The following is a 461,373-nucleotide window of genomic DNA, read 5'->3' as shown; positions in this document are numbered from 1 at the left end:
GGATGATCTTAAGGATTATTCTTCTAAAACCAGGCAACTAATCGGTACTGAATTTACTAAACTTTTGCAAGGTGATTTTAAAAATTTTAAGCATAAAATGGGCTCATTACTACAGGATATGCGTTATCAAACTATGAATAATTTACTTAAAAATATGGTTATTGGTGGGTATGATAAAAACTCTGAGGGTAAATTAGGTGGCATTTTAGGCTATTTATCTCAGGGGTTACGCAAAAGCTTTGATCCAATGGGTATGGGGCAAAATTTTGGTGGCATGCTAAAAAATTTTTTAACCCCTCGAGCCTTAGGAGGCAATGTGGCTAACAACAAACCATACTTAGTAGGCGAATATGGGCCTGAACTTTTTATACCTAATGCTGCCGGTAAAATTGATAACAGGATTCCCAAAAATAAACCTATTAACCTTACAGTAAATATCTCTACTCCGAATATTGATTCATTTAGAAAAAGTGAGCAGCAAATTATTGCAGAAATCACCCAGAATTTGCAGCATTTGAGGTAGAATGAAAAACTATCCCTGGCAAGATATCTTTACTATAGCATTCAATAACTTAAACCTCAAACCACAAGAATTATGGCAGTTAACGCCACAAGAATTATTTTTGATACTTAATAGCAAGCAAATATCATTCCAAGCCCCAACCAAACAAGAACTAAGTGAACTGATCAAAAAATTCTCTTAATAATTATTATATATATTTTACATTTATGGAAAACCAACCGATTTTACTTGAACAAAGCAATTTGCCCCTTGTCTCTTTAAAGCAAATTAAACAATATTTGAAAATTGAAGAAAAGCTTGATGAAATATTAGATGAGTTATTATTAAATTTATATAAAGCCTCTATAAATTATATCGAATTATATTTAAACTGCGATATTGAACTAAAAACTTATTGTTTAAGCTTCACGAATTACTACAGCCATACGATTAAAATTCCTAATCCTAACATCCATAAACTCTTAGAAATTAAAGCTAAAAATTATAATGAATTGGTTGCATTAAGCTCTAATGAATATCAGTTATATAAGCAAGATCATTTATCTTTATTGCGTCCTCAATTTTATGCTGAGTTACAAATTTTTTATCAATGTGGCTTTAATGAAACTACCCTCCCTCCAGCTTTAAAGCAGGCTATATTAGAATATATCTTAGTTAGTTTTAATCAAGAGACTGAAGTACCTAAAAAACTTAAGCAACTGCTTAGGCTATTTAAAAAAATAAGGATTTAACAATGAAAAAAGTTTCGACTAGAAATTTAAATACCCAAGCTTTAGTGCAGATGCTTGAGCAAATAGAGGATGAATATGGAGGGATTGAAACCTATATTAAACACACTGCTAAAATCTGGGTCAAGATGGAACCTGTGATAGAAATCAGAAGTTTGTTTAGCGATGGTTTAAATGGCATTGTAAGTTTTGATAAAGCTTTTTACAAGATTACTATGATTGATAACCCACAAATTAAATTAGGAGATATGATTGTTATTCAGGAATCTACCTTTAAAATTTTAAAAAAGATCAGGCTTTTTACCAATAATATGATTATCTTTATTACCCAGGAACAATAGATGCTCGCAACTTTTCAAAAGGAATTAATTTTACAGCTTAATCAAAATATTAGCTGCCAGGTGTATAATTATGTGCCACTTAATGCTAGCTTTCCGTATGGCCATTTAGGCAAAATCGTAACTACTGATTGGTCTACTAAAACGTGGCAGGGAGTTATAGTTACAATACATCTCAAATTATATGATAAACATAGCAGTAACATTCGTATTTTACAACTTAGTGACCAACTAAAAATGGCAATCAACACACTCAAACTTAATAAATTACACGTTATCCGAAAGGAAACTACTGCTATAGAAAGCAGCACTAATAAAGCCCAACAGGCTATTCAAATGACTCATATAGTAAAATTTTGGATAAAAGAAGAGGAATCATGTCAGCTTACTCAGGCAAATTAATGTTAATTAAAATAAAATCCCACAATAATTATGAAACTATTGGAGGATTGAAAACTACACGGCTGGTACTTAATAACGATTTAATTGACATCAGCAATAAAAACTCAGGTGACTGGCGTTTGTTAATGCAGAAATGTAGTATAAAATCTCTGGCGATTAGCGGTGGAGGAATCTTTACTGATTCTTTGAGCGAACAGAAAATAAAAAACCTAGCTTTAAATACTGAGATAGGTGAATTTCAGCTTACCTTTGGTAATGGAGAAATAATTTCAGGCCCTTTTCTTATCTCACATTATGAAAGGGTGGGCAATTTTAATGAAGAAGAAACTTATAATCTCACGTTAGAAAGTGCGGGTATATTAACCTGGAAACACCCTAATGCTTGCTCGCAAGCTGTGGCAGAAAGTCCACTCTAATTTGTAATTTGTCATGTAAATTAATAATTTTATTGTTTTTTAATTAAAAAGTAAAATTATTTAGTTATAACAAACCCTATTGGAAATTAGCTATTTAAACTAGATTTTAAAAAAACTGTAGTTTGTTAATCTTTTTTTAACTTATAAGTTTTATATTACAATTATGAATTTATTTTTTATTGGGTAAAATTTTATGTATGATAGCTCTAAGACTAAGTTGTTAAAGCAAGTTTTTGATCACAAATCTAGTATTGATATATTTGTGGATTTAGCCTCAGAACTACAAGCCCAAAATAATTTAGAAAAAATTTACTCAGCTCAATTGGAAAAAGTATACCTACAATTTAAAAAAGTTTTCAGAGACAAATATTTCAAGAAATTTTGTGATGAATATAGTTTACTTGATAATAAAAAAGGTATTGATTTTGAAGATCAAGATTTAGTTAATGCTTTAAAAGTTAATATCATTAGCGGTATTAAAGCTTTTGCTTATAAATTTAATAGCAATAGGTTACTTGAAATAAGCAAACAGAAATCTTTAAAATTTATTGCATACGAGATTTCAGAGCAAACTATTAATCAAATTAAAAATGATGTATTAGTAGTAAATCATATCAAAGATCATTCTAGCCAAGCTAAAGAACAGAGTGATGATAGTATGAAAGTTGATTTAGTAATTGATAAGGTTTCTTAGATTTTTACTAGATTTTTTGATATATTATATTAAACAATGTATTAGATAAGTTAATTTCTTAACATTTCATTTTTTTGTGTTATACTTTAATATTAACAGAATAAATTAATATTAGGTATAACATGTCTCATAGTCTGTTTAACCCTGGAGGCTCAGTAGTTCGCATTAAAGCTAACTCGGCAGAGGCTATAATAACGCCTTTGGCTAGCGATATTAACATGGCAAAGAATAAAAGTAGCGTTAAAGCTAATAATAAAAATGAGCATGTCCCTGCAAAGCGCGCTAGCAAATCAAATGAACCTGAAATTACTGAAGTTGCAATAGATTTATCTAAATTATTTGCTAAAAGGCTCGAAGAGGAAGAGGAGAAGCTAAAGGTTAGCGGGGCTAGCTTAGCGATCATCCAAAGTCATAGCCTATCAAACGGGATAATCACCGCAATAGAGCAAAGGAATGATAAAAATAAGTCTGTATGGATCCAGGGACAAAAAACTGCTATACCGGGTGTATTTGCCTTTCCTCCAGCTGGCGACCCTAAAGAGATCGGAGATAAAAATGGTTTTGTAAGATATGAAACTAACAATTTTATAGGTGTAATTAAAACTCCTCGTATTGATGCGAATGGTAAGGAAATACCTGGTGCGTTTGATGTACAGCATTGGAAAAATGGCAAGCTTGAAATAGCTGTATTAAGCGACAAAGGAACTTCAATACTAGATATGAAATGGCTTGAAAGTAAAGCCAGAATTATTGATAGAGAACAAGGCCAGGATCAACAACAAGATCAGGGTTTGCGCAGGAAGCCTTTACCTGAGATTCCTAAAAAGCAGGCTAAATCCAATACACAGCAACATCTCTCTCTTGAAGAGCAATTAAGAGCAGCAAGGGAAGATCTTAAGAAAACCGGGAACATCAATGAAAAAGGTGATTTTACTAAAAATCATCAAAATCTTTCTGCTGAAGAACAATTGAGAATAGCAAGGGAAAATCTTAAGAAAACTGGAAACATTAATGAAAAAGGTGATTTTATTAAAAATCGTCAAAACCTTTCTGCTGAAGAACAATTGAGAATAGCAAGGGAGAATCTTAAGAAAACCGGAAACATCAATGAAAAGGGTGATTTTGTTAATAATCTTCAAACCTCTACAACTTCGAATAACCAAAGAGGTAATAGGCAACCTGATGATATAGCATCTAAAACACAGCAAAGTAGAGCTGAAGAGGTTAAAACCGAAGCTCAATTAAAGGCAGAAGGGATTTCTTCCCGTTGGCAAGAGGCAATTGGTAATCATGCAGATGTAGATAAGGCAAGAACTAATCTTGCGGGCACCCCTAAAGGCAAAGAAGAAGGAGTCTTACAGAATGGTGGCAAGGATGCTCTTTCTCAAATAAAAACTGAAAATACTCCTAAAAACTCTTTAATGCACATAGACCAAACAAGAACTAAATCCCTTCAACAAGAAATACTCGCTCAATCAGAAAAATTGCGAGCTTCAGAACAAGAAGGTAAAAAAGGGTTAGAAGATATTAAGGACTCTTTCGAGCCAATGACTAAAGAAGCTGCTGGCAAAACGACAGTTATTCAGAGCGGCTCAGTTAATACTATGGCAAAAGCTTTTGATAAAGTAGGTGAGCTCAAAGAACTTAGTGAAAATTTGAGCAAAGTAAAAGCCGCTGGTAAAGGTGCACAATTGCAAACTGCAATTGGCGATTTCCGTCCTACTAACAATATTAGGCAGGCGCCAAACAAAGGAGGCGGTCATACCTTATAATAATACTGGGATTGCAGGTTAACTCTTAAAGCGGCAATATTATGGCTAAAGATGATAAAACGAATAAAAATTCAGGCGTGGAAGATGATATTATATCCGTAAATTCAACACGTTCTACGGAAATTGAAGATGATTCAATTTCATATGTAAGTGCGCGTTCATCAGATTCTATTAGCTCTAGGCCTGCTTCTATTTCTAAAGCTTCCTCTGCCAGTTATAAATCTGCTATGTCTTCTGTTAAAAGTAATGATGAGGAAAATCTTTTAGAAGATGAGCCTTTTCCTTTTATAGCAGAACAAGAAGAGGAGTATCAAGCTTCCCTGCCGGCATCTGATATAGAGGCACAAGATTTAGGCGAGATAGAAGCTGAGTATCCGTTACTTTTATTTGCTTTTGGTGATTGCTTTCTATCAAAATCATACGCCTTTAAAGTATCAAGCAAAGGTGCTATTAATGATGATGATTTATTAAACAGCTATATCAAAGATAATATTAACTCACAAAAAATTAAACCAACAATACCTACTAAAGAAACTATTTTTAAAGATTCCTCACATCCTGGAATAGAATGTAAAATCCGGTATTTTAAGTTTGAAGGGGATGATAATTATATTAACGAAGTTAGAAACCAAGATGGTAGCTTGAAAGAATTAGAAATAGGCCCCAACTTTAAAGGAATAATTTGTCTGCCTATTGTGGATAATCAAACTAAGCAGGTGCTGAGCTATGAAGTTTTAGAATATGAACCAGGTCCTATATTAAAACATTATTTAGGTCCAAGCAGTATGAATATCAAAGCGCATTCTCAATTACCAAAAAATATTCAAAAAGATATTAAAAATTGTAGCAATTTGGGAGCTTCCAAGGTTGTAAAGGCTTCTCCTTATCAAGGCTCTTAAAAATAATTTGATATCTTTCACCTCAGTGTTATAATACAATTAATATTATATTAATAAATTACCAAGGAACAGCTTATGACAACTTCTGAATCCTCCAAAAATAATACAGATTCATCGTCAACTGCCTCAGACGGCGGATCAGCAGCAGGCCAAGCCTCACTTAAGCATGGATTTAATATGATGAAACTTTTTGCGCGCTGGCTTGGTAATGGTCAAGAGGAAATGCCAGCTGATGAGAGCCCTACATATATTTATCAATATCCATTGACTCAAGATGCTGTTACAGTAGACCTTCAGCCCAATACTAGGAGTGATAGCGATGAAGAAGAGCCGGAAGAGCAAGATAAAGTTGCTGCTCCTGCAGCCACAACAGCTCAATCCACGCAGCAATCACCTGCTGCCGCCGCTACCGCTACTCCTGTTGCAACAGCTCAATCTCCACAACAATCACCTGCTGCCGCTGCTACCGCTACTCCTGTAGCTACAACAGCTCAATCTCCACAACAATTTACTGATGCTATAGGCTTGACTGTAACCCCGCAATCAGCCGTGCAACAAACGAGCAGTGATACTGCTATCGGTCCAAGAGAAGGCGCACTGAGCAGCTCAGTAATATACAAAGAGCTTCAAAGAAAGTATGGTAGCTCTATAATTTATGATAATAAAGCATCAGAAGACATAGCAAAGTCTTTGCGTGAACAAAATTGTATAGTGCAGGCTCAAATTGAAGAAGTGCCTGATAAAAATAATCCTCAAATAAAAAATACTGTAATTACTAGCACACCTGATCAAAATTCTCCTAATGATTATGTACAACAAGTAAGAGGGCAAGATGGTAAGCTTAAAGAGTTATTGGTTAATGGTGAGTTTACCGGCACTATTATTATGCCTATTTATAATTTTACACCAGGCAATGATAAAGGGGTGAAAGGTTATGAAGTGCTGGAATATAAAAAGGGAGAGCTTAAAAATTATTTAGGTCCCCAAGATCCTATACTTAAATCTATGTCTCAATTACCAGAATACATTAAAAATAATATAAAGATGCTCCAACAATTGGAACGGCAGAGCTTACAAAATGCCCAAGGTTTAGTAGTAAATGCTAATAATGGCTCAGGTATACCAAGATAAAAAGCTAAGGTTTAATTTGCATGTCAAAGAATGTAAACAATAAAAACGAATTTTGGGAACCAGTGTTAATTGCTGCCAAAAATTTTGCAGACAAAGCTTCTGACAATGATTATAGCTGGTTTAAAAAATTTGCTAATCTGCTTGCCTCACTTGGCATGCAAATAAAACCTGAGATTATTAAAAACCCAACTACTGATCACTCAAAAGTTTCTCCTACTGATAGTGAAGAAAAATAAGCTTTAGGTTACTTATTATAATTTAAAGCTTATTTCTTCCTAGTATTTTTTAGAAGGGAATAGAACCGGTTTCATAAAATACTTAAAGATATTTATGAGGAATGCTATCTAAAAAGTATCTCCTAGAATGACTTATGCAAGCGGCAAATTCAAGCAAGCCTAATAGATCATCATCAGGAAATTTTGAAGGTGCTTTTTTAAGCTTAACGTCACTTTTCTAGGTGTTAGCTTAAGCTTCTTATAATAAAATTTATGTAGAAAAGTATTTAATTAGACTAAATGCATCTTAATATTGTTTTCTCCTTACAGCTCCTCTAATGCTTGTATTATCTGCCAACTTGCAAGCTCTATAGCAATTGGCAATGCTCATATATTACCAATCCACCAAGTGAAGTGCGCTTAATCTCCCCATAAAATAATAAAGACAGACGATTCTTATCAAGATACTAAAACCATCTTCATTTTTTCTTTAACATTTATCATTATTTCTCATGCATCAATTTATGAATATTTTATTTCCGCTTGAGCTTGCTTATGGCTCCTCAGGTGGACCAGAGTTTCATACGGAAATTCTTACAAGCTATAATCACAATGAACAGCGCAATATTTTATTACCTACTGCCCGGATGAAATATCAGCTGTACACCACCCATTTTAATGGAGAACAGGCCCGGTTGCTAGTAAGCTTTTTTGAAACAGTACAAGGTAGAGCGCATGGTTTTAGGTTTCGTGATCCGCTCCGCCATCAACTAACTGGCCAGGTACAAGCCAAGGCAAACGGGATATCCTCAAAATTCCAGCTAAAGATGCTGCTAGGCAACCATTATTACAAAATAACCAAACCGGTTAAAGGCAGCCTTAAAATATATTTAAATTATCAAGAGATAGATAATTTTGAATGTGATTATCTAAGCGGTATAGTTACTTTAAAAGACCCACCTCTTAAAGATACCTTGATTACAGCAGATTTGATTTACGATATCCCGGTAAGATTTGATAATGATTATCTGCCTATTACTTATGAAAATTATGGCCTTTACCTTGCTCCTACCCTTTCTCTAATTGAAATATTGTAACCTATTATGAATCAAAAGTTTTTTACAAAAAATGTAACCACTATTGCTACTTGTATATGGATCAAACTAAAAAATCATAAAATTCTAGGCTTTACTAATCACTCCTACAATTTAACTATTAATGATATTGCTTATTATAGCATTCCAAATAGTAATATTTCTGCTATTGCCAAAACCCAAGGCCTTGAAGCCGATAATTTAAATATTTCTACCATTGTTGACCATCACTTTATTAAGCCTCAAGAAATCAATAGCGGACTATACGATCAAGCCGAAATAGAAATATTTACTGTTGACTATCTTAACCCTAATGAACATAAAATTTCTCTACAAAAAGGCTATATTGGTGAAATTAAGCTGATAGGTGATCAATTTTTTGCAGAGATTAACTCTCTTGAAGCAAGTACTGATCAAACTATTATAGGGGTATACTCTCCTACTTGTCGGGTAAAATTTTGTGGTAAATCGTGCGGTATCGAAGAATCTAAATATACTTTTAGTTCAGAAATCACCTCGGTTATTACTCAATCTAAATTAACAATCAAACCTTTGGATTTACCACGTAATTATTTTAATTATGGCCAAATTTATTTTGAAGATGGTGATTATTCACAGCAAAAATTTAATATTAAAAGTCATAATTATAAAATTATTACTCTTAATTACTCTCTCCCATTTAAGCCTCAATTAGGCCAAGAAATTAAACTTATTGCTGGCTGTGATAAAACCTTTAACAGCTGCTGTGATAAATTTTATAACGCTATTAATTTTCGAGGTGAACCTCACTTACCAGGACTTGATCAATTATTTAAACCTGGAGGAATTTAATGCACGATAAAAACACTATTATCTTACAGGCACGCACCTGGCTTGGCACCAAATTTCAACATCAAGGACGTATCAAGAAATCTGCAAACGACCCCGGCGGCGTAGATTGTATCGGGCTTATTATAGGAGTTGCCCATGAGCTTGGAATTAATATCGCTGACCATACAGGCTACCGCAGGCTTCCCAATCAGGATAAATTATTAGAAATCAGCAAAAACTGCTTAGTTGAAAAAGATATATCAACTTTAGAGGTAAGTGACATTGTGTTACTCAAAATTGATCAAGAACCTCAACATTTTGCTCTGATTGCTCAAGGGGTATATTCTAAAACAATGATTCATAGCTACGCACCTCTAAGGCGGGTAGTAGAACATGGTCTCGATCCTTATTGGAGCAGTAAAATAATCGCTACTTTTAAATTTCCAACTAATTACTATAAGTAAAAATCATGGCATCAATAGCATTAGGAACTGCGCTTAGTACCACCTTGGGTGCAAGCTTTGGTCCCCTTGGCATGGCTGCAGGATATGCAGTTGGCTCCTATATCGGCGGCTTAGCAGATAGTCGTATTTTTGGTCAAAATAAAATCAAACAAAAATTTTTTGGATCAAGCAAGCTTAACGATTTAATGGTACAAACCTCTGCTTATGGGCAAACAATTCCTATAATTTATGGGACTAACCGCTTTGCAGGAAACGTCATTTGGGCTACTCCAATTCAAGAACATCAAGATCAATTAAATCATAGTACTCGTGTGGGCAAAGGAGGTGGGAAAAAAATTAGTCAAACAGAACTACGATATACCTATACTGTTAACTTAGCTATATCATTAGGGTTGGGACCAATAGATGATATTACACGCATCTGGGCTGATACTATGTTGCTCGACTTAAAGCAAACTGACTATCGAATCTATAAAGGTGATAATTTGCAGCTTCCAGACCCGTTAATTGAGGCTGTATGTGGCATTGGACGTACACCGGCTTATAGAGGGATGGCTTATATAGTTTTAGAAAACTTTGATTTAACGCGATTTGGCAATCGTGTACCTAATTTTACTTTTGAAATTAAAAAGTTTAGTGACCTTAAAAACCATGGTGAAGCTCAGCTTGAAGAATTACTAACCGGCATGACTATCATTCCAGGTTGTGGAGAATTTGTATATGATACTGAAATTCAATATACTAGCTCTAAAATTTCAGTGAACAATAAGGATTTTGCTAAAGGTAAGGCTCAATCTATCAATTCTAATAATTTAGAAAGAATTGCCGATAGTGTCTTGTCAACTAACCAATTATTAAATAATTGCCCGAATTTACAATGGGTTTCGGTAGTAAGTTCATGGTTTGTAAATTGTTTAGATATTAACGGTTGCTTTATTGCCCCTCGTATTGAGCATAAAGATAATCTAAGTTTGCCAAATACATGGCAAGTTGGCAACTTCACGCGTAAAAATACTACTATAATCTCTAGAGATAAAGAGGGTTACCCTTTATTTGGCGGTACTCCTAGCGATCAAAGTATTTTAAATTATTTTGATTTTTTAAAATCAAACAATTTAAATATTATGTTTTATCCATTTTTAATGGTGGATAAAATTGGTAAACCATGGCGTGGTCATCTTAGTGGTAATGCTGAGGATGTAGCACATTTTTTTAATAAACCTGATGGATATAATCAATTTATTTTACATTATGCCCGCCTAGTTAAAGATAAGGTTGATGCTTTCATAATTGGTTCAGAGCTAATTGGTCTCACTAAACTTAGAACTACCGATAATAAGTTCCCTGCTGTTACAGAACTGATAAAACTGGCTGATCAAGTTAGAGCAATTATAGGTGATAAAGTTAAAATTACTTATGCTGCTGATTGGTCAGAATATCATCACACCGAACAAGGTTGGTATAATCTCGATGATTTATGGGCACATCATAATATTGATATGATCGGTATCGATGCCTATTTTCCACTGACCGAAAACCCACTAGATGCGCATGATCAAAATAAGATTTTTAAGGGTTGGAATAGCGGAGAAGGTAGTGATTTCTATTATAATGGAGACAACAAAGAAGCGCTTGAGCAGCGATTTGCCTGGAAGAATATGGAACATTTTTGGCGAAATGAACATATTAATCCTGATGGCTTAAAAACCAGCTGGAGCCCTAAAATGAAGCCTATCTGGATTACCGAATTTGGCTTCCCCTCAATTGATGCTGCCTCTAATAAACCTAATGTATTTTATGATCCTGATTCAATCGATGGGAATATTCCAACCGGCTCAAACGGCAATATTGATTTTCAGGCTCAACGTGCTGGGCTTACCGCCAGCCTAAAGTTTTTTAAAACTCAAAGTATGATTGAGCAGTGTTTTGCTTGGTGCTGGGATGCCCGGCCCTATCCATATTTTCCTGATTTGAAAGCTAAATGGCGTGATGCACATTTATGGGCTAAGGGGCACTGGTTAAATGGTAAAATTGGCAAAGCAAGCTTGGCTGGTGTTATTATTGATTTATGTAAAAGAGTTAAAATTTCTCCGGAACAAATTGATGTGTCTAAGCTTACCCAAACTGTCGAAGGGTTGGTAATTAGTGAGTTATCAACCGTAAGGCAAATTCTTGATGGGTTATGTATTTGTTTTAATCTTGAATCATATAATCTAAATGGCAAAATCTGCTTTTTACCTAAAACCTCTTATATTAATAACAGAATAAAAGTAGGAGAAATGATTGCTAAAGAGCAATATCCATTGGTAATTCTTAGAAAAGAAAGTAGTAACCTACCTAATATAGTTAATGTCCATTTTGTAGATAAAGAACTTGATTATCAATTTAATATAGCACGCGCCAGTAATAATAATGGCAGTCATCATCAACATACTATTCATTTACCGATTGTAACTAGTCAAAATCATGCTCAAAATATTGCAGAACAAATCCTTGCTAGTTTTTATATCTCCCAAACTAAATTTAATTTCAGCTTACCCAGAAACTACTTAGACCTAGCTTTAGGAGATTTAATTATTATCGAGGATGGCAATCAAGAATATATAGCACGTATTAATAAACTATGTTTTGGAACCAATGGTGAAATAGAGGTAACCGCATTACAAGATGACCCTGATTTGCTGAATCATAGTAATGATTATCTATCATCACGCAATCTTGAGCTGGAAGCTGCCACCTTAAATCCTATTGGTGAAATTAGTATGGTTATTAATGAAAATTATCAACCTAATTTATTGATAGCAGTTAGAAGCCAAACTGAGAATTTCAAACCAGTACAAGTTTATAACCATAATTTTGAATTATTAACTGAAAATCATTATGAGGCAACCATGGGCTTTATAGCCTCTTCCCTTCCGGAGTGGAGCCCATATGTAATTGATAATACTACTTACCTTAAAGTCATTTTAAATAGTGGCGAACTTGCACAAACTGATAATTGGCAAACCGCTTTCATTAATGGTGAGCTAATTGCCTTTAAAGAGGTAGAATTAGTTGCAGAGCATGAATATATAATTAGCAAGCTAAAACGTAACTTAAATTTAGCTACTAAGCTTGCTCATGAGGTAGGTAATAACTTTGTGTTGTTAGATAGCAAAGTGAATCTACTACAGCTTAAAAATTTAGAGTTAAGCGACAATGATTTAAAGCTCGCCCATACAGGACAAAATTTAGCTATTGCTACTAATTACACGGTTGATTTTAATATTAATAACCCTCTACAAGTGATTAATATTACAGCCATAGAGCAACAAAATAAGTTAAGATTAACATGGCAAGCTATTAAGCACTATTCTAATGAGATTCAGGATTACAAATCTGCTGATTTAGAAGAGTTAAAATTTTTAATTACTATTACTAATATGGATGACTATCAAATTTTTCAGCAACTGATTAATACTAATAATTTAGAATTACCATTAGTCACCCCCATCAGCTCAATTTCTAAAATTATTATCAGCGCATTTCATGAAAACTTAGGCTATAGCAAGCCTACAACCCTCAACATTACATAAAAGGATTTTATGCAACAATATACTACGCCCAATTTAGGCTTAAGGGTATTACATCCCAATCAAGCCAATAAGGAATATGACCTTAATTATAATTTAATACTGATAGATTTTGCTTTTAATCCTCAAATCTCCGGTTTTTTTCCAGATATTCCGGATAATTTAAATTTAGGTGAAGCAATAATCATTAATAATCCAGATCACCTGAATTATAACCAAGTTATAATATTCATTGAAAACTATCACACTTTAAAATCTTACCAAGGAATGAAGGTTTTTATAGGGAACCAACAATTCACCTACCAACATAATGCATGGTTAGAGGAGAAAACTTTATGGTAACTATACTTGCGGCATTTACTGGGTTTTTTAGTTCATTGCTACCACATCTGATCGGGCATTTTAAAGATTTATCAGATAAGAAACAAGAACTGGAAATTTTTGATCGCCAGATTAAATTACAAAAACTTGGTTTAAGCCAAAGAATTGAAGAAATAAAACTTATAGATCAAACGCTAGAGCTTAAAGAAATTTATAAAACTTATTATACTAAAATAAAATGGATTGATGCTCTTAACGGGCTGGTGCGTCCGGTGCTTGCCTATGCTTTTTTTGGGCTTTATTGCTTTATCAAATATTGGCAGACATTAAAGCTTGGTATTAATTCAGTAGATCCAGAAATTATTGAAATTCTTTGGAATGTTGAGGACCAAGCGATTTTTACCGGGATAATCAGTTTCTACTTTGGCCAAAGGGCCATGAGCAAGCTCAATAAGAAATAAGTTTATGTACTCAATCACTGAACATCAAATTAATTTTATTAAGCAATTTGAAGGATTCTCAAGCAATCCTTATAAATGTCCTGCTGGTTTAGATACCATAGGCTATGGACATGTAATTAAACCGCATGAAGGATTTTCTGAAATCAATGAAAATCAGGCTTGTGAACTGCTGGAGCAAGATTTGCTTTTTGCTCGCCAAGCAATTATACGTCATATTCACTCTCCCTTAAATAACCATCAATTTACAGCTATATTATCATTTACCTTTAATTTAGGTACGGCTGCTTTACAGCGATCAACTTTACGACAAAAAATTAATAATTATGAGCATCATTTAGTTAAAGGTGAACTTAATAAATGGATCTGGTGTAAAGGCAGGATTCTACAAGGCCTGATTAAACGTAGGTTTGTCGAGGGTCTTGAATATAATTTTAATGCTTAACTTAGATAAATCTTTAAAAAGCTTTTTATATGATCTAAACTTGACTTTACCAGTTTTTAAGTATAAAAGATTTAGCTTGATAAACAAGTATTTTTCTAAAAAAGGTGATTTTCATGGCCAGACGTTGTGATTTAACTGGTAAAGATGTGTTAACTGGTAACTTAGTTTCACATTCTAATCGTAAAACTAGAACCAGGTTTTTGCCAAACATCAAAGCTTTCCGCTTAATTAGTGATGTTTTAAAGCAAGAATTTAGATTTGATCTTTGTGTTAGCACTATAAGAACTATCGATGCTAAAGGTGGATTTGATAATTTTTTACTGCATACTGCAAACAGCAAATTAACCGCTGCTGCACAGAAAATTAAAAAAGCTATTTTAAAAGCACAAGCTACCGAAGCTACAGCTTAAGCTAAATTAGGAGAGGTGGCCGAGTGGTTTAAGGCGCCCGCCTGGAAAGCGTGTTCATGCGAAAGTGTGTCAAGGGTTCGAATCCCTTTCTCTCCGCCACCTAAAATTTAAGGTTAAGAATGACTAAGGGATTGATTTTAAACCCTAAATTTATTCCAAATATAGTTTATGGTTTTACAACCAAATATTTACTACCCTCTTCAGATACCTATCGTTACGTTCCTAAATTAAATGATCCTGAACATAACGATCATTTTAAAAATCGTTTGTTTTTAGCCAATATTCTTAATTCTGACTTAGAGCATATAAACTTTTTACAACAAGTTCATTCTAATATAGCAGTTGAATTAACCAGGCCACAGCAGCTTATTCAGGCCGATGCACATGTAACAGGCAAAGAAGAGTTTTATCTGGCAATCCAAACTGCCGATTGTATGCCGATTCTATTATACTCCTCCAAATTAAAAAAAATTGCTGCCATTCATGCCGGCTGGAAAGGAGCTAAAACTAATATCATTACTAACACTTTACAATATTTTACTGAAGATAAAGAAGGCACCATTGCCATTATTGGGCCACACATTTATCAACAAAGCTACGAAGTTGGCGAGGAGTTTATGAAAAACTTTTTAGAGGACGATAAAACTTATGTTAAATATTTTGCTAAGCTTTCCGCGCAATATCATTTTGATCTAACTTCTTTTGTAAAAGATAGCTTGCTAAAAAATAACATCACTAACATTATAGATTTAAGTGAAGATACTTTTAGTAATCTACATTGGTTTAGCCATAGAAGATTTACTAAAGGAATTGATTCATACTATGGTAGTATCATCTCATTTATAAAACTATGTTCATAAAAAATTTTAAGCCTAGCTTATTTTGTAATTATAATAAAATTATTCTACCGATCTGCGGTTTATTATCTTTAACCTTATTTATATTTGGCCTTTATTATGCACTAATTACCTCTCCAGCTGATTATCAGCAAGGTGATCTAGTAAGAATAATGTATATTCATGTACCTGCGGCATGGGTAGCTTTAAATCTCTATTTTGTTATTGGCGTATTGGGTATTAATTATTTAATTTGGCAAAACAATTTAAATATTTTAATAGCAGAGAGCTTAGTGCCCATAGGAACCATTTTTTCTTTTATTACTTTGTTAACAGGAAGTATATGGGGAAAACCTACCTGGGGGACATTTTGGGTATGGGATGCCCGCCTTACCTCTATGTTAATTTTATTTATTCTATATTTATGTTTAATGATAGTGCTCAGTAATAACCATAAATCTATAAAACATCATAAAATTTTTGCGGTAATTAGCATAATAGGCGCGATTAATGTACCTATTATTAAATTTTCTGTAGAAGTGTGGAATAGCTTGCATCAACCCGCAAGTATTTTAAGAAAAGGGGGTGTGGCTATTGATTCTTCAATGCTACCTCCATTATTATTAATCTTTGCAGCTTGCATAAGTTTAGTTGTGTTGTTAACTTTTGCTTCAATGGAATATAAAATTTTATCCAAAAAACTTAAACGAACTCACTTATATAACATAGCAAAGGAGCATTAAATGGCTTATGTAGTTACCGATAACTGCATTAAATGTAAATATACAGATTGTGTTGAAGTTTGCCCTGTTGATTGCTTTTATGAAGGAGAAAATATGTTGGTTATCAATCCTGATGAATGTATTGATTGTGGGGTATGTGAACCGGAATGTCCAGTCGAAGCGATCAGCCCTGAATCTGAAGATTTACTTGATTGGCTTGAACTCAATAAGGAATATTCTGAAAAATGGCCAAATATAAATCGTAAAAAAGATCAGCTGCCTGAAGCCGTATTATTTAAAGATAAACCAAATAAACTCGAAGAATATTTTAGTCCAAAGCCAGGAAAATAACTTAGATGAAACTTAACTTGAAAAATATAGTTATTTTCTCTCATGATTTTTTTATAACAATTTTATCTTTTTCCTTAGCAGTTTTTATAAGGCTTGGCGACGATATTTTATTTGCCGGAGAAGAGATAATAGCTTCAATAATGCTAGGAAGTATCTTAAGCATAATTTTTCAATATATATTTACTATCCATAGAGTAATTTTACGTTACTTCTCACTGCCTGATGCAATTAAAGTATTAAAATATACAAATTATTATTGTTTGATTTTATGGATAGGGCTCTTTATCTTTTTAAGGCTTGAAAATATCCCCCGCTCAGTACTGCTAATTCACTATATATTGCTGAACACTTTGCTGATTAGCCCTAGGGTAGCCTGGCGTATTATACGAGAATATCAGGTACAACTTGGTATTATCGGAGATTATCGTAAAAAAATTCAAGTATTAGTGATGGGTGTCACTCCTCAAAGTGAAAATTTTATTCGTAGTACTAATCGTAATAAAAAAAGTGAATATATAGTAATTGGCATTATTGATGATAAAGATTCAAGGAAAGGTAGATTTATCCATAATGTACCTATTATTGGAAAAATCGAAGAGCTTCCAGTATTATTACCAAAACTTAAATTAAATGGTGAACTCCCTCAAAAAATAGTCATTAGCCAAAATTTTCCTATTAATGAATTAAATTATTATTTAGAATACGCAGGTAAGCTCGGTCTGACTATTGCTAAGATTCCTAGTGTCAACGAAATTGACAATACCAATGATGGAGAGCAAAAAGTAAATCCTATTGTTCTCGAAGATTTATTAGGACGACCGCAGGTAATAGCAGCAACCCAAGAAATTCAAGAGACTTTATCAAATAAAGTAATTATGATTACAGGCGGGGGCGGTACAATTGGCGGTGAAATTTTAAGGCAAATTATTAGCTATAACCCGGCAAAAATTATTATTATTGATTCATCTGAATATAATCTTTATGCAACTAACGAAGAGTTTAAAAGCTATGGTAACCTAATTGTATATAAAATAGGCGATGTCCGATCATTAGGCTTAATAGATGCTCATATATCAAAGTACAAACCAAACATTATATTTCATGCAGCTGCTCTTAAACATGTACCGATAGCTGAACTTAATACTATAGAAGCATTAACTACTAACTTTTTAGGCACTAAAAACATTTGCGATCTGAGTTTAAAACATAACTTAGAAGCTATAATTTTAATCTCAACTGATAAAGCGGTCAATCCAAGCAACGTGATGGGCGCTACTAAAAGAATGGCTGAATATTACATGAATTATTGTAATAACTTAGGAACTGCAACAAAATTTATTACTGTTAGGTTTGGCAATGTGCTTGGATCATCTGGATCTGTTATTCCTCTGTTTGCTAAACAAATTCAAGAAGGTGGTCCTATTACTATTACTCATCCTGAGATAACCCGTTTCTTTATGACTATTAAAGAAGCGGTTACTTTAGTATTAAATGCTGTAAGCCTTGGTATTGCTGAAAAAGAATATAGCAACGGTATTTTTATATTAAATATGGGAAATGCAGTTAAAATTTATGATTTAGCTAGCCGTATGATTAGATTAACCGGTTTAAAACCCGAAAAAGATATCAAAATAACTTATACAGGGCTTAGACCAGGAGAGAAGCTATTCGAAGAGCTAGTATATTCTCACGAAGAGCAAATTGATACAAAGCATCAGGATTTAATGTTTAGCAAATTTAATTGCCATAATATTATTAATGAAGAGTTTTTAAAACAACTAGTGCAAGTTATTAGCGAATGTAACGAACTACAAGTTCCTATAATATTAAAAAAATACCTGACTGAGTTTAAAGCTTAGATTGCAATTCTAGTTCTAGTGCAACAGAGGCAAGACGTGCAATTATTTTATATATTTTATTAGAAGTTTCATTGAAATTATTTTTAGCAAAATACATTCCTTTAGAATTTAAATTGCTATAAGCATCACGAGCAATATTCACTCGGGTAAATTCGCCGACCACCTGATGATCTATTAAGTATCTCATCGGCTCGCAAGGATTTTGATCGAGTTGGTCAATAGTTGGTATGCCTTCTTGTAAAATAAGATCGGTATTAGAAACGCCTTCTTTAATAGTTTGCATTTTTTTGCGCATATCTTTATTAATCATTTCCATATCTTGTTTTTGCTTTACGGTCATTATACCCATTCCATAGGTACCACGGTCAGCCTTCACAAATAAATATGGTTCATGGTCAATTCCCAATTCAATATACTGAGTTCTAAGTTTAGCGAGCAAGCTTCCTATCTTATTTGCTATACATTGAAAGTTTTGTTGGTTTTTGAAATCTATTTCACTACAAGTTTCATGCAAAGTAGTTAGATATGCAGGATTAAGGCTAAACTGGTTACAAAACTGGGTGGCTACTTTGTTATAACAATCAAAATAATCAGATTTCTTACGATTATACCAACCCAAAAGATAATGCGGAATAATAGGATTGGATATTTTAGTAAAAATATCTCTAATCCCCTTGCTTAAATCATTATTTAATATGATTAAATCAAAAGGATGATTTTTATTATCTACCAAATAATTATCTACTATTTTTAAAGGAACATAGGATAATAAATTACCATTATTACTTTTAAATTCTTGAGGGGCTTGAATATCAAAATTGGATAAAGTAACTTCAAATTCTGCTAAAATTTGGCATAAAGCATATATATTATCGAAATAAAATAAATTACGGCTATGATCTTCAGTAATAAGTAAGATTCGTGTGGTTTGAGGATAATACTCCTTAATAAATTTAGTTGCTGCAGACTTTGCAACTGTCATTTCGCGCTCATCTAAATTATTAAATCCAGCAGGAAACACATTTACATCAATAGGTGCAATTTTACTTCCAGAATTGCGGATATCAACTGATGCATAAAATATTTTACCACTCTTATTGATAAGTTGGCTACTAAACCAACTATCAATTTCTTGTTCGTATTTTAATATGTTATTGATTTGCTGGTGTGTCATCTAAATTTATAAAATTTATCCATGATATTAAACTAAAAGCTGCTGTTTCAGCTCTTAATATAAACTTACCTAAACTTACGCTTTGTACATTAGGCAGTCTTGTTAAAATTTCTTTTTCTTGGCCACTAAAGCCTCCTTCAGGACCAATCAACATATTATAACACCTAAAGCTAGCTTTGGGGAAAATATTTTGTACATTTTCTTCATTCTCATTAGCCCATAAAATTTGCTCTTCTTGATAAATCTCTATAAAATCTTCAAAAGAAAGTTGAGGTTTAAATATAGGCACTGTAAATCTTTCAGATTGCTCAGTAGCTTCAATAGCCACTTTATTATATTTACTTACATTAAATTCTCTTACTATACTATGCTGCATAATAATGGGTTGGAATTCGGTTATCCCAAGCTCGGTACCTTTTTCGATTAAATCATGCATTCTATGCGGCTTAATAGGACTAAAGCATAGCCTAATGCTAGGAGTAGAGCGCATTACTTTAGCAATTTTATTGCTTACACGAATTATAATTTTTTTATTTTCTTTAGCAACGACTACCGCTTCAAATTCACCATCATCAGCATTAAATATTTTAAGACTAGTACCCACTTTAGCTTTTAATACGCTCGCAAGATAATGAAACAATTCATCTACTAATATCATTTCTTGGGTTGGCAAAATTGGATTTGGGTAATATATTCTAGGTACGAATTTGGTCATTTAAACTATATTGTCCCATGAGGTTTCAGATGGTTTACTTGTTACTGTAATCTCACTATTTTTGTCAAATGAATATAATAGGAAAATAAATGAGTAATAAAAATCCTTTCAAAGAACAGGACACGCAACAGCAACAAGTTAATCAAAAAGACTCTAAAGAAGAGATTGGCGGTCCGTCTGGTCCGGAGCCAACTCGTTATGGAGATTGGGAACGCAAAGGCAGAGTTTCAGATTTTTAAATTTTAAAAGGTTATTATGGGTATTTCATGTGGAATTGTTGGGTTACCCAACGTTGGTAAATCAACTTTATTTAATGCTTTAACAGCAACTCAAGCAGCAGAGGCTGCCAATTTTCCATTTTGTACTATTGAGCCCAATGTTGGCATTGTGGCTGTACCGGATGAGAGATTAGAAAAATTAACACATATAGCAGGTTCTAAAAAAATTATTCCTACCCAGCTAGAATTTGTGGATATTGCGGGATTAGTGAAAGGTGCTAGCAAAGGTGAAGGGTTAGGCAATCAATTTTTAGGTAATATTCGTGAGGTTGATGCTATTATTCATGTATTAAGATGCTTTGAAGACGAAGATATCACTCATGTAAGCGGTAATGTAGACCCTATAAGAGATGCAGAAGTAATTGAACTTGAGTTAATCCTCGCTGATCTTGATAGTTTACAAAAAAGAATCCCTAACTTTGAAAAAAAAATTAGAGGTCAAGATAAAGAAGCTGCCATGCAGCTAGAACTTGCTAAAAAAATTATACCAATCTTAGAAGAGGGTAAGCCTGTTCGATCTATCTCCTTTGATCCAGAGGAGCTAAAGCAAGTAAAATTAATGCAGCTTTTAACTGCTAAACCGATATTATTTGTAGCTAACGTGCTAGAGGAAGAAGCAGCGAGTGGTAATGATTACACTGCAAGAGTATTAGCGCTTGCGCAAGCGCATAATACTGAAATGGTAATCATTTCTAGTAAAATCGAAGCGGAAATTTCTACTTTAGAAAGCCTTGAGGAAAAACAAGAATTCTTAGAGAGCTTAGGTCTTAAAGAAACCGGCCTTAATAAGATTATACGAGCAGCTTATAAAATGTTAGGGTTAATCAGCTTTTTCACGGTGGGTCCTAAAGAAGCTCATGCTTGGACAGTAAAGAATGGTGCTACTGCTCCCCAAGCAGCAGGTGAAATTCATACTGATTTTGAAAAAGGTTTTATTCGCGCAGAAACCATAAGTTACGCTGATTTTATTCAATATAATGGTGAAGCGGGTTGTAAAGAAGTAGGAAAAATGAAACTTGAAGGTAAAGAATACTTAGTAAAAGACGGAGATATCTTCCACTTTAGGTTTAATGTATAATCAATATTAATTGATCTTTATCACTACTAATTGTATAGCTTTAAAGTTAATTTAAACTTTAAAGCTATTTTTATGTTTACCTGCGCCAAAACTGTAACTTTTAAAGGTCTAAAAACCATTTTAGTCAATGTTGAGGTACATATTGCTCAAGGATTACCCTCTTTTGTCATTGTAGGTCTACCAGATAAAGCTGTTAATGAATCTAAAGAACGAGTAAGAGCCTCCCTTCAATCTATGGGGCTTGCGTTACCTGCCAAAAAAATTACGGTTAATTTAACACCGGCGGATCAATTTAAAGAAGGCAGCCATTTTGATTTACCAATAGCATTAGCTTTGCTTGCTGGCATGGGAATTATTCCTGTTGATTGTTTAGATGAATATATTATTGCTGGTGAACTTTCTCTTGATGGCAGAATAAACCATGTGGCAGGAATTTTGCCAATTGCCATGTATGCTAACGAAAATTTATTAGGAGTAGTTTGTGGTTATATAAGTGGTAAGGAAGCGATCTGGGCAGGTTCTGAAAAAATAATTGGTGCCAAAAATCTTTTAGATATCATTAAGCATTTTAAAGGCGAAGAATTAATACCATTACCAGAAAAGGCTACTGAAAATATTACTGAAGCCATTACTAAAATTTATGACATGGCAGAAATTAAAGGTCAACACATAGCCAAGCGAGCTTTAGAAATTGCAGCTTCCGGCAGGCATAATTTGCTTATGTCAGGTCCACCTGGCGCAGGTAAATCAATGCTGGCTAAAAGGCTGCCAAGTATAATGCCTGAGATGCATTCCCAAGAAATTCTGGAAAGTAGTGTGATCGCAAGTATTGCTGGTAATTTAGAGGAAGGAAAACTTTCAAATAAACGTCCCTTTAGAGCTCCTCACCATTCATGCTCTATGGCAGCAATGGTAGGTGGTGGCATCGGACCAAGAGTTAAGCCGGGCGAAATTTCACTTGCACATAACGGCATTTTATTTCTAGATGAACTACCTGAATTTTCTAGAAATGTTTTAGATTCTTTAAGACAGCCTATCGAAACTGGGGAAGTTCTTATTTCCCGTGCCCAATCGCATGTAAGCTATCCAGCTAAATTTCAACTTATTGCAGCAATGAATCCCTGTCCTTGTGGTTATTTGGATGATCCAGATCGTGCGTGCAGTAAATCACCAAGATGCGCTGAAACGTATCTTTCTAAAATTTCTGGACCATTACTCGACCGGATTGATCTACATGTGAACTTGCAGCCATTAAGTTTAAATGAATTACGCAAAGAAACTAAAGAAGAATCTAGCAAAGATGTTGCTAAAAGAGTTGCAAATGCTTTAGCTATTCAACATGTACGTTATAAAAATACAGCAATAAATAGTAATAGTGAGCTTGAAGGGCATGTGCTTGAGAATATGGTACAGCTTTCTGCTCCAGCAAAAATTTTGCTCGAACAAGCAATAGAAAAAATGAAACTATCAATGCGTAGCTATACTAGAATATTACGGGTGGCACGTACCATAGCTGATCTTGCTGGCATTGAGGATTTAGAAATTGATAAAGCTCAAATAGCTGAGGCAATTAACTTTAGGAAGATTTATTATAAATATTAACTAGATTTGCTGGCAGTACAAATAATTAATCTAACCTATAGTTAAATTATAAAAAACCATACTGAATTTGACAAGAAGAGCTTTATAAACATTTGTTCACTGATAGCATAAATCTTTGCAATCAATAAAAACATTTTTCATTCACTTAATGCGTTAAAAAAATAAAGTTTTCCCCTCCTGGTAATTTTAGATTGCATATCAACCTTGAGTTAACTTAACTGGATTATATTAATATTAATATAAATTTAATATATATAAGCGTGATAAAATAAAGCCTACAAAGGAGAATATCAATAATACCCAACCCAAATCCATTAAATGGATCATATCAGAAACTACTCGCTCAATTAGGTATATTGGAGCTAGAGGTTGCACAGCTAGCAATAGAGAAAGGAGGATTCACAGTGCAACTTCAAGCAAAGCAGGTATTGCTTGCAACATTAAATACAAATAAACAAAATATAGAAAACAACGCACTTTTTAGAAACACCATTAATAAAGAACAAGAATATAATAACTTCTCACAAGTAAGAGATAACTATCTCAGTAATATACATGCCTATGAGAAACAATTAGAAGCAGCGGCGAGTAAGAAAGGCGCAATAGTTGGTGGAGTAGCAGGATTAGTAATATCAACTCAAACTACTGTACCAGCACAAATAGCTGGTTCTGCTATTGCTACTAAACTAGCTGCCACTACAGGCTTAGTCGCAACTCCAGTAGCAGCAGGTGCAATAGTTGTAGTAGCTGGGGTAGCTTTAGGCGCAGCAGCAGGTTATGGCATAGTTAAAGTAATTGAAGGTGATATTGCTGCTAAAAAATATAGCGAATTAAAAACCGTTATGGATCAAGCAAAAGAAAGATATGATGCTGCAGAGCAAGCATTAAACAGTTTAGGCAGAACCCAAGCTGAATATAATCAATTGAAATTTAATCTTAGTATATTAATTCCACGAATCAAGATAGTCCAGCAAGCTGCTAATCAATCACAGCTAAATCTTAATCAGGCAGAGGAAAGGCTAGGCACAAAAAATAGAGAACTGCAAGTTCTTAGAGCTAAAACAGCAGAAGCTCTTTGCCAACTAAACTTAAATCGCGATATTTCTAGCACATCTGATAATAGTTTTTGGACAAAAATGGTTGATAAGAAAACCAAAAAAATTCTAAATAAAAACAATAATGAGGAAAGAATCAATAAACTTGCTAAATTAGATGATGAGCAGCAATTTAGAACTGAAATTATTGATAAAATAATAAACCAGCTATCTGAACAAGATCGTATACCATTTCAACAGGCTGTGACTGAACGAAACTGGTGGCAGGCAAAAATTAGAGCTGAAGCAGGACCTTCGCAACAAGCTCTAGCATCGTCTCAACAAAGATAATTTATCAACAGAGAATCTATGCCCCAAGGCAAGATACATACGATGCTACCACTAAATCTTATTATTATTTTTACAAAGATCAAAGAATTTTTAAATAAAGGGCTTATTATGCTAAAACAATATATTAGTACACTTTATAAGTTAGGCCTAGATAGTGGCATAGCTTTAGTAAGCAAACTTTATAATTCTTTAACTCTTTAGCAGAAAATAATATTTAAGGTGGTTTTAAGTAGCGCCACCGCAGGCGTGATAGGAGGAAGCGGCGTATATTTAGCAGGAGCTGCATTAAATAATAATGCCTTAAGGCTACATAAATTACTTTATTATAGCGGAATAGGAATATTATTATGCATTCTAAGCGGCCTGGGTTTATATGGTATGCTAGAGGCTTCCATTTATCTGGATAGAAAATTTGGCTCTAATATAGGGGCAGGTGTAGAGCAAGCAGGAAGAGATTTAATCCAAGCTCAACAAAGATATTATGCAGCTAGTTTGGCATCATTAAGAACAGCATATTATGAACATGTAAGTGATTCATCATTGTATACTCCTACTTAAGTTCAGATTTAGGTAAAGAAATTGACGCTTTGCTAAAACAGCTTGAAGAACATAATATTGAGAAAAAGCTATGCCCTAAGTATGATTGTTTAATTAATAAAGATATAATGCGTGAACCAATCAAGGATCCTGCAGGCCATTATTATGAACGTGAAGCATTACAATGGTGGTATAATCAAGGAAATGCAAAATGCATATTAACCCATCATTTAGAATTACCTGAACCTTATGCTATGAGTATTGATGAACAAATGCAAAAAGAAATAATAATCGCTCTCAAAACAAAATTACAAGAACATGGAATAGGTATTGATACAGCAGCCTCTTTTGTACAGCACAGGAGCGTTCAACAACAGGCGAGCATTTAGGAGCAACTTGGCTTTTTTACAATAGCTGATGAAAAATATATTTATTATATACGTATAGCAATAGCTAAAAAGCCTTTAAATAAAGGAGATGAGTATATTTTGTTATGTTATTATCTATTATATCGATAATTTTTAAACATTATCGACCCTTAATTTTTTTCTCAAAACATATTAAGTATTAAGCGACGATATAAGAAATTCATATATATGATCTACATAGATTTAAATGTAAAAGAAGATGCTTTAACCAAAAAAGGAAGCCTTTATTAGTAAACAGCAGCAGATTTATTATTTACAGTAAAGTGCTAATATATAGTTTGTCTTTTAAAACTTTTTAATAATTAATATTAATTATTAACGATAAATTTTAATGTACAATTCCCTTTTAGCTTTATCAAGTAGTTGCTGGGCTTTAAGAGCAGCTTTTGATTCTCTCAACTGATTGGCAACTTGCTTTTTCTGCGCTTCGTTTAACTTAATACTTTTATCACATAATGCCAGTAGCTGCCTATCCGAACCTAAAGTTACTTCTGCCACCTCTCTAGCATTTAATTCTGCTAGCTTATGAGCAAACTCTCCCCTTAAGTCCGTAAGCGGCATATCTTTATATTCATCAAAACTGGCCTTATATTGCTTGGCAAGACTTATAAAATCTGCACAGGTTTTATTATCATTTTTTAATGCTGCAATTTGTTTATCGTTAAGGTTGCTGGCATCCAAATTTACAAAAGTAACCTGCATAAACACCGGGTTATTAAGGGCTTTTTCAATTTCTGAATTGCTCACTTTAACGTCAGGAGAGATTTCATATAAAATAACTTTTTGCCATAAGGTTTGCGATAATAAATGATCTTCTAAATGCTTTGAAGATAAGTGATATTTATTCGCAAGCTCGGTTAAATTTTTGCTATTAAATTTTTGGCCAATTACTTTAATGGCATTTTCCTTTTCAATAGGGGATAAAGTAATTTTGTATTTAACAGCAATTTGGTTATAAGCTTGCTCGCTAATTAATTGTTCTAATGCCTCATTTTTTAGTTCTAAGCTTTTATATTTACTTTCTTTAACTAGATTGGTTAAAAGTTTAACCCGTTCATTGACATCGTTATTAGTAATAACGATTGAACCAACATTTGCAGCAATGTTACTTTCTAATGCAAAGGCAAAAGAATTTAGCAATAAAGCAATTAGCAATAGCGCATATTTAATCATAACTTTTAATCATTTATAGTTTTAAATTGTAGCTTAAACATTAATAAGGTTTCAGGCTTCTTATCACGGTCTCTAGTAAAGTCTCTTGCTATATTAAAACTTGAGATGATACAATCACCGTTGAAATTAAACCCTCCTCCTGCTCTTACCAGCCCACGATTTTGGCTAATAGTTCTTTTAGTTAAAATCTTATGAGCTTCTCCGGTAATTGCCAAGGATTTTGTTAGATCATACGCACCTTCTAGAGAAACCGATTTTTGTTTTCTCAGTGCTATCTCTTCTTTTTGATCAAGCGCATTATATCTTACTGTCATATGTACAGGATTTAAGTCTGATATTAACTCTAGTTCATTACGATGCCATTGAAAATTATGCTGATCCAACCTAAAACGATAGAACATATCAATATTATCATGCGGCTTAAAATAAATTCTGCCTACATAATCTGAACTATTGCGACTTAATCCGGATACTGCAGATAACCTTCTGTCCCGTTTGCGATAAAGCTGCCCTATCATTACACCGGTATAATAATTATTTATTCTAAAATCAGTATTAATTCCATAAATAGCTCTAAAACCACCTTCTACTCTATCAAATCCTGGGTAATGATTATGTTTTAAAAGATTACTATCATTAAGCTCAATATTGCTACTATCCTCATTAGCAATACGTAAATCATTATTGCCATAAGGGCTATAAACTAAATTTAAAAGTGGGGTAATTACCATTTTATCATTAGATAATGGATAGGAAAGATCAACAGCAGTTTGCGGTACTACTCTTCCTAAGGTGGCATTGATTTTTTCGTTGGTAGTTGAATAAGGCTTATTCATTCGGTTAACATGATAAAAATCTACCCTAAATGAATTAGTAAACTTTACTAGCAAACCGGAATCTAGCTTATAAGGAGAATGAAGTTGTACATCGTTAACAAATCTTACTACGTCTACTCCGTCTTTTCTCATTAAATTTAAAGCATTAAAATTATTAGTTAAATAATGTCTGTCATTTATTTCATGACGTTGCTGTAAATCAACAAAAGGTAATACAGCCGGATAATCTCTACGAAATTCTGCTAAATCCTGATATTTAAAACTATGCACTTGATATCGATTAAATCTATCAAGCTTATCTAAAGAAAACTGTGTAGTTAAATAAGAAGCACTATTATCAATATAATATTTTTTCAAATAAGTTTTATCATGAGCTTTGTAAAATGCAAAAAAAGCGTTCCAATCATTTTCAAATTTTAAATCGCCTATTAAATTAACATGCCCTTTAAAGCGCTTTTTAGGGAATTCCGGGTCTTTTTTAGGATTCGTGATTGACTGTCTTAATTCAATTTTACCTAGAGGGGTGAGCCATCTGCCGTGATTAAATAAAACTGGCTCTTCCATTGAAAAATACTGAATACTAGTAATTAAATCTTTATTAGGAGCTATATTAAAATAATAAGGAACTTTAACGGACCATCCCAATTGAGTACCATGCGCATATTTTGGTACTAAAAACCCACTTCTACGTTGAGCCTTAGGTCCATGATGGCTAATATAAGGTATATAGAATATTGGGGCATGATATATTTCAAACCATGCATTATAGTGCTTTAATGTTTCACCTTTATTAAGCACTAATGATTTTTTAGAATTAATCTGCCACATTGGCCCAAAGCCATTACACTTACAGGCAGTGTATTTGCCGTCATAAAATATAGTATCCTCAGCATTAGTTTTAATCGCAGATTTAGCTCTTAAATAACCATTATTAGCCAACCTGATTTCAATGGCTTTAACTAATCCTTTGGTTAATTTATCTGTTAAAATTACTTTATTAGCAAAAGCTATATTACCCTTTTCATCTAACAAAGTTACATTGCCAATAGCATAGGCTGAATCGCTATTTTTATAGTAAATCACCTTATCGGCAATTAAGATACGTCCTTCATATGCTATTTCCACTCTGCCTGTAGCAGTAGTTATATCTGATTGGCTATCATGCTCAATCTTATCTGCATTAATGGTAATCTTGTCATCTGGCAGAGCCATAATTGACTTATTAAAAACCGTACATAATAGCAAAGTTTTAAGCAAATATTTTACAAATCTATTCATGCATCTTCCTGATATACTATAAGTAAAGCAGCCACACTAAAAGCTATTACCACTGGAAATACTACCGATAAAAATAAAGGTATAGTTCCTGAAAGCCCTAATGCTCCTATAATTTGATTAATAAAGTAAATTACAAAACTAATTAAAATGCCCCAAAAAATTTCCATATTATTTTGTAATCTTTTGCTAATTTTAGTAGCAAATCCTACGGCAAGTACTGACATGGCAGCAAGCAGTAACGGCAGCAAACAAAGTGATAAAAAATATTGATAATGCCTAATTGCTGGTAGTCCAGCTTGCTTCATATTACTAATAAATTTTGGTAGTTGCCAGAATGATAGGTTGCTAGGTTTATTAAAACTTTCTTGTAATTTTTCAATAGTTAAGCTAGATCTCATTCTAATATTATATTGCTGAGCATTAATTTTATTAACAGTAGTCACTTTCGCTGAGGGTAATCTCCAGTAACCATTTTCTATAATAGCACTTTCTGCATCTATTCTTTTAATGAACTGAAAATCTTTACTACAAATAATGATACTGATATCTTTTAATTCATCTGAATTAGGGTTAATGCTTTTAGCATTTATAACACTAATTTTGTTATCCAGCTCATCTTTAAGCCAAATTCCTGACATCAATGCAGAAACTTGAGGTAATTGCCCACGAATAATTCTATCTTCAATTAACTCTGATTGATAAAACATTTTAGAAGTGAGAGGCGTAAGTAGCAATACATAAATTGTTCCCAATATAATGCTAGTAACAAGCGTAGGCATCATAAATTGCCATCCTGATAAGCCTACCGATCTCATAATAATCAATTCATTATTTCTCGATAATCTAGCATAGCAAACAGTTGCAGCTATCAAGCAAATAAATGGCAGGATTTCTTGTAAAGTATAGGGTAACCGGAGAGACACAATGTATAAAATTTTCTCTAGATGTAAAATTTTTCCATAAGAACGTCTAACCAATTCTAAACTATCAACAAGCGAGATGACCGAAGCAACAATGCTAGTCACAAGCATTAAGCTCGCCAGATATTGGCGAGCTATATAAGTAAAAAGCGTAGTTTTAAGTTTCATTGAATTTTATTTTGTTTTTCTTCTTAAAAATGCTGGTATTTCTATATCTTCGGGCGTTTCTTCAAACTCAGCTGATTGGATTTTAATTTTTTCTCTTTTAATCTCCTGGGTAGCTCCAAAGCCTAAAGAGTTAGCAAATCTGCTAAATAATCCGCCACTTTTCTGGTTTCTTTCCTCAATACGAGCAGTAGTTTTAGGTTCTATTTTAAGACCATTTGCAGTTAAATTACTATTGGCGGTTGATATTTCCTGCCTATTACTCATCTTTGCAGGATGCGGAATATCATCTAAATTATGTTGGCTGATTAGCTGTGCCTCTAGTTTTGCCAATTCATCATCTTCTTGGTTAAATTCTTCAATTTCTACTTGCTCTTCAATAATCTGAATATGCTCTTGCTTTAGCTCTTTTTGCTCATATTCTTGTTCAGGCTCTTGTACACTGGTGTTATCATCATTAGCTACTGCAGCAGTATTTAATGCAACTTTATTTGCCGATTGATCAATACCTGTAGCTACCACGGTAATTCGTATTACTCCTTCAAGAGCTGGATTAAAAGCAGAACCAAAAATGATATTAGCATCGCCTTCTACTTCTTCTCGTATTCTATTAGCAGCCTCATCCACTTCAAATAAGGTCATATCATAGCCGCCACTGATGTTAATTAATACACCTGCTGCGCCTTTCATTGAGCTATGATCAAGCAATGGATTTGCGATGGCTGCTTCAGCTGCGACAATGGCTCTATTGTCGCCTTTTGCCTCTCCAGTGCCCATCATTGCTTTACCCATTTTGCTCATAATGGTGACGATATCTGCAAAATCTAAATTAATTAATCCTGGCATAGTAATTAAATCTGTAACACCTCTAACTCCTGCATGTAACACATCATCAGCTATTTTAAAGGCATCAGCAAAGGTAGTGCGCTCATTTGCCACCCTAAACAAATTTTGGTTTGGAATGACAATTAAAGTATCAACATGCTTTTCTAATTCTTTTAAACCCATTTCGGCTAAACGCATCCGATGAGCACCTTCAAAATGGAAAGGTTTGGTAACCACGCCTACGGTTAAAATCCCTTTGGCTTTAGCTATTTTGGCTACTACTGGTGCGGCTCCAGTACCGGTACCTCCGCCCATTCCTGCGGTAATAAATACCATATTCGATCCTTCCAGCAGGCTTTCAATCTGAATGGCAGATTCTTCCGCAGCTGCGGCACCTATTTCAGGGGAAGCCCCAGCACCTAAACCTCTAGTAATGTGCTCACCTAATTGTAATTTTGTAGCAACTTTGGCATGTTCAAGCGCCTGTGCATCAGTATTTGCTACAATAAAATTTGCACCATCTAATTTAGATTCAATCATATTGTTAACCGCATTGCAGCCAGCACCTCCTACACCAAACACAGTGATAGTGGGCTTCAAAATTATATTTTCAGGAATATTTAAGTTTAGGGCCATTATTTTCCTCGTAGCATGATATAAAACTAACTACAACTCTAGTGCTTTAGCTTAAAATGTAAATAGTTTTAAGCAAATCAAAGCTTAATTTTCGCCTTTTTATTTATTAATTTAGCTTCGGTTAATGAGGTTGGTAGAAAAATCGGATTATACTGTTCTAAGTGTGCAATACCATATACGGCTTGTGGAGGTTTTATAGCCCGTTCAATGCCATTAATAATCGCAAAAATAATTGCTGCTAATACCTGCTCAAGCTTGGCATTTGGGGATGCAACCCGATGCTCAATTCTAAATAATTTTGGCTCTCTTTGGCTTACTGGTATTCTGATGGCAACACTCCGATTATTCCTTCCCCATGATAGGGTCGAAGGATTTTCCATTTCTTTGCGGGTAAATCTTAAATAATTTTCTTCGAAGGGTGCAAAATATATTAAAGTGGCAAGTAAATTATGATAAAGGCCGCCAATAATATTTTCTAAATTTTGAGTAAAAAATTCAAAATCAGTAATACTTAAATTCACATGCAACCCTGAGCTTGGTTGATGTTCAAAAGGCACCGCTAACTCAAGATAGGTTGCTTGTATTTTCTGTGCAGCAACTTTTAGGCTCTCTTTAAACTGATTAAATTTGATGATTAGCGCGTTAGGATTTAAAAAAGGAATACTAATTAATTCAAATTGATACTTACCTTTTTCAGGTTTAATTATAAATTCCGGAAAGCTTTTTTCAAAAGCTTTAAAGAAACTTGCCAAATCAAACTCAGCAGAGCAGGGGATGAAATAAAATTCATACTCTATGCCGAATTTAATCTGGCAACCAAATTTTTCTTGAAATATTGAATAATATTTAAGCAATGTTATGAGATTTAAGCCAATCTAAAATTGAACTTTTTGGCAGTGCACCAACTTTAGTATCAATAAGTTTGCCATCTTTAAATACCATCATAGTTGGTATCCCTCTTACCCCATAGTTTTGAGGTGAATTAGGATTTTCATCAATATTAACTTTAACTACTTTTAGGTTGCTCACTTCATTGCTAATTTCATCAATTATAGGAATTAATTGACGGCATGGGCCACACCATTCAGCCCAAAAATCTACTAACACAGGAGTAGAGGAACTTAATACTTCTTGTTCAAAATCTTGATCATTTATATTTTTTGCCATAATAAACCTTAACCTCGGGTAAATATTAAATTATTGTTATCTGACTGTTGTTCATTAAACTTATACCCCTTTTCATGAAAACTTTCTAGGTCTTTTTGCTTAGTGATTCGATTACGGATTAGCCAATTAGCAAATGCCCCTCTGGCACGTTTTGCATGAATCCCGATAATTTTATAAGCACCATCTTTGTTTTCTTTAAAATTAATATTAATTAATTTTACTTTTAATTCTTTAGAGTTAATCACTTCAAAATATTCTTGTGAAGCCAGATTAATCAATAGATCTCCAGCATTGTTATTCACATAATCAGTTATAGGTTGTTGCCAATATTGATATAAACTTTGGCCGATTAATTCTTTAGTATTCGTACCCATTTCTAAGCGATAAGGATAAAGTAAATCAAGCGGTTTTAGAATTCCAAACAACCCTGAGAGAATGGCTATATGGCGGTTTGCAAATTCAAAATCTTGTAGAGAATAATTATCCACTTCAAGATCTAAATATACATCCCCTTTAAAGCAAAGTAATGCTGGTCTCAATAATTGATTACTATGGTAATCTTCACTAAACTGTTGATATCTTTGGTAATTTAGCTCGGCAAGCTTATGGCTAATCCCCATCAACTCTATTAAATTTTCTAACTTTTGGGTTTTAAGCTTGCGAATTAATAGTAAGGTGCGTTCTAAGAATTGTGGTAAAGTGGGTTGTAAATTTAAATTACACCCACTTTCATAATCAAGAGTTTTAGCAGGAGAAAGTAATGCAAGCATTTACTCACCTGTCATGATACGATCAACTAACTGTTTTACAGTAGGAACAAATCCATTGCTATAAAATGGATCAGTTGCAAATCTATAAGCGTTATGCCCTGAAAACATCAGTTGATTTTCAATATCTTCACCATGAATTGCCTTTTGCAAGGTTTTTTGTATACAAAAACTTCTTGGGTCAGCTTTTTTGCCGGTAGTATAATTTAGGTCTTCTTTATCACACCAATTACTAAATCTACATGCGCTTAAACATCCCATGCAATCAATTTGATCATGCAGAAGTTGCTGTGCTTTGTCTTTGGTAACAAAGATCAAAGTATCATCTGGTGTGCGCATCGCTTCATCAAATCCTTGGTTAACCCATTCATTAACGTTTGCTGCATTTTCAGGTTTGATAAATACAGATCTACCACGTGCACCAATTTTCAGTTCATAACTAAATTCTTCATTAGCTTTACTAACATATGCTACTTGGCGTTTAGCTCTTGCATCTAGTTCGTCGATAAAATCATTTCTGACAGCAGAAGAATAAAAGCCTGTAGGGCTAAATTGATTTAAGAATATATCACCTTGTTTTAAGGTTAATAACTTTTTCTTCCAGGCAGTTGAAACCGGGCTTTCTTGTGTTAAAATTGGGCGCGTACCAAATTGGAAGGCAATATTGCCAATTTCTGGATTATCTAACCAATCACTCCATTCATTAAGATGCCATACTCCACCTGCCATAATAATAGGAGTATCTGTAAGTCCCACCTCATTCATAAATTTTCTAATTTCTATTACTCGTGGCATAGGGTTTTCTGGTACATGAGGATTCTCACTATTGGAAAGACCATTATGTCCTCCTGCAAGCCACGGATCTTCATATACTACCCCACCAAGCAGCCTGGACGATTTATGATAAGATCTTTTCCACAATGCCCTGAAAGCGCGCATGGAAGAAACAATTGGGTAATAGTATACATTATATTTCTCAGCAATTTCAGCTACTCGATATGGCATCCCTGCACCGCAAGTAACACCATTAACTAAGCCTTTTGTCCCTTCTAAAATTCCTTCTAAAATACTTTCAGCCCCACCCATTTCCCATAATACGTTTACATGGATTCTGCCATTACCATTTGAAGCTTCGTAAGCAATTTTAGCTTGCGTTATACCACCTTCAATACCCATTTGTATGAGCTCTTCATGCTTTTCTTTACGGGTTGTACCCTTATATGTAGTTGGCTTGAGGTTACCTTGGTCATCATAACGGTCTGCATTTACTCCTGAAAATGTTCCTGTTGCGCCACTTGCAGCAAAAGCCCCTGAGGTTGCACCATTACTTACACCAATACCTTTCCCACCTTCAATAATAGGCAGAACTTCTTTACCAGAAATAAGCACTGGCTTAATTCGATTTAAAATAGACATACATACCAAATTAGATATTTAGGCGCAGTATAGAAAATACACAACATATTGGCAAGACGAATAAATTAGAATATTGAATTAACAAATTTTAAATATTAAAATTATTTTTTATATTTATATTTAAACCTTTAAAGCTGCTGGAAAAACAAGGTGGAGCCAACAGAAGAAGAGTTTATGCATTTGCTCCTTCTAGATGAAAAGTTGTAATTGGTACCTTAAAGGTATAATTGCAACTATTGATACTAGTACCGTTTATGCCTGGCATCCCTAAGAGCTTTTTTAATTAAGCAAGGCAATTCTTATGGTAAATCATAGAAGAATGTAGAAGCTACTTATGATCCTAAACTGCAATAATCATCCGGGTGCTATATGCAGTTAAAAGCTAAAAAAGCCACTTTGTATTTTGTTTCAATAACTTCGCTAAACTGTAAAGATCTCTAGCATCTACATTGTAAATATTGCCTAATAACTGAGCTATATACGCACCAACCTTTTCATGCGTTAAGTTAAAAAAGAAATTTTTTCTCCTATACTCAAATTTTAGTTGTATTGTAACTTTTAGTTAAATAACTGAACTGTATTAACTCATAATTAAGGTTATCAGTTTAATTATAAATCACATCATTATTTTTGAGGGAGGATACCATGATGATACCAAATCCACAATTGGATAACTTAAAATCTGAGCATGCACAACTAGATACACAGCGCCAAGAGTTAGAGACACAACGCAATGTACTAGAGGTACGGCACCAAAACGCCGCTATAGATATTAGAGTATTACAAAGAAGTTTACATAATACTACAACAGACCTAGCAGCCGAGCAAAGACACTTAACAACGCTACAGCAACAGAGAGAGCGACAACAACAGGATCCAAAATTTATTTTAGGAAACGAACATGAAGGAAAAGCAGATATTTTAACCAATCAGCGAGCGGATTTAGCAAAGAAAAAAATTAATTTTAATAAAAATTTTGAACCAGGATGCAGCATAGCAGGAGCTGCAGCAGGAGCTGCAGGTGCAGGCGCAGCTATTGCCCAAACTACGGCCGTCGCTCAAATAGCCTCGTATTCGATAGTGGCTAAGGTGGCAGCAGCTGGCGGTATAGCCGCCACCACCGTGGCTACCGGCGGGATCGCTCTATTAGGAGTTGGTGCGGCTGGCCTAGCGGGCTATGGCGCTGCAAAATTATCAGAAGATAAAATGTCAGATTGGTGGTATCAAAATGAGGTTGCGGCCTATCAGACAACCAGAGACCAATTTGACGATATTGTAATAAGAATGCGGAATATGAATACAGATGTAGCAGAGCATCAGAGACTTAGAAATAGCCTCAACTTAACAGAAGCACGAATTATTTCTTCTAACGCTCAACTTAACGAATACCAAGCTACAATTAGAGAGATCAATTTACAGCTAATTAGCAAGGAAAATACGCTTGCCAGTCAAGCAACTATGATTGCCAATTTAGACTCTCAGCTAAATGATAAAAAAATAAAAATTAATGAGCTTGAGAATAAAATAAATCAGATTTTACCTCAATCCCCGGAAGCTTCCCCCTCGTTTGCCGAGCAAGGTTCTGCTTCAGCGGCTATTACTCCCAGCTGGGTAGAAAAAATGAGTACTAGAGCAACCAAGCTTTTAACTAAAACCAATGAAGAGAGAATGTCAAAATTAGCAGATTATAACTCGCAGGTTAGAAAAGCTGTTTTGGAAAAATTAATACCTAAGTTACCTGAGCAAGATCGTGTTTCTTTTGTAAATGAAGCAAAAAAACGCAATTGGATTTCAAGCTTAGTTAACACTGAAGCATCATCTTCTCAACAAAGATAGTTTATTAAAGGAGCAACTTATGCCACAATTTCAACCTACTCACCACTCTGAATTTGTAGGTAATGCTGAACATAGCGACAACCCAACTAACATTGATAGAGGATATTTTATTGAACTGCTGCATAAAATCCAGCAATTTACCCGTAATACAACCGAGCAAAGCACTAATAGCGCCACAAGAGTTATACAAGCTTGCAAGCGGTTTTATAATTCCTTAACTGATACCCAGCAAATGTATCTAAATTTAACTCTCTATTGCAGCGCATGGGGAATAGGTATAGGAGCTGTATACCATCCGTTAATAGAATATCATCTTTATAGCGGACCTCATTATAATCTTTATAGAAATATAGGATTAACTGCTTTGGGAGGAGGAATAGGAGCAGCTAGTGGCGTGCCTTTTAGCGCTTTTATGCAATATGTTTTTGGCCCTCTTTTTATCAAATGGTATAACTATACTTACCCTGAAAGAATTGCCGAAGTGCGGCGACTACATGCTGAACAGCAAGAAGCCGCACAGGCTCTTCCTATAATTTTTAATTATAATACAGCATTAGGCAAAAAGATTAATTATATGCTTAGCTATTTTGAACTTGAGAAAATTGAATTAAATCTAGACCGAAAATACGATTGTTTAATTAATAAGACACCTATGCGCGAACCAATCAAAGCACCCGACGGCCAGTATTATGAGCGCGCAGCATTACAACAATGGTTTAATGATGGCCATAAGAAATGCTTACTTAATCACTTAAAAGAATTGCCTAATCCTAGCACTCTTCCAATTGATGAACAAATGCAAAAAGAATTATATGAAATCATAGAAGCACAATTTAAAGTTAGTACAAAGGCAGAATATTTAAAATATATTTCTTCTCAACTACCTTCTATATCTTCTCCTACCGATCCTGATTGGATGCATAAAATAACCAAAAAAACCGCTGGGCTCCTAAGGAAAACTAATGATGAAAGAATTTGTAAGCTTGAAGATTATCATCCTCAACTTAGAAATAGCCTTATAGAAAAGCTAGCTACCCAATTACCTGAGCAAGAGCGTACTATTTTTGAAAGGAAAGTGACTGAGCGAAACTGGTGGCAGAAAAAAGTTAGCACCGCCGAAGCATCATCTTCTCAACAAAAATAAATTACTAAAGGAGCAAGCATACGCCATAATTTCAACCTACTCACCACAGGTAGTAATGTTAAAAATAAAAATACCAGGCTAAACAAGCCTGGTATTAGAATACATTAACCATATCACAATTTAGATTATCTAGTCTTTCTAATGGATACGTTAGGAGCTTGAACTGGAGCTTGGATATCTTGAACTCCGCTCATATCAGGTACTACTCTTGATCTACCTTCATGGCTTACAAGCACCAATACTTTGTTGCCTATAGTTAGTGGGTTATCAATCCCTTGTACTACAGTCATAATTTGGCCATTAGTTAGTTTTACTACATATTCCATAGCATTTTGGGTCTTAAGCTTTTTCTCTGCAAAAGCACCACCCACCCCACCAATTACTGCTCCAGCAACAGTTGTTGCTAGGTTGCCTTTACCTTTGCCAAGTACAGACCCAGCAAGGCCGCCACCTAAAGCGCCAGCACCAATGCCAAAACCATTATCTTCAAGACGTTCTGCTGCTTGAACTTGGACTTGACGGGCATTGATAATAGTACCTTGATAACTAAATGTTGCCTCACCGACATGGCTTTCAGCATATACACCTGATGAAATTTCACGAGCACAACCATTTAATATGGAAAGGGCCGCAATAATGGAGATAATCTTAATACAATATAAACACATTTTTTACCTGATTTTAAAATTAGTAATAAATAATCACCAATATTAGCATGGATTCAATATAACTAAAATAAAAATTTTTATTAATTTTTGTTTAATTGAAGGATGGAAGTTAGGTCATAGTGAAGGGATGTGTAAAATTATTTCAGCGCCTAAAGAAGCTGTACCCTTCATGACAATAGGATGATCATGACCCTTCCAGTAAGTAATCAGCTTACCACCTAGCATTGATACGGTAAAGCTAGATTCATCACATAATTGCAGATAAAAACGCGCACTAATACTGCATGCAAGTGCTGCGCTGCCACAAGCCTGAGTAATGCCCGCACCGCGCTCATAAGTAATGATACTAATATGATCAGGTGCTGTTATCTGCATTAAGCTTAAATTGATCTTTTCAGGAAAAAGCTTGAGGTTAGTAATTTGTTCTCCATAAGTTTTAAGAAAAGTGAGATCTAACCGATCAACTTTAAAAACGATATGAGGATTGCCTACATTAACAGCAAAACCACTAAATAAATTAAATTCAGGTAAATGAATATCAGAGGAGTTAGCAATATCCGTAATAGGAATGTGCTCTTTACTAAATTTAGGAGTAGGAAAGGTAACCTGTATACTCCCATGCTCGAGCAGTGCTACATTAAATTTATTATTTAGATGGTTGGTTATAGTGAATTCAGAAACTTTAAACCGTTCTTTAGCCCAAGCTCCTAGTGCTCTAAAAGCGTTACCGCAGGCTTCTGCTAAGCTGCCATCACGATTAATAATCTTAATATTTAGCTCATTATCTATAAAACTTTGTATTAAAATAAGCTGATCAAAAGGTGAGTGTTGATCAATATATGCAAGTAATTGGGGGGTTGTAGATAAACCCGGTACATTTGTCTCTTCAATAAAAACAAACTTATTGCCCAAACCTTCTGCAGTGCGAAACTTAATTAGCATTCTCGTTAGAATTTTTCTTAAGAATTGATTTTGAAACAGGAGTTGATTCTGATCTTAATTGCCCACAAGCTGCCAAAATATCTCTGCCTCTAGGGGTGCGAATAGGAGAAGCATAGCCTGCATTTTCAATAACTTCCGCAAAAGTTTTAATTTGATTCCAGGCAGAACATTCATAAATAGTTCCCGGCCAAGGATTAAAAGGAATTAAGTTCACTTTAGCAGGAATGCCTTTAATCAGTCTCACCAGTTCTTTAGCGTCGGCTATAGAGTCATTAATACCTTTAAGCATTACATATTCAAAAGTAATTCTACGGGTATTGCTGGCTGCTGGATATTTTCTGCAAGCTTCAAGCAGTTCTTCAATCGGATATTTACGGTTAAGTGGTACAATCTCATCACGTAGTTCGTTAGTAACCGCATGAAGGGAGATAGCTAAATTTACGGCAAGCTCTTGGCCTAGCTGTTCAATTTTAGGTACTACACCGGAGGTGGAGAGGGTAATTCTTCTTCTGGATAAGGCAATTCCTTCCCCATCCATAATAATTTTTAATGCCTGAATAATATTATCATAATTATATAACGGTTCACCCATACCCATCATTACAATATTAGATACTAGCCTAGTCTCTTGAGTAGAAGGCCATTCATTTAAGGCATCACGTGCTATCATCATTTGAGTGACAATGTCGTAACTAGTTAGGTTCCTAGCTAGCTTTTGGGTGCCGGTATGGCAAAAGGTGCAATTTAAAGTACAGCCAACTTGAGATGATACGCATAAGGTTCCCCGGTCAACTTCAGGGATGTAAACTGTTTCTGCCTCTTGGTTAGTAGCGTAGTCAATTAGCCACTTTCTGGTGCCATCAAAAGATTGTAAATCTTTTACAATTTTAGGTCTAGCAATCGTATAATCTGCTTCTAGCTGTGCCACCAATTTTTTGCCAAGGTTGTGCATCTTATTAAAATCGGTTTCGCCAAAGTTATAAATCCAAGACCATAATTGTTTAGCTCTAAAGTTTGGTTCTCCCAGGGAAGTTATCTCCTGATTGAGTTCTTCTCTAGATAGGCCTATCAGTTGTTTTTTTGGTACATCAGTCATTATATATGCGCTCTAAGCCTTACTTGCCTGTTTACCTTGCGATATAAGCTTAAAAGTATCAACAACGCTCCCAGCATCATTAATGGGATCATGGTAATACCAATCTTATATTGATCAACTACCCCTAAGCCTATTTCGCTGGTAAATTTAATTGATAGTCCAATAATAGTATGGAATAAATATCCAAAAAGCATCATTATCATGTTGGCCACTGCAGAAGCAAGCGCAGAAAGCCTTGAATCAATCAGCTTCATAATCAAAGTTACAATCGTGATTTGATAAGAACTAGCTACCCCGATCATGGTCATAATTACAGCAATACTAGCTTTAGAAATTCCTTGTGACAATAACCAACCAAAAGCTAAAATCATAATAAAATTACAAATTAGAATTGAAAAGATATCATTCTTGAGTTTTTCAGACATTAAGCTTACTAGCGGGGCACCAAAGCACATTCCAATAAATACTAGTGAAGTAAGCCATGCAGCTTCTTGATTATCAAAGTTATAGACTGTTTTAAAAAACTGCTTACCCCACGTATCAGCAAAACCTTCTAGCGGGCCAATCATAAGCCCACCAGTAATACAAATAAGAATAATAGTAGGGTGACTAAAAATAATTTTTAAATCTTGAAGGGGAGTACCTTTAGAGGGCTTAATATGATCCATACGTGGAATAAATAAATAGAATGCTACACTTAAACCAACACCTAAATAAATGAGTCCCCAGATTATTTCTCTCCAACCTATTTTAACCATTAGCATATCTAGAGGAGCACCTGCATAAATAGCGCCACCCAAACCAATAGTGACGGCAATACTTAGCATTCTTGAGAATTTTTCCGGCGGAAAAAGTAAATTAATAATTTTAAATAATCCTAATATTGCTGCTGTAGAACCGCAACCCAATAAAAATCGACCCAGCAACGGATAAACCCATACATCGCTAATCACTAAAGGAATCATTCCTGCAGTAGCAATTAAAGACATAATAGGCAGTACATATTTAAGCTTAAACCTATCAAGCATAATACCAACCGGTATATGCATGAGAGCATAACCAATATAATAAATACCAGAAATTTGGCCAATTTGCTGCTCATTCATCCCAAAATGATTGGTAAGTTCAGGCAAAATTAAATTTGGAACAACGCGTAAAACATATTGATAGGCATAAAATAATGCACCTATCAGCCATACTAATAAGCTTTTAGATTGATTCATATAATTACTTTTTGGGTAAGCTTTTTATTAAAAATTCGGTTAAAAAATATGGTAGTTTATTTAAAATGTAAATCATAATTTTTAGTGTCATAGGAAAGGCAATTATCCTAGGATTGTTAGGCAATTGATTTAAAATAATTTTTGCCGCTTTTTCTTTAGAAATAATTAATGGCATTTTAAAATTATTTTGGTCAGTCAAATTAGTTTTAACAAATCCTGGGCATATTGCCGTTACATTAATCTTAGGGCTTAAAAGTCCCCTAAGAGCTAAAGCATAATGTTTTACACAAGCTTTCGAAGCAGAATAGCTTGGAGAGCCAGGCAGAGGTAAAAAACCAGCCATAGAGGAAATTATGGCAATAGAACCCTTTCCTTGAGCTTGCATCTTTGCGATTGCCGGTTCAACCGTATTGCTTACCCCGAGTATATTGGTTTTAAAGATTGCAGCGGCCTGCATTGCGCCTTCAAGTCCTTTAGCAGTGCCGCCTGAGATGCCGGCATTAGCAATCACTAAATCGAGCTGAGGGATGGCATCAATAATTGCTTGCATCTGTTCAGTATCGGTCACATCGCAAGCAAAAAAGTGAGCAGTAGCACCGCGTGCTTCACACTCACTTTTCACTTGTTGTAATAACTCATTATTACGGGAGATAAGATATAAAGTTACATCTTGCCCAGCAAGTTGGAGGGCTAAAGCTTCTCCTATACCTTTACTGGCACCAGTAATTAAAACCGAACTAAATCTAGTCTTTTTTGCTGGCTGCATCATGAGCTTTTTTGGCTATAACGGCCATACCATCAAGCTCACCTTGCTTGCATAAGCCTAGTAATACTGGATCTCTAGGTTTTAAGTTAGCTGAATTCCAATGTGTTTTTTCTTTTACTGCTTTAATTGTAGTTTTGGTAGTACCAATTAATTTTACAATTTGCGGATCACTAAGTTCAGGGTAGTTCTTAATTAGCCATAAAATAGCATCAGGCTTGTCTTGCCTTTTAGCAACAGGTACATATTTAGCAGCTTTTTTGCCTCTTCTAGCTTCTAAATGACGTTTGGCATGATCAGCAAGTTCTAGTTTGGCTTTAGCATTGCCTTCACATCTTTTAATTTCTTCCCAGGTCAGCTGGCCACGATTAACTGGATTATCTCCAATGATTCCTTTACAAACTTCATCATCTGCAATTCCTTGCACCTCAAGCACATGTAATCCACAAAAATTTGCAATTTGCTCAAAAGTAAGATTGGTATTATCAATAAGCCAAATAGCAGTTGCTTTAGGCATCAAAGGTAAAGTCATACTATTCTCTGAAAATAAAATTATAAAATACGTGTCTAAACTAACCTACTTCACATCAAATTGTCAATTTGTTATAAGTAGTATTAACAAAAAAGGAATAAATTATGCTCGAAAAATTAACTAACCGTACAGTCATAGGAATTTATGGAGAAGATAGAGAAACTTTGTTACAAGGTATTATCTCTAATAATATCCTAAAAAATGAACCATGTATCTATACATTAATCCTTACCCCACAAGGTAAGTTTTTATTTGATTTATTTATTTATAAACGGCATGACCATATGTTGGTTGATTGCTTGGCATCCACAAAAGACGACCTATTAAAACGCCTTAAAATGTATAAACTGCGTTCTAAAGTGGAAATTCAAGATCTAAGCGAAATTTATAAGGTTTATTTTGCTGATCAACCGGTTCTAGCCCAACAATCTTACCTTGATCCAAGGACAAATAGCGGCTATCGCATCATTACTGAAGCATCATTAGAGGTTAATGATAATTTTTACCAAGAGTTTAGAATTAATCAGGTATTACCCGAAAGTGAAACTGAATTAATTTGTGATAAAACTTTTCCGTTAGAATATGGTTTAGATTATTTAAATGCAATTGATTTTACTAAAGGGTGCTATGTCGGGCAAGAGCTGACTGCGCGTACAAAACATAGGGGAGTAATTCGCAAGCAGCCATTTTTAATTAAAGCACAAGGAGTATTAGAACCGGCACAAGAAATTATGGATGAGCATGGTAATAAGCTGGGATACATAACTTCAAGCTTTAATAATAAAGCGATTGGCTTTATCAGACTTGAAGAATTAGCTCAAGCCCAGCAGGTGTTGGTTAATGGGATGCAAATAGAAGTTATAAGGCCCGAGTGGCTTAAATAGATAGTAATAATCTTAGTGTTATCAAAACGTACGGCTAAAATAACCTTAGTATTTACCATGCGCTTTGATAACATTATAAGTTTTGTATCACCACTTATCTATAATAAGCTGGCAGTATTACGTGCAAGATCTACAGTAAATTCTTTACCTTGGTTTGCAGCGTTATGCATACCAGTGATTTGAGGTAAGCTGTTGCCCACCTTATCGGCAGTGTTTTTGATAAAAGTAGAATTACTTTTTCCAAATAAATAATATATGGTTAAACCTCCTACAACTACGGTTGCAAGAGTTAAAGCAATTTTAATTACTTTCTGTGGGGTAGAATGGTTATATATATTTTTGATTCTGTGTCAGATAGTATTATTTTCATGTAATGGAGACGAAGGATTGTTAGATGTACTGCCAGCGGTATGATCAAAAGGTTGCCTATCAGCAGGAACTTCTATAGTCGGTACTGTATTGCTATGTAATATGGTAAAAGCAGTTACTAAATCAGGATGTATGCCTCTATTGTTATCAATAGCTTTAAACGGATTATTATTATAAGCTAGGGAAGCAAAATCGTTTTTTCTTTGGCTCGAATAAATTCTCTCAGTTCTACTAGCATACAACCAAGCTTGTTATGACCATTTTGTTCACGACCGTTACGCCATAATGGGTCGTTAATACGTAATGGAATCTGATTTGCGATTATAATCTTATCTTGGATGCCAAGCAATTGTTGTGATAGTGCACGATTGCCCATAAATTTGCTATAAAGAGCTTGGCGTGTAGCTAGGTTGCTTTTTCCATCCACCCATTCTATTTATAATGAGTATTAAAATTTACAAAGGTTCTGCTGCGTTAGCGTTATGCTCTATAGCTGATTCTAGTGCAGACATTGCCATTTTTTGGCGTATTTTAAGTATTTGCTTATTGTCATCTGTTAAGTTCTCATAATTTGTGGGTATTAGCTTTAAAACTTGAAAGATATTTTCAGCAGATTTAAAAGTTAATTGGTCTCCATTAGGTAAAGCTATCTTAATAAGCTTACGCTGTTTGGTATCATCCTCATTCTGTTCATCAAAGAGAATAGGATTTTGATTATTTATCACTTGGGGAATATTCACACCAATTTTGGCCAGCATTTGGCGTCCAATATTATTTTCGTCCGGATTCCAAGTAAAATTTGACATTTTTTCTCGTTTATTAAACATTTATTAAATACTGTTGTTGGATTAATAAATGTTTACCATCCAAGCAAGCTTTTTGCTAAGCATTAGGTGTTTTAAAGCTTATTATGGTAATAATCCTTATAAATCAATTCTATTACTTCTTTCAGTTGTGCTGCCACGCCATCTAATGAAAATCTTTTTTGAATCAACTCATAAGCATTATTTACAATAGAACTACGCAAATCTTCATTGTTCGTTAGCAGTTTAATATTTTCAACCAGCTCAGCAACACTTGCTTTTTTAAATAATAAGCCATCTTGCCTGTGCTTAATTACTTCATAGGGTCCTTCTGAGGTTGAGCTAATTAATGGGGTAGATCTGACCATCGACTCAATCATTACAATACCAAAAGGTTCATGATGAGAAGGTAATACAAAAATATCAATATCTTTGAAAAATTGCTCCTTGTCGTTGATCCAGCCTGGAAAGGAAATTAATTCAGCTATATTTAAATCTTTAGCTAGTTGTTTTAACTTCGCTTCCTCTTCTCCAGCGCCGCCGATTATAGCCTTAACCGTAATCCCATCTTTTTGTAAATTATGCACTGCTTGAATAATTAGATCAAAGCCTTTCTTAGCTACAAACCTGCCCATACTGCCTAATACTAACGGAGAGTGGAATTTTTTATTCGGGTTGAATTCCTGCATTTTCACCATATTGGGAATATGAAATACTTTATCCTGGTTAAACCCTTGCTTGATAATATGGTCTCTTAATTGGTTAGTAACTGTAATCACATAATCACAAGTTTTTAAATATTTCATATTGTAATTATGGGCAAGACCAATCAGCGGTAATTTATTTTTAGTTACACGTCTTAATAAAGCAATAGGGCGATTGCCATGCGCAATACAAACATCTATTTGTTTTTGGGCAATAATGTTTTTTAATCTTAAGCTAGCTAGAATGTCCCAGTTGGCAATACTATTTAGGGTCAGAAAATTATTATTCAAACTTAATGCCGATTTTAAATGGCATACTGAATTTACGGCAAAATTTTGCGATAAAGCTTCATTATAATCCATAAAAGCTTGTTCAATTCCGCCTAAGCCTTTACTGAGCATACAGTTAAGTATTTTTACCACTTAAAACTTCCTTAATTAAATTAGCTAATATCTCAGCTTTATCAATTTGTGCTTCAATATCAACAACATTTATAATTTTTTGTAAGTTATTTGTTAGCTTAACATAATCTTTGCGAGTGGTAATAAGCTTACAATGAAGATTTTTGCTCAGGTCAACCAGATATTGCTCTGATTCTTGGTTATAATTAAAATGGTCCGGAAAGCTAATAGTTTGCTTTAAGTTACATCCTAAGCTTTGTAAGAATAGAAAAAACTTTTCTGGCCTACCAATGCCGGCAAATGCGATATATTGTTCCTGTGCTGGAATAAACTCGGTTTTAATTCTAGCTATAAATTGAGGCGTATTATAATTCACTTTCAACGGTTGATCATAGCTAATAATTGCATCTATGTCTTGTAAGGCGCAAAGAGGCTCACGTAAAGGGCCGGCAGGCAGCGGCAAGCAATTACCGAATTTATAGTTGCCATCTACCACTACAATCTTAAAATTTGGATTTATATAAGGATTTTGTAATCCGTCATCCATAATAATTAGATCAAATTGTTTTAATGTTTCAATATATTGTATGCCTGCTTTGCGATCACGGCTAATAACGGTGGGGCCAATTTTACTTAAAATTAAGGCTTCATCGCCAACTTCATTTGAGCTTTGGCTGGTGACAAGTAAAGCTTCAGCAATACTGCCTTGATAGCCTTTAGCGAGTATACAAGGTTTAAACCCAAGCTGCTTGCATAATTTATACAACCAAATGGTAATAGGAGTTTTACCACTGCCTCCTACCACTAAGTTACCAACCACAATGATAGGAATAGTATGGTTAATAGGTTTAATAATAATCTTACGTAGGTAAAATCCTAATAAATATAATAAAGATATGGGGGTAAGTAATAAGTTTATTAGACCAAATTGCTGCCAAAACTTAGGTTGCTTGAGACTTAATAAACTGCCACGCTTGTTCACTTAAATTACTATTGTTAGAAATTAATTTTAAAGCATTGTTACCGAGGTCATTACATTTTGAGGGGTTAAGTAATAATTCGGCAAGAGTATCTATTAATTCTTGTTGGTTTGCTATTTTTAAAGCGGCCTTGTGCTCAAAAAGATCATTATAAATATTGGTAAAATTAGTAAATTTAGGGCCGGTAACAATGGCGCAACCAAAATGAGCCGGCTCAATAGGATTATGACCGTTAATATGATTAAATGATCCACCCACGAAAACAATTTTGGAAGTTTTAAAAATATTACCAAGTTCTCCAACTGTATCAATAATATATACTTGAGTGTGCTCACTAATCTGACCTTGAGTCTTAGTATGTAATTCATAAGTTAAGCTAAATCTGGTACATAGGGCGATTACATCACTTAACCTGCTAGGATGGCGCGGCGCTAAAATTAGCAATAAACCTGGCTGGCTGGTAAGCAAACTCAAATGCGCTTTTAATACAATAATTTCTTCATCTTGGTAGGAATGAGTAGAGACTGCTGCCCAATTAGGCCTGCCATGTAAGGACTTCTCAAGTTTTGCTACCATTTGAGAATTAGTTGTTAAAGCGCTATCGACCTTAAGATTACCTAAGTAATGTAGCTTATCTGAGAAGTTAGCAAATTTATCATAATCCACCTTACTTTGAGGTAGAATAAATTTATATTTACTCATAACTAGCTTGGCAATAGCTTTGACTTTCAGCCATTTGGCAAAGCTTTTATCAGAAAGTCTGGCATTTAAAAGAAATATAGGAATGGTTTTAGCTACTTTAAAAACCAAATTGGGCCAAATTTCTGATTCAAAGATAATGACAATATTTGGCTGCCAATGAGTTAAAAATTTATTGAGTGCTTGAGGTAAATCAAGTGGTGCAAATTGATGGATAGCAGGAGCTGGCAGCTTATCCTTAAGAATATCAGCAGAACCTTTGGTACAGCTAGTAAATAATACTTGATATTCTTGTTCTTTAAGGAGGATCTCTACCAGTTTTAATGCGGATAAAGATTCGCCAACACTGGCCGCATGAATCCAAACTAGCTTTCCTTGAGGACGCTGGATATTAGTAACCCCCAGCTTTTCTAAATATCTAGAAGGAATTTCTTTCCCTTTTTTAACCCGATTCATTAAATGAAAGCGAGCAAAAGGCTCAACCAACCAAGTAATTAATTTATATAATTTAATTAATAAAATCATAAATATTCAAGTTTAATATTGGCTAATGTATCTGCTTGTTGGGTTAGTTCTAAAAATTTTTGGTTAAGTTTTATAATTATTTGCTGGGTATCTTCTTTAGCTAGACCCTTTGGCAAGGTAATAGGCTCAGAAACCACTAAGTGACCTTTGCTAAATAATTTAGGCATAATCATTTGATCCCATGAACGGGCTATTTTAGCATTTTGGGTAGCAAAGCAGGCAAAAACTATAGGCCTCTGACTCATCATCGCAATGTCAATTAAATGGCCGCCAAGATGAAAGCACGGACCTCTAGGGCCATCAGGAGTAATAGCAACAGATTCGTTTTTAAGCGTTCTTAAAATTTGCTTGATAGCTTGGAATCCACCTTTACTTGAAGAGCCACGGATAGTATTATAGCCAAGAAAGTGGATTACTTTGGCGATAAGTTCACCGTCGCGATGATGCGAAATTAACACATGCATCAGTTGCGGAGTGGGCCATAATTTAGGCATCATCAGCATTCTGCCATGCCAAAAAACTAAAATAATGGATTGATTTGCAAATTTTTTAAGCTGCTTTTTAGCATCGCCTTGCCATCTGATAGTTAAAAAACACAGTTTAATATAGCAAGCAATTAAGAACGCGAACAAGGTAAGCGTTGCTTGAGATTTTAGGGTTGCTTTAAATCTTTTTTTTAAGTCAAACTTCATTCTTTATTAATAGAATAATATTTATCAGTATCAAGACAGTTTTGCCGTTTATCAATGATAGTGGTAATTACCGCATCACCCAATACATTAATCATAGTAGTAAACATATCTAAAATTCTATCAATTCCAGCAATTAAAGCAACATATTCGGTAGGAAGGCCAATAGCCTTAAGTGCCATACCTAAAAATAGCAATATTCCGCTTGGAATACCAGCTGCTCCAATTGAACCAATGGTACAAGTAACGCCTAATACAAAATAATCAATGAATTGTAACTCTTTACCTAGGCTTTGGGCAAAAAATATGCTGGCCACAGTTAAGTAGATAGCGCCGCCATTCATATTTATAGAGGTTCCAATCGGTAATACGAAATTAATTGAGTTCTTTGAAACACCTAATTTATCATGCATTACGCGCATGATAGTAGTAAGAGTAGCTTTGCTGCTGCTAGTTGAGAAAGCTAAAACTTGCGGTTCAAACATCTTTTTATAAAAAGGTCCAGGATTGAGTCCTGCAAAAACTTTTAAATATACGCCGTATAAAATATATTGAATAAGGCAGCCAACAATAATAGCACCAATTAATTTTACCAAACTGAGCAGTACATCCATTCCTTGAGTGCCCACTGACCAAGCCAGATAGCCAAAAACCCCTATAGGAGCTAATTTTACAATTCCTTCAATCAGCTTAAAAATAACTGCTGACATTTCATGGCTAAGTTTAATTACATTGGCACATTTTTCACGCATGCTTGACATTGCCAGCCCAATTAACACGGTAAAAATAATTACCTGGATAATATTCCCCTCGCACATCGATTGAATGGCGTTTTCTGAAACAAAGCTTTCAATAACACTTAAAATATTATGAGAAGTATGGGGGTCATGAGCCACTTCGGTAGTAATACGGGGGATGGTGGTATTAAGCCCGGGTTTAAGTATTACTGCGGTCACAATGCCAATTACTACGGAAATAAATGCACTAATAAAAAAAGCAACAATAGAATGAACTGCAATAGAGGAGGCTCTACTATTAGAGCCTACTGCGTTAATGCCTGAGATTAATGAGAAGATAATAAGAGGTACAATTACCATTTTAATCAAATTAATGAAAATAGTACCTAGTGGTTTTAAATATTCTGCTTGTTCGTCTAAGATAATGCCAATTACAATACCAAAGAATCCTGCAGCAATGACCTGCATCCACAGGGGCTTTTTAAGTAAATTGTATATCATCAGCTAATAAATTACCTATAGTTTCTTAATACATCATTAAATGATAGGGTTCAATATAAGCAAATTTTTAAGCAATTTGCAACCTTTAATGCTCCTTGCTAGAAAGGTATCTCATCATCCATATCTGCAAAGTTAGATGCAGAGCCTTGATTTTCATGTGAGTTTTCGGAAGTGTTCTGCCCACCGGAGTTTTTGCTATCTAAGATGGTTAAAGTGCAATTATAACCTTGTAATACAATCTCAGTAGTATATTTTTCTACGCCGCTATTATCATTCCATTTTCTAGTATGCAGGCTGCCTTCAATATATAATTTAGAACCTTTGTGTACATAATTTTTAATGATATTGACTAAACCTTCATTGAATATCACAATTCTGTGCCACTCAGTACGGTCTCTTCTTTCGCCGGTAGCTTTATCACGCCAAGATTCAGAGGTGGCAATAGGAAAATTAGCAATCTCTTTATTATCCTGAGTAGTCCTAATTTCTGGGTCTTTACCTACATTGCCAACTAAAATAACTTTATTAATACTACCAACCATAAATTTCCTCTTAGTAAATATATTTATTTTTAATCACTTGTTAATTAATTGAGAAGTGATTATACTTCGCAAGAATTGATACTAGCAAATATAAAATCAGTGGTAAATAATAATATGGAAGAATATATTTCAGTCCGTGGTGCAAAACAGCATAACTTGAAAAATATAAGTATTGATATTCCAAGGAATAAATTAATAGTTATCACCGGCGTTTCGGGTTCCGGTAAATCTTCCTTGGCCTTTGATACTATATATGCTGAAGGCCAAAGAAGATACGTAGAAAGCTTATCGGCTTATGCGCGTCAATTTTTACAATTACAAGATAAACCGGATGTAGAATCAATTAGTGGGCTTTCTCCCGCTATTGCAATTGATCAAAAAACTATTTCCAAAAATCCTCGTTCCACTGTGGGAACTATCACTGAAATTTATGATTATATGCGTTTGCTATATGCGCGCGTAGGTGTGCCTTATTCTCCGGCAACAGGTTTGCCGATTGAGAGTCAGACTGTAACCCAAATGGTCGATATTATTAAAGCTTTACCACATGAAACCAAAATTTATTTAATGGCGCCCATTGCCCGTGGTCAAAAAGGTGAGTTTCGTAAAGAATTTTTGCAATTTAAAAAGCAAGGATTTCAGCGGATTAAAATCGATGGTGAAATTACCGAGCTGGATGAAATTCCAACTTTAGACAAAAAGAAAAAACATAATATTGAAGTTATTGTTGATCGTTTAGTAATGAATGAAGAGCTTGGTAACAGGCTGGCTGATAGTATTGAAACCGCTCTTAAGCTTAGTAACGGCCTAATTGAAGTGGAAATTGTTGAACTGCCAGAAGGTTATGAAGGTGATAAAAAGATAGGTGATATTATTACCTTATCTGAAAGGTTTTCTTGCCCGGTTTCAGGTTTTCAAATAGCTGAAATTGAACCACGTCTTTTTTCGTTCAATAGCCCCTATGGAGCTTGCACTTCCTGTGATGGTATTGGTAAAGAGAATTTCTTTGATCCGGAATTAATTGTACCCAAGCCTTCTTTATCTCTTAAAGAAGGTGCTATTGCACCATGGGCAGAAAATATGTCGCGTTTTCAATTGCAAACATTAGAAAATTTAAGCAGACATTATGACTTTGATATCGAGAGGCCATTCAAGCATTTACCTGATAAAATTAAAAATATCATTTTCTTTGGTAGTGGTACCGAAGAAATAGAAATGACTTATACCGATGGAATCAGAAAGCAGGTGGTGACCAAGCCATTTGAAGGGCTAGTTGGTAATATAGATAAAAGATATAAAGAAGCCGATGATAATAGTTTAAAAGAAGAGCTGGAAAAATATCAATCTACCCGTGCATGTCAGACTTGTAATGGTTATAGACTGAAACAAGAGGCCTTATGTATTAAAATAAATGATCTTAGTATTGGCCAAGTATGCCGTTTTACTATTGGGGATATGACTAAATGGTTTGAAACCTTGCCGGAATATTTAAATGGCCAGCAAAATCAGATTGCCGAAAAAATTATTAAAGAAATTGGTGAGCGCTTACAATTTTTACAAAATGTAGGATTAGATTATCTAACTTTGTCACGCGAGTCAGGAACCTTATCTGGTGGAGAAAGTCAGCGTATTAGGCTTGCTTCGCAAATCGGTTCAGGGCTTACAGGGGTGCTTTATGTGCTTGACGAACCTTCAATTGGATTACATCAGTCAGATAATACTAGGCTAATTAGCACGCTGAAGAATCTAAGGGATTTACAAAATACTGTAATCGTAGTTGAGCATGATGAAGAAACCATGATGGCAGCAGATTACTTGGTTGATGTGGGTCCAGGTGCTGGAGTGTATGGTGGTCAGATTATTTCTCAAGGTACGCCGCAAGAAGTAGCCAATGATCCTAATAGTGTTACCGGCCAATATTTAAAAGGCTTAAAGTATATTGAGATTCCTACAACCAGACGCCAAGGCCATCCTGGCAAATTTTTAATTTTAGAAGGTGCAAGATCAAATAACCTTCATAATTGTGATATTAAAATTCCTTTAGGTACCTTTTGTGCGGTAACCGGGGTATCAGGCGGTGGTAAATCCACTTTAATTATCCACACTCTTTACAAGGCGGCAATTAAAAATTTAGAAGGTGCTAAAGCTATTCCGGGTGAGTATGATAGATTAAGCGGCTTAGAATCAATTGATAAAATTATTGATATTAATCAGTCACCTATTGGTCGTACACCGCGTTCTAATCCGGCTACTTATACAGGGGCCTTCGGACCGATTAGAGATTGGTACGTAGCATTGCCTGAATCTAAAGCCAGAGGTTATAAGCCAGGTAGATTCTCATTTAACGTTAAGGGCGGCAGATGTGAAACCTGTCAAGGTGATGGGGTAATTAAAATTGAAATGCATTTCTTGCCAGATGTTTATGTTAAGTGTGATGCATGCCAAGGTGAACGCTATAACCGTGAAACTTTAGAAATCAAGTATAAAGGCAAATCAATAGCTGATGTGCTTAGTATGACAGTAGATGTTGCTCTAGAGTTTTTTGATAAGGTGCCGTTAATTAAAGAAAAAATGGTAGCTTTGAAAGAGGTAGGCCTGGGGTATATTAAAATAGGGCAGTCTGCTACTACTCTTTCCGGTGGTGAAGCCCAGAGAGTAAAGCTTGCTAAAGAGTTATCACGTAGGTCAACCGGTAAAACGCTGTATATTTTAGACGAACCAACTACCGGATTGCATTCTGATGATATTAAGAAGTTGCTGCATGTACTTCATCAATTAGTTGAATTAGGCAATACTGTATTGGTTATTGAGCATAATTTAGATGTAGTTAAAACAGCTGACCATGTAATTGATGTGGGACCAGGTGGTGGTGATAAAGGTGGTTACATTGTAGCTAGCTGTACTCCTGAAGAATTGATAGAAGTAAAAGAGAGTATCACCGGTCAATATTTAAGAAATTATCTGGTTCAAAAAGGGAAATAATCACAAATTTAACCTATAAATTTATTTTAGGTTAGGCATTATATATTTAACACTACTTGCATATTCTAAATAGTTATTTGAAGGGAAGGTGGGCTGCTGGCTCTAATGTGCTATTAATCATAATGTTAGGTTGATTTTTTAGCAACCAACTTATGAATTTTAAAGCATTGTTCTCTTAACAAGCTTAGAAATGCATAAGTTTTCAGAGAGGTATTTATGGCTAACTTAATTTCATTTAGAGATAAAACATCAGATTTACTCACTTCATTAAGAAGGGAAGTAGATCGCACCATGCAAGATTGGTTTGGACATACCGATTTTGAGCCGAATAGCATTAGATTTATGCCTCATATGGATGTTACAGAAGATGACAAACATATTTTGGTTAAGGCAGAACTGCCGGGGATAAGTCAAAAGGATATAGATCTGAGTATTAATCATAACTTTCTTACTATCAAGGGCAGCAAAAAAGAAGAGCATGAGGAAAAAGAAGCAAGCTATCATATAAAAGAATGCCGTTATGGTAATTTTATGCGTTCTATAGCTTTGCCTATGGAGGTTGACATGGATCATATCTCAGCAGATTTTCAAGATGGTATTTTGCAAGTGGTGATACCTAAAACTGCCAGCAAAGAAAGCTCTAAGAAAATTGAGATCCAAAATAAAGAGTCCAAAAAGCATTAGGTTTTATTTAACTGCAAACAATAGAATATAGATATTTTTAGAAGCAATAAAGCCTAAATTCAAAGTTGGCATAGAGAGTATAATAAGATACGGCTTTTAACGTTAACATTATTTATGTTCTGGTTATTGTATTTATAAAGAAGTCTATTAAATATTAATTCCTAAGTTAAGTAGCATAACGGCTCGGTGTAGCTAACGCCGAGCTTATATTCAAAAATTTAATAATATTTAATTACGCTTACTATAATACGCCTTAATGATTATGCAGGGCTTTATCATTAAATTGTTATAAAATATTTCCGGACATTATTGCTTAAATTTTGCACTGAAAATGTATAAATATTTATCAGATATAGATAGCTATTATATAAGCTATTTTAAGTTTTGTAGGCAATAATACTAAAAAATAGCTTTATGATCGCAATCATTCACATAATCTATTAAATTGAGATTAGTACTATATGAATTCTTTCTTATATTCTGCTGTCAAAGGAAGCCAGGATATTCAGGGAATGTACGAGCTTTTCTGGCTAATTCCCATAATTTAAGTCTGGAGCATCACAGCTGTGAAGAAGAACTTGATGGACTGGATCGAAATTTAAATGAAGTGATGGAAACATTTATGTATGAAATAATTAATATTCAAATTTAGTTGCCTAAAATTTTTTTTAGGTGATTATAGAAATAGGAAATATACTTTTTTAAGTACATAAAAGCTTTAATAGTTTGAGGTAAATGATGAAATTTGGGGCACAAAACGGCCACTTAGATAATAAGCCGGCAATTGTACTAGTCATTGGTAATGAAAAAGGTGGGGCAGGTAAAACTACTACTGCTATGCATTTAATTTCTAGTTTAATTTGCTTAGGCTTTAAGGTGGCAAGTATTGATGTTGATATCAGGCAAAGAAGCTTAACCAGATATATTGAAAACCGCCAACAAACTATGAAAGTAGAAAATAGTAATCTGCAATTTCCAGAGCATTTTGTTATTCCCCTAAGCAAAATAGAAGATATTAAAGTACGTGAAGAAGAGGAAATGAGATTGTTTAATGAAGCATTTGATCAATGCCAACATAATGATTTTATTGTGATCGACACACCGGGTAATAATACTGCGCTTTCCAGTCTTGCTCATTCTCATGCCGATCTTATTATTACGCCCCTTAATGATAGTTTTATTGATTTAGATGTTATAGCTAAAGTAAAACCGGATTTATCAATTGAGCGTCCTTCGCATTATGCGCAAATGGTCTGGGAATATAAAATGAAAAAGGCTGCCCGCAATCAAGAAACTATAGAATGGGTAATAATTAGGAACCGTTTAAGCAATATTGATGCTAAAAATAAGCGTAATGTGAATGAGGTTTTAAGTAAGCTCTCACAGCGTTTAGGTTTTAGTTATATCGCTGGATTTTCAGAAAGGGTAATTTTCAGGGAATTGTTTTTACAAGGTCTTACACTGCTTGATTTAGAGCAGCAAAATATTCAGCTGAGTATGTCGCACATTGCAGCACGCCAAGAACTGAGGATGTTTTTAAAAAGCTTAAAATTAAAAAAAATTGAGGAAGCGTTAAGCGGTTCAGATTTGATGTTTAAAGCCGATGATAATACTGAGGCAGCATAATGATATTTGCGTTACTTGCTATTAAATTTTTGATTGCCAAATATTTTTATAAATTAAATTATATAAATTATAATCAATATTTGGCTGCTAAGTGGTTTATTGGGTTACTATTTTTGTTGCTTATTTTTGGGGCCAAAGCCTTATTATTAGTAATAATATTGCTGATCATTTTTAATATAATAGGTAAGCAGCAAATATTTGGACCCAGACCTCAACCATCAAACTTTCAGACTCATTACTCAAATAATGGTATGAATAAAGATGAAGCGCTAAAAATTTTAGGTATTACAACTAGCAATCCTAGCAGGCAAGAAATTAATAATGCTTATAAGCAAATGATGAATAAATTTCATCCTGATAAGGGTGGTAGTGACTATTTTGCAATTAAAATTAATCAGGCCAAGCAAATTTTACTAAAAGACTTATAGCTAACTTATAAAATATTTGTTATAATTCCCACTAATTTAAGGTAGTTGAGTCACTGCAGGTATTGGTAATACAATGCTTGAGGAAAGTCCGGACTCCAAAAGGCAAGATGCCGGATAACGTCCGGCGAGGGTGACCTTAGGGAAAGTGCCACAGAAAATATACCGCATAAAGGTGCTTAGGTGTTTTTTATGTAAGGGTGAAAAGGCGAGGTAAGAGCTCACCGCTAAATTGGTAACAATTTAGGCAGGGTAAACCCCATCTGGAGCAAGACCAAATATAAACAGTTTTTAAGGCGTGAGCCTTAAAATCCTTTGTCTTTAGGATATACTGTTTGGGTAGGTTGCATGAGCTTGTGAGTAATTACAAGCCAAGATGAATAGTGACTGCTGATTTTTTCAGTACAGAATCCGGCTTATAGACTACCTTAAATTATCTATTTATTCAAAATTACCGTGTATTATTCATTAAAGCTGTAATGTTGCTAATCTGATGTAGCTAAGGCCTGCTACAAGCTTAATATATGTGTAACTGCCGAGCCTTAGGTTGGTGCTATAGTCAATTTTTATTCGCATTGAATAGCTAATAATTATCTTTGTCTAAATCCTCTAGATTGTTCTGTAGCATAGTTCATTGCATGGTATGGTAGCTGCTCACTAGCTTGCATTTGAACTAAAATAGCTCCTTTAGCTATTAATGCGTCTGCGGTGGTTTTATAAGGTTTGCCGTTTACAGGATTGTAAACCATATTAGTATCCTTTAATTGAGCCACTATGCATCCTGACAGTCCACGATCCACATTGGTAGCATAATCTTGATTATGATCACCAACCATAATTTTAAGGCCATTTCCCTGGTTAAAATAGGAATCAAGAAGAACTGACCTGGAAGCCCGTGATGCTAAATGTACATTGCAAATATTAAAAGGTTGATTGCCATGATTACTTTGAAATTGAGTAGTGATGAATCTGCCTTGTTGTTGAGGATCAGCCTGAGGTTGTTGATTATAATGTTGAAGATGAAATTTGTGAATATTATAGAAAGTCATAAGCCCTGAACTAGTGCCATTTGTTTGCTGGGCATCTGCTAGAGCTAAACCTAATTTATTATGGGCAAGACTTGGATAAGCTCGGTTATTGGCTGTAGGGGCTTCTTGTAAGCATATAAAGTCTATATTAAAGCTTTGCCTCATTTCAGCAATTATATCACTTAATTTGGATATTCGTTGTTGATATTGTGAGTCATTTTCTATGATACCAAAACCATTATTAAAGCCGCCATTTTGAAACTTACTACATTTATTCATAATATTAAAAGATAGTACTCTTTTGCCGTCTACTTCATAGATTTGTGGCAGATGGTCAGATAGCTTACCTTGTAAAATATTGGCTTGAAATTTTTGTAGTTTTGTTAAATTTCCCCCTGTAAATACTGGCCCGGTATCTTGCTCCTGATGTTGGCTAGGAGAATGGTTAGATTGCCTGGTTTTAGTTTTGTTTTTGTTTGGAGCGCGCTCTTGAGTGCGAGTACGCTTATTGGATATAAAAAAGTTATATATGCTTGCTATAAGTTTAATAGCTGCATAAGTTATGGACACAGCTATAACAAGGGCAATTAGAATACCTAAAAACATAAAAATAACCTGTAAGCTTAAAAATATTAATTCACCATTAACATTACCATAAAATTAAACGTTTGTTAATAGAAAATTGTAATGTATAAAAATATCAAGCTTCGTTGTAATAAATTCCTTAGAAAATCAATCAAATGCATAAAAACAGATTATAAAATAATTTCTGTGTTTAGGTGGCATATAAGGTTATTTGGTTTTGGGTAGCAGGTTATAAGGTAGACTGTTTAAAAAAACAGTCTACCTCGAGAGTGCTCTACATTACTGTAACTCTAATGAGTATCAAACCCTGAGAGTTAACTAGCAGGCAGTTAAGGTTTGATTGTTGCTTAACGGAATTTCTTTGCGTTTAGCGTGGTTGCCGGGTCTAAATGGTTCACCAGTTTTAATATAAGTGCAAAGGAGCACATATCTAAATCCATTAGATTGGTTCATATTCGAAGCATGTACTAAATTACCGTGAATAAAAAATGCAGCGCCCTTAGGCACTATAGCATTAATTGGTTTATAAATTTCTGGAATGACCACTTCTTCATTATTAGCATTAGGATCTTGCCCGGCAGAATTTTCTACCCTTATTTTACGTGTAGGTAGAATATCTTCTTTATGAGTGCCGGGATAAGCTATAAGTCCGCCATTTTCATAAGAAGTATCAGTTAAGGCAACCCAAGCTGAGGCAAACACCTCTTTACCAGCTTCAACAAAAAAATTATCCTGATGAGATGCAAAACCTCTGGTACCTGGTTTACAAAAGAACATTTCTGTCTGTAAGCCTGATACATCTCCGCCTACGAGAATAGACATAATTTCAACTAATTTAGGATGTGCCATAGCTTCAAGAAATAATTTATCATGACGATGTGGCATCATTAAAGGTGCAAAGACTTCGTTACCTAAATCTTCTTTAAGTTTAAGGCCATTTTGAATAATTTGATCGCAAAGGTCGGAGTTAAAAATATTTTTTTCAATAAAATAACCATTTTCTTGATAAAATTTTAATGCAAGCTCTCTGTCTTTAAAAAATGATAAATCTTGATTCATAAATTTTTCATGCCTTATAATGGAATTTGTTAAGTAATATACAATTAATAGTTTTTAACGGTTACTTGTCAAGCTAAATTGGAGGAGAACTACTTAGGAAAATCCTATTAAAACACTCAAGAAATAAGCCCTATAACTACCCTTCGATAAATCGAAACGCCAGCTGAGAGAAAGGTAATGATTAATATCAAAAAGAGCTGGTTAGCTGCATTAGATTTGATAAATATTTCTTATAGAAAGGCATTGTTGCCTTCCAGTTTTAAAATATTTTTTGAAATATACCAACTTTTTGCCAGGGTATTTGTTCGTTCTCGGCTAACAATATTATTAAAGCTCCCTTACTTAAAAACCTTCAAAAAACCTAGTTAAAAATAATTGAAGTTGCGTTCAGCTCCAACTCCAGGGTCTAAGCCTAATAAAAACTTGGCTTTTACCTCTCTGAAATTTACTGCGTATCCACCATCTTGTGCAACATACGCAGTAATCTTTGTTGGTACTATTAGTTATCTACCACCACTAATAGTCAATGTAGTGCCTGAGATGTATCTGGCTGAATCTTGGCAAAGCCAATATGCGGTATTAGCTACATCTATAGGATAGCCTGCCCTGCCTAAGGGCAATGTTTTCAGTAACTCTTCAGGTAAAACTTCTTGTTCATCTTTAATAATTGCAGGGCTAATATTATTTACCCGGATATGATATTTACCAACTTCGCGCGCAAAACCTAGAATAAAACTATTTAAGGCTCCTTTAGAAGCTGAGTATAAGGTCATTTGGTTACCGCCAAACTTTGCTGCTTCAGAAGAAATATTGATAATCGAGCCACCATTTTGGCGCATTAATGATAATAAACCATGGCAAAGCTTAAAGGTGGCATTAGTATTAGTGAAAAGAATTTGATCTATTTCTTCCCAACTATATTCTTCAACAGGCCTCCTGGCGGGTAACATAGCTCCATTATTTATTAAAACATCAATTGAGTTAAAATTACTGCTAAGATACTCTACAAACCTTAATAGCTGAAGATTATCAGCTAAATCAAGTTGATATTTAGTAATGTTATGGTTACCTAAGTCGCTAGCCAGCGTTTCTGCTTTAGTATAGCTAGTGTGATAGGTAAAAACGATATTAAATCCCTGGCTATGGAAGAGTCTTACTATGCTTTCGCCAATAAGGCTGGTTCCACCTGTAATCACTAAAGTTTTGCTCATGCGAGTTCTTTTGCTGGTGGTAAATGAACCTCTTCAGTAAAAGCGTTATAACGCTTGCCGGCTTCATCTTTAAAATTTATATACCAGTCAATAGTACGCTTAATCCCTTCTTCAAGTGATGTCTTGCATTCAAAGCCATATTTGTTGGCACGTTCCATATCCATAATGCGCTTAGCGTCGCCCTTTGGTTTAGTTGGATCAAATTTTAATTCAACCGGACCATGAGGTGCATATTTACATACAATTTCTGCAACTTCCTTAATAGTAGCCCCACTACCGCTGCCTAGGTTAATAGGTTCATTAATACCCTTTTCAACCGCTAACATCATACCGCGAGCTACGTCATCTGCAAAAATAAAATCTCTAATCGGAGAACCATCACCCCATACGGTTAGAGGTGCTTCCCCACTCATTACTCGATGAATTAATGAAGGAATTACCATTGCATTATTAGGATCAAAATTATCATAAGGGCCATAAACATTTGCTGGACGAACTATAGATATTTTGTCCCAATCATATTCAATTTTATAACTTTCTGCCTGTAATTCTCCCATTCTTTTTGCCCAACCGGCAAATCTATCATTAGGTGAGGGGAAAGTTGACCAAACAGAGTTTTCATAAAAAACTTCCGCAGGTGCATATACGCCGACCGAGCTAGTAAAAAGATATCTTTCAGCGCCCTGCCTGCGTGCTGCTTCCATCATGTTAATATTAAAACTCATGGTAGGTACAAAAAAGCTTGCCGGGCGCTGAGCAGTCATTGCAGGTGAACCTTTTACTCCTGCCAAATGAAATACAATCTCTTTATCCGTACAGGCAGCCATACAGTTAGAAAACTCACGCAGATCCGTATAAACAAATTTAGCACCTAGAGGAATGCGTGAAGCATCATCAAGTGAAGCTACGGTTACATGAGCTCCGGCGTCAATCAACATTTTAACTAGTGGTCTACCTATTAAGCCAGTTCCGCCAGTCACTAGAACGGATTTTCCTTTATAAAAGTTCATTGATGTTTTCCTTAGGTTTGAGAGTTTGAGGATTAATATTTTCTTTCCACCAGCTTAGAGTGTGGGCAATACCATCATCTAAATTAATTTGAGGCTGCCAGCCGAGCTCGCCTTGGGCAAGTGAACAATCTAGCGCCAAGCTGGTTTTAATAGTAGGTTGAGATAAATCATGCTCAATTTTAAGGGTTTTACTAGAATGTTTAATAATTTTATGAACCAGATCTTTAATAGAGGTTGCAACCCCTAAGCCGCAATTATACAATCTAAATTTCTCTGGTTGCTTCAATAAAGCAAGTTCAATAAATCTGTTTAAATCGCTTGCATGTAGCAAATCACGTTCTTCTTCGCCGGTTCCCCATACGCTAATTTTATCTTCGGCCAGCATAACTTTAGATACTGTAGCGCCAAATACATGGCTGCGTTCAAAATCAAACTTATCATAAGGACCATAAATATTGGAATGCCTAATTACAGTATATTTAGTTTCACCAATACCTGCAAAAAATTCGGCCATTTTTTCAATATAAACTTTAGTATTGCCTACGCCGAAATAACGGGGATGCATAGGTTTATTTGCATCAAAGTCCTCTTCTTTAAGTAAAGTTTCGCTAGAATGATACATTACCGTACAGCTAAAAAATACTACATGTTTAATTTTTTTTTCAAATGCAGTTCTAAATAAATAAGAATTCATTACCGCATTATCAGTTACATGAATATATGGTTTGGTTACAATATCTTTAGCACCAGAGGTGGTAGCTGCTGCTTGAATAATGATATCTACGCCATTTACTACTCTTTCAATATCAGCAGGGTTTCGTAGGTCGGCATGATGCCAAGTTACATTCGGAACGTCATAGGTAGGGCGGTTAAAATGTACTGCATGCACTTCATATTCAGGTTTGTTGCAGAAATAATTTACAGCATTTCTACCAATAAAGCCGGTAGCGCCGCATATTAGTATTTTTTGTTTAGACATTTGCAGCGCTCATTTCTAAATTTGAAGTGTGGTTAGCATGTTCTTTAACAAACTGCTTGATGTGATTCGTAATATACAGGCAGGCCTCTTCATTCATGGCATGATGGCAGCCTACAGCAATACCGTTATCCATAATATTGTTACTATTTTCTAAAGTACTGCCGATTTTATGTTCATACATTTGAAGTGCTGGATGTTTTGACATATTGCCAGCAATAATGGGTCTGTTTTCAATATTTTGGGCATGTAAATATTTGCCCAGCTCATTTTTGGTGAATTTAGCCTTTTCTTTTAAAATTAATGAGAAACCAAACCAGGTACTTTCTGATTCTGCAGTAATATTTTGGAAGGAGAAAAGATCGGATAATTCTTCCAACTCACGGCGTAAAATTTTAGCATTGTTTTTTCTAACAGCAATTAAATCATCAAACTTTTTAAATTGCTCAATCCCCATAGCAGCTTGTATCTCAGTGAGCCTTAAATTGTAACCTAAATTGATAAAAATAAAGCGTGGATCAATGTCAGCATGCATTTGCTCATATTTTTCTCTTTCATCAATTTGCCTGGTCCAACCATGGGCGCGTAACACTCTCATAAGCTCAGCTAGTTCAAAGTTATTAGTTACGCTAATGCCTCCTTCAAGAGTAGTAATATGATGGGAATAATAAAAGCTAAAAGTACCGATATCGCCAAAAGTGCCAACATACTTACCCTTATAAGTAGCTCCCATTGATTCACATGAGTCTTCAATAATAAATAAATTATGCTTGCGGGCTAGCGCCATAATTTCATCCATATGGCATGGATTGCCATAGACGTGTACTAACTTAATAGCTCTGGTTTTAGGAGTAATAGCTTGCTCAAGTTTATTAAGATCAAGATTAAAAGTATTAATATCACAATCTACAAAAACTGGAATTAGCCCACATTGGATAATCGGCCAAACAGTAGTAGACCATGAAAGAGCAGGCACAATTACCTCATCGCCTGGGCGTAAATGGTCTTTAAAAGCGGGATTAGTCAGGGCAGCTACGGCAAGAAGGTTAGCAGAGGAACCAGAGTTGTTGGATACTCCATATTTATGGCCAAATTTGGTACAATAATTTTCTTCAAATTGTTTAACTCTTGGGCCCATAGTCACGTTAGTGCTCATAAGCTGTGCAATTAACGCATTAATTTCTTCTGCGCCAAAAGTTGGTTCATGTAAGCGCACAACTGGATTATTAGGATTAAACTGAAAGTTGTAATTCTTTTTACAATATTCGATAACGTTTTCAAAAATATTTTGGATATGTTGGTCCATTTTGCTGCCTTTTTACTTAAAAAACTTATTTTAAAATCTATAAAATAGTGATAGTTCTATCAAAACCAAAAGTAGAAAACAATCAAAAAAGTTGTCATATGCAAAAAGATTCTCAAATATTAGTTACAGGTTTTAGTGGGTTAATTGGGAGTAGCTTAACTCATCAATTACAGCAAGAGGGTTATAAAAATCTAATTTTAGTGGCATCAGGTGATGCTGATTTAACTAATCAGCTAGAGGTAGAGCGACTATTTGAGCAAAAGCGACCTGAATATGTATTTCATCTGGCTGCAAAGGTAGGTGGTATTGTAGCTAATAATACGCTTACGGCCGAATTTATTTATAATAATACTCAAATGCAGAGTAATGTGATTAATGCAGCTTATAAGTATGGTGTCAAAAAATTATTGTTTCCAGGTTCGGCTTGTACCTACCCGCGTGAAATTGCTCAGCCGATGAAGGAAGAAGCTCTGTTTACAGGGAAAGTAGAACCAACCAATATTGCATATGCTACTGCTAAGCAAAATGGTATTATTATGTGCCAGGCATATCATAAGCAATATGGGTTTAATGCGATCGTACCTATGCCTACTAATGCTTATGGTCTTAATGATCATTATGATCCTAATAATTCTCATGTAATCCCTGCACTTTTACAAAAATTACACCAAGCTAAAATTAATAATGATTCCCAAGTGGTGATATGGGGAAGTGGGAAACCATTACGCGAATTTATTTTTGCCGATGATGTAGCAAACGCTTTTATTTTTCTGATGCATAATTATAACTCACCTGAAATAATTAATGTGGGGACGCAGCAGGAAATTTCAATTTTAGAGCTTGCCAGATTGATAGCTGGTATTGTTGGCTTTGAAGGAAAAATTATAAATGATGTTTCTAAGCCGGACGGTATTCCACGCAAATGTTTAGATTCTACTAATTTATTTGCCATGGGCTGGCAACCGAAAACTTCTTTAAAAGTAGGAATCGAAAAAGTTTATACCAAATTTAAACAGAATGCGGCTGAGTTGGTTTAAGTAGATTTAGTGTTAATAAATTTCCCCAAGAATTAATACAAGGGGAAATTTATTATTTAAGGTGGTTATTTTTAATGAATATTAAATGTTAATAAATCCCTTTATTACCAGTAAATTTTCCTTTTAAGTCAAAAGCACGTTTTGTTGTAATAGGTGGCTTGGTAGTTAAGCTTGTATGGCTAGTTGGAGTAATAGGTTGGGGTTGCCTACTTTGTGTTACTTGCGCCACATGTGAAGAGCTTCCCTCTAATCCGCCATTACCTAACAATTTTCCTCTAAAATCAAAAAATGGCGTTGTAGTAGTTGCAGCTGTTAAATTAGAAGCTTCTGGATTTTTACGATTATGTAACTCAACTGGCTTTTCTGCTGGCACGGTAAATGAAGCCTGCTGTGGCGATGGAAAGGCATTATCATTAGCAACTACCTGGGTTAAATATTGATAAATTTCATGATTGTAAATACTTTCGCTGCCTGCCATATTTTTAGCTGATTTAATGATATCTATGGCACCTTTAGCAATATAATGGGGTACTAACAATTTCACTAGTTTTGCATTTTCATTATTTATAGCTGCTGTGAGAGGATTAGTGCCAAGGGCGCTATGTAAAGTTACATCAACTCCACTCAATAATAATATTTCCACTGCCTCAAAATGGTTAAGTGTTACCGCATATTCTAATGGAGTAGCATTTAATTGTTGCTTGGTCTCTTGGTTTATAATTGGCCCGCCTTGAACATCCTGGTCTGCTCCCATCTTAAGTAATTCTTGAATAACAATCTGATGACCATTTTGGGCTGCTAAATGTAAAGGAGTAAGGTGTTTACTATTTCTAGCGTTTATCAAAATATTTTTTTGAGCTGAATCGAGTCCTAATATTATAATTAATGAGTGAAAATCTCCTAACGAAGCAGCAAGATGCGCAGCAGAGTCACCAAATTGATCCATCTCATATAAGCAGTTACGATTTTCCATTAATAATTTTTTTACAGCAGGCCCTCCTTGCTTTACCGCTTGATGTAATATAGGTAAAGTTTGTGGAGAAGAGCTTGCTTGTTGTTTAAAATTAGTTTGAGTATTATTATATTGGGGCATCTTTCTCTCCTTAAGTTCTTGTTTGATAGAATAATATAACTAAATTTTTCTAAATTAATTTTTTACTAAAAATCCTTTTCAAAATCTAGATTAAATATTAAAAATAGAATTTAAAACCTATTAAAAGCTTATAAAATTTTTATGCTTGTAAGGATGCTATGAACAACAATTTTGGTAATAAAGCTAGCTTTATGCACCAACAGCAAAATTTTAATTTAAAATTTAGCAATGAGAATAATTCTAAAATTAGCTTAATCATGCTAATTATAGCTCTATTATACACTGTGGTTTTAGTAATATCTAATATTACCTCTAACAAGCTGGTTCTAATTTATGGCTATGTATTTGACGCAGGATTTTTATTTTTCCCCTTTACTTATGTGATGAATGATATCTTAACTGAAGTGTATGGATTTACTGCCACCCGTAAAATTATCTGGAGTGGGTTGTTAATTAATATTCTTGCTTCGCTAATGATATATATAGTTACTATTATGCCTCCTTTAGATGAACATGCTGCTAATTTTGATAAAATCTTTGCCAGTTCTTATCGCATTTTTGCAGCTTCAATAGTTTCTTATATTATAGGTGAGTTTATCAATTCTATGGTAATGTCTAAAAGCAAAGTGAAATTTAAGGGTAGTTTTTTTAAACTGCGTTCAATTGCCAGTACCTCAATAGGGGTAATTTGCGAAAGTATTATTTTCTTTATAATTGCTTTTTTAGGATTGATTGACCATAAAATTTTATGGCAAATGTTGTATACTCAAGTAGTTATAAAAATAATGATTGCATCATGCTGTTCTCCAATCAGTTTTAAAATTGTAAGTCTAGTTAAGCAATTAGATAAAATAGATATTTATGATTACAAATTAAAATATAAGTGGTTTTAATTTGATTTTTGAGCTGCGTCTAAATCATCTGTTTTTTAATAAGATTTGTTGCTTTCTTATAAAAAATCCTGTGTTATCCAGTAAATGAAAGAAATGAGCAAATTTGTGTATGGATGATAGCAGCGCTATTTCAAAAATGTATTGCTTTTTAAAGTCGTAACGTAAATATTACCAAATAGCTTTATGCAAGACCCTTTACTGAAACAAGCCACTAACAATATTTTTAAAGGACGTAATGATTCATAATCAGATTATAGAAATTTTACAAGAAGCGGGTAATATTCTATTAAAACACTATCAAGGTGAAGTACAAGTGGCCAGTAAGAGTGATAATTCCCCGGTAACGCTTGCGGATATTGAAACTAGTGATTTTATCTGTAAAAAGCTTGCCACTATTACTGAAGTGCCAATTGTTAGCGAAGAGAACTATCAAGAGTTTAATCAAAATACTTTAAATAGTTTTTGGATTTTAGATCCATTGGATGGCACCAAAGAATTTATTAAAAAAAGCGATGAATTTTGTATTTGTTTGAGTTTAATTGAGAACAACCAGGCAACTAGAGGTTTTATTTATAATCCGGTTACAGCTCAAATTTTTAGTAGTGAAAATATTGAGCAGTTTAATAAACCGCATCAGAATCCTAAATGGCAAGTAAGCATTAGCAAAAGTCATAATAGCAGAGAAAAAGAACTGCTTGATCAAACAATGGGTAACAACACTTATGAAGTAACTTATATGGGCTCAGCATTAAAATTTATAGAGCTTGCTAAAGGTAATATAGATTTGTACCTAAGATTTGCTCCGTGTAAAGAATGGGATATAGCTGCAGGACATGCTATACTTAATTCTCTTGGCTATGAGATTATCGATCTAGTAACCCGCGAGCCAGTAAAATATAATAAGCCAGGCTTTCTTAATAATCCGTTTATTGCTTATAATCTTAAAGTGAAAGCCTTAGCCCAGCACATAATAGAAAATTATGAAGCTATGGTTATGCCTAGTAAATAATAAATGTTTAATTAAAAATTTTAATCGTAGTTGCAAATTAAAAATATTTTCTTAGTATCAGTCTATATATGCATGCAGGTCTATCCTGTAAATGTAATATAATTTTTTAAAAAGATTTTAGTAACAGTGTTGTTTAAAAATTTATTAGTAACAATGGTTATAATATTGATTATTGTGTCGTGTACGCAAATTGATGTTAAGTCTGTATTAGAAAAATATTTATGGCAAAAAAATTTAGTATTAATTTTTGCTCCGGTCGAAAATGATGAGCAATTTGTAAAACAGCAAAAAATTATTAATCATATTTTACCTGAGATTCGTAATGCTGAATTGGTTCAATGGAAATTAGTACATAATGATAGAATAGTTATCAATAAGGAAACAAAGCCACATTTATTTACAAAGCCATTCTACAAATACTTTAAAGTTAACCCTGATGAGTTTGCAATAATTATAATTGGTAAAGATGGGGTAGAAAAGCTTAAAAGTAATAAGCTAATTTCCTATGAAAGCTTGGTGGGTCACCTGGATATAAGCTTGGAATTTCATCATACTTTAGATGAAATAAAAAAGCTTAATTTATAAGGTCCATATTGCTTTTTTTAATCCATCATTATGAGATAATCTCAAGATAACAATCTAGTTTTCTACTGTAGTATTTTTTATGGCGCTTTGCCTGCCAACGTGAAAGATTTTCTAAATTAAACTATTTTAAAAATTTTCATATTATACATTCAAATAATATAGAGGCAGGCTTTATGGATAATCATGCTCAATGGAAAAAGATATTACCTAAGGCAGTATACGAAGTATGCTGGCTTAAAGGTACAGAGCCACCTTTTTCTGGAAAATACAACAAGCATTTTGCCAAAGGTATCTATCATTGCATTTGCTGTAATCAGATTCTATTTAAGTCAGAACAAAAATATGATTCGGGAAGCGGATGGCCAAGCTTTTGGCAAGCTATAAATGATAATGCAATTAAAAAGCAAAAAGATTTACGCCATGGTTTAAATCGATTGGAGCTGTTGTGTTCACGATGTAATGCTCATTTGGGGCATCTTTTTACTGATGGACCTGAGCCTACTAACTTAAGATATTGTATAAACTCAATTGCATTAAGCTTTAAGGAAGAGCAATGAAGCATTTTTTAACATGTAGGGTGAGCATGTTATTATTAATTATAAATCTGAGTCATGCTATGGAAGATAAGCAAAAAAATTATGAGCAGGTAATCTTTGCTGGTGGATGTTTTTGGTGTACTCAAGCAGTCTTTGATAGCATTGAAGGGGTGGTAGAGACCCAAGTGGGTTATACTGGAGGGGAGGATGTCAGCCCGAATTATGAGCAAGTTTGCCATGGTAATACAGGTCATGTGGAAGCAGTATTGGTTATGTATGATCCTAAACAGATAGGCTTCCAAGAATTGTTATCAGTATATTGGCGTAGTATTGACCCGGTGGATAGTGCAGGTCAATTTGCTGATGTGGGCAATCAATATAAAACATATATATTTTATTATAACCAAACTCAAAAAGACCTGGCTGAAAAATCCAAAAGAGAAATAGCTACTAAACTTAACCACGAGGTGGTTACAGAAATCAAACAGGCTAGTATTTTTTATCTTGCTGAGAATTATCACCAGAATTATTACAAAACTAACCCAACTCGTTATGAGTTATATAAGCATGGAAGCGGTAGAACAATGAGGCTGAAGGAATTATGGGGAAATTATGAGAGTTCAAGTAAATAATGCAACATTTTTTATAGTTATTACCATTGTTATTCTTTTAATTTCACTAGGAAGCTTTGCGCTAATGATATCTCATGTTGAGCAACCTAAATATATAGTAGTTAAATCTTTGAATGATATAGAAATTCGTAAATACCAGCCGCTTATTATAGCCGAAGTAAATATTACGAGTGAACGAAAGGACGCATTAATTCAAGGTTATGATCTACTAAGTGATTATATATTAGGTAATAATCAAGAAAAAGTAGCCATAGAGATGACACTGCCAGTAGCCCAGCAAATTGGTGATAGATATCTTAATGCTGTAGACATTTTTACTGAAAATCCTAATAAAGTATGGGCGATCCGTTTTATGATACCACAAAAGTATCAGTTTGAACTGTTACCCAAGCCCCTTGATGAACGTATTAAATTATTTGAGCTGTCCGAACGAGATATGGTAGCAATAAAATTTAACGGAATTAATAACGACGAAAATTTTTTAGCTCAATTACAAAAACTAGAAAATTTTGTACAACAGCAGAACATTCAAACTCAAGGTGCTCCTATTTTTATATTTTATGATCCATTATGGACCACTAACAAAATTAAAAGGAACGAAATTTTAATAGAGCTGGCTCACTCTAGCGAACAATAGTAAGGCTTAGCAAACTTTTATCTGGGCTTATGTGCTAGTTGTAAAAAATTATTCATTATCATAGGACCAAAAGGGGTTGCTATACTTTCTGGATGAAATTGTATTCCAAAGATCGGAAGGTTATGATGTTCAATGCCCATAATCAAATTATCCTGTATAGTTAGGGAGTTGATTCTTAAGGTTTTAGGTAATGATTTTGCTTCAATGATTAAAGAATGATACCGGCAAACCTGAATAGTGTTATGCAGATTCTGCCATAATATACTTGGGGTTAAATTAATATGAGACTCTTTCCCATGCATAGGAAAAGGCGCTTTAATAACATTGCCACCAAAATAATAACCGATAGCTTGGTGGCCCAGGCATACGCCCAGTAATGGTATAGTATGTTGTGCTGCATAATCAATTGCATCAAGTGCTAGCTTAGCATTTTGAGGAATTGAAGGCCCTGGAGATACTATAATGGCTTGAGCAGTATATATATGTTGTTTAAAGCTTTTAAGATCGTCATTCCTAATAACTGTAGCTTGGTAGTTTTGTTGCTCACATAGAGCTACTAAGTTAAACGTAAAAGAATCATAATTATCTATAATTAACAATTTATTCATGAAAGCTAGCTATCTGCTACAATTCTTTTAAAAGAATTATCGTAAATGCTGATAATTAATTTTTACCTTATATTCCTTTTTAGCATAATTAGTATAAAGCTCAAATATTTCATTTTTCAGTTCGACTTCAAGTTGCTGCTTTAAAGCTTCTAATTCCTCTTTGCTAGGAGTGCGGTTATTTAGATTAACCTTGTTTAATTTGGCAAAATAAAAGTTTTTTCCATCACTGGTAGTTAAGTTAGTTATTTCGTGCTTTTTGACTTTAAATATATTTAAAACTAAATCTTGAGGAATGCTGGTCTTTAAATTTAAACCATCTGCCTGTAGAGTTACATTTTTCTCAACTCCGTGTATCCCTAATTCTTTTTGATTAATTTCTTTATTTTGGGTGAGTAGTTCACGAGTTTTATGATAAATTTGTTGGGCTGTTGCTTCCATCAACCTTTTTTCAGCTAGTTCTTTTATTTCAGATTTTACTAATTCAAAAGCTTTTGGGGTAGGTTCAACAATTTGAGTGAGTTCGATGATCACATATTTGTTATTCTTGTCATCATAAAAAAGTTCAATAGGATTATCGGTACTTAAAGCAAAAGCTTTGTTGTTTATAAGATCTTTATGATTTCTTTTGTGATCATCTAAACTAGTAATTAGTAGCTCGTGTTCTTTAGCAATTTCTTCTATATGGGCTCCGCTGGCAATTGCATCTTCAATATTATTTTTTAATTCCTCGAGTTTTTCTTCTAATTTTTGGGAGGTAAGTTGTTTTTGTAGCTGTGATTGAAGATCTTTAAAGCTTTTTTTACGGTCATCATATCCACGATTTTTATATAGAGCTTTTAACTCTACATCGCTAATTTTAATTGTCTCAGTAATTTGTTTATGATCAATGGTGGCGAATTTATAATCACGTAATTCTTCGCTAAGGAAAAGAAATTTATTTTGATCATAAAATTGCTTTAACTGTTCATCAGTAAGGTTGTTTTTAATTATTTCGCTACCTTTAATATGGTGTAAATCTACAGTTCTACTATGTTTTTCAAACATTGCTAAGTATTTAGGATAATCAGGAATATTAATTTCCACGCTGGTTAGTAAATCTACGAGTAATTTTGTAATAATTTGATCATTAATAATTTTGCTTAGTTCGCGTTCTGTTAAGTGATTTAGATGTACAAATTGCTTAAATTTAGCACTATCAAATTTTCCTTCAGTAAAAAAATTTGGATCTTGGGAAATAATTTCAGCAATTTTGGCTTGAGGTAGTTTTAAACCTAAATCTTCTGCAGTTTTTTTAATCAGAATTTTTTGAATCATTTTATTTAATACGTAATCGTAAAAACCTAGGCTTTTCATTTGCTCTTCGGTAAAAGAGGTGCCAAAGTTAGTTTGCAAATTTGCATGCTCGCGTTTAATTTGCTCTTTAAATTCTTGGGTAGTGATAATTTGCTTGCCTATTTTTGCTACATAATCTTGATTCCAAGATTTGACAATGTCGCCAATTCCCCAAATTACAAAGCTTAAAATTATAATACTTAGAAATATTTTAATAATGATATTTTTAATAGTTGCGAACATAATGATATAGTTTAAATTCTGAGGTTAAATTTCAAACAACAATAAATACATTACTCAACTAAGGCAATATTTTTTATGACTAAAATTGTAATTGCTAACTGGAAAATGAATGGTGATCAAATATTGGTTCAAAATTATAAGCAGCTCTCCTGCTATTATAACTTAATTGTGTGCCCGCCTATGACATTAATAGGCTCGTTTGAAAATTGTTCTACGCTAGGAGCTCAAGATGTATCTATTATTCCTTATGCTCATGGAGCCTTTACAGGAGAAGTCAGTGCTTTATTTTTAAAAACCCAAGGGGTTAAATATGTTTTAATCGGTCATTCGGAGCGTAGAAAATATTGTGATGAAAATAATGAAATTTTGAAGATCAAATTATTAAATGTTTTGCGGGCAGGGATTACACCGATTTTATGTATTGGAGAAAATTTACAAGAGTATCAAAGTAATAAAACTGAAGAGGTGCTAAAATGCCAGCTAGAGCCTATAATGGCAGCTGTAGATGAAATGGATCGAGACCAGCAGATTTTTATTGCCTATGAGCCGATCTGGTCTATAGGTACCGGGATTATTCCCACTGTCAGTAAAATAGAAAACGTTTTTGGTTTAATAAAACAGTATGTGAGTAGCTTTAAAACTAAATCAACCATTTTATTTGAAAAAAAATTTAAATTGCTATATGGTGGCTCAGTAAATGAGCAAAATATTTTAGAATTAAAAAACTGGCCGGTTGATGGGTTTTTAGTAGGCGGAGCCGCGCTGGATATTAATAAAATAACTTGTATAACAAAATCATTAGTTTAAATTCGAGGAAATAACATGGTAACCTTGTTAATTACAGTACAGATAGTGGTAGCAGTGTTGCTAGTTGCTATTGTAATATTACAAAAATCAGCAAGCGAGGGTTTGGGTTTTGGCAGTAATAGCAATAATGCTATATTAAGCGCTCAATCGGCAACTAATTTGCTTAGCAAGACAACAGCTATACTTGCTGCTGTTTTTATGATTAACAGTCTGGCCTTATCAATTGTGATGGATAAAAAGCACCATGCTAATTCCATAACTTCGCATATTGAACAAAATCAAAATAATAAAGAACAAAACGAAAAAGCGCCTGCAAGCGTTAAATAAACAGATAAAAAATTTTAAATATTTAGATTTAGATGGCCAAGAAATATATTTTTGTTACAGGTGGGGTAGTATCTTCTTTAGGTAAAGGGCTCACCGCCTCCAGCCTGGCTGCATTGTTACAAGCTCAGGGTTATTCAGTAAGGCTCCGTAAAATGGATCCTTATTTAAATCTTGATCCTGGTACAATGAGCCCCTTTGAGCATGGTGAAGTTTTTGTTACTGAGGATGGAATCGAAACCGATTTAGATTTAGGGCATTACGAACGATTTACCGGAGTAGATGCTAAGAAGGGTGATTATACCACTACCGGCCAAATTTATGCAAAGCTCATAGAAAAGGAACGTAGGGGCGATTATTTAGGTAAAACCGTTCAAGTGATTCCGCATGTTACCGATCTTGTTAAACAATTTATTTTAGACGATCCGGATAATGTGGATTTCATGCTATGTGAAATTGGTGGAACTGTTGGTGATATTGAGGCAATGCCGTATCTGGAAGCGATAAGACAACTGAGATACGAAATCGGACGCGAAAATATACTATATATGCATTTAACTTTAGTGCCATATCTTGAGGCCAGTAAGGAGCTTAAGTCTAAGCCCACCCAACATTCTGTTAAAGAGTTGCGAGCAATAGGTATACAACCTAATATACTAGTATGTAGGGCAGATAGAGAAATTAGTGAATCCGCTTTAGACAAAATAGCGTTGTTTTGTAATTTAGATCGTGAAAATGTTATTCCGGCATTGGATGTTCCTACCATCTACCAAGCGCCAATTACGTTACACGGATACAACTTAGATCGTCAGGTGCTAAAATATTTTAACATGTCATATAGCCCGCCTAAGCTTGATATATGGCAAGATATTGTTAATAAAATTAATGCACCAGAATGCAAAGTTACCATAGGTATAGTTGGTAAATATAATAAATTAAAAGATGCTTATAAGTCATTAATTGAGGCATTGTCCCATGCAGGTATTACCAATAATGCCAAAGTGAATTTAAAATGGATTAATGCTAGAACTTTAAATGAAGAAAACATTACGGATCGCCTTAGTGATACAGATGGCATATTAGTTCCTGGCGGTTTCGGAGATGAAGGTACTCGTGGTAAGATATTGGCAATAAAATATGCAAGATTAAACAACATTCCTTGTTTTGGCATATGTTTAGGAATGCAGTTGATGGTAATTGAGGCTGCTCGAAATTTATGTGGCCTTGAAAATGCTAACTCGACCGAGTTTGATAAACAGTCGGTTGAGCCAGTGGTTGCTATGATGAGTGAGTGGCAAACTGAGCTGGGTGCTGTACATAAGGCCAATACTAATCAATTTGGGGGCACTATGCGTTTAGGTAGATATGAATGTCATATAACGCCTGGTACGCTTGCTCATAAGATTTATGGTAAAGAAGCAATTTTTGAGAGACATCGCCATCGCTATGAAGTGAATATTAATTATGTTGAGCAACTCACTAATAAGGGTATGTTGTTCTCTGGTGTATCTCCTAATGGTAAGTTGCCCGAGATGGTAGAATATCCTGCTAACAAATGGTTTTTAGGTGTGCAATTTCATCCGGAACTCAAATCTCGTCCGTTTGATCCTCATCCTTTATTCGCATCTTTTGTTTCAGCTTGTGTAGAGCACGCTAAAGAAGGTTGGTAATTATGGTTAAAGAAATTAATTTAGGTACATTTAAAGTCTCAAATAACTTGCCGTTTACGCTTATCGCGGGTCCTTGTCAGATGGAATCTCGGGATCATTCTATGTTTATGGCAGAAAGAATAAAGCAAATTACCGATAGATTAAACATCAATTTAATCTATAAGACTTCTTTTGATAAAGCTAATCGTAGTTCAATTCAAGGTGAACGTGGTATTGGGTTAGAAAAATCATTAAAAATATTTGAGGAAATTAAAAATACTTTTGAATGTCCTGTTATTACCGATGTGCATAATGAAACTCAGTGTGAGATCATGGCTACTGTGGTGGACATATTGCAAATTCCTGCGTTTCTGTGCCGTCAAACTGATCTGCTAATAGCTGCTGCTAAAACTGGTAAGGTTATTAATGTAAAAAAAGGTCAATTCATGGCACCTTGGGATAGTAAAAATATTGTTGATAAAATTGAACAAAGCGGCAACCCTAATTACCTTATTACTGAGCGAGGAGTAAGTTTTGGTTATAATACTTTGGTTTCAGATATGCGTGCGCTAAAAATTATCGCAGATATGGATATTCCGGTCGTGTTTGATGCTACTCATTCGGTACAGCAACCTGGTGGTCTTGGTAACCAAAGTGGGGGGCAAAGAGAATTTGTAGAAGTGTTAGCTAGGGCAGCAGTGGCGGTTGGAGTTGCTGCGGTATTTATTGAAACCCACCAAGACCCTGATAATGCACCTAGTGATGGTAAATGTATGCTTCATTTAAGCGACTTAGAGAAGACATTATCCACCCTTAAAGCATTAGACCAAATAGTAAAAAATTAATTTTTTAAATATACAAGTTTTAACTTGAATTATTATAATTTATAGTTTAATAAGAAAGGCAAACGTTTGCTTGATGAAATATAGGTTGATTAGAGAGATAATTTCTATATCAGGTAAGCTACATTGTTTCTTAACAATTAATCTCTTGCCAAAAATTAAATTTTAATTATATTGCTTTCTAGCAAAAAATTTGGATAAATTCTTGGAGAATTTGATGTCATTATACGAAACTACATTTATTGCTCGTCAAGACATAAGCAGCAATGAAGTTGAAAAGATTGCTGAAAAATATATTAGCATTATCGAAGAAATGGGCGGAAAGCTTGTTAAAAAAGAATATTGGGGTTTAAAAAACCTAGCATACTTAATAAAAAAAGGCCGTAAGGGTCATTATATGTTCCTAGGACTTGAAGCTCCTTCAAATGCTATGGATGAAATCCGTAGATTAATGTCAATTAATGAAGACATTTTGAGAGAAGTTACTATAAAAGTTGAAAGCATTTCAGATGAACCTTCAGAAGTTATGGCTATGAAGAAAACTGGTTCAACACCAGAATCAGAATCAAAAGATTCAGAGGAATAATTTTATGTCAAACGCAACTACAGAAAAAGCAAATGTACCATATTTGGCTACTTATAAGCGTCCTTTCTTTAAAAGAAAAAGAGGGTGTCCTTTAAAAGGTCAGAATGTTGATTATAAAAATATATCACTGCTTACCCGCTTTATTTCCGAACGTGGTCGTATTTTACCAAAAAGAATAACCGGCGTGTCAAGTGCATTGCAACGTAAATTAAAATTAGCAATTAAAAGAGCTAGAGTGTTAGCTTTATTGCCATTTAAAAGCGTATAAGGTATCAAAGCGATGGAAATTATTTTAATTGAAAAAGTAAAAAACCTAGGTGACATCGGGTTAACTGTTAATGTAAAAAATGGTTTTGCACGTAACTATTTAATTCCTCAAGGTAAAGCAATTCGCGCCACTGAAGAAAATAAAAAGTTTTACATAGAGCGCCAAGCAGCAATTCTTAATGAAAATAATAATAAGCGTGAGCAAGCTGAGCAAGAAGCTCAAAAGCTGCCGACTGATATAGTAGTTATCAGACAAGCTGCAGAAGATGACAGACTTTTCGGTTCTGTAAATTCAAGAGATATTGCTAATGGTATTAATGAAAAAGCTTCATTAAATATTGCAAGAAGCTGTATAGATCTGAACCAGGTTATTAAGTATATTGGAATCTATGAAGTTGATGTAGCACTTCATCCTGAAGTAATTACTAAAGTTATAGTAAATATTTCAAGGTCAGAAGGCGAAGCACGTAATGCTTTAGAAAGCTATAAAAGCTCAGAAAAGCAACAAACTAACGAAAATTAATCTTAAAAAGAGTAAAAAAGGTAGTTGATCTTATAGCTACCTTTTTTTCATTGCACATGAAACTTAAACTTTATAATACTCTTTCTCAATCTCTTGAAGAATTTAAACCGCAAAATCCAAATAATATAGGGTTTTATGCTTGCGGTCCTACCGTTTACGACCATCCTCATATTGGCAATGCTAGATCAGCTATTATTTATGATCTCTTATTTAGAGTATTAAGATTCTTATATGACGGAGAGAAAGTCATATATGTAAGAAATATTACAGATATTGATGATAAAATTATAGCTCGTGCTGCTGAGTTAAATATTTCCACTAATGAATTAACTGAAAAAGTTACCCAAATTTTTAATGAGAATATGAGCTATTTAGGGTGCTTACCGCCTACTTATGCTCCTAAGGCTACTGAACATTTAGCGGAAATGTTTGATATTATTCAAAAGCTACTAAACTCAGAACATGCTTATTATTCAGCAGAACATGTATATTTTAATGTAGCAAGCTTTAAAGATTATACAAAACTTTCTAATCGCAATCTCAATGATTTAATCGCGGGCAGTAGAGTAGAAATTAGTGAGGCGAAAAAGCATCCGGGAGACTTTGTGTTATGGAAACCTACTTTAAAAGAAGAAGTGGGATTTGATAGCCCTTTTGGCTTCGGCCGTCCTGGTTGGCATATTGAATGTTCGGCTATGAGTTATAAATATCTGGGTACAGATTTTGATATTCACGGGGGAGGAGCAGATCTTATTTTTCCTCATCATACTAATGAAATAGCTCAAAGTTGTTGCGCTTTTCCTGGAAGTCGCTTTGCCAAAGTGTGGGTACATAATGGATTTCTTACCGTTAATGGTGAAAAAATGAGTAAATCTCTAGGAAATTTTATTACTGTTAGTGATATGTATGAAAAAGGCATTGAAGGTGCGTCCTTGAGGCTTGCTTTACTTAGCACTCATTATCGTAAACCTTTAGATTTTACTGAACATACCTTAGAAAGTGCCCAGAAAAATATTTTAAGCTTTAGAAAAGTAATAGAAACTTATAACCCTCAAGAAGCATTAGAAGACCAAGAGCTAATAACAGCCTTATCTGATGATTTAAATACCCCAGAAGCATTTGCGATAATGCATAAAAGAGTAAAAGAAAATTCCGATATTTCTTCCCAGAAGCTTTTATTTGCTATGAATATACTCGGCTTGAATTATGCCAATAAAAAAGATATCATTAATATTAGTGATGCTGAAATAGCAAAATTTATTATTCAGCGAGCTGATGCTAAAAAAAATAAAAATTTTATAGCAGCAGATCAGATTAGAGATGAATTAAAATTAAAAGGTGTTATTTTAGAAGATACCAAAGACGGCACCAAGTTTTATAGAGTATAAAATGTTTACAAACATTTATGATATACTACCGCAATTTAAAATTATTTTTTGTGATTTGTGGGGGGTGATCCATGATGGTTATTATCTTTACCCTGGGGCTTTAGATTTTCTAAAATTTTGTAAAAACAATAATATTAAAATTGTTTTTGTCTCAAATGCACCGCGTAGGGCATTTAAAGCCGTAAAAACTCTACAAAAGTTAGAAGTTGGCGATGAACTTTTTGAAGGAATGGTAACTTCAGGGGAAGTATTTTATCAGCATATACTCAATAAAGATTTAACACTGCCGGGTAATAAATATTTTTATTTGGGTCCTGTTAAAGATACAGAAGAGTTAAGTGGCTTAAACCTTAATATAGTTGATGATTTATATGATGCAAATTTTGTCATGTGTTATGGTTATTATGATAATAAGCTTAAAAATGAAGGCTTAAATAAAATCCTAGAAAAGATTATTACCCTAAATCTATCTTTTTATTGTGTAAATCCTGATTTGGTAGTTATCACGCAAGATGCTAGCCAATTTTTATGCGCAGGACATCTGGCGCAAAAATTTGAAACTTTAGGTGGAAGAGTAATATATTTCGGAAAACCGTATGACCGAGTATATCAATATGCTTATAATCTGTACGCTGATAAGGTACCTAAAGAGCAGATTTTAATGTTGGGTGATAGCTTTTATACTGATATTAAAGGTGCTAATAATTTTGGTATCAAATCTTGCCTTGTCACGCAAGGAATTTTTAATGCTCACATTGGTTCTCATTTGCCTCCAGCACAGGTTATTACTAATTTAGCTAGCTTAAACGCCAAGTATAACGCTGTGCCTGATTATTTAGTGCATGACCTAAGGCCTCTTAGGCAATAAGCTGCTATATTCCACAAGAAAGATTCTTTGTTATTGAGGTTTGAGGTAACAGTAAAGAATTAGCTGATGTGGCAATCTGGCTGATATTCATGCCATTTTCAATTGATGGATCTGTTGAAGATAAGGATTCTTGAAGAAAAATTTCAATCTGCTTACTAGAGTATCCTTTGTTTTGTACAGTAGATTGCACAGTATCGGAGGAGGTTTGTTTTTCTTCTTTAGCCGCTTGGTTAACTAAATCTTGCACTCCTGCTGCTAAATCAAATTTAGCCTTAACTTTTTGAGACTTAGTTTTTTTATAAGCTGAATTTTTGTGTAATGCATTAAAACTATAAAATGTACCAACCACTGAGGCAGCAAAAGGTGACATTAATGCGGTGCTAATTGCTAATTTGCTACAACTAATAATTACGGCTGGTAATGCCAAAGTTCCACCACTACAAATAGTAGCCATCCCAGCCATAAAAGCTGTAACAATCAATGAAATAGCTGCTTTGCTAGCTAAGGGAAGAAATACAGAAGCGATAACTATAGCCGCAATACAGCAAGCAAAAGCTTTATATTTATGTTTAGACAAATGGCTAAAATCTTTTGAAGCTTTTAAATCGGTTAAAATCTTTTTAGTAAGGCTGGATTGTGGATTATCAGAGGTTATAGTTTTTATAAAATTATCTCGAAGATTTGCTGTTACCGGTATAAATTTATGTAAATTATCAGCAGCAGTGAGTAATTTGTTCTTTTGCGGCGCTTTTAAATAATCTTCTAGGCTATCTATAAATTTATTATACTCATTGAGCATTGTATATAGGTGCGGTAGGTTCATTGTTTTGGCAGGTTTGACACCGCTACAAATTAAGTATGAAGCAGCTTTAATTGCTTCTTGTTTCTGTTCGCTGGTGCCATGGCTAATCATTTTCTCCAGTTGAGGCATAGTATGAAGAGCAATTTCTTGCTGTAAAACTTTAATAGTAGCAAGCTCTAAATTTCCTTGAGAATCAAGTTGTGTTTGAAAGGGTGCTAATATGTCGATAACTTTATTGATAAATGTACTTGCTTCAAATTTATCTAAGGTTGCCCTTGCTGTAGTCTGGCTGCTTGGTAGCTTTTCAGATGGGATAGAAGTGTAGTTTTTTAGCTCTATTAGTTGCCTACGAGCTGTATTGCCTAAAGATATTTTATTTGCCCAGGAAATAGCATTATTAGCAAAAGCAATAGCTTTACTTAATATAGAAACCATACATCCCCCAAGGTAACAATTAACTATATATTAATTGTTACATAAAAAATATATAAAGTAAATTTATTGTATAAATAATTTGAGAATCTAGCAGAATTTAATAGAGTCTATATTTTAGTAAAGATTTTAAATAATTTAGATAGCCAATGGGTAGTATGTGTTTGCTTTTCTACATGAAGTTCATAATTTAGAATTTGTTTTTTAGTAAAATAATTAATAAGTCCAATTAAGTTAGCAAACTCAGGACCATAGAGCAAATCAAGCTCATTATTATCCATAGCGGGAAGATAGTTAGTATACCCAACACTTACACGCTTATCCAGTTTGTATTTTAAATATTTATCTAACCCATTTAATTTAGCACCACCTCCGGTAATGACTACCTGGTTGATTGTATTATAATAATAATTATTATGTTCTTCTAGCAGCCCTTTCAATATATATTCGGTAATTTCATCTATACGGGCAATAATTACCTCGTATAACGATTGATATTCAATTACCTGCTCATTATCTAATGAATCAATCTCACTGAGCGAAATAATTTTTTCATAATTAAATTGATCAGTATCCAAATTACCGTAAATAATTTTTATCTTCTCAGCTATTTGGGGATGTATACCAAAAGCTGCAGCAATATCTTTGGTAACATGCTCGCTACCTATTGGAATAATTTTAATTGCTTTAATCATGCCCTGGCTATAAACAGAAACTGAAGTTGCACTTGCTCCAAAATCAATTAAAATTACCCCTTGTTCTTTTTCTTCTTGGGTTAATACTCCAAGGCCTGCGGCATATGTGCTTACTACTAAATCACTAATATTTAACTGGCATTTTGATAAGCAGTTTTCTAAATTGTTAATGATGCTAGTAGGAACTAATATTACATTTAAATATGCTGAAAGTTTTTTACATACCATGCCAATAGGGTGAGTTACACCACTTATATTATCAACTTTGAATTCAGCCGGGATGTAATGTAAAATATCATATTCTTCTTGGTTAATCCTATCTAAAGTGTTTTTAATAAGGCGTTTTAAATCTTTTTCTTTAATTTGTTGATTGTTAATATTTAAAGAGCCCATTACAACTTCTGAAACGATCTTACCCCCTGAGACAGAGACAATTATATTTTCAATGTTATAGCGGCTTGCCTCTTCAGCAGTGCTTAATACTTCAATAATTACGTTGGCTGCTTCATCTACATTAACTATTCTACCATGCTTAACACCTTTAGACATTTGATGAGCAAAGGATACAATATCAGTTTTATTTTTAGCATAATTATAATTACCTATTGCACAGGCAATTTTGCTACTACCAATATCTAAAACAGCAACTATACTATTTTTTTTCATATTAATTATTTCTTCTGAACATATATTTTTCCAAGAATGCGCATATCTATAGTTTTATAGGCTAGAAATAAATTGTGAGAATGTTGATATTTTGCAAGATAATATAAAGCTTCTTTAATATTAAATTCTGGAAGTTTAATCTCACTTCCATTAACAAGTCTAATATCCCATCTGCGATTTCCAACTCTAATTAAGGCGCTAATTTGGTCATAAATATTGGGATATAATTTTAATTGTGTAATAATATCTCCTGCAGTGAGTCTAGAGCCATCTCCAACTACTACAGGAAGTTGTTTGAAGTTATTAATTTTACTTACATTAATAATATGACCTGAATCATCAATTAAATATTGTTTTTTATTGATCTGCCAAATCGCTACAGGAGCGCGCTCAACAACCCTGATATGTATAGTATCAGGAAGCTCACGTACTACAGAGGCCGCAAGCACCCAATCAAGTTGTTCTATACGATATTTTAAATCCCAGGTATTCACTTTAAAAATTGATTGCCCAATATTCTCATTAATGATCTGAGTAATATATTTACTATCTAAATTTAACTGTCCTTCCAGATATACATTTTCTAACCTCATGCCTATTTGCGTAGTTACATTATAAAACTCGCTTTTCAGATGATAAGAAAGTTTATCTACTATACCAAAATGGGTAATTAGACCAAAACTTGAAAATAGCAATACTAAGCCTAGGAATCTTATAGAAAAGATAAAGCGTTGTAACCTAAGCTTAATCCTTTTCCAAGGGCTTATTTTATAGGATGCATATTCATTATAGCTTAACAGCATCAGCCTTTTCTACTAAAAATTCTACTAAATCATTATAACTTGTACCATTTGCTGCACAAATTTCTGGTACAATTGAAGTTGGTGTAAATCCAGGGTGGGTATTAACCTCAAGGAAATAAAACTTTTTCTGTTCTTGATGATAACGATACTCTACCCGAGATACATCTTTACATCCTAATAAATTAAAGACTTTTTCTGAAATAGAAAGCACTTCTTGATATTTTTCTATAGGAAGTTCTGCAGGATAAATATGTACTGAACCGCCAGGGGTATATTTGGCCTCATAATCATAAAATTTACGATGAGTTTTTATCTCTAGAGCTCCAACAGCCTTGCCGTCAATTACTGCCACCTGGATTTCTTGTCCAGGAATATATTCTTCAATAATAAGTTCATCCCCATGGTCCCATTGATACTCATTAAAAGAAAAGTTATCTTGTTCTAATACCACTTCGATGCCTATGCTTGATCCTTCGCATGTTGGCTTAATGACATAAGGTCTCGGCATTGGTTCTTCGTTCAGGTTGATGTTTCCTTTGTTCACGACCTTGCATTTTGCCATGTTCACCCCATGAGCTTCCACCATGTAACGTGTAAGCAGCTTATTAAAGCATATAGCAGAGCAAGTTAAACCTGAATGAGTATAAGGAATTCTTAAAATATTTAGAATGCCTTGTATATTGCCGTCTTCCCCAAAGGTACCGTGTAAAGCATTAAAAACCACATCTGGTTTTATTTGTTCAATTATATTAGCGATGTCATAACCAACATCTACGCTAGTCGTTTGATAGTTTTTTTCTTTTAAAGCCTTAGATATTCCTCGGCCACTGATAAGGGATACTTCGCGTTCAGCTGATTCGCCGCCCATAAGTAGTAGAACATGCTTTTTAGAATTGTCAGGTTTATATTGTTCAAGTATTTTGCTTGGATGCTTTTGTTGAATTAAAGTTGTGGTCATTTTGTTCCTACCCTTTCTATTTCCCAAGTTAATTCTATACCAAATTGTTCAAAAACGCGCTTTTTTGCAATTTCTCCTAATTCTTCTATTGCAGTTGCTGAGGCATTATTAAAATTTATTAAAAAATTACAATGTACATCTGAGAATTTAGCACCGTGATGCTCAAACCCCCGCATACCAACTTTATCAAGTAATTCCCAGGCTTTTAAAGAGCAAATGCTAGGATCGGGGTTTTTAAACGTACTACCACCAGTTTTGCTTCTAAGCGGCTGAGTTTGCTCACGTTGCTTTGTAATATGGTCCATTTTTAGTTTAATTGCTTCTTGTTCACCTTTGATAGCTTTAAACCAGCCCCTGGTAAAATATGGTTTAAAGTTAAGACCATGTTTTCTATAGGTATAGCGTAAATCTTCATTATAAAGCATTTGAACTTGGCCGCTGTGATTAACTATTTCTGCTTTAACTAAGATATCTTTAATTTCAGCACCATAGCAACCGGCATTCATAGCTAGGGCTCCTCCGATAGTGCCAGGGATTCCGCTCAAAAATTCAAAACCCTTAAAACTTTGATTCAGCGTCCATGCGGCCACATTTTGATCTAGTACGCTGGCGCCAATCTCAATTAAATCCTCTGAGGCTTGAATGTAATTAAATTCTTTTCCAAGTTTTATTACCAAACCGTCAAATCCACCATCACGTATTAAAATGTTTGAGCCTACGCCTAAAGGTAGAATATTAATTTGATTAATATAGGCTATATTAATAATCTCAGCTAAATCCTGCGTGTTAAGTGGCTTGTAGAAATATTTAGTTGTTCCGCCTACATTAAACCAATTGGTTTTGTTAAGCGGATAGTTCAACCTTAATACCCCAGGTAGTTTGGAAAATAAGAGAGAAGTTATGCTATCCACTGTTTAACTGTTTTTTAAAGTAATTAACTGGGCTGGCAAGCTTTGGGCCCACTGGGTTATACTTCCGGCACCCATATGTAACACTATGTCTCCAGGACTTGCAATATTCAGTATCTGTTTTGCTAGTTCATTAATGTCAGGTATAAACTCTGCTTGTAATTTAGTATTATGATTGTTTATTTCTTTTATTAATTTAAGATGATTAATATCTTCAATAGGTTTTTCGCCTGCTGTATAGATTTCAGTTACAAATAATTTATCGGCAGTATTAAAAGCTGTTACAAAATCATTAAATAAGTTATTAAGCCTGGTATAGCGATGTGGTTGAAAAACAGCGATTATCTTTCCTTTGGTGATATTGGCCACGTCTTTGGCAGCTAGTAACGTTGCTTTAATTTCTTCAGGATGATGAGCGTAGTCATCTACTATTTTGATGTTATTAACTTCACCGGTTAAAGTAAATCTTCTTTTGACTCCCTTAAAGTTAGCAAAGGCCTTTTGAATTAATTCAATATCAAATCCAAGTTGGAGTCCAATGGTTAAGGCTGCAAGACAATTTTGAATATTGTGTTTTCCCATTACCGGTAAATAACAGCCCTTGATTTCTCTAAGTTCACATGGAATATTATTACTAATTTGCAAATCAAAATGGGCGCCAGTTGCATCAATTTTAATATTAGTAGCCACTATATCAGCTTCATTATCTAGTGCATAAGTGAGTACTTTTCGATCAGTGATTTCTTCTGCAAGCTTTTTTACTTCAGGATGATCATTACATAGTACTGCAAAACCATAAAAAGGAATATTTTCGATAAAATTACGGAAAGCCTTCTTAACATTGGCGTAATCTCCATAAAAATCCAAATGATCTGCATTGATATTAGTAATTACAGCAATGGTGGCGGGTAGTTTTGTAAAAGTGCCGTCTGATTCATCAGCCTCGGCAATTAAGTAATCTCCCGCACCTAAATATGCGTTAGTTTGTTTGGAATTAATAATCCCTCCGTTGACAACAGTAGGTTCCAAACCGGCAGTTTCAAATAATGCAGCGATTAAAGAGGTGGTGGTGGTTTTGCCATGTGTGCCGGCTACTGCCACTGATATTTTAAAGCGCATAAGCTCAGCGAGCATTTCAGCACGTTGTATAATTGGTAATTTTTTATTTTTAGCTTCTATGATTTCAGGATTATCCATTTTGACAGCAGAGGAGCGGATAACTACAGATGCATTTTTAATGTTGCTAGCTTCATGGCCAATCATTATTGGGATGCCTAAATCTTGTAAATGTTTTACTTGAGCATTCATGTTGAGATCAGAACCTTGTACCTTGCATCCTAAATTATGTAATATTTCAGCAATACCGCTCATACCTATTCCGCCTATGCCGATAAAATGAATAATTCCAAATTGATTTGCGATGGTATTTAGAGACGCTGAATACATATTTAAGCCTTTATAATAAAATTTGCTTTTGAATAGTTAAAATTTTATACTATACTTTATGGTATTGTTCTATAAAACAAACTTTTAACCAAGTAAAAAATATAATATTCTTATGAAAAATATTATGCCAAAATTTAATTTGCAACTAGGATCAATCAAATCAATGCAAAAATATATATTTATTCTTTTATCTTTTATTCTTTCATCTTGTCAAGTTGCCGATCCGCTTTTTAATAAAGCGGGATTTAGAGTAAAAAACTATTTTTATAATGATAGTAATGAGGCAAATAAAAAATTTAATAAAAATTATAGCAAGGATGTCAGAAGAACTCCAAAAGAAAATCAAAAATTTTTAGCTATAGTGGATAATAAAGAAACATCTTTGCATAATAATACTGATTCTACAGTAGTGTATAATAAAAAAACTAAGCACAATAAAGCCAGCCAATTTTGGAATACAGTGTATGGAGATAATGCCAAGCTCAATAATAAAGAACCTAAAATTGATTTAGACATTACTAAAGCGCCAACGCATAAATCGGCGGAAATTAAAGCTGTGACAATAGTAACCGAAACAGCTTTAGATTTGCAAGACAAAATTAAACAGAAAGAGGTGATTAAAGAGCAAGCTGGAATTAAAACCATACCTGCGCTTAATGTAAAAAATAAAACCCCAATTATTACTGAAGTAAAAACTATTGAAAAACCAACAATCAAGGAAGTAGAGTTAAAAAATTCTCTTAATAATAAAGCAGTAGTGGAGTTAAAAGATGTTGGTTATAAAGAACAAACTCTAGTAAAAAAATTAGATCCATCTAAGTTAACAACTAGTAATAAGAGTAAAAACAACCCTGCTAACATTACAATAGTCAGGCATGAAGTAAAGGTTACTCAACCACCAGCGGTAACTAAGCCTGCCCTAAAAGCAGCATCGGCTGGAAGTGACGATATGGATAATTTAGACAATATTTCTTTAGATCAGATAGAAGTCTTAAAGGAAGTGGAATTTTTACCTACCAATGATAAAAATGTTGCCAAGGGACAAAATTACCGTTATCACTCTAAGACTATTAAGAAGTAATAATTTTCTGAAGATTTTTACGTAAATAAGTTTTAGGTAATGGCTGATTCTCTCTCCTCCTTACTACCATCAATAGTTCAAGTTACGGCCGATGCTGCAATTGCTTGCTTAGACCATGTTGGTCGCATGGATGAAAAGCAGGCTGATCAGGCAGCGGTCAATTCAATGCGTCATTCTCTAAATCAACTCCCCATATCAGGTAAGATAGTAATTGGTGAAGGAGAGCGCGATCAAGCTCCAATGCTTTATATCGGCGAAGAAGTGGGAACGGGTGGAATTGCGCTGGATATAGCGCTTGATCCATTAGAAGGAACTACTCTGTGTGCGCATGCAGCAAGTAACGCTTTATCAGTGATAGCCTTGGGTCCTAAAGGTACCCTTCTTCATGCGCCAGATATATATATGGATAAAATAGCAGTTGGTTGTAAGGTTGAAGGGTTAGACTTGGGACAGGGTTATATTCCTAACCTTGAAATCATTGCTCAGGCGCTAGGAAAGCTCCCACATGAGTTATCGGTGATGATTCTTAATCGTCCGCGTCACCAAGATCTAATTCAGCAGGTAAAAAAATTTGGATCTAAAATATGCCTAATTACTGATGGAGATATACAAGCAGCAATTAATACTGCCTTACCCGAAACACGAGTTGATGTATATATAGGTAGCGGTGGTGCTCCTGAAGGAGTCTTGGCAGCGGCGGCTCTTAAATGTATAGGTGGTACTTTTATAGGAAAACTAAAATTCGAGGATGAATTGCAGATCAAACGAGCAATAGAAATGGGTTTAGTTCATTATCATAAACAGCTTGAGATTTTAGATATGGTTAAAGGGGATGTAATTTTCTCTGCTACGGGTGTCACGGATGGTAGTCTGGTTAAAGGAGCTCAACAATACAGTAATAAAGTGATAACAGAAACGCTGGTGTTTGATAGTAAAGTTCATTCTATGAGTAGAATAGTTAATCATAAATTTATTTTATGAAAGCAGCAAGAAGCAGAAATAATTTTATTTATAGTTGGTGGTGGTCAATTGATCGTATAGCGTTAGTTTCTGTATTGATAATGATTGCTTTTAGTGCTTTTATGGTAGCAACTGCTAGCCCTGCTGTGGCTGAAAGAATAGGGCTTGAGCCTTTTTATTTTATACGTAAGCAAATCATATATCTAATGCTTGCGGTCTTAATTATTTTTTCTACCTCGCTGTTATCAATTGATAATATCAAGCGGTTGTCAATATTAGGATTTAGTATTTGTATATTATTGCTTTTAGTTACTTTGATAGTAGGCGTGGAAGTTAAGGGCTCCAAGCGTTGGATTAACCTTATGGGATTTTCAATGCAACCTTCAGAATTTATTAAACCGTTTTTTTCTATAATGACCGCTTTGCTAATTTCACAAAAATATCGTAATTATAAATTTCCAGCTTTTAGTGTAAGTATAGGGTTGTTTGTGCTGACTGCTATGCTAATCATTATACAGCCTGATTTTGGTATGAGCCTGACCTTAGGGGTCATTTGGGGAGGACAGCTATTTATAGGAGGAATTTCCTTTTTTTGGATAATTTTAAGTTTGATAGGGGGAGGTTTAGCAGCGCTTTTAGGGTACTTATTTTTACCTCATGTGGCGCGGCGTATAGATAATTTTCTTTATCCTGAGGCTACTGAAAATTATCAAGTTAGTCGCTCGATGGAGGCGTTTATCAGTGGCGGCTTTAGTGGCAAGGGCCCTGGTGAAGGTGTGGTTAAGCAGGTTATTCCCGATTCTCATACTGATTTTATTTTTGCAGTAGTAGGTGAAGAGCTGGGTTTGATTACATGTGTGTTAGTAATTTTTCTTTATGCTTCGTTTATTATCAGAGGATTTTATCGTATTTTAGATGAAACTGATATGTTTGTTATTTGTGCGATTTCAGGTGTATTAATCCAGTTTGGTTTTCAAACTATAGTTAATATGGGAGTCACTATTAATATGCTCCCTACTAAAGGTATGACTTTACCTTTTATAAGTTACGGTGGATCTTCAATGATGGCTATGAGTATTGCAATAGGAATATTGCTTGCACTTACTAAACGAAGATTTTATTCTCATAGTTATAAATTAAGATTGAAAAAAATGTCCTACCAAGTACGAGAATTAAATTAATCATATGAATGAAGAATATTTAATAGTTGCAGGCGGTACAGGAGGGCATGTTTCTCCGGCCATTGCGGTTTATGAAGAGTTAGTAGCTCAGCACAAAAAGCTTAAGTTCATAACTGATGAACGCTGTGTTAAATATTTTAAACACACAGATATACAACCAGTTATTATAAATATTCGCCCCTTTACTAAAAGTTTGATAGGAGTCTATAAATTTGCAGCTTCGCTTTATTTAGCTTTATTTAAATTAATATGGTTACTTATTAATAATAAAAACCTGCGCACTATAATTGTTTTTGGGGGTTATCCATGTCTTCCTGCTATCTTGGCTGGTAGTATTTTAGGGCGTAAAATTGTGGTTCATGAGCAAAATGCTGTCATGGGTCGAATGAATCGTTTTGCTGCGATATTTGCTAAGGAAATTTGGTTAGGATTCCAAGATACTAAGCTTGTTCCTAAAAATGCTATCCATAAAACTAAATATATTGGTGTGCCGGTAAGAAAGCAAATTTTAAATGTAGAGATTTCTAATAATTCTAACAATAAGCAATTTACAATATTAATTGTTGGTGGAAGTCAAGGGGCAAGTGCCTTTGCAGAGATTATCCCTACTACTATAAAGAGTTTAGAGAACACTACAAAAAAAATAATTATATATCAGCAATGTAGGGATGAAGAAGAAAAAGAAAAGCTGGAGGAATTCTACCGTACATATAAAATTACAGCCCAAATAGAGATATATTTTTATAATATTGAACAAAAAATGGCAGCAGCGGATATTGTCATTGCAAGAAGTGGTGCCTCAACTATTTCTGAGCTTATCGCGCTTGAAAAGCCTAGTATATTAATACCGCTTCCTTCGTCGATGGATGATCATCAATATTACAATGCTTTAACCCTTGCTGAGCAAAAAGCTGCAATTTTGTTAAATCAAAATGAAGCTAAAGCTAGTTTAGCAAATTGCTTAAATAGATTGGTTGGAAACCCAGAAGAACTTCTTGAAATTAAGCAGAGTTTACAAAAGATTAAACTGGCTAACTTAGTGGGAATTAGGGAAGTACTTAAGAGTATATAAAATAAATGACCTTGTACTAAATACTATAAAGGCAACGTTCCTTATAAGCATTAATAAATTCTTGCCTAAATTGTACCTTTTCAGCTTCATTTGGAATTGTCTTGCATATAATATCGGTAAATTGATTAAATAAAGGTGAAGTAATCTGGCTTTTATTACTATTAAAAATTACCCATGCACTCGCTGGTATGAGAGAGAATGAAAGACTTAGAGTGGTGCCCAGTTCGGACACCGACCCTACTGAGGTTTGAGTAATGATTTTGGCAACCGGAGGGGCATTATAATAATACATAGTAAGCACAAGGCTAGTAAAGGAAGTTTTTTTTAGAAAAAGAGAATTTTGAAGCTTATTGGCATAGGTTTTCCCACGTATGCTTTCCTAACTTATTACAAGTTTCTTCCTATTTGTTATAAAGGTTGGTTAAACCTAAATTTGATGCAATTGTCTCGCCTGCACAAAAAACAACGCTGCACTGCAAGCTACTAAAAATATCCAAGCTGCTATTTTTTGTTTAATCGAATAAGATCTTTCAACGTGTTCTCACCTGTCATATAGGAGATTAATATTTTTTTTGATTGCTCTGAGATCAAAATCCTGAGGTTTAGATTTAATAGTATGACGATGAATACTCATAAATGAAAATCTATTAGTGGGCAAATGGTTGTGCAGAGAAGTATTACCTTTGGTCGGTAATGCATTAATTTTTTCTGCAATTTTAATTAGTAGGATGCGAGTATTTTCGATATTACCTTTATTTATAGGTAAGTGTAGCTGTTGCATAAGTTGTGGTAAAGAACTCTCTCTCTCTCTCTCTCTCTCTCTCTCTCACTCTCAAATTTTCTTCAAAATGCTGATCAGCTAAGTGGCCTATATTGCTATATAATTGCTCTTTTTTAGTATTAGACATAAATCATCGGTATATAAATTTTAAAGTTAAAAACTATATTTTAATAATTTGTTTCAAGTATATGGTTTATTATAAAAAATAATAAATACTATCCCCCTTGAAATAATCTTTTCTCTAGCTGTGTTATTTGATCTCTAATTTTTGCTGCTGTTTCAAACTCTAGGCTGCTTGCAGCGCTAAGCATCTTTTTGCGTAAGTCGTTAATTTGTTTTGTTAATTCTTTGAAATCAAATGGTTTTTCTTGAGTACTATGCTTTTCTTCTATTTCTGCAATTTGTTTGGCTATAGTTTCAGGCCTAATACCATGCTTTTTATTATATTCTAATTGAATATGACGTCTTCTTTCAGTTTCCTTTAAGGCTTTATCTATTGATTTAGTCATTTTATCTGCATATAATATTACCCTACCATTAATATTTCTAGCGGCTCTACCTATGGTTTGAATTAAAGAAGTTTCACTTCTTAAAAAGCCTTCTTTATCTGCATCTAAGATAGCAACTAGGGCGCATTCTGGTATATCAAGTCCTTCACGAAGCAGATTAATACCTACTAATACTTCGATGTCCCCTCGTCTTAATTTATTGATAATTTCCAGTCGTTCTAAAGTTAAAATATCTGAGTGTAAATATGTTACATTAATACCTACCTCACTTAAGTATTTGGTTAAATCTTCGGCCATTTTTTTAGTAAGTGTGGTAACTAATACTCTTTCATTATTTCCTGTAGCAATTTTACACTCGTTAATTAAGTCATCTACTTGCGTAGTTGCAGGTCGCATAATGCACTCAGGATCAATAAGTCCTGTTGGCCTAATAACCTGCTGTACAAACTCCCCTTTAGTTAGCTGTAATTCTAGCTCCCCAGGAGTAGCTGAAACATAGACGGTTTGTGGCCTGAAATTATCCCATTCCTCAAATTTCAGCGGCCGATTATCAAGGGCTGAGGGTAATCTAAATCCATATTCTACTAAAGTGGTTTTTCTAGCTCTATCTCCATTATACATTCCTCGAATTTGAGGAAGAGTTGCATGAGATTCATCAATAAACAAAAGAGCATCTTTTGGTAAATATTCAAATAGTGTAGGTGGGGGCTCTCCAGGATTTTTACCTGATAAAAAGCGTGAATAATTTTCAATCCCTTTGCATGCACCGGTTTCCAGCATCATTTCAATATCAAATAAAGTGCGTTGTTCAAGGCGTTGTGCTTCAAGTAATTTGTTGTGATCTCGAAAAAAATTTAGCCTATCAATTAATTCTTCTTTAATTTGTTTGATAGCATGCTGCAATTGATCTTTCGGTGTAACATAGTGTGAGCTAGCATAAATAACTGCACCTTTAAGCTTGTTAAGTTTTTTGCCGGTAACAATATCAAATTCATTAATTGCATCGATTTCATCACCGAAAAAACTTATAGACCAGCCTTTATCTTCAAAATGAACAGGGATAATATCAATATTTTCGCCTCTTACCCTAAAAGTTCCACGCTTGCTTTCAAGATCGTTACGACTATATTGTAGCTCAATTAAGCGCTTAATAAAAAGATCTCTTTTGTATTTTTCTCCGAGTTTTAAAGGAATAACCATCTCAGAGTAAAGCTGAGGTGATCCTAAGCCATAAATGCAGGATACAGAAGATACTATTATAACATCCCTGCGCTCTAAAATTGCCCTGGTAGCTGAGTGGCGCATCAAATCAATTTGCTCATTGATTTGAGAATCTTTTTCAATATAAACATCTGTCCGGGGTATATAAGCTTCTGGCTGATAATAATCGTAATAAGATACAAAATACTCGACAGCATTATCAGGAAAAAAAGTTTGCATTTCCTGGTATAGTTGTCCTGCTAGAGTTTTATTATGAGCCATAATCAAAGCAGGTCTGCCCGTTTCTTTAATAATATTAGCCATAGTAAAGGTTTTACCTGAGCCGGTTACTCCTAATAAAACCTGGTCACGTTTTCCTGTGTATAATCCATCAACCAATTTTTTGATAGCTTGCGGTTGATCTCCCTTGGGAGTGTAGTGGCCTGAAATATTAAATAAATTGCTACTCATATTGTTTAATTATATTAATTAAATCTATAATGTCTTGTTCAATATCAATTTTAAATTCCATTTTTTGATTAGTGTTAGGGTGGAGTAGTCCCAATTTATAAGAATGAAGCGCCTGTCTAGGAAATTCTTTTAAAGTTTCTCTGAGTTCTTTGTAAGGATTATTCCAAAATTTGCGATTATTGTTGTATAATTTGTCCCCAATTAAAGGATATCCTAAATGGTTAAAATGTGTTCTTATTTGGTGAGTACGGCCAGTATCTAATTTACATTCTATTATTGAAATTTGAGAGTTACTCATATGTTCTATAACGCTATAGTGAGTAATGGCTTCTTTGCCACCTGAAGCTACTGCACGCATCTTAGTCCTATCGCGTGAATCGCGGACGATGTGAGTTTTAATTGTACCCTTTTTAGGTGATACTAATCCATAGGTTAAGCAAATATAAGTGCGGGAGAGGCTTCTGTCTTTTAATTGCTCACTTAAATTTAAATGAGCTTGATCGTTTTTAGCAACCACCATAAGTCCTGAAGTATCTTTATCAAGTCTGTGGACAATGCCCGGTCTATCGCTGCCGCCAATGCCTGATAGGTTGCTTTGTAGGTATCCAACTAATTCGTTAGCAAGAGTATCATCAAAATTACCATTTCCAGGATGGGTAGTAACCCCTGCCGGTTTGTTCACTATTAAAATATCATCATCTTCAAATATTACCTGGAAAGTTTGAGTATTTTTAGGTACTAGAGTGGAAGGCTTGGCTTTAGGTAGGTGAATTATTAAATTAGAGATATGTTGAAACTTTTCGCTGGCATTGCTAATAATTCCATCGTTTATATGAATTCCACCATCTTTGATAATTTGCTGTATTTTTTGCCTTGAAAATTGTTGATTATCTTTGTTTAATACTTGAAAAATAATTTTATCAAGTCGGGTTTTGTTTTCAAAATGCAGATTACAAAATTTTAATATATTATGTTCAAATTTAGACATTTAAATCTTATTAAATTTAATAGCTTCAAAAATATAATATCTATGATAGCGTTAGTATTATTTATAGCGAGTATAACGACAATGATTTACGCTGTTAAGAATTTTATTGAAATAAATAATCAAAAAGAATTAAATGCAGAAAAATCAGTAGGCGGAAAATAACTTAAGTATGAAAATTGATCAGATTAATTTAATTCATAAAATTGCTGATAATATTAAAGCGCCAGTTGCTAATAATTCTTTTTCTAATGAATTTGCTAAAATATTAAAATCACAAAATGTTGTTAATAATGCTCAAGCATTGCAAGTGAATAATCTTAGTTCTTTATTTGCACTACAGCAAGTTGCCGAATCTTTCTCTAAACAAAAACAAATAGATTTTATTAAAACCCGTATTGATAAGTTAAAACTTATTAAGTTTAAATTGCTACTTAATAATTTTGATAAGCAAATGCTACAGGATTTAGAAGAAGAGATAGAAAATACAGCCGATCTTATAGAAGATTTGGAAATAAAAGAATTGTTAGAGGAGATAAATATTTTATCAGCTGCAACAATTGCAAAACTTAAAAAACAAATATAAATTTTTAAACTTAGATTGTTTAATTGTTGGATTTAATAATAATCTGTTCTCATTAAGTTTCTTCCTCCATCTAAGTGAATAATTTCACCTGTAATGCACCGAGTGGTGATTAAAAACTCTATAGTATTAATAACATCCTCTACCTTGGTTGCCACTTTTAAAGGATTATGGATTAATGACTGAATGAACTTCTCTTCGTTTTGCTTAGAATCTTTAATAAAAGGACCAGGAGCAATGCCATTGACTCGTAATTGGGGGGCTAAGGATAAGGCCATTAATTTTGTAGCATTAGACATGGCCATTTTACTTAAAGCATAAGATATAAACTCATTTTTAGGATGGGCAGAGATACAGTAATCTAACATATTAATTATATTAAATTCCTTAAGGCTTTTCTGCGTTCTAAGGATATTGACAATAGAATTGGTTAGCAATATTGGTGCTTTAAAGTTTATATTAAGATGCCTTTCAAGGTTATCGAGGCTTAAATTGCTAAAATTATCATTTTGAAAATAAGCGGCATTATTGATAACTAAATTGGGAACTCCGAAATCTTGGCAGATATTTTCAAAATCATTTGATAAAGATATAAGATTATTAAAATTAGATTTCAGGACAGTAATACAACTTTCTTTATCTTTAAAATTTTTTATCAATTCTTCTGTTTCATACCAATTTTGATTGAAATGTAAAATTACTTTCCAATCCTGATTTAAGAAATGACGGCATAAAATTTTACCTAATTTACTAGCAGCTCCGGTAATCAAGGCTATATTTGGGGTCTTAATTGCTGGCATGTTTAAATTTAAAATTTTCTCATTGTTATTAAGCATAATTTTTTTCTAGTATTTGTATTAGATTTATTTTATATTAATCAAACTTATCTAACTAATTATCAAGTTTTAAATATACATCAAGCCACATGCCACATGCCACATATTAGTTTTTTACCAAATATTGTATACTTACTTGCAGCAGCAGTAATAATTGTAGCTATCTTTAGACATCTTAAACTGAATCCTGTGCTGGGATATTTTGTTGCTGGGTCGATTTTAGGTCCGTCTATGCTAAACTTGGTAAATCCTGATGATCTAAGTATTTTTGCTGAATTTGGAGTGGTTTTCCTATTGTTTGCTATAGGGCTTGAGCTTACTTTTGATCGTTTGAAAGCGCTAAGATTATATGTATTTGGAATGGGGACGGCTCAAGTAATGATTACCGCTGCAGTGATAGTAGGGGCGGTAGTATTAATGGGGCTTCAGATTTCTAAAGCAATAATTATCGGGATGGCGTTAGCCCTTTCTTCTACTGCTATAGTTTTACAAGTGGTTGCTGAAACTAGAACTCAATCTACGCAAGTCGGGCGTCTTTCGCTTGCAGTATTGTTATTGCAAGATTTTGCGGTGGTACCGCTTTTGGTGTTATTACCTTTAATGGCTTCTGAGGCTAAAGATACTAATATTGCGGCAATAATTGGCATATCATTCATGAAAGCTATTATGGCCATCTTGCTGATTTTTATTGCCGGTAGGACTTTTTTAAAACCATTTTTTTCCTTAATACGTGCTGATAACGCAGCAAAAAATAATGAAATATTTGTAACCACTACTCTGTTAATAGCCCTTGCTGCTGCTTTTGTTACAGATCAGCTTGGTCTCTCTTTAGCGCTTGGTGCGTTTTTGGCTGGATTACTTGTGGCGGAAACTGATTTCCAACACCAGGCAGAAGAAAGTATAGCTCCGTTCAAGGGCATATTCCTTGGTTTATTTTTCATGACTGTAGGAATGCATATTGATTTTAATTTTATTGCAGATAACTATGTAAGAATTTTAGAGTTTTCTGTGCTGCTTATAGTTGTTAAGGCTACTATTATTACTTTATTATGCTTATTATTTAAGTTTAATATAGGAACTGCTCTGCATACCGGCTTGCTATTGAGCCAAGGTGGTGAGTTTGCTTTTATCTTATTTGATCTTGCTCAAGAGCAAAATTTAATAGATCGGCAAACTGCTCAAATGCTATTGATGTTAGTAACAGTAACAATGGCAGTTACTCCGTTATTATCTTATATAGGAACAGTATTATCCCGCAAACTTGATACTAAGCCGGTACAGCAAGGGCTGCATTATATGCTTAAGCAAACTGCAGACTTGGATAATCATGTACTATTGATTGGATTTGGTCGTGTTGGAAAAATGGTGGCTCGCCTGCTTGAAGCTGAATCAATTCATTATGTCTGTGTAGATAACAATGAAGAGGTGGTAAATGATGCTAAAAAAGAGCAATTCCCGGTATATCTAGGCGATGCTAGTCATATTAAGGTGCTTGAAGTGCTAGGTATTGAAAGAGCGCAATCGATTATTATTAGCGTTAATGATGATAGACTTCTTTACTCAGCGTTAATTAATATTAGAAATAAATATAAAAATATTCCTATTATTGTACGATATAGAGATATGTCACAGCAGAACGAATTAAAAGCAAAAGGTGCTACTGCGGTAGTGCCTGAAACCTATGAAACTGGGTTGCAGCTTGGAGGCGCGGTATTAAAAGCGGTGGGTATTAGTGAATATGAAGTAAGCCGTATTAAAAATAAGTTCAGAGCTGGCAATTATCTTTATGCTAAAGAAAGTGATGAGCTGTCTAAGGAAAGTGAAAACTGAATGCATTTGCAATGAAATTAATTGCAAATAGGAAAAAATAAAATATAGTTGCTTCAAAACAATTCTAAGGGAAAACTAGATTTATGGCTCGTATCACAGTTGAAGACTGCGCAGAAGTTGTTGAAAATAGATTTGAATTAGTAGTACTTGCTTCTCATAGAGCAAAAGTAATTACTTCCGGTTCGCCAATAATGGTTGAGCGAGACAATGATAAAAATGCTGTTATTTCTCTTAGAGAAATTGCAGAAAGAAAGGTGGATACTAATCATCTACGCGAATTAGTAATTCAGACCATGCAAAAAACAATTCAGCGTGATATTGATGAAGAAGATAACCTTTTGGCTGCTGAAATTGAAGAAGAGATGAATGCGCTAGATATGGTGGATGATGCTGACTTTGTAGGCAACATAGAAGGTGACGAGGCTTTTGATGGAGACTTCGGCGGGGATAATATTGAAGTAGAAGACTAATCAAATTACGCTTTACTTTAAAAAAAAGCCCTTTTTTGAGGGCTTTTTTTTAGGATAATTATGTTTTATACTCAGCAAATTCACAATTTTAACTCTGAAGTTTTTTCTGCATATTGCAATTCTTCAGCAGAATTTATAAAAATTTTTCAAGAAAAATATCTTAATATCTTTGATTTTAATAATAATTTAAAATCGAGTGATATGCAATTTGCATTGCAAATAAAAAATAATTTTAAAAATTTTATAATTGTAGGTATGGGGGGTGCTATATTAAACCCTAGGATGATAGCCTCCAATTATTACCCTCAAAGTTTAGAGAATGTATCGAACCTGATTTTCATAGATTATTTAGATGAAGCGGAAATAAATAAACAATTAGCAAAAATTGAACTAAATAATACCTTTGTTTTGGTAATTAGCAAAACTGGTAATACAATTGAAACTTGTGTTATCACAGACTATCTAGTGAACAAATTTGAAAATCAAGCTCAGAGGATATTAGACCATTTTGCGTTTATAACTACCCATGATTCTAAAATAGGTAATATAGCGAAAGAATATAAAAGTAATATCTTAGTCCATCCGGAAGTTGGAGGTAGGTTTTCTTCACTCACTAAAGTTGGATTGATTCCTGGCATCCTTAAAGGTTTTGAGGCGGATAAGGTTATTAAATCGGCAAAAAGCAGCTTAGAAAGGTTTTTATCTAACCCTCAAGATCATAATTCATTTAGATCGGCTATATTTTTATACCATACCCATGCTAACCAAATACTAATGAGTTATAGTCTAAGTTGTTTAGATTTTGCTGGCTGGTATGCGCAAATTCTAGCTGAATCTTTAGGAAAGAAAAGGCAAGGAATTACCCCCATTTTAAGTTTATGTCCTACTGATTATCATAGTCAAATGCAATTATATCTAGATGGACCGCAAGATAAAACTTTTAATTTAATTGCTAATGAGTCTGTATTTGAAAGTGGCTTAGGTAAAATTGCTAAAGGCCAGTTTAATGCTTTAACACGGTTTTTAAATCAACATGATACAGCTTATAGAATAATTAGTTTGCCTATAATAAACGAAGATGTATTAGGTGAGATAATTACTGATAGAATAATTGAAGTGTTATTCTTAAGTTTTTTAAAGAAAATTAATCCTTTAGGTCAGCCAATTGTAGATGAGCTTAAAAGCTTAATCGGTTATTAGGTCAATAATTATGATAATTCAGCAGCAGACTGAGGTTGTGATGTTTGTTGTAGAACAGCCAAAACCTTGAGGATAAAAGAATTTGAAGCTTTGTTGCCAATTTTCAGCCCTTGTAAGAAAACGGTGGCTTGTTGTTCCAATTTAACTACATTACAGTGTTGCCTTGCTAACAAGACTACTATCAATTGAAGATTATGTATGGGCAGCAAATCATCTTATAGCTATGGCTTAAGAAGGTTGAGCTACATTTGCAAGGTAAATTATGGCTATTAATATTATAATGGCTGTTAAATGTCATCTAAAATTTAACTGAATTTGCTATAAGGTTAGATGGTAAAAATACTTGGTAATAGATGCTATATTTCTAACAAAAATTTTAAACAGCTATTTGCCAAAGGTTTAAGCTGATTTACTAATTCTTGTAAAGATCTGCAAATCATTTAATCTCATAAAAAGAGTGCTATTTTATCCTAATCTTGCATGATAATCTCAAATAGATTTTGTATTTACTCCAGCCGCTTTATTATCTATCATTGTTACAAAAGTGCCAGCTTGAACTTGTAAATTATTGGCAGTTTTAGTTAGATTCATGCAGTTTATAACTTTGTTGGTACTGTTCCCAATAATATCAGCAGTATAACTGAGTGCTTTTAAGTTCCTTAAACCTGGTACATAACGTCCTGCTACAAATAATACAGCCGAAACTATAGCTAAGCGTGCCAAGTAAGTTATACCGGTGCTGATTATGCTAACAACATGGGGTCTTTTTTGGATAGTAAGATAATTACTAATAGGAGAGTTAAGTATTATCCATGCATTTGCAACTTGGAAAGGATAAGCTAGCTTCTTTGCTGCAAAATCAAAAGGTTGAAGAAACATTGCTGCTATGCCTTTTATTTTGCTAGTAAAGGGCTTAGCATCCCATAAATCTTTCTTAGCTTGCTTAAGTGCATTTTGAATATTGCCTAGCTCTTGCTCTGCTTGGATTTTTGTAGATAAGGAAAGATTCAACTTTAATAATTCTATGCGGTTAATATCTAAAGCTTTCGAAGCATTATCATGCTTTGGATTTAATTGCATCTCTCGTGCTTCTGCTTTCTCTATCTTTGCTAATAAAGCTATAGCTTTAGTTAATTTATCCTGTAAAGCTTGTAATGCTTCCACTCTTCTTGTTAAATCGTCAATACGAGTATCCTTTGATGGTATATCTACCCGCTGATGTAAGTTGTTTAAAGCTACTAAAGCATGCTCGTTCGTAGTTTTTGTCGCTATATCTTCTGTAACTCCAGATGTATTTTGCTCTTCGCCTAAGGAAGTTAAACTAATGCCTATATCTGGTAAGTTATGTGCATCTATATTGGCTGCCGAATCTTCCTGATCAGATGCATTTTGGCTATTTAAGCCATATAGACTCGTGGAGTAAAATAATTGACGGTTGGTAGGTAGGTCGCCATCTTCATCTTCATCATCAGGGTTATTATAATTAAAATATATATCTTCCAAATTATAGTTCTTCGCAAGCATATCTTCTTGCATCTCAGGTGTATAGTTTGCTTCCGCTATAAATTGGCAGGGTGAATCTATGTTAGTGAAAGGATATTCTTTTTCTTGACTTACATCTTTAGCAATTTTTATTGGTATATCGGTTGACATTTTTATTCACCTAAATATTTATTTGCTGTTAATTTTATTTAATTTTATATGGATTTAGTAATTTATATTAATGTGTGCTACTGCAAAATAAAGGAAAAAACGGTTAGTCACTAACAATGATTTAATGCTAGAGTGGTTATTAATGCAATCAGTTGATTAATAATAAAGCAACATACTTTTATCTATCAAATATAAGATGTCTATATAATTAAGTATGATTTCTAAATTAGTTATTCTTAAGGAAATTATCTATTTCAGTAGCTAACCAAACTGGCACTTCTTGCATTGGATAATGGGCAGAATTTTTAGCTATTTTTAACTCAGCATTTTCAAACCATTTTTTGATAGTATTCTTCATACCTTGTTCGTTATAAGCTTCTATATCATATTCCCCGGTAATTACTAATAATGGCTTATTACATCCTTGTACTGATTCCGTAAAATCAGTTTGAGTAAACATTTTTAAATATCCTAAGCGTGCTTCAGTTGTGGCAGCTTTGTGCCATTGTTGAGCTTTATATTTTATAAAAATATTTGAATGCCTATTGCCTGACATCATATTCGCGGCTTGTGCGGCTTTGTTCAAATCATTATCAGCAGCCTCTTTCATAAAATCAAAAGTATCCTTATCGGCGGGTGATCCGCAAGCGGGAACGGGAGCAATAGCAATAGCTTTGGCTATTCTGTGCGGAAAATGCGCGAGTAAATATTGAACCGTCATCCCACTCATAGAATGACCAATAATAGAAAATAAGTTAAATCCTAACTCATCAGCTAAGGTTAGTATATCACTCACAGTTTCTAAAACGCTATATTCGCCTTTAAAGTGTTTGGATTTACCATATCCCCTAAGATCGGCAAAGATAAAAGTAAAGTGCTGTTGATCTAAGTAAGGGATCAGAGCGGAATAACTGCTGACATCTGAAAACCAATCGTGAAGAATGATGACCTTATGTTCGCCCGTACCATATTGGTGATAACCAATAGTCATATTATACCTACTGAATAATAATGTAAAAATCTTGAATAATTAAGCAGTATATCTCTAAAAAATCAAGCTTATAAATAAAATTTGCAGTTAAAACATTTATTTACTAGATTTTTTCTATCTAAATATTATCATTTGTACAAAATATTATTATGTAATGTGTATGTACTATAAGCTAATCAAATTTTTAGTTATAATAACTATAAGTATAAGCAATGTTTGCTTTGCTGCAAGCTATGACGCAAATTTAAATTCACGCCTCCTAAAATTAGAAAGAGATTTAGATATTGTGCGCAAACAATCCTACAAAGGAACTACTGCTAACATTACCAAAAACCTAAATACCGATGCGGCAGAAGTTGAATCGCGACTATTATCAGTGGAAGAACAATTAAGATATCTCAATGGCAAATTAGAAGAAAATGAATTCTTAATTCGTCAAAATCAAGAAAAACTAGACTTGCTTAACAATGATTTTGAACAAAGATTTAAGCAACTAGAAGAAAATACTGCCAGCAGCAATAAAACACATGCTTCTTTAGACAGCGACACAGCAAGCGATATGGAAGAAATAGCTTCTGATACAAGCAAGCCAAAAGCTGTGAAAAAACCAGCGGATAACACAGTAAAAAAGCCTACTAGACAAGACGTTGCAGATCTGGCAAAAGGTAAACCACTAAATCAGCAACTCAAAGAAATTGAACAAAAGAAACAAAACTCTTCTCAAGCCCCAGAGGATACACAGCAAGCAGAAGCTGAAGCAGCTAAATCAAGCGAAGAAGAAAAACAGGCAATGTACAACCAAGCTTTGCAGCTTATTAAAAAGAATCAATTAATAGAAGCGGGACAAACTTTAGACAGCTTTATAAAAAAATATGGTAATGATCCCTTAGTAGGCTACGCGTATTATTGGTATGGTGAAACATTTTTTTCCCAAAAATTATTTGAAAAAGCGGCTATACAATATTTAAAAGGATTTAAGTATTTTCCAAAAGGTAAAAAAGCTCCTGAAACTCTGTATAAAGCTTCTATTGCGCTAGGAAGAATCAAAAAGAATAAGGAAGGTTGTAACTATATTAGGAAAATGTATACTCTGTTTCCTGATTTAAATGCTAATCTAAAAGCTAAGGCTGATAGAGAATATACCAGAATGGGCTGTGATAACCTCTAGTATCATTAACAAATTCCAGAAAATCTGGAATCAATTAGATTTTTTTAATGAAAAGATCCTGGTCGCAGTGTCGGGTGGAGCAGATTCAATAGCATTACTACGACTATTACTTGAATGCAAAGAACATTCTAAGCTGATAGTCGTAGTAATAGATCACAAAATGCGCTTAGAAAGCAGCGAAGAAGCCCACTTTGTAGAAAATTTATGTAATTCTTATCAAATAAATTGCATTAAAATTATCTGGGATGAGGACAACCTTAATAAAAATCAAGAGACTGCGCGTCGCTTTAGATACGCACAACTCTTTCGTATAGCTAAGGATTACTTCGTTTCTGCTATTGTTACAGCGCACCACAAAGATGATATAATTGAAAATTTTTTTATTAGAGCTAATCGTGGAAGCGGTGTAGATGGCTTAGGCCTTGTACAGCCTGTTACGTACCAGCAAAATGTTAAACTTGTTAAGCCATTAATATTTTTTTATAAAGAAGAATTAGTAAAATATTTAAAATCAATCAACCAACAATATTGCATAGATCAATCTAATTTTAAACCAACCTATCTTCGTAATCGCTTCCGTCAAATGCTTAATAGTTCAGACGATTTTAATAAGCATAATCTTTTTACTACCTGTTTGAATCTTACACGTAATTATTTAAATAAAATTGAAACCATTGCTGGGCAAGTGCATTATGTAAGCTCTTTCTATCCTTTTGGCTTAGTAGAAATTAACTCAGAAAAATTCATAAACTTGACTTATGAAAATGCCTTGAGTTTGCTTAATAAGATACTAATTTATTTAGGCAATAATATTCAAGCGCTTAGGCTCAATCAACTCATTAATGTATTAGATAAAATCAATAACCAGCAAAATTTTAAAATTTGCTTAAACAAGGTTATTATCCAACAAAAAAATAAAATCATTTCATTTTATCAAGAAAATACTAACTATCCAAAGAGCATAAAAGCTCATGCAATTTATAGCGACTCATTTTATACAATTAAAAATTACTCCTTATATAATTTAATTTTACGAGCACCTAGCAAAAATGAACAGAGCCAATTTACCTTAAATAGTAAGAGTAAGACTCGATATGCACATAAATTGTATCAATTAAGAAATACTTTGCCGATTTATTACATCTCTGGCTTGAAAAATAAGTACCTAGCGCCTACATTAACTAATAATGAAATTATAATTAATTGGATGCCGGAGCAGCCTTTAATTTCACAACTTCTAACTTTAAAAGATTTGAAGTTTTTTGAAGAACTTGTGATAACAAAAAAAATGCTTTAGAATCTAAATACTTTTATAAAATTACTATTTAGGATAAATTAGGAAAATGCATAATTTTGGTAAGAATTTTTTAATTTGGACGTTAACTTTCGCCATATTATTCGGTGTATATAATTTTTTTCAAGGTAATTCATTATCTGGCGGTTATAATAATTACGCGTTCTCAGACTTTATTAACAAAGTTGAAGATGGCCAGGTAGCAACCGTAATTATTCAAGGTAAAAATCTTGAAGGCCGTTTAAATGATGGAACAAGATTTTCAACTTTTACCCCGGACTACCCAGATTTGGTAAATAAGCTTAAAGCTAACAATGTTAGAATTGAAGCTTTGCCGATGGATACTAAAATGAATTCAGTACTAGGGATTCTACTTTCTTGGTTCCCTGTTTTATTGTTAGTAGGGGTGTGGATTTTCTTTATGAAGCAAATGCAAGGCGGTGGTAATAAAGCCTTAGGTTTTGGTAAATCCAAAGCAAGGCTGTTGTCAGAAAAATCAAAAATTACTTTTGATGATGTAGCAGGTATTGATGAAGCAAAAGAAGAATTAAAAGAAATTGTTGAATTTCTAAAGGAGCCACTTAAATTTCAGGCTTTAGGTGGAAAAATTCCAAAAGGTTGTTTGCTTATTGGTCAACCAGGTATGGGTAAAACTTTACTTGCTAAAGCTATTGCAGGAGAGGCAGGCGTACCTTTTTTCATCATCTCTGGTTCAGACTTTGTAGAAATGTTTGTGGGTGTGGGTGCCAGCAGGGTTCGTGATTTGTTTGAAAAAGCTAAACAAAAATCACCTTGTATAATTTTTATTGATGAAATTGATGCAGTAGGCCGCCATCGTGGAATAGGATTTGGCGGTGGAAATGATGAAAGAGAGCAAACGTTGAACCAAATTCTGGTTGAAATGGATGGATTTGAACCCAATGAAGGGGTAATTGTAGTGGCAGCAACAAATCGTCCAGATGTGTTAGATCCTGCGCTGCTTCGTCCAGGTAGATTTGATAGACAAATTATTGTTTCAGCACCGGACGTTAATGGTCGTGAACAAATTTTAAAAGTACATTTAAATAAAATTCCTTTAGGACCAGATGTGGATCCGCGGGTTATTGCAAGAGGTACTCCTGGATTTAGTGGGGCTGATCTGGCTAACCTAGCGAATGAAGCAGCACTGCTTGCTGCAAGACGTAATAAAAAAGTTGTTACTATGGAGGAGCTTGAGGCTGCAAAAGACAAGGTGATGATGGGAGCTGAACGTAAATCACTTGTAATGAGCGAGGAAGAGAAAAAGCTTACAGCTTATCATGAAGGTGGGCATGCGTTAGTAACAGTATTTAGCCCGGCATCTGATCCTATTCACAAAGCTACTATTATTCCAAGAGGAAGAGCTTTAGGATTAGTGATGAGATTACCAGAAAGTGATAGGTTATCCATAACTTTTGAAAAATTAAAAGCCGATATAGCAGTCGCTATGGGAGGCAGAGTGGCAGAAGAGGTCATTTTTGGCCATGAAAAAGTTACTAGTGGAGCTTCTTCTGATATTCAGCAAGCAACCAAAATGGCTCGTGCTATGGTTGGTGAATGGGGAATGAGTGATAAGATAGGTCCTGTCTATCATGGAGGTGAACAACGAGATCAATATTTAGGTGGCAGCCAGTCTAGAAATGAATGTTCAACTGAAACCGCTGAAATTATTGATAGTGAAGTAAAACGCCTGGTTGAACAGGGTTATACTCATGCAAAAGAGGTGATTATTAAACATTTAGATAAATTACACTTAATTGCCAGTGCTTTACTAGAATTTGAAACCTTAACTGGTGAAGAAATTCAAGACTTGATTAATGGCAAAGCCATCAAACGAGGAAGTGATTCATCAACAGATACGGACGCCCAAAAGCCAAATATCAAAAATATTTTTACTACTCCACTTGAGGATGCGGGCAGCAGTACTACAGCATGAAAAAGAATCTTTTTGGCACAGATGGGATTAGGGGGGTAGCAAACTCAGGCTCTCTTACTCCTGATATTATAATGAAATTAGCAGTAGCAACCGCAAAAGTGTTAAATAAGCCGCATCAAAACAAAGTCTTGATAGGTAAAGATACTAGGTTATCTGGCTACTTACTTGAGAACGCCTTAACAGCAGGCTTTATAGCGGCAGGTGTTGATGTATTGTTAGTAGGCCCTTTGCCTACGCCAGCCATCTCAATGCTAACTAGAGCAATGCGTGCTGATTTTGGTATAATGATTTCTGCTTCACATAATCTATATCAAGATAATGGTATTAAGATTTTTAATTCAGATGGTTATAAAATTTCTGAAAAACAACAGCTTGCTATTAGTAAAATAATTAATCAGGATGATTGGCTCAATTATTTAGCTCCGTCGCAAAAATTAGGAAAAGCTAAAAGAATAGAAGATGCTCAAGGAAGATACATAGAATTCGTTAAAAGCTCTTTCCCCAAAAATGTTACCTTAGAAGGATTAAGGGTGGTAATTGACTGTGCTCATGGGGCTGCGTATCATATTGGACCTACTATTTTATGGGAACTCGGAGCAGAAGTAATAGCGATTGGCAATACGCCTGATGGGTATAATATTAATGCAGATTGCGGCTCCACTAAGCCTCAATTGTTAGCAGAAAAAGTTATAGAAACCCGAGCAGATATTGGTATCGCTCTTGATGGTGATGCTGATAGAATTGTAGTAGTAGATGAAAAAGGCCAAATTTTAAATGGTGATGTAATTTTAGCTTTAATTGCTAAACATTGGCAGAAAAATTATATGCTGAATATTCAAAAAATTGTTGCCACCCACATGACCAACCTAGCTTGCGAGGACTATCTAAAAAAGGAACTTGGTATTGAAATGATTCGTACTGATGTAGGCGATAGCAATGTAATGAAGGCTATGCTTGAAGGCGGTATCAACTTAGGCGGTGAACAATCAGGGCATATTATTATGACGGATTTTGCCTATACCGGAGATGCCTTAATAGCAGCATTGCAAATATTAGCTATTATTGCGCAGAAAAAAGAAAAGATTAGTAAAGTTGCTGCATTTTTTGAAAGCTATCCACAATTGATTCGTAGTTTTCCTTACAATGGTTCTAATCCGCTAGATGATTTACATATTTGTGAGCAATTAGAAACATTACACAATAAACACCAAGATACAAGAATTGTAATTAGAAAATCAGGTACCGAAAAAGTTATACGGGCTATGGTTGAAAGTAAAGAGGCTGAAAAAGTTGAACACTGCCTAGAAGAAATATCTAAAATTCTTAAATTATCATAGAATCAAGTTAATTACATGACTTTAGAATATTATATTAATACCCCATATCAATTAACTAAAGATAATTTATTTAACCTCTCATTTCCTTATCAGCTACCTATTTTAAATGCTGATCAATATCAAAGCCACGTCCCTAATATCAATGAAAATTACCTATTTAATGATAATACTACTGAAGCTATTTTGCTTGGATTATTGTTTAAAAAAAGGGTGCTCTTACACGGACTTCATGGTTCGGGTAAATCTTCTCATATTGAGCAAGTAGCCGCGCGTCTTAATTGGCCTGTTTTAAGAATAAATTTTGATGGCTTTTTAAGCCGTTTTGAGCTTATTGGGCGTGATCAAATAGTGATTAAAGATGAAAGCCAGATAACTGAGTTTAAATATGGCTTACTCCCGTGGGTTATTACTAAACCTTTCATTTTGATTCTTGATGAATATGATGCAGCGCGTCCTGAGTTGTTATTTGTTTTTCAGCGATTGCTTGAAAATGATGGTAAGCTAGCTCTTTTTGAAACTAATGAGGTTATTACTCCCCATCCTGATTTTAGAATAATGGCTACCTGTAATACTATTGGTAATGGAGATGAGCATGGTATTTATAACGGTACCAATATCTTAAACCAAGCGCAGCTAGATAGATGGAATATTATCCTGCAATTAGACTATCTAAAAAGTGAGCAGGAAATTATAACCGCTTACAAATTATATCCTCAACTCACAATGCAGCTTACGGAGCAACAATTAAATTCAATTATTTTATTTATAGATCTGCTGCGCAAGTCATTTTATACTAAAGAAATTACCACTTTTTTCAGCACTAGAAATATGCTAAATTTTATGTATAACATATGCTTATTTAATGATATTAAAAAAGCTTTAACAGTTTCCTTTATTAATAGATTAGATTCAACTGAAAAATACCTCATTGAAGAATTATATCAAAGATGTTTTGATTAAATTTCAACAATGCTTCTTCAGTAAAATTAGGCATTTCTGTAGAATTTTCTCCAGGTTTGATAAATCTTGTTACTATTTTTCTTGATTTCCTCAACTGTGTAGCTGCTCTTATTTGGCTTTGTTAGAAATCTTCACATAACCTAAATTAATTAAATAAATTTGTGATATCTATTTTCATGGTCATTTTCTATAGGTTCTATAGATTATTGTGAGCCAATTTGGAATTTAGTAGGTCTTTTACTTAATTTGTTCTCTGGTTAGAATATCATTTATTTCAGTTGCTAAAAAAGTAATATCAATCATGCTGTAATGAATAATGATTAGCTAACCAAGAATTTGAAGCCTAAAAGAAATATATATAATACATAACCAATAGTTATATAGAATCTTGAAATGAGATAAATTTTATATATAGATAATAGTCATATTAAGGTTCCAATCTTTTATATAAGCTACAAGTGGTGATAATTGATGTTATAGATAAAGCACTTAAGAGGAAATAATACCCTTTGATATAATGAGTATTTACAAAAATTAGTGGGTGATTATATATTTATAGCCTTTATGGATTTATAAATTCTTGTTAAGGTTGTGATAATGCTAGTCTTCATAAATCTTTTAAAGCTAAACGAATTGAGTGGAAGGTTGGATGTAGCTTGTTATTTTTACCGCCATATTCCTTAGATTTAACCTCCTATCCACACTTTCCCGGCTAACTTTAATGTGATAATTAAATCTTTTTTCCCACTTTTTCTTACCTCATTTTGCTGCTGGCGATGTTTTTTATTCGTAATCTTTTTAAATTAATTGGCTATACCATATTATGCAATCTTGGGCATAGTTATGCTTGTATTATAAATGTTTGTCCAATTGACAAATTTAAAAAAGAAACTTAATAAACAGCTTTTAACCTATAAAAAGGAATTAAAAAAATACCGCAGGAAGATGAGTAAAAAACTAGAAATTTTAAAAGATTTAGTGAAAAGCAATAATGCTTTATCTGTAGTTAAGATTATAATTTTTAAGAAAGTTCTTGCTTTCAAAGTTCACTAAAAATAAATGGATATACAAAGGGGTAAGATTTTATAACCGTAAGAGAAGTTATTACAGGTAACTTTCAATTATTGTAAATTGCTATTACATAAGCAAACTAATAGAAGCATGAAGCTATTATTAACTAAAGTAAGGTAATAAAAAATCCGATCATTAATTATAATGATCGGATTTTAAGTAAAGTTTTATAACTAAAATTAGTTATTTATAACTGTAACAGCACGACGGTTTTTAGTGTGCTCTTCTTCGCTAGTAGCTCCAGCAATAACAGGACGCTCTTTACCATAAGAAACAGTAGTAATGCGATCAGCTGAAACACCTAAAGAAACAAGATATTTTTTAGCGGAATTAGCACGACGCTCACCTAAACCAATGTTGTATTCGCGGGTACCGCGCTCATCAGCATGGCCTTCAATAGTTACAGTTGCATTGTTGTATTGTTGTAACCAAGAAGCTTGACGCTTTAAAGTTTCTTGTGCTTCAGCAGAAAGATCTGATCTATCAAAAGCGAAGAAAACTCTATCACCAATGTTAGCTTCTAAGTCTGATTGAGTACCTGGAACAACTTGACCTGCACCAGTAGCATCGCCAAAACCAACAAATCTACCATTAGAACAAGCTGATACCAATACTAATGAAAGTAAAACAGCAGCAATTTTATTAAACATTTTTGTCTCCAAAATTAAAGATTCGTCTTTAATAATTTATTAGTTAAATAAGTTACAACTAATTATTTAAATAATAATTACTTCATAATTAATTGCAAAGTTTTTTTAACATCTAATTATTTTTGGTACACCTTTATTAAGTATACGTCAATAGGTTATAAAGTATTTTAAATACTAAGCTAGTATAATTCTAGCAAGTTTGACCAAGCAGGGTCAGAAGCATCACCAGGTGTGGCAATTTCGCGCTCATTGTACCCTGTAATATCTATAGAGTATACTTTGGCTGGAGCTGGGTTACCCTTAGAGCCTCGTTCTTGTTTGGTAAACATTAGTACTCTGCCGTTCGGAGACCAAGTAGGCCCTTCTACTAGGTAGCCTCTTGCTAAAATCCGTTCCCCGCTTCCATCTAGGCGCATTACTCCTATTGAAAATAAGCCGCTTCCATCAGCCCATTTAGTAAACGCTACCAGGTCGCCCCTAGGAGAAATTACAGGTGTTGCGTATCTTCCTCCTCCTGAGCTAATTCTTTTGGCATCGCCTCCGCTGCTTGGCATAATATAAATTTGTGGTTTACCCCCACGATCGGAGTTAAAGAGTATATGCTGGCCATCAGGGGTATAGCAAGGAGAAGTATTAATTGAATTACCAGCGGTAAGTTTAGTTTTGTGTAAGGTGTATAAATCTAGATTGTATATATGACTGGAGCCGTTATATGCTACAGACATAATAGCTGCTTTACCATCTGGTGAGAAACGAGGTGCAAATGATATACCGGGAAAATCTCCTACCATTTTTTCACGCCCAGTTTCAATATCCCTTAAATATACTCTAGGAACTCTTTTTGCATAAGACATATATAACACTTGATTAGCAGCAGGTGAAAACCTTGGGGTAATAACTAAATGCTGTCCGCTGGTTAAAAATTTATGATTTTCACCATCATAATCCATGATAGCTAGTCTCTTAATTTTATGGGTTGCAGGTCCACTTTCTGCAACATACACAATCCTTGAGTCGAAATATCCTTCTTCACCGGTTAAACTCTTATAAATATCATCGGCAATAATATGAGCAATACGACGCCAATTGCTTTCTGCAGTAGTAAGAGTTTTACCTGCAATTTGGGTGCCAGCAAAGATATCCCATAAGCGATAAGTAATTGTAACTTCTCTGCCTTTAAAATCAATACTACCTATGCTTAGAGCGGTAGCGTTGATTTGACGCCACGAGGCAAAATTTGGGATTAAATCTTTACCATCTGATATTTTTTCTATAAAAGCGCTATGATTGATAGGTTTGAAGAGTCCTGAGCTTTCAAGGTCATTGCTTATGACCGTTGAAATTTGCTCGCCTATTTTTTTTTCATTTAAATTTTGACCGGTAAAATTAGGAACAGCAATTGGCATGGGTTCCATCATGCCTCTAGTAATATTAATCTGAGTTATGGCAAGTGAATACTCATTACAGATTAATAATCCAAGTAACGATAATAAAATTGATTTTAATTTCATAATATACCTCAATATTTTTTAATATAGCACTTGGCTTGGATCAAAGGTTAATACTACTTCTTTCCAAGAATCATATTTGTTAACAGGTAAGTTTTGTATAGGGCTGGCTCTATATACTGCTCGCACTGCACTTTCAGCAGCAGCTTTATAAAAAGTACTAGTACCATTAAAGTTGGTATCAAGAATTTTCACACTAGTAACTTCCCCATCTGGATTAATGGTTATATTTAATTTAATAATTAAATCTTTAGCATCCTTAGCTCCCGCCGGAACATTCCAATTTTTTTCAATCTGAGATCTAATAGCATCCATCTCACTTAAAGATAAAGGGTCGCTTTCGTTATAATTACTGCTGTCAGACTTATCATTTAGCTCACTGACTAAATCATCAAGTTCTTTAGATTGTTTAGGTTTATTTTTTTGCGGAATATCTTTGGTGGTAGTTGATTCCTCTAATGTTTTCAGCAAAGCATCAAAATCTTCGCTTTCATCATTCTTTTTTACTTCTTCTTTTTTCTTTTGAGCTGCTTTATCCTCTTTGCTTTCCTTAGGCTTTATTTTTTCTTCTTGCTTTTTCTTTTCCTCTTTCTTTTTATCTTTGTCTTTTTTTTCAGGAATTTTAACATCTGTTTTATCAGGCTTAGGTGGGATTACTGGTTTAGCAGTATCTTCTTTTTTCTTGGCTGGATCTGTTTTGATTTCTTCTTTGGGTTTAGCTGATTTAGGTACAATTTTTTCCTTTTCAGCCTTTTTAGCAAAGCTTTCGGTCTTTTTTGGTTTCACGTTAGATTTATTGCTAACGGGAAGCATTTCTAAGGAAATAGCAATTTCTTCTGGAGCAGGTTTCCAAAGAATAGGGGTTCCAATAATAAGTATTAGAAAGATAAAAACATGCAATGCTAACGAGTAAATTAAAGGTTTTTTCATATCGTTAGTACAATGAGCTGTTACTTGTTGGTAATTTGAGTAATGAGTGCTACTTTAGTAAATCCTGCAATGTTAATTGAACTTACTGTTTGCATTATTGTACCATAATCTACTGATTTGTCACCTCTAACAAAAATCCTGGTATCTTTCTTTTCTTTAGTAATAGCTAATAGCTTTGGAATTAGCTCACCATCTTCAATTTGAGTATCTTGAATAAAAATATTGCTATTTTTATCAATAGTTACAGCGAGTGGTTCATCATCTCCTACTATTGGAGTATCTGTAGCTTCAGGGAGATCGACGTTAACACCTGAAACCAGCATCGGCGAAGTAACCATAAAGATTATTAGTAAAACTAACATTACATCTACAAATGGAGTCACATTAATGGAGCTCGCTAATGCAAAGTTATTCCTTTTGTTTTTTTGTTGTGAAGTGTCAACGCCCATAATTTATTCTCAATTTAAATAGATTCATCCAGTTCTCTAGATAGCAAAATTGTTAGTTCTGCTGAAAAATCATCCAATTTTGCAGTAATCTTTCCAAGCTTAGTAGTAAGCATATTGTAAAATATAACTGCTGGAATTGCTGCAAATAAACCGATTGCGGTTGCTAGTAATGCTTCGGCAATACCGGGAGCTACCACTGCAAGACTGGAGTTTTTAGAAGCTGCAATTGATTGAAAAGAATGCATAATGCCCCACACGGTACCAAATAAACCAAGGAAAGGTGCATAAGAGCCAACAGAGGCTAAAACCGGAAGCCCTGTGGACAGATGATCGGTCTCGCGGCTAATGCTAACGTTCATTGCTTGTTTTAAACGATCTACTATACCTGACTTTAAATTTGGATTATGTTTTACTAAATGTATTTTATTTTTACTCCATTCATCCATCGCTACACAAAATACGCTGGCCATTGGGTGGCCTGGTTTGTTTTTCAGTTTATCATATAGTTGGTCTAAAACCTGACCAGACCAAAATTTTTTTTCAAAATTATCAGTTTTGATACTAATAGCTTTATATTTAAGCCATTTTTCAAATAATATAGCCCAGCACCAAACCGAACAAATAATTAGAGCCAGCATTACCAATTGAACCACAATATCTGCTCTTGCGACTAGTGATAAAATTGACATATCAATAGGTGCTACATTACCGGCTACTTCGGCAACAGTTACTGCTGGCGAGTTTAATCCAGATTCAATCATAAATTTTCCTTCATATAATAAAAATATTAATTAATATAAAAATAACATTAACTAACTGAAACGCAAGAAGATTAAACAGTAAATTCATCAGTAATTAATTTGCTGGCAGTTTCGTGTGCCATTTTAATATCATGTTTGCTAAGGCTATGATAAAGATTTAGTAATGAGAATAGTTTTTGTTGATGAGAATTAGCAGCTTTCAAGGAACTTATCTCAATTGAGGAAGAAAAATGATTATGACTAATTAAATAAAAATAAAGATAAATCTTCCAATAGAATTGATCATCCCTCTTCGCAAAAAGCTTGCTGGATTCCTTGATAAAGGCTTCATAGTCTAAATGATCATAAATTTTTTGTAACATTAAAAATAATTCATACGAACAAGACGCGTCCCAATATTTTTCAATTAAACTTAAAGCCTTATTTTTTTTATCTAAATTAATATAGCAATTAATAAGTATTATCAGCTCTTTAGAGCTAAATTCTTGATCTAAATTAGTTTCCAAAATTTTGATAGCTAATTTATAATCATGATTAATAATATAGTTCATTGCTTTTAAGTGATTTAGTTGATTTATAAATTGAGTGCGAATAACAGGAAATCGATCAAAAATGGGATTAAGTAATAATTTTTCAGCAGGGTCTATTTGAGCGGTATTGATTGATTCCTGAATATCTTGGTACAAATTTAAAACTTTTCCTGAAAAATGTTTGGATAAAATTTTAGTATTATCCTTGTTTATTATTGTTATAAGTAACTCTTTTAATTCTTCATCATCAATTCTGCTTGCTTGGTTTTGTGCCTCAGCTGTATTATTAAGGCGTAAATAAATAAGACAATTAACTAGATAAGTATAATTTTGTTGAAATTTAAAAGAGTGAATCTTTTTGACAAACAAGCTTGGTATCATAAGAAAATTGCTTATAATATCATAGGCTTTCAGTGCTAAAGAAATAAGAACGATCAAGGTAAAAGCTATTACAAGTAAGTTAATAGTGATGCTGGTTTCATTAAAAAGGATAGTGATTTCTTGATTAAGAGGAAAGTAATTGAGGTACAGCAATAAAGTTATACAGAAAATTGTTATTAATTTTAATAAAGTCCACATAAGCTATTTCTCTTTTTCTATTCTGGCTAGTGTCAAGATGATAAAGTTATTCCATAAATTATTTAAAAATAATTTGATTTGCATAACATCATTAATTTGAGAGCGTATTTCACGCAATTCTAGCTCATCTAGTTCTGAATTATTAATTAGATATTGATCAATGAGCTTGATAGCAGTGTTATAATCATTGCTATCAAGAGCAGTTATAACTTGAGGATATATGTTATTAGAGTTTGGAACAGAGGATATGGTGGTTTCAATTTTAATTAACTTATTTATCATAGAGCTTATAAGTTTGTTTTCTTTTTCTGCTAAAGAGGTTGATTGTATTTGTAACAGTTTTTCTAAAGTAGATTTAACATGTTTCATGTTAGGAATGCCTGTGTTTTTATAATTCTGGAGCAATTCATACTCATCAAATTTAATATCGGGAATAATTTTTGCCAACATGAGTAATTCTTGTTCAAATGGTGCATGTTGTATGATTTTTTGTTCTAAGTTTCTAAGAGCTAATAATGCTGAAAGTTGATGATAGCTGTTTAATTCAGAGAGTTGGTTAATTTGAGCGGTTGTATCTGGAGCCATTGTTGGGCACGATGGACAGGCTGTTTCATGTAGCTTGGTATTTTCGCTAATAAGTTCCTGAATATTTATAGTTTGTTTTGTTGATGTATGCCAAAAATAAAAATTTCCACCTAAAGAGGCAATCAAGAGCGATATAAAAAAAATAATAAAAATACTTTTTATTTTAGACATAGTTGCCTAGCCTCTTGCTTAATTTGTAAAATCATTTTAAAAATTTCTTTTATTTCAGGAATCGGGATAGTTTTAATATTTTTAAAATAACTATGTAAATAATCGGCAATTTTATTACTAAAAGCAATAATTATGAGCTCTTTATTAAAAGATATAAAATTAGTGGTACAAATTTCTTTAGCGGCTTCTAGCGAAAATACTGGTAATAGCACTAGATTATCTGTATTTGTTTCAGAAGTAATCACGGTGGTTAAATTCGAAGTGGGATGCATATGATAGCAAATAAATTCATCTATTGATATTTTATGGATAAAAAGTTCTTTTAAATTTGCTGATATTTTGGCGCCCCTAAGATACAAAATAGTTGCTAATAATGCAGAATGGTTATTCAAATATTCGATCAGGCCATTAATGTTATTACCGCATTTGATAATTTTATTTTCTAGTCGCTCTACACATTGTTGGTATAGTTTGTTTCCAACGGTTAATACTAATAAGCTTCTTGGTAATGAAATTTGATGAGAATTTAGATATTCAAGAGCCTGGTTGCTAGTAATAATAACAGCATTATAAGCTGGCAACCTATCAAGCGAGATGATAGTTGGGGTTAATACAGTGTGAAAAAGAGGGCAGTTAATAACCTTAATGCGCTGTTCCTTGCAAAATTCATTTAAGCTTTGTTGGTTATTAATGGGACGAGTGTTAATTAAAGTCATTTCTGCCATTAAAGGAAATTTTTAAATTTTTTAGCAATTCTTATTGCTTCCAAGTAGGCTTCTTCTAATGGGACTTCAATCTCCTCTTTTAATATCTCTTGTGCAGTTGCTGCCATGAATATTCCTTTGATTATACCATCTTGCAGCTCGCATAAACCTCCGATAGGAGTTTTGCATGAGCCATCAATCTCATATAAAAAAGCTCTTTCAATTTCTACAGCCTGGTAGGTTTCTTGGTGGTTAATTGCTTTGCAAATTTGTACGGCTAGTGAGTTATGAATGTTGCACTCAATAGCTAAGGCCCCTTGGCCAATTGCTGGAACAAAAATATTTTTATCAAGCAGGGTATATTCAATAGCTTTTTGTAAACGATGTAATCCTGCCGCTGCTAAAATAGTAGCTCGGGCCACTCCTTGTTGAAGTTTACTGAGCCTGCTTTCGATGTTGCCTCTAAAGGGGATAATTTCAAGATCTGATCTTATTGAGTTTACTATTCTTGCTCTTCTAATAGATGATGTACCAAAAATGGAATGTTCGGGTAATTCTTCAAAAGTTTTAGCGCCAATTAAAACATCTCGCGGATCTTCGCGTTCTAAAGTGGCAAGTATAGCTAAATTTCCTGATGTGGTTGCCGGCATGTCCTTCATCGAGTGGACAGCCAGGTCAAGAGTTCCTGCAACTAAGCCTAATTCTATCTCTTCAGTAAATAGGCCTTTCCCTCCGATTTCTGAAAGATTGCGATCAAGAATTTTATCTCCTTTAGTCATCATGGGAACAATTTCAATCAAATTTGCAGGGTAGCCGAGTTTATTGATTATTTCCTGCTTAACTATAGCCGATTGTTTAAGAGCTAGATTACTTTGACGCGAACCAATCTTAAGATGTTTAAACTCAAACATTGCTTTCCATTTTTTTATATTTTAAAGCCGTATCCTGGGCCAGATCATTGGCCTGTTCGTTCTCTGGGTGGCCGCTATGTCCTTTAACCCAATGCCAGCTAATTTGATGGATTTTGGCAAGAGTAATAAGTTCTTGCCATAAATCAATATTTTTTACTTTACCATTATTCCAGTTGTTGCTTTGCCATTTAAATATATATTCAGTAATGCCAGTAATAACATATTTGCTATCCGTATATAAATCAACCTTGCAAGGCTGTTTTAGTTGCTTTAGCGCATTTATTACAGCTAGCATTTCCATACGATTATTAGTGGTAAGGCTTTCGCCGCCTGTAATTTCTTTGATTGATCCCTTGTATCTTAAAATAGCTGCCCATCCTCCCGGTCCTGGATTGCCTAAACATGAACCATCCGTAAAGATTTCTAGTTGTTTCATGTAACTATTTTATTTGGACATTATTCGGTAATAACACAACTATATTGCCTAAAGCTTTCATACCGCCGGCTATTTCACGCGCGCGTTTGCCGGAACCAAAAAAGATATCTGCCCTAATTCCGCCTTTGATTGCACCGCCAGTATCTTGAAGGGTAACCAACCTACGATATTTATTAGGTTTGCTGTAAATAGTGCTTGGTAAATGTGTGTTAATCCAAGCAGGAATGCCTAGAGGGTAAAATCTTTTATCCACGGCAATAGATCTTTCGGAAGTCAGTTCAACTCCTAAAGCGCCTATAGGCCCATCATTAGCTTCTATATGGCGAAAAAATATATAAGATTCATTTTGATTCATTACATAATCAGCATGTTCGGGATTATGTCTAAGCCATCTTTTAATGGCTTGAGCTGAAAGTTGTGATTTGTTAATACTATTATTTTTAATTAAAACCCGACCAATAGGGGTAAACGGATAGCCATTTTGGCTAGCATAACCAATTCTTATTATTGAGCCATCAGGTAGATGTACTTTTCCTGATCCTTGGATATGCATAAAAAATAGCTCTATCTTATCATCTGTCCACAATAATTCTAGATTCCGATCTTCTAAGACGCCATTTTCAATTTCTGTACGCGAATAATAAGGTCTGCGCTCCTGGATATCAGGAGGTGAATAATAAATAGGGTGCTTAAATTTTGAGGTTTTAACTAGGCTACCCCGAATATCACTCTCATAATACCCGGTAAATAGTCCCTTGTTACCCTTGCTGCTTTTTACTAGGTAAGGAGTAAAGTTGTTTTCTAAAAATTCTTTTTGAAGATGTTTATGTTCTATAAATTCTGCTCTTTCACATAAGGGGTGCCAATCCGCCATAGAGCCGGCTGAATAAAAGCTACCAAACCTAAGTTTGTAATCGCTTGGTAGGGTCAAGAATTTTTCACATGATTTTTGCAAACTAGGCCAAAATTCATCAAATTGTTCGTTTTCCCAGCCTGTAAGGTTTTTAAAATTGGTTGGTTTTAAGGTGATAGTTTCCTTGGGACGGAATACCGCACAGCTATTGAGTAGCAATAATACAAAGAAAATAAAAGTAAAAGATCTCATTTTAAATTATCAAAGTTATAGTTTTTATAGGTTCTCGATTTTCACCAAAGTCCATTTTTGGTCGGGTGATTTAAGTTTTTTCTCAAAAACCCAAATATCTTCTATTTTCTCAGGTTTTTTGACATTACCTTGTATAATATTATTTTGATCATCGTATAATAAGATTATTTGTTCGCTTGCAAATTTCACGGTTAATCTTGCTGAATTGTTTTGCAATTCTCCCTTCACAATTTCAGCATCAAGTTTGATCATTGTAACTTTTAGCTGCTGTTTTTTGTGTTTTTGATGCTCAATAATTTTGTTGAAATGATTTAAAATCTCTTCATTTACCCAATGTTTTAGACCATTGATATTTTGGGTAGTATATTCCTTAATAATAATTTCAAAAACATTCTTAGCCCCATTTAAGAAAAATTTTTCGGTAAAATTAGGGTGGGTTTCATTAATTTTAGTAATTATTTCTACAATAGTTGGATCGGTAGAGATGATTATAGGCTCTCTACTAACAATATTTTCTTCATTTTCATAAGAAGAATTTAAATCTAGAAAGCGTAACTCTTCATGTAAACGTTTTTTAATTTCTTCCTTTTTAATTTCTAAGTCATCGTCACCGTCGCGTTTTCCAAGCATAGAATAATATTTATAAGCTATAAAGAGCGCAATGATTGCAAAAAATAATAAATCCATGTAAATAACTTTAATGAAGAATTTGGTGAATTGTTAATTTCTTATCATTCAATATACCATAAAATACAGGAACATGCAAATGAATGTTATCGCAAAAGCAAAAGAAGAGATTGAGGTTTTATTTGATTTAATTGATGCATATGATGAGTATGAAGTGGACCTAACTCAAGGGATTCTTTATATTGAGACTGACTTTGGTAGTTATGTAATAAATGTACATGAGGTGATGCAAGAATTATGGGTTTCCTCTCCTAAAACCGGTGCTCATCATTTTAAATTTGATATTATCCAACAACAATGGATAACAGCAAAAAATAAAGAACTAAGAGAACTGTTCACAACTGAATTAAATATAAAATTTTAAATGAAAAATAGCATTTTTTATACACTCTGGTTGTATCTGAAACCTTATAAATCAAAGTTGGTGGGTGTTTTAATTGCTTTAGCTTTCACCTCGTTTTCAGTTTTAGGGATTGGTAGGGGGGTTGGATATTTAATCGATCAGGGGCTGAATAAAAATGATATTGCTTTATTTGATGAAGCTTTGCTTATCTTGTTGTGTTTTGCTTTTGCCTTAGCTATTGCTACCTTTTTTAGATCTATGTTGATGAATGTAACTTGTGAAAAAGTAGCAGCAGATATTAGAAAAGATGTTTTTGATAAAATCATTTATTATCCTTTAGAGTACTTTGAAAAACAGAGTGTTGCAGATATTACCTCACGTTTAACTAATGATATTACCTTAGTAAATTCAATGATAGTGAATCTGCTTTCAACTGCTATTAGGAATAGTATTCTATGTGTGGGTGGTGTAATTCTAATGGTGACCACCAGCTATAAATTAAGCTTGTGTGTTATTTTAACTATTCCGTTTATAGTAATACCTATAATTTTTTTTGCTAAAAACGTTAAAAGCGTATCCCAAGATTATTTGGCTAAAACGGCCAGTATTGGAGTGGACTTACAAGAAAAGTTGGGAGCAATTCATTTAATAAAAGTTTTTGCTTATGAAACAGAGCAAATAGCTAATTTCCATAATGTAATTCATAATGTTTTTTTAAGTGCCAAAATAAGAGTATATGAACGCTCTAAGTTTGCTGCAATTGTTATTGCGCTTGTATTATCTGCTGTGAGTTTTATTTCATGGGTAGGAGGCAAGGGGGTATTAAATGGTAGTATTATGCCTGGCCAGCTCTCCTCCTTTATTTTTTACGCCATTATAGTAGCAGCAAGTGTTGGAGCACTTGCAGAAATGTGGTCGGAATTTAGTAAAGCGAAAGCTGCACTTGTTAGAGTGTTTGAGTTGTTAAATTTTGATAAAGAAGCCCGTATTACCGCACCCGTATTTATGCATGATTTTAGTATTAACTTTGATAAAGTGAGCTTTTCTTATCCAAGTAATCTTGATAAAAAAGTCCTCAATAACTTCAGCTTAAATATAAATGAGGGGGAGAAGATTGCTATTGTAGGTTATTCTGGCAGTGGGAAAACTACAATTTTCTCATTACTTTTAAATTTATATAATAATTATGATGGTAAAATTAATATTGGTGGCATTGATGCTAAGTTGGTTCCTCTTAAAGATTTACGGTCAGTTTTTTCAATTGTACCTCAAGAAACTCAAATTTTTTCTACATCTATCATTAATAATATCAAATTTGCTAACCCTCAAGCTTCCGAAGAGGAGGTTGTAAAAGCTGCGGAAATGGCAGAAATACATCATTTTATTATGTCTTTACCCGATGATTATTCAACTTTTGTAGGAGAAAGAGGTATGCGTTTATCAGGGGGGCAAAAACAAAGAATAGCGATAGCAAGAGCATTTCTTAGAAATGCTCCGATATTATTACTTGATGAAGCAACTTCTAGTTTGGATGTAGAGCACGAATTTCATATTCAAAAAGCTATAAATAAATTAATGCAAGATAAAACGACAATCATTATATCTCATCGATTATCTACAATTATAAAAGCTGATAAAATTATTGTATTAGATCAAGGGGAAATGGTAAGCCAGGGTACCCATCAGGAATTGCTGAGTAAATGTGATATATATCAAAAACTATATAATTTAACTTTTGAAAAATAGTGAGTTTTAATATCAATTTTACCAGTGAACAATTAGAAGCCTTAAACGCCATACGCGCCGGTAAAAATTTATTTATTACTGGTGAAGCGGGTACAGGTAAATCTTATTTTCTTCAAATCATTAAAGATCTTTTTTATAGTAAGGGCCTAACTCTTACGGCTAGTACTGGCATAGCTGCACTTAATGTTGGTGGCATGACGCTTCATTCTTTTGCAAGCTTAGGAACAGGAGAAAGACCGGCTGAACAAATTATTAAATTTATATTATCAGGTAAGGGTACACAAACTAGAAGAAGAATCAAGGCGACCAAGATATTAGCTATTGATGAAATTTCTATGATCTCAGCAGATATTCTTGATAAATTAAATATTATATTTAAAGGAGTTAAAGGTAATAATCTGCCATTTGGCGGTATTCAGCTGCTGTTAATCGGAGATTTTTTACAATTACCGCCCGTTAGTAAAAATGATTATGATGCTAATTACTGTTTTGAATCTTATGCATGGGAAGAAGCAGCAATTGAAATCTATAATTTTACTAAAATTTTTAGGCAAGAAGATATTGAATTTATCAATATTCTAAATAATGCACGAAAAGGGATGATAACCAGGAATAATCTAGAGGCGTTGCAAACAAGAGTGCTTAAACCTCATCGTAATGTAACCTATCTTTCTACTCATAACATTCATGTAAATAAGATTAATTTTGATTATTTGGCAAGTATTGCTACTAAAGGTCATTTATTTAGAGCTAAAACAAGTGGTAATGAGCCTTATTTATCAAATTTAATTAAAGGCTTAGTGGTAGATCAAGAGCTTGAATTAAAAATAGATGCTAAGGTCATGATTGTAACCAATCTCTATTATAAGGAAGGTATAATTAATGGCTCCATAGGTAGAGTTACCGCTTTTGTAGAAGAAGGTAATAAACTCTTGCCTCAAATTACTTTTAATAATGGTTATCAAAAGATTATAGATTATAATGAATGGTCTATTGAAGATTATAATAAAGATGGGCATTTGGAAATACAAGCCAAAGTCATGCAGTTACCTTTGACGCTTGCATGGGCTATCACTATTCATAAATCTCAAGGCCTAACTATTGATGAGCTATTTTGTAATTTAAAGCAAAGCTTTGTAGCCGGCCAAGCTTACGTAGCGTTATCTAGGGCAAGAAGCTTGGAAGGGCTTTATCTATCTTCTATTGAAAGTAAGTACTTTTTTGCTAACCAAAGGGTTTTAGAGTTCTTAGAATATTAGTATAATGGATAGTAAATATCTTAATCAACAAATCTCTTTGGGAGCTCAGCATAATGGCATTTTCCATTATTAAATGATCTAAATAATTTTTATAGGCTCGTCTTTAATATTCCTGCTCTAATTTAAAAGTGGTTTTGTGATAAAAGTAATTTTAGTGTCAAACCTTGCCTACAATGCTAATTGATGTTTAATAAGCTCATTTTTCTTAAAAGTTCTTTTTACTTCTGGTTGTAAATGAGCTCTAGCGGCCTACATAACCTACTGAGAGTTAATTTATATACCTTTACCCTTATTCTGGGTTTGTGGATTCCTCGTTATAGATGTGATATTAGGTGTGTAGTCGGCCGCTTCCTTTGCTTCCCTGAGATTTTTTAGGTTTGCAGAATGTCTTTTAATATTACTAGGTAGCTTTTGCCTTTCTTGTTGCTTGCTGTTAGCTGTCTTATGGTTTTGATGGATTAAACTTACAGTTTCTAGACCTTCAAGTTTAATACCGATCTGGCTTAATCTTTTAGTATCTATGCTAAGTCGATTAACAGCCGTTTCTTCATTTCTAGCATTTTTTGATGGTTCGATTGCTGTTTCTTTATTTGATAATGGTTTACTAGCTCGCTCTAGTGCTGGCTCAGTTTTGTTTACAATAATGTGTTTTGCAGATTTATCTTGTAGTGTAGACGCTTGCCTACTTATAACATCTAAGTCATTGCTTTGAGATTTGCTAAGGACAGTATCAAATTTAGCTTTAATTGTACTAATTGCTGTTTGTAAGAAGTTCCCTATGCTTAAAAGTTGTATAGAATTTAATTTTTTGATATTAACTGTTATCGTGCGGCCAAAATCATGTAATGCACTTATGAACTTATTAAGTTTTTCAAAGGAAATATTTATGCTATTAAGCCGATAAATGAGTTTACTTTTATCTTCTAGTTCATCTATCTTCCTATTAATACTCAATGAAACATCATTAAGCTGCTCGCTCATTTGTTTAAAAGATTTTTTAAAATTATCTTTGATATGTGATGCAGGATTAAGAGATTTGGAATCTTTAAGTTTTGCTGTATAATCAGCTGGAACAGAATGTCTTTGATCTTGGTTTATTATTGTTTTAGTAGAAGATTGCAGTGGGGTTGAGTGCCTGTTGTTAGGCTTGGTTAAAGGAATTTCTTGTAAAGTTGATGTGCGTAAACTGCGATAATATTTTGAGTTTTGAAAATTATTGATATATTCTTGGTTATCTATTTTTGTTAGTAATTTATCAACTAGCTCTAACTCTTGCCTATTATCTAATTTGCTTACTTCTAAGTCAGAAAATGGTATATTATTGCCTGATGCATAATTTACAATAAAACTCAAAAGAGCTTGTGGCTTAGCTGCCTCGCGTAGAGATAATAAAGCACGATGGTCATTTTTTATTAGCTGTTTATCACTTGTGCCATCTAATGAGAATAATAATTCTTGAAATTCTTTTTCTGTATATTTATTATCCATTTTGCATACCTTTTGTAGAAGATTGTCTTTGTTGTGTTGCCGGATCTTTACCACTGCCAGGAGCTTGTGCTTCACCTTCCTTGCTTTTGCCTTTATAGCTGATTTTTTTTAAGTTTTCTGCTAACCCTTCGATTTGTTTGATACCATTAGCGGCTTGGATAAGAGCTCCTAACCCGCCTAAAACAGCTTTTTCAGCAAATTCTACACTTTTAATGCTGGCTTCCATGCCACCAACTATTGTATTGCTGGGAAGGTCTTTAATTGTTTTTTTGGCTGTTTGTGCAAATTGTTTTACATCGGTTTTAATATTTTGAGTAATTTCTTGAGTTCTATTCTTAATATCATTGGTTGTTTCTTGGGCTGTAGCAATAGTATCTATTCCGAAAGTGGTAGCATATTTACTCGCATCTTTAGCTGTGCGGGCTGCTGCTCCGCTAAGAGCAATGGTAGCATCATAAATTCCTGCTATAGATTCACGCACTGCATCCTTCATTTTAGGAGCAACTTCTTCTTGCGCTAATTCTATTTTATCTCCTATATTATTTTTTGCTTTCTTGGCATATAGCTTTAAGTCTTCTGTAAGGTTAGTAAAGTTAGATTTAATATCTTTTTTAATGCCTGTAATTTTATCTGAAAATTGTTCTTTTTGATATGGAATTTCATATTGAATATCAATTTTTAGATTTGTAGCTTGCTTTCCAATAAGTTCTTTAGCCTCATGAAGTTTTGTAAGCGCTGGTTGAACTATATGATCATTTAGATTTTGTCTAAAATTTGATAATGTGGTTTTAATAATATTAGCTCCTTTTGGAGCATCAAAAGCGACCTGAGAGGCAAGAGTTTGAACATTATTTGGGGCTTGCTTAATAGCATTAGAAATGTTCCCCAGAGCTACATTTATTTTATCTTTTAGCCCATGCTTAGCAGGGCTGGCATCTTGTTTAATATCTGAAGAGGCAACGTCTATTTTATTCTTAATTGTAGGAATGGTAGCTGTATTTTTTTCAGTGCCATCTTTAATCTCTTTTTGTCCAACATTATTTAGTTCAGCAGTCGTGTTTTTAACTTTATTGCCTATATCCTGTGCTGTATGTTTATGCTCTGATGGTGTAATTTCTATACGTTCTGAAAGATCATTGCCATATGCAAAGATCAGTAAAGATGTTGCAATATTAAATCGCTGCCCCTTGTTTAAAGATGCAAGATTGATTTTGCTGTATTGAGTTTGTTTTACGGGAAGATTCTGATTTAAATGGTTATAAATAAACTTAACTGCCTCAACCTTAAGCTTAGCGTCAAAGCGATCATCATTTTCATTAAGATTATTTCCGATATTTTGCATTACTTGATTAAGTATCTGAGCAGATTGCGGAGTTAAAGAAATTTTTTTCTTAGATACAAACGCAGCATGGACTAACTTGGGTTGAGGAGTTGGTTTTGTGCTCACCATATATCTAATAAATAATAGTTAATTTATTAATATTACCATAGATGATGGAAAAAATAAACTATTAATAATTTAACTTATATGCGAGTGAGAATTAAAATAGCAGGGAAAGCTAAAGTAATATCAAACTAACTTTACGATCTTCCATCGCTAGAATATTATAAGTTCGAATTGCAGCTGGAGTGGTCATTATTTCGGGGATAGTAGGAAAAGATTTAAAATGGGTTCTGACAGAAAAATCGGGTTTAGTACCCGTGCCAATTAAAATTATCTGCGCCTTATCTGGTTTGAATGAGGGAAGTTGTAATAACTCTTGTATAGTAAGATGCTTTGTTGCAAAGGTAATTACTTGATTCTCGATAATTATTAATGGAGGAGTATAGGTAACATCATTAATAGTAATTAACTCATCTTTATATTTGGTGATAAGTTTGAGTTCTTTATTCGTAAGCGGAGTAATATCCATGTATTAAATCATTAGCTTTCTAGGAAGTAGCCTACCATATAAATCTACTAGCAACTTAGTTAGGCTTATGCTTGCAAACATAGATGAGATTATTCCTACGGCTAGAGTGATAGCAAAGCCTTTAACCGGGCCGCTGCCAAATAGATAGAGCATAATGGCAACCAACAAAGTAGTAATGTTCGAATCTAAAATAGCTCTAAAGGCATTTTCAAACCCAACATGAATTGCTTTTAATCTGCTAGTGCCTGCACGTAGCTCTTCGATAATTCGTTCGTAAATAAGTACGTTTGCATCTACTGCCATACCTATGGTGAGCACTATGCCTGCTATACCTGGCATAGTAAGGCTTGCACCAATAATTGATAGAATGGCTATCATAGACATTAAGTTAGCTAGAAGTGCTATTATTGCCATAAATCCAAGCATTTTATATCGGCCGATCATAAAGAGGGTCACAAGAGAAAAGGCAACAGTGCCAGCAAGCTTACCAGCAGCAATTGAATCTGCTCCTAATGAGGGACCTATGCTTCGTTCTTCAATTACTTTTAATTCTACCGGTAAAGCTCCTGCTCTAAGTAGTAAAGCTAATTCGCTAGCTGATTCCATAGTAAAGTGGCCAGAAATCATGCCGGAACCACCAATAATTGGTTCTTGAATATTTGGAGCGCTAATTATCTTACCATCTAACATTATCGCGAATCTGGTGCCTACATGTTCTTTAGTTACTTGAGCAAATTTTTTAGCGCCTATATTGGTTAATTGGAAAGTAACTACAGGGTTGTTCTGATCTAAGTTAACTCTGGCATCTGCAAGATCGCTACCAGTCATTAAAACCTCTTTTTTAAGCGGAAGTTTATTGGATGAACTTTCAAAAGGAGCCAGATAAGAATCAAAAGGCATAGCATTATTGCTAAACTGCTCATGTGTTATTCCTTCGTTAACTAAACGAAACTCAAGCTTAGCAGTTTTGCCTAATATTGATTTTAATTGCTCAGGAGATTCTATTCCTGGTACCTGTACATCTATTTTATTCTCACCTACTGGCTGGATTATAGGCTCAATCGTACCGTGCTCGTTTATACGTTTGTTGATAATTTCAACAGTTTGTTCTTTAAGTTTGTTTTTGGTATCTTTGATAAATTCAGGAGTGTAAATTACCGTTAAAGTTAAGTCTTTACGATCAATTATTATACCATTAAAGCTTTTCATTAAAACTTTTGTTGTGGCTTGAAGTTGCTCTTCGGTTTGGAAATTAATGCCAATACTTGTAGGATTTAAATATATTTTTTGATAGCCAACTTTACTGCTACGTAAGTCTTTACGAATTTGAGAGAGTAGAATCTTATATTGCTCTTTTAAATATTCTTCGAAATCATATTTAAGGGTTACCTGGGAGCCTCCCTTAAGATCAAGACCTAAATTTAATTTAGAACTAGGCAACCAATCAATATGATGAGTCGTAAAATTAGGGATGAAGAATAATAGGCTTAATAGATAAGCTAATGATATTACTATTATTCTCCATTTATCTATTTTCATAAAAGCTACTATTTAGAGTCTTTTTTAGATTCTTTAATTGGTGTAACTGCTTTATCTTCATTTAGTAATTGAGAAATTGCAGATTTTAATACTCTTACTTTAACATTTTCAGCTATTTCTACTTGTGCAAACTCGTTATTTTCCTCGGTTTTTATTAAAGTGCCGATCATTCCGCTAGATAGTACAACTTTATCACCTTTTTTAACCGCTTCCACCATTTTTTGATGTTCTTTCTGCTTTTTAACTTGCGGACGGATAATGAAGAAATAGAAAATAGCAAAAATAACAATAAGCGGTAAAAAACTCATTAGAGATTGCTCTAGAGATGGTTGCTTTGCGGCTATCTCTCCAGCTGGTGGAGTAACAGTGGTGCTGGTGACGGTAGATGGGTCTAAAGCTGCTCCAAGTTCTTCAGCTTGACTGTCATTGATAAAAAAACTCATATGTTTCTCCTTAATAATATATTTTAAATTTTATTTATGCGCCGGTTGAACCAAATCCTTTATCGCCTCTAATAGTAGTGCTTGAAAGCTCCTCAACGAGCTTCCATTCAGCAGTTTCATGCTGGGCTATAATCATTTGGGCTATTCTTAAGCCTTTAGTAATGATAAACTCTTGTTTGCTAAAATTAATTAACATAACCTTAATTTCACCCCGATAATCTGCATCGATAGTACCTGGCGAATTTAGTACTGTCACGTTATTTTTTAAGGCTAATCCGGAGCGTGGTCTGATTTGAGCTTCAAATCCTACCGGTAGTGCAATAGCAATACCTGTGGGAATTAATTTCACTTCTCCTGGAGCTATGATGATTTCTTCATCGGTTGCGGCCATTAAGTCCATGCCAGCACTAGCTTTGGTTGCATAAAAAGGCAATTCTAAATCCTGCCCATTAGCTAATTTGATAATCTCTATTTGCATAAACTTACTTATTTGATCCATATAAAGCTTTATACTTAAAAAGATTTTATCTTTCTTGCAACCATAAACTTTATAATTAGCACTGATTATTTTAAAATTATTTGCCTATACAAAAACTTCCAAAGATTACATCTAGTAATTCTTCCACATCAATTCTACCGGTAATCCTGCCAATTTCAAAGCTGGCCAGTCGTAAATCTTCGGCGGCAAGCTCAATCGGCTTATCTAAATTAAATTGTTCTAAAAAGTTAAGAGCAAATGTACAATGTTCCCGGTATCTGCTACGGGTAATTACAGCATCTTCTTCATCGACTTCAAATTCACTGGCAAAGTTTTTAAGATGATTTATTAGCTGATCAAGGTTTTTATTATCTTTGACTGAAATGGATAAAGCATTAGCTGGAATATTTAAGCTGTGATTTAAATCAATTTTATTAATTACCACTAATTCATTATTAGAGAGTGTTGAGCCGGGTTGAAAATCTAGAGCGCTATGAAGGCGGATAACAAAATCTGCTTCAGCAAGCTTTTGTTTAGCCTTTTCTATGCCAATTTTTTCAATCTGGTCAGAGCTTTCTCTTAATCCTGCGGTATCGTAAATTATAAAAGGAAACCCAGCAATGTCTAAATATACTTCAATTACATCTCTGGTGGTCCCAGGAATATCTGAAACTATTGCGACTTCTCGTTCGACTAGTAAGTTAATTAAGCTGGATTTGCCAACATTAGGCTCGCCAACAATTGCTACTTTAATGCCTTCACGCAGCTTTTCACCTTTACGGTTGTCATTAAGATGTTTTTTAAGTTGTAATTTAAGATTGGCTACATTTTCATTAACATGATTAATTAATTCTTCAGGGATATCTTCTTCGGGAAAATCAATTAATGCCTCAATTAATGCTAGGGTGTTAATAAGATCTTTCCGCCAGGTATCATAAAGTTTTACTAAGCTACCTGACATTTGCTTAATAGCTTGCTTTTGTTGAGCTTTAGTTTCAGCATCAATTAAATCAGCTAAGCCTTCGGCTTGGGTTAAATCCATTTTGCCGTTTAAAAAAGCCCGTTTAGAGAACTCTCCAGGTAAGGCTAATCTAATCTCGGGAATCTGAGCTAAAGCATCTAGCACGGAATTAATCACTGCTCTTCCCCCGTGGGTTTGTAGCTCAACAATGTCTTCACCAGTAAAACTGTAAGGGGCTTTAAAATAAAGGATTAGGCAATTATCTAAAACCTCATTAGTTTTGGGATGGCATATAGGTGAAAAGTAAGCATATCTAGGTCTTAAATTTGGCTCTAGGCCTAACTGTATTAAAGCTTGCAAGCTTTGTTCGCCAGAAATTCTAATGACAGCAACTCCTGATTTACCATAAACTGTTGATAGTGCGTAGATTGTTTTATTATCCATTTTGTTTTTTATTATAAATTACTATTTACTTATCTTTATTAAATTATATAACATTAGCCAGGTAACAAATTCTGGTTTTTGCCAATTGTCAAAACAATGGGCTTACCCAAGGGTTAAGAATGGAAATTAGCTGCTATCATAACAATTCCTTTGTAGTTGATAATATAATCAAAGAATCTACCATTAAAGTAGATGCCTTACAGAGTAAATTTATCCATACTTTCTTTGCTTATGTCTCTGCTGATAATCTTAAAGAATTATCTGCGGAAGAATATGTCACACTAGCACTTCAAGCTTTTAAGAATTTTAAGCATAATAAATCTGGCGTAAATATCAATGTTTTCAATCATCCTCATGCTCATAATAAGATAGTGATTGAAACGCATCTAACCGATATGCCTTTTTTAGTTGATTCGTTTGAAAATGCTTTAATTAATTTAGGCCTGCAAATAATTCAAATAATTCATCCAGTAATTAACGCTAAGCGTAATCACGCAGGTGAAGTGGTAGATTTATATTTAAAAGATGAACATAACAGCAAAGCAGAGTTTCATGCAGAATCTTTAATCCATTTTTATGTAACGGATCATAGCGGAAAGATTACATTTGAGCAGATTAAAGCACATTTAAATATTATTGCTCAAAACGTAACTAATGCAGTGGCGGATTGGCAGTTAATGACGAATAAAGCTTATCAAATATCAACCGAAAAATTTCTTGATCAAGAACAGGTGGAATTTATTCACTGGCTAATTGACCATAATTTTACTTTTTTAGGTGCAGTTGAATTTGATAAGGGCGAAATAGTCAAAAATTCTTCCATGGGCATTGGTAAGTTAAATGATCAGCAACTGATTATGGCTTTAAAAGATGATTATAATGCCATTAGCAATCATGCAGATAATATTATAATTACAAAGATTAATTATATTTCTCCTGTACATAGGAATACTAATCTTGAGGTAATGACCGTTAGATTATCTGAGCATGCTCAAATAAAGTTTTTTGGGTTATTTACTACCCTAGTCTATTATCAGAGTGCTAGAGTAATTCCCATCATTAGAAAAAAAATCGAAACGGTTATTAATCGTTCGGGGTTCCACTCTGCAAGCTATAATCGTAAAGAGCTCGCATCGCTGCTGGAATCTTATCCGCGCGATGAACTTTTTCAAATTGGCGAACAAAATTTATTTGAATGTTCTTTATCTTTGCTTTCCCTAAAAGAGTTGCCTAAAATTAAGCTTTTTCTACAGTCAAGCAATGCTAACAATTTTATGAGTTGTATTGTCGTTGTTCCTAAGCAACAGTTTAGCGATCAACTATGTGCCCAAATAAGAAGCTTACTATGCAATAAATTAAAGGGTAATTTTGATAGAGATTATGTAAACGTGCATGATATAAAATTAGTAAAATATCATGTAAATTTGAGTCATGTACCGAATAAAACATCAACCGACCTTATAGAAGATATTGAAGGGGAGATACATAAATTGGCAAGTTCTTGGACCGAAGGCTTAATTGCAGGAATTGAAAAACATAAACTTTATCCTAATCCAGAGTTTATGGTAAGCAAATACAAATCGCTCTTTAACAATAGTTATAAAGAGTTATTTAATTGTGAGGAGGCTATTGAAGATATAACCTACTTAGAAGAGGTTTTTGCTTCCAAAATTACTAAATTTAGATTTAAGCCACAAGAGAATGACTTATATTCTTTAAAAGTTTATAATTTAAATGAGCAAGTTACTATCTCAAAAATTCTACCGATTATTCAAAATTTTGGTTTTGAAGTGGTAGACAATTATACTTTTAAAGGTGAGATAGCAGATAATGATCATCCTATTTGGTATCATCATTATATTTTAAAGCCAGAAATACATATTGGTGAGCTTGAGCTAATTCAAGCTAATTTTGAAGAGGCTTTGCACCAAATTTGGATTAAACATCTTAGAAGCGACTTATTGAGTAGCCTAGTGATTACTAAAGGTATCAACCCGCGTCATATTATGATGCTTAAGGCAATTTGTAAGTATTTAATGCAAATAGGAACTAAGCAAACAGTTATTTATATTACTAAGGTTTTAAGATCCAATAGTGAGATTACTAGTAAGCTGGTTAAATTATTTGAATATAAGTTTTGCCCAATCACTAATAGCGTAGAGAAATACCATGAGTATCGCCAGGAAATCTTAAAAGATTTAGAGCAAGTCAGTAATGTTTCTGAAGATAAGGTGTTTAGACAATATTTAAATATTATCGATGCAATTTGGCGAACAAACTTTTATCAAACTAAGCTTGATGGTACTTATAAAAATTATGTGTCGTTTAAGATAAATTCACATGCAGTAGAAGATTTACCGCTGCCTAAAGTTTATGCAGAAAATTTTGTATATGCAACCTTTATGGAAGCAATCCACTTGCGCGGTGGCAAAGTAGCCAGAGGTGGTTTAAGATGGTCTGATAGGCTGGATGACTTTAGAACTGAAGTGCTAGGCTTAGTTAAAGCACAAATGACTAAGAACAGTATTATCGTCCCGGTAGGATCTAAAGGTGGATTTGTAGTTAAAGGACAAAAAGTTGGGGCATCGCGTGAAACCCAATTAGAGCAGGGTATTGAGTGTTATTCAACCTTCTTACGGGGTGTGCTTGATATTACTGATAATATCGTGGATTCAAAAATTATACCTCCTCTTAATGTGATAAGACACGATGGAGATGACCCTTACTTAGTAGTGGCAGCAGATAAGGGCACTGCTACTTTCTCTGATATTGCCAATTCAATTTCTAAGGAATATAATTTTTGGTTAGCTGATGCATTTGCTTCAGGCGGTTCACAAGGTTATGACCATAAGAAGATGGGTATTACTGCGCGTGGTGGGTGGGTTGCCGTTGAGAGGCATTTTGAAGAAATGGGAATTGATATTAAAACCCAGAGCTTCACCGTGGCCGGTATTGGAGGTATGTCTGGTGATGTATTTGGCAATGGTATGCTTCTGTCGGATAATATTAAGTTGGTTGCAGCGTTTAATCATAGTCAGATTTTCTGTGATCCACATCCTGATCCTAAAAAATCTTACGAAGAGCGTAAAAGATTATTTGGTATTCCTTACTCTTCATGGGAAGATTACGATAAGAATCTCATTTCTAAAGGTGGTAGAGTATTCAATCGTGATGCAAAAAGTTTAAATTTAACACCTGAAATTAAGGAGCTGCTTGGGATAAACCAAGATAGCGTTACACCTGATGAACTAATTCGGGCGATTCTTAAAGCACCCGTAGATCTTATTTGGAATGGTGGTATCGGTACTTATGTTAAATCAAAAGAAGAGCTAAACGAGCAGGTTGGCGATAAAGCTAATGACAACCTAAGAGTTAATGGTGAAGAGTTCAGATGTAAGATAATTGGTGAGGGGGGTAACCTTGGTTGCACTCAGCGCGGTAGAATCGAATATGCTTTAAATGGAGGCAGGATTAATACTGATGCCATTGATAACTCTGCAGGAGTAGATTGTTCAGACCATGAAGTTAATATTAAAATAGCTTTTAATATTATTCAAAAAGCAGGAAGCATCACTATTGCAGAACGTAACAAACTGCTAGAGCAAATGACCAAGGAGGTTGCTGCGTTAGTGCTTGAAGATAATAAAGTGCAAACTTTAGCCTTATCATTAGAGCAGTTCTTGGGTGGGCAACTGCTTAATCAACATAGTGTACTAATTGATCTGCTTGAGCAGGAAGGTATTTTAAATCGTTTGATAGAGTTCTTGCCAAGCGGGCACGAAATTGAAGGGCGTAAAAGCGCAGAATTTGGGCTAACTAGACCCGAGATTGCTATAATACTAGCATATAGCAAATTATCTTTATACAATAAGATGCTTGCTTCAGTAGTACCTGATAATGAAAGGTTTAATAATTATTTGTTAAATTATTTCCCACAAATGATGGTTAAAAAGTTTGAATCTTTCTTGCTTCATCATCCGCTGAAAAGAGAGATCATTGCCACTGTGGTAATTAATAAAATGATTAATAGGCTTGGTACTTATTTCTGTCATTTAACTCTTGATGAGCTTGGAGTTGATGTCAAAGATTTAACCTATGGTTATGAATTAATGAGATTGCTTACCAACTTTGAAGGGGTTTGGGAAAAACTAGACCAATTGCCGATTAAAGAGCATATGCATGAAGCTAAGATGCAAAGCATGAATATGGTACGTACTAGTATTCAAAAAATTTGCTTATGGTTAACACGGAATATCAAAACTCTAGATAATTTTGATGAAGTTGCAAAAGAGTTTGAAACCTATTATGGTCAGCTTACAGCTCTCATTTCTAATAGTAAATTAGGTTTGCACGAGGAATATAAGCAAACTTTAGAATCAATGCATAATTTAGGGCTTGATGAAAAGTTAGCTAAGCAGGTTGCAGCACTTTATGTAACTAGTGAAAACTTAGATATAATTAAATTTGCAAGTAGTAACAATATTTCAATTCATAAGGCTGCTAAAATATTTGAATCGATTGATAAGCGTCTACAGCTTGGCTGGTTTAAATCGCTTGCTAAAAATATCAAGAATTTAAGTAGCTATTGGCAGCGTGTTGCTCAAAAGAATTTAATTAATGAACTGGATGAATTGAAAAATCGTCTTGCTCAGGAAATCATTAAGATTGAACAACATTCACCTAAGGAAGATTCAGGCTTTGATGCATGGTTGTTTAATAACATGAGAGCAATTGAAATTTATGATCAATTCTTAAATCAGATTCATCGTGATCACTCAATTGAGCTGGCAACTATTACAGTAGTAATTAATAGGGTTAAATTTATTTTTGATATTTAAGTTTAATCGATATTATTTAATATACTTCTAAAAAAGCCCAAGAATTATAGTAATTTAACTATAACTTGGGCTTTTTTCAATATTCCTACTATTCATCATAGTATACAAGGATGTAACAATGAGAAGATCCTTTAAACATAGCAAGCAGCCATTGACTAAAAGGGAATATTTTTTTCTGCGATAACAATTCCGTATTAAGTTTAAAACGCTTAATAACGCCAGTTACATTTTTATAAGGCTCTTGCGCTTGTTAAATTGTGGTTGTTGTTTTTACCTTCTTTAGTAGGAGGCTTCTTTTGGGTTTCTTGAGGCAAGACTACCTTTTAAAGTACTTAGTGTTATGTATTCAGCTCTAATGTTAGGATGAATCCGAGCTTGAGATATCTTAAGTAACTTAGAAAGATGGTTAATCATTAAAAAAGTTGTATAAACAAACCATTTCTTAGTTTGTGAAGGTAGACCTTTCTTCTTACTCGAGTGGAAAGTTTTGTTTGATATAGAGTGTGCTACATCGCTCTGTTGCTATATATCTTGCCAGTTGTTACCAATGCTTACATCTACAGTTAAAGGGACTGATAATTCTACTACGCTCGACATCAGCTTGGCCATTGTCTCACCAATTTCTGTAGCTTGAGTCTGGTTGGCTTCAACTATCAATTCATCGTGTACTTGTAATAATAATTTGGCATCATATTTGGTAAGTAATCCAGCAATTTTGATCATTGCTAGCTTAATAATATCTGCGGCAGATCCTTGTAGTGGTGCATTAATTGCTAGCCTTTCTGAAAAATTTCTAGCTATAAAATTACCTGAATTAATATCTTTAATGTAACATCTGCGGTTTAAGATGGTTTTAATATAGCCATGGTCTTTGGCATATTGCTGCATTCTTTCCATATATTGTTTAATGCCGGGATAAGTCTCAAAATATTTATCAATAATATGTTTTGCTTCAGATTTCTCAATCATTAATTGTTTAGCTAAGCCAAACGGACTAATGCCATAAATGATACCGAAGTTAATTGCTTTAGCTTTGCGTCTAAGTTCGCTGCTCACATTCTCGATATCCACTCCGAATACTTCACTTGCCGTAGTGCTATGAATATCTTTATTATGGTGGAAGGCGTCCTTTAATGAATCAATTCCAGCAATATGCGCCAATAGCCTTAATTCAATTTGCGAATAATCTGCTGAAACCAGGCTATAACCTTCTTTGGCAATAAAAGCTTTTCTAATTTTACGGCCTTCCTCGGTTCTAATCGGAATATTCTGCAAGTTAGGAGAGCTTGAGCTAAATCTGCCGGTAATAGTTGATGTAAGTGAATAAGTGGTATGAATTCTTGAAATGTCATCCGCTTGAACAATCAGGCTATCAGTATAGGTGGTGATTAGCTTGTTAATCTCGCGCCAATGTAAAATTTTATCGGCAATGGCGTGCCCCTGTAGGGATAATTCTTCCATAACGGCTGCATCGGTTGACCAGCCGGTTTTAGTTTTTTTAGGAGCTGGAATTTGCATTTTATTAAATAAAACTTCTCCTAATTGTTTAGGTGAGCCGATATTAAAAGTGACATTGGTAATTTTAAAAATCTCCATTTCAATCTGGCTTAGTTGTTCAGCTAAATCTTGAGAAAGGTTTTTTAAATAGTTGCAATCAATCTTAATACCTTCTTGCTCCATTTGGTGGGTAATTTTAATTAGCGGTTGCTCAACTTCCGTTAGTAAAGATATTAGCTGCCTTTGCTGTAGCTGGCTAAGCAGGCTAGGTAATAGTTTGATAAGAGCATTTATTTTTTCTTGAGGTTCGGTAATATTATCATTTACTTGTAAATAATGCTGCAAAAAGTCATTTACTGTTTGGATGTTTAATGAAGAATCTAATAAATAACTTACAGTTTGTAGATCGGTAAAATGACTGGGCATTAAATTAGTATGCTTCACTAAGGCTTTAATATTAAAGCCGATTTTCATCAATCCAGGATTTGCAATTAAGCTGATTAAGTCGGTAAACTTATCGGGTGAAGTAATAATAAAATTTACCTGGTCAAAACCCACTATATAATCCTCCTGATGAGGGATAATATATAAATTACGTTGATTGCTATACATACCTATCAGGTCGCTTGGGTGTTTAAGCTGAAGTGCGCTAGCGGGCTGATTAAAATGATTAGTGCTGATAGTTAATTTATGGTTTTTACCATTCAGTAAATGATCAATTTTATTTTTAATTGATTTGAACTGATTGCGTTCTAAAAAATTTAATAACTCTTCATATTCTGGTTTTTTGACTACTAGATCATCAAAAGATATATGTAAGGGGACATCTTTTTCTAAACCTACTAGCTCATAAGACAAAAATGCATTGGCTTGCTGCTCAATTAAATAATCCTTACGTTTAGAAGCTTTAAGGCTGTTAATATTTTCATATACGCCTTTTAAGTCTTTAAATTGGCTAATTAGTTCCTGGGCTGATTTAGGGCCAATGCCTTTAACCCCAGGAATATTATCTGAAGCATCGCCAATTAATGCGAGTACTTCACGTACTTTGCTTGGTTCCACCCCAAATTTATCAATGACTTCTGTAGCAGTGATCGGTTTGGCTTTAATGGGATCATACATAATCACCCGATCATTCACTAATTGCATTAAATCTTTATCTGAGGAGACAATAGTAATTTTAAAATTTTCATCATAACCTTTGGTGGCTAGAGTGGCGATGATATCATCAGCTTCAAAGCCATTTTGTTCTAAAGAGACTACATTTAAAGCTTTTACGGCTTGCCTTACAATAGGAAATTGTTCAATTAAACTTTCTGGCACTGGAGGACGATGGGCCTTATATTCGGGGTATAATTCATGCCTAAAATTTTTTCCGCCACTGTCAAATACTACTACAAAATGGGTTGCATCAGTTTCTGTAAGTAATCTAATAATCATGTTAGTGAAGCCATATACCGTGCCAACTTCTACTCCATCTCTGCGAGTTAGCGGTGGCATTGAATGAAAAGCTCTAAATACAAAACCATAACCATCAATAATTACTAAATGCTTCATCATAGTCCCTAAAAATTCCTATTTTCTGCCGATTTTAAATAAGCTTATGAAATGGTATGCCATTCATTCTTTCAAGAATCAACTAAAATAACCGATTAATTGCAGTAAATAATTAAAATATTAATATTTAATTAACCTAAGTGGTGTATAAATATAGTAAAAGCAACTATTAACAAGCCGTATGGATCAGGAAGAAAATAACATCAATGGCACTGAGAATACTCAACCCAATAATACCTATGCATCTACAGTAGAGCAGGCGCCACTTCAAGCAACATCAACATCAGTTGAGCAACCAAACAATCTAGAAAATACTATAAAGGTCCATGATATAGGTGAAAGTACTAATGATATTGGTAATAAGCTGGTTTCAAAAGGGTTAATCTCAGCAGACCAGCTTGATATTGCCTTTAGAGAGCAACGCACTGAAAAATCTAGGAATAAGCCTATTGATAAAATTTTGGTCGATTTAGGGTTCATTACCGAAGTAGCTTTATCTAAAATTATTGCTGAAGCCAAAGGCATAAAAAATATAGATTTAAAGGGAATGGTACTCGACTCTAAAGTAGTTAATATGATTCCGCAAGATGCAGCTCTGAAAACTAAAGCCATTGTAATTGGAGCAAATGATGATTCGCTAACGTTAGCGGTTGCAGATATTTATAATATTTTAGCGATTGACCAATTAAAGAAATATTTACCAAAAAATATAAAAATTCGTACGATTTACGCCCCGGAAACACAAATTATTGAAGCGATTGAACAATATTATAAATATGAGATGTCTATATCAGGCATTTTAAAAGAAATTGAAACAGGTAATGCTGATAACCATAATTTAACCTCAGAGGGTTATATAAATCCTACCGTAAGGCTGGTGGATGCTTTGTTAGTAGATGGAATTAAAGCAGGAGCTTCAGATTTGCATTTTGAGCCAGAAGAAAGTTTTGTAAGAATTAGATATAGAATCGATGGTAAGCTAAAGCAAATTAGGTCTTTTCATAAGGAGTATTGGCCGGCTATTGCTGTGAGAATTAAAATTATTTCTAAAATGAATATTGCTGAAAATCGTAACCCTCAAGACGGTAGGATCACTTATAATGTATTAGGAAGACCGATAGATTTTAGGGTGGCAACTCATCCCACTATTTATGGTGAAAATATTGTAATGAGGATATTGGATAGCCGCAAATCGATTGTGCAGATTGAAGATCTAGGTTTTAGTAAACATAATGCCTCGTTACTACAAAAGCTGTTGCTCAGGCCGGAGGGCATTATTATTGTAACCGGTCCTACAGGTAGTGGTAAAACCACTACACTTTATTCAATTTTAAATTATATCAACACTATTGAAAAAAATATTATGACTCTGGAAGATCCAGTGGAATATCAGCTCACTTTGATTAGGCAATCTAATATTCGTGAAGGGGCTGGGATGAACTTTACTGACGGAATTAAATCTTTAATGCGTCAGGATCCAGATGTAATCTTCCTCGGAGAGATTCGTGATATGGAAACTGCTACTATGGCGGTAAGAGCCTCAATGACCGGTCACCAAGTTTTTTCTACGTTACATACTAATGATGCAATCGGCGCGATAACTAGGCTTAAAGATATCGGAGTAAGTGGCGGTATTTTAGCAGGTAATATTGTGTGCATTATTGCTCAACGTTTGGCACGTAAGCTATGTAAAGCATGTAAAGCACCATACCAAGCAAGTGGATATGAATGCAAAATATTAGGAGTCGATTCCACACAGCCACTTCAAATTTATAAGAAGAATGGCTGTGAACAGTGCGAATATATTGGCTATAAAGGACGGGTTGCAATTAATGAAATTTTAAAGGTTGATAAAGGCTTGGATGAGTTAATAGCTACTGAAGCCACCAGAAAAACTATGCTGGAATATGCTGCAAGTAATGGTTTTGTAAGAATGTCAGATGATGGTTCTGATAAAGTATTAAAAGGTGTAATGGATATTGAGTCTTTAATTGGTACCATTGATATGACCGAAAGGATCGTGTAACTATGTCCCAAAATTATAAATATTTAGCTGTAAATAATCGTGGTAGAGAAGTTTCGGGGGTTATTGCAGCAGCTAATCAAATTGACTTGGAATATAAGCTTTCTACCATAGGTCTCACCTTAATTGATTGTAAAGTTCAACAAGCTTCCTTCTTTTCAATATCTGCTAAAATCACCCCGCAAGATATCATCATTTTATGTATACAACTAGAGCAGTTAGATAACGCTGGAGTGCCTCTACTAGATGCAATTGCAGATTTAAGAGACGCGGCTGAAAATCAGCGTTTAAAAGATATTCTAACCACCATTTATGATTCAATTCACCAGGGTAAAATGCTTTCGGAGGCTTTAAGAGATTTTCCAGCAGTCTTTGATGAAATATTTATTGGATTGATTTCGGCTGGTGAAAAAACTGGTAATTTAGGGATGATATTTGCCCATTTATCTACTCATCTTAAATGGACTAATGAACTAAAAGAAAAAATTAAAAAGGCCAGTTATTATCCAACATTTTTACTTATAATTATGGGTGGTATTGTGGCCTTAATGATGAATTTTGTGATTCCACAGCTATCTAAATTTTTAATTGCTCAAGGGTTTGAGTTGCCTATACATACACGAGCCCTAATCGCTACTTCGGAATTCTTTCAGGCCAGTTGGCATATTTTAATATTAATTCCTATTATTAGTATTGGCAGTTTAATTGTTGGTAGAAAAATTTCAGAAAATTTTCGATATAATACCGATAACTTTTCGATGCAAATCCCAGTAATAGGAATTACTATTCGGAAAATTGAAATAGCTAGGTTTTGCAGATTTTTTGCACTTACTTATCGTAGCGGAATTCCAATTTTAGAATGTTTAGATATATCTAGCAACACCATTAGCAATTTAATGTTAAAAGAAAGTATTTATAATGTCCAAAAAGGGGTAGCTGATGGCCAAACTTTAACCCAATCTTTATACCTTACTAACCAATTTCCGAGCATGGTAGTTAGAATGATTAAAGTTGGTGAAGATAGTGGTAATTTAGAAGCTGCTTTTGATGCTATTAATTTCTTTTATGATCGAGAAGTAAATGAGGCCGTAAACTCCATGATAGCTGCTATTCAGCCTACTTTAACTATCGTGCTGGGTGGCATTATGGCCTGGGTAGCAACTGCTGTATTCGGTCCTTTATATGCTAGTCTATCTAAAATAAGTTTTTAAATATTATGAAAAAATATATTAATCCACACCAATCAGCATTTTCATTATTAGAAATTGCTATTGCTTTGTTGATTATGAGTCTAGTAACAGGAGTGATTTTAACAATAGGAGAGGTCAGAGAAACGGCTAAATATAGTGAAATAATAGATGATATAAAAAAAATTAAAGAAGCGGTTGAAGAATTTGAGGGCCGCTTTGGTGCTTTGCCAGGAGATATAGCTAACCCTAACACCATAGCGAGTTATAATGGGGGAGCGTTTATGGTTGGAAATGGTAATGGAATTATTGATAATGTTAATTTTCCTGAACAAATTTATTTTTGGCGGCATTTAATGAATGCAGGATTATATCCTGGTAGCTATAGCGGTAATTTAGCAGATCAGTTTAAAATTTCTGATGGTAGCATTATTGGTGCTGTGCCTAAGGGCCCTTATCCATACAGTGGTTATAGAGTGATTGAAAATAGTACCAATGGGGTGGAAATAGAATTATCTAGATATAGCGCTGTTAGTAATAGTTTAGCTCTTCTAACCCCGCAGCAAGCATTTCAAATTGACCGAAGTTTTGATAATGGTGATCCTACTTCTGGACTGATTAGAGCCTTAGAAGGTGAAAATGTACCAATTGGCTCCTGCGTTAGCGGAGGGGCATATAATGTGGTTAATACTAACCCTGCCTGCGTAATGAGATTTATTATTAAATCATCAAATAAAAATTATGATACTAGCACCGCTCCTACTTGTAATGGGTTACCGATAGGTACTACTCGTCAAAGTGCTACGGATAATTGCCCGATAGGATATGAAGGCAGGATTATTGAAGAATGCATTCAGACTGCACCTGGTGTAGCAACATTTATTAATTCTAAAAATTTATGTCAATTAGTAAAGTGTAATTTTGGCTTAAGTAATGGCCAAACCATAGATCTCCCATGCCCTACAGGATGGAATGGTAGAGTATTGGGAACATGCAGTCAGCATGGAGTAATTAGCTATACTAATAGCTGTATGTTAAATGGTGAGAGCTGCAGCAAAGTAGATAATGATTTAAAAAATGCAGTTAGGACGCTGGGTTGCCCGATGGGTCAAACAGGGTATGTACTGCAGACTTGCGATGGTACCACCTGGAATAGTATTAATAATTGTCAAAATTTAACTTGTGGAGTAACAGGAATTGGGTCATCAAGCGGCGCCAATTTAGGATGTGTTAATAGTAATTATACCCAAGGAGGAGGTGTTATTAATATAGTCAATTCGGTATGTACCATAAAAGAAAGCTTTTCAATAACTGCTGCGGTTAATGATAATATTTTTACTGTTGCTAGAAATGGTGTATGTAGACCTACTTACACAGGGTTGCCGTGTGCCCCTGGAGTGACTAGAGAAATAGGTTGCCCTTTTGGCCATAGTGGGGGGCATAGCCAGGTATGCGTGGTTTCAGGGTACTATGATACTATAAGTAATACTTGTGCCCCTGCTGCTTGCCCTGATGGAAGCCCTATAGGGAGCATAAGAATATCTAAAGCTTTTAAATGTAACCATCATCAGATTGGTAATGCTTATGAGATTTGTACTTTATATAGTTACTTATCCGGTGGAGTAACTATATATGAAGGTATATGGAAGGCCAGCTATCGTAATTGCTCCTCACGAAGATGTCCTTCAGCCTTTGATGATGGGACGGGTAATAGTGGTCTCGCTACCTATAATGTTCTACCGGCAGATGGGTACAATGCTAATGCTATACATAATGCCGCAGGTTGTAGTGATGCTGATTTTGCAGTAGTTACGGGAGCAAGCAGAAGATGTGGTTTTGATGGTAATTGGTACTCACGTAATAAAGCTTGTAGGGCTAACCGTACTTGCCAGACTTTAGATATGTTCTCTACCGGAAATGCTAACATGAATTGGACAGAGGTAAATCCTCCGGAACATGGTGAATATAGAATCGCCACTTTGACTTTTGATGGTAGTGATAATACCCAACCAAATTATTGTGCGCAACTTGGTATGAATCCGCCTATTCAAAGAAGAGAGATTTATAATGATGTAAAATTAATCTGCAATAGTAGAGGATATTGGGTAGATTTTTGCCATACAATGGCAATGGATGCAAATATAAATAATAGGATCGCTGGGGTTACTGCTAAATCAACTTTAGCGATTTTCCCAATAGAGGATGAGAGTAGCGTTAGATTGAATTACCACATGGATGATGATGAAGATAATTTTTGCAGTGTACTCAATGAAGATAGATGTAAAATATGTTATGATGGAATTTGCCCATAGAGAGTGAATATGACCCATACCAATAAATATTATGAAGAGATTATCAAAAAATTTCCTAATGCTGATAAAGCGCTCCTTGATAAGATCATTCGTCGTTTTAATACTAATGGTACGGATCAAATATATGATCTTATTTTAGAAATTTTAGAAAGCATATTTGCGGAGTTGGAAGCCGGAGGTTTTGGTTCGAGTTTAAGTTCTTTAGAAGAAAGTGAGCGTATAATTGTAGAGCAGGAAATTGAAAAATTATTAAACACGGTAGGGGAAGAGTATGGTGATCTATCAAAAGATGAAATCATTCAATTATTATTAAAAACTATTCATCGTAAGTTTACTCAGAAACATGCTCTTGGCAAGCAACCTAAGGAAAAAGGTAATATACCTAAACATGTCAAAGAGTTTATTAAACAGGATTTACTAAGAGCGTTTGTTTACGAATTTTATAAATTTGTAAATCCTAATCAAATTGCCGGTGAAACTAAGATGGATAATTTCATTAATAATGTAGTGTATGGGGGGGTTAAATATGCTGTAAAACATGCAGGAAAGGAATATATACAAGATAAAGAGGCCATGAGCCAAGTTAATCAAATGGTAAAAAATATTAACAAAAGTAATGTTGGAATAGGTAGATAGGAGAATAAATGGATAAGCCAATTTGGTTGTGGGTAAGCTTCTTTATAGTAGTAATTAGTGCATTGGTAATGGATCTAGGGGTTTTGCATAAAACAGATCGTAAAATCGAGGTTAAAGAAAGCTTAGTCATGAGCCTGTTTTATATTGTGGTTGCGATACTGTACGGGTTGTGGGTTGGTTACTCGTTAGATGCAAATGCTGCTAAAGAATATTATACTGGTTTTTTAGTTGAAAAAAGTCTTTCAATTGACAATGTATTTGTTATTTCAATGATATTTAGCTATTTTAAGATTCCTGCGCAATTCCAACATCGGGTATTATTTTGGGGTATATTAGGAGTAATAGTACTTAGAGCTTTAATGATTGGAGCCGGATCCAGCCTGTTGTTACGTTTTGAATGGTTATTATATGTCTTTGGAGCGTTCTTAGTTTATACCGGCATAAAAATGTTGATGGTTATGGGCCATAATTTTGATATAAAAAACAACCCAGTGTTAAAATTTGTGCAGCGAAAATTACCAGTGACAAACGAATTGTACGGCGAAAAATTTATTGTTGAAATAAAAAATAAGCAAGGTGGGAGGCAAAAATATGCCACCCCCCTATTTCTAACTTTGGTAATGATTGAGTTTGCTGATTTAATTTTTGCAGTAGATAGTGTTCCTGCTATCTTTGCCATTACTACAGATTCTTTTATTGTATATACTAGTAACATCTTTGCGATTTTAGGTTTAAGAGCTTTATATTTTGCCTTGGCGGCAATTATTCACCGCTTTAAATATCTAAAATACTCTTTGGCCATAATTTTGATTTTTATTGGGGGGAAAATCTTTTTGGTTAGTATAATAGGTAAAATACCCTCATTATTATCGTTACTATTAACCTTAATTATACTTGGAACAGGAGTAGTTTATTCTTTATATAAAACTAAAATTAATAAATTAAAAAATTAACTTTTGTTTAATTGCAAAACGTATTATAATTAAATATAAATAACGTTGTAAAATGCTGTACAATATATGGAGAGTTAACCATGGCAGTAGATAAGGATATACCTATATTAATTGTCGATGATTATAAAACTATGCTTAGAATTGTTAAAAATTTTTTAAATCAGCTTGGGTTTTTTAACGTAGAAGAAGCGACCACGGGTGAGGCGGCATTAAATAAACTTAAAGAAAAAAAATTCGGTCTAATTATTTCCGATTGGAATATGGAACCTATGAGCGGCTTGGATTTGCTTAAAAAAATTAGAATAGAAGAGGCGCTAAAAGATTTACCCTTTGTTATGATGACTGAAGAAAGAGGGATGGTAGGTGAGGCGCAACAATATGTTGGTAAAAATAGTTATATTGTTAAGCCTTTTAATGCTGAGGCTTTAAAAACTCAGCTTGTTAATATCTTGGGTGGGTTTTAGTGATTTAAGACATGGTGGATATTAATTCAAGATCTTAATTTGTCCTATTTATAGGAATATAGTAATGACTTTAACAATATTCCTCCAACGAATGCTATGAAAATAAATTACTTTTACTAAATGTTTATCAGGGTCTTACCTAAGTTTGTATCAACATTAGGCCTGGTGCTTAATCTATTCTGAGTATTGATATTTTGTTGAGTATGCTTATGCTCATCAAATAGCTTAAGCGTCCTGGGGTGGGATGTTTATCATTATTTTTTCTAAAAACTTATTATTATTTCTAAATTAGATAACAATAAATCTAGAGTATAAAAGTATTTTAATTTATCAAAAAATATGTTAATATATTAATATATCCCCATAGCAAATGATAAATTATGAGAACTAAGCAACATATATATGCTGAAAACCAAATAGAAAGGTTTGTAAGCTATGTTAAAAAGATCATGACAGTAGATAGGTTGGAGCGCTTTAAAGAGTTAAGCATTGCTGAGAAGCTAGTATTTTATATTGTTTATTCTACTTCAAAATTTGAAACAGAAAGCATGTTCGATAATTTAATCAGTTATTTAAAAAAATATGGTAATGCTGAGTATGATCGTGAAATTTATGCTTTAATAGATTATATGATCGATCAACGAAAGCATAATAAAAGATTCGAAGAAATGAACATGGCTACCTTGCAGGCTGCCAATAGAGTTTATACTAGCCGCGCAGCCTAGCCAAGCTATTCTTCTTCTAACTCTCTAATTAATTAAAGTAGATTGTTCTGTTTAAAACTAAAAAAGCTTTCAGAGGTAATAATTACATGATCATGAAGAGTAATGTTAAGAGAGGAAGTAATTTTTTTTAATATGTTGGTTAAAGTAATATCTGCTTTAGAAGGTTGGATATTATTACTTGGGTGATTATGTGCAATAATTAAAGCAGTGGCATTTAAAGCAAGCGCATTTTTCATTATCTCTCTAGGATAAATATTAGTTTGATCTATAGTACCATATTCAATAATTTCAGTATATATGAGCATATTTTTTTTATCTAAGTAAAGAATGGCAAAATTTTCGGTAGCATTATGCCCTATTGCGCCTCTTAGATATTCAATTAGCACCTCATGTGTATTAATAATAGGTTTCGATTCCAAAGCAGATTTATTAATGCGGGTGGCAATTTCTTTAAATAACTTAAAATAAACCGTAGAATGTGGTGTTATGCCCGGAAGTTTACTTAGATCTTGAGAAGATAGAGCGAAAATCCGAGCAATATTGCCATATTGCTCAATCGCTTTTTTGGCATCAGGCTTAACATCTCTTCTAGGGTTGAGTAAAAATAAGAACAACTCCATCAGTTCATAATCAGGGAAGCTTTCAGAAGGAGAGTTTAGAAACTTATCCTTCAAACGTTGCCTGTGACCATGATAATGAGGTTGAGTCATGATTTTATATATTAAAGTTAGGATGTTTTAATCCTTTAGGTGATATAGTAAAAATTTCTACACCATCCTTGGTTACTCCCACTGTATGCTCAAATTGAGCAGACAGCGATTTATCTCTAGTTCTAGCGGTCCAGCCATTAAATTGATCGATAATCGTTTCATATTTACCAATATTAATCATTGGTTCTACCGTAAAAAGCATCCCCTCTTCCAGTACAGTACCTTTGCCGGGTCTGCCGTAATGCAATACATTAGGTTCGTCATGGAATATTTGGCCAATTCCGTGCCCACAAAAATCTCTTACAATTGAATAGTGATGTTTTTCAGCGTGAGTTTGTATAGCATAGCCTATATCACCTAAGGTATTACCGGGTTTGATTTGCTCAATCCCCAGCATCATAGCATCATAAGTAACTTGAGTAAGCCTTTTGGCTGCAACTTTAGGCTCTCCTGCCCAGTACATCCTTGAGGTATCTCCATACCAACCATCAACAATGACTGTTACATCGATGTTAATGATATCGCCATTTTTGAGTTGGGTATCATCAGGGATGCCATGACATACTACATGATTAACGGAGGTGCAAATTGATTTAGGGTACCCTTTGTAATTTAGCGGCGCAGGAATCGCATTATGCGCAATAATAAACTCATGACAAATTTCATTAAGTTGATTGGTGGTAATACCGGGCTGAACATGCTCCGTGATCATATCTAAAGTTTGGGCTGCTAGCTTTCCGGCAACGCGCATTTTTTCAAAATCTGCTGGTTTGTGAATTTTAATGGTCATTAAATTTTATTATTCCTAAATGAATTTTTAATTGCTATAAAAGGTGAGTATAATAATAAACCTATAATTTTTCAATAGAACAGATAAATGAGCGTGTATTAACTTTATTATGAATGACAAAATATACTATGCCGCAATAGTGGTAATTGGGAATGAAATCTTGTCTGGTAAAACTCAAGACCTCAACGTAAATTTTTTAGCCAAAGAGCTTAATTCAATAGGGATTAGGTTAAGAGAGGTGAGCATAGTGCCGGATGTTGAAGAAATGATCATCGAAACAGTACGTAATTTTAGTAAAAAATATGATTATGTATTTACTACTGGTGGAATTGGACCTACCCATGATGATATTACAGCTAGCTGTATTGCTAAGGTTTTTGGCAGAGAGTTGGTACGAGATGCACGAGCGCTTGAATGTTTAAAGAGACAGTATGCTCCTGACCAATTAAATGAAGCACGTTTAAAAATGGGCGATTTGCCAGCAGGGGCAACGTTGATTGATAACCCGGTTTCTCTTGCTCCTGGCTTTAAGGTTGAGAATGTTTTTGTGCTAGCCGGAGTGCCAAAAATCGCCCAAAGCATGTTTTGGACTTTAAAGAATCAGTTAAAAGGTGGGGTGCCACTCGAGAATATTTATATTCATACTTATTTAACTGAAGGAAACTTTGCTGAAGAGCTGGCGCAAATTCAAAATCAATTTATAGAAGTTGAAATAGGAAGCTATCCTTTTGTATATCACGGTAAGTTAGGAACCACTTTGGCTTTAAGATCGGTGGATAAAAACCTGCTCATAAAATGTGAGCAAGAGATCAAGCAGATGTTACAATTAAAGGGTGGCGAAATTGTTAATATTGATATGAGAGAAGCATTGTGAGTGAACAGGTTACAAGGATATTATCAGGTATAACGACTACCGGTAGATTGCACTTAGGAAATTATTTGGGTGCCATCAAAAATTGGACTAAGCTTCAAATGCATGCCGAAACTTTTCTTTTTGTAGCAGATCTTCATGCCATTACCACTGATCAAGATCCTGATGAGCTTAAACGTAACATATTAAATGCGGTCATTACTTATTTAGCTTGCGGGATTGATCCGGAGCAGGCTTGTATTTTTGTGCAATCTCAAAATCCACATCATGCAGAGCTTGCCTGGATTTTATCTTGTGTAGCACGTATTGGTTGGTTAAACCGCATGACTCAATTTAAAGATAAGTCAGGTAAAAATAAAGATAATGCTTATGTAGGGCTTTATACTTATCCAGTGTTGATGGCAGCAGATATCTTGCTTTATCATCCTACTCATGTGCCGGTAGGAGATGATCAAAAGCAGCATTTAGAGCTGGCAAGAGACATAGCGCAAAGCTTAAATAGAAAATTTGAACGAAGTATTTTAACCGTGCCAGAACCTTATATAGTAGGAGAGGCTACCAGAATCATGAGTTTACGAGATGCAACCAAAAAGATGAGTAAATCTGATGAATCTGATTACTCACGGATTAACTTAGATGATGATGAAGATGCTATTATCAAAAAAATTAAAAAAGCCAAATCTGATAGTGAAGCAATTTCTTTAGCAACTCTAGGCGCACGCCCTGAGTTGAATAACCTGGCAACCATTTATGCAGCTTGCACGGACTCAACCAAAACCCGTGTGATTGAGCAATTTGAAGGCAAAGGTTTTGCTGAGTTTAAATCCGCTTTATATGAAGTGGTGGTTAATAAAATTGTACCAATTGCTAATGAAATTAAATATCTACGTAATCATTTGGATCATGTGCAAGCTATTGTAACTCAAGGCAATAGCAAGGCTGCAGAATTAAGCGTTAAAACATTAGCAGAAGTTAAACAAGCATTTGGTTTAAAAGTATTTTAATACCTATTTTTAATAGTAAGGGGTCTAGGATTGTTCCAAGAATATTTGCCTTTTCAGATCATAGATAATTATATACTGCTTTTGGTAAAAGCCTCCCCAAATGCGGCTAAAAATAATTTTGGAAAAATGCTTGAAATAGCTTCAGGGAAGTGGGCCGTAAAAATTATGGTTACTGCCAAGCCTAAAGATAATGAAGCAAATGAAGCTATTATTAAATTTTTGTCAGAATTTTTAAAAATTGCCAAAAGCAAAATTGCGATAATAACAGGAAATACGAGTAAGATTAAAACAGTTAAGATTAATGAAAACTCTCCTGAAGTAGTTATTAGGCTCAAATCTTTACTATAATCTTTAAATTACTTTAGTTTTATTAAATTTATATTGTATTATAACGCAGTTGATAATAAATATTGATCAAAAATATATAAGAGAATTACGCTAATATGCTTGTTTCAAAATTATTCATGCCGGTTTTAAAAGAAAATCCTCAAGAGGCACAAATTGTCTCGCATAAATTAATGCTTAGAGCTGGCATGATTAGACAGCTGACTAGCGGTATTTATAACTGGCTACCGCTTGGGCTTAAAGTGCTGCAAAATATTAGCAAAATTATTCGTGAAGAGTTAAATAAGGCTGGAGCTCAAGAGATTTTAATGCCTATTATTCAACCTACAAGTTTATGGCATGAATCAGGGCGTTCGGACGGGTATGGTAAAGAAACACTGAGAATGATTGATCGTCATGACAATCCTTTGCTATTTAGCCCTACTGGCGAGGAAGTAGTAACTGACATTTTTCGTAAGAATATAAATTCTTATAAACAATTGCCTATGAACTTATATCAAATTCAGTGGAAATTTAGAGATGAAATAAGACCGCGTTTTGGAGTGATGCGTGGGCGTGAATTTTTAATGAAAGATGCGTATACCTTTGACTTAACTAAAGAAGATGCTGAGAAATCTTATTATAAAATGTTTGAGACCTACCTCAGTATCTTTAAAAGGTTGGGACTTAAAGCTTTACCAATCCAGGCTGATCCTGGGGTCATCGGAGGAAGTTTGAGTCATGAATTTCATATTTTAGCTGAAACCGGTGAAAGTGATATTTATTATGATCAGCAACTAATGGATGATGAAGGACTAAAGGCTCAAGATTATGCCAATTATTATGCTATGGCAGATGAAATGCATATCGAAGAAAAATGCCCAGTACCTCAAGCTCGGTTAAAACATAGCAAAGGAATAGAAATAGGGCATATTTTTTATTTGGGAACTAAATATTCAGAGAGCCTAAAAGCCCAAGTAACAGATGGTAATGGTAAATTACAGCCGGTGGAAATGGGTTGTTTTGGAATTGGTGTATCCAGACTAGTTGGAGGAATAATTGAGGCCTCTAATGATGAAAGAGGGATCGTTTGGCCTAAAGCAGTAGCGCCGTTCATTTGTTCAATTATTCCTCTTAAAAAAGATGAACAAGTAATGGAAGTGGCCTATGAATTATATAGTGAATTATTAAGCCAAAATTTTGAAATTTTATTTGATGATACAGATCAAAGTGCAGGAAGTAAATTTGCTACGCATGAACTGATCGGGGTGCCTTTACAAATTATTATTGGTCCTAAAAAATTAGCTGGCAATAAAGTTGAATGTAAAATTAGAGCTACTGGCGAGCTTACCGAAGTGGATGTTAGTCAGGTAATTGAATGGGTTAAAGAACATGCTTAATTTTACAGAATTTTTTATTGCTTATAGATATTTGCATTCTAAGCATAAAAGCAATTTTATTTCGGTTACTACTGGTTTTTCATTGCTAGGTATTATTCTGGGAGTGGCGGCTTTAATAGTAGTGATGGCTGTCATGAATGGTTATAGAGAGGAACTTACTAAAATAACCTTAGGCATGAGCGGCCATATTACTATTAAAGGCGGAAGGGATGGTATTATTGGCTACCCAGATTATTTAAAAGCTTTAAATAAAATTGAAGGAGTTAAGCAAGTCACTCCTCAAGTTGATCGCAAGGTAATGTTAAGCAATAAAAGTGCGATTGCCGGAGGAGTACTAAAAGGAATAGAAGCAGATTTGCTTAAACGCAAACCTATGATTAGTAGTAACTTAATTGAGGGCAATCTTGTAAGGTTTAAGGAAGAAGAAGATTCGGTAATTTTAGGGGTAAGCTTAGCGAATAGCTTGGGGGTAAGTGTTGGTGATGAAATAAAAGTGGTAACTGCTACTACTAATGCCACGGTGATGGGTATGGTGCCTAGGTTTAAAACTTTTATTGTGTCTGGTATTTTTGAATCTGGGCTGTATTTGTATGATAATGCCTATTTATATATTCCTTTAAAAACTGCTCAAAAATTATTTAGATTGCCAGAAAATGCTATTACTGAAATTGAGTTTGAAGTACAAAACCCGTATAAAACCCAAAATATTAAAAATGGCATTAACAAAGTATTGCACGGTAGATATTTAATAGAAGATTGGCAGCAGCAAAATGCTCAAATTCTTTCTGCGTTAGAAATTGAGCGCGCTGTTATGTTTTTAATTCTTACTTTAATTATTATTGTGGCAGCTTTTAATATCATATCTAGTCTTTATATGCTAGTTAACGATAAAAAAAGCGATATTGCTATTTTGCGTACTTATGGTGCTACTAGAATAATGATTATAAGAATTTTTATGTATATAGGAGCGTTTATCGGTATTTTTGGCACCTTAATGGGAGTATTTTTAGGAGTAAGTTTTGCTGAAAATATTGAAACGATTAGAAGGTTTTTAGAAAGCATGACCGGTACTACCCTATTTGACCCAGTTGTGTATTATTTGAGCCAATTGCCTGCTAAGCTTGATTTTGAAGATGTTTATAAGATTTCTGGGCTTACTACTGTACTTTCTATTATTGCTACCCTTTTTCCTGCGATTAAGGCTGCGTCTATCAATCCGGTGCAAGGTTTAAAAAATGACTGAAACCATTCTTGAACTAAATAATATTACTAAATCTTTTACTCAAGGTGGCCATCATCTTGATATCTTAAAAGATATTAGTTTAACCATTGAAGCAAATCAAGTGATAGGTTTGTTGGGGCCTTCGGGATGTGGTAAAACTTCTTTGTTAAATATTTGCGGACTGGTGGATGAAGCAAGTCATGGTGAGGTAAGAATTAATCATCTTTTGGTTAAAAAGATGAAAGATGCGGAAAGAGCCAAAATTAGAGGAAAAAATGTAGGTTTTGTTTATCAATTCCATCATCTGTTGCCTGATTTTACTGCGCTTGAAAATGTGATGATGCCAGCGTTAGTTAATAAGCTACTTACTAAGGAAGAGGCCATTAAGGTTGCCACTTCGTTATTAGAAAGTTTAGGACTTGCTGAGCGTATACAGCATTTTCCAGCACAATTATCTGGGGGGGAGCAACAAAGAGTAGCCATTGCTAGAGCTATGATTAATAAACCAAAATTAATTTTAGCCGATGAACCAACCGGTAATTTAGATCCGCAAACTGCTGCTAAAGTCTTTGCGCTAATGATTGAAACTATCAAAAGTAATAATTTGGCGGCCTTAATTGTTACTCATAATCACCAATTAATCAAAAATTTTGATAAAGTACTAACCTTAGAAAAAGGTAGGCTAGTTAGGTATGTTGAGGCAAACGCATAAAGTGGTTGCAACTTTTTGTAATCAATTGATAATACTTTTAAAAAAATATTAATATTATTAATATGCCAAAACCAATTAAAAAAGTTGTGTTTCCTGTGGGAGGCTTGGGTACAAGATTTTTGCCGGCTACTAAATCTTTACCTAAAGAAATGCTGCCGGTTGCTTCCAAGCCTATTATCCAATATGCCTATGAAGAGGCAAGGGATGCTGAGATGGAGCAGTTTATTTTTATAACTGGGCGCAATAAGAATGCGATTACTAATCATTTTGACCATGCGTATGAATTAGAGTCAGTATTATCCGATACTCAGAAAGAAGAGCAATTAAAAAAAGTTAAAGCTTGGTTGCCAGAGGCCGGCAATATTGCCTTTATAAGACAGCAAGAACCACTAGGCCTGGGGCACGCCGTATGGTGTGCGCGCAGTTTTGTGCAAGATGAACCTTTTGCGGTCATTTTAGCAGATGAAATGCTAAAAATTGAAGGCGGCTTTTTAAAAAAAATGATCGAAGCTTATAATATTCTTGATGCCAATATCATTGCTACCTTCAGAGTTGCTAAGGAAGATGTGGATAGATATGGGATTGTAAATGTAGTCCCGGAAAACGGCTTTTTAAGAATTACTGAAATGATTGAAAAGCCTGCTATTCATGAAGCTAGGTCAAATTTAGCTATTGTGGGTAGATATATTTTAAAACCTGAAATTTTTGAAGAAATAGCTCGTTTTGAAAAAGGCAAAAATGGCGAAATACAGCTAACTGATGCAATGCAGAATTTACTTAAAACTCAAAAATTTTATGCACTTGAGTTTCAGGCGGAAAGGTTTGATTGCGGGAATCAGTTGGGATATCTTGAAGCTAATATTGCCTATATGCTTGAAAACCCAGAGTTTACTCAAAATGTAAAAGAAATTATTAAAAAATATATTTAAGATGAAAGTTGCAATAATTGGAGTAGGATATGTTGGGTTGGTAACAGGAGTAGGACTTGCTGAGCTTGGTCATCATGTTACTTGTATTGATATTGATCCTCACAAAATAACTGATCTTAACCAAAATATTATTCCTATTTACGAGCCTGGCCTTGAGGAATTGGTAGTTAAAAATAAGGAGAGACTTAATTTTACTACTGATTATAGTTTGATCAAAGATGCAGAAATTATTATGATTGCTGTTGGTACTCCAACCGATCCTGTAACTGATGAAGCGGATTTAAAATATGTTAAAGCAGCTTTCCAACAAATCTGTAATGAATTAAAAGATTCATTAGAAAAAAAGTTAATTGTTATTAAATCTACCGTGCCGGTAGGTACTAATAAGATGCTTGTAAAAGACTTAAAATTAAATGCTTGTTATGAACTTGCTTCTAACCCAGAATTTTTACGAGAAGGTTCAGCGTTAGAGGACTTTTTTAACCCTGATCGGATAGTGGTGGGCGTTTATTCTATCTTTGGGGCAGAAATTTTAAAAAATTTATATGCAAAATTTATAGAGCAAAAAGTTCCGTTATTGGTAATGGATCCACTTTCCAGTGAAATGTGTAAATATGCAGCTAATAGTTTTTTAGCCATGAAGATAGGTTTTGCCAATGAAGTGGCCCGCCTTGCAGATAAGATAGGTGCTAATGCAGAGAATGTACTGGCAGGGCTTAAGGATGACCATCGTATTGGTAAATATTTTTTAAACCCAGGACCTGGATTTGGGGGCTCATGCTTTCCTAAAGATTGCTTAGAAATGCAGCAATTAGTAGTAAAATCAAAGGTGGATGCGCCGCTTATCAGTAATATTCTTAAAACTAATGAACAGCAAAAGCAGTATGTTGTAGAAGTAATTGAAAAGCTTATCCCTAATAATCATAAAATATTAGTGTTAGGTATGAGCTTTAAAGCAAATACTGATGATATTAGAGATTCTACAACTCTTTATATGGTTCCTAAGTTGATTAGCCAAGGCTATAATATAGATATTTATGATCCGCTTTTTCAAAATAAGTTCAAGCAACAACAACTTGATTGGAAAGTGGCGTGGTTAGAGAATTTAGATGGCTTGCTGGAATATCAGGCAATAATAATACTGACTGAATGGCAAGAGTTTAAAATAATAAAAAATTACCCCTTATCTCCGCAAGTAAAACTTATAGATTTTAGGAACATATTTGATCCTAATGAAATGCGTGAAACTAAAATTGATTATTATCCAGTAGGAAGGATGAATTTGTATGAATATTAAAAGATGGTTTGTAAAGAAGATTCTTAAAGTAAATAAAAGAGTGGTAGTTCACCTTACTTTTAAAGGAGTGATAGGTAACATTGGTCCTAGAAAAGGAGGCATTTGCTTTGAAAATTATCAGGAATTAATTAAAAAAGCTTTTGAAACTAAGCATGTTAAAGCTGTATGTATAGCTATTAATTCACCTGGTGGTTCGCCAGTGCAATCGGAATTAATTTATAAATATATACTTAAGCTTAAGCGGGAAAAGAATGTACCTGTATGGATGTTTATTGAGGATATTGCAGCCTCTGGTGGTTATTATTTAGCTTGTGCTGGTGATAGAATTTATACAGCCAATAATGCGATTATTGGTAGTATTGGAGTGATTTCATCAGGATTTGGTTTTACTGAGCTGATTAAAAAAATAGGTATTGAAAGAAGAGTATATACTCAAGGAGAAAATAAAAGCATCCTTGATCCATTTTTGCCTGAGAAGCAAGAAGATATTAATATGCTCAAAGAAATGCAGCAAGATGTACATAAAAATTTTATGGCAATTGTTAAAACCTCTAGAGATAAAAAATTAAAAGATAATAAAGATCTATTTAGCGGTAAGATCTGGTCGGGTATGCAGGCTATAGAAAATGGGTTGGCGGATGAGATAGGGTTTTTTGAAGAGGTGGCTGAGCAGCAATTTGGTAAGAAAGTTAAAATTATTAAACTTGAACCTAAAAAATCTAAATTGTTAAGTAAGTTAGGTCTAGATATTGTGCTGGATAATTTGGCGATTAAAATTAGAGAGCATATAATCTGGTCAAAATATGAGCTATAAGATGAATAAGGCTAATTCATTTCAAGATTTAATTGCTACTTTAGATGAATATTGGAAAAATTTAGGTTGTGTTATTCTGCAGCCTTATGATATGGAAATGGGAGCAGGGACCTTCCATCCTGCTACTACTTTAATGACGCTTGGCAAAAAGCCGCTTAAAGCTGCATATGTTCAGCCATCCCGTAGGCCTGCAGACGGAAGATATGGCTTAAATCCCAATAGATTATACCGTTTTCACCAGTACCAAGTGATTTTAAAACCATCGCCTGAAAATATTGTTGAATTATATTTAGAAAGTTTAAAAACAATCGGTATTGATCCTTTAAAGCATGATATTAGATTGGTTGAAGACGATTGGGAATCACCAACCTTGGGTGCCTGGGGTTTGGGTTGGGAAATATGGTGTGATGGTATGGAAATCTCCCAATTTACTTATATGCAGCAAGTTGGTGGAGTAGAGTGTGATCCTATTACAGGTGAGTTAACTTATGGGCTCGAGCGAATTGCCATGTTTTTGCAAGATAAAGAAAATATTTTTGATCTAAGATATAACTCCGCACCTGAGCTAAGCGATCAATATAGTTATGGTGATTTATTTAAACAATATGAGCATGATCTTTCCAGTTATTGCTTAGATTTAGCAGATGTAGAAATCATGCGGAAAAATTTTGAAGAATCGGAAATTGAGTCGCATAAGTTAATAGAGCTTAATTTGGTATTTGCAGCTTATGAGCAATGTATTAAGGCAAGTAATTACTTTAATATTCTTGATGCAAGAGGGGTGATTAGCGTTAATGAACGGGCAAATTATATAGCGCGCGTTCGAGCTATGGCAAAAAATTGCGCTGAAAAATATACTCTTAATCTTAAGTGTAGTGATTAAAAATATTGCAGTTAAGCGCAGTTGTATATTAATGCTTATAATTTATTTTTAAATGTAACTACGTAACTCTTGAAATATGCTAAATATATAAAGAGTAATAAAACGATGTTAATTACAAAATTTGTTGGATAATTAAAAAATGTCAGAATTACTATTTGAAATTTTAAGTGAAGAAATTCCTTCAAGAATGCAAGCAAATGCAGCTGAGCAGCTTCGAAACCTATTTAAAATAGGGCTTGAAAAATTGTCACTTAAAGCTGAGGTGGTAAATACTTTTGTCTCTCCAAGAAGACTTACTTTGCAGGCTAAAGCTATTATTATGAAGCAAAACCAGGAGCAAGAAATCAGAGGGCCGCGGGCTGATGCGGAACAAAAAATTATCGATAGTTTTGCAGCTAAATATGGCAAACAAAGGAGCGAGCTAGAATTAAAAGATACCCCAAAAGGCTCTTTTTATTTTGTAGTTAATAATCCGCAGGCTAAGAATATCGATATAGAGATTACTAATTTGCTAAATAAAATTATGTTAGATTTTGTATGGCCTAAATCAATGCGCTGGGGAAGTGGTACGCATACGTGGGTTAGACCTATCAGAAATATATTATGCTTATTTGATGGCAAAGTGTTGCCAGTTGAATATGCAGGAATTAAAGCTAATCGGAAAACTAAGGGGCATAGATTTATTGCTCCGGAAAGTTTTGAAGTAAGATATTTTGAAGATTATGAGGAAAACTTATCTAAACGCTATGTTATTTTAGATTCTGCTAAACGTGAAAATATCATTAAAAAAGAAATCGAAAAAGTTTGTGCTAAATATGATTTAACATTTGCACATGATCAGCGTTTAATGAATGAAGTAGTAGGGCTAGTTGAATGGCCGGTAGTGATGGTTGGAGAGTTTGAAGCAGAATTTTTAAACATGCCTAGTAGTATTATTGAACTGACCATTAAGACTCATCAGCGTTATTTTCCACTTTATGATTATAAAGGAAATTTATCTTATCGTTTTATCATAGTATCAAATGGGCTGGCTAATTCAGATGATATCATAGTGAAAGGAAATCAAAAAGTCGTTAGAGCGCGTTTGAGTGATGCTAAATATTTTTATGAACATGATTTAAAACTCGGTCTTGAGGAATTTACAAGCCAGCTTGGGCGCCTTACTTTTCATAAACAATTGGGCTCAATGGCAGAAAAGGTAAATAGGCTAGTTAACCTTTCTTTGCTGGTAGCGTGCTGGGTTAAAGGAGCTAATTTAGAATTGGTTGAGCGTGCTGCAATTTTAGCTAAAGCAGATTTGGTTAGTGCAGTAGTATCAGAATTTCCTGAATTGCAAGGACAAATTGGGGCATGTTATGCTCAATATGCTAAAGAAGATCTACAGGTGGTTGATGCCATAGAAAATCATTATTATCCTACCGGCCCAGAGAGCTTGTGTCCAAAAATGCCAATAACCGTCACTATTGCCCTTGCCGACAGGATTGACAATTTAGTAGGGTTCTTTGCAATTAATGAAAAGCCCACCAGTTCAAAAGATCCTTATGCATTAAGGCGTGCTGCTATTAATTTAATTAGGTTGCTCGTAGAAAATGATATTTCTTTATCGCTCAAATTAATTTTACAAGCGGCATATAGTTTTTATGATCGCAAGAAAGTACAAGCTGCAGAAAACAATTCTAACACCCAGCTACAAGATAATGCTTTAGAAGTGTTAAGTTTTATTTTTGATCGTTTTAAACAATACCACAAAACTCTCGGTACCAGATATGATATTTTTGAGGCAGTGATAAATGGTAAAGTTACAGATGATTTGTTGGAAATAAATAGAAAAATTGATTTTATAGAAAGCATCAAGCAAACTAAAGAATTTATTAAATTATGTGAAGCCGCAATACGAATTAACAATATTGTTTTAAGCTCAGAGCGTAGTAAATTACCAAGTGTTAGCAAAAAACATTTATATGAAGAGTCGGAGCTTAACTTGTTTAAGAAATATCAAGCTGCAGTAGCGAGCATTAAGGACGCAATACAGCTTAATAATTATCAAGCTGTATTTATAAGTTTAAATGGGCTTAATGATAATATTAATGAATTTTTTGATAATGTGATGGTAAATGTTGAGGATGAAAAAGTTCGTTTAAATAGATTAAGTTTACTTAACAATATCCAGGAATTAATTCTAGAGCTTGCAGATTTAACCAAAATTGTTTTAAATGGGAACGAATAAAAATTGTATTTATCAAAAAATATATTAATTTGGCTTTTTAGCTTCGATTTTATTTGAATAATTACTTACAATAAAGGCAGGTATTATAGCTTGCTAAGATTATATGCAAAAATGAAGTCTCAAAAAAAAAATCTTTATAATTATTTTTTGCTCTTAAGTAGCAAAAGACTTTGGCAGATAATCCAATTATCTATAAGCCGATCAATATATCTCTTGTTTAAGCAATTCTGGATGGTAATTTTGTTATTGAGATTTGTTTGTGCTCCTCAAATATGTTTTAGTATTCTGTGGGGCCTATCTTTGTTTCTCCTAAAAACTCCTTCCCAATTTTTGCATTGTGCAAGAGGCTTAATTAATCAGGAACTTAATTATGAATAATTATATTTATACTTTTGGTAATCAAAAGGCCGATGGTAATGGCCACCTAGAACATATTCTTGGTGGTAAAGGTGCTAATCTTGCTGAGATGTCTTTGCTGGGGTTGCCTGTACCACCTGGATTTACTATCACTACTGAAATATGCCAATATTATTATAAAAATCATTATAGTTTCCCTGTAAATTTTGATACTCAGGTTTATGAAGGCATACATTTTATCGAAGGAATTATTGGAGCAAAATTTGATGATACTGCAAAACCATTATTGATTTCTATCAGGTCAGGCGCGGCGGTGTCAATGCCGGGTATGATGGATAGTATTCTTAACTTGGGCTTAAATGACCAAACGATAGAAGCGTTTGCCAAAAATACTGAGTCCCCTAGATTTGCCTATGATTGTTATAGAAGATTTATTCAAATGTATAGCGATGTGGTGCTAAATATTCATCTTAACCAGTTTGAAGAGTTATTTGAGATCCATAAAGAAGCAAATAAAGTTAAATACGATCATGAACTATCAGTTGAAAGCTTGAAAGAATTAATTGTTGATTATAAAAAATTAGTTAGAGAAAGTACCGGCCAAGAATTTCCACAAAATGCGCATGAGCAATTATTTCAAGCAATACAAGCAGTGTTGAAATCATGGATGAGTGAACGTGCAATTGCTTATAGAGAAATTAATAATATACCAAATGACTTAGGCACTGCTGTTAATATTCAAGCTATGGTATTTGGTAATATGGGTAAAACTTCGGCAACTGGAGTATGCTTTACTCGTGATCCCTCAAATGGTGAAAAATATTTATTTGGCGAATATCTACTTAATGCTCAAGGTGAGGATGTAGTAGCAGGGATTAGAACGCCTAAATCTATCACTCTTTATGGCCAAAATCATAATACACTTATTCCACAGTTAACCATGGAAGAAGAAATGCCAGAGGCGTATCATGACCTTTGCGAGATGGGTAATAGGCTGGAACAACATTTTGGAGAAATGCAAGATATTGAATTTACTGTTCAGCAAGGTAAGTTATGGCTATTACAAACGCGTAATGGAAAGCGGAGTGCTAAAGCTGCAATTAATATGGCAATCAGCATGGCGCAGGAAGGGTATATTACTAAAGAGGAAGCATTGCTACGAATTGAACCTAAGTCTTTAGATCAGTTGCTTCATCCTTCTTTAGATCCTGATGCTAAAACAATTGTGATTGACTATGGGTTACCTGCTTCGCCGGGTGCAGTATCAGGCAGGGTAACATTTTCTGTGCTTGAAGCAGAAAAAGAAGCAAAAAGGGGCCATAAAGTTATTTTAGTAAGAAATGAAACCAGCCCTGAAGATATCAATGGGATGATTGCAGCGCACGCAATACTTACGGCCAGAGGAGGCATGACTTCTCATGCGGCAGTGGTAGCAAGAGGTATGGGAAAACCATGCGTTTGTGGAGCAAGTAATCTTAAAGTTGATTATCTTAATAAAATTTTCTTCAAGGGAGAAGTGGTAGTAAAAGAAGGTGATATCATTACTATTAATGGTAGCACAGGAGAGATTTATTTGGGAGAGGTTCCAACTATTGAACCTAATTTATCCCCTGAATTTCAAACTTTGCTTGATTGGGCTAAGGAAATAAAAACTCTTAAAGTTTATACGAATGCAGAAACTGCCCAAGATCTTAATATGGCGCTTAAATTTGGTGCGGAAGGAATTGGTTTGTGCCGAACCGAACATATGTTCTTTGATCCGGATAGATTACCCCTTATTCGTGAAATGATCATGGCCAGTAATGCTGCTCAGAGAAAAGAAGCTTTAGCGAGCCTATTACCTATGCAATTACAAGACTTTAAAGAAATATTTAAATTAATGGGTAATAAAACTACTGTGATAAGATTGCTTGATCCTCCACTTCATGAGTTTTTGCCTAATAATGAAAAAGATTTTCAACAAATTGCAGAACATACTTCTCTTTCCCTTAATGCATTAAAGGCAAAGGTTGAAGAGCTTCATGAATCAAATCCTATGCTTGGACATAGGGGTTGTAGGCTGGCCATTTCCTATCCTGAAATTTATGAAATGCAAGTGACAGCAATAATTTCTGCAGCAATTGAAATCAAGATGGAATATAATATCGATATTATGCCTGAAATTTTGGTGCCTTTAGTGATGAACGGCAAAGAGATGGCAATAATGAAAACTTTGATAGACCGCTGTGCTGAAGGAGCTTTTAAGCGGTATAACCAAAAAACTAAATATCAGGTGGGCGCAATGATTGAGCTGCCTGGTGCAGCTCTCAGAGCTAATGACATTATGAAACATGCAGAGTTTTTTAGTTTTGGATCGAACGATTTAACCCAAACTACTTTAGGGCTATCTAGAGATGATTCATGCAAGTTTTTAAATGATTATTTAGAAGCTAAAATTTTTGAGGTCGATCCTTTTATTAAGCTAGATGAAGAGAGTGTAGGGGAGCTTATTAAGATTGCAGTCGAGCGCGGTAGGGCTAATAATCATGAGATTAAAATTGGGATTTGCGGAGAGCATGGCGGGCATGCTGATACTATACAATTTAGCCAATCAATTGGATTAAATTATGTTTCATGTTCTCCTTTCAGAGTGCCTGGCGCAATTTTGGCAGCAGCGCATGCTGCAATAAAATCAACCAAGGCTTTGTAGGTTCTGTGCTGTAAAGGTTGTTGTAGTGTATAAATTGGTGAGTTTATTATAATTGTTATAATATTGGGTATAAATAAAGTTTTTGCTAATTTTACGTCTCTGGTACAGTAGTAAGCACAAACTCAGTTTGAAAGATTGGGGAGAAATCATTAATATTAACTGCTTGATATTTGCCTCGTATCCTAAAGCTGCATAAAGCTGTTTTTGATAATTTTACTTATAAATATTGAAATATTTAAAAATACTTCTTATACAAGATAGCAGAAAAATGGTTTTAATAGTAAAACTTACTTGTGAAGTTTAGTATATTTAATAAAATTTATGCTTAGCCTGCTTTCTCAAAATGTTTATATTCTTCTAGGTTTACAAAGAACTTAGTTAGGCTGGTTATGATAATAAAATATTTATTTTTGAATTGAAAAATCTTATTATAGGCTTTGGTTTAAAAATCTGTCTAGGGCGCAGGTATATTTGCTTTCTTCTTGGTTTGTAAACCACTTGTCAAAATTTAAAAGATATGTTTAAATATTTGCATGAAAAATCAATAGGTTTTATTAAAAACTCGAGTTGTTAAGAAGATGTCTGATCAAAAGAACCATAATGATAATAAAACAACCAGGCGTGATTTTATTGTACTAACTGCTTCAGCAATGGCTGGCTTAGGTGCTGTAGGGATTGCATGGCCATTAATTTCATCGCTAAATCCTTCGGCGGATGTACTTGCCCTTTCTTCAGTAGAAGTCAATTTAGAGCATGTTCAGCCAGGCCAAAGTATTACCGTAATGTGGCGAGGTAAACCAATAGTGATTCGCCATCGTACCCCGGAGGAAATTAAAGCGGCTGAAGAGGTTAATGTGAGCTCTTTAAGAGACCCACAGATGGACTCTGAAAGGGTAAAGCTTGGTAAAGAGCAGTGGTTAGTTATGGTAAAAATTTGTACCCATCTCGGTTGCGTGCCGCTTGATGAGCAAGGTGATTATAATGGATGGTTTTGTCCATGCCATGGTTCTCATTATGATACTTCAGGGAGAATTAGAAAAGGTCCTGCGCCACAAAATTTATTAGTTCCTGAATATGCATTTGTTAATGATAATATTATTAAAATAGGTTGATTAAGATGGAGCTTGAGCAGGGAAAAAAGCAAAGCGTTAAAGAATGGATTGAATATCGCTTGCCTGTATTTAGTTTTATAGAGCATTTGGCTCAATACCGTACTCCTAAAAACTTAAGTTTTGCTTGGAACTTTGGTTCTTTGGCTGGAATTGCTTTAGTAATTCAAATTATTACGGGGATAGTGCTAGCCATGCATTACACTCCGCATGTTTTACATGCGTTTGATAGTGTAGAAAATATTATGCGTAATGTTAATTATGGGTGGTTAATTAGATATTCGCATGCTATTGGCGCTTCAATGTTTTTTATAGTAATATATGCCCATATAGCTCGGGGGCTATATTATGGTTCTTATAAATCTCCAAGAGAAATAGTATGGTTTTTAGGGATTATGATTTTCCTAGCGATGATGGCCACTGCTTTTATGGGGTATGTGCTACCTTGGGGGCAGATGAGCTTTTGGGGAGCTACTGTTATCACCAATCTTTTTTCGGCATTTCCAATAGTTGGGGAATCAATAGTAACATGGCTATGGGGTGGCTTTTCAGTAGATAATCCAACTTTAAATAGATTTTTTGCATTACATTATTTATTTCCATTTATTATCACTGCCATAGTCATCCTTCATATTGTAGCCTTACATAGACACGGCTCAAGTAATCCAACCGGAGTTGAAGTAAAATCAGCAAGTGATACCATACCGTTTCATCCTTATTATACTGTTAAAGATTTTTTTGGTTTTGGAGTGTTTTTTATATTGTTTGCTTATTTTTTATTCTTTAACCCTAACTATTTAGGGCATCCGGATAATTATATTCCAGCAAATCCTTTAGTGACACCGCCACATATTGTGCCGGAATGGTACTTTTTACCCTTTTATGCAATTCTTAGAGCGATTCCTAACAAGCTTGGTGGGGTGATTGCTATGTTTGCTTCAGTGCTTATTTTAGCTTTGCTACCGTGGCTTGACCGTTCACCGATAAGAAGTGGTTCTTATCGTCCGGCATTTAAAATATTTTATTGGATTTTTATTATTGATGTCGTGATATTGGGCTATATTGGAGCCAATCCACCGGAACAACCTTTTATTGCTATTGGGCAAGTTGCGAGTCTAGTTTATTTTGCTTACTTTTTGGTTGTATTGCCAATGTTAAGTAAGTTTGAGCAAGCTCGTTCATTACCTGAATCTATAAGTACTGCATATAGTAAAAAATAATATTAATTGATATGATTATGGTTAAAGTGAAATTTTGTAGTTCGATATTAGTTGCCTTGGTGTGCTTATTTGCTTCAGCATTTGCTTTATCAAGTGAGAATGCTAAGCATCCTTTGCAGCATGAATGGTCTTTTGAAGGTTTTTTTGGTAAGTTTGATCGTCAGGCGGTGCAAAGAGGGTTCCAGATATATAAGGAGGTATGTTCTGCTTGTCATGGGCTTGATCGCGTTGCTTTTAGAAATTTAAAAGAAATTGGTTTTGCAGATGGTGAAATTAAAACTATTGCAGCAGGATATAATGTAATTGATGGACCAAATGATAATGGTGAAATGTTTGAGCGTCCTGGTGTTCCTTCCGATTATTTTGTAGCACCTTATCCAAATGAAAAAGCCTCAAGAGCTGCAAATAATGGAGCTTTTCCTCCTGATTTATCCTTGATAATTAAGGCGCGACATGATGGAGCTAATTATGTTTATTCTTTGTTAAACGGTTATCACAATACTCCAGAAGGAATGGTAATTCCTGAAGGTAAATATTATAATCCTTACATGGATGGTGGAGTAATTGCTATGGCGCCGCCTTTATCTGATGGCCAAGCTACCTATCAAGATGGTACTGAAGCAACAGTTGAACAAATGAGTAAAGATGTAGTACATTTTCTACAATGGGCTGCCGAGCCGGAAATGGAAGCACGTAAAACTATAGGTATTAGAACATTGCTATATTTAGCTGCACTTACTATTTTCTTCTATGTAGCTTATCGCCGTATTTGGGCTGATGTAAAGTAAGGTGTTAATTTGAATATCAAGAAAAAGGCAGGTATAACCTGCCTTTTTTATATAAAGGATAGCATAAGTTATTTTTAGAGATTCAGCTTAAAAGGATTTTAATACTAAAATCTACCCTTATGCTTTATTCGATGGTTGTTAATATAAATTCACGGGAAGAGTTTCATTTTTGTGACACAAACCTTACTATTATTCTACACTTCAAGAAGTTAAGGTTAAATTTTGGTAATTATAGTTGAATTATTTTCTTGTAATAAACGGCCAGTTTGACTAAGGGGAGCTCTTGCGTTGTGATCACAGTTAGGAAGATTATGACCTTGTATTATATTATTTTCGATTTCAGTTAGCATTGATTGGTGTTCTACTGTTAAACATTCTGCTGCAGATAAGCTCTTCAGAAAAGAATTAATTGATACAGGGCCAGCTTGAAGTCGTGGTTTTGAAGGTGAGGCTTGATCTGTTGATGCTAAATTTTCTTCAGGTAAGCTTGATATGAGAGGACCTTCTAATAAAGGATCAATATTTGTATGCTTTGATAAAAGCAATACGAGCTTTAAAGTATCATCAAGATTGCTTTTTGTATGTTCTAATTTATCCTTTGAATACTCAGCGGGATGATCTTGAATTTTGTGGCAAAATTTTGTGTATTTGACTAATTCAATTTTGCAATTGACCAAAGCCAAATGTAGAGGAGTATAATTATTGCAAGCTAAAATATTGCTATTTGCATCCATGGTTAGTAATAATTCAGTTAGCTGCAAATTATTATTAAAGGCCGCATGATGGAGTAAAGTGTATTTGTTATCATCTTGCCTATCCTTTCCAATTAAATCTATGCAATGATATATAAAATCTTGAACTTGATAGTGTGGTTGATCTATTTTCTTTAATTCTAAAATTATATCTTCTTGGGTAGTTAAAGAAAATGTAGGGTGCTTTTTAATTTTAATAAGATAGTAATATTCTAACGCTGCATATGCTTTGCTTAATGGTATTTCATTTAGGCAGGAGATTTTTTGTTCAGTGCTAGCTCTTTGTAGGGTTTTAGCTTCAATAGCAGCGGGCATTATTGGTTGGAGTAACGCTGGTTTTATATTTTTGGTAGAGGAGGAATAAAACTTATTGATAGCAACTTCAATACTGTCGCTTACAGCTTGGCCAATGTTTGTGAAAATATTGTGTAGAACTGGCATCGTTACCCCTCAATTCATTTGATAGTAATAATTTTATTATATAATAAAATGAAATTATTAAGCAATTTTAATATAAAATAAGCAATAAGGTCTAAATTAAATTATTTTTAACCTTTTTGTTTGGTAAGCTTATTTTAAACTAGAATATTATAGTAAACTGAGTTTATATTTGCTCTAAGTTATGTTACAGCGGTTTATAATAAAAGATTGTTAGTTATAACAATCAGAGATGAGTTATTGTGAAGGCTTGAATTTTATTATACAAAATGCCAAATATCTATATGGCAGTTATAGTCTTAATAATGATAATATTCACTCTTTGTTATAATTGTGCCATGCTAATGAAAAACAACATATTGCTATAAAAAACCTTTCAGAAATTAAGCAATATATAGGGGGTTTTGCAGAAGATGATCTAGTAGTATTTGATATTGACGGGGTAATAATCAACCTCAAAGACATTATATTGAACAGTAACAATAGAGAAATTCGGCATAAATATTTTGAAGAACTTAAGCAAAAATAAATCTCTTTAAAACCTAGGATAAAATATAATTTTAATGTCAAAACTTACCTGGGGTGCTTATTTATATTTAATAAATTCTGCTCCTCATCTACATTTTTTCTAAAGATTCCTCTTTTCTTTTGATTGCCAAAGAGTTTAAATATAAGCTTATTTAACATGAAATAATGGTTTTGTTTTTAGCAATTAAAACATAAGCTATGGTGCACCTGGGGCGATTCGAACGCCCGACCTTTGCCTTCGGAGGGCAATACTCTATCCATCTGAGCTACAGGTGCTTATAAGAAAAATTATTGATAGATAATAATCATGCCAATAAAAATAGCTAATAACCCTGAAAAGTAAATGCTAATCATAACATAAAATTATTAAGCTGGTTGATATCGGTGTTCAATATAATTTAAAATGATTTGTGTAAACTCTGCAGCGATATTTTCGCCTTGTAAGATATGCGCGCGTTCACCATTAATAAATACCGGAGCTATAGGATGTTCTCCAGTGCCGGGTAAACTAATGCCAATATCAGCATGTTTACTTTCTCCAGGACCGTTAACAATACAGCCCATTACGGCTACTTTTAAACTTTCAACACCCTTATATTTATTTTTCCAGTTAGGCATATTGCTTTCAAGAAATAATTGAACTTGCTGGGCTAGATGCTGAAAGACTGTGCTGGTAGTTCTCCCACACCCCGGACATGAGGTCACTACCGGTGCAAATTCTCTAAGTCCTAAAGATTGTAAAATTTCTTTACATATTTTTACTTCTACAGTGCGGGAATCGCCAGGAATAGGAGTTATAGAAGTTCTAATGGTATCTCCTATACCTTCTTGCAGCAAAGTAGATAGGGCGGCAGTAGTAGCTACTGCTCCTTTTATCCCCATGCCGGCTTCAGTTAAGCCTAAATGTAAAGCATAATTTGAGCGTCTAGCTAATTCTCGATAAACTGCAATTAAGTCTTGAGGACGACTAATTTTACAGGAAATAACTATTTGCTCAGCAAGTAAGCCTATATCTTCAGCTTTTTTAGCACTTTGTAAAGCGGACTCAATTAAGGTTTCGCGTAATATTTCTTCGGTAGGTTTGGGGTTTTTTAGCTTAGAATTTTTATCCATAATTCTTGCTGCTAACTCTTGATCAAGGCTTCCCCAATTAACTCCAATTCTTATAGGTTTTTGATATTTAATAGCTTGTTCAACCATCATCTCAAAATGCTTATCGTGCTTTTCGCCTAATCCAACATTGCCAGGATTAATCCGGTATTTAGCTAAGCTTGCAGCAAGTGCTGGATATGAAGTGAGTAACCTATGTCCATTAAAATGAAAGCAGCCTACTAGGGGTATATCGTAATCTTTGTTAACTAGTGTCTCGTAAATATAAGGTACAGCCTTAGCTGCTGCATCATTATTTACAGTAAGCCGGACTATTTCTGAACCTGCTTCATAAAGTTCTATAATTTGGTTAACTGTGGCATTGACATCAGAAGTGTTAGTATTAGTCATACTTTGTACTAATACTGGAGCATTGCCCCCTATAAACCTGTTACCGATTTTAACTTGATGAGTCGAGTGGCGCTTGATTTCCTGCAGTTTTACCATGCTTAATTAACCAAATTTTAGTATGAAGTTGGTTTAAGATTTAGCATGTATATACCCCATTATCAAGGCTTATATTAGAACTTATACATGACAATTGTAAGCAATAATTTTATAGTGGAAACTTATCTGCGCTTCTCAAATGTATGTAGATATCAGTTATTCGGTGTTCATCTTGAGTTTTGCCTAAAGCGTCCTTGCCCATTTCTGAGTTATATAAAATCTATCGCTAAATTAACTTCAGGTTGAGTGAGAGAAATTTTAGTAAGATAAGAGATGCTTATTAAGAAGTATAACTTCTGACTAAACTTCCTGCTATCATGTACCAGCCATCAGTGATCACGAAATATATTAATTTAAATGGTAATGAAATCATCACAGGTGGTAACATCATCATCCCCATGGCCATAAGTACTGATGAAACAAGCATATCAATAATAATAAAAGGTAAAAATACTAAAAAGCCGATTTCAAACGCTCTTCTGAGTTCACTAATCATAAAGCTAGGAATTAAAACATGGTAAGGTGTATCTTCGATTTTGGTTTGTTCAGGAATGTTAGCTAAATGTAAAAAAAGTTCTAAATCTTTCTGCCTAGTATGAGTACGCATAAATTTATGAAAGGGCGCTGCGGCTATTTGTATAGCTTCTGATTCTTCAATTTTTTCTTCCATAAGGGGGATGATGCCTTTGGTATAAGATTCGGTAAAGGTAGGAGTCATGATAAAAAACGTTAAAAAAAGCGCCAGGCTAATTAGCACGGGATTTGGAGGGGTTTGTTGAATTCCTAAAGCATTGCGTACAAATGATAATACTACAATAATCCGGGTAAAAGAGGTGACCATTATGAGAATTGAAGGGGCTAGGCTTAGCACTGCAGTTATTAAAATTAGCTGAATTACTCTACCGCTAAAAACTCCACCTTCGAGGTTAAAAGTATTATCTCCAGCTGCCAACGACATGCTGGGTAGTAATAAAAAAATTATCAAAAATAAAAGTTTAAACCTATTTATGTTCATTTGGTTTCTGATCTATTAGCTTAGTTTCTCCATTGGTTTGTACGATTAAAAGATAATCCTTATTAAACTGTTTGGATGAAATGTGGAGTAATTGTGAACGATTAGGCAAAGAGATGAAATGATGAACTTTTAAATCGGTATTAGGCCCCATTCTATTGAGCAGGTGAGTAAAGTTTTTTTTCATTAAAGCCCAAATTAATACTATTAAAGCAATAATAAAAACCAACCCAAAAATTGCTTTTAATAGCAAAATATTCTCCTCCATCATGCGTTTTGTTGTTCGTATGCTTTAGTAGCTTTAATGCTTTGATTTAAATTATAAATTTCAGTACTTAGCTCATTTTTTTGTCTAGTCATTTCTGCGATTGAAGATTCTATTTGGGGAGTAATCTCCAATAGTTTTTGGTTATATTGCTGTAATTGTTCTAACGGTAATAATTGAATTTGATTTAAAAATCCCATTATTAAATTATTAACTTCATCTAGTTTTAAAAAGCTTGTTTCTGGATCGGTCAGTTGAGTTAAGTAATTTACCTCAGTTTTGATTTTTTCAATTTGCTGATCTAGATGATCATCCATGATTATTTCCATTGGTTATTTTAATTTTTTATGAGCTTAATTGCGAATAATAATAAAATCAATAATATAATAAAATAAAAATTTTTATTTTATTATAACATTTGGATGTTATATAAGTTAATAAGAGATCAAGATTTATGTTGCTGCTATGCCACGTATATAATTAGTCACTGAGGTATAAAATTTTTTAGGACCTTTGGCTACATGGGTAATGTTAAATGAGTTAATATTAATAAATTCATAAGCAGAATGATACTCATCTAAGTTACACAAATGATACCCGGTAGCAATCTTAGACGATAAATCGAGCGGAGCAGTAATTTGTAATGAATGAAATAAATTTCCTTTGGCAGTATCAGGCAAGAGAAAGTAAATTAAAATTTGATGGCAACCTTTTTCAAAAAGATATTGTGTATTAATACTAAGCTGTAGATTGTTCAGCTGCCATATACCTGTTTCATTGTATAACAGTGTTAAATCAAGATTTGAGTTAGGGGCAAAATAAGCTTTGCCGGATACATTGCTTATTATATTAGTAATGTGATCAATAATATTTCGTTTAAACTGCCATTGCCCTTGTAAATTATGCCAAATTTTATTTAAAGTCATATGGACTACCTATAGATACGTCATTTATATGAAAAAAAGCGTGTGATCCTGGTATGTAAATACATATTAAAGCAAAAATTCTCCAAAATAAATAAGTATATATAAATTATAGCAAATAATTGATGATATACGTTGAATATGGATAATTTATAAGATAACCTATATAAAATAAACTTCATGGCTTAGTTAAATGAATCTTGCTAAAGTAATTTTATCTTATTCTTCGAAATTTAGTTGTAGTTTAGAGTTGGTTAATCCAATTTTAAATGAAGGAGAACATCAGCTTGTTTATGGTTCTGAGGATAGAAAGTATTTAGGCGAAATTAAATTTGAAATTTTAGCTGGAGACAATATAGAACAAGTTACAGGTATGAATATTAATCATACAATCCTTAAAAAAGCTGCTAAGCAAATTGTAGAAGAATTTAATGGCCAAAATTTAAACGAAGCAATGGAAGAATTTAAAACTATCCCACCGACCTTAGAAAATATTGCTAAAACTATTTGGGATAAGTTAAATCAACACTCTGATTTGAAAGATAAACTGAAAGCTATAAAACTTATAGATCAAAATAACTTTGCAGTTATTTATAGCCAACAAGAAAGTGGGTATGATGATGTTGCCGGTTTCATGGCCTGAATTTTTAGTTATTATTGTGGTTTCTATTTGCTTGCTTGGTAAGAAAGAAATTCCTGAAGTAGTAAATTTTATTAAATCTGTAGTGGGTAAATTTAATACTACTAAGAGTAAAGCTTATAATCTGTATGCACAACTTACTAGAGAATTAGAGATTGATAAAATTAACCAAGAACTAACCACTTATATCATTGGTGATGATGGTAAAGAATATCAATGTTATAATTTAGAGGTATTAAAACCGGATATTATAGCATCCAAGGACATTAATAATATTCCTAAATCTAATAATTCCCAAGAATAATTATCAAAGTGCATACTAGCCAACATAATAATGAAAAACGCTTAACTTTGACTGAGCATTTAATTGAGCTGAGAAATAGATTGATTTTTGCAGGTGTTAGCTTTTTGCTGGTTTTTGGAGTAAGTTATTATTTTGCTGAAAATATTTATGCTTTTCTAGTTGAGCCGTTAATTGTCATTACTCAAAATTCTAAAATGATTTATACAGGGCTTGGTGAAGCTTTCTTTACTTACTTAAAATTGGCAAGTTTTGCTTCAATTTTAGTGACTATGCCTATTTTTCTTTGGCAAATATATGGCTTTATTGCTCCTGGGTTACATACGAATGAAAAAAAAGCAGTATTGCCTTTTATGATTTTTACGCCCATCCTTTTTTGGATAGGGGTATTGTTTGCGTATTATGTGGTATTTCCAGTTGCTTGGGAATTTTTTGTAAGTTTTGAGCAGCATGATAAATTACAAGTGGTGCTTGAGGCTCGAGTAGCAGAATATTTAAGTATAGTAATGCATTTAATGATAGCTTTTGGAGTGGCTTTTGAGCTGCCGGTATTACTAATGTTATTACTGAAATTTGACCTAATTAGCTACCAGAGTTTAAGAGAAAAGCGTAAATACGCCATTATATTATTTTTCATTATTGCCGCAATTATTACTCCACCTGATGTTTTTAGTCAGGTTGCACTTGCACTTCCTATGGTGATATTATATGAAAGCGTGATATTGTACGGAAAATTTATTTATAAAACTCAAGGAAAATAGCTAAATGTTGGATATTAATTTTATTAGAAATAATTCTGAAAAATTTGACGAAGCATTAAAATCAAGAAATTTAGAACCGCTTGCACACAAGTTAATTGAGCTGGATAATAAGCGTAGGAGTAAAATCACTAGCCTCCAAGAACTCCAGCAAAAAAGAAATGAATCAGCTAAGGTTATTGGTAGTTTCCAAGATAAAAAATCTGCAGAATTTCAAAGCTTATTACAAGATGCAGCCAAAATTAAGGAAGAACTTGCAAAACTTGAGCAAGAGCAAGATTTTGAAGAAGAGCTGTATCAACATCTGATTACTTTACCTAACATACCAGAAGAGGTGGTGCCCATTGGCCCAGACGAAACAGCTAATCAAGAAGTAAGAAAGTTTGGCAAAATTCCTAGCTTTAATTTTGTGCCTAAACAGCATTTTGAACTGGGTGAAGAACTACACTTAATGGATTTTGAAACCGCTAGTAAAATGTCAGGTTCAAGATTTGTAGTGCTTAAAAGAGACTTAGCAAATTTAGAAAGAGCGCTAGCTAATTTTATGTTAGATTTGCACACTCAACAATTCGGTTATACTGAAGTAAGTACGCCATTTTTAGTTAAAGATCCTGCAATGTTTGGAGTGGCACAGCTGCCTAAATTTGCAGAGGATTCTTTCGTTACTACCGATGGATATAGGCTTATACCTACTGGAGAAGTATCTCTTACTAATATGGTTGCCGATAAAATTTTAAGTGAAGAAGAATTACCTTTAAGGCTGACTACTTATACTCCTTGCTTTAGATCTGAAGCTGGCAGTGCCGGGAGAGATACTAGAGGGATGATTAGACTGCACCAATTTAGTAAGGTGGAACTAGTAAGTATTACCAAACCGCAAGATTCAGATAATGAACATGAACGTATGACCAATTGCGCTGAGGAAGTCTTAAAGAAATTAGATTTGCCTTATAGAATCATGTTGCTTTCAACAGGTGATATGGGATTTTCCTCACAAAAAACTTATGATTTAGAAGTATGGTTGCCAGGACAAAATTGTTACCGTGAAATTTCAAGCAGCTCCAACTGTGGTGACTTTCAAGCTAGAAGAATGAAAGCTCGTTTTAAATCTTCTGATAAAAAAGAAAATATATTAGTACATACTTTGAATGGATCAGCACTTGCAGTTGGAAGAACCGTGGTAGCAATTTTAGAAAACTATCAGCAGGAAGATGGCTCAATTGCAATACCTAAAGTGTTACAAAGCTATATGGGTGGTAAAACTAAAATCGAGCAGGTTAAAAAATAATGCGTATTTTAATTTCCAATGATGATGGCATCAATGCCTTAGGGATAAAGCTGCTGTATGATATTGCACGACAGTTTACAAGTGATGTGTGGGTGATAGCTCCTCTGACTGAACAAAGTGGTGCCAGCCATACTCTTTCACTACGCAAACCATTAAAAGTGACGCAAGTAGATAATAATCATTACGCGGTTGATGGCACCCCTACGGATGCAGTATTGATTGGTATTCGTGAAATTTTAAAGGATAAAAAGCCAGATCTGGTACTATCAGGTATTAATGCAGGATGTAATCTCGGTGAGGATGTAACCTATTCAGGTACAGTGGCTGCTGCTATGGAAGCGGTTTTGCTTAATATTCCGGCGATTGCGCTGAGCCAAAAAATGAATAGACTAAAGAAACAAGTGAGCTTCGACGTTGCTAAGCATTATACTCAAATTATAATTGAAAAAATTTTAAGTTATAAATTACCGGAGTATAGTCTTATAAATGTAAATTTTCCCTTATGTGAAGTAGATGAAGTGCAAGGTGTTAAAGTTACTTCTCAAGGTAAGCGGATTAAGCATGATAGTGTAGATAAAATGATACTGAAAGATCAAGATCCTTATTACTGGATTGGCAGTAAAAGAGAATATAAAGATGATATGCCTGAAAGTGATCTTCAAGCAATCATTGATAATTATATTTCAGTAACGCCGCTGGATCTTGATTTGACTAACTATAAAGTTATTGTTGATATGAAAACTAAATTTTCTTGGTAGGAGTGTTATGAAGTTTATAGAGCGAATTTTAATTAGTAAAAGCCAAAAAGATGATTCTAGGCTGGGTAAATTTCCTAGTGAATTTGAAGGTTATAAAATTTCTTACCCTAAGTTGCCGATAAGATTGTTAATGCTGCTAGTTGATCTGCTGGTTGTTACCTTCTTGGTTGTGCCGTTAGTTTCTACGATAGAAAGATTGGCACCTGATGATGAACGGATCAATACTTTGAAATTTAAATATCAAGAATATTACAAAGAATATGAAGGTAATAGAGAAAAAATTATTGAGGCTTTGGAAAAAGATCCGGCAGTAGGTGATGTAAATGCTCTAACCCAAAAAGTTATCATTAAACAAGTTGGTTTGAATTTGATATTATTTGCTGGATTTATTGGGTATATACTACTTTGCCAAAAATATTTTAAGAGAACCTTAGGTCAACGTATTTTTAATGTACGGATTTTACACCGGGTAACATACCAACCGGCTAGTTTTAAACAGATTGTGCTAAGAAGCTTTTTAAGCTTGTTAACCCTAGCTACCGCGTTGATAGGATTTTTTATAGCGGTATTTAATCCACGTCACATTACCCTACATGATTATCTATCTAATACAGTAGTAATTAGATTATCAGGCAGGATTTAACAATAGGTATTTTTCTTAATCTATTCTGGCGCAGTAATTGGTTGCCAAATCTAAGGGAGCTTGGGCAATTCTTGGCTGGTAGGGTTGAGTGAAGGTTGTTTGCATAAAACTATTTGTAGTATTGATGTCTATAGATATCAAAATATTGTTGTTATAAGTTTTTATTATGGTTTACAAAATAGTAACTTATTTTGAGCTGAAAATTTTATAAATCCTCAGCTGTTCCGTAGGTGCTGTATAACCTAAAATCACGCTTAAAAAGTTTTTATTTACTGTCGATTTATACAAGAAGTTTAATAGTTGCTTTTTTCGTGCTTATACCAAGTACTCTCTTTAAGTAAATAAGCAAGAGAGTTTTGCTTATAATTATTTTCAACGTAATTGATAATATAGCCCCACATACGAGGTAAAAACTTTAAATAATTAGCATTATTATCGCGATATTTTTTACGATTGAAAACACCAATAATCTTTAGGTTACGCTGTAATCCATAAAAATTATAATTTTCTAGAAAATCCTGGTGGTTAAAATTCATTTTGGTAACAAAATGGTCGATTAATTCTGCTTCAGGAATTAATAAATCACGCCTAGCATCCTGCAATAAAGAAACTAAATCATAACTGGGGCATCCATGTAAAGCATCTTGAAAATCAAGTATGCCGATTCGGTTGAAGTCACTATTGTGTGGCATCCATTGAAGATTATCTGCATGATAATCTCTATGTACTATAGTGCTGGGTTGCATAGGTAAATTTAAGAATTGTTGATTAAAGCTTGTTGCTAGTAGGCTGGACTGCTCTAAATATTCGCTCTCGGTTAAATTGAATTTTAGGTAATAATCGAAGAATACTTGTAGCTCAATTAGTAGCTTGTTCCAAGTATACCTATCTAAATCAACATTGGTAAAATCATTAGTATTAATATGAATAAGAATATTTACTGCAGTGGAATAAAGTTCTAATTCTTGTTCTGGATAAAGTAATAAAAACTTAGTAAAACTATAATCCCCAAAATCTTCTAATAAAATAAAACCATTTTCATGATCATATTCATATATGGTAGGGGCATTAATGCCGTTGGCTTTCAATATCTGTGCTATATGAATAAAAGATTTAATGGGTTCTTTATCGGGAGGTGCATCCATTAAAATATAATTTTTACCATTAGATGTAACCCGAAAATATTTTCTAAAAGATGCATCCTGAGGAAAAGGAAAAATGTGCTGATAGGTATGAAGAGTAGAGACTAAAAATTGAATAAGTAACAACTCTCTTTGATCAATAAGGGGTAAATTCATTTTGCATTAAAATTTAATAAGTTATTTTGGAAAGTACCTTTGAAATCTAGGTTAACCTGTCGTTTACTTTCATCTTGATGTGTTAAATATATATCAAGCCGGTCTTCTGGTAACTGCTCTTCAATAATTTCAGGCCATTCTATTATATTTAAGGAGGTATCTAAATTTTCTTCAAGGCCAATTTCAATAATTTCCAGAGGATTTTTTAATCGATAAAGATCATAATGATGAATATTATATTTATCAGAGCGGTAATTTTGTACTATTAAAAAAGTAGGGCTGGTAACTTCGGTAACTTCAGGGATAAGCGTAGTAATTAGATGTTTAGTAAAAAAAGTTTTTCCACAACCTAAGTCCCCTCTTAAAGTTATGGTGTCAAAAGGGCTAATGATATCGGCAATCCTTTTGGCAAGTTGAATCATATCATTTTTGGAGTTAATTAATATGTTGATCATGCTGATTCGACTGCTTGGCTGCTGAGAGGTAAGACTAATTTTAAATCAACAAAGTTTTTATTGGTTTGTTCCAACATAATCGAGCCGTGATGCAAATCTATAAATTTTTTGCAAATGCCCAACCCTAAATTATCTGATAAAGGTAAATGTTTATCAATTTCATTTAGGTTAGCTGAGCTGTTAATCACTAAGGAAAGATTATCGAAGCTGCTAAATTTAAAATAATTACTAAATTTTATAGATAAATAATCTTCTTCCGTATCAATGTAAATTAACATATTTTTACTAAAATTACGATTGTTGTTGGTTAATAAATTAAAAATAATCTGTTTAATTCTAATCTCATCAGCTTCTAATGCAATATGGTTACTAGCGGGTTTGATAGTAACCATGGTTTGATTAAAATTTTGCAAATGATCATTAACATTATCGGCAATTGATTGTACTGCTTCTATAATATTAAAGTTGTTATATTTTAATTGAGCAAAGCCAGCATTAATGGCTCCTATATCAATTATTTGATCTACAAGCCGTATAAGATAATTGGTAGAATAAAGAATGTTATTTAAATATTCTTTTTGGGCTTTATTAGGAGTATAGTATTCTGCTAATATCTCGGTGTAACCCATAATGTTGGTAAGAGGTGAACGAAGTTCATAAGAAATATTTGCCAAGAAATTATTTTTAATACGGTGAGCTTGGTTAAGCGCATTGTTAGCTTCACGTAATGTCTGTTCCATCATGGTAGAATCGGTTATATCTAAATCGGTTACCAATACTGATCCGTCAGGCAAGGGAACTACAGTACGATCAATATAAGTATCATCAAAAATTCTAAAACGGTGATTAGTATATTTTCTAAGTTCCAGTGTTGTAGAAATATTTCTATTTAATGTTTCGATTAATTGTTCTGATTTGACCGCGGGTAATGCCGATTGATTTATTACCTTAAAGTGAGGATTGCTGGAAAGCAATGTTTTATCAAGCTTCCATATTTTTGCAAAAGTTGCGTTGTAAATTGTAAGCTTTCCGTTCTGTTCGAATACCGCTATAGCTTCATGGATATTATCAAAGGTTGTATTCAAAACATCAATAATAGTATTATAAGATCTTTCAAGCGCTAAGCGGTCAGAAATGTCTTCATATGCAAAAAGCAGCCCTCCATAAGTATGAGGTATGGCTACCACTCGGATAATTTGGTTATTTGGTAAATAGAAGAACTCATTATGAGTTTCGGTAATATTTGAAAATAGCTCGATTTGTTGCTGTTTAAATTCTTTAAAGTTAAGCTGCTCTGGAAGCTTACGTTTTTGACGTAATTTTTCTAATATCTCGCTATAGCTTGGTTTTTGATTAAGAAATTGTTCTTCTAAGCCCCATAACCTGCTAAAGGCTTGATTCCAGTTAGATAATTTCATGTTGTCTGAGTATACGGCAATAGCGCTAGATGAGCTGCGTAGAAATTCTGTATAAGCTTGATTATGGCTTTTTATCTCATTTCTCAGGTGCTCAATCTCTGTAATATCTAGTGCATATCCGTAGTTTGTTTTGTTATTTATATTGGCAATCTCAAATACTCTTCTTGCTCCATCAATGTTAGTGCTAACTCGTTTATTAGGAGAGCGGATGAAATCCTCAACATTATAGGTTTCAAATAGTTCCTGGAAAGCTTTATTGGTTCTATAACCATTATTCTGCTGATACCACATGGGGATTTTTAAATGATTAAAAATCTGGCTATGTTCTGTTAAAAGTTCTTTGGTAGCTTCAAGCTCATTAGCTTTTATTAATAACTCATTATGGATATCAGTAATATTAATCAGCCAAATAATTAAGTCAGGTTTGTATTGTTGATTTACTAGCTGTGGTGAAAATTGATAATATTCATTTTCTATTTGTAACTTATCAGTTGTAGGCTGATATTGAAATTGTTCTTGTTCTAATTTAGCTATTTCTTTTTTGCAAAAATTGAATATCTGCCCTATGATCTCATCGGCATTAAGCTCACTTAATTGTGCTAAACTTTCCGGTGCTTCTTGAAGATTAAATAGTTTAATAAAAGTGGGTGAGCAAGAAAGTTTTTTTAAGGTACTTTGGTAATATATAAAAGCACATTTGGGATTGTTTGGTATATCTTCGTAGATTTGTTGGAATTTAAAAAAATCGGTCTTTAGCCGTTTAAGTTGGAATAATTTATTGATATACAGAAAAAGTAAAAAAGAGAATACAATCCCTAATTCAATTAAATAGTGATAGGTTAATATTGTATCCATAACAATTATATATAATTTTTAGCAGCTTTCTTAGTTTTTGGTTGCTTCTTCTGAGGATTAAAAGAATTTTTATGATTTTTAATTATCTTAGTACCTTTTATAGGCTTAGTATTGGTTGAAGCTAGTTCTACTAAAGGGCGGTCTAAAAACTTATTAAGTAATACTGCCATTTTATGATCCCTTTTAGGGGCTGATTCTTCTCCTAAAACTACGGCTATTATTTTTCTACCATCTTGTTTGGCTGTGGTAACTAAATTAAATCCTGAAGCAAAAGTGTACCCAGTTTTACCTGGTTGATTAAACTTACGATGTACGCCATTATGAGTAACGTAAGTTTTACCTTTGAAATCAAATTTTTTAATACTATAAAATTTGTGATATAAAGTTGGGAAATCACGTTGAATGGCAATAGCTAGTTTGGCAATATCATAGGCTGAGGACAGTTGATGGGCATTAGGTAACCCTGAAGCATTCTGATAAACAGTTTTATCCATGCCAATTAGCTTGGCTGTTTGGTTCATTTGTTTGACAAACGCTGCTTCGCTTCCTGCTATAGCTTCTGCTAGCACTACAGTTGCATCATTTGCAGATTTGACTATTGAAGCAGTTAAAGCATCTTTAATTTTAATTTTAGTTCCAGGCTTAAGACCAAGCTTGGTAGGTTTCATGCTGCTTGCATGTTGAGATACTGTAACATCTTGATTGAGATTAATACGATTTTCTTTTAAAGCTTGAAATGCTAAGTAGCTGCTCATCATTTTAGTAATGGAAGCAGGGTATCTATATTGATCTGCATTTTTTTCAAACAAAATCCTACCGGTTTGTTGCTCTACTACTAATAGGGAAGATTTGTTGGCGATATTTTTATCAAAGCTATAAGCTTTGTGAATAACCAATAAAGAAAAAATTATTACCAGAAATTTCATAATTACCAAACAAAGCAACTAGTGGAGGATTGTGTTTATATATTAACAAGTTTTATAGCTAGTTGTAAAGTGATTTAGTAGGCATTAACGGATGATTACTATATTACTTATTACTTTGCAATTTGTTTCAAGTGCAAGTTAATCAATCTGTCAGTGAAATTAATGCTACACTCTAAATTTACTTTCAGTAAATTATGTGTAATAGACATAAATTCAGTATAAGTTGTCGCTTGCATAAATTCTTCAACAGAGTTGCTATATTGATGATAAAATTGGTCAAGTAATTGAGTTGAGCTTCTTAGTAAGCTGTTATAGTAATGAGTAATATTAGCTGTTTGGTTAGTTAATTGATCAAGCTGAATATGATCAATGGAATCAACACTCTTTTCTGCAGTAGCAATCGTTGTACCGCAATCATTTGCTGGATTTTCTATAGCTTCATGGTGATAGGCTACTGTGTTGTGAGTTGTTTCATTTGCTGGTAAAATTTCATCGGAAGTAAGTGATGACTGAATAATTTTTTGATGATTATGTTTTTTGTGTTGCTTCATGCTTAAACCTCAGGTTGTGTATAAACTAAAGGTACTCAAAATTATTATTAAATCAACTATAAATTAAGATTTAAGATGATTCTATTAGTTGATTTTCAGGTATGTATAAATTTCCTTTAATACCGCAACTAGAAAGAGCTATTATTAAAGTAAAAGTGGCTAAAAATTTTTTCATTTCATTTAATTTTCATAATTTTAATTAATTTACCAAAAATTTATCTATATGCAAGGACTAGCTATATTAATAATTTTATGATAAAATAAAGTAAAATATCGGTTAAATAACACTTTTGTTTATAACCTAAATATATAATAAAGATGCCACCAATGATCGATAGTCAGGATAGAGAAAGAAAAGAATATAAGCTTGCAAAGAAGCTGGCTACCCTTTCTAGTGATGAAAGAGGTAAAGCTAATATTACCCGTGAAGTGCTAAACTTGTTATTAAAACTTTATAATTCTGGTGAGTTACAGGAAGTGGCGCCTAGCTTAATTGATATAGAAACTAATAAAATAGATCTGTCTTTTTTTAATATAGTTGGTCAAGATCTAACAGGATTTGATTTTTCACAATTTTTATTAAGATATTGCAATTTCAGTCGTAGTAATTTTGATGAAATTTCAGCTAAAACTATTGTTCACAGAGCTTTAGATGAAATGTTTAAGCTTATTCAAGTTAATATGTCTAATGCTAATTTAGCTTTAAGGACCGTTAATAACCCTGCAATTGGTATGACTTTAAAGCTGCCTTATAATTTTAGTAAACTAAATTTATCAAATGCTAACTTTACTAGGGCTGATTTAACAGGAGCTAATTTTAAGGAGGCTAATTTAACTCAAGTTAACTTTAGTTATTCAATTTTAAATGAAGCAATGTTTAATCAGGCCAATGTTGCGCAAACAAATTTTGATAGCGCAATTTTTTATCCTGAGCAGCTGGTAGAAGCAATGAATGTGGACCAAGCTTATTTTGATAATGAAAATATTCAGGAAATTATTAAAAATCTAAAACTGAAAAAAGGTTATTCTAAATTTAATTTATCATATCTATATTATCAATTTATACAAAAATTGCGTAATGGATTTAAAAATAATGCATTATTATCGTTTTTATTTGCTAGCAAGATTAAAACTTATCAACCTGGATTGATGGGGAGCGTAAATAAAAAAATGCAAGATTTAGCAACCATTAATAAGTCAGTCGAGCCTCAAATGTCTCAATCTCCACAAAGTTTTGTTGATAAAATTCAAGGTGCTGCTAAGCTGAAAAACAGCACGGAACAACATAAGATAGAAAAATAATTTATCACATTATTGACGGAGTAATACAGTGAATCAATTTGGTGCAGGAGTGATGTGGCATGATGGAATTTTCGTGCCTTGGGATGAAGCAAATATTCATATTATGACTCACGGTCTTCATTATGCAAGCTGCGTATTTGAAGGAATAAGGGTTTATAAAGGGAAACCTTTTAAACTAAAAGAGCATATGGCAAGACTGCTTAAGTCTGCCGATATTTTAAATTTGACTCTTAAATTTCAATTGGATGAACTAATTGAAATTGTAAACGACTTGGTGGATAGGCAGCAAATTAATTTTGGTTACATTAGACCTGTAGTTTGGCGTGGTAAAGGAAAGTTGCTAATTTCAGCTCCTCATAATCAAATTTCTATTGCTATTGCAGCGTGGGAAACGCCAGCAAAATATTCTCAATATCAAGAGGGGAAGGATCTAAATGACGGCTTAAAATTATGTTATGCTAAATGGAAGAGAGCTCCAAGTGACTGTATACCTCATTTAAGCAAGTGTAGTGCAAATTATGTGGTGGGTACAGTCGATAAAGATAATGCAGTAGCCCAGGGTTTTGATGATGCCTTAATGCTGGATTACAGAGGATATATTGCTGAAACTACTAGCGCTAATATTTTTTTAGTACAAGACGATAAGTTGCATACCCCTATCCCCGATTGCTTTTTGGATGGCATAACTAGGCAAAGTGTGATTGATATTGCTAAGCAAAATAATATTGAGGTAATTGAAAGATATATTTTGCCTGAAGAGTTTCAACATACTCAAGACGTTTTTTTAACTTCTAGTGCAAGTGAGATTTCGCCGGTAAATAGTATTGAACGCTATAATTTTAGTAGGCACCCAATCACTAAGCAGCTTTATGATCAGTTGATGCATCATATAATGAATTTATAATAATTTATTTTAATGCCTATATATAAACTTACAATTGAATATAACGGTACCAACTATTGCGGCTGGCAAAGGCAAAATTCTATCAAGCCTTCAATCCAGCAAAGTATTGAAGAAGCGATCAGTAAAATTAATTTAGCAACTCCTGTTATTTTTGGGGCGGGTAGAACCGATGCTGGAGTGCATGCGGTTGGCCAAGTTGCACATGTAAGGTTAGATAAACATTGGAATCCTGCTAAGCTAACTTTAGCAATTAATGCTCATTTAAAAATAGCGCGCCATACAATAAGAATTTTGCAAGTAGAGGAAGTAGGGGAAGATTTTCATGCTCGTTTTTCAGCCATTAAAAGATATTACAAATATAAAATATTAAATCGTTTTGCAGAACCATCTTTAGAGAAAAACTTGGTGTGGCATGTATCAAGCAGCTTAAATGTTGATCTGATGGAAGAAGCTGCGTATGTTTTTGCCGGTAAGCATGATTTTACTAGTTTTAGAGCAACACATTGCCAAGCTAAAAATCCTGTTATTACCCTGGATAAAATCAAAGTTTATAAGCAAGAAAATCATATTTATTTTGAGCTAAGTGCAAGATCATTTTTACATCATATGGTAAGAAATATTGTTGGTGCTTTAAAAAAGGTTGGGGATGGTAGTTTAGCTAAGGAAGATATAAAAAATATTCTTGAGTTGAAGGATAGGAATAAAGCTCCTGCTACTGCTCCAGCATGTGGCTTGTATTTTTGTAGGGTGGATTATTAAAAGGTTTATATATTTCCTATAATGTTTGTTATTAACCCCTGAGCTTGTAATGCCACTTATTGTTAATATAAAAGCTACTTAGGCGTTTAAAAACTAATTGATTTTTTAAAATAGGTTAATTATTCCTAAAAATAAACCATTTTTTCAGATGAAAATCATAACAACCTTAAGTTTAAAGCTGATTTTTATTAAGTATTGCAGATTGAATCAGGTTAAAGTATTGTTACAATCTGGTGTTTTCTGTAGATAGTTCAAATAATAAAATTATATTGCGTTTTTAAGAAGAGCTTTGCTTTTTGTTTGTTAATAAACATTATTGCAAATTTATCCTGATTTAGGATGTAAATATTTACTGAAGTGTTAATTATGATTGGGTAAAGAATGAACTTTTTCTTCAATTTTTAGAAAGAAGCGTTCTGCGCTAGGATGCATTTCCTCAGGAGGCTTTCTAAATGTTCCCTCAACCTTGTGAATAAGGGACTTGTTAGTATTAGAATATAAAATATCATAAGTAACTTGAAGTAAATTATAAACTAATGGATCGGACTCTTTAGAGTTCGCTACAATCATGTTATGAGTGCCGATAGTAAGAGTAGGATATATAATACCTTTATATACACTATCAGGAATAACGAATTTAAAATATCCTAACTCTTGTAAGTCGGAAAGGTTGTTAATTAAGTTATTAGGTATTTCAACAAATTTTATAGGACATTCATTGTTAATTTCATTAACTAAAATATTTGGATGGCTTACCATTAAGGACAAAGCATCAATTTTTTTATTACATAATTTATTTATCAGGTGATTATCAACAATGTGATCAGCAAAGTTTATTTTAAAATCATGGCCTAAATTTCTGGCAAGGTAATTAATAACTGTACGAGAGCCGCCATTGGGGCCATTGGTAGAAACAGTTTTGCCTTTAAGATCATAAAAATTATTGATTGAACTATCAGCTGTAGTAATAATTGTTAGAGTTTCGTTATATAATCTAACAATAGGAGTAATTTTTTGGTTTGCCTTGGCGTATTTATTATAATCAATTAAGTGGTCATATTGTAAAAAGGCAAAGTCAATTTTATTGTTGCTCAACATATCTAGGTTGTGATGGCTGCCTTTTGAGATAACCACATTACAACGTTGCTGTTTATTGCTATTAAAATAGGCGCATATTTCTTCAGCTATTAAGTGATAGTTGCCGATCTTACGTCCTGCTCCAATGTTAAAATTGATGTCCGAGTCAGCATTTAGAAAAGATGAGTAGGTTAGGAATAAAATAAACCAGACCACTTTTAAGAACATAATTATAACTAATTCGTGCTATTATAAATTTCAGTGTTAAGCATATTTTCCGATTTATCAACAAGCAAGGTAATAGTAGCATCGCCGGTAATGTTAATTGTAGTTCTTAGCATATCTAAAATCCTATCAATACCGGCTATTAATGCTACACCTTCTATTGGCATACCAATAGAAGAAAGTACCATTGGTAACATTACCATGGAACCGCCTGGAATTCCTGCAACACCTATACATCCTAAAGTAGAAGTGATAATTACAATGAAATAATCATGTAACGTGAGGTTATAACCAGTAGCTTGTGCAAAAAATACAGCGCATATGCCTAAATAGATTGCCATGCCATCCATGTTTATAGAGGCACCGAGTGGTAATACGAAAGAAGTACTGGTTTTCGAGATCCCCAATTTATCGCGACATATTTTCATAGTGGTCGATAAGGTGGCTTTACTGCTGCTGGTTGAAAATGCAAGGGCTTGATACTCAAAGCTTTTGCGATAAAAAGGCATTGGAGATAGGCCGGCGAAAATATAAATTAAAAGACCAAAAATAATATATTGAAGGAGCATGGCAACAATTACAGTAAAGACTAACTTAATTAAGCTATTCAGTACATCAACCCCTTGCGTTCCCACTACCCATGAGGTCAGTGCAAAAGCGCCATAAGGAGAAAGTTGCATGATCATTTCTATCATCTTAAAGACCATTTGTGCAAGTACTTGGCAACCGCTTATAATTTTTTTGCCATGCTCGCCCATTTTATTAAGAGTGATTCCAGTAAATATTGCAAAAAATACAATTTGTAAAACGTCACCATTTGCTAAGGTTTCAAAAATATTAGAAGGAACAATGCTCACAATCATTTTAACAAAATCAAATTTTTTGCTAAGTTCAAGATCGACATCTTGGTCAAAGTTCAAGGTTATGCCCACTCCAGGTTGAATTATGCTGCTTACAGTTAAGCCAATTAAAATTGCAAAAGCTGTGGTAGTCATAAATGCAAAAGTTGATTTAAGGCCAATCCGACCTAAAGTGCGTGAATCGCTAATGCTAGTTACGCCAGAAACTATTGATAGATATATTAAAGGCATCACAATCATTTTGATCATGTTGATGAAAATATCACCAATTGGTTTTATATATTCTAGATACTGCTTAGAATTAAGCTCTTTTGCAAAAAATCCGCATAAGATGCCAAGCAATAATCCAATGGTAACTTTTTGCCATAGTTTCATAATGAAAAAACTCCAAATGACTTGCTCAGTAATGTCTCAGTTATAATTGCAATTAAATAATTAACAAGGAATAATTGAGTATAGAAAAGTTTAATCTTTAGCGCAAGTTTTAATTAAAGATAATAAGATATGCTGTTTTGCTAGGCTTATGGTAATAAAAGAAAATTATAAAAATATAAATTTCAAGTTGAAATAAATTCGTATTGGTAGTAATTTTGCACCTAATTTAAATAGGAACTTTTCCTAAAGCATTCAAAAGAGTAATAAAATGTTAGATACTATTAAAAAATTTATACCGCCAATTCATCCAGAGGGATATCAATTTATTATTATATTTGCCTTAGTGACTGTGGTCCTTGCATTATTTAGTAATACTTTAGGTTTAGTAGGTTTGGTTTTAACTATTTGGTGTGTGTTTTTCTTTCGTGATCCTGTAAGAGTGATAACTAATGGTGATTCTATATTAGTTAGTCCTGCAGATGGATTGGTGCAAAAGGTTTCTAATGTGATACCTCCTGAAGAATCAGGATTGCCACAAGTTGAAATGCAAAGAATCAGCATTTTCCTTAACGTATTTAATGTACATGTTAATTGTATACCATGTAAGGGGGTAGTTGAAATGCTACATTATCGTCCTGGTAAGTTTCTTAATGCTGCATTAGATAAAGCAAGCGTCGATAATGAGAGACAAGTTATTAGAATGAAAACCGAATATGGGCAGAAAGATATATTAGTTGTGCAGATAGCTGGGCTCATTGCTAGAAGGATAGTATGTAATCTTGAAAATAAACAGGAAGTCAATAAAGGTGAGAAGTTTGGTATTATCCGCTTTGGAAGTAGAACGGATGTATATTTACCTATGGATATTCAAGTTAAAATCCAAGAAGGACAAACTGTAATTGGCGGTGAAACAGTAATTGCAGATATTCTTCCGACAGCTAAAGCATAAATTATTTATATAAAATATTACATTCATGAATGATTCTAAAATTAATGATGAGTTAGTTAAGGCTCAACCATCGTTTGCAAGGTTAATTCCTAACATTCTAACTATTGCTAGCTTGGGATTTGGGTTGACTGCAATTAAACTGGCTTTAAGCGGAAAATGGGAGCAGGCAATATTATGTATATTGGTTGCAATGTGTTTAGATGGGCTTGATGGTAGAATTGCAAGATTTATGGGTGTTACTAGTAATTTTGGAGCTCAACTTGACTCGCTATGTGATATGGTGAATTTTGGGGTGTGCCCGCCAGTAGTATTTTATTTATGGGCTGCTGCACATCAGCAGCTCAAGCCGTTTTCTTGGGCATTAATATTACTTTATGTAATGTGTATGGCAATTAGGCTTGCGAGGTTTAATGTTACTGCTCTAGAAGAACATGATGATTCAAAGCTTAATGAGCATTTTATTGGAGTGCCAGCTCCTGCGGGAGCCTTTCTAATATTATTGCCAATAATGATAAGTTTTGAATTGGAATTTCATAATTTATTTGATTACAATGCATTAATAGGTTATGTGGCAATTATTGGTTTGTTGCTAGCTAGTAGAATCCCGACTCTTTCTTTAAAAAAAGTAAAAATTAATCCATCTACAGTGTGGATTGTAATGTTAGCTTGCGGGATGCTGCTTAGTTTTATTATTATTGAGCCATGGGTAGTATTGCCATTGGTTGGAATCTTGTATTTAATAACTATTCCTGTATTTGCATTAAAATTTAAAAAAGCTCACAGGTAATAGTTAATATAATATAAAGATTGCTAGCTGTTGTTGATAGTTAGTTTCTTAACATAATGATGCTAATTCTAATATTTTCTGGAGCATTGGGGTTATCTATTATTAATAAATCACGATTAGCTTTACCTGCTACGCGATTAAATTGTTCATCGTCAACGCCGGATGTTTCCATAAATAAACGAGCCACAATAGCTCTTTGTGATGATATGGTCCAATGATCAAAAGTGGGGCTGGTAGTGCCGTTGGTATGGCCGTATACTGCAAGGTAATTAGGCATGTATTTAATAATATTACTTAGCTTGCTAAATATAATTTTACTATAAGGTTCAAGTTGAGTTGTGCCTGGTTTAAAGATTGGCCTACCTTTTTTATCCACTACCTGAATTCTTAAACCTTCTTTGGTTTCATCAATAATTATATGATCACTAAATTGAGCAAGTTCACTGTCTTTTTTAATACCGTCTTTAATGCTTTGAGCTAAAGAGAAGAAGTCTAGATTGTTATTAGGTTGAGAGCTTTCAGGGGCGGTTATTATATTTCCTTGGCTAGGAGCTCCAAAGACAATAGACTGATTGCTTTTAGGATTGCCTGCATTGCTTCCATCGTATTGAGGGCTTTTGCCGCCGTCAAATCCAATACCTTTGCCGTCTCTAATGCCTACGGTGGGTGTAAAGTAATCAGCAATGCCTATTAATTTTTCGGTGGGAACTGAACTGAGTAACCATAATAATAAGAAAAAAGCCATCATAGCAGTAACAAAGTCTGCGTAAGCAACTTTCCAGGCTCCGCCATGATGGCCGCCGCTAACTTTTTTTACTTTTTTAATTATTATTGAGGGTTTTGATTCATCCGCCATTTTGTTTCAATGCTATGAGTTATTTTTAATGTTGTTATTATTAGTTTGTTCTCATTTAGTTATGAAAAATATTCAAAAAAATTTTCTAAGAATATTAGTTTATCATTAAATAAGAAAATATTAAATTATAAATTTTTTAATACAATCATAATATTTGCAAAAAAGACTAAATTATGTTATTTTTTAAATAAAAATTAAGGGGTATTAGGTTAATAATGCAATTTAGTGATGATGAATTTAAAGAATGTTTAGGACATTTTTCTACTGGTATAGCAGTAGCAACCACTAAAATTGCTGGTGATGAATATGTAGGTATTACTATTAATTCGTTTACCTCAGTATCATTGAATCCACGCTTGGTTTTGTTCTGTGTTGATAAAAAATCTACAACATTAGAAGGTTTTATAAAGCAAGACTCATTTGCGGTAAGTATTCTAGATTCCAGTCAATATTTAATAGCTAAGCATTTTGCTTCTCCTAAAGCTAATAAATTTGAAAATATTAGATATATATTGGGTGTAACAGGTGCTCCAATTATAGTACCTCATTTGACTTTTATGGAATGTCAAAAATATGCAACCTATGAAGCTGGCGACCATTTTATCATAGTCGGTGAAGTGATAAATTTAAAAACTGCCAAAAATGAAAGCTCAGACCCCTTAATTTACTTTAAGGGGCAATTTTTTAGAGATCCTCAGCCTGTTTAGTATTGTCTTGCGTGCCATATCTAATTTGCTCAATCTACCTTTTGCTAAAATTTTCTGAATTTATAAATAGCATCCCCATTGATTAGAGTGAAATATTGTTTAGGTTGAATTTTAGTTTGAATTAGTTTTAATAAAACAAAGAATTTTTAAAATATTAAGAAGGTCAAAATGAAAATTATTGTGTTTGGTGCTGGTGGTAAAGTGGGTACTTTGATTTGTGAATATTTACTTAATCAAGAGGAGCATGAATTAGTTGGCGCTATTGTTAGCCAACGTAGTGTTTTAAAAGGAGAGCAGGTATATAATTCATCCATCATTTATGATGATAAAGTAGATGACTATTTAGCTGATGCAGATGTAATAATCGATTTTAGTTGTATGTATGCTACTTTGGAATTGATAACCAAATTAAAGGACAAGCCACTACCCATAGTAATTGGTACTACGGGTTTTAATGTTGAAGCATTAACAGAAATAAGAAAATATACCCAACATGCTCCGATAATGCTAGCTGCCAACTTCTCCTTAGGCATTATTTTATTAAAAAAAGCAGCACAGGAAATGAAAAGCTATTTTGGATTAGAGTTTGATGTGGAAATAATAGAAACTCATCATAATCTTAAAAAGGATGCCCCTTCAGGGACTTCATTAAATATTGCTCAAGCATTAGGATTTAAGGATAGTGATATTGTTACTTCACAGCGTTATTTAGGCTACGAACCGAGAACGCAAGGTACGGTGGGTATAAGTTCAATACGTGGTGGCAATAATTTTGGTGAACAAGAAATTAGATTTATAGGCAATAATGAAGAAATTCGTATAAGCCACCACGCATTTACTCGTAAAATTTATGTTGAGGGTGCCATTAAAGCTGCTGAATGGTTGATTGATAAATCACATAAAATGTATACAATTGAAGATATGTTTAATTAATTAAGAAAAATTTTAATGTATTTGGTTACTGGTTGTGCAGGTTTTATTGGTTTTCACTTGGTCGAAACTCTTCTTGCAAATAATCAATCAGTTATAGGAATTGATTATATTTCTGAGCAGTTGCCGTATTCTCTTAAACAAGCACGATTAAATAGATTGCTAACGCATCCTAAATTTGTTTTTTACAAAGTGGATTTGTGTAACAAGAAGCAGCTTTATGAGATTTTAGATAACTATAAAATTGAATATATCATTCACTTGGCTGCCCAAACAGGGGTTAGGTATTCTGCTATTAACCCTAGTATATATATAAAATGTAATATCGATGCGCATTTAATAATGCTTGAATACGCTTGCAAAATTAAAGGCACACTTAAACATTTTATTTATGCGAGTTCTAGCTCGGTATATGGTAATAATTATAAAATTCCTTTTCAAGAGAAAGATATAACCATGGAGCCTACTTCAGTATATGCTGCAACAAAGCTGGCAGGGGAGCATTTATCTTATTCATTCTCATCAATGTATAACTTACCTATTACCGGACTAAGATTTTTCACAGTTTATGGGGAGTGGGGAAGGCCAGATATGGCATTTTTTAGTTTCACCGATAAAATTTATAACGGTAGGCCTATAGAAGTATTTGGCAATGGAAGCCAAAAAAGAGATTTCACTTACATTCAAGATGTAATCTATGCTATAATACAAGTAATTAATTTGACACCTAGTGAGCAAGTGAGGTATCAATTATTAAATATTGGTAATAATTACCCTGTCTCTGTTAACTATTTAGTTGAATTGATTGAACAAAATTTAAAGACAAAAGCTATTATAGAATATCAGACGCAAGCATTAGGCGATGTAAATATCACGTGCGCTGATATAACTAAGGCAAAAGCTTTAATTGGATATGCTCCTAAAACTTCAATTGAAGAAGGAATGCAAAAGTTTATAGATTGGTACTTAAATTATAAATTAGAAAGATGTTTAGCATAATTTTTAACAAAATCAAATCTAATAAGAATCCTGATAACTTACTAGATAATCTAGTGCGTAAGCTGAAGGTTTCTTTTGTTTATTGTGTACTGTATGGATTTGTTTACAATTTGTTGATGCTCGCCATGTCTATTTATTCGTTGCAAGTGTTAGATAGAGTAATTTCAAGTGGTAGTACTGATACCTTATTAATGCTTACTCTAGTAGTGGTAGGCAGTATTATGCTGATGGTGATGATCAACTTTGCCAGAAGCTTAATTATGCAGGGCATGGCTTCGTGGCTTGATGAACAGCTAAATAAGCAAATATTTACAAGATCAGTATATTTAACGGTAAATAATAAAAGCAATCTTCCCTCCCAGCTGTTTAGGGAGTTGGAAAATGTTAAAAGCTTTATTACTGGTTTAAGTTTGCCTAATTTAATTGATGCTCCTTGGGCGATTATTTTTATAGTAATTCTCTTTGTTATTCATCCTATAAATGGTTGGCTTGCAGTTTTGGGCGCGGGCATATTAATCGGGCTGGCTATTTACTCTGAACGTTCTACTAAAAAATATTTTGAGCAAGCTAACGAAAGATTTATTAAAAACATGCAGCAAATGGATATTGTGGCCCGAAATTCTGAAGTGGTGGTAGCCATGGGTATGATGGAAGATTTGTATAATTTTTGGCATAAAGGCAACCATAAAGGCAATGAACTGAAAAGCTATGCACAACATAAATCTCAATATTTTAGCAATATTACCAAATTTATGCGCTTTATTATTCAAATCTCTGTTACCGGTGTTGGTGGGTTGCTTGTAGTAAAAGGTGAGTTGACTAGTGGTGGTATGATAGCAAGTTCAATTTTGGTGGGTAGAGCTCTTGCTCCTTTTGAATCTATTGTGGCTTCATGGAATAATGTAATAATCTCCAGAAAAGCTTATCAAAAGCTACAAAATTTTGTGGAATTTAATCCATATTCATCATTAAAAACTAAATTTCCTGAACCTAAGGGTAAAATAGAAGTTAATAACCTTTTTTATGTTCATCCTAATACTACTAGGCAAGTGCTTAAAAATATTAATTTTACTGTAAACCCAGGTGAAGTGGTAGGAATTATTGGTGATAGTGCCGCAGGTAAATCTACTTTAGCACGAATTTTAGTAGGAGTATGGAAGGCGGCTCATGGAGAAATAAACATTGATGGCATTGATTTGCATAAATGGCAACATGCAGATAGTGGTTATGGGCTAGGAGCTTATATTGGGTATCTTCCTCAAGATATTGAGTTGTTTAATGGTACTATTAAAGAAAATATTGCTCGTATGAGTAAAAAGATTGATGACGAATTGGTAATTAAAGCAGCACAAATAGCAGAAGTGCACGATATGATTATCAAATTACCGGATGGCTATGATACCATAATTGGGATAGAGGGAACGTCTTTATCTGGTGGGCAAAAGCAACGTGTGGCATTAGCACGCGCATTTTATGGCACCCCTAAATTAATTGTATTAGATGAACCTAATGCCAATTTAGATAAATCTGGCGAAGAAGCTTTATTTAGAGCTATCTCTAAAATCAAAGAAGAAAAAATAACTACTATGATTATTTCACATAGGCCCTCAATTTTAGATGTGGTTGATAAAATTATGATAGTGAGAGACGGCCAAATATTAGCTTTTGATGAACGAAATAAAATTATTAAACAATTATCACAACAGAGTTAGTTAATGGCGTTAATACAGGAAGAAGATCCCCAAGTTAAAAGACTAAAGCAAAAAATTCAACCTGGTGTAAGATTTGGTAGTACATTGCTTTGGTGTTTTGTATTATTTTACTTAGTTTGGGGTGGTTTTGCACCTATTGATAGCGCAGTAATAGCACATGGTACTATAGTTCCTAGTGAGAATCGCCAATTGGTACAGCACTTGCACGGTGGAACAATAAGTAAAATTTTGGTTCATGAAGGTGATATAGTAGAAAAAGGGCAGGTGTTATATGAGTTATCTAAAACACAGGCTAAAGCTAAATTACAGATGGTGTATAATCAATATATAGGCAAAAAAATTACGGAAGAGCGTATTATAGCCGAGAGAGAGGAAAAAACCGACTTTGCTATTCCTCAAGAATTGTTAAATTCTGCTAATGATGAAGAAATACAGCGTATTTACCAAGCAGAAAAAAAATTGTTTGATTTTAATCTCCAAACATTCAAGGGACAATTAGACTTACTTGATAAACAAATTTCTTTAGCTCATGAGCATATTGAAGGTTTGTTATCCCAATCAAAGGCCTCTAAAGAACAACTAAAGTTAGTTAAAGAAGAGTTGGTTAGTGTGAAAGAACTTTTTGCTAAAAAGCTAGTACAAAAACCTAGATTGCTTGCATTGATGAAGAATGAGGCTGAGCTTAATGGAAGAATTGCGGAAATTGAAGCGAATATCAATAAAGCTAAAGAATCAATTAATGAGACAAAACTAAAAATAGAACAGCTTAGTCATAACCGTAAGCGTGAATTGTCAACGGAATTAAAAGAAACTCAAAATCATATTGCTTCCTTAAAAGAAGAGCTGGATGCAGCTCAAGATATTGAGACTAGAACAAAAATTATAGCACCCGTAACTGGAATCGTAACCAATGCCAAATTTCATACTATTGATGGAGTAGTACCATCTGGAGCAACTCTTGCTGAAATAGTGCCCACTGATAATGAACTTATTGTAGAAGCGCGCTTAAACCCACAAGATATAGATGTGGTAGCAGTAGGGCAGCCTGCCAAGATAATGGTAACCGCTTTTAAAGCAAGATTTACACCTAGAATAAGTGGCAAGGTGGTATATGTATCGGCAGATAAGCAAATGGATGAACGTACAGGACAAGGATATTACCTTGTTAGAGCTATAATTGATTATAACGAAGTAAAAAAGATAGGTAAAACTATTCTTCCTGGCATGATGGCTGAAGTATTTATAGTAACTGGTGAGCATACATTTTTAGAATACTTTTTAAGCCCTATTACTAATTCGTTAAGACATGCTTTTCGAGAAAAATAACTTAAAAAAATAAATAGCCTTAAAAATATTTAAAGTTTATAATTTTAGTAATAAAAATTTTTTAATTACAATCAAGGCGCTGTAAAATTTTATGATTAGTGAACAGCATTTAAACGAAATTGATCGGCTGGTAAATGAAGTTAAACTAACTGTTAAAGATATTAAAGAAGATGAATTAAGAAAAGCCTGTGAGTTTACTATTATTCATCACGGAGTCCAACTTAGAGATTCAGGTGAACCTTATTATTCTCATCCTTTTGCGGTTGCAAAAATTATTGCCGAAATGCGACTTGATCATGCTTCAGTTTTAACTGCTCTTTTGCATGATACTATCGAAGATACCCAAGTAACTTTAGAAAGTTTAAAAAGAGAATTTGGTGATAATATTGCCAAGCTGGTAGATGGTGTAACCAAGTTAACTAAAATTGAATATCAATCAGAAAATGTTAGACAAGCAGAGAATCTAAGAAAGTTACTAGTTGCTATGTCAGAAGACATAAGAGTGCTCTTAGTAAAACTTGCGGATAGAGTGCACAACATGCGTACTCTACATCATATAAAATCACTTGAAAAAAGAAAGCGGATTGCTAAAGAAACTTTAGAAATATTTGCGCCACTTGCAGAAAGGATAGGGGCACATAAAGTTAAGACTGAGTTGCAAGATATAGCATTTACTGAGTTGCATCCCGATGTAAGAGAATCAATAATGGGTAGGCTTAGTTTTCTAAAAGAAAATGATAGACCTTTATCTGAGAAAATTGTTCAAGAATTACAAGAATTAACTAAAAAAAATCATATTAAGGCGGAGATAGCGGGAAGAGAAAAAACACCTTGTTCTATTTGGCTTAAAATGCAAAAGAAAAATGTTAATTTTGAGCAATTATCAGACATTATGGCTTTTAGAATAATTGTTGAAGATATTGCTGCTTGCTATCAGGCATTAGGTATTATCCATGCTTGTTACCAAATGATTCCTGGAGAATTTAAAGATTATATTAGCACGCCGAAAGAAAATGGCTATCGATCTATTCATACCATCGTTATTGGTCCTACTATGCATAAGATTGAGATTCAAATAAGAAGTAAAGAAATGCATGAGATAGCAGAGTTAGGAGTGGCAGCGCATTGGCTTTATAAACAGGAAGGACATACTCTTAAAACTGAAGGAAAGCAATTTAGATGGATAAGAGAATTGCTGAACATACTTCAAAATTCTACTGAATCGGATGAAGTATTAGAATCTACTAAAATGCAGATGTATTATGATCAGGTTTTTTGCTTTACTCCTATGGGCCAGCTTATTGCATTGCCTAAAGGTTCGTGCACTATTGATTTTGCCTATGCGGTTCATTCAAATATAGGTAACAGCTGTGCGGGTGCTAAAATTAATGGTAAAATAGCGCCACTTTCAACTATTTTAAATAATGGTGATCAAGTAGAAATTATTGCTAATAAAAATCATCTCCCATCTCCTTCTTGGGAGAAATTTGTGGTTACTGCGAAAGCTAGATCTGAAATTAGGAGATTTGTTAAAAACAAGCAAAGAGATGAATATTTGAGCTTAGGGAGAGCCATTGCGTCTAAGGTATTAAAAATTGATAATAACCAATTAACTCATAAAAACTTAGCTTCCGCTTTAGAAGTATTTAAACGAAAAACTGTAGAAGATTTGTTTATTGGGGTAGGCGAAGGGAGCATTACTAAAAAAGAACTGATTAAAGCAATTGCTCCACATACCAGTACTCTTAAAAAAGTTAAAGAAAAGCTATCTTTTTGGAAGAACCTCAAACGATCAGCTAAAACACAATTAGATAACAATATAGTTATTAGAGGCTTAATTCCTGGTATGGCATTACATTATGCAGGTTGCTGTCATCCCATTCCAGGAGATAAAATTGTAGGTATTGTGAATACAGGAAAAGGAGTGACCCTACATGTAGTAGATTGCGAAATGCTAGAAAGCTATGCACATACTCCGGAAAGATGGCTTGATGTTTCATGGGAAAAAGAAGCAGGCCTTAATGAAGGATATGTGGCAAGAGTAAAAGCAATATTACTTAATGAACCGGGAGCATTGGCAATACTTACCAATACAATTGCTAAAGATATGGCAAATATTACTAATTTAAGAATTACCAATCGTTCAACAGATTTTTTTGAATTAATGTTAGACTTATCGGTTAAAGGTACCACGCATCTTAATAATATTATTACCTCTCTGAGGGCTAAGCATGTTATACATTCAATAGAAAGAATGAAAAGCTAGAGGCTTAAAAATCTAGATTGTGCGTATCTATTTCAGCTAAATAATGACAGAGGTAAACGCCAAAAAGGTAGCAAAGAAAGAAGCCTTGATCTACCCTTAAAAAAATTTGGTTAAAGAGCTTGATTGTAGTGAAAAAGTACTCAACAAGATAGCGTTCTTTGAAATATGGTCGATTGTAAGGTCGAAAGATTTTACTGTTTTATTTGGGTGAACCGAGATAAGTTGTTGCAATCCAATCAATTTGCTCAATCAAAGCATTATGATTATAAGCTTGATTGGCAGTAACATAATAAGCTAATAACTAATTAAAATTGGCTTATGGTTAATTATTGATAGCCAATATATTTACTCATGGCATATACTTTATGATAGCTTACTTTTGTTATTATCAAGGTTATCGGCAGTCTTAATCGTATGATCTTTAAGAGTGAGTAATATACTTGATCAACAAGGCTTACAAAGCATCATTCTTAAAAGAATTCCTTAATATCATGAACAAAAAGGCGCAAAATATATGGGGAGTATTAATCTTCGTAAAATTCTTGTCCGATTTGAATTTCTTCTCTATCATTTTTTTTGCGCCAGTCATTGGTATCTCGTAAAGAATAAATACATCCACAATATTCTTGTTTATAAAAACTTTCTCTTTTTGCTATTTGATACATACGTTCACTGCCGCCATTTTTGCGCCAATTGTAAGTCCAGTAGGTTATTTCAGGATAATGGGAAGCGGCTCTAACCCCACAATCATTAATCTGTTCCATGTTTTTCCATCTGGAAAGACCTAAGCTGCTAGTAATAACTTTAAATCCATGTTCATGGGCATAAAGAGCAGTTCTCTCAAAGCGCATATCAAAGCACATGGTGCATCTTATGCCGCGTTCAGGCTCGAATTCCATACCTTTAGCGCGTGAAAACCAATTTTGTACATCATAATCTGCATCTATAAATTCAATTCCCATTTTTTCGGCAAAGCGTATATTCTCGTTTTTACGAATTTCATATTCTTTTTTAGGATGAATATTGGGATTATAAAAAAAGATAGAGAATTGTATACCAGACTCTACCATTGCTTCCATCAGCTCTCCTGAGCATGGGGCGCAACAGCTATGAAGTAAAACTTTATTGGTGTCCTCTGGGGCTTCTAATTTTACTCGGTCTTGAGATGATGTATTGTTCTTCATACTAATATCAATTTAAATTTTAAATCGATATTAGTTTTTTTCATAAATTATGCAAGAGCTAGCTTACTACGTTCACTCATTTGCCCAATCCACGCAAACGAAATCATAGCAAAGAAAATTATATAAAAAGCAATAGCGTAATTATTACCGGTATGATTGATTAAAAAGGTTGCAACCATTGGTGCCGTACCGCCAAATCCTGCTGCTGAAATATTATAGGATAAAGCTACTCCTGAATATCTTACGCTGGTTGGGAAAAGCTCCACTAAAATTGCAGGTACAGGAGACATATATAATGAAACCAATATTCCAAAAATTGTTTGACCAATTAAAGGTAGTAAAAAACCAGGTTGGTTAAGCATGATAAATAAAGGATAGGTAAGAAGAATAAAAAGCCCAGCCCCTAGACGAGTGATAACTTTTCTACCAAAAATATCGGAAAGATAGCCGAATACCGGAATGAAAGAAGTAGCAATAATCATGCTAATAGTATTGATTAAGCTGGCTTCAGCAGGAGATTTGCCAACAATTTTGGACATGTAAGTGTTCATGAACATCACAAAGGTAAAAAATGGGATAGTGACAGTTAGATAAACCACAATGCCTGAAAAAAGTTCATGACGATAGCCTTTGAAAAGTTCTCTGGTTGGAGTTTTAGAAATATGTCCAAGTTTTTTTGCTTGTTCATATTTAGGGCTTTCATGTAAACCTGAGCGAACATAAAGGCCTACAAGCCCAATTGCCAGACCGATTATAAAAGGTATCCGCCATCCCCAACTATATAAAGCTTCGGTAGTAAAGGTATTGTTACATATTGCAGCTGCAAGAGAGCCAAGGAGAATTCCAACATTCATACTGAACATTGCTGCACTTCCAGCAAGACCTCGTCGATTATTAGGAGCATGTTCTACTATAAAAGCAATAGAACCACTAAATTCACCGCCAAGTGATAATCCTTGTAATAATCTAATTATGATAAGACAAATAGGAGCAGCTATGCCGATTTCATGATAAGTTGGCAGTAATCCAATACACGCCGTAGGTATAGCCATAGTTAAAATTGCAGCAGCTAAAGCTGTACGCCTACCAAATTGGTCACCGATATGCCCAAAAACAACGGCACCCAGAGGGCGCATGATGAAGCCTGCGGCAAATCCACCAAAAGTCATGACTAATGAAACTAAATGATTGTCACTAGGAAAGAAAAGTTGGCTAATAATAAAGACAAAATGACCATATAATGCGAAATCATACCACTCAAGAGCATTGCCAACCATTCCTGCAGCTAGAACTTTTTTCATATGTAAAATACCATTAAAATATCCAGAGCAAGCTACCTATGAACCTGCACATTTGTTGTAAATATTCGAGTCTAAATGTGTGATTGTCAAGTGAATTATAAATTTTTGAAAAGAAATGATTATGATAATAACCTTTGTTAAATCTTTAGGATGTATAAAATTCCAATTGAAAAGATTGTTAATAATATTGTTAAATTCGAACTTGTATTGAGTCTGAAAACATTAGCTGTATTAAAGGTAAATTGAGTTTTAATTATAGATATATAGTTAAGTTGCTTAAAAAGTATTTTAAGAGGTGCTAGGTAAATAGAATCTATTTCGTAATCAAAGTTCTTCTTAAATAACGAAAAGAAATTTAATATTTTGTAAATTACAAAAGACAATAATAATAAGCTGAAATACTTAGCAAGGTAATTGAATTCAACCAAATTTAGGGCTATTTTTTTGAATGTAAATATACTTAATAACGCATTACTCAATATTACAATAGTAGTAATAAACCCTAATAATTTCAATGAAAATGGGGGAGTAAAAGTTGAGGGGTTATTATTTTTTGGTTGGTTAATGATAATGAATTTATAAAAAATACCAATAATACAAGCAAGGTTAGTAATAATTATAATCACTTTAAAATAATCAGGAGCCGATTCAAAAATTCTTTGTTTTAATAATCCATCAGCAAATATAGGTACTGAGGTATTAAGAGCGCAAGCAATAAATAGGTTTGTTTTGTAAGGTTTAAATCCACGTAAGTTTACTTGCTGTTTAAGATCAGAAAAATTATTAATATTTTGCTGATTTAATAGTCGAATATGCTCTAAAAGTAGGTATATGAAAGGCAATTTGGCTGCTATAAGAATGGTAAAAATAATTGGAGTAACCAAACTGAGACTAAAGCTGGCAATAGTAAAACCAATATCCACCAAAATAAACCCAATCGCAGTTTTGTATAAATTCTTTGAAAAAAGTAGTATTACTAACGCATAGATTAAAGTGGCAATGCCTAAAAATAGTAAAATCCCAGAAGGATTAAACTGCGTTACAATAATTAACAATAACAGCTTAGAAATAAAGAGAGGCAGTAGGGTTCTGGCATCAAAGTTGGTATAGTTATAAGAGGTTATAGTTAAGGTTATAGGTAGGATTCCTAAATGAATTAAAATACCAAATAAGGTCAGCAAATTATGATTAAAGATATGTGTATTAAATTCTATCAGCCACAAATTATCATAGCTTATACCTGTAAGAATTAAGGAGCTGGAAAAGATACAAATTGCTAAATATTTAATAAAATATTCTAAGCTATAAAGGCCTCTAGTTGTAAAGAATTGTAAACAGGTAGTGATAGTTAAAATTTCAATAGCTAATAACATTATTAGCCAGTTATTAGCATAGCATCCGAGTAAAGTGCCAAGCAATAGTAAATGCCTAAAAATTAGCTGAAATTTGTTCAGAGAATAAAAATTAAAAATAGTTGAAAGAGCTAAGATCAGAATGCAGCTTTTAATAATAAACAGGTGAGAAGTAAATAAATACAAATTAATAAAGCTAGCATCAAAATTGCTAGGCTTACTTAACTCGGGTGCTAAAAAATTTATTAGTAAAGCAATTAAAAATGTAATTTTGCTGGCTTTGCTATTAAAGGCGGTAATAATAAGGCTTAAAATTACCGGTAGAATAAGAGTATTTAAAATATTATTGCTTAATAAAATAGGCATTATACAAAACTATATGGGTCAATATCAACTTTAAGTCTAATATTTGCAGGTTTAGTTAGATTTTGCAACCAGGCTTTAAGATAGTTTTGAATATTAGTTTTAACAGAAGCTTGAACTAGAAATCTTATTCTAAATCTGTTTTTAATTTTATATAATATTGCAGGAGCAGGGCCAAATACTGTGATATCTTTAACATAAGGCGCTTTGTTGCTCATTTCTTGAGCAAATTTTTTTAAAGCTTCCTCATTTAAACTTGAGATGACAATAGCGGCCATCCTAGCAAAAGGTGGCATTGAATTAGTATGACGTGAGTTAATTTCGCTCTCAATAAACTTATCGGATTGATTAGTAAGAATTGCTTGAATTACCGAATTAGTAATGTTGTAAGTCTGGATCAGAGCTTTGCCAGGTAAATGGCGCCCAGCTCGGCCAAGTACTTGGTTAATAATTTGGAATGTCCGTTCGCTAGCTCTTAGGTCTCCGCCTACCCCTAAATCGGCATCTATTACGCCTACTAAAGTTAGCTTAGGAAAATCTAGGCCTTTACCAATCATTTGGGTGCCAATGATAATATCATACTCATTATTCATGATAGCATGAAATAATTGTTCAACTTGCTTAGGCGTAGTTACGCTGTCAGTGTTAATATTACAGATATTGGCTTCGGGAAATTTTTGCTTTACCTCTTGCTCAATTCTTTCTACTCCAGGACCGCATGCTACTAAGCTATTCTGGTCGCCACAATTTTGACAATTATTAATAAGAGCTTTATTGAAACCGCAGTGATGGCACACTAACTTATTAAGCTTATGATGGGTAACTAGCCAACTGGTACAGTCTGGGCAGGCCACTCTAAATCCACAAGAATTGCAAATTAATAAAGGAGCATATCCTCTGCGATTAAGAAATAGGAGTGTTTGATTTTTTTGATTATAATTTTCTCTAATGGCCTGGGCGAGGATGGAGCTGATAAACTCACCTGACTTTAATTTGTTTTTAGTTAAATCAATAGCTGATATTTCAGTTGGTGATTGGGTACCAAAATTAGCAGTGATTTTATGATATAAATATTTGCCGGAGTTGCTATTAACAATAGACTCAATGGAAGGGGTTGCTGAGCCTAACACAACTTTGATTTGTTCAATATGTCCTCGCAAAACTGCCATATTTCTACCATGGTAACAAACAATATCATCTTGCTTATATGATTGGTCATGTTCTTCATCAACAATAATCAACCCTAAATTTTTAAAAGGTAAAAATAAGCTGCTTCTTGCTCCTATAATAACTTTAGTTTTACCACTGATAATTTGGCTTAAAGCTATTTGCTTTTGCTTAGGAGTCATGCTTGAATGCCAGGTGGTAGGATAAGTTCCAAAACGCTCTGCAAATCTTTTGACGATCTGAGTAGTTAAGGCTATTTCCGGCATTAGCAGTAAAACTTGTTGATGTTGTTTTAAATGATAGTTAATAAGCCAAAAATATACTTCAGTTTTACCTGCTCCGGTAACGCCATGTAGTAAATGTGCTGAATGCTTGGAATTAATAATAGCTTCATATACTTGTTGCTGTTCATAACGTAGTGGTGGTAGGTTTGGATTATATTCAACTATAGGTAGTTCATTACATAGGTTAATAGCTTTGTTGTTAATCTGCCCTATTGCCATTCTATAAGCTTCCCCGATTGGCGCTAGATTGTAATTACTTACTTGGTCTAGAAACTTTATAAGAGTCGGGCTTAGTAATAATCCTAACTTTTGAATTACAGGTTTAAGCTTGCTAGCTGGAAGGTTAGATTGGCCATTGTGTTTTACTACGCCAATAACTTCATTGCCTTTGAAGTTAACTTGAACTAAATCCCCTAATTGTAGAGCAAAATCATTCTCTAGATAATCAAAACCATGGTCAAAATTAAGTGGTAAAATAATTTCTTTAGTAAGCACTATCAATCAATTTAATTAATTCTTGATGAGATTTGATACTAGCTTGAGGATTAAAAGGTGCCAGCACGCTTGGATCATTAATAACACCGTAATATATTGGAGTTAAGTTAGCGCGATGGGCGCATTCCATATCTACAATAGTATCTCCAATAAACCATACATGTTCCCCGGCAGTAATATCGCTCAGTTCTAATGCTTTATATACTGGATGAGGATAGGGTTTATCAAATTCAGCATCCATTGAACCGATAATGTTATGGAAATATTGATTTAAGTTTAATGCTGCGACTTCTTTGCGTAAAATAGGACCATTTTTATTACTGACTACAGCTAATAAAATGTTTTTGTTTTTAGCAAATTCTAGCATTTCGCGAGCATGCGCAAATAATTGGTATAAATTTTTTGAATGTTCTAAATAGCTTTGATAATAAATTTCTCGAGCCTTTATTACATTTTCTCCAAATAATTTAGGGAAGGCATCTCTCATTGAGAGGGCCACTCTTTCTTTAGTTTCTTCTAATGACCATTCCGGAAGATTAAAAGTATTAAAAGTATTATTAAGCGCTTGATGAATAATAATCCAGGTATCTGCTAGAGTATTATCCCAGTCAAAAATGATAGCGTGAGGTTTCGTAAGCTTATTATGCATAATGAATTTCTGATAAAAATGGTTCAATTATTTTTGTATATTGATTTAAAGCTGTTTGATAATCAAGATTATTATCTGCTTCTACGGTTAGAGCCTGGCTAATTTGTGATTCAAGCTCAATTGCTGCTTCATCAATCTGCTTCATTTCCTCTAAGTTGCCACTACAATGCAGTACTATATCTACTCCTGCATCAATCACTTGTTTTGTAATGGTCTTAAAATCGCCTTGCAAAGCCTTCATGCCAATATCATCGCTAACAATTATTCCATTGAAAAGATTGTTTTTAATATATTCAATTGATTGTTTAGAAGTGGTAGCAGGATGCTCCGGATCTAAAGCATCATAAATAATGTGAGCAGTCATAGCAAAATTTGCTTTCAGTTCTTTAAAAACTTTGAAATCAGTTGCTTCAAGTTCAGCTATGCTTGCGGTTACTCTGGGTAATTCAAGATGACTATCTACTGTAGCGCGTCCATGACCAGGGAGATGTTTAATACAAGCCATAACTCCAGCTTTAATTAAGCCATCATGAGCTGCTTGTGCGAGTTTTGTAGCTTGCTCAACTGCATTACCAAAACTTCTATCCCCTATAACTTGATGGGTATAATCATAATAAAGGTCGGCAACAGGAGCAAAACAGCCGTTAATTAAAAAGGTTTTTAATTCTAGCCCGATTAGATAATGATTAAGAAAAGAGGCATTGATGGCTGCTATAGAATCTTTTGCATAAAGATCAGCAAAAAATTTAGCTGCAGGTAATTTTCTAAACATAGGGGCCTTAAGTCTTGCAACCCTACCACCTTCTTGATCAATAAATATGTTAATATCACGGCTTAAAGTATCTTTAAGTTCGGTAATTAATTGTTGAACTTGCTCTTTGCTTTCAATATTTCTAGTAAAAAGAATAATACCAAAAGGATCAGCTTTTTTAATGAATTCTGCTTCTTCATGAAGTAACTGTGTGCTGGCAAGTCCGTAAATTACATTTTTCATTTTGTTACCTTTTAGCGGTTATACATGGTTGGTTGAGCTTTATTAATTTACTACATAGCAAGCGAGCATCAGTTGAAGAGCTTATAGGTCCTGCTTGCAAGCGATAGAAAAGACCTTTGGTAGGAATTTCTTTGGTTACTATATAGTGATCCATGTTACCTAAAATAGATTTGTATTTGTTGCTAATGTTCAACCATGTTTTTTCAGCATCTTCTTTGGTTTTTAATGAGGCAATTTGAATATAGTAGCCTTTAGGTTGTTTGTTAGCATTGGCAATCCTATCTTTAATTTCTTTGCGTTTAGCTGTGGCGGTTTTGATATCAACTGGTTGCTCAACGATCCGAAGTTTTGCTTCTTTTTTCTTAGGTTTATTTTCGATTTGTGAATAAATATCAATGGTTTCACTTTTAAGAGGTTCTTTAGCTGCTATTTGCTCTGCATGAAAGTCATCGCTATTGGCTTGAGATTCGGTTTCTATCTCAAGCTTTATTGGTTCTTCAAATGTTGCTCTTTTATGTTCAATAGGTTCTTCTGTCGAGGGTGAAATTTTTTCTATTTTTGGTAAATTTTCGCTAGTATTGGTTAAATTGTCATATACTGACTTATCCATATCGTTAATAACCATCCCTCCTGGATCATCAGGTAAGGTTTTGGTGGCCTTGTTCTCGTACTTTATAATATTAAGTTCTTCAGCTGAATTGATGCTAGAATTAATTTTATAACCATACCACCCTAATACTGCAAAGCCGGTTAAAGCAAAAATTACTAATAAGAGAGTAGTAAGATTTTTATATCCGGAAGATTTTTCTACAAAATAATCTTCATCAAAGTCTTCGGAACCTTGATTGATTTTAGGTTCTTTTCTATTCTCCATACTCATATAATTTGCTACATTTCTTCCATAGGTTGGACGTTGCATAATAACATAGAAGAAGCAAGAATATTTGCAATGGCTTCAGTAAAGAAGAGTCTGCTTTGTGTTAGTTGGGGATTGTTTTTTACAATAAATCTCATTGTAGGATCTTCACGTCCCATATTCCATAAAGCATGAAATTGTGAAGCAAGTTCTTGAGCATAAAATATTATTCGATGCGGTTCATGATGAATGGCTGCACTTTCTACAATTTTAGGCCATGAAGCCATGAGTTTGATTAAATTTATTTCATGTGGCAGGCTTAAAAGTGATAAATCAATCTTTCCATCTTCAAATTCTTCAAAAAGATCAGGATGCTCAAGTTTAACCATTCTGCCCACTGACCTAATTCTTGCGTAAGCATATTGAATATAAAAGACTGGATTGTCTTTGGATTGTTCTTTAACGGTTGCTACATCAAAATTAAGAGATATATCATTTTTACGAGTAAGCATCATAAGACGTATTACATCTTTACCCACCATATTATAGATATCTTCTACAGTCACATAGTTACCGGCTCGCTTGGACATCTTTAATTCTTGACCATTTTGTAAAAAATTGACCAATTGACAAATCTTTACCTCACACTCAATTTTACCATCACTTAAGGCCTGAACAATACTTTTTAAGCGCTTAACATATCCTGCATGATCGGCTCCTAAAACATAAAGAAACTTATCAAAACCTCGCTTTATTTTGTGCAAGGCGTATCCTATATCACCTGCGAAATAAGTGTAAGTGCCATCAGGTTTAATTACCACGCGATCTTGATCATCACCAAATTGTGTTGATTTAAATATAATTTGCTCTTGCTCTTCCCAGTCTTCAACTTCATGACCTTTTGGTTTTTCTAAGGTGCCTTGATAAATAAGGCCTTTGTGTTTAAGAAGTTCAATTCCTTCTTCGATAAGCCCTTCTTCTCGTACCTCGTTTAATTCAGAAATAAATTCATCATGATAAATACCCAAATTGGCAAGGTCATGCTTAATCAAATCCATCATTTGATTTGTTACTAAAGGTCGTATGATCTTAATAGCCTCTTCTTTATCTAGGGTGCTAAGTTTATCATCAAATTCTTGGGCTAAATTGTTACCAGTTTGGATTAAATAATCTCCGGGATAAAGGCCACTCGGTATGTTGATCTGTTGCCCTAATGCTTCAAGATAACGTAAATAGGCGGATTCTGCTAACACATCAATTTGTTTGCCTGCATCGTTGATGTAATATTCCTTAGTGACATCATATCCTGCTTTTTTTAGTACTAAGGATAACGAATCTCCATAGGCTGCGCATCTTGCATGGCCTATATGCATAGGCCCTGTCGGATTGACAGAAACATATTCTAAATTGATACTTAACCCTTCGCCAATGGTGCAATCTCCATAATAGGTGCCTCGCTCGTTAATGGCAGCTAGTATTTCATACCATAAAGATGCTTTCAGGAAAAAATTAATGAAACCTGGTCCGGCAATCTCGGCTTTTTCAATAAAATCCAGCTTCTCTAATTCAGTTATAAATGCTTCAGCGAGTGCTCGTGGTGACATTTTGGCAGATTTTGCATAAACAATAGCCACGTTCGTTGAAATATCCCCTTGAAGTTTTTCTTTAGGAGTTTCAATGCTAAAGTGGGTGCTTGAATCAAAAGTCAGCTTTTGTTCTGCTTGTAGCAAAATCTTTATTTTTTCAATTTCGATTTTAAGTATATTGTAAATATTCATAGGGATAGTAATTTATCATTTGGGTTGAAAATTGAATTATATTCTTTAATAGCAAAATTATCAGTCATTCCAGCAATAAAGTCTGCTACTATTTCTGCTCTTTTGTTTAAGTCTTCAATATGGCCTCTTGGTCCCCACTCATTTGGCATGCATTCAGGGCAATTCATAAAATATTCAAACAGTTCTTTGACAATCATCTTAGATTTGCTCGACATTCTGTTTACTCTAAAATGCCTGTACACAGTGTTCATTAAAAAGGTCTTAATAGATTTAATCAGCTGCTCAGCTTCTTGAGAAAACTGTGCGGTCATGGTTGCTGCTTTTCTTACATCTATAGGGGAAGAGAATTGGTTTTTGATTGCGAAGCCGTAAGTATTTTGTATTAAATCATATACTAGCTTTTTCAGTAATTCGCGTGTTAAGATTGTCAGCATCATTTCTTCAGCTAAAGCGGGATATTTATGGTTAATATTGTTATAAATTTCTTGTAAGGCTGGAATAAATTCACAAATTTGCTCAGTGGTGAATAGCTTGGCTTTAATACCGTCTTCAATATCATGACAGCAATAAGCTATATCATCTGCAAGTGATGCTATTTGCGCCTCAAGTGCAGGAAACTCATCTAAATTTAAACAATATTTTTTATCATATTCTAAAATATATTCCGGAACTTTTTTATCCTTATTTGCAAGCTTTCCGATTAACGGGCCATTATGTTTTGCAATGCCTTCTAAGGTTTCCCAACTTAAGTTTAATCCTTCAAAATCAGGATATTTTTTTTCTAATTTGGTTAAAATTTTGATTGTCTGAGCATTGTGATCAAATCCGCCATAATTTGTCATAACTAAATTTAACGCATCTTCCCCAGAATGTCCAAAAGGAGGATGTCCTAAATCATGCGCTAATGCAATAGCTTCTGCTAAATCAATATCTAAACCTAAGGCGTTACAAATTGAGCGAGCAATTTGAGAAACTTCAATAGAGTGGGTAAGCCTGGTGCGATAAAAATCACCTTCATTGCTTACAAAAACTTGAGTTTTATGTTTTAGCCGTCTAAAAGATGCAGTGTGGATGATTCTATCCCGGTCACGCTGAAAAGAAGTGCGGAAATCTTCACTGGGCGCGCTATCAAATAATCTTCCCTGTGAATTATTATAATTTGTTTTTAAATGGCTTAATTTATAATCTGGCATTTCAACACTTTAATGATTGATTGTTGCTTATTTTACAAGAAGTGTTAAAATTACCCTAAATTATTTGTTTTCGCAATAATAAATAGCTATATATGAGTGATTATACCATTAATGTTACTGCAAATGCGGCAGTTAGAATTGTAAAGTTAGCACAGCTTGAAGTGCAGCCAGAAAAAGTAATGTTAAGAATTGCAGTTGATGGTGGGGGATGTTCAGGGTTTCAATATAAATTTGAGCTTACAACCGAACATACGCTAGAAGATAAAATATTTGAGTTTAATGGTGCAAAGTTAGTGGTAGATAATATATCTGGAGAGCTAATGAATGAGGCGACTTTAGATTATGTGGAAACTTTAACTTATGCAAATTTTGAAATTAAAAATCCACAATCTAAGGTTAGATGTGGATGTGGTAACTCTTTTTCAATATAATTTAAAATTAATTTTATGGCTATAGAAATAGGCAATATTAAACTATCTGATCCGGTAATTTTAGCGCCGATGTCCGGTGTAACCGATAAGCCTTTTAGAGAATTGGTTAAAAAATTTGGAGCAGGCCTTGTGGTTTCAGAAATGATTGCAAGCCGTGCTATGATTATTCAGACTAGGCAATCTTTGCAAAAATGTAGCGGGGCAGAGAATGATTATAAAACTTCAGTACAGCTTGCGGGATGTGACCCAGAAGTGATGGCAGAAGCTGCTAAGCTTAATGAGGATTTGGGAGCAAAGATAATTGATATAAATTTTGGCTGTCCTGTAAAAAAAGTGGTAGGAGGTAATGCCGGTTCTGCGTTAATGCGTGATGAGATGTTAGCCGCAAGAATTATGGAAGCCACTGCTAAAGCAGTAAAAGTGCCCGTCACTGTTAAAATGAGAATGGGTTGGGATAATACAAGCTTGAATGCGCCTAGACTTGCCAAGATTGCTGAAGATGTAGGTATGCAAATGGTTACTATTCATGGTAGAACTAGATGTCAAATGTATAATGGTGTTGCAGATTGGAACTTTATCTCGCAAGTTAAAGAGGCCGTAAAAATCCCGGTTATTGCTAATGGAGACATTAAGTCGATAGATGATGCAGTAACAGCGCTAAAGAATTCTAAGGCGGACGGGGTAATGATTGGTAGAGGAGCGTATGGAAAACCTTGGCTTGTCAATCAAATTGCCCATTATTTAAAAACTGGGGAAATTATCCCTGAGCCTGATTTTGCGGATAGATTAGATTTAATTCTTGGGCATTTTGACGCTATGATGGAATTATATGGAATAGAGGCCGGAATTAAAATAGCTAGAAAGCACTTGGGTTGGTATAGTGCTGGTATTTATGGTTCATCAGAATTTAGAGCAAAAATTAACTTACTGAATGATCATAATCAAGCTAAAGATCTAGTGATTGAGTTTTTTCATAATCAAATTGAAAATCTAAAACAAGAGCAAGTTCAAGTTGCATAAAATATTTAAATTTACAGAAAATAACTTCACTAAAGTTGGTTTGTTTGATGGCAACCAACATTATGAGCTACCAAGTGTTGACTTGCAGTTTAAAGAACTGCTTGAAGATGCTAATCATTTATTCCGTATAGCAGTGTCTGATCTAAAAAAAATAGATAATCCACAATTTCTACTGCCTTTTGAAGATGCTGCACGAATATTTGCCGTAGGATTAAATTATCAAGATCATGCTGCAGAAGTTGCTTTTGATCTTCCTAAATATCCGAACGTATTTACTAGATTCCAAACCTCTTTTGTTGCTGCTAATAATGATATAAAATTGTCTAATAACTCTACTAAATTTGATTACGAAGGAGAGTTGGCGGTAGTAATCAAAGGTCATGCTAAAAATATTAAAGCGGAAGAGGCCCATAATTATATTGCAAGTTTTACGATTGCAAATGATGTAACAGTGCGAGACTATCAGGGTAAATCTACTCAATGGCTTTTGGGTAAAAATTTTGATAATTCTGGTTCAATTGGGCCTTATGTCTTGATTGGTAGCCAATATAGTTTGCAGGATTTTATTATCACCACTAGGCTGAATGAAGAAATTGTTCAAGAGGCATCTGCTGATCAAATGGTTATTAATATTTCCCAGATAATAGCAGTCATATCGGAAAGTTTAGCTTTAAAAACCGGTGATATTATTCTTACAGGTACTCCAAGTGGAGTAGGTTATAAGCAAAATCCTTCTAGGTTTTTAAAATCAGGAGATAAAGTAGAGGTTGAAATTTCAAATATTGGCAAGCTTATAAATTATGTTGGTTAATATACTCAAACGCATTAAGTTTGACCATCGAATTGTGATTACCATTTTTGCTTTGTTATCAATTGTTTCAGTGGGTATAACCTATGGGGCAATTGCTAGAGTATATAATAAGCATGAAGGTGATTTGAACTTGATTGTTCATTACTTGATTAGCAATATAGTCTTTTTTGCTATTACCTCAGCTTTAGTCGTTAGAGCTCTTAGTAATATTATAAAAAAGAATAAGGTTAAGCTTGGTACCACTAAGTTGCAACGTAAAATAGTTACACTTTTTACGTTAATAGCCTTGGTTCCTACAGTATTAGTTTCAATTTTTTCAATTATTATAATCAATACTACCGTTAAAGCCTGGTTTCATGATCGAATCAAAAACGCAATTGATCAATCGGTGGCTGTTGCAGAATTATACTTATCAGAGCATAAGGAAAATATTAGATCAGATATTTTATTTATTGCTAATGATATTGATCGGCAGTTTTATCTTTTGGCTAATAATCGAGAAGTTTTAAGAGAATATCTTGAATTGCAATCTAAAATTAGGGGTCTTTCCGAGATTGTGATATTCCAGAACGGTAAGGTTGTAGGAAATACATCGCTTGCTAGTATTAAAAGTTTAGCAGAAATACCTAAAAAATACCTAACTTCTACTGCTAACGGAGATCTGGTAGTAATTAGTAGTCAAGAAAGCCATTTGGTTAGATCAATAATTAAATTGCAAAATTTTTTTGATAGTTATGTAGTAGTAGGCAGATTTGTTGATGAAAAAGCTTTAAGTTATATTAATCAAGTTAAAGGTGGAGCTAAAGAATATAAACAATTAATGAAGAAGCTTACCTCCTTAAGAATAGCCTTTACTGTAATTTTTTGTATTTTGTTAATTATAATATTACTTACCGTAATACTTTATGGAATAATATTTGGAATTAATTTAACTACACCCATTGTTAATTTAATTGAAACTGCAGAAAAAGTGGCTTCGGGTAATTATAACATTAGAGCTAAAGAGGAAAAAGAAACTAATGAGATAGCAACCCTTTCTCAAACTTTTAACTTAATGATTGAACGGATAGCAAAGCAGCAATCTGAGTTGATTGTAGCCAATGATCGATTAGATGAGAAGATAAGATTTAATGAAAAGGTCTTAACAGGGGTATCAGCAGGAATAATTGCACTAAATGAAGATTTAAAAGTGCAGCTTGTTAATCCTGCAGCAGCATTAATTCTGGGTATTAATAATTGTTTTGTTGAGATGACTATGGATGAATTAAGCCCTGAAATAAGTGAATTCATTAGAAGCCGTAGTGTTACTCAGCCTATATCTCAAGAATTAGAGATCCAAAGAAAATTAAAAAGACTTATGCTATCACTAACAATTATACCGGAAATACTAGAAAATAAATTAAGAGGATATGTTATTACTTTTGATGACATTACTGAATTGGTTGCAGCTCAACGAGCTGCTGCATGGTCAGATGTAGCCAGAAGAATCGCTCATGAAATGAAAAATCCTTTAACGCCAATTAAGCTTGCGGCAGATAGGCTTCGTAAAAAATACTCAGATCAGGTATCAGATAAAGATAATTTTCAAAAATATATCTCTACAATTAGTACTAATGTAGAAAATATTAATAAAATGGTTAGTGAATTTGTTAATTTTGCTCGTATTCCTGAAGCTAAGTTAAAAGCGGTAAATATTATAGATGTGCTAAGCAATGTAATTTTTACAGAGCAATCAGCAAATGATAAAGTATTTATTGAAGGTTGCTTTGATAAGAAAGAAATCATTATCAATGCTGATTCGGGTCAGCTGTATCAAACGTTTTTAAATATTATTCGTAATTCTATAGAAGCTTTAATGAGCGAAAGCATTGAAAATCCAAAAATAAACATTAAAATAACTGAAAATGATACTAATATAATAATATCTATTATAGATAATGGATCAGGATTTGATTCTAAAATAATAAATAGACTTACCGAACCTTATATGACTACAAAAGTTAATGGAAGCGGCTTGGGGCTTGCAATTGTTAAAAAAATTGTTGAAGATCACGCTGGAACTATTAAATTTAGTAATAATGTTACCGGGGGTGCTAACGTTGAGGTGGTGTTACCAAAATAAAGGAAGCGTATATTTATGACTGCAATACTCATTGTTGATGACGAAAAAGATATCAGAGAATTATTAAAAGATATTGTACAAGATGCAGGCTATAAAGCTGTAGATGTTTCTGATGGATCAAGCGCTATAGAAGCTGTAAAAAAACAGGAGTTTGATGCTGTTATTCTTGATGTATGGCTTCAAGATAGTTATGTAGACGGTCTTAGTGTATTAGAGTTCATGGTGAAATATAACCCTGATCTGCCAGTAATTATGATAAGCGGACATGGGACAATTGAAACTGCAGTGCAATCTATCAAGGATGGAGCGTACGATTATTTAGAAAAGCCTTTTGATGAAGATAAATTGCTTACAGCCTTAAAAAGAGCCGTTGAGCTATTTAAGCTCAAACGCGAAAATGGAGAATTAAAAAGAAAACTTGGTTCTCCTAAAATTATTGGAAATTCAGCTCCAATTAATTTATTGAAAAGCACTATTGAGAAAGTTGCACAAACTGCTAGCCGTGTACTCATTTCTGGATCCTCAGGTTGTGGTAAAAAGCTAGTGGCTGAGATGATTCATTTTAAATCTAAAAGAAGTAAAGAACCTTTTGTGGTATTTCACCCAGTTAATTTTAATTTAGAAAAATTTCAACAAGAATTAATTGGTAATAATGCTAGTGGAAGAATAGGGGTTTTTAATCTGGCTCATAAAGGTACCTTATATATTGATGAAGTGGCCGATATGAGTATGGATATGCAAAATATCTTTCTTAGGTTAATCCAACAAGCAGGAATGGATGTAAGGGTTATTGCTTCAACTAGTAAAAATATTGAACAACTGGTGAAAGATGGTCACTTTAGAGAGGATCTGTATTATAGGTTAAATGTAATGCCTATTAAGGTTCCTTCACTAACAGAAAGAAAAGAAGATATCCCAGAGTTATGCAAATATTTTATTGAGCAGCTTGCAGTTAGTTCTGGTCTGATCATAAGAGAACTCGCAGAAGACGCTATTGCAGCGTTGCAACTATACAAATGGCCTGGCAATATCAGACAATTAAAAAACATTTTAGAATGGTTGTTGATAATGTCGCCAGGCGAAATGAAAGATTCCATAAGAGCATCTATGTTACCTTCTTCTGTTTTATCTAAACAGGCAACAATCTCTAGACCTGATCATAACGCTAATCTTCTATCTTTACCGCTTAGAGAGGCTCGAGAGGAATTTGAAAAACAATATATTGCAGCTCAAATAGAGAGATGTAACGGCAATATCTCCCGTGCAGCTAAGAAAATTCAAATGGATCGCTCTGCTTTAACTCGAAAAATTAAATCTCTTAAAATTTGGAATGATCGTGTATTGTTAGCTGGCAATACTGAAGAATTTATTGAAGAAAATAATTCTGAGTTTGATCAGGTTAGCTAATGCAAATTATTATTGTTGGGGCTGGATCGATAGGATACGGCCTAGTAGAATCTCTTGCAAGGCAAAACTATCAGCTTATTGTTATTGATAAGGATAAAAGCTTAATAGACTCATTGAAGCAATACAATAATGTTCAAGCTATAGCGGCGGATGCGGTAAACCCAAGTTTATTAAGTAAATATTTGCCTGATTCGCAAATTTTAATTGCAGTTACCCAAAGTGACGAAATAAATATTTTAATATGCCAGGTGGCTAAGTATCTTAATCCAGCCGTTAAAACTATTTGTAGAGTTCGGAACCAATCAATTTTAGGTGATTTTAAGAACAAGCTATTTGGGGCTTATAAAATTAATATTGATAAAATTATTTCTCCCGAATTAGAGGTGGGGAATTATATTTTTGATTTGTTAGAAATTCCTGGGCTGTTATCTCAAATTAATTTCGAAGATGATGAACTTAAAATAGCTATTATTAAAATTAGCCATTATTCACCCTTGCTTAATAAAAATCCTCAAGCAATAAATGAAAGTTATAAATTTAAAATCATAGGCCTAATTAGAGCAGGAAAATATTTATTTTATGATCAAGTGGAACATATTGTGTTGCATGATCAACTGTATGTAATTTATAGTGATAAAGAAACCAAAGCGGTTATCCAGATCTCAGGCTTGGCAGATAAAAACCGTAATGTTATTATAGCTGGCGGAACAGGGATAGGGTATCATATACTAGAAGCTTTTGAAAAGCATCCCATCCCTCATTATGTAAAAGTTATTGAACAAAATGTAGATGTGTGTGAAGAACTTGCCAGTACGTTTCCTCATACCATAATCATGCATGGTGCTCTTGACGATATTCAAATTCTTGATGAGGCGGAAATTAAAAAAGCCGATGCTTTTATTGCCACTACTAAAAATGATAATTTAAATATTTTATTAGCTGCAATTGCCAAGAATCGAGGTTGCAAAAAAACCGCTATTGTAATTAATGATCAACTAAATTTTTTAAAAATTGCCAAAACATTAGGTACTGATCATATAATTAATCCAAGTGAGCTTATAGTAAATACATTGATAAATATCCTTTTAGGAAGCAGCATGTATTTGCGGACTGACGAAATGATAGAAGAAATTGAAGTAATTGAAGTAAAAGCTACGCTCAAATCTAAAATTATAAATCAAACTATTGAAGAGATTGATAATAATCAGGAAGTGGTCTTTGCAGCAATTATTAGAAACAAGCAAATAATCATTGCAAAAAATGACCATCAAATTATGCCTAATGATATTGTAATAATTTTAGCTAGTAAAAAATATCAGCAACTAATTGAATATTGGTTTTTATAAATACTAAATAGCTTTATTGGAAAAAATTATGAATATTAATAACATTGATCCGTTGCTAATCGATCTGGGTTCACATGTATTTGCTTTTTTTACAACCTTTATTATTACGTGGTTTGTAGTTCTATGGGTGGTATTACCTATTGCGATTAAAGATACGGAGAATGGTAATCATCAAGGATATGCGGAAAGTGCACCTAAAGATCCTAAAATAAAACAAAAAATGCTAATAACAACGTTGATTTCTTTTGTGATATCTATTGTTATTCATATAGTAGTTAGCTTGGATCTAATAAATTTACGGAATTTATTTGATCTCTAAGGAATATAATATATTATTACTTTAAGAAAAATTTTATATAAGTTTTGTATGGTCAATTGTAATTACATATTAGCTATTAGTTATTTTATTCTTAGCCTAATTATTGGGGTCGCAAACGATGTGATTATGAAATATGTTGGCCAAGATATCAATGTATATCAAATTGTTTTTTTACGTTTCTTTTTTGCTATCCTCTCATTAATTCCAGTCATTATCATAACTGGTGTAGGAACTTTAAAGACTAATGCTAAGTTTATTCATGTTGTTAGAGGTTCTCTTCTTTTTGCTGGTATTGCGATATGGTGTTATGCTCTAAACTATGTCCATATTTCCTTAGCTACTGTAATTAATTTTACTATCCCAATTTTTGTGCTGATCTTAGCTAAGTTTATTCTAAAAGAGAAAATAGGAGTAAGCCGGTGGGCAGCAACTATGATTGGCTTCATTGGGGTGCTGATTGTTGTAAAAGGGCCTAGTGAGTTCGATTCAACTGCGGCTATGCTATTGCTTGCTTCACTTATGTTTGCTTTGCTTGATGTTATTAATAAAAAATATGTAGTACAAGAATCTATTATGAGTATGATGATATATTCTAATATTGTAGTAAGTTTGTTAAGTGCGCCGCTGGCTTTTAGCAATTGGATATCACTTAGTGTGATACAGTTAATCTTGCTCGGATTGTTAGGAGTAGGGGCTAATTTAGTGCTATATTTTTTAATTCAAGCTTTTAAACATGCTGATGCTTCAGCTTTAGTGCCATATCGCTATTTTGAATTGTTAATTTCAGGAGCTATGGGATATATGTTCTTTTCGGAAGTTCCGAATCTTAATACTATATTTGGTGCTTTGTTAATAATACCAAGTACCTTATTCATGAGTTATATGGCCGCTAGGTCTAAATCATAAAATTTATGCTTAAAAGTTATGGCTTTTAGCTTTTACTTGACTAAATGAGATTAATTAATATATTTAAACAAAAAATTTGGAATAATTATGGCAAATCATAAATCAGCTAAAAAATCAATTCGTCAAATTCAAAAGCGTGCAGACGTTAATAAGGCGCGCAAAAGCAGAGTTAAAACTTATATTAAAAAAGTTTTAGAGGCTATTGCAAGTGGAAAGAATGATGATGCACGTAAAGTGCTTTCAGAAGTTCAATCAGAAATAGATCGTGGAGTGACTAAAGGTATTTTTAAGAAAAATACTGCTTCACGTAGAATTAGTAGGCTTGCTGCTCGAGTTAAAGCAATGGCAGCTTAAGGCTCTAAATAAATTATACTCTAAATGATGAAAAAGCCTGTTAGTAATAGCAGGTTTTTTTGTTTATAATATAAGTTTTGCTTTAGCATGTTATAGTTTTTACTTGAATGAGAATAAAATACTTATAATAACCCATGTGAGTTATAAAAATTTAAAAGTATTTCTATTTTTGGATAAGTCTGTTAGATGAGCTCTTGGCTTAGTATGGCGCGGTGTGGTTAATAATATTAATAACCACATTGGCAATAACTGATAGGCTAAAAACTTATGGTTTCTTCTATTAATACTTAGATGTTTCTGATTTATTGTTTTTCTAGTTAGTCTGTTTCTTGCCGGAATGAAATTTAGTAAAGAGTAAATACCTAAATTATCTGGCTCGGTGTATCCATAGATAAAGTGGATATGTTAGATCTTAGGCTTTAATGTTGTATGTAACAGCTATAATACATCTAGTAATGAATGGATTTTGATAACTAATTAATTAATATACTCCAATTCACTTTCGGTAAGCCATAAAATAGCTTTTTTAATTGCGTAATTAGCAAATTTTGCACTGATGGCTATTTGATATAAATCTAATTGTTTAAGGTAAGAGTCTAAGAGAAGATCATTTTTAGTTAATTTAAAATCTAGAATAATAATATGATCCGGTGCAAAAATTAATCTATCAATTCTTATAGAAATGTCAGAGCCATTATTATTAAAAATAAGAGGGTATTCCTTAAATGATGGTAAGGAAAATAATGCCTTTAATTCTGCTAATTTATCAATTTTAGCAAGAATATTAATAACAATTTGTTTTAAATTATTGTCTGCCAGGGGCTCAAAATATTCAATTAAAGCAATAATTTTTTGATTATTATCTAAAGAATCTGCATATTCTAAAATTTTATGAAGCAATGTACCTAATTTAGTATGTTCTGATGGTTTTTCTTCTTTTGTAGGCTTGATAAATTCTTTAACAGAAGTAATTAAACGATTATTAGGCGTGGCGTGTTCAGTGTTGAACGGACGATAATCAAATTGATTTTGTCCATAGGATAGAATGTTGGTAGATAAGTTAAATCTAGTTAAGGTTTCTGAGTTTATTTGTTGGTTGCCTGTTGTGTTTAAGGATTTAAAAGCTGGCTCTAAGATTTTATACCATGAGTTATCATTGGTAGTTTGCTGATTAATAGAAGAAGCTATGTATAATTCATCACGGGCTCTAGTGATAGCAACATATAATAACCTTAAATATTCGTCATATAGCTGATGATTAATATTATCGTTTAATTCATTTATTTGTTCCAGTCTAAATTTAGATGCTTCCTTCCAGAAAACAAACGGAGAGCTATCATTTTTCCACACAAACTTATTCTGATGATTGTTAGGTAGTTGGCAAGTATCAGCAAGTATGACGATATTGGATTCTAAACCTTTAGATCCATGTATAGTAAGTATACGTACTGCATGATCGTTATTTTTAAAGCTTACTTCAATTTCGTTATTATCTAGAAAATAAACAAATTGCTGAAGGCCAAATTGATAATCATGAATTTCTGCTAGGTTTATAATCTGCTGGATAATTTGCCATGATTGTTTTGCCATTCTTTGAAAGAAGCTTTGGTAGGTTAAATTGGTAACAAAAATGTTGCTTAAAAGCTTATAAGGACTGTACTTATGCTCATGATTACAAAAATAATTAAGCTGATAATATAATTGCTGCCATTTGCTGTTTTGGGTATCCTTTAGATAATCCCATAATGAATTACTACCGCGCTCTATACAAAGTTCTATTAATTGGTCTTCGTTTAAATTAAAGAAAGGAGACTTCAATAAACAAGCGAGATTCAAATCATCAATGGGAAGTAAAATAAATTTAAGTAATGCTAAAATATCTTTGGTTACAATATGCTCTTTAAGTTTAAACTTATCTACCCCGCTGTTAGGAATAGATAGCTTATTTAGTTCATTAATAATCTCATAAAATAATTCATTCCTTTTTCTTACTAAGATCATTATATCTTGGGCAGCTACCGGTCTGTTATGATTAGGCAGAATTCTCCCGCTATCAAGCCATTCTTTAATTTGCTCTGCAATAAACTTAGCTAAAATTTGATGAGAGGAGTAATGAGGAGTAAATTTTAACGGATCAGGCCATTGTAATTCTGCCTCCTCCTCTAAAGGTCGATAGTTAATTAAGGGCCAAAGGGTCACTAGCCCACCTTCCGGCCTAAAAGCTAAATGTTTAATAGCGGTCTCTTGATAGGTAAGAGATTGATGGTAGCAAGGATTGTTAGTAAATTGATCTACTAAGTGGAGCACTTCTTTAGTGCTCCTAAAGCAGTATTGTAGCGTAAGATCATGGAGATGTAGGCCTGCTTGAGAAAAATGTTGCTTTAGCCGCTGTTTAACATGGAAGTAAATAGCTGCATCTGCTCCTTGGAAGCTGTAAATAGATTGTTTTTCATCTCCAACTATAAACAGAGTTTTTGGTAATGCTTGGTCAAAATTACCGCTAAAATTTTCTTCAAATAATTTAAGGATTACTTGCCATTGCAGAGGAGCGGTATCTTGAGCTTCATCAACTAAAATATGATCAATTTGATTATATATTATAAAATTTATCCAGGCATATGCCGGGTCATTTAGTAGCTTAGTCGTGTGCTTAATCAGATCATTGAAATCTAATAAGTTATTTTTAGATTTTAGGTGATTTAGCTGCTGGGTAATATGGTAAACCAAAGTAAGTAAGGTTTTGGTATGATGGAATGAGCGTAGTTTTTTCCATTCTAGCAAAAATTCCTCACAGTGTGCTTGCTGGAAATCAATGAATTGTTCTAGGCCACCAATTTCACTGATTACTTTCTTGCTAAAAACTTGTTTTTGAGGAGTGATGGTTTGTGTAAAAAATAAATAGATATAATCAAAAAAGTGGGGGTCTGAGCTGTTAACAAAGCTGATTAACTTTTGAGCTTTTTCTATATCTTTATTGCTTGATTTATCGTAAGTTAAAATTTGGGTGGCAAGCTTTATAATGACGTCTTTTTGAGTAGTAATCAATTCTTTAATAAACTGCTCGGTAAAGACACGAAGATCTTTATCGGTATTTAGTTGCAGGTATTCTTTTAAGTAAGCTGTACAATTATCTAAACTTCCATAATGATCAAATATATAATTAAAATTATCTATTGAGGTAATAATATGTGAAATCACTTCATCTAATTCGCTAAAGCTAATAACTTGCCCTAAATAAGATAAGGCTTGCTTGAGCTCCGTGTCATCAGAAGTTTTTAAGATAATTGAAGTGCTTACTTCTTTCAGAAGCGTTTGATATGAGATGTTATCAATAAGCTTAAAATCAGGATTAAGCCCAGCTTCTAAGCAAAATTGCTTGATGAGATTGTGGCAGAAACTATGTATAGTTTGTATTTTTAAAATACTCGGATCTTCTAAAATAAGCTGATTAGTGGAAGTAATAATTTGTTTATAAGCAGTAAAGTTAGATTCAGCATCTTCGATATATAATTCTTTCAGGGTGGTTTTGAGTAAATTATCATCAAGTTTATTTAAAGATTGTATTTTGTGAATAATTCGCTCTTTCATCTCGCTTGCGGCGGCATTAGTAAAAGTAATGGCTAAAATTTTATTAGGTTTATTATTACTTAAAATTAACCTAAGTATACGATCCACTAACAATTTAGTTTTACCGCTTCCTGCAGAAGCATTAACCCAACATGATTGTAATGGGTCGGTAGCTATTGATCTTTCGAGTTGATCCATAAGATTTTTAATTTAACCGATTAAAGTGTTTTTTAATTTCACTAAACTTTAGCTTATTATTGTAATATTTTAGCTTGCTATTGTAATAATATTTATTTAATATTTTGCCCGAATTTAATAAGTTATTGAGTATGACATATTAATTTAACAAGTAAGTTTCAATATAATTATTAGTATCATTATAGTGGATAGTTTGTTCTATCTGCATCATTGTCCTATTCAATTATTTTTTGAAAATTAGTCAACTAAATAACTTAACTGGATAAAATAATGCATAACAATAATCAAAGAATATTACCATATTTTATGTGGTTTTTAACTATAATGTTTTTTGGGTTTCAATTTATAATGAGACTTGCGCCTGGTCTTGTGATCAATGAATTAATTGATACTTATAAAGTAACATCTTCCAGTATTGGGGTGATGTCTGCAATGTACTATTTAGGTTATGCCGGGATGCAAATTCCTATAGCCGTAATCCTGGATAGGTTTCGCCCTAATTATGTAATTTTTGCTTGTATTATTATTGCCTCAATGGGTATGTTTTTATCTGGTAATGCTAGTGAATGGTGGATGGTGATACTCGGAAGATTTTTTGTAGGGTTTGGTTCTGCTGCAGGTTTTTTAGGTGTTTCAAAGATTGTTCAAATATATTTTCCTAAAGAAGCTTATGCTAAGATGATAGGTTTTAGCTTTACCTTTGGCTTACTTGGAGCAATATATGGAGGCAGACCTGTTAATGATTTAATTGCTAAATATGGATATCAAAATGTATTTAGTGCTATTGCTATAGTAGGAGCTGTCATCGCTATATTAATTTTAGTGCTATTTAAGCTACCTAAGAATTACAAGGCTGTACAAGACCCAGTGCTTAAAAATCTTAAACAAGTAGTTTCTAATCCGCAAATCTTAATGCTCGCTATTGCTAATTTGTTATTGGTGGGTACTTTAGAAGGGTTGGCGGATGTATGGGGGGTGAATTTTTTTCAATATCATTTTGGAGTAGAAAAAGCAGAAGCTGCCACTATGACCTCTTTAATTTATATGGGAATGATTTTAGGCGGTCCATTGCTTGCCTACTTTGCCAAAATGATTAACTCAGAAATTAACACTATTGCTCTAAGTGGAATTGTGATGGCGTTAATCTATGCAATTATCTTTAAAATCTCTTATCATAATATTACTTTAACCGGTTTGATGATTACTTTTGGTATAATGTCTTGCTATCAAGTATTAGTATTGTCAGTAGGCAGTAAGCTCGTAAGCTTTGAACTTAGAAGTATTACCGTGGCATTTTTAAATTGCATTAATATGATGGGTGGTACATTTTTCCATACTGTTATAGGTAATGTTATAGCCTTTGATTATTATAATACCCCAGCACAAAATTATAAATTAGCTATTACAGTTATACCGATAGCTGCTTGTATAGGAAGTTTAATTGTAATTTTGCTAAGACTTTTTAAGAAAAAAACGGTGGCCGTTTAAATTTATTAGTCTACTAAGCATTAAGCCCTAATTATAGTGAATCTATAATTAGGGCTTAATTTTTTCCGTGAGCTCTTATTATCTATTGTAAGTCATAATTGTTTCTACGGATTTTTTAGTTGCTGCTAGGTCGGTTGCTTTGCTATTAAATGCAGATGTCAAAGCTTCTAAAGCTTTTTTAGGAATAGATGTTACAGTACCTAATACTTTGCTGGTACCTTCAGGAGCAAACCTGCGTCCAACAGCGGTAATCACCATTAAGCCTGCTACTGCTAGTGCTGCATATCCTAAGTATTTGAGAGCATGAAGAGCATTTTCTTTGGTAGCTAAGGCAACAAGCTTGTTTTTTGCTGTTTGTAGAAAACCGAGATCTTTTACAGGGTTATGAGCATGAACCGGATCAGTGCCATTATTAGTTAATAATGGTGGGATGACGTGATTGGTAGTGGCAGTTGGACTGCTTATAAGGGATGTACCAGGTATTATTTCTTGAGCAATTTCATCGGTGATAGGTATGGTAACAGAATTGGTAGTTGAGCTGCTTATAGGTTGCTGGCTAAGAGATATACCCGGTATTGTTTCTGGTTGCATTTCTTGAGCACTTTCATCGGTGATAGATATGGTAACAGGAGTTACTAGCGGCTGTTGAGCAGAAGATGCACCTGTATCCTCTCTTATTTTTAGCTGGTCTCCTTGAGCTATTCTTTTTATTTCTTGTATAAGCTGCTCTGCTTGATTTAAAGCTTTTAAGGCTTCTAAATGCTGTTGGCCTTCAAGCCGCTCATTTGGGTGTACTTTTATATCATTAACCCATGTTAAAAGCTTTTGTTTAGCTTCTGAGGTGAGAATAAGCTTTGGGTGAGATAATAGCATTTTAATTAATTGAGTGAGATGTAATAACTGCTTTGGCTCAAGTAAGTAAGGTTCAACTCTATTTGTATAACTCAAGGCTCGTTCTAAAGCTGTTTCGCCCTGCGGGTTTGTAGCATTAACATCAGCTCCTTTGCCTATAAGTAACGCGGCAATATCAAAGCGTTTGTGGAACATAGCAAAAATGAAAGAAGTATTACAAAAGGCGATGTTTTTAAAATTAATATTAGCATTTTTCTCTTCAATTAAAAATCGAGCTATATCCGTCTTTCCATAACTAAGGACAGTTAGTAATAGATTGTTAACATCAATATATGCTCCATGGGAGAAAAGCTTTTTAAATGTGTTAACATCTCCAAATTTTGCTGCTATAGGAAGAGCAATAATATCATTATTATATATACTTCTGGCGTTAACATTTGCTCCGTGTGCTAAGAGGTTATCTAATATTTCGCCCTTAGAGGTATATATAGCCATGCTTAATGCGTTTTCATAATTAGTTATTAAATTAAGGTTTGCACCCTGTGCTAGCAATTTGTTAAATTGATTAATAAAGTTTTCCTGGTTAGTATTATGGTGTATTGATCTTATTAACTTGCTTAAAGCTACGTTAGCATTAATCAACCTTTCATGGTATGGATTCTGCCGATCAGTTAAATCAGTTAGTTCTAAGCCATATAGGGTACATAAATCATATAAATGCTGTAATGGTTTTCTTTGTGGTGAGGGGATTTGAATAATCCCATTTTGCACAATAGGAGATGAATTATTACAGAAGTTAGCTACTAACTGTCTTATAAAATCAGTAAGACTTTTTAGCTGTTCGGCTATTTCGTTATCTTCCAGATCTTCTACATCCTGGTCATCTTCTGCTTCAAGATTATGTTGTTGATTATATTTGGTTTGATCAATTTGTTGTAGAAGCTGAGCAAAAAATTCATTTTCTAATAGAGCGCTAAGCATCTCTATTCTATCTTCATCATGGAAATGGAGTAGGGTCTCTTGCTCTTCTAATAAATACTCAAGTAAACTACAAGGAGAGTTATGCTCATCATGATTCCAGATGACATTGGTTAGTAATTCTTCTTTGCTTAAATTTTTAATGATCTGAAGTGTCGGTAATTTATTTTGGTTATTATCAAGGTTTTGAATAAAAGCTTTAATGAGCTGAATATTTGCTGAGTTATCTAAAACACTAGCAGAAGATGAGCTGGACATGAATTGCTACCTATATAATTTAATGTTATATTAACAAGAGTTAACAAGATGTAAATAAATGTTTGTATGGTTAGTGGATTAGTAATATCAAGTGATCTTTTTAACTATGGATAAAAGGCGTCAGATTGAAAATAAAGCTATAATTAAGCTGAAGATGAATCTATTTTGAATGCAACATCATATTCATAAGCCTGCTTAAATAATCCTGGCTTTTAAAGCATCCGGTATAGTGAGAAGTTTGCATGCTTACACCATCCTTATTAGTGCCGCGTTGGCTCATGCATTGATGAGTGGCAGTAATCATAACAGCCACGCCTTTAGGTTTTAGTATTTTTTCAATTGTTTCTGCAATTTGTACAGTCATCCGTTCTTGAATTTGTAATCTCATGGCAAAGCAATCAACAATCCGTGCAAGCTTGCTAATTCCCACTACTTTTTGGTTGGGTAAATAAGCAATATTGGCAGTACCTATTATAGGTAACATATGATGTTCACAGAATGATTTAAAGCTAATATCTTTTAGCAAAATAATATCATTATAGTTTTCAGTTTCCTCAAAAGTACGTGATAAAATTTGCTCAGGATCTTTGTGATAACCTGCGAATAACTCTTTATAGCTATTGATTACTCTTTTAGGAGTATCAATTAATCCTTCGCGTTCTGGATCTTCACCAATCCATTTGAGTAAAGTTCTTATAGCCTGTAAAGCATCTTCTTCTTTGATTATACTCATTTAAAGCTGATCAAATTCCATAATTAATTGACCTGTGGTAAGTGCATCTCCGCCTTTAACATGAATAGCGCTAACCTTTGCGGGGTATTCAGCACAAATCACATTTTCCATTTTCATAGCTTCAATAATCACTAGTTCTTGTCCAGGTTTAACCTCTTCGCCTACTTCTACTTTTAAGGTTACAATACTGCCAGCAATAGGAGAGTTAAGTTCAGTTAAGAAAGAAATCTCATCGTTAATAGGTAGATATTGTTCAAGCTCAGCAATTCTTGGCGAACGTACAGAGGCTTTAACAGTTCTTCCTCCATAAGTTAGATAATATCCGCCTGGGTTTTGTACCACTATAACTGATACAGCTTTGCCATCAACAAATCCTCTAAATAGCTTAGTACCTAAAATCCACTCACTTTCTACGTCAATTCTGGTCTTAGAAGAACGTATATGGTAGCCGTCTTCAATTGGTTTAGTAATTACAGGAAATTGTTGATCATCAATATTAACAATCCATCTGTTACCAATTTGCCTTTCGAAACCTGGAAGCTGTCCAGTGGTAGAGGCTGCACGACGTGCATCAGTCAAATAAACGTGAATCGCGACAGAGAGTAAAATTCTGCTGGTTTCAGAAGTGATGATAGCGCCGGTAAAACCTTTGGAATATTCTTCTTCAATAAAGTTAGTTGAGATATCACCAGCCATAAATCTTGGATGAGCCATAATAGCTTGTAAGAAGCCAATATTATGAGAGATGCCCTCTATTAAAGATTCACCAAGTGCATACTGCATTATTTCAACTGCTTGCTGGCGGGTTTCTCCATAAGTACATAGTTTGGCAATCATAGGGTCGTAGAACATGCTAACTTCGCCACCCTCATAAACGCCACTATCAACTCTAATACCATTGCCTTGTTCTGGCATTTGATATTTAGATATTCTACCACTTGAAGGTAAAAATCCTCTGCTTGGATCTTCGGCGTAAATTCTGGATTCAATTGCCCAGCCATTAAGTTGTACATCTTCTTGAGTGATAGTTAATTTTTCACCTGCGGCCACGCGAATCATTTGTTCAACTAAATCAATTCCGGTAACAAGCTCTGTTACGCAATGCTCTACCTGTAACCTAGTATTCATTTCTAAAAAGTAGAAGTTTCGATCTTTATCCACAATGAATTCAACGGTTCCGGCTGAATAATAGCCAACCTTCTCAGCAAGAGATCTGACCTGACGGTACATTTCTTGCCTGGTTTCTTCATCAATAAATGGGCTGGGAGCTTCTTCAATAACTTTTTGGTGATGTCTTTGAATGGAACATTCGCGTTCGCCTAAACAGAGTGTATTACCAAATTTATCGGCTAATACTTGAATTTCTATATGTCTTGGGTTTTCAATAAATTTTTCAATAAATACGCGATCATCACTAAAGCTATTTTTAGCTTCATTGGTAGCCGATCTAAAAGCTTCAACTACCCCTTCGGCTTCATAAATCACCCTCATGCCGCGTCCGCCACCGCCTGCGGCAGCTTTAATAATAATAGGGAAGCCAATCTTTTTAGCGATTTCTACTGCTTCTTGAGCATCCTTGATAATTCCCATATAGCCGGGGACGGTGCTTACACCAGCTGCTTCAGCAATTTTTTTAGCTTCGATTTTATCACCCATAAGTTCAATTGCTTTTGGGCTTGGACCGATTAAATGTACGCGTTCTCTTTTTAAGGCTTTAGCAAATTGAGGATTTTCTGATAAAAAACCATAACCTGGATGTACCGCTTGTGCACCTGATGTGCGGATAGCATGCATTATTTTCTTAATAGAAAGATAGCTAAGTGGTGCAGGTGAGGGTCCAATATCATATGCTTCATCTGCAAGTTTAGTATGCAAAGAATTCATGTCAGCATCAGAGTAAACTGCAACCGATTTGATGCCCATTTTACGTAATGTTTTGATAATTCTTACCGCAATTTCACCGCGATTGGCTATTAAAACCTTATCAAATAATGGTGTACTAGGAGTGTTTGACATATTAAATGTGCCTCAACAGATTATAATGGTAGGTTGTCGTGTTTGCGCCAAGGTCTATCTTCATTTTTTGAACTAAGCAATGTAAGTGACCTGAAAATTATAAAGCGAGTATTTTGGGGTTCAATAACATCGTCAATAAATCCTCTACTTGCAGCCGCAAAAGGACTAGTAAATTGTTCTTGATATTCTTGGACTTTTTGTTGTCTTTCCTCAGGAGGTAAATTGCGATATAAAACTTCTACTGCCCCTTGAGCTCCCATTACTGCAATTTCAGCATTAGCCCATGCATAATTAAAATCACCGCGTAAATGTTTTGAATTCATTACGATGTAAGCACCACCGTAAGCCTTTCTGGTAATAATAGTAATTTTAGGGACTGTAGCCTCAGCGTAAGCATATAGCAGCTTGGCGCCATGTTTGATAATACCGTTATGCTCTTGATTAATGCCTGGTAGAAACCCTGGTACGTCTACAAAAGTTACAATAGGAATGTTAAATGCATCGCAAAATCTAATAAATCTAGCTGCTTTTCTTGAGGCGTTAATGTCTAAGCATCCTGCTAAATACATTGGCTGGTTTGCTACAAAACCTACAGTTTTGCCAGCTATCCTACCGAACCCAATGATAACGTTTTTAGCGTAATCTGGTTGGATTTCAAAGAAATCACCTTCGTCAATGACAGCTAAAATTAATTCTTTTATGTCATAAGGTTTATTAGGATTGTTAGGAACAAGAGTTCTTAAAGACATTTCCATTCTATCCGCAGAGTCTTGTGTTGGACGGCTTGGAATCTCACTGCGATTAGATAAAGGCAAGAAGTTAACTAACCTTCTAACTTGTAGTAACGCTTCGATATCATTATCATAAGCATTATCTGCTACACCAGTTTTTTGGGTGTGGATATCAGCACCACCCAATTTCTCTTGTGATACTATTTCATTAGTTACCGTTTTAATAACATCCGGACCAGTTACAAACATATAAGAAGAGTTTCTAACCATAAAAGTAAAATCTGTTAGAGCCGGTGAATATACCGCTCCACCAGCACAAGGTCCCATAATTACTGAGATTTGTGGTACTACTCCTGAAGCTATAACATTGCGTTGAAAAATTTCACCAAACCCGCCTAGAGAATCGACCCCTTCTTGAATTCGAGCGCCTCCAGAGTCATTAAGTCCTATAATTGGAGCACCAAGTTTGGTTGCCATATCCATGATTTGGCAAACTTTTTTTGCGTTGGTTTCGCTGAGAGAACCGCCAAGTACTGTGAAGTCTTGGCTATATACGAATACCAGACGTCCATTAATGGTACCATGTCCAGTAACGCAACCATCTCCTGGAATTTTATTCTCATGCATCCCAAAATTGGTACAACGGTGCTCCACAAACATCCCGCTTTCAACAAAAGAACCAGGGTCAAGCAAGACTTCTATTCTTTCTCGAGCTGAAAGTTTTCCTTTTTTATGTTGAGCTTCAATTCTCTGTGTACCGCCACCTATAATCGCAGATTGACGTCTTTGTTCAATTTGTAAATAAATACCTTCTTTCATGAACACCTTGCATAAACGCACTAATTTTAATTTCTGTAACAATATATAGATCTTCTTTAATGTCAAATTTTTGCTGATAAATACTTAAGTAAATTAGGTTGTGTAAACTAATTGCTTAGCTGATGGGAATAAATTAACTGTCGCGTTAAACAAATCTATTTTTACTCAAATGCTTGCATTTTCTTAAAAATTCATTGAATTACCTAATAAGAGTAACTAATTTTAAATTATACTTTTTAATGAGTATAGCATGAGTACTAAAATAAAATGGGAGGTTTAAATGGTGAATGTTTTTAATCAATTTGCACAATTTGAGACTGACGCAATTAATTTAAGCGTAAGTAAATATACCAATATAGAAAATGTTAAAGCGAATTCACAATTAGTTACCGATTACTTATTAGATTTATATTACAATAAGCTTGATGGTGCCAAGGGTGGTTATCCAGACATTCGTGATATTAATGTAGTAAAAGAGTTCTTTGGTGGCGCCAGATCAACAGATGCTCAGAAGATGTCTATTGAAGTTGCTACTGCAGATTATCTATCAAAATATTTAAAAGTAATGGACAATTATGCTGATACAGGGGAGGTTGCGTATGTAGTCAGTAAGCATAATGATGAAACTGGTGTTGGGCATCGTAAATTGGTTATAGAATTTTTACCAAAAGATGTGGTGCTTGAAAAAGCTACTATTGATGCTGCTGCTTTGCCTCATATTATGAGAGGACAAGATTGTTTATTAGTGCCTAATATAGCAACACCTGTATCGTTTGCTCAAATTAATCGCTTTAATGGTGGTCTGGTTAAATACTTCATAGATGATATGGGTTATCAAGATGAGAATATAGCTTTAATTGGTACTTCATTTGGGGCTGGCGAAGCAGTTGGTGCTTTGGATTATTTAAATAAGAATTCTAGCTGGGATAAGGTAGGTTATTTAGAATTAATTCAGGGCTATAGTAAAGTTTCTGATGTGCTATATTCTAAAACTTTTCCGGGCTTTGCAATTAAAACGGAAACAGGAAATCTCGCTGCTGATAGAATGCATTACGGAAAGGCTGAAGAGATGTTAGATGTGCTTAATAATGCATTTAAATTACTTAATGTGAATAATGCTACTGGGCTTTTGAATTTACAGGGTCTTACTGCCCTTAAAGCTTCAGCGCATACTGCTACTTCACCTGTTGATAGTAGCATAGGAGCAATTTTAAATTTTGCCACATTTAAATCCATGCTGCCAACTGCGCGAAACTTTGATGAAGTAATGGATTTATTTAAGCTGCATGATTCCGGCGTGGATATTACTCCGCGAGCTAATATTCTTGTGCTGCAACAATATATGAATGCTCATATAGCAGCACCTAAGGCATTTTTTGATCAATTGGCTCCTTTAATGGTTAAAGCAGCGCAAATTGCTGAGGGTGCTAATTTACAAGTTATTCTGCAAGATTTGCCACGAGTAATTATTGCTGATAAGCTTGAATCATTAGGTTTTGAGTTTGATGTTGATGCTAAGTTGGAATCGGGCATGCCTGCTGATGCAATTCAAATTATTAATGTATTGAATGATCCTATACTGAATGGCGCAAGTTTGTTAAAGCATATTGATACTGAAAAAATCGAAAATATATATTCAAAACCTTTCATTGGTGATGCCCAATTAGCAAGTGTGGCTCCTAATGAACATGCGTATATGTATTCTCAATCTGCCAATACGGCAGGCTACATTGATTGGTTAAAAACTGCTGATCGTACATTGTTGCAAAAGATTTTTGGAGTGGATAATGTATTAAATGATGAAGCATTTAATATCACTGAAGGTCGGCATTTTGAAGATGGAACTAAGAAATATGCCGCTGCTGCTATAGTAAAAGATAGCGATAGTACATTACCATCACTTGTGCATGAGACAGGGAAGATTGATATTGATCAACCAATTGTATTAGATAATCACAATCCAGCAGTTGATTATGTTAATCCTTAATTGTAAGTATTTTGGTAAAGCGGGTTAGTATTTGCCTAATAAAAAAGCCGGCTTTACAGCCGGCTTTTTTATGCACTATTTATGGTGTATTATTAGCTTATTGATTTCTTCTATCGCCTAAGAGTTGAAGAAGAGATACAAATAAGTTAATAAAACTGATATATAAGGATAAAGCGCTTAGTAATGAAATTTTACCCATGGTTTCATTTTCACTTGATAACATGTAGTACATATTTTTAAGCTTTTGAGTTTCAAAAGCAATTAAGCCAGTAAAAACTAAAACCCCAATAATTGAAGTGACAAACATAAGTCCATTACTTTTTAAGAAGATGTTAACTAGTGAAGCAATTACTAGTCCTAGTAAGCCCATAATTAAAAATGATGCAAATTGAGTTAGATCACGTTTTGTCGTATATCCAAATATACTAACTGCTCCAAAGGTTGCTGCAGTTATAAAAAATACGCGAGCAATGCTTTCGCCGGTATAAACCATAAAGAGAGTGCTTAAAGAAAGCCCCATTACTGCCGAGTAAGCTATATATACCATTTGTGCAGTAGCCAGAGACATTCTATTAATACCAAATTGCAATGCTAAAACAAAGCCAAGTGGTGCAAATGAAATTAGCATTCCGAAGCCAGTCATACCTTGAGGAGATATAATTGAGCGAATAAAGCTTTCTGATCCTGCAGCAAACATCGCCACAAGTCCTGTAATTAGTAGTGCTAGACCCATATAATTATATGTTTGTAGCATAAAACTTCTCAAACCTTGATCGTAAGTCGATTTTGTTTGGTAAGCATATTGTTGGTTGTTGTTCAAATTCATTTTCCAAACCTCTTTTGTTATTAATATCAATTATAGTAATTAAATTAATAAATTCAAGCTACAGCTGATATAAAGCATTGTCTTTTTATTATAATTGAAATGCTTAGATGATAAGAGGCAATTGTGATAGTTAGAAAAGGTTTGTAGGTTGTTGCCAAAAATGATATTTAAAATTTAAAAATATTACTAAATTTAAGTAAATGAAAAACCCCACAATAAATCAGATATTAGATCAGTATATAATTATAAATGAGTCCGTGTTATCTAAGCTGCCATTTTTCCAAGAGATGGTGATAATTAATGCAAAACTTACGGTTATATTAAAAAAGCATGACATGCTTGATGAAAGGTTGGTCGATAGCATTAACAGTATATTGGTTGATTTAATAGCGATTAATAAATTGCCCGGGATCATAGAAGCTAAGGTTTTGGTAGTGGAAGAAAAAACAGAAGCAAGAGAACGATCGCAGACATCCCAAGCTGCTAATAAGCCTAAGCTTCCAGTAGCTAACGTAAAAAAAATAATTGCAGTGGCTTCGGGCAAAGGGGGGGTGGGAAAATCTACTATAGCTGCGCACCTTGCTTTGGCTGCCAGCAATAAAGGATTAAACGTTGCCTTGGTAGATGCGGATATTTATGGTCCTTCTATACCTCATATTTTTAATATTCATAACTTTCCAGAAATAGAAAATAACTTATTGGTGCCGCATCAGTTTAAAAATCTTAAACTGATGTCGATTGGATTTTTGGTAGATCAAGAAAAGGCAGCCATTTGGAGAGGGCCTATGGTAACTAAGACTCTTTATCAGCTAATTAGAGGGGTTGATTGGGGTAGGGATGGGAAGGAGATAGATTTGATGATAATTGATCTGCCTCCTGGTACAGGTGATATACATTTAAGCCTGTTAGAGAGCTACCCAGTAGAGGGGTTTGTGTATGTTACTACTCCACAAAAATTAAGTATAGCTGATATCTCTAAAGCAATTGCTATGGGAGAAAAAATGAATGTGCCTAATTTAGGGTTGATAGTTAATATGGTTAACTTGTTTGATAAAGAGTATTTGTTGAATATCGCTGTGCAAAAAAAATGGCAAATAATTTATGAAATGGATTTTGATAAAGATATAGCAGAGCAGCTAATTAATAAAAATCTTATAGAAAATTTACAAGCTGTAATAGTCCCTCTGTTGATAAAAATTGATTAATATTTAAAAGTTATTTTGCATCTTGTTAAAGATTGTGGTAACCAAAGTATAAATAAATCAAGAGCCTATAAAAGCTTACAGTAGGCTTTTATGTGAATAACTATAAAAAGGTAAGTTGATATGGTAAACATTTTAACTCGTGTTCCTGATGAATTGCTTAGTGGATTTGAGGAGACTTTAACTGCTGAAGAGCGAAAAAAATTTGAAGATAAGGGATATATTTGCCCGATGGTTTTTGAGATTATAAAAGAGCCCGTTAGGTTGATTTACCAGGGGGGTATTCACTATAAAGCAAATACTTTAAGTAAGAACGTATTTGATAAGGGTCCCATTACCGAGTGGCTGAAACAGAAAATGACTGATCCACTTAATCGTGAATCTGTTAAAGGAGAAAGGGTATATAATTACTCTACTTCAAAATATGAAAATAATTGTTCGCAGTCTATTCAGGCTGATCCTGATGCGGTGCAAGATATCATCCGATTAATTATCGAGGTTAAATGTGCCAGAAGAGGGCTAAACCTTTTTGAAATGATAAGTAGCCTAGAAGTAGAAATAAAAGGCTTACAAAAAGAAGTGAAAGATTTAAAGAAGGCTAGAATCTTACCTTCTTATCAGGAATTTAAGCAATTTTGTGCAGGAATACCAAAGAGTATGGCGAACCTTTTTTCTAAGTTAGGGAAGGGTTGTAAGAGTATTTATACAAATAAAAAACTACGCACTGTCATTAAGGTTGGTTGTATTATAGCTTTAGCTGCGGCTGGGTTGGCAGCAGTAACTATTGTCGGTTACAAAGCTACCATTATCGGTTATAAGGCCAGCACAAAAGTGGTTGATAAAATAGCAGTTATACCCAAAAAAGCTTTAGAAGCTTGTAAAGCGTTACTGAATAGCAAGCAAAGTAGCGTGGGAATAGCAACATCGGTTGCTAAAACATCCTTACTCGCTAAATAATATATTACTTATATTACTTATATTACTTATATAAGTAATATAGGGTAATTAACTATTGCTCTCTTTCTTTAGAATTCTGTTATCTAGCTAAAATAAAAAGCTGTTTTAAGTAATGCTGAACTAACTACAACTCGCAGATTTCTGAATAAAATATTAAAGCTTATTTGTAACCATAAGAATCAACTTAAGGTAGAGCCTTGGAAGTAACCCATTTCAAATTTTTTTAACAATCTACTATATGATTGTAAAATGTAAGTTGCTTATATTAAGAATATCTTTGTGAAAAGTTTAATGGCAAAGCGTGAAGATTTTGAATTATCAACTGATTTTAAGGCGGAAATTAGAAAGATGTGTCAATCATCGCAAGAATGTTATTTTTTAATGGTTATAATAAAATTAAGAATAATCTGTCTTTATTAGCTAGAGTTAAAGTGAAAATTCAAATCTTACGCAGTGCTAATTCAATATAACTATAACTCAGTTGATTAAAAATGGATTGGTAATGTGGTAATATAGATTAGTGATGGAAAATAAACTTGCTCTCACTATTAAAGATTATCTATATTGTCTATGTCTAAAAGCTTCAAATATAACAAACTGTTTTAAAGATACGAATTTATTGTCCAAGCAGTAGAAGTAACATTATCTATATATAAGTAATATATATCTTATAGAACAACTGAAATTACTTAAACAACTAGCGTATATTAGTAATAAGTGACCAACATAGGCAGTAAGACAGGAGAGTGCAGTGTAAAAAGCCAAGCTAAACACATAATTTACGACAAAAATTTGATATAAATGCAAAAAAAATCAAAAAAAATGAAAAATTGTTATTGACTATTTTTGAAGATCCGAATATATACTTCTTCACAACGAAACGAAAAAACAAAACGCTGTTTAAAAAGTGAATATAGATAAATAACTAACTGCAAAATTGCTGAGTCAAGCAGATTTATTCTGCGTGCAATAATAATCTCAAGCGTTAATAAGCATAAAAAGAGCAATTGATGGATGCCTTGGCGTTAGAAGGCGATGAAGGACGTAATACGCTGCGATAAGCTTCGGGGAGGTGCGAATACCCTTTGATCCGAAGATTTCCGAATGGGGAAACCCACCTGTTTTACAGGTATCTTGTAATGAATACATAGTTACAAGAAGCGAACCCGGTGAATTGAAATATCTAAGTAGCCGGAGGAAAGGACATCAACCGAGACTCCGCTAGTAGTGACGAGCGAACGCGGACCAGGCCAGTGGCTTAATTATAACAATCAAAATAATCTGGAAAGGTTAACCAAAGTGGGTGATAGTCCCGTATGAGTAAAAAGTAGTTAAGTCCTTGAGTAGGGCGGGACACGTGAAATCCTGTCTGAACATGGGGGGACCACCCTCCAAGCCTAAGTACTCTCTAACGACCGATAGTGAACTAGTACCGTGAGGGAAAGGTGAAAAGTACCCCGAGTAGGGGAGTGAAATAGTTTCTGAAATCAATTGCTTACAAGCAGTCGGAGCCATAGCATCTTCGGATGTGAGGTGACGGCGTACCTCTTGTATAATGGGTCAGCGAGTTAGTGTACCGTGCGAGCTTAAGGCGATAGCTGTAGGCGTAGCGAAAGCGAGTCTGAATAGGGCGACAAGTACGATGCATTAGACCCGAAACCGGGTGATCTAGCCATGGTCAGGTTGAAGGTGTAGTAACATACACTGGAGGACCGAACCCACTAATGTTGAAAAATTAGGGGATGAACTGTGGCTAGGGGTGAAAGGCCAATCAAACCCGGAAATAGCTGGTTCTCCGCGAAATCTATTTAGGTAGAGCGTCAGATGATTGTCATTGAGGGTAGAGCACTGGATGAGCTAGGGGGGCCCAAAGCCTTACCAAACTCAACTAAACTCCGAATAACAATGAACACAGTCTGGCAGACAGTCCATGGGTGCTAAGGTCCGTGGACGAGAGGGAAACAGCCCTGACCACCATCTAAGGTCCCCAAATAGTGGCTAAGTGTGAAAGGATGTTGGAAAACCAAAACAACTAGGAGGTTGGCTTAGAAGCAGCCATCCTTTAAAGAAAGCGTAACAGCTCACTAGTCTAATTAAGTTTTCCTGCGCCTAAAATGTAACGGGGCTAAAGCCACTTACCGAAGATGTGGATGCTTACTTTAAGTAAGCGTGGTAGCGGAGCGTTCTGTAGGTCTGTGAAGGCAAATCGTGAGGTTTGCTGGAGATATCAGAAGTGAGAATGCTGACATGAGTAGCGATAAAAAGTGTGAAAATCACTTTCGCCGAAAGTCCAAGGGTTCCTGCGTAAAGTTAATCTGCGCAGGGTTAGTCGGCCCCTAAGGCGAGGCTGAAAAGCGTAGTCGATGGGAATCAGGTTAATATTCCTGAACCTGTGGGTAGTGACGAATGATGTAAGTTGTATTCTCTTATTGGATTGAGAATGCGGCGAAGTTGTTCCAGGAAATAGCTCCCACTTATAGACCGTACCCCAAACCGACACAGGTGGACAGGTAGAGTATACCAAGGCGCTTGAGAGAACGATACTGAAGGAACTAGGCAAATTACACCTGTAACTTCGGGAGAAGGGTGGCCTTTGTTTGGGCAACCAGATGAAGGTGGCACAGAGCAGGGGGTGGCGACTGTTTATTAAAAACACAGGGCTATGCAAACTCAAAAGAGGACGTATATGGCCTGACGCCTGCCCAGTGCTGGAAGGTTAAGAGGAGGTGTGCAAGCATCGAATTGAAGCCCCAGTGAACGGCGGCCGTAACTATGACGGTCCTAAGGTAGCGAAATTCCTTGTCGGGTAAGTTCCGACCCGCATGAATGGCGTAACGACTTCCCCGCTGTCTCCAGTATCGACTCAGCGAAATTGAATTCTCCGTGAAGATGCGGAGTACCCGCGGTTAGACGGAAAGACCCCGTGCACCTTTACTACAGCTTTGCATTGGTATTAGGAGTTGGATGTGTAGGATAGGTGGGAGGCTATGAAGCGAAGGCGCCAGCTTTCGTGGAGCCAACCTTGAAATACCACCCTTTCACCTCTTGATATCTAACCTAGCTCCTTGAATCAGGAGCAGGGACCATGCATGGTGGGTAGTTTGACTGGGGCGGTCGCCTCCCAAAAGGTAACGGAGGCGTGCGAAGGTAGGCTCAGGCTGGTCGGAAATCAGCTATTAGAGTGCAATGGCATAAGCCTGCCTAACTGCGAGACTGACAAGTCAAGCAGATACGAAAGTAGGTCATAGTGATCCGGTGGTTCTGCGTGGAAGGGCCATCGCTCAACGGATAAAAGGTACGCCGGGGATAACAGGCTGATGAATCCCAAGAGTCCATATCGACGGATTCGTTTGGCACCTCGATGTCGGCTCATCACATCCTGGGGCTGAAGAAGGTCCCAAGGGTTCGGCTGTTCGCCGATTAAAGTGGTACGTGAGCTGGGTTTAGAACGTCGCGAGACAGTTCGGTTCCTATCTTCCGTGGGTGTAAGAAATTTGAGAGGATCTGTCCTTAGTACGAGAGGACCGGGATGGACGTACCTCTAGTGGGCCAGTTGTCGCGCCAGCGGCATAGCTGGGTAGCCACGTACGGACGGGATAAACGCTGAAAGCATCTAAGCGTGAAACCCACCTCAAAACAAGATTTCTCCATTAAAGTCGTGGAAGACCACCACGTTGATAGGCCAGGTGTGTAAGCATGGTAACATGTTTAGCTTACTGGTACTAATAACTTGATTGGCTTATTACACTTAAAGAGTTATTGCGCGCAGTGTTATTTTGCTTGACAAAAGCAAGCTAGTTATTTATCTATAATTTGCTAATTAAAAAGCTGTAAAGCTCTATTAATTGGCTTGGTGATTTTAGCGTATGGGAACCACCCGATACCATCCCGAACTCGGCCGTGAAAACGTACAGCGCCGATGATACTACGTCTTAAGGCGTGGGAAAGTAGGACATTGCCAAGCCTATTAATAGAGCTTTTTCTGTTTTTATCTATTTCAATGATATTTTTCTTCAAATCATAATAACAATCATCTCATATCAATATAATTTATCTATATTTTATATAATTTAGCTAATATATCAGCTTAATTATCTTTAATATACTCAGATACCTCTTGTATTTCAAGTTGACAATGGTTAATATATTAACTGTATGTTTAATACGAGGTTTGATAATGCTCTTTTTTAATTATAAAAGTAGCTTGGCTGCTATCTATAAACTATATGTATTAAACTGCTTGCTAATGATAATAACCTGTGGAATATATTATCCATGGGCAGTTAATAGAGTGAGAAAATATTTTCTAGAATGCTTAAGTATCCAAAATCTTAATTTGCAATATAGCGGGAAAGGTAGTGATATTTTTAAAGGTGCATTGGTAGTGTGCCTGGTATACGTGCTGCCTATTGCTGCTATAGCCTATTACAGTTTTATAAGTAGGAGTTTAGAAGGCTTGCAAGGCAGCTTAAGAAGTGTTAGAGATTATGTAGATCTTTTTATGTGGTTTTTTCTTTCAGGTTTTATTTATTATACTTCAAATCAATATAGATTTTCTAGAATCCAAATAAGCAATACGCATCTATATTTAAAAGGCTCAGCATGGAAATATAATTTATTAGCATTTAAAAGGTTGCTGATAAATATTATAAGCTTTGGCTGGATGGTACCTAAATCAGATTTAATGAAAGCCAGTTATTTTTATGAGAATCTTCAAGCAGCAGAAAACCAAGTAAGCTTTAAGGTTGAAAATCATAGCTTGTTTAAAATACATATAATCACTATGTTACTAGCTATTCCTACCATCGGATTAAGTAGAATTTGGTATTATGCTAAATTAAAGCAACTAATTTTCAATTCGCTTTATATTAATAATAATAAAATAACAGCAAGTTTTACCCCTACAGGTTTTGCAGCTATAGTAATAATTGGAGCAGCGTTATCATTAATAACGGTAGGAATTCTTTATCCACTTTTTAAAGATACTTTATATAGATACCTAGCCGGGAACATATTCATTGATGATAACTTTAACTTTAACACATCAAATAATGACTTAGCCCATGTTGGCATTGAGCTGCTTGATAATTTATTATATCCAGAAATAACTTTTTATTAAAACATATGGTAATTTAGTATTTAAGATTTAAATTAAATTTGCTATAAAGTTTTAAAAACTTAGAACAATAATATATGAGTATTGAATATAAAAACTTAATTAATAGCCTTGAGCAAAAAATTGAGTTACTCGCAACTTTTCTTGATATTGAAAAATTAGAAATAAACCTAAAGGAATTGCAAGAAAGAATTGATGATCCTAATCTTTGGAATGACCAAAAAAAAGCACAATCTCTTCTTAGAGAAGAAAAACTAATTCAAAATAAATTAAGCCACTATGCTAATATACAAAATGACTTTGTAAGCAATAAAGAGCTTGCTGAACTTGCAGAAAGTGAACAGGATCAAACTGTATTTCAAGATGCAATATACAATTTAGAATCTGTGCTTTTGACTTGTGATAACCTAGAAATAGAATGTTTGTTTGAAGGAGAGGCAGATTTTAACAATGCATTTCTAGAAATAAATGCAGGAGCTGGCGGAACGGAAAGCCATGATTGGGCATTGATGCTCCTTAGGATGTATTTAAGATGGGCTGAACATAATAAGTTTAAAACAGAAATTCTATATGAATTAGATGGGGAAGAAGCTGGCATTAAAAATGCAACTATTAAAATTAGTGGTAATTATGCATATGGTTGGCTTAAAAATGAAAGTGGTGTTCATAGATTGGTAAGAAACTCACCGTTTAACGCACAAGGCAAGAGACAAACTAGCTTTGCTAGTGTTTGGGTATACCCTGAAGTTGATGATAGTATAGAAATTGAGATTATAGAGAAAGATTTAAGGATAGATACCTTTAGAGCAAGTGGAGCCGGTGGGCAGCACGTAAATAAAACAGAAAGCGCAGTAAGAATAACTCATCTACCTACAGGAATAGCAGTCAGTAGCCAGAGTGATAGATCGCAGCATAAAAATAAAGCAGAATGTTATAAAATGCTTAAAGCTAGACTGTATGAGTTAGAACTTAAAAAGAAAGAAGAAGAATTAAATAAAGCTAATCAAAGCAAGACAGAAATTGGTTGGGGGCATCAAATTAGATCATATGTCTTACAGCCATACCAGCTAGTAAAAGATTTAAGAACTGATTATGAAACTGGTGATGCAGGAGCGGTACTAGATGGAAAAATTAATGAATTTTTATCAGCAAGCTTAAAACAAGCAGTGCTAAGTAAAAACCAACAAAATAACTAACCATTTAATTTGAAAAAGTAGGTTCTTAAGTAATAGATTTCTTGCACAACCGAAAAAAGAGGAATTTTAAAAAAATCAACCGAGGAACAGAAAATACTAAAGTATATTTGAGTACTATAGATAAATTCTAGCGTTAAAATCCTCTTTAATGCTAAGTTTAGAAAAAAGCCAAATATCTCGGTTGGTTAGTAGTATCATAGTATACCGGTGTTAAATAATCTTTCGTTGTACAATTGCTTTGGGTATAGCCATGTAAGGTATAAATTGCTACTCAAACCGCAAAAACTTTGTAGCTTAATAGTAATTATAATTATTTCATTATCATAAATAGTACATAAATTACATAAAAAGTTAATAGTCACCTCATCTGCACTGTATTTCCTTCCAATAAAGCTTGATTTAAAAATTAATAATACAGTAAGATAGTAAGGGACCAATATATAATATCATACTATGGATGGAAAAGAGAACAAGCTAGAACCAGATGCGGAATTACAAAATATAATAGAGCTTAAAGAAACCGAAGAGGATCAAAGCTCAATTGCTTTGGCTGCTGCGCAAGCGACATCTTCTTCGAGTAATATTAAAATTAGCTTTATATTCAATAATACCGCAAACTTAGTGGAGGATAGGTTTAAAATTATACCGACCCAACCTATTGCAGAGTTATCAAATGAATTTGGCAAGGCATATCAAGTTGAGGATCAAAAAGGTGAGGGGAAATTTTATGCATTTATTTATCAGAATAAAGCTGCTCACCGCTATCGTGCTATAAAGCTACTAACTGAGTTTAAAGAGGGATTTACAATTATAGCACCTAAAGCTGCTGAAATATTACCAGTGGGAGAAAAATTAAGATATCAACTTTGTACTATAATTCCTTATCCTGATGAACAATGGCAAACTATACAGCAATTTATAGAAAGAAATGGCGTAATAAGTGAAGCAATAGTGGTGGATAAGGTTTTTATATCTTTATTAAGATCAATTATAACTTATGAAAATTTACAACTTTCACACGGATTTCTAAATCATAAAAATATTTATATTAATGAATTTTACGAAATAAAATTTGGAGAATGCATAAAACAGCCAAATGGGTTTTTTCAATCCTCATTATTTGAGCCTATCGAAAGAATGCTGCTCTCTCCTTTTGCTAAAGCTGAAAACGACCTGTCAGCTGATTTCTTTGCATTAGGGGTAATAATTATATATATGCTCACCGGTCAACTACCACTTGCTGGGTTAGGAAATCATGAGTTGTTTCTTAACAGATTGAATGATGGAACTTATTATAGTTATATTAAAGAATTTAGCTTATCTTCTAATATTAAAACTTTACTTAAAGGTTTATTATGTGATCGGATGCAAGATAGATGGGATTCAAGAAAATTAATTGAGTGGCATAAAGGTAGAAAGTATAATGTACCGGTTTTACCGTTTTATAAAAACTCAATGCGCGGATATAGCGTCAATAGGGGTGCTCAACATTTTAATCAAGCTTCCTTAAGTTACGAACTATGGCAAGATTGGGGCCAGGCAAAACAATCGCTTAAAGAAGCAAGGTTGCTAAAATGGATTGAGAGTAGCCTGGGATTAGAGGAGCTATCTAATAGGCTAGATTATATTGTTAAAATGAATACTATTAATTTTAGTAGTTTTGCTATAGATGATGACGAATTTATAATAAGAAGTTTATTAATACTAGATCCTGAAACGGGAATTAAATTTCCTTCTTACAGTATTGCATATGAGGCAATGCCCAGCTTAATTTCCTATTCTTTTTATCAGAATACCCAAGAATTATATAGGATTTTGATTAGATTATTTTCAGGTACCTTACTTAATTTATTTATTGAAATTAAAGGAAATAAGCTAAAGCAAGAAGCAATGATTATTTCTCCTATATTAGAAAAATGTAAAAGTATTTTTAACCAAAGTCATTTTGGCTTTGGATTAGAAAGGATGCTTTATGAGCTAAATCCTTCCATGCCATGTCAAAGCGTACTTGTGGTAGATTATTATTGTAATTCCTTACAACGCTTATTATTAAGTTTAGAAAAAATGGTTCTTAAAAATGATATTTCTACGCTTGATCGGCATATTGTAGGTTTTATTTGTGCTAAAATTGATGCAAGAAAAGATTTGGGAGTTTATTCATCAGGCCGGATGTCAGAAATTGAAAATAATTATGTGATTAAAAATTTAATTATTTTAGTTAATGCGCAAAATGCTACAGCCGTAAAAAGCTTGCCAAATATTGCTAAAAAATATGTAGAATATATTACTGTGGTTATTGATAAGCTATATCGGAGTAGAAGTTTAAAGCACAATATAACCAAAATGCTTAATCATAATTATAGCGAAGGGAATTTAAAAACCTTATTAGAGATAGCAACGGATATAAATAATATTACTAAAGATCGCTTGGGTAACCAAATGGCACTTAGACGTTTTAAAATGCTTGAGGATATGATCCATAAAAATAATCATATTAAAAATATATTTGCTAGTGGGCATAGTTATGGTTTAAAGCTGGGAATGCTATTTGCCTATGTGGTATGCATAATTATTATTTTTTATTCTATAAGTACTACTTTAGTTTAATTTTTTATAAATTTCTCTTGCTTAAAAAGCTAAGAAGCTCAACAATAATATAAATTTAAATTTTTATTATTTTGTAATGAAACTTCAGCAGCTTGGACATCAATCTCAGCAGATAGCCCTGACTCACACTATGCAACAATCATTGCATGTTTTAAGTCTCAATAATCTAGAGCTAGCAGAATATTTAAAGCAAGTGGTAAATGATAATCCTTTGCTAATTGAAGATGATGTGGAAGATGAATCTAAGGATGAAGTATTTTATAATGTGTCCTCGCGCGGCTCTTCTAATAATAACTATGAATATAATTTTGAAAATTTTGTTGCTAAAGCTAAAACTTTAAACGAACATATAAGTGAACAAATTTACCTAGCATTTGCTGATAAAGCAGAGCGAGAAATTGCTTTTAACTTTTTAGATCAATTAGATGATAATGGTTGGTTAAAAGTTAGTGCAGTCGAAGAAGTAATTAAAATTACTAAATATACAAAGAATCAAATTGCACTGGTTTTAAATCAACTGAAACAATTTGACCCTAGTGGAATTTTTGCTGAAAATTTGGCTGAATGTTTAAAAATTCAACTTAAGGAAAAAAATAAATTTAATTCTATTTATGCCGGGCTTTTAGATAACCTGGCATTAATAGCTAAAAGTGACTTGGCAAAAATCCAAAAAATTATTCAACTTCCCATTGATGATATTAAAAATCATATAGAAGAGATTAAAAAGTTAAATCCGCGTCCTGCTAATTTATATTCTAATGATAATAATAGTATTATTGGTCCGGATATTATTATGAAAAAGAATATGAAGGGAGAGTGGATATTAGAACTGAATAACCAGTTTTTACCGAAATTATTAGTCGATCGAAAATATTATAGTATTATAAAACAAAATTCCTTAAATCCCAACGATTATGAATTGATGACTAATTATTTTCATAACGCCAACTCATTAATCCAAGCACTTGATCAGCGAGCTAATACTATTTTAAAGGTGGCTACCGTAGTTGTTTCACACCAACTTGATTTTTTTGGGTTAGGTGTAGGATATTTAAAACCGCTCTCTTTGAGTAAGCTAGCTGAAGTTGTAGGGCTGCATGAGAGTACCGTTAGTAGGGTGTGTCAAAATAAATTTATTTTAACGCCTTTAGGGTTATTACCGCTGAAATATTTTTTCTCTAAAAATATAGTAATGCCTAACCAAGATTTGTCTAATAAAGCGGTAATGAATTTAATTAAAAATATTATCGAGCAAGAAGAAATACATATTCTTTCTGATGATGAAATAGTCGGATCATTAAGAGCGCGCGGTATTGAAATTGCAAGACGAACAGTGGCTAAATATAGAAGCGTAATGAATATTCCTTCCTCAAATATTCGCAAAAGGCAAAAACAATTTTTGTAGCTTAAAAGGCTGCAATAAGTATTTCGTAAAATCAATTTGTTTAACTAGATAGGGCTGTGAATCCTGGATTATTACCTGAAATAGAACCACCTTATTATAATAAAATTTATAATATTTTTTATATAAAATATTATTTATACAGCGATATTAATCGCAACCTAGAAAAGTAGTTGGTTATTCAAGTTGACTTTAATAGGCAAGTTATAACACAATATAAATATGGATGGTCTATAATAATTTTAAATAGGAGGTTTTTATGAAAATATTAATTTCAGGTAAACAAGTTAATTTAGGACAGTCCTTACAGCAATATGCGCATGAGCGTACTGAGCGTAGTGTGAGCAAGTTTTTCGAGCGGGCTATTCAAGCAGAAATTCATTTTAATCGTGAAGGTGCTATGTTTGAATGTGATATTACTGTAAATGAAGGTACCGGCCAACATCGTTATTCTACTGCTCAAGCCCAATCGGACGATATATATACAGCCTTTGATACTGCTTTAGTAAAAATAGAAAAGCAGCTGAGAAAATATAAGAGCAAATTAAAGGATCATCATAAAGTAGTGCCATTGCACGATTTGCCGGTTAATGAAGCAAAATTACTTAGTGGCACTAAATATATTTTAGAGCCCTTTAACTTAGAAGATGAAAAAGAATCTAAAAATGATAATCCAATTATTATTGCTGAAAAAGTTACTAACATCGAATATTTAACGGTTAGTGAAGCAGTAATGAAAATGGATTTAATGCATGTACCAGCTTTAATTTTTTGGAATAAAGGAAATGAACGGCTAAATATTGTTTATTATCGCCATGATGGTAATATTGCCTGGATTGATCCTTCCGAAAAAAATCAATAAATTAGATAAACACAGCAGCTTATATTGGCTGCTGTGTTTATTTAAATAGCTTTTTATCTATAAACTAACCTCTATTATAGAAGCTTTTATTTAAATTCTACTTTTCTGGTTGTATTTATTACTAATATCATAATAGCTTAACATATAAGCGATTGACGTATCTGTTAAAACGAATTATTGCTAAATAAGTAATATTATTAAAAATATAAAATTTTGATTCCAATTTAACAATAGTGAAGAATTTTAAAAAGGTAGGATATGTTGCAAGATGCTTTAAGTAATGAACCACAAGTTAATGATGTAATATTTAAAAGAGTGGTTGCTGCATTAAATTTACTAATGGCGGGAATGTTACCAGGTGTAGAGCCGGGAAGCGAGGAAGATAGGCAAGCTATATTACATGGACATAAGGCTATTGATGATTTTTATGAACAGATCAAAGACCCTAATTATAAATTTTTAGGCAAGAACACAGAAGAATTGCTTAAAAATTCTGGGTTAACAGATGGTGATAGTAGCATCCAATTAGAGATAAATAAAATTGTATTATCCATTGTAACGATGAAAGCAGGGGAGAAAAAGTTTGTACCAAGCCCTATATTGGATCAGATAACCGTTGAAAAAGTGTTTTTGATAACCCAAGGTAGAAGTAAAATATAAATGACCTTTATAAAAAGCTATACTACTTCTTTAGGAGATTTGATTTACTTGATTAAAGGAAAGAACCAGGGAGTGGATGCCTGGCATTATGTACTGGTTAATAAGGTTAAGCTCCCGATTTTTCTTAAAAAAATTACAGAAAGTTCTTTAGATGCAAGCTTGTATGGTAGCATTCTTTATTCAGGATGGGGTACCAACCCTCCTGCTAGGATTGCAAATTTAATTAAGGAAAAATACCAGTAATTTTTCAGTGAATTGTAGAATTCAATAAGATCGGCCAAGCTCCTACTAGCCTCTCTTCTCTCTTAAATAGTTAAGTCAATATATTCTATAAAGTTGTTGAGATGTAATCTCATGAATGTAACTATGGTGCCGTCTTAGTAAAAAGGTTGCGCTCAAGCTTAAAGCTGATAAGGGGTTAAATAGTAATTAGTTAGTGTGGCGCTTAATAAGGAGTTAAAAATTGAATCACTTGTTTTTAACCCTAAAATATCTTCCGTTTCTTAGCCACTGGTGAGATGTAATAAATAGGATATTAAGCTATTTAGGATTTTTTAGACTGTAAAAAGATGATTTGCTTTTTAAAATAGGCTCATTATTCCTATAAATAAACCATCTTGCTCGCTTAAAAATCTTTTGAAATGTTCCTCATCCATATCGAATGCTTTTTTGATAAAATCAAGTATTTTTGTAAAATATTCTCCAGGTTTGATTAATCTGCCTCCATCTTGCTTAATTAGTTTAATTTTATTACTGCTCTCATAAAATCTTGCACCACCTAATATTTGCAATTGTTAAATAATCTAAATAGTTTTTGTATAAGGTTTTTTTTGTGCAGAATTATGTTGATGTGATTGTACAAATAGTCTTTGAAATTATTGAAATAATTTTTTGCGAGTATGCTCTTTGTAGTGTTGGAGTCTTATTCTCATTAGTAATTGCTATCTAAGTTGCTAGATAGCAAAAGGAATAAAGCGTTGGTCACTACCAGAAGTTATTAGGAAAATAGAAAAAAAGCAGCCCAAAATTGAGGCTGCTTTTTATATTTAATTATACTTAATTTGTTATAGTTATTTAACTTCAGGAATTTCTTCAAAAGTATGATAAGGAGGAGGAGAAGAGACCTTCCATTCTAATGTGTTGGCACCGTCCCCCCATGGATTATCAGGACATTTTTGACCCTTAAAGATAGTGTAAATTGCTAGATATACAAAGAATAAAGTTGAAGCAAATGAGATCATTGAGCCAACTGATGAAACAAAATTCCACCCGGCAAATGCATCAGGATAATCTGGAATTTGACGTGGCATCCCAGCTAAACCTAAGAAATGTTGAGGGAAGAAGGTTAAATTAACCCCAATAAAAGTGGTCCAAAAATGCACTTTGCCCATCCATTCAGGATATTGCCTGCCACATATTTTGCCAATCCAATAATAAAAACCACAAAAAGCGGCAAATACTGCTCCAAGTGACATAGTATAATGGAAGTGAGCAACTACATAATAAGTATCGTGAAATACCCGATCAACACCACCATTAGCAAGCACTACTCCGGTAACCCCGCCAAGAGTAAAGAGAAAAATAAAGCCAACTGCAAAAAGCATTGGGGTTTTAAATTCAATCGATCCACCCCACATGGTTGCAATCCAACTGAAAATCTTCACACCGGTAGGTACTGCAATTATCATAGTGGCAATGGTAAAATAAGCTAGTGAGTTGATATCTAAACCAACGGTGAACATATGGTGTGCCCACACCGCAAAGCCAATAACCCCAATTCCTACCATGGCATACACCATGCCTAAATAACCAAAAACAGGTTTTCTAGAAAAGGTGGCTACCACATGGCTAACAATTCCAAAACCAGGCAGAATGATAATGTAAACTTCAGGATGACCAAAGAACCAAAATAAATGTTGGAATAATATTGGATCCCCTCCGCCTGCCGGATCAAAAAAGCTAGTACCAAAATTACGGTCGGTAAGTAACATAGTAATCGCACCGCCAAGCACAGGAATTGCTAGCAATAGTAAGAATGCGGTAACTAATACTGACCAGACAAAAAGAGGCATTTTGTGCAAAGTCATGCCGGTACAGCGCATATTAAAAATAGTAACAATAACATTAATGGAACCTAAAATTGAGGAAATACCAGCTAAGTGTAGACTGAAAATAGCCATATCAACTGCAGCGCTTGGATGGAACATTGCTTTGCTAAGTGGTGGGTAAACCGTCCAGCCGGTACCAGCTCCGCCACCTACAAAGGCTGAAGTAAGCAGTAGAGTAAAAGATGGCACTAATAACCAAAAGCTAATGTTGTTTAAACGGGGAAAAGCCATATCAGGAGCGCCGATCATAATTGGTACAAACCAATTGCCAAAGCCACCGAACAGTGCCGGCATAATCATAAAGAACACCATGATAAAGGCGTGAGCGGTAAGAATTACATTATATAATTGATGATCACCTCCTAGTAAATCATTGCCAGGATACATCAGCTGCGCCCTAAGAATCACTGAAAGTAATCCTCCAATCAATCCTGCAAAAACTGCAAAAATAAGATACATACTGCCTATATCTTTATGATTGGTAGAATAAAGCCATCTCTTCCACCCAGTTGGTGTACCGTGATGAACAGTGGTATGTTCTAAATGCTCTTCATTAACTAAGTTAGATGACATTCTTGCAAAACCTTTTTGTAATTAATTTTGGTATGTTAAGTGAATAGATGAGTTGAAATTGTTAGCGAATTTTTGCTTGGCTTCATTAAACCATTGTTGGTATTCTTCTTCGCTTACTGCTTGAACGGCTATTGGCATAAATCCATGGCCAAATCCACATAATTGAGAACATTGACCATAATAAATTCCTGGTTTGTCAATTTTAACCCAAGTTTCATTGGTTCTACCCGGTACGGTATCAGTTTTTATACCAAGTGCAGGGACTGCCCATGAATGAATTACATCTGCGGAAGTAAGTAAGATTTTAATAGTTTTATTTACCGGGACAATTACCCTGTTATCCACTTCCAGTAACCTTAATTGGCCTGGCTGTAAATCCTCCGGTTTAATCATGTAGCTATCAAAATTAAAGCTTTCACCGCTTTTATCATCCTGGTAGCTATACTCCCAATACCATTGGTGGCCAATAACCTTAAGGGTCATATCTTCTTGTGGAACTTTATCTACATAATATAAAATTTTTAAAGAAGGTACCGCAATGGCAAGTAAAACTAAAATAGGAATTGCAGTCCAAAGCACTTCAATCTTAACGTTATGAGTAAAGGTAGCAGGGACCGGATTGGCTTTTTTGTTAAATCTAATGCATACATAAGCTAGTAGAACAAATACTAATATGGTAATAGCGGTAATAACGATCATTAATAAATCATGGAATGCATAAAATTTATGCATAGTTGGTGAGGCGGGTGCCTGAAAATACATTTGCCATGGTGTAGGAATACCATCAGCAAAGCTAAAGCTTGGAAGTAACAAAGAAAGCAATAATACAACGATTTTCATTGAGATAACCTTAATTTAAAATCCCAGATGCTAAGCTGTGGATGAACATTTCTTGAGTGTTAAGTTTATTTTAACCATTTTATCTGCAAAATAGTTCATAATTTTTGCATAAATTTATAATAAAATATTCTTATATCTCCAAGCATTCACCGCAACCTAGACAAATCCATATATTTCAATATTATAAGAATAAAATAACAATCGCAATTTAGCAAGAATTTTAAATATTTCTATATTTATTAAGCGCTTAAAGGAAGTATTAGATGCAAAAAAATCCAAGTACCTTTTTTTTTAAAGATAATTTTGATGAACAAAAGGTAGTTAATGTTGTAAATAATGCTATCTCAAAACTGGATGATGGTGAATTGTTTTTAGAATATTCTGAAGCTGAATCAATCGTATTAGATGATGGCAAGATTAAAAACTCTTCTTTTAATATTTCTTCGGGATTTGGTCTCAGGGGAATTGTAGATGAAACAGTAAGTTATGCATATTCCTCCGATTTAAGCCTAGAAAGTCTGAGTAAATCAGCCGAAGTGATTACCGGTATCAGTGGTAATTCAAGAAGTATTAATCTTGATAAGATGGCCACAAATTTTGCAAAGCTATATCCGGCAGAAAATCCGATTAAGCTCGAATCTTTTGAATCGAAAATTAAATTGCTTAAAGAAATAGATCATTATCTAAGAAGCAAATCGCCAATGGTAAAACAAGTAACAGCAAGTCTGGCTTCTAGTTGGCAGGTAGTATCTATTGTTAAGCCTGGTAATGAAATTGCTTACGATGTTAGACCGCTCGTGCGAGTGAATGTGTCTGTAGTGGTAGAGAAAGGTGGTAAAATGGAAGGTGGCAGCTATGGCACCGGTGGACGTACCAACTTTGCTGACTTTATCCAAAATAATAAATGGCAAAAATATGCCGATGAGGCTTTTAGGCAAGCTTGTGTATTGCTTGAAGCAAGGCCGGCTCCTGCAGGAGAAATGAAAGTGGTGTTAGGCCCTGGTTGGCCTGGTGTATTGTTGCATGAAGCTGTGGGTCATGGGTTGGAAGGTGATTTTAATCGTAAAAAAACCTCTGCTTTTTCTGATATGTTGGGTAAACGTGTGGCATCTCCTGGAGTAACCGTCATTGATGATGGTACTTTGCAAAATAGGAGAGGTTCAATCAGCATTGATGATGAAGGTGCAAAAAGCCAAAAAACTGTGTTAATTGAAGATGGTATTTTAAAAGGCTATATGCAGGATTCTTTAAATGCACGACTTATGAATATGGCGCGTACTGGCAATGGTAGACGTGAAAGTTATGCTCATCAGCCTATGCCTAGAATGACTAATACTTATATGCTTGGTGGAGATCATTCTCAAGAAGAAATTATAGCTTCCGTTGAGAAAGGAATTTTTGCAGCCAATTTTGGAGGAGGGCAGGTAGATATTACCTCCGGTAAATTTGTGTTTTCTGCCAGTGAAGCTTATTTAATTGAGAATGGTAAAGTTACCGCTCCAATTAAAGGTGCTACTTTAATTGGTAATGGGCCTGATTGCCTTACTAAAGTTAAAATGATTGGCAATGATATGTGCTTAGATGCAGGGGTTGGAACTTGCGGCAAAAATGGCCAAAGTGTACCAGTGGGAGTTGGCCAGCCTTCAATGTTAATTGATTCAATAACGGTAGGCGGAACTGAAATGTAAAAGGGAACAACATTCCCCTTTTACATTTGAAATAATTATCTGCTAATCACGCTAGCAAGTGGGTTGATAGTATCTAGTAGGTAATCAACCCAAGATTGGTTGCTTTTTGGTTGTAGATCGCCCTTTGGATTAATTTGGATATCTTCCCATTGGCCACTAACTAAATGTTCTACAATAGGTGTAATCTGTTGTAATTCTGTAAATATAATTTTATTTTCTGTACTAGTAATATAATTAGCTACTTTGTTTATCATTAGGTTTATAGGGTTATATTCCATGCACTCAAGTGCAAAATATCCAATGGCTGGGAGTATATAAGCACCGAGCCTTAAAGCTATATGGTAATTACCAATAGCAGGAAAAAGTGCAGTAATAACAAGAGAGCTAAGAAGAGTGCGATAGGAAGCAACCTCAGTCCCTATAGCAATAAAATTGGCAGTAGATAAAATCTTTTTCCATATAGGTAAATTATTATCATCAATATTTATATTGTTCTCAGCAATACTGTGAAGTGTTGCTAGTCCAGCGGTTACTAAAGCTATCATGGGCACACTAAGGCTTATTCCTATAATAGGTAGTAAATAATATAAACTAATTCCAATTGCAGGGAAGAAAGTTAATAGTGAACCATATTTTCCTAAGTTTAAATTAAAACGGGTGTTGTTCAGTATGCCTGCTGCAAAAACTGCAGTAACGCCAATTAGCCACAATGGAGCGGCTAAGCCAAGAACCGGTAAACCATAAACTAATCCAAGTCCAATCGCTGCGGTTTTAAGTACCAAGGAGGTAAGAGCTTCTATTCTAAATTTCATAATTAAGTAACCATATTAAGTTATATTAGATATTTATTAACATATAATTTAAATAAGTCAAGAGAGTTTAATAAGTGTTAATTAGTTGTTGAGGGTGAAAATTTAAGGGAGGGGAGGCTTCGAAACTAAAGGGTAAAAGTAAGTTCTTACCCTTTAGTAACGCTATTATCTGCTAATCACGCTAGCAAGTGGGTTGATAGTATCTAGTAGGTAATCACCCCAAGATTGGTTATTTTTGGGTTGCAGGTTGCCCTGGTTAATGTTCTGAGCATTTTGAACTATAGGGTTTAGCCTATCTTGCCATTGACCGCTAGTAGCAAGGTTAATAGCACTCCATAAATACTTTTCAGAGATTAAGGGGACATCTCTGTTTTCCTGTTTTGTTCCGAGTTGATCTTGAAGCTGATTTTTTGTGCCTTGATAATTACTTGAGAAAATATATTCAAAAGCTTTATGGGTAGCTAAATTTATAGGATTGTATTCCATGTACTCAAGTACTATATATCCAAAAGCGGGTAGTATATAAGTGCCGAGCCTTAAAGCTATATGGTAATTACCAATAGCCGGGAAAAGTGTAGTCATAACAAAAGAGCTAAGAAGAGTGCGGTAGGAAGCAACCTCAGTCGTTACTGTAACTGCGTGAATCCCGAATAAAGTCTTTTTCCATATAGGTAAATTATTATCATCAATATTTATGTTATTAGCAATAATAGTCTGAAGTGTTGCTAATCCAGCGGTTACTAAAGCTATCATGGGCATACTAAGGCTTATTCCTATAATAGGTAGTAAATAATATAAATTCAGTCCAATAATTACAGGAGAGATTATTAATTTTCCTAAGTTTAAATTAAAACGGGTGTTGTTCAGTATGCCTGCTGCAAAAACTGCAGTAATGCCAATCAGCCACAAGGGAGCGGTTAAGCCAAGAACCGGTAAGCCATAAACTAATCCAAGTCCAATCGCTGCAGTTTTAAGTACCAAGGAGGTAAGAGCTTTTATTCTAAATTTCATAATTAAGTAACCATATTGAGTTATATTAAATATTTATTAACATATAATTTAAATAAGTCAAGAGAGTTTAATAAGTGTTAATTAATTGTTGAGGGTAAAAATTTAAGGAAGTAGCACTTTCGAAACTTAAAGGGTAAGAGTAAGTTCTTACCCTTTAGTAACGCTATTATCTGCTAATCACGCTAGCAAGTGGGTTGATAGTATCTAGTAGGTAATCACCCCAAGATTGGTTGTTTTTTAATGGTAGATCCTCTGGATTAATTTTAGCAGCAGAGTATGGCCTATCTTCCCATTGGCCGTTCACAGCCAGGGCAATGGCGCTATTTAAGTAATGTTCAGAGATTAATTTGTCTTCTTTATCTCTCACCATTCTGAGTTGATCTTGAAGCTGATTTTTTGTGTCTTGATAATTGCTTGAGAAAATATATTCAAAAGCTTTGTGGGCAGCTAAGTTTATAGGATTATATTCCATAACCTCAAGTGCGAAATATCCAAGAGCTGGTAGTATATAAGCACTGAGCCTTAAAGCTATATGATAATTACCAATAGCAGGAAAAAGTGTAGTCATAACAAGAGAGCTAAGAAGAGTGCGGTAGGAAGCAACCTCAGTTAGTATAGCAACTGCATTGGCCATGGCTAAAGAGAGCTTCCAAGTGGGTAAATTAGGATCATCAGAGTTTATATTATTATCAATTGTCTGGTGAAGTATTGCTAGTCCTACAGTTGCTAAAGCTATCATGGGCACACTAAGGCTTATTCCTATAATAGGTAGTAAATAATATAAACTAATTCCAATTGCAGGGAAGATAGTTAATAGAAAACCATATTTTTTTAAGTTTAAATTCAAACGGGTGTTGTTCAGTATGCCTGCTGCAAAAACTGCAGTAATGCCAATCAGCCACAATGGAGCGGCTAAGCCAAGAACCGGTAAGCCATAAACTAATCCAAGTCCAATCGCTGTGGTTTTAAATACCAAGGAGGTAAGAGCTTCTATTCTAAATTTCATAATTAAGTAACCATATTGAGTTATATTAAATATTTATTAACATATAATTTAAATAAGTCAAGATTATTTAGTATATATTAATTATTAAGTATGAAAGTTTTTAAAGTATGGCTTAGAGGCTTTATAGCTCAATTGCTATTTATATTTAATATATATCGGGCGGAAGCCTGATTTTCTTAAAATACGTAATTCTTTAGCAATTAAGCTACTCTCTGTAGGTGTATAATTGGCAGCTAATAATTCGGCTGCTTTCTGATGCTTTTTATTTAAAGTTAAGCTTTTTAGTAAATTAGGCAAAATTTGTTTACGGTTTGCTTCGGTGCTGGATTGAAGGGCGCGGCTAAAATAATTTTCTGCTTCTTTATATTTGCGGGTATAAAGTGAGTAAATACCCATATTGTTTAAAATTAAAGTTTCATTAGGGCTACTGTCTAATGCTATTTGATGGTAAACTAAGGCCTCTTTAAAATGACGGGTTAAGGTGTGAATCAAGCCAATATAAGAGAGAGCAAGACTGTTGGTGGCATCAATACTTAAAGTATGGTTGAAATTTTCATGGGCTGATTTTAACTCAGCTTTTTTAATTAAACATTTACCTTTAAAGTTATAAATTTCAATTTGTTGAGAAGCTCCAAGATTGGAAAGATCTAATTTATTAGCGATTTCAATAAATTCATTACAATTATTTTCTTTAATATGAAACTGAGCTATTTTTAATAATATTTGCCGGTCTTCTGGATTGTGCGCTAATTGTTCAATTAGATCGCTAAAATTTTCTTCTTTATGATTTTCAGTAAAAAATTTAGGTTTAGCAATTGGTAAAGTTAAGTTGTTAAAACTACTGCAAGAATTTAAAATAATAGCAATAATCAGCAATAAATGTTTCATAAGAATATTGTAAAAAAGTTTTATTTTTATATGCTAGTTAGGTATTGTCACATTAATTGCATAGTTAGAAATATTTTTCAATGAATTTTAAATCAGTATTAATTACCGGAGGCCTGGGCTTTATAGGCAGTAACTTTGCTAGCCTCATTAAAAGTTTATACCCTAACCTACTGTTAGTAATTTTAGATAAAGTTACTTATGCTGCAAGCGAATCTAATATTGACGGACTTGATTGCCAAGTGGTGTATGGTGATATTGCTGATAAAAGCTTGGTCGGTGGGTTGCTCAATAAGTATAATATTGATTTGGTGGTAAATTTTGCAGCGGAATCTCATGTAGATAATTCAATTAATGATCCTGATAGTTTTGTTCAAACTAATATTGTTGGTACTTATAATTTACTAAATGCTTGTTTAAATTACTATCTTGCTAAACAAAACTTTTTATTTTTACATATTTCAACAGATGAAGTTTATGGTTCATTAGGAGAGAGTGGTTATTTTACTGAGCGATCAAATTACCAACCTAACTCTCCATATTCTGCTTCAAAAGCTGCTAGTGATCACTTGGTTAGAGCTTGGTTTCATACCTATAATTTACCCGTGATAATTACTAATTGTAGTAATAATTATGGACCAAGGCAGCATAGTGAAAAATTTATCCCTAAAATTATTCATTGCCTAATAAATAAGCAGGATATTCCTATTTATGGTAATGGATTAAATATTAGGGACTGGATTCATGTTGATGATCATGCAAGAGGTATTCTACTAGCCATCTTAAAAGGTAAAATAGGTGAGTCTTATTGTTTCGGCGGGGATAATGAGCAAACTAATATTGATATTGCTAGGCTGCTATGTGAGATTTTTGCTGAGATTTCCCCTGGGTTTGCTTATGGATCGCTGATTAAATTGGTTGAAGATCGTAAAGGGCATGATTTTAGATATGCCATAGACTCCATTAAGGCTAAAGAAGATTTAGGTTATAAGGCGCAACACTCAGATTTTAGAAAATCCCTAAAAGATACTATTAAGTGGTATATTAATTTGAACCAATTAACTAAAGCATTATGAGTTTAATTTCAGTTTTGATAAGAACTACAGGGAGAGACAGCTTTAAGTTGGCTTTAACTTCAGTTCTTACCCAAGCTTATCAAAATTTTGAAGTGATAATTGTAGAAGATGGTTCTAACCATTTAGAAAGTTTAATTAAACAGCTTAATGATGATCGGCTTAAATATTTTAATTTGCTACCACAACGAGGTAGAAGTGCTGCCGGTAACTTTGCAATGGACAAGGCTAGTGGTAATTATTTAATTTTTTTAGATGATGATGATCTGTGGTATAGTAATCATTTAGAAACCTTAACTGCCAGTGTTGCACCGGAGATAATAGTTTATTCATTAGCCCATGAACGCGGAATTACCCATAACAATAAAATAGTGAGTAAGCCTTATCTTTTTCCTCGCGATGAAGGCACTTTAAATGATAGCAATTTTTTAATTATTAATAATGTATTATTCCCTAAAGAGGCATTTGTAAGATTAGGTGGATTTGTAAACTCGTTAGATCAGTTGGAAGATTGGGTGTTATGGGCTAAGTTTGCTCAAACGTATGAGTTTAAAAAAGTTAATAAAATTACTTCTTGTTACTTTGTACCATTTTCATTAATTGACTATTGTAAAAGAATTGCTAAATTTAAGCGCGGTTATTTAGAAGCATACCAATTGGTAAGTAAATTTGATTTACCTAAGCCACAACAAACCATAAAACTTTATAGCAAAGTATGGCGAAAGTTAAAAATTCTATTGATTTTATTTGCTAGTCGTGTTGTCATCCAAAAAAATTTCTATTCTAGCAGCAAATGTATAAATGCAAGACTTAAGGAATAATTATCATGGTTAATATTACTCTGCCAGATGGCCAGATTAAAAATTTTGATCAAGACCAAATAACCGGTTTTGATATTGCTGAAAGCATTAGTAAAAGTTTAACTAAGCTGGCTTTAGCTCTTAAAATTGATGGCCAGCCAAAAGACTTAAATACTGTTATTACGCAAGATTCAAAAGTTGAGATTATTACCCCGACCAGTCCTGACGGCCTTGAAATTATAAGGCATGATGCAGCGCACTTGCTAGCCCAAGCAATTAAAGATTTATATCCAGATGCTCAAATTACTATTGGCCCTGTAATTGAAAACGGCTTTTATTATGATGTGGCGCGTGATGAACCTTTTACGCCTGATGATTTGGTTAAGCTTGAAAAAAGAATGAAACAGATCAGTGAAGAAAATATTCCTATTCAGCGTGAGGAATGGGATCGCGATGAAGCAATTAAATTTTTTGAGTCAATTGGCGAGCTGTATAAGGCAGAAATTATACGTGATATTCCAAAAGGTGAAATAATCAGTTTGTATAGGCAAGGTCAATTTATTGATTTATGTCGTGGTCCGCATGCGCCTAGTACCGGTAAGATTAAATATTTTAAATTAATGAAGTTGGCTGGAGCTTATTGGCGTGGCGATAGCAAAAACCCAATGTTACAAAGAATTTATGGTACTGCGTGGGGGTCGGAAGCCGAGCTTAAAGATTATCTCCATATGTTAGAAGAGGCTGAAAAAAGAGATCATAGAAAATTAGGGCGTGAACTTAATTTGTTTCATATTCAGGAAGAAGCACAGGGAATGATTTTCTGGCATCATAAAGGTTGGACCATTTACCGTCTGCTAGAAAATTATATTCGCGATAAAATTGCTCAAAATGGTTATATAGAAGTTAAAACTCCTGTACTAGTTGATCGGAGTTTGTGGGAAAAATCGGGGCACTGGGAAAAATTCCGTGAGGATATGTTTACTTCCGAAACTAAAGAAGATGTGTTAGCTATTAAGCCAATGAACTGCCCTTGTCATGTGCAAATTTTTAATCAAGGGATTAAAAGCTATCGTGACCTACCACTTAGAATGGCTGAATTCGGGATGTGCCATCGGAATGAACCTTCAGGCTCATTACATGGATTAATGAGAGTAAGAGGTTTTGTGCAAGATGATGCGCATATTTTCTGCACCGAAGATCAAATTACTGAAGAAACTGTGAAATTCTGTAATTTATTACAAGAAGTTTATCATGATTTAGGTTTTACTAATATCTCAGTCAAATTCTCTGACCGCCCTGAAACAAGAGTAGGAAGTGATGAGACATGGGACAGGGCAGAAAAAGCCTTAAAAGATGCAGTGAATACTACAGGGTTTGAATATAGTTTAAATCCGGGTGAAGGAGCGTTTTATGGCCCTAAACTTGAATTTGTATTGAAAGATGCAATAGGTCGTCATTGGCAATGCGGTACATTGCAAGTTGACTTTGTGATGCCAGAAAGGCTTGGCGCCACGTATATTGGTGAAGACGGGCAAAAACATCGTCCGGTAATGGTGCATCGTGCCATTTTAGGTTCATTAGAAAGATTTGTTGGTATTTTAATTGAGGAGTATTCAGGAAAGCTACCATTGTGGCTTGCTCCAGTACAAATCGCAGTACTTAATATTACAAATGATGCTGATGTTTATGCCACACAAATTAGCGAAAAATTAATAAGTTTAGGCTTAAGAGTAGAATTAGATCTAGATAATGAAAAAATTAACTATAAAATCAGAAAGCATTCACTAGCAAAAGTGCCTGTGATGGTGATTGTCGGTAAAAAAGAAGTTGAAGAAAATCAACTTTCTGTCAGACTTTCATTAGATAAGCCACAAGAAAACATGAGTTTTGATGAATTTGTTGAAATGATAAAAACTCATAAACTGATAAATTTAAAAACTATTAATTAGCGGATATATAAATAATATTTAAAAGGAGGCTACTATAACAAAAAGTAAGAATAATCTTCCCAGAGCTAATAGGGAAATTAACGTGAAAGAGGTGAGGCTCGTTGGCGCTGAAGGGCAAATGTTAGGAGTCGTACCATTGAGAGAAGCATTAAATCTAGCTGAACAAGCAGGTCTTGATTTGGTAGAAGTTTCACCTAATGCAGAACCCCCGGTTTGTAAAATAATTGATTTTGGTAAATATAAATATGAGCTACAAAAAAAAGCTCATGAAGCCAAGAAAAAACAAACTAAAGTTGAAATAAAAGAAATTAAGCTTCGTCCTAATATTGGGCAGGGTGACTTAGATATTAAGACTAAGGCAATTATTAAATTCTTAAATGAAGGTAATAAAGTAAAAGTATCGTTACGTTTTAGAGGACGTGAAATTACTCACCAAGAATTAGGCCGTAATGTATTTGAAAAAATTAAAGAATCAATCCAGGAAGTAGGAAAAATAGAACTTGATCCTAAAATGGAAGGAATGCAGCTTGTAATGATCCTTACGCCTGCCAAAACGCTATTATTATAATTGGCTCCTTTTTTTTGAGCGTGCGGCTAATTTAGCCGTCGCTTATGGTGCCACAAATTCTCAAAAAGTATGTTGTACTCAGGGCTTTAGTTGTGGGTTGCGTCCACTTGACCTGATCTGTGTTCTTCAGATGGTTCTCCATATTTCATAGTACTTGATCAATGTTCTCTTTGTCAGTTTCCAAGCTTCTTTGGATCCCTTAAGTATCTCTGTCTAACTTTCTATGGTCATCTATCAACCTTAGATATTTTTTACATTATTGTAAGTTTTTATTACAACAGTTAGTATATTAACAAACATGTAGAGGCTATATATCTTCTTTTCAAACTAACGGTTTGGTATTGTAGAGCCTTTTACTGGTACTAAAAAAATGCATTAGCAGCATAATAAATCAGGTTCTTAATGCAAATTTGCCCCGCAACGATCAAGGCAATATAAAGTTTAATGTGGCGTTAGGAATCTTGCTGCAAAATTCAGATAGCCATACAAGAAAAGCATTGAGCTATTTATAAAGAGCAGAATCTAGGGCTTAGAGATGAGAAAGTAGAGATTACGAATCAAGAAACCCAAGCAATAGCCACCAAGCTAAATAGAGCAATGGATGGCATTTTAATATACACTCCCACCGAAGAAGGTAAAGGAGATCAACATTTTTTAAAAGATCCTGAGCACAAAAGCTTATTTTAAAAGCGGGAATAGAATGTATAGCACAGGTGCAGAGTTAATAAGAGGTGTTATCCTAGTCCGTATGCTTGTTAATCCTATTGCATTAGCAAGTATAGCTATTGCAACCGTTATTCCCATCGTAGCTGCTATAGTAGTAATAATTGCTAGTATAAGGCGGTTTTTGACAAAGGGCAATAAACCGACAATAGAGCTAACAAAACAATTAAATAAATTAGAAAAAGCTGCAGAAAACATTGAAAAAGATTCATCTGCTACTATGGAATCTCAGTTATCTGGATTAAAAAATATGCTAGACAAGGTATTTCAAGATAAATTAACTAAAAGCGTTGATTCTGGAAATAATACTCAAAAATTTACTGGCAGAATAAAAAGCCCTAAACCCAAGTAAAATCAACGGGGATAATTAAATTTAAATGATCAGTAATATTACTATTAGCCTATTGGGAAGTTAATTTTTAATTTTGCTATGGAAGTATCAAGACTCATTTTATATGATTAGTATCAATTAAAATAATTAACGGGATAAAAAATGGCAGTGGTCCAGCAGAAAAATTATGGCGCCCAAGAGTTTAATAACCCTTAAGGCGCTATAATTTTGAGTAATAAATTATCTAGCAATTGTTACTGATTTGCTATTGAAAATGTTACCGACATGAGAAAAGTCTTTTGCTTGGTTTAAACTCTTTGAGTTAAATCCTGGTAAAATTTTAGCGCATGCATTGGCGATATTGTGAGTTATTTGAGCAGTAGCCTTTGGTGCAAAAAACCTACCCAGCACATAAATGGCAGCTACCCCTAACACAAGGCTAGCAAGTGCTATACAAGTGTTTTTAGCATAGTAGGACAATTTAGAATTCGGCGCTGGTGTGGTTTGTATAGTATTTGTAGTATTATTTATTTGTGTAGAACTATTTGGAACAAGTATAGTCGGAGTAATATTGGTAGGGTTACTCGCTTGGGTGGAGATGCTTGCTGCTTGGGTTGCTACAGTTTTAGCATTGTTAATAATTGTTTCGATCTTCTGGCGCATATTATCATTAATAAAGCCTTCTTCTTGACTTTTGGTTAATTCTTCTTCTGCAAGCTGCCAAGCTTTACTCTTTATTTGGTTAATGGTTATGTCATTATCTAAGCGGGCACCAAGGTTAGCTAAATTAATAAAAGCATTCCAATGTTTGTTTATTGCAGCAAATAAAATTGGTGTAAGACCAATAAATATCATTTCTTCAATATTATGGTTAATTATGTGGTTAATATCTGCTTTGTACTGAGATAAAAGTTCAATGCCCAGGATATTATTTTGTCTTATCATAGTGTAGAGTAATGGAGTGCCGTCTTCATCTTCGATATCTACATTAGCTCCATATTGGATGAGTAAACTAGCTACCCCTAATTTGTTCTGTTCAATAGCCAAGAATAAAAGAGCATGCCTAATACTGGGGTTAACTCTAACAGGCTCAAAGAATGATTTTAAGGTTTGCCGTTTCTGGTCATCCGGATAGTGGCTTATGTGAGCGGTCATGTTTATTAGTAGTTTTTCAACTTCGCCCACACGATTATCAGGAGCAGATAAATCTGTTATAATATCGGAAAGTTCATTATAAATACCGTCTAAGTCTTGGTCTAAATCTAAAATTGTTGGGTTAGACATTATAATCTCCATCACTATTTAAAGTTAATATGTATAACAAAAATATGTTGAAGTAAATAACGATATTTGTAATTTTTTAGTAAATTTTACATATGGCGGTAAATATTAGTAAGAATAAGTGTGCTTTTTAGTTTAACCAATTGTGAATATCTTTAATCTGGCTTTGTTCCATGAGACTTGGGGCGTGACCAATGTTTTTGTATTCAATACCGTTAACTTGAGGTTTTTCAAGCATTTTAAGGTAAGTTTCATGCTGTAAAATATCTGATTTGGTGCCTCTTATGACTAATGTAGGACAGGAGATTTTTTGCCAGATATCCCATAAATCTGCATCCTCAATCTGAGCCGGATCTGATCTGAAAGTACCTAAGGTAATTTGCGGATCATAAGCAAAAGTAAATTCGTTGTTAGCGGTTATCCAGAAACTATGTTTAGCCATATGTTTCCAGTGAAGATCATCTGTTATCCCAAAAGGAGCAAAGTTTTTTCTCAGCTGCTGTTCTAGCTCATGCAAATTATCAAAAGTGAAAGTACGACCTACATATTTAGCGATGCGCTGTAGAGCTTCTTTAGGAATAAAAGCGCCCACATCATTGATAATCAACTTATCCAGAATCCCAGGGTAAAGGCTTGCAAATACCATACCAATGATACCGCCCATTGAAGTGCCAATCCAGCTGAACTTAGTAATATTAAGTTTTTTTAGCAAAAGTATTATATCATGAAGATAACACGAATAATTATAACATAATGGATCAGGCATAGGGTCACTTTGGCCACGACCCGCAATATCAAGGCAGATTACATAATATTTATTACTTAAAGCTTGTGCTAAAAGATCAAAGTCACGGGCATTGCGCGTCAGTGCATGTACACAGAGTATTGCCGGTTTATTAGGATTACCCCAAGCAGTATAAGCTAAATAACGTGAGTGGTGAATGTTATCTAAGCTATATTCAATATGAACTTTTTGATAGAAATTCATTAACTACCTAATTTTAAGTGTGCCCAGCCCTAATAATGCAAAAATTATACTGATAATCCAAAAACGGGTAACTACTTTTGATTCGGGCCAGCCTTTTTTCTCAAAATGATGATGTAAGGGCGCCATTAAGAAGATTCTTTTGCCTTTGGTAATTTTGAAATAATAAACTTGCAACATTACTGAGCAAGCTTCCAAAACAAATAATCCGCCAATAATGCTTAACACAATTTCATGTTTGGTAAGTACAGCAATAATACCTAATGCGCCGCCTAAGGATAAACTACCGGTATCACCCATAAAAATTTGTGCTGGTTGTGAGTTGTACCATAAAAATCCGAGTCCAGCTCCGATCATACTGGCAATAAATACTGCGAGCTCACTAGTACCTTTAATATGAGTAAGCTGCAAATAATTAGCAAATACACTATGTCCGACTACATAGGCAATAATGCCAAAGCAAAGTGCGGTAATCATAATTGGTACAATAGCCAAACCATCAAGCCCATCAGTTAAATTAACTGCATTGGAAGTACCAACTGTTACTAAGGCAATGAAAATTATATAAAACCAACCTAAATCAAAGCTGAGATTTTTAAATATAGGAAAAACTAGATGACTTGCGACTTCTATAGGTATTATATTGATAATCCAAAAGTAACAAATGAAGCTGACTAAAAATTGAATTAACAATTTTTGCTTGCCGGTAACACCGTTAGTATTTTGTTTTTTAACTTTTTTATAATCATCAATAAATCCGAGTAACCCATAACTTAAGGTCACAAAACAGGTAATCAGTAAAAATTGATTGGTTAGATTGCCCCATAAAAACACAGTAATAAATATCGCTATAAGCATCAGTAGGCCACCCATGGTCGGGGTACCTTTTTTGCTAAAATGAGTTTCGGGTCCATCTTCCCTAATCGGCTGCCCACCAGATTTAAGTTGCTTTAAATAACCAATAAAACGGGGCATGGTAACCATTACGATAATAAAAGAAGTAAGACATGCTCCAAAACTTCTAAATGTAATATATTTTAGGATGTTTAAACTATGGCAGTGGTTAATAAGAAGCGTATAAAGATAATAAAGCATATTATTTGGAATCCTTTAAATAACTAACCACCCTGCCTAACCCCATAGAGAAGGATCCTTTAACCAAAATAACATCTTGGCTATCAAAAAGATCAGGGGAAGAGTTTAAATATTCAGTTACACTGCTAAACGCATATTTAGTAAAATCTCTTGGTAGGCTATCAAATAAGCTTCTCATTAAACTACCAATGCAAATAATTTTAGCAATTTTATTATCAATTATATATTCTTTCAGTTCTTGATGGAAAGTTTTTTCTGCGGTACCCAATTCTTTCATGTCTCCTAAAATAGCTATTTTTTGTGAATTAGGAAATCTTTCAGCTAAATTGTATAAAGCGGCCTTTACGGCAACAGGAGACGCATTATAACTTTCATCAATAATAGTAAGATGTTTATTGTTATAAATTACATCAATTACTGTTCCTCGGCCATAAGCAGCTGTTTGGGTAGATAAAGCCTTTATGCCCTTGTTTAAATCCAGGCCTAAATGATTAATGATAAATAAGGGTATAAGTGAGTTAATTGCTTGATGTCTTCCCACCATTCCTAATTGATATTCAATTGTTTGATCATTAATTTGGGCTTTAATTAGGGCATGTTCTTTATAAGCTTTATATTCAATTAACTTGGCATAAGCTCCTTGATGAGCGCCAAAAGTACCGATATTTTTAATGCCTAACTTGATAGCCTGCATATTCATAAGCTCAAAATATGCATTATCATGATTGATAATAGCTAATCCTTGTGGGTTTAAACCTTCAAAAATTTCTGCTTTAGCTTGGGCTATGGTTTCAATTGAATTAAAAAATTCTAAATGTACTGCTTCTACGGTGGTAATTACTGCAATATCCGGCTTGCCGATAGAAGTTAAATATTTTAGTTCTCCTAGATGGTTCATACCCATTTCAAGCACTGCATATTGGGTGTGGTTAGGCATTCTTGCTAAGGTTATAGGTAATCCTAACTCATTATTAAAGTTACCGGCGTTTTTATGGGTCATGCCAAAAACTGATAAAGCTGAATAAATCATCTCTTTAGTGCTGGTTTTGCCAACACTGCCGGTAACCCCTATATAAGTGGCTTTAACATGCTCTCTCTTAAATTTCCCAAGCTGATTTAGAGCTTTTTTAGAATCTTTGACGATTAAAATATTATCTGTGTGGAGTGCATCTTTCGGAATATATTCAGCAATAATACAAATGGCACCTTTTTCCTGGGCATTTTTTATATAGCTATGGCCATCCCCATTTTCTCCGCGTAATGCAATAAATAAGCTGCCTTCTTGTACTTCCTTGCTGTTAAATTCAAAACTATAAGCTTCAAAAGTAAAAGGAACATACTGTCCTAAAGCCTGAGAAAGTAATTTGTCATCCCAAATAATTTCGCTCATTTACATGCACCCTGTGGCAATTTGTATATCATTAAAATCTAATTTTTCATTGTTAATTTCTTGGTATTGTTCATGTCCTTTGCCGGCTATAACTACTATATCCTCACTGCTCGCCATTGATATAGCTTGCTCTATAGCTTTAGCACGATCAGCAATTTCAATACCATTTGGGCATGCTGCCATTATTGCTTGCCTAATAAACGCCGGATTTTCAAATCTAGGGTTGTCATCAGTTATTATTTGTATATCTGAATAGTCAGAGGCGATTTTACCCATAATTGGTCTTTTTAAGGCATCTCTATTACCACCGCAGCCTAGTACTACAATAAGCTTTTTAGGGTGATGCTCGCGAGCTGCAAGTAAAATGTTTTTTAGAGCTTCAGGTTTATGGGCGTAATCAACAAAAATATGTTTTTGATGATTAACTTTTTCCATGCGCCCTGGAATGCTACTAAGTTGGTTGGTCGCTTCTTCCAGTGTATTCAGGTTAATATGAGGATAGCATAACCCAATAGCGGTAAGTAGGTTGTAAGCTTGGAATTTGCCAACTAAGGGTAACTGAAAAACGCGGCTTTTGCCAAAAATCTCAGCCTTTAAGCTAATACCTTGCTGATTAAGGGCGATATCTTTAATAGTTAAATCTTTTCCTTTATGCCCAAAAGTAATTACTTGGTGTGCTTTTTTTGTACAAATTTGTTTGATCTGCTCAAATTCTGCAATATCTTGATTTAGTACGGCAAGATGTTTTGGAGGCAATAATCTTTCAAATAAAATCATTTTTGCTTTGAAATAATCTTGCATTGTAAGATGGTAATCCAAATGGTCCTGACTGAAATTGGTGAAGGCTGCAGAAAATATGTTAGTTTCACCAATTCTATATTGTTCTAATGCATGGCTTGAAGCTTCAATAGCGAGATGGTTAATATTGCTAACAACTAGCTCTCCAAGTAATTTGCTAAATTCAATTACTCCAGGGCTGGTGAGACCGGTTTCTTCTAGTTTATTATTAAAATCACCTATCATGCCTAAAGTGCCAATGCTGGCTGATTTTAAATCGTTTAAATGAAGTAACTGCCGAGTGAAATGAGCAGTGGAAGTTTTACCGTTGGTGCCAGTTACTGCATAAATATATTCTGGCTGTGTAGGATAGAATAGCTTGGCAAGACGTGCTTTAATTAAATAAGGATTAGATACTTTAATAATTTTGTTTGATTCAAGAGAGCATTTAGCTTGTCGGTCCTCTGTCTCGTATATTTCTTGAGCTTGATTAGTTAAATTGAATTTAGGGGAGCTAAGATCAGTATCATTACCAGTAATAATTAATGCAGCATTTTGCTTAAGTGCAGCCTGACAAAATTTAGTAGCCTGTATTGGATCACGAGCAGTACAAATAAAAATAGAACTGGGCGTAACATTGCGTGAATCATCAGTAATATGAGTAATATCTTGATCGATGATCTGAGTAGGAAGATTAATTAATTGGGTAATTTCAGAAACTTTCATTATATTTATTTCTATAATAGCTTTCAATCATGAGTTTTCTAATTATTTCTTGGTCATTTTCATCAAATGGTTCAATACCAATAATATTAGCAATACGTGAAATTATATTACCAACAACGGGAGCCGCAGTCCATCCTCCTGTTGAAAAACCAAAGGTAGATTTATTACCTTTAGGTTCATCGAGTATTACAAACACAGCATATTTAGGCTTTATAATCGGAAATGCCGCAATAAAAGAAGATAAATTGGCATGGCGATTATAACCACCTTTAATACTTTTTTCTGCGCTGCCAGATTTACCACCAACTAAATATCCAAAAGCATTAGCTTTTTTACCGGCGCCATCAGTTACATTAAGTCTTAATAGTTGCTTAATCTGCTGTGAGGTATTTTGGCTAATAATTTGTTTGGCAGCAGTTTGGGTGCCTTGGACTAAGGTAAGGTCATGCATTACCCCATCATTTACTATCCCTCCAAATGCTCTGATCATATGCAGAGGAGTGACCATCATGCCATGACCGTAAGACATAGTCATAGTGCTTAAAGTGCTCCATTTGGAATTAGATGGAAAAACTGGGCTGCCTATTTCAGGAATTTCAATTTTAATATCTTCCATAAAACCAAATTTTTTTAAATATGCTTTATGTTTTTCTACACCTAAATCTAAACTAATTTTAGCGGTACCAATATTTGATGAATTTAGAAATATTTCTGGTACCGATTGTATGCCACCTTTGCCTCTAAAGTCTCTTAGTTTGAATCTGGCTACTTTAATAGGCTCACTGGTATCATAGGCATCAGTTAAAGAAACTGTTTTATTATCTAAAGCCATCGCAAGAGTCATGCTTTTAAAAACTGAACCAAGCTCATAAGATGCAAGGCTGCTGCGGTTAAATATTTGCTCAGGTTTTGCTTTGCCGGGTTGATGAGGATTAAAATCCGGCAAACTTACCATGGAAATAATCTCCCCAGTAGTTACATCGGTAACAATGGCAGCAGCCCCAATTGCTTTAAAATCTTTTAAGGCTTTTTCTAGTTCTTCATGGACCGCAAATTGTACTTTTAAATCAAGGGTTAGCTTGATATCTGGCTTAAGCTTGCCTTCGCTCGGATCAACAATTAATTGCTTGTCGAAATACTTTTCTACTCCTCCAAGACCCATACCATCAATTCCTACAAAGCCAACAATGTGGGAAAGTAGGTTGCTATGTGGGTAGATCCTTTGGTGGCTATCTTCAAAACCTATACCAGGCAAGCCTAATTTGTTGACCGCATATTTTTGTTTAGGAGGAACTTGCCGTTTTAACCATACAAATTTTTTACTTGATTGTAAGTCTTTTAATACATTTTGATATTGAAGGTCGCTAAAGATCTCACATATTTTATAGGCAGCTTCTTGTGCATCTAGGATAATTCGTGGATTAGCATAAATTGAAGTGGTGGAAAGATCAACTGCTAGCACTTGACCATTACGATCGCTAATATTTGCTCTTCTAAAGGCTGCATCAACACTGGCAAATTTTTTAAACTCAATATCTTGATTGTTATTAAATACTAAGTTTTGTAATTTTACTACTAATATAAAAAATACTAGTAAAAAAGCACCAATAACAACGGTGAGACGTTGATAGGTTTTATTAAGGGTAGGAGCAAGAAGTTTGGCAATTATTTCAGGCCAATTTTGCCGTCTACAATGTAGCAAAAAGCTTCTCATTCCCACAAATTTAATCCCTTACTGGCTTTCGGTAATTAACAGTTTTTGATTGATTGGAAAGGGAATGGTTTTTAATGACTTCAACTATAAATTTTTGCCGGTTAGCAAGTGGAACAAGCTTGGGATTTAATTGCATTACTTGGATAGGTTCCAGGTGTGGTAGGTATTTTGAGGCAATTCTCATGAGTCGTTCTGGTTTGTTTAAATAAGCCCATTCAGCTTCTAAAACTTTGATCGATTCTTTTTCGTCAATGATTTGCTTATTAAGTTGCGTAACATCGATCTTTAAGTTTCTAACCTGATATTTAATATTAAACATTAGATAAATGCTTAAAGCTAGCAGAGATAAAGCAATTAAAATTGGCAAAGGTACAATTCTATTCATAACTTATCTCTTTTTAATACGCGCATTTTAGCAGAGCTAGAGCGAGGATTAAGCTTAAGTTCTTCTTCGGTTGGTGTTAGAGGCTTTTTAGTAAGGAGGTGATAATTTTCGCTGGCTGCATCTTTAAAAAGCTTTTTGACAATCATATCTTCTAAAGAGTGAAAGCTTACAATAACTAAAACTCCATTTTCTTTTAATAATTTAATTGATTTGTTAATAGCAATTTTAAGGTGATTTAATTCGTCATTTACAGCAATTCTTATGGCTTGGAATACCCTGGTTGCCGGATGAATAGGGTTTTTATGAGATCTTTTAACTACTCTGCAGATTAAATCTGCAAGGTTTTTAGTAGTAGTTATTTTTTCTTTCGCTCGTTCTTCAATAATTAATCTAGCTATTTTTCTTGAGTGGCGTTCTCCACCATAATAATAAAAAATATCTGCTAAATCTTTCTCGGCATACCCATTGATAATATCATAGGCGCTGATTGAATTTTCTCCCATTCTCATATCAAGCGGACCATCATGCATAAAAGAAAAGCCTCTTTCTGCTTGATCTAGTTGCATAGATGATACACCTAAATCCATTACAATACCGTCAACACCGGTTAGATTTTCTTGCTCGAGCACTTCATCAATTTGGGAATAGTTACAATTATGAAATTTGAGTTTGCTATATTGCTTGCTTAATTCGTTCACAAATTTTTTAACTGAAGCGTCTTGATCAATTGCGATCACGCTTGCTTCTTTTTCCAATAATTTTCTAGTATATCCACCTGCACCGAAAGTACAGTCTACGATAATGGTGTCCGCAGTAGGGTTAGTAAAAGCCACCACCTCATTGAGCATCACTGACGTATGTGGAGGGTTATTTAGAGTCATTTTTTATCCCTCCCATATTAATATTTCTTAAAGAATCTCTGCTGTTTAATGCTAGATTTCTGGCTTTAACGGAATACTCCTGAAATTTTTCAGAATTCCATAGTTCAAAAGTATTACCTTTACCTACAAAGGTTACATTTTCAGTTAACCCAAGATTTTCTACATAAAAATCAGGTAAGCAAACTCTACCATCATTATCAATATTAAGCATTAAGCTGCCTCCTAAAATAGTGGTGGCAAATGCATCTTTTTGTTCAGAGAAAGGATCTAAATTATCGATAAAAGAATAAAGCTGTTCTAAACGATCAGGTGCGCATGCTTCAATGCAGTTATTAATAAAAGATTGATAAGTAATGATGGTTTGATGATTTTTGCTAGCTAATACATTTCTAAATTGAGCGGGTATAGAAACTCGACCTTTTTTATCAATTTTATTAATATAGCTAGACAAAAATAATTGCATCGTTGGTTAAAAATGGATTTGTATGGTACCTTATGGTATTTTATGGTATCAAACGGATACAGTCAAGTGGATCAATGGGAAGTTTAGCAGAAATTTAACAAAATTATTAATAGCCCCTTGATAAATTCATCCTAATTACTATATGCTGAAATACCAAAAATATTAAAATAGGTGGAGTTAGATGTCTGAACAAAATACATATCAATTTAATGCGGAAGTAGGCAAAGTTCTTCAATTAATGATTCATTCTCTTTATACTAATAAAGATATTTTTATCAGAGAATTAATTTCTAATGCCTCGGATGCAATTGATAAATTAAGATATCTATCAGTTACTTCACCAAATTTAAGTGCTGATGATGTTGATTATAAAATTTGCATAAAAATAGATGAGACTGCCTCAACCTTAACTGTATCTGATAATGGTATAGGCATGGATCGCGAGGATTTAATCAATAACTTGGGTACTATAGCTAAATCTGGCACTCAAAGTTTTCTTGAGCAATTATCGGGAGATCAAAAAAAGGATGCCAATTTGATCGGTCAGTTTGGGGTGGGATTTTATTCCAGCTTTATGGTGGCTGATGAAGTGGTAGTGTTAACACGTAAGGGCGGTAGCAACCAAGCGTATAAATGGTCTTCACAAGGCATTGGTGAATTTAGTATTGAAGAAGCTACCAATGAGGTTAAACGTGGTACCAGTATTATTGTTAAGTTGCGTGAAGAATGTAAGGAATATCTTGATCGTTTTAAGGTAAAACATATTGTTACAACTTATTCAGATCATATTAGTTTTCCTATAGTGCTAATTGATACGGATGGTAAGGAAGAGGTGGTTAATAGCGCCTCAGCATTGTGGACCAAGAGTAAAAATGAAATTACTGAGGAGCAATATAAGCAATTTTATCATTCAGTAGCTCATGCTTTTGATGATCCTTGGATGACTTTGCATAATAAGAATGAAGGTACCCTTGAATTTACAAACTTATTATTTATACCAAGCAAAAAGCCATTTGATTTGTATCATCCTGATAGAAAAAGCAAAATAAAATTATATGTTAAAAAAGTGTTTATTAGTGAGGATATAAATCTTATCCCAGCTTATATGAGATTTATTAGAGGGGTAGTAGATTCAGAAGATTTACCGCTTAATATTAGTCGTGAAACTTTACAGCATAGCGCGATGATTGATAAAATTAAGCGTTCTCTTACTAAGAAAGTGTTGGCCGAGCTGAAAAAGAAAACAGATAATGATAAAGCATCATATGGAGAGTTTTGGGCTAATTTTGGACCGGTGTTAAAAGAAGGCTTATGTGAAGGCGGCGAGTTTAGAGATGATATTTTAGCCGCTTGTAAATTTGCAAGCAGCGAAAGAAGCGAGCTAATTTCATTAGAAGAGTATATTGCTAATATGAAAGAAGGGCAGCAATATATGTATTATCTGGTAGGAGATGATTTAGAAAGATTAAAGAAAAGTCCACAACTGGAAGGATTTAAGGCTCAGAATATCGAAGTAATCTTGCTTGCCGATCATGTAGATAGTTTTTGGGTAAACGTAGTTAATGATTATAAAGAAAAAGAATTTAAATCCATTACCCGTGAAAATATTGATTTGAATAAATCAAATGAAGATAGCCAGGAAAATACGAAAGACCTGCTAAAAGAAGAAGGTTATAGCAAATTAATTGAATTAATTAAGCAAGAGCTTGGTGAAAGAGTTAAGGAAGTTAAATTATCTAAAAAGCTAACTAATAGTCCTGTATGTATTACAGTGCCTGAAGGTGGAATGGATATTAAAATGGAGCGCTTTTTAATTGAGCAAAAACAGTTGGTCATGGCTGCTCCTAAAATTTTTGAGATAAACCCTGATCATCCAATTGTTGCAAAATTAGCTAATAAGGCTGATTTTAATGAGGATGACAAAATGGTGGTTAGGCTGCTGTACAATCAGGCTTGTATTGTTGAAGGGGAAATGATACAAGATGTAAATGAATTTGCTGCTGCAATTAATTCAATTTTATTAAAAGCGCAAATATAATTAATGTTTCATTCAAAAATAACTTGTAAAAAATTTATAAATTGTATATAAGTTAATTATTGTGATTGTTTTATTGCGTTTTAAATGATTTTAGGTTAATATAGTAATATTATACACTAAAAATTGAGATTTTTATTGAGGATACTATGTCTACAGTAGATAATAAGTTAAAAAGCACTACCAGTGAAGGTGAAGCTCCTGTTTTTGGTGATGTGAATTACATGAGAAAATCCGCTTCCTTAATAAATGATTCTCTTCATAAAGGTTGCGATGTAATCCAGATGGCTAACGGAGATATCTTTATTACTGAAACTAAAACAGTAACCTTCCAATATAGGTGGGATGATAAAAAAGGTAAGTTAGCTAGAGTTAATACCGCAGGTCGCGTTAAAAAAACTAAAAAGGCTAAAATTTATCAAGATGAAAACGCTTAAATAATTAGTTTAAGTTAAGATTACAAAAAACCCTAAAGAAGATTATTCTTTAGGGTTTTTTTGTAATTCGGCATTAGCGGCATTTTGGTTTTCTGCAGCAATTCTTTCATATATCTCTCCTCTCAAAACAGTATGATGCAACGGGCATTTAAAGCCTAATATCACCTTACCGCCTCCTACATCTATAATGCTCACTTCAATTTCATTATTGATAAAAACTTTTTGGTTTTTTTTGCGGGTTATATATAACATATTTAATTGACAATTAATAAATTTACTATCAATATCAACTTATTGAAAAAATTAATAATTTTCAAATAGTTTATGAAGTTATATTTAGCATTTTTTCTCACTGTACTACTAGCAAGTGGCAATTATGCCAAAGCAGGCAAGAGAGTTGATATGATGGAAGCGTTAAATGCTAAAATCGATCATGCGGCTAATCTACAAAATGTGATAAATACCAACATATCTCAAGCAAATATTCCTAAAGCTAAGGCAAAAACCCTTGAGAGATTTAATTTGCGTAAGTTGGAAAGGATCAGTAGGCAAAAAAATAGTTTTAATATGAATGTTACTCATAGCAATCATCTTGGGATGAGAAATAAATCTACATATAAAGTAATTAAAGATCGTGATGCTAATGAGGTAACGCCAGTTGGAAATAATATCGTATTGGCAGATCAGTTAAAAAATGCCTCAGATAATAATATTGATTATTCAGAATATACTAGGTTAATGCGTTCAGCCTATAATATGTTAAAAACCGCAACGGGTTCAAGATGAGTAAAATAGTGTACTTATTATTTTGCTTGGTCTTACATTCACTTAGTGCCAGTGCTGGTAATGGAGGATTGCTCGATTCATTAGAAATTTCAGCAGCAGGTATGAAAGTGCAGTCTAAAAGAATGTCAATAGTTTCTCAAAATATGGCTAATGCTGATGCTACTGGCATCTTACCCGGTGAGACGCCCTATCAAAGAAAAATAATTTTTTTTAAGCTTAAACCTGATCGTAAAACAGGCATTGATTTAGTCCAAGTTTATAAAATTTCAAAAGACCAGAGTGATTTTCAAGTAAAATTTGATCCTAAGCATCCGGCAGCTGATAGCAGAGGTTATGTGCTATATCCTAACGTCGATAGGCTGGTTGAGACTATGGATGCCAAAGAAGCGCAGCGAAGTTATGAAGCTAACATGAATGCACTTGAGATTTCAAAATCAATGGTGAAGCAAACATTAGATATTTTAAGGTGAAGCCATAAGTATGAGTATAGATAAAATTGCACAAGCAAGCGTGGCTTATACCCAAAATCTAAAACTTCCTAAAGCAGAAGCCTTAGAAAGTAATGATAAAGTTGCATTATTTAAAAATTTTCTTACACAAAATATTAAAGATGACTTTAGCCGCATTGCTAAAGCTGATCAAATTGCCATTCAATCACTGCAAGGAAAGGCTGATGTAACTCAAGTGGTAGTAGCATTTGCTGAGGCTGAACAAATTGTAAATAAGGTTGTAGCGATTAAGCAATCTTTACTTACAGTAATCAACGACATTATGAAGCTATCATTTTAGCTGGTGTGTATTTTTGTATAGTTATCTAAATTAAAATTATATCAAATTTCTTAAGCTTAGCTATATAGCTGTTATTACTGCTATAAAATTTTAAGGTGCAGGGGTTGATGGTGTTATTGCCAGCTTGATAATTTTAAATTGAACCGTCCCGCTCTATTGGAAATATATTTACCTAGCGTGCTACTACTGGAAATAAGTTATAAGGCTATAACTATAAATAGATTGCATTTATAAAGTGAAGATAACCAAAACTTTATTTACACTTTGCAGATTACTATCTAGGATGATTATTAAGTTTAAACTTTTTTATTAACTATATTATAAAGAAAATATATTCAAAGCATAGTAAATGGATTCAAATGAAGTTTTATATATAGCAACCGAGGCAATTTATGTATTTTTAAAAGCTGCGGCTCCGCTTTTGATTATTGCTTTAGTAATTGGTTTAACTATTTCTTTATTACAAGCTTTAACCCAAATTCAAGAGGCAACCATTGCTTTTGTTCCTAAGTTGTTTGCAGTGCTATTATCGCTAATTTTTCTATTGCCATTTATAGGTAATGGTATCGGTAGTTTTAGTATGAGAATAGCGGAAAAAATAGCAGGCCTATAACTCATGCCTGATTTATCTCAGCTGACAGTGACGGTGTTTTTGAAATTATTATTAATTAATTCCAGAGTTTTACCGATCATTTTAATGTTGCCAAGCATCGGCGAGAGCTTTGTTACAGGAAGAGTAAGAATTTGCGTATCAATTTTAATATCTTTTATCCTGTTTCCATTGCTGCAAGCAGAGCTTATTAAAAATAATAACATTATACTGCTGGCCACCTTTATTACTAACGAAGTTATAGTTGGCCTAATGATCGGCCTTTCAATAAAAATTATTTTCTCTGCGATTAATACAGCTGGGCACATTATCAGCCAACAATCAGGGCTTTCTGCTGCCCAAATGTTTGATCCGGCTCAAGCAATGCAAAGTACATTAGAAGCTAATTTTCTATATATGGTAACTTTAATAACTATTCTTACTTCTAATACCCATCATGTATTTATTACTGGTATTTTTGAAAGTTACAAAGTTTATCCTTTTCTTGAACCTGTTAATTTTGAAAATTTTTCACAAATTATTAGTGGATTGGTAAGTAAAGTGTTTAATATCGCCCTTAAAATTGCCTCCCCTTATTTTGTAATTATTTTGTTAATTATGGCAATGTCGGGGATTATGAATAAAGTAATGCCTACTGTACAAGTCTTTTTTATTATGTTGCCAGTTCAGTTATTAGTTAGTTTTACCATACTCTTTATCTCAGTTAGTGGGGTGGTGTTGTGGTATATTGGTGAGATCAAAGAATTATTAAAGCAATTTTTATTTTAAAATATGGCTGAATCAGAAGGCAAAGATAAGGACCAGGCAACCCAGGACGCAACCCCTAAGCGAATAGAGGATGCTTATAAAAAGGGCCAAATCATTTATTCAAAGGATGTGACTACCTTTTTAATGCTCACTGTGGCTATTTTGGTGCTGCTTAAAATGCTGCCATTGGTACTAAAATCTACCTTTGATAGCTTAGTAATTTATATTCATCATCCAGATCAAATTGATATGAATAATCCAGGCTATTTATCATCAATATATTTAAGAATTTTAAAAGATTTTTCTATTCTGATCTCACCTTTGCTGGTTTTTCTAGTCATTACAGTAATTATATCACCTTCAATGCAGAATATTCGTATAATTTTTAACCCAGAAGCTTTGAAGTTTGATTTCTCTAAAATTTCTATTCTTGCTGGTTTAAGTCGTTTGTTTTCAATGAAGTCGTTGGTGGAGTTTATTAAGGGTATTATCAAGATTATTGTTATTGGCTTTATTAGCTATTTTGTCATCAAAAAACTTTTTCTGAAAAGCCCAATAATGCATGATATTGATGTGCTAGGAATATTATGGGTATTTAAAGAAAACTTATTCTCTTTGCTGGTTAAGATAGCGATATTTTTATTTTTTATCGCAGTATTTGATTACTTCTTTCAAAGATTTAAATTTTTTGAAGATTTAAAAATGACTAAGCAGGAAATTAAGGAAGAGTTTAAGGAATCAGAAGGTAGTCCTGAAGTTAAATCTAAACTTAAGCGCTTACGTGCAGAAAAAAGCAGAAAAAGAATGCTGGCTGAAGTACCTAAAGCGGATGTCATTATTACTAACCCTACCCATTTTGCGGTAGCTTTAAAATATGATATGGAAACCATGCCTGCTCCCATACTGATTGCTAAAGGGTTAGATAGGATTGCGTTAAAAATTAGAGAAATTGCGAGTGAACATGAAGTGCCAATAATTGAAAATCCTCCATTAGCACGAGAGCTATACAGGTTGGTTGATATTAATGAAGAAATACCGCTCGAATATTATCAGGCTGTCGCAGAAATTATTAGTTATGTTTATAAGCTGAAAGGTAAGGCTAATAACTTTTAAGATCTAGATATCTTTGAATGGCCTGATCATTGCTCATTGCTCTAGTTAAGCTAACTAGCTTAAATCCTTGAAGCTGCTTTTGTAATGCAAGAATTTCTCCGGCAAATAGACCAAGGCACAATGAGGGAATGATAACAATAAAATCATTTGAATATTTAACTGATATAAAATTGCATATAAGCTGCAAAGATAAAAAGAATAAAATGCTAAAAAACATTTTGTTATATAACAACCAAAAAATTCCAAACACAAAAGCCCACAGGTTGAAATTACTATTGATAGCTTGATGTTTGTTATTGTGCTCGTATATAAGGTAGCTTTTCATTTTTAATAATAATTAATTGCTTTTAAATATGCTTCTTCAATATTATTAGTATTATATTGAGTAAATAGTTCTTCTAAATTATTATTAAAGCATATTGTGCCATTATGCAAAATGATAATATTATCTGCCATTTCTTCTACATCAGCTAGTAGATGAGAAGTAAAGATTATAGTTTTACCCAAAGCATTGTTTGATTTAAGAATTTGCTTAACTTCATAGCGGGCAGTAGGGTCCAATCCACTCATTGGTTCATCTAAAATCCAGGTGGTGGTGGGAGAAGATAACATTGCAAGAACCCCTATTTTTTGTACCATTCCTTTAGAATAAGTGGAAATTCTTTTATCTAGTTGTTCATAGTTAAAGTTTATTTGCTGGCAATAATTATGGAGGATTTCCTCATTAATTGGGATGTGATAAAAATTTAAAGAAATTTTGATGAATTCTCGGCCAGTAAAATTGTAAGGAGGGTTAAATTTTTCAGGCAAATGAAAAATAGTATATCTTAATCTATAATTTTTAACATCCTTATGATCAAGTTGAACTGAACCATTATAGTTTTGAATTAATCCTAAAAGGATTTTGATAATAGTGGTTTTTCCAATACCGTTTAAACCTACCAGGCACGTAATTTTCCCAGAAGCAATAGTAAGGTTTAGATTGTTTAAAACCTCCGATTGATTGTTAAATCTTTTAGTTAGATTGCTAATGCTGCAGACAAAATTATTCATGATACTCACCTACTGTCATTTTTTTGGTTGAAAATGCTTGGTTGGTATAGAGTGTGATGCTTGCTTCAAAGGTTTCTTTGTCATAAGAGACTTGGGCTCCTGTCTTAATTTGATCTATATCGGGAATAAGATAGTTTGGTTTGATAACAGCAACTAAATGAATAAAGTCTGGAGTAACCTTCTTAATTTTAATACCTAGATTGTCATCACTAAGTGAAGAAGATGATGAGCTAAATCGTTTATTGTTAATCCAGATACTCCAGGTATCTTTATTTAAGTAAAGAATAGATTTTAAATGTAACTTAAAGTCTATTCTTTTTTCTTCTTGCTTTTGATCAGGAGTGGTTTGCGGAGTAGTACGTTTAGCATACATGCTGCGTACCGTGCCGATTAAGAAGCTTTTAAAAGCTTCATTTAATCCTTGAACTTCTTCCGTAGTAAAAATCAAGCTATCGTTCCATAAATCATAAGGGTTAACAATATAATACTCTGATAGCCTGTCTATTAAAGGAGTACTATTTCTCATAGAGCTTTTATTACTAATTGGGGGGTCGCTTTTAATATCTGGCTTAACAGTATTATTGCCAGTAGACAATTCTTTGACATCTAGTAATCCATCAAAATTTAAATTTTTATTAGAATTAATGGTGTTTTGATCTCGCTGAAGGGCTGGTAAGCTAGACGTCTTCTTCTGAATTTCACCATTGATGGTAAATTCATTAGAGTTGATTTTTTCAAGTTCTTTTAACTTGTTAATAGTGTGTAGATCAATTATGGGTGATAAATTTTGAGTTGTATTTAGTTTGCTAGGTGTATTGTTTAAGATGTTGCTACCTAGGCTGCCATTAACTGGATTGGGTATTTCCTCTGTGGTTTGGTCTGAGGGCTTTATTTGCGTTTTAATTGTAGTGAGGCTGTTTTCTAGATCAGCAGGCGTTTCTACGGTAAGTGAGGGAGGTCTAGAATCATCTGTTACCCTTACATTATCAGGGTTAGGGGTAGTATGGGATGGGAGTAAAGGAGATACATTATCTCTAGTTAATATAACCTTTTTTAATTCAATAGCATTAATATTGTCGTTGTCCATTGGAATAGGTAAGTTAGGAGGGCTGCTCTCTTTTTGTTGGGACTGGTTATAACTTGAAGTATCTTGAGTTTGGGAAATGGAGCTGATTTCAGGTAAAAGCACCAAAGGTTTGGAGTCTTCAGCCCAAGCTATGGTAGAATAAGCTATGAATAATAAATGCTTAATGCTATTTTTCATCTTGAATATTTTTAATATTTTGCCACTCAAAAACCATTTTGCATTCAAGTAATTCTGGTAAAATCCCAGCTTTGAGTTTTGCTAAAATCTCACTATTGACTTCAGCAATTTTTTTAATTCTAAGATTTTTATAATTGATGTATCCAGGAAAGTTATGATTGATTTTATCAATAATATTAAACAATACATTGTCGCTCATAGTGGTAAATGATAACTCAACCTGGCTTTTAGTCAAACTAACATGATGGAAATTGGGTTTGTGCACATCTATTGGAGGCGAGATATTAATATCAACCTTTTTAATTAGCCACCTATCTTTGTTAATGGTAGCTATTACTGTTTTGACCCGGTCAAAATCTAAACTATCTCTTTTTTCTTTAATGTCTTTAAGTTTACTCCAAATTTCATTGGCTTTTTTTAAGCTGGTAATTTTCTTTTCTTGCTCGATAAATTGCCGTTGCGCTTCATTGATTTGAATTTCTAAAAAATTTAATTTGTCAGTTTCCTTAGTTATTACTGAATTGATAATTATGTAAGATGAGAGCATTATGCATGCAAGACTGGCAATGATGATCCCTTGAATTTTTAGTTTAGTAGTAATGTGACTTAATTTATTTGCCATATTATTTTATTGGTCCCCTAATTGACATGTCGATTGGGATGGCTTGGTTGTTATCGTCTAAGCTTATTTGCTGATTAAGCCTACTATACTCAATTTGATAATTTTTAAATTTAACTTCTACTCGTTTAATAAAATTATCAAAATTAGCAAATAATTCTTGGTAAGTTTTCCCTTTATTCACAAAGTTTAGTTTTAATAATAATGTGATTCTATTGATGTTGTTAGAGGTATTCATATTATTAGGCAACCTTGCGACGGGTTCGTATTTCCAATCAATCTCAGTAATTCTTACGTCTTGCTTGGTAGTGTTATAAAAATCTACTAGTAATTGTTTGGGGGATAGGCTGGAGGCCATTATATCTTGAAAAATGCTTGCTGATTCTATGATTAAAGTGTTTTCTTTACTATCAATTTTAGTTTGCGTCCTTCTATTAGTGATAGTGGTTTCCAGGCGGGTAATCTCATTTACCTTGTGGGTTGCTTCATTATAAATTTTAAATATTTTATTTATATTTAAGCTATAAAAAGAGATTAAGATGATTATTAGGAATATATTTAAATAAAAAACCACTTGAGCTAACAAGCTATAGTTAGATATTTTTTTGCTATAAGGAGTATGTAGTATTAATTGAGATTTGGATAAATTGGTGTTTATGGCGCACAGAATATCTGTAAATTGGTCCTCTGGTAGTATACCATCTTTTATATTAAGAATTTCTGCTGATTCATAAGGGGTTATAATAATATGTGCAGCTTTAATTTCATGTTGCTCCTTCAAAGATTTTTTAATCTTTTCGTTAGCAATAATAACGATGCCTATTTCATCAGTATTAACGTTGTAATTGCGATTTAAAAACTCAAAAGAATTTTTAATTTCTTGATTAATATTACCAGCAATTACATCAGGAAAATCTTCATTATCAATATTAATTAAGCGTGTAAAAAATACTTTATTGTTTTTATAAAAAATTTGCCTAATTCCACTGACTTTATTATGGAGTATCAGCATTTTAAATTTATAGCTTCTAATATTGTTAAATTCAGCTTTGTTGTTAACTATCTTTTCAATGATGATTGAACTTTCAACCGGCAATAAATATATAGCACGTAATGGGTTAGGAAGAGAGTAAATCGCATCAAGCCATTTAGTCAGAACAGTGTTAATGGGCGATGATACAAAAATATATTGCCATTCGTTAAATTCAGCTGAAGGTGAGGATATTTGAAATAATCCTTTGAGATGATTCTCATCTATAGTTCTAGCTAATTTTTTCTTGGCAATTGAATCAATGCTATATTTACTTACCGGCGGAAAAGTTTGAAGCTGGTAACTTTGTTCAATCACATCTAATAAGATATAGATATGATGCTTAGGATACATTTGGAATAATTGGTTAAATTTTTCTAAATTATCTCCTTCAAGATTGGGAAAGAAATCTCTTGATTCTAAAATATTTTTCTTGATGAAGGATATAACTACTCCTTCATCACCCAAAACTATATAAAAGCCATTCCGCTTTTTATTTAAGCCAAGAGCCTTCCCTTTAATTGAGCTATTTAGCTTATTAAATATAGCCATATAATTTCAAATTACATATGTTGTCCACCATTCACATTAATGGTAGTTCCTGTTATAAAATTAGCCTCATCTGCAGCTAAGAATAAGACACAACGTGCAATGTCAGCCGGAGAACCCATTTTGCCTACAGGAATACCTTGTTTGATACTGTTTAATACCTCTGGCTTCATTTGGCTGGTCATGTCAGTTTCAATATATCCTGGTGCGATTGCATTTACAGTGATATTTTTATTGGCATTTTCAAGTGCTAAAGCTTTTGTAAATCCTAATATACCAGCTTTGGCTGCAGAGTAGTTTACTTGTCCCATCTGACCCTTTACACCATTAATTGAACTGATGTTGACTATTCTACCAAAGCCGTGTTCTCTCATATGAGGAATTAATGCGTGGCACATGTTAAAGCATGAATATAAATTGGTTTTTAATACTTCATCCCAATCCTGATAGGTTGATTTATGTAGCATCCTGTCTCTAGTAATTCCAGCATTGTTAACCAATATTTCAGGGTGTTTGCCGTATTTGGTAACAATTTGATTTATATGTAATTGGCATTGCTCAAATTCGGCTACGTTCCATTTGAAAGCTTCGATGCCAAACTCATCTTGAAATTGCTTTGCTGCCTCTTCGTTGCTGATATAGGTAGTAATAACTTTAAAGCCATTGTTTTTTAATTCTAATGCAATCTCTTTTCCAATCCCTCTGGTTCCACCGGTGACTAGTGCAATTCTTGACATTTAATCCTCTTATTTAATTTATAAATTATTTTTCTAATTCTACAGTTAAGGCAATCCCCATTCCGCCGCCAATGCAAAGGGTAGCTAAGCCTTTTGAACGATTTGACCTTTTCATTTCATGTAAAAGAGTAACCAGCACGCGAGTGCCAGAGGCTCCTATTGGGTGTCCTATAGCAATTGATCCGCCATTTACATTGACTTTGCTGAGATCTAGTCCAAGTTCTTTACTGACGCATAACGCCTGTGCAGCAAAGGCTTCATTGGATTCAATTAAATCTAGATCTTTAATCTGCCAAGCTGATTTGGCTAAGGCCTTTTTGACTGCTTCAATTGGCCCTGTCCCCATAATTTCAGGTTCTACTCCTGCTTGAGCCCATGCTTTGATTGAGGCAAGAGGTTTAAGGCCTAACTCTTGAGCTTTAGTACGACTCATCAGTAATATCATTGCTGCTCCATCATTAATTCCTGAGGCGTTACCTGCAGTAACGGTGCCACTCGGATCAAATGCCGGTCTCAGTTTAGCTAATGAATCTAGTGTAGTGCCAAATTTAGGAAATTCATCTTGTTCAAAGGTAATTTCTTCCTTACGTTGCTTAACTTTGATTGGAATAATTTCTTCTTTAAAGCGCCCTGTTTTAATGGCATTTTCTGCTTTGTTTTGTGATTCTAGTGAAAGCTTGTCTTGCTCTTCTCTAGAAATATTCCATTTTTTAGCAATGTTTTCTGCCGTAATACCCATGGAGTAGTTGTTGAAAATATCGGTAAGACCATCAAACAACATGGTATCAACTAATTTACCATCACCCATTTTAGTGCCATCCCTTAAATGAATGGCATGAGGAGCCATGCTCATATTTTCTTGACCACCAGCGATAATTATATCGGCATTGCCTGATTTAATAGCCATCATGCCTAATGCAACCGATTTGAGACCTGAGCCGCAAACTTGATTGATTGTAAAGGCAGGAGTTGAGATATCTAGCCCAGCTTTAATAGTAGCCTGCCTAGCTGGATTTTGACCTTGAGCAGTAGTTAAAACTTGCCCGATAATAACTTCATCTATTTGGTTATTTTTTAGATTGTTACGGTTAATAATTTCTTTAATAAGATTTGCACCTAAATCATGGGCGGCGATTTTTGAAAGAGTACCATTAAAACTGCCTACAGCGGTTCTAATCGCATCAATAATTACAACTTCCATTAAATTTATCCTTTATTGTTTTATTAAAAGTTTGAATTTAATTTAATTTTGTTGTTAATGATATTAGCTTATGGCTTATTGCACAAGAAAATTAAATCATAAGTTGCATTACTATTAAAAAATTTAACTATTGGAGAAGATAAATGTTAAAATTAAAATATTTTGGGATAATTTTATTTGGTTTATTTATTTTAAATTCCTCTTTTGCTTTATCAGAAACTGTAAAAGAATCTCAAGTGGGTGATAGCTTAAGTGCAGAGTTGCAAGAAGAGCTTGATGAGTATTACCAAAAACTAAAAGATTTGAATAAACAAAAAAAAGAATTGTTTAAAGAATTATCAGACAAAGCAAAGCAGACAATTAAAGATCAAATTGCCCGCAGAACTCAAACTAGAAAACATTATAAAAATAAAAACTAAGTTATATTTTTAGTGGTTGGCTTGGTGAATAACTGCTTTGGCTTTTTGGATTGAATAGATTTTTTTAGGATCTTTTAAAATTTGTAAAGCAAGTTCTGCGGTTTGTTCGCCAAGTTTATACTGATCAACCCCGTAAGCCGCAATAGCGCCAAGAGGAATAGTATCAGTATCGCTTGAGTAAACAGGTACTTTTTTACTTTTAGCAATATTAGTAATGATTTTTATAGCAGATAGAGCATTATTATCGTTGTTAATAAAGATAGCTTCTGCTTCATTAATCAGTCGGTATGTTGCTTGGGCGGCTTCTGTAGCTTTGGTTGCAGGGGCAATAACTAAGTCTAAAGCCTGTTCCTGACAATAATTTTCTAGCTCAGTTAGTGCCTTTACTGAGTTAATTTCACTGGGATTATAGATAGTACCAATTTTTTTCAATTGGGGTTGTAGTGAACGAAAAAATTTCATTTGTTCTTTTACTGGAACATGGTTGCTAATACCCGTAAAGCCTAAATGCGGTATGTTGTTGTTATCGGCAAGACCGGCGGTAATTGCGTCGGTTACCGAGGTAAAGATTACAGGATTTTTAGTTTGATTATGAAAGGGCAGAAATGCTTGTGCGGCACTTGTACCTACGGCAATGATAATCTCAGGTTCTTGGCTGACATATTTTTGAGCAATTTGCTTAGCTAAAATAGGTTGCCCTTGAGCGGACTCGGTGTGGATATTAAATTTTCTAGTTACTGTTTGATTGCGCCCTAAATAATCTATAATCCCTTTGGTGGTTTGATCAAGTGCAGGGTGGTCAATGATTTTTAAAATCATTACTTGGGTTGGTTTATTATCTTTTTGAGCAGCATAAATATTAGGGATACACAGTAATATGCTTATTGCTGCAATTAATTTAATTATTATCATTCTTTGCATTTGCTAACCTTTCTAATGCTATTTTATAACCTTGATGTGGTTCTTGATTTAAAAACCTGGCTACGCGCCCTATAGTTGCAATACTTACACCCGTTTGAGCATGAATTTGCTGATAAGAAAGGTTAGTGCTATTTAAAACTTTTGCTATATTAAATCTCTCAGACATGTCTTTGATTTCTTTGGGAGTGCACAAGTCCTTAAAAAATTTTTTGACTTCCTGAGGGGTTTTTAGTGTTAACAATGCTTGATATAATTGCTCTTCTATCATAATTAATTACTATGTTATTATGCTACCATGTTAGTATAAATGATTTTTTTGTCAATGAAACATATTTTAATGTTAAATTACTTAAATAGTAAAATTAAGGTGAAAAACTTATGAATTTGATCTTGCATAATCATAAAAATTGAATATACTGCAAAAATCATTTGTGCCCGCGTGATGGAATGGTAGACATAACGGACTTAAAATCCGTGGGGCTTTACGCCCTTGCCGGTTCAAGTCCGGCCGCGGGTACCATTCTTAAATATTCCTCGTTTTTTAGTTCCCACTCAATTATTAAATAATATTTTATTTAGGGCATATAAAGTATATAAAAAAGCCAGTTATATGCGGTAAGTAAAATATTAGTAAGGTTACGGAAGCCAAGCAAAGAGAGTGATAATTCTCCTGAAATCAAGTAAGCCAAGGGCTATTTTTGAAGCTTAATTTGAAAGTAATTTTAGTATCAAAATTTGCTCTTGAGTTTCTTTAAGTGTATAAATAACTATTTAGCTACTTCCGGAGCTGCGTTGTTCCTAAAATCCCGCTGATGCTTAAAGTGTATTATTATTTATAGAGCTATTAAGCGGCGCATATCCAGGGAAGTTATTTAAATGGCGATTATAAAGTGCAATAATCTAACTTATAATGATATCTAGTGGGCAAATTAATAATAAAAAAGCGACCAGAGAATAAGCCGCCTTTTTATGTTTATGCTAGTATTTAATAATACATTTCAAATTCTAAAGGATGCGGATGAATTTTAAGCAGATCTGCTTCCTGGCGTTTAAGTTTTATATAAGTTTGGATAAATTCTTTGGAGAATACTCCTCCTTTTAATAAGTAATCATGATCTTGTTCTAAACTATCTAAAGCTTCATCTAATGAGTGGCTTAAAGAATCAATTTTGTTTAATTCTTCTTGTGATAATTCGTATAAATTTTGTTCAGTGGCTTCACCTGGATGAATTTTGTTGATAATGCCATCTAGTCCCGCCATTAAAAGTACGGTGGTTAACAAATAAGGATTAGCTGAAGGATCTGGAAATCTTGCTTCAATTCTTCTAGCTTTTTCATTGTTACTATAAGGTATTCTAATGCCGGCAGATCTATTGCAAGCAGAATAGGCAAGTGCCACAGGTGCTTCATAGCCAGGAACTAATCTTTTGTAACTATTGGTAGTAGGGTTGGTAAAGGCGTTGATACTTTTACCATGTTTGATAATTCCACCAATATAATATAAAGCAAGATCAGAAAGCCCTGCATATTTGTTACCAGCAAATAGATTTTTTCCATCTTTCCAAAGTGATTGATGCACATGCATGCCTGAACCATTTTCATATATAAGTGGTTTAGGCATAAAGGTAATGGATTTGCCATAGCTTAATGCTATATTATGGGCAACATATTTAAATTTTTGTAAATTATCAGCGCTTCTTACTAAATCATCGTGAGCAAAACCTACCTCACTTTGCGCAGAAGAAACTTCATGATGATGTAGAGTAGCTTTGATTCCAACTGATTTCATGGTGGTTAGCATTTCAGAGCGTAAATCGTTACCATGGTCAAACGGTTGAGAGGTTAAATATCCTGATTTTGGTTTGCATTTGTAACCATTATTACCAGCTTCGTTTTTTATACCGTTATTAATGGACAGTTCTGTAGAGTTTAAGTGGTAATAACTTTCATGCTTGCTTGCTTTAAATCTAACATCGTCAAATATAAAAAATTCTGGCTCTGGTCCGAAATAAGCCTGATCGGCAAGACCAGTTTTGTGTAGATAGTCTATTGCTCTTTTAGCAATTGATCTGGGATCTCGATCATATCCTTTATTTTCTCCAGGGATTTCAACCGTACAGATGATATTTAAAGTAGGCTGAGCGGTAAATGGATCAACAAAAGCTGTTGAGAGGTCAGGCTTAGTCAACATATCGGAATTATTAATTGCACGCCAGCCAGGTAAGGAGCAACCGTCAAAGGCACCACCATGTGTATTAATTAATTCCATGGCGGTTTCTACTTCATAAGAAAAGTGATGCCATTTGCCAAAAATATCAGTAAATCTAAAATCAACTATCTCAATCTCATATTCTTTTACTAATTCTTTGATATGATTTAAGTCTGCCATGTATTTTTGCCCCTTAGAACTTATAGTCTTTACAAGGTATTAAAACCTAAAGTTAAAATATTTAAATTATAGCAATTATATATATATGTTTTGCAATAATTCGTAAATATGTATATTTGTTTTTTAATAAAAAACCTAACTTAAGATATATGTTTATGAGCGATTCAGTTTCCATTAATTCTCTAGAGAATGGTTTGATACTTTTACATGATTATTGTAAAAATATGCAGACTGTAGCTGTCAGGTTATTGGTTAGATTTGGTACTAGATATGAGCGAGAAAAATTTGGTATGGCTCATTTCATTGAACATATGATGTTTAAGGGAACCAATAAGAGAAATTATAAACAGATTGCAATAGAAGTTGAGCAAATCGGAGCAGATTTAAATGCATATACGTCTAAAGAACATACAGTTTATACTATTAATGTTTTAAAAGATTATTTGCCAACGGCTTTAGAAATTCTAAGTGATTTAATTGTTAACTCTACTTTCCATCAACAGGAAGTAGATAAAGAAAGAAATGTCATTTTGCAGGAAATTGCTGAATGTATTGATGATCCTGAGGAATATCTGTTTGATCAATTTAGTGACCTATGTTTTAAGAATCAGCCAATGGGACACAACATTTTAGGCACTCCAGAGAGCCTAAAAGAAATCACTAGAGATGATTTGATTGCTACTAAAGAAAGATATTATAATGCTCAAAATATACTAATAAGTATTGCAGGCGAGGTGGAGCTAAAGAGCATAGTAGATTTATTAAATAAAAACTTTGGTAACCTAAGTTTAGGCAATAAAGAAGATTTTGAGCTGGCGCAGTTTACTCCGGGAGCAATAATGTTGAATCGAGAACTAGAGCAATCGCATGTGTTGATAGGGCTTGAATCGGTTTCTTATAATCATCCTCAATTTTATTCTCAACAATTATTCTCAATGATTTTAGGAGGAGGAATGTCTTCAAGATTATTCCAAGAGATCAGAGAACAAAGAGGGCTTGCCTATCATGTTTCAAGCTTTACTACTTCTTATCCAGATATCGGTATTTTTGGAGTTAATGCCTCAAGTCTTTCCGACAATTTAGAAACCTTAATTACGGTCATGATAGATGTAATTAAATCTATGAGGGATATTGAGGAAGAAGAGTTAAATAGAGTAAAGCAGCAATTCAAGGCAAGCAGCTTAATGGCGCAAGATAGTGTAAGCTTTAGAGCCGAGTATCTGCTTAATAGCTATATAAAGTATCATAAAATTATTCCTATATCCCAAATTGTAGCAAAAGTAACTAAAATCTCCAAATCAGAAGTTGAAGATTATTATCATTTTCTAAAACAAAGCAAAATAGCTTTGGGTATCATTGGCAATAATAATAAAGATGAGTATTATAATTTAATCAATCTAACTTAAAAAAGTTTATAACTTTGAGCCATCTTCTGTTGAACAAATTGCTAGTTGCTGAGTTTGATAAATTGTATCAAGCACTTCTTCCCTATAAAAAGCATTTTAAAATGGTCGGGGGGTGTGTCAGGGATTTGCTGGCCGGTTTGCCAATTAATGATATTGATTTAGCAACTGACTATAAACCTGATGAGCTAACCGAACTTTTAACTAAGCTAGATATTAAATACCATACTGGCGGTATTAAACATGGTACAGTCTCAGCGATCATTGATCATAAAATTTTTGAAATCACTACTTTAAGAATTGATAAGTTTTGTGATGGCAGGCATGCTGAAGTGGAATTTATTGATTCGTGGGAAATGGATGCTTCTCGTCGTGATTTTACCTTTAATGCACTTTATATGGATTTTGAAGGTAATATTTATGATTATTTTGGCGGAAAAGAGGATTTAGCAGAAGGAAATTTACAATTTATAGGTAGTGCCGAGCAAAGAATAGCAGAGGATCATCTTAGATTGTTAAGAGCTATAAGATTTTGGCAAAGATATGGTAAGCAAAATTTTAGAGCGGATTTTAAAAATATTTTAAGAAACAATGCAAACAATCTACTAAACTTATCAGGGGAAAGAATATATCAGGAATTTAGTAAAATCATTACTGCTGATCACTTAAGTGATGCTCTTCGTTTAATGAAAGAGTTAAATTTTGAAAAATATTTAGGCTTTAAGATAATAGATAATTTTGAGCTAATAGAGCAGCTCAAGGATAATAATTCGATCAATTTAATTTTAATAAGTATATTAAAATTTGAGCTTGAAAATATTAATAATTTTATTGCTAGATGTAAATTATCAAGCAAGCAATCTAGATATCTTCTAGAGTTGTTTGGACTTATTGCCGAGAAGAAAATTGAAGATATACAATTCCTTCTATTTTATAAAGAAAAAGAGATGGTTATTGATTGGCTAAAATTTTTAGAGATTTCGCATAAAAAATCATATCAAGAATATATCAATCAAGTATGCCAGTACATAAAAAAACCTTTACCATTTAATGGGCAAGAAGTGGCTCAACTTTATGGTTTGAAGGGAAAAGAAATTAGTGATAAGATAAAGCAGTTTGAAAAAATTTGGATTGAAGCAAATTTTTTAATCACTAAAGAAGAACTGATAAAAACAGCGAAATAAGAATATGTTACCATTACTATCGTTAAATAAATTATCCTTGCAATTAGAGGAAAGATCTTTGTTTAAAGATTTAGAATTGCATGTGTTTTTAGGGGATAAGATTGCCTTGGTGGGTAAAAACGGCTCAGGTAAGTCAAGCTTACTTAAAACTATTGCTGGTAAAATGGATGCAGATTCCGGTAGCGTTTTTATTAAGCCGGGCTCTTCAGTTAAATACTTAATTCAGGATGTATTTATTAATTATGATCCACAGCAAACAATTTATGAATATATTTTAAATGATAATGAAGATCAAAAATATTTGCTGGATCAATTTTTAGTTCCTTTAGGCTTAGAAGGAAATCGAAAACTTGAAAAGCTTTCGGGAGGGAGGCTTAGAAGAGTGGAGCTTGCTAAGACGATCTATAATCGGCCGGATATATTATTGCTTGATGAGCCAACCAACCATCTTGATATCCAAGGTATAGAATGGCTTGAAAATTTTCTTAAAGGTTACCCAGGGGCTGTGATAGTTATTAGTCATGACCGTAATTTTTTAGAAGCAATAACGAATAAGATTTTAATAATTGATCGTGGAAAATGCCACTTTTATAATGAAGGATTTAAATCTTATGAAAATATTATTGATCAAATTATAGCGCAAGAAAACGAATCTTTAAGAACTACTAAACGTAAATTAGAACAAGAAGAACATTGGCTTACTTATGGTGTAACTGCCCGTAGAAAGCGTAATCAACGAAGATTAAAAGAATTAAAAGATTTGCGCGAAGAGTTTAAGCAGGAAGTAGGCAGGGGTAATAAGGCTAATGTTAATATAGATTTACCTGGCCATCAGCTTAAAAAATACAGCCAAGAGGTTATTAAGTTAGAAAATGTAACTTGTGGCTATCAAGATGTGACTCCTCCTAAAATAATATGCAATCAATTTTCTCTCAGAATTCTGAAAGGGGAAAAAGTGGGTCTTATTGGTAGAAATGGAGCAGGAAAGACTACGGTTATCAAAACTATTTTGGGTGAAATTGAACCTTTATCAGGTAATCTAACTTACGCGCCGAATTTAAAAATATCTTACGTAGATCAAAAAAGAGAAAGTATTAATTTAGACAAAACAATTTGGGATAATATAGCGGATATTTATGGTGAATATATTGATCTTAATAATCAAAGGTTGCATCTAAGCAGTTATCTTGGCCAATTTGCTTTTTCAAGTGATCAATTTTTTACCAAAGTTAAATTATTATCCGGAGGAGAGCAAAATAGATTGTTGCTTGCTATAGCTTTAGCCAAACCATGTGATTTATTAGTGCTTGATGAACCTACTAATGATTTGGATTTGGAAACTCTAGAAATCCTTGAAGATTTCTTAGGTAATTTTGCAGGCACTGTGCTCATAGTTAGCCACGATCGTGCTTTTATAGATAATGTGGTTACTAAAATAGTTATAATTTCTGATAATAAAGTTGAGCAGTTTGTTGGTGGATATAATGATTATCTTAAGACCATTTCTTTGCAACAAAAACAACAAGTTTTTATGAAAAATATGGCTTCGAAAGAAAAAGTAGAAAAAAATATAGCCAAGACCAAAACCAAGCTAAGTTATAATGAACAAAGAGACCTTGAGAAATTGCCGCAAGAGATAGAACGGCTTGAACAATCCCTTATGGAAATTGAAAAAGCAATGAGTGACCCGCTTCTGTATGAAAAATCTCCTGCTAAACTTGAAGAGCTAAGCAAAAAGATGATAGAATTAAAAGCAGAAATAGAGCAAAAAGAAAGTAGATGGTTAGCTGTAACAGAGCTTAATGAGCAAATAGAACATTCTTAATGACTAACAATTATCATATAATTTATAATTCCCCTATTTATGATGATACTCTGTTTGTTGAGTTAGAAGCAATCGCGTGGGAATTGGTGAATTCCGGTAGGATTAGGATTGATACCGGTACTACTTCAAATTGTGCTCGAATATTAATTCCAGAATTAGGTTATAGTGTAGCTTTTAGTGAAAAAGAGCTAAAGCAACCCAAGTTGTTGGAATTCACTAAAAGAATATTAGCTGGTTTTTGGGCAGAAAAAATTCAATCTTCACGAATGGTAATAGAAAAAGTTGAGTATACTCTTTCATTATTAAATAAAGAACTTTCAAAAAATGTTCCTTTAGCTAACAACCTAGAGATCAAGATTGCAAGGATACTAGCACAATCTGCTCACCCGGTAGTATTAAGAATGCTACTTTGGGAGCGAACAGAGATATATGTTACTTATGGATATTCTATTGGTGATATGCTTGATGTGCCTACTTGGCGTTCCAGTGGCAATAATTCCGGGATGCAATCAACCGACGGGAGAGATGCAGCAGTGTTTGTTTCTTGTGGCGGGGATCCTTTTGGCAAAACTGATAAGGATCATCCGGAATATGGAGATGGCCATCCTGCTATAGCAAGAATGATGGTAATCGCTGCACAAGAAATGGGGCATTACTCAGATATAAAGCGTGATTATAGTGGCAGGCAGGTTGGTAGGTATTCTGCTAATTTTGATGCTACTAGGGCTGATCATGCGGTGGCAGAGGCTAGAAAGTCTGATATGCATAATATTAATCACATACACCAAATTTTTAAACATGCAGGAATTGAAAAACTTAAAGAGGCTGAGAAAAGTTTAAAATTTTATCAAAAATTTAAATTTAAGGTTTTTATTAAAGGCTGGATTAATCTAAAACTGCTGTTTTTATATCGTAGCTTTGTTAAACAATGCGTAAATAAAGGTCTTGAATTTGTAAAGATTGCTTATCATCATGAAAAGTTTGTTGCGCTGTTTTTGGAAGCTATGGTTGAAGATATGAAATTTAATCTTGCACCCCAAGCAGATGTTTATAAACGTGAAAATAAAATGCAAGAGGAGGCAATTTTATGTGTTGAAGCTTTAGCACGTGTTCCTCAGCAGGTAATTAAATATGGCAAGCTTGCTACCAAAAGCTTTTATCCTAATTTATATAATATTTATTATGCTAAAGTTATTCCTGGATGTATCACTGCTTATGAAAATATGTGTGGGGTAAAATATTCGTTTAAATTAAGTGCTCCCAAATTTGCACATCTAAAAAGATTTTTAAGAAGAAAATTGCCATTTGTGCGCTAAATTCTGTTAAGTGAATTCTTAAGGAAATAGTTAGCCTACTTACCAAAAATTCTGTACAGCAACCCAAATAATAAGACCGCATATATTTGAATAAAAATTCCTGCATATAATCTGATTATTTTTTTCATAATATTTAAATTAAAACCTCTTGAATTACTTAAAATAAAAGTTTATCATCATGGTTAAAATAATAACCAATTATTAAACAAAGAGTAAAACCCATTATGTCAGAGTTTAGTACCGCTGATTTTGATGATGCAGTTAATCTTTCTACCGTACAAGATATCCCTGTAAAGCTTACTGTTATTTTGGGGCGAACTTCTATGCTTGTTGGTCAGCTGCTTAAGCTAGGAAAAGGTTCGGTAGTAGTGCTAGATAGAAGCATAGGTGAGCCAGTTGAAGTATTGGTCAACGATAGGTTGGTCGCTAAAGGTGAAGTGGTCATTGTGGATGATAAAGTAGGTGTAACACTTACAGAAATAATTAGAAATGATAAAGAACTTTGATGAAAATAAATAGTTTTCAAAATAAAGATAATTCTACAATAATCGCCACTATTGCTTGCGTAATTCTTATCGCTGTAGGAATTAGCATTGGTGGTAATTTAATTAATTTTGTGGATTTACCTTCGTTTTTGATAGTATTTGGCGGTACATTTTTAGTAACGGTTGCATGTTATAACTTTCAAGATGTATGGCAAGCTTTCAAAACTAGCTATGAAAAGCTATTTATCAAAACACCAGATTATGGCGACATCGCTTATGAAACACTTAAGGCTTCAGAGCTTGCTTATAAAAAATCAATATTATGGCTGGCCAATGAAGACAGAATAATGGGTGGGTATCACAAATTTTTTGCTGAAGGAGTAAGATTGCTTTCCGATAACATTACTGTTGAATATTTGGAAAATTACTTAAATCAGAATGTGTTATTTATGGTGGAACAGAATAAGCAGGCGATCAGCATTTTTAGAAAGGCTGCTGAAATTGCTCCAGCAATGGGACTAATAGGTACACTTATTGGGTTAGTGCAGATGCTTGCTAGCTTTAATGAAATTAATAAAATTGGCCCTAGCATGGCGCTAGCGTTAATTACCACATTTTATGGTTCAATATTATCTTATGTATTCTTTTATCCAACTGCTGCTAAATTAGAAAGAAATACTCATATTGAGTTAATCATAAGAAAAATTTACATAGAGGCTCTCATAAGTATTGGTAAAAAAGAAAATCCAAGAATCTTGGAAATGAAGCTTAATAACATTTTACCAACTGATCAAAAAATACATTACTTTAAATCTTAAAAGTTATAATTATGCGCATACTTGTTATCGGTGATTTGTCTGGACAATTTTTAACTGCGACACAAATTGCTATCAAAAGAGGTGCGAAAATAAATCAAAGCTCCACTATTGCAAGTGCATTAGATTTGTTGCGATCAGGCAAAGGAGCGGATTTAATTTTAATTGAAGTAAAAGCAGATATTAAAAGTTTGGTTGAAACGCTAAATGAAGAAAGAATTTACTTACCGGTAGTTGCATGTGGCTTCCACGTGACTAAGCAAGAGGTAACAAAAGCTATAGAAGATGGAGCTGTTGATTATTTGCCTCTTCCTCCTAATGAGGAATTAATTGTTGCAGTACTTAATTCCATTATTAATGATCAGAATGAATTTATTGCCCAAAGTGAAGCAATGAAAAAAATTGTTGATATGGCGCAAAAGGTGGCTACTTCTGAAGCTACAATATTAATTACTGGAGAGTCAGGAACTGGTAAAGAGGTAATAGCTAAATTTATCCACCAACATAGTAAGAGAAAAGGTAGGGTGTTTATAGGTATAAATTGCGCTGCTATTCCTGATAATTTGCTTGAATCAGAACTTTTTGGTCATGAAAAGGGAGCCTTTACCGGAGCATTAGCAAGGCGAGTGGGCAAATTTGAGGAAGCATCTGGCGGTACTTTGCTGCTTGATGAAATAAGTGAAATGGATATTAGGCTTCAAGCAAAACTACTTAGAGTAATTCAAGAACGGGAAATTACTAGAATTGGCGGAACAGGCAGTGTCAAAGTGGATACAAGAATTATTGCCACCAGTAACCGTAATTTAAAACAAGAAGTTTCGAAAGGAAACTTTAGGGAAGATTTATATTACAGGCTAAATGTTATTAACTTGGCTTTACCTGCGCTTAGAGAAAGAACCGAAGATATAATTAATATAGCTCAATTTTATGCAGAAAAATATGCAAAACAAAATGGATTAAATCATCCTGAAATTTCTTCAGAAGCTAAGCAAGCTCTAATTAACTATTCCTGGCCTGGTAATGTAAGGGAACTGGAAAATACTATGTTTAGAGCAGTATTGTTTGCGGGGAACCAGGCAATAAAAGAGAATGATTTGATGTTAAGCGAAGTAGAAAAAACTGCAATTAATATCGAAGAGGCAGAAAAAAATACTATAAAAATGGCGCTGAACACTACTATCGGCGATCGACTTCAAGCTGCTAAAATTCTAGGCATATCGATTAAGATTTTAGAAGATAAAATTGAGCAATATGAGCTTAAGTTAAAAGTAGATTCATAGTATATTAAAATATTTCTCAGGTTATTACCCAAATATCTTGTGCTGATTCCAGGCTATGTAAACATTTCTAAATGAAGAAATCATATAATCTTTGGTAACTAAATTCGCCTAAAATAATTTTATTTTGTCAAGTGAGCTTATAACCACTTTACCTATTTTAAAAAAAGTTAATAATACAAGTTTAGTTAACCAAGTTTAGATGTTTTTATGGATATAGAAAGTATTAGGGAAGAAGTAAAATTCTTAGAAAGCAAAAAAGATGATCAAAATTTTATTAATGCCGTATTTTTAAAGCAGGATTTAACTGATGAAAAAGTTGAATTTTATTCTGATCTTCTTTGGAATAATTTAAGCCAAGAGAAGACTTTTCAATGCTTAATGTCAAAGCGTAGGGGATGTACAAAAGATAAAAGTATAAACTCTCTTGAGATGCAAATTAGCTCTGACATTAAAGAATACATTAGCAAAAGAATTATATTATTAACTGAACAAGTGCAAAAATTATCCACCTATGATGATAAATCCTCAGTTAAAAAAAATACTTATAAAGATGTACCCGAGGGGCAATGTGTAGAATCAATTGATAAAATTTCAGCACAAAATCCTAATATAGGTCAAGCAACAATTGAACCAGACCTTATTCCTGAAGATCAGGTGCAAAAATTATTAACCCATTATGATGATTCTTCAGATGAAGAAGATAATTATAAAGATTTATCTCAGGAGCAATTTACGCAATTAATTAATAAATTTTCAGAACAAAACCTTAATATAGCTCAAGCGACGACTGAGGCAGCTTTTATTCTTGAAGATCAAGGGCGGAGAGTTATTTATAATGCTAAAGTTAGAGATGAGTTTTTAAAGAAAAAAGAGGCTGAACTCTCACATGACCAGGCATTATTAGATGCTATTAATAAATTAAATTTTAAAGAGGTTCTAACCTCTGCTGTTTATTCTGCTATCAATTCTTGTTACCCATGTGATAGTAAAAAAGATTATCCAGAAGTTGAGCAGTATGTTAGTGATATCCCTGGTAGCTTGCTAGCAAGGCTATCGCTAAAACAATCAAATAAAGAGTTCTTGTTAGATCGATTCCAACCTTATTTTAAACCATTGTTGGAAAAGCTAGCGGAAAAGCTAGCGGAAAAGCAAAGCGAGAAAGAAAACAAAGCAATTAACTTATTAAAATACCAGGCTACAGCTCAAAAATTTTATCAGATAGGTGGTATAAAAGATTTATTAAAAACATATGTTAAAGAAAAATTAGAAGAACTTCATGAGTATTATAAAAACAATGAAGATGATAGGGATGAAAAGGTAAATGAATTATTAGGAGTTGAATACACTTGTGAGGGTTTTCCTGATTCCATAGAAGATTGCCTTAAACAACCAGAGTATAAAGCACCAAATGGAAAGACATTAAATACATTTATTAAGAAAGCTTTAGCTGAAGAAATTACCAAATATTTAAAAGATGGTTATATTGATCAAATTGATGAAAATAATGAAATAGAGGATAGTAAGCTACTTAAAATAGCCTTAGATGAGGCAGAACAGAAAGGTTATAGGAATATTACTCGTTGTATATTTGCAAATGCCCAACAGCTTCAAAATATAACTCCTGAAATGATGTGGAGTACTACCCTAAAGACTTTCGGTGCCGCCCTCTCAAAAAGTTTAAAAGAGAGTTTAAAACTAAGTAATGTGAGCAGAAAAGTACTGAAAATTAATTATACTGATATTCAGAAAATAACTAGCGTTAAGGATTTTTATACTCAAGAACTCATGCTATATAGATCAGCTATTAGGCAATCAAGAAATAATGTAAAGAAAAAAATTGCTAGAACAATAGTATTTAATGATGATCAAGATTTAATCGTTCAAAAATCCCAAGATATTAAAGCGCAAGATAATATAGGTGGAACATATGTGTCTAATAGAGGCACTATCCAAGAAGAAGTATATAATTTAGGCAATTATGAAAACATTTTAAAAGAAATTGAAACTATTAAAACAGTTCAAAATAACATTCTTAGCGATGTTACTACAGCAAAAATGTTAAGAAGAGTATATAAATATGGAATATCAGGTCTAGAAAAGCTAAAATCTAAATCTAGTTCCCCAATATCTGAACATTTAACGTTAGAACAAAAGCAAACAATAATAAATTTAGTTGAACTATTTTTTGGAACAGAAGGTTTTAGAAGCCCCGCTGCAATTATAGAGACTAATATGGCCATTGATTTAATTATTTCTAGAGATAAAAAATGGGCAGAGTTACTTACCGGTACAAAAACAATAGGCAAAGGTGGAGGGCTTTCTTTTACAATGCAGAGTAAGGAGGAAGCTGGCGGGATTGAATGTGGTAGAAGGCTAAGTGAGGATGTCAATCTCCAGCATGCAAGAAAACATAAATATGGTGGCAATCCTATTGGCAGAGATGAATCTGGTTATATGGAATATCTTGGAAGAAAGCATAATCTTGCCAAAACTTGGGTTGAAAAAATTGCAGAAGACAAGCAAGACCTCATCCATTCAATAAAAAAGAGGGATAAAATATGGTATGGTTATGAGCTGTAATATTTAAATGTAATATCAAGAAAATTTTTAGAACTTAGGTATGAATTACTTTAAAATTATTCGACAAATCTTACCTCATTATTGGGTAGTGGATGCTAAGGTTAGAATAAGTATTATTTTATCGGTTATCTTTGAAATTATAAATAAAGGAATTAGCCTAAGTTTACCTTTTGTTATTAAATATATAATTGATAATTTATCAGCTCCTGAAGAAGCTAATAATATTATTATCCCTTGGGTGGCTATAAGTTATGGATTATTGTGGATAGTAGGACATGTGTTACGTTCACTTAGAACTATTTTTAATCTCGCTATATTTGAGCATTGCACTAATCTGCTAACTTTTAATATTTTCAGATATGTAATAAATCTACCGCTTAAGTTTCATCTGAATAAAAAGACAGGAGCTTTAACTAATACTATCGATCGAGTGGAGTATTATTTTCCTACTTTTATTGATGGTTTACTGTGGCAGCTTATTCCTATATTGATTGAGATCTTAATAGCCATAGGATTAGTTTATAGTCTCTATGGCCTGTTTTATGGACTCATAATTTTGGTAGTAATTGGAGCTTATTTTATTTCAACTATTATGACTGCAAAAAGGTCTACTATAGCTCAAACGAACAAACAAGAAAAATTAAGTAAACTTTCATCCTACATTGTTGATTCTCTGCTTAATTATGAGACCATCAAATCATTTAACAATGAAAAATTTGAGTTTAAAAGATGTAAATCAATCCTAAAGGAGAAGGAATTAGCCGTTAATAACTCTGATAGACGAATGGAATCTTTGGGAATTTTGCAAGTTATAATAGTAGGAACAGGACTTGGTTTAATTACCTGCTATGCGACCATGCAAATACAACAAGGAATATTAACAGTTGGTGATTTTGTGCTTTTAAATGCTTACATTTTACAATTTTCATTACCAATGAGCTATATGGGATATGTAGTTAGAGGGGTGCATCAAGCATTAACTGCATTACAAGAAATATTCACTTTATTTGAAGAGAAAAATGATTTAACAGATGCCTCTAGTGCAATCGATATAGCTAACAAAAATTTTTATGATGTTAAATTTGAAGAAGTAAGCTTTAACTATGGTAATAACAGAATTATATTAGATAACATTTCCTTTCATGCCAAGGCAGGTAAAACTTTAGCGATAGTAGGAGCAACAGGCTCTGGTAAATCTACTATTACCAAGTTAATTTTTAGATTTTTTGATCCCATCCAAGGAAAGATTTTAATAAATGGCCAAGATATTAGAAGTGTTACCCAAAAGTCTTTAAGACGCCTAATTGGTATAATACCACAAGATACTATTTTGTTTAATGAATCTCTTTGTTTTAATATATTATATGGCAATCCTACTGCTTCTAAAGAACAAGTAGAGCAAGCTATAAAACTAGCCCAATTAGAACAATTAATTAAATCATTACCACAAGGACTTAATACTCAAGTGGGTGAGAGAGGTGTTAAATTGTCTGGGGGTGAAAAACAAAGAGTAGCTATTGCCCGTGCATTACTCAAGAATCCTAAAATTTATATTTTTGATGAAGCTACTTCTTCACTAGATAGCCATACAGAAAAGAAAATTCAACAAAGTTTAGAAGAAATTTCGAAAAATGCTACTACCATTATTATCGCTCACAGGCTTTCAACCATCATAAAAGCGGATGAAATTATTGTAATGGATAAGGGTAAAATAGTAGAGAGTGGTACCCATAATTCTCTTTTGAAATTAAATGGATTATATGCTAAATTATGGCAAAAGCAGATTCAAGATACTACAACCTTAGCTTAATTTAGTCTGTAAATGTTATTGGAATTTCAATAAGCTCAAATAACTGTATGGTGCGCTATTTATCTAAGCCTTGCCGATTATATTTTAGAATTTGTCGTAATCTAGGAACTTTAAAACCTAATAAAGATTATGATACTCAAGGTGATTTAAGGAAAGCTTATATCGTATAAATTTCGTGATGAAAAATTGTTAATAAAAACAATGCAGGTTCTTTAATTTATTTAAAAGAGAAACGGAGTGCTTAAGCTGTAATCAATTTGCCAGCTATAATATGATAAGTGGTGTTAATTGTTATCTCGTCTAAAAAATCTTCTTCATGAGAGATTACAATTAGTGTTCCAGGATAATTTTGTATTACTTGAATAATATGATCTTTTGTTTCTAAATCTAAGTTGTTGGTAATTTCATCCAAAATTAGAAGCGGTGGTGTTAAACTTGCAATTTGTGCAAGGGTAAGCCTCGCTTTCTCTCCACCAGACAATGTAGAGGCCAAAGCTGACACCTCTTCATTCTTACGGAACAGAAAATCATTTAGATGGCGCCTTACTTCAGTATGAGACCAAGCTGGATGTAAGCCATGAATATTTTCTAAAACAGTTTTATTAAGATGAATATTATTATAATGCTGATCTAAATACCCTATTAGTTCATTGTTAGGCATTTCCCAATTGCCTGACTTACTAACTTCTGGATGATTAATAATTGCCCTAATCAGTGTTGATTTGCCAGAACCATTATCTCCTTTTATAGCAACTCTTTCCCCTAAAGAGATGGATAAGTTAATACCTGATATTATAATTGAATTATCATATCCACAGCTTCCTTCGGTGATATTGACTAGTGTATGCTTATTAAATTTTGATGAATCAATATTAAACTTAGGTAACATCATCTCAGGTAACCTAATATCTGAGAGTTTTCGTGTTAAAACTTCTTTTTTATCATTAATGCTGCTATACTTATTACCTGCAGTTTGCTGAGCACAATTAGATTTTTTATGGGCTAATATCTTATCACCATCAAAACTTTTTGCTCCTTTAAGTTTACTTTTCTTAAACCGCTCTTGTTCTTTCATGAGAGCTTTATGAACTTCTTTTTTTTCTCTCTCTATTAACTCCAGCTCTCGTCCTATTTGGTCACGCTCTAATTTAATCTTATTTATATAATCATCATAATCTCCAGAAAATACTTTTATACTTCCATTATCAATATGCCATACGGTATCCACACATGTACGTAAAATCTCAACATCATGCGAAACGATAATTAAAGTCCCGGGGAATTTTCTTAAAGACCTTATAAATGAGCGGCGATTTTTTAAATCTAAGTGATTTGTTGGTTCATCAGGTAACAAAATATTGGGGTCCAAACTTAAAGCTTGTGTAAGTGATTGATTGAATCTTTGGCCACCACTCAATTGGCTAAAATCATCAATGATCTGAGGTATATATCCTATGATAGCATTCTTAGGTATATGTATTTCACCTTCACTAGGTTCAATTTCACCATTAATTATCTTAAGCAGGCTTGATTTTCCGCTTCCATTATGTCCGATAATGGCAATGCGGTCACCATATTGGATCTGCGCATTAAAATCTATAAAGCAAGCTTTATGAGCCAAAAATAGTGAAAGATTTTTAATGATTATTGGTCTATGAAGCATAACCAATTTTTAAAAAGTTGAGTATATTAAGCTATAATTGACTATTATTAAAGTCAAATTGAAACTCAGAAATGTGTTTTAAAATGTAAAAATTACAGTTGAATGCGGTACAATTGGCGTGCAAGAAATTTTTTGTCAAATATAAAAATTGGTGCAAAGCCTAGAAAAAAATTGGTTGCGGGGGCCAGATTCGAACTGACGACCTTCAGGTTATGAGCCATAAGGCCAATTACTTTATAGGCCTTTATGGGGTAGGATATACCTTGACAAACTCTAGGTTTTATCCTAATTATTACTTTATAAAGTAAAATAATTTTTTATCAAATTTTATCTCTATGGTATCCCCAAAGTATCCCCAAGCAGAAAGTAAAATTCAAAGCTTTACTAAAAAATATTTAGATGAGTTGCCAAATGCTGAGCCTGGTAAACGGAGCTATTATAAAGATTCTAAGGTGAATGGATTAGAGATCATGGTCACAGATAAGGGTAATAAATCCTTCAAAGTAACCAAGAAAAAGAATGGGCGCATTATTAGAGTTACTATAGGAACTTACCCGGACATATCAATTGAGAATGCCAGAAAAGAAGCTTTTCATATCAGTGCACAGATTGCTCAAGGAATTAATCCTAATGAGGAAAAGCATAAAGTTAAATCAGAAATTACCTTTGGAGAAATGTTTCATCAATTTATGGAAAGATATAGTAAGAAGCATAAAAAATCATGGATTTATGATGAAAGAGAGGTAAATAAATTTTGCATTCACTGGTTTAAGAGAAAAGCTTCAAGTATTACAAAGCAGGAAATTCAGCAATTGCATGAGAAAATCGGTGACATTAACGGTAAAACACAAGCCAACCGCTTATTGGAAAGAATACGGGCTATATATAATAAGAACATTGAATGGGGGTGGGAAGCTCAAAATCCTACTAATGGCATAAAAAAATTTAAGGAAAAATCACGAGATAGGTTTTTACAAGCGGATGAATTACCTAGATTTTTTGAAGCTCTTAACGAAGAAGAGAATGAAATAGCTAAAGACTATATTTTGATATCTCTACTTACGGGAGCTAGAAAAAGTAACGTATTAGCAATGAAATGGAAAGAAATTAACTTTCAAGCTAAAACTTGGCGTATCCCCGAGACAAAAAATGGAGAGGCTTTAACTATACCATTAACAGATCAAGCGCTTGAGATATTATATCAGCGGCAAGTCGATAATTTAAACGCTGGCTTTAAAGATAGTGAGTTTGTATTTCCTTCTAAGAGCTCTTCTGGTCATTTAGTAGATCCTAAAAAAGCTTGGAAAAGAGTTTTAGAGAAGGCAAGAATAGACGATCTTAGAATACATGATCTTAGGAGAACACTTGGTAGTTGGCAAGCCGCAACTGGTGCAACTACAGCTATTATAGGCAAATCATTAGGGCATAGAAGCCATCAAGCTACTAGGGTGTATGAGAGGTTAAATATTGATCCAGTAAGAGATTCAGTAGAAAGAGCAACAAAGGCTATGTTTGTTAATATGGAAAAAATAGAGAAAATATAATGGAAGAGTATAAATTAGCATGCGGGCTACCTAGGCCTATCAGAAAGAAAATCAAAGTTTTATTTGCAATACTTAATTATCCAAATCTTGAAAAAAGAGATAAACATCTAGATTATATAAATTTTCACCGTCCATTATTTGAAAACAAATTGATGAAGGAGGTATGGGAACAACTATATAAAATTAATCCTCAAAATATAGTTTTATTTTTAGAAGAGTTAATGTTCATTCCAGAAATATTGAAATATGAGCAGGAAAGAATTGCTTATGTAAAAGCTAAAAAGTCTATAGAGAAAATAAAGAAGTATAATTATATTATTAAGGCTATATTGAAGAATTTGAAAAATGATAAAATTGGCTATTTCCCAGAAACGGAGTTTAATCAATATTATCAGGAGTTTAACAAGGGATTGCTTCGTTATGAAGAAAATGATTCTAAAATACTCAAAAGCCCTAGGCTAATAAAGGTACAAAGTAGAGGATACCCCATGTTAATTCCGAGTTCGCAAAAATTTATAGAAGAAGTATTTTATATTAAGATTATATATTGGCTGATGAAAAGTATGTTTAGACAACCAAATTACTCATATATTATTATAATAGTCAATGTTTTGTTTCCAAATTATAAAAATGACGGTAATGAAAATCTCGATAAGAATTATATAAAAGCTATTGTAAAAGATATTGATAAAATTATAGATTAAAAGATTTTATCAAAAATATATCAAAATCCTACCCTCCCTATTTTACCCTTATGTATTAACGTTGATTTTACCTAATAAGGTATGATCAATTTTTAATATATGAGGTGATAATGATTCCGAAACAGAAACATAATATATTACTGCCAACCCCTGAAGCAGCTGAACTTATAGGCGTGAAACCTAATATGCTGGAAATTTGGCGAGCAAAGGAAGTTGTTCGCATTCCCTACATTAAAATAGGTAGATTAGTAAAATATCGTCTATCGGATTTAGAAAAATTTTTAGACGATAATAGCCAATTTATTGTAGAAAATAATGAAGCTTAGAAATGAGTAATATAGCAGACTTTCTAAGCTTTATAAGTAGCAAAGGTTTTAATTGTAAGAAGCTAATTAAATATAATTCATTTATTAGGTTTGGAAGGAATAATGAATTTTGGCTGATTTTTTATGGAGAATGTGGATTTTTTGGTAATTGGAGAACAGGAGAAAAATATCATTGGTTTTCAAAGCGAAATAATGACCAAGACGCTCATAAAAAATACAAATATTATACACTTAAAATGCAGCTTGATACGGAGATTAGAGACAACCAAGAGAAAATAGCAAAAGAAGCCCAAAAGATTTACCACCATGCATCTCTCACAGGCTTCTCAGATTACTTAAAGAAAAAGCAGATAAAGGAATTAGAAAATGTATCGGTTTAGCAATAATAATTTACTAATTCCAATTTATGATATTAACGGTAAATTATGGAATTTACAAACTATTTTTCCCAATGGTAATAAACGTTTTTTGAGAGGAGGAAGGAAAAAGGGCTGCTTTACGATTATAGGAAATAATTTTGCAGAGAGTAAGATAGCACTATTAGCAGAAGGATTTGCCACCGCTGCATCCATTCATTTAGCTACAAAGATGCCGTGCATAGTGGCATTTGATGCTGGTAACCTAGAGCCTGTACTGCAAGTAATATACAGCCACTATCCTAATAAAAAATATATTATATGCGCAGATAACGATATGTACGGTAAGCAGAATACAGGAGTTATATCTGCTTTAAAGGCAGCTAGAATTTGCAATACTAAAGTGATAGTGCCTTCATTTCAAGATACTGTTACTAAACCAACTGACTTTAATGATTTACATATACTGGAAGGATTAGGTGCATTAAGAAAGCAACTCTTTGAGGAGATTTGTAATGCAATCTAATATAAATATACCTTTGAATGTTGTTAATGTGGAGCAGCTGCTAAAAATGGAATTGCCACCACGAGAATTTATTGTTCATCCTATTTTGCCAAAACAAGGTCTTGCAATGATTTATGCCAAAAGGGGGATTGGTAAAACCTTTGTTGCTCTCCAATTATCATGCTGTATTGCAAGTGCAGTAAATATGTTTGACGATAAGTGGAAAATAGAAAGACCATATAAGGTGTTATATATTGACGGTGAAATGCCTGCTAATACCATTAAAGAAAGATTAATGAGTTTAGTGGATAATTTTCAAGCGATGAAAAACTCTGACAATCTAAAAATTATAACTCCTGATTTGCAAAAAAACGGCTTAATGCCAAATTTAGCTACACTAGAAGGTCAGCAATTACTTGAAGAGTATGTATTAGATACTGATGTTATTATAATAGATAATCTTTCTACCTTATGCCGTAATGGCAAAGAAAATGATGCAGATAGTTGGATACCGGTTCAAGAATGGTTGTTGCGACTGAGAGCCTTAGGCAAATCTATCATAATTATTCATCATGCTGGTAAGAATGATCAACAAAGAGGAACTTCAAAAAGGGAAGATATTTTAGATACAGTAATAGCTTTAAGGCGGCCAGAACACTACAAAAGTTCAGAAGGAGCAAGATTTGAAGTGCATTATGAGAAATCTAGAGGTTTCTCAGGTGAAGAAGCCAATTCCTTTGAAGCGAGGCTTAGTATTGATTCTAATACTAATAAGGCAAGCTGGATAGTACATGATATAGAAGATGCAGATCTAAAAAGAATATTAGAATTACATAAAGAGGGCTATACTCGAAGAAGAATATCAGAAGAGCTAGATAAAAGGAAAAGTGCTTCTACTGTTCATCGTATTCTTAAAAAAGCACAAGAAGAAGGTGTAGTAGCATAATGTTTGTTAGTTAGCAATTAAATACCCTATCTTGTTTCACTGTTTCATTCCCTTAGAGAGTAAAACAGTGAAACAAGCATTTAGTTAAACAAATTATGAAACATCTTTGAAACATGCATAGCTAAAAGCTTTGATTTAGTTACCTTATAGATGAAACGCTATGTAAAACATTAACGAAACAAGAGAATTTAAAAGAGTTGTAATGGTATGTTTAATTTTTAGTTAACGGAGAGAAAAGTGAGGAAATCAAATAATCCTAAAGGTAGGCCTCGTAGCAAAACCATCTTAACTCAAGATGATAAAGATGCGATATTATGCCTAGCTGCCATGAATTGCACTAAAGAAGGTATTCGTCAATATCTTGGCTTATCAAATGATGCTTTTTATAGAGTATTACTTAAAGAGGTTGATACTCAAGCAATCTTACAAAAAGGCTATGCGCTGAGAAACTGTTTAATTAGAATGAAACAAATGGAAGTAGCAATGAATGGTAACGTTCAGATGCTAATTCATCTGGGTAAATCAGAACTTGGGCAAACTTATAATAAACACCAAATTGCTAGCATACTATCTAATAATACTATCAGCATGGATAGTACAACATTACAGAAAATAGCTCGAACAATTATAAAGAATGATTGCCTATAGCATCTTTATGATGGATATCTTTTACAAACCCTCTATAAGGCTAAAATTATCTTTAATTATCATATTTTGAAGTTAACTGTAAAGGATATCTGAGATATGGTAATCATTCTTTCTAAACCATTAACTGCCTGGTAGTAAAGGAGCTTCTGCCATATTGTGCTGCTAGTCTCGCTTTATCTGCCTCTACCATAGCATCAAATATTTCAATGCCGTTTTTAGGTAAATATTTATGCATGAGCACTTCTCCTAAGCGAACATAATATTGTTTAGTGAAGTCTTCTTGTCTTACTGTTGCATTAGTTAGTTTAGCAAGTTTCTCCATAGCTTCTTTATCTGGATGCATAATATGTATAGAGGGTTTATTATGCTCATCCAGGCGGATGCTTAAATTTAAGGTCGAAGGCTCAATTTCTAAATCGTTACTAATTTTATTTAACAGTAGCTTTTGAGCTATTTTATCTGCAATAATATTCATCCTAGGATGTATATGAGCAAAAGTTAAACAATCCTCACCATTATTATTGCGCTTGGTAAGATCAATGTCAGTCTCTTCTATTAAGGCATCTGCTACCTGCCATTCGCCAAATTTTATTGCAGCAAATAAAGGATTCACAATTATATTCTTAAACCTCAGGTTTAGGCTGGTATGATGCTTATTGATATCAATATCTGTAACTCTCATTAACTCTAGAGCAACTGCCGTGCGATGTTTTTCTATTGCAACAATAAGTGGAGAGTGAATAACAGCAGAGTCGGGATCAGCAGTTTCATGGTCATATTGTAAGCAATAATTTATATTAGCGCCACGAGATAGAAGGAGATTAACTGCCTGTTGATGGCCATTTGCTGCAGCAAGTGCTAAAGGAAGGCTTTCTACATGATCATCAGGGCCAACTAACCCGGTATCTAGAATTTGAGATAAAGCTTTAATATTTCCCACTCGGGCTGCCTTAGATAAAGCATCTTTTAGTCTAAGCTGGATTTCTTCAAGATTATCTTCTTCAGTTTTATCAGCTGACCGATGAGCTAGAGTAAGAGGAAGTAAATAATCAATAATTGCTTGATGATTACCTAAAATAGCAGCACTTAAAGATCCATAGCAAGCTTCATCATATTCTTGTTTTATATTTTTCTTGTCTATACAACCGCATATATTTACTTTTGCACCTCGCTCAATAAGTAACTTCACAATATCTATAAAGCCTAAATAAGCTGCATATTGTAAAGGTACTTTTTCTTCAAAGTTCTCTGCTGGCTCTAGTCGTGCTCCGTGATCTAATAAATACCTAACTCTGGTTATATCATTAGATTCTACTGCTGCCATAAATAGATCTTTGCCAACTAGCTCAATATTAGAAATTTCATTGAGGGCGTTAGTAAGTTCATTAGCAAACTGCCCGTTTTTTATTGCTTCTAAAACTAACCCATTGCTACCTCTAATAGGAATTATGCGCTCTTCTTCTACAGTAGTTACATTGCGCTTATTTAAGGGTTGATTTTCAATAGCTTGAATAGAGGCTGTAGGTACTAAGCGCAATAAATGTAAATCGTCTCGAGCCCGCAAGCGCATAGTCGCTAAGTGTTGACCAATATCAAATAGCACGTAAGCTACTTTATAATATATTCTATTACCGTATTTATCCTCTCCCAATGTATCATATTGATAAATTACTTGAGGGATTATCTGTTTTGATTCTACCAGAGGTTCTAGATTACCAAATGTTTCCTCTTTAAATTCTCTAACAGCAGCGCTTATTAAGCTTAGATCACCTTGATCCTTAAGTCCACCAGGGAATAAATATTCTTGCTTAAGCAGACCATCTTTACCCAATTTTTTACCCATGACCACTACTTCTTGGCCATTTGAGTCAAGTCCTTTTACTACTGCCACTACGCCAATTTGATGATGTTGGCAGAGAATATCATATTTATCTCTTATATCTTCAGTTTTGGCACCATATTTAATTAAGAGATCTGTAATATCATTATAACCTTTTTGCTTTGCTAACTGATAAGGGGTAAGGCCACTTAGAGAAGCAATATTAGGATCAGCCCCTTTGCCTAATAAGAAAGAGGCTAGTTGGTAACGTCTAGTATCGCTGTTATCCTTCATTTTAGTGTCATATACACTCTGATGGCTATCTAATAGGAAATGTAGTGCGGTAAAACCATTATCAGGAGAAATAAATGAGGGTCCTGCACCTACCCTAGAAATATGCACGTATTGCATCTGAGAATTAAGTGGTGCTCCTCTATTAACAGCCTCAATTATTCCTGCAATATTACCATTGAGGATAAAATGCATGAGAGGAGTTTTACCATATTTAGTTTCTACTTTAATATCTACACCATGATCTAATAAGATTTTAAATGTCTCAACATTTCTTTCTTGCATGCCTTCTTTCCAGCTATTACCAAAACTATTATCTGCTGCAAAAGCTAAAAGCCTTTGATCTCTCAAAGGATCTACACCATTGGCAATTAATCTTCTTAACACGGCAGGTTTTTTACCAAAGCAAGCTTCACCAATTATTCCCAACTCATTTAAGTTACATCCCGCATGCTGTATATTAACCTTGTGTGAAATGAGAGGATCGTACTCATCGGGTGATTTTAAAGTAAATAAGACATCAATAAATTCAGGATCATCTTTTTCAACTGCTTCACCTAATACCTCTACATTTATATCGATTGCAGTAAGATCGGCCCCATGATCAATTAAAAACTGAGCAGTTCGTGCACGATTTTGATATTCTGGATGGCCAGCTAATTTAAATAAGCTTTCTTTAATATCATCTTGTTTAAATCTACCATTGTTGATAAGTTGCCTAAATAGCTCTAAATCACCTTCTTCAAATGCTTTCTTTTTTAAATGCCATTGATGATCCCAGTCGATACTGGAATGTTCTCCAAATTGTGCTTGCACAGGCGGGTGCTCTATTTTTAGATAGGCATCAGGTAAATCTAAAGCTAACTTACCAGGAAGTTTCCCTTCTGGATAAACCCAACCCGGCATCAGTAGATTCATTCCTGTGGATAATACACGCATTATCTCCTGTAGGTTTTCGGAATGCATAGTATCGCAAATATGCTGATAATAATTTCCACCTATTAATCTAATATGCCTTGCAAATTGCAGTGCTAATCCTTTCAATACCTCTTTACCACAGAAAATTTCATCTCCCATAGTTAGTGTTAAGGTGTGTTTATTACCATCTGGGTAGGTATAGGTATAAGTTTTAGTTTTTTCTTTATCATTATGACTATATTGAAATAGCGTTTCTCCAAAATAGCTAGGACGTGAGATAGTTTGTTTAACATAATCAGTTAAATGACCACTTACATAAAAACCTTTAAAGCGATGCTCATAATCCTTAAATAATTTATTTAAAGAAAGGATAAAAGTATGGCCACCTGAGCGGTCTAAAAAAGCGGGAGTCCGATGATCACCTATGCCTACTGTAAAAAAGATATCATCATCGCCTGCAGTTCTGCCTGTATTACTATTTTTTACTGCGCGCTCTAAGCGTTCTCTTTCGCGAACTGAAAGCAATGCTCCTTCTTTACTAATTTCTTTAAAAGCATGGGTTTTATGTTTTGCAGTAAGATTACTAATAATAAGCTCTATAATTTTTTGCTCAGTAGGGCTAATGTTACCTAAAAATTCACGCTCGCGTGCAATATTTTTTTGTGAAGCCTCTACAATGTTAATGCCATGCTCGAATTCAAATTCTTCAAATGAACGTTCAGTATAAATATGGTAAAGCTGAGCTTCCCTAAGTAATTGTTGTTCATTTGGCTGAGATGGGAATGGAGAGCTAGATGCATCCGACATAACAATGTCTCCAGGTTCTAACTTGGTAGCATTTAAGGTAGAGGGATTGCTCATATTAAACCTATTTATTTTTCTATTATTATTTTTTACTTTATATGGCTGAAAGGACAGTGCTATAAGGTTTTTTAGTATTTGCTGTTTTATAGAAAATCCTTTAGAGAATTGAGCATAAAACTAGCAAGATAGAAATGCCTTTTCATAAAGTCTTATGGGCAAAAATCTACTTATATTACCATTTAGTCAATTAAGATTTATAATTTAAAATCAAGCAAGGAAATAGTATTAAAAAATCATTAATAGTTATTGCATTTTTCATTTTTTTACCTAAGCTTCCTTTGGAAAACTGAAATTATATAGGTAATAATTATGTCTAATCCACAAAATCTTTCTATCATTTTAATGGGAGAAATCTGCAGGGATATAGCCCCTCATGCTGTGGCAGAAAATACAATAAAGCAACTTCATAACTTATCCATTCCAATTGTATATTGTAATGAAGCAAGTAGTGAGTTAACTGCAAAAGATATTTACGATACTTATATAAATACCAATCACTTTAAAGATTTAGAAGCATTTATTAAGAATAATAATCTCCAAAAATATATTATATCCAAGCCAAATTTATACTACTCATATTTGCCATTTGAAAATCATATAAAAATTAGTGAGGAATTAAGAAAAGCTTATCCAACTGCTCCTCAAGGTTTATTACCTCAGCTAGAAACTGGAATTCAACGTTTAGAGAGTGATAAAAAACAAGTAAAATTGCTTGAAACTATAATTAGCCTAAAAATTCCATATATAGGCATCGATGATGATGTAGAAGAAGCCCACAAGCATGGAACGTATGATTCCAGCTTAGAGCTTAAACGTATCAATAATATGATTAAAGGAATTTACGACAGGGGAATTAAACAATTAAATAACAACTCAGGCATTATAATATGCCAAATAGGTATTAATCATGTTGGTCGTTTAGCCGCGAGTTTTACTGATTATTTGAAACAACACCCTAATCAAAAATATAATATCCAGCTATTGCCTATATATATTTCATCTCCTTATGTAGAGGATCAAATAGCTCACCACAAAGATTTCATTACCGAAACTAAGAGAGAAGACTCACAAGTATTACAATTACTTTATCAACAGGTTGATGTAACTGAATGCGTTTTCCAAGAAGATGCAAAAACCGGTAATTTTAGCTGCCAAGAATATGATCAGATAATCGAACAAGCCATAAAGCATGCTAAAGGTAAGACTCAATTCTTTATACCTGATTTAAATGAGACAAAATTAGCTTTAATTAAAAGCTTAAATGGTGAAATAATATTAATAAATGAGCGAGATAATTCTGGTAGAATATTGATTGATTCTGCTGTGCTAAAAAAAGAGCAAAGAGAAAAGTTAGGAATAGATAGAAAATTAATGAGAGGATCTGGTGCAAGTTTTGAGCTAAGACGGAGTTTTTTAGCTAGCTTTACAGAAATTAGTGTTGAAAATACCATGAATGCAAATGAAATAATAATCACCTTTCCAAATTCAAGAGCAGAACTAATAGATAAGGTGCATAAACAATGGGATTTAGTAATTAAAGAGCATGAAGATATTATAAAAAGCTTAGCATCAAAAGTTTCTGCAAGATCAATAATTTAAAATATTATTTCATAGGTAGGTGACAAATTATAGATCATCTACCTAATGTTTTTAGTGTTTTTAATTTCGATTTAAAAATATTTAAGTATACGAACTATCAAACTTTGGTTAAATAAATCTTGCTTAGAACCTTAAAAGTTATAATTTGATAAAAATTAGGTATGAGGAATTAATATTATGATAGGCAAGCCCAAAATTTCAATAGTCATTCTTGGCAAAATTCATCGTGATCCAATGGCTAATGCTGTGGCAGAAGAACTTGTGGGTAAACTTGCCAATCAACAAATTCCTATAGTATTTTGTACTGAAAAAGAGCATAATCCTAATCTACCAGAACTACTAGCTCATTTATCAAATCAAATACCACTAACAGAAGAATATATAAAAAAGAACGATCTTCAAAAATTCTTTGAAACAAGGCATGGGCTTAAGCTTCCTTTTGTATCATTAGAGAATCAATTAAGACTTTTAAAAGAATTAGAAAAAATGCCAAATAGTTCTAGTTTTTCTCCTTCTAAAAGTTTGCAGGATATTATTTGTATAGAAAGTACCAAGAAAAATCTTAGCCTTTTAAAAATTATTAAGGAACTTAAAGTTCCTTATATAGGAATCGATAAGGATTATCATTTAGTGCATTCCTCAACTCCAGAAGACCATGAAATCGAGCTTAAAAGAATTAATAATATGGTAACAGGAGTTACGCAGCAAGCTTTTAAGGAATATGATAATGGCTCAAAATTAATCATCTGCCAAGGTGGTATTATCCATACTCATCGCTTTGCCGCAAGCCTTATGGCCTTTATTCAGGATAATCCAAACTTGCCATTTGATATAGCAATATATCCAGTAACAATACATTCAGAGTATGTACAAGACCAGATTCCTGGTACTAAGGAAGTAATATTCTCAATGCAGCAAAATGATTCTCAAGTGCTAAAATTGTTATATAGGCAAATGAATGCACGTGAAATATTCTTTGAAGAAGATCAAGTAACTGGAACATTTAAGTCGGTTGAATTTGACATGCTAATTAGCCAGGCAATAAACCACGTTAAAGGCTTAAGCTTAACTGTATCACCAGCACCTCAAAATGTTCATGTACAAAGTAGTTCACGAAGTAATGTGTTACCAACAATAGTACCATTCAGAGGCGATAAACCAAAGGTTGCATCTCAATTGCTTGTATCTAAAAAAGCTATTTCAGTCGGTGAATATGATGCACAAGATATGGCCGAAATTAAGGCTATATTGGCTTTGGAAGTATATTATCTTGCAAAATTTCCCACGGTAGCTCCAGAGTTACTTCGAAAGGTGGCAACGCCATCTATAAAAACAGAGGAAGAAATTACAAAAGCTATTAAAACAGCTTTTGTAGGTAAGCCTTCTTTGTCTGAGGAAACTCAAGAGATGCTCTATCAAGAGTTAAAAATTATCAATCAATATGCTAATAAAACCAAGACCGAGTTAAGGCTAAAAAGCCAGGTTGACTATTCTAATGTTGATATTGCTAAAATGTTTTATGATAAGGCGTTAGAGTTAGTTATCGAAAATATGTCCTCAATGGAAAGAGAAAGAGTATGAAATTAAGCAGAAAGCTAAATCGTTAGTTGTTTATATAAAATATACAAAAAGCCTATCATGGTTTAAGTTTAAAATAAGCTACAATGACTGCATGAGCGTAAGCAAAGTCTCTAGATACTTTGTCTTGTACTAATCCATGCTTAAGAAGTCCTGTTTGATTATATTTGCCACTTAAAATTTGGGTTTGCAAATGCTCTAAGATTTTAAGTTTATAAAATATATAATCTAGTTTATCAATTCTACTAAAGCTTCCATCATCATTTATGGGATTTATTCCTGGGTTTATCATAACCTATAAAGGTAGTGTTTATTCCATCATATAAGCCTTGATCAAAGGCATCCGATAAGCCAAATTCTTTAATAAAGCATAAGTTTGTTCATCTCTATCTTGATGAAAGCTCCGATCGCCAACCGAAATAAAAGTCTTTTTTATATGAAACCTAAAATATATTTAATAATTATGGATAAAGCTAAGAGTATTTTTTTTGTGGCAAAAAGTATCCCCAGGGTATCCCCAAGAAATTTTATGAATATAAATGATTGCTGAAAAGACTAGGAAAAGATTGGTTGCGGGGGCCAGATTCGAACTGACGACCTTCAGGTTATGAGCCTGACGAGCTACCGGGCTGCTCCACCCCGCGTCAACATGGTTGAGTTTATATATTTTATTAAATAGAAAGTCAATAGTTATCTTTTATTTATTTACAGCAAAGATCAAGAAAGCTACAACAAGTGCAATTGCTTGAAATATTACTCTTGCTACCATTAATTTATTCGAAAATTTTTTATTTAGTTTTCCACCCCGTGCCATGAGTAGCACTCCAGCAATTACAATTGCTATGGTTATAAACATGAAAATAAGGAGAGTAACTTTATTCATAATGATGTTGTAAAAGAATTATGCTCTTAACTAATACTAGATAAGTAATCAAAATTCAATATTTAATAATAGGTAGAATAATAAAAGATAAATAATGGAGCGGGTAATGAGATTCGAACTCACGACTTCAACCTTGGCAAGGTTGCGCTCTACCCCTGAGCTATACCCGCGTGTGGTTGAGGTTATAAAATAGTTTTAAAAAAAAGGCAAGCATAATTTTTTGTTAAAGTTTCACCTTGGTGGAATACATAATCGTTATTTACAAAAGTGAGTTAATTGAATATTAAATGGGCATTTTTTAACACTTTTAATTGAAATTATAAAAATTATGACAACTATTCGTGAAGTAACCAAACCTATTTTCCAAGAGACCGACATTATTGCTAACCATTCTAATGAACCAAAGGAAGTGGCTGCAGCATGCCAAGCGGATAATGGTGACTATAAAGTAGCAGAGAAATCTTATGCTGTTCTACGGCCTAATGAAGAAATGCTACGTTGGATGAAAGAGCTTGTAAATAATCAGCATTTAGTTGTTAAGGAGATAGTAAGTAAAGAATATGTTATTAGTGATGTTTTGGTATTTTTGTATGTTATTAAACAAATAAAATTATTAGATGAGCCCTTGTTCAACAAAGTATGGGTTATTTTAAAAGCTTATACCAACATACCTATGACAGAATTTAATTTCGTAGAAATTGAGAGTATTTTTGCTAATTATGATGGTAATGGGGTTCCACACCTAAAAGATGTGTTAGAGATTTATAGTAAGCAATTAACAAGCGATAAAAGTACATATCAAATATCCCTTTTAGTGGGACGAATAGCAATAAATTTTGCTATCATTAGTCTTCTATTAAAACATACTGGAGATAATAAATTATCTTTACGGGAGCAATTGTTGCTTATTAGAGAAATTTACAAGCATTTTCCAATATGGGTAGATGAATCTCAGGTGAGTATAAATGATATTATACCACCAATTAGATTTAAAACCGTTCCCTTGTTTGCATTAATATATGCAAATCTGAATCATTATACTGAATATGAGATTGTAAATAATAAAGAACTTATTTTAGATATTGCTAGGCTTACTAAAAGGCAACTGGAAGAACTGATGGTTAGCATAGAGTATCAGCATACAGATAGGGAAAGTTTTGAAACGATGAATTTAATGATATTACTTTGTATGAGAGTAATATCATTAGTTCATAAGCAAGATAAGGTACCTGATGTTAATGTTGAATTAACCTATGAGGAGCTTTTTGAAGATGGTGGAAACAACCGGTTATTCAATATACTTAGTGAAGTGTTGGATATATATTCTTATTTAGTCATTTCTGTAACCAATATTCATCATCAATTTAATCATCCCAAAATTTTTGCACAAAATGAGGAGTTGATATCTGATCAAACGCAATTAAATACATTTTTTACTTTTTGTTACCTTAGGGAGCCTTTTAGCGAGATGGCTAAAAAAGATATGAACTACCAAATTGCTGTACTAGAAAGGATACGAAAGAGCCAAATAGATGCTTTTGCATTCCCGAATATTAGCCAGAAAGCAATGTTTTATTTAAATGATAAAAAAGGATTAAGACAGTCCGAAATATTTTCAACTCAATATCTAATTGATAATTTGCTAGTTACAATTCTAAATCAAAGTGATTATGAACGAATAATAACCCCTATTTTGTCTCAAACCTTAGAGGCTTGTTCCCTTGAAGAGGTGTTACTTTTATTACGTATAATCAATCAAACTTTAAAATATCAAGTTTGGAATCAATATAATATTGAGGATTTTATATCGAAGGAGAAAGATAGCTGCTATATTCCTACCCAAGCAGATATGTTACATCTTTTAAGTCCTGCTACTAAATGTAAGATTATTATCCCGCAGGCTGTACAGAAGAAATCTTTAATAGGATATGTTTCTTTATTGTTACAAATACAACAAGATATAGGAGATTATCTAGCTAATATAGAGGCTGATAAAAGTTTTATTATTAAGCAGCAAGTATATTTTTATGCGAATTTATTGCCTTTATATCTGGTTTGGCAAAAAATTGATGAAAAATATTCTGAGAATAAAGCAAAGAATTTTATCCAATGGCAACTAAAGACAACCTACGCTAAGCTGGTCAATAATATGCAAATATTGTTTGATTATGTGCCAGTGGAAAGTAATTGGCAAGATATTGTGATGATACATTTAAAAAATATTGTGTCAATGTATGCTAGCAACCAATGTATCAATGGATCGTTAAAAGAAGCTGCACAATATCTTCAAGCGATAATTGAAGATATTCATATTAGGCCGTTCGGAGTGTATGCAGAGGTTCAATCTGGTTGCTATACTATAGTTTTCTGTAAAGGGATTAAAAGCTTTTTTGATGAAATGAAAATGTCCATATCTTCTAATCAAGATGTTGCTTTACCAAATATTAATCAACAAAATCTTGAAGGATTGCTTTATTTGATATTACTTCGCCAAGCGGTGTCTTTAACTAACTTACAAGCAGCCCGGGGACACGGAGCCCAAGCATACATTGTCTATCAATATGTTAAGGAGTTTTATCAAAACTTAGAGAATCATCCAATATATAGTAATTATGCGCATGCAACATTTGCACGATTAATATATTTAGCGAGCAAAGAAGAGTCTTATTATTTAGGTCAAGTAAGTAAAAAAATTACTTACTGTATTAACCCATATTTTATCCAAAATGGAAGAGTAGATATTGTTTATGAGCAGACACATGTTGAAGTAGATCAGGCTATTATACAAATTTTACAAGGATCATTGCCTGACCTTAGTAGCCAGCATAGTTATGATAATCTTGTAGTTGCGATTAAACAGGTTAGTGAGTCATTTATTAAAATAAATGATTTCAATATTGGTATGACTAAAAGGCAGTCGTACGATGATATACTTTATTTGATATATTTTAATTTTGAAGAGTTTTATTGTTTTTCAAGAGTGCTTTTCATCCATGCAGAGGCCTTAGCAAGATATCCGCATTTTTTAAAAAGTTTAAATAAGATGTTGCAATGGCATAAATCTTTTAATACCTTATTAGACCATACAGACTCTCATACCAAACTCACTTACCAGCAACTGAGCATGACAGTTAAAAATAAAATTGAAGCCATAATCATAGAGTTAGGAAGAACCAGAGAGCAGCTATTTGCACAATTAGTAAGTGAAGAAAAAAGAGCTTTAGCTAAAGGTTCTAAGACTTCATCTAAGGGCTGCCAGAAAAAAGACAAAAAAAGTAAGCTGGCTGAGACACCGCAAAAATTGTTGGTTTTATCCTCGCCTCGCCAGGGAGATGCTAAAGAGAAAATAACTGGATTTGAAAGGGTAATTGATTTTTGGATCAATAACGTTGATTCATATCAAGCTGTTAATGCTGGGTTAGATGTAAATCCATTTGCATTGCTTGATGAAAGTTTTATGAAATTAACGCTTCCATCACTTGAGATGCAACAGCAACTTGTAAAATTATCTCCACCTCAGTTAGTAAGGTTTAAAAAGATTTTGGGAGAGCGAAAATCTCAGCAATTTGAAGACTATTTAAAAATTCTAAAATTCATTGTGGATCATGATCATAGCGCTACAGCAAAGCTGAATTTCAAGAAGATTAGTATTTATTTTGAATTACTAAAAGATTGTATTAACTTACCTAATCTCCATTTAATGCAAGATATGTGTGATAAGTATAAAAGCCATGTGGGGATTAATGAGGAAGAGCTTAAAGCTTGCCAAAATATTATCTTCTTGTGTGGCGTGGGAAGAAATTTATTTGCTGAAATTAAAAGATTGACTGCTTTGCTTGAAAAATCAGTAATAATGAAAGATCCTGTATTTCAAAAACAATTAGATGATTGGCAAGAAGCTTATACAAGTATTTTTATTATTGCCTACAAATTAAGTTTAGTGATAACCGCCCATAACCAAGAAGCCAACAGGCGAATTGCAGCACTTAAGGCCTCAGGAATATGGGAGCAAGGTAATCCTGAAGTTCCTTCAGTATTAACTAGATTTGCTCATTCTTTAGAAGGTAAGGGCGTAGTGTTGGAGCAATTTGCTACAGAGGTTGGAAAAGAAAAAGACAAGATTGGCAATAACGCTGCCAAGCAGGGTGAGGTTAAAACGACCTTGCAATTTACTCCATCTAACCATAGCTTTGCTCAACAAGTTAAATCTAATCAGAAAAAGCAGAGTATAAATCAAAATACAGTAGCTGTTTAAACAAAAAAGGTGAGAGCGTAAAATATTTATAAGTTTAGATTGTTAATCATTAACCAGATTTTTAGAGTTGCTTAAACCTTATAAATATTTTATAACTACCATCTTAGATTTTTGGCATCATTTTGGCATCATAAATCCATATCAATTTTCCATTTAGGGAATAAAAAATGAATATTTTTCGCATTAAAAATTTAGAAGCAGTTATAAAATCAGTTGAAAAAAGTGAGCTTAAAAAAACTCTTTCAGCCTTTGATTTAATTATGATGGGTATCGGCGCAATTATTGGAGTGGGGGTTTTTGTAATTATCGGAGCCATTGCAGCAAAATATTCAGGTCCGGCAATTACAGTTTCATTTTTAATTGCGTGTTTAGTATGTATAGTTACAGCTTTGGCTTATTCTGAGCTTGCAGCGATGATTCCCACTTCTGGAGGTGCGTATTCTTATTGTTATGTTACACTTGGTGAAGTTTTTGCATGGATTGTCGGTTGCTTAGTGTGCATGATGTTAATATTTGGTGCGGCTGCAGTTGCTGTAGGATGGTCTGGTTATGTTATAGGTATTTTACAAGCAGCGGGGGTGAATATTCCACTGGCTATTACTGCTATACCTGAGCAGGGTGGGATGATCAATCTGCCAGCGATTATAATTACTTTAATAATTTCTTTGTTGCTTATTAGAGGGACCAAAGAGTCCGCATTGGTAAACACTATTTTGGTAGTTGTGAAAATGGCGGCAATTGGATTTTTCATAGTGGTAGCTCTTCCTTCATTTAATTTGGATAATTGGGCCAATTTTATGCCTTTTGGATTTGATGGAGTGGTAGTAGGTGCGGCCTCGCTATTTTTAGCTTACACTGGTTTTGATGCGGTAGCCACAGCAGCTGAGGAGTGTAAAAATCCTAACCGTGATTTACCTATTGGTATTATCGGTTCATTAGTCATTAGTGGTATTATTTACGTGGTTGTTTCTGGTATTTTAACTGGAATAGTACCATATTTTGAATTAAATAATGCAGAACCCATGGCATATGCATTGCGTAAAACCGGCAGTAATATTGGTTCATTGCTAGTAGCAGTAGGAGCTGTTACAGGGATGACTACTGTATTAATTGTGCAAATCTATGCAACCTCAAGAGTATTATATTCTATTGCGCGTGATGGTTTGTTGCCTAAGATACTTGCCCGGCTTCATAGCAAGTTTTCCACTCCTGTATTTGGTATTTTGCTCGTTGGATCATTAATAGCGTTGATTGTTGGCTTTTTCCCACTTGCAACAATTAATAATATAACCAGTCTTTCGGTACTGTGCTCTTTTGTATTTGTAGCACTTGCTGCTATGAAGATGAGAATTAAGCATCCGGAAGTCAAGCGCCCGTTTAAGTGTCCTTATATTTTTGTAATAGCGCCTATTTCAATTATTGCATGCATATATCTTATTCAAAAGTTAATCTATGAAGTGGGTATTGCTTTTATCCTTTGTTTGGTGGTTGCTTTAGTATTTTACTTTGTTTATGGAATTAAACATAGTGAGTTAAATAAAGTGAGCATTTTTGAAACGGGTGGCGACTAATATGAGTTTGTTAAGAAAAATTGATCTTACTACCATTAAAGCCGAATTTGTTGAAAATAACCTTAAAAAAACCCTTACTGTTACTGATTTGACCATGCTAAGTATCGGCGCCATTATTGGGGTGGGCGCCTTTGTGCTGACCGGTATTGCTGCCGCAAAATTTGCCGGTCCTGCAATAGTGCTCTCTTATTTGCTTGCAGGGATTGTGTGTATTCTAACCGGATTGTTATACTTGGAGCTTGCAGCAATTATACCAACTTCTGGGAGTTCTTATAGCTATGCTTATGCCTCAATGGGAGAAATTGTTGCTTGGATAGTTTTTTGGTTCATGATGATGGAATATACCACCGGTTCAAGCCTTATCGCCATAGGGTGGGGTGGCTATATTAACGGTATACTTGAATCAGGATATGGAATTTTTATTCCTAAAGATTTTCTTACTACTCCATGGGAAGGCGGGATTATTAATTTACCTCCAGTATTAATTACCCTTGTGCTGACAATGCTTTTGATTAAAGGAACCAAGGAAAGCTCTATTATAAATATCATATTAGTGGTAATTAAGACTTTGGCGCTGATATTGTTTGTAGTGTTTGCATTTCCTAATTTAAATTTTGAATATTGGGAAAATTTCATGCCTTTTGGAGCAAAGGGTTTGGTAACTGGCACTGCTACGGTAATTTTAGCTTATGTAGGGTTTGATGCTTTAGCTAGCGCAACGGAAGAAAGTATTAACCCTAAAAGAGATTTACCTATAGCGATTATAGTATCATTGCTAATTTGTATTTTAATATATATGAGCGTTTCAGCTTCCTTAACTTTAATTGTGCCGTATTATACTTTAGATAATGCTGAGCCTATGGCTTATGCATTGCGGGCTATTGGTAATAAATATGGTGCAATTATTATAGCAGTTGGTGCTGTTGCTGGGATTACAACTTCTTTAATTGTACAAATATTCGGCCAATCAAGAGTGTTGTTTGCTATTGCGCGGGATGGACTTATTCCTAATAAATTATCTGTAGTTCATAAAAGATATCATACACCCTATATTAGTACTGTTTTTGTTGGAATAATAATTGCATTAGTAGCGGGATTGGTGCCGTTAGAGTTTATAAGCAAGCTAGCTAGTATTGGAATTTTAGTATCATTTTTAACAGTAGCAATAGGGGTGCTAATATTCAGGATTAAAATACCAACATTTCAACGTTCTTTTAAATGTCCTTTAGTGTGGATTGTTGCACCATTATCGTTTATAATATGTATGTATTTATTAAGTGATTTATTAGTTACAACCTGGGATGTTTGTTTAGTTTGGCTGGTACTAGGGATTATTTTTTACTTCGCATATGGCTATAAAAATAGCAAATTAAATAATTTAACCGAATAGTATTTATAATGACTAAAAAATTGCAGGCAGTTAGGGGCACTAAAGATTGGTTTGCTCAAGAATTTGAACAATTTTTAGAATTAGTAACTCAAGCGCGTAATGTTGCCTTAAATTACGGATGTAAAGATTTAGCTACGCCTATTTTTGAATTTGCTGAGGTGTTTACTAAAAGCCTTGGTGAAACTTCCGATGTGGTAGGCAAGGAGATGTATACTCTTAATGATAAGGGCGGAGAGCTACTTACCTTGAGGCCTGAATTTACTGCAGGCTTGGTACGAGCATTTTTCGCTAATGGATTTAAACAACATTTGCCACTTAAGCTTTTTAGTTATGGACCAGTTTTTAGATATGAACGGCCCCAACGTGGTAGATTTAGGCAATTTCATCAATTAAATGTGGAATTTTTAGGCATTAATGATGCTTTCGTGGATGCAGAGCTTATTTCCTGTGCTTATGATATATTGCTCAAGCTTTCAAAAAATAATCTTGAACATGTCACGTTAGAAATCAACTCATTGGGCAATAGTATTTCAAGAGCAAGTTATCGTAAAACTTTAGTAGAATATTTAAAGGATTTCACAAACGATCTTTCAGAGGATAGTCAAAAGAGGTTGATACAAAATCCACTAAGAATTTTAGATTCAAAAGATGAAGGTGATAGAAAAATTATAGTGAATGCCCCAATTCTTGCTGATTCTCTAGATCAAGAATCTCAAGGGTATTTTGCACGAGTGCTAGCTCTTTTAGATAATTTAGAAATCGGCTATAAGGTGAATGATAAATTGGTGCGAGGGTTAGATTATTACGACCACACTATTTTTGAATTTACTACTACGCAACTTGGTGCGCAGGGTACAATTCTTGCAGGTGGAAGATATAATGGTTTATACCAAATGATGGGCGGTGATGATGTACCGGCGATTGGCTTTGCAGCAGGAATTGAAAGATTATTAGAGTTGTTTAGCAGTAATATTAATATAAAATCAAAAAAACCGATTGTAATTGCAGCAATTGGGGATGAGGCCAAGCAACTTGAAATTAAGCTTGCCAAAGTATTAAGAGAGCAAGATTTTTATATCGAAGTACCTTATAACAAAAAAGATATTGCGAAAAAATTACAATTTGCTAACAAAATAAATGCAGTTGCGGCCATTATTTTTGGCAAAGATGAACTTGAAAAAAATCAAGTGAAAGTCAAAAATTTATTAGCTTCTACAGAGGAAGTAGTAAATATAAGCCAATTGATAGATTATCTGGCAAATTTTAGAAATTAGGAGAAAACCTTGAGTTTTGAAGCAAGCTTAGGAAAAATAATTGAAAAACATCATGTTATTGGAGAAAGATTAGCCAGTGGTGAAATAGCAGGCCAAGATTTTAACAAGCTCTCTAAAGAATATTCAGATTTATCCCAAATGGTTGAGGTTATTAATGAATATGACAAAGCTAAAAAAGAGATTGATGATTTAAAGGCAATGCTTAAAGATCCTTCACTTGATAGAGAGATGAAGCAATTTACTTTAGATGAATTGTTAGAGCTTGAAGGAATGTTTCCATCGTTAGAAAAAAAGGTAAAACTCTCTCTACTTCCTAAAGATGAAGATGATGAGAAGAATGCTATTCTTGAGGTAAGAGCAGGAACTGGTGGTGAAGAAGCAGCATTATTTGCAGCAAATCTTTTTAGAATGTATCAACGTTATGCGGATATCAGAGGATGGAGATTTGAGGTTTTAGAAATTTCTGATACTGGTATGGGTGGACTTAAAGAGGCTTCAGCTTCTATTGCAGGCAGTGGGGTATTTGCTCGTCTTAAATTTGAATCTGGTGTGCATCGGGTGCAAAGAGTGCCTGAAACTGAATCTAGTGGGCGTATCCATACTTCAGCAGCCACCGTAGCAGTATTGCCGGCAGTAGAAGAGGTGGATATTAAGATCGAAGAAAAAGATCTGCGTATCGACGTTTATCGCGCAAGTGGTGCTGGTGGTCAGCACGTGAACACCACCGAAAGTGCGGTTAGAATTGTACATATTCCTACCGGTATTACCGTAGCTATGCAAGATGAAAAGTCTCAGCATAAGAATCGTGCTAAAGCGATGAAGGTGTTGATGGCCAGGCTATATGAGCATGAGCGTGAGCAAAAAGATAAAGAGCGTGCCGCTCAAAGAAAAGGCCAAGTAGGATCAGGAGACCGTTCTGAACGAATTAGAACTTATAATTTCCCCCAAGGGAGAATTACCGATCATCGTATCAACCTTACTTTACATAAAATTCAAGAAATTTTAGAGCAAGGCGAACTAGACGAATTAATAGAAGCATTAAGAACAGAAGATGAAGCAATCAAACTATCCGAAGCAATATGATATTGATTATTTGTTGAAATTTACAACTAATCTTCTTAAAAACGCCGCAATAGCTTCTCCTAATTTAGATGCAAGACTATTGCTGATGGAAGTAAGTTCGTTCTCAATTGAAGAGCTTATTAAAAATCATAAAACCAGCCTAAGTGAGCTACAAGCCAACAAGCTTGCTGATTTAATAGAGCAACGGTTAAACGGTAAACCAATTTCTAAGATAACGGGCAAGAAATTTTTCTGGCAAGATGAATTTATAGTTAATGAACATGTGTTGGATCCTCGTCCGGATACCGAGTGTTTAATTGAAAATGTGTGCAAGCTGCTGAAAAACAAAACCAACGAAAGCCTTAGTATTTTAGATTTAGGGGTGGGATCAGGATGCATTTTATTATCGTTGCTGCATGAATTTCCTCATGCTACAGGAGTAGGAATTGATCTTAGTGAGCAAGCATTAAACGTTGCTAAGCTTAATGCTAAAAATTTAAAACTAGAAGATAGGGCTAAGTTTAAAATTAATAACTGGTTAGAAAATATTACTGAAAAATTTGATTTGGTGGTTAGCAATCCACCTTATATTAAAAGCGATGTTATTGCCGATTTACAAAAGGAAGTAAAAGAATTTGATCCGATGCTAGCATTAGATGGTGGTGAAAATGGGCTTGACTGTTATTGTTTAATCGCTAACAATTTAAACTATATTACAAATTTAGGTGCTTATTTTGTTTGTGAGATAGGTATTAATCAAGAACAAGATGTGATTACTATAATCGAACAAAATTCCGATTTTAAACATGAAAATTCATATAGTGATCTAAATGATGTTACGCGTGTAATTGCTTTTTCAAAAACCAAAGGGATTGTATGAAAAAAAGACATAAAAGTTATTCAAAAAGTTATCATGAGCATGATGATAATAATGCATATATGGGGCAAAAATATTATGAAAAAGCTAAATCTGCTAGGCAGAATTACTTAGATCTGGCTAGAGACATGATTGCCCAAGGAGATAGAGTGGCAGCAGAAAATTGTTTTCAGCATGCTGATCATTATACGCGCATCCTTAATGACGTAAACCGTAAATCTTATAACAAACCTAAAACTCAAGAATCTGCACGAAATAGCAATGAAAACCAGCCTACTAATCAAGATGATGTTGTGGCTAAAAAAACTGAAGAAAACATAGCTGAAACTAATCAGGCTTTAGAAACTGCTTAGATGAAATATTATAATATTTCACGTAATTAATAAAAATACTCATTCTCTATTTACAAAATTTCAATAAAAATATAATTAATAATATATTGTTAATTATATTTTTAGACATATGGAATCAATTAAATTTTTTAATGTAGATGGGCTGATAATAATAGTTTTTCTACTTATAAATTTATTGGTTGGCCTATATGCTGGGCGCAGTGTTGCTACTCTTAAAGAATATGCCATTGGTAACAGGGATTTTACTACCGGAACTTTAACCGCCGCCATTGTTGCCACCTGGATTAGCGGTAGTTATTTTGCTATTGCGGTTTCAGAAGTGTATAAAAATGGTTTGTGGTATGTGACTTCTTCTTTAGGGCTTATTTTATATCTTCTCATTATTGGGCTAGTATTTGCTCCAAGAATGAAAGAATTTTTAGGCAAATTATCAGTTGCAGAAGTAATGGGTGATTTATATGGTAAAAATATAAGGCTCATCACCGCTATTACTGCAATAGCGCAGGCAGTGGGCATGACCGCTTTGCAAATTAAAGTATTTTCAACTATTTTTAGCCATTTTTTAGGGGTGGGTAGTGTCTATGCCGTTATTGTTAGTAGCTTTGTAGTAATTGCTTATGCTGCTTTTGGCGGAATAAGGGCGATTACATTTACTGATGTACTGCAATTTATTATTTTCATAATATTTATCCCCTTATTTACGTTGTTTGTTTGGCAGTTTTTAGGCGATAAAGAATTAATTATCAGTACCTGGCAGACTAATCCTAATTTTGATTTAGGCAAAATATTTAATTTTCATCAGCTTAAATTTTGGGAATATCTAACTCTATTTATATACTGTGCAATACCCAGTTCAAGCTCTACCATTTTTCAGCGAATATTGATGGCAAAAAACCTTACGCAAATCTCGCAGGCTTTTACTAGGGCCGCTATCATAGTATTATTCATTCATATATTTATCTGCTTTATTGGTTTTATAGTATTATCTCATAACCTTAATTTAGATCCTAATAATATAGCAATATATGTGTTAGATCTTTACAGCACTATTGGCCTTAAAGGCTGGTTGGCCATTGCAGGGATTATGGCAATGATCATGTCCACAGCTGATTCTTGGATTAACACTGGATCAGTAATTTTTGTGAATGATTTTTGTAAATCATTAAATATAAAAATTAAAAATGAATTGTTATTTATAAGGGTTTTTGCGGCCTTTATTGGAACTTTTGCGGTTATATTGGCGCTTTCTGCAACTAATTTGCTTGAGTTGCTGTTATTGCAAGCTAATTTTTATAAACCAATTGTAACCATTCCGCTTTTACTTGCCATTTTAGGTTTTAGAACTTCTACCAGATGTGTGTTAATTGGCATGGCCGCAGGCTTTTTAACTGTGATCATTTGGAAAGCGTTTATCCAACCTATTATAACAATAGATAGCCTGGTTCCTGGCATGCTTGTTAATCTGATATTTTTAGTTATCTCTCATTATCTGTTAGGTGAATCAGGGGGCTGGACTCATACTAAAAAAAAACTATTATTGAAAAAACTTCAACTTAATAAATCTAGCACTAATAGTGCTTATACTAAGGTTAAATATGAATTTTAATATTGATATTGTTATTATCTTAGCTTTTTTAGCTATAAATTTATTTGTTGGTCTTTATACCGGTAGGGGTATTAAAAATATTAAAGAATATGCCATAGCTAACCGTAATTTTTCAACTCCCGCTCTTACTGCTACTATTGTTGCCACCTGGATCAGTGGTAGTACTTTTGCTGTTGGTATTTCTGAAACTTATCAAAATGGTTTATGGTATTTATCGGCTCTATTAGGAAACGTCTTGTATCTTTTAATAGAAGGATGGGTATTAGGTCCAAGAATGAAAGAGTTTTTTGGTAAATTATCGGTTGCCGAGGTCATGGGTGATTTAAATGGTAATAAAGTTAGATTAATTACTTCTATTGCCGCCTTAGCGCAAGCAGTGGGCATGACCGCCTTACAAATTAAAGTGTTTTCAACTATTTTTAGCCATTTTTTTGGTATTGAAAGTATGTATGCAGTGTTTATTAGTAGCTTTGTAGTGATTGTATATTCTGCTTTTGGTGGAATTAAGGCGGTTACTTTTACTGATGCAGTACAATTTATAGCATTTGGAGTATTTATCCCGATGTTTGCTATTTTTCTTTGGCAGGCTTTTGGTAGTAAGGAGCTAATTATCAATACATTGCAGACTAATCCTAACTTTAATGTTAGCAAAGTTTTTGATATTCATAATGTAAAATTCTGGGAATATTTCTGTTTGTTTATATATTTTGCAATACCAGGTTCTAGTTCTACTATTTTTCAAAGGAGTTTGATGGCAAAAAATGTTAAGCAAATTCGTACATCATTTACAGCAGCTGCAATTATAGTCTTATTTATTCGTGTATTTGTATGTTTTTGCGGCATAGTAATTTTATCTTACAATCCTAATTTAGATCCTAATAATGTTGCCATGTATATCATTGATAATTATACCTTCTCTGGCCTTAAAGGATTTGCTATAGTTGGCATTATGGCAATGATTATGTCCACTGCTGATTCGTGGATTAATACTGGTTCAGTCATTTTTGTGAATGACTTTTGTAAGTCAATTGGTATAAAAATTAACAATGAATTGTTACTTACTCGTTTCTTAGCTATAGCCATTGGTATAGGAGCAATTTTTCTAGCATTATCAGCAACCAATTTGCTTAAGTTGCTGTTATTGCAAGCTAACTTCTATAAGCCTATTGTAACTATCCCGCTGTTATTTGCCATTTTAGGTTTTAGAACTTCTGCCCGTGCCGTGCTGACCGGTATGTTTGCAGGATTTGTTACCGTAGTGATTTGGCGGACATTTATCCAACCTAGCTTAGGGGTTGATAGTTTGGTGCCGGCCATGCTTGCTAACATAATATTTTTGCTTGCAGCTCATTATGGCTTAGGTGAGCCAGGAGGCTGGATTGGTACTAAAAATGTAGCATTACTTAAGGAAATGGAGTTTCAACGCAAATATCAAAAGCAAATGAGGCAAAAATTTTTAAGTAATATGTTTAATAATCTTCTCCATCCTAATTTTGTTAGATATTGTGCAGTTAATTCTCCAAAAGAAAGTATGACCTATACCGCTTATGGTGTTTTTAGTATTATTTCAATCATGCTTAGCATTTTTCTGTTAGATAAAGCTACTTATCAATTTTATGCGAATACTATCAATCTTATTGAAGCGGGCACTTTGTTTATAGGTACTGGTTTGATTTGTAATGCCTTATGGTCAGAAAGTATTAGAGTTAAATATTTAGGTTTTGTCTGGCATATCGCAGTGTTTATAACACTTGCTTTTGCCAGTAGTTTTTTAGTTATAATTAGCCATTTTGCTGAAACCAACTTAATAATTTATGTTCTTAATTTAGTTATGATTAGCTTGCTTATTAAATGGCAAATAGCTTTACCGATGATCATTATAGGGGCTAGTTCTGCTGCAATTTATCACCAACTTTATTTGGGAGATATAGATACCAATATTGATGCCTATGATTTAAAATTAAGGATAAGCTATATATTACTGATGATTAGCGCTATGGTAGTAGTATTCTTTAAACCTAAGCAAGACCAGCAAGCGCTTGAAATCTTGCGTAGTAGCCACTTAGATGGGCAATTGCGCCAATATAAAGAAGAGTTGATTAAATCTTTAGAGCTTAAAAATGAGTTTTTAAATAATCTCAACCATGAGGTGAGAACACCTATAACTGGTATCACTAGCTTAGGAGAAGTTTTATATGATAATTATTATAAATTAAATGATGAAAAACGTTATCATCTTGCAAAAACTATCGCTGATAGCTCTGATCGCCTTATAACACTTATGAACAATATTTTAGATTTATCTAACTTAAGTAGTTTACAAACCAAATTGGATATTAGAGAAACTAATTTAAGCAATTTAGTAGATGAGCGTATTAGGGAAGGGTGTCAAATTAATCAAAAGAGTGAACAGTTTGAATTGGTAATAGATGTAGAGCCTGATATTACAGCAGAATGTGATCCATATTATATTCAGCAGGTGTTCGATAATTTAATCAATAATGCAATCCAATATAGTAATGAAGGCACTATCATTATTACCCTTAAAAAAACAGCAAGCAATTCCCAGATAGAATTTAGCATTGCTGATCAAGGTCTGGGGATACCTAAAGAAGAGTTAATTGAAATTTTTGAGCCTTTTACTATCGGGTCAAAAACTCGCAATATGGCTGGCGGCAGGGGTATAGGTCTTGCTTTATGTAAAAAAGTAATTGAACTACACCAAGGTAGAATATGGGCTGATAATAATCAGGATAAAGGCTCGGTCTTTACTTTTGTACTGCCAATAAGATATAGTAAAGTTACTCAAGGTATAATTGATAAGTCCTTTGTATAACCCATAAATAGAGGGGAAATTTTTAATAGACTTGAGTAAGTTTAATAAAATGCTTAAAAACCATTTGAGAAGTATAGATTGTAGTTAGTAAAGTTTGTTCAATTTATTCTAGTGCAATTTGGGTGATTACAGTGCCGAATTTAAGCTCTAGGTGGGTTAGTTGCTTGGAAAATTCTCCGCCTTATTTATCTTTTTTTAAAGATTTTGTGCATCTTCCTGGTTGAGCAAAGGATCTAATAAAATTTGGAGGATGAATTTTTGCGTTATCAATAGACTTTTTAAGAAAATAATAGCTTTTGCTTACCATGAAATCTACATAATAAGCCAACTGGTTAGGCTAAATATCTTATTCGAATCCTGAGGGTATAACCTTATATCCCTCCTAAACTTAAACCCAAAATATATTGGGTAATAGCTCTAATTAAAAATCAAGATGAAAATATTTTAACGTAGCTTCAAAATTTACTTGCTTTATTATTTAAATTAACTTAAAAAGAACCTATCCAAATTTATGGCCCCTTCGTCTAGCGGTTAGGACACCACCCTTTCACGGTGGTAACACGGGTTCGAGTCCCGTAGGGGTCACCATCTTTATAATTTTCCTAAGTATAAATTCTCATTTCAAGGTGGCTACCTGCCAATTAACTTTATTTTTATTTAACTAAGGGCTGCAGTGCAATAAATTATCTGAGTTATAGTAAAGGGTTGTTGCTTAAAGCTATTTTAAACTATTGTGTATTTACAGATATCAAAATACTTTTTAACATTTGCTAAAAATTTTAAAAATTATCCTCAAAATCTCATTGGTACAATTTTGTGGACATCAGCTATAACCTAAAAATTTTAATTAGAAGTGTGGTGTTCGATATTATCCACATCCATGTCCATTTGATAATATATTTCATTCACTTCATCCAGTAAATTGCCATCATGAGATTTTAATATAGCAATGACATCAAAGCTTCCTAGGTTTTTGGTAATTAAATAATATCGCAAAGTGCAATGGATATTATCAATGCAAGGAAGATGCTCTTTGAGTTCCACAACCCAGCATCCGGCTATTAACTTTACATCTGCAAGTTGCTTGCTAATAGCTGATCTATCGCTTACTAACTCAACACCATTAACGAGTTTTTTGAAATTTTCTGCAAAAAGGATAGGTATTTCTTGTTTGAAACTATCATCTAAAGATTTTCCAACTTTATGTTGAAAAGCGTTATACTGTTTAGCCAGATTTGCAATAGTCATACATACGTTCCTTTTATTCAAGCATATTAAAGAAATCTTATAAAAATTTTGGAGGTTATATAGGTTAAACAAAGATAATTTTAACCAAAAATTTTAAGTTACGATTAAGCTTGAAGTTACAAGCTTTTATAAAGAATCACTTCTTTACTGCAGGAAAAAATCCTTGATTTTCAACTATCTTAGTTTATTTTGTTTGTAAATTAACTTTAGGAAATAAACATGGCAATAATGGCTGATAGTTGGATCAGACAAATGGCTTTAGAACAAGGAATGATAGAGCCGTTTGTTGATACCCAGCAAAAACTTGATAATAAAAATAAGGGAATTATTTCTTACGGACTTTCTTCATACGGTTATGATGCCAGAGTTGCGCCAGAATTTAAAATTTTCACTAACGTAGATAATGATGTGGTTGATCCTAAAAATTTTAGCAACTCAAGTTTTGTGAAGCGCGAAAGTGAAGCGTGTATTATTCCTCCCAATAGTTTTGTATTGGCTCGTACAGTGGAATATTTTCGTATCCCACGTGATGTGTTAGTTATATGCGTAGGTAAATCTACTTATGCTCGTTGTGGCATCATTGTTAATGTAACCCCGCTTGAGCCGGAATGGGAAGGGCATGTTACATTAGAATTTTCTAATACTACACCACTTCCTGCCAAAATTTATGCTAATGAAGGTGTGTGCCAGTTCTTATTCTTAAAAGGTTCTGAAATATGCGAAGTTTCATATGCAGATCGCGCGGGTAAATATATGGGGCAAACTGGCGTTACCTTACCTAAGGTTGTAAATGGATAAATTTGTTATAACAGGTGGTAAACCTCTTTATGGTGAAGTGGTAATAAGTGGGGCTAAGAATGCAGCTTTGCCTATTATGACTGCCAGTATCCTTTGTTCTGGTGAACTTACTATTGATAATATTCCGTTTTTGGCAGACATAGTTTCAATGAATCGCTTACTACTGCAACTCGGTGTAGAAATACAAGTTAATGGCTATACTACTGAATATGAAACCTGGTCTAAAAAACTGGTAATTTCAGGGGATAATATTAATGATTTTACAGCACCTTATGAGTTGGTGCGAAAAATGCGTGCTTCAATTATTGTTTTAGGTCCATTGCTTGCTAGGTTTGGTAGGGCGGTAGTTTCCCTTCCTGGTGGTTGTGCTATTGGTACGCGTCCGGTAGATTTGCATCTTGAAGCTTTAAAATTAATGGGAGCTAATATTAAAATTGAAGAAGGGTATATTTACGCCGATGCTCCAAACGGTTTAAGTGGCGCGGAAATCAATTTTGCTAAAGCTTCCGTGGGTGCAACTGAAAATATTATGATGGCAGCAAGCTTAGCTTCTGGCAAAACTATTATTAATAATGCTGCCCGTGAACCAGAAATCATTGATTTAGCCAGATGCTTAAATAGTATGGGCGCGAAGATTACTGGCGAAGGAACCGAGCAAATTATTATTGAGGGTGTTAATAAGTTACGTTCTGCGGCACATACCATCATCCCTGATCGCATCGAAGCAGCTACTTTTGCAGCAATTGCAGGTATTACTAATGGTGAAATTCATTTGCACCATATTACTGCTGAAGTATTTAACGGAGTAAAGGAATTTTTTGTAGAGGCTGGAATAACCATTGCTGAGGATCAAGGTAAACTAGTTATTAAAAGATCTGAATCTCATTTAAGACCTTTAGAAATTACTACTAATCCTTTTCCGGGGTTCCCTACGGATGCGCAAGCGCAATTTATGGCAATGATGACCATCGCCAAAGGTAAATCTATTATTACTGAAACGGTATTCGAAAATCGGTTTATGCATGTACCTGAGTTAATTAGAATGGGCGCAGATATTGGTATTTCTGGTAACACGGCAGTAATAAATGGGGTAAATGCTTTAAATGGTGCAGAGGTAATGTCGACCGACTTAAGAGCTTCAGTGAGCCTGATTATCGCAGCACTTTCTTCTCCTAAAGAGACGGCGATAAACCGTGTATACCATCTTGATCGCGGTTATGATCGTATTGAGGCCAAGTTACAGAAGCTAGGTGCTAATATTAGTAGAATTAGGTCAGTTAATGGTTGATGAATTAGATTATTTAAGACCATTTTTGGTTGGCTCAAGTAATATTCGCGGTAAGATTGTTAAAGCCGGTAAAAATTTATCAGAAATTATTGATAAGCATAGATACCCTCAAGCTATTTCAAATATTTTATTTGAAGCTTTAATGATTGCGAGTATGTTTGGGAGCGATTTAAAAAAGGATGGTATTATTACTATCCAAATGGTGAGTAATAAAATCATTAAACACTTGGTCGTGGATGCAACTGATAAGCTGGATTTACGAGGATATGTAAGTTTTGATCCACAAGAATTAGCAGAAGCGCAAAACCCCAATTTTGAAGATTTATTAGGGCAGGGGAATATAACCATTACGATCGATTTAGGTGAGGGTTATGATAGATATCAAGGTATTGCGGAAATCACTGGAAGCGGAGTTGCTGAAATATTTATGAATTATATTAGTAATTCCGAGCAATTGCCTACTATTATTAAAATAGCAATCTCTGATGACGGAGATTACCGAGGTGGTGCTTTAATGGTGCAATATATACCTGGAAATTCTAGTATTTTAGCTACTAATGAAGACTGGCGTGAGGTAGAGATGTTTACCAATACCATTACTCAGGAAGAGCTGTTAGAAGAAAATATAGATGGCAAGGGCTTGCTAAAAAAGCTTTATAATGAGCATGATGTAATGGTATTTGACAAAAAGCCTTTAGGAAATAAATGCCGTTGTTCTCATTTAAGAGCATTGAAAGTAATCAAATCATTGCCGCAAGAAGAGATCGATAGTTTAAAGATAGATGGTAAAATCTCAGTTAAATGCGAATTTTGTAAAAAAGAAATGATTTTAGAAGACATATAATATAATTTTGCTATATTTAGCAATAATTAATAAATATTAGATCTTTTACAAAACCAAATAATGAAGCAGGGTTGATAGAGAAATCGGAAGCGAGCACCGGAGAATACCAGATAGTATTTTTCGAAGCTTAATCCGGATTGGATAATAAAATTGTCTTCAGAAAGTAGGTTTTCTAAGAGATCTGTTAAATAAAGAAGGAATAAAAATGGCTAAAGAAGAGCTTATAGAATTTGAAGGGCAAGTTGTTGAGTTGTTGCCTAATGCTACCTTTAGGGTTAAATTAGATAATGGCCATGAGATTATAGCCCATACTTCAGGTAAAATGCGCAAAAATCGTATTAAAGTTCTCGCAGGAGATAAAGTCACTATCGAGATGACCCCATATGATTTAACTAAAGGGCGCGTAATTCATCGTCATAAAAGCTAAGTTAAGTTTTGAAGGAATGAATCTGTTAAGCAAATTACAGTTTAAAAAAATTCTTTTAAGTATGAGCCTGTTAAGTGTGGGCTTAATGTTTTTTACATCTATAATTACTTACGACCCAGCAGATCCTTCGTTTAGCCATGCAACTACTATCGATAAATATCACAATTTTTTAGGTAAGGTAGGTGCACATTTAGCAGATTTAATATTACAACCTTTTGGTTACTCTTCGTTTTTAATTCCTCTGGTAATAGTTACTTATAGTCTACATTTGTTAAAAAATACTCAGCCTAAGTTTATTAAATTTAGGTTGTTACTTTTACCGATCACTTTAACTATAGTTTGCGTAGCATTTAGCTTTCTTCCTATTATTGAAAAATTTGATATTATCAGTGGTGGGGGATGGGTCGGTTGGTATGTGAAATCAAAATTTGCAACCATAATATATCAATATCAAAAATTTATTTTACCTGCCTTGTGGATAATAGGAGTGGGATTATTTTTTGCTATAATTAGTTTAAATCCTCTAAAATTTATTAAATTTATCATTAACTTAATTCAAATTATTACAAGACTAAATTTTAAGTTTAAACGGAATAAAAATGCCGCTTTAGCTGATGATGAAAATAGTGAGCTATCTGATTTTAATGATGATTACCAATTGGAAGATGATATTATTTTTAAAAATGATGAGGAGCATACACTCGCCAAATTTACTGATAAGGTTAAAACAAAACTTACTAAAACCAAGATAAAATCACCTATTGAGGAAGAAATTTTAAATAAACGCTATATTTTACCTGATATTGATCTTTTAGCTAAGGCAGGTAAGAAAGTAGTAGTTATTAGCAAAGTTTTTCTTGATCAGCAGCTTGAAAGATTAAGTGGAGTATTAAACGATTTTGGTATTAAAGGAGATATGATCGATGTTAAGCCAGGGCCGGTGGTTACCCTTTATGAACTCGAGCCTGCTGCTGGCACTAAATCTTCGCGTATTATTGGTTTAGCAGATGATATTTCGCGCTCAATGAGTGCTCTCTCTGCTAGGATTGCAGTAGTGCCAGGAAAAAATCTTATTGGAATTGAGTTGCCTAATAAAGAACGTGAAGTAGTATTGCTTAGGGAAATTTTAGAACAGGACTCTTTTAAAAACTCTACATCCAAGCTACCTCTTGCTCTAGGAAAAAATATTGGAGGGGAGGCGGTAATTGCCGACCTGGCACGTATGCCTCATTTGCTAGTAGCAGGTACTACCGGTTCAGGTAAATCAGTGGCAATTAACACCATGATTTTATCGCTGCTATATAAACTTACTCCTGAGCAGTGTAGGTTTATCATGATTGATCCCAAGATGTTAGAATTATCAGTTTATGATGGAATTCCACATTTACTATCACCAGTGGTAACAGAGCCCGGTAAGGCTGTAGTAGCCTTAAAATGGGTAGTAAGAGAAATGGAAAATCGTTATAAACTTATGTCTAGTATTGGCGTAAGAAATATAGACGGATTTAATGAGAAAATAATTAATGCAAAACGCCAAGGACTAAAACTTACCCGTAGTCTGCAAACTGGCTTTGATATGGAGACTGGCAAACCGCTCTATGAAAAATATGAAATAGATGATAATGCCTTACCATATATTGTTGTAATTGTAGATGAAATGGCTGATTTGATGTTAGTTGCAGGTAAAGATATTGAAGCTTCAATTCAACGTTTAGCTCAAATGGCTCGCGCGGCTGGAATCCATATCGTTATGGCAACCCAACGTCCTTCGGTGGATGTTATTACTGGGGTGATTAAAGCTAACTTTCCAACTAGAATTAGTTTTCAGGTGACTTCTAAAATTGATAGTAGAACCATTCTAGGAGAGCAAGGGGCAGAGCAGTTACTGGGAATGGGTGATATGTTATATATGGCGGGAGGAAGTAAAATAACTCGTGTTCATGGTCCATTTGTTAGTGATCAAGAAGTAGAAAAGGTAGTTAGCCTACTTAAAACACAAGGTGAACCAAATTATATTGATGATATTACTAAAGAACAAAATACTGAGGACAATTTCGGAGATTTTGGTGGTGAAGGTGGTGATTCTTTATATAGTCAAGCTGTACAAATTATTTTAAGAGACAAAAAAGCTTCTACTAGCTACATTCAAAGATGTTTAAAAATTGGTTATAATAGGGCGGCAAATATCATTGAACAAATGGAAAGAGAAGGTATAATCAGTGCTGCCAATCACGTTGGAAAAAGAGAAATTTTATTAAATAGCGACAATGAATAAAAAAATATTATGCTTTATTTTATTAATGGCTTGTGGGCTTATCAGTTTTTCAGTCAATGCAGAGAAGGTTAAACCTCTTTCACAACTCGATTTTGGTAGTCAAGTTCAAGAAGAAGTATATGGAACAACAGAGGACCATCTCAGTGTATATGGAGTACGGGAGGATTCGAGCGTTGGACTGCAGTTGACCGCCGAATTAAAATCTAACAAGAGATTTATTGATGATTTTGTAGAGCAAGTTAATCAAGAAGATATTAGTACTGAACTTGGGAAGCAAGGTGGCTGCAATCAATGCAGCGAATATACCAAAGTTGTAAATTACTTAAATAGTATTAAAACCTTAGTTGCTGATTTTATTCAAATTGCACCAGATGGTAGCAGTAATGAAGGCCAGTTTTTTTTAAGTAGGCCGGGTAAGCTTAGATGGCATTATCATCCACCTATCCCTGTATTAATTATTATTAATGGTGGATTTTTAATATATTATGATTACGAGCTAAATGAGGCGACTTATACTAATGTTGATGAGGTTATGGGTTCGTTCTTAACTGCTAAAGTGATAGATTTTAAAGATGATAATATTCGAACTGAGCATGTTAAAAAATATGGATTATTGAAATTTATCGTAACTAAAAATAAATTAAGTAAAAACAAGCAGGGTTTTAAGAAAATTACCTTAGTATTTACTGAAGCGCCGTTTGAGCTAAAAAAATTAGAATTTACTGATCAAAATAATCAGCAAACTTCAGTTTCATTTCATAATATGAAATTTAATGTTGCTGTTGATAATAAATTGTTTACATTTAAAAATCCTACGATAATCAAAAAACAATAGAGGTAAGATGAATATTAATCCATTTTTAGATTTTATAATTAGTATAGTTAGTATCTATAAATTTGGTTTAATTATAAATATTATCGTTAATTTGCTGGTTACTTTTGAAATTGTTAACCGTTACAATATTATTGTAAATAGAATAAGTTATGCGCTTGATAAGTTATATGAACCGGTGCTAAATAAATTGCGTAGTATTTTGCCGAATTTAGGGGTGGTGGATATTTCACCAATCCTGTTGTTTTTAATGCTTGATTTAACTAAAAGCATTATCATCAATTACTTATATGTATTTTAGCTATACTTAAAGCCATACAGGTATTTAAATCACCAAGAGGTCTAAACTTCTTGGTGATTATTTTTTTAAAGATAAGAATTATAAATATCGTTCATGTGAGCCGAATCTTCAACTAATTCAACTAATCCATTATAAACATTGTCCTCTACATCTTGCTGAGCAGTTTTAAGAAAATATATATGTGGGGCATTGAAAGTAGATTGATGAGCATGCATGTTAGGGCTATCAAAAAATAATGCTTCTTGAGCGGTAACAGTGCTATTATCAACATGAATTGCTTTATCAGTTTTAAATGAAATAACTTTTTCTGCTGCAGTGTTTGCATGATCAAGATTAATTTCTTGCTCATTTTTAACTGCCCAATTTCCTTTGGTATACAGATTACCAGAGAGGTTAAAGCCTAAATTATTGTTAGGACTAAAAAAGTCATTTTGAGTCATATGTTTATAAGCCATAGAGTTCTCCTGTGATTCAAGTTTATTAAATTTTGCTCTAATGTAACAAAAGTTAATAAAACCTTAAAAGGATTGGAGGGCTGTATCAAGCAGAAACTTAGGATAAAAATTAGTATTTTTCTCCTTGTTGCATAGCTTGGTTAGTAAATTTTGGCTATATTTATATTTTTTTAGTCAGCAAAATTATGTTGATGATCATGTTCATGTGAGTAAAGCGACATAACATTAGCGGCATCTCTGCCAAATAAATGTTGATAATTAACATTATTACTGATTTCAAGCGGCGTACCCATGCAGCAAATATGTTTGTTTAAGCATAATACTAAATTAGTTTGCTTCATCACAAAATGCAAATCATGTGAAACTAAGATAATACTTAAGTTAAATTGATCTTTAAGCTCATTCATTAATTTATAAAAATAGATCTGTCCTGGAGTATCCACTCCTTGGGTGGGTTCATCCAGAATTAATACATCTGGGCTTACTAGCATGCTGCGAGCTAGCATAATTTTTTGTAGTTCACCACCTGAAAGAGTGCTTAGTTGGTGGTCAAGTAGGTGGGTCACTCGGAAAATTTCTATTATTTTAGTAAATAAGTGGGTAGATTTGCTTAATTTACATTGAATTTTCAGAAAATTTCCTGCAGTTATAGGGATAATGGGGTTGGCAATAAATTTTTGTGGTACGTAACCAATTTTTAAATTTTTTTTAATATAAATTTGTCCGCTACTAGGCTTGATTAATCTAATGATTAGTTTAATTAGACTAGTTTTGCCGCTGCCATTAGGGCCAATAATTGTAATAATTTGATTGCTTTTTAATTCAAAATTAATATGTTCTAAAACAATCTTGTTATTCAATTTGAGGCCAACATCGTTTAAACTTAATAGGAGATTGTCGGTCATGAGTATTTTTTTTAAAAATTTTATTTTATCATTGTTTGTTATATTAACTATATTTAACACTTCGGCAAGCGCGCAAGCTTATGTTGGACCAAAAATTAAAATAATTACCACTATCAGGCCAATTGCAGGAATTGTACAAGATATTGCTAAGGAGTATGTGCAAGTTGATTATTTGGTTAGACCAAACCAAGACCCTCATAATTATACCTTATTAGTAGGAGACTTAAGAAGAATTACCGATTCAGATAAAATGATTATCGTAGGGGAGGAGTTTGAGCCTAACTTAGCTAAATATATAAAGGTTAAGCCCAGTGATAAGGTATTAAATTTAAGCAAAATTGAGAAAATAAAGCTGCTGGATCAGCGTCATGATTGTAAGGGACACCATCATGGTAAAAAACATGAGCATTCAGCAGATGGTCATTACTGGTTAGATGTGAGTAATGCGCAAATTATTGCAGAAGCTATTGCTCAAGTAATTATTAAGCAAATTCCAAACGCTGAACAAGCAATTAAAGCAAACTTGGCTGCTTTTAAGCAAGACTTAGAAGGGATTAAAGCAAACTTTGAACAAACTCACTTAAATAAAGATAAACAATATTTTATCACGCATGATTCTCTTCAATATTTAGAGAAGGATTTAGGACTAACTTTAGTTGATACACTTTTTTCTAATCATTATCAGCAAGTAAGCCTATCTAGAATCAAAAAATTAACTGATAAAGTTAAACAAAATAAGGTTAAATGTGCGTTAATGGAGGTAGAATTTAATACAAATAAAACTAATGAAATTTACAAAAAGATAGGACTAGTTCCAACATTGCTTGAAATGGAGAATGTTGAAATAAATAATCAAAAAAACTATATTTCTGAAAATTCTTATGTTAAAATGTTAAATAATGTCTTAACACGAATATCGGATTGTTTACTTTAATATGAAATTAGGGTTTGTATTATTAGCTGTTACAATTTTTATAATTCTAGTTTGGCTGATTTTAAAGGGTAATCGTAATAATACCTTGCTTGCCAGGCGTAAAACGAAACTGAAAAAATGGCATGATCAGTCAGATAATAGTTATAAAAAGCCGGTTACTCCTGAGTATCAGCTAATAAAGTTAAAAAATAGCCCAATAAAACAAGTATATAACCACAATTTTCATAATCCTGAAGCTAACCTTCATGAATATGGGATTGATGATGAGGCAAGTATAGTAGGACTAGCAGAAGATGTTGGTCACTTTACTAAGCTAATTAGACATCAGCGTGGATTTTTATTCAAATTGCTTAACTTTGGCAGTAAAGGGTTTTGGGTTAATTTGGTTACAGCAACTCGTAGTAGTAAAGATATCAATCGCGGAATATAGGTAAAAACAATGGTTAAAAAATTTTCTGTTCCTTGTATTTTTGGTAATCAAACGTCACCATTTACTATATATATAGGTAACCCGGAAGGTACGCATCATCCATTGCATTTTCAGGCTGATTGGCTTTCAAAAGAACGAGGAGGCCAAATTCCACCTGAAGTAATGGACAGTATCGGTAAATTAAAAGATTTAGCTGAAAAGAACGGTGTATCCTTTGAGGATTTATGTGTATATGCCATTAGTAGTGGTCAAGAGGAAGAAGGTGCTCCAGAAGGGCAGGAATAGTGGTTTTTTAATCTTTCATCAAAATGAGGATTAAATAACATGATGGCAAACAAAAATACTACTTATCTACCATTAGAAGATGCAAATTCATCTTCGGCAGCTTTAGCTGAAAAAATGGTTAAAAGTCTAAATATGACATTAAGTACGCTTCTTAGTGAGGAAGACATTGATGAAATTTTATATAGTGATGATCAATCATTATTAACGCAAGTTGGATCATCAGCTGGTTCGTCTGTATCGCCATCTTTCGGCAGGCAAAGTAGTAAAGTTGAGCTTATTGCGCAGAGATTGCATGCAAGCCTTACTGACGAAGAATTTGCAGATATGGTAGTTAGCGCCAAGCTAGCAAGTGAGATTAAACAGGCAAAGGCTTCTAGTGCTGTTCAACAGCCTTCTGTTGATGTTCATTCACCTATTACGACTTAAGACAGCCTTGATGCTATATTGCGTAGACAAAATAAACTAACCCAACTGCTGGGCAAAGATTATTTAGAACAAAATGCTCCTAAAAGTCCTTCATTCAAAACTAAGATAAAAGAGTTGTTTGCCCGTAAGCCTAAGGGGCATCATTCTGAATTGGTTTCTTCACCGCGTTCTGCTAGCACAAGCTTGCAATTGCCTACATCTAGTCCAGAGTTAATATCGTTATCTCCTAGAGACCCTAGAGTGAGCTCTCTTGCTCAGATACTTAATTCTCCAAGAGAACCAAATTTAAGAAGTAGATCAGCATCAAATGCTACTCAAGTTACTCCAAGAAGTAGATCAACCTCTAGAGCTGCTCAAGCGAGCCCAAGAGGTAGGTCTTCATCTTTTGTATCAAAAACTCAAGATCCATCTTCTTCTCTAACAAAGTAGTAGGATAGTTGTTAACTTAGCTTGGTTTCTTTCTGGACTTAAGGCTTTACTAAGCTTTAAGTCCTTTTTTGTTATTGTAATTGATACTTTGTAAGCTAAAAATAATTTTCTAATGGCTTGAATTTGCATAGTTTATAGTGCTTATTATTTTTGTTTAGATTTGGTAGAAGGGTATCTATAAAGATCACTATTGCTTTAAGGTAAGGCAGTTACTTAGGTTCCTGGCTGGGGCGCTTGAATTGCTCTAGATATTAATAGAAATTAAATCCACTTTCTTTATGAATTATATCAAATTAAAACGCAAAATAATCAAAGAATGAAATAGCTTGTGCTAAAGCCGTAAGGAAAGCAGCGCAGCTGTATAATCTTATGCTAAATAAAAAAAAATAAAGCATCAAAAGAACATAAAAAGCAATTTTGTTGCAAGGACGATCGCTATTGTCAATTGCTTATAAAAAAGGATATATTTTTAAAATATATCCTTAAGCCAAAAGCTTTTAAAAGTCTCTAAAAGGGCATTTAAATATAATGTTGTTTTGATTGATATCACAGCGAAATCCGTAAAAAGTCTAAAAACGACATATTTTTAAGAGTCAAGGCGTTATAGATAAGAAGAGCTTATAAGCTAAGTATAAATGATAGAAAAAGCCGTTTTTATTCAATATTTATTTTATATATGTAACTTTTATTGGTTGACGCCTGTAAACGCTTTAGTTTGGTAAAATTTTGTTCGAATTAAAGCTCTTATTATATTCATAGACTTACTAAAGGCAGGTATAATAGGTATTAAAGGCGCCGTATTATTCTGAACAAATTATATATATTAGATTTGCTTTTGTATTAAAACAGATACTAAATAATAGCAATGCGGGTGTCTAAACTAATTATTACAAGAAAATATTTTTTGCGCTGTTTGTAATATGTGGCGCAAAAAATAGAGCTAAGCAATTTTTTAGTTAATGGAAGTTAAATTATTCCAGTCCTACAATTGACTTAGCAAAATCCTGGGCGTTAAATGGACGTAAATCATCAATCTTTTCACCAACTCCAATAGCGCGAAGCTTTACATTATATTGCTTAGCCAGGCCGATTACTACTCCACCTTTAGCGGTGCCATCAAGTTTAGTAATAATCAGGCCGTTGATTTCAACAATCTTTTGAAATTCTTCAAGTTGCCTAAAAGCGTTTTGTCCGGTAGTACCATCTAGCACTAAAATAGTGTCATTAGGTGCATTAGGTTCTATTTTTTGAATTACCCGCTTTATTTTAGCAAGTTCTTCCATTAAATTGGTTTTGTTGTGTAGTCTACCGGCGGTATCAATAATGACCACGTCAAAGCCTTCATTCTTTGCTCGTTCTACTGCCTTGTAGGCAACGCTTGCTGGATCGCTTTCTGGTTCTTTGTGTTCTACTGGACAGTTTATTCTATTTGCCCAAGCGAGCAGTTGCTCAATTGCTGCAGCACGAAAAGTGTCGCAAGCTGCAAGTAATACTTTTTTGCCTTGTTGCTGATAATAATTAGCAAGCTTGGCGATGCTGGTGGTTTTACCATTGCCATTCACTCCACATACCATAATTACATGAGGATGTCCGGTGATGTTCAGTTCTTCAATCTTATCATCTAAAATATCTATAATAATATCTTTAAGTAGCAGCTTTACTTCTTCAATGCTGATATCTTGGTTATATTTTCTGCTAGCAAGTTCGTTAATAATAAAGTCGCTAGTTTTCACCCCTAAATCTGCTTGAATTAAAACTTCTTGTAACTCATCTAGGGTTTCTTGATCAAGCTTGCGATTTTTAAATACTTCTGTAATTTTGCTAGATATTTTATTAGAAGTAGCATTTAAGCCTTGCTTAATCCTGTTAAACCAACTGAGATTTTCTGTCATTATAATGTGCCAATTAAGTTGTTTTGATCTGTATCAGTAATTTTTACTTCAATAATTTTGCCAATTTGCTCATCAAGGTCAAAATTATTCAGCTTAACTGGTAAATAATTTTCAGTTTTAGAATTATTGCCTGCCTCAAGTAAAATTTTTTGAGTAGTACCTTTAAAATTAGTAAAAAATTGATTTAACTGTTTTTCACCAGCTTCCCGTAGCATACGTGCCCGTTCTTTTCTTATGTCCTTTGGTACTTGGCGATTGCTAGGAATTTTAGCAGCAGGAGTTCCTTCCCGTTCGGAGTAAGGAAATACATGCAGATGAGTAAGACCAGCCTCGCTGATTAATTTTAAGCTATTATCAAACATTTCTTCAGTTTCAGTGGGGAATCCGGCGATAATATCGGCGCCAAAGCTGGTTTCTGGTCGAATTTCTCTCATTAATTGAGTAAATTCTAAAACCTGTTCTCTAGTATGCCTTCTTTTCATGCGTTTTAAAATCATATTATCCCCAGCTTGTAAGCTAATATGAAAATGGGGCATTAATCTCTCATTGGTTTTATATAGCTGAATCAATTCATCGTCAATTTCAGCAACGTCAATTGAAGAAAGCCTAAGTCGTTTTAATTCTGGAGTTAAATTAAGTAACCTAGTTATCATTTGTCCTAGATTAGGTGTTCCAGGTAAATCTAGTCCGTAATCAGTTATATCTACCCCGGTTAACACTACTTCGTTATAACCTTGGTCAACTAATATTTTGATTTGTTGAACAATTTCACCCATAGGCACACTTCGTGAATTACCTCTGCCATAAGGGATAATGCAAAAAGTACAGCGATGATTGCAGCCATTTTGTACTTGAATAAAGCTCCGTGCTTTACCGTCAAAGCTGTTAATCATATGAGATGCAGTTTCGGTAACCGACATGATATCGTTTACAATAGCTTTTTCTGTAGTGTTATTAATATAAAAGCTGAGCTTCATTTTCTCTTCATTGCCCAATACTTGATCAACCTCAGGCATATTAACAAATTGCTGTGGATTGATTTGTGCGGCACATCCGGTAACAATTATTTTAGCTTTTGGGTGATTTCTGGCAATTTTACGAATAGATTGCTTTGCTTGCCTTTCAGCCTCTTTAGTTACAGCACAAGTATTAAACACAAAAACCTGAGATTCACTCTTAAGGGAATCTAGTTCATTGCGCATAACTTCGCTTTCATAAGCATTTAGGCGGCATCCAAAATTAATAACTTGATGTGATTCTTCCGACATATATAATAAAATAGATTGTTCAAATATTAGGTTATGTGAAGGAAATTTTATTAATAAAATTTAAAAAAATAAATTTGGTTTTCAAGTAGATTCTTATGGGATAATAAGCCCTATTTATAAAAAAATCTATATAGAAACTCAACTAATAAGAACAAATACAACTTAATAAAATTTCCTGCACACAACTTAATATATAAATAATTTAAAATAGCTTAAAAGTAAAGTTAGATTAACAATTTGGTTAATTAATAAGTTAAATAATTTAATAGGAACTAAAGTTAATCTCTCTTATTAAAATTGAACTTTTTGTCAATTGCTGTCTAAATAGAATTATTATATTAGCTGTTTAATTTATGAGGATTTAATACGCTATCGATCATATTAATTAAAGCTGCGCGTTTAAAAGGCTTATAGATACAAGATGCAGCCCCCAGAGATATTCCCATAGCAATATCTCGTTCGTTATGAGAGCCTGTTTGAAGGATTATAGGTATGGTAGTAAGTTTAGGATTATCTTTTATTTGTTGAAGTAGCTCAAGTCCATGGCAATCGAGCATCATTAAATCTAATAAAATTAAATTAACCTTACTGCCATGTTCATTTAAAATTTCCATTGCTTGACTTCCGCTCGCCGCTGCCATTAATTTATAGTCAGTGCCATCGAGAATCATCTCTACACTATCTATGCATATTTGTTCATCATCAACTAATAATATGGTTTTTGGCTGCATATGTTCAATAAAGGTATAATTTTAAACTAAATCTATTAGTGTTAAATTACACCTTTGATCAAATTATGCAATCTCTTTTTCGCGCAAAAGTTGGGTAAAATATTCTATTGATTGTGCTACTTCTTGTTTTTGTACGGCAGCATACTCAGAAGATAAGCGAGTAATGGCCATTTCGTAGATCATACGTTCACTATAGGAGCAATCAGGGTTTTCATTAACGTTCTTAAACAAATCTCTTACAACTTCTGCAGTGCCTTCTAAGTTGCCAGAATTTATTTTATTTTCATACTCTACAGCGCGTCTACTCCACATGCCTTTTTGGATCTTTGCCTTGCTGTTTAAAATCTCAAATATTCTATTGAATTCTTCTGCTGTTAGCACTGGTCTTAGGCCGCAAGCTGTCGCGCGATGTATAGGTACGCGAAGGGTCATTTTTTCCTTAGTAAATTCAACTACAAATACTTTGAGCTCAACACCCGCAATATTTTGAACTTCTTCAGCAATAATGTAACCAACCCCATGGGATGGATATACTACAGCATCATTTACTACGAAGCTAACCTTAACCATATTTTAATTCCTCTTAAAGCTTAAATGTGTATATAGTAGGTAATGGCGCCATTTCCCTATAAGTTGTTTGGATTATACCACAAAAATCGTATTTAAGAAAGCTAAAAATGTTAAAAAATTGTAAGTTGTAAAAGCACCATAATAAAATCTTTATTTGGAGGGTTTTAGTATAGGTAAATTAATAATATTTTTTGCTGTAAGAGCTAAATAAATTTTGTTAATAACTTATTAATAGCTAGCAGGTACTTTAAAATTGTGAGCCTTAAAGTACCTGATGTTTCAAGTTTAAACCAGTTAACTAAAATCCATAATTTCTAAGTGCTATAACTTCTTCACTCAGTAAGCTATCGGCAAGTGTTAAATCATCAGGGGTATCAACTGAAATAGGAGTATGTTGTACGACACTGATGTTAATATTCATCCCATGTTCTAAAGCTCTAAGTTGCTCCAATCTTTCATGTTGTTCAAGTTGAGAAACCGGAAGATTTACAAATTTCTCAAGTGCCGCTCTTCTATATCCATAAATGCCAATATGATGGTAATATTGAGTAGCATTATGAGGAACTAAATTACGTGAGAAATATAAAGCTTTAGCAAAACCTTGAGCTGTACTGCCAAATACTGGTTTAACTACACTTTCTTTTAAAGCTTCGCCGTAAGTGCAAGGACTGGCAACTGTAGCAATATCACAATTAGACTTTTCTAAAATTTCAACTGTTTTAATGATAATTTCAGGGTTGAAGTTAGGCATATCACCCTGAAGGTTAATAATATTAGTGAACCGTTCATGGCCTTCAATTGCAAGTAACCCTGCATAAACACGGTCAGTACCACTTGGTAAGTTAGGGTCAGTTATTACAGCCTTACCACCAAAGGAAGTAACAATACCTGCAATTTCTTCTGAGCAGCAGGCTACATAAACTTCGGCAACATTAGCACTCATTGCCCTTTCAAGTACATGTAAGATCATCTCACGGCCTGCAATTTTAAGCAGTGGCTTGTTGGGAAGCCTGGTGGCTGCAAGACGGGCGGGGATAATGATTACTGTATTATTTTTAATGCTCACTTTTCTTCCTTTATCTTTTAATTAAATTGCTTTATAAAGCTGTAACGAAATTTAAGACTAATTTAAGAAAATGCAATTTGAAATTTTAACCGTTCAATCTCATGAAGCAAATCAACGTATTGATAGATATCTACGTAAGACCTTACCTCATTTAAACCAAATTAATATTGAACAAGCTTTAAGAAAAGGTTTAATTAAGTTAAATGCAGCTAAAGTTGTAGCTAAAGATCATATAAAAGAAAATGATCAAATAGCAGTGGCTGAATTTTTGGCTAAAGAGGATGCAAGTAAACCGGTTAAATCAAAATTAAATCTGCCGGAGAAGAAGCTTAAGTTTTGGCTTGAACAAGTTCTTTATAAAGATAAAGATATTATTATTATTAATAAGCCGATTGGCGTAGCAGTCCAAGGTGGTACGGGCATTACTCAATCAATTGATGATTTACTTGAAATTTATCAAGAAGGTTATCCGGAGAGACCTAAATTAGTACATAGACTTGATAAAGAAACCAGTGGGGTGCTAATTTTAGCTAGAACCCGTGAAGTAGCAACCAACCTCACCCAGTTATTTAAAGCTAAAGAAGTTCAAAAAGTTTACTTAGCCGTGGTAGTAGGAGATATAAGAGGTAGTGGTTTTATTAAGCAGCCAATTATTGATAAAGAAACCGGCCAGTCTAAAGCTGCGCATACCGAATATCAAGTGTTAGATTATCTTAAAGGCTGCATAAGCTTAGTAGAATTTATGCCGTCAACTGGAAGAAAACATCAATTAAGAATTCATGCCGCACATAGCTTAGATGCGCCAATACTTGCAGATTTCGAGTATGGTAGAGAGCTGGCATATGTAGAAGGCTTTGGCAATAAACTCCATTTACATGCAAGAAAAATAGCTTTTAGTTTAAATGGCAAGCAAATTGAAGTTACAGCTCCCTTGCCTGATCATTTTAAAGAAACTTTCCGAATAGCAGGCTTTAATTACGAAAATAATTAAGTTTTTGCGCTTAATGCTAACGCCGCTTGTTAGGCACAACAAGTGAACCATAGATGGTACCGACAATTCTTCTCCTTTATTTTAAAAGGTTAATTAATTAACTTTTCGTTTGTAAATTTAAACCCCTCATGTTATTGTTAATAAATTAACTAATCTTTGTTAGTTATTTAAAATGGATAATCAAAGGGAGAATTATTATGGTTACAAGCACCATGAAAGATTACGCTAAAAATTTAAAAATTCAATATGATGCTATTTACAAACAAGCTTCAAATGTAACTAAATCTATTCCAGAAAGTTTAATTTTTGAGAAGGGTAAGGCTATAGCTTCTAGTAGAAATAAAGTGCTAATCGAAGCTAACAGCCCAGCTCAAAGTGCAGTTGAAGATTATAGAGATATGAAAAGATTTAATGGATATTTAATGGATGCGCTGAAAGGTTGGATGGGAATATTACCTCCTGTTAGTGCATTTGCTGCTTCGCAAGCTTTTTATACAAATATCTCTAAACCATTAATAAATCTTGATAAAGAAATACAAGCACTTGGAAGAGAATATAGAGATGAAAAAGATGAAAGCAAAAAGAAAGAGCTATTAACTAACATTCAGTCTAAGAAAAATCAGTATAATAATTATAGTAAGAAATTTGCCAGCTTTATAGAAATTTTTTCTGGTAACAAAGCTGCTATAGAGCGTTTAACTACACTTCAAAATCAAATCAAATATGCTGAGAAAGAATTATCTGAAGCAAAAAAATCTAGGAATGCTGAACATATTTCAAAAGCTGATGAAAACTTAAGCAAATTAAAAGCTGAGTTTGAGAAAGGTGAAAAAGCTTTAGGAGTAGCCTTTAAAGATGTGTTTGGCAAGGTTGCAACAAATGCCGTAACCTTTGCTGCTGGCAACTTAATCAGCTCAACTGCATCTTTTATTAAAAATACTGCTGTACTTGGTGGTGTTAAAATGAAAGCAAATTTAGGTAAGTTATTTGCTTTGGTAATTACATTGACTGCCAATGTAATGGATTTAGTTTCTAATATTGCTAAATTTGTTAGTAAGGGTGCTTATAAAGCCATTACTTTCCCAGGAACAGCATTAAAGGCGTTAGGTAATACTATTGCTAAGGGAATTGAAGCTGGTAGAAGAGGTTTAAAAGGTTATGTTGCAAAAGAAGAGATTGAGCGTTTAGCAAAGCTTGAAGCAAAACTTGAGAAGAGCTTACAAGGCCAGGGCCTAATTGAGCCTCCGGTAAAAGCTGTAACTAGCTTGAAGCAACAAATATCATATGTGCCAGTCACAGAAAAGGATGCTAAGATTAAAACTTTTACTAATAGTAAGGTTGTAGAAAGAAATAGCCATAAAGGAATTAATCGTTCCAAGCATTTTAGGGTCGAGATGACTAAGACATCAGGTGATCTGGATCATTTAAATCTTCCTAAAGGTAAAGTAGCTAAAGTACAACAAAAGTTAGAAAAGACAATTAATCAAGGCCATGGTAATGTAAAGGTTACTAAGGGCTATATTATAGAGCATGCAGCAAAAGTAAAAGCACAACAAGCTGCAACTGCAAATAAAGGCCCATCTAAATAACTTTTTATCTTAGATAAAAACCTTCCGAATAAAGGACTTGTATAATTTTACAGGTCCTTTGGATTACAATACTTGTATATTATCCAGCTATCTAGCCCTTTCTCCTGCCTGCTGTAAATTTTTTCATTTTTCCTACTTGTTTAGCCATGCTGCATTACAAATACAAAGGTTAATTTATTGATTCAAAGGGAGAATAAAAATGGTAAAAAAGGAAAGTCATAATAAAGTATAAAAAAAATGGTTATAATGGCTAAAACGGGTTTATTCGGTGAGATAAGGTTTGCAGATAAAAAACTTCTTACTAATCCATAAACCTTACCTTAAGTAAAGCACAAGACGCTAAAAAGCTTGGTGATAAATATGTAGTAGACCCAGCTTTAACTAAAGCTGGTGGCGTTGTGCATAAATTATCTGAAGGGTTAATTAAGGCTGATCAAGCTATGCATGCTCGTACTCAAAAAGCCTTGACACCTACTACCCAAGGTCAAGTTGGAGGAAGGGTATAGCTTAAACTCTATCTAGCCATCTCGCCGTTTTTGCGTAAAAACATACCGGCTAAGAATAAGGATCCGCACAGTAAAATTCTGGCGGGTCCTGGCTCTTTTGAAATCTTCTCTACTGCTTCTTCCAGGCTTTCGCAAGCTTCAGCAGGAATTCCCATAGCCGCAACTTTTTCAGCAAGTACTTCGGATTTATAGCTGGATGCTTCATCTTCTACATATACAGTAAAAGCTTTGGTAATGCTTGGGGCTAAAAATTGGAGGAGGGATGGTACATCACGATTTCTGGTAATGCCTAAAATGGCGTATAATGGTTTGGGATCTTGCTGCTGTAATTCATATGCCCACACGCCTAAAATTTGGCCGCCACCTGGATTATGAGCACCATCTATCCAAACTTCCCAATCATCCGGTATTATTTGTCTTAAATTACCTGAAGTTATTTGTTGCAGTCTTCCCGGCCAGCTGGTTTTTTTGAGTCCCTCATTAATTTGTGCATAATTAATACCTAAATTAAGATTTAATATAGCCGTAATGGCAGCTGCGGCATTTAAATATTGATGATCTCCTTCAAGGCCGGGTTTTGCCATTTTAAATTCATGTGCATCGCTGACGTAATAAACGCCATCTTCTCTAAATGAAAGTCCGAAATCCTCACCGTGCATCGAGGTGGGGCAATTTATTTTGGCAGCTTGTTGAGATAAAGTTTCTATTACTTCCTCAGTTTGAGCGGCAACTATAGTAGGAAGATTTGGACGCATAATTCCTGATTTTTCAGTGGCAATCTTGCTAAGAGTATCTCCTAGAAATTCCATATGATCATAAGAAATTGAAGCAATAACATTTATTAATTTATTTTCAACCATGTTGGTTGCATCAAGCCTGCCACCCATTCCGGTTTCCATAATTAAAAAGTCAGCTGGATGTTCAGAAAAGGCAAGAAAAGCTGCAGCTGTAGTGCCTTCAAAAAAAGTAACTTGTTTACCGCTTGCCATTTCTGCAAGACGGGTACGTTCCATAATATTATATAAATATTCATCGGAAATTTCTTTTCCCGCAAGTACTATACGCTCATTAAACCTAACAATATGAGGAGAAATATAAGTATGTACACTATATCCGGCTGTTTCTAATATATAACGAATATATGATAAAGTTGATCCCTTACCATTGGTACCTGATACATGAATTGCAGGTGGCATTTTAAGATGTGGGTTGTCCAAAGCATTTAAAAGAGGAGCAATCCTTTCAAATCCAAACTGAATTCTGTTGTACCAAAAGGGTTTTGGCCAATGAGGCATTCTTACCATGCATTCTTCCGAAATTAATTATTGTTAAATATTATTAATAAATCATTTGCATAATTTGGTAAATTGAATTATAAAGTTTGTATAAAAAATAGTTATTTTAACTTTTTATGCTGTATAAATTAATTTCACAAAAAGATTGAATTAATAAAAAGTTTACACGAAAAGTAAATTTTTTATCAAATTTATATTGCAAATTATGAAACGAGCATTATATTAAACAAAAAATAGTTAATGGAGTATCAACGTGAAAGTTTTGATAATTGAAGACGATAGACCCACTGCGATGTCGTTGCAGCTTCTCCTGGAATCTGATGGGATTAAATATGATACCGCTCATTTAGGTGAAGAAGGTTTGCAAATTAGTAAAGTATATAATGGTAACTATGATCTAATTATTTTAGATCTTATGCTTCCAGATATTAATGGTTATGAAGTATTATTAAGGCTTCGTAATAATAAAATTAAAACTCCTGTTATGATCCTTTCTGGCCTTACTAATTCTGAGCAAAAAGTTAAAGGTTTTGGTTTCGGTGCAGATGATTATGTTACTAAACCATTTGATCGTAGTGAGCTTCTTGCTCGTATCCATGCAATTGTACGTAGATCAAAAGGTTATTCAGAATCAGTAATTAGATTTGACCAAGTAGCAATCAATATTGATACCAGAACAGTGGAAGTTAACAGCCAGCCACTCCATCTTACTAGCAAAGAATATGCAATTCTTGAATTGCTTGCTATGCGCAAAGGTACAGTTCTTACTAAAGAAATGTTCTTAAATCATCTTTATGGTGGTATTGATGAGCCTGAACTCAAAATTATTGATGTGTTTGTATGTAAGCTTCGTAAGAAACTTTCAGATGCAGCAGGTGGTAGAAATTATATTGAAACCGTTTGGGGCCGTGGTTACATGCTTCGTGAGAATCCAGTAGATGCTGATCCGATTGAAAATGTAATGGATGATGCTGTAGCAAACTAGTTTTTGTTGTTATTTACCTATATACTTATTAAAAATCCTGCAATAAATTTGCAGGATTTTTTTTATTGTTTAAGGATTAGTTTTGCTCCCAATTAATTGAGGGCTAAATTTAAATCTGTTTTAGTTTAGAGCTAGCCTATTTATAATCTTCTGAGCAATCTGTATATTTAAATCGTTAAAATTAATTTTAGGATGAAATTCTTGATTACCATAATTATATATGTTTTTTATTAATTCTAAGTCTTCAAGCTCTTTATAAAATCTTTTATGTTTCGGAGAGCTAAGTTGAGGCGCATCAAAATAATATACGGGCTTATTAAGAGTTATAGCCTCACTTAACATTGCAATTGAGTCGGTGGTTACAATGATTTCATCAGCATAATAAAGATAAGCATTGTAAGGATTTAAAATATTATTGTTGTTTGGTTCAAAAAGTTCATAATCTGAACAAATGCTCTGCTTAAGGACGCTGGTTTGGCTGGTTCCTGTTCTTCTACTAGTGGTAATTAGATAGTGAATCTTGCTGTCTTGATTAATAGCATCTAGCATATTGGCTAGGGACCTGGTAGCCTCAACGGTAAGTTCGCCTTGTTTATGCTTGCCACCCACTAAAACCGCTATTTTACGTTTTTGAATTAAATTAAGATTAGGGAATTGAGCAGCTTCACCTTTAAGCTTAGCATCGTTGATAATAGTGGGGGTACCTAGAGTAGGGATAATTTTATTTTTATAAAACCAATTGCGCAAATTATCATGCTTAGGAATTAATAATAAATCTGTATGGTGGGCTATACTTCCTGGCCACATTAATTGTAGCCACTTGCAATCATAAATGTTTTTAATGCCAAGTGCTACAGAGGCTAGCTTTCTGCCAGCTGCAATAATTAAATCAGGTTTATGTTTTAACTCTAATACTTCTTTTTTGTTAGCTATATGATAAAATTTGGGCATAATTCCTAAAATGTTAGGTACTATATTTAGAGAGTTGTAATCTACTTTCTTAATTTCAATGTTGCTTGGAATCTCTCTAGCAATTAGTTCTGCAACGCTTAATGCTTGTTTGTTATTGCCTGCCCGATTATCTTGCAGCACTAAAATGTTTACCATATTATCCTCTAAAGCCTTGGGCTACTAAATACATTTCTGCAGAATCTTTACGGCTTGCATCTGGTTTGAAATGTTTTACTATTTCAAAAGTGTGTTTTATTTTAGTTAATAGTTCTTGTTCAGTGCCACCTCTTAGTACTTTTACTACTACGCTACCACCATGATTAAGATATTTATAGGCAAAATCAAAGACCATTTCGCATAATACTATAATTCTATCATGATCTACTTGAGAATTACCACACGCAGGGGATGCCATATCGCTTAAGATTACATCAGCTTTTCTGCCATGCATTTGCTCTATAAGTTGCTCGTAAACCTCTAAATCATTAAAATCACCTAAAATGATAGTAGCATCAGCCATAGGTTCCATCGGTTGGAGGTCTATTCCAATAATATGTGAAGAAGGGGTTTTTGAAGGATTTAGTGATTTTGCAGCTACTTGAGTCCAGCCTCCTGGGGCAGCACCAAGATCAATAACAAGCTGCCCAGGGTGTAACAACCCAAATTTTTCATTAATTTGAATTAATTTATAAGCCGCGCGTGATCTATATCCATCTATTTTGGCTTGCTGTACAAACGGATCATTTAGCTGCCTTTCAAGCCAGCGAGTTGAAGATAATTTTCTTCCTTTAGCCGTTTTAACTTTAACTTTTTGGTTTCTACTATTTAAATTTGCCATAACTTTAATTTATTTCATTCTCTAAAAGGTGTTTAAGTTTTAGTCCCGTTATCTTTTCCAGTAAACTATTTTGACTAAGTCTATCTGTTAAATGCTTGAAATTTACTTTATCTAATTCTTGGTCTTGTTTGTAACAAGAATAGACATAATATTTTTCCTGGGTATTAGGGTCAATATGTTCTTGTAGACATTGAGCACAAACTTTTTTCATCATACATTGCATTGGTGAATTAATACGCGCTATTGCAGTATGTGCTTGTTGCAAATAAGGTTTAAGTCTGTTGTTGATCTCATGGGCTACACCGCCCATCATTTGGCTAGATCCAATTACTATTATATGCTCTATATCTTCCAATTTTATATGAACGTTAGGTGTTTTACTATAACTAATCAGCCCATTAATAATATTTTGATTGTAGCTATAATCCCCTTCTCTAGTAATTATAATCTGCTGTTGATCGCAACACCAAACCATCGTGTCACTCATCTCATTAAGATTGCCGGGAAGATAAACTTCACTTGCTTGTTTATATCCGGCAAAGAATAATACCTGGCATCCATTTTCTTTAAGTGCTTTAGCTAGAGAAAATAAAACGACATTACCAAAGCCATTACCAATTAGTAATACTTTTTTGTTTTTTGGAATTTCAGTTGGGCTACCTGTAGGGCCCATTAGTATTACACGTTCATTGGGCTGTAAAAATTTGCATAATTTAGAAGATCCTTGAGTTTCAAAAATGATAAGAGAAATTAATCCTTTTGTTTTATCCACTATAGTTCCGCTAAGTGCTAGCCCTTCCATTAGCAAAGTTTGCTCTTTTGTTTTAAGTGCATTTTTAGAATAATTTTGTAGCCTAAAAAATTGGCCAGGTTTAAAGTTTTCTGCTGCCGACTTTGATTCAACAATTAATTCCACAATATTTGAGGTAATAAAATTTATTTTCTTTACACGGCTTAGTAGGTGGCTAGTAACTTTGCTAAAAAAGTCAGGATCTGAATATGAAGTAACTTTGGCTAATTGAGCAGTAATAAAGGGATAAGCATGCTTGCTGCTAGCCATAGCTTTAACTACATTACCAGCAAAAGAAGGATGGGCATCTCCTAAGAAGCTCATACTCGTTTGATCTGAGTTAATTTCGCTGAAAATATCATTCTTGTGCGGTGCGTTTATTGTTTTAGAATCAGCTTCTTTAAAATCATTGGTTATCGTTCTAAAATATCCTTGCTGGTCAAGATAAAATTCATTTTCAAACTCATGAGCGATAGTAGTGTTAGGGTTAGTGCCAATTGCGAGTAAAACAGTTCGTGCATTAAGATTAATTTCTTTGCCATGTTGTATAATGGAAATTTTGTCTACTGCACCAAATTTATCGGTATGAAGTTTAAGAGGAATAACATTTATAGCAAATTTAATACCCTGTTCAAAAGCTAGTGATACTTCTTCATGATTAAATCTATAGCTTGGAGCGTCCTTTAGTTCTTGGCGATATAGGATAGTAACACCACCTAAATCCTCACGAATAATGCGGTTAATTTCCTTTGTAGGCTTCTTTTTAAATAGCTTATAATGAGTAAGATATTCATCTAAAATAGATTGTTCTTCTTCGTTTAAGCTGGCTCTAATTTGTGCCTCAGTATGAATTTTGCATAAATCATAAAATCTTTTTACTGTACGGTTAACTAATTTAGAATAATAAAACAGGCTTTCTGTTGCGGTATCAATAGCAGTTAAACCCCCGCCAATTACTATAATCGGTAGCCTTAAGCTTAGGTTGGTAAGCAGCTTATCATTAAATGCACCACTAAGTTGTAAAGACATTAAAAAATCAGAAGCTGTTCGTACACCCTTAGCTAAGATATTAGGTATGGTTAATATATTTGGTCGCCCCGCTCCTACACATAAGGCAATATGATGGAAACTAAGATCGAATGCTTGGCTTTTGGTGATGTTGCTTCCAAATCTTACACCTCCGTATAGTCGAAAATTTCGATGCCGTTCAAGTAATAACCTAATGATTGTTAAATTATTCTTATCCCACCGTGAAGTGATGCCGTATTCTGCTACTCCTCCAAAACCTGCTGGAATCCTGGTATCTAAATCTTCTGTAATATCACTAATTTTATGGATTGGCCTAAAATTATGAAGTTTACCATCTAAATCTATGCCGCTTAAATCATGATCCAATCCCTCTATTTTTAATCCATCAATACCAACTACATTATGACCTTCTTGTAATAAATGATATGAGAGGTTGAAACCAGCTGGCCCCATACCAACTACTAAAACATTTTTATTGGTATTAATGTGGGGTAAAGGGCGAGTAAAATTTAAAGGATTCCATCTGCTGAGTAATGAATAAATTTCAAAACCATATTCCAGATTTAAAACATCTTTTAATATACTGCTCTCAATTTGTGGAATATCTACAGGATTTTGTTTTTGATATATGCAAGCCTTCATGCAATCATTGCATATTCTGTGCCCGGTTGCTGCAATTAGAGGATTGTCGATCATTGCTACAGCTAAGGAAGAAAGATTAAATCCAAGATTTTTTAAATAATTCATCTCGGAAATTTTTTGACCCAGTGGGCAACCGGCCAGCGGTATATTAAGTTCATTTATCTTAAAATGATTTTCTTTATCTTTTAATCCTTTAGAGCATGAATCTTTATCTTGATTATGACAGTAAATACAATAATGGATTTGATCTAGCACATATTCTTTGCTTCCACCCTGGTCTTGTAAGCTGAACCCATATCTATTATTTTTTTTTGCTTCAGTGCTGTATAAGTAATCCACATCATTGGTATGGAGTGTATGGGTTACTAAGTGATTATAGTCTATCTTTTTAGGCAGGAAATAGACGATATTATCAAATTTTTTAGGATTGTTTTTTAAAATTTCTGCTACAATTATCTCAGCAGATGCTAGTTCTTGTGAGTATTGTTCAGGAGAGCTAAGCCACGAATTAACTACTTGCGCAAAAGCTAAAATATCTTCAATATTAACAATATTACTTAAATAATTTTTAGCTTGAGTAATATTTTCTAAAGCTAAGTTGATTTGAGTTAATTTACGAGAAACAATTTTTTGAACAAAGGTACGCTTGAAAATAAACAAGGGTTCTAAGGTTGTAAAAGATTGTGAAAGTGCAGCTAGTTGATTACTTATATTAAAAAGTTCCCCTAAAAATTGTTCGACTACTGGACTAAGTGTAATAATGAGATTGGAAAATTCTTTAGAAGAAATAGCTTGATTTTTAGCATAAAGATTTCTGGTATGAACTAGATTATTTGCAAGTTCAGGGTGTATATTGTTTAAGTAGCCAATAAATAGGGTATCAATTTTATTTAAGCCAGAAAGATCATATAGATCTTGGAAAGTAAGCCCAAATCCTAAATTTAGTGTCATTTTTTAAAGTGTATTATGATTAGCAATAAAGTTATTAAAACTGGTTTGCTCAAAAAAATTAAAATCGTATAAATCTAATTGCTCTTTATTGAGGATTTTAATCCCATAAGTTTTTATAGCAAAATTCAGCATTTCTTGTTGATTTGCATTTAAGTCGGTTATTAAAAATTGGTTAAAACCCTTCTTATATAAATATTCAATATAATAAATATTATTATGTACATCACAAGCTATATAATCAATATTTACATTATATTGATTAACGGCAGTTTTTAATAATGTGTCAATAAGTACAGGACCTAATGCATGACTCATATATCCAGCATTTACAATTAAACCGTTAAAATGCTGCTGTGCTGCAATATATTCGATATCACCTAAATTGTGAACTATAATTCCATTCTGCATGATTCATCAATATTTTCTTGAGATAATGCTGTAATTCCGACTAGGGACTTTCCCTCTAGCCATTCTAAAAATGCTCCCCCGGCAGTTGAAAGGTAACTAAAATTATGCTTGTTGCCTCCCATATTAATGGCACTGATGACATCACCGCCTCCTGCTATGCTAGTTAATGTACCTTTGTTGGTATAATGAGTTATCATTTGAGAAATGGTAATTGATCCCAAAGAAAATGAAGAAAATTCATAGGCACCAACAGGGCCATTCCAAATAACCAACTTAGCTTGGGATAATATTAAATCAATATTAGCTAATGTTTGTGGGCCAATATCTGCAATAATGTCTTGGTCGTTAATTTTATCAATACTTACAACTTGAGCTATAGCATCACTTTTTAACTCAGGGGTTACTACAGCATCAACAGGTAGCATTATTTGGCAGTGATGATTTCTTGCAAGTGCGATAATTTCTGTACAAGTTTCTTTAATGCTTTCTTCCTTGATGGAATTTCCTATTTGAAAACCTATTGAAGATAAAAAATTATTAGCCATTGCACCTCCAATAAATAGATAGTCCATTTTAGTGACTAAGGATTTCAACAGGTCAATTTTGGTTGAAACTTTATTTCCTCCTAAAATTGCAATACTTGGTTTGAGATTGTTTTCTAAAATTTGATGTAAATGAGTTACTTCTTCTATCATAAGTAAACCGGGGGCTGAGGGGAGTAACATAGGGAGCTTGGTTATAGATGAATGGTTGCGATGGCAGCAAGCGAAGGCATCATTAATAAAAAAGTCAGCCAGGCTAGATAGCTTCATGGCAAAATTAATATCATTATCTTGTTCACCTTGCCAAAATCGTAAATTCTCTAGTAAAGCGATATTGCCCTCTTTAAGGGTATCAAGCTCGGTAGTATTATCAATATCTTCAATAAATATACTTTCGGGATAAAATTTTTTAAGACGTTTAAAAATAGGGGTTAAGCTTTCTTTAGGGTTTTTTTTACCTTTTGGCCTTCCTAAATGGCTTAAAATAATAATTTTTGCTTTTTGTTTTATTAATTGATTAATTGAGATGAGTGATCGCCTGAGCCGCGTATCATCTAATATTTCTCCTGTATTACTAATAGATAAATTTAAATCTAGTCGTAACAATACTCTTTTGCCACTTAAATTATATTTAGTAAAATCATGAGTGGTTATTTTATTCATGAAAAATTTCTCATTAAATGAACCATGTCAAGCATACGGCAGGAAAACCCCCATTCATTATCATACCATGCAACAATTCTTACTAAATTATTACCTACTACTTGGGTTTCTTGCAAATCGATTATAGCGCTGCGCGGATCCTTAATAAAGTCTATTGATACTAAAGGTTCCTCAGTAATGCCTAAAATTTCTGGATTAGACAAGCTTGCGTTTTTTAAAGTTTGGTTGATCTCTTCAACAGAAGTTTCTTCAGCTACTTGGAGGGTAAGATCAATCAAAGAAACATTAGGCGTGGGAATTCTAATAGCTGCGCCTTTAAGTTTGCCGTTAAGTGCTGGTATTACTTGCCCAATAATTTTGGTAGCTCCAGTAGTAGTAGGAATTATTGAAAGTCCTGCTGCTCTTGCTCGTCTTAAATCTTTATGGCTTGCGTCAATAATATTTTGATCATTAGTATAAGAATGAACGGTAGTCATAAATCCTGATAGTATACCAATTTTTTGTTGAATAATATTAACTACAGGAGCTACACAATTGGTAGTGCAGGAACCTATAGAAATTATTTGATCAATTGGGGTTAAATCATTTTCATTTACTCCCAATATAATTGTTTTATCAGCTCCCTCACAAGGAGCGGAAATAATAATTTTCTTTGCACCTTGTTTTAAATGATCTTTTGCTAAATTTTTACTATTAAACTTTCCAGAACATTCTAATACTATATCCGCGTGTTTTTGTTGCCAATGAAGTTTATTAATCTCTTTTTCATGGGTAATTTTAATAGTATGTCTTCCGATCACTAATGTATCATCTGCGACATGAATTTGATGAGTTAACCGGCCAAAAACGGAATCATATTTAATTAAATGTAATTGTTCCTCAAGTCTTGCAGGACTATTGATAGCCACTAAATTAATGTTGTTATATTTTTCATCATATTCAAGTAGTGCTCTTAATATGCCTCTGCCAACCCTACCTAGACCATTAATACCAATATTAATCATGTTTTTTCTCAAGCTTAGTTATGACTTGCTGAACAATTTGCGCAGCTGTTATATTAAAATATTTATATAGCTCATCTTCAGGGGCGGAAGCTCCAAAGCTATGCATTCCTACAAAAATTCCATGAGGTCCTATAATTTCATGCCATCCTAAATTTATTCCGGCTTCAACTGCTACCTTAATAGAGTTGTTGCATAAAAATTGTGTAATATAACTTGAATCTTGCTTTAAAAATAATTCTTTTGATGGCATAGATAGAACTCTGGTGGTAATGTGCTTTTCTTGAAGCAGTTGTGCTGCCTTTACTGCAATTTCAACTTCTGAACCGGTGGCAAATATAGTTACTTGAGGGTTATCTTCTTGGATAATCTCATATGCACCTTTCTTGCATAAATTTTGTTCATTAAATTCGGTACGCAAAAAGGTTAAATTTTGTCTGCTTAAAGCTAGTATGCTAGGTCCTTGATATTCTAATGCAATTTGCCAGCATTCAGCTACTTCTACAGAATCCATTGGTCTTAATACTAAAAGATTGGGTATGGCTCTAAGGGCTGCCAAGTGCTCAACCGGCTGATGGGTAGGCCCATCTCCTCCTAGCCCTATTGAATCATGGGTTAAAATATATATCACTTTTACTTGCATAAGTGCAGCAAGCCTAATGCTTGGTCTCATATAATCAGAGAAAATTAAAAAAGTTCCTGCATAAGGTATATGTGTGCCATAAGCGCTCATTCCATTCATGATGGAGGCCATGGCGTGCTCTCTAACACCGTAATGCAGATAGTTTCCTGAGTAATTATTATGATTAAATATCTGATGCTTGCTAGAAAGAGTATTGTTTGATTCACTCAAATCAGCTGATCCTCCAAATAATTCTGGTAGATAATCAACTATCTTTTCAATTACCCTGCCGGACGATTTGCGTGTAGCTTCGTTGGTCTGTCGGGTGGTAAATTCACGTTTAAGTTCTGCAAAAATATTGGTTAGATCATTAGGAAGTTCTTTATTATAAATTCTTTCAATTTCAAGTTTTTTATGATTAGCTAGCTTTGCAAATTCATCTTTCCAAAATTTATATTCGGTTAAATTTTTAGTTCCTGCTTTCCGCCAAGCTTTTAAAATATTATCTGGAATTTCAAATTCTTTATGAGGCCATCCTAGTTTTTCTCGTACTAGTTTTATCTCCTCCTTGCCTAGCGGGGAACCATGTGCTTTCGCTGACCCTTCCTTATTAGGAGAGCCGAAACCAATTTTAGTTTTTGCAGCAATTAATACTGGTTTGTTAATGTTTTGAGCTTGTTCCAGTGCCTCTTCTATTTGTTGATAATCATGGCCATCGATATTAAAATATTCCCATCCATAGCTTTGGAAGCGTAATTTTACATTATCTGAGGTGGAAAGTAATGTTTCTCCATCAATGGAAATTTCATTGTCATCAAAAATAACTATAAGATTATTAAGTTGAAGATGGCCTGCTAAAGAGCAAGCTTCATGGCTAATACCTTCCATTAAACATCCATCACCTAAGAAGCAGTATATTTTATGATTAAATAAATCCTCACTATGTTTAGCTTGCATTTGTTTGGCCGCAATGCTCATGCCAATTGCATTTGCTATACCTTGTCCTAGAGGACCGGTGGTAGTTTCTACTCCTACTGTATGTCCAAATTCAGGATGGCCAGGAGTTTTAGAATGAAGCTGCTTAAAATTTTTAAGATCTTCTAAAGTTAAATCATAGCCAGTTAAATATAATAAAGAATAAAGCAGCATTGAGCCATGGCCGTTAGAAAGAATAAATCGATCGCGGTTAAGCCAGGCGGGATCGGTGGGGTTAAATTTTAAAAACTTTGTGAATAATATGGTGGCTATGTCAGCCATTCCCATGGGCATTCCTGGATGCCCAGATTTTGCTTTTTCAACTGCATCTATGCTTAAAAATCTAATGGCATTACTTAAATCAGAATAAGAAAATGTTTGCTTATTAAATAACATTATGCTTGCAACCCTATTAAGATGATTGAAAATTTTTGTGAATTTACTTATTATTTAAACAATAAAAGCTATACAAGAGTTAATATCAGTTTACAAGTCATTAAAATTTACCAGAGCATAAATCAATGTCCATAAAATCCATCAAATATTACTTCATCTCCCTATTTAATATTATTGTAAGAAGCTTTTATGATCCAAGGTTATATTGGCAGGTTGTTCATAATTGGGTAGGGGCGGGGATAAAATTTTTCCTGATATCCTTTTTCGTTATTAATTTGCCTATTATGTTAATAATTACCGATTATTATTATGATATATTTCAAACTATGCGCAATATAGTAAAAATAGAGCAAGGTAATTTTCATGATTTAGAAAGTGACCAGCAAACTGTAAAATACGCCCAATATATTCTTGATATACTTACTCAGTTGCCAAAAATAGAAATTAAGGCCGGAGAGCTTGAAGTTAATAATAATCATAAAACCATTATTAATTCTACTATAAACAATAAGCCTATAATAGAATTTGATACTAGATCTAAGCCGGATTTATCTACTAATGATACATTAATACAAGTTCATAAAAACAATATTCAAATTTTAGGAAATGAATTTTTGTTAAATGAAGATTTAAGAGTCCCGCATAATGCCAATTTAATTGTTACTAAATCTGATATTGTTACATTGTTTGATAAACTTAGTAAAGTTTTGGTTGGTTCAATTGTAACTATGGTAATGATGGTGTATTTTATGCTTTATTTGCAGTTTATTCCAAAAATAATTTTAACTTTGCTTATTTTATCAATAATAAATATTTTTCGTTCTTTAGGGTTAAATTATATGCAATTAATACGTGCTAGTATTATAGCTTCAACGCCGGCAATGGTAGTTGGTAGCCTGGTTTTATTATTGGTAATAATGTTTTGGTCAAATAGTTTTGTTAGTCTATTGCTGATTAATCGTGAAATTATCATGAGTACTTTATGTTTAGTTTATTCCTTATTTGTTATTAAGGTGGTTAATAAAGTATTAACGTAGTTGCTAAATTATATTTTTTTTGTTAGAATTTTAATTAGATAATATTATAGTATTGTTATGTCGCAGCCTATTTCACTTGCACTTCAGACTGATTCTTTTGTTGATAAAATAAAAGCAATCAATGGTAAAATTCAGTCTCAAAGAAATACACTGGAACCAGAAAGGGCATCACAAGAGGCTTTAGAAACTGCTGCTAGAGCAGAGTTTTTGCGTTTGCAATTATTACGTGATGAAGAAATTCAAAATACTTTTAAAGGTGAATTAGAATCTAGGCAGATTGGGTTTAGATATGAATATATTAATACAGAAGATGCTGATTGGCTTACCCGTAATTTAACAGAAGAAGAAAAGAAAGTTTTTAGAGAGCTATTGAAAGAGTATGCTGAGGAAGTAAAAAAGCCTTTCATCAGCGAGGTTCTTAATGATCTACTAAAAAAAGAATCCTTTCAAACTTATGACGAAAAATTTTTCTGGAATTATGATTTATTAAGCGAACTTGATTTTAATCAGGATAAAAAAGTATTAAAAAAGGAAATCATTGAAAAATTAGCAATTCTGAATGAGCAAAAAATTTTAGAAGAGCTGGCCGATGAAGGGAAAATTACTAGAATAGATCTATTAGAAGATTTTGATAGTGACATTTTGAGCATCGAAAGTAGACAGGAAGCGCTCCAAAAAGCATTGGATGGGGCTACTAATAATATTAAAGCAGCAAACATACGAGTTTTAGACAATTATTGCTATATTTATAAACAACCTACTCCAGGTTTCTTTTCACGGTGGTTTGGTAGAGTGGAGCAGATACCATCACTAAAAGATTTAACCAAAGCTCATACAGATAAAGTTAACAGCAAAGATCTAGATAATTTAGCAGCAAGTATGCTAAATCAAATAAATGGTAAATGGCCACAGTGGAACAGTGGTAATATTGTTACCTCAGATGCTAACCATACCGTGATAGAGTTTAATCAATGGATTAGATTTAAGTGTTTTGAGAGATGCAATCCAGAAAAATACAGATTAAAAAGTATTAAGCAATTATCAACTGATGGTACTGGTGATCAACATGATCATTTATATATTAATAAGCTAAGAATAGAAGCCGAGGAAAAATTTGTTGAAGATATTGAGAAGCAAGAAGAAGCAATTAAAGATGCTATATCTCGTCAAAATAAAATTAAAAAAGAATTATCTGAGTATATTTTTAAGGAAAAATCTCCATTACTCAATGAATTTAAGAGAGATAAAACAAGTGCTAGGTCAGCGCATAATGGGGAACAAATTTTAAAAGCTTTTGCTTCCCAGCTTTCTTCATCGCAAGAAATTAAAGAAGTTACAGAATCCATTAATTATTTTTTAGGCCAAGATAAAAAGAATCTCACCTCTTTGCTTAGTGGAATAAGTTTAATAATACTAGAAAAGTATGATGAAATAAATTTAGATAAGATAATAAATGGTGTTAAAAAAATAAAAAATGATAAAGATTTGACGCACTTAAGGCGAGGAGACTTTAAGGTGGGCAGCATTATTAGAAATTTATCTGCTTTATCGCACGGAGATTCAAACTTGCTAGTAAGAGCTTATAATACTCCGTTTAATGTTCTTGCGGCCCTCAAAGCTTTTTCTGCAAATATAGATGTTACTATTCCTTTGCTTCTGAGTCAGCCTGAATTATGGCAAGTATTGCAAGTAATCGGAAGTGAAATAAAAACTATTATAACCAATGATGATAATAAGCGTATACTCACCGAATTAATTGCAGTTAACTTTTTTTACCCTGAAAATGCAACCGATGCGCAGAAACAAGATGTTAGAAAAAACATTAATGATAATTTGCTGCCTCTTATGGCTGAGTTATTAGAAAGTGGCATGGTAGGTTCAAATAATATTTCATTATATCTAGCCAATTTTTTTGAAAGTATATTGGTGCTTAATGAGCCAGTTGAAGATGTATCAAAAATGGTTGAAAATGGGTTTTTACTACTCTCAACATTGAATTTGAGTAATAAGCAGGAATTAAAAACACAATTTGAAAAGCTACTAAAAACGGGGATTAATAAATTTAATACTAACACTCAAGCACCTCTTTCTATAGCTGAATTTAATACTCAACTTTTTTTTGGCGAAAAGGGTATAAAATGTATTAGTGAGATAGCTGCAGAAATTTTAACTCATAAGACAATGACAGAGCAGCAAAAGCAAAACTTTGCTAGCAACTTAAAAGACCTAATGGTTGAGATACTTAAAAATAGACCTGATAACCAGCCGTTAATCCATGCTATAGAATTTTGGCAAAAGCTTGGTGAGGTGATAAAGTTAGCAAGACCCTATATAGCTTCAGAAGAAGCTAAACAGCTTTTAAGTGAAATAATAGCCGGAAATATTCAATTTATTAATCCTGCTATGGTACAAATGGAGCAATATCAAGGGGAAGGAAGATTATATAACTTTTGTTTAGATAATCTTACCCCAATGATAGTGGATGCTTTTTCTTCTTTTTCCCCAGTAAGTGATGAGCAACAACTTTATATTCAAATAGCTGATTTTTTTAAAGGTTTACAGCCTCCTTTGGTAGTTGAGCCTAAAGAAATTGAGATGAGGGCTCAAAATAATATGGATTTTATGGGGCCGCTAATTAATCTTGCTACTTCAGTTCAAATTAGGTTAGAAAAGCTAGGTGAAAGTGCTAATAAGCAAGAAGAATTTAATAAGTTTAGGGATGCAATTAAGGCAGTTATACCGTTTGGGCGTGATTATTATTTAGCCATGTTAGAGGAACAAGTAAACGTAGATTTGCTAAATCAAAAGTTAGATCAATTACAAAAATTCCGAGTTGTATTGCAAAAGCAATTAACGGAGAACCAAGCTGGAGCCAATGCTGGCAAGAATATTAATAATTTTCAATGGCAAATAATTGAGGTTGGATCCCAGATTGCAGAATATAAGTATCAACTTAAGCAATTAGAAAGTGAAGAGAGTGTTGATAAACAGAAAATAAGGGCTATTCATAGCCAAATGAAGTTGGTTAGAGATGGGTATATTTTAAATGATCAGCTGATAGAGTCAATTTCCACTATCCTTGCAAAAGTTTTAACTAATCCAAATATTGTTGATAGTCAGAGAGCAAATTTTACGCAAAACCTACAGCATATAATGCAATATTTATTAACTCCTGAGCCGCAACTTGAGCAAGTGAGCGATCAGCAAAATAATAAATCTGTAAAGCTTATCAAGCTAATTGATAACACCTTAGATTTGCTTAATTCTATAGAATTAGATCCTACTGATAAGGAGAGTTTAACTAAAGCAGCAGCGGTAAGTATTGCTAGCTATGCCAAAGAGTTTAATATAAAAATTGATAATATTGCTGAGGACTTAATAAAAATGGCCTCGAACTTACCATATTTGGATCAAAATTATGGCGAAAATTTAAAAACAATATTTGGAAAAAATATACCGCCTATATTCCATTTGCTTGATCAGTTACATGATTTAGGCTTAATGGGTAAAGGAAATACTACTCCTAACCCCAAACGATCTTTGTTATCAAAGGCTGCAGGTCTGCCTCAAGTAATGGTTAGTAGTATCCATACAGCGCGAGCAATGGTCGCTTTATTACATCCATTTTTATATAATTATGGCAATAAAGATAATCCTTTTTATCACTTTTTGCTTCAAGCAAAGCAGGATCCACAAAAACGGGCAGAATGTATACAATTAATCGCTAGCATTGTACCTAAGTGGATGGATAGTACTCTAGTTTTTAAAGCGCTTACTAATAAGGCTTTAGCTACTACCTTTAGTGCATGGTATAATTTACTAAATGCTTTGACCCATCCTAAGCTTTCACTGTTGCAACCTAAGAATCTTGCAATATTAGCTAACCATGTATTTACCATGGCTTTTGGTATTATTACTTTGATTGCTAATCTTTTGGAAGCAGGATTCAATACATTTTATAATTTAGTATTAGGAAAGGAACACAAGGCCAATGCGTCTTTAATACCTATAAAAACGGTTGTATATCAACAATTATTGAAATTGGATAATAATTTAAATGAAATTATTAGCAGATTTAATAATTTAAATGAAGAAGGACGTGCTGTAGTTCAATATTTCATTAAAGATAACAGATTGGATCTTCAATTATATCTGAAAAATGCTCAAGATTCATTAGCGCAGCATATTCCTGCTGCACAAGAAGCAATAAGATTTTTAGAGGTCCAGCAGATTGAGCGAAGAAATTTAAGAGGATTAGATTTAAGTCAGGTGATTTTCAAAAATGTTAGGTTGGCAGACATTGATATTTCTGCTATTAAAATCAATTTAGATAATTGTGAGAATGTTCTAATCAGCGGTAAGGTTAAATTTCATAATGTTACTTTTGTAGGTAATAGGGATAATTTAAAAGATAAAGTTATTTTTGATTTCAGCTCACCTGATTTTGAGAAAAATGTTAGATCATTTATTAAAGCTATGGATCAATCTTTTAAATTAACTACTGAGGAAAAAGTTGCTCTTAAGAGTTATATATATGAGCATAGTTATACAAAAAAATTTCAAGATGCAGTAAAAAATTCTTCTAAATATTCTCGCAATTTATAAAAATGGATCTCTTTCGAAGCTACTGATCTTCAGGCTCAAATTTGCTTTTCCTATCACCATTTACTTTTTTTGCTCAGCTTATCTTAACCTCTAGCATCTTTATAAAATTTGAATGCCTTTGCTCCTGTTAATCAACGACACTTCCCGCCCGCTAAAACTTTGATCTATTTGTATTTAATAGTTCCTGTAATCAAATGCTTATACTTCAAATTTAATGAAAATTATAGTTTCGAATGAAGTCTGGTATCTAACCAATGAATTACGATAAATATCCATTTTAGTAGTTGTTTTCTCAAGATTATGTAAGGTTTTACGTACATTCTGATATCCTACTAACTCATCTAAAGCCAGGGGCCAGTCCCTGTTTTTTATAATATCATAAGTGTGATTTATTTCCTATAGATTCTGATCTCATTTTACCAAATAATTATAATATTAATTTTATATTCACAATGCATCATTTTATAATATATAATATTTAAATATTTGATATTTATTATAAAAGGCCATTTGATATGCTATTCTTACGCGCTTTCCTAATATTAATGTTCATTTCCAATTATTCTTTTGGTGATTCTAAATTCTGGGTTATTAACCCTTTAGATGCCATTAATGGTATAGTATATAATCGCAGTAATAATTTAGCCAGTTTAACTGGTGCTACTTCCTGCCAATTATCTTCTAATACTAGTGGAGTATACTGTGGTACGGCTATCTCAGGTGAGAGGCTTTATGTATTACTTAGCAGCGGTAAATTCGGCAATCATCATACTAACCAAAATAATGGCGTAATTTTTGGATTTTTAGAGGAAACAAGTAAAAAGATTTATACAGCTTGTTCTGCAAGCACCTATGTTACTAAAGGAGGTAAAGTCGATTTAAGTGCTGCTGGTAATGATATGAGTGTTAATGTTCCAAGATATCAAGGAGAATATTCAATTTTTATTGGCAACTTGGCAGGAAAGCCTGCGGATTTGCTATGTAATATGAATGGAGAGACAGCTACAGCAACGCAAATGAGCTGGATTACCCCAAGGCTTATCGGAAATCAGCCTGGTGATACTACTACAGCTTATAACGACTTGCCAAAAGTTAAATTTAAAGTAGTAGCGCCTTCTTGTGCAGCAGAAGTTGCTGAAGGTATAAGTTGGACTATGCAATCAATGGATGGTACTGAGGCCGGTGGAACAGTTGAGGGTGTAAATTTTAAAATGAAAACATATAGTCCTGCTATAGATGGTAATAGCCCATGCTATACACCTGGAGCAGAGCTGATCGATACTACTTCCAGGAAATGTGTTAATAATGGTTTTGGGCAAGTATCTTGGGAAGCAGTATCAGGGCCGGGATGTGCCAAGATGTGCCAAGGATTTGATACGGGATCTGTACGCCAAGGTAAGATGAAGGTTGGTACTTCAATGTTATTTCATGCCGGTAGTCAGGGAGAAATATGTAAAGACGGGAGTCAATATTTAATCAAATCTGTTAAAACAGAGTGTGTTGACCCCGGGGGAAATGATGCAGCAGTAATGAATTTTTATAGAGGTAATGGTAGCTATATTTGGGGTACTGATAACGCTCCTGGTAATACAGGAACAATTAAGGGTTTTATGTATTGTAAGCCGCGAAGTTCTTCTTATTATAGAAGCCAGAGTAATACTTGGTCAAATGCTGATCATCTCTTTTATTATAGAGCTGATAATCCTTTCGGCGCAGGAGATAGACCTAATGATGGAGATAAGGTGTTATGGTGGCTTGATCTTTCAACCCTTAATAAGCATATGGACTTAAGGGGGGTAGATGTTAGATATTCAGCAGCTTACTCTGGTGGAGGTATGGTTTTTGATAATACTATTGCCTCGTGGTATGGTGGTAACAGTAATGTTAGAATTGCCCATGATGGTGGCTTTGGAGTAATGGTATCTGCTCGCGTTATGCCTGATCGTGCACATAATTGGGGCAGAATATTTTATGCTGGTGATAATGAAACTGAAGTGACTTTTGCTAGCTTGTATGAGCCCTGGGTTACCAATAAAGTAAAAATAGCTTATGGTTATAATGGATATCAAACCAAAAGCTATAATCCTTGTAAATTGACTGTAGGGCACAGTCCAGTTGACCATGCTTTCCTAAATGAATGGTGGTCACCAGGAGAAGCACTTCTTATGGGGATGAAAGATAGTGATATGGATTCCAATCTATGGAATTATGATATCATTAAGTACGGCCTTTACTTAAATCCGCATTATTCACCTGCCAGAAGGATAGTAAAAGATAAGATGGAATACCCTTTAAACCCAGTATGGCCGGTCGCTCCTCTTAGTAGTCAATGTAATATGTACTCTAGTGGCAGTGATATTAGCTCAGGTTTTAGAACGGGAGGTACTTACCGATTTGAAAGTGATAATAAAATTTCTTTTGGAGGATCTGGCATCAAAGTAATATTTCATGCGGCAGTAGGATTTGGAACATGGCAATGGTCTCCATGGAAAAACAGTGATGCGTGGCCGGTATGGCCATGGCAGAGCGGGGCTTCTCAAGCTGTTGCTGAAAATGGTATTTCCGGAGATTATAATAGGCTGCTTAATATGAGACGAGATTGGAGAAGTACTTTTGGTTATTCAGATAACTTTGACCCGCATTCAGGCTATACCAATTATTATCATCGTGCAGGCGGCGGGGATTATTATCAATGTAGAGCGTCTTCTGGTTTGTGTAAGGATCGTTGGAAGAGTTGTTGTTGGAAAGATGCAGTGTGTGTGTGGGGTAGCACAGTGTCAACACCTGGAATAATGATTGCTTGTTCAAGACATGGAACACTGACAGCTCTCCCACGATGTAATTGGTGTCTAAATGAAAACTATTATCCTGATCAGTGTGTAGATTGTTATGACGGTCGTTATTGGGAGTGGACGGATAATGGAGCCTGCGAGGGATCAGCGGCACCAAATTCTCCGTCGTGCTAAAAGTAAAAAGTTAAAAAGGCCGCTATTTTAGCGGCCTTTTTATTTCACGAATGGTTATTAATAACAATTAAAACGACGCCTAAAGCTAGCAAGGTAAAGTCTTATATATTGTAGTTTATATTTTCTACAATATAAGTTTTATTTTGTGTTTTGAATCAATTTATTTTGAGGAATTAAGCCGGATAAAGCTTCTAATGATGGAGGCCAAAGTGCCTGATTACTATATCTAAACAGTTTGGCCAAAAGTCTATTTAGCGTTTTTTGACTGCGAAAATCGATTGCAAATACATGACACGTATTGTGGACGAGACAGCACCCACATCTTACCGTCCTCTAGCTACTCCTATAGCTTTAAGTCTTTCTATAGTTTGTTATTAGCTATTTGCTTTATTATTTTAACTTTACCCTTTGCCCATTATCTTCCCTGTAAGGCTTGTTTTAAGATCCTAGCTACTGTCTTAAAACCCAATATCTCCTTGATCATTATTCAATGTTTGCATTTGAATGACAAGATTTATATCTTTCTTTGTTATATGTGTTTAAGATATTTGTTGTAGCACTTTGTATTTATGAAGCTGCTTCTCTTTTGTTGGGGATAATCTTATTGTTAATTTGCCCCACCGCAAAATCTACCATCCATATAAAAACCTTTTTTGGCTCTATAATACCTCTCATGCCTTTATTTTGTTACTATCTTATGGTGGGTGTGTAATGCCCAGCTGATTTTGGCCTTGAAATTGCCATGCGATGCCCTTATGTAAAAATAATAATATGTTGCATTTTCTTCCGATTTCGAAAGAAGTCTAATATAGCAAATATCATTACAAAGAATAATAGCTACCTATTAAGGTAGCTATTATTCTTTAGAAACATCAGAAAGTGAAAGAATATTTATTAATCCATTCTAATTTTTAATGAACAAGTTGGTACGCCAGCATCAGAAATATTACTAATATAAGTAGCAGTATTAGTAGTTGCTGATGCACAGAGACCAGCAGAGGTAGTTGTCGGAGTATTATTAGGAGCAGTGCCTATATATGCAGTTACTATGCCTGTATTTGGTCTACCATCATCAAGTTTGAGATCGATATTATATGCCTGGGTGCTATTTATACCTACGGCAAATGAAGTATAAGAGCTACCTGCAATTCCTAGTATACGTGCTATCTGTATATAATTCATGCCAGTTACTGTATCACCATATACTATAAAATAATTATTTCTACCGAGCTTAGCAGCTGGTAAATAGCTATTTAAAGCAGTGGTATTGCTAGCAGTAATAGATGAATAATCAACAGCTCCTGCATCAGTAAGTTCGCTAATTAATTGTGCATCTCTTAAATCACGCCAAAAAAGCAGATTTTCACCTTGAGCTCCATAACCACCGGTATTATCAGTCAAGATGTAGTTACCATCCCTAAAACCAGTAGCGCCATTCATATTGGTAGTATTAAAACCAAAAGAAGCGGCAAGATCATAAACCATGTCTCCTGGAAAGGCGTTATATTTGGTACGGAAAGTGGCGGTAGCTGTGCTAAAACTTTGCATTTGTCTCACAGTGGCGCTAATCTCAGCTTGCCGTATAAGATCTTGGCCGGCTAACACCCCACCTATGATCAGACCAATAATTACTAATACTATGGCTAGTTCTACTAAAGTGAATGCTTTTAAAGATTTCTTATGAATTAATTTTTGTTGAGTCATTTTATCCTCTAATGCCATGGCCTGTTATGCGTTGGCAAAACAAGCATAATATTACAATTTTTGAGTTCCTTATTATTTATGTTATTTTTATAATCATAACTTGTCAACAAAATGAATAAATTAACTTTATTGTTTAACTGTAAAGTGAGTATGGGATCAAAAATTACTGGTATATTTTGTTGTCCCTTGCAATTCACTATGCAACCCATACTATCACATTGAATTAACTCGTTTTGAAAATAACTGGGCAGTAAAGCAATATGATTGGTTAAAGTTACTTTTTTAAGTTGTTCCTTATAAATTCTATTAAGGTGAAGATTGGAAACTAAGCTTTCATTACTCTCTTGATTAAGGATAATTAAATTATGTTGGACTGTATCAATAATAATTGCTGGAGGGGTAATTAGCTTAGATCCTCCTATACTAAGTATTATCAATATAATTCCTAACCACCGTTTTTGTCCATTCCAGAAGCTAAACCAAATTAATCCTAAGGTAATCATTGATAACAGATAAGGCGAGTTTAATCTTATGGTAAGATTATCAAAATTGAGCGCGCTTACCTGGGCCGCAATAGTAGCAATTAAATTAATACCTAGATCTAAGGGGAGGTTAATTAAACTATGGAGATTTAAAGGTAATAAAAATAACCATAAAATTAGGAGTGGCATGACTAAAAATGATAACACCGGTATAGCCAATAAGTTAGCTATAACTCCAAGTGGCGCAAAATTACCAAAATGGTATAAAGTAAAGGGAAGAGTGTAAAGAGTAGCAATAATCGAACTGGAAATGATGCCGATACTATAAAGAATAAATTTTTTTATAAAATTTAAAGTAGTAAATTTTGGTTGGAGATATTTGACATAAAATTTACATAAGCTAATAAGGCCTAAAACTGCACTAAATGACATTTGAAAGCTGGGTTGATATATTACATGAGGGTTTAAAACCAAGATAATAATTGCTGCAAATGATAAAGTTCTCATGGGTGTTACTTGCCTAATAAAAATAATCCCAATCATGATAATTAATGACATTATAAACGCGCGCACCGCAGCAACATGAGCACCTGATAATAATAGATAAATAAAACTAGCAATAATTGACATGCCAGCGGCTATCTTTTTAAAATCATAAATTTGAGCGTAATTAGGCAATAGAATAATTCCTACAAACCGAATAGTTATAAAACATATTAAAGTTACCAGGCTTACATGCATGCCTGACACCGCTAGCATATGGGCAAGACCTGAGATGCGGATTTGCTCGGTCACCTCTTTGGTAATGAGGCTGGTTTCACCAATAATAAGAGCTGTTGCAATGCTTGCGCTTTTATGAGAAAGATTATCTATAAATTGTATGGTAATAAAGGAGCGTAGCTTATCAATCAATGATTTATCAGCATTTTTTGCTATAGTTTCAATTTTAGAAAGCGTGTAGCCCGTGGCTGCAATCTGCTCAAAATAAGCAGTAATGCGGTAATCATATAGCCCTGGAAAATGACTGGCTGGTACAGGACCTAAATAACCGTAAAAACTGATAGTATCACTAATATTAAGCTGTTTAGGGTTGCAATTTTTAGCTGTAATTTTAATGCGTGTAAATTTTAATTTAGGCCTTTTAGTGATTAGCGGGTTAGTTAAAGTGATTTTGCAGCCTTTAGGCAAAAAATTAAGCTTTTCAATCGTACCAGTAATTTGAGTATATCGAACTTCTTTATATAATTTTTCACCTCTTTTAAGTTCAGTATGAAATTTAGTATTTAAAACTCCTGCTATGATCACAAGCAATGAGTAAATAATGACTGAAAATAATAAGGATTGTTTTTTTATAAAAAGCTTAATGGTAATCAGTAAGATCCATAAGAGAAGTAAAAAGGAGCAGAAAAAAAAATTTGGTTCAAAGGAGAGAGAAAGGTAAATAATATTACCCACCCCTAACAGTACTGGCACCCACAAAACCAATTGATGATATTCATGAGTTAAAAGTTTGTCTAAACGCCAGTACTGTTGGTTGAGGAACTTAAACAACTTACGTTGCAATTCTATTTAATATCTTTTCGAGTAATTTGTCGAGCTCATTTATTTTATTAGTTTTAGAAAATCCACCTTGAGCAAGTTTTACATCTCCTCCGCAGCCGGACCCTCCGAACTCTTTAATCAACTCTTCTGCGATATTTTTAGCATTTAAGCTTGAGTGTGCCGTACTAACTAAAATGGACATTTTTTCATCAGCTGTATTAATGACAATACTTAAATCTATTGGAGTTGCCTCAATTTGTTCTGCCCATTTTCTAAGCTCTTTAGCATCAAACTTATCAACGATTGCCGCAAGAATTTTATAAGATCCCACTTGCTTGGTAGCTTGGCTCAAAAAAGTTAAAACTTCTTTTTGTAGGCTTATAATTTGTTTTTGCTGAATCTTAATTTCGTCCTGTAAGCTATTGATTTTACTAGTTATTTGGTCAGTAGGAACTTTTAGATTGTTAGAAGTTTGCTCAAGTAGCTTGCTTTGATGCTGTACAAATTGTAATGCATTAATACCAGTTACTGCTTCAATTCTTCTAATCCCTGAAGCGATTGATGATTCGCTAGTTATTTTAAATAAGCCAATCTCACCAGTGGAATGTACGTGGGTACCACCGCATAATTCAGTTGAATAGTGATCATTTTCATGATCACTACCCATTGATACTACCCGTACCTGATCATCATATTTCTCACCAAATAATGCCATCGCACCTTTTTGGACAGCTTCTTCGGTATTCATAACTTGAGTGTTGACCAATGAATTGTTTAAGATAATCTGATTTACCTTAAATTCAATTTGTTCTAACTCTTGTTTTGAAATTGATTTGTGATGACTAAAATCAAAACGTAAGCGGTCTTCTGCTACTAATGAGCCTTTTTGTGTTACATGATTACCTAAAATTTTTCTAAGTGCTGCATGTAATACATGAGTGGCTGAGTGGTTCTTACGTAAATTATCTCGTCTTTCAGTATTGACTGCTAATTTAATTTCATCGCCAATACTAATTATGCCTGATTTTAAAATAGCTTGATGGACTATGAGTTTATTCAATTGTTTTTTAGTGCCAATAATTTCAATTTCAGCTTGATCATTTAACGCAAGTCCTACATCACCAGCTTGGCCGCCGGATTCACCATAAAAAGGAGTTTGGTTAGTAATAAATTGAAACTCTGCTCCTATTTCATTTAAAGCATGAGTCTCTTGGCCTTTGTTAATGATTGCTAATATTTTAGCCTGTGATTCAGTAAGGGTATAACCTAAAAACTCAGTAGTACCTAATTTGTCATGTAAATCAAACCAGAGATTTTCTGTAGCTTGTTCTCCTGATCCTTGCCATGAAGCGCGTGCTAATTGTTTTTGTTTTTCCATCTCTTGATCAAATCTAGCAGTATCTACCTCACGTTGCTCTTTGCGCATAATATCGCAGGTTAAATCAAGAGGAAAACCATAAGTATCATATAATTTAAAGGCCACTTCGCCTGGTAATGGGTCGCTCGCTTTTAAATTGTGAGTTTCTTGATTTAATAATTTTAAACCGCGATCAAGAGTTTCAAGAAATTTACTTTCTTCAAGTTTTAAAGTCTCAGTGATTAATTCATTACCGCGAGCAAGTTCTGGATAAGCTGTACCCATTTCCCGAATTAATGAAGAAACTAGCTTGGTAAGCAATGGTTCCTTAGCATGACCTAAAAAGTTAGCATGGCGCATTGCACGTCTTATAATCCTGCGTAACACATAGCCACGTCCTTCATTGGAAGGCATGACCCCGTCTGCAATTAAAAAGCTGGTTGATCTTAAATGATCAGCAATTACCTTAAAGGAAGATTTGTTATCACTAGTAATTTTAGTGCCAATTAATTCCTGGGTATCATTAATTAAATTTTTGAATAAATCAGTATCATAATTGTCATGCACATTTTGTAATACAGCAGCAAATCTCTCTAATCCCATGCCGGTATCAATGCTTGGATTTGGTAAGGTAGTTTGAGAACCATCTTTATGCTGTTCAAATTGCATGAATACTAAGTTCCAAATTTCTACAAAACGATCGCCACCTTCAGTAGGAGTTCCTGGTAATCCACCTTCTAAACTTTCGCCATGATCATAAAAAATTTCAGAGCAAGGACCACAAGGACCGGTATCACCCATTGACCAAAAATTATCAGAAGTTGCAATGCGAATGATACGGCTAGGATCCACTCCTAGTTTCTTCCAGAGTTCAAAAGCCTCATCATCGGTATGATAAACGGTAAAATATAATCTTTCTTTAGGAAGTTTAATTTCATTAACTAATAAATCCCACGCATAAAAAATAGCTTTTTCTTTAAAATAATCCCCGAAAGAAAAATTGCCCAACATTTCAAAAAAGGTATGATGACGGGCAGTATATCCTACATTTTCTAAATCATTATGTTTACCACCAGCTCTTACACATTTTTGTGCTGTAGAGGCTTTATTATATTTAGGAGTCTCAATACCTGTAAAAAAATTTTTAAATTGAACCATACCTGCGCTAGTAAACATAAGGCTGGGGTCATTATGAGGAATTAATGGGCTTGATTGAACAATCTCATGTTCATTTTTTTTAAAATAATTTAAAAAAATTTTCCTAATATCAGTAGTTTTCATAAGGTTATTTTAACTTCAAAATTTGTTCGGAGATAATAAAAGGAAGCATTAAGGCAAGTATTTGTTGCATATTTAACTTACCAACTGATACTTCATGATTTTTGATAATAAAATGATAGCTTATTTCTTTTTGGACTATGCTTTGATCATCCTCTTTTGTTTCGGTAATAACTTCTGAGGCTGTATCCGTTAAAAACCTTTCGATTTGTTCTCTAGTAAAACCTAAACGAGTGGTAAGTTTTTCTTTTAAAATTTCAGGATTAGTTAAAGTCAGCTGGTAATTTAAATCCATTTCACCATTTTTGGTATTAAAGTAGTAAATTCCTTTAATGCCAATTTTGATTCCAGCAATCTCAATATAAGAATTATTAATATCAAGAGCAGTTTTTTGTTGGTTGTTTAATAAAATATCTAGATTAAGCTTACTGGTTAAAAAGTCTTTATGTTGATTAAAGAAATCTAGTTTTTTAAGTGTGCTATTAACCTTACCAATAGATACAAATTCTTCAGAATTATCAGGTAATTTAATATTGGTAGTTTGTTGATAGTTCAGTAATAGGCCATTAACTTCGGTGAGTAAATTTTTATCCTCTATGCCACCTTCGTAAATTTTAATATGAGCTAAATCTAAATGCAAATTGGCTAGATAAAGTTGATAAAATTCCTGAGTTTTAAAATCTTTTCTATTCACCAAATAATTTATAATTAAAGACCTACTAAAAGTAATGCCTATAAAGCTGTTAGTAGTATTGATATTATATTCATTACCATTGGCTGTAACATAAGTTAAATGGGTGGGTAGAAAGTAATTTATTTTAGATAATAGCAAGTTAGTATCTAAAATAATGCTTTCATCAGACTTAATTTTAGCAATACCTTGCTGCTTGACTGCCAGGGGAATATTGGGGCGAGTTATTTCAATTTTAACTTTGAAAGGAAAGCCACCTTTTTTAATTTCACTAAAGCCAATATCGTGTTTAATAGCATAATCAGTTATTTCTTTGGTTAGTAAGTAAGTAAAACCTATCCATACTAATGAATAAGATACAATTAAAAATGCAATTAATGCAAAAATTCTTACAATATTGGCTCTGGACATAATTTATACACTAATATTACGAGTAGCAGGTGGCAGTTTAACTTTAATACCATCAAGCTCTTCAGTTAAAATAATTTGGCACCCAAGTCTTGATTGTTCGGTTAAACCAAAAGCTAAATCAAGCATGTCTTCTTCATCTTCGGTTGCTTCATCCAACTTATTAAGCCAGGTTTCTTCTACATAAACATGACAAGTTGAACAAGCGAGTGAGCCTTCACATGCCCCTTCAAGATCAATATCGTTTTGATGGGCTGCTTCTAAAATTGAAAGGCCAGCTGGTGCATTAACTGTCTTTTCTGAACCGTCTCTATTTACAAAAGTAATTTTTGGCATATTTCCTCCTGGATATGAAGATTATAAAATTAATTGATTTGGTCAAATATTATTTAGAGGTAAGCTCGTTAGATTTCTTATGCAACTCTAATTCAGTGGCCAATTTCTATGTTGCGCCGATGTTCGGATCCTCATGTACTGCATGTCCATTGCGGGTTTCCGTTCCATATGCTCCTTGAACTTGATTTGCTGTTTTTGAATTCAAAAGAGATCTATTTAATTCCGCTAAAGATTTCCCTTTAAAAGCTTTACCAAATTGTTTGGAAAATTTTTGCTCAATTAACACTTCGCTTACTTCTTCTAATTGTTGCATATCAGCACTTATTTGTTCGCTGTCAGCAGAAATTATGCTTTTTTTTAAAATAGTCAAACGATCTTTAATTTGTTTAGCTTCATTTTCACTCACCAAATCAATATCTTCTTTGATTATGGATTCTAGTGCCATGATAACCCTTTCTGCTTCTACCCTGCTCTCAATCAGTTTGCGCTGGATAAAATCCTCCTCACTTTTTTCAATGGAAGAAATAAGCATTTCTCGAATTTGAGCATTATGTAAACCTTGTCCTGGGCTTACATGAATAGTTTGTGATTTACCTGTGCTCTTTTCAGTAGCAATAACAGTTAAGATTCCATCGGCATCAATTACAAATTTAACTTGAATTTTAGCCATACCAGCTTTCATTGGTGGAATGCCTGAAATAGTAAATTTACCTAAGAGCCTACAATCTTGAGCTAATTCTCTTTCGCCCTGTACAATATTAAAGATCATTGCCGTTTGGCCATCTTGATAAGTGGTATATTCATAATGAAAGCTTGCAGGAATGGTGCTGTTTCTAGGGATAATTCTCTCAACAATTCCGCCCATAAGTTCAATGCCAATTGAAAGTGGAATTACATCAATCAGTAAGCTATCACTACCATAAGCTAGGTTATGGGCTTGAATTGCAGCGCCCTTGGCTACAATTTCATCAGGATTTAAATTATCTAAAATAGTAATATCAAAATTTTCTTTTAAGGCCTGTTGGATGATAGGCATTCTAGTTGAACCGCCAACTAGGATGATACCATTAATTTGCTCTTCTTCTAAGTTTGCATCGCTGATAGCTTGTAATAGTAGCTTAATGGTTTTGTTAATCAAAGGCTTTGATAGTTGCTCAAGCTCATGAGTAGTTAATTTATAATTATCAATTTGAGCATTGTCGTTCGTAGTAAGAGTCTCTTTAAGCTTCCTAGCAACTGCTAAGGCTTGCTTGTTTCCTAAAGTAATAGAATATTTTTTAGCTAAATACCCGGCAATTAAGTGATCAAAATCATCTCCGCCTAAGTTGGTATCTCCCTTGGTAGCTATGACATGAAATATTTTTTCTTTTAAAGCTAAAATGGAAATATCAAAAGTACCACCACCTAAATCATATACAATATAATTACCACTAACCTTTTGATCCAACCCATAAGCAAGTGCGGCTGCAGTAGGTTCGTTGATTAAACGCATTACATCAAGTCCTGCTAATATTGCAGCCTCTTTGGTAGCTTGGCGTTCAATATCATTAAAATAAGCAGGAACTGTAATTACCGCTTTAGTAATATTTTTGCCTAAAGCTTGTTCAGCTTTGTTTTTTAATTGCTTTAAAATAATGCTGGATAGTTCTATGGCAGAATAACTTTTGTCCTGTACTTTAACACGAGCAATATCTATAGAATGTGTATCTAAATTAAAAAATTTATCTAGTGCAAGGGCTTTAGTTTCAGCTAAACTCTTACCAATTAATCTTTTGAAAGATTTAACTTTATATACTCTGTTGCTCTCACAAGATGAGTTAGTCAAAGTTGAAAACCCTGCAATGCTCAAATATTGCTGTGTAGCTGCTGCTTCTAGATTGCTCTTCTCCTGCCACTCTGTAGAAATCATTTGAGTATGCTCGGTAATAAAAGCATCACTTGTACTAATAATATCACCTTGTTCATTAAAGTGAACTACCGATGGTAAGATGTTACCATTTTGATCAGAGATTATTTGGGCAGTATTGTTGGTAAAAATAGCAACTAGGGAATTGGTGGTGCCTAAATCTATGCCAATTACATCGCTCGCCATATCTTGGTGAGGATTGGGGGATCGGCCTGGTTCTGAAATTTCATAAAGTTTCATGAGGTTAATCTAATAATTTTTGCTTACAAATTTTTATATCTTCTAATATCTTTTTATAATATTGCATTTTTAAAGCAACTTCAGTGGCATTAAATAAGTCATATTGGGTATAAAAGGTGCTAAATTGCTTAATAAAATCTGCTAAATTATTTTTGATAATTTGCTCTTCTAATTTAAGTTCACTTAAGCTGCCTAGTGAGTAAATTGTTTCCTTAATTTCTAATATCTCTAGTACTAACAGTTGAGAAGGTTTAATTCTACTGGCTTCATCGCTAATAAAGATATTATGCATAGTTAATAAGTAAAGAGCGCGTGAAACTTCGTCTTTTAAAATTTTATAAGCTTTATTTATATCTAAAATAAAACTAGCAGAGTTCAGATCTGAATTTTTATCTGGATGGTATCTTTCCTGTAACTTTAGATACTCATTGTGTAAGTTGTCCGTATCAACATTAAATTCAGGGTTAAGTCCAAAAATTTCAAAATAATTATTATATTGCATATTAACTTCTTATGTATGGAAAGATTCTCCGCAACCACATTGTCCCTTGGCATTCGGATTAACAAACACGAAGCCGGACTTAAATTTTTCTTCCATATAATCCATAGTAGTGCCGATTAAAAATAATTCAGCCTTAGGATCAATAACTACTTTCACATCATCTTGAATTACCACAATGTCGGTTGGTTCAATTGTATCTGCATATTCTACAATATAAGCCAGCCCTGAACATCCGCCGGACTTAATGCCTACTCGAATGCCAGGGGTTTCCTTCCCGCGCTGTTCAATTAATTCATTGATGCGAGTTATTGCTTTATCTGAGATGGTGATAATATTGCGGGTCATTGCTAATTATTTATCTTGTTGCTTTTTTTGTTGATAGTCGTTGATTGCAGCCTTAATTGCATCTTCCGCGAGGATTGAACAGTGAATTTTAACCGGAGGCAATGCTAGCTCTTGAGCAATATCAGTATTTTTAATCTCTTGAGCTTCATCAATACTTTTGCCTTTTAACCATTCGGTTGCAAGTGAACTTGAAGCAATTGCAGAACCACAGCCGAAAGTTTTAAATTTAGCTTCTTCAATAATGCCTTCCTGTGTTACCCTAATTTGCAGTTTCATCACGTCTCCGCAAGCTGGGGCTCCTACTAGGCCGGTGCCTACATTAAGATCATTTTTGTCTAATGATCCTACATTTCTTGGATTTTCGTAGTGATCGATAACTTTATCGCTATAAGCCATAGTTTTTCTCCTAATTAATGAGCTGCCCAGTTGATTGATTTAAGATCAATACCTTCCTGAACCATTTCCCATAAGGGACTCATTTCTCTAAGCTTGTTGATTTTTTGTATTACTAAATTAATTGCGTAATCTACTTGTTCTTCGGTAGTAAATCTACCAATGCCAAAACGAATTGAAGTATGTGCTAATTCTTCTTCTATCCCTAATGCTCTTAACACATACGAAGGTTCTAATGAAGCAGAAGTGCACGCTGAACCTGATGATACGGCTAAATCTTTAATTGCCATGAGCATTGATTCCCCTTCAATATATGCAAAACTAAGATTTATATTGCCTGGGTAACGTGAATTTGGATCTCCATTTAGATATACATCAGGAATTTTTTTTAAAATAGTATTGATAAATTTATCGCCAAGTTTTTTGACATGTTCATAATCTTTTTGCATTTCTTCTTTAGCTATTTTGGCAGCCATTCCTAAGCCTACTACCAAAGGTGTTGCTAAGGTACCAGATCTAAAACCACGCTCTTGACCGCCGCCATTAATTAATGGCACAAGTCTTATCCTTGGTTTTCTTCTAATATAAAGTGCACCAATTCCTTTTGGTCCATAAATTTTATGGCCTGAAATGCTCAGTAAATCAATATTCATCGCTTGTACATCCAGCGGAATCTTACCAAAAGCTTGTGCGGCATCTGTATGGAAAAACACCCCTTTTTCACGGCAAATTTTACCAATTTCTTTTAAAGGTTGAATTACCCCAATTTCATTATTCATTGCCATTATAGAGACTATAGCTGTGCTATCATTTATAGCGGCTTTTAATTTTCCTAAATCAACCAGTCCGTTGGTTTCAACTTGTAAATAAGTGACTTCGAATCCTTCCTGCTCAAGATGCCTACATGCATCTAATACGCATTTATGTTCAGTATTTAAAGTTACTATATGTCTTTTTTTATCCCCATAAAAATGAGCAATGCCTTTTAAAGCCAGGTTGTTTGATTCAGTTGCACCTGAGGTGAAGATAATCTCTTTAGAAGTAGCGTTGATTAAGCTTGCAATTTGCTCCCTTGCGTCTTCTACTGCAGTTTCTGCTTCCCAGCCAAAAAGATGGCTTCTTGAGTGAGGGTTACCAAATTTTTCAGTAAAATAAGGTAACATTGCGTCTACTACCCGTTGATCGCATGGAGTAGTTGCTTGGTAATCAAAATAAATGGGTAAATCCATTGAGCTTAATTTGTGGGTCATATTGTTGCCTTGTTATTATGTTGTGAAGAATTAGCATTGTTATAAATATTGCTCCACACATTTATAAATCGAACAATATCATCTTTATTATTATTAAGTGCCATGCTAATTCGAATTGCATTTCTAGCTTTATTTTTTTCAATCTTCATTGAACTTAAAACATGAGAAGATGAAATTTTTCCTGATGAGCAAGCAGATCCTGCGCTAACTGCAATTTTGTTTAAATCCATTGAAATTAACTGGGTCTCTTGTGAAACATTGGGCATGATTATCAAGCTGGTATTAGGAATTCTATCAACCTCTTGGCCTATAAATTCTGCTTGAGGGCATGTTTTAATTATTTGGTGTTCCATAAAATTACGTAAATTTGCACAATGTGATTGATAAACCGCTAAGTTGTTTATTGCAACTTTTATTGCTTCACTAAATCCTACGGCCGATATTACATTCTCTGTTCCTGCGCGTAATCCTAAATTTTGGCCACCACCTTCGAGCAATGGTTTAATATCAGTATTTTTTCTAATAAATAACGCTGCAATTCCAACTGGTCCACCAATTTTATGTGCCGAAATAGTAAATAAATCTAAATCTAGTTCATCAAAGTTAATTGCTACTTTGCCAATTGCTTGGACTAAATCACTATGCAGTAAAGCGCCATATTTTTTAGTTAAATCCCTTATTCTACGTAGAGGTTGGATGATCCCTGTTTCGTTATTAGCTAGCATTACTGATACCAGTGCACCTTGGTTTGCTTGCAGTTGCTCTTCTAAATGGGCAAAATTTATGATGCCATTATAGTCAACTTGAATAAATTCTGCTTGCTCTAAATTATTATTCATGAGTGATAAATGCTCGGTTGAACTAATAATTTTAGTACGTACAGGAAAACCTTTTAACACCCAATTATTGGCCTCTGTGCCTGAAGAGGTAAAAATTAAATGATATTTATTTTGATCAATGTTAAGAGCAGAAAATATTTCAGCTTTAGCTTTTTCAATAATTTTTCTAGCTTCGCGCCCGAAATTATGAATAGAAGAGGGGTTGTATGGTAGTAAAGCTAATTCTACCATTGCCTGCTTTACTTTGACATCAAGCGGAGTGGTAGCATTGTGATCTAGATAAATATAATCTGTTACACTCATTTAATAATTGTACCGTTTTTTAAATCGTCTAAAGTTATTGATTCTAAATAATTTTCAATTTTATTGCCTAATTCATTCCATAAATCATGTACTAAGCATTTGGTGTTGGTTGACATGCATCCACCATTTTCTGCAGGATTACATCTGGTCATTTTAATTGATTCTTCTACTGCATGAATGATGTCTGCAATATTTACTTCGTTTAATGGTCTATGAATTTTATATCCGCCACCAGGGCCTTTAAAAGAAATAACAATATTATTTCTTTTAAGCATTGAGAAAATTTGCTCTAAATAATTTAAAGGAATTTCCTGTCTTGCAGAAATTTGATGTAAAGTAATAGGCAGATCGTTCGCATGATTTGACAGCATATCGGCAAGAGCCATGACAGCGTATCTTCCTTTGGTAGTTAGCATCATGATGTTAAAAAGCCTATCCTTTAAAGTTTAATATTGTAACTTTGCAATATTTTATTTATCATTACGAGGATATTCTTAAATAACCTACTATTTTTGTCAAGTATTTTAAGGGGTGTAAATGCCAGAAGTTATATTGAATGGACCGGAAGGTCGAATTGAAGGAAGGTATACTCAAGGTGAGGAGAGGAATGCGCCTGCAGTGCTAATTCTTCATCCGCATCCTTTGCATGGAGGTACCATGAATAATAAAGTTGTGTATAATTTATATCAAACTTTTGTAAAAAGCGGATTTTCAGCATTAAGAATTAATTTTAGAGGGGTGGGTAAATCAAGCGGTACCTTTGATAACGGTATCGGAGAGCTTGCAGATGCTGCAATTGCTTTAGATTGGTTACAGCATCAAAACCAATATGCTAATACTTTTTGGATAGCTGGATTTTCTTTTGGTTCTTGGATCGCATTACAGCTTTTGATGAGAAGACCAGAATTGCAAGGATTTATTGCTATTTCACCACCGGTGAATAAATATGATTTTTCATTTCTCTCGCCATGTCCTGCCTCAGGTTTGATTGTGCAGGGTAATAATGACTCAGTAGTTTCAGAAGAAGCGGTGAGTAAAATGGTAAATAAATTATCTAAGCAAAAACATGTGGATGTTGATTACAGGGTCATAATTAATGCTGATCATTTCTTTAGAAACCAGTTAGAAGAAATGAATGAAAATGTTAGAGAGTATGTGGTGCATCGGATGCTTAATGACAGCACTAATATTAAAACTAAACCGGATAAAAGACGCCGCAAACAACAGGTTGAGTAGCGCCTGTAGTTGAAGGGAAAGAAGAGGGCAGGTTATTTGCTGCCCTTGCTGCAAGCAGTCCAAAGCCTTGGGCTTCCAGATATTTTGAATTTATTCCTATTTCATCAACTAGTTTAATTATACTTTCAGCACATAACTGCTTTAAATGAGCAATGATAGTGTTGTTGTAGGCTCCTCCCCCGCATACTAAAATTGTTTGTGGAATATGGGGTAGTAACTTAAAACTTTCAGCAATAGTTAAAGCCGTAAAATACGTTAAAGTAGCAACTAAATTTGTATAGTCGATAGTTGATTGGTTAGTGAGCATCCTGAAATGATTGCGATCGAGAGATTTAGGATAACTTTGTTTAAAATAAGGATCGCTCATCCACTTTGCGATTAACTCTAAATCAATAATACCCTGTTGAGCCAGCTCTCCATTATGATCATAATCCTGGTTAAAATATTTTTTACAATTATCATCAATTAAAGCACATCCAGGGCCGGTATCAAAGCCAACGAGTGTTTGATCATCAATATAGCTAACATTAGCTACTCCGCCAATATTTACAAAAACAATGGGGCCTGTTATCTTAAAATGTTTAGCTAAGATCTTATGATAAATCGGGATGAGTGGCGCGCCTTGCCCGCTGTTTGCCATATCTTTTCTTCTAAAATCAGCAATGACCGGAATTTGTAATTGCGCAGTGAGTAAATGTGGATTGCCAATTTGCATGGTGGTAGCATAATTTGGCGCATGAAAAATAGTTTGTCCATGAAAAGCAATGAGATCAATGTAAGTTATAGCATATTGCTTTATAAAAGTTGTAATTGATTCTACATAAAAATTAGAAATAGCATATTCCAGACTAAGTATTTCCCGAGGATTTAAATTTTCGTTTTTAAGCTGATCTTTGATAGAGGTAGGATAGTCAAAGCAGTGGTTGGGGCCAAATTCAAAAATTTGCTCACCATCAGTAGTGATAATACTTAAATCTACTCCATCTCCTGAAGTGCCACTCATAGTGCCTAATACTTTATATTGTTTCATATGAAATTAATCCAAAATTTGTTTTAAAGCTTTTAGGCCTAGAATATAACTATAACTACCAAAGCCGCTGATAACCCCATTAGCGATGTTTGAGAGATAGCTTTTGTGCCTAAATTCTTCACGTTTATAAATATTACTCAGGTGAATTTCGATAAAGGGTTTATTAATTGCTTTAAGTGTATCTGCTATGGCAATTGAAGTATGGGAATAAGCCGCAGCATTAATAACAATTCCATCAAATTTTTGACTATTTTGAATCCAATCAATTATTTCCCCTTCATGATTACTTTGCTTGAAATCTATTGTAATAGCAGCCTCAGTAGCAAAGTCTTGACATTGCTTAAATATGTCATCTAAACTGTCGTAACCGTAAATTTCAGGTTCTCGAAACCCTAGTAAATTTAAGTTAGGTCCATTAATTATTAAAATATTTGTCATATCCAAATTTAAGATGAGTTATATAAGTAAAAGAGTAAATCTTAATTTGTTGATAGCAATATTAATTTTAAGTTATGTTAGTATTTTTTTTACTAAAAGTAATTTATTTGCTGATGAGGCGCAATATTGGTTTTGGTCAACTAGCTTAGATGCTGGCTATTATTCTAAGCCTCCTGCTATTGCGTGGCTTATTTATGTAAGTAGTAAGTTGCTAGGTAATAGCGAGTTTGCAATCAGATTTTTTTCTCCATTATTATATTTCATAACCAGCTTTATGATCAGGGTAATTGCTTTAAGGCTAGCCAACCTACCTACCGCGAAGCTTGCACAGCTAATTTTTTTGACTTTGCCTATAACGTCAGTAGCTATGCAGATAATCTCAACGGATGCATTGCTGCTGCTGTTTTGGGCATTATCCTTATGGATCTTTATTAAGTTAATTGAAACTAATGATTGGTTTTATACTCTATACTTAGGATTAAGTTTTGGTTTGGGTATGCTGAGTAAATACAGCATGGTTATCAGTGTTGTTTGTGTGTTGATGTGGCTTATTACTACCGGTAAATTTAATAAATATTTTATTAAATTGTTTGTTAGTAGTATAATAGCTTTTTTAGTATTTTTACCCAATTTATTGTGGAACTTAGAACATAATTTAGTGAGCTTCATGCATACTTATCATGTGGCTAAGTTAAATACGTTTAATTTTAAATGGTTAAAATTTTTAGAATTTGTTGGCGGGCAGGTGGTAGCTCTTGGCATAGTAAGTATATACCCGCTAGTTAAGCTTTTACAGCATCGTTCAAATGCAAATGATGAAAATAAAATAGCGTTATTGATTATTATTTGTGCAATTACACCAATGGTGATTTTTGCAATGTTAAGCTTGATAAGCGGCGCAAATATTAACTGGACCGCTCCAAGTTTTATAGCGATTGCAATATTGATAGCCAAAGGTATGAACTTACTGAGTCTAAATCGTCAACGAATTATTATATATTTTAATATATTGATATTTTTAATAATAAAAATATTGTTTATACTAAATTTAAATGCGCTTCCAGGTCTTAATAGATTATATGGTTGGAAGGAGGTAGGGAGGGAAATAACTCAGCTACATCAGCAATTTAATTTACCCATTATGATTGATGACAGAAAGTTGCTTTCTTGGTGTTTATATTATAGCTCCATGCCTAAAAATCTGATTTATAAACATAATTTTCATGAAGTGCTGGATCATTATGACTTGGCTATGCCTTTTCATAAATCTGCTTATAAGCAATTTTTATTTATTTCAGTAAATCCTAATTATCATCTATTAAGAGGATTTAATAATCCGCGTATTGTTTCTTATGAAACGGAAATTACTAACCCATTCAATCCACGAAGTAAGTTTTATGTTTACCAAACTGCTAGAGAATAAAATAGTTATCTTTATTAGTATTTTTAGCCTAATTGCTATAGGTTTGATGATATATCCTGAAATTGATATTTTCATTTCTAGCTTGTTTTACCATCCTAGCCAAAGATTTTGGTTAGAGCATAGTAAGGTGGCAGTGTTTACTAATACGCTGGTAAAATATTTTATAGTAATGCTAGTATTAGGGGTAGGGATTTTACAAGCTTGGCTTTTTCGGGGGAAAAAAACTATTTTATATTTAAATGTATTATATCTAACGCTTACTTTAATCATAGGACCTGCTGTTACAGTTAATCAACTATTAAAAGAGCATTGGGGCAGGGCGCGGCCTAGCCAGATTGAAGAGTTTGGAGGAAGCAAGCAGTTTACCCCTGCTTTGATTATTAGTAATAATTGCATGGATAATTGTTCTTTCGCTTCAGGGCATGCCAGTATGGCTTTTTGGATAACTAGCTTAGCCTTTATCGCTCAAACTACTAAGATGCGTAGACAGCTTTTTATATTTGGAGTGATGGCAGGCCTGGCAATGGGATTTATGCGAATTATTATGGGCAGGCATTTTTTAAGTGATATTGTTTTTGCAGGCATTATTGTTATAGCTATTAATTATATTATTTATAAACTATTTCTAAAATTTAATAAGTTTGTTCCCTTAAATGGCATTAGGCTTCTTTCAACGCAAGAAGAAAAGAGAGATTTTTAAGAATAATGTAGATGATGAACAGAGCTTCCTGAGAATCTTTCTTTATATACTAGTTATATAAATAATCTAAATGGTTAATACTTTCTTCAGGTGGGATGTTAATACCTGCATTGCTATTATCTCCAGGCATATGGTGGTTTAGTAAAGTATCGGATAAGACACCGAACTTCATATCTAAAGGAGTTAGCCCTTTGTTGTTTTTGATAAAACCGTTAGCTCCATGATCAAGTAATATATTCAAAACATCTTTTCTAGGGGCGCACCACTTGAAAACTGTATGTATTACCGTATTACCTTCATTATTGGCGATGTTTGGATCGGTTCCTTTTTTTAATAATAATTTAATCATATTATTAAAATTAGGGTCTGCTGATAAGCTGTTGTGATGTTTGAGTGTGGCGTGTAATGCTGTTTCCCCATGTATGTTAGTAATATTAGGGTTGGCACCTTTTTCCAGTAAAAATTTTACTAGATTGAAATCTTCTATCTTTGCTGCATAGTGAAGGGCGGTATTGCCAAGATTGTCAGCTTCTTGATTGATATTTATTTTATCGTTATTTGTAATATGTTCTAAAATAAGCTTTGCATAAGGATATTGGCTAGAAAAGTTTGTTGCCGCAGATAAAGCTGAAGTACCTTTTTTATTAAAAACATAAGGGTCAGCCCCATTTGCAAGTAATATTTTTACCGCCTGAAGTCTATTCTGAGAAATGTTATAATCGCTTACAGTGCTGAGCAGTGGGCTGTTACCTTCATTGTTAGTAATGTTAGGCTGAGCGCCAGCAACAACTAGTGATTTGATTGAATCTAATAAACCATTTTTGGCTGCCAGGTGGAGCGCGGTATTGCCAAATTGGTCAAGCACGTGGTTAATATTTTTTTGGTGGTTGCTCGCCATATGTTTTAATAGCGGCTCTAAAAAGCCATCTTTTTTATAATCATTAGCTTTAGAAATTGCTGTATATTTATATTTATTAACAATAGTAGGATCAGCCCCGTGCTCAAGGAGGATCTCTACCAGTTTGATATTTTTAGGAGTACTATCATTATTGGTGATCGTTAGATCTAAAGCAGTTCTACCTTCATTGTTAGTAATGTTAGGCTGAGCGCCAGCAACAACTAGTGATTTGATTGAATCTAATAAACCATTTTTGGCTGCCAGGTGGAGCGCAGTATTGCCAAATGGGTCAAGAGCTTGATTAATATTTTTTTGGTGGTTGCTCGCCATATGTTTTAACAGTGGTTCTAAAAAGCCATCTTTTTTATAATCATTAGCTTTGGAAACTGCTGTATATTTATATTTATTAGCAATAGTAGGATCGGCCCCTTGCTCAAGGAGGATTTCTACCAGTTTGATATTTTCAGGAGTACTATTATTATTGGTGATAGTTTGATCTAAAGCGGTTCTACCTTCTTTGTTAGTAATATTAGGGTTAGTACCTTTGTTTAATAGTATTTTAACTGTTTCGATATAGCCTTCTTGGGCTGCATAGTGTAATGCTGTATTGCCAAAGTTATCTTGAGCGTTAAGATTGCCCTTATTCTCAGTGAGTAGCTTAATTAAACTAAGATTATCTTTAACAGCTTTTGTTGCAGGAAGGGTATTATTAATAATTTTATTAGTGATATCAGGTAATATTCTGTCTACTTCAATATGGGTAGACTTGCCGGGGAGTAGTTTTTCAATCTCCTGTTTAAAAGATGCAGTTTTTTCATTATATATTTTTAGGGCCTGATCTTTAACTTCGGGATATGTGTTTCTTATATAATCATAAAAATTATCTGTAAATTTAACCGTACCACTGGCCACAGCTATACCGCATACAATTAACCCAGGTGGTGCAGTAAAAAATGCAGGACATATTGATGCACCAGCAAATGTACCAGCTACAGTGGACATAGATAATTTGGCGGCTGTTTGTAAATGGCTTTTTATTCCTTGATCACCATGCTTATCTTTCTCATTAAGCAGGTTAATATAGTAGTTTAAAGGTATTATAATGGCAGGCTTGTAGTTAGGGTAATTTAACCCTTGGCTTTTAGCTAAACTTTTAATGGTTTCATTGCTTGCATCAAAAATCATATTAAAAAGTTCAAAAGATTGCCTATCAATAGGGTTGTTGCTTAAGCTAACATTTTGTGCTTTAAGTTGCAGCTCTACATCTTCTTGGGTTAATAACTTATTAGCATCTTTAGTGATAATTATTTCATTAGCGTGTTGCATGCTGATTACCTATCTTGGAAAATAATATTTTTAGATGGATCTTTAGCTGAATAAATGATTTTTAAAGATTTTTGGTTATTTATTACCTTTTCAAACCTATGATCTGCTAATGATGCTTTACCATGAAATTTGCTTCCAGTTATTTCAAATTCATATTCAATTTGATAAAAGGTACGAAATTTTACTCCTGATAATACTTTTATTATTGCACCATCAGTAATTTCAAAACCTTGTAGTAATATAATTCTTTTGTATAATTCTTTGAATGTTACAAAGCATACTACCAGACAACCTACCGCCATAGCTACCATAAAGTGTAATACTTTTTTTCCTATGCTGCCATAAGTTAATATATTTTCTTGAGCTTCTTCCCAAGAAGAGAGGCTAAAAATATAAATATATATAGATGTTATAATAAAGAGAGCGACTAAAAGAATTATCCAGTAATAAATAAAATTTTTAGGTGACTTAAATGTAATCTCATAGAACCACAAAAAAGCCAGTGTAACTACAGGAATTAAACCTGTTAATTTTAGATGATAATATTGCATCTCGCCTAGTGATTCCTTAGAAATCCAATCATGCAAAAAGATAAACATGAATATAAGCTGTAAAATAGCAGGTATTACCCTCACTAATATTTTTTTCTTTAAAGATCTATTTGCTGGTTGTTCCATAGTTATTCTACTTATACGTGTACTGATTATGAGATATACAATAATACAACCAAGTTGCAAGAGTCTATTGAGATTCAAGTAATGTCATAAATTAATTAAAGTTTAATTTGGCCAGATTTGTTCATCTTTTAAAAAATTATTTGCCACTGCTTGCCTGTTTCAATAGCATTGCTTTTACAGTTAAGAAGAGGATGTTTAAGGGAGAATAGTTTATGATAGGAATATTAGTGGCTAATTCATCTAATTGTAAAATCTATGCTTATAATAAGCCCATAGCTCAGTTTACTTTGACTAAAGAAATGGGGCATGAGGAAAGCCATATGAAGATTAGCCAAGACTTAGTAAGGGATGATAGGGGAAGACCAGACAAACCCTTTTCGGTGAGTAGAACGGCCTATGAACCTGATACCGATCCTAAGAAGAAGGAATGGGATATATTTGCTAGAGAAGTTGCCCATAATATCAAAAATGAAGCTGAGAAATATAGCAGTTTAGTGCTAATAGTTCCGCCTGAGTTTGAAGGAATGTTAAAAAGCCATATTAATAAAATTGATAAAGACCATAAAGTTATGGATAAGGTTACTCACTTGATTCAAAAAGATCTGCTGAATATGAATGAGCTTGATATGTTTGAGTATATTAGGGAGCAGGTGAAATATCCACAACATTAGCAAGTAAATTTTGAATAATTTAATTATAGTTAAAAGATATTGTTAATGTAAATTCATATTAAAGTTTTTGTTAAAAATATGATGTATATTAATTATATTAACATAAAGGAACAATTAAAGGCTCATAAATCTATGTTAGATAAAAATAATCTTGATTCTGATATTAATATTAATATTAAATTTAAAAATAGTACTTTATTAGTTTGCTAGGATGCTGTTAATAACACAACTAGAGCTTTGTAAATCCTGTTAGATAAAAAGTACTTGAATATGGAAACTAATGAGGGTAGGTCATTAGATTATGTCACTGCAGTTATTAAGAGTAAACAAAATGAAATTGCTAAAATAAGCAGACCCACAAGTAAATCGCAGAATTTTACCCAGCAAGAGAGAAAGGGCATCTTCCCAAGATAAAAAAAGATAAAAATAAGGGCTTTTTTAGTCCTTCAAGCCTTCTCGGTTATTCCACATAGCAAATTTGGTTTCTGCCACCTTCTTTAGCTTTATACAAACCTTCATCTGCGCGCTTAAGCAAGGATTCTTTAGTATCAGTTGGTTTGATCATCGCTATTCCAAGGCTTGCGGTAACTTTGATGTTAAATGGTTCTTGTGAAATTGGAAATTCTTTATATTCCACGCATTTGCGAATGCGTTCAGCAATTAGTTTAGTTTGTTCAATATTGGTGGAAGGAACAATAATTACAAATTCTTCACCACCGTATCTTACTACCATATCGGTTATTCTGATTGAACTGGCAATACGTTTGGGCAATTCTTTTAAAGCTTCATCTCCTGAGACATGTCCGTGCGCGTCATTGATATGCTTGAAGTGATCAAGATCTATTATGATTAAACATAATTCTTTGTATTGTTCTATACTTTGCTGGAATAACTGAGAGTAATGCACATCGAAATATCTACGGTTATAACAACCTGTAAGCGCATCTTTTACTGCAGCATCGGCATTTTCAAGGTATCTTTGTTTCAACTGATCTTGATATTTTTTGCGTTTAACTTGAGAGTTAGCCCGAGCGATTACTTCATTATTGTCAATTGGGGTGATAAGGTAGTCGTTAATTCCGAGTTCAAGTCCCTTAATCAAGAAGGTATTATTATCTTCTTCAATTAAAATAATAATGGGAGTATGCCTAATTTTTTCATTGCTTCTAATTTGTGCGCTAAATCTTAAGCCATCATGATCGATCATTAAAGTGCTAATGATTGCTAAATCGTAGGAGTTAGCAATCATATTGGCAATAATAGTTTCAGGATTGGTTAAAATTTCTACCGTGGAACCTTGAGTTTCAAGTTGGGCCTTAATTTGATTTGATTCAGCGATATCATCATTGATTAATAAAATTTTTGCATCTTTAAGTACGTTAAGTCCTACTGAATAGAAATCATTATTAATACCGAGCTCACTAAATGATTTGCTTCTTAACTTTAGTTCATCAGTAACTACCTTAAGACGCAGTAATGATTTAATTCTAGCAAATAAAGTTAGATCATTGATTGGTTTAGTTAAAAAGTCGTCTGCGCCGGCTTTAATACCGTTAACCCTGTCTTCTACTTCACTAAGGGCTGTAACCATAATGACTGGTGTATCTGAATGTTTCGGATCAGCTTTAATGATTTTACAAACTTCATATCCATCAAGCTCAGGCATCATTACATCTAATAAAATGATGTCAAAACTATTATTTTTAAGAATTTCTAATGCTTCTTTGCCGCTTCTTGCAGTAGTTACAGTGTAATATTCTGCAGTAAGTTTAGCTTCTAGAAGTTTTATATTAGGTAAAAGATCGTCTACAACCAATACGTGTGCTGTCATACTTCTTCATTTAGTTGAGTGTTGCGTTCCAAAAAATAATTTACCTTCTCTAAAAAATTTTTAATAGAGACTGGTTTTGAAATATATCCCTCGCAGCCTGTGCTTAAAATTACTTCTTCGTCGTGCTTCATCGCAAAGGCTGTAACTGCTATAATAGGAATAGTTTTGTATTGATCAGAAGATTTGATGTTTTTAATAATATCTAACCCTGAAATACCTTTCAGCTGAATATCCATAATTATAAGATCAGGTTGAATTTGAGGAATGACATCTTCAACTAAAAACCCATCCGTTAATGGAAAAACAGTATAATTATTGAGTTTTAACAGATCGCAAAACAGCTTTAGGTTTAATTCGTTATCTTCAACTACTAAAATTTTTTTATTATTATTCATACTGTGTAAAAAAATTATCTATTATTTTATATATATTGTTTATTCTATCCTGGTATTTTGAGGATATCAAGCCATCTTCAAAATTAATTTCGAAATCAAGTAAATTTAATTCTGTGTTGGTATTAATCTTAATTGTAGAATCGGGTGCTAGGTTTGTTATCACATCTTCTATTACAATAAGATTGTCAGGATGAATAGTAATTTCAACCTTTGGTTCATGACGCAAATTATTTAAAATAGCAACAGATAAATTTTCAAAATATTCAAAAGGTACAATTTTAGTTAAAGCAATTTTTTCAGATAAGTTTTTTAAAATATCCGCAAAAATTTTAATATTGTTATTAAATTGGTTTTCTACCTCATGAAAAATTTGCTTAAAACCAACTTCTATGCTTTCTTTAATAGCGCTGTTTTTTTGAAATTCATTTTTTTGCGTTTCTTCAAATTCAAGTTTAGCTTTATTATAGCTCTCTTGGCGGGCTTGTTGTAGTTTTGCTTCTAGATCTTGAGGAGAAATTTTAATTAAAGTTGGATCTTCTTTTGGTATGTTTGCGGCCACGCGTGCGTTTTCTGTAGTTTGAAGTGTGTTGTCCTGAATAAGATCGCTTGTGCTTTCTGGCACTTGCGATTCTGCAGGAGTTTCTTCCCCAAATAATCTAGAAAGAGTTATGGGTTTAAAGCTATCTACATCCAGCTCAAATTGCTCAATAATTTTTTCTTTTTCTAATTGATTATATTCAAACTTTTTAATTTCCATAATTAATAGATATATTCATCTTGTTCACCTTCCGCTTGAATTACAACGTCTCCTTTGGATGCTAAATCTTTAACCACTTGAATGATCGCGGCTTGAGACTCATCTACATCTTTAATACGTACAGGTCCTAATGCTTCCATATCTTCTTTTAAAATTTGTGCAGCACGTTGGGACATATTGCTGATAAAAAGATTTTTAACATCTTCTTTAGCTCCTTTAAGAGCCACAGTAAGTTTACTTTTATCCACCACTCTAAGAATGCTTTGGATACTTGCAGGTGAAACTTTAATAAGATCATCAAAGGTGAACATAAGACTTTTAATTTTATCTGCAGATTCAGGAACGCGCTGCTCTAACATAGACATAAACTTAGCTTCATTGGTACGATCGAAGTTGTTAAATATTTCTGCAAGCATAAGATTGCTGTCTTGTTTTTGGGATTTAGAGAGAGTATTAATAAATTCTGCTCTTAAAACTTTTTCTACCCCATCTACGATTTCTTTCTTTACTGAGTCCATGTTTAGAATGCGTAACATCACATCAAATGTCAATTCTTCCGGAAGCATACTTAGCAAGTTGGCCGCAAAGGTTGGCTGAAGTTTTGATATAATTAAGGCTATAGTTTGAGGATATTCATTACGTAAATAATTGGCTAAAATATCTTCGTTAACGTTTTTTAAGCGGTCCCACGTATTTTTTCCTGCCGGTCCATGGATTTCATCCATTATTTGGGCAACTTTTTCTTTACCTAGGACTTTCTCAAGCAGACGTTCCGTTGCTTCAAAGTTACCAAAGAATGAAACTGCTCCAGATAATTCAGAATTAAATTCAAATAATAAACGATCTATGGCTTCTTGCTTAATTGAACCTAGGGTAGACATTGCAAAAGAAATACCTTTGATCTCCTCATCACTCATCATGGAAAAGATTTTAGCTGCGTGATCTTCTTCAACCGAAAATAAAATTATAGCGGCTTTTTGATATCCGTTTAACTTAATGCCATCGTTAGGTAGCATGGGTTATGACTCCTCTTCAAACCATTTACGCATAATTGATATTGTTTCTTTAGGATGTTTGCCAATAACTTCATTAAGAGCTTTTACGGTATTGCTTCTACCCTTACCATCGGAGGTTTTTTGAATATCAATGGTGCTGTATTCAACATCCTCTTGTTTGATTTCAATGCTAGAAGGATCGGTAAGAACGTCTTTAATGCTCACAATATCTTCTTCATCTTCTTTTGCAAACTCAAAAGCGCGGATCGCAATAGGGCGAATGATTAAGACGATAATTAATACCACTACAATGGCGATAACAAAGGTTTGCATTAAGCTGGCAAATTGTTCTTTAAACCAATCAGCTAAGCTTTCAGGCCTTAAAGTTTCAAGGTCTTTATTAAATTGAAGATTTAAAATCTCGACTTTGTCATGTCTACTTTCATCATATCCTATAGCAGATTTTACCAAAGCCGCATATTTATCAAGTTCTTCTTGGCTGCGTGGAGTGTAAATTACCTTTTGAATTTTTTCATCATACTCGTAATTGCCATCTACTAATACCGCAACTGATAAGCGTTTTATAGTGCCTGTTTCACTAATATGGTTGCGGATAGTTTTAGAAATTTCATAATTAGTTGTTTCATCAAGCTTGGCGGCATTAGAAGTGGCGCCAGGTGAGTTGCTAACTTGAGCTGTGTTAGGTAAATTGTTGGCAACACTAACATTCGCTTGGTTACCTTCGCTACTATTTTCGTTTTCTTGGATGGTCTGGACTGATCGTACTACTTGTCCATCCGGATCATATATTTCTGAATTGGTAACAATGCGATCAAAATTAATATCGGCATTGACTTCTGCTTTGATATGACCATCACCGATGCTTTGGGAAAGCATACTTTCTATTATATGTTTTAGCCTGTTTTCTAGTGTAAGTTTATATTCAGTAGAATTGCTAATAATAGTTTCTAAATCATTTTCATCTTTGTTTGTAGCGGTCTTTAAGGCTCTACCCTTATTATCAATAATGGTAACTTTGCTGATATCAAGATCGGGGACTGCTGAAGATACCAAATTAGCGACAGCATTAATTTGTTCTTTATTAAGGGTATTTTTGCCAAACATTTTGACCATTACCGATGCGGAAGGTTGCTGCTTCTCTCTGGTAAATAATTCCTTTTTAGGAAGAACTAGATGAACTCTAGCAGATTGGATGCTTGCAAAGCTACTAATAGTTCTAGCAAGCTCCCCTTCTAATGCTCTTACTAAATTAACATTGAGTACAAAATTAGAAGTTCCTAGCGAATCTGATTGATCAAAGATCTCATATCCAACCATAGAACCTTTATTAGGTAGGCCTTTTTGAGCCATGTCCATTCTAAGTTTCAGAATTTTATCTTCTGGTATTAGAATTTGAGAACCATTATCTCTTATTTCATATTGAATATTTCGTGCGTCTAGCTCGCTTATAATCTCTGAGCTGTCAGATAGGTCTAAATTACTATAAAGGAGGCTCATAGAAGGCTTAGTATAGCTTAATGCAAGCATTAAAGAACCAAATCCGAATGATACTACCAGCGAAGTAATTAGAATCAACTTTCCAGAGCTAAAAGATTTTAAGTAATTTAGAAAAGCTTGGAACATAACAATAAAATTAATAAATCAAATAAAAAACAAAAAACTATATATTTTAATCAAAATTTATCATATCGAGATCAAATTCATTAGCAAGTATAAAATTAGTTTTTATCATTAGAACAACGAGAGATAAAAAATAAAATTTAAACTTTGAGGGCTTTATGATTATTTTATATATTTTTGTAATAATTGATGTTGAAAATTATGGTTTTTGGGTATAATACTCTTGTAGAAAATATAGCTTTAATTAAAAGCAAGAAGATCTGTCAAGTATAATCAACAACTTAACTTAGGTATCTATATGGATAAACATAATAAAACGGAACATTTTTCGAAATGGCGCGCCATTTTATGGCCGATATATAATTACGAAATAAAGAAATTTTTGCCAATGGCATTAATTATGTTCTGCTTCCTTTTCAATTATACTGTAATGCGTGATACGAAAGATGTGTTGGTAGTAAACGCGGCAGGTGCGCATATCACTTCATTCTTAAAACTTTACTTTGTAACCCCTGCAGCTATTTTGTTTGTAATTCTTTATGCCAAGCTTTGTAATGCGCTTAGTAAAGAAAATGTATTTTATGCAGTCATTGTTCCTTTTCTAGTATTCTTTGGCTTATTTGGTTTTGTAATTTATCCAAATATTGATATTTTACATCCTGCTGCAGAAACCGTTGCAAGACTTCATACTGAATATCCTAACTTAGGTGGATTCATTGATATTTATGCCAATTGGTCATTTTCTCTTTTTTATGTAATGGCTGAAATTTGGGGAAGTGCAATGATTTCATTACTCTTCTGGCAGTTTGCTAACCAAGTTACCAGGATGAATGAAGCTAAGAGATTTTATCCATTATTCCCATTGGTTGCAAATCTCAGTTTAATTTTTGCCGGTCAAAGTGAGCACTTTGCTAACAATATTCAGCATTATGTTGATGTAAGTGGTAATCACTATGCGTTATCACTTAAAATTCTAATGACTTTAGTGGTGCTGATGGGTGCGCTTGCGATGTATCTCTATCGTTGGATGCATGTTAAAGTACTTAGCGATCCATTCTATTATGATGAAGCTGAAGTATCTGGCAAAACTAAATCTAAGAAACCAAAATTAAGCTTAGTTGAAAGTGCTAAACTTATTTTCTCATCACCTGAACTTGGTCTGATCGTATTACTGGTAGTTTCTTATGGTATTTCTATTAACTTAGTTGAATTACAATGGAAACATCAGCTTAAGCTTTATTATGCTGGCGATATGAGTGGTTACCATGCTTTTATGGGTAATTTCTCAACCTTTACTGGAATATTTACTATGATATTTATTTTAGGTGTTGGTGCTAACCTACTTAGATCGGTAAGCTGGTTTAAGGCTGCGGTGATTACTCCGCTTATGATTTTACTTTGCGGTGCTGCATTCTTTATATTTATTTTAGGGCGTGATGGTCTTGAGGTGATGCTTAGTGATGCTAAGTTAAGTGCTGTTGCATTTGCAGCTTTCCTTGGTGCAGGTTTGATTGTGTTCTCAAAAGCTGTGAAATATTCGCTATTTGATCCAACAAAGGAAATGGCTTATATTCCATTAGATGATGAACTAAAAACTAAAGGTAAGGCAGCTGTAGATGTGCTTGGTGGCCGTTTAGGTAAAGCTGGTGGTGCTTTCATTCAAAGTACCTTAGCAGTAGTTATGGCAACTAAGGATGTGGCAGTAATGGCACCAATAACTTTTGGAATATTTGTGATAATCTGTATAATCTGGCTCTTTGCCGTACAAGGTTTAGGTAAAAAAATTCACCTAGCTATGAAACGTAAAGAAGAGCAAGCTAAAGTAAAAGCAGCTAATGCTTAAATTTTAGTAAACTTGTAGTATTTCTGGCCGCAAGCAGGTAAATTGCTTGCGGCTTTTTTGTTTGTATTTTAATTAATTATAAGATATGTAAGTTGCTAATAATTAAACCTTATTGTAAATTTTATATGAAAGACGCTTTAAAGCTTGCTAAGAGAGATATAATATCAGTAACTAAAGTTATGTATCACATCTCACAAGGTTTAATAAATTCTTTTGAGCAAAATGACCTTTATGCGGGGTGCGTAGATAATAAAGCAGCGTTAAACAAAAACCCAAGTATTACACAAATAAGCAAGCACCTTAGTGGCATGCAGATCAAGCATCCTCAAATTGCAGCATTAATTTTAAAATATATCCAGCAAGAGTTAAAGAATAATAAAAAGTTAGCAGAAGTTCATCTCGATCCATTAATGTGCCCACTAGATAAGCTATCAGATGTCTTAACAATCATAGGTTCAAGCCTATTAACCTGTGAGGAAAAGATTGAAGTTAATTTAATATTGGATTTAAGCCAAGAGGGAATAGAATATTTTGTCCCATGTATTTTACGAAAAACAGGTAGATACTATAATCTTTATATTATAGAAGTAGCGTCTATTATAAATTTTGAACAAAAAGCAAACCAGCTTATAGGCAAATATAATGCCACAAGTGCTAATAATATTAGGTTTAATCATTTAACTATACCAAGCAATATGCAATATTATGCAAATTATGTTAGTTTTTATTATGCTTTAATTCATTTAAAAATGCTATCTCAGTTATCAGATGAAGCGTTAGAAGCGATGTGGAGCACTACATCTAAGTTACGTTTTGTAGAGCAAGTTACTAATACTATTCCTCTAGTTAAAGAAATGGGTCATATAATAAATAATTATTTTAAAAAAATTTGCAAGCTAGCTTGCGACTGTACTGAAGAGGAACTCAATATAATATCAAAAAGTTATCATATTAGTTGTGAGATAGAGCATTTGAGCAAGCAAATACAGGATAGAACTAGGCAGGCTTATCATTATGAAAAATTAGATAAAGAACTTTTGGGAGATAAATTTCAAAACCCTCTCTTCGTGTTACCATCTAATAACCTAGTCAAGACAGGCGCGTCTTGCTCCCTGATAAGGCAAGCGGTAAAAGAAAAAAGCTCCAATAATAATAAGCAAAGTTATACTGGCTGGTTAGACCAACAATTTCAATCCACTTTAAATTATTTGGGTTTTAGCCAATAAAATCAGTAAGAATAAAAACCGTTAAAGTGACAGTATTTAAATATAATGCCCATCATTTAAGTTGTTGCGTTGTTATTAATATTAAATTAATTTAAATTTAAATACATGGTAAATTTTAACTATGTTTAAAATTTAATAGAGGTAAGTATTATGGGTAAGAATAATAATAAAAGATCTAATATAGAGCAAGGGTTAGCCATTAGCCCTAAGCGTCTTTCTCAAAGAGAAAGAAATCAGCAAAAGCGTTTGGCTAATGACAGAGGTGATACGCAGCTAAAAAATGAGCAACCAACTGCAGCAGATATTGCTGCTAAAAAAGTAGAACTGCGCAAAATTGCTACATTGTTTGAATAATTAGTAAAAGGCACATTTATTAAAAAAGGTATCTTACTTAATGAGCAGGAAAGAGCTAATTACTATAACCTTGCACAAAATTTAGTACAAAATTCCCCTTTTTTAAAGGATACCGTGCCAGCAAGGAAAGAAGCGGTAAGCAATGTAGGTAAGGCAGGATTATCACCTATTGCAGTTGTGGCTAGTTTAAAGACGCAGCTTGCAATAGAAGAGCTAGGCATGAACAATAATAGTTATATTAAAAAAAATCATTGATCCTCAGCAGGTTACTCCACTTAGCAAATTAACGGAAAGGACAGGAGAGTTGGCAGAGCCATTACAAGAAGGAAGACAGGATAATTCTCAGGAAGAGAGTATTAAACAAGTTAAATTTAATTTAAAAGAGAAAATTTTACCAATTCCAGCAAGACAGCAAGCTATCCAAAATTCTTTATGGCAGAGGGCATTAATTACTACCGCTAAAATATTAGGAGTTGCGGTAGCTGCCACGTTAGTGCTATTTGCGGCGGGGCGGATGCCGATATTAAAGAATATAAGGATGTTAAGACTTACTTCTGATATTATAGGGAATAATGCTTATAAACTAAGTAATGTGATTGTTGGAAAATCAGGCTCAATTATTCCTGAGGATGCGCTAATTAAGCTTAATAAAGGGTTTAAGCTAATCAATCAGCAAGGTGGCAACCTTGTTGGTATGTTAAACAATCAGATTTCAAATATCTGTACCAAAGGTAGATAATTAAATAAATTATCTTATTTTTCCTTAAAAAGATCCTAAGAACTAGGGTCTTTTTATGCTTATAAATTGTTATATATTGGGTTTTGTGCATCTATTGCTGATATGGAGCGGTGAAATTTTGGAATGATCAAGGAATATCTGCCCATTTAAAAATTGCTTGAAATATCTTTTATCCAGATAAATGTGTAAAATCTAAAGGCTTCTTGCGAGTTCAGAAGAATAAATAGAGTGGCGGTTATAAGAAGTAAGGAGTTCATCGATAAAAAGAATAAAACCAGTTTGGATTTTCAAGTAGATAGGGGTAATAGCTTAAAAAATTAGATGGATTAAAGTAGCAAGGTTTAACTTAAAAGCCTGACAGTAATAAAATTATGCCAGGCTTTTATTAAATATAGATTATAAACTATCTAATGGCTACTTTCCCAGCTTGTGTTCTATTTTGAAGCACAGATGTTGCCCAATGACCTGTAGAGACTAAAGAGCTTCCTAGTGATTTGCAAACTTCGCTGGTATAATTTAAACCATTATATATACCGTTAGAGGTAACTTTGGCAAAATCAGAACATTTAGCTGAAACTTCCTTAGTGAGCCATGCAGCTTGCTTTGGTGCACAAAGCCTAGCTATAACATAAGCAACCAAGCCTGCTGCAACAGTACTTAATATCCCTAAAACAATATTTTTTGCATAATGTTTAATTTTAGCATTTCTAATAATTTTTTGGATCTCTTGTTCTGTAGTTAGAGTAACTGCTGTACCTGGGATTAAAGTATCTTTTGCATCTTGCCAGGTTTTGCCTAAAGAATGAACATTATCTCTTTGGGCATGATGTTTAAATAATGTTATAGTAGCATCCTTTTGTGAATGAGCAGTTGCTAGCTGGAATGGAGTACTAGAGTCCTGGCCTTGTGTAGTAAGATCAGCCCCATGCTTCATAAGGAAATTAATAGCAGCCACATTGTTGTGCAAAGCGGCTATATGCAAGGCAGTATTACCATCATTATTAGTGGCAGAAATTAAGTTGGGTTGTTGTTGCTGGGCTAGTAGTTCTGCAACATCGAGGCGGTTATGTAATATGGCTAAATGCAGTATGGTATTGCCTTCTTTATTCTTTTCAGCAATATTTGGGCTAATGGTAATAAGTTTTTTAATAGTTTGGATATTACTACCAATTACCGTTAAATGAAGGGCAGTATTACCTTGGTTGTTTTTCTTACCTACAAGAGCGGAGATTTGTTCCTGCGTTGGTTGTAATGATGGCGTTGATGAGATAGTGTCAAACAAAACAAGAAAATTAATAGCAGCTACATTGTTGTGCAAAGCGGCTATATGCAGGGCAGTATTGCCATCATTGTTAGTTTTGGAAAGTGAACTAGGTTGCTGTTGAATTAGCAGCTTAGCAACATCAAGGCGATTATGTAATATGGCTAAATGAAGGGCAGTATTACCTTGGTTATTTTTTTCACCTACAAGAGCGGATACTTGTTCCTGTGTTGGTTGTAATGGTTGTGTTGATGGCGCAGGGCCAAACAAAGGGGTTATTAATGTCTCAATACATTCCATGCTATCATTGAGTACAGCTACATGCAAAGCATTATAGTCCTCTCTGCTTTTAACGTTTAAATCGGCGCCTAAGTTAATTAAGTGGCGCAGTATTTTGGATTTATTAAGGGTTGCTGCTTTATTGAGTAGAGTCTCACCAATATATAAACCATTCAGAATTGTTTCTTGCTGCTTTGCATCACAGCCTAGTAAGCATCTATCAATTTCTATAATTGCATTGGCTTCAGTTATTTCTGTATTACTAATAATATTAACAATGTTGTTCCGTAGAATGTCTAAATTTATAGCTTCTATTTCTTTTTTAATTATTTGCACAACTTGATTAAACCCATTACCCAAAGAGGTGGTTGTAGTTGTCCACGTTGTGTTTATCCACTGAAACATATTTGTATCCTAATTATATAGTTTTTAATTACAATAAGTTAATATAACGTTAATGTCAATGCGAAGATTAAAATTATATTAATATTAATATAAAGTTGTAATCATCTTTTTATCAATATAACTTATTTCAAGTACAAGCTAATTAACTATGTTGCTTTTTTAGAAATAGTTATTGAAAAGGAGAGTGTGTTGATAATATCTTAAAGGGATATAATGATTTAAATTTTATTAATTTGCAAAAGCATTATGGAAAGTAAAAAGATCCATAAATTATTTATTTATGGATCTTTTTAAAGCTATCTTTACAGCAAACGGCTACTCATCTGAGCTTGCAGTTGCAACGATTTCTTGCCCTGTTTCTTGATCGATATCGCGCTTAGTAAGTTTAACTTTACCTCTGTTGTCAATACCGCTAACTTTAACCCATAAAGTGTCACCTTTATGAATATTATCATGAATTGATTCTGAACGATTTTTGTTAATCTCACTAATATGAAGTAATCCTTCACGGTTACCTGGTAGCGTAATAAATGCACCAAAATCAACCACTGAAGTTACTTTACCTAAGTAAACTTGATCAATCTGTGGTTCACCAGCGATGCTTTCTACCATTTCGATTGCAATATTAAGAGAATCTTTATTGCTTGCAAAAATTTTGACAGTGCCATCTTCTAAAATATCAATTTTTACTTTAGCAAGGTCACAAATCTCTCTAATATGCTTACCACCAGGACCAATTAAATCTTTAATTTTGTCCTTGTTGATTTGAGTGGTGAAAATAGTAGGAGCATTATGGCTAAGCTCTTTGCGTGGCTCGCTTAAGGTCTTTTTCATAATGCCTAAAATATGATGAACGCCCTGGCGTGCTTGATGAATGGCTGTTTCAATAATTTCAAAGTTAATACCAGTAACTTTAATATCCATTTGAAGTGCAGTTAGTCCATCATCGGTTGCAGTTACTTTAAAGTCCATATCACCTAAATGATCTTCATCCCCTAAAATATCTGATAATACTACAAAGCTATCTTGTTCTTTGATAAGTCCCATAGCAATACCAGCTACCGGCGATTTAATCGGTACTCCTGCATCCATAAGAGATAAAGTCCCACCGCAAACGGAAGCCATTGAAGATGAACCATTTGATTCAGTAATTTCTGATACTACTCTAATAGTATAGGGGAAAACATCTTTGCTAGGTAATACTGGTCTTAATGCGCGCCATGCAAGTTTTCCATGGCCGATTTCACGGCGTCCTGGTGCTCTCATCATAGATACTTCACCAACGGAAAATGGAGGGAAGTTGTAATGAAGGTTAAATGCCTCTTTTATTTCGCCACTTTCTAAGCTGTCGATAATTTGTTCATCTTGGGATGAGCCTAAAGTTGTAACTACAATTGCTTGGGTTTCGCCACGAGTAAATAATGCAGAACCATGAGTCTGTGGTAAGTAATCAACTTCACACTCAATTGGTCTGATTGATTTGCTATCTCTACCATCAATACGTTTGTTATGTTTTACAATTTGCTCACGAATAATTTCGCTTTCTAATTTTTTAAGTTTAGTAGCAACTAAATTAATATCATACTCTTGAGCAGTAAAATGAGCTAAGGTATCTTCTTTAATTTGTGCAAGTAATTCGCGGCGCGGTTGTTTTTCTTGAACTTTGAATGCATCTAGAATACGATCTTGAACAAAATTTTTAATTAAAATTTTAAGTTCAGGATCGTGGTTATCAGTAATAATTCTTTTTGGTTTTCCAGCTTCACTACGTAATTCTTCAATTAATTTGATTACCGGTTGAAATGCCTCATGGCCAAATCTTAAAGCTTCAAGCATCTTAGCTTCAGAAAGTTCGTAAGCTTCAGATTCCACCATCAATACGGAATCATGAGTACCAGCAATTACTAATTCTAAATCTGATTCTTGAACTTGTTTGTAGTTAGGGTTTAAAATAAAATTACCATCAATCAAACCAATTTTTGAACCGGCAAGATTAGCACTAAACGGAATATCCGAAATTGCAATGGCCGCTGCAGCTCCAATTAAGGCTGGCATATCAGAATCATTAACTAAATCATGGGATAGAACGGTACAAATAACTTGAGTATCATTATAGTAATTTTTTGGAAAGAGAGGGCGAATTGAGCGATCAATAAGCCTTGAAGTTAAGACTTCTTTTTCACTTGGTTTGCTTTCACGTTTTAAAAAGCCGCCTGGTATTCTTCCTGCAGCAAAGTGTTTTTCTTGGTATACTACTGTTAATGGAAAGAAGTCGATACCTTCTTTAGATTCTCTAGATGATACTACAGTACATAATACTTTAGTATTGCCATAAGAAACCATTACAGCGCCGCATGCTTGGCGTGCAACTTTACCGGTTTCAAGCGTTAAGGTACGCCCACCCCATTCAATTGATTTTGTTACTGTATGAAACATTAAGTCCTATCCCATTAATTTTATTATTTTTATAGCCTGAGTCGGGTAGTTATTTACGTAATCCGAGTCTTTCAATTAAACTTTGATAACGGCTATATCCTTTCTTCTTTAAATATTCAAGTAAACGACGACGTGTTCCTACGAGCATAAGTAGTCCTCTTCTTGAATGGTGGTCTTTTTTGTTGATTTTAAAATGTTCAACTAGATTGTTAATACGTTCAGTTAAAATTGCTACTTGCACTTCTACTGAGCCGGTATCATTTGCACTTAGTTGATATTCTTTAATAAGCTCTAGCTTTCTTTGATTGGTAATCGACATCGTTATTCTCCTAAATTAAAATCGATTATATTAAAAACTTTTAAGGGTTTTACATTTCCACCCTTATATTCAATCATGGCAACAGGTTGCTGATTGTAGGTTATTAAAGCCTTAGTTTGATCTACAAGTTCAAGATTTAAATTGAGCTGTTGACCATGGTAAAGGCGTCTGGAATTTAAAGCATCTAATTCAACTACCGGGATGTCGTCCAGTGTATTTGAAATAGGTATCCCTAAATTCAAATTCGCATTATGCATTACTTCTTTAAAGTTTTCTACTAAAATTGCATTCTCTAGTTTAAATTTTCCAACTTTGGTGCGTGTAAGTTTAATTAAATAGCCATAGGTTCCTAAATTTTTAGCGATATCGGATCCTAATGTTCTTACATAAGTTCCCTTAGAGCAGGCAACTTTTAGAGTGGCTTGCTGAGAACTTTCTTCAAAGTTAAGTAATTTTAGCGAGTGAATGGTAATTTGGCGGGAAGGAACTTCAAAATCAATATTAGCTCGGGCTAGATTGTAGCTTCTTTGGCCATTGATTTTGATTGCACTAAATTTAGAAGGAATCTGAGTGATCTTGCCGGTAAATAAAGGCAAGCTTACTTCTAATTGTTGTTGGATAATCTTGTTATCGCAGGTATTAATGATTTGGCCGGTATTATCTTGAGTATCAGTTTCTGTGCCAAATTGAATAGTAAAAATATATTCTTTATCGGTATCAGTAATATATTCAAGAATTTTAGTGGCTTCATTGACCGCTACGGGTAGCAAACCATCTGCAAACGGATCAAGTGTACCTGCATGACCAATTTTTCGTGGTTTAATCAGTCTTTTAAGCTGATTAATAATAAACCCTGATGATGGGCCTACAGTTTTGTTAATCAGTAAGATAGAATTGATATTATAATCAGACATTATTCAGTGAGTTCTAATGTGGGTTGCTCAGTAGTGTCATTATCATTATCTTCTTTTAATTCATCTGTCATGCTAATTAATTGATGACGGTCGATAAGCGGTATCCTGGCATTCTTATCATTAATACCCATAGCATTGATTTTATTTACCTTAGGCAGCAGATTGCCGTTAAATGAAGCAGCAAGCTTATCGTAATTCTGACTTAGCTGGCGAATATTATTGCCAATTTTGCGAGCATGCTCGGTTACAGTGGTGAGTCCTGTAATAAGTTTTGATACTTGCTCAAGAATTTTATCAGTATGTTCGCTTTTTTTATTTTCATTAATTACAAATTTTGCCTGAGATAAAATGTTGACTAAGCCTGCCGGGCCTATTGGAAAGATGCTTAAGTCCCACGCCTTGTTCATAAAGTTTTTATCAAGCTGTTGAATTTTTTCTAAAGCAGTTTCGCTTGGGACAAACATCATTAGTGAAATATGATTTATTTGTTTGTTGTTTTTTATAAAATGTTTATTCACATTGTCTTTGTATTCTTTACTCACTAAGGATTTTAAATGGTTAGACATAGTGAGTAATAGGTTTTTTATAAGTTCAGGACTTAATTCTTGCTCGCTAAATTCCATAAAAAACTTAGAAGCCTTACTGTCAATGATGATAAGATTGTTATTAGGTAAGAATAGCACTGCATCAGGTCTTAGGCTGCTGCCATCATCTTTGGTAGTGTGATATTGCATCATGAAATCTACTCCACTAATCAGGCCTGAAGCTTTTAGAATGTTTTCTAAAGTAATTTCAGCAAGCTGCCCTGCAGAAGTGGGAGAGAGTAAAGCTCGTTTAATATTATCTAAATAATCGTTGGATGATTGAACATCATCTTTAAGTGAAGAGACCATATTAATAATCTTAATAAACTCTTCATGTACCGCCTGAGAGGTTTTATGAAATTGTTGATGGGCTGTTTCTTGAATTTGCTTATTCTCTTGCTTGCTTAGCTCAATTAATTGTTGGGAAAGCTGTTGTCCTACTTCAAATACTGCTGCTTTGGCATTGTTGATTGATTCTTTTTTTAATTCTTCCCATTCTTTAATTTGCAGTTCTTTTTCTGTTAGTAAAGTGGCTTTGATATGATATTGCTGGTTTAGTTGATTAATTTGCGTTATAAATTCTTGGTTCTTATTTTGTAAATTATCAATTTGCTGTTTAAACTCAGCAATTTGCTTTTCAAGATATTGGTTAGTAGTACTTAGGCTTGCTTCATTTTTTAATGCTTCAGTGTAAATTTGTTCTAGTTTGTTAATTTTTACCTGATCTTTAATTTTAAAAAATATAAAAAGAGAGATGCAAACTAAGTTGACAGCGCTTAATATAAAGATCATAACATCCATAAATACTCTTTAGCCTTTGAGTTTTCTTTCCAAATACTTAGAGTATAATAAACCCTAAGAAATTATTGTGATCATGAGTAAAAAAGTTATGAATTGTCAACCAGCTTTTGTAATTTTAGCTGCAGGTAAAGGCACGCGTATGAAATCAACCTTACCCAAAGTGATGCATAAAGTGGTGGGATTGCCTATGGTGGGACACGTAATCCAGATGGCCAAAAATTATGTGGATACAAATCAAATTATAGTGGTTAGTAGAAAAGATGCTGCCGAACTTAATGATTATTTAGTAAAACAAGATATTAATATCACTTGGCAAGAGGAGCAGCTGGGCACTGCACATGCTGTCAAAGAGGCTCTAGAACAGGCGGAAGTTAATAGTGAGTATTTAATGATTGCTTATGGGGATACTCCGCTTATTACCGAAGAAACATTTGAAAAGCTATTTGATAAAGCTACCAAGTATGATTTGGTGATTTGTGGTTTTAATTATCTTGCCCCAAATCGTTATGGCCGAATTAAGACCGAAGGAGAGCATGCTTTAAAAATAGTTGAATTTAAAGATGCAACTGATGAGGAGCGTAAAATCACGCTTTGCAATTCAGGAGTGATGATAGGAAAAACCGAGTTGATTAAAAATCTAATTAAGCAGATAGATAACCAAAATAAAGCTGAGGAATATTACTTAACTGATTTAGTAGGCGTATTTAACCAGCGTGGATATAAAGTTAGCTTTATCCAAGCTTCACAGGAAGAATTCTTGGGAGCTAATGATCGTGATGAACTAGCGGAACTTGAAGCAATCTTCCAAACTCGCTTAAGAAAAAAAATTATGCAAGAAGGAGTGACCCTGCTTGATCCTAACTCTACTTATTTTAGTTATGATACTAAAATTGGTATGGATTCAATTATATATCCTAACGTATTTTTTGAACCAAAAGTTGTAATTGGCAATAACACTATAATTTATGCTAATTGTTTTATTGAAGAAAGTAAGGTGGGTAATAATTGTAAGGTTGGCCCTTTTGCCAAGTTGAGGGGGGATACTATTTTAGCCAATAAAAGTGAGATAGGCAGCTTTGTAGAAGTTAAGGGCTCTATTGTTGGAGAAAATTCTAAAGCTAAGCATCTGGCCTATATTGGCGATGCAGAGCTTGCTTGTGATGTAAATATTGGTGCTGGAGTAATATTTTGTAACTATGATGGTGTTAATAAGCATAAAGTTATTATAGAGCAAGAGGTTTTTATAGGTTCTAACTCATCTTTAGTAGCGCCGATAAATTTAAAAAAGGGTGTATATGTGGCAGCAGGTAGCGTGGTAACGCGCGATGCGGGTAATGATGAGCTAGTAATTACTAGGGCAGAAGAAAAACATATCCCGGAAAAGGGCAAAAAACTGAGAGAAAAGGCTAAAATTCATCAAAAATAAATTTTAAAAATTAAAACCTTTTAAGATTGTTTGACAATTTGGAAATATCACATTATAACACCTCATGCAGTAAAATAATTATTTAATAATATTTAGGTTTGTAAAATGTTTGCAGTTATTGAAACAGGTGGCAAGCAGTATCGTGTTCATCAGGATGGTGTATATAAAGTTGAAAAGCTTGCTGGGAATATTGGTGATAAGGTTAGCTTTGACCAAGTGTTAATGCTTGGTGGTGCTGAAAATGTAACAACAGTTGGTGCGCCTTTTATAAAAGATGCATCGGTTGAAGTTGAAATCGTTGAGCAAATGAAAGATAAGAAAGTGATTGTCTTTAAAAAGCAACGTCGTCAGCATTATCGTCGTAAAAAAGGCCATCGCCAACAAGTTACTTTAGTTAAAGTAACTAATATTCATAATAAATAAATTAAAGGCAAGCGCGGAGTAAAAAATGGCACAGAAGAAGGCGGGCGGTAGTTCCCGTAACGGTCGTGATTCGATTGGTCGTAGGCTTGGTGTTAAAAAACATGATGGGCAAGCAGTTTTAGCTGGCAACATTATTGTAAGACAAAGAGGCACTAAGTTCCATATTGGTAAAAATGTAGGAATTGGTAAAGATCATACCCTTTTTGCATTAGTGCATGGAGTAGTAAAATTTACTAGATCTAGAAATGATAAAGTGCTGGTAAATGTTGTAGAAGAAGCAACTGCATAAAGTTTTTAGCATTTATTATCAGCTATTATAAAGTTTAAGCCTCAAATATTGTATATTTGGGGCTTTGTTATTGGAAGTAATATTGCCGTAAGGTTGTTAGGTGAAGTTTCCAGTTTTGTAGTATAAATCAATTTAGCAGGTTGTTTGTTGTCATTAATCAAAATGAAATTGGCAATAAATATAAGAAGTATTAGAAAATTATTTATCAATTATTATGTTATTTAGCGGCTTAGTTTTTAGGCAAATTATATGTATAGTAGAAAAACATCAACCGTCTGCTAAGTTATACGCAGATTTATTAGAACAAAAAGTGATTAGAGCATCTTGACCGTATTATATTAAAATAATAAATTTAGGGATTGAGATAAAATTAGGTAAAAAGCAAAATGAAATTTTTAGATGAAGTTAAAGTTTATGTTAAATCCGGCGATGGTGGGGGTGGTTGTGTAAGCTTCCGTCGTGAAAAATTCGTTGAATATGGTGGCCCAGATGGAGGTAATGGCGGTAAAGGTGGTGATATTATTATTAGATGCGTTGATGCTCTAAACACCTTAATTGACTTTAGATATCAGCAGCATTTTAAAGCTCAAACTGGTGAATCTGGTATGGGTCGTAATAAAAGCGGTAAATCACGTGATCCTATTATTTTACAAGTGCCGGTGGGAACAGAAGTTTTAGATGAGCATGCCGATGAAGTATTATTCGACTTTACTGAAGTGGGGCAGGAACTTAAAATTTGTAAAGGCGGAGATGGAGGATTAGGTAATGCTAATTTTAAATCTTCAGTAAACCAAGCTCCTACTAAATCGACCCCAGGATGGCCTGGAGAAGAAAAGTGGGTATGGCTTAGACTTAAACTTATTTCTGATGTTGGACTTGTAGGATTACCTAATGCTGGTAAGTCAACCTTACTTTCAAGAGTAACTGCAGCCAAACCTAAAATAGCTGATTATCCATTTACTACCTTAAAGCCGCAGCTTGGGGTGGTTTATATTGATCAGTCTGAATTCGTAATGGCTGATATACCAGGTCTTATTGAAGGAGCCCATTTAGGGGTGGGGCTTGGTGATAAGTTTTTGAAACATATCGAAAGATGTAAGGTGCTTATTCACTTAATTGATATAACTCAGGAAGATGTAATTAAGCCTTATCAGACTATTCGCGATGAGTTGGAAAATTATAGTGAAGTATTAACAGAAAAGCAGGAAATTATAGTGCTTAATAAGATTGATACGCTTACACAGGAAGAAATCAAAGAAAAGCAGCAGATTTTAAGTGATTATGTTGATAATAAGGTATTGTTAGTCTCAGGGGTGAGTGGAGAAGGTTTAGAGCAACTATTACGCGCAACTAAGAAGATTATTGACGAAAGTCATAACATACAAAGCTAGCATAAATAAGGGGAATATAATATTTTTCCCCTGTTAGCTACCCAAATGGGTCATTTTGTTAGATTTTCCTTAATCCTTAGAGAGATAGGATCTAATCCTATCAATATGATTAATGGATGATTAGTAGTGGAGCTAAAAGAGCCTCCTGCATTTCTACCGACTTAGCTGCTAGACGATTGCTCTTCTATTATCTTTTTATATCAGTCTTTTTGCTGCCTCACCATGTGTATTTTGCCACATGATCAACTATCTTTTTAGCCTGTAGCTCTTGATTAACTACTGATTTAGATAAATTACAGCATCATCAACCAATTTAGAAGGGCCACTTTTATTAGTATATAATAATAGATTATCTCCATTAAAACACACCGTACCACAAACTTCATCTCCTTGTATTAATCTAGTTATAAAATCAAGCCTTCTATTAGTAGGCGAAACTATATTGCGTTGAAAACTACTTAAACTTCCGGTGTCCATTGGCCTAATACAATTAAGTGTTGCTAATTTAATAATGCGCCACAATTAATTAACTTTTAATTAATTGGGTTGGTTGGTCATTGAAGCATTAAACACTACTCGTTAATATAAAAATATTAATCACTAAATACCAAAGGAGAGATTATGCCAAATACATTAGTGAAATTAACTGTACCACGAATTATTCTTGCTACAGCAAGAGGTAATATACAAGAGGTAAAATCCTTAATAGAAGAGGGTGTAGATATAAATACAGAAAATATTTTAGGTGAAACATCTTTACATTGTGCTACAAAAAAAAGAAACATAGATATGATGGAACTGCTTTTAAATGCAGAAAAAATAGATGTTAATAAGCTGAATAGTGATAAACAAACAGTTTTACAGATAGCAACAAGATATAATTTCTTGAAGGGAGTAGAATTGCTTTTAGAGCATAATGCTGATCCAACTATTGTTAATTGCAATCTTAAAACTCCGTTTCATATAGCAATAATTACTGAAGTTAGTGAAAATAATGAGAAAATAATTAAATTATTATTAAAAGCTCTTCAGAAAGCCAAAGTAAACATAAAAGACTTTTTAAATCAAGAAGTTGAGCATTTTATAGTACATATTAGCAAAGAATATAGGGAAGAAGGTAAGAAATTTACGGCCCTACAACTTGCCGCAATGTGTAGTAGGTTAGATCTAATCCCTTTGCTGATTAAACTGGGGGCAGATGAAAAGATAATTCACAAAGAGTTTAGGCTATCGCTTAAAGATATATATAAAAAGTTTAATCATCCATCTCCAACTGAAAAAGATTTAGCACTATTTGATCAAAAGATAGCGGAAGGTATAGCAGCACGTAAAGCGCAAGAGCGAGCATTGGGGAATAATCATACAAGTTCAATAACTACGGAATCACTACCTAGAAAACAACCAAAAATATTTAAGAAGGAGGCAAGTGCCGTAAGTAAGGTAACAGCTAGAAAGTCTCCAAAAGTTAGATATGTAGAAATAACTGATGAGCAGCCATTCCAGCCATATAACCATAAGATTAAATCTTCTTGCTCTAAAAGTAAGGAACAATCTCACAGTAAATGATATTAGCAGATTTTTAATTTCAAAAAATAATAATAGCGGGAAGGTTACTGTTCTTTTAATTGGTTCTATTTTTCTTCATCATCAATGAACTTTGTGGATAATAAGGTTTCTCTAAATTGATTTACAATATCAGATAAAGCTCCCGGGCCGTGATTAACAAAAACAGTATTAGATTTTGAAGAGGAGCCAATTTCGCGTAACATATCAAAATATTGAATCATCAGAATAGTATGAGTAATCTCTTCAATTGGTTGGTTAGGAGCACTTTGGCGCAACTCGTTCATAGATTCCTTTAAACCTTCAATAATAGCTTTTCTTTGTCCAGCAATACCTTTACCATGTAAGATATTAGCTTCAGCTTCGGCTTCAGCCTGCTTTACTCGCATAATTTTTTCTGCTTCCGAACGTTCTTGGGTTGCAATTCTTAACCGTAAAGAGGTGTTAATTTCGTTCATAGCATTTTTAACATTTTCATTAGGTTGGATATCGCTAACCAGTGTTTTAATAATTTCAAATCCAAATGAATGCATAATGTCTTGAAGTTGGCTATTAACATCAATAGCTATTTCATCTTTTTTAGAAAATACATCATCTAGATCAATTTGAGGAACTTTTGCTCTAATTACATCAAAAACGTAAGCTTGAATTTGTTTAGAAGGGTGGCCTAATTTATAGAATGCTTCATAAATTTTGTTATCAATAACTTTATATTGTACTGATACCATCATTTGTACGAAAACATTATCTTTGGTTTTAGTTTCAACTTCTACATCAAGTTGTTGAATTCTTAAATCTACTACTCCTGATACTTTTTCTATAAAAGGTATTTTGAGGTTTAAGCCTGAGGTAGCAGTGCGAATATATTTTCCAAATCTTTCGATTACAGCAACGGTTTGATGATTAACTGTAAAGAAAGTAAGAAAAATTGAGGGTACTAATATTACTAACATTATTATAAAGTATTCCATATAAATTCTCCTGAGTGCATATATTTTTAACTATACCTAATTAAGTTTCTCATGTCTCTATTGTATTATTAATATTAATCATAACTGTTAAACCATACAGCAATTTATATAAAAAAGGCTGTGCTAATACAGTTGTCAAAAGGTGGTGATATCATTAAATCACCCATGTATAACTCAGGGATAAATAAGTGGCTTATTACTTTTAGTGCCAATTCCATAAACCTAAACCATATCAAAACTTTTCGGGCTAATTTTAAAGCTAAAATTAAACTTTCTCTTTATCTTTTTCTTATATCACCTGATGTTATTGACCATGCTTTTTGTTTGTAATTTTTGCAAATTAATTAAGTATCTTTACTAAGAATCAGAGGATATTTATCTTCAAACTGAACCTGTAAAGGAGGAATTTTACAGCTGTAAATATTCTTAAAGTCAAAATCGTTCATCTTTTTCTTCATATTTGCACTAGACGCTAAAATATGCTATTATTAAAATAAATTAAAAAACTAAAATTTTAGCAAAAAATCATTGATAATTAAGTAGCCATTGCTTATAACTGCTTGAAGTATAAGCTTTTTAGATATTTAAAAGATTTTACTTCCAATTTATTAGTGGAATTACAGGTTTGTTTAAAATGCATGCAAAAATCTATCGTCCAACCAAAACTGCTATGCAATCTGGTAAAGCTAATACTAGAAAATGGATACTTGAGTTTGAACAAGATGGTGGCAGGTTTGTAGAAGGCTTAATGGGATGGACAGGTAGCACAGATACCTTACAGCAAATTAAGCTTTATTTTTCTACTAAAGAACAAGCGATTAACTATGCTAAGAAATATCTTCCTCAAGCGGAAATAATTGAAGCTTCACTATAATATATCTGATAGCTCTCAAGAGTTAATTATCATTAAATTTGTTGAAACTATTTTTGGTTTTTTGGCTGTGACATCTGCTAATTAATTTTTTAAAATGTGCTCACTATTTCTACAAATTAGTTTTTCGCTTAAAAATATCGTTATCTATATAAGTGCATAGCCTAGAAAATTTATCTGATTTAAGTTAGTTCTGTATGGTTTGGTTATTGCTAGATTTTTTGATTATATATGTTCCGATAATTGCGCATATCAATGAACCAAGTAGAACACCAATTTTCATTTGATTTTCTAGTTGTACAGGTTCAAAAGCTTGTAATCCAATAAATAAGCTTAAAGTGAATCCAATCCCGCATAAAAATGAAAGGCCTAAAAAGGTTATTTTATTGGTATTATACGGCAAGCTAATTAATTTAGTTTTAATAGCGAGTTTTGAAAATAAGTAAATGCCTAACGGCTTTCCTACCAGCAAACCAGCTATACAGCCTAATGAAATAGGTGATAATAAATCATTGAAAGACAAATCTTTAAAAGTGAGCTCACAGTTAACAAAGGCAAATAAGGGTAAGATAAAAAATGCTACTAAGCTATGTATAGCCGACTCCATGTTTTGAACAAGATGAATGGTTCTGTCATTTTTTTCTATTTTGGTAGGTATAAAGAGAGCTAGCATTATTCCTGCTATTGTACCATGGATGCCTGAATTGACTATTGTTAACCATAAGAATAAGCCACCAAGATAATAACAACCTTTAGAGGATACTTTAAAATTATTGAGTAATAATAAATAAGTAATAGGTAATAAGCTATATAAAAGATGCATAGAGCTAAACTCTGGTGTGTAAAATAAAGCTAGTACCGTTACTGCTAAAGCATCATCTATAATAGATAGGCCAACTAAAAACACTCTGGCACTATTAGATATTCTATCCCCAAATAACGAAACGATTGCTAATATAAACGCGGTATCGGTAGCCACAGGAATTGCCCATCCCGCTACTGCTACTGGATCATGCTTATTGATTACATAATATATTAGAGCCGGAACTATAAAACCACCCATTGCGGCAATGGTAGGTAGTAATAAGTTTTTTTTGGTTTGAAATTCTCCGTCTGTCATATGATATTTCATTTCTAACCCTAGCAGGAAAAAGAAAATAGCCATCAAGCCATCATTCACCCATTTGAGTAATGATTTGCTCAGTAGGTGATCTTCAAATCCAAGAGTAAATTTATAAGCTATAAACGATTTATAATATGTGAGTAGAAAACTATTGTTACTAATAATTAAAGCTAAAAACACTCCAAGAAATAATAAAATAGATGAAATAGTATCTTTATTTATTTGAATCTTGGTGACATTTTTCATTTATCCAATCCTTAAACAATTAATTTATAATCTTTTTAATGTTCTAATTATAACTAATTCATTAAAAAATTAAAGAATAAATTTATCTCTATAAGTTAATTTATTAGGATTGATAGGATGATAGCTACTTGAACAGGAGATGTGGCTATTTAAAATGATGAGTAAGCGATATAGAGTGGGTAATTCAATAGGCTTCTTTTGAAACTCAGTATAAAAGCTGATTTTAGTATCAAAACCTGTCTAAGGTGCTCATTTACATTTAATAAATTTTGCTGAGTCGTAGTAAATATTGTGCGTAATTTTTGTCATTGGATAATAATAAAGTATGGAATTAGGCTAGATCTATTTCAAGAAAAACTTTATGATTTACAGCTTAAAATGATTAAAAGCTCAGGATTTAGATAATCTAATTAGGGCTAGAATGTATGATCTTTACAAAGAAATCTTCTAGGCTTAAAACTTGGGTTTTGATATCTGTAATATTAATATTAAATTGGTTAAGCAGGTTTATTACTTCTGCCGGTGAATGGGTTGCTAAGTCAAATTTTAGACTGTGATTGGAAAGATCCAAATAGGCCTGTAGAGTAGGAGCCAGGCTCTGAATATTATTACTAAACTTAATTTCAATCGATTTAGTGCTAAATTGGTTAGCAATATTATTCATATAATCCAAGTAAATCAGTTGGCCGTTATTAATTATGGCGACCTTATTACAAAGTTTTTGGGCTTCTTCTAAATAGTGAGTAGTAATAATAATGGTTTTACCTTGGGCATTCAGTTCTTTCATGTAGTTCCATAGCTGCTGCCTCAGTTCGATATCTACGCCTGCGGTGGGTTCATCTAAAATAATAATGTCGGGCATATGTACAAGCGCCTTGGCAATTAATAACCTACGTTTCATGCCGCCTGAGAGCCCTGCTGGCTTAGAATTTATTTTATCGGCTAACCCCAATCTGGTTATTAGCTCATTAGTAATACGCTTGCTTTTAGGAATGCCATAATAGCCTGCATAAATTTCTAATGTTTCATATACTGTAAAAAAAGGGTCTAAAGTTAATTCCTGTGGAACTATGCCGATTTTATATCTAGAGGGTAAAAATGCTTGATCTAAGTCTAATCCTGCAATTTTAACTTCACCGCTGGTTTTATTAACTAACCCTGCTAATATATTAATTAAGGTTGATTTTCCTGCGCCATTAGGCCCTAAAAGGGCAAAAAAATCGCCCTTTTCAACCGCAAAGTTAATATTAGTAAGGGCAATTTTGGATTTACCCTTACGGTTAGTATAAGTTTTATTTAAATTGCTGATCTCAAGTATATTCATACGCTATTGGGTAGGTTGATTTTCTATAAATTCAACTTCTTTTTCGCGCAGTAGTTGTTGTAATTCACCAGATTGATACATCTCACGTACGATATCGCATCCGCCAATAAACTCACCTTTAATATAAAGTTGAGGTATGGTTGGCCAATCACTAAAAGCTTTGATTGCTTCTCTAATTCCTAAATCTTCTAAAACATTGATATCTAAAAATTTAATGTTTAGACGGGTTAATACGGTAGTAACTGTAGCTGAGAATCCACATTGAGGAAAAGTAGCATTACCTTTCATGTACAAAACTACATCATTAGTTTCAATATGCGATTTAATTTGTTCGAAATATTCTTCCATTATAATCTCCTTAAAGCTTATTTAAGCAGGTTTAGTAGTGATCTTTAATGCATGGAGCTGCCCGCCTAAGCATTCCTTTAGGGCATCATTAACCATTTTATGTTGTATTACACGTGGCTTGTTAGTAAATTTAGTTGAGGTAATGATAAGTTCATAATGGTCATTATCTCCGGCTAGATCTATAATCTCCCATGAGGCTTCATTTCCAAAATAGATTTTAAGCTTATCATCAAGATATTCTTTACTTACGGGCATTTACATTTTCTTTTTATATATACTCTAAAATATGTTTTATATATAAAAAGAAAATAAGTAAACTCTATATTTGAAATTAAGTAAAATGCTTAGCTTAACCAGGTATTTGCTGCACGTTTAATGCAAGGATTGTTATGATTTTCTGAGTTTTCTAAGTTAAATTCATTAGCTACGCATGGGCTATTAAGATCACGCATTTTTTTTTCGATACAACCGCCTAGCATAAATGCAAGACTAAATAATAAAATAACTTTGGTCATCATAGCAGCCTTTTCTTTCAAGTTAACTACTTTTTATTATTATATGATAACCAATTTACGGTTAATTAACAACCATTTATTCTATTTTCTTACTTGGCAAAATGAAAAATTTTGGATATTAAGCTTTATTCTAATTAAAAAATAAGGTTTTAAAATGCAAGTTTGTTGGACGGATGTAGAGGAAATAGCAGAACTTTTAGAGGAAAATTATCCGGAAATAGATATTTTACAATTGAGGTTTACGATCTTAAGAAAAATGATCGTTGACTTGGAAGAATTTGCAGATAATCCAGAACATTGTAATGAAAAGGTTTTAGAGAAAATCCAGCAGGAATGGTATTCTTTAAGAGAAGAAAATGAAGATAATGATGAAGAATGAGTTGAAGTAAAACTTATCTTGTATTTTGGCCATTTATTGTGCAAATAAACTTTTAATAATTATGCTTTGCTTAAATCTAGAGGATAATAAAGCTTTTGATCTAAAGATTGAGCTTAGCAAATGTTTGGTAATTTATGAATAGTTATTTCTTTAAAACCATGCTGAATATAAAATTACTGAGCAGATTTTTTAGTTGCATCGATTGCTACTTTTTATAAGACTTTCCTTAAGCCGATTTTAAGAAAATTTATGCCAATAATATTATTGACTCCACTAAATTTAAATAGAATTATCAAAAGGCCTAATGATTAGGCCAGCAAGCTTTAACATATTATAATAGTTTTAAATTCTTATTGGGTTATTCAATCCCATTAAGATGGCCATTTTCCATTTTTAATATTTTTGTGGCAACCATCCCAGCAAAAATAGTTTCATGCGTCACAATAATTGCAATCATATCATGAGTGATGAAGCCTTTTAATAGCCCAGCTACACTTGAGACATTATTAGGATCCAGTGCTGAGGTGGGCTCATCACATAGTAAGATTTTAGGCTTCATTACTAAACTTCTAGCAATGGCTACCCGTTGTTTCTCGCCCCCAGAAAGATTACTGATATTATCATATAGTTTGTGCTCAAGCTTCAATTTCTTAATATAAGAGGTGGCAAGTTCAAAGGCTTCTTTTTTAGAGAATTTAAGGGCGTAAATTAAGCCGCTGGCTACATTTTCTAATACAGTCATATTCTGGAAAAGATTGAAGTTCTGAAACACCATACCAATTTGCGGTCTATAAACATTAATGTTTTTTAAGGTTAGTTCTTGATCATCTAAAATTACTTGGCCTGAATCTGCTGGAGAAAGGAAATTTATAATTTTAAGTAAAGTAGATTTACCACCACCTGAAGCCCCGGTGATTGCATAAATTTCTCCTGGATAGAAATCATAGGAGAGATTATCAATAATTTTTTTATTACCAATAGTTTTAATAATATTCTTAAGCTTTAGCATGGTAAAATCTTTTTTCAATAAAATGTAATAGTAAAGTAAGGGTGGTAATTAAAGTATAATAACAAATGCCTGCTATAATCAGCGGAGTTAAGAAATCATAAGTATCTGCAGCCACAATATTGGCTTTTCTCATAATATCACTCACACCAAAAACAGAGATAATAGCGGTTTCTTTAATTAAGTTAATTATTTCATTGATAATGGAAGGGGTAATATTTTTTATAACTTGAGGCAATACAATAACGCGGTTGATAGTAAGGTTGCTAAATCCCATAGATTTTGCTGCTTCAATTTGCCCTACGTCAATTGACCTTATGCCTGCTTTAATATGTTCAAATACATAAGCTGCTGAATTAATTGAAAAACCAATTAAACCTGCAGTCATAATAGGGATCTTAATATTAAAAATATTAGGTAGCGCAAAATAAATAAGGCTGAGCTGTAGAATCACAGGTGTCCCCCTAATCACTGAGATATAAACTGTAACTAACAATCTAGTTATAGAATTTATTTGACTTAAAAAAGTTAAGCCTAGGCTAATTACTAAACCAAAGAAAGTTGCAAGATAAGCGTATTCTAGCGTTACAAACATACCTTCTGCAATAAATTTTATGTGCTTAGTCAGTTGGCTCTCTACTTTGTGGGTAGGCTGTTTTAAACTGCTATCAACTAACCATTTTTGCTCTAAACTTTTAAAAAAACCTTCTTCGGTTAGTTTTTTAATAATTTGGTTAATTTGATGAGTGAGCGTAGCTCCATGTTTTAAAGCAATTGCTATTTTCCCTGTAAATTCAGGAAGATCAGTAAAGGTAAAATCATTATTATGGTTTACAAAAAACTCTGCCTGAATTTTATCGATAATTAAATAACTTATTTTATCCTGCCTTAATTCCTCAAATAGCATAGGATATTTAGATAAAGAAAGCAGCCGTATATCAGGGTAAGTAAGCTTTAAATAGTCATGAAAATTAGTACCAAGTTGTACACCTACTATATGTGCCTGGTTGATATCTTTTAAGCTAATGAATTGATTCTTTTTCTTATAAAGTATGCTTACCTTATTAAAATAGTAGGGAAGGGTAAAATCTGCAGCTTTCTTTCTATCTGGGGTGTCTGTAATATTAGAAATTGCAATATCAATAATGTTAGAGTTAAGAGCGGGTATTAAGCCTGCGAAATCTATTTCTTTGATTTCAGGTTCTAAATTTAACTCTTGAGCAATACGTGTTGCTACATCAGCATCAAAGCCGCTAACCTTGCCATCAACCATCATATCAAACGGAGGATAGTCAGCTGAAATTCCAATTTTTAAGGTGTCTGCCTGAGCTAGATTGGCTAATATCACCAGGCTTAATAAAAATTTTAACCACATCATAATCTAGTATTGTTAATCTTGTTTGGTTGGGATAATATATTTATCATAATAATTTGTCTAAATAAAAGTTAACTTAATGTTAAGCTATCACCGTAATAACTTGCAGATTGTAGATTTTGCCAAGCAACTTGATTTGAAAATGATATTTTATATTAGTATCATCTCCGTTATTGGATTTTTTCTAATGTATTCTGCTGCTCAAGGTAGCATATTCCCTTGGACAGTAAAGCAACTCATCCATTTTTCTGTCGGATTTGTGTTAATGCTCATTGTAGCTAATATTAGGCCAATTTTCTGGTATCGTACTGCCTATTTATTCTATTTTGGTGCCTTGTTGCTGTTGGTTTTAGTGGAAGTTATGGGCCATACTGCAATGGGGGCTACTAGATGGCTGCAATTAGGGCCGATCAAATTACAGCCTGCTGAGTTGATGAAAATTGCAATTATTTTTGCGTTAGGTAGATATTTTCATAATGTGCATCCCCATAATATTACCAGGCTTAGTTATATTTTACTTCCTTTAAGCCTAGTAGCTTTGCCATTTATACTTATTTTAAAGCAACCTGACTTAGGTACAGCGATGATTTTATTACTGATCTCAGGAATAATATTTTTTGCAGCAGGGGTTGCATGGTGGAAATTTGCTACGGTATTTGTTTCAGGAATAATTGCCTTGCCTGTATTGTGGACCATGATGCATGATTATCAAAAGCAACGGATCTTAATATTTCTAAATCCAGAAATGGATAAATTAGGAGCCGGTTATAATATTATCCAATCAGAAATTGCCATTGGTTCCGGAGGGTTCTTAGGAAAAGGACTTTTAAACGGTACTCAAGTGCAGCTTAGCTTTTTACCGGAGCATCAGACAGATTTTATTTTTACTATGCTTAGTGAAGAATTAGGGTTTGTTGGGAGTGTTACCGTGATCACTCTATATGCTGCAATTATCTTTAGAATTTTTACCATGGCTTTGAATTCTAAAAATACCTTTAATCGTTTGCTAATTGTGGGTGTCATGTCTCTTTTTGGTTTGCATGTGGTAATTAATACTTCTATGGTGATGGGATTGATTCCTGTGGTTGGTGTGCCGCTGCCCCTTTTAACTTATGGTGGAACTATAATGCTTACCACGATGTTTGGTTTTGGGCTGATTTTTTCTGCTAATCTTTATTCAAATAAATTTGATCGGGATGTAGTATAACTTAAATCATTTAGGTTATGGTGAAATGCATACTTTTTATTTACATATTACTAATTCATTCTCTACCATATATTAGTTAGAATCATGTAAGAGTATAATATGATAAAGTCGTACATTAGATCACTTCTAGAGGCAAAACAAACAGCTTTTACAATTATTGAGCTTGCAATAGTTATGCTAATTATAGGCATTATTATGGGAGGAGTATTAGCAGGAAGGGGTATGTTATCCTCAGCTAGAGTTAATGCTATAATGGATCATGCCACCAAAATTACCAGAGCAGTAGATGAATTTGAAAAGCGTTATAATCAATTACCAGGAGATATGTATAATCCTGATGTAATTTTTTCAGCCAATGCTATAAATGGTAACCCGGCTACCACGCGCGGTAATGGAGATGGAGTGGTTAGTGGTGATGAAGGAATATATGCTTTTCAGCACTTAGCCCTTGCAGGGATATTGGAAGGTAATTTTAATGGTACCTGGAATTATAGTAACCTTTATCACGGTCCAATTGATAATAGTATATTTTACTTTGTGAATAATTATGATGATGCCATTGTGTTAAGATTTGCTAAAGCTACTATACCAAGCGGAGTGTTAACTGTTGCGCAACGTACGGGTGCGGTACTTACCGTTAAAGAAATGATGGAAATAGATAATAAATTTGATAACGGTAATCCTGCAACAGGTATGATTATTGCCTATACCGGCAGTGATGCTCCAGCTAATTCATGTGTAAACGGTGGAAGCTATAATAGTGCTTATATTAGTAGCGAGCGTCCTACCTGTTATTTTGAAATGCGAATAAAACGTAATTATTACTCGCTAGTTAATTAGGTTGTGTGAGCATTTCCTAATAAAAAATCATGGATAAGTTTCATTTTTCTTATCATTACTATCTATATTGCAGTTGCCTATCTAATTGTGGCCATTATCTCCGCGCTATTTTATAGATTCGTGTACCAACCTAAGGAGAACTTGCAGCATTTATTTGTGTATTAGCAAAAGTTTGGGTTTGCTTGGTTTGTGCAGTAAAGCTTATAGCATGGGGGCCTGCAAAACTTGCAATCTTATAAGAAATTACACTTTCTTCCTCTCCTAGATTATTAATATCAGGTTGTCTTGAGGCTTTAGATATAGAGTTTAAATACCAGTAATTGTATTTGTAGAATGTTTTGAAATAGGTAATTAGGTTCTTGGCAAAATTATCTAGTTCTTCGTGAGAATAAATATTTATTTTAAACTTCTTTTGAATGTTATTTTTAAGTTCTTCATTATTTTGGATAATAGCCATTATTTGTTGTTCATATTTAGCTACAAAAATACTGAATTTTTCAATTTTTTCTGGATCAAAAATCCGTTTAATATGATTAGCCCTACGTGCTTTTTCGGGATCTAGGAGTGCAGCCTCACAATCAGTATTTATGCTATCTAACAGTGTAGAGATTAGTTGGCTAAATTTCTTTTGGTTGATAGAAGGATTGGCAAGGCTCATTTCATCATTGTCATCATCACGTTCTATTAAATGGTAAATTATGCTGTAGTTTTCAATAATATGATCATTTATTGTATAGCAATGATAATGTTCGCCATTTATTTTGCTGGCATCAATAGGTGGGTTGATACTAAATGCCATTAAATAATGGTTATCTTTCAATGCAGATAAAAATTGAGAGGCATTATTACTTAGTTCCTCGTTTTCGGTAAAATCAACAATTCTTAAATCCGGATTGTTAGCTGATATTAAGTTGGCAACAGTGGTGGTGGCTTTTTCAGTAAAATTATTTTGCTTTAAACTCAAAAACCCTACTTTTGAACTGCAAATCAGGTTACATAAAATATTTAAATGAGCGTCATCTAATTTACAATTATCTAGTATTAAGTGCTCAAGCTGTTTTAATTTAGCAAAATTTTGTTCAAATAATTTAAGTGCTTGCTCATCTGTTTGAGGTGTGGCTAGATTGGCACTAATGATTTTAAGCTTTTTAGCTTGTGTCATATTACCTATCAGCTCTATAAGCTGAGTGGTATCTTCTGCACTTATTGCTATCTCCCTTAAATCTAGTGAAACTAATGAGTGGGAATTGAAATTTTTAACAAAAATTTGAGTCAGGCTTTCTTTTGTTAATATTTTATAAAATTTTACAAAACGTAATGAACAGCAAGAATTAAGCGCCGCTATTAACTGCTTAAAAGCTATCTCATCAATGGTGTCATGATTGATGTAATTATTACTATTATGCCACTCAAAATATTGCAGGTGAGCATTATCTTTTAGTAAAGTGGCAATTAGTTTAATAGTAAGATGCTGAAGATTATTATTGCCTAATTTAAGGCCAATAACCTGTTTATGTGTTTGAATAAATTCAAGGATTTGTATTAACTCTGCTTTTTTTAAAGGTAATTCGTGAAGATCTAAGATTAGCTTTAAAGTAGCGTTAGCATTAAGCTGTAATTTTAGATTATTAAAATACTCATCTAAGTTTACTGGGGCTATGTAACGGTAAATAAAAACATTGCTATCTTGAAAGGGAGGAAAAACTTGAAAGAGCTTTGACATATGAATCCTCATTAATAGGGATTATAATTTTAGATTAACATTTAAAGATTAATAAAATGTAAAGATTTTAAGCTTATGTCGATTTATTAGTTAAGCTATTTAAACAGATCAATAAGTTGTGTCAGTGTAGAATTGCCTAAATTTTCAAAATTATCGATTCTGGTTGATTTGGCATAAAATTTACTGATATCATGCCCGATACCGATTGCTACTAACTCTACTTTTTGTTGGCAGTTAATTAGGTTGATTGCTTGATGTAAATGATCTTCTAAGATGCGTGCAGGATTGTTCTGGCAAGTTTCTTCATCAAGCGGAGTGCCATCCGAAATTACCATGATAATTTTACGTGTCTGAGTGTTTTTAAGAATTCTTTGATAGCTCCATAGCAAAGCTTCACCGTCGATATTTTCTTTCAGTAATCCTTCCTTGAGCATTATAGCAATAGATTTTTTAGCTTTAACTAACGGATCAGCGAAAGACTTATAAACAATATGCAATAAATCATTAAGCCTGCCGGGAGTTATGGGAGCATTATTTTGTTGCCACATTTTTTTGGATTTGCCACCACGCCACTCTTTAGTAGTAAAGCCTAAAATTTCTACTTTAATGCCATAAGGTTCTAATATTTCAGCAATAAAGCTGGCAGTAAGGGCGGCAATCGTAATAAGTTTACCGCGCATTGAGCCTGAATTGTCAATTAATAGGGTAATACAAGTATCTAAATTGTTGGAAATTGCACTTTCTCTATAAATATTTTCTGCATTTTTAGAGGCTATTATTTGGCTTAAACGGTTGCTGTCGAGTAAGCCGTAACTGGCATTAGAAAAATAATTAAAATGGGCTTTAGTCTGCAAAATTCTAATAAGTTTTTTAGTCAGTTTAGAATCAAAAATTTTTATTAAATCTTTTTTACGTTGCAGAATTTTAAATAAATTATGCTTTTCAGCTGGAGTCACGAGTTGTGCCGCGTGCACTGTTTGATCAAATTGTTTAGTATAAATTTTATATTCAATACTCGCTTCATAATGACTAGCAGGGGACAAATTAGCAGCAATTTCTTGTTGTATATAATTGTTGTTATCAATTCGTGCTAAATCTTTTATTATTTTTTCTAAGTGGGTATCATGGATATTGTTTTCTAAAGTTTCTAGAGGCTGTTCGGGCTCTATAGGTTGTTTGTCGTTAGTATTATGCTCTGCTTGAAATTGATAATTGATATTATTAGGTAAAGTGAAATATTTGTCGAGAATAGTTTTACAACCTTGCTGCCAATGACCTTGATTGGTAACATTATTATATAAATATTTTAGCAGCTCATGATCTAATATGGTGGTAGGTAAAATTAAGTTTTGGTTCTGTGGTGTTAATAAGATAAATTCAGCAATTTCTTGATAAATACTAATAAAAAATTGATCTTTTTCTTCTATTTTAGAGATGTGGTTTAAAAAACTTAAAAATAAATTTTTACTCCCTGGATAAATAAGACAGCCAATTAAAATTGCCCTAAGCTGAATAAGCTTATTGAGTAGTTCTTGGTTGATTGAGCTATCACGCTCTTTTTCTAATAACGGGTTGCTATGAAACTTTTTAATAAAGGCTAACTGATCAAGCTGCGATCTTAGAAGATTGTTTTCAATCAGTCCAGGGGTGGTACTAAGCGCAGAATCAGCCTTTAACTCAGGAAAGATAAAAAATTGATCATTATAAGTTAAGTTAAGATTAGAATGAGCAAAAACCTTTAGAAAATTAGGGTTAATATCTACTACTTTGCTTGCCATTAATTTGATAAAAATATGATGAATATAATTATAATAATTCAGTGTGAGAAAAATTACAATAGAAGTGCTTACATAGAAGACCTTACAGGTCTAAATCTTAGCATTAATTATGTATTAAACTTAAGCTGCTTTAACTAAGTAGCCACTCTAAGGAGTGATAGTAGAATATTGTTTATTTAAACTTAGATGTGCTACACAATCTTTACCAAAGTTAGCAAGTAAGATTGTTCATTATAAGGTAAAACGGTACGTCTTTACCGGTTACATGCATTACTGGTGTATCTAGATAATCAAACGCCCCTTCCAATTAGTATTGTAGAAAATTATAAAGCTACATTTGAAAAATGCCTGCTATATTGTGAAAAAATTAAATAATAGTTAAAAAACCTAAGTTTATTAAAGATACTCTGTACAACAAGTGTAAAGATGTTAATATGTTGATGTTAATTCTAATTAAAAGGTTGTTATGACAAAAATAGAGAATCTATTTAGCATTTATCAAACAGAGCTAGCTTTATTAGAGAGTGAAGGAATAACTAGGGAGATGATATTATCTGAGTGTAGTAATGATAGTATTGATACTCTAAAGATATTGTTTATGAATTTCAATAAAGTAATTAAGCTTAATAAAGCTGGTATTAAATTTGCAGAAATAGCTGCTTTAGGAAGAGATAATAAAGATGCTTTGTGTGTTATACTAATTTATGCAAAAAGTGTAATAGAGGTAAAGAAAGCGGGTATTAAATTTGCAGAAATAGCTGTACTAGCAAGAGATAATCCGAATGCCTTGAAAATAATGCAATTTTATGCAGAAAACGTAATCAAATTAAAAGAAGCAGGTATTAAATTTGAAGAAATAGCTGAATTTGTAAAAGATAATCCGGATGCCTTGAAAATAATGCAATTTTATACAAAAAGTGTAATAAAGTTAAAAAAAGCAGGCATTGAATTTGCAGAAATAGCTGAATTTGTAAAAGATAATGAGGATGCTTTGTGTGCTGTGTTATTTAATTATACAAAAAGTGTAATAAAGTTAAAAGAAGCAGGTATTAAATTTGCAGAAATAGCTGCACTAGCAAAAGATAATCCGGATGCCTTGATGATAATGCAATTTTATGTAGAAAGCGTAATCAAATTAAAAGAAGCAGGTATTAAATTTGCAGAAATAGCTGCACTAGCAAAAGATAATCCGGATACCTTGATGATAATGCAATTTTATGTAGAAAGAGTAATCAAATTAAAAGAAGCAGGTATTAAATTTGCAGAAATAGCTGCACTAGCAAAAGATAATCCGGATACCTTGATGATAATGCAATTTTATGTAGAAAGCGTAATCAAATTAAAAGAAGCAGGTATTAAATTTGCAGAAATAGCGGCTTTAGGAAGAGATAATAAAGATGCTTTGGAGTTTGTGCTAAATGAGAAGACAACAGAAGTAATAGAATTAAAAGAAGCAGGTATTGAATTTGCAGAATTAGCTGTATTAGCAAAAGATAATTTGCATATTTTAGCGTATCTACTAAGTGAGAAGGCAAAAGTAATAGAGTTAAAAGAAGCAGGCATTAAATTTACAGAATTAGCTGTATTAGCAAAAGATAATTTGTATATTTTAGCGTATCTACTAAATGAAAAGACAACAGAAGTAATAGAATTAAAAGAAGCAGGTATTGAATTTGCAGAAATAGCTGCTTTAGCAAAAGATAATGAGGTTGCTTCGTGTGCTGTGTTACTTAGTTATACAAAAAGTATAATAGAGTTAAAGGAAGTGGGCATTGAATTTGCAGAATTAGCTGTATTAGCAAAAGATAATTTGCATATTTTAGCGTATCTACTAAGTGAGAAGGCAAAAGTAATAGAGTTAAAAGAAGCAGGCATTAAATTTACAGAAATAGTTGCCTTAGGAAGAGATAATAAGGATGCTGTGTATGGTGTGATGTTTTATACAACAAGTGTAATAGAGTTAAAAAAAGCAGGTATTGAATTTGCAGACATAGCTGCGTTAGCAAAAGATAATAAAGAGGCTTTGAGTGCTGTGATGTTTTATGCAAAAAGTGTAATAGAGTTAAAAAAAGCAGGTATTGAATTTGCAGAAATAGCTGCCTTAGGAAGAGATAATACGGATGCTTTGGTTGTTTTAGTTTCTCTGCTAGGTAATGCGGACATTATAATAAATCTATCAAAACAGAATATAATTTCTCCATCGGAGTACTTATCGGCCTGCTTTGAGCTTGTTAAGGATAATCAAGAATTATTTAATGAAGTAATAATAGCGGTAAAAGAAAATAAAAATCATCCTTGGCTTGCAGAGCAGGCAGAAAAAGCAAAAGCATATACTGAGGGTGCTACAGCCGGTGCTTTACATAATGCAACAAACATACCAGTAGAAATAGGCATGCATATTGGCAGCTTTCTTGATAATAAAAGCGGTATTTTAAATGCAAGAATTAATAAAGATGCCAATAATTTCGCCAAACAGCATAAAGCTCGAGTAATAAAGCAAATTAAACAGAGAAATCAAGAAAGCTGGGTTAAATCAGTGGAAGAGCAGGGTAATAAAGGTGAAAGAGCAATGGAAGGACCAGGCAGATAGTTAATTATAAACCAAAGACTATTACTAAATGTTTTAGCGTATTTAGTAATAGTCTTTGCTGAGTATAAAAATTAAAATACAACTGCTATTTATAACAAACTTTTCTAGCGGCTTCTACAATGTCAGCAACTTGCGGCAAAGCCATTTTCTCTAAATTAGCGGCATATGGGAGTGGTACGTCTTTACCGGTTACACGCATTACAGGAGCATCAAGATAATCAAACGCTTCTTCCATAAGTAGGGCTGTAATTTCTGAAGAAATTCCTGCAAATGGCCAACCTTCTTCTACACAAACAATACGGTTAGTTTTGCGTACCGATTCAATAATGGTATCCTTATCAAGTGGTCTTATGGTTCTTAAGTCAATGACTTCAGCATTAATATTATGTTCTTCTTTTAAAATTCTTTGTGCTTCAAGAGCATGGCGCACCATAAGTGAAAAAGCGGTAATAGTTACATCACTTCCTTCAGTTAACACATTTGCCTTACCAATTGGTATTAAGAAATCTTCATCTTCCGGAACTTCAAAACTTGAACCATATAAAAGTTCATTTTCTAAGAAAACTACAGGGTTTGGATTTCTAATTGCTGATTTAAGTAAGCCTTTGGCGTCACTTGCAGAATAAGGGGAAACAACGATCAGTCCTGGAACATGCGCATACCAGCTGGCATAGCATTGTGAATGTTGTGCACCAACGCGTGAGGCTGCTCCATTAGGACCTCTAAATACAATCGGGCACCTAACTTGGCCACCGGACATATAGTTAGTTTTAGCGGCGGAGTTAATAATTTGGTCAATTGCTTGCATTGCAAAATTAAAGGTCATAAATTCTACAATAGGTTTAAGCCCTGTAAAAGCAGCGCCTACGCCAATCCCTGCAAAGCCGTGTTCAGTAATAGGGGTGTCAATGACCCTGTTGCTGCCAAATTCATCAAGTAATCCTTGGGTTACTTTATAAGCACCTTGATATTCGGCAACTTCTTCACCCATTACAAACACGTCTCCGTCACGGCGCATTTCTTCTGCCATTGCATCGCGTAAAGCTTCTCTAACTGTAAGTGTAGCCATAAATTTTTGCTCTTATTTTTAATAATTTACGTAAATATCGGTATATAATTCGCCTGAGTCAGGTTCTGGGCTGTTTTTACAGAATTCAACTACTTCAGCCACTTGATTCTTAATATCCTTTTCGATTTCTTTGAATTGCTCTTCTGAAACATTAAATTCATTCATTAGATGGGCTTTGAGATTGATAATCGGATCTTTATTATCTTTATAATCATTTACTTCTTCTTTGGTACGGTATTTAGCAGGATCTGACATGGAGTGACCACGATAACGGTAAGTTTTCATCTCAAGTAATATCGGGCCGTTGCCAGCTTTTACAAATTCAACTGCTTCTTGTCCTGATTTGATAACTTCTAAAATATCCATACCGTTTATTTGCTTGCCTGGTATACCAAAAGATTCCCCTTTTTTATAAAGATCAGTCATTGCAGTAGACCTTTTAACCGAAGTACCCATAGCATATTCGTTATTTTCTAGGATATAAATTACCGGTAATTTCCATAGGGCTGCCATGTTAAATGATTCATATACTTGCCCTTGATGTGCTGCACCATCGCCAAAATAAGCTAAGCATACATTATTAGTTCCGCGGTATTTATTGGCAAAAGCTATACCAGTTCCTAAGGAAACCTGAGCACCTACAATACCATGGCCGCCATAAAATTTACGCTCTAAATCGAAAATATGCATCGAGCCCCCTTTACCTTTAGAGCAACCGGTTGCTTTACCCATAAGTTCTGCCATTACTGGCTTGGGATCGCTACCTGCAGCAAGAATATGTCCATGATCACGATAACTGGTAATTACTGAATCATCTTGATTAATAACTGATTGCATGCCAACTACTACAGCCTCTTGGCCAATATAAAGATGGCAAAACCCAGCAATCAGGCCCATTCCATAAAGTTGACCAGCCTTTTCTTCAAATCTTCTGATCATTAACATACCTTGGTAGGCTTTAATTAAGCTCTCTTTCGACAAGCCTTTAATATTTTTTGATTTTGCCACTATGATACCTTTTCTTCAAAACTCAAAAATTTTAACTTATTTTCTATATAATAAACAACTAAATAAGGCAATATCAATCTGAAAATTATATAAATTTACTATTATGCTAAATTATTTACATTATTTTTAGTAAAAATAAAAGTAAGGGCTGATACATTAGTAATAGTTTGCTCTTGTTTAGCAAGATTATAAGCAAGATTAAGGAGTTCTTGGTGCTTTGGAAATTCAGCAATTTTAAAAATCTCATCACCTGATTGATTAAGACCAATAATATCCCCGCCACCTCGTAGTAAAAAATCTTGCTCAGCAATATAAAAGCCATCATTAGAATTTTTCATGATTTTTAACCGCTCTTTTGCTACTTGAGAAAATTTATCGCCGTAAATTAATATGCAAAAAGATTGTAAATCATTTCTACCTACACGACCTCTAAGTTGGTGTAATTGAGCGAGGCCAAACCTTTCGGCATTTTCAATAATGATTAATGTGGAGCTTTTAACATCTACTCCAACTTCTATAACTGTTGTTGCCACTAAAATGTTTATTTGTGCAGATTCAGCAAAAGCTTGCATATTGGTTTGCTTTTCTTCTTGGGTAAGTTTACCGTGTAGTATAGTTACTTGCTCAGGAAAATATTTTTGTAAATATTCATATCTTTTGGTTGCACTCATCATTTTTAAGTTATCATCATGCTCTTGCTCTTCACTTTCTTCAATTAAAGGGCATACCCAATAAATTTTTTGTTTTTTGGCTAAAATATTTTTGAGTGATTTAATAATATCCGGAACTTTTTCTTGTGAAAAAGTAGTGGTAATAATTTCTTTTCTTCCTGCGGGCTTTGTTAAAATGCTTGATACGTCAATATCTCCAAGGGTTGCCATCAGCATAGTACGTGGAATTGGAGTAGCGCTCATTAAAATAGTTTCAACATCCTGACATTTGTTAATTAGCTCAGTTCTTTGCATAACTCCAAAACGATGTTGTTCGTCAATCACGGCTAGTTTTAAATTGTGAAATGCTACATTTTGTTGAATTATAGAATGGGTGCCAATTATAATTTTAGCATTGCCACTAGCAATTTCTTCAAGTGCTTCTTTTTTTTCGCGGGCTTTTAGGCTATTTTTAAGGATGATGGTTTTAATGCCTAAAGCATTAGTAATTTTGCTAATATTTTCAAAATGCTGAGTGGCTAAAATATCGGTAGGAACTAAAAGAGCTGCCTGAAATCCGTTATCCACCATGACCAACATTGCTATTAAAGCCACAATGGTTTTACCCGATCCCACATCACCTTGCACTAGTCTTAGCATAATATTGGGTGATTTAAGATCCTCAAATATTTCATTTAATACTTTTTGTTGTTCTGCCGTGAGTTTAAAGGGTAAGTTATTAAGAACTTTGCTTAGTAGTTCATTATTAATATTGATAGTATGCGCTTTAGTTTTGTGTTGTTCCATCCTAATTTTCTTCAGCATTTGCTGGCGGCTTAAAATCTCATCAAAGCTCAATCTTTCATGAGCCAGGTTATAGGATTTGTTATCATAAGGGGTAAGGAAATGTAAAATATTTAAAGCTTCCAGAAAGCTTGGCCATTTATGGTTTTTTAAAATTAAATATGGAATCCACTCTTCTTCATCAGCTAGTTTTAGCAATGCTTTTTGGACAAGTTTTTGAATTAATTGGTTAGTTATTCCGTAAGTTAGATGATATTTGGGCTCGGTTAAATTAATTAGCTTTGCTTGAGTAATAAGACAAAATTCAGGATGGGCTAATGTTAGATTATTATGAAACAATTTAAGCTTGCCGATGAATAAATATTCATGCTCCATTTGAATGCGGTTGATGATGTGGTAAGGTCTAAATTTAAAGAATACCACTTCTATTTTTTTGCCATCTTCGCTTAAAGTATGAATGATGGTGTTTTGGTTTCTGGGATTATAATCTATTTTGGTAACGGTTAACTTTATTATATAAGTTTTATCATAATCAATTGTTGTGTTTGCTTGATAAGTTTCTTTAACGCTCCGTGCATAGGGAATATATAAAATTAAATCCTTTAAAGTATGAATGTTAAGACGCGCAAAATTGACAAGAGTTTTGTTGCCCACTCCAGAAAGGGTAGAGAGTGATTGATTAAAGAGATTGACATTTCCTTGGTTCATAATGTTTTGTTTTTATATTCAGTATTTTCCGCTCATTATCTATTATTAACAAAAAGCTTTAACTTTGAAAAGTGATAAGAAAAATAGTAATTAATATATTAATTAATTGATTTGTAATTAATGATATGTTAATTATTATAGTAATATTTTTTATATAAGGGATAAATATTATGCCATCAATTACATCTAATGTTGATACTATGCAAAATGATTTGCAAGCTAGATTGGAGGCAAGAGACAGGCTAAAAGAAAATTTTTTGAAAGCAATTTCGGGAATGATTATGCAGGATGATGGTACTTATCAGCGGGTTACAGGAGAAAATGCTGATAATATTATTATTGAGCGCTTAACATTGTTATTGGACCAGGGCGTTGATATTAATACAGTTGACGATAAAATCTTTGGTCCTGTTTTACATAGGGCTGTAAGAATGAACAGCCTTAGGGTAGTTCAATTTTTGATTGATCGAGGTGCTAATATTGAAGCAAGAAACAATTGTCAAAGTGCTCCCTTACATGCAGCTGTAGAAGATGCAGGCACTGAAATGGTAAAATTGTTACTCGATAAAGGTGCTAATATTGAGGCAAAGGATCATTTCGACTGCACACCATTACATAAAGCTGTAGAACGGGGAATTAGAGCACTAGATGTAATAAAATTATTACTTAATTCTGGAGCAAGTGTAAATGCCAAAGATAAGTATAGATTGAATACTCCATTACATAAAGCTATTAAATCCAATTCTTTTTCAATAACAAACTTGTTAATAGACCATGGGGCTGATACTGAGGCAAAAAATAGTCGTGGCCAGACAGCATTGGATGTGGCCGTGGATAAAAATAATCAGGAAATTATTGATTTATTACTACAAAAAGGTGCTCTTAAAACCTATAATTACTATCGTACAATAGAAAAATGTAATATCTTTTCTGCTAACTTTCATCATTATTCTACTTATAAAAATTATGAATTTAAAAACTTGAGAGCAATTGCAGGAGCGGCTATGACTGCGGCTACTGTAGCAATAGGTGCATTTTTAGGATTTGGGGCGCTTCCCATTCTTGCCGGCCTTGCGGTAGGTAATATTGCCTTAAATGCTGCTAATTATATGTTAGTAGATCAAAAAATAACCCCAGACAATCATAGCAATCAAACTAAATGTGATTCTGTATCGCATTATGCGTGGAATACAATATTACCTAAATGGGTATGGAAAGTAACAGAGCCAAGGCAAACAGAAGCCCAGCAAGTTAGATAATATATTTTATATTAGTAAGGCTGATTTTATAGCAGCCTTACTTTGTTTCTACTATCAGCCATTAAGTTGTTCTTTTTTAACATCATTTTACCCGCGATATATACAAACATTATTCCACCAATAATGGCGAGCAATCCACCAAAACCCATTATTCCCATGCCAATTTTAGCTTTTAAAGTTAAGGGGTCGTAAGGATTTTTACGTAATGCACCATAACCACCAGACCATGCAAGACCTGAGATATGAATAATTTGCCCGATAGTATAAAGATATAGTTGATAAAAAATACTTTTTGGTATTTCTAAAAATCTCATTTGCTTAATCACTTGGATGGCAAATACCATTAAAATAACTGTTACCCCTACAATGGAACCGTGATAATGAGCGGGAATTACTACATTCACTCCATGGATTAAGTAGCCTAAAATCCCTCCGTAACTAAATAGCAGAAGACTCAAAACACTCCCATGCCATGACAATTTATCAATTTGTAGGCAACTACGCACAAGATGATAACCCACCATCATAATTAGGATTCCGGGTGCTATTCCACCAAAATAACGCATATGGTCAGTATATAAATTAATATAATTATGCATGATGTCATTGTTTAATATTTGCCAAAAAATTATGCCTGTTCCTAGGCACATGTTTAAAGCAAGTAGTAATTTTCCCCATTGTTCTTTTATTAGTTGTTGTTTGAAATTAATTAGATAAATTAAAGCTGCAATCATGCTTTGAGTAAAAGAGAATTGTAGGATATGCCCCATACCCCAAAATAGATATTCATAAATTTCATATAATGAAAATTCATGAGAATTGTGACTTAAAGCTTGGCTGGTTAAGAAAAGTGCAATAAAGCTGGTTAAGTTGATTATGGCTAAACTTAAGCTGATAAAAGAGCTAAAGTCATCAGATTTATATTTAGCATAAAAATAAATCACCATTAAAGAATTTAAAATAACTGCAGTGAAAAAGATACTCAGACCCAACAAGAATAATGGATTGTGATAAATAGGTATGTAGTTATTAAGATAAGCATTGCCATCAGTAAAAATTGAAATACTCATTAAAAATGCCCCAATTAAAGCTAGCAGCGGGGAAACCTTAAAAAAAGTATTAGAAGCTTTAATCATTACAGCCGACCAAATTGATCCAATTGAGAGCAACCACACTAAAACTGATAGATTTACATGAATAATTAGGGAGGTTTTAAAAAAATCTTTGTTACTAAATAAGTTTTGAATCCCAGGAGTACGCAAGAAAACGATCAGTATTGAGAAAAGCCCGGCAATGATGAGTGAAATTATTCCAACTGATAACCACCAGTTAACTTGATTTTTTTGCGGCTGTGATATATTTTCAAGAAAAGTACTATTCATATGGATTGCTAAGTAAATATTATGTTTAATAAAACTATTACTAATCGTTATTATGTCAACAACAAGCTAGTTAAGCCAATAAAGTTATGGCTGCTTGTTTCTATCTTATTGGTTTTTGCAATTATTGTGGTTGGGGGTATTACCAGACTTACCGACTCAGGGCTTTCAATTACTGAATGGAAACCGGTAACAGGAATCATTCCACCTTTCTCAGATGAGAACTGGATTCATGAATTCTCAAAGTATCAGGCATCACCGGAATATCTTAAAATCAATAAAGATATGACTTTAGGTGAATTCAAGTTTATTTATTTATGGGAATATGCTCATAGGTTGCTTGGAAGGTTGGTTGGTATATTTTTTGCCCTGCCGTTTGCCTATTTGCTGTACCGTAAGGCCATTGGTAAATATTTTATCAAGTTATTTGGTGGGATATTATTTTTAGGGTTTTTGCAAGGTTTTTTTGGATGGTTTATGGTCAAAAGCGGCCTTGTGGATTATCCGCATGTTAGCCAATATAGACTGGCTCTGCATTTTTCTACAGCAGTAATCATTAGTGTGATGCTTACTTGGGGATTGTTAAAAGTAGTGTTTAGAGATAAAAGATTTCATGCTAAATTTAATTATAAAATTTTAGGTTTGAATATTTGGATATTAGTGCAAATTATCAGCGGTGCTTTTGTAGCAGGTTTAGATGCAGGATTGGTTTATAACACTTTTCCATTAATGGATTCAAAGCTTATTCCTGATGGATTATTTGCTCTTACGCCATTTTATACAAACTTCTTTGAAAATATAGTGATGGTGCAGTTTATTCACAGGCTTAATGCTATGTTTGTTTTAGCTTATTCACTATATTTAGTTTGGTATTATCGCAATAATACATTACTTAAATTGCTTAAAATTAATGCCTTAATAGTATTAAGCCAAGCAGCGTTAGGGGTTTTAACTTTGATTTATCAAGTACCAATGGTGCTGGGGGTTCTTCATCAATTAAATGCAGTGATTGTAATGTTATTTGCATCTTTTGTGCTGTTTATCGCAAGTATAAACCGTAAAGCTACTGCTAAAAAAGCTTTTAAAACCTTTAATAAGAGGAATAATTATAACCGTAATCATAAGTTTTCCTCACCTAATTCATATAACAAAGCGTAATTATTATGCCATTTAGCGTAGATTATAATTTTCATTTTAAAGAAGCAATTGAGGCTTTAAAAGCCGAGGGAAGATATCGCTCGTTCTTTAATTTAGCTAGGTCAGTTGGTGAGTTTCCTTATGCTTATGATGCTGAAAATAATAATCGTAAAGTAGTGTTATGGTGTAGTAATGATTACTTAAACATGGGGCATCACCCAGATGTAATTAATGCGATGGTAGAAACTACCAAACAAATGGGTGCAGGTGCTGGTGGTACGCGTAATATTTCAGGAACTAATGCTCCGCTGGTTAATCTAGAACAAGAGCTTGCTGATTTACATAATAAGGAAGCGGCACTTGTGTTTACCTCAGGTTATGTCACTAATGATGCAGCAATTGCCACTTTAGGTAAATTGCTGCCTAATTTGGTGATATTTTCTGATGAGCAAAATCATGCCTCGATTATCGAAGGAGTCAAAAAAAGTGGTGTAGAAAAGCACATCTTTAGGCATAATGATGTAGAGCATCTTGAACAGTTAGTGAGTAGTATTGCTCCTAACCGCCCTAAATTGATTGTGTTTGAATCGCTTTATTCCATGAGCGGTACGGTTGCAAATGTTAATGCAATTGTGGAAATTGCTGAAAAATATCATGCTTTAACCTATATGGATGAAGTGCATGCTGTGGGGCTTTATGGCAAAAGAGGCGGCGGTATAGGTGATGAGCTAAACCTAATGGAACGAGTAGATATTATTCAAGGAACTTTAGCTAAAGCTATCGGGGTAATGGGTGGCTATATTGCTGCCAGCAAGGAGATTGTGGATGTCATTAGAAGTTATGCTAGTGGCTTTATATTTACTACAGCTATTCCTCCAGCGCTTGCGGCAGCATCCATTGCCAGCATTAAATATCTTAAGTCAAGCAATGTTGAGCGTGAAAGATTGCAAGATAGAGTAGGGTTGTTAAAGCATAAGCTTTATGAAAAAGGCATAAACTTTATCCCTAATAATAGTCATATTGTTTCAATTGTAGTGGGTGAACCTAATTTAACTAGGAAAGCTTCCAGAATGCTACTCGAAGAGTATGGTTGCTATGTTCAACCGATCAATTATCCTACTGTACCGCGCGGTACCGAACGTTTGCGTGTTACTGCTTCTCCTGCTCATACTGATGAAATGATAGATCAATTAGTAATAGCGTTAGATACTGTATTTGAAAATTTGTTAATTAAGCAAGCCGCCTAACACATGCTCATAACGTTTGATAATCTAAGCTTTGAATATGGTGATCAAATTATTTTTGAAAACCTTTCATTTAGCACCTGGCAGGGTAATGTAGTTAGAATCATTGGTAGTAATGGTAGTGGCAAAACAACCTTGTTAAAAACCATTGCGGGAATTCATAAAGCAAAAAGTGGTAGAGTATTATTAGATGGTAAATCAGAACTGTCTAAAGTTAGTTACTTAGGGCATAAACTAGGTTTGAATCTCGAATTATCAGTGATTGATAATATTATTTTTTGGGCAGAGTTAAATGATTCTGTCGAGTTAATTAGAGCTGCGCTAAGTTACTTCAAACTAGGGGTTTTAGCGGATGAAAAATGCTGTAACTTATCGCAAGGTCAGTTAAAGAGGGTGGCTTTAGCTAGGCTTATGGTAGTACCATCTAACATCTGGGTGCTAGATGAGCCTGAAATTAACCTAGACCCTGAATTTCAAGAAAGGTTGTTTCATGTCATTAGAGTTAGGGCAATGGAAGGGGGAATAATTTTTATCGCCTCTCACTTAAGCTTGCCAATTGAGAACATGATTAGTATTCATATGGATTATTTTGCGCCTATTCTAGAGGGCGTAGAATAATGAGAAAAATATGGATATTATTAAAAAACGATTTGTTGTTACCAAGCTTTTTAAATTTGCTAGCGATTAATATATTTTTTATAGCTTTTTTGTTCATTATATTTGGGTTTACATTAAATAATGTTAAAGATCCAGAATTTCAAATTCCAGTTATTATTATCTGGGTTAGTTATCTCATTAATATAGCTTTTCTGTACCCCAAAGTTTATCAAGATGATGTTGCAAGTGGCAGAATGGAAAGCTTCCTAGCAAACAAAATCAGTGCTAAGCAAATATTTATATCGAAATTCTGCTATGTTTTGATTGCTTTAAGTGTTATGAATTTAGTATTAATACCTCTCGCTTGTTTGCTGTATGAAATACCAACTATTACGCTAAATAATATCATTATTGCTACTATAATTACCAATCCAATTCTTGCTATGCTGATTAATATTTTTGCAAGTGTTTTAGTACAAGTGTCGCAATTTTTAGGAGTAATTATATTGCCGATGCTTTTACCAGTAACAATTCTTGCAATTCTTGCCAGTTTTGGTATGAGTTTCAGTATCAAGATTTTATTAGGAATAAATTTAATTTTATTGCCTCTAAGTATAAATTTATCTAAATTGCTAATTGAAGATTAAGAATAATTAAATTAAAGGCTATATGTATGTTTATCCAAATAGAAACTACGCCTAATCCTCAAACTCTTAAATTTATACCGGGAATAGAAGTGACTGGTGGCGAGCCATTTAACTTTCCGACTAAAGAAACTGCGCATACTTCTCCTCTTGCACAGATTTTATTTGAGATTCCTGATGTAGCCTCAGTATTTTTAGGGTTTGACTTTGTAACTATTACTAAAAAAGATCAAGCGGAGTGGGATACTTTAAAGCCAATATTACTTGCGACTATCATGGATCATTTTATCAGTAATAAGCCGGTTTTAAGTGCTGATCAATTATCAACAACCTCTACTAGCCAAATTAATGCAAATGATAGTGAAATAGTAAAGCAAATTAAAGAGATTATTGAAACTAAAGTAAGACCTGCTGTGGCGCAAGATGGTGGTGATATTGTCTATCATAGTTTTGAAGATGGGGTAGTTAAGCTTGAGTTGCACGGGTCTTGCTCGGGTTGCCCAAGCTCTACCATAACTTTAAAAAATGGAATTGAAAATATGCTCAAGCATTATGTGCCTGAGGTGGAAGCAGTAGAGGCAATTCAACCGCATGAGTTTTAATAATAATTTTATTGATGATTAAATTAAGATAACTACATAATATAAAGAGAATAAATGTCAGAAATAATTACTAGCGATGTTGCAGTTATAGGAGCAGGGCCAACCGGACTCTTTGCCATTTTTGAACTGGGAATGCTTAAAATAAAATCTGTAGTCATTGATGCACTCGATTTTGTAGGGGGGCAATGTTCAGCACTTTACCCTGAAAAGCCTATATATGATATACCTGCACATCCTAAAATAGCAGCGCAAGATTTAATTGAAAATTTAAAAGCTCAGGCTGAACCTTTTAATCCACAATATTTATTTAACCAGCAAGTGGTTAATGTGGTTAAGGAAGGTGAGTGGTTTACTCTTACTACTTCTAAAAATACGATTGTAAAAGTTAAAGCGATTATTATTGCAGGTGGTTGCGGATCTTTTGGTCCTAACCGTCCTCCACTTCAAAATATTGAAAGCTATGAAAAAAGCTCTGTCTTTTATATGATCAATAAGCGTGATATATTTAAAGATAAAAAGGTGGTAATTGCAGGTGGTGGAGATTCTGCCGTTGATTGGGCATTAAATTTGGCAGATATTGCTGAAAAAATTTATGTAGTACATAGAAGACCTAAATTTAGATGTGCTCCTGAAAGTGCTGATCAAATGTATAATATTGCTAAGCTGTCTGGTAGGATAGAGATGGTTATTCCTTACCAATTAGATGGTCTGTTAGGTGATAATGGCCAGCTTTCACATGTGGTGGTAAAAGACTTAGAGGGCAATACTAAAAATTTAGAAGCCGATTATTTACTGCCATTTTTTGGTTTAGCAATGGAACTTGGTCCTATTAGGGATTGGGGGCTCAATATTAATAAAACTCATATTGAAGTAGTACAAAATACTATGAGTACTAATGTGCCGGGAATATATGCAATTGGTGATATAGCTCACTATCCTGGGAAATTAAAATTAATTTTAACTGGATTTGCTGAAGCTGCTCATGCAGCATATGATATTTATAATATTATATTTCCTAATCAAGCATTACATTTTGAATATTCGACTACCAAGGGAGTTGCAGCAAGCTAAAATAAGATGACAGCAAAAATTATTGACGGTAAAGCTCTTGCTGAAAAATTTAATCAGCTAACTAAGCAGCAATTGAAGGAGCTAAAGAAGAAATTTAAATTAGTTCCTTCTTTAGCTGTAATCTTAGTTGGTAAAAACCCAGCCAGCCATATTTATGTAAAACGTAAAGTTGCTAAATGTAATGAATTAGGTATTAAATCTTTGCAGTATTTGCTACCTGAAGAAGTACAAGAAGAGGAATTGATTGAACTACTTTCAAGAATTAACTCTAATCCTACTATTAATGGCATTTTAATTCAATTGCCGCTTCCAACACATATTAATACCAGGAAAATTATTAATCATATTCATCCTACCAAAGACGTTGATGGCTTTACTCCTACTAATGTTGGTAAGTTAGTTTTAGGCCAAGATACCTTAATTCCGTGCACGCCCTTTGGTTGCTTGATGCTCATTAAGTCAGTTAATGATGATATTACAGGAAAACATGTGGTAATTATGGGTCGTTCCAATATTGTAGGTAGGCCGCTGGCTCAATTGATGATAAAAGAAAATGCTACAGTTACAGTGACACATAGTTATAGTGAAAATTTGAATGCTATAACCAAGCAAGCGGATATTTTAATTGTCGCAGTAGGTAAAAGTGGCATTGTAACCAAAGACATGGTGAAGTCAGGAGCGATAGTTATTGATGTAGGGATTAACCGCCTTACAGATGGCAGTTTAAGTGGTGACGTTGATTTTAATAATGTGAAAGAAGTTGCTAGCTTCATAACTCCTGTACCGGGAGGGGTGGGACCTATGACCATAGCAATGCTTATGCATAATGCTTATAAGGCGTGTTTAATGCAAAATTCATTGCTAGTTGAGGAATAAATAGTGAACAAATTTGATGTTATTATAATAGGTAATGGCCCTTCTGGTGGTGCGTTAGCTGCTGCTTTAGCCAATATGGATTTAAAAATTGCCTTAATTGATATTAAGCCGCTTATCGGCGGTGAAACCCAGGTTAAGCCAGATCCAAGAACTTCAGCAATTGCCAATTATTCTGCTAAGATTTTGGACAATCTAGGGTTATGGCAGGATCTAGGAGAAAAATCTGGTTTAATCGAACAGATTAGAATTACTGATAATGATAGTCCGTTGTTTCTGCATTTTGATAATATCCTTATTAATCACCAAGTGATGGGATATATTGTATATAACCAAGATATGCTCTCAATCTTCCATCAAAAAATATTAAATTCAAATAATATTACGTTTTTTAATCATGCGGTCGTAAGTGTTAGTAGTGATGCTTATAAAGCGACTGTGACCTTAGATGATGGTAGAATAATCTCTGCTGCTTTAGCTATTGCAGCGGATGGTAGAATGTCTAAGGTTAGAGAGTTGTATAATTTTGAAATTAGGCAGAAAGACTATGGCCATTCGGCCATGATTGGTTATGTAACTCATGAAAAACCTCATAATAATATAGCATTAGAAAAATTTTACTCATCTAGCGGCCCTTTTGCAGTATTACCATTAAAAGATCAGCATACTTCTAATTTTGTTTGGACAGAAACTCATCTATCATCTACGGCGATTTTAAAATTAACGCCAGAGAAGCAAGCGGAATTACTTAATGATAAATTCGGTTATCATTGGGGTAAAGTAACGCTTGCTTCTAAGTTATATTCTTATCCACTTAGTTTAGTGCATGTTAATAGATATTTTCAAGATAGAGTATTGTTATTTGGTGATGCCGCTCATGGCATTCACCCAATTGCCGGCCAAGGCTATAATTTAAGCCTTAGAGATTTAGAGATCCTAGTGGCCAAGATTAGTGAGCAGCTAAGCATTGGTGGTGATTTAGGTTCTTATCAGATGCTAGAAAGCTATGAACTTGCAAGAAAAACCGATGATACTAATATGATTATGATTACAGATCTATTAAATGCTTTGTTTTTATCGGATAATCCATTGGTTAAATTATCAAGGCAGGTGGGTTTAAAGCTAATTAATACTATCTCTCCGCTAAAACAGTTTTTTATGAATTATGCTATGGGTAAACGCAATGATTAATGGTCCTGAGGTGCCACCAATTAGTGGTAATGCTCCTAAACAATTATGTATTATTCTTCACGGCTATGGTGCAGATGGATTTAATTTAATAGATCTGGCGCGCATTATAGGGCAGGAATTTCCGGATATGCAATTTATAGCTCCTAATGCTCCTCATCCGTTTGAAATGGGTGATGAAGGACATCAGTGGTTTAGTTTGTATGAGCGTTCTGATGAATCATATTACCAAGGGGTACTGAGTGCTGAAAAACATCTTAATGAATTTTTAGATTATCAGCTAAAAAGGTTTAATTTGGCTGAAGAAAATTTAATTGTAATGGGTTTTTCGCAGGGTTGTATGACAGCGGTGCATACTATGCTGAGGCGGGAAAAGGCTTGTGCATTGGTTGTAGGATTTTCAGGAAGGATGCTTGGTAGCATGGATCAAATTAAATCATCATTAAAATCTAAGCCGACAATCTGCTTAATTCATGGTAAAGAAGACGAGGTAGTGATGTTTGAGTATTTTAATGAGGCCAAATCTAAATTAAAAGATTGCGGTGTTGAATGTAATCACCTTGCTGTAGATCGCTTGGGGCATTCTATTGATTACCAAGGTCTCAAATTTGCAGTAAAACATATTAGGCAAGCTATCTAACGTGAATCATCAGTTTCATAATAAAACCTATTATATTATAGGCTTAGGTAAAAGCGGGCTTGCAAGCTATAATTTTCTAAAGCCTTTTGCTAAGCAAATTTATGTTTGGGATGATAAAAATATTCCTGAAATCCTGCAGGATTATGCTTGTTCACCTGATGCAATTCTACCAAAAACCATTTTAAATCAAGTAGATGATTTTGAAGGCGAGCCTGTAAAAGAGAGTAAAAAATACACGCATAAAGGTGAAGACTGTAAAAATCATCTAGGTCATTTAACAAAGAGAAGTGGTGTTAGCTGGCAAGAGATTGACTATGTATTGGTATCTCCAGGTATTCCTACTCTTTTTCCTAAACCTCACAGAGCGACCGAGCTTGCGGTAAATAATAATATTCCAATTATTTCTGATCTCGAACTGTTGTTTGCGTTTGCGTCAAATGCTCAATTTATTGGGATTACTGGCACTAATGGTAAGTCTACTACCACCAGTTTAATTTATCATATTCTCAAAGAAAATGGTTTAAAAGTAGCATTGGGTGGTAATATAGGTATACCAGTATTAGAGCTACCTATTAATAATTCCAGTGATTTTATTTATGTGCTTGAGCTTTCCTCATACCAATTAGAGTTATTAAAAGAATATCATTTAAATTTAGCGATATTGCTAAATATTACTAAAGACCATATTGAGCGTCACGGCAATATGGAAAATTATATTCAGGCCAAGTGTAAGATATTTGAAGGACAAAATGCGAGTGACTTGCAAATAGTGAGTATGGATAGCCCAATTCTTAAAGAAATAATAGGTGGGTTGCAACTTAGCTCTAAAGCACAGTTAACGCAAATTAGCACTGAAACTATTTTAGAGCATGGTATTAATTTTAAAGATAATAATTTATTTATCAACCACGATAAAATAACAGATATAGAATTTAAACATTTACCAGGTAGGCATAATAAGGAAAATATAGCAGCTGCTGTCGCAGCCACTTTGTTTATGGGGTTAGAACTTACAAAAATTTTAGAATCTATAAAAAGTTTTAAACCTTTAAAGCATCGTTTTGAGTATATAACAACGGTTAATAATGTGGAATATTATAATGACAGTAAGGCGACTAATGCAGAGGCTGCAATGGCAGCTATTACTTCGTTTGATCAAATATACTGGATTTTAGGTGGCGTACCTAAAGAAGGTGGGATTGATATTTTAATTCCTTATTTTAAATGCATTAAAAAGGCCTATTTAATCGGAGAGGCTAAAGAAGAGTTTGCTAGAACCTTAGTTGAGCACAAGGTGGAATATGTGATTAATGGTACCCTGGATAAGGCATTACTTAATGCCAAAAAAGATGCCGAAATGGAAGAGGGGATTAAAAGGGTGGTGTTTTCACCAGCTTGCGCTTCTTTTGATCAATTTAAAAATTTTGAGCATCGTGGTGAAGAGTTTATAAAAATAATTTACAAATGGCTTGACAACTAGGTGTGTTACTGGGTATACTCCATCAGGTTCAAAATATAGGTTTAGTATGAAAGTTTGTAGCTCTCTTAAATCAGCAAAAAAGCGTGATAAAAATTGTCGTGTCGTTAAAAGAAAAGGCAAGATCTACGTTATTAATAAGAAAAATCCTAGATTTAAAGCCCGTCAAGGCTAATCTAAGATATATGGTGAGTATTCTACCATAAAATTCCTCCTCCCTTTGCCCCTCTGAAAAGAGGGGTTTTTTGTTTTTAAAGCTGTATAATATATGCTTGTGGATAGTCTTAGTCGTTAGGCCCCTTGCTTCCCCACCTTGGATAATAATTTTGCTATTGAAATGCTGGTTGTTCCTCAAATGTGCTTAATTGTTCTCCCGTGATCATCTTTATTGTTTTAAAAATTAATTTGTTAACCTTTTATTTTTATGCTATAATAAATTTAATAAATTAAAATAGGTAACTTATGGCTAAGGGTAGTAAAAACGATAATTTTGCAAATCCTATTATTCCAGCAACAGATGTGCGGAGTAAAGCGCAAAAAAGAAAAGACAAAAAAGCAGAAGAAAAAGATAATAATTCTAATGTTGCTTTTGAAGGGAGAGACTCTAAAGAGAGGGTGAGTACTAAAAAATTAACCGCTACTGAACGCCAAAAGCAAAATCATATTAAAGCAGAACAGAAAAGAACAGAAGATAAAGCAAGGAAATTAACTGAGAAAGCTCAAGCGCAAGCACAGGCGCAACTGAAAGCAGAAAAGAAAAGAGCAGAAGAAGAGAGAGCAAGAAAACTAACTGAAGAAGCTCAAATACAAGTGCAACGCAAAACAGGGAAGATTGCTGCCCAGAAAGCTAAAATGGAAGATAGCGACAATAAACTACAGGAAGGCAAAAAAAAGGCACATGAGGACAATCAAAAAAGAATTAATATACTAAAGCGTACTGCAACGGAAAAAAAGCAGGAAAATGCGATATCTCAACAGGGCGAGATAGCAGCAATGGGACCAGGGAAACAAAAACTCACATTTGCTACAAGAGCTAAAAAGCCTACAAGAGGAGTTCCAAGCGCTATAACAACAGCAAAAAGTAAATCCTATTTTACTCCTGGGGTAAGAACCAAAGTGGTGGGTGGCTTTACAGCTAAAGTCATTGGCGGTAGAGATGGTGATAGCCTCAAAATACCAGGTAAAGCTGTAACTTGGAAAATTCAGAGTGCTAGAAATCATATTACCAATATTTTAAATGATTTAAATTATGCAGTAGGGATTTATAACGTTCAGAAAAAACAATTTGAGCTGCCATTGAGTGGTGGGTTCAAATCAGGTTGGCATACTCTAAAATCAGCTGCTAATGCTTTAAAAGAAACAATAATGTTAGTAGAGAACCTTACTGTAGGTAACCTCTCTTATATTAACCCTAACCATCAGCCAAGCAAGCATGTTGGACAAAGATTATGGGAGATTGGTTCAAGTATTGCTCATGTGGTAAAAGAATTTTCTAAAGCTACTGTTATCCCTAAAATTGGTTATGAATTAGTAGCTGCCATCACTAAAGTAGCGGTAGGTTTAATGAGCGGTGTGGTGTTTTTATTTATGTATGGTGTAGATAAAGGTCTTATTGAGCCAAGTATAAGTGCTAAAGAAAGGATATTTAAAGAAGCTAAAACTACTCATGCATCAGCAGAAAAAATAGCTAAAGATATAGGAGCCATACATGACGCTAAAAATGATAATATATCTTTACAAATTGAGTTGAATCATCTTGCTGGCTCAGCTGGTATCGATATGGCTAGTAGAGGTCAATAATTTAATTTATAGGCTGGCACATTAAGAGTACCTCATTAGTTATGTGAAGTGCTCTTAATTTGTAAATTTTATATTAATCAATTATTCCAAACTTCGATAGATCTTAATAGTTATGCTCATTTAATAATTTAGATATTTTTTTATAAAGAATAGCATTTTAGTCTTTTTTAACTACTAGTGATAAATGAGCAACAATATTAAAATATTAATAAAATTGATAAAAACCACGATCCCTAGGAATTCTTAAGCAGTAAATATGTCAATTAGTTTATTTGAAAAAAAATAAAAAAGTTTAGTTTACGCTTTGCATTTTTTTTTTGATTATAGGTACTCATTTATAAAATTTTAAATCGAGGTGATTTTGTGAACAATTTGCACGCTCAAGGTGATGCATCTTGCGAAAGAATAGACAATAGTGTCTTATCCATAGAGGCTTTTTCTAAGCTTCAATCAGACTCTAAAGCTATATTGCTCGATGTAAGAACCCAAGAAGAATGGCAAACAATAGGTTCACCAGATTTATCTTCTATTAGTAGGCAAGCTGTTAAAATTAGCTGGCGTAGATCACCTGATATGGAAATTAACCCCCATTTTTTAGATGAGATTATGCATATTTTAAATTCAAAACAACCAACTATCTATGTAATGTGTCGTTCAGGCGCTAGGTCATTTCAAGCTAGTGAATTTTTAAAACATCATGGATTTAATGCAATAAATATTATGGACGGTTTTGAAGGTTCAACTAAGGGCCAAGGCTGGAAAAATAGTAATTTACCGTGGGGCTTGTAAAATGATTGAAACAGCCGTAATGGATACAATGCTAAGTGACCAAAAAAACATTCAAATACAAAGATGGGTTTTTGTTAAACAGCAACTTCAAAGTTATTATAATGATAATATCTATGAAAATTGGCTAGCCGGGTTAGAACTGGTAAGTGTAGATGGTGGTAAGGTTGTTATTAAAGCTTCTTCTCGTTTTGTACGTGATTGGGTCATTAATAACTATCTAACTGTAATCAGGCAGCATTGGCAGATTGTTGATAGTAACGTTATAGCTGTAAGTGTTATTACAGATAATAATACCGTATCAGCTAATTTGGGTGCTAATGAGGTGGCAACAGTTAGCAATCATATAACAGTAGAGAACCATCCTAAGAAAGCAGAAATTGTTAATGGTACTTTAGATTCAAAACTTACCTTTGATAACTTTGTAGTAGGTAAGTCCAATCAATTTGCCTTCGCAGCAGCTAAAGCAATGGCAGCAATGGATAATAGGTTAGAATTTAATCCATTGTTTTTTTATAGCCCGGTGGGTCATGGTAAAACTCATTTAATTCAGGCGATTGCGCATGAGATTATTCAATTATATCCTGAAAAGAATATTTGTTATTTGACTGCTGAGCGCTTTATGTTCCAATTTGTGCGTTCGCTAAAAAATAAAGATATCATTACCTTTAAAGAGCATTTTAGAGGAGTGGATGTATTAATAATTGATGATTTGCAGTTTATTTGCGGTAAGGAATCTACCCAGGAAGAATTCTTTCATACCTTTAATACATTAATAGAAGATGGTAAGAAGATTATTTTAGCCTGTGATAGATCACCCAATGATCTTGAGGGGTTAGATTTTAGGTTTAAATCACGTTTAACTTCAGGGTTAGTGGCAGATATCGCACCAAGTGATTATGATTTGCGTGCTAAAATCGTTGAACAAAAAGCTAAAGTTCAAAATTTAAGCTTAAATAAAAACATCATTGATATGCTGGCCAATAAAATTACTACCTCAATTAGAGAATTAGAGGGGGCAATTAATAAAATTGCCGCTTATAGCACTTTCTTAGGGCTTAAAGTAACTTTAGAAACAGTTGAGGACTTGCTTAAAGATTTACTCAGAGCTAGCAGCCGTAGTATTACTGTTCAGGCAATTCAGCAAAAGATTGCAGAATATTATAAAATAAAAATAGGTGATTTATCTTCAACCAGCCGTCAGCGCGAAGTGGCGCGTCCAAGGCAGCTGGCAATGTTTTTAGCTAAAAAACATACTACACATAGTTTGGTAGAGATTGGTAAAAAATTTGGTGGTAGAGATCATACCACCGTTATGCACGCCATTAAGCAAATTGAAAAATTAATTACCGGTAATAGTGAGCTGGTTAATGATATGGTGGCAATAGAGCGCGCAATGGCGTCATAAAAAGAGCTTTAGATATAGTTAAAAAAGCCTAGGACGTACCAAATTTCTAGGCTTTTTTGTTTTTTAATTGGTATTATAGTTCTTGGCTGTTACCTTTATTTTTGCTAGCTTGAAGGCGCTCTTCATGGGTTGCTTTGGTGGGCGCTATCTTAGATTTTGGAGTTAGTAATAATTTTGTAGTATCTTCATCTAAAAAAGAAACAATCTTATGGCGCGCAACATCTAAGGGAATTAGCATTCCTTCTTTGGTGTAATTAGTAGTAATAAATTTAAGTTTATTTTGATTAATTAACTCTACTTGTTTGAGCACCTGATTTACTTCTGCCTTTTTGGTTTGCAATAACTCAACTTGGTCTTCTCTACCTTCTAATTCGTTTATTTCGCTTTGTAGCCTGTTAATTATAATATTATGAATACCGCTGAGAAGTAAGGCATAAGCTTGAGCAATTTTTGGGCGTATATCCTGAAATAAAACTGCATTATGTAGTTCTTCTTCATTAATATTAAGTGTTTTAAATTCTGCTATTTTTTGTTCTATACCTTGATTAAAACTTAAATAGTTTTCCTTTATCTCTTCGCTCAGATAATCTTCAGCCGTTTTATTATGTATATTTTGTAGAGTAGGATTAACTCCAGCTAGTAGTAATTCCTTACATACTGTTAGAATATTTGATCTTGGTAGAAAATAACGTGCAGTATGATGTAATATAGTGTTCTTAAGGGTATCTTTGGTATTAGGGTCAGCACCTTGTTCTAATAGTACTTTTAACATCTCAAGATTTGCTGGTCTATATAATGGAGTGTGCTCATCGTTATTTTTAGCATTAGGATCAGCGCCTCGTTCTAATAAAGCTTTTGTTAGCTCAATATCACCCTTTTGTACTGCAAGATGTAATGAAGTATCATTATTGACATCTCGGGCATTAGGATCAGCACCTTGCTCTAATAAAACTTTGGTCATCTCAGTATAACCAACTGCTATTGCGTAATATAAAGGGGTTCGATTATTGTCTATTATAGTGGTAACATCAATATCCGCACCTAGTTTGATAGCAGACCAAGCTAACCAGGGATAATTCTTTATTACTGCATAACATAAAATTTTAGTACGATAATTACTCATTTTAATCATCTAATAATAGTTAAATATTTAACTATTATGACATAAAAAAACCTATCAAGCTAGCAACATGTAAAAATTTTGATTATGTAAGAATTAAGAACTGTTAATTTATAAGATTTCTTGAATAGACGTGCTTTTAATATATATATCATTTGAAAGGGAGAATAAGATGGATAATGAAGATATAAAATATATTAATAAAATTGAAGCGCCGATAAATCGTGCATTAATTTTGGTATGTGAAAAATGTGGGCAAAAATTGACTGATAGTACGAGCAAAGAAGATAATCCCTCCTTTAAATTACAGCAGCAATTAAAGCAAGAAATTAATGTTAACCGTAATCCTAAAGAATTGCGTGCAGTATTAACTAGCTGTTTAAGTGTGTGCCCGAAAGAAAGTATTACAGTTGGAATCTTAGCTACTGACAATGCTACGCAGGCAAATCAATTTTTTACTATTCCTAAAAATAATTTGAATGAAAAACTTACCCAATTTATATTTAACCAAGCGGATGCAGAAGCTATTGAGAAATAAGATTATTTTTTAAATATCACTGCTTAACATTGATAATTAATTAGTGGTGAGCTCAAGCTATATCAGCTAATTAATTACAATCTAACAAAAAAACTTTTTACAAAATAAATATAAGCTTTAAAGTTATATGCATTAACTAACTATCAATTAAAGAGGCTTTCAACCATGACACTGGTGGATAATTTACTAGACCTTGATTTAAGTATTGATTTCTCAATTTCTAAAGGCAATTTACTTGCTGCGGTTTCTCACCTGGAAGGAGTAGTAGAGAAGAAAAATACTATAGCTATTTTGGGTAATATTTTAATTGAAGCAAATGAGGATAATACTCTAACGCTTACCACCACTGATATGGATATTTTAGCTTCAGAAACTATTGAAGCAAATGTAAGAAAAGCTGGTAAAATTACTATTCATGTACAAACTCTCTTTGATATTTTGCGTAAGCTTAAGAAAGATGATGATGTTAATATTACGCTTAAAAATGCTCCTAATCCAATTGTTGAGCTTTCAGCGGGTAAGTTTAATATTAAAATGCCGTTTTTAAACGCTGAAAATTTTCCATTAATCAGTATGGATGATTACTCTTCAATGTTTGAGCTGCCTGCAGTTGATTTAAAATATATGATAGAATCTACACAGTTTTCTATTTCTCAAGAAGAAACTAGATATTATCTAAATGGTATTTATCTTCATAATGATGAAGGATTTTTAGCAGCAGTTAGTACTGATCTGCACCGCCTTTCTAAAGCGAAAGTATTATTACCCCAAGGAGCGCAAAATTTTACTGGTATTATCATTCCTAAGAAATCAGTTATGGAGATTAACAAGCTGCTTGAAGGTTTCACTGGTAATATAGTGATTAAGATTTCTGCGGCAAAATTTTCAATGGAATTTGAAAATATTAAATTTATTAGCAAGCTGATAGATGGGCAATTCCCGGATTACGTTTCGGTCATTCCGCAAACTTCCCCAAATCAAATTATTCTTGATCGGGTAGAACTTAAAAAAACCATCGAGCTAATGATAGTGGTGGCGGATGATAAAACTAAAAATATTAAATTTAGTATAATTCCTAATAAGATTATTATTTCAGTATATTCCGAATTGCATGGTAATGCTAAAGAGGAGCTGGAAATTGATTATAATGGTCCTGAAACTGACATAAGCTTTAATGCAAAATATGTTTTAGATATACTTGCTGTTATTTCAGGTAATAAAATTAATTTTAATTTTAACGATGCCTATTCAGCCGTGTGTATTATTGATAATGATGAAAAAGAAGATAAAGCGCGCTTTATCGTTATGCCAACCCGTAACTAATAATAGCTTGTGTTAACTTACGAGCAAGAATCTACTCATACCTATCATAAAGAAGTCACTGTTTTGCATGCGGTGACTTCTCTTTATTTAGAGAATTTTCGTAATTATCAAACTCTATCTTTAGTAGTTAGGCCAGTTCCAGTATTCCTTAAAGGTGATAATGGAGCAGGCAAAACTTCTATTTTAGAGGCTATCTCACTATTAATGCCTGGAAGAGGGCTTAAAAGTGTAGATAATAATGAATTAAAACGTGATCACCAACATAATTGGCTAATTTCATCTCATGTTAAAACCCAGGAAGAGGAATACCAAATCGGTACAGGGTTAATTAATATTCAAGGTAAAGTAAAGAGGGTTATTAAGGTCAATGGTGAGCATTTGAAAACAGCAAGTGAGCTTAGCAATTACCTAAATATTATTTGGCTTACCCCGCAACTGGAGCAATCACTACTTGAAAGTAGTGGTAATAGACGCAGGCTTTTTGATCGGATGGTATATAATTTTTATTCTAATCATGCCTCTTTAGTGCTGCAATATGAAAAGAAGGTGAAAGAACGTCAGCATATTTTTAAAATGGGTAGAGTAGATGAAAAATGGCTTGAGATTATTGAAATAGATTTAGCAGAGCTAAATTATCAAATCGCCCATAATCGCCTTCATACTTTGAACTTAATCAATGAAACTATCAGTAAGTTAGATATTCCATTTCCTAAGCTTTATCTTAAAATCAAAGGTAATGTAGAAGATCTCATTGAACAGCAACAAGTTGATAAAGAACAGTTGTTAGAGTTAATTAAGAAAAATCGCAAGCTTGATCAATTATCAGGTAAAACTACTTTTGGGGTACATAGAACCGATCTGGAAATTTATCATTATGAATTCAATAGGTTGATCAATTTTTGCTCAACTGGAGAGCAAAAGGCCATGGTATTATCACTGATTTTATTTCAGGCTTTTGCTAAAAAAATGCAAAGTGGTTTTGCGCCTATTATGCTGTTAGATGAAGTGATGGTGCATTTAGATGGTAATAAACGTCATGCATTACTTGATACTTTGCAAGTTTTAGAAGCTCAAAGTTGGATAACTAGTACTGATGATGATTTTTGGGGTATGGTCAATTTCGAAGCAGAATATTTTGAGATTAGCAATGGTAAAATCAAGCATCCGACCTAGCTTTTTAAAAGATTTTTTTAAATTTATTGTAATACTTAAAAATTGAATGAATCTCTTCTTAAGATAGTAGGGACAAAATAATATGAAATCTGATAGCTCTACTCCTGGGATTTTTGGTTATATAGTAGCTTGTATGAAAAATGGTGATAGTGAGAGAGCTATAGCAGCAATCAACGATCTGCCTGAAAGTGAAATTCATAATATCAATCTTAACAATGGTATGTCGTTATTGGAGTGGGCGTATGTTTATAAGCAAATTTAAGTAGCCAGAGCCTTGTTCATCAAGGGTATAGGTAACAAACATGATGGTTGGAAACATATGATAATGTATGGAAATAGTTTATGTAACAATGAATGGCGAAAACTATTTTTACCGCGTATATCGGCTGAGTTTTTAGATCAAAAGCTAAGTATGATAGTAGATGGCATAATTGATCGCGGGATTAATTTACTTAATCATCAATCTTCTTTGTATATAGTTTTAGAATGTTTAAGAGAAAAAATGGTTCAAGAGCAATTTGATGATAAAGTACGTTCTATATTTTTAACCTTTATGTCTAGCTTACAAGGCAAGACTTTCCACTTTGATAGAGCATATTGCAGGCCATTGCCTGAGTTTCTTTTGATTAATTATGGTGAAAGTCTTGCTCTCTTATTTAAAAGTAAACAATTAATAAATCTTGATCAAGTAATACCCATTAAGCTTGTTATACGTAGCAATGAATTTGTAGATATATTTTTAAATGATTTTAATGTGCTTTCATTTGCGATAATTTGCCATTTTAAAGTGGAAGCTGTTAGAGCTATTTTAGCAATTAGCCCACACTTATTAACGCAAGAGATAAAAAGTAATCGGCAGGCATTACCACCTCTCTGTCATGCTTTACTTTTCAGAACATTCGACTTAGCTAACATGTTATTAGATTATACTCCAGAATTGGATAAGGAAAGCAGTTATCTTTATTGGAAAAAAATATTAGATATAGCAATAAAAACCAAAAATTGGAAATTTATTAAAGCAATGCTCACGCGTAAGCTAATTACTTCTCCTTTTATAGATAGTGGCTCGCTAGCACAATTAAAATCAATGCTGGAATTTGATTATTTTGATGAAATAGAAGATGAGCTTGTAGATAAGCCTGCTGAGCATCTAGAAGCGCTAAAATCTATTATTAATAATCAGGAGCCTAGGATGGAACTATCAAGCAGAACGAAAGAAGCATTAGAGGGCTTAAGAGAGCTTTATCAAGGAAGACATCAGTTTATAAATGAATTTGTCACTGCTCTTTCAAGGCAGCAAACTTATGTTAAAAATGATAGTGGTGAAAGCTTACTAGGGTATGAACAACCACCAATAGAATTAGCTAATTTTCAATTAGGAATTTATGCATTAGTTTTAAAAAAAAGGGCGCAACTTGAATTGGAGATAGATAATAAATATCAAGACCATACTGCTAAAATTGTTAAAATTCAAAGATGCTGGCGTGATTATGTTGTTAGTAAAAGAGAGAGGAGTAACGTTGAGCAGATGATTAACTCTGCTTGTGTACTTTCTACAAGGTAGCGTCTACTTAATCTAAGTGCATAGAACCTAAAGTGGCTATATTATTCTTATTGCTATAGTTAGTAATTTAGCATTTGGGCTTTTGCACCTATTATGTTGTTAGATGAAGTGATGGTGCATTTAGATAGTAATAAACGTCATGCATTACTTGATACTTTGCAAGTTTTAGGAGCTCAAAGTTGGATAACTAGTACTGATGATGATTTTTGGGGTATGATTCGTTTTAATGCTGAGTTTTTTGAGATTAAAAATGCTAGCATTGTGGCAAAAAATGCTGTAACTTAAACGCACAAATATTAGGCCATTTGCATAACTTAAAAGTAGGCAATAAAGTCTTAGTAGGAACTTAGATGAGTATCCCCCAATGCTTAAAAGTATTTATGGAACCAAGGCTAAGTTTGACTATAAAATTACTGCTTATGTGGGTTATACAATAAAGTCTGTTAGATCACTAATTAAATAAAGGTTCTATGACAAACTCAAATTCAGTACCAAAGATGGAACAAGAATATACTGCAAGCTCTATTACAGTATTAAAAGGTTTAGAAGCGGTTCGTAAACGTCCAGGAATGTATATTGGCGATACTGATGATGGTTCTGGGCTTCATCATATGATTTATGAGGTGGTAGACAACTCAATTGATGAATCACTGGCTGGTCATTGCGATTTAGTCAGTATTATTCTTAATAAAGAAGGATCAATAACCGTTAGTGATAACGGCCGTGGTATTCCTACGGATATTCATCAAGGTGAAGGGGTTTCGGCAGCTGAAGTAATTATGACTCAGCTACATGCTGGTGGTAAATTTGATCATAATTCTTATAAAGTATCAGGTGGTTTACACGGGGTTGGTGTCTCGGTTGTTAATGCGTTGTCTGTATGGCTTAAGCTTAATATTTATCGTGGTGGGAAAGAATATTTTATGTCTTTCCACAATGGTGTGGCTGACGCTCCTTTAACGGTAGTGGGTGACGCTGGCGGTAACAAAGGAACTGTTGTTACCTTTATGCCATCAACGGAAATATTTTCAAATATCATTTTTGAAAGAAGTAGGCTGGAGCAAAGATTTAGAGAGCTCGCTTTCTTGAATTCAGGAGTGCGAATTAAACTGGTGGATTTACGGGAAGAAGAAGCTCATGAACAAATATTTTATTATGAAGGCGGAACAGAAGAGTTTGTTAAATATTTAGATCGTACTAAAACCGCTGTACATCCTTGTATTAAAGTGAGTGGTGAGAGCAATGGTATTTATTGTGAAGTAGCTCTTGAGTGGAATGATAGCTACCATGAGAATATTTTAACTTTTACTAATAACATCCGTCAAAATGATGGTGGAACTCACTTAATAGGCTTTAAATCAGCATTAACCAGGGTAATTAATAGTTATGCTAATTCAACCGGCTTACTTAAAAAAGAAAAAGTAACTATTAATGGTGATGATGCTAGAGAAGGGATGACTGCAGTAGTTGCCGTGAAAGTTCCCGACCCTAAATTTTCTTCGCAAACTAAAGATAAATTGGTGAGTTCGGAAGTAAGAACTGTAGTAGAAGATATGGTTTCAGAAAAGCTGGAACGTTGGCTTGAAGAGCATCCTACTGAAGGCAAAATTATTATCGGTAAAGTGATTGAGGCCGCAGTTGCAAGGGAAGCAGCACGTAAGGCGCGTGAATTAACTCGCCGTAAAACGGCATTAGATGTGGCTAATCTTCCGGGAAAGCTAGCTGATTGCCAGGAAAAAGATCCAAGTAAAAGTGAACTATTTATAGTAGAGGGTGATTCGGCAGGTGGTTCGGCTAAACAGGGTAGAGATAGAAAATTCCAGGCTATTTTACCACTTAGAGGTAAAATCCTTAACGTAGAACGGGCTAGATTTGATAAAATTTTATCCTCCGATCAGATTGGAACTTTAATAACTGCACTTGGTACCGGTATTGGTAAAGAAGAATTTGACCTTATCAAAACCAGATATCATAAAATTGTTATCATGACTGATGCAGACGTGGATGGTGCACATATCAGAACCTTGTTGTTAACTTTCTTCTATCGTCATATGCGAGAGGTAGTTGATGCAGGCTATTTGTATATAGCCCAACCGCCATTATATAAATTAAAGCGCGGTAGTAGCGAAAGATACTTACAAAATGAGCAAGCATTACAAGCTTATCTCTTAAGTGTAGTAACTGAAGATGCTGAGGTGAAAGCGAGCTCTAATCAATTGAAAGCTGTCGAGTTAGAAAGTTTTATTAAAAATATCTTCAAATTTAATAGCTATATAGGATTTAAGCAAAAATATTTAGAAAAACAACTGTTAGAAGCATTGGTAATATCTGGACTACTTGAAAATGCTCAGCAAAATTTTGCAGCTAAACAAGCTAGATTTAATCAAATAGCAGTACAAATGAATTATGAACCATTGCCAGTAGTTGAGCTTAAAGATAACCACGTAGCTCTTAGTTATGTACTAAATGGGAAAGATTATCATTTTAATTTTAATCAAGAATTATGCGAGCAAATCGGGGTGAGTGATATTCTTAAACTTTATCAGCCGATTAAAGCTTATTTTGAAAGTGAGGCCATGTATACGCGTAAATCATTTAGCTGCGCGGTTGAAATTCCATCAGACTTTATTACTCAAGTATTTGATAACGCTAAAAAAGGTGTGAGCATGCAGCGTTTTAAAGGTCTTGGGGAAATGAATGCTGATCAGTTATGGGATACTACTTTAAATCCACAGAATAGAACGCTACTACAGGTTAAAGTTCATAGTAATGATACTGCTGAAGAGGTGTTTACTACGCTGATGGGTGGTATTGTTGAACCTAGAAAAGAATTCATTCAGCAAAATGCATTAAAAGTAGAGAATATTGATATATAAAAGCTAAGCTTATTATATAATAATATTATTGTTTGTAAGGCGGTATATTACCCAATATGCCGCCTTTTCATTTTCTTTGCTTGTTGTAAATATAAGAAGCTCGACTGATTTTCTTAAATGTTCTTAAAACAGCATAGGGTCAATTCATCTATTCCCAGTTACAATGTAGTTTAGGTTTTTTAATCTATGAACAATCATTGCCTTATTGAAATAAGCTCATCAAAAAAATCTGGACTATTTAAAGAGCCCTTAAAACTCCCGTAATGGTGGTATTTATATACTTTAAAAAAACAAAGCTTGTACAGTATAGGCTTGGGGGATAGCCGTTGGTGGTATAACGCCAATTTATTTTATTAGTTTGTACCAAGAGTATAGATTAAATTTTATGATGGCTATCTCTTCTTCGTCACAGCTTAAAGTTCTATTTTATCCTAAACTGGCATATTTAAATATCTTTCATCTACACTTACTTATATAGGATGTAACCAAATCTAAAAAGCCGGTCTATATTTTGTTAATTGCACTAGCTTGAATTTTGTAAACCATAACCTAGCCTACTTATTTATAGCTTAAGTTTTTGTCAATATAATTAAATTTAAGTTAATCTAGTATATCAAACAAAGCATTTTGTTATTGATATTAAAATAGTCATTTACAAATGGTAATAAAATATTAATAATGCCTGTTGTTTAATGGGTTGTTTATATAATAAAATTAAAGGTAATTTATTAGCTTAGTTTTATTATTGTAAGATGTAAGCTAAGGGTAATAAGTTGGTCAAAATAGAGCTGGATAAATTAAACGTATATGATTTTGAATTTGATGATAAAAAGCCAGATGGTGTGGCTCCTGGTTCAATAGTTCGTTTAAAAGAGCATAAAGGTAAAAGGTTTTTAACTAAACATGTTTCTCCTGAAATTAGTGATAGAAGAAAAAAAAGTATAGCAACAGGATTTAGAGTAGAAAACCTAGTTGCACGAATTTATAGAAAAATTTTTAACCCTCATGCGCCTAAAACATTAATATTACGTGATGAGGAAGAAGTAAAATTTTATAGTAAGATAAAAAAGAATTCTATTTCATTACAAGATTTTTTGTATAAAAAACCAAGCCATATTAAATTACCTAAAACAAGTAATGGAAAAAGCTATATTCCAGGATTAGGCAGAGATTTAATAGCTAGCGCTGTACTTGGCGATTCAGATTGTAATCCAGGAAACTTTTTATTAATTTTTAATGAAGAAGGTTTGGTTACAGATAGTACGCGTATTGATTTTGGTTGGGCTTTTGATTATAACACGGCAATGAATTCCGGTGCAAAATCAACACAGTTATTTAATGCAAGCTACTTTGATAGTGTGTTTTGTATGTTATATTTTTTAAACAAACGAAACTTGATTATGACAGAAGCAAAATATACTCTTTATTTAAATTTTGTAGATCAAGAAGAAATAAATAAATGGTTA

At 33.7% G+C, this 461,373-nt stretch carries 419 protein-coding genes, 6 tRNA genes, 2 rRNA genes, 1 other RNA gene and 3 pseudogenes (2 of these 431 cut by a window edge); 239 read left to right on the top strand and 192 right to left on the bottom strand.

The features are described from left to right. The 24 genes from EF513_RS03135 to EF513_RS03020 form a co-directional block, all read left to right on the top strand. A protein-coding gene (locus EF513_RS03135) for a phage tail tape measure family protein (protein WP_125215963.1) crosses the window boundary here: on the top strand, positions 1-523 show its 3' portion. It extends 218 nt beyond the left edge of the window; only the last 523 of its 741 coding nucleotides appear in the window; its start codon lies off the left edge, out of view; it ends in the stop codon at positions 521-523. 1 nt (position 524) lies between these two features. Further along, entirely contained in the window at positions 525-704 is a 180-nt protein-coding gene (locus tag EF513_RS03130) for a phage tail assembly chaperone (protein WP_125215962.1), read from the top strand. 25 nt (positions 705-729) lie between these two features. Continuing rightward, positions 730-1,254, top strand: coding sequence for a hypothetical protein (locus tag EF513_RS03125; protein ID WP_125215961.1), 525 nt, complete (start codon positions 730-732; stop codon positions 1,252-1,254). Between the two features lie 2 nt (positions 1,255-1,256). Further along, on the top strand, positions 1,257-1,592 hold the full coding sequence (locus tag EF513_RS03120) for a phage head completion protein (protein WP_125215960.1): 336 nt from the start codon (positions 1,257-1,259) through the stop codon (positions 1,590-1,592). Continuing rightward, positions 1,593-1,991: a hypothetical protein gene (locus tag EF513_RS03115; RefSeq protein WP_125215959.1), complete on the top strand. Its 399-nt coding sequence runs from the start codon at positions 1,593-1,595 to the stop codon at positions 1,989-1,991. Next, on the top strand, positions 1,967-2,407 hold the full coding sequence (locus EF513_RS03110; RefSeq protein WP_125215958.1) for a phage tail tube protein: 441 nt from the start codon (positions 1,967-1,969) through the stop codon (positions 2,405-2,407). The genes EF513_RS03115 and EF513_RS03110 overlap by 25 nt, the downstream gene beginning before the upstream one ends. Before the next feature lie 193 nt (positions 2,408-2,600). Next, positions 2,601-3,101 (top strand): hypothetical protein, encoded by a 501-nt coding sequence (locus EF513_RS03105; RefSeq protein WP_125215957.1) that lies wholly within the window; start codon positions 2,601-2,603, stop codon positions 3,099-3,101. A 122-nt stretch (positions 3,102-3,223) separates the two neighbouring features. Further along, positions 3,224-4,873: a hypothetical protein gene (locus tag EF513_RS03100; protein WP_125215956.1), complete on the top strand. Its 1,650-nt coding sequence runs from the start codon at positions 3,224-3,226 to the stop codon at positions 4,871-4,873. Positions 4,874-4,914: 41 nt separating this feature from the next. Continuing rightward, entirely contained in the window at positions 4,915-5,772 is an 858-nt protein-coding gene (locus EF513_RS03095; RefSeq protein WP_125215955.1) for a hypothetical protein, read from the top strand. A 75-nt stretch (positions 5,773-5,847) separates the two neighbouring features. Beyond that, on the top strand, positions 5,848-6,903 hold the full coding sequence (locus EF513_RS03090) for a hypothetical protein (RefSeq protein ID WP_125215954.1): 1,056 nt from the start codon (positions 5,848-5,850) through the stop codon (positions 6,901-6,903). 20 nt (positions 6,904-6,923) lie between these two features. Further along, entirely contained in the window at positions 6,924-7,139 is a 216-nt protein-coding gene (locus EF513_RS03085) for a hypothetical protein (RefSeq protein WP_125215953.1), read from the top strand. A gap of 503 nt (positions 7,140-7,642) precedes the next feature. Next, positions 7,643-8,215, top strand: coding sequence for a DUF2460 domain-containing protein (locus EF513_RS03080; RefSeq protein ID WP_164503809.1), 573 nt, complete (start codon positions 7,643-7,645; stop codon positions 8,213-8,215). A gap of 6 nt (positions 8,216-8,221) precedes the next feature. Next, the gene (locus EF513_RS03075; protein WP_125215951.1) at positions 8,222-9,043 is read left to right on the top strand and encodes a DUF2163 domain-containing protein; all 822 of its coding nucleotides are present in this window, start codon (positions 8,222-8,224) and stop codon (positions 9,041-9,043) included. Then, on the top strand, positions 9,043-9,486 hold the full coding sequence (locus EF513_RS03070) for an NlpC/P60 family protein (RefSeq protein ID WP_125215950.1): 444 nt from the start codon (positions 9,043-9,045) through the stop codon (positions 9,484-9,486). The genes EF513_RS03075 and EF513_RS03070 overlap by 1 nt, the downstream gene beginning before the upstream one ends. A 5-nt stretch (positions 9,487-9,491) precedes the next feature. After that, complete coding sequence (locus EF513_RS03065) at positions 9,492-13,061, top strand: glycoside hydrolase/phage tail family protein (RefSeq protein WP_125215949.1); 3,570 nt, start codon at positions 9,492-9,494, stop codon at positions 13,059-13,061. A gap of 9 nt (positions 13,062-13,070) precedes the next feature. After that, positions 13,071-13,400 (top strand): hypothetical protein, encoded by a 330-nt coding sequence (locus tag EF513_RS03060; RefSeq protein ID WP_125215948.1) that lies wholly within the window; start codon positions 13,071-13,073, stop codon positions 13,398-13,400. Then, positions 13,394-13,840 (top strand): hypothetical protein, encoded by a 447-nt coding sequence (locus tag EF513_RS08010; RefSeq protein ID WP_206425231.1) that lies wholly within the window; start codon positions 13,394-13,396, stop codon positions 13,838-13,840. The genes EF513_RS03060 and EF513_RS08010 overlap by 7 nt, the downstream gene beginning before the upstream one ends. A 4-nt stretch (positions 13,841-13,844) precedes the next feature. Next, positions 13,845-14,282, top strand: coding sequence for a lysozyme (locus tag EF513_RS03050; RefSeq protein ID WP_125215947.1), 438 nt, complete (start codon positions 13,845-13,847; stop codon positions 14,280-14,282). A gap of 113 nt (positions 14,283-14,395) precedes the next feature. Then, positions 14,396-14,692 (top strand): 50S ribosomal protein L28, encoded by a 297-nt coding sequence (gene rpmB, locus EF513_RS03045; RefSeq protein WP_125215946.1) that lies wholly within the window; start codon positions 14,396-14,398, stop codon positions 14,690-14,692. Positions 14,693-14,701: 9 nt separating this feature from the next. Beyond that, positions 14,702-14,791 (top strand) — tRNA-Ser (locus EF513_RS03040). Positions 14,792-14,811: 20 nt separating this feature from the next. Further along, positions 14,812-15,552 carry a peptidoglycan editing factor PgeF gene (gene pgeF / locus EF513_RS03035; RefSeq protein WP_125215945.1) on the top strand — a complete coding sequence of 247 codons (741 nt, stop codon included), beginning with the start codon at positions 14,812-14,814 and terminating at the stop codon, positions 15,550-15,552. Then, positions 15,543-16,271 carry a heme ABC transporter permease CcmC gene (gene ccmC / locus EF513_RS03030; protein ID WP_125215944.1) on the top strand — a complete coding sequence of 243 codons (729 nt, stop codon included), beginning with the start codon at positions 15,543-15,545 and terminating at the stop codon, positions 16,269-16,271. The genes pgeF and ccmC overlap by 10 nt, the downstream gene beginning before the upstream one ends. Then, positions 16,272-16,601, top strand: coding sequence for a ferredoxin FdxA (gene fdxA, locus EF513_RS03025; RefSeq protein ID WP_125215943.1), 330 nt, complete (start codon positions 16,272-16,274; stop codon positions 16,599-16,601). Between the two features lie 5 nt (positions 16,602-16,606). Then, positions 16,607-18,460, top strand: a complete 1,854-nt coding sequence (locus tag EF513_RS03020) for a polysaccharide biosynthesis protein (RefSeq protein WP_125215942.1) — start codon at positions 16,607-16,609, stop codon at positions 18,458-18,460. Here EF513_RS03020 and gshA read toward each other — a convergent pair. Together gshA and EF513_RS03010 are read right to left on the bottom strand one after the other, a co-directional pair. Beyond that, a complete protein-coding gene (gene gshA / locus EF513_RS03015) occupies positions 18,450-19,634 on the bottom strand; it encodes a glutamate--cysteine ligase (RefSeq protein ID WP_125215941.1) in 1,185 nt (394 codons plus the stop codon). The genes EF513_RS03020 and gshA overlap by 11 nt on opposite strands. Further along, positions 19,612-20,349 (bottom strand): RsmE family RNA methyltransferase, encoded by a 738-nt coding sequence (locus EF513_RS03010; RefSeq protein ID WP_125215940.1) that lies wholly within the window; start codon positions 20,347-20,349, stop codon positions 19,612-19,614. The genes gshA and EF513_RS03010 overlap by 23 nt, the downstream gene beginning before the upstream one ends. Positions 20,350-20,438: 89 nt before the next feature. On the opposite strand from EF513_RS03010, the gene EF513_RS03005 reads away from it, so the two are divergent. The 6 genes from EF513_RS03005 (at position 20,439) to EF513_RS02980 (ending at position 25,618) form a co-directional block, all read left to right on the top strand. Next, on the top strand, positions 20,439-20,588 hold the full coding sequence (locus tag EF513_RS03005) for a DUF1674 domain-containing protein (RefSeq protein ID WP_125215939.1): 150 nt from the start codon (positions 20,439-20,441) through the stop codon (positions 20,586-20,588). Between the two features lie 16 nt (positions 20,589-20,604). Beyond that, positions 20,605-21,705, top strand: a complete 1,101-nt coding sequence (gene ychF, locus EF513_RS03000; protein WP_125215938.1) for a redox-regulated ATPase YchF — start codon at positions 20,605-20,607, stop codon at positions 21,703-21,705. 72 nt (positions 21,706-21,777) lie between these two features. Then, complete coding sequence (locus EF513_RS02995; protein ID WP_125215937.1) at positions 21,778-23,307, top strand: YifB family Mg chelatase-like AAA ATPase; 1,530 nt, start codon at positions 21,778-21,780, stop codon at positions 23,305-23,307. A gap of 404 nt (positions 23,308-23,711) precedes the next feature. After that, positions 23,712-24,692, top strand: coding sequence for a hypothetical protein (locus EF513_RS02990; RefSeq protein ID WP_125215936.1), 981 nt, complete (start codon positions 23,712-23,714; stop codon positions 24,690-24,692). A gap of 219 nt (positions 24,693-24,911) precedes the next feature. After that, positions 24,912-25,250, top strand: coding sequence for a hypothetical protein (locus EF513_RS02985; RefSeq protein WP_125215935.1), 339 nt, complete (start codon positions 24,912-24,914; stop codon positions 25,248-25,250). A gap of 29 nt (positions 25,251-25,279) precedes the next feature. Then, positions 25,280-25,618 carry an RING finger protein gene (locus EF513_RS02980; RefSeq protein WP_125215934.1) on the top strand — a complete coding sequence of 113 codons (339 nt, stop codon included), beginning with the start codon at positions 25,280-25,282 and terminating at the stop codon, positions 25,616-25,618. Between the two features lie 354 nt (positions 25,619-25,972). Here the strand turns inward: EF513_RS02980 and EF513_RS02975 are convergent, their stop codons facing one another. The 8 genes and pseudogenes from EF513_RS02975 to EF513_RS02940 form a co-directional block, all read right to left on the bottom strand. After that, the gene (locus tag EF513_RS02975) at positions 25,973-26,830 is read right to left on the bottom strand and encodes a SurA N-terminal domain-containing protein (RefSeq protein WP_125215933.1); all 858 of its coding nucleotides are present in this window, start codon (positions 26,828-26,830) and stop codon (positions 25,973-25,975) included. Between the two features lie 5 nt (positions 26,831-26,835). After that, positions 26,836-28,944 carry an LPS-assembly protein LptD gene (locus EF513_RS02970; RefSeq protein ID WP_125215932.1) on the bottom strand — a complete coding sequence of 703 codons (2,109 nt, stop codon included), beginning with the start codon at positions 28,942-28,944 and terminating at the stop codon, positions 26,836-26,838. After that, positions 28,941-30,032, bottom strand: a complete 1,092-nt coding sequence (locus EF513_RS02965) for an LptF/LptG family permease (protein ID WP_125215931.1) — start codon at positions 30,030-30,032, stop codon at positions 28,941-28,943. Before EF513_RS02965 ends, EF513_RS02970 begins: the two co-directional genes overlap by 4 nt. Positions 30,033-30,511: 479 nt before the next feature. Continuing rightward, positions 30,512-31,490: pseudogene (gene ftsZ, locus EF513_RS02960) on the bottom strand (cell division protein FtsZ); the annotation flags it as partial. A gap of 77 nt (positions 31,491-31,567) precedes the next feature. Then, positions 31,568-32,344, bottom strand: coding sequence for a type I glutamate--ammonia ligase (locus EF513_RS02955; protein ID WP_164503808.1), 777 nt, complete (start codon positions 32,342-32,344; stop codon positions 31,568-31,570). Then, complete coding sequence (gene trxA, locus EF513_RS02950; protein WP_125215928.1) at positions 32,337-32,657, bottom strand: thioredoxin; 321 nt, start codon at positions 32,655-32,657, stop codon at positions 32,337-32,339. The genes EF513_RS02955 and trxA overlap by 8 nt, the downstream gene beginning before the upstream one ends. A gap of 8 nt (positions 32,658-32,665) precedes the next feature. Then, positions 32,666-33,427, bottom strand: a complete 762-nt coding sequence (gene yaaA / locus EF513_RS02945; protein WP_125215927.1) for a peroxide stress protein YaaA — start codon at positions 33,425-33,427, stop codon at positions 32,666-32,668. Then, positions 33,428-34,834 (bottom strand): NAD(P)H-dependent flavin oxidoreductase, encoded by a 1,407-nt coding sequence (locus EF513_RS02940; protein ID WP_206425219.1) that lies wholly within the window; start codon positions 34,832-34,834, stop codon positions 33,428-33,430. It lies immediately after the preceding gene. A gap of 651 nt (positions 34,835-35,485) precedes the next feature. Here EF513_RS02940 and EF513_RS02935 point away from each other — a divergent pair. Then, positions 35,486-36,676: a hypothetical protein gene (locus tag EF513_RS02935; protein WP_125215925.1), complete on the top strand. Its 1,191-nt coding sequence runs from the start codon at positions 35,486-35,488 to the stop codon at positions 36,674-36,676. A 19-nt stretch (positions 36,677-36,695) separates the two neighbouring features. Then, complete coding sequence (locus tag EF513_RS02930) at positions 36,696-37,820, top strand: RING finger protein (protein WP_125215924.1); 1,125 nt, start codon at positions 36,696-36,698, stop codon at positions 37,818-37,820. Positions 37,821-37,945: 125 nt separating this feature from the next. On the opposite strand, the gene EF513_RS02925 is transcribed toward EF513_RS02930, so the two are convergent. From EF513_RS02925 to EF513_RS02900, 6 genes are all read right to left on the bottom strand, one after another. Then, entirely contained in the window at positions 37,946-38,488 is a 543-nt protein-coding gene (locus EF513_RS02925; RefSeq protein WP_125215923.1) for a hypothetical protein, read from the bottom strand. A 114-nt stretch (positions 38,489-38,602) separates the two neighbouring features. Further along, positions 38,603-39,430 carry a diaminopimelate epimerase gene (gene dapF / locus EF513_RS02920; RefSeq protein ID WP_125215922.1) on the bottom strand — a complete coding sequence of 276 codons (828 nt, stop codon included), beginning with the start codon at positions 39,428-39,430 and terminating at the stop codon, positions 38,603-38,605. Beyond that, positions 39,420-40,526 carry a 23S rRNA (adenine(2503)-C(2))-methyltransferase RlmN gene (gene rlmN / locus EF513_RS02915; protein ID WP_125215921.1) on the bottom strand — a complete coding sequence of 369 codons (1,107 nt, stop codon included), beginning with the start codon at positions 40,524-40,526 and terminating at the stop codon, positions 39,420-39,422. Before rlmN ends, dapF begins: the two co-directional genes overlap by 11 nt. After that, on the bottom strand, positions 40,526-41,749 hold the full coding sequence (locus EF513_RS02910; RefSeq protein ID WP_125215920.1) for an MFS transporter: 1,224 nt from the start codon (positions 41,747-41,749) through the stop codon (positions 40,526-40,528). Before EF513_RS02910 ends, rlmN begins: the two co-directional genes overlap by 1 nt. Before the next feature lie 4 nt (positions 41,750-41,753). Continuing rightward, positions 41,754-42,518 (bottom strand): SDR family NAD(P)-dependent oxidoreductase, encoded by a 765-nt coding sequence (locus EF513_RS02905; RefSeq protein WP_125215919.1) that lies wholly within the window; start codon positions 42,516-42,518, stop codon positions 41,754-41,756. After that, positions 42,493-43,044, bottom strand: a complete 552-nt coding sequence (locus tag EF513_RS02900) for a cell cycle transcriptional regulator TrcR (RefSeq protein ID WP_125215918.1) — start codon at positions 43,042-43,044, stop codon at positions 42,493-42,495. The genes EF513_RS02905 and EF513_RS02900 overlap by 26 nt, the downstream gene beginning before the upstream one ends. Positions 43,045-43,148: 104 nt before the next feature. On the opposite strand from EF513_RS02900, the gene ygfZ reads away from it, so the two are divergent. Then, positions 43,149-43,928, top strand: a complete 780-nt coding sequence (gene ygfZ / locus EF513_RS02895) for a CAF17-like 4Fe-4S cluster assembly/insertion protein YgfZ (protein ID WP_125215917.1) — start codon at positions 43,149-43,151, stop codon at positions 43,926-43,928. A 350-nt stretch (positions 43,929-44,278) separates the two neighbouring features. Here the strand turns inward: ygfZ and EF513_RS02890 are convergent, their stop codons facing one another. The 9 genes from EF513_RS02890 to ssb form a co-directional block, all read right to left on the bottom strand. After that, the gene (locus EF513_RS02890; protein ID WP_125215916.1) at positions 44,279-44,539 is read right to left on the bottom strand and encodes a hypothetical protein; all 261 of its coding nucleotides are present in this window, start codon (positions 44,537-44,539) and stop codon (positions 44,279-44,281) included. Next, positions 44,476-44,724 carry an NADAR family protein gene (locus EF513_RS02885; protein WP_125215915.1) on the bottom strand — a complete coding sequence of 83 codons (249 nt, stop codon included), beginning with the start codon at positions 44,722-44,724 and terminating at the stop codon, positions 44,476-44,478. Before EF513_RS02885 ends, EF513_RS02890 begins: the two co-directional genes overlap by 64 nt. 28 nt (positions 44,725-44,752) lie before the next feature. Beyond that, complete coding sequence (locus tag EF513_RS02880) at positions 44,753-45,103, bottom strand: hypothetical protein (protein WP_125215914.1); 351 nt, start codon at positions 45,101-45,103, stop codon at positions 44,753-44,755. A gap of 92 nt (positions 45,104-45,195) precedes the next feature. Continuing rightward, positions 45,196-46,227: a glycosyltransferase family 4 protein gene (locus EF513_RS02875; RefSeq protein WP_125215913.1), complete on the bottom strand. Its 1,032-nt coding sequence runs from the start codon at positions 46,225-46,227 to the stop codon at positions 45,196-45,198. Then, on the bottom strand, positions 46,211-47,188 hold the full coding sequence (lpxK, locus tag EF513_RS02870) for a tetraacyldisaccharide 4'-kinase (protein ID WP_125215912.1): 978 nt from the start codon (positions 47,186-47,188) through the stop codon (positions 46,211-46,213). Before lpxK ends, EF513_RS02875 begins: the two co-directional genes overlap by 17 nt. After that, positions 47,148-48,410: a 3-deoxy-D-manno-octulosonic acid transferase gene (locus EF513_RS02865; protein ID WP_125215911.1), complete on the bottom strand. Its 1,263-nt coding sequence runs from the start codon at positions 48,408-48,410 to the stop codon at positions 47,148-47,150. The genes lpxK and EF513_RS02865 overlap by 41 nt, the downstream gene beginning before the upstream one ends. Beyond that, complete coding sequence (locus EF513_RS02860; RefSeq protein WP_125215910.1) at positions 48,407-49,102, bottom strand: lysophospholipid acyltransferase family protein; 696 nt, start codon at positions 49,100-49,102, stop codon at positions 48,407-48,409. The genes EF513_RS02865 and EF513_RS02860 overlap by 4 nt, the downstream gene beginning before the upstream one ends. After that, a complete protein-coding gene (locus tag EF513_RS02855) occupies positions 49,099-50,337 on the bottom strand; it encodes a dicarboxylate/amino acid:cation symporter (protein ID WP_125215909.1) in 1,239 nt (412 codons plus the stop codon). Before EF513_RS02855 ends, EF513_RS02860 begins: the two co-directional genes overlap by 4 nt. A 98-nt stretch (positions 50,338-50,435) precedes the next feature. Next, positions 50,436-50,879: a single-stranded DNA-binding protein gene (gene ssb / locus EF513_RS02850; protein ID WP_125215908.1), complete on the bottom strand. Its 444-nt coding sequence runs from the start codon at positions 50,877-50,879 to the stop codon at positions 50,436-50,438. Between the two features lie 114 nt (positions 50,880-50,993). Between ssb and uvrA the strand changes: the two genes are divergently transcribed. The 5 genes from uvrA to rnpB all read left to right on the top strand — a co-directional run bounded on the left by uvrA (position 50,994) and on the right by rnpB (position 57,031). Next, positions 50,994-53,861: an excinuclease ABC subunit UvrA gene (gene uvrA, locus EF513_RS02845; RefSeq protein ID WP_125216845.1), complete on the top strand. Its 2,868-nt coding sequence runs from the start codon at positions 50,994-50,996 to the stop codon at positions 53,859-53,861. Between the two features lie 216 nt (positions 53,862-54,077). Further along, positions 54,078-54,545, top strand: coding sequence for an Hsp20/alpha crystallin family protein (locus EF513_RS02840; protein ID WP_125215907.1), 468 nt, complete (start codon positions 54,078-54,080; stop codon positions 54,543-54,545). A 738-nt stretch (positions 54,546-55,283) separates the two neighbouring features. Next, complete coding sequence (locus EF513_RS02835; protein WP_125215906.1) at positions 55,284-56,171, top strand: division plane positioning ATPase MipZ; 888 nt, start codon at positions 55,284-55,286, stop codon at positions 56,169-56,171. After that, the gene (locus tag EF513_RS08040) at positions 56,171-56,599 is read left to right on the top strand and encodes a DnaJ domain-containing protein (RefSeq protein ID WP_241208589.1); all 429 of its coding nucleotides are present in this window, start codon (positions 56,171-56,173) and stop codon (positions 56,597-56,599) included. Before EF513_RS02835 ends, EF513_RS08040 begins: the two co-directional genes overlap by 1 nt. 37 nt (positions 56,600-56,636) lie before the next feature. Next, an RNA gene (gene rnpB / locus EF513_RS02825) (RNase P RNA component class A) lies at positions 56,637-57,031 on the top strand. 155 nt (positions 57,032-57,186) lie between these two features. On the opposite strand, the gene EF513_RS02820 is transcribed toward rnpB, so the two are convergent. The 6 genes from EF513_RS02820 to EF513_RS02795 all read right to left on the bottom strand — a co-directional run bounded on the left by EF513_RS02820 (position 57,187) and on the right by EF513_RS02795 (position 63,771). Beyond that, positions 57,187-58,230 carry an endonuclease/exonuclease/phosphatase family protein gene (locus EF513_RS02820; RefSeq protein ID WP_125215905.1) on the bottom strand — a complete coding sequence of 348 codons (1,044 nt, stop codon included), beginning with the start codon at positions 58,228-58,230 and terminating at the stop codon, positions 57,187-57,189. A 297-nt stretch (positions 58,231-58,527) separates the two neighbouring features. Next, complete coding sequence (locus EF513_RS02815) at positions 58,528-59,268, bottom strand: phytanoyl-CoA dioxygenase family protein (protein ID WP_125215904.1); 741 nt, start codon at positions 59,266-59,268, stop codon at positions 58,528-58,530. 503 nt (positions 59,269-59,771) lie between these two features. Then, on the bottom strand, positions 59,772-60,479 hold the full coding sequence (locus EF513_RS02810) for an SDR family NAD(P)-dependent oxidoreductase (RefSeq protein WP_125215903.1): 708 nt from the start codon (positions 60,477-60,479) through the stop codon (positions 59,772-59,774). Continuing rightward, positions 60,476-61,489: an NAD-dependent epimerase/dehydratase family protein gene (locus EF513_RS02805; RefSeq protein ID WP_125215902.1), complete on the bottom strand. Its 1,014-nt coding sequence runs from the start codon at positions 61,487-61,489 to the stop codon at positions 60,476-60,478. The genes EF513_RS02810 and EF513_RS02805 overlap by 4 nt, the downstream gene beginning before the upstream one ends. Continuing rightward, complete coding sequence (locus EF513_RS02800) at positions 61,476-62,468, bottom strand: NAD-dependent epimerase/dehydratase family protein (RefSeq protein ID WP_125215901.1); 993 nt, start codon at positions 62,466-62,468, stop codon at positions 61,476-61,478. The genes EF513_RS02805 and EF513_RS02800 overlap by 14 nt, the downstream gene beginning before the upstream one ends. Beyond that, positions 62,461-63,771: a DegT/DnrJ/EryC1/StrS family aminotransferase gene (locus EF513_RS02795; protein WP_125215900.1), complete on the bottom strand. Its 1,311-nt coding sequence runs from the start codon at positions 63,769-63,771 to the stop codon at positions 62,461-62,463. Before EF513_RS02795 ends, EF513_RS02800 begins: the two co-directional genes overlap by 8 nt. Before the next feature lie 98 nt (positions 63,772-63,869). Between EF513_RS02795 and EF513_RS02790 the strand changes: the two genes are divergently transcribed. After that, positions 63,870-64,808, top strand: a complete 939-nt coding sequence (locus EF513_RS02790) for a GDP-L-fucose synthase family protein (protein ID WP_125215899.1) — start codon at positions 63,870-63,872, stop codon at positions 64,806-64,808. Positions 64,809-64,896: 88 nt separating this feature from the next. Here EF513_RS02790 and EF513_RS02785 read toward each other — a convergent pair whose 3' ends face one another. Continuing rightward, positions 64,897-65,901, bottom strand: coding sequence for an ankyrin repeat domain-containing protein (locus tag EF513_RS02785; protein WP_125215898.1), 1,005 nt, complete (start codon positions 65,899-65,901; stop codon positions 64,897-64,899). Between the two features lie 158 nt (positions 65,902-66,059). Here EF513_RS02785 and EF513_RS02780 point away from each other — a divergent pair, with 158 nt between their 5' ends. The 6 genes from EF513_RS02780 (at position 66,060) to EF513_RS02755 (ending at position 70,193) form a co-directional block, all read left to right on the top strand. After that, positions 66,060-66,794, top strand: a complete 735-nt coding sequence (locus EF513_RS02780; protein WP_125215897.1) for a queuosine precursor transporter — start codon at positions 66,060-66,062, stop codon at positions 66,792-66,794. 235 nt (positions 66,795-67,029) lie between these two features. After that, positions 67,030-67,803 (top strand): 3'(2'),5'-bisphosphate nucleotidase CysQ family protein, encoded by a 774-nt coding sequence (locus tag EF513_RS02775; RefSeq protein ID WP_125215896.1) that lies wholly within the window; start codon positions 67,030-67,032, stop codon positions 67,801-67,803. A gap of 174 nt (positions 67,804-67,977) precedes the next feature. After that, positions 67,978-68,388: a DUF4174 domain-containing protein gene (locus tag EF513_RS02770; RefSeq protein ID WP_164503807.1), complete on the top strand. Its 411-nt coding sequence runs from the start codon at positions 67,978-67,980 to the stop codon at positions 68,386-68,388. 173 nt (positions 68,389-68,561) lie between these two features. After that, positions 68,562-68,945 carry a peptide-methionine (R)-S-oxide reductase MsrB gene (gene msrB / locus EF513_RS02765; protein WP_125215894.1) on the top strand — a complete coding sequence of 128 codons (384 nt, stop codon included), beginning with the start codon at positions 68,562-68,564 and terminating at the stop codon, positions 68,943-68,945. Continuing rightward, entirely contained in the window at positions 68,942-69,556 is a 615-nt protein-coding gene (gene msrA / locus EF513_RS02760) for a peptide-methionine (S)-S-oxide reductase MsrA (RefSeq protein ID WP_125215893.1), read from the top strand. Before msrB ends, msrA begins: the two co-directional genes overlap by 4 nt. After that, complete coding sequence (locus tag EF513_RS02755; RefSeq protein ID WP_125215892.1) at positions 69,537-70,193, top strand: SOUL family heme-binding protein; 657 nt, start codon at positions 69,537-69,539, stop codon at positions 70,191-70,193. The genes msrA and EF513_RS02755 overlap by 20 nt, the downstream gene beginning before the upstream one ends. Positions 70,194-70,210: 17 nt before the next feature. Here EF513_RS02755 and EF513_RS02750 read toward each other — a convergent pair whose 3' ends face one another. Together EF513_RS02750 and EF513_RS02745 are read right to left on the bottom strand one after the other, a co-directional pair. Continuing rightward, positions 70,211-70,801 (bottom strand): anthranilate synthase component II, encoded by a 591-nt coding sequence (locus EF513_RS02750; RefSeq protein ID WP_125215891.1) that lies wholly within the window; start codon positions 70,799-70,801, stop codon positions 70,211-70,213. 36 nt (positions 70,802-70,837) lie between these two features. Continuing rightward, entirely contained in the window at positions 70,838-72,376 is a 1,539-nt protein-coding gene (locus EF513_RS02745) for a peptidylprolyl isomerase (RefSeq protein ID WP_125215890.1), read from the bottom strand. A 75-nt stretch (positions 72,377-72,451) separates the two neighbouring features. Here EF513_RS02745 and EF513_RS02740 point away from each other — a divergent pair, with 75 nt between their 5' ends. The 9 genes from EF513_RS02740 (at position 72,452) to EF513_RS02700 (ending at position 79,630) form a co-directional block, all read left to right on the top strand. Beyond that, positions 72,452-73,183 (top strand): triose-phosphate isomerase family protein, encoded by a 732-nt coding sequence (locus EF513_RS02740; RefSeq protein WP_125215889.1) that lies wholly within the window; start codon positions 72,452-72,454, stop codon positions 73,181-73,183. Between the two features lie 15 nt (positions 73,184-73,198). After that, a complete protein-coding gene (gene secG, locus EF513_RS02735; protein ID WP_125215888.1) occupies positions 73,199-73,510 on the top strand; it encodes a preprotein translocase subunit SecG in 312 nt (103 codons plus the stop codon). Positions 73,511-73,542: 32 nt separating this feature from the next. After that, a complete protein-coding gene (locus EF513_RS02730) occupies positions 73,543-75,177 on the top strand; it encodes a CTP synthase (RefSeq protein ID WP_125215887.1) in 1,635 nt (544 codons plus the stop codon). Positions 75,178-75,179: 2 nt separating this feature from the next. Beyond that, positions 75,180-76,001 carry a 3-deoxy-8-phosphooctulonate synthase gene (kdsA, locus tag EF513_RS02725; RefSeq protein WP_125215886.1) on the top strand — a complete coding sequence of 274 codons (822 nt, stop codon included), beginning with the start codon at positions 75,180-75,182 and terminating at the stop codon, positions 75,999-76,001. A gap of 214 nt (positions 76,002-76,215) precedes the next feature. Beyond that, positions 76,216-76,584 (top strand): 30S ribosomal protein S6, encoded by a 369-nt coding sequence (gene rpsF / locus EF513_RS02720; protein WP_125215885.1) that lies wholly within the window; start codon positions 76,216-76,218, stop codon positions 76,582-76,584. 4 nt (positions 76,585-76,588) lie between these two features. Further along, positions 76,589-76,852, top strand: a complete 264-nt coding sequence (gene rpsR / locus EF513_RS02715; RefSeq protein WP_125215884.1) for a 30S ribosomal protein S18 — start codon at positions 76,589-76,591, stop codon at positions 76,850-76,852. A gap of 12 nt (positions 76,853-76,864) precedes the next feature. Further along, positions 76,865-77,374: a 50S ribosomal protein L9 gene (gene rplI, locus EF513_RS02710; RefSeq protein WP_125215883.1), complete on the top strand. Its 510-nt coding sequence runs from the start codon at positions 76,865-76,867 to the stop codon at positions 77,372-77,374. A gap of 56 nt (positions 77,375-77,430) precedes the next feature. Beyond that, positions 77,431-78,762, top strand: a complete 1,332-nt coding sequence (gene cysS / locus EF513_RS02705; RefSeq protein WP_125215882.1) for a cysteine--tRNA ligase — start codon at positions 77,431-77,433, stop codon at positions 78,760-78,762. A 1-nt stretch (position 78,763) separates the two neighbouring features. Continuing rightward, positions 78,764-79,630, top strand: a complete 867-nt coding sequence (locus EF513_RS02700) for a TIGR01459 family HAD-type hydrolase (protein WP_125215881.1) — start codon at positions 78,764-78,766, stop codon at positions 79,628-79,630. Between the two features lie 4 nt (positions 79,631-79,634). Here the strand turns inward: EF513_RS02700 and EF513_RS02695 are convergent, their stop codons facing one another. From EF513_RS02695 to murC, 6 genes are all read right to left on the bottom strand, one after another. Beyond that, complete coding sequence (locus EF513_RS02695) at positions 79,635-80,867, bottom strand: hypothetical protein (RefSeq protein ID WP_125215880.1); 1,233 nt, start codon at positions 80,865-80,867, stop codon at positions 79,635-79,637. A gap of 107 nt (positions 80,868-80,974) precedes the next feature. Next, positions 80,975-82,225 (bottom strand): cell division protein FtsA, encoded by a 1,251-nt coding sequence (gene ftsA / locus EF513_RS02690; protein WP_125215879.1) that lies wholly within the window; start codon positions 82,223-82,225, stop codon positions 80,975-80,977. A 5-nt stretch (positions 82,226-82,230) separates the two neighbouring features. Beyond that, positions 82,231-82,920, bottom strand: a complete 690-nt coding sequence (locus tag EF513_RS02685; RefSeq protein WP_164503805.1) for a cell division protein FtsQ/DivIB — start codon at positions 82,918-82,920, stop codon at positions 82,231-82,233. A 91-nt stretch (positions 82,921-83,011) separates the two neighbouring features. Then, positions 83,012-83,986: a D-alanine--D-alanine ligase gene (locus EF513_RS02680; protein ID WP_125215877.1), complete on the bottom strand. Its 975-nt coding sequence runs from the start codon at positions 83,984-83,986 to the stop codon at positions 83,012-83,014. Then, positions 83,983-84,897, bottom strand: coding sequence for a UDP-N-acetylmuramate dehydrogenase (gene murB / locus EF513_RS02675; RefSeq protein WP_125215876.1), 915 nt, complete (start codon positions 84,895-84,897; stop codon positions 83,983-83,985). Before murB ends, EF513_RS02680 begins: the two co-directional genes overlap by 4 nt. A gap of 3 nt (positions 84,898-84,900) precedes the next feature. After that, positions 84,901-86,340 carry a UDP-N-acetylmuramate--L-alanine ligase gene (gene murC, locus EF513_RS02670; protein ID WP_125215875.1) on the bottom strand — a complete coding sequence of 480 codons (1,440 nt, stop codon included), beginning with the start codon at positions 86,338-86,340 and terminating at the stop codon, positions 84,901-84,903. A gap of 124 nt (positions 86,341-86,464) precedes the next feature. On the opposite strand from murC, the gene EF513_RS02665 reads away from it, so the two are divergent. The 4 genes from EF513_RS02665 to EF513_RS02650 are packed head-to-tail and all read left to right on the top strand — an operon-like array spanning position 86,465 to position 90,634. Beyond that, positions 86,465-87,421, top strand: coding sequence for a hypothetical protein (locus tag EF513_RS02665; RefSeq protein WP_125215874.1), 957 nt, complete (start codon positions 86,465-86,467; stop codon positions 87,419-87,421). Positions 87,422-87,460: 39 nt separating this feature from the next. Next, positions 87,461-88,402 (top strand): class II fructose-bisphosphatase, encoded by a 942-nt coding sequence (gene glpX, locus EF513_RS02660; protein ID WP_125215873.1) that lies wholly within the window; start codon positions 87,461-87,463, stop codon positions 88,400-88,402. Beyond that, positions 88,399-89,562 (top strand): putative lipid II flippase FtsW, encoded by a 1,164-nt coding sequence (ftsW, locus tag EF513_RS02655; protein ID WP_125215872.1) that lies wholly within the window; start codon positions 88,399-88,401, stop codon positions 89,560-89,562. Before glpX ends, ftsW begins: the two co-directional genes overlap by 4 nt. A gap of 4 nt (positions 89,563-89,566) precedes the next feature. Further along, positions 89,567-90,634, top strand: a complete 1,068-nt coding sequence (locus EF513_RS02650; RefSeq protein ID WP_125215871.1) for a UDP-N-acetylglucosamine--N-acetylmuramyl-(pentapeptide) pyrophosphoryl-undecaprenol N-acetylglucosamine transferase — start codon at positions 89,567-89,569, stop codon at positions 90,632-90,634. Positions 90,635-90,650: 16 nt separating this feature from the next. Here EF513_RS02650 and EF513_RS02645 read toward each other — a convergent pair whose 3' ends face one another. The 5 genes from EF513_RS02645 to EF513_RS02630 form a co-directional block, all read right to left on the bottom strand. Further along, positions 90,651-90,926: a hypothetical protein gene (locus EF513_RS02645; RefSeq protein WP_125215870.1), complete on the bottom strand. Its 276-nt coding sequence runs from the start codon at positions 90,924-90,926 to the stop codon at positions 90,651-90,653. Positions 90,927-91,175: 249 nt separating this feature from the next. Next, a complete protein-coding gene (locus tag EF513_RS02640; RefSeq protein ID WP_125215869.1) occupies positions 91,176-91,415 on the bottom strand; it encodes a hypothetical protein in 240 nt (79 codons plus the stop codon). After that, entirely contained in the window at positions 91,387-91,542 is a 156-nt protein-coding gene (locus tag EF513_RS07870; RefSeq protein ID WP_164503804.1) for a hypothetical protein, read from the bottom strand. The genes EF513_RS02640 and EF513_RS07870 overlap by 29 nt, the downstream gene beginning before the upstream one ends. 88 nt (positions 91,543-91,630) lie before the next feature. Beyond that, the gene (gene uvrB / locus EF513_RS02635; protein WP_125215868.1) at positions 91,631-93,595 is read right to left on the bottom strand and encodes an excinuclease ABC subunit UvrB; all 1,965 of its coding nucleotides are present in this window, start codon (positions 93,593-93,595) and stop codon (positions 91,631-91,633) included. Then, on the bottom strand, positions 93,588-94,583 hold the full coding sequence (locus EF513_RS02630; protein ID WP_125215867.1) for an RluA family pseudouridine synthase: 996 nt from the start codon (positions 94,581-94,583) through the stop codon (positions 93,588-93,590). Before EF513_RS02630 ends, uvrB begins: the two co-directional genes overlap by 8 nt. 169 nt (positions 94,584-94,752) lie before the next feature. Between EF513_RS02630 and EF513_RS02625 the strand changes: the two genes are divergently transcribed. Next, positions 94,753-95,166 (top strand): flagellar assembly protein FliX, encoded by a 414-nt coding sequence (locus tag EF513_RS02625; RefSeq protein ID WP_125215866.1) that lies wholly within the window; start codon positions 94,753-94,755, stop codon positions 95,164-95,166. Between the two features lie 32 nt (positions 95,167-95,198). On the opposite strand, the gene EF513_RS02620 is transcribed toward EF513_RS02625, so the two are convergent. After that, positions 95,199-95,999: an SDR family oxidoreductase gene (locus EF513_RS02620; RefSeq protein ID WP_125215865.1), complete on the bottom strand. Its 801-nt coding sequence runs from the start codon at positions 95,997-95,999 to the stop codon at positions 95,199-95,201. A 96-nt stretch (positions 96,000-96,095) separates the two neighbouring features. On the opposite strand from EF513_RS02620, the gene EF513_RS02615 reads away from it, so the two are divergent. The 3 genes from EF513_RS02615 to EF513_RS02605 all read left to right on the top strand — a co-directional run bounded on the left by EF513_RS02615 (position 96,096) and on the right by EF513_RS02605 (position 99,499). After that, positions 96,096-97,829 carry a cation:proton antiporter domain-containing protein gene (locus tag EF513_RS02615; protein WP_125215864.1) on the top strand — a complete coding sequence of 578 codons (1,734 nt, stop codon included), beginning with the start codon at positions 96,096-96,098 and terminating at the stop codon, positions 97,827-97,829. Positions 97,830-97,912: 83 nt separating this feature from the next. After that, complete coding sequence (gene rpoZ, locus EF513_RS02610; RefSeq protein WP_125215863.1) at positions 97,913-98,299, top strand: DNA-directed RNA polymerase subunit omega; 387 nt, start codon at positions 97,913-97,915, stop codon at positions 98,297-98,299. A gap of 60 nt (positions 98,300-98,359) precedes the next feature. Further along, positions 98,360-99,499, top strand: a complete 1,140-nt coding sequence (locus tag EF513_RS02605; protein ID WP_125215862.1) for a hypothetical protein — start codon at positions 98,360-98,362, stop codon at positions 99,497-99,499. Positions 99,500-99,988: 489 nt separating this feature from the next. On the opposite strand, the gene EF513_RS02600 is transcribed toward EF513_RS02605, so the two are convergent. Both EF513_RS02600 and EF513_RS02595 read right to left on the bottom strand, forming a co-directional pair. Beyond that, positions 99,989-101,152, bottom strand: a complete 1,164-nt coding sequence (locus tag EF513_RS02600; RefSeq protein WP_125215861.1) for a hypothetical protein — start codon at positions 101,150-101,152, stop codon at positions 99,989-99,991. Positions 101,153-101,378: 226 nt separating this feature from the next. Further along, positions 101,379-102,143 carry an alpha/beta fold hydrolase gene (locus tag EF513_RS02595; protein ID WP_125215860.1) on the bottom strand — a complete coding sequence of 255 codons (765 nt, stop codon included), beginning with the start codon at positions 102,141-102,143 and terminating at the stop codon, positions 101,379-101,381. Positions 102,144-102,303: 160 nt separating this feature from the next. Here EF513_RS02595 and EF513_RS02590 point away from each other — a divergent pair, with 160 nt between their 5' ends. The 5 genes from EF513_RS02590 to EF513_RS02570 are packed head-to-tail and all read left to right on the top strand — an operon-like array spanning position 102,304 to position 108,856. Continuing rightward, on the top strand, positions 102,304-103,311 hold the full coding sequence (locus tag EF513_RS02590) for a tol-pal system YbgF family protein (protein ID WP_125215859.1): 1,008 nt from the start codon (positions 102,304-102,306) through the stop codon (positions 103,309-103,311). Then, positions 103,298-104,608, top strand: coding sequence for a tRNA lysidine(34) synthetase TilS (tilS, locus tag EF513_RS02585; protein ID WP_164503803.1), 1,311 nt, complete (start codon positions 103,298-103,300; stop codon positions 104,606-104,608). Before EF513_RS02590 ends, tilS begins: the two co-directional genes overlap by 14 nt. 46 nt (positions 104,609-104,654) lie before the next feature. Beyond that, positions 104,655-106,559 carry an ATP-dependent zinc metalloprotease FtsH gene (gene ftsH / locus EF513_RS02580; RefSeq protein ID WP_125215857.1) on the top strand — a complete coding sequence of 635 codons (1,905 nt, stop codon included), beginning with the start codon at positions 104,655-104,657 and terminating at the stop codon, positions 106,557-106,559. Further along, on the top strand, positions 106,556-107,896 hold the full coding sequence (gene glmM, locus EF513_RS02575; protein ID WP_125215856.1) for a phosphoglucosamine mutase: 1,341 nt from the start codon (positions 106,556-106,558) through the stop codon (positions 107,894-107,896). Before ftsH ends, glmM begins: the two co-directional genes overlap by 4 nt. Before the next feature lie 15 nt (positions 107,897-107,911). Continuing rightward, positions 107,912-108,856 carry an AAA family ATPase gene (locus tag EF513_RS02570; protein ID WP_125215855.1) on the top strand — a complete coding sequence of 315 codons (945 nt, stop codon included), beginning with the start codon at positions 107,912-107,914 and terminating at the stop codon, positions 108,854-108,856. 1,250 nt (positions 108,857-110,106) lie between these two features. On the opposite strand, the gene pal is transcribed toward EF513_RS02570, so the two are convergent. The 12 genes from pal to EF513_RS02510 form a co-directional block, all read right to left on the bottom strand. Next, the gene (gene pal / locus EF513_RS02565; RefSeq protein WP_125215854.1) at positions 110,107-110,577 is read right to left on the bottom strand and encodes a peptidoglycan-associated lipoprotein Pal; all 471 of its coding nucleotides are present in this window, start codon (positions 110,575-110,577) and stop codon (positions 110,107-110,109) included. Between the two features lie 179 nt (positions 110,578-110,756). Continuing rightward, on the bottom strand, positions 110,757-112,088 hold the full coding sequence (gene tolB / locus EF513_RS02560) for a Tol-Pal system beta propeller repeat protein TolB (RefSeq protein WP_125215853.1): 1,332 nt from the start codon (positions 112,086-112,088) through the stop codon (positions 110,757-110,759). A gap of 18 nt (positions 112,089-112,106) precedes the next feature. Beyond that, the gene (locus EF513_RS02555; RefSeq protein ID WP_125215852.1) at positions 112,107-113,015 is read right to left on the bottom strand and encodes a TonB C-terminal domain-containing protein; all 909 of its coding nucleotides are present in this window, start codon (positions 113,013-113,015) and stop codon (positions 112,107-112,109) included. Positions 113,016-113,035: 20 nt separating this feature from the next. Then, positions 113,036-113,464 carry a protein TolR gene (gene tolR / locus EF513_RS02550; protein WP_125215851.1) on the bottom strand — a complete coding sequence of 143 codons (429 nt, stop codon included), beginning with the start codon at positions 113,462-113,464 and terminating at the stop codon, positions 113,036-113,038. Between the two features lie 14 nt (positions 113,465-113,478). Further along, positions 113,479-114,153, bottom strand: coding sequence for a protein TolQ (gene tolQ / locus EF513_RS02545; protein ID WP_241208591.1), 675 nt, complete (start codon positions 114,151-114,153; stop codon positions 113,479-113,481). Positions 114,154-114,296: 143 nt separating this feature from the next. Next, positions 114,297-115,334 (bottom strand): hypothetical protein, encoded by a 1,038-nt coding sequence (locus tag EF513_RS02540; RefSeq protein ID WP_125215849.1) that lies wholly within the window; start codon positions 115,332-115,334, stop codon positions 114,297-114,299. A 3-nt stretch (positions 115,335-115,337) separates the two neighbouring features. Continuing rightward, complete coding sequence (locus EF513_RS02535; RefSeq protein WP_125215848.1) at positions 115,338-116,090, bottom strand: hypothetical protein; 753 nt, start codon at positions 116,088-116,090, stop codon at positions 115,338-115,340. Further along, positions 116,078-116,806: a uroporphyrinogen-III synthase gene (locus tag EF513_RS02530; RefSeq protein WP_164503802.1), complete on the bottom strand. Its 729-nt coding sequence runs from the start codon at positions 116,804-116,806 to the stop codon at positions 116,078-116,080. Before EF513_RS02530 ends, EF513_RS02535 begins: the two co-directional genes overlap by 13 nt. 8 nt (positions 116,807-116,814) lie before the next feature. After that, a complete protein-coding gene (gene hemC / locus EF513_RS02525) occupies positions 116,815-117,705 on the bottom strand; it encodes a hydroxymethylbilane synthase (RefSeq protein WP_125215846.1) in 891 nt (296 codons plus the stop codon). Continuing rightward, positions 117,698-118,141 (bottom strand): ribonuclease HI, encoded by a 444-nt coding sequence (rnhA, locus tag EF513_RS02520; protein WP_125215845.1) that lies wholly within the window; start codon positions 118,139-118,141, stop codon positions 117,698-117,700. Before rnhA ends, hemC begins: the two co-directional genes overlap by 8 nt. A gap of 4 nt (positions 118,142-118,145) precedes the next feature. Then, positions 118,146-119,246, bottom strand: coding sequence for a murein transglycosylase A (gene mltA, locus EF513_RS02515; RefSeq protein ID WP_125215844.1), 1,101 nt, complete (start codon positions 119,244-119,246; stop codon positions 118,146-118,148). Positions 119,247-119,270: 24 nt separating this feature from the next. After that, the gene (locus EF513_RS02510) at positions 119,271-119,933 is read right to left on the bottom strand and encodes a Tim44/TimA family putative adaptor protein (protein ID WP_125215843.1); all 663 of its coding nucleotides are present in this window, start codon (positions 119,931-119,933) and stop codon (positions 119,271-119,273) included. Between the two features lie 79 nt (positions 119,934-120,012). Between EF513_RS02510 and EF513_RS02505 the strand changes: the two genes are divergently transcribed. The 3 genes from EF513_RS02505 to EF513_RS02495 are packed head-to-tail and all read left to right on the top strand — an operon-like array spanning position 120,013 to position 123,281. Continuing rightward, positions 120,013-120,297, top strand: coding sequence for a frataxin domain-containing protein (locus EF513_RS02505; protein WP_164503801.1), 285 nt, complete (start codon positions 120,013-120,015; stop codon positions 120,295-120,297). Beyond that, the gene (locus EF513_RS02500) at positions 120,298-122,022 is read left to right on the top strand and encodes an ABC transporter ATP-binding protein (RefSeq protein ID WP_125215841.1); all 1,725 of its coding nucleotides are present in this window, start codon (positions 120,298-120,300) and stop codon (positions 122,020-122,022) included. Continuing rightward, positions 122,022-123,281 (top strand): DEAD/DEAH box helicase, encoded by a 1,260-nt coding sequence (locus EF513_RS02495; protein WP_164503800.1) that lies wholly within the window; start codon positions 122,022-122,024, stop codon positions 123,279-123,281. The genes EF513_RS02500 and EF513_RS02495 overlap by 1 nt, the downstream gene beginning before the upstream one ends. 273 nt (positions 123,282-123,554) lie before the next feature. On the opposite strand, the gene EF513_RS02490 is transcribed toward EF513_RS02495, so the two are convergent. The 7 genes from EF513_RS02490 to mnmE form a co-directional block, all read right to left on the bottom strand. After that, positions 123,555-124,769, bottom strand: coding sequence for a hypothetical protein (locus tag EF513_RS02490; protein ID WP_125215839.1), 1,215 nt, complete (start codon positions 124,767-124,769; stop codon positions 123,555-123,557). After that, entirely contained in the window at positions 124,762-126,219 is a 1,458-nt protein-coding gene (locus tag EF513_RS02485) for a hypothetical protein (RefSeq protein ID WP_125215838.1), read from the bottom strand. The genes EF513_RS02490 and EF513_RS02485 overlap by 8 nt, the downstream gene beginning before the upstream one ends. A 109-nt stretch (positions 126,220-126,328) precedes the next feature. Then, the gene (locus EF513_RS02480; RefSeq protein WP_125215837.1) at positions 126,329-126,682 is read right to left on the bottom strand and encodes an Mth938-like domain-containing protein; all 354 of its coding nucleotides are present in this window, start codon (positions 126,680-126,682) and stop codon (positions 126,329-126,331) included. Between the two features lie 3 nt (positions 126,683-126,685). Continuing rightward, positions 126,686-128,221: a protein translocase subunit SecD gene (gene secD, locus EF513_RS02475; protein WP_125215836.1), complete on the bottom strand. Its 1,536-nt coding sequence runs from the start codon at positions 128,219-128,221 to the stop codon at positions 126,686-126,688. An 8-nt stretch (positions 128,222-128,229) separates the two neighbouring features. After that, a complete protein-coding gene (gene yajC, locus EF513_RS02470; protein WP_206425211.1) occupies positions 128,230-128,664 on the bottom strand; it encodes a preprotein translocase subunit YajC in 435 nt (144 codons plus the stop codon). 34 nt (positions 128,665-128,698) lie between these two features. Further along, complete coding sequence (gene dut, locus EF513_RS02465; protein ID WP_125216842.1) at positions 128,699-129,142, bottom strand: dUTP diphosphatase; 444 nt, start codon at positions 129,140-129,142, stop codon at positions 128,699-128,701. Between the two features lie 97 nt (positions 129,143-129,239). Next, positions 129,240-130,547, bottom strand: a complete 1,308-nt coding sequence (gene mnmE / locus EF513_RS02460) for a tRNA uridine-5-carboxymethylaminomethyl(34) synthesis GTPase MnmE (protein WP_125215835.1) — start codon at positions 130,545-130,547, stop codon at positions 129,240-129,242. A 119-nt stretch (positions 130,548-130,666) separates the two neighbouring features. Here mnmE and EF513_RS02455 point away from each other — a divergent pair, with 119 nt between their 5' ends. Beyond that, on the top strand, positions 130,667-135,385 hold the full coding sequence (locus tag EF513_RS02455) for an NAD-glutamate dehydrogenase (protein ID WP_125215834.1): 4,719 nt from the start codon (positions 130,667-130,669) through the stop codon (positions 135,383-135,385). A 522-nt stretch (positions 135,386-135,907) separates the two neighbouring features. Here EF513_RS02455 and polA read toward each other — a convergent pair. Then, positions 135,908-138,439 carry a DNA polymerase I gene (gene polA / locus EF513_RS02450; RefSeq protein WP_164503799.1) on the bottom strand — a complete coding sequence of 844 codons (2,532 nt, stop codon included), beginning with the start codon at positions 138,437-138,439 and terminating at the stop codon, positions 135,908-135,910. A gap of 181 nt (positions 138,440-138,620) precedes the next feature. Here polA and EF513_RS02445 point away from each other — a divergent pair, with 181 nt between their 5' ends. From EF513_RS02445 to EF513_RS02415, 7 genes are all read left to right on the top strand, one after another. Beyond that, a complete protein-coding gene (locus EF513_RS02445; RefSeq protein ID WP_125215832.1) occupies positions 138,621-140,465 on the top strand; it encodes a GspE/PulE family protein in 1,845 nt (614 codons plus the stop codon). A gap of 2 nt (positions 140,466-140,467) precedes the next feature. Then, entirely contained in the window at positions 140,468-141,673 is a 1,206-nt protein-coding gene (locus EF513_RS02440) for a type II secretion system F family protein (RefSeq protein WP_125215831.1), read from the top strand. 5 nt (positions 141,674-141,678) lie between these two features. Continuing rightward, a complete protein-coding gene (locus tag EF513_RS02435; RefSeq protein WP_125215830.1) occupies positions 141,679-143,961 on the top strand; it encodes a hypothetical protein in 2,283 nt (760 codons plus the stop codon). Between the two features lie 9 nt (positions 143,962-143,970). Next, positions 143,971-144,597, top strand: coding sequence for a DUF5394 family protein (locus EF513_RS02430; RefSeq protein ID WP_125215829.1), 627 nt, complete (start codon positions 143,971-143,973; stop codon positions 144,595-144,597). An 8-nt stretch (positions 144,598-144,605) separates the two neighbouring features. Beyond that, positions 144,606-145,550 (top strand): TerC family protein, encoded by a 945-nt coding sequence (locus EF513_RS02425; protein WP_125215828.1) that lies wholly within the window; start codon positions 144,606-144,608, stop codon positions 145,548-145,550. Between the two features lie 80 nt (positions 145,551-145,630). Then, complete coding sequence (locus tag EF513_RS02420; RefSeq protein ID WP_125215827.1) at positions 145,631-146,014, top strand: response regulator; 384 nt, start codon at positions 145,631-145,633, stop codon at positions 146,012-146,014. 380 nt (positions 146,015-146,394) lie between these two features. Further along, a complete protein-coding gene (locus EF513_RS02415; RefSeq protein WP_125215826.1) occupies positions 146,395-146,739 on the top strand; it encodes a hypothetical protein in 345 nt (114 codons plus the stop codon). Between the two features lie 32 nt (positions 146,740-146,771). Here EF513_RS02415 and radC read toward each other — a convergent pair whose 3' ends face one another. After that, on the bottom strand, positions 146,772-147,449 hold the full coding sequence (gene radC / locus EF513_RS02410) for a RadC family protein (RefSeq protein ID WP_125215825.1): 678 nt from the start codon (positions 147,447-147,449) through the stop codon (positions 146,772-146,774). Between the two features lie 4 nt (positions 147,450-147,453). Then, positions 147,454-148,239 carry a type I methionyl aminopeptidase gene (gene map, locus EF513_RS02405; protein WP_125215824.1) on the bottom strand — a complete coding sequence of 262 codons (786 nt, stop codon included), beginning with the start codon at positions 148,237-148,239 and terminating at the stop codon, positions 147,454-147,456. Between the two features lie 109 nt (positions 148,240-148,348). Here map and EF513_RS02400 point away from each other — a divergent pair, with 109 nt between their 5' ends. The 15 genes from EF513_RS02400 to EF513_RS02330 all read left to right on the top strand — a co-directional run bounded on the left by EF513_RS02400 (position 148,349) and on the right by EF513_RS02330 (position 166,085). Further along, positions 148,349-149,113, top strand: coding sequence for a competence/damage-inducible protein A (locus EF513_RS02400; RefSeq protein ID WP_125215823.1), 765 nt, complete (start codon positions 148,349-148,351; stop codon positions 149,111-149,113). Continuing rightward, positions 149,110-150,114 carry a tryptophan--tRNA ligase gene (trpS, locus tag EF513_RS02395; RefSeq protein ID WP_125215822.1) on the top strand — a complete coding sequence of 335 codons (1,005 nt, stop codon included), beginning with the start codon at positions 149,110-149,112 and terminating at the stop codon, positions 150,112-150,114. Before EF513_RS02400 ends, trpS begins: the two co-directional genes overlap by 4 nt. Positions 150,115-150,144: 30 nt before the next feature. After that, entirely contained in the window at positions 150,145-150,462 is a 318-nt protein-coding gene (locus EF513_RS02390; RefSeq protein ID WP_164503798.1) for a DUF167 domain-containing protein, read from the top strand. 95 nt (positions 150,463-150,557) lie between these two features. Then, on the top strand, positions 150,558-151,838 hold the full coding sequence (gene proS, locus EF513_RS02385) for a proline--tRNA ligase (protein WP_125215820.1): 1,281 nt from the start codon (positions 150,558-150,560) through the stop codon (positions 151,836-151,838). Next, positions 151,831-153,081, top strand: coding sequence for a lipoprotein-releasing ABC transporter permease subunit (locus tag EF513_RS02380; RefSeq protein ID WP_125215819.1), 1,251 nt, complete (start codon positions 151,831-151,833; stop codon positions 153,079-153,081). The genes proS and EF513_RS02380 overlap by 8 nt, the downstream gene beginning before the upstream one ends. Further along, complete coding sequence (locus EF513_RS02375; RefSeq protein WP_125215818.1) at positions 153,074-153,772, top strand: ABC transporter ATP-binding protein; 699 nt, start codon at positions 153,074-153,076, stop codon at positions 153,770-153,772. Before EF513_RS02380 ends, EF513_RS02375 begins: the two co-directional genes overlap by 8 nt. Before the next feature lie 62 nt (positions 153,773-153,834). Continuing rightward, positions 153,835-154,701 carry a UTP--glucose-1-phosphate uridylyltransferase GalU gene (gene galU / locus EF513_RS02370; protein ID WP_125215817.1) on the top strand — a complete coding sequence of 289 codons (867 nt, stop codon included), beginning with the start codon at positions 153,835-153,837 and terminating at the stop codon, positions 154,699-154,701. 1 nt (position 154,702) lies between these two features. Then, a complete protein-coding gene (locus tag EF513_RS02365) occupies positions 154,703-155,998 on the top strand; it encodes a UDP-glucose dehydrogenase family protein (RefSeq protein WP_125215816.1) in 1,296 nt (431 codons plus the stop codon). Continuing rightward, positions 155,988-156,812, top strand: a complete 825-nt coding sequence (gene sppA / locus EF513_RS02360; RefSeq protein WP_125215815.1) for a signal peptide peptidase SppA — start codon at positions 155,988-155,990, stop codon at positions 156,810-156,812. The genes EF513_RS02365 and sppA overlap by 11 nt, the downstream gene beginning before the upstream one ends. A 1-nt stretch (position 156,813) precedes the next feature. Beyond that, complete coding sequence (locus tag EF513_RS02355; protein ID WP_125215814.1) at positions 156,814-157,695, top strand: glycine--tRNA ligase subunit alpha; 882 nt, start codon at positions 156,814-156,816, stop codon at positions 157,693-157,695. A gap of 139 nt (positions 157,696-157,834) precedes the next feature. After that, complete coding sequence (gene glyS, locus EF513_RS02350) at positions 157,835-159,922, top strand: glycine--tRNA ligase subunit beta (RefSeq protein WP_125215813.1); 2,088 nt, start codon at positions 157,835-157,837, stop codon at positions 159,920-159,922. A 370-nt stretch (positions 159,923-160,292) separates the two neighbouring features. Then, positions 160,293-162,968 carry a pyruvate, phosphate dikinase gene (gene ppdK, locus EF513_RS02345; RefSeq protein WP_125215812.1) on the top strand — a complete coding sequence of 892 codons (2,676 nt, stop codon included), beginning with the start codon at positions 160,293-160,295 and terminating at the stop codon, positions 162,966-162,968. A 578-nt stretch (positions 162,969-163,546) separates the two neighbouring features. Further along, a complete protein-coding gene (gene petA, locus EF513_RS02340; RefSeq protein ID WP_125215811.1) occupies positions 163,547-164,080 on the top strand; it encodes a ubiquinol-cytochrome c reductase iron-sulfur subunit in 534 nt (177 codons plus the stop codon). Continuing rightward, a complete protein-coding gene (locus tag EF513_RS02335) occupies positions 164,080-165,297 on the top strand; it encodes a cytochrome b (protein ID WP_410528581.1) in 1,218 nt (405 codons plus the stop codon). Before petA ends, EF513_RS02335 begins: the two co-directional genes overlap by 1 nt. A 17-nt stretch (positions 165,298-165,314) precedes the next feature. After that, positions 165,315-166,085, top strand: a complete 771-nt coding sequence (locus EF513_RS02330; RefSeq protein ID WP_125215809.1) for a cytochrome c1 — start codon at positions 165,315-165,317, stop codon at positions 166,083-166,085. A gap of 215 nt (positions 166,086-166,300) precedes the next feature. On the opposite strand, the gene EF513_RS02325 is transcribed toward EF513_RS02330, so the two are convergent. Beyond that, entirely contained in the window at positions 166,301-167,278 is a 978-nt protein-coding gene (locus tag EF513_RS02325; protein ID WP_125215808.1) for an ankyrin repeat domain-containing protein, read from the bottom strand. A 328-nt stretch (positions 167,279-167,606) separates the two neighbouring features. On the opposite strand from EF513_RS02325, the gene EF513_RS02320 reads away from it, so the two are divergent. After that, complete coding sequence (locus EF513_RS02320) at positions 167,607-167,804, top strand: hypothetical protein (protein ID WP_125215807.1); 198 nt, start codon at positions 167,607-167,609, stop codon at positions 167,802-167,804. Positions 167,805-168,002: 198 nt separating this feature from the next. On the opposite strand, the gene EF513_RS02315 is transcribed toward EF513_RS02320, so the two are convergent. The 6 genes from EF513_RS02315 to EF513_RS02290 all read right to left on the bottom strand — a co-directional run bounded on the left by EF513_RS02315 (position 168,003) and on the right by EF513_RS02290 (position 171,602). After that, positions 168,003-168,079 (bottom strand) — tRNA-Arg (locus EF513_RS02315). 90 nt (positions 168,080-168,169) lie between these two features. Further along, a complete protein-coding gene (ispG, locus tag EF513_RS02310) occupies positions 168,170-169,399 on the bottom strand; it encodes a flavodoxin-dependent (E)-4-hydroxy-3-methylbut-2-enyl-diphosphate synthase (protein WP_125215806.1) in 1,230 nt (409 codons plus the stop codon). Between the two features lie 280 nt (positions 169,400-169,679). Continuing rightward, a complete protein-coding gene (gene fliP / locus EF513_RS02305; protein WP_206425210.1) occupies positions 169,680-170,357 on the bottom strand; it encodes a flagellar type III secretion system pore protein FliP in 678 nt (225 codons plus the stop codon). Between the two features lie 43 nt (positions 170,358-170,400). Continuing rightward, a complete protein-coding gene (locus EF513_RS02300; protein WP_164503797.1) occupies positions 170,401-170,598 on the bottom strand; it encodes a hypothetical protein in 198 nt (65 codons plus the stop codon). A gap of 80 nt (positions 170,599-170,678) precedes the next feature. Further along, a complete protein-coding gene (locus tag EF513_RS02295; RefSeq protein ID WP_125215803.1) occupies positions 170,679-170,993 on the bottom strand; it encodes a hypothetical protein in 315 nt (104 codons plus the stop codon). A 135-nt stretch (positions 170,994-171,128) separates the two neighbouring features. Continuing rightward, the gene (locus EF513_RS02290) at positions 171,129-171,602 is read right to left on the bottom strand and encodes a DUF6314 family protein (RefSeq protein WP_125215802.1); all 474 of its coding nucleotides are present in this window, start codon (positions 171,600-171,602) and stop codon (positions 171,129-171,131) included. Positions 171,603-171,792: 190 nt separating this feature from the next. On the opposite strand from EF513_RS02290, the gene EF513_RS02285 reads away from it, so the two are divergent. The 6 genes from EF513_RS02285 to EF513_RS02260 are packed head-to-tail and all read left to right on the top strand — an operon-like array spanning position 171,793 to position 175,987. Continuing rightward, positions 171,793-172,242 (top strand): 6-pyruvoyl trahydropterin synthase family protein, encoded by a 450-nt coding sequence (locus tag EF513_RS02285; RefSeq protein ID WP_125215801.1) that lies wholly within the window; start codon positions 171,793-171,795, stop codon positions 172,240-172,242. After that, positions 172,220-172,543 (top strand): Sec-independent protein translocase subunit TatA/TatB, encoded by a 324-nt coding sequence (locus EF513_RS02280; RefSeq protein WP_125215800.1) that lies wholly within the window; start codon positions 172,220-172,222, stop codon positions 172,541-172,543. Before EF513_RS02285 ends, EF513_RS02280 begins: the two co-directional genes overlap by 23 nt. An 8-nt stretch (positions 172,544-172,551) precedes the next feature. Further along, complete coding sequence (tatC, locus tag EF513_RS02275; RefSeq protein WP_206425209.1) at positions 172,552-173,301, top strand: twin-arginine translocase subunit TatC; 750 nt, start codon at positions 172,552-172,554, stop codon at positions 173,299-173,301. Positions 173,302-173,305: 4 nt separating this feature from the next. Next, complete coding sequence (gene serS / locus EF513_RS02270; RefSeq protein WP_125215798.1) at positions 173,306-174,586, top strand: serine--tRNA ligase; 1,281 nt, start codon at positions 173,306-173,308, stop codon at positions 174,584-174,586. Further along, complete coding sequence (gene surE, locus EF513_RS02265) at positions 174,586-175,344, top strand: 5'/3'-nucleotidase SurE (protein ID WP_125215797.1); 759 nt, start codon at positions 174,586-174,588, stop codon at positions 175,342-175,344. The genes serS and surE overlap by 1 nt, the downstream gene beginning before the upstream one ends. Positions 175,345-175,351: 7 nt before the next feature. Next, positions 175,352-175,987 (top strand): RDD family protein, encoded by a 636-nt coding sequence (locus EF513_RS02260; protein WP_125215796.1) that lies wholly within the window; start codon positions 175,352-175,354, stop codon positions 175,985-175,987. Between the two features lie 293 nt (positions 175,988-176,280). On the opposite strand, the gene EF513_RS02255 is transcribed toward EF513_RS02260, so the two are convergent. The 6 genes from EF513_RS02255 to lptM form a co-directional block, all read right to left on the bottom strand. Continuing rightward, on the bottom strand, positions 176,281-177,285 hold the full coding sequence (locus EF513_RS02255; RefSeq protein WP_125215795.1) for an aminoglycoside phosphotransferase family protein: 1,005 nt from the start codon (positions 177,283-177,285) through the stop codon (positions 176,281-176,283). Next, positions 177,282-177,740, bottom strand: coding sequence for a tRNA (adenosine(37)-N6)-threonylcarbamoyltransferase complex ATPase subunit type 1 TsaE (gene tsaE, locus EF513_RS02250; RefSeq protein WP_125215794.1), 459 nt, complete (start codon positions 177,738-177,740; stop codon positions 177,282-177,284). Before tsaE ends, EF513_RS02255 begins: the two co-directional genes overlap by 4 nt. Then, positions 177,737-180,013, bottom strand: coding sequence for a sensor histidine kinase (locus tag EF513_RS02245; protein ID WP_125215793.1), 2,277 nt, complete (start codon positions 180,011-180,013; stop codon positions 177,737-177,739). Before EF513_RS02245 ends, tsaE begins: the two co-directional genes overlap by 4 nt. Positions 180,014-180,018: 5 nt before the next feature. Further along, positions 180,019-180,939, bottom strand: a complete 921-nt coding sequence (locus EF513_RS02240) for a D-alanyl-D-alanine carboxypeptidase family protein (protein WP_125215792.1) — start codon at positions 180,937-180,939, stop codon at positions 180,019-180,021. A gap of 110 nt (positions 180,940-181,049) precedes the next feature. After that, positions 181,050-181,490, bottom strand: a complete 441-nt coding sequence (locus EF513_RS02235; protein WP_125215791.1) for a hypothetical protein — start codon at positions 181,488-181,490, stop codon at positions 181,050-181,052. A gap of 70 nt (positions 181,491-181,560) precedes the next feature. Further along, the gene (gene lptM, locus EF513_RS08135) at positions 181,561-181,665 is read right to left on the bottom strand and encodes an LPS translocon maturation chaperone LptM (protein ID WP_410528577.1); all 105 of its coding nucleotides are present in this window, start codon (positions 181,663-181,665) and stop codon (positions 181,561-181,563) included. Positions 181,666-181,817: 152 nt separating this feature from the next. On the opposite strand from lptM, the gene EF513_RS02230 reads away from it, so the two are divergent. Genes EF513_RS02230 through truA form a run of 3 tightly spaced genes read left to right on the top strand, consistent with a single transcriptional unit; the run spans position 181,818 to position 184,455 of the window. Further along, complete coding sequence (locus tag EF513_RS02230; protein WP_164503796.1) at positions 181,818-182,792, top strand: pentapeptide repeat-containing protein; 975 nt, start codon at positions 181,818-181,820, stop codon at positions 182,790-182,792. A 28-nt stretch (positions 182,793-182,820) separates the two neighbouring features. After that, positions 182,821-183,696 carry an aminotransferase class IV gene (locus EF513_RS02225; RefSeq protein WP_125215789.1) on the top strand — a complete coding sequence of 292 codons (876 nt, stop codon included), beginning with the start codon at positions 182,821-182,823 and terminating at the stop codon, positions 183,694-183,696. Positions 183,697-183,708: 12 nt separating this feature from the next. After that, the gene (truA, locus tag EF513_RS02220) at positions 183,709-184,455 is read left to right on the top strand and encodes a tRNA pseudouridine(38-40) synthase TruA (protein WP_125215788.1); all 747 of its coding nucleotides are present in this window, start codon (positions 183,709-183,711) and stop codon (positions 184,453-184,455) included. A 360-nt stretch (positions 184,456-184,815) separates the two neighbouring features. Here truA and EF513_RS02215 read toward each other — a convergent pair whose 3' ends face one another. Together EF513_RS02215 and EF513_RS02210 are read right to left on the bottom strand one after the other, a co-directional pair. Beyond that, entirely contained in the window at positions 184,816-185,760 is a 945-nt protein-coding gene (locus EF513_RS02215; RefSeq protein WP_125215787.1) for a TAXI family TRAP transporter solute-binding subunit, read from the bottom strand. Between the two features lie 8 nt (positions 185,761-185,768). Next, complete coding sequence (locus EF513_RS02210; RefSeq protein ID WP_125215786.1) at positions 185,769-186,992, bottom strand: dicarboxylate/amino acid:cation symporter; 1,224 nt, start codon at positions 186,990-186,992, stop codon at positions 185,769-185,771. Between the two features lie 268 nt (positions 186,993-187,260). Between EF513_RS02210 and EF513_RS02205 the strand changes: the two genes are divergently transcribed. Both EF513_RS02205 and pssA read left to right on the top strand, forming a co-directional pair. Continuing rightward, positions 187,261-187,941: a phosphatidylserine decarboxylase gene (locus EF513_RS02205; RefSeq protein ID WP_125215785.1), complete on the top strand. Its 681-nt coding sequence runs from the start codon at positions 187,261-187,263 to the stop codon at positions 187,939-187,941. 25 nt (positions 187,942-187,966) lie between these two features. Beyond that, entirely contained in the window at positions 187,967-188,728 is a 762-nt protein-coding gene (pssA, locus tag EF513_RS02200) for a CDP-diacylglycerol--serine O-phosphatidyltransferase (RefSeq protein WP_125215784.1), read from the top strand. 40 nt (positions 188,729-188,768) lie between these two features. Here the strand turns inward: pssA and EF513_RS02195 are convergent, their stop codons facing one another. Further along, entirely contained in the window at positions 188,769-189,584 is an 816-nt protein-coding gene (locus EF513_RS02195; protein ID WP_125215783.1) for a flagellar motor protein MotB, read from the bottom strand. A 215-nt stretch (positions 189,585-189,799) separates the two neighbouring features. Here EF513_RS02195 and EF513_RS02190 point away from each other — a divergent pair, with 215 nt between their 5' ends. The 6 genes from EF513_RS02190 (at position 189,800) to EF513_RS02165 (ending at position 197,524) form a co-directional block, all read left to right on the top strand. Continuing rightward, on the top strand, positions 189,800-190,291 hold the full coding sequence (locus EF513_RS02190) for a flavin reductase family protein (RefSeq protein ID WP_125215782.1): 492 nt from the start codon (positions 189,800-189,802) through the stop codon (positions 190,289-190,291). Between the two features lie 168 nt (positions 190,292-190,459). After that, positions 190,460-191,224 (top strand): 4-hydroxy-tetrahydrodipicolinate reductase, encoded by a 765-nt coding sequence (gene dapB / locus EF513_RS02185; RefSeq protein WP_125215781.1) that lies wholly within the window; start codon positions 190,460-190,462, stop codon positions 191,222-191,224. A gap of 15 nt (positions 191,225-191,239) precedes the next feature. Beyond that, positions 191,240-192,220: a GDP-mannose 4,6-dehydratase gene (locus EF513_RS02180; protein ID WP_206425208.1), complete on the top strand. Its 981-nt coding sequence runs from the start codon at positions 191,240-191,242 to the stop codon at positions 192,218-192,220. Further along, positions 192,208-193,932: a type I secretion system permease/ATPase gene (locus EF513_RS02175; protein ID WP_125215779.1), complete on the top strand. Its 1,725-nt coding sequence runs from the start codon at positions 192,208-192,210 to the stop codon at positions 193,930-193,932. The genes EF513_RS02180 and EF513_RS02175 overlap by 13 nt, the downstream gene beginning before the upstream one ends. A 3-nt stretch (positions 193,933-193,935) precedes the next feature. After that, on the top strand, positions 193,936-195,258 hold the full coding sequence (locus EF513_RS02170) for an HlyD family type I secretion periplasmic adaptor subunit (protein WP_125215778.1): 1,323 nt from the start codon (positions 193,936-193,938) through the stop codon (positions 195,256-195,258). A gap of 91 nt (positions 195,259-195,349) precedes the next feature. Continuing rightward, positions 195,350-197,524: a RelA/SpoT family protein gene (locus EF513_RS02165; protein WP_125215777.1), complete on the top strand. Its 2,175-nt coding sequence runs from the start codon at positions 195,350-195,352 to the stop codon at positions 197,522-197,524. Positions 197,525-198,048: 524 nt separating this feature from the next. On the opposite strand, the gene EF513_RS02160 is transcribed toward EF513_RS02165, so the two are convergent. From EF513_RS02160 to EF513_RS02120, 9 genes are all read right to left on the bottom strand, one after another. Next, the gene (locus tag EF513_RS02160; RefSeq protein WP_125215776.1) at positions 198,049-198,708 is read right to left on the bottom strand and encodes an epoxyqueuosine reductase QueH; all 660 of its coding nucleotides are present in this window, start codon (positions 198,706-198,708) and stop codon (positions 198,049-198,051) included. Positions 198,709-198,755: 47 nt separating this feature from the next. Then, positions 198,756-200,009, bottom strand: a complete 1,254-nt coding sequence (locus EF513_RS02155; RefSeq protein WP_125215775.1) for an MFS transporter — start codon at positions 200,007-200,009, stop codon at positions 198,756-198,758. Between the two features lie 137 nt (positions 200,010-200,146). Further along, positions 200,147-201,727 (bottom strand): hypothetical protein, encoded by a 1,581-nt coding sequence (locus EF513_RS02150; RefSeq protein WP_125215774.1) that lies wholly within the window; start codon positions 201,725-201,727, stop codon positions 200,147-200,149. Next, positions 201,727-203,670 (bottom strand): replication restart helicase PriA, encoded by a 1,944-nt coding sequence (gene priA / locus EF513_RS02145; RefSeq protein ID WP_125215773.1) that lies wholly within the window; start codon positions 203,668-203,670, stop codon positions 201,727-201,729. Before priA ends, EF513_RS02150 begins: the two co-directional genes overlap by 1 nt. After that, positions 203,660-204,319 (bottom strand): HAD family hydrolase, encoded by a 660-nt coding sequence (locus EF513_RS02140; RefSeq protein WP_125215772.1) that lies wholly within the window; start codon positions 204,317-204,319, stop codon positions 203,660-203,662. The genes priA and EF513_RS02140 overlap by 11 nt, the downstream gene beginning before the upstream one ends. Continuing rightward, positions 204,312-205,313: a beta-N-acetylhexosaminidase gene (nagZ, locus tag EF513_RS02135; RefSeq protein WP_125215771.1), complete on the bottom strand. Its 1,002-nt coding sequence runs from the start codon at positions 205,311-205,313 to the stop codon at positions 204,312-204,314. Before nagZ ends, EF513_RS02140 begins: the two co-directional genes overlap by 8 nt. Before the next feature lie 4 nt (positions 205,314-205,317). Next, on the bottom strand, positions 205,318-206,232 hold the full coding sequence (locus EF513_RS02130; RefSeq protein ID WP_125215770.1) for an SPOR domain-containing protein: 915 nt from the start codon (positions 206,230-206,232) through the stop codon (positions 205,318-205,320). Further along, complete coding sequence (gene argS, locus EF513_RS02125) at positions 206,202-207,947, bottom strand: arginine--tRNA ligase (protein WP_125215769.1); 1,746 nt, start codon at positions 207,945-207,947, stop codon at positions 206,202-206,204. The genes EF513_RS02130 and argS overlap by 31 nt, the downstream gene beginning before the upstream one ends. Next, positions 207,944-209,140, bottom strand: coding sequence for a deoxyguanosinetriphosphate triphosphohydrolase (locus EF513_RS02120; protein ID WP_125215768.1), 1,197 nt, complete (start codon positions 209,138-209,140; stop codon positions 207,944-207,946). Before EF513_RS02120 ends, argS begins: the two co-directional genes overlap by 4 nt. A 92-nt stretch (positions 209,141-209,232) precedes the next feature. Between EF513_RS02120 and EF513_RS02115 the strand changes: the two genes are divergently transcribed. The 9 genes from EF513_RS02115 (at position 209,233) to rpsT (ending at position 217,856) form a co-directional block, all read left to right on the top strand. Next, the gene (locus EF513_RS02115) at positions 209,233-209,571 is read left to right on the top strand and encodes a HesB/IscA family protein (protein ID WP_125215767.1); all 339 of its coding nucleotides are present in this window, start codon (positions 209,233-209,235) and stop codon (positions 209,569-209,571) included. A 15-nt stretch (positions 209,572-209,586) separates the two neighbouring features. Further along, the gene (gene dusB, locus EF513_RS02110; RefSeq protein ID WP_125215766.1) at positions 209,587-210,591 is read left to right on the top strand and encodes a tRNA dihydrouridine synthase DusB; all 1,005 of its coding nucleotides are present in this window, start codon (positions 209,587-209,589) and stop codon (positions 210,589-210,591) included. Continuing rightward, positions 210,584-211,402, top strand: a complete 819-nt coding sequence (locus EF513_RS02105; RefSeq protein WP_125215765.1) for a fumarylacetoacetate hydrolase family protein — start codon at positions 210,584-210,586, stop codon at positions 211,400-211,402. Before dusB ends, EF513_RS02105 begins: the two co-directional genes overlap by 8 nt. Then, positions 211,392-213,524, top strand: coding sequence for a sensor histidine kinase NtrY-like (locus EF513_RS02100; protein WP_125215764.1), 2,133 nt, complete (start codon positions 211,392-211,394; stop codon positions 213,522-213,524). The genes EF513_RS02105 and EF513_RS02100 overlap by 11 nt, the downstream gene beginning before the upstream one ends. Before the next feature lie 15 nt (positions 213,525-213,539). Continuing rightward, positions 213,540-214,931, top strand: coding sequence for a sigma-54-dependent transcriptional regulator (locus tag EF513_RS02095; protein ID WP_125215763.1), 1,392 nt, complete (start codon positions 213,540-213,542; stop codon positions 214,929-214,931). Further along, positions 214,931-216,277 carry a Trk system potassium transporter TrkA gene (gene trkA, locus EF513_RS02090; protein WP_125215762.1) on the top strand — a complete coding sequence of 449 codons (1,347 nt, stop codon included), beginning with the start codon at positions 214,931-214,933 and terminating at the stop codon, positions 216,275-216,277. The genes EF513_RS02095 and trkA overlap by 1 nt, the downstream gene beginning before the upstream one ends. A gap of 28 nt (positions 216,278-216,305) precedes the next feature. Beyond that, positions 216,306-216,596: a DUF1467 family protein gene (locus EF513_RS02085; RefSeq protein ID WP_125215761.1), complete on the top strand. Its 291-nt coding sequence runs from the start codon at positions 216,306-216,308 to the stop codon at positions 216,594-216,596. 48 nt (positions 216,597-216,644) lie between these two features. After that, complete coding sequence (locus EF513_RS02080; protein WP_125215760.1) at positions 216,645-217,502, top strand: DMT family transporter; 858 nt, start codon at positions 216,645-216,647, stop codon at positions 217,500-217,502. A gap of 87 nt (positions 217,503-217,589) precedes the next feature. Then, positions 217,590-217,856 (top strand): 30S ribosomal protein S20, encoded by a 267-nt coding sequence (gene rpsT / locus EF513_RS02075; protein ID WP_125215759.1) that lies wholly within the window; start codon positions 217,590-217,592, stop codon positions 217,854-217,856. A gap of 477 nt (positions 217,857-218,333) precedes the next feature. Here the strand turns inward: rpsT and EF513_RS02070 are convergent, their stop codons facing one another. Then, positions 218,334-221,621, bottom strand: a complete 3,288-nt coding sequence (locus EF513_RS02070; protein WP_125215758.1) for a UvrD-helicase domain-containing protein — start codon at positions 221,619-221,621, stop codon at positions 218,334-218,336. Between the two features lie 270 nt (positions 221,622-221,891). Between EF513_RS02070 and EF513_RS02065 the strand changes: the two genes are divergently transcribed. Then, on the top strand, positions 221,892-223,109 hold the full coding sequence (locus tag EF513_RS02065; protein ID WP_125215757.1) for an MFS transporter: 1,218 nt from the start codon (positions 221,892-221,894) through the stop codon (positions 223,107-223,109). A gap of 78 nt (positions 223,110-223,187) precedes the next feature. Here the strand turns inward: EF513_RS02065 and EF513_RS02060 are convergent, their stop codons facing one another. The 4 genes from EF513_RS02060 to EF513_RS02045 all read right to left on the bottom strand — a co-directional run bounded on the left by EF513_RS02060 (position 223,188) and on the right by EF513_RS02045 (position 229,496). Beyond that, positions 223,188-225,197, bottom strand: a complete 2,010-nt coding sequence (locus tag EF513_RS02060) for an ankyrin repeat domain-containing protein (protein WP_125215756.1) — start codon at positions 225,195-225,197, stop codon at positions 223,188-223,190. 160 nt (positions 225,198-225,357) lie between these two features. Then, positions 225,358-225,930, bottom strand: coding sequence for a GTP cyclohydrolase I FolE (gene folE, locus EF513_RS02055; RefSeq protein ID WP_125215755.1), 573 nt, complete (start codon positions 225,928-225,930; stop codon positions 225,358-225,360). Continuing rightward, a complete protein-coding gene (locus tag EF513_RS02050; protein WP_125215754.1) occupies positions 225,931-227,946 on the bottom strand; it encodes an acetyl-CoA carboxylase biotin carboxylase subunit in 2,016 nt (671 codons plus the stop codon). A gap of 20 nt (positions 227,947-227,966) precedes the next feature. Beyond that, positions 227,967-229,496, bottom strand: a complete 1,530-nt coding sequence (locus EF513_RS02045; protein WP_125215753.1) for an acyl-CoA carboxylase subunit beta — start codon at positions 229,494-229,496, stop codon at positions 227,967-227,969. Between the two features lie 280 nt (positions 229,497-229,776). On the opposite strand from EF513_RS02045, the gene EF513_RS02040 reads away from it, so the two are divergent. Next, complete coding sequence (locus tag EF513_RS02040) at positions 229,777-231,483, top strand: hypothetical protein (RefSeq protein ID WP_125215752.1); 1,707 nt, start codon at positions 229,777-229,779, stop codon at positions 231,481-231,483. A 97-nt stretch (positions 231,484-231,580) separates the two neighbouring features. Here the strand turns inward: EF513_RS02040 and EF513_RS02035 are convergent, their stop codons facing one another. Continuing rightward, on the bottom strand, positions 231,581-232,309 hold the full coding sequence (locus tag EF513_RS02035; protein ID WP_125215751.1) for a Bax inhibitor-1/YccA family protein: 729 nt from the start codon (positions 232,307-232,309) through the stop codon (positions 231,581-231,583). A gap of 200 nt (positions 232,310-232,509) precedes the next feature. Between EF513_RS02035 and EF513_RS02030 the strand changes: the two genes are divergently transcribed. The 11 genes from EF513_RS02030 to EF513_RS01980 all read left to right on the top strand — a co-directional run bounded on the left by EF513_RS02030 (position 232,510) and on the right by EF513_RS01980 (position 246,554). Beyond that, entirely contained in the window at positions 232,510-233,514 is a 1,005-nt protein-coding gene (locus EF513_RS02030; RefSeq protein ID WP_125215750.1) for a P-loop NTPase, read from the top strand. A gap of 120 nt (positions 233,515-233,634) precedes the next feature. After that, positions 233,635-234,468 (top strand): U-box domain-containing protein, encoded by an 834-nt coding sequence (locus tag EF513_RS02025; RefSeq protein WP_125215749.1) that lies wholly within the window; start codon positions 233,635-233,637, stop codon positions 234,466-234,468. A gap of 986 nt (positions 234,469-235,454) precedes the next feature. After that, positions 235,455-238,215, top strand: a 23S ribosomal RNA gene (locus tag EF513_RS02020). A gap of 102 nt (positions 238,216-238,317) precedes the next feature. Further along, positions 238,318-238,432, top strand: a 5S ribosomal RNA gene (gene rrf / locus EF513_RS02015). 213 nt (positions 238,433-238,645) lie between these two features. Continuing rightward, positions 238,646-239,587, top strand: coding sequence for a DUF898 family protein (locus tag EF513_RS02010; protein WP_164503795.1), 942 nt, complete (start codon positions 238,646-238,648; stop codon positions 239,585-239,587). A gap of 74 nt (positions 239,588-239,661) precedes the next feature. Further along, positions 239,662-240,780, top strand: a complete 1,119-nt coding sequence (gene prfB, locus EF513_RS02005; protein WP_125215747.1) for a peptide chain release factor 2 — start codon at positions 239,662-239,664, stop codon at positions 240,778-240,780. A 453-nt stretch (positions 240,781-241,233) separates the two neighbouring features. Continuing rightward, positions 241,234-243,387, top strand: a complete 2,154-nt coding sequence (locus EF513_RS02000) for a protein kinase family protein (RefSeq protein WP_125215746.1) — start codon at positions 241,234-241,236, stop codon at positions 243,385-243,387. A gap of 76 nt (positions 243,388-243,463) precedes the next feature. Next, positions 243,464-244,792 carry an RNA polymerase factor sigma-54 gene (gene rpoN / locus EF513_RS01995; RefSeq protein WP_125215745.1) on the top strand — a complete coding sequence of 443 codons (1,329 nt, stop codon included), beginning with the start codon at positions 243,464-243,466 and terminating at the stop codon, positions 244,790-244,792. A 256-nt stretch (positions 244,793-245,048) separates the two neighbouring features. Continuing rightward, entirely contained in the window at positions 245,049-245,651 is a 603-nt protein-coding gene (gene hpf / locus EF513_RS01990; RefSeq protein WP_125215744.1) for a ribosome hibernation-promoting factor, HPF/YfiA family, read from the top strand. Positions 245,652-245,909: 258 nt separating this feature from the next. Beyond that, positions 245,910-246,311 carry a hypothetical protein gene (locus tag EF513_RS01985; RefSeq protein WP_125215743.1) on the top strand — a complete coding sequence of 134 codons (402 nt, stop codon included), beginning with the start codon at positions 245,910-245,912 and terminating at the stop codon, positions 246,309-246,311. After that, the gene (locus EF513_RS01980) at positions 246,312-246,554 is read left to right on the top strand and encodes a hypothetical protein (RefSeq protein WP_125215742.1); all 243 of its coding nucleotides are present in this window, start codon (positions 246,312-246,314) and stop codon (positions 246,552-246,554) included. A gap of 338 nt (positions 246,555-246,892) precedes the next feature. Here EF513_RS01980 and EF513_RS01975 read toward each other — a convergent pair whose 3' ends face one another. The 3 genes from EF513_RS01975 to coxB form a co-directional block, all read right to left on the bottom strand. Next, positions 246,893-247,102, bottom strand: coding sequence for a hypothetical protein (locus EF513_RS01975; protein ID WP_125215741.1), 210 nt, complete (start codon positions 247,100-247,102; stop codon positions 246,893-246,895). A gap of 279 nt (positions 247,103-247,381) precedes the next feature. Then, complete coding sequence (gene ctaD, locus EF513_RS01970) at positions 247,382-248,992, bottom strand: cytochrome c oxidase subunit I (RefSeq protein WP_125215740.1); 1,611 nt, start codon at positions 248,990-248,992, stop codon at positions 247,382-247,384. 21 nt (positions 248,993-249,013) lie between these two features. Then, positions 249,014-249,832 carry a cytochrome c oxidase subunit II gene (gene coxB, locus EF513_RS01965; RefSeq protein ID WP_125215739.1) on the bottom strand — a complete coding sequence of 273 codons (819 nt, stop codon included), beginning with the start codon at positions 249,830-249,832 and terminating at the stop codon, positions 249,014-249,016. 263 nt (positions 249,833-250,095) lie between these two features. Between coxB and tldD the strand changes: the two genes are divergently transcribed. Further along, positions 250,096-251,520 carry a metalloprotease TldD gene (tldD, locus tag EF513_RS01960; protein ID WP_125215738.1) on the top strand — a complete coding sequence of 475 codons (1,425 nt, stop codon included), beginning with the start codon at positions 250,096-250,098 and terminating at the stop codon, positions 251,518-251,520. 35 nt (positions 251,521-251,555) lie between these two features. On the opposite strand, the gene EF513_RS01955 is transcribed toward tldD, so the two are convergent. From EF513_RS01955 to EF513_RS01940, 4 genes are all read right to left on the bottom strand, one after another. Continuing rightward, positions 251,556-252,332, bottom strand: coding sequence for a hypothetical protein (locus tag EF513_RS01955; RefSeq protein WP_125215737.1), 777 nt, complete (start codon positions 252,330-252,332; stop codon positions 251,556-251,558). 165 nt (positions 252,333-252,497) lie between these two features. Continuing rightward, a complete protein-coding gene (locus EF513_RS01950) occupies positions 252,498-253,343 on the bottom strand; it encodes a hypothetical protein (RefSeq protein ID WP_125215736.1) in 846 nt (281 codons plus the stop codon). Between the two features lie 166 nt (positions 253,344-253,509). Next, positions 253,510-254,349, bottom strand: a complete 840-nt coding sequence (locus EF513_RS01945; protein WP_125215735.1) for a hypothetical protein — start codon at positions 254,347-254,349, stop codon at positions 253,510-253,512. Positions 254,350-254,484: 135 nt separating this feature from the next. Next, positions 254,485-255,237, bottom strand: a complete 753-nt coding sequence (locus tag EF513_RS01940) for a tetratricopeptide repeat protein (protein ID WP_125215734.1) — start codon at positions 255,235-255,237, stop codon at positions 254,485-254,487. A gap of 80 nt (positions 255,238-255,317) precedes the next feature. Here EF513_RS01940 and rfbB point away from each other — a divergent pair, with 80 nt between their 5' ends. The 5 genes from rfbB (at position 255,318) to EF513_RS01915 (ending at position 260,699) form a co-directional block, all read left to right on the top strand. Next, the gene (gene rfbB, locus EF513_RS01935; protein ID WP_125215733.1) at positions 255,318-256,310 is read left to right on the top strand and encodes a dTDP-glucose 4,6-dehydratase; all 993 of its coding nucleotides are present in this window, start codon (positions 255,318-255,320) and stop codon (positions 256,308-256,310) included. Next, positions 256,307-257,128 (top strand): glycosyltransferase family 2 protein, encoded by an 822-nt coding sequence (locus EF513_RS01930; RefSeq protein WP_125215732.1) that lies wholly within the window; start codon positions 256,307-256,309, stop codon positions 257,126-257,128. Before rfbB ends, EF513_RS01930 begins: the two co-directional genes overlap by 4 nt. A 5-nt stretch (positions 257,129-257,133) precedes the next feature. Beyond that, positions 257,134-259,056, top strand: coding sequence for a threonine--tRNA ligase (thrS, locus tag EF513_RS01925; RefSeq protein ID WP_125215731.1), 1,923 nt, complete (start codon positions 257,134-257,136; stop codon positions 259,054-259,056). Between the two features lie 34 nt (positions 259,057-259,090). Next, positions 259,091-259,624, top strand: a complete 534-nt coding sequence (gene infC, locus EF513_RS01920) for a translation initiation factor IF-3 (protein WP_125215730.1) — start codon at positions 259,091-259,093, stop codon at positions 259,622-259,624. Positions 259,625-260,324: 700 nt separating this feature from the next. Then, entirely contained in the window at positions 260,325-260,699 is a 375-nt protein-coding gene (locus EF513_RS01915) for a hypothetical protein (RefSeq protein ID WP_125215729.1), read from the top strand. Positions 260,700-260,918: 219 nt separating this feature from the next. Here the strand turns inward: EF513_RS01915 and EF513_RS01910 are convergent, their stop codons facing one another. The 9 genes from EF513_RS01910 to EF513_RS01870 form a co-directional block, all read right to left on the bottom strand. Beyond that, complete coding sequence (locus tag EF513_RS01910) at positions 260,919-261,962, bottom strand: ankyrin repeat domain-containing protein (protein WP_125215728.1); 1,044 nt, start codon at positions 261,960-261,962, stop codon at positions 260,919-260,921. A 127-nt stretch (positions 261,963-262,089) separates the two neighbouring features. Continuing rightward, the gene (locus EF513_RS01905) at positions 262,090-262,947 is read right to left on the bottom strand and encodes an alpha/beta fold hydrolase (RefSeq protein WP_125215727.1); all 858 of its coding nucleotides are present in this window, start codon (positions 262,945-262,947) and stop codon (positions 262,090-262,092) included. Positions 262,948-262,950: 3 nt separating this feature from the next. Continuing rightward, positions 262,951-264,039 (bottom strand): phospho-N-acetylmuramoyl-pentapeptide-transferase, encoded by a 1,089-nt coding sequence (mraY, locus tag EF513_RS01900; RefSeq protein ID WP_125215726.1) that lies wholly within the window; start codon positions 264,037-264,039, stop codon positions 262,951-262,953. Between the two features lies 1 nt (position 264,040). After that, the gene (locus tag EF513_RS01895) at positions 264,041-265,429 is read right to left on the bottom strand and encodes a UDP-N-acetylmuramoyl-tripeptide--D-alanyl-D-alanine ligase (RefSeq protein WP_125215725.1); all 1,389 of its coding nucleotides are present in this window, start codon (positions 265,427-265,429) and stop codon (positions 264,041-264,043) included. Continuing rightward, positions 265,430-266,932 carry a UDP-N-acetylmuramoyl-L-alanyl-D-glutamate--2,6-diaminopimelate ligase gene (locus EF513_RS01890; RefSeq protein ID WP_125215724.1) on the bottom strand — a complete coding sequence of 501 codons (1,503 nt, stop codon included), beginning with the start codon at positions 266,930-266,932 and terminating at the stop codon, positions 265,430-265,432. After that, positions 266,919-268,646, bottom strand: coding sequence for a peptidoglycan D,D-transpeptidase FtsI family protein (locus EF513_RS01885; protein ID WP_125215723.1), 1,728 nt, complete (start codon positions 268,644-268,646; stop codon positions 266,919-266,921). Before EF513_RS01885 ends, EF513_RS01890 begins: the two co-directional genes overlap by 14 nt. Positions 268,647-268,656: 10 nt before the next feature. Beyond that, complete coding sequence (gene ftsL / locus EF513_RS01880; RefSeq protein WP_125215722.1) at positions 268,657-269,031, bottom strand: cell division protein FtsL; 375 nt, start codon at positions 269,029-269,031, stop codon at positions 268,657-268,659. Continuing rightward, the gene (gene rsmH, locus EF513_RS01875) at positions 269,028-269,912 is read right to left on the bottom strand and encodes a 16S rRNA (cytosine(1402)-N(4))-methyltransferase RsmH (protein ID WP_125215721.1); all 885 of its coding nucleotides are present in this window, start codon (positions 269,910-269,912) and stop codon (positions 269,028-269,030) included. The genes ftsL and rsmH overlap by 4 nt, the downstream gene beginning before the upstream one ends. Then, positions 269,899-270,375, bottom strand: a complete 477-nt coding sequence (locus EF513_RS01870) for a division/cell wall cluster transcriptional repressor MraZ (protein ID WP_125215720.1) — start codon at positions 270,373-270,375, stop codon at positions 269,899-269,901. Before EF513_RS01870 ends, rsmH begins: the two co-directional genes overlap by 14 nt. A gap of 181 nt (positions 270,376-270,556) precedes the next feature. On the opposite strand from EF513_RS01870, the gene htpG reads away from it, so the two are divergent. Continuing rightward, positions 270,557-272,413 carry a molecular chaperone HtpG gene (gene htpG / locus EF513_RS01865; protein WP_125215719.1) on the top strand — a complete coding sequence of 619 codons (1,857 nt, stop codon included), beginning with the start codon at positions 270,557-270,559 and terminating at the stop codon, positions 272,411-272,413. Between the two features lie 146 nt (positions 272,414-272,559). Then, positions 272,560-272,847 (top strand): DUF2671 domain-containing protein, encoded by a 288-nt coding sequence (locus tag EF513_RS01860; RefSeq protein ID WP_125215718.1) that lies wholly within the window; start codon positions 272,560-272,562, stop codon positions 272,845-272,847. Positions 272,848-272,889: 42 nt separating this feature from the next. On the opposite strand, the gene EF513_RS01855 is transcribed toward EF513_RS01860, so the two are convergent. Further along, positions 272,890-273,099, bottom strand: coding sequence for a carbon storage regulator (locus EF513_RS01855; protein WP_125215717.1), 210 nt, complete (start codon positions 273,097-273,099; stop codon positions 272,890-272,892). Positions 273,100-273,171: 72 nt separating this feature from the next. Here EF513_RS01855 and EF513_RS01850 point away from each other — a divergent pair, with 72 nt between their 5' ends. The 6 genes from EF513_RS01850 to flhB all read left to right on the top strand — a co-directional run bounded on the left by EF513_RS01850 (position 273,172) and on the right by flhB (position 276,892). After that, positions 273,172-273,633 carry a hypothetical protein gene (locus tag EF513_RS01850; RefSeq protein ID WP_125215716.1) on the top strand — a complete coding sequence of 154 codons (462 nt, stop codon included), beginning with the start codon at positions 273,172-273,174 and terminating at the stop codon, positions 273,631-273,633. Beyond that, on the top strand, positions 273,630-274,103 hold the full coding sequence (gene flgC, locus EF513_RS01845; protein ID WP_125215715.1) for a flagellar basal body rod protein FlgC: 474 nt from the start codon (positions 273,630-273,632) through the stop codon (positions 274,101-274,103). Before EF513_RS01850 ends, flgC begins: the two co-directional genes overlap by 4 nt. 10 nt (positions 274,104-274,113) lie before the next feature. Next, complete coding sequence (locus EF513_RS01840; protein WP_125215714.1) at positions 274,114-274,422, top strand: flagellar hook-basal body complex protein FliE; 309 nt, start codon at positions 274,114-274,116, stop codon at positions 274,420-274,422. A gap of 349 nt (positions 274,423-274,771) precedes the next feature. Continuing rightward, positions 274,772-275,035: a flagellar biosynthesis protein FliQ gene (gene fliQ, locus EF513_RS01835; RefSeq protein ID WP_125215713.1), complete on the top strand. Its 264-nt coding sequence runs from the start codon at positions 274,772-274,774 to the stop codon at positions 275,033-275,035. 3 nt (positions 275,036-275,038) lie between these two features. Then, the gene (locus EF513_RS01830) at positions 275,039-275,800 is read left to right on the top strand and encodes a flagellar biosynthetic protein FliR (protein WP_125215712.1); all 762 of its coding nucleotides are present in this window, start codon (positions 275,039-275,041) and stop codon (positions 275,798-275,800) included. 3 nt (positions 275,801-275,803) lie between these two features. Next, positions 275,804-276,892 (top strand): flagellar biosynthesis protein FlhB, encoded by a 1,089-nt coding sequence (flhB, locus tag EF513_RS01825; protein WP_125215711.1) that lies wholly within the window; start codon positions 275,804-275,806, stop codon positions 276,890-276,892. Here flhB and EF513_RS01820 read toward each other — a convergent pair. Genes EF513_RS01820 through EF513_RS01790 form a run of 7 tightly spaced genes read right to left on the bottom strand, consistent with a single transcriptional unit; the run spans position 276,879 to position 283,345 of the window. Beyond that, positions 276,879-277,217, bottom strand: a complete 339-nt coding sequence (locus EF513_RS01820) for a DUF2628 domain-containing protein (protein ID WP_125215710.1) — start codon at positions 277,215-277,217, stop codon at positions 276,879-276,881. The genes flhB and EF513_RS01820 overlap by 14 nt on opposite strands. 2 nt (positions 277,218-277,219) lie before the next feature. Next, on the bottom strand, positions 277,220-277,945 hold the full coding sequence (locus EF513_RS01815; RefSeq protein WP_125215709.1) for an ABC transporter ATP-binding protein: 726 nt from the start codon (positions 277,943-277,945) through the stop codon (positions 277,220-277,222). After that, a complete protein-coding gene (locus EF513_RS01810; protein ID WP_125215708.1) occupies positions 277,938-279,209 on the bottom strand; it encodes a hypothetical protein in 1,272 nt (423 codons plus the stop codon). Before EF513_RS01810 ends, EF513_RS01815 begins: the two co-directional genes overlap by 8 nt. Then, positions 279,199-279,831: a hypothetical protein gene (locus EF513_RS01805; protein ID WP_125215707.1), complete on the bottom strand. Its 633-nt coding sequence runs from the start codon at positions 279,829-279,831 to the stop codon at positions 279,199-279,201. Before EF513_RS01805 ends, EF513_RS01810 begins: the two co-directional genes overlap by 11 nt. A gap of 1 nt (position 279,832) precedes the next feature. Beyond that, a complete protein-coding gene (locus EF513_RS01800; protein ID WP_125215706.1) occupies positions 279,833-281,410 on the bottom strand; it encodes a hypothetical protein in 1,578 nt (525 codons plus the stop codon). An 11-nt stretch (positions 281,411-281,421) separates the two neighbouring features. Beyond that, on the bottom strand, positions 281,422-282,144 hold the full coding sequence (phbB, locus tag EF513_RS01795; RefSeq protein WP_125215705.1) for an acetoacetyl-CoA reductase: 723 nt from the start codon (positions 282,142-282,144) through the stop codon (positions 281,422-281,424). 25 nt (positions 282,145-282,169) lie between these two features. After that, a complete protein-coding gene (locus tag EF513_RS01790) occupies positions 282,170-283,345 on the bottom strand; it encodes an acetyl-CoA C-acetyltransferase (protein ID WP_125215704.1) in 1,176 nt (391 codons plus the stop codon). A 143-nt stretch (positions 283,346-283,488) separates the two neighbouring features. Between EF513_RS01790 and EF513_RS01785 the strand changes: the two genes are divergently transcribed. Beyond that, positions 283,489-283,764: a hypothetical protein gene (locus EF513_RS01785; protein WP_125215703.1), complete on the top strand. Its 276-nt coding sequence runs from the start codon at positions 283,489-283,491 to the stop codon at positions 283,762-283,764. 9 nt (positions 283,765-283,773) lie between these two features. Here EF513_RS01785 and EF513_RS01780 read toward each other — a convergent pair whose 3' ends face one another. Both EF513_RS01780 and EF513_RS01775 read right to left on the bottom strand, forming a co-directional pair. After that, positions 283,774-284,685, bottom strand: coding sequence for an ABC transporter substrate-binding protein (locus EF513_RS01780; RefSeq protein WP_125215702.1), 912 nt, complete (start codon positions 284,683-284,685; stop codon positions 283,774-283,776). Continuing rightward, positions 284,663-284,953 carry a YerC/YecD family TrpR-related protein gene (locus EF513_RS01775; RefSeq protein WP_125215701.1) on the bottom strand — a complete coding sequence of 97 codons (291 nt, stop codon included), beginning with the start codon at positions 284,951-284,953 and terminating at the stop codon, positions 284,663-284,665. The genes EF513_RS01780 and EF513_RS01775 overlap by 23 nt, the downstream gene beginning before the upstream one ends. Positions 284,954-285,118: 165 nt before the next feature. Here EF513_RS01775 and EF513_RS01770 point away from each other — a divergent pair. Further along, positions 285,119-285,205, top strand: a tRNA-Leu gene (locus EF513_RS01770). Between the two features lie 465 nt (positions 285,206-285,670). On the opposite strand, the gene glnA is transcribed toward EF513_RS01770, so the two are convergent. Further along, positions 285,671-287,074, bottom strand: a complete 1,404-nt coding sequence (glnA, locus tag EF513_RS01765) for a type I glutamate--ammonia ligase (protein WP_125215700.1) — start codon at positions 287,072-287,074, stop codon at positions 285,671-285,673. Between the two features lie 155 nt (positions 287,075-287,229). Between glnA and EF513_RS01760 the strand changes: the two genes are divergently transcribed. From EF513_RS01760 to EF513_RS01720, 9 genes are all read left to right on the top strand, one after another. Beyond that, positions 287,230-288,480 carry a M16 family metallopeptidase gene (locus EF513_RS01760; protein ID WP_164503794.1) on the top strand — a complete coding sequence of 417 codons (1,251 nt, stop codon included), beginning with the start codon at positions 287,230-287,232 and terminating at the stop codon, positions 288,478-288,480. A gap of 29 nt (positions 288,481-288,509) precedes the next feature. Continuing rightward, the gene (locus EF513_RS01755; protein ID WP_125215698.1) at positions 288,510-289,661 is read left to right on the top strand and encodes a CCA tRNA nucleotidyltransferase; all 1,152 of its coding nucleotides are present in this window, start codon (positions 288,510-288,512) and stop codon (positions 289,659-289,661) included. A 4-nt stretch (positions 289,662-289,665) separates the two neighbouring features. Then, positions 289,666-291,486 (top strand): ABC-F family ATP-binding cassette domain-containing protein, encoded by a 1,821-nt coding sequence (locus EF513_RS01750; protein WP_125215697.1) that lies wholly within the window; start codon positions 289,666-289,668, stop codon positions 291,484-291,486. Further along, positions 291,486-292,802, top strand: a complete 1,317-nt coding sequence (locus tag EF513_RS01745) for a DUF2748 family protein (protein WP_125215696.1) — start codon at positions 291,486-291,488, stop codon at positions 292,800-292,802. The genes EF513_RS01750 and EF513_RS01745 overlap by 1 nt, the downstream gene beginning before the upstream one ends. A 224-nt stretch (positions 292,803-293,026) precedes the next feature. Continuing rightward, positions 293,027-293,308 carry a flagellar motor switch protein FliN gene (gene fliN / locus EF513_RS01740; protein WP_125215695.1) on the top strand — a complete coding sequence of 94 codons (282 nt, stop codon included), beginning with the start codon at positions 293,027-293,029 and terminating at the stop codon, positions 293,306-293,308. Continuing rightward, positions 293,308-294,105, top strand: a complete 798-nt coding sequence (locus EF513_RS01735; protein ID WP_125215694.1) for a motility protein A — start codon at positions 293,308-293,310, stop codon at positions 294,103-294,105. The genes fliN and EF513_RS01735 overlap by 1 nt, the downstream gene beginning before the upstream one ends. Positions 294,106-294,116: 11 nt before the next feature. Beyond that, on the top strand, positions 294,117-295,382 hold the full coding sequence (locus EF513_RS01730) for a sigma-54-dependent transcriptional regulator (protein ID WP_125215693.1): 1,266 nt from the start codon (positions 294,117-294,119) through the stop codon (positions 295,380-295,382). Positions 295,383-295,589: 207 nt separating this feature from the next. Beyond that, positions 295,590-297,962 (top strand): hypothetical protein, encoded by a 2,373-nt coding sequence (locus EF513_RS01725; protein ID WP_125215692.1) that lies wholly within the window; start codon positions 295,590-295,592, stop codon positions 297,960-297,962. Between the two features lie 40 nt (positions 297,963-298,002). After that, entirely contained in the window at positions 298,003-299,772 is a 1,770-nt protein-coding gene (locus EF513_RS01720) for an ATP-binding cassette domain-containing protein (protein WP_125215691.1), read from the top strand. A gap of 241 nt (positions 299,773-300,013) precedes the next feature. On the opposite strand, the gene EF513_RS01715 is transcribed toward EF513_RS01720, so the two are convergent. After that, entirely contained in the window at positions 300,014-301,435 is a 1,422-nt protein-coding gene (locus EF513_RS01715) for an ABC-F family ATP-binding cassette domain-containing protein (RefSeq protein WP_125215690.1), read from the bottom strand. Positions 301,436-301,770: 335 nt separating this feature from the next. Here EF513_RS01715 and EF513_RS01710 point away from each other — a divergent pair, with 335 nt between their 5' ends. The 7 genes from EF513_RS01710 (at position 301,771) to EF513_RS01680 (ending at position 306,464) form a co-directional block, all read left to right on the top strand. Next, complete coding sequence (locus EF513_RS01710) at positions 301,771-302,979, top strand: tyrosine-type recombinase/integrase (protein WP_125215689.1); 1,209 nt, start codon at positions 301,771-301,773, stop codon at positions 302,977-302,979. After that, positions 302,979-303,683 carry a hypothetical protein gene (locus EF513_RS01705; RefSeq protein WP_125215688.1) on the top strand — a complete coding sequence of 235 codons (705 nt, stop codon included), beginning with the start codon at positions 302,979-302,981 and terminating at the stop codon, positions 303,681-303,683. The genes EF513_RS01710 and EF513_RS01705 overlap by 1 nt, the downstream gene beginning before the upstream one ends. Positions 303,684-303,793: 110 nt before the next feature. Beyond that, positions 303,794-304,009, top strand: a complete 216-nt coding sequence (locus EF513_RS01700) for a helix-turn-helix domain-containing protein (RefSeq protein ID WP_125215687.1) — start codon at positions 303,794-303,796, stop codon at positions 304,007-304,009. A gap of 2 nt (positions 304,010-304,011) precedes the next feature. Then, positions 304,012-304,389 (top strand): hypothetical protein, encoded by a 378-nt coding sequence (locus tag EF513_RS01695; protein ID WP_125215686.1) that lies wholly within the window; start codon positions 304,012-304,014, stop codon positions 304,387-304,389. Then, on the top strand, positions 304,376-304,891 hold the full coding sequence (locus EF513_RS01690; RefSeq protein ID WP_125215685.1) for a toprim domain-containing protein: 516 nt from the start codon (positions 304,376-304,378) through the stop codon (positions 304,889-304,891). The genes EF513_RS01695 and EF513_RS01690 overlap by 14 nt, the downstream gene beginning before the upstream one ends. Next, positions 304,881-305,816 carry an AAA family ATPase gene (locus EF513_RS01685; RefSeq protein ID WP_125215684.1) on the top strand — a complete coding sequence of 312 codons (936 nt, stop codon included), beginning with the start codon at positions 304,881-304,883 and terminating at the stop codon, positions 305,814-305,816. Before EF513_RS01690 ends, EF513_RS01685 begins: the two co-directional genes overlap by 11 nt. A 237-nt stretch (positions 305,817-306,053) precedes the next feature. Continuing rightward, the gene (locus EF513_RS01680) at positions 306,054-306,464 is read left to right on the top strand and encodes a hypothetical protein (RefSeq protein WP_125215683.1); all 411 of its coding nucleotides are present in this window, start codon (positions 306,054-306,056) and stop codon (positions 306,462-306,464) included. Positions 306,465-306,576: 112 nt separating this feature from the next. On the opposite strand, the gene EF513_RS01675 is transcribed toward EF513_RS01680, so the two are convergent. Continuing rightward, positions 306,577-310,353, bottom strand: a complete 3,777-nt coding sequence (locus EF513_RS01675) for an ankyrin repeat domain-containing protein (protein WP_125215682.1) — start codon at positions 310,351-310,353, stop codon at positions 306,577-306,579. Between the two features lie 312 nt (positions 310,354-310,665). Here EF513_RS01675 and EF513_RS01670 point away from each other — a divergent pair, with 312 nt between their 5' ends. Next, positions 310,666-311,955, top strand: coding sequence for a hypothetical protein (locus EF513_RS01670; protein WP_125215681.1), 1,290 nt, complete (start codon positions 310,666-310,668; stop codon positions 311,953-311,955). Positions 311,956-312,132: 177 nt separating this feature from the next. After that, positions 312,133-313,536 carry a hypothetical protein gene (locus EF513_RS01665; protein WP_125215680.1) on the top strand — a complete coding sequence of 468 codons (1,404 nt, stop codon included), beginning with the start codon at positions 312,133-312,135 and terminating at the stop codon, positions 313,534-313,536. A gap of 55 nt (positions 313,537-313,591) precedes the next feature. On the opposite strand, the gene EF513_RS01660 is transcribed toward EF513_RS01665, so the two are convergent. The 4 genes from EF513_RS01660 to EF513_RS01645 all read right to left on the bottom strand — a co-directional run bounded on the left by EF513_RS01660 (position 313,592) and on the right by EF513_RS01645 (position 314,586). After that, entirely contained in the window at positions 313,592-313,825 is a 234-nt protein-coding gene (locus tag EF513_RS01660; RefSeq protein ID WP_125215679.1) for a hypothetical protein, read from the bottom strand. A 275-nt stretch (positions 313,826-314,100) separates the two neighbouring features. Further along, a tRNA-Met gene (locus tag EF513_RS01655) sits at positions 314,101-314,177 on the bottom strand. A gap of 53 nt (positions 314,178-314,230) precedes the next feature. Continuing rightward, the gene (locus EF513_RS01650) at positions 314,231-314,416 is read right to left on the bottom strand and encodes an HIG1 domain-containing protein (RefSeq protein WP_125215678.1); all 186 of its coding nucleotides are present in this window, start codon (positions 314,414-314,416) and stop codon (positions 314,231-314,233) included. A gap of 95 nt (positions 314,417-314,511) precedes the next feature. Continuing rightward, positions 314,512-314,586, bottom strand: a tRNA-Gly gene (locus EF513_RS01645). A gap of 158 nt (positions 314,587-314,744) precedes the next feature. Here EF513_RS01645 and EF513_RS01640 point away from each other — a divergent pair. The 10 genes from EF513_RS01640 to EF513_RS01595 all read left to right on the top strand — a co-directional run bounded on the left by EF513_RS01640 (position 314,745) and on the right by EF513_RS01595 (position 330,228). After that, positions 314,745-318,671 carry a hypothetical protein gene (locus EF513_RS01640; RefSeq protein ID WP_125215677.1) on the top strand — a complete coding sequence of 1,309 codons (3,927 nt, stop codon included), beginning with the start codon at positions 314,745-314,747 and terminating at the stop codon, positions 318,669-318,671. 167 nt (positions 318,672-318,838) lie between these two features. Further along, a complete protein-coding gene (locus EF513_RS01635; protein WP_125215676.1) occupies positions 318,839-320,242 on the top strand; it encodes an amino acid permease in 1,404 nt (467 codons plus the stop codon). Position 320,243: 1 nt separating this feature from the next. Then, positions 320,244-321,632, top strand: a complete 1,389-nt coding sequence (locus EF513_RS01630) for an amino acid permease (protein ID WP_125215675.1) — start codon at positions 320,244-320,246, stop codon at positions 321,630-321,632. Between the two features lie 8 nt (positions 321,633-321,640). After that, a complete protein-coding gene (gene hisS / locus EF513_RS01625; RefSeq protein WP_125215674.1) occupies positions 321,641-322,906 on the top strand; it encodes a histidine--tRNA ligase in 1,266 nt (421 codons plus the stop codon). 9 nt (positions 322,907-322,915) lie between these two features. Then, positions 322,916-323,989, top strand: a complete 1,074-nt coding sequence (gene prfA, locus EF513_RS01620) for a peptide chain release factor 1 (protein ID WP_125215673.1) — start codon at positions 322,916-322,918, stop codon at positions 323,987-323,989. After that, positions 323,958-324,848 (top strand): peptide chain release factor N(5)-glutamine methyltransferase, encoded by an 891-nt coding sequence (prmC, locus tag EF513_RS01615; protein ID WP_125215672.1) that lies wholly within the window; start codon positions 323,958-323,960, stop codon positions 324,846-324,848. Before prfA ends, prmC begins: the two co-directional genes overlap by 32 nt. Then, on the top strand, positions 324,845-325,198 hold the full coding sequence (locus tag EF513_RS01610; protein WP_125215671.1) for a DUF4167 domain-containing protein: 354 nt from the start codon (positions 324,845-324,847) through the stop codon (positions 325,196-325,198). The genes prmC and EF513_RS01610 overlap by 4 nt, the downstream gene beginning before the upstream one ends. A 109-nt stretch (positions 325,199-325,307) precedes the next feature. Next, a complete protein-coding gene (locus EF513_RS01605) occupies positions 325,308-326,804 on the top strand; it encodes a sodium:solute symporter family protein (protein WP_125215670.1) in 1,497 nt (498 codons plus the stop codon). Continuing rightward, positions 326,794-329,640 carry a sodium:solute symporter family transporter gene (locus EF513_RS01600; RefSeq protein WP_125215669.1) on the top strand — a complete coding sequence of 949 codons (2,847 nt, stop codon included), beginning with the start codon at positions 326,794-326,796 and terminating at the stop codon, positions 329,638-329,640. Before EF513_RS01605 ends, EF513_RS01600 begins: the two co-directional genes overlap by 11 nt. A gap of 513 nt (positions 329,641-330,153) precedes the next feature. Continuing rightward, a tRNA-Glu gene (locus EF513_RS01595) sits at positions 330,154-330,228 on the top strand. 255 nt (positions 330,229-330,483) lie between these two features. Here the strand turns inward: EF513_RS01595 and EF513_RS01590 are convergent. After that, entirely contained in the window at positions 330,484-330,888 is a 405-nt protein-coding gene (locus EF513_RS01590) for a hypothetical protein (RefSeq protein WP_125215668.1), read from the bottom strand. Between the two features lie 219 nt (positions 330,889-331,107). Between EF513_RS01590 and dcd the strand changes: the two genes are divergently transcribed. From dcd to EF513_RS01555, 8 genes and pseudogenes are all read left to right on the top strand, one after another. Continuing rightward, positions 331,108-331,686 carry a dCTP deaminase gene (gene dcd, locus EF513_RS01585; RefSeq protein WP_125215667.1) on the top strand — a complete coding sequence of 193 codons (579 nt, stop codon included), beginning with the start codon at positions 331,108-331,110 and terminating at the stop codon, positions 331,684-331,686. Further along, positions 331,679-332,974, top strand: a complete 1,296-nt coding sequence (gene murA, locus EF513_RS01580) for a UDP-N-acetylglucosamine 1-carboxyvinyltransferase (RefSeq protein WP_125215666.1) — start codon at positions 331,679-331,681, stop codon at positions 332,972-332,974. The genes dcd and murA overlap by 8 nt, the downstream gene beginning before the upstream one ends. Then, the gene (hslO, locus tag EF513_RS01575) at positions 332,967-333,818 is read left to right on the top strand and encodes an Hsp33 family molecular chaperone HslO (RefSeq protein ID WP_125215665.1); all 852 of its coding nucleotides are present in this window, start codon (positions 332,967-332,969) and stop codon (positions 333,816-333,818) included. Before murA ends, hslO begins: the two co-directional genes overlap by 8 nt. 205 nt (positions 333,819-334,023) lie before the next feature. Then, positions 334,024-334,245: a translation initiation factor IF-1 gene (infA, locus tag EF513_RS01570; RefSeq protein WP_125215664.1), complete on the top strand. Its 222-nt coding sequence runs from the start codon at positions 334,024-334,026 to the stop codon at positions 334,243-334,245. A gap of 16 nt (positions 334,246-334,261) precedes the next feature. Next, positions 334,262-334,738 (top strand): annotated as a pseudogene (locus EF513_RS08130) (DNA translocase FtsK 4TM domain-containing protein); the annotation flags it as partial. Between the two features lie 213 nt (positions 334,739-334,951). After that, a pseudogene (locus EF513_RS01565) lies at positions 334,952-336,520 on the top strand (DNA translocase FtsK); the annotation flags it as partial. Beyond that, the gene (locus EF513_RS01560) at positions 336,513-337,355 is read left to right on the top strand and encodes a LolA family protein (protein WP_125215662.1); all 843 of its coding nucleotides are present in this window, start codon (positions 336,513-336,515) and stop codon (positions 337,353-337,355) included. The pseudogene EF513_RS01565 and the gene EF513_RS01560, both read left to right, overlap by 8 nt. 7 nt (positions 337,356-337,362) lie before the next feature. Continuing rightward, entirely contained in the window at positions 337,363-337,653 is a 291-nt protein-coding gene (locus EF513_RS01555) for a YggT family protein (RefSeq protein WP_125215661.1), read from the top strand. A gap of 65 nt (positions 337,654-337,718) precedes the next feature. Here the strand turns inward: EF513_RS01555 and EF513_RS01550 are convergent, their stop codons facing one another. After that, the gene (locus EF513_RS01550; RefSeq protein ID WP_125215660.1) at positions 337,719-338,108 is read right to left on the bottom strand and encodes a hypothetical protein; all 390 of its coding nucleotides are present in this window, start codon (positions 338,106-338,108) and stop codon (positions 337,719-337,721) included. Between the two features lie 170 nt (positions 338,109-338,278). Beyond that, on the bottom strand, positions 338,279-339,013 hold the full coding sequence (locus EF513_RS01545) for a metal ABC transporter ATP-binding protein (RefSeq protein ID WP_125215659.1): 735 nt from the start codon (positions 339,011-339,013) through the stop codon (positions 338,279-338,281). Between EF513_RS01545 and EF513_RS01540 the strand changes: the two genes are divergently transcribed. The 5 genes from EF513_RS01540 to EF513_RS01520 are packed head-to-tail and all read left to right on the top strand — an operon-like array spanning position 339,012 to position 341,517. Further along, positions 339,012-339,947, top strand: a complete 936-nt coding sequence (locus EF513_RS01540; RefSeq protein WP_125215658.1) for a metal ABC transporter substrate-binding protein — start codon at positions 339,012-339,014, stop codon at positions 339,945-339,947. The genes EF513_RS01545 and EF513_RS01540 overlap by 2 nt on opposite strands. A 1-nt stretch (position 339,948) precedes the next feature. Further along, complete coding sequence (locus tag EF513_RS01535; RefSeq protein WP_125215657.1) at positions 339,949-340,377, top strand: hypothetical protein; 429 nt, start codon at positions 339,949-339,951, stop codon at positions 340,375-340,377. Positions 340,378-340,386: 9 nt separating this feature from the next. After that, positions 340,387-340,662, top strand: a complete 276-nt coding sequence (locus EF513_RS01530) for a DUF2610 domain-containing protein (RefSeq protein WP_125215656.1) — start codon at positions 340,387-340,389, stop codon at positions 340,660-340,662. A gap of 39 nt (positions 340,663-340,701) precedes the next feature. Beyond that, the gene (locus EF513_RS01525; protein WP_125215655.1) at positions 340,702-341,088 is read left to right on the top strand and encodes a hypothetical protein; all 387 of its coding nucleotides are present in this window, start codon (positions 340,702-340,704) and stop codon (positions 341,086-341,088) included. Positions 341,089-341,106: 18 nt separating this feature from the next. After that, the gene (locus tag EF513_RS01520; protein ID WP_125215654.1) at positions 341,107-341,517 is read left to right on the top strand and encodes a hypothetical protein; all 411 of its coding nucleotides are present in this window, start codon (positions 341,107-341,109) and stop codon (positions 341,515-341,517) included. 971 nt (positions 341,518-342,488) lie between these two features. Here the strand turns inward: EF513_RS01520 and ftsY are convergent. The 5 genes from ftsY to EF513_RS01495 all read right to left on the bottom strand — a co-directional run bounded on the left by ftsY (position 342,489) and on the right by EF513_RS01495 (position 347,044). After that, positions 342,489-343,409 carry a signal recognition particle-docking protein FtsY gene (gene ftsY / locus EF513_RS01515; RefSeq protein WP_125215653.1) on the bottom strand — a complete coding sequence of 307 codons (921 nt, stop codon included), beginning with the start codon at positions 343,407-343,409 and terminating at the stop codon, positions 342,489-342,491. Next, positions 343,409-344,677, bottom strand: coding sequence for a tRNA (N(6)-L-threonylcarbamoyladenosine(37)-C(2))-methylthiotransferase MtaB (mtaB, locus tag EF513_RS01510; RefSeq protein ID WP_125215652.1), 1,269 nt, complete (start codon positions 344,675-344,677; stop codon positions 343,409-343,411). The genes ftsY and mtaB overlap by 1 nt, the downstream gene beginning before the upstream one ends. Positions 344,678-345,015: 338 nt before the next feature. Next, complete coding sequence (locus EF513_RS01505) at positions 345,016-345,408, bottom strand: response regulator (protein ID WP_125215651.1); 393 nt, start codon at positions 345,406-345,408, stop codon at positions 345,016-345,018. A gap of 63 nt (positions 345,409-345,471) precedes the next feature. After that, on the bottom strand, positions 345,472-345,978 hold the full coding sequence (locus tag EF513_RS01500; protein WP_125215650.1) for a CarD family transcriptional regulator: 507 nt from the start codon (positions 345,976-345,978) through the stop codon (positions 345,472-345,474). A gap of 298 nt (positions 345,979-346,276) precedes the next feature. Then, positions 346,277-347,044 carry a 3-deoxy-manno-octulosonate cytidylyltransferase gene (locus EF513_RS01495; protein WP_206425207.1) on the bottom strand — a complete coding sequence of 256 codons (768 nt, stop codon included), beginning with the start codon at positions 347,042-347,044 and terminating at the stop codon, positions 346,277-346,279. Between the two features lie 70 nt (positions 347,045-347,114). On the opposite strand from EF513_RS01495, the gene EF513_RS01490 reads away from it, so the two are divergent. Together EF513_RS01490 and EF513_RS01485 are read left to right on the top strand one after the other, a co-directional pair. Further along, a complete protein-coding gene (locus EF513_RS01490; RefSeq protein WP_125215649.1) occupies positions 347,115-348,035 on the top strand; it encodes an RluA family pseudouridine synthase in 921 nt (306 codons plus the stop codon). 197 nt (positions 348,036-348,232) lie between these two features. Beyond that, complete coding sequence (locus EF513_RS01485) at positions 348,233-349,624, top strand: hypothetical protein (RefSeq protein ID WP_125215648.1); 1,392 nt, start codon at positions 348,233-348,235, stop codon at positions 349,622-349,624. 514 nt (positions 349,625-350,138) lie between these two features. On the opposite strand, the gene EF513_RS01480 is transcribed toward EF513_RS01485, so the two are convergent. Then, positions 350,139-351,434, bottom strand: a complete 1,296-nt coding sequence (locus EF513_RS01480; protein ID WP_125215647.1) for a bifunctional folylpolyglutamate synthase/dihydrofolate synthase — start codon at positions 351,432-351,434, stop codon at positions 350,139-350,141. 244 nt (positions 351,435-351,678) lie between these two features. Between EF513_RS01480 and ctrA the strand changes: the two genes are divergently transcribed. Continuing rightward, positions 351,679-352,410, top strand: coding sequence for a response regulator transcription factor CtrA (gene ctrA, locus EF513_RS01475; RefSeq protein WP_125215646.1), 732 nt, complete (start codon positions 351,679-351,681; stop codon positions 352,408-352,410). A gap of 120 nt (positions 352,411-352,530) precedes the next feature. Here ctrA and EF513_RS01470 read toward each other — a convergent pair whose 3' ends face one another. From EF513_RS01470 to tkt, 7 genes are read right to left on the bottom strand one after another with little or no spacing between them, the layout of a single operon-like run. Continuing rightward, the gene (locus EF513_RS01470; protein ID WP_125215645.1) at positions 352,531-353,517 is read right to left on the bottom strand and encodes an ELM1/GtrOC1 family putative glycosyltransferase; all 987 of its coding nucleotides are present in this window, start codon (positions 353,515-353,517) and stop codon (positions 352,531-352,533) included. 1 nt (position 353,518) lies between these two features. Continuing rightward, positions 353,519-354,199: an RlmE family RNA methyltransferase gene (locus EF513_RS01465; RefSeq protein ID WP_125215644.1), complete on the bottom strand. Its 681-nt coding sequence runs from the start codon at positions 354,197-354,199 to the stop codon at positions 353,519-353,521. A gap of 4 nt (positions 354,200-354,203) precedes the next feature. Continuing rightward, positions 354,204-357,611 carry an FAD-dependent oxidoreductase gene (locus EF513_RS01460; protein ID WP_125215643.1) on the bottom strand — a complete coding sequence of 1,136 codons (3,408 nt, stop codon included), beginning with the start codon at positions 357,609-357,611 and terminating at the stop codon, positions 354,204-354,206. Positions 357,612-357,614: 3 nt separating this feature from the next. After that, positions 357,615-358,019, bottom strand: coding sequence for a hypothetical protein (locus EF513_RS01455; RefSeq protein WP_125215642.1), 405 nt, complete (start codon positions 358,017-358,019; stop codon positions 357,615-357,617). Further along, positions 358,001-359,224 (bottom strand): phosphoglycerate kinase, encoded by a 1,224-nt coding sequence (locus tag EF513_RS01450; protein ID WP_125215641.1) that lies wholly within the window; start codon positions 359,222-359,224, stop codon positions 358,001-358,003. Before EF513_RS01450 ends, EF513_RS01455 begins: the two co-directional genes overlap by 19 nt. Further along, positions 359,221-360,228, bottom strand: coding sequence for a type I glyceraldehyde-3-phosphate dehydrogenase (gene gap / locus EF513_RS01445; RefSeq protein ID WP_338142600.1), 1,008 nt, complete (start codon positions 360,226-360,228; stop codon positions 359,221-359,223). The genes EF513_RS01450 and gap overlap by 4 nt, the downstream gene beginning before the upstream one ends. Next, positions 360,221-362,218 (bottom strand): transketolase, encoded by a 1,998-nt coding sequence (gene tkt, locus EF513_RS01440; RefSeq protein ID WP_125215640.1) that lies wholly within the window; start codon positions 362,216-362,218, stop codon positions 360,221-360,223. Before tkt ends, gap begins: the two co-directional genes overlap by 8 nt. 125 nt (positions 362,219-362,343) lie before the next feature. On the opposite strand from tkt, the gene EF513_RS01435 reads away from it, so the two are divergent. The 3 genes from EF513_RS01435 (at position 362,344) to EF513_RS01425 (ending at position 370,826) form a co-directional block, all read left to right on the top strand. Continuing rightward, positions 362,344-363,255: a DUF1189 family protein gene (locus EF513_RS01435; RefSeq protein ID WP_125215639.1), complete on the top strand. Its 912-nt coding sequence runs from the start codon at positions 362,344-362,346 to the stop codon at positions 363,253-363,255. A gap of 57 nt (positions 363,256-363,312) precedes the next feature. Beyond that, positions 363,313-367,860 carry a hypothetical protein gene (locus EF513_RS01430; RefSeq protein WP_125215638.1) on the top strand — a complete coding sequence of 1,516 codons (4,548 nt, stop codon included), beginning with the start codon at positions 363,313-363,315 and terminating at the stop codon, positions 367,858-367,860. A 545-nt stretch (positions 367,861-368,405) separates the two neighbouring features. Then, the gene (locus EF513_RS01425) at positions 368,406-370,826 is read left to right on the top strand and encodes a hypothetical protein (RefSeq protein ID WP_125215637.1); all 2,421 of its coding nucleotides are present in this window, start codon (positions 368,406-368,408) and stop codon (positions 370,824-370,826) included. Positions 370,827-371,720: 894 nt separating this feature from the next. Here the strand turns inward: EF513_RS01425 and EF513_RS01420 are convergent. The 12 genes from EF513_RS01420 to EF513_RS01365 form a co-directional block, all read right to left on the bottom strand. Beyond that, positions 371,721-372,530: a prepilin-type N-terminal cleavage/methylation domain-containing protein gene (locus EF513_RS01420; protein ID WP_164503793.1), complete on the bottom strand. Its 810-nt coding sequence runs from the start codon at positions 372,528-372,530 to the stop codon at positions 371,721-371,723. 8 nt (positions 372,531-372,538) lie between these two features. Next, positions 372,539-374,485 carry a ComEC/Rec2 family competence protein gene (locus EF513_RS01415; protein ID WP_125215635.1) on the bottom strand — a complete coding sequence of 649 codons (1,947 nt, stop codon included), beginning with the start codon at positions 374,483-374,485 and terminating at the stop codon, positions 372,539-372,541. A 79-nt stretch (positions 374,486-374,564) separates the two neighbouring features. Then, positions 374,565-377,192 carry an alanine--tRNA ligase gene (gene alaS, locus EF513_RS01410; protein ID WP_125215634.1) on the bottom strand — a complete coding sequence of 876 codons (2,628 nt, stop codon included), beginning with the start codon at positions 377,190-377,192 and terminating at the stop codon, positions 374,565-374,567. 4 nt (positions 377,193-377,196) lie between these two features. Further along, on the bottom strand, positions 377,197-378,291 hold the full coding sequence (locus EF513_RS01405; RefSeq protein ID WP_125215633.1) for a hypothetical protein: 1,095 nt from the start codon (positions 378,289-378,291) through the stop codon (positions 377,197-377,199). A 3-nt stretch (positions 378,292-378,294) separates the two neighbouring features. Then, positions 378,295-378,624, bottom strand: coding sequence for a ferredoxin family 2Fe-2S iron-sulfur cluster binding protein (locus tag EF513_RS01400; RefSeq protein WP_125215632.1), 330 nt, complete (start codon positions 378,622-378,624; stop codon positions 378,295-378,297). 106 nt (positions 378,625-378,730) lie between these two features. Then, positions 378,731-380,770 (bottom strand): Hsp70 family protein, encoded by a 2,040-nt coding sequence (locus tag EF513_RS01395; RefSeq protein WP_125215631.1) that lies wholly within the window; start codon positions 380,768-380,770, stop codon positions 378,731-378,733. Positions 380,771-380,774: 4 nt separating this feature from the next. Beyond that, complete coding sequence (gene hscB, locus EF513_RS01390; protein WP_125215630.1) at positions 380,775-381,272, bottom strand: Fe-S protein assembly co-chaperone HscB; 498 nt, start codon at positions 381,270-381,272, stop codon at positions 380,775-380,777. Positions 381,273-381,281: 9 nt separating this feature from the next. Beyond that, positions 381,282-381,617, bottom strand: coding sequence for a HesB/IscA family protein (locus EF513_RS01385; protein ID WP_125215629.1), 336 nt, complete (start codon positions 381,615-381,617; stop codon positions 381,282-381,284). A 6-nt stretch (positions 381,618-381,623) separates the two neighbouring features. Next, positions 381,624-382,013, bottom strand: a complete 390-nt coding sequence (gene iscU / locus EF513_RS01380) for a Fe-S cluster assembly scaffold IscU (protein WP_125215628.1) — start codon at positions 382,011-382,013, stop codon at positions 381,624-381,626. Between the two features lie 14 nt (positions 382,014-382,027). After that, positions 382,028-383,260 carry an IscS subfamily cysteine desulfurase gene (locus tag EF513_RS01375; protein ID WP_125215627.1) on the bottom strand — a complete coding sequence of 411 codons (1,233 nt, stop codon included), beginning with the start codon at positions 383,258-383,260 and terminating at the stop codon, positions 382,028-382,030. After that, positions 383,257-384,402 carry a cysteine desulfurase family protein gene (locus tag EF513_RS01370; RefSeq protein WP_125215626.1) on the bottom strand — a complete coding sequence of 382 codons (1,146 nt, stop codon included), beginning with the start codon at positions 384,400-384,402 and terminating at the stop codon, positions 383,257-383,259. The genes EF513_RS01375 and EF513_RS01370 overlap by 4 nt, the downstream gene beginning before the upstream one ends. Beyond that, positions 384,399-384,821, bottom strand: coding sequence for an Rrf2 family transcriptional regulator (locus EF513_RS01365; protein WP_125215625.1), 423 nt, complete (start codon positions 384,819-384,821; stop codon positions 384,399-384,401). Before EF513_RS01365 ends, EF513_RS01370 begins: the two co-directional genes overlap by 4 nt. 118 nt (positions 384,822-384,939) lie before the next feature. Here EF513_RS01365 and EF513_RS01360 point away from each other — a divergent pair, with 118 nt between their 5' ends. Further along, positions 384,940-385,638, top strand: a complete 699-nt coding sequence (locus EF513_RS01360; RefSeq protein ID WP_125215624.1) for an alpha/beta hydrolase — start codon at positions 384,940-384,942, stop codon at positions 385,636-385,638. Here EF513_RS01360 and EF513_RS01355 read toward each other — a convergent pair. Next, positions 385,598-386,668, bottom strand: coding sequence for an anhydro-N-acetylmuramic acid kinase (locus EF513_RS01355; protein ID WP_125215623.1), 1,071 nt, complete (start codon positions 386,666-386,668; stop codon positions 385,598-385,600). The two genes, EF513_RS01360 and EF513_RS01355, sit on opposite strands and share 41 nt — an antisense overlap. Positions 386,669-386,674: 6 nt before the next feature. Beyond that, a complete protein-coding gene (gene aroQ, locus EF513_RS01350) occupies positions 386,675-387,106 on the bottom strand; it encodes a type II 3-dehydroquinate dehydratase (RefSeq protein WP_125215622.1) in 432 nt (143 codons plus the stop codon). A 13-nt stretch (positions 387,107-387,119) separates the two neighbouring features. Here aroQ and EF513_RS01345 point away from each other — a divergent pair, with 13 nt between their 5' ends. Continuing rightward, on the top strand, positions 387,120-388,529 hold the full coding sequence (locus EF513_RS01345; protein WP_125215621.1) for an ArnT family glycosyltransferase: 1,410 nt from the start codon (positions 387,120-387,122) through the stop codon (positions 388,527-388,529). Continuing rightward, the gene (locus EF513_RS01340; protein WP_164503792.1) at positions 388,504-389,229 is read left to right on the top strand and encodes a phosphatase PAP2 family protein; all 726 of its coding nucleotides are present in this window, start codon (positions 388,504-388,506) and stop codon (positions 389,227-389,229) included. The genes EF513_RS01345 and EF513_RS01340 overlap by 26 nt, the downstream gene beginning before the upstream one ends. A gap of 49 nt (positions 389,230-389,278) precedes the next feature. Here the strand turns inward: EF513_RS01340 and EF513_RS01335 are convergent, their stop codons facing one another. Further along, a complete protein-coding gene (locus EF513_RS01335; protein ID WP_125215619.1) occupies positions 389,279-391,453 on the bottom strand; it encodes an ankyrin repeat domain-containing protein in 2,175 nt (724 codons plus the stop codon). A 5-nt stretch (positions 391,454-391,458) separates the two neighbouring features. Continuing rightward, the gene (locus EF513_RS01330) at positions 391,459-392,130 is read right to left on the bottom strand and encodes a hypothetical protein (protein WP_125215618.1); all 672 of its coding nucleotides are present in this window, start codon (positions 392,128-392,130) and stop codon (positions 391,459-391,461) included. Positions 392,131-392,342: 212 nt separating this feature from the next. On the opposite strand from EF513_RS01330, the gene EF513_RS01325 reads away from it, so the two are divergent. Then, complete coding sequence (locus EF513_RS01325; protein WP_125215617.1) at positions 392,343-392,801, top strand: host attachment protein; 459 nt, start codon at positions 392,343-392,345, stop codon at positions 392,799-392,801. 270 nt (positions 392,802-393,071) lie between these two features. After that, on the top strand, positions 393,072-393,215 hold the full coding sequence (locus tag EF513_RS07865) for a hypothetical protein (RefSeq protein WP_164503791.1): 144 nt from the start codon (positions 393,072-393,074) through the stop codon (positions 393,213-393,215). 46 nt (positions 393,216-393,261) lie between these two features. Here EF513_RS07865 and EF513_RS01320 read toward each other — a convergent pair whose 3' ends face one another. Genes EF513_RS01320 through fliF form a run of 5 tightly spaced genes read right to left on the bottom strand, consistent with a single transcriptional unit; the run spans position 393,262 to position 398,423 of the window. After that, positions 393,262-394,632, bottom strand: coding sequence for a PleD family two-component system response regulator (locus tag EF513_RS01320; RefSeq protein WP_125215616.1), 1,371 nt, complete (start codon positions 394,630-394,632; stop codon positions 393,262-393,264). Continuing rightward, positions 394,629-395,027 (bottom strand): response regulator, encoded by a 399-nt coding sequence (locus EF513_RS01315; RefSeq protein WP_125215615.1) that lies wholly within the window; start codon positions 395,025-395,027, stop codon positions 394,629-394,631. The genes EF513_RS01320 and EF513_RS01315 overlap by 4 nt, the downstream gene beginning before the upstream one ends. Next, positions 395,020-395,784, bottom strand: coding sequence for a FliH/SctL family protein (locus tag EF513_RS07860; protein WP_164503790.1), 765 nt, complete (start codon positions 395,782-395,784; stop codon positions 395,020-395,022). The genes EF513_RS01315 and EF513_RS07860 overlap by 8 nt, the downstream gene beginning before the upstream one ends. Positions 395,785-395,786: 2 nt before the next feature. Beyond that, positions 395,787-396,800, bottom strand: a complete 1,014-nt coding sequence (gene fliG / locus EF513_RS01305) for a flagellar motor switch protein FliG (RefSeq protein ID WP_125215613.1) — start codon at positions 396,798-396,800, stop codon at positions 395,787-395,789. 3 nt (positions 396,801-396,803) lie between these two features. Continuing rightward, positions 396,804-398,423: a flagellar basal-body MS-ring/collar protein FliF gene (gene fliF, locus EF513_RS01300; RefSeq protein WP_125215612.1), complete on the bottom strand. Its 1,620-nt coding sequence runs from the start codon at positions 398,421-398,423 to the stop codon at positions 396,804-396,806. A 295-nt stretch (positions 398,424-398,718) separates the two neighbouring features. Between fliF and EF513_RS01295 the strand changes: the two genes are divergently transcribed. The 5 genes from EF513_RS01295 (at position 398,719) to EF513_RS01280 (ending at position 402,582) form a co-directional block, all read left to right on the top strand. Further along, complete coding sequence (locus EF513_RS01295; RefSeq protein ID WP_125215611.1) at positions 398,719-400,263, top strand: Npt1/Npt2 family nucleotide transporter; 1,545 nt, start codon at positions 398,719-398,721, stop codon at positions 400,261-400,263. A 125-nt stretch (positions 400,264-400,388) separates the two neighbouring features. Next, complete coding sequence (locus EF513_RS01290; RefSeq protein WP_125215610.1) at positions 400,389-401,489, top strand: hypothetical protein; 1,101 nt, start codon at positions 400,389-400,391, stop codon at positions 401,487-401,489. 150 nt (positions 401,490-401,639) lie between these two features. Then, complete coding sequence (locus tag EF513_RS01285) at positions 401,640-401,843, top strand: hypothetical protein (RefSeq protein ID WP_125215609.1); 204 nt, start codon at positions 401,640-401,642, stop codon at positions 401,841-401,843. A gap of 114 nt (positions 401,844-401,957) precedes the next feature. After that, on the top strand, positions 401,958-402,098 hold the full coding sequence (locus tag EF513_RS07855; protein WP_164503789.1) for a hypothetical protein: 141 nt from the start codon (positions 401,958-401,960) through the stop codon (positions 402,096-402,098). 49 nt (positions 402,099-402,147) lie between these two features. Continuing rightward, positions 402,148-402,582 (top strand): hypothetical protein, encoded by a 435-nt coding sequence (locus EF513_RS01280; RefSeq protein WP_125215608.1) that lies wholly within the window; start codon positions 402,148-402,150, stop codon positions 402,580-402,582. Between the two features lie 403 nt (positions 402,583-402,985). Here the strand turns inward: EF513_RS01280 and EF513_RS01275 are convergent, their stop codons facing one another. The 5 genes from EF513_RS01275 to EF513_RS01255 all read right to left on the bottom strand — a co-directional run bounded on the left by EF513_RS01275 (position 402,986) and on the right by EF513_RS01255 (position 409,572). Continuing rightward, entirely contained in the window at positions 402,986-404,527 is a 1,542-nt protein-coding gene (locus EF513_RS01275) for an ankyrin repeat domain-containing protein (protein ID WP_125215607.1), read from the bottom strand. A gap of 315 nt (positions 404,528-404,842) precedes the next feature. Then, on the bottom strand, positions 404,843-406,963 hold the full coding sequence (pnp, locus tag EF513_RS01270) for a polyribonucleotide nucleotidyltransferase (RefSeq protein ID WP_125215606.1): 2,121 nt from the start codon (positions 406,961-406,963) through the stop codon (positions 404,843-404,845). Between the two features lie 49 nt (positions 406,964-407,012). Further along, the gene (rpsO, locus tag EF513_RS01265) at positions 407,013-407,282 is read right to left on the bottom strand and encodes a 30S ribosomal protein S15 (protein ID WP_125215605.1); all 270 of its coding nucleotides are present in this window, start codon (positions 407,280-407,282) and stop codon (positions 407,013-407,015) included. A 2-nt stretch (positions 407,283-407,284) separates the two neighbouring features. Beyond that, positions 407,285-408,196 carry a tRNA pseudouridine(55) synthase TruB gene (truB, locus tag EF513_RS01260; protein ID WP_125215604.1) on the bottom strand — a complete coding sequence of 304 codons (912 nt, stop codon included), beginning with the start codon at positions 408,194-408,196 and terminating at the stop codon, positions 407,285-407,287. Continuing rightward, positions 408,196-409,572: a DNA recombination protein RmuC gene (locus EF513_RS01255; protein WP_164503788.1), complete on the bottom strand. Its 1,377-nt coding sequence runs from the start codon at positions 409,570-409,572 to the stop codon at positions 408,196-408,198. Before EF513_RS01255 ends, truB begins: the two co-directional genes overlap by 1 nt. An 82-nt stretch (positions 409,573-409,654) precedes the next feature. Here EF513_RS01255 and glmU point away from each other — a divergent pair, with 82 nt between their 5' ends. The 4 genes from glmU (at position 409,655) to obgE (ending at position 413,110) form a co-directional block, all read left to right on the top strand. Beyond that, positions 409,655-411,007, top strand: coding sequence for a bifunctional UDP-N-acetylglucosamine diphosphorylase/glucosamine-1-phosphate N-acetyltransferase GlmU (glmU, locus tag EF513_RS01250; RefSeq protein ID WP_125215602.1), 1,353 nt, complete (start codon positions 409,655-409,657; stop codon positions 411,005-411,007). A gap of 105 nt (positions 411,008-411,112) precedes the next feature. After that, a complete protein-coding gene (gene rplU / locus EF513_RS01245; protein WP_125215601.1) occupies positions 411,113-411,430 on the top strand; it encodes a 50S ribosomal protein L21 in 318 nt (105 codons plus the stop codon). 25 nt (positions 411,431-411,455) lie between these two features. Next, positions 411,456-411,719 (top strand): 50S ribosomal protein L27, encoded by a 264-nt coding sequence (rpmA, locus tag EF513_RS01240; RefSeq protein WP_125215600.1) that lies wholly within the window; start codon positions 411,456-411,458, stop codon positions 411,717-411,719. A gap of 386 nt (positions 411,720-412,105) precedes the next feature. After that, positions 412,106-413,110: a GTPase ObgE gene (gene obgE, locus EF513_RS01235; RefSeq protein ID WP_125215599.1), complete on the top strand. Its 1,005-nt coding sequence runs from the start codon at positions 412,106-412,108 to the stop codon at positions 413,108-413,110. 276 nt (positions 413,111-413,386) lie between these two features. On the opposite strand, the gene EF513_RS01230 is transcribed toward obgE, so the two are convergent. Next, the gene (locus tag EF513_RS01230) at positions 413,387-413,587 is read right to left on the bottom strand and encodes a hypothetical protein (protein WP_125215598.1); all 201 of its coding nucleotides are present in this window, start codon (positions 413,585-413,587) and stop codon (positions 413,387-413,389) included. Between the two features lie 144 nt (positions 413,588-413,731). Between EF513_RS01230 and EF513_RS01225 the strand changes: the two genes are divergently transcribed. Further along, complete coding sequence (locus EF513_RS01225; RefSeq protein ID WP_125215597.1) at positions 413,732-414,676, top strand: ankyrin repeat domain-containing protein; 945 nt, start codon at positions 413,732-413,734, stop codon at positions 414,674-414,676. Positions 414,677-414,741: 65 nt separating this feature from the next. On the opposite strand, the gene EF513_RS01220 is transcribed toward EF513_RS01225, so the two are convergent. Next, entirely contained in the window at positions 414,742-415,644 is a 903-nt protein-coding gene (locus tag EF513_RS01220; RefSeq protein WP_125215596.1) for an SPFH domain-containing protein, read from the bottom strand. Between the two features lie 634 nt (positions 415,645-416,278). On the opposite strand from EF513_RS01220, the gene EF513_RS01215 reads away from it, so the two are divergent. Continuing rightward, a complete protein-coding gene (locus tag EF513_RS01215; RefSeq protein WP_125215595.1) occupies positions 416,279-416,518 on the top strand; it encodes an ETC complex I subunit in 240 nt (79 codons plus the stop codon). Between the two features lie 184 nt (positions 416,519-416,702). Here the strand turns inward: EF513_RS01215 and nhaA are convergent, their stop codons facing one another. The 5 genes from nhaA to EF513_RS07850 all read right to left on the bottom strand — a co-directional run bounded on the left by nhaA (position 416,703) and on the right by EF513_RS07850 (position 420,071). Beyond that, the gene (gene nhaA / locus EF513_RS01210) at positions 416,703-417,884 is read right to left on the bottom strand and encodes a Na+/H+ antiporter NhaA (RefSeq protein ID WP_125215594.1); all 1,182 of its coding nucleotides are present in this window, start codon (positions 417,882-417,884) and stop codon (positions 416,703-416,705) included. A 406-nt stretch (positions 417,885-418,290) separates the two neighbouring features. After that, positions 418,291-419,208: an ABC transporter ATP-binding protein gene (locus tag EF513_RS01205; RefSeq protein WP_125215593.1), complete on the bottom strand. Its 918-nt coding sequence runs from the start codon at positions 419,206-419,208 to the stop codon at positions 418,291-418,293. 3 nt (positions 419,209-419,211) lie between these two features. Continuing rightward, on the bottom strand, positions 419,212-419,556 hold the full coding sequence (gene grxD, locus EF513_RS01200) for a Grx4 family monothiol glutaredoxin (protein WP_125215592.1): 345 nt from the start codon (positions 419,554-419,556) through the stop codon (positions 419,212-419,214). A 21-nt stretch (positions 419,557-419,577) separates the two neighbouring features. Then, positions 419,578-419,811, bottom strand: a complete 234-nt coding sequence (locus EF513_RS01195) for a BolA family protein (protein WP_125215591.1) — start codon at positions 419,809-419,811, stop codon at positions 419,578-419,580. An 89-nt stretch (positions 419,812-419,900) separates the two neighbouring features. Continuing rightward, positions 419,901-420,071 (bottom strand): hypothetical protein, encoded by a 171-nt coding sequence (locus EF513_RS07850; RefSeq protein ID WP_164503787.1) that lies wholly within the window; start codon positions 420,069-420,071, stop codon positions 419,901-419,903. 154 nt (positions 420,072-420,225) lie between these two features. Between EF513_RS07850 and iscX the strand changes: the two genes are divergently transcribed. Further along, positions 420,226-420,450, top strand: a complete 225-nt coding sequence (gene iscX, locus EF513_RS01190) for a Fe-S cluster assembly protein IscX (RefSeq protein ID WP_125215590.1) — start codon at positions 420,226-420,228, stop codon at positions 420,448-420,450. A 358-nt stretch (positions 420,451-420,808) separates the two neighbouring features. Here iscX and EF513_RS01185 read toward each other — a convergent pair whose 3' ends face one another. Together EF513_RS01185 and EF513_RS01180 are read right to left on the bottom strand one after the other, a co-directional pair. Then, complete coding sequence (locus EF513_RS01185) at positions 420,809-421,459, bottom strand: amino acid ABC transporter ATP-binding protein (protein ID WP_125215589.1); 651 nt, start codon at positions 421,457-421,459, stop codon at positions 420,809-420,811. Further along, positions 421,446-422,834 (bottom strand): ABC transporter substrate-binding protein/permease, encoded by a 1,389-nt coding sequence (locus tag EF513_RS01180; protein WP_125215588.1) that lies wholly within the window; start codon positions 422,832-422,834, stop codon positions 421,446-421,448. Before EF513_RS01180 ends, EF513_RS01185 begins: the two co-directional genes overlap by 14 nt. Before the next feature lie 76 nt (positions 422,835-422,910). Here EF513_RS01180 and rodA point away from each other — a divergent pair, with 76 nt between their 5' ends. Both rodA and EF513_RS01170 read left to right on the top strand, forming a co-directional pair. Next, on the top strand, positions 422,911-424,038 hold the full coding sequence (gene rodA, locus EF513_RS01175) for a rod shape-determining protein RodA (RefSeq protein WP_206425206.1): 1,128 nt from the start codon (positions 422,911-422,913) through the stop codon (positions 424,036-424,038). Positions 424,039-424,137: 99 nt separating this feature from the next. Beyond that, entirely contained in the window at positions 424,138-424,878 is a 741-nt protein-coding gene (locus tag EF513_RS01170) for a type II secretion system protein (RefSeq protein ID WP_125215587.1), read from the top strand. Positions 424,879-425,008: 130 nt separating this feature from the next. Here EF513_RS01170 and EF513_RS01165 read toward each other — a convergent pair whose 3' ends face one another. Both EF513_RS01165 and EF513_RS01160 read right to left on the bottom strand, forming a co-directional pair. After that, on the bottom strand, positions 425,009-426,601 hold the full coding sequence (locus EF513_RS01165) for a leucine-rich repeat domain-containing protein (protein WP_125215586.1): 1,593 nt from the start codon (positions 426,599-426,601) through the stop codon (positions 425,009-425,011). 95 nt (positions 426,602-426,696) lie between these two features. Continuing rightward, positions 426,697-428,379: a cobaltochelatase CobT-related protein gene (locus EF513_RS01160; protein ID WP_125215585.1), complete on the bottom strand. Its 1,683-nt coding sequence runs from the start codon at positions 428,377-428,379 to the stop codon at positions 426,697-426,699. Between the two features lie 466 nt (positions 428,380-428,845). On the opposite strand from EF513_RS01160, the gene EF513_RS01155 reads away from it, so the two are divergent. Continuing rightward, complete coding sequence (locus tag EF513_RS01155; protein WP_125215584.1) at positions 428,846-430,969, top strand: hypothetical protein; 2,124 nt, start codon at positions 428,846-428,848, stop codon at positions 430,967-430,969. Between the two features lie 85 nt (positions 430,970-431,054). Here the strand turns inward: EF513_RS01155 and EF513_RS01150 are convergent, their stop codons facing one another. The 3 genes from EF513_RS01150 to EF513_RS01140 form a co-directional block, all read right to left on the bottom strand. Further along, complete coding sequence (locus EF513_RS01150) at positions 431,055-432,038, bottom strand: pyruvate dehydrogenase complex E1 component subunit beta (RefSeq protein ID WP_125215583.1); 984 nt, start codon at positions 432,036-432,038, stop codon at positions 431,055-431,057. An 18-nt stretch (positions 432,039-432,056) separates the two neighbouring features. Beyond that, positions 432,057-433,046, bottom strand: a complete 990-nt coding sequence (gene pdhA / locus EF513_RS01145) for a pyruvate dehydrogenase (acetyl-transferring) E1 component subunit alpha (RefSeq protein WP_277592628.1) — start codon at positions 433,044-433,046, stop codon at positions 432,057-432,059. A gap of 101 nt (positions 433,047-433,147) precedes the next feature. Then, positions 433,148-435,208, bottom strand: coding sequence for an ATP-dependent DNA helicase RecG (locus EF513_RS01140; protein ID WP_125215582.1), 2,061 nt, complete (start codon positions 435,206-435,208; stop codon positions 433,148-433,150). Between the two features lie 170 nt (positions 435,209-435,378). Here EF513_RS01140 and EF513_RS01135 point away from each other — a divergent pair, with 170 nt between their 5' ends. Continuing rightward, the gene (locus tag EF513_RS01135) at positions 435,379-436,467 is read left to right on the top strand and encodes an ankyrin repeat domain-containing protein (RefSeq protein WP_125215581.1); all 1,089 of its coding nucleotides are present in this window, start codon (positions 435,379-435,381) and stop codon (positions 436,465-436,467) included. A 26-nt stretch (positions 436,468-436,493) separates the two neighbouring features. Here the strand turns inward: EF513_RS01135 and EF513_RS01130 are convergent, their stop codons facing one another. Then, positions 436,494-437,849 carry a cbb3-type cytochrome c oxidase subunit I gene (locus tag EF513_RS01130; RefSeq protein WP_125215580.1) on the bottom strand — a complete coding sequence of 452 codons (1,356 nt, stop codon included), beginning with the start codon at positions 437,847-437,849 and terminating at the stop codon, positions 436,494-436,496. Positions 437,850-437,870: 21 nt separating this feature from the next. Here EF513_RS01130 and EF513_RS01125 point away from each other — a divergent pair, with 21 nt between their 5' ends. From EF513_RS01125 to dnaA, 14 genes are all read left to right on the top strand, one after another. Continuing rightward, a complete protein-coding gene (locus EF513_RS01125; protein WP_125215579.1) occupies positions 437,871-439,004 on the top strand; it encodes a COX15/CtaA family protein in 1,134 nt (377 codons plus the stop codon). A 5-nt stretch (positions 439,005-439,009) separates the two neighbouring features. Then, positions 439,010-440,230, top strand: coding sequence for a 5-aminolevulinate synthase (hemA, locus tag EF513_RS01120; RefSeq protein WP_125215578.1), 1,221 nt, complete (start codon positions 439,010-439,012; stop codon positions 440,228-440,230). A gap of 3 nt (positions 440,231-440,233) precedes the next feature. Continuing rightward, positions 440,234-440,845: a heme ABC exporter ATP-binding protein CcmA gene (gene ccmA, locus EF513_RS01115; RefSeq protein ID WP_125215577.1), complete on the top strand. Its 612-nt coding sequence runs from the start codon at positions 440,234-440,236 to the stop codon at positions 440,843-440,845. Then, positions 440,845-441,471, top strand: coding sequence for a heme exporter protein CcmB (locus EF513_RS01110; RefSeq protein ID WP_125215576.1), 627 nt, complete (start codon positions 440,845-440,847; stop codon positions 441,469-441,471). Before ccmA ends, EF513_RS01110 begins: the two co-directional genes overlap by 1 nt. Before the next feature lie 26 nt (positions 441,472-441,497). Beyond that, the gene (locus tag EF513_RS01105) at positions 441,498-442,070 is read left to right on the top strand and encodes a NifU family protein (RefSeq protein ID WP_125215575.1); all 573 of its coding nucleotides are present in this window, start codon (positions 441,498-441,500) and stop codon (positions 442,068-442,070) included. A gap of 63 nt (positions 442,071-442,133) precedes the next feature. Continuing rightward, entirely contained in the window at positions 442,134-443,141 is a 1,008-nt protein-coding gene (locus EF513_RS01100; RefSeq protein ID WP_125216837.1) for an NAD(P)/FAD-dependent oxidoreductase, read from the top strand. Between the two features lie 6 nt (positions 443,142-443,147). Continuing rightward, the gene (gene folD, locus EF513_RS01095) at positions 443,148-444,017 is read left to right on the top strand and encodes a bifunctional methylenetetrahydrofolate dehydrogenase/methenyltetrahydrofolate cyclohydrolase FolD (protein ID WP_125215574.1); all 870 of its coding nucleotides are present in this window, start codon (positions 443,148-443,150) and stop codon (positions 444,015-444,017) included. Between the two features lie 3 nt (positions 444,018-444,020). Continuing rightward, on the top strand, positions 444,021-445,205 hold the full coding sequence (locus tag EF513_RS01090) for an FAD-dependent monooxygenase (protein ID WP_164503786.1): 1,185 nt from the start codon (positions 444,021-444,023) through the stop codon (positions 445,203-445,205). After that, on the top strand, positions 445,198-445,842 hold the full coding sequence (locus EF513_RS01085; protein ID WP_164503785.1) for an alpha/beta hydrolase: 645 nt from the start codon (positions 445,198-445,200) through the stop codon (positions 445,840-445,842). Before EF513_RS01090 ends, EF513_RS01085 begins: the two co-directional genes overlap by 8 nt. 1 nt (position 445,843) lies before the next feature. Further along, positions 445,844-447,322 carry a UDP-N-acetylmuramoyl-L-alanine--D-glutamate ligase gene (murD, locus tag EF513_RS01080; RefSeq protein WP_164503784.1) on the top strand — a complete coding sequence of 493 codons (1,479 nt, stop codon included), beginning with the start codon at positions 445,844-445,846 and terminating at the stop codon, positions 447,320-447,322. Positions 447,323-447,368: 46 nt separating this feature from the next. Next, positions 447,369-447,494 carry a type B 50S ribosomal protein L36 gene (ykgO, locus tag EF513_RS01075; RefSeq protein WP_125215570.1) on the top strand — a complete coding sequence of 42 codons (126 nt, stop codon included), beginning with the start codon at positions 447,369-447,371 and terminating at the stop codon, positions 447,492-447,494. A 287-nt stretch (positions 447,495-447,781) separates the two neighbouring features. Continuing rightward, entirely contained in the window at positions 447,782-449,119 is a 1,338-nt protein-coding gene (locus EF513_RS01070; RefSeq protein WP_125215569.1) for a hypothetical protein, read from the top strand. A 363-nt stretch (positions 449,120-449,482) separates the two neighbouring features. After that, positions 449,483-449,908: a rhodanese-like domain-containing protein gene (locus tag EF513_RS01065; protein ID WP_164503783.1), complete on the top strand. Its 426-nt coding sequence runs from the start codon at positions 449,483-449,485 to the stop codon at positions 449,906-449,908. Position 449,909: 1 nt separating this feature from the next. Beyond that, a complete protein-coding gene (gene dnaA / locus EF513_RS01060) occupies positions 449,910-451,313 on the top strand; it encodes a chromosomal replication initiator protein DnaA (protein WP_125215567.1) in 1,404 nt (467 codons plus the stop codon). A gap of 73 nt (positions 451,314-451,386) precedes the next feature. On the opposite strand, the gene EF513_RS01055 is transcribed toward dnaA, so the two are convergent. Next, on the bottom strand, positions 451,387-452,436 hold the full coding sequence (locus tag EF513_RS01055; RefSeq protein WP_164503782.1) for an ankyrin repeat domain-containing protein: 1,050 nt from the start codon (positions 452,434-452,436) through the stop codon (positions 451,387-451,389). 169 nt (positions 452,437-452,605) lie between these two features. Between EF513_RS01055 and EF513_RS01050 the strand changes: the two genes are divergently transcribed. From EF513_RS01050 to EF513_RS01015, 8 genes are all read left to right on the top strand, one after another. After that, the gene (locus EF513_RS01050) at positions 452,606-452,971 is read left to right on the top strand and encodes a thioredoxin domain-containing protein (RefSeq protein ID WP_125215565.1); all 366 of its coding nucleotides are present in this window, start codon (positions 452,606-452,608) and stop codon (positions 452,969-452,971) included. Positions 452,972-453,136: 165 nt separating this feature from the next. Continuing rightward, positions 453,137-454,294, top strand: a complete 1,158-nt coding sequence (dnaN, locus tag EF513_RS01045; protein WP_125215564.1) for a DNA polymerase III subunit beta — start codon at positions 453,137-453,139, stop codon at positions 454,292-454,294. Between the two features lie 9 nt (positions 454,295-454,303). Further along, entirely contained in the window at positions 454,304-455,467 is a 1,164-nt protein-coding gene (gene recF, locus EF513_RS01040) for a DNA replication/repair protein RecF (protein WP_125215563.1), read from the top strand. A gap of 82 nt (positions 455,468-455,549) precedes the next feature. Continuing rightward, positions 455,550-455,729 carry a hypothetical protein gene (locus tag EF513_RS01035; RefSeq protein WP_125215562.1) on the top strand — a complete coding sequence of 60 codons (180 nt, stop codon included), beginning with the start codon at positions 455,550-455,552 and terminating at the stop codon, positions 455,727-455,729. A 12-nt stretch (positions 455,730-455,741) separates the two neighbouring features. Next, positions 455,742-457,031, top strand: a complete 1,290-nt coding sequence (locus EF513_RS01030) for a hypothetical protein (protein ID WP_125215561.1) — start codon at positions 455,742-455,744, stop codon at positions 457,029-457,031. 93 nt (positions 457,032-457,124) lie between these two features. Further along, positions 457,125-457,316: a hypothetical protein gene (locus EF513_RS01025; RefSeq protein ID WP_125215560.1), complete on the top strand. Its 192-nt coding sequence runs from the start codon at positions 457,125-457,127 to the stop codon at positions 457,314-457,316. Between the two features lie 185 nt (positions 457,317-457,501). Continuing rightward, a complete protein-coding gene (gyrB, locus tag EF513_RS01020; RefSeq protein ID WP_125215559.1) occupies positions 457,502-459,907 on the top strand; it encodes a DNA topoisomerase (ATP-hydrolyzing) subunit B in 2,406 nt (801 codons plus the stop codon). A gap of 773 nt (positions 459,908-460,680) precedes the next feature. After that, positions 460,681-461,373, top strand: the beginning of a protein-coding gene (locus tag EF513_RS01015) for a hypothetical protein (protein WP_125215558.1). The gene runs 903 nt beyond the window's last position; the window shows 693 of its 1,596 coding nt (coding positions 1-693); the start codon lies at positions 460,681-460,683; its stop codon lies off the right edge, out of view.

The sequence above is a fragment of the Rickettsiales endosymbiont of Stachyamoeba lipophora genome, from assembly GCF_003932735.1.
Taxonomy (GTDB): Bacteria; Pseudomonadota; Alphaproteobacteria; order Rickettsiales; family 33-17; genus RICK01.
The sequence above is the reverse complement of the archived record's forward strand: the minus strand, read 5'-3'. Positions and strand labels throughout refer to the sequence as shown.

Coding starts and splice junctions, on each gene's coding strand:
- EF513_RS03130 (WP_125215962.1), top strand. CDS start 525: ATGAAAAACTATCCCTGGCAAGATATCTTTACTATAGCATTCAATAAC.
- EF513_RS03125 (WP_125215961.1), top strand. CDS start 730: ATGGAAAACCAACCGATTTTACTTGAACAAAGCAATTTGCCCCTTGTC.
- EF513_RS03120 (WP_125215960.1), top strand. CDS start 1,257: ATGAAAAAAGTTTCGACTAGAAATTTAAATACCCAAGCTTTAGTGCAG.
- EF513_RS03115 (WP_125215959.1), top strand. CDS start 1,593: ATGCTCGCAACTTTTCAAAAGGAATTAATTTTACAGCTTAATCAAAAT.
- EF513_RS03110 (WP_125215958.1), top strand. CDS start 1,967: ATGTCAGCTTACTCAGGCAAATTAATGTTAATTAAAATAAAATCCCAC.
- EF513_RS03105 (WP_125215957.1), top strand. CDS start 2,601: ATGTATGATAGCTCTAAGACTAAGTTGTTAAAGCAAGTTTTTGATCAC.
- EF513_RS03100 (WP_125215956.1), top strand. CDS start 3,224: ATGTCTCATAGTCTGTTTAACCCTGGAGGCTCAGTAGTTCGCATTAAA.
- EF513_RS03095 (WP_125215955.1), top strand. CDS start 4,915: ATGGCTAAAGATGATAAAACGAATAAAAATTCAGGCGTGGAAGATGAT.
- EF513_RS03090 (WP_125215954.1), top strand. CDS start 5,848: ATGACAACTTCTGAATCCTCCAAAAATAATACAGATTCATCGTCAACT.
- EF513_RS03085 (WP_125215953.1), top strand. CDS start 6,924: ATGTCAAAGAATGTAAACAATAAAAACGAATTTTGGGAACCAGTGTTA.
- EF513_RS03080 (WP_164503809.1), top strand. CDS start 7,643: ATGAATATTTTATTTCCGCTTGAGCTTGCTTATGGCTCCTCAGGTGGA.
- EF513_RS03075 (WP_125215951.1), top strand. CDS start 8,222: ATGAATCAAAAGTTTTTTACAAAAAATGTAACCACTATTGCTACTTGT.
- EF513_RS03070 (WP_125215950.1), top strand. CDS start 9,043: ATGCACGATAAAAACACTATTATCTTACAGGCACGCACCTGGCTTGGC.
- EF513_RS03065 (WP_125215949.1), top strand. CDS start 9,492: ATGGCATCAATAGCATTAGGAACTGCGCTTAGTACCACCTTGGGTGCA.
- EF513_RS03060 (WP_125215948.1), top strand. CDS start 13,071: ATGCAACAATATACTACGCCCAATTTAGGCTTAAGGGTATTACATCCC.
- EF513_RS08010 (WP_206425231.1), top strand. CDS start 13,394: ATGGTAACTATACTTGCGGCATTTACTGGGTTTTTTAGTTCATTGCTA.
- EF513_RS03050 (WP_125215947.1), top strand. CDS start 13,845: ATGTACTCAATCACTGAACATCAAATTAATTTTATTAAGCAATTTGAA.
- rpmB (WP_125215946.1), top strand. CDS start 14,396: ATGGCCAGACGTTGTGATTTAACTGGTAAAGATGTGTTAACTGGTAAC.
- pgeF (WP_125215945.1), top strand. CDS start 14,812: ATGACTAAGGGATTGATTTTAAACCCTAAATTTATTCCAAATATAGTT.
- ccmC (WP_125215944.1), top strand. CDS start 15,543: ATGTTCATAAAAAATTTTAAGCCTAGCTTATTTTGTAATTATAATAAA.
- fdxA (WP_125215943.1), top strand. CDS start 16,272: ATGGCTTATGTAGTTACCGATAACTGCATTAAATGTAAATATACAGAT.
- EF513_RS03020 (WP_125215942.1), top strand. CDS start 16,607: ATGAAACTTAACTTGAAAAATATAGTTATTTTCTCTCATGATTTTTTT.
- gshA (WP_125215941.1), bottom strand. CDS start 19,634: ATGACACACCAGCAAATCAATAACATATTAAAATACGAACAAGAAATT.
- EF513_RS03010 (WP_125215940.1), bottom strand. CDS start 20,349: ATGACCAAATTCGTACCTAGAATATATTACCCAAATCCAATTTTGCCA.
- EF513_RS03005 (WP_125215939.1), top strand. CDS start 20,439: ATGAGTAATAAAAATCCTTTCAAAGAACAGGACACGCAACAGCAACAA.
- ychF (WP_125215938.1), top strand. CDS start 20,605: ATGGGTATTTCATGTGGAATTGTTGGGTTACCCAACGTTGGTAAATCA.
- EF513_RS02995 (WP_125215937.1), top strand. CDS start 21,778: ATGTTTACCTGCGCCAAAACTGTAACTTTTAAAGGTCTAAAAACCATT.
- EF513_RS02975 (WP_125215933.1), bottom strand. CDS start 26,830: ATGATTAAATATGCGCTATTGCTAATTGCTTTATTGCTAAATTCTTTT.
- EF513_RS02970 (WP_125215932.1), bottom strand. CDS start 28,944: ATGAATAGATTTGTAAAATATTTGCTTAAAACTTTGCTATTATGTACG.
- EF513_RS02965 (WP_125215931.1), bottom strand. CDS start 30,032: ATGAAACTTAAAACTACGCTTTTTACTTATATAGCTCGCCAATATCTG.
- trxA (WP_125215928.1), bottom strand. CDS start 32,657: ATGGCAAAAAATATAAATGATCAAGATTTTGAACAAGAAGTATTAAGT.
- yaaA (WP_125215927.1), bottom strand. CDS start 33,427: ATGCTTGCATTACTTTCTCCTGCTAAAACTCTTGATTATGAAAGTGGG.
- EF513_RS02935 (WP_125215925.1), top strand. CDS start 35,486: ATGATGATACCAAATCCACAATTGGATAACTTAAAATCTGAGCATGCA.
- EF513_RS02930 (WP_125215924.1), top strand. CDS start 36,696: ATGCCACAATTTCAACCTACTCACCACTCTGAATTTGTAGGTAATGCT.
- EF513_RS02925 (WP_125215923.1), bottom strand. CDS start 38,488: ATGTGTTTATATTGTATTAAGATTATCTCCATTATTGCGGCCCTTTCC.
- dapF (WP_125215922.1), bottom strand. CDS start 39,430: ATGCTAATTAAGTTTCGCACTGCAGAAGGTTTGGGCAATAAGTTTGTT.
- rlmN (WP_125215921.1), bottom strand. CDS start 40,526: ATGACTGATGTACCAAAAAAACAACTGATAGGCCTATCTAGAGAAGAA.
- EF513_RS02910 (WP_125215920.1), bottom strand. CDS start 41,749: ATGAATCAATCTAAAAGCTTATTAGTATGGCTGATAGGTGCATTATTT.
- EF513_RS02905 (WP_125215919.1), bottom strand. CDS start 42,518: ATGATGCAGCCAGCAAAAAAGACTAGATTTAGTTCGGTTTTAATTACT.
- EF513_RS02900 (WP_125215918.1), bottom strand. CDS start 43,044: ATGACTTTACCTTTGATGCCTAAAGCAACTGCTATTTGGCTTATTGAT.
- ygfZ (WP_125215917.1), top strand. CDS start 43,149: ATGCTCGAAAAATTAACTAACCGTACAGTCATAGGAATTTATGGAGAA.
- EF513_RS02880 (WP_125215914.1), bottom strand. CDS start 45,103: ATGTCAAATTTTACTTGGAATCCGGACGAAAATAATATTGGACGCCAA.
- EF513_RS02865 (WP_125215911.1), bottom strand. CDS start 48,410: ATGATTTTATTAATTAAATTATATAAATTAATTACTTGGTTGGTTGAG.
- EF513_RS02860 (WP_125215910.1), bottom strand. CDS start 49,102: ATGAAGTTTGACTTAAAAAAAAGATTTAAAGCAACCCTAAAATCTCAA.
- EF513_RS02855 (WP_125215909.1), bottom strand. CDS start 50,337: ATGATATACAATTTACTTAAAAAGCCCCTGTGGATGCAGGTCATTGCT.
- ssb (WP_125215908.1), bottom strand. CDS start 50,879: ATGGTTGGTAGTATTAATAAAGTTATTTTAGTTGGCAATGTAGGTAAA.
- uvrA (WP_125216845.1), top strand. CDS start 50,994: ATGGAAGAATATATTTCAGTCCGTGGTGCAAAACAGCATAACTTGAAA.
- EF513_RS02840 (WP_125215907.1), top strand. CDS start 54,078: ATGGCTAACTTAATTTCATTTAGAGATAAAACATCAGATTTACTCACT.
- EF513_RS02835 (WP_125215906.1), top strand. CDS start 55,284: ATGAAATTTGGGGCACAAAACGGCCACTTAGATAATAAGCCGGCAATT.
- EF513_RS08040 (WP_241208589.1), top strand. CDS start 56,171: ATGATATTTGCGTTACTTGCTATTAAATTTTTGATTGCCAAATATTTT.
- EF513_RS02820 (WP_125215905.1), bottom strand. CDS start 58,230: ATGTTTTTAGGTATTCTAATTGCCCTTGTTATAGCTGTGTCCATAACT.
- EF513_RS02815 (WP_125215904.1), bottom strand. CDS start 59,268: ATGAATCAAGATTTATCATTTTTTAAAGACAGAGAGCTTGCATTAAAA.
- EF513_RS02810 (WP_125215903.1), bottom strand. CDS start 60,479: ATGAGCAAAACTTTAGTGATTACAGGTGGAACCAGCCTTATTGGCGAA.
- EF513_RS02805 (WP_125215902.1), bottom strand. CDS start 61,489: ATGAACTTTTATAAAGGAAAATCCGTTCTAGTGACTGGCGGAACTGGC.
- EF513_RS02800 (WP_125215901.1), bottom strand. CDS start 62,468: ATGTCTAAACAAAAAATACTAATATGCGGCGCTACCGGCTTTATTGGT.
- EF513_RS02795 (WP_125215900.1), bottom strand. CDS start 63,771: ATGGACCAACATATCCAAAATATTTTTGAAAACGTTATCGAATATTGT.
- EF513_RS02790 (WP_125215899.1), top strand. CDS start 63,870: ATGCAAAAAGATTCTCAAATATTAGTTACAGGTTTTAGTGGGTTAATT.
- EF513_RS02785 (WP_125215898.1), bottom strand. CDS start 65,901: ATGCCCCAATATAATAATACTCAAACTAATTTTAAACAACAAGCAAGC.
- EF513_RS02780 (WP_125215897.1), top strand. CDS start 66,060: ATGAACAACAATTTTGGTAATAAAGCTAGCTTTATGCACCAACAGCAA.
- EF513_RS02775 (WP_125215896.1), top strand. CDS start 67,030: ATGATTCATAATCAGATTATAGAAATTTTACAAGAAGCGGGTAATATT.
- msrB (WP_125215894.1), top strand. CDS start 68,562: ATGGATAATCATGCTCAATGGAAAAAGATATTACCTAAGGCAGTATAC.
- msrA (WP_125215893.1), top strand. CDS start 68,942: ATGAAGCATTTTTTAACATGTAGGGTGAGCATGTTATTATTAATTATA.
- EF513_RS02755 (WP_125215892.1), top strand. CDS start 69,537: ATGAGAGTTCAAGTAAATAATGCAACATTTTTTATAGTTATTACCATT.
- EF513_RS02750 (WP_125215891.1), bottom strand. CDS start 70,801: ATGAATAAATTGTTAATTATAGATAATTATGATTCTTTTACGTTTAAC.
- EF513_RS02745 (WP_125215890.1), bottom strand. CDS start 72,376: ATGTTCGCAACTATTAAAAATATCATTATTAAAATATTTCTAAGTATT.
- EF513_RS02740 (WP_125215889.1), top strand. CDS start 72,452: ATGACTAAAATTGTAATTGCTAACTGGAAAATGAATGGTGATCAAATA.
- secG (WP_125215888.1), top strand. CDS start 73,199: ATGGTAACCTTGTTAATTACAGTACAGATAGTGGTAGCAGTGTTGCTA.
- EF513_RS02730 (WP_125215887.1), top strand. CDS start 73,543: ATGGCCAAGAAATATATTTTTGTTACAGGTGGGGTAGTATCTTCTTTA.
- kdsA (WP_125215886.1), top strand. CDS start 75,180: ATGGTTAAAGAAATTAATTTAGGTACATTTAAAGTCTCAAATAACTTG.
- rpsF (WP_125215885.1), top strand. CDS start 76,216: ATGTCATTATACGAAACTACATTTATTGCTCGTCAAGACATAAGCAGC.
- rpsR (WP_125215884.1), top strand. CDS start 76,589: ATGTCAAACGCAACTACAGAAAAAGCAAATGTACCATATTTGGCTACT.
- rplI (WP_125215883.1), top strand. CDS start 76,865: ATGGAAATTATTTTAATTGAAAAAGTAAAAAACCTAGGTGACATCGGG.
- cysS (WP_125215882.1), top strand. CDS start 77,431: ATGAAACTTAAACTTTATAATACTCTTTCTCAATCTCTTGAAGAATTT.
- EF513_RS02700 (WP_125215881.1), top strand. CDS start 78,764: ATGTTTACAAACATTTATGATATACTACCGCAATTTAAAATTATTTTT.
- EF513_RS02695 (WP_125215880.1), bottom strand. CDS start 80,867: ATGGTTTCTATATTAAGTAAAGCTATTGCTTTTGCTAATAATGCTATT.
- ftsA (WP_125215879.1), bottom strand. CDS start 82,225: ATGAAAAAAAATAGTATAGTTGCTGTTTTAGATATTGGTAGTAGCAAA.
- EF513_RS02680 (WP_125215877.1), bottom strand. CDS start 83,986: ATGACCACAACTTTAATTCAACAAAAGCATCCAAGCAAAATACTTGAA.
- murC (WP_125215875.1), bottom strand. CDS start 86,340: ATGTATTCAGCGTCTCTAAATACCATCGCAAATCAATTTGGAATTATT.
- EF513_RS02665 (WP_125215874.1), top strand. CDS start 86,465: ATGCCAAAATTTAATTTGCAACTAGGATCAATCAAATCAATGCAAAAA.
- glpX (WP_125215873.1), top strand. CDS start 87,461: ATGGCTGATTCTCTCTCCTCCTTACTACCATCAATAGTTCAAGTTACG.
- ftsW (WP_125215872.1), top strand. CDS start 88,399: ATGAAAGCAGCAAGAAGCAGAAATAATTTTATTTATAGTTGGTGGTGG.
- EF513_RS02650 (WP_125215871.1), top strand. CDS start 89,567: ATGAATGAAGAATATTTAATAGTTGCAGGCGGTACAGGAGGGCATGTT.
- EF513_RS02645 (WP_125215870.1), bottom strand. CDS start 90,926: ATGTATTATTATAATGCCCCTCCGGTTGCCAAAATCATTACTCAAACC.
- EF513_RS02640 (WP_125215869.1), bottom strand. CDS start 91,415: ATGCAACAGCTACACTTACCTATAAATAAAGGTAATATCGAAAATACT.
- EF513_RS07870 (WP_164503804.1), bottom strand. CDS start 91,542: ATGTCTAATACTAAAAAAGAGCAATTATATAGCAATATAGGCCACTTA.
- uvrB (WP_125215868.1), bottom strand. CDS start 93,595: ATGAGTAGCAATTTATTTAATATTTCAGGCCACTACACTCCCAAGGGA.
- EF513_RS02630 (WP_125215867.1), bottom strand. CDS start 94,583: ATGTCTAAATTTGAACATAATATATTAAAATTTTGTAATCTGCATTTT.
- EF513_RS02625 (WP_125215866.1), top strand. CDS start 94,753: ATGAAAATTGATCAGATTAATTTAATTCATAAAATTGCTGATAATATT.
- EF513_RS02620 (WP_125215865.1), bottom strand. CDS start 95,999: ATGCTTAATAACAATGAGAAAATTTTAAATTTAAACATGCCAGCAATT.
- EF513_RS02615 (WP_125215864.1), top strand. CDS start 96,096: ATGCCACATATTAGTTTTTTACCAAATATTGTATACTTACTTGCAGCA.
- rpoZ (WP_125215863.1), top strand. CDS start 97,913: ATGGCTCGTATCACAGTTGAAGACTGCGCAGAAGTTGTTGAAAATAGA.
- EF513_RS02605 (WP_125215862.1), top strand. CDS start 98,360: ATGTTTTATACTCAGCAAATTCACAATTTTAACTCTGAAGTTTTTTCT.
- EF513_RS02600 (WP_125215861.1), bottom strand. CDS start 101,152: ATGTCAACCGATATACCAATAAAAATTGCTAAAGATGTAAGTCAAGAA.
- EF513_RS02595 (WP_125215860.1), bottom strand. CDS start 102,143: ATGACTATTGGTTATCACCAATATGGTACGGGCGAACATAAGGTCATC.
- EF513_RS02590 (WP_125215859.1), top strand. CDS start 102,304: ATGTACTATAAGCTAATCAAATTTTTAGTTATAATAACTATAAGTATA.
- ftsH (WP_125215857.1), top strand. CDS start 104,655: ATGCATAATTTTGGTAAGAATTTTTTAATTTGGACGTTAACTTTCGCC.
- glmM (WP_125215856.1), top strand. CDS start 106,556: ATGAAAAAGAATCTTTTTGGCACAGATGGGATTAGGGGGGTAGCAAAC.
- EF513_RS02570 (WP_125215855.1), top strand. CDS start 107,912: ATGACTTTAGAATATTATATTAATACCCCATATCAATTAACTAAAGAT.
- pal (WP_125215854.1), bottom strand. CDS start 110,577: ATGTTTAATAAAATTGCTGCTGTTTTACTTTCATTAGTATTGGTATCA.
- tolB (WP_125215853.1), bottom strand. CDS start 112,088: ATGAAATTAAAATCAATTTTATTATCGTTACTTGGATTATTAATCTGT.
- EF513_RS02555 (WP_125215852.1), bottom strand. CDS start 113,015: ATGAAAAAACCTTTAATTTACTCGTTAGCATTGCATGTTTTTATCTTT.
- tolR (WP_125215851.1), bottom strand. CDS start 113,464: ATGGGCGTTGACACTTCACAACAAAAAAACAAAAGGAATAACTTTGCA.
- tolQ (WP_241208591.1), bottom strand. CDS start 114,153: ATGTCAATTTTATCACTAGTCGCAAGAGCAGATATTGTGGTTCAATTG.
- EF513_RS02540 (WP_125215849.1), bottom strand. CDS start 115,334: ATGTGGACTTTATTAAAATTAATAACAATTTTCTGTATAACTTTATTG.
- EF513_RS02535 (WP_125215848.1), bottom strand. CDS start 116,090: ATGTCTAAAATAAAAAGTATTTTTATTATTTTTTTTATATCGCTCTTG.
- EF513_RS02530 (WP_164503802.1), bottom strand. CDS start 116,806: ATGACTTTAATTAACACTCGTCCCATTAATAACCAACAAAGCTTAAAT.
- hemC (WP_125215846.1), bottom strand. CDS start 117,705: ATGTTTGAGTTTAAACATCTTAAGATTGGTTCGCGTCAAAGTAATCTA.
- rnhA (WP_125215845.1), bottom strand. CDS start 118,141: ATGAAACAACTAGAAATCTTTACGGATGGTTCATGTTTAGGCAATCCA.
- mltA (WP_125215844.1), bottom strand. CDS start 119,246: ATGAGATCTTTTACTTTTATTTTCTTTGTATTATTGCTACTCAATAGC.
- EF513_RS02510 (WP_125215843.1), bottom strand. CDS start 119,933: ATGGATTTATTATTTTTTGCAATCATTGCGCTCTTTATAGCTTATAAA.
- EF513_RS02505 (WP_164503801.1), top strand. CDS start 120,013: ATGAATGTTATCGCAAAAGCAAAAGAAGAGATTGAGGTTTTATTTGAT.
- EF513_RS02500 (WP_125215841.1), top strand. CDS start 120,298: ATGAAAAATAGCATTTTTTATACACTCTGGTTGTATCTGAAACCTTAT.
- EF513_RS02490 (WP_125215839.1), bottom strand. CDS start 124,769: ATGGATAATAAATATACAGAAAAAGAATTTCAAGAATTATTATTCTCA.
- EF513_RS02485 (WP_125215838.1), bottom strand. CDS start 126,219: ATGGTGAGCACAAAACCAACTCCTCAACCCAAGTTAGTCCATGCTGCG.
- EF513_RS02480 (WP_125215837.1), bottom strand. CDS start 126,682: ATGGATATTACTCCGCTTACGAATAAAGAACTCAAACTTATCACCAAA.
- secD (WP_125215836.1), bottom strand. CDS start 128,221: ATGAAAATAGATAAATGGAGAATAATAGTAATATCATTAGCTTATCTA.
- yajC (WP_206425211.1), bottom strand. CDS start 128,664: ATGAGTTTTTTTATCAATGACAGTCAAGCTGAAGAACTTGGAGCAGCT.
- dut (WP_125216842.1), bottom strand. CDS start 129,142: ATGCAAATAGAGATTATCAAATTAGCTAATGGGCAGGATTTAGAATTG.
- mnmE (WP_125215835.1), bottom strand. CDS start 130,547: ATGGATAATAAAACAATCTACGCACTATCAACAGTTTATGGTAAATCA.
- EF513_RS02455 (WP_125215834.1), top strand. CDS start 130,667: ATGGAAATTAGCTGCTATCATAACAATTCCTTTGTAGTTGATAATATA.
- polA (WP_164503799.1), bottom strand. CDS start 138,439: ATGAAGCATTTAGTAATTATTGATGGTTATGGTTTTGTATTTAGAGCT.
- EF513_RS02445 (WP_125215832.1), top strand. CDS start 138,621: ATGGATCAGGAAGAAAATAACATCAATGGCACTGAGAATACTCAACCC.
- EF513_RS02440 (WP_125215831.1), top strand. CDS start 140,468: ATGTCCCAAAATTATAAATATTTAGCTGTAAATAATCGTGGTAGAGAA.
- EF513_RS02435 (WP_125215830.1), top strand. CDS start 141,679: ATGAAAAAATATATTAATCCACACCAATCAGCATTTTCATTATTAGAA.
- EF513_RS02430 (WP_125215829.1), top strand. CDS start 143,971: ATGACCCATACCAATAAATATTATGAAGAGATTATCAAAAAATTTCCT.
- EF513_RS02425 (WP_125215828.1), top strand. CDS start 144,606: ATGGATAAGCCAATTTGGTTGTGGGTAAGCTTCTTTATAGTAGTAATT.
- EF513_RS02420 (WP_125215827.1), top strand. CDS start 145,631: ATGGCAGTAGATAAGGATATACCTATATTAATTGTCGATGATTATAAA.
- EF513_RS02415 (WP_125215826.1), top strand. CDS start 146,395: ATGAGAACTAAGCAACATATATATGCTGAAAACCAAATAGAAAGGTTT.
- radC (WP_125215825.1), bottom strand. CDS start 147,449: ATGACTCAACCTCATTATCATGGTCACAGGCAACGTTTGAAGGATAAG.
- map (WP_125215824.1), bottom strand. CDS start 148,239: ATGACCATTAAAATTCACAAACCAGCAGATTTTGAAAAAATGCGCGTT.
- EF513_RS02400 (WP_125215823.1), top strand. CDS start 148,349: ATGAATGACAAAATATACTATGCCGCAATAGTGGTAATTGGGAATGAA.
- proS (WP_125215820.1), top strand. CDS start 150,558: ATGCTTGTTTCAAAATTATTCATGCCGGTTTTAAAAGAAAATCCTCAA.
- EF513_RS02380 (WP_125215819.1), top strand. CDS start 151,831: ATGCTTAATTTTACAGAATTTTTTATTGCTTATAGATATTTGCATTCT.
- EF513_RS02375 (WP_125215818.1), top strand. CDS start 153,074: ATGACTGAAACCATTCTTGAACTAAATAATATTACTAAATCTTTTACT.
- galU (WP_125215817.1), top strand. CDS start 153,835: ATGCCAAAACCAATTAAAAAAGTTGTGTTTCCTGTGGGAGGCTTGGGT.
- EF513_RS02365 (WP_125215816.1), top strand. CDS start 154,703: ATGAAAGTTGCAATAATTGGAGTAGGATATGTTGGGTTGGTAACAGGA.
- sppA (WP_125215815.1), top strand. CDS start 155,988: ATGAATATTAAAAGATGGTTTGTAAAGAAGATTCTTAAAGTAAATAAA.
- EF513_RS02355 (WP_125215814.1), top strand. CDS start 156,814: ATGAATAAGGCTAATTCATTTCAAGATTTAATTGCTACTTTAGATGAA.
- glyS (WP_125215813.1), top strand. CDS start 157,835: ATGTCAGAATTACTATTTGAAATTTTAAGTGAAGAAATTCCTTCAAGA.
- ppdK (WP_125215812.1), top strand. CDS start 160,293: ATGAATAATTATATTTATACTTTTGGTAATCAAAAGGCCGATGGTAAT.
- petA (WP_125215811.1), top strand. CDS start 163,547: ATGTCTGATCAAAAGAACCATAATGATAATAAAACAACCAGGCGTGAT.
- EF513_RS02330 (WP_125215809.1), top strand. CDS start 165,315: ATGGTTAAAGTGAAATTTTGTAGTTCGATATTAGTTGCCTTGGTGTGC.
- EF513_RS02325 (WP_125215808.1), bottom strand. CDS start 167,278: ATGCCAGTTCTACACAATATTTTCACAAACATTGGCCAAGCTGTAAGC.
- ispG (WP_125215806.1), bottom strand. CDS start 169,399: ATGGTAAAACTGCAGGAAATCAAGCGCCACTCGACTCATCAAGTTAAA.
- fliP (WP_206425210.1), bottom strand. CDS start 170,357: ATGTCGTTGGCAGCTGGAGATAATACTTTTAACCTCGAAGGTGGAGTT.
- EF513_RS02300 (WP_164503797.1), bottom strand. CDS start 170,598: ATGAAAAAAAACTTTACTCACCTGCTCAATAGAATGGGGCCTAATACC.
- EF513_RS02295 (WP_125215803.1), bottom strand. CDS start 170,993: ATGGATGATCATCTAGATCAGCAAATTGAAAAAATCAAAACTGAGGTA.
- EF513_RS02290 (WP_125215802.1), bottom strand. CDS start 171,602: ATGACTTTAAATAAAATTTGGCATAATTTACAAGGGCAATGGCAGTTT.
- EF513_RS02285 (WP_125215801.1), top strand. CDS start 171,793: ATGAATCTTGCTAAAGTAATTTTATCTTATTCTTCGAAATTTAGTTGT.
- EF513_RS02280 (WP_125215800.1), top strand. CDS start 172,220: ATGTTGCCGGTTTCATGGCCTGAATTTTTAGTTATTATTGTGGTTTCT.
- serS (WP_125215798.1), top strand. CDS start 173,306: ATGTTGGATATTAATTTTATTAGAAATAATTCTGAAAAATTTGACGAA.
- surE (WP_125215797.1), top strand. CDS start 174,586: ATGCGTATTTTAATTTCCAATGATGATGGCATCAATGCCTTAGGGATA.
- EF513_RS02260 (WP_125215796.1), top strand. CDS start 175,352: ATGAAGTTTATAGAGCGAATTTTAATTAGTAAAAGCCAAAAAGATGAT.
- EF513_RS02255 (WP_125215795.1), bottom strand. CDS start 177,285: ATGAATTTACCCCTTATTGATCAAAGAGAGTTGTTACTTATTCAATTT.
- tsaE (WP_125215794.1), bottom strand. CDS start 177,740: ATGATCAACATATTAATTAACTCCAAAAATGATATGATTCAACTTGCC.
- EF513_RS02245 (WP_125215793.1), bottom strand. CDS start 180,013: ATGGATACAATATTAACCTATCACTATTTAATTGAATTAGGGATTGTA.
- EF513_RS02240 (WP_125215792.1), bottom strand. CDS start 180,939: ATGAAATTTCTGGTAATAATTTTTTCTTTATTGGTTATTCACAAAGCT.
- EF513_RS02235 (WP_125215791.1), bottom strand. CDS start 181,490: ATGAAGCAACACAAAAAACATAATCATCAAAAAATTATTCAGTCATCA.
- lptM (WP_410528577.1), bottom strand. CDS start 181,665: ATGAAAAAATTTTTAGCCACTTTTACTTTAATAATAGCTCTTTCTAGT.
- EF513_RS02230 (WP_164503796.1), top strand. CDS start 181,818: ATGATCGATAGTCAGGATAGAGAAAGAAAAGAATATAAGCTTGCAAAG.
- truA (WP_125215788.1), top strand. CDS start 183,709: ATGCCTATATATAAACTTACAATTGAATATAACGGTACCAACTATTGC.
- EF513_RS02215 (WP_125215787.1), bottom strand. CDS start 185,760: ATGTTCTTAAAAGTGGTCTGGTTTATTTTATTCCTAACCTACTCATCT.
- EF513_RS02210 (WP_125215786.1), bottom strand. CDS start 186,992: ATGAAACTATGGCAAAAAGTTACCATTGGATTATTGCTTGGCATCTTA.
- EF513_RS02205 (WP_125215785.1), top strand. CDS start 187,261: ATGTTAGATACTATTAAAAAATTTATACCGCCAATTCATCCAGAGGGA.
- pssA (WP_125215784.1), top strand. CDS start 187,967: ATGAATGATTCTAAAATTAATGATGAGTTAGTTAAGGCTCAACCATCG.
- EF513_RS02195 (WP_125215783.1), bottom strand. CDS start 189,584: ATGGCGGATGAATCAAAACCCTCAATAATAATTAAAAAAGTAAAAAAA.
- EF513_RS02190 (WP_125215782.1), top strand. CDS start 189,800: ATGCAATTTAGTGATGATGAATTTAAAGAATGTTTAGGACATTTTTCT.
- dapB (WP_125215781.1), top strand. CDS start 190,460: ATGAAAATTATTGTGTTTGGTGCTGGTGGTAAAGTGGGTACTTTGATT.
- EF513_RS02180 (WP_206425208.1), top strand. CDS start 191,240: ATGTATTTGGTTACTGGTTGTGCAGGTTTTATTGGTTTTCACTTGGTC.
- EF513_RS02175 (WP_125215779.1), top strand. CDS start 192,208: ATGTTTAGCATAATTTTTAACAAAATCAAATCTAATAAGAATCCTGAT.
- EF513_RS02170 (WP_125215778.1), top strand. CDS start 193,936: ATGGCGTTAATACAGGAAGAAGATCCCCAAGTTAAAAGACTAAAGCAA.
- EF513_RS02165 (WP_125215777.1), top strand. CDS start 195,350: ATGATTAGTGAACAGCATTTAAACGAAATTGATCGGCTGGTAAATGAA.
- EF513_RS02160 (WP_125215776.1), bottom strand. CDS start 198,708: ATGAAGAACAATACATCATCTCAAGACCGAGTAAAATTAGAAGCCCCA.
- EF513_RS02155 (WP_125215775.1), bottom strand. CDS start 200,009: ATGAAAAAAGTTCTAGCTGCAGGAATGGTTGGCAATGCTCTTGAGTGG.
- EF513_RS02150 (WP_125215774.1), bottom strand. CDS start 201,727: ATGCCTATTTTATTAAGCAATAATATTTTAAATACTCTTATTCTACCG.
- EF513_RS02140 (WP_125215772.1), bottom strand. CDS start 204,319: ATGCATAATAAGCTTACGAAACCTCACGCTATCATTTTTGACTGGGAT.
- nagZ (WP_125215771.1), bottom strand. CDS start 205,313: ATGAAAAATGTAATTTACGGACTTGCCAGCACACAGTTACTTCATGAA.
- EF513_RS02130 (WP_125215770.1), bottom strand. CDS start 206,232: ATGCAACGTCCAACCTATGGAAGAAATGTAGCAAATTATATGAGTATG.
- argS (WP_125215769.1), bottom strand. CDS start 207,947: ATGAATATTTACAATATACTTAAAATCGAAATTGAAAAAATAAAGATT.
- EF513_RS02120 (WP_125215768.1), bottom strand. CDS start 209,140: ATGCCAGATTATAAATTAAGCCATTTAAAAACAAATTATAATAATTCA.
- EF513_RS02115 (WP_125215767.1), top strand. CDS start 209,233: ATGAGTGATTATACCATTAATGTTACTGCAAATGCGGCAGTTAGAATT.
- dusB (WP_125215766.1), top strand. CDS start 209,587: ATGGCTATAGAAATAGGCAATATTAAACTATCTGATCCGGTAATTTTA.
- EF513_RS02100 (WP_125215764.1), top strand. CDS start 211,392: ATGTTGGTTAATATACTCAAACGCATTAAGTTTGACCATCGAATTGTG.
- EF513_RS02095 (WP_125215763.1), top strand. CDS start 213,540: ATGACTGCAATACTCATTGTTGATGACGAAAAAGATATCAGAGAATTA.
- trkA (WP_125215762.1), top strand. CDS start 214,931: ATGCAAATTATTATTGTTGGGGCTGGATCGATAGGATACGGCCTAGTA.
- EF513_RS02085 (WP_125215761.1), top strand. CDS start 216,306: ATGAATATTAATAACATTGATCCGTTGCTAATCGATCTGGGTTCACAT.
- EF513_RS02080 (WP_125215760.1), top strand. CDS start 216,645: ATGGTCAATTGTAATTACATATTAGCTATTAGTTATTTTATTCTTAGC.
- rpsT (WP_125215759.1), top strand. CDS start 217,590: ATGGCAAATCATAAATCAGCTAAAAAATCAATTCGTCAAATTCAAAAG.
- EF513_RS02070 (WP_125215758.1), bottom strand. CDS start 221,621: ATGGATCAACTCGAAAGATCAATAGCTACCGACCCATTACAATCATGT.
- EF513_RS02065 (WP_125215757.1), top strand. CDS start 221,892: ATGCATAACAATAATCAAAGAATATTACCATATTTTATGTGGTTTTTA.
- EF513_RS02060 (WP_125215756.1), bottom strand. CDS start 225,197: ATGTCCAGCTCATCTTCTGCTAGTGTTTTAGATAACTCAGCAAATATT.
- folE (WP_125215755.1), bottom strand. CDS start 225,930: ATGAGTATAATCAAAGAAGAAGATGCTTTACAGGCTATAAGAACTTTA.
- EF513_RS02050 (WP_125215754.1), bottom strand. CDS start 227,946: ATGTCAAACACTCCTAGTACACCATTATTTGATAAGGTTTTAATAGCC.
- EF513_RS02045 (WP_125215753.1), bottom strand. CDS start 229,496: ATGAAAGAAGGTATTTATTTACAAATTGAACAAAGACGTCAATCTGCG.
- EF513_RS02040 (WP_125215752.1), top strand. CDS start 229,777: ATGGTGAATGTTTTTAATCAATTTGCACAATTTGAGACTGACGCAATT.
- EF513_RS02035 (WP_125215751.1), bottom strand. CDS start 232,309: ATGAATTTGAACAACAACCAACAATATGCTTACCAAACAAAATCGACT.
- EF513_RS02030 (WP_125215750.1), top strand. CDS start 232,510: ATGAAAAACCCCACAATAAATCAGATATTAGATCAGTATATAATTATA.
- EF513_RS02025 (WP_125215749.1), top strand. CDS start 233,635: ATGGTAAACATTTTAACTCGTGTTCCTGATGAATTGCTTAGTGGATTT.
- EF513_RS02010 (WP_164503795.1), top strand. CDS start 238,646: ATGCTCTTTTTTAATTATAAAAGTAGCTTGGCTGCTATCTATAAACTA.
- prfB (WP_125215747.1), top strand. CDS start 239,662: ATGAGTATTGAATATAAAAACTTAATTAATAGCCTTGAGCAAAAAATT.
- EF513_RS02000 (WP_125215746.1), top strand. CDS start 241,234: ATGGATGGAAAAGAGAACAAGCTAGAACCAGATGCGGAATTACAAAAT.
- rpoN (WP_125215745.1), top strand. CDS start 243,464: ATGAAACTTCAGCAGCTTGGACATCAATCTCAGCAGATAGCCCTGACT.
- hpf (WP_125215744.1), top strand. CDS start 245,049: ATGAAAATATTAATTTCAGGTAAACAAGTTAATTTAGGACAGTCCTTA.
- EF513_RS01985 (WP_125215743.1), top strand. CDS start 245,910: ATGTTGCAAGATGCTTTAAGTAATGAACCACAAGTTAATGATGTAATA.
- EF513_RS01980 (WP_125215742.1), top strand. CDS start 246,312: ATGACCTTTATAAAAAGCTATACTACTTCTTTAGGAGATTTGATTTAC.
- ctaD (WP_125215740.1), bottom strand. CDS start 248,992: ATGTCATCTAACTTAGTTAATGAAGAGCATTTAGAACATACCACTGTT.
- coxB (WP_125215739.1), bottom strand. CDS start 249,832: ATGAAAATCGTTGTATTATTGCTTTCTTTGTTACTTCCAAGCTTTAGC.
- tldD (WP_125215738.1), top strand. CDS start 250,096: ATGCAAAAAAATCCAAGTACCTTTTTTTTTAAAGATAATTTTGATGAA.
- EF513_RS01955 (WP_125215737.1), bottom strand. CDS start 252,332: ATGAAATTTAGAATAGAAGCTCTTACCTCCTTGGTACTTAAAACCGCA.
- EF513_RS01950 (WP_125215736.1), bottom strand. CDS start 253,343: ATGAAATTTAGAATAAAAGCTCTTACCTCCTTGGTACTTAAAACTGCA.
- EF513_RS01945 (WP_125215735.1), bottom strand. CDS start 254,349: ATGAAATTTAGAATAGAAGCTCTTACCTCCTTGGTATTTAAAACCACA.
- EF513_RS01940 (WP_125215734.1), bottom strand. CDS start 255,237: ATGAAACATTTATTGCTGATTATTGCTATTATTTTAAATTCTTGCAGT.
- rfbB (WP_125215733.1), top strand. CDS start 255,318: ATGAATTTTAAATCAGTATTAATTACCGGAGGCCTGGGCTTTATAGGC.
- EF513_RS01930 (WP_125215732.1), top strand. CDS start 256,307: ATGAGTTTAATTTCAGTTTTGATAAGAACTACAGGGAGAGACAGCTTT.
- thrS (WP_125215731.1), top strand. CDS start 257,134: ATGGTTAATATTACTCTGCCAGATGGCCAGATTAAAAATTTTGATCAA.
- EF513_RS01915 (WP_125215729.1), top strand. CDS start 260,325: ATGTATAGCACAGGTGCAGAGTTAATAAGAGGTGTTATCCTAGTCCGT.
- EF513_RS01910 (WP_125215728.1), bottom strand. CDS start 261,962: ATGTCTAACCCAACAATTTTAGATTTAGACCAAGACTTAGACGGTATT.
- EF513_RS01905 (WP_125215727.1), bottom strand. CDS start 262,947: ATGAATTTCTATCAAAAAGTTCATATTGAATATAGCTTAGATAACATT.
- mraY (WP_125215726.1), bottom strand. CDS start 264,039: ATGCTTTATTATCTTTATACGCTTCTTATTAACCACTGCCATAGTTTA.
- EF513_RS01895 (WP_125215725.1), bottom strand. CDS start 265,429: ATGAGCGAAATTATTTGGGATGACAAATTACTTTCTCAGGCTTTAGGA.
- EF513_RS01890 (WP_125215724.1), bottom strand. CDS start 266,932: ATGAAAGTTTCTGAAATTACCCAATTAATTAATCTTCCTACTCAGATC.
- EF513_RS01885 (WP_125215723.1), bottom strand. CDS start 268,646: ATGAGAAGCTTTTTGCTACATTGTAGACGGCAAAATTGGCCTGAAATA.
- ftsL (WP_125215722.1), bottom strand. CDS start 269,031: ATGAATAGAATTGTACCTTTGCCAATTTTAATTGCTTTATCTCTGCTA.
- rsmH (WP_125215721.1), bottom strand. CDS start 269,912: ATGACTCTAAATAACCCTCCACATACGTCAGTGATGCTCAATGAGGTG.
- EF513_RS01870 (WP_125215720.1), bottom strand. CDS start 270,375: ATGCAATTATTTTTGTCTAGCTATATTAATAAAATTGATAAAAAAGGT.
- htpG (WP_125215719.1), top strand. CDS start 270,557: ATGTCTGAACAAAATACATATCAATTTAATGCGGAAGTAGGCAAAGTT.
- EF513_RS01860 (WP_125215718.1), top strand. CDS start 272,560: ATGTCTACAGTAGATAATAAGTTAAAAAGCACTACCAGTGAAGGTGAA.
- EF513_RS01855 (WP_125215717.1), bottom strand. CDS start 273,099: ATGTTATATATAACCCGCAAAAAAAACCAAAAAGTTTTTATCAATAAT.
- EF513_RS01850 (WP_125215716.1), top strand. CDS start 273,172: ATGAAGTTATATTTAGCATTTTTTCTCACTGTACTACTAGCAAGTGGC.
- flgC (WP_125215715.1), top strand. CDS start 273,630: ATGAGTAAAATAGTGTACTTATTATTTTGCTTGGTCTTACATTCACTT.
- EF513_RS01840 (WP_125215714.1), top strand. CDS start 274,114: ATGAGTATAGATAAAATTGCACAAGCAAGCGTGGCTTATACCCAAAAT.
- fliQ (WP_125215713.1), top strand. CDS start 274,772: ATGGATTCAAATGAAGTTTTATATATAGCAACCGAGGCAATTTATGTA.
- EF513_RS01830 (WP_125215712.1), top strand. CDS start 275,039: ATGCCTGATTTATCTCAGCTGACAGTGACGGTGTTTTTGAAATTATTA.
- flhB (WP_125215711.1), top strand. CDS start 275,804: ATGGCTGAATCAGAAGGCAAAGATAAGGACCAGGCAACCCAGGACGCA.
- EF513_RS01820 (WP_125215710.1), bottom strand. CDS start 277,217: ATGAAAAGCTACCTTATATACGAGCACAATAACAAACATCAAGCTATC.
- EF513_RS01815 (WP_125215709.1), bottom strand. CDS start 277,945: ATGAATAATTTTGTCTGCAGCATTAGCAATCTAACTAAAAGATTTAAC.
- EF513_RS01810 (WP_125215708.1), bottom strand. CDS start 279,209: ATGAAAAATAGCATTAAGCATTTATTATTCATAGCTTATTCTACCATA.
- EF513_RS01805 (WP_125215707.1), bottom strand. CDS start 279,831: ATGGCAAATAAATTAAGTCACATTACTACTAAACTAAAAATTCAAGGG.
- EF513_RS01800 (WP_125215706.1), bottom strand. CDS start 281,410: ATGGCTATATTTAATAAGCTAAATAGCTCAATTAAAGGGAAGGCTCTT.
- phbB (WP_125215705.1), bottom strand. CDS start 282,144: ATGTCAAGAATTGCACTAGTCACCGGTGGAACCAGAGGGATTGGAAAA.
- EF513_RS01790 (WP_125215704.1), bottom strand. CDS start 283,345: ATGGAAGTTGTAATTATTGATGCGATTAGAACCGCTGTAGGCAGTTTT.
- EF513_RS01785 (WP_125215703.1), top strand. CDS start 283,489: ATGTTAAAATTAAAATATTTTGGGATAATTTTATTTGGTTTATTTATT.
- EF513_RS01780 (WP_125215702.1), bottom strand. CDS start 284,685: ATGCAAAGAATGATAATAATTAAATTAATTGCAGCAATAAGCATATTA.
- EF513_RS01775 (WP_125215701.1), bottom strand. CDS start 284,953: ATGATAGAAGAGCAATTATATCAAGCATTGTTAACACTAAAAACCCCT.
- glnA (WP_125215700.1), bottom strand. CDS start 287,074: ATGGCAGACTTAAATCATATCAAAGAATTAGTAAAAGAATATGAGATT.
- EF513_RS01760 (WP_164503794.1), top strand. CDS start 287,230: ATGAGCGATTCAGTTTCCATTAATTCTCTAGAGAATGGTTTGATACTT.
- EF513_RS01750 (WP_125215697.1), top strand. CDS start 289,666: ATGTTACCATTACTATCGTTAAATAAATTATCCTTGCAATTAGAGGAA.
- EF513_RS01745 (WP_125215696.1), top strand. CDS start 291,486: ATGACTAACAATTATCATATAATTTATAATTCCCCTATTTATGATGAT.
- fliN (WP_125215695.1), top strand. CDS start 293,027: ATGTCAGAGTTTAGTACCGCTGATTTTGATGATGCAGTTAATCTTTCT.
- EF513_RS01735 (WP_125215694.1), top strand. CDS start 293,308: ATGAAAATAAATAGTTTTCAAAATAAAGATAATTCTACAATAATCGCC.
- EF513_RS01730 (WP_125215693.1), top strand. CDS start 294,117: ATGCGCATACTTGTTATCGGTGATTTGTCTGGACAATTTTTAACTGCG.
- EF513_RS01725 (WP_125215692.1), top strand. CDS start 295,590: ATGGATATAGAAAGTATTAGGGAAGAAGTAAAATTCTTAGAAAGCAAA.
- EF513_RS01720 (WP_125215691.1), top strand. CDS start 298,003: ATGAATTACTTTAAAATTATTCGACAAATCTTACCTCATTATTGGGTA.
- EF513_RS01715 (WP_125215690.1), bottom strand. CDS start 301,435: ATGCTTCATAGACCAATAATCATTAAAAATCTTTCACTATTTTTGGCT.
- EF513_RS01710 (WP_125215689.1), top strand. CDS start 301,771: ATGGTATCCCCAAAGTATCCCCAAGCAGAAAGTAAAATTCAAAGCTTT.
- EF513_RS01705 (WP_125215688.1), top strand. CDS start 302,979: ATGGAAGAGTATAAATTAGCATGCGGGCTACCTAGGCCTATCAGAAAG.
- EF513_RS01700 (WP_125215687.1), top strand. CDS start 303,794: ATGATTCCGAAACAGAAACATAATATATTACTGCCAACCCCTGAAGCA.
- EF513_RS01695 (WP_125215686.1), top strand. CDS start 304,012: ATGAGTAATATAGCAGACTTTCTAAGCTTTATAAGTAGCAAAGGTTTT.
- EF513_RS01690 (WP_125215685.1), top strand. CDS start 304,376: ATGTATCGGTTTAGCAATAATAATTTACTAATTCCAATTTATGATATT.
- EF513_RS01685 (WP_125215684.1), top strand. CDS start 304,881: ATGCAATCTAATATAAATATACCTTTGAATGTTGTTAATGTGGAGCAG.
- EF513_RS01675 (WP_125215682.1), bottom strand. CDS start 310,353: ATGAGCAATCCCTCTACCTTAAATGCTACCAAGTTAGAACCTGGAGAC.
- EF513_RS01670 (WP_125215681.1), top strand. CDS start 310,666: ATGTCTAATCCACAAAATCTTTCTATCATTTTAATGGGAGAAATCTGC.
- EF513_RS01665 (WP_125215680.1), top strand. CDS start 312,133: ATGATAGGCAAGCCCAAAATTTCAATAGTCATTCTTGGCAAAATTCAT.
- EF513_RS01660 (WP_125215679.1), bottom strand. CDS start 313,825: ATGATAAACCCAGGAATAAATCCCATAAATGATGATGGAAGCTTTAGT.
- EF513_RS01650 (WP_125215678.1), bottom strand. CDS start 314,416: ATGAATAAAGTTACTCTCCTTATTTTCATGTTTATAACCATAGCAATT.
- EF513_RS01640 (WP_125215677.1), top strand. CDS start 314,745: ATGACAACTATTCGTGAAGTAACCAAACCTATTTTCCAAGAGACCGAC.
- EF513_RS01635 (WP_125215676.1), top strand. CDS start 318,839: ATGAATATTTTTCGCATTAAAAATTTAGAAGCAGTTATAAAATCAGTT.
- EF513_RS01630 (WP_125215675.1), top strand. CDS start 320,244: ATGAGTTTGTTAAGAAAAATTGATCTTACTACCATTAAAGCCGAATTT.
- hisS (WP_125215674.1), top strand. CDS start 321,641: ATGACTAAAAAATTGCAGGCAGTTAGGGGCACTAAAGATTGGTTTGCT.
- prmC (WP_125215672.1), top strand. CDS start 323,958: ATGAAGCAATCAAACTATCCGAAGCAATATGATATTGATTATTTGTTG.
- EF513_RS01610 (WP_125215671.1), top strand. CDS start 324,845: ATGAAAAAAAGACATAAAAGTTATTCAAAAAGTTATCATGAGCATGAT.
- EF513_RS01605 (WP_125215670.1), top strand. CDS start 325,308: ATGGAATCAATTAAATTTTTTAATGTAGATGGGCTGATAATAATAGTT.
- EF513_RS01600 (WP_125215669.1), top strand. CDS start 326,794: ATGAATTTTAATATTGATATTGTTATTATCTTAGCTTTTTTAGCTATA.
- EF513_RS01590 (WP_125215668.1), bottom strand. CDS start 330,888: ATGACTATTGCAAATCTGGCTAAACAGTATAACGCTTTTCAACATAAA.
- dcd (WP_125215667.1), top strand. CDS start 331,108: ATGGCAATAATGGCTGATAGTTGGATCAGACAAATGGCTTTAGAACAA.
- murA (WP_125215666.1), top strand. CDS start 331,679: ATGGATAAATTTGTTATAACAGGTGGTAAACCTCTTTATGGTGAAGTG.
- hslO (WP_125215665.1), top strand. CDS start 332,967: ATGGTTGATGAATTAGATTATTTAAGACCATTTTTGGTTGGCTCAAGT.
- infA (WP_125215664.1), top strand. CDS start 334,024: ATGGCTAAAGAAGAGCTTATAGAATTTGAAGGGCAAGTTGTTGAGTTG.
- EF513_RS01560 (WP_125215662.1), top strand. CDS start 336,513: ATGAATAAAAAAATATTATGCTTTATTTTATTAATGGCTTGTGGGCTT.
- EF513_RS01555 (WP_125215661.1), top strand. CDS start 337,363: ATGAATATTAATCCATTTTTAGATTTTATAATTAGTATAGTTAGTATC.
- EF513_RS01550 (WP_125215660.1), bottom strand. CDS start 338,108: ATGGCTTATAAACATATGACTCAAAATGACTTTTTTAGTCCTAACAAT.
- EF513_RS01540 (WP_125215658.1), top strand. CDS start 339,012: ATGAGTATTTTTTTTAAAAATTTTATTTTATCATTGTTTGTTATATTA.
- EF513_RS01545 (WP_125215659.1), bottom strand. CDS start 339,013: ATGACCGACAATCTCCTATTAAGTTTAAACGATGTTGGCCTCAAATTG.
- EF513_RS01535 (WP_125215657.1), top strand. CDS start 339,949: ATGAAATTAGGGTTTGTATTATTAGCTGTTACAATTTTTATAATTCTA.
- EF513_RS01530 (WP_125215656.1), top strand. CDS start 340,387: ATGGTTAAAAAATTTTCTGTTCCTTGTATTTTTGGTAATCAAACGTCA.
- EF513_RS01525 (WP_125215655.1), top strand. CDS start 340,702: ATGATGGCAAACAAAAATACTACTTATCTACCATTAGAAGATGCAAAT.
- ftsY (WP_125215653.1), bottom strand. CDS start 343,409: ATGACAGAAAATCTCAGTTGGTTTAACAGGATTAAGCAAGGCTTAAAT.
- mtaB (WP_125215652.1), bottom strand. CDS start 344,677: ATGTCGGAAGAATCACATCAAGTTATTAATTTTGGATGCCGCCTAAAT.
- EF513_RS01505 (WP_125215651.1), bottom strand. CDS start 345,408: ATGCAGCCAAAAACCATATTATTAGTTGATGATGAACAAATATGCATA.
- EF513_RS01500 (WP_125215650.1), bottom strand. CDS start 345,978: ATGGTTAAGGTTAGCTTCGTAGTAAATGATGCTGTAGTATATCCATCC.
- EF513_RS01490 (WP_125215649.1), top strand. CDS start 347,115: ATGCAATTTGAAATTTTAACCGTTCAATCTCATGAAGCAAATCAACGT.
- EF513_RS01485 (WP_125215648.1), top strand. CDS start 348,233: ATGGTTACAAGCACCATGAAAGATTACGCTAAAAATTTAAAAATTCAA.
- EF513_RS01480 (WP_125215647.1), bottom strand. CDS start 351,434: ATGGTAAGAATGCCTCATTGGCCAAAACCCTTTTGGTACAACAGAATT.
- EF513_RS01470 (WP_125215645.1), bottom strand. CDS start 353,517: ATGGTAAACATTTTAGTGCTGCAAGATAATCGGGCAGGCAATAACAAA.
- EF513_RS01465 (WP_125215644.1), bottom strand. CDS start 354,199: ATGGCAAATTTAAATAGTAGAAACCAAAAAGTTAAAGTTAAAACGGCT.
- EF513_RS01460 (WP_125215643.1), bottom strand. CDS start 357,611: ATGACACTAAATTTAGGATTTGGGCTTACTTTCCAAGATCTATATGAT.
- EF513_RS01455 (WP_125215642.1), bottom strand. CDS start 358,019: ATGCAGAATGGAATTATAGTTCACAATTTAGGTGATATCGAATATATT.
- EF513_RS01450 (WP_125215641.1), bottom strand. CDS start 359,224: ATGAATAAAATAACCACTCATGATTTTACTAAATATAATTTAAGTGGC.
- gap (WP_338142600.1), bottom strand. CDS start 360,228: ATGATTAATATTGGTATTAATGGTCTAGGTAGGGTTGGCAGAGGCATA.
- tkt (WP_125215640.1), bottom strand. CDS start 362,218: ATGTTATTTAATAAGCAAACATTTTCTTATTCTGATTTAAGTAATGCC.
- EF513_RS01435 (WP_125215639.1), top strand. CDS start 362,344: ATGTCCATAAAATCCATCAAATATTACTTCATCTCCCTATTTAATATT.
- EF513_RS01430 (WP_125215638.1), top strand. CDS start 363,313: ATGTCGCAGCCTATTTCACTTGCACTTCAGACTGATTCTTTTGTTGAT.
- EF513_RS01425 (WP_125215637.1), top strand. CDS start 368,406: ATGTTCATTTCCAATTATTCTTTTGGTGATTCTAAATTCTGGGTTATT.
- EF513_RS01420 (WP_164503793.1), bottom strand. CDS start 372,530: ATGACTCAACAAAAATTAATTCATAAGAAATCTTTAAAAGCATTCACT.
- alaS (WP_125215634.1), bottom strand. CDS start 377,192: ATGAAAACTACTGATATTAGGAAAATTTTTTTAAATTATTTTAAAAAA.
- EF513_RS01405 (WP_125215633.1), bottom strand. CDS start 378,291: ATGTCCAGAGCCAATATTGTAAGAATTTTTGCATTAATTGCATTTTTA.
- EF513_RS01400 (WP_125215632.1), bottom strand. CDS start 378,624: ATGCCAAAAATTACTTTTGTAAATAGAGACGGTTCAGAAAAGACAGTT.
- EF513_RS01395 (WP_125215631.1), bottom strand. CDS start 380,770: ATGAAACTTTATGAAATTTCAGAACCAGGCCGATCCCCCAATCCTCAC.
- hscB (WP_125215630.1), bottom strand. CDS start 381,272: ATGCAATATAATAATTATTTTGAAATTTTTGGACTTAACCCTGAATTT.
- EF513_RS01385 (WP_125215629.1), bottom strand. CDS start 381,617: ATGACCCGCAATATTATCACCATCTCAGATAAAGCAATAACTCGCATC.
- iscU (WP_125215628.1), bottom strand. CDS start 382,013: ATGGCTTATAGCGATAAAGTTATCGATCACTACGAAAATCCAAGAAAT.
- EF513_RS01375 (WP_125215627.1), bottom strand. CDS start 383,260: ATGACCCACAAATTAAGCTCAATGGATTTACCCATTTATTTTGATTAC.
- EF513_RS01370 (WP_125215626.1), bottom strand. CDS start 384,402: ATGAGTGTAACAGATTATATTTATCTAGATCACAATGCTACCACTCCG.
- EF513_RS01365 (WP_125215625.1), bottom strand. CDS start 384,821: ATGATGCTAACTACCAAAGGAAGATACGCTGTCATGGCTCTTGCCGAT.
- EF513_RS01360 (WP_125215624.1), top strand. CDS start 384,940: ATGCCAGAAGTTATATTGAATGGACCGGAAGGTCGAATTGAAGGAAGG.
- EF513_RS01355 (WP_125215623.1), bottom strand. CDS start 386,668: ATGAAACAATATAAAGTATTAGGCACTATGAGTGGCACTTCAGGAGAT.
- aroQ (WP_125215622.1), bottom strand. CDS start 387,106: ATGACAAATATTTTAATAATTAATGGACCTAACTTAAATTTACTAGGG.
- EF513_RS01345 (WP_125215621.1), top strand. CDS start 387,120: ATGAGTTATATAAGTAAAAGAGTAAATCTTAATTTGTTGATAGCAATA.
- EF513_RS01340 (WP_164503792.1), top strand. CDS start 388,504: ATGTTTACCAAACTGCTAGAGAATAAAATAGTTATCTTTATTAGTATT.
- EF513_RS01335 (WP_125215619.1), bottom strand. CDS start 391,453: ATGCAACACGCTAATGAAATAATTATCACTAAAGATGCTAATAAGTTA.
- EF513_RS01330 (WP_125215618.1), bottom strand. CDS start 392,130: ATGGAACAACCAGCAAATAGATCTTTAAAGAAAAAAATATTAGTGAGG.
- EF513_RS01325 (WP_125215617.1), top strand. CDS start 392,343: ATGATAGGAATATTAGTGGCTAATTCATCTAATTGTAAAATCTATGCT.
- EF513_RS07865 (WP_164503791.1), top strand. CDS start 393,072: ATGGAAACTAATGAGGGTAGGTCATTAGATTATGTCACTGCAGTTATT.
- EF513_RS01320 (WP_125215616.1), bottom strand. CDS start 394,632: ATGACAGCACACGTATTGGTTGTAGACGATCTTTTACCTAATATAAAA.
- EF513_RS01315 (WP_125215615.1), bottom strand. CDS start 395,027: ATGAATAATAATAAAAAAATTTTAGTAGTTGAAGATAACGAATTAAAC.
- EF513_RS07860 (WP_164503790.1), bottom strand. CDS start 395,784: ATGGAAATTAAAAAGTTTGAATATAATCAATTAGAAAAAGAAAAAATT.
- fliG (WP_125215613.1), bottom strand. CDS start 396,800: ATGCTACCTAACGATGGCATTAAGTTAAACGGATATCAAAAAGCCGCT.
- fliF (WP_125215612.1), bottom strand. CDS start 398,423: ATGTTCCAAGCTTTTCTAAATTACTTAAAATCTTTTAGCTCTGGAAAG.
- EF513_RS01295 (WP_125215611.1), top strand. CDS start 398,719: ATGGATAAACATAATAAAACGGAACATTTTTCGAAATGGCGCGCCATT.
- EF513_RS01290 (WP_125215610.1), top strand. CDS start 400,389: ATGAAAGACGCTTTAAAGCTTGCTAAGAGAGATATAATATCAGTAACT.
- EF513_RS01285 (WP_125215609.1), top strand. CDS start 401,640: ATGGGTAAGAATAATAATAAAAGATCTAATATAGAGCAAGGGTTAGCC.
- EF513_RS01275 (WP_125215607.1), bottom strand. CDS start 404,527: ATGTTTCAGTGGATAAACACAACGTGGACAACTACAACCACCTCTTTG.
- pnp (WP_125215606.1), bottom strand. CDS start 406,963: ATGTTTCATACAGTAACAAAATCAATTGAATGGGGTGGGCGTACCTTA.
- rpsO (WP_125215605.1), bottom strand. CDS start 407,282: ATGTCGATTACCAATCAAAGAAAGCTAGAGCTTATTAAAGAATATCAA.
- truB (WP_125215604.1), bottom strand. CDS start 408,196: ATGTCTGATTATAATATCAATTCTATCTTACTGATTAACAAAACTGTA.
- EF513_RS01255 (WP_164503788.1), bottom strand. CDS start 409,572: ATGATCTTTATATTAAGCGCTGTCAACTTAGTTTGCATCTCTCTTTTT.
- glmU (WP_125215602.1), top strand. CDS start 409,655: ATGAGTAAAAAAGTTATGAATTGTCAACCAGCTTTTGTAATTTTAGCT.
- rplU (WP_125215601.1), top strand. CDS start 411,113: ATGTTTGCAGTTATTGAAACAGGTGGCAAGCAGTATCGTGTTCATCAG.
- rpmA (WP_125215600.1), top strand. CDS start 411,456: ATGGCACAGAAGAAGGCGGGCGGTAGTTCCCGTAACGGTCGTGATTCG.
- obgE (WP_125215599.1), top strand. CDS start 412,106: ATGAAATTTTTAGATGAAGTTAAAGTTTATGTTAAATCCGGCGATGGT.
- EF513_RS01230 (WP_125215598.1), bottom strand. CDS start 413,587: ATGGACACCGGAAGTTTAAGTAGTTTTCAACGCAATATAGTTTCGCCT.
- EF513_RS01225 (WP_125215597.1), top strand. CDS start 413,732: ATGCCAAATACATTAGTGAAATTAACTGTACCACGAATTATTCTTGCT.
- EF513_RS01220 (WP_125215596.1), bottom strand. CDS start 415,644: ATGGAATACTTTATAATAATGTTAGTAATATTAGTACCCTCAATTTTT.
- EF513_RS01215 (WP_125215595.1), top strand. CDS start 416,279: ATGCATGCAAAAATCTATCGTCCAACCAAAACTGCTATGCAATCTGGT.
- nhaA (WP_125215594.1), bottom strand. CDS start 417,884: ATGAAAAATGTCACCAAGATTCAAATAAATAAAGATACTATTTCATCT.
- EF513_RS01205 (WP_125215593.1), bottom strand. CDS start 419,208: ATGAATATACTTGAGATCAGCAATTTAAATAAAACTTATACTAACCGT.
- grxD (WP_125215592.1), bottom strand. CDS start 419,556: ATGGAAGAATATTTCGAACAAATTAAATCGCATATTGAAACTAATGAT.
- EF513_RS01195 (WP_125215591.1), bottom strand. CDS start 419,811: ATGCCCGTAAGTAAAGAATATCTTGATGATAAGCTTAAAATCTATTTT.
- EF513_RS07850 (WP_164503787.1), bottom strand. CDS start 420,071: ATGACCAAAGTTATTTTATTATTTAGTCTTGCATTTATGCTAGGCGGT.
- iscX (WP_125215590.1), top strand. CDS start 420,226: ATGCAAGTTTGTTGGACGGATGTAGAGGAAATAGCAGAACTTTTAGAG.
- EF513_RS01185 (WP_125215589.1), bottom strand. CDS start 421,459: ATGCTAAAGCTTAAGAATATTATTAAAACTATTGGTAATAAAAAAATT.
- EF513_RS01180 (WP_125215588.1), bottom strand. CDS start 422,834: ATGATGTGGTTAAAATTTTTATTAAGCCTGGTGATATTAGCCAATCTA.
- rodA (WP_206425206.1), top strand. CDS start 422,911: ATGTTAAGCTATCACCGTAATAACTTGCAGATTGTAGATTTTGCCAAG.
- EF513_RS01170 (WP_125215587.1), top strand. CDS start 424,138: ATGATAAAGTCGTACATTAGATCACTTCTAGAGGCAAAACAAACAGCT.
- EF513_RS01165 (WP_125215586.1), bottom strand. CDS start 426,601: ATGTCAAAGCTCTTTCAAGTTTTTCCTCCCTTTCAAGATAGCAATGTT.
- EF513_RS01160 (WP_125215585.1), bottom strand. CDS start 428,379: ATGGCAAGCAAAGTAGTAGATATTAACCCTAATTTTCTAAAGGTTTTT.
- EF513_RS01155 (WP_125215584.1), top strand. CDS start 428,846: ATGACAAAAATAGAGAATCTATTTAGCATTTATCAAACAGAGCTAGCT.
- EF513_RS01150 (WP_125215583.1), bottom strand. CDS start 432,038: ATGGCTACACTTACAGTTAGAGAAGCTTTACGCGATGCAATGGCAGAA.
- EF513_RS01140 (WP_125215582.1), bottom strand. CDS start 435,208: ATGAACCAAGGAAATGTCAATCTCTTTAATCAATCACTCTCTACCCTT.
- EF513_RS01135 (WP_125215581.1), top strand. CDS start 435,379: ATGCCATCAATTACATCTAATGTTGATACTATGCAAAATGATTTGCAA.
- EF513_RS01130 (WP_125215580.1), bottom strand. CDS start 437,849: ATGAATAGTACTTTTCTTGAAAATATATCACAGCCGCAAAAAAATCAA.
- EF513_RS01125 (WP_125215579.1), top strand. CDS start 437,871: ATGTTTAATAAAACTATTACTAATCGTTATTATGTCAACAACAAGCTA.
- hemA (WP_125215578.1), top strand. CDS start 439,010: ATGCCATTTAGCGTAGATTATAATTTTCATTTTAAAGAAGCAATTGAG.
- ccmA (WP_125215577.1), top strand. CDS start 440,234: ATGCTCATAACGTTTGATAATCTAAGCTTTGAATATGGTGATCAAATT.
- EF513_RS01110 (WP_125215576.1), top strand. CDS start 440,845: ATGAGAAAAATATGGATATTATTAAAAAACGATTTGTTGTTACCAAGC.
- EF513_RS01105 (WP_125215575.1), top strand. CDS start 441,498: ATGTTTATCCAAATAGAAACTACGCCTAATCCTCAAACTCTTAAATTT.
- folD (WP_125215574.1), top strand. CDS start 443,148: ATGACAGCAAAAATTATTGACGGTAAAGCTCTTGCTGAAAAATTTAAT.
- EF513_RS01085 (WP_164503785.1), top strand. CDS start 445,198: ATGATTAATGGTCCTGAGGTGCCACCAATTAGTGGTAATGCTCCTAAA.
- ykgO (WP_125215570.1), top strand. CDS start 447,369: ATGAAAGTTTGTAGCTCTCTTAAATCAGCAAAAAAGCGTGATAAAAAT.
- EF513_RS01070 (WP_125215569.1), top strand. CDS start 447,782: ATGGCTAAGGGTAGTAAAAACGATAATTTTGCAAATCCTATTATTCCA.
- dnaA (WP_125215567.1), top strand. CDS start 449,910: ATGATTGAAACAGCCGTAATGGATACAATGCTAAGTGACCAAAAAAAC.
- EF513_RS01055 (WP_164503782.1), bottom strand. CDS start 452,436: ATGAGTAATTATCGTACTAAAATTTTATGTTATGCAGTAATAAAGAAT.
- EF513_RS01050 (WP_125215565.1), top strand. CDS start 452,606: ATGGATAATGAAGATATAAAATATATTAATAAAATTGAAGCGCCGATA.
- dnaN (WP_125215564.1), top strand. CDS start 453,137: ATGACACTGGTGGATAATTTACTAGACCTTGATTTAAGTATTGATTTC.
- EF513_RS01035 (WP_125215562.1), top strand. CDS start 455,550: ATGAAATCTGATAGCTCTACTCCTGGGATTTTTGGTTATATAGTAGCT.
- EF513_RS01025 (WP_125215560.1), top strand. CDS start 457,125: ATGTTGTTAGATGAAGTGATGGTGCATTTAGATAGTAATAAACGTCAT.
- gyrB (WP_125215559.1), top strand. CDS start 457,502: ATGACAAACTCAAATTCAGTACCAAAGATGGAACAAGAATATACTGCA.